At 44.3% G+C, this 330,116-nt stretch carries 264 protein-coding genes, 3 tRNA genes and 1 pseudogene (1 of these 268 only partly in view); 168 read left to right on the top strand and 100 right to left on the bottom strand.

What is annotated here, in order from left to right:
* Positions 1–122 precede the first annotated feature (122 nt).
* The 3 genes from Q1A86_RS05595 to Q1A86_RS05585 all read left to right on the top strand — a co-directional run bounded on the left by Q1A86_RS05595 (position 123) and on the right by Q1A86_RS05585 (position 1,265).
* Positions 123–197: transfer RNA gene (locus Q1A86_RS05595), tRNA-Gln, on the top strand.
* A 167-nt stretch (positions 198–364) separates the two neighbouring features.
* Positions 365–823 carry a hypothetical protein gene (locus Q1A86_RS05590; protein WP_299803908.1) on the top strand — a complete coding sequence of 153 codons (459 nt, stop codon included), beginning with the start codon at positions 365–367 and terminating at the stop codon, positions 821–823.
* A 19-nt stretch (positions 824–842) separates the two neighbouring features.
* Positions 843–1,265 (top strand): hypothetical protein, encoded by a 423-nt coding sequence (locus Q1A86_RS05585; protein WP_299803906.1) that lies wholly within the window; start codon positions 843–845, stop codon positions 1,263–1,265.
* Positions 1,266–1,348: 83 nt separating this feature from the next.
* Here the strand turns inward: Q1A86_RS05585 and Q1A86_RS05580 are convergent, their stop codons facing one another.
* The 3 genes from Q1A86_RS05580 to lolB all read right to left on the bottom strand — a co-directional run bounded on the left by Q1A86_RS05580 (position 1,349) and on the right by lolB (position 3,871).
* A complete protein-coding gene (locus Q1A86_RS05580) occupies positions 1,349–2,296 on the bottom strand; it encodes a ribose-phosphate pyrophosphokinase (protein WP_028769213.1) in 948 nt (315 codons plus the stop codon).
* A gap of 64 nt (positions 2,297–2,360) precedes the next feature.
* Positions 2,361–3,215 carry a 4-(cytidine 5'-diphospho)-2-C-methyl-D-erythritol kinase gene (ispE, locus tag Q1A86_RS05575; protein ID WP_299803904.1) on the bottom strand — a complete coding sequence of 285 codons (855 nt, stop codon included), beginning with the start codon at positions 3,213–3,215 and terminating at the stop codon, positions 2,361–2,363.
* Positions 3,212–3,871 carry a lipoprotein insertase outer membrane protein LolB gene (gene lolB / locus Q1A86_RS05570; protein ID WP_299803901.1) on the bottom strand — a complete coding sequence of 220 codons (660 nt, stop codon included), beginning with the start codon at positions 3,869–3,871 and terminating at the stop codon, positions 3,212–3,214. The genes ispE and lolB overlap by 4 nt, the downstream gene beginning before the upstream one ends.
* Positions 3,872–4,140: 269 nt before the next feature.
* On the opposite strand from lolB, the gene hemA reads away from it, so the two are divergent.
* The 3 genes from hemA to prmC are packed head-to-tail and all read left to right on the top strand — an operon-like array spanning position 4,141 to position 7,380.
* Positions 4,141–5,391 (top strand): glutamyl-tRNA reductase, encoded by a 1,251-nt coding sequence (gene hemA / locus Q1A86_RS05565; protein WP_299803899.1) that lies wholly within the window; start codon positions 4,141–4,143, stop codon positions 5,389–5,391.
* Positions 5,392–5,404: 13 nt separating this feature from the next.
* The gene (gene prfA / locus Q1A86_RS05560; RefSeq protein WP_299803897.1) at positions 5,405–6,490 is read left to right on the top strand and encodes a peptide chain release factor 1; all 1,086 of its coding nucleotides are present in this window, start codon (positions 5,405–5,407) and stop codon (positions 6,488–6,490) included.
* A gap of 47 nt (positions 6,491–6,537) precedes the next feature.
* Positions 6,538–7,380 (top strand): peptide chain release factor N(5)-glutamine methyltransferase, encoded by an 843-nt coding sequence (prmC, locus tag Q1A86_RS05555; protein ID WP_299803894.1) that lies wholly within the window; start codon positions 6,538–6,540, stop codon positions 7,378–7,380.
* Between the two features lie 55 nt (positions 7,381–7,435).
* On the opposite strand, the gene Q1A86_RS05550 is transcribed toward prmC, so the two are convergent.
* Positions 7,436–7,861, bottom strand: coding sequence for an N-acetyltransferase (locus Q1A86_RS05550; protein ID WP_299803891.1), 426 nt, complete (start codon positions 7,859–7,861; stop codon positions 7,436–7,438).
* Between the two features lie 221 nt (positions 7,862–8,082).
* Here Q1A86_RS05550 and Q1A86_RS05545 point away from each other — a divergent pair, with 221 nt between their 5' ends.
* The 6 genes from Q1A86_RS05545 to Q1A86_RS05520 all read left to right on the top strand — a co-directional run bounded on the left by Q1A86_RS05545 (position 8,083) and on the right by Q1A86_RS05520 (position 14,480).
* Positions 8,083–8,478 (top strand): SirB2 family protein, encoded by a 396-nt coding sequence (locus Q1A86_RS05545; protein WP_299803889.1) that lies wholly within the window; start codon positions 8,083–8,085, stop codon positions 8,476–8,478.
* Positions 8,478–9,266, top strand: a complete 789-nt coding sequence (locus Q1A86_RS05540; RefSeq protein ID WP_299803887.1) for a tetratricopeptide repeat protein — start codon at positions 8,478–8,480, stop codon at positions 9,264–9,266. The genes Q1A86_RS05545 and Q1A86_RS05540 overlap by 1 nt, the downstream gene beginning before the upstream one ends.
* Positions 9,267–9,453: 187 nt before the next feature.
* Entirely contained in the window at positions 9,454–10,722 is a 1,269-nt protein-coding gene (locus tag Q1A86_RS05535) for a DUF819 family protein (RefSeq protein WP_299803884.1), read from the top strand.
* Between the two features lie 69 nt (positions 10,723–10,791).
* A complete protein-coding gene (kdsA, locus tag Q1A86_RS05530; RefSeq protein ID WP_299803881.1) occupies positions 10,792–11,640 on the top strand; it encodes a 3-deoxy-8-phosphooctulonate synthase in 849 nt (282 codons plus the stop codon).
* Positions 11,641–11,868: 228 nt separating this feature from the next.
* Positions 11,869–13,431 (top strand): AbgT family transporter, encoded by a 1,563-nt coding sequence (locus tag Q1A86_RS05525; protein WP_299803932.1) that lies wholly within the window; start codon positions 11,869–11,871, stop codon positions 13,429–13,431.
* A 173-nt stretch (positions 13,432–13,604) separates the two neighbouring features.
* Positions 13,605–14,480, top strand: coding sequence for a DMT family transporter (locus Q1A86_RS05520; protein ID WP_299803878.1), 876 nt, complete (start codon positions 13,605–13,607; stop codon positions 14,478–14,480).
* Here the strand turns inward: Q1A86_RS05520 and Q1A86_RS05515 are convergent.
* The 5 genes from Q1A86_RS05515 to Q1A86_RS05495 form a co-directional block, all read right to left on the bottom strand.
* On the bottom strand, positions 14,477–15,193 hold the full coding sequence (locus tag Q1A86_RS05515) for a phosphatase PAP2 family protein (protein ID WP_299803875.1): 717 nt from the start codon (positions 15,191–15,193) through the stop codon (positions 14,477–14,479). The two genes, Q1A86_RS05520 and Q1A86_RS05515, sit on opposite strands and share 4 nt — an antisense overlap.
* Before the next feature lie 99 nt (positions 15,194–15,292).
* Positions 15,293–15,397 carry a methionine/alanine import family NSS transporter small subunit gene (locus Q1A86_RS05510; protein ID WP_299803872.1) on the bottom strand — a complete coding sequence of 35 codons (105 nt, stop codon included), beginning with the start codon at positions 15,395–15,397 and terminating at the stop codon, positions 15,293–15,295.
* Positions 15,394–16,893, bottom strand: a complete 1,500-nt coding sequence (locus Q1A86_RS05505) for a sodium-dependent transporter (RefSeq protein WP_299803869.1) — start codon at positions 16,891–16,893, stop codon at positions 15,394–15,396. The genes Q1A86_RS05510 and Q1A86_RS05505 overlap by 4 nt, the downstream gene beginning before the upstream one ends.
* 168 nt (positions 16,894–17,061) lie before the next feature.
* Complete coding sequence (locus tag Q1A86_RS05500; RefSeq protein ID WP_299803867.1) at positions 17,062–18,063, bottom strand: 2-dehydropantoate 2-reductase; 1,002 nt, start codon at positions 18,061–18,063, stop codon at positions 17,062–17,064.
* A 7-nt stretch (positions 18,064–18,070) separates the two neighbouring features.
* A complete protein-coding gene (locus Q1A86_RS05495) occupies positions 18,071–18,442 on the bottom strand; it encodes a VanZ family protein (RefSeq protein WP_299803929.1) in 372 nt (123 codons plus the stop codon).
* Between the two features lie 158 nt (positions 18,443–18,600).
* Here Q1A86_RS05495 and Q1A86_RS05490 point away from each other — a divergent pair, with 158 nt between their 5' ends.
* On the top strand, positions 18,601–19,086 hold the full coding sequence (locus tag Q1A86_RS05490; RefSeq protein WP_299803864.1) for a YajQ family cyclic di-GMP-binding protein: 486 nt from the start codon (positions 18,601–18,603) through the stop codon (positions 19,084–19,086).
* A 58-nt stretch (positions 19,087–19,144) separates the two neighbouring features.
* Here Q1A86_RS05490 and Q1A86_RS05485 read toward each other — a convergent pair whose 3' ends face one another.
* The 5 genes from Q1A86_RS05485 to Q1A86_RS05465 all read right to left on the bottom strand — a co-directional run bounded on the left by Q1A86_RS05485 (position 19,145) and on the right by Q1A86_RS05465 (position 22,904).
* Entirely contained in the window at positions 19,145–19,378 is a 234-nt protein-coding gene (locus Q1A86_RS05485) for a hypothetical protein (RefSeq protein WP_220764781.1), read from the bottom strand.
* 250 nt (positions 19,379–19,628) lie between these two features.
* Positions 19,629–21,065, bottom strand: coding sequence for an MFS transporter (locus Q1A86_RS05480; RefSeq protein WP_299803861.1), 1,437 nt, complete (start codon positions 21,063–21,065; stop codon positions 19,629–19,631).
* 188 nt (positions 21,066–21,253) lie between these two features.
* Positions 21,254–21,574: a hypothetical protein gene (locus Q1A86_RS05475; RefSeq protein ID WP_299803858.1), complete on the bottom strand. Its 321-nt coding sequence runs from the start codon at positions 21,572–21,574 to the stop codon at positions 21,254–21,256.
* Positions 21,575–21,691: 117 nt separating this feature from the next.
* Positions 21,692–22,288, bottom strand: coding sequence for a peptidylprolyl isomerase (locus tag Q1A86_RS05470; protein WP_299803855.1), 597 nt, complete (start codon positions 22,286–22,288; stop codon positions 21,692–21,694).
* A gap of 49 nt (positions 22,289–22,337) precedes the next feature.
* On the bottom strand, positions 22,338–22,904 hold the full coding sequence (locus tag Q1A86_RS05465; protein WP_299803852.1) for a YajG family lipoprotein: 567 nt from the start codon (positions 22,902–22,904) through the stop codon (positions 22,338–22,340).
* 185 nt (positions 22,905–23,089) lie between these two features.
* Between Q1A86_RS05465 and Q1A86_RS05460 the strand changes: the two genes are divergently transcribed.
* The 3 genes from Q1A86_RS05460 (at position 23,090) to Q1A86_RS05450 (ending at position 25,924) form a co-directional block, all read left to right on the top strand.
* Positions 23,090–23,650: a porin family protein gene (locus Q1A86_RS05460; RefSeq protein WP_299803849.1), complete on the top strand. Its 561-nt coding sequence runs from the start codon at positions 23,090–23,092 to the stop codon at positions 23,648–23,650.
* A 158-nt stretch (positions 23,651–23,808) separates the two neighbouring features.
* A complete protein-coding gene (locus tag Q1A86_RS05455) occupies positions 23,809–24,873 on the top strand; it encodes a DUF2804 domain-containing protein (RefSeq protein ID WP_299803846.1) in 1,065 nt (354 codons plus the stop codon).
* Between the two features lie 121 nt (positions 24,874–24,994).
* On the top strand, positions 24,995–25,924 hold the full coding sequence (locus Q1A86_RS05450) for a sterol desaturase family protein (protein ID WP_299803843.1): 930 nt from the start codon (positions 24,995–24,997) through the stop codon (positions 25,922–25,924).
* Positions 25,925–25,993: 69 nt separating this feature from the next.
* Here the strand turns inward: Q1A86_RS05450 and Q1A86_RS05445 are convergent, their stop codons facing one another.
* The gene (locus Q1A86_RS05445; protein WP_299803927.1) at positions 25,994–27,235 is read right to left on the bottom strand and encodes a methyltransferase; all 1,242 of its coding nucleotides are present in this window, start codon (positions 27,233–27,235) and stop codon (positions 25,994–25,996) included.
* Between the two features lie 105 nt (positions 27,236–27,340).
* On the opposite strand from Q1A86_RS05445, the gene Q1A86_RS05440 reads away from it, so the two are divergent.
* The 15 genes from Q1A86_RS05440 (at position 27,341) to dinB (ending at position 40,160) form a co-directional block, all read left to right on the top strand.
* Entirely contained in the window at positions 27,341–28,009 is a 669-nt protein-coding gene (locus Q1A86_RS05440) for an alpha-ketoglutarate-dependent dioxygenase AlkB (RefSeq protein WP_299803841.1), read from the top strand.
* 163 nt (positions 28,010–28,172) lie between these two features.
* Positions 28,173–28,472 carry a BolA family transcriptional regulator gene (locus Q1A86_RS05435; RefSeq protein ID WP_299803839.1) on the top strand — a complete coding sequence of 100 codons (300 nt, stop codon included), beginning with the start codon at positions 28,173–28,175 and terminating at the stop codon, positions 28,470–28,472.
* 410 nt (positions 28,473–28,882) lie between these two features.
* A complete protein-coding gene (luxS, locus tag Q1A86_RS05430; RefSeq protein WP_299803836.1) occupies positions 28,883–29,392 on the top strand; it encodes an S-ribosylhomocysteine lyase in 510 nt (169 codons plus the stop codon).
* A gap of 641 nt (positions 29,393–30,033) precedes the next feature.
* Positions 30,034–31,368: a Na(+)-translocating NADH-quinone reductase subunit A gene (locus Q1A86_RS05425; protein WP_299803834.1), complete on the top strand. Its 1,335-nt coding sequence runs from the start codon at positions 30,034–30,036 to the stop codon at positions 31,366–31,368.
* The gene (locus tag Q1A86_RS05420) at positions 31,368–32,567 is read left to right on the top strand and encodes an NADH:ubiquinone reductase (Na(+)-transporting) subunit B (RefSeq protein ID WP_299803831.1); all 1,200 of its coding nucleotides are present in this window, start codon (positions 31,368–31,370) and stop codon (positions 32,565–32,567) included. Before Q1A86_RS05425 ends, Q1A86_RS05420 begins: the two co-directional genes overlap by 1 nt.
* Complete coding sequence (locus Q1A86_RS05415) at positions 32,560–33,354, top strand: Na(+)-translocating NADH-quinone reductase subunit C (protein ID WP_220764803.1); 795 nt, start codon at positions 32,560–32,562, stop codon at positions 33,352–33,354. The genes Q1A86_RS05420 and Q1A86_RS05415 overlap by 8 nt, the downstream gene beginning before the upstream one ends.
* Positions 33,354–33,986, top strand: a complete 633-nt coding sequence (locus Q1A86_RS05410; protein WP_028769180.1) for an NADH:ubiquinone reductase (Na(+)-transporting) subunit D — start codon at positions 33,354–33,356, stop codon at positions 33,984–33,986. The genes Q1A86_RS05415 and Q1A86_RS05410 overlap by 1 nt, the downstream gene beginning before the upstream one ends.
* 5 nt (positions 33,987–33,991) lie before the next feature.
* On the top strand, positions 33,992–34,600 hold the full coding sequence (nqrE, locus tag Q1A86_RS05405; protein ID WP_012156317.1) for an NADH:ubiquinone reductase (Na(+)-transporting) subunit E: 609 nt from the start codon (positions 33,992–33,994) through the stop codon (positions 34,598–34,600).
* A 47-nt stretch (positions 34,601–34,647) separates the two neighbouring features.
* Positions 34,648–35,895: an NADH:ubiquinone reductase (Na(+)-transporting) subunit F gene (gene nqrF / locus Q1A86_RS05400; protein WP_299803822.1), complete on the top strand. Its 1,248-nt coding sequence runs from the start codon at positions 34,648–34,650 to the stop codon at positions 35,893–35,895.
* A gap of 29 nt (positions 35,896–35,924) precedes the next feature.
* A complete protein-coding gene (locus Q1A86_RS05395) occupies positions 35,925–36,941 on the top strand; it encodes an FAD:protein FMN transferase (RefSeq protein WP_299803820.1) in 1,017 nt (338 codons plus the stop codon).
* Between the two features lie 12 nt (positions 36,942–36,953).
* Positions 36,954–37,175, top strand: a complete 222-nt coding sequence (nqrM, locus tag Q1A86_RS05390) for a (Na+)-NQR maturation NqrM (protein ID WP_012156314.1) — start codon at positions 36,954–36,956, stop codon at positions 37,173–37,175.
* A 332-nt stretch (positions 37,176–37,507) separates the two neighbouring features.
* Positions 37,508–37,975: a bacterioferritin gene (gene bfr / locus Q1A86_RS05385; protein ID WP_299803813.1), complete on the top strand. Its 468-nt coding sequence runs from the start codon at positions 37,508–37,510 to the stop codon at positions 37,973–37,975.
* A gap of 12 nt (positions 37,976–37,987) precedes the next feature.
* Entirely contained in the window at positions 37,988–38,455 is a 468-nt protein-coding gene (gene bfr, locus Q1A86_RS05380; RefSeq protein WP_220764830.1) for a bacterioferritin, read from the top strand.
* A gap of 272 nt (positions 38,456–38,727) precedes the next feature.
* Entirely contained in the window at positions 38,728–38,955 is a 228-nt protein-coding gene (locus Q1A86_RS05375) for a hypothetical protein (RefSeq protein ID WP_299803808.1), read from the top strand.
* Between the two features lie 128 nt (positions 38,956–39,083).
* Positions 39,084–40,160, top strand: coding sequence for a DNA polymerase IV (gene dinB, locus Q1A86_RS05370; RefSeq protein ID WP_299803805.1), 1,077 nt, complete (start codon positions 39,084–39,086; stop codon positions 40,158–40,160).
* A gap of 503 nt (positions 40,161–40,663) precedes the next feature.
* Here the strand turns inward: dinB and Q1A86_RS05365 are convergent.
* Complete coding sequence (locus tag Q1A86_RS05365) at positions 40,664–42,124, bottom strand: aminoacyl-histidine dipeptidase (RefSeq protein ID WP_299803802.1); 1,461 nt, start codon at positions 42,122–42,124, stop codon at positions 40,664–40,666.
* 233 nt (positions 42,125–42,357) lie between these two features.
* On the opposite strand from Q1A86_RS05365, the gene Q1A86_RS05360 reads away from it, so the two are divergent.
* The gene (locus Q1A86_RS05360) at positions 42,358–43,896 is read left to right on the top strand and encodes a leucyl aminopeptidase family protein (protein ID WP_299803800.1); all 1,539 of its coding nucleotides are present in this window, start codon (positions 42,358–42,360) and stop codon (positions 43,894–43,896) included.
* A 1,229-nt stretch (positions 43,897–45,125) separates the two neighbouring features.
* On the opposite strand, the gene Q1A86_RS05355 is transcribed toward Q1A86_RS05360, so the two are convergent.
* Together Q1A86_RS05355 and Q1A86_RS05350 are read right to left on the bottom strand one after the other, a co-directional pair.
* Entirely contained in the window at positions 45,126–45,317 is a 192-nt protein-coding gene (locus tag Q1A86_RS05355) for a hypothetical protein (protein WP_299803797.1), read from the bottom strand.
* Between the two features lie 1,116 nt (positions 45,318–46,433).
* Entirely contained in the window at positions 46,434–47,366 is a 933-nt protein-coding gene (locus Q1A86_RS05350; protein ID WP_299803794.1) for an AraC family transcriptional regulator, read from the bottom strand.
* 310 nt (positions 47,367–47,676) lie between these two features.
* Between Q1A86_RS05350 and Q1A86_RS05345 the strand changes: the two genes are divergently transcribed.
* From Q1A86_RS05345 to Q1A86_RS05330, 4 genes are all read left to right on the top strand, one after another.
* Entirely contained in the window at positions 47,677–49,572 is a 1,896-nt protein-coding gene (locus Q1A86_RS05345; RefSeq protein WP_299803791.1) for an Ig-like domain-containing protein, read from the top strand.
* A gap of 1,038 nt (positions 49,573–50,610) precedes the next feature.
* Complete coding sequence (locus Q1A86_RS05340; protein WP_299803789.1) at positions 50,611–51,900, top strand: NCS2 family permease; 1,290 nt, start codon at positions 50,611–50,613, stop codon at positions 51,898–51,900.
* A gap of 265 nt (positions 51,901–52,165) precedes the next feature.
* Positions 52,166–53,284: a glutamate 5-kinase gene (gene proB, locus Q1A86_RS05335; protein WP_299803787.1), complete on the top strand. Its 1,119-nt coding sequence runs from the start codon at positions 52,166–52,168 to the stop codon at positions 53,282–53,284.
* Complete coding sequence (locus Q1A86_RS05330) at positions 53,281–54,546, top strand: glutamate-5-semialdehyde dehydrogenase (RefSeq protein ID WP_299803785.1); 1,266 nt, start codon at positions 53,281–53,283, stop codon at positions 54,544–54,546. The genes proB and Q1A86_RS05330 overlap by 4 nt, the downstream gene beginning before the upstream one ends.
* Positions 54,547–55,278: 732 nt before the next feature.
* Here Q1A86_RS05330 and Q1A86_RS05325 read toward each other — a convergent pair.
* Positions 55,279–56,193, bottom strand: coding sequence for a DMT family transporter (locus Q1A86_RS05325; protein ID WP_299803782.1), 915 nt, complete (start codon positions 56,191–56,193; stop codon positions 55,279–55,281).
* A gap of 304 nt (positions 56,194–56,497) precedes the next feature.
* On the opposite strand from Q1A86_RS05325, the gene dnaK reads away from it, so the two are divergent.
* From dnaK to secF, 11 genes are all read left to right on the top strand, one after another.
* A complete protein-coding gene (dnaK, locus tag Q1A86_RS05320) occupies positions 56,498–58,414 on the top strand; it encodes a molecular chaperone DnaK (protein WP_299803779.1) in 1,917 nt (638 codons plus the stop codon).
* Between the two features lie 89 nt (positions 58,415–58,503).
* Positions 58,504–59,634, top strand: coding sequence for a molecular chaperone DnaJ (dnaJ, locus tag Q1A86_RS05315; RefSeq protein WP_299803777.1), 1,131 nt, complete (start codon positions 58,504–58,506; stop codon positions 59,632–59,634).
* Between the two features lie 104 nt (positions 59,635–59,738).
* Complete coding sequence (locus Q1A86_RS05310) at positions 59,739–60,539, top strand: M48 family metallopeptidase (protein WP_299803774.1); 801 nt, start codon at positions 59,739–59,741, stop codon at positions 60,537–60,539.
* Between the two features lie 82 nt (positions 60,540–60,621).
* Positions 60,622–61,239, top strand: a complete 618-nt coding sequence (locus Q1A86_RS05305; protein ID WP_220761611.1) for an FKBP-type peptidyl-prolyl cis-trans isomerase — start codon at positions 60,622–60,624, stop codon at positions 61,237–61,239.
* A 63-nt stretch (positions 61,240–61,302) separates the two neighbouring features.
* Positions 61,303–62,118: a 4-hydroxy-tetrahydrodipicolinate reductase gene (gene dapB, locus Q1A86_RS05300; protein WP_299803767.1), complete on the top strand. Its 816-nt coding sequence runs from the start codon at positions 61,303–61,305 to the stop codon at positions 62,116–62,118.
* A gap of 174 nt (positions 62,119–62,292) precedes the next feature.
* Entirely contained in the window at positions 62,293–63,465 is a 1,173-nt protein-coding gene (gene carA / locus Q1A86_RS05295; RefSeq protein WP_220761615.1) for a glutamine-hydrolyzing carbamoyl-phosphate synthase small subunit, read from the top strand.
* 28 nt (positions 63,466–63,493) lie between these two features.
* The gene (carB, locus tag Q1A86_RS05290) at positions 63,494–66,715 is read left to right on the top strand and encodes a carbamoyl-phosphate synthase large subunit (RefSeq protein ID WP_299803763.1); all 3,222 of its coding nucleotides are present in this window, start codon (positions 63,494–63,496) and stop codon (positions 66,713–66,715) included.
* A gap of 328 nt (positions 66,716–67,043) precedes the next feature.
* Positions 67,044–67,520, top strand: coding sequence for a transcription elongation factor GreA (gene greA / locus Q1A86_RS05285; RefSeq protein ID WP_299803760.1), 477 nt, complete (start codon positions 67,044–67,046; stop codon positions 67,518–67,520).
* Positions 67,521–67,701: 181 nt separating this feature from the next.
* The gene (locus Q1A86_RS05280) at positions 67,702–68,172 is read left to right on the top strand and encodes a hypothetical protein (RefSeq protein ID WP_299803758.1); all 471 of its coding nucleotides are present in this window, start codon (positions 67,702–67,704) and stop codon (positions 68,170–68,172) included.
* Between the two features lie 299 nt (positions 68,173–68,471).
* On the top strand, positions 68,472–70,286 hold the full coding sequence (gene secD, locus Q1A86_RS05275) for a protein translocase subunit SecD (protein ID WP_299803756.1): 1,815 nt from the start codon (positions 68,472–68,474) through the stop codon (positions 70,284–70,286).
* Between the two features lie 16 nt (positions 70,287–70,302).
* Positions 70,303–71,196 (top strand): protein translocase subunit SecF, encoded by an 894-nt coding sequence (gene secF / locus Q1A86_RS05270; protein ID WP_299803924.1) that lies wholly within the window; start codon positions 70,303–70,305, stop codon positions 71,194–71,196.
* 107 nt (positions 71,197–71,303) lie between these two features.
* On the opposite strand, the gene yhbY is transcribed toward secF, so the two are convergent.
* Positions 71,304–71,603 carry a ribosome assembly RNA-binding protein YhbY gene (gene yhbY, locus Q1A86_RS05265; protein WP_202721862.1) on the bottom strand — a complete coding sequence of 100 codons (300 nt, stop codon included), beginning with the start codon at positions 71,601–71,603 and terminating at the stop codon, positions 71,304–71,306.
* 93 nt (positions 71,604–71,696) lie between these two features.
* On the opposite strand from yhbY, the gene rlmE reads away from it, so the two are divergent.
* From rlmE to rpsO, 14 genes are all read left to right on the top strand, one after another.
* Positions 71,697–72,326, top strand: coding sequence for a 23S rRNA (uridine(2552)-2'-O)-methyltransferase RlmE (gene rlmE / locus Q1A86_RS05260; protein ID WP_220761635.1), 630 nt, complete (start codon positions 71,697–71,699; stop codon positions 72,324–72,326).
* A gap of 69 nt (positions 72,327–72,395) precedes the next feature.
* Positions 72,396–74,339 (top strand): ATP-dependent zinc metalloprotease FtsH, encoded by a 1,944-nt coding sequence (ftsH, locus tag Q1A86_RS05255; protein WP_299803745.1) that lies wholly within the window; start codon positions 72,396–72,398, stop codon positions 74,337–74,339.
* 58 nt (positions 74,340–74,397) lie between these two features.
* Positions 74,398–75,240, top strand: coding sequence for a dihydropteroate synthase (gene folP, locus Q1A86_RS05250; protein ID WP_299803743.1), 843 nt, complete (start codon positions 74,398–74,400; stop codon positions 75,238–75,240).
* A 98-nt stretch (positions 75,241–75,338) separates the two neighbouring features.
* The gene (glmM, locus tag Q1A86_RS05245; RefSeq protein ID WP_299803740.1) at positions 75,339–76,676 is read left to right on the top strand and encodes a phosphoglucosamine mutase; all 1,338 of its coding nucleotides are present in this window, start codon (positions 75,339–75,341) and stop codon (positions 76,674–76,676) included.
* A 196-nt stretch (positions 76,677–76,872) separates the two neighbouring features.
* Positions 76,873–77,655 (top strand): triose-phosphate isomerase, encoded by a 783-nt coding sequence (tpiA, locus tag Q1A86_RS05240; protein WP_299803738.1) that lies wholly within the window; start codon positions 76,873–76,875, stop codon positions 77,653–77,655.
* A 1-nt stretch (position 77,656) separates the two neighbouring features.
* Entirely contained in the window at positions 77,657–77,992 is a 336-nt protein-coding gene (gene secG, locus Q1A86_RS05235) for a preprotein translocase subunit SecG (protein WP_202721856.1), read from the top strand.
* A gap of 115 nt (positions 77,993–78,107) precedes the next feature.
* Positions 78,108–78,193 (top strand) — tRNA-Leu (locus Q1A86_RS05230).
* A gap of 103 nt (positions 78,194–78,296) precedes the next feature.
* Positions 78,297–78,373, top strand: a tRNA-Met gene (locus tag Q1A86_RS05225).
* A gap of 159 nt (positions 78,374–78,532) precedes the next feature.
* Positions 78,533–78,988 (top strand): ribosome maturation factor RimP, encoded by a 456-nt coding sequence (gene rimP / locus Q1A86_RS05220; RefSeq protein ID WP_299803729.1) that lies wholly within the window; start codon positions 78,533–78,535, stop codon positions 78,986–78,988.
* 27 nt (positions 78,989–79,015) lie between these two features.
* A complete protein-coding gene (gene nusA, locus Q1A86_RS05215) occupies positions 79,016–80,515 on the top strand; it encodes a transcription termination factor NusA (RefSeq protein ID WP_299803726.1) in 1,500 nt (499 codons plus the stop codon).
* Between the two features lie 27 nt (positions 80,516–80,542).
* Positions 80,543–83,239, top strand: a complete 2,697-nt coding sequence (gene infB / locus Q1A86_RS05210) for a translation initiation factor IF-2 (protein ID WP_299803724.1) — start codon at positions 80,543–80,545, stop codon at positions 83,237–83,239.
* 60 nt (positions 83,240–83,299) lie between these two features.
* Positions 83,300–83,728: a 30S ribosome-binding factor RbfA gene (gene rbfA / locus Q1A86_RS05205; protein ID WP_299803722.1), complete on the top strand. Its 429-nt coding sequence runs from the start codon at positions 83,300–83,302 to the stop codon at positions 83,726–83,728.
* Positions 83,728–84,675, top strand: coding sequence for a tRNA pseudouridine(55) synthase TruB (gene truB, locus Q1A86_RS05200; RefSeq protein WP_299803719.1), 948 nt, complete (start codon positions 83,728–83,730; stop codon positions 84,673–84,675). The genes rbfA and truB overlap by 1 nt, the downstream gene beginning before the upstream one ends.
* Before the next feature lie 123 nt (positions 84,676–84,798).
* Positions 84,799–85,068 carry a 30S ribosomal protein S15 gene (gene rpsO / locus Q1A86_RS05195; RefSeq protein ID WP_299803716.1) on the top strand — a complete coding sequence of 90 codons (270 nt, stop codon included), beginning with the start codon at positions 84,799–84,801 and terminating at the stop codon, positions 85,066–85,068.
* A 104-nt stretch (positions 85,069–85,172) separates the two neighbouring features.
* Here the strand turns inward: rpsO and Q1A86_RS05190 are convergent, their stop codons facing one another.
* Entirely contained in the window at positions 85,173–87,209 is a 2,037-nt protein-coding gene (locus Q1A86_RS05190) for an EAL domain-containing protein (protein WP_299803713.1), read from the bottom strand.
* A 205-nt stretch (positions 87,210–87,414) separates the two neighbouring features.
* Here Q1A86_RS05190 and pnp point away from each other — a divergent pair, with 205 nt between their 5' ends.
* The 11 genes from pnp to deoD all read left to right on the top strand — a co-directional run bounded on the left by pnp (position 87,415) and on the right by deoD (position 100,989).
* Complete coding sequence (pnp, locus tag Q1A86_RS05185; RefSeq protein ID WP_299803710.1) at positions 87,415–89,520, top strand: polyribonucleotide nucleotidyltransferase; 2,106 nt, start codon at positions 87,415–87,417, stop codon at positions 89,518–89,520.
* A gap of 171 nt (positions 89,521–89,691) precedes the next feature.
* A complete protein-coding gene (nlpI, locus tag Q1A86_RS05180; protein WP_299803707.1) occupies positions 89,692–90,585 on the top strand; it encodes a lipoprotein NlpI in 894 nt (297 codons plus the stop codon).
* 159 nt (positions 90,586–90,744) lie between these two features.
* A complete protein-coding gene (gene prfC / locus Q1A86_RS05175; protein WP_299803704.1) occupies positions 90,745–92,325 on the top strand; it encodes a peptide chain release factor 3 in 1,581 nt (526 codons plus the stop codon).
* Positions 92,326–92,468: 143 nt separating this feature from the next.
* Positions 92,469–92,696 (top strand): hypothetical protein, encoded by a 228-nt coding sequence (locus tag Q1A86_RS05170; protein ID WP_299803703.1) that lies wholly within the window; start codon positions 92,469–92,471, stop codon positions 92,694–92,696.
* An 11-nt stretch (positions 92,697–92,707) separates the two neighbouring features.
* Positions 92,708–93,481 (top strand): TatD family hydrolase, encoded by a 774-nt coding sequence (locus Q1A86_RS05165; protein ID WP_299803700.1) that lies wholly within the window; start codon positions 92,708–92,710, stop codon positions 93,479–93,481.
* A gap of 179 nt (positions 93,482–93,660) precedes the next feature.
* A complete protein-coding gene (locus Q1A86_RS05160; RefSeq protein WP_299803697.1) occupies positions 93,661–94,920 on the top strand; it encodes a NupC/NupG family nucleoside CNT transporter in 1,260 nt (419 codons plus the stop codon).
* Between the two features lie 339 nt (positions 94,921–95,259).
* Complete coding sequence (locus Q1A86_RS05155) at positions 95,260–96,117, top strand: outer membrane protein OmpK (RefSeq protein WP_299803694.1); 858 nt, start codon at positions 95,260–95,262, stop codon at positions 96,115–96,117.
* A 564-nt stretch (positions 96,118–96,681) separates the two neighbouring features.
* Complete coding sequence (deoC, locus tag Q1A86_RS05150) at positions 96,682–97,455, top strand: deoxyribose-phosphate aldolase (RefSeq protein ID WP_299803691.1); 774 nt, start codon at positions 96,682–96,684, stop codon at positions 97,453–97,455.
* Between the two features lie 162 nt (positions 97,456–97,617).
* Positions 97,618–98,949 carry a thymidine phosphorylase gene (gene deoA, locus Q1A86_RS05145; protein WP_299803689.1) on the top strand — a complete coding sequence of 444 codons (1,332 nt, stop codon included), beginning with the start codon at positions 97,618–97,620 and terminating at the stop codon, positions 98,947–98,949.
* Positions 98,950–98,962: 13 nt separating this feature from the next.
* Positions 98,963–100,180, top strand: coding sequence for a phosphopentomutase (locus tag Q1A86_RS05140; RefSeq protein WP_299803687.1), 1,218 nt, complete (start codon positions 98,963–98,965; stop codon positions 100,178–100,180).
* 98 nt (positions 100,181–100,278) lie between these two features.
* Positions 100,279–100,989 carry a purine-nucleoside phosphorylase gene (gene deoD, locus Q1A86_RS05135; protein WP_220761689.1) on the top strand — a complete coding sequence of 237 codons (711 nt, stop codon included), beginning with the start codon at positions 100,279–100,281 and terminating at the stop codon, positions 100,987–100,989.
* A gap of 70 nt (positions 100,990–101,059) precedes the next feature.
* Here the strand turns inward: deoD and Q1A86_RS05130 are convergent, their stop codons facing one another.
* Positions 101,060–102,049 carry an AhpA/YtjB family protein gene (locus Q1A86_RS05130; RefSeq protein WP_299803679.1) on the bottom strand — a complete coding sequence of 330 codons (990 nt, stop codon included), beginning with the start codon at positions 102,047–102,049 and terminating at the stop codon, positions 101,060–101,062.
* Between the two features lie 78 nt (positions 102,050–102,127).
* Between Q1A86_RS05130 and serB the strand changes: the two genes are divergently transcribed.
* Both serB and Q1A86_RS05120 read left to right on the top strand, forming a co-directional pair.
* On the top strand, positions 102,128–103,135 hold the full coding sequence (gene serB, locus Q1A86_RS05125; protein WP_299803676.1) for a phosphoserine phosphatase SerB: 1,008 nt from the start codon (positions 102,128–102,130) through the stop codon (positions 103,133–103,135).
* 322 nt (positions 103,136–103,457) lie between these two features.
* Positions 103,458–104,366 (top strand): alpha/beta hydrolase, encoded by a 909-nt coding sequence (locus Q1A86_RS05120; RefSeq protein ID WP_299803673.1) that lies wholly within the window; start codon positions 103,458–103,460, stop codon positions 104,364–104,366.
* Positions 104,367–104,420: 54 nt separating this feature from the next.
* On the opposite strand, the gene Q1A86_RS05115 is transcribed toward Q1A86_RS05120, so the two are convergent.
* Positions 104,421–105,032 carry a response regulator gene (locus Q1A86_RS05115; protein WP_299803669.1) on the bottom strand — a complete coding sequence of 204 codons (612 nt, stop codon included), beginning with the start codon at positions 105,030–105,032 and terminating at the stop codon, positions 104,421–104,423.
* Between the two features lie 231 nt (positions 105,033–105,263).
* Between Q1A86_RS05115 and Q1A86_RS05110 the strand changes: the two genes are divergently transcribed.
* The 5 genes from Q1A86_RS05110 (at position 105,264) to Q1A86_RS05090 (ending at position 113,284) form a co-directional block, all read left to right on the top strand.
* Complete coding sequence (locus Q1A86_RS05110; protein WP_299803666.1) at positions 105,264–107,048, top strand: sensor histidine kinase; 1,785 nt, start codon at positions 105,264–105,266, stop codon at positions 107,046–107,048.
* A 357-nt stretch (positions 107,049–107,405) separates the two neighbouring features.
* Positions 107,406–109,682, top strand: coding sequence for a thiosulfate reductase PhsA (gene phsA / locus Q1A86_RS05105; protein ID WP_299803663.1), 2,277 nt, complete (start codon positions 107,406–107,408; stop codon positions 109,680–109,682).
* A 12-nt stretch (positions 109,683–109,694) separates the two neighbouring features.
* Positions 109,695–110,267: a 4Fe-4S dicluster domain-containing protein gene (locus Q1A86_RS05100; RefSeq protein WP_299803659.1), complete on the top strand. Its 573-nt coding sequence runs from the start codon at positions 109,695–109,697 to the stop codon at positions 110,265–110,267.
* Positions 110,264–111,211 carry an NrfD/PsrC family molybdoenzyme membrane anchor subunit gene (gene nrfD / locus Q1A86_RS05095; RefSeq protein WP_299803656.1) on the top strand — a complete coding sequence of 316 codons (948 nt, stop codon included), beginning with the start codon at positions 110,264–110,266 and terminating at the stop codon, positions 111,209–111,211. The genes Q1A86_RS05100 and nrfD overlap by 4 nt, the downstream gene beginning before the upstream one ends.
* 267 nt (positions 111,212–111,478) lie before the next feature.
* Positions 111,479–113,284, top strand: coding sequence for a DUF3413 domain-containing protein (locus Q1A86_RS05090; protein WP_299803653.1), 1,806 nt, complete (start codon positions 111,479–111,481; stop codon positions 113,282–113,284).
* A gap of 362 nt (positions 113,285–113,646) precedes the next feature.
* Here Q1A86_RS05090 and Q1A86_RS05085 read toward each other — a convergent pair whose 3' ends face one another.
* Entirely contained in the window at positions 113,647–114,378 is a 732-nt protein-coding gene (locus Q1A86_RS05085) for a DedA family protein (RefSeq protein ID WP_299803650.1), read from the bottom strand.
* A 430-nt stretch (positions 114,379–114,808) separates the two neighbouring features.
* On the opposite strand from Q1A86_RS05085, the gene Q1A86_RS05080 reads away from it, so the two are divergent.
* On the top strand, positions 114,809–115,276 hold the full coding sequence (locus Q1A86_RS05080; RefSeq protein ID WP_299803647.1) for a DUF2127 domain-containing protein: 468 nt from the start codon (positions 114,809–114,811) through the stop codon (positions 115,274–115,276).
* Positions 115,277–115,381: 105 nt separating this feature from the next.
* On the opposite strand, the gene Q1A86_RS05075 is transcribed toward Q1A86_RS05080, so the two are convergent.
* On the bottom strand, positions 115,382–117,799 hold the full coding sequence (locus tag Q1A86_RS05075; protein WP_299803644.1) for a PilZ domain-containing protein: 2,418 nt from the start codon (positions 117,797–117,799) through the stop codon (positions 115,382–115,384).
* Positions 117,800–117,950: 151 nt separating this feature from the next.
* On the opposite strand from Q1A86_RS05075, the gene radA reads away from it, so the two are divergent.
* Positions 117,951–119,324 carry a DNA repair protein RadA gene (gene radA, locus Q1A86_RS05070; RefSeq protein ID WP_299803641.1) on the top strand — a complete coding sequence of 458 codons (1,374 nt, stop codon included), beginning with the start codon at positions 117,951–117,953 and terminating at the stop codon, positions 119,322–119,324.
* A 119-nt stretch (positions 119,325–119,443) separates the two neighbouring features.
* Here the strand turns inward: radA and Q1A86_RS05065 are convergent, their stop codons facing one another.
* From Q1A86_RS05065 to Q1A86_RS05055, 3 genes are all read right to left on the bottom strand, one after another.
* Positions 119,444–119,830, bottom strand: a complete 387-nt coding sequence (locus Q1A86_RS05065) for a PilZ domain-containing protein (RefSeq protein ID WP_299803638.1) — start codon at positions 119,828–119,830, stop codon at positions 119,444–119,446.
* 198 nt (positions 119,831–120,028) lie between these two features.
* On the bottom strand, positions 120,029–120,559 hold the full coding sequence (locus Q1A86_RS05060) for a YgjV family protein (protein WP_299803635.1): 531 nt from the start codon (positions 120,557–120,559) through the stop codon (positions 120,029–120,031).
* Between the two features lie 168 nt (positions 120,560–120,727).
* The gene (locus Q1A86_RS05055) at positions 120,728–121,915 is read right to left on the bottom strand and encodes a BamA/TamA family outer membrane protein (RefSeq protein ID WP_299803632.1); all 1,188 of its coding nucleotides are present in this window, start codon (positions 121,913–121,915) and stop codon (positions 120,728–120,730) included.
* A 248-nt stretch (positions 121,916–122,163) separates the two neighbouring features.
* On the opposite strand from Q1A86_RS05055, the gene Q1A86_RS05050 reads away from it, so the two are divergent.
* Together Q1A86_RS05050 and Q1A86_RS05045 are read left to right on the top strand one after the other, a co-directional pair.
* Positions 122,164–123,420 (top strand): DEAD/DEAH box helicase, encoded by a 1,257-nt coding sequence (locus Q1A86_RS05050; RefSeq protein WP_299803629.1) that lies wholly within the window; start codon positions 122,164–122,166, stop codon positions 123,418–123,420.
* 347 nt (positions 123,421–123,767) lie between these two features.
* On the top strand, positions 123,768–125,126 hold the full coding sequence (locus Q1A86_RS05045; RefSeq protein WP_299803627.1) for an NCS2 family permease: 1,359 nt from the start codon (positions 123,768–123,770) through the stop codon (positions 125,124–125,126).
* Between the two features lie 67 nt (positions 125,127–125,193).
* Here Q1A86_RS05045 and Q1A86_RS05040 read toward each other — a convergent pair whose 3' ends face one another.
* The 4 genes from Q1A86_RS05040 to Q1A86_RS05025 form a co-directional block, all read right to left on the bottom strand.
* Positions 125,194–126,942, bottom strand: a complete 1,749-nt coding sequence (locus Q1A86_RS05040) for a lysophospholipid acyltransferase family protein (RefSeq protein WP_299803625.1) — start codon at positions 126,940–126,942, stop codon at positions 125,194–125,196.
* A 31-nt stretch (positions 126,943–126,973) separates the two neighbouring features.
* Entirely contained in the window at positions 126,974–127,858 is an 885-nt protein-coding gene (locus Q1A86_RS05035) for a UDP-2,3-diacylglucosamine diphosphatase (RefSeq protein ID WP_299803623.1), read from the bottom strand.
* A gap of 168 nt (positions 127,859–128,026) precedes the next feature.
* The gene (locus Q1A86_RS05030; protein ID WP_299803621.1) at positions 128,027–129,382 is read right to left on the bottom strand and encodes a YjiH family protein; all 1,356 of its coding nucleotides are present in this window, start codon (positions 129,380–129,382) and stop codon (positions 128,027–128,029) included.
* A gap of 359 nt (positions 129,383–129,741) precedes the next feature.
* Entirely contained in the window at positions 129,742–131,286 is a 1,545-nt protein-coding gene (locus tag Q1A86_RS05025; RefSeq protein WP_299803619.1) for a PAS domain-containing methyl-accepting chemotaxis protein, read from the bottom strand.
* A gap of 416 nt (positions 131,287–131,702) precedes the next feature.
* Here Q1A86_RS05025 and Q1A86_RS05020 point away from each other — a divergent pair, with 416 nt between their 5' ends.
* Entirely contained in the window at positions 131,703–132,338 is a 636-nt protein-coding gene (locus tag Q1A86_RS05020; RefSeq protein WP_367277883.1) for a DUF998 domain-containing protein, read from the top strand.
* A 6-nt stretch (positions 132,339–132,344) separates the two neighbouring features.
* Here the strand turns inward: Q1A86_RS05020 and Q1A86_RS05015 are convergent, their stop codons facing one another.
* Both Q1A86_RS05015 and Q1A86_RS05010 read right to left on the bottom strand, forming a co-directional pair.
* Positions 132,345–133,193 (bottom strand): U32 family peptidase, encoded by an 849-nt coding sequence (locus Q1A86_RS05015; protein WP_299803614.1) that lies wholly within the window; start codon positions 133,191–133,193, stop codon positions 132,345–132,347.
* Between the two features lie 23 nt (positions 133,194–133,216).
* The gene (locus Q1A86_RS05010; protein ID WP_299803612.1) at positions 133,217–134,218 is read right to left on the bottom strand and encodes a peptidase U32 family protein; all 1,002 of its coding nucleotides are present in this window, start codon (positions 134,216–134,218) and stop codon (positions 133,217–133,219) included.
* A 132-nt stretch (positions 134,219–134,350) separates the two neighbouring features.
* On the opposite strand from Q1A86_RS05010, the gene Q1A86_RS05005 reads away from it, so the two are divergent.
* Positions 134,351–134,863 carry an SCP2 sterol-binding domain-containing protein gene (locus Q1A86_RS05005; RefSeq protein WP_299803609.1) on the top strand — a complete coding sequence of 171 codons (513 nt, stop codon included), beginning with the start codon at positions 134,351–134,353 and terminating at the stop codon, positions 134,861–134,863.
* Between the two features lie 137 nt (positions 134,864–135,000).
* Here Q1A86_RS05005 and Q1A86_RS05000 read toward each other — a convergent pair whose 3' ends face one another.
* Together Q1A86_RS05000 and Q1A86_RS04995 are read right to left on the bottom strand one after the other, a co-directional pair.
* Complete coding sequence (locus tag Q1A86_RS05000) at positions 135,001–136,719, bottom strand: pseudouridine synthase (RefSeq protein WP_299803606.1); 1,719 nt, start codon at positions 136,717–136,719, stop codon at positions 135,001–135,003.
* A gap of 231 nt (positions 136,720–136,950) precedes the next feature.
* Positions 136,951–137,208, bottom strand: coding sequence for a YfhL family 4Fe-4S dicluster ferredoxin (locus Q1A86_RS04995; RefSeq protein WP_012156237.1), 258 nt, complete (start codon positions 137,206–137,208; stop codon positions 136,951–136,953).
* A gap of 269 nt (positions 137,209–137,477) precedes the next feature.
* On the opposite strand from Q1A86_RS04995, the gene Q1A86_RS04990 reads away from it, so the two are divergent.
* The 4 genes from Q1A86_RS04990 to Q1A86_RS04975 all read left to right on the top strand — a co-directional run bounded on the left by Q1A86_RS04990 (position 137,478) and on the right by Q1A86_RS04975 (position 142,310).
* Positions 137,478–138,488 (top strand): AraC family transcriptional regulator, encoded by a 1,011-nt coding sequence (locus Q1A86_RS04990; RefSeq protein ID WP_299803599.1) that lies wholly within the window; start codon positions 137,478–137,480, stop codon positions 138,486–138,488.
* A gap of 229 nt (positions 138,489–138,717) precedes the next feature.
* Positions 138,718–140,097: an amidohydrolase family protein gene (locus Q1A86_RS04985; protein ID WP_299803596.1), complete on the top strand. Its 1,380-nt coding sequence runs from the start codon at positions 138,718–138,720 to the stop codon at positions 140,095–140,097.
* 159 nt (positions 140,098–140,256) lie between these two features.
* The gene (locus tag Q1A86_RS04980; protein WP_299803593.1) at positions 140,257–141,021 is read left to right on the top strand and encodes a DUF3299 domain-containing protein; all 765 of its coding nucleotides are present in this window, start codon (positions 140,257–140,259) and stop codon (positions 141,019–141,021) included.
* Positions 141,022–141,068: 47 nt separating this feature from the next.
* Complete coding sequence (locus tag Q1A86_RS04975; protein WP_299803590.1) at positions 141,069–142,310, top strand: carbohydrate porin; 1,242 nt, start codon at positions 141,069–141,071, stop codon at positions 142,308–142,310.
* A gap of 161 nt (positions 142,311–142,471) precedes the next feature.
* Here the strand turns inward: Q1A86_RS04975 and Q1A86_RS04970 are convergent, their stop codons facing one another.
* Both Q1A86_RS04970 and yegQ read right to left on the bottom strand, forming a co-directional pair.
* Positions 142,472–144,439 (bottom strand): alkyl sulfatase dimerization domain-containing protein, encoded by a 1,968-nt coding sequence (locus tag Q1A86_RS04970; RefSeq protein ID WP_299803587.1) that lies wholly within the window; start codon positions 144,437–144,439, stop codon positions 142,472–142,474.
* Positions 144,440–144,762: 323 nt separating this feature from the next.
* Complete coding sequence (yegQ, locus tag Q1A86_RS04965; RefSeq protein ID WP_299803585.1) at positions 144,763–146,139, bottom strand: tRNA 5-hydroxyuridine modification protein YegQ; 1,377 nt, start codon at positions 146,137–146,139, stop codon at positions 144,763–144,765.
* Between the two features lie 288 nt (positions 146,140–146,427).
* On the opposite strand from yegQ, the gene Q1A86_RS04960 reads away from it, so the two are divergent.
* Together Q1A86_RS04960 and Q1A86_RS04955 are read left to right on the top strand one after the other, a co-directional pair.
* Complete coding sequence (locus Q1A86_RS04960; RefSeq protein ID WP_299803583.1) at positions 146,428–147,270, top strand: HDOD domain-containing protein; 843 nt, start codon at positions 146,428–146,430, stop codon at positions 147,268–147,270.
* A gap of 139 nt (positions 147,271–147,409) precedes the next feature.
* Positions 147,410–148,888: a bifunctional diguanylate cyclase/phosphodiesterase gene (locus Q1A86_RS04955; protein ID WP_299803581.1), complete on the top strand. Its 1,479-nt coding sequence runs from the start codon at positions 147,410–147,412 to the stop codon at positions 148,886–148,888.
* Between the two features lie 141 nt (positions 148,889–149,029).
* Here Q1A86_RS04955 and Q1A86_RS04950 read toward each other — a convergent pair whose 3' ends face one another.
* Positions 149,030–149,506 (bottom strand): thioesterase family protein, encoded by a 477-nt coding sequence (locus Q1A86_RS04950; protein ID WP_299803578.1) that lies wholly within the window; start codon positions 149,504–149,506, stop codon positions 149,030–149,032.
* Positions 149,507–149,680: 174 nt separating this feature from the next.
* Here Q1A86_RS04950 and Q1A86_RS04945 point away from each other — a divergent pair, with 174 nt between their 5' ends.
* From Q1A86_RS04945 to Q1A86_RS04930, 4 genes are all read left to right on the top strand, one after another.
* On the top strand, positions 149,681–150,121 hold the full coding sequence (locus tag Q1A86_RS04945; protein WP_299803574.1) for an OsmC family protein: 441 nt from the start codon (positions 149,681–149,683) through the stop codon (positions 150,119–150,121).
* A 452-nt stretch (positions 150,122–150,573) separates the two neighbouring features.
* Positions 150,574–153,642 carry an EAL domain-containing protein gene (locus Q1A86_RS04940; RefSeq protein ID WP_299803571.1) on the top strand — a complete coding sequence of 1,023 codons (3,069 nt, stop codon included), beginning with the start codon at positions 150,574–150,576 and terminating at the stop codon, positions 153,640–153,642.
* Between the two features lie 259 nt (positions 153,643–153,901).
* Positions 153,902–155,239, top strand: a complete 1,338-nt coding sequence (locus Q1A86_RS04935) for a DEAD/DEAH box helicase (protein WP_299803569.1) — start codon at positions 153,902–153,904, stop codon at positions 155,237–155,239.
* A gap of 153 nt (positions 155,240–155,392) precedes the next feature.
* Positions 155,393–155,740 (top strand): DUF6176 family protein, encoded by a 348-nt coding sequence (locus Q1A86_RS04930; RefSeq protein WP_299803566.1) that lies wholly within the window; start codon positions 155,393–155,395, stop codon positions 155,738–155,740.
* A 104-nt stretch (positions 155,741–155,844) separates the two neighbouring features.
* Here the strand turns inward: Q1A86_RS04930 and Q1A86_RS04925 are convergent, their stop codons facing one another.
* Positions 155,845–157,263 carry an endonuclease/exonuclease/phosphatase family protein gene (locus Q1A86_RS04925; RefSeq protein WP_299803563.1) on the bottom strand — a complete coding sequence of 473 codons (1,419 nt, stop codon included), beginning with the start codon at positions 157,261–157,263 and terminating at the stop codon, positions 155,845–155,847.
* A 311-nt stretch (positions 157,264–157,574) separates the two neighbouring features.
* Between Q1A86_RS04925 and Q1A86_RS04920 the strand changes: the two genes are divergently transcribed.
* The gene (locus tag Q1A86_RS04920) at positions 157,575–157,910 is read left to right on the top strand and encodes a hypothetical protein (RefSeq protein WP_299803561.1); all 336 of its coding nucleotides are present in this window, start codon (positions 157,575–157,577) and stop codon (positions 157,908–157,910) included.
* Between the two features lie 55 nt (positions 157,911–157,965).
* Here Q1A86_RS04920 and Q1A86_RS04915 read toward each other — a convergent pair whose 3' ends face one another.
* Positions 157,966–158,868 carry a mechanosensitive ion channel domain-containing protein gene (locus Q1A86_RS04915; protein ID WP_299803559.1) on the bottom strand — a complete coding sequence of 301 codons (903 nt, stop codon included), beginning with the start codon at positions 158,866–158,868 and terminating at the stop codon, positions 157,966–157,968.
* Positions 158,869–161,226: an AAA family ATPase gene (locus Q1A86_RS04910; RefSeq protein ID WP_299803557.1), complete on the bottom strand. Its 2,358-nt coding sequence runs from the start codon at positions 161,224–161,226 to the stop codon at positions 158,869–158,871.
* Positions 161,227–161,404: 178 nt separating this feature from the next.
* Between Q1A86_RS04910 and Q1A86_RS04905 the strand changes: the two genes are divergently transcribed.
* The 3 genes from Q1A86_RS04905 (at position 161,405) to Q1A86_RS04895 (ending at position 165,427) form a co-directional block, all read left to right on the top strand.
* Positions 161,405–162,541, top strand: a complete 1,137-nt coding sequence (locus tag Q1A86_RS04905) for a GTP-binding protein (protein WP_299803555.1) — start codon at positions 161,405–161,407, stop codon at positions 162,539–162,541.
* A 184-nt stretch (positions 162,542–162,725) separates the two neighbouring features.
* Complete coding sequence (locus Q1A86_RS04900; protein ID WP_299803552.1) at positions 162,726–164,099, top strand: MATE family efflux transporter; 1,374 nt, start codon at positions 162,726–162,728, stop codon at positions 164,097–164,099.
* Between the two features lie 191 nt (positions 164,100–164,290).
* Positions 164,291–165,427, top strand: coding sequence for an energy transducer TonB (locus Q1A86_RS04895; protein ID WP_299803550.1), 1,137 nt, complete (start codon positions 164,291–164,293; stop codon positions 165,425–165,427).
* Positions 165,428–165,532: 105 nt separating this feature from the next.
* Here Q1A86_RS04895 and Q1A86_RS04890 read toward each other — a convergent pair whose 3' ends face one another.
* The 6 genes from Q1A86_RS04890 to nadK all read right to left on the bottom strand — a co-directional run bounded on the left by Q1A86_RS04890 (position 165,533) and on the right by nadK (position 174,774).
* Complete coding sequence (locus Q1A86_RS04890) at positions 165,533–166,102, bottom strand: LUD domain-containing protein (protein WP_299803548.1); 570 nt, start codon at positions 166,100–166,102, stop codon at positions 165,533–165,535.
* A 4-nt stretch (positions 166,103–166,106) separates the two neighbouring features.
* On the bottom strand, positions 166,107–167,480 hold the full coding sequence (locus tag Q1A86_RS04885) for a lactate utilization protein B (protein ID WP_299803546.1): 1,374 nt from the start codon (positions 167,478–167,480) through the stop codon (positions 166,107–166,109).
* Positions 167,481–167,488: 8 nt separating this feature from the next.
* The gene (locus Q1A86_RS04880) at positions 167,489–168,232 is read right to left on the bottom strand and encodes a (Fe-S)-binding protein (protein WP_299803544.1); all 744 of its coding nucleotides are present in this window, start codon (positions 168,230–168,232) and stop codon (positions 167,489–167,491) included.
* A gap of 405 nt (positions 168,233–168,637) precedes the next feature.
* Positions 168,638–171,457, bottom strand: a complete 2,820-nt coding sequence (locus Q1A86_RS04875) for an FAD-binding and (Fe-S)-binding domain-containing protein (RefSeq protein WP_299803542.1) — start codon at positions 171,455–171,457, stop codon at positions 168,638–168,640.
* A 136-nt stretch (positions 171,458–171,593) separates the two neighbouring features.
* Positions 171,594–173,237 (bottom strand): L-lactate permease, encoded by a 1,644-nt coding sequence (locus Q1A86_RS04870; RefSeq protein WP_299803540.1) that lies wholly within the window; start codon positions 173,235–173,237, stop codon positions 171,594–171,596.
* 658 nt (positions 173,238–173,895) lie between these two features.
* On the bottom strand, positions 173,896–174,774 hold the full coding sequence (gene nadK / locus Q1A86_RS04865) for an NAD(+) kinase (protein ID WP_299803538.1): 879 nt from the start codon (positions 174,772–174,774) through the stop codon (positions 173,896–173,898).
* A 100-nt stretch (positions 174,775–174,874) separates the two neighbouring features.
* On the opposite strand from nadK, the gene grpE reads away from it, so the two are divergent.
* Positions 174,875–175,477, top strand: coding sequence for a nucleotide exchange factor GrpE (gene grpE / locus Q1A86_RS04860; RefSeq protein WP_299803536.1), 603 nt, complete (start codon positions 174,875–174,877; stop codon positions 175,475–175,477).
* 132 nt (positions 175,478–175,609) lie between these two features.
* Here the strand turns inward: grpE and dxs are convergent, their stop codons facing one another.
* Genes dxs through xseB form a run of 3 tightly spaced genes read right to left on the bottom strand, consistent with a single transcriptional unit; the run spans position 175,610 to position 178,618 of the window.
* Positions 175,610–177,475, bottom strand: a complete 1,866-nt coding sequence (gene dxs / locus Q1A86_RS04855; protein ID WP_299803534.1) for a 1-deoxy-D-xylulose-5-phosphate synthase — start codon at positions 177,473–177,475, stop codon at positions 175,610–175,612.
* Positions 177,476–177,496: 21 nt separating this feature from the next.
* Positions 177,497–178,378 (bottom strand): (2E,6E)-farnesyl diphosphate synthase, encoded by an 882-nt coding sequence (gene ispA, locus Q1A86_RS04850; RefSeq protein WP_299803532.1) that lies wholly within the window; start codon positions 178,376–178,378, stop codon positions 177,497–177,499.
* Positions 178,379–178,618, bottom strand: a complete 240-nt coding sequence (xseB, locus tag Q1A86_RS04845; protein ID WP_190273609.1) for an exodeoxyribonuclease VII small subunit — start codon at positions 178,616–178,618, stop codon at positions 178,379–178,381. It abuts the gene before it with no gap.
* Between the two features lie 421 nt (positions 178,619–179,039).
* Here xseB and pomA point away from each other — a divergent pair, with 421 nt between their 5' ends.
* The 3 genes from pomA (at position 179,040) to thiI (ending at position 182,439) form a co-directional block, all read left to right on the top strand.
* On the top strand, positions 179,040–179,807 hold the full coding sequence (gene pomA / locus Q1A86_RS04840; RefSeq protein WP_299803528.1) for a flagellar motor protein PomA: 768 nt from the start codon (positions 179,040–179,042) through the stop codon (positions 179,805–179,807).
* A gap of 4 nt (positions 179,808–179,811) precedes the next feature.
* On the top strand, positions 179,812–180,780 hold the full coding sequence (locus tag Q1A86_RS04835) for a flagellar motor protein MotB (RefSeq protein WP_299803526.1): 969 nt from the start codon (positions 179,812–179,814) through the stop codon (positions 180,778–180,780).
* Between the two features lie 204 nt (positions 180,781–180,984).
* A complete protein-coding gene (gene thiI, locus Q1A86_RS04830) occupies positions 180,985–182,439 on the top strand; it encodes a tRNA uracil 4-sulfurtransferase ThiI (RefSeq protein WP_299803523.1) in 1,455 nt (484 codons plus the stop codon).
* A gap of 162 nt (positions 182,440–182,601) precedes the next feature.
* On the opposite strand, the gene Q1A86_RS04825 is transcribed toward thiI, so the two are convergent.
* Entirely contained in the window at positions 182,602–182,835 is a 234-nt protein-coding gene (locus Q1A86_RS04825) for a hypothetical protein (protein ID WP_299803521.1), read from the bottom strand.
* Between the two features lie 181 nt (positions 182,836–183,016).
* On the opposite strand from Q1A86_RS04825, the gene Q1A86_RS04820 reads away from it, so the two are divergent.
* The 4 genes from Q1A86_RS04820 to rlmM all read left to right on the top strand — a co-directional run bounded on the left by Q1A86_RS04820 (position 183,017) and on the right by rlmM (position 186,420).
* Positions 183,017–183,928, top strand: coding sequence for a transcriptional regulator GcvA (locus Q1A86_RS04820; RefSeq protein ID WP_220761844.1), 912 nt, complete (start codon positions 183,017–183,019; stop codon positions 183,926–183,928).
* An 88-nt stretch (positions 183,929–184,016) separates the two neighbouring features.
* The gene (locus Q1A86_RS04815) at positions 184,017–184,649 is read left to right on the top strand and encodes an alpha/beta fold hydrolase (RefSeq protein ID WP_299803922.1); all 633 of its coding nucleotides are present in this window, start codon (positions 184,017–184,019) and stop codon (positions 184,647–184,649) included.
* Positions 184,650–184,709: 60 nt separating this feature from the next.
* Positions 184,710–185,096: a DUF423 domain-containing protein gene (locus Q1A86_RS04810; RefSeq protein ID WP_299803518.1), complete on the top strand. Its 387-nt coding sequence runs from the start codon at positions 184,710–184,712 to the stop codon at positions 185,094–185,096.
* Positions 185,097–185,337: 241 nt separating this feature from the next.
* On the top strand, positions 185,338–186,420 hold the full coding sequence (rlmM, locus tag Q1A86_RS04805) for a 23S rRNA (cytidine(2498)-2'-O)-methyltransferase RlmM (protein WP_299803516.1): 1,083 nt from the start codon (positions 185,338–185,340) through the stop codon (positions 186,418–186,420).
* An 80-nt stretch (positions 186,421–186,500) separates the two neighbouring features.
* Here the strand turns inward: rlmM and Q1A86_RS04800 are convergent, their stop codons facing one another.
* Positions 186,501–187,511 (bottom strand): isocitrate dehydrogenase, encoded by a 1,011-nt coding sequence (locus Q1A86_RS04800; RefSeq protein WP_299803514.1) that lies wholly within the window; start codon positions 187,509–187,511, stop codon positions 186,501–186,503.
* Between the two features lie 251 nt (positions 187,512–187,762).
* On the opposite strand from Q1A86_RS04800, the gene Q1A86_RS04795 reads away from it, so the two are divergent.
* The 3 genes from Q1A86_RS04795 to Q1A86_RS04785 all read left to right on the top strand — a co-directional run bounded on the left by Q1A86_RS04795 (position 187,763) and on the right by Q1A86_RS04785 (position 191,706).
* The gene (locus tag Q1A86_RS04795; protein ID WP_299803512.1) at positions 187,763–190,558 is read left to right on the top strand and encodes a prolyl oligopeptidase family serine peptidase; all 2,796 of its coding nucleotides are present in this window, start codon (positions 187,763–187,765) and stop codon (positions 190,556–190,558) included.
* 155 nt (positions 190,559–190,713) lie between these two features.
* Complete coding sequence (locus Q1A86_RS04790) at positions 190,714–191,352, top strand: MarC family protein (protein WP_299803510.1); 639 nt, start codon at positions 190,714–190,716, stop codon at positions 191,350–191,352.
* Positions 191,353–191,478: 126 nt separating this feature from the next.
* Complete coding sequence (locus tag Q1A86_RS04785; protein WP_299803508.1) at positions 191,479–191,706, top strand: hypothetical protein; 228 nt, start codon at positions 191,479–191,481, stop codon at positions 191,704–191,706.
* A 206-nt stretch (positions 191,707–191,912) separates the two neighbouring features.
* Here the strand turns inward: Q1A86_RS04785 and Q1A86_RS04780 are convergent, their stop codons facing one another.
* The 5 genes from Q1A86_RS04780 to Q1A86_RS04760 form a co-directional block, all read right to left on the bottom strand.
* On the bottom strand, positions 191,913–192,299 hold the full coding sequence (locus Q1A86_RS04780; protein WP_299803506.1) for a DUF3192 domain-containing protein: 387 nt from the start codon (positions 192,297–192,299) through the stop codon (positions 191,913–191,915).
* A gap of 105 nt (positions 192,300–192,404) precedes the next feature.
* On the bottom strand, positions 192,405–193,175 hold the full coding sequence (gene xni, locus Q1A86_RS04775; protein WP_299803504.1) for a flap endonuclease Xni: 771 nt from the start codon (positions 193,173–193,175) through the stop codon (positions 192,405–192,407).
* Positions 193,176–193,484: 309 nt separating this feature from the next.
* Positions 193,485–194,837 carry a nucleotide 5'-monophosphate nucleosidase PpnN gene (ppnN, locus tag Q1A86_RS04770; protein WP_299803502.1) on the bottom strand — a complete coding sequence of 451 codons (1,353 nt, stop codon included), beginning with the start codon at positions 194,835–194,837 and terminating at the stop codon, positions 193,485–193,487.
* Positions 194,838–194,915: 78 nt separating this feature from the next.
* A complete protein-coding gene (locus Q1A86_RS04765) occupies positions 194,916–196,472 on the bottom strand; it encodes a GGDEF domain-containing protein (RefSeq protein WP_299803500.1) in 1,557 nt (518 codons plus the stop codon).
* A 120-nt stretch (positions 196,473–196,592) separates the two neighbouring features.
* Positions 196,593–198,764, bottom strand: a complete 2,172-nt coding sequence (locus tag Q1A86_RS04760) for a lipopolysaccharide assembly protein LapB (protein ID WP_299803498.1) — start codon at positions 198,762–198,764, stop codon at positions 196,593–196,595.
* A gap of 127 nt (positions 198,765–198,891) precedes the next feature.
* Between Q1A86_RS04760 and Q1A86_RS04755 the strand changes: the two genes are divergently transcribed.
* Positions 198,892–200,697, top strand: a complete 1,806-nt coding sequence (locus tag Q1A86_RS04755; protein WP_299803495.1) for a M61 family metallopeptidase — start codon at positions 198,892–198,894, stop codon at positions 200,695–200,697.
* A gap of 65 nt (positions 200,698–200,762) precedes the next feature.
* Here the strand turns inward: Q1A86_RS04755 and rdgC are convergent, their stop codons facing one another.
* Complete coding sequence (gene rdgC / locus Q1A86_RS04750; protein WP_299803920.1) at positions 200,763–201,674, bottom strand: recombination-associated protein RdgC; 912 nt, start codon at positions 201,672–201,674, stop codon at positions 200,763–200,765.
* 289 nt (positions 201,675–201,963) lie between these two features.
* Between rdgC and Q1A86_RS04745 the strand changes: the two genes are divergently transcribed.
* The 4 genes from Q1A86_RS04745 (at position 201,964) to Q1A86_RS04730 (ending at position 206,630) form a co-directional block, all read left to right on the top strand.
* Positions 201,964–202,914 carry a porin gene (locus Q1A86_RS04745; protein WP_299803493.1) on the top strand — a complete coding sequence of 317 codons (951 nt, stop codon included), beginning with the start codon at positions 201,964–201,966 and terminating at the stop codon, positions 202,912–202,914.
* Positions 202,915–203,371: 457 nt separating this feature from the next.
* Complete coding sequence (phoB, locus tag Q1A86_RS04740; protein WP_299803489.1) at positions 203,372–204,061, top strand: phosphate regulon transcriptional regulator PhoB; 690 nt, start codon at positions 203,372–203,374, stop codon at positions 204,059–204,061.
* Between the two features lie 80 nt (positions 204,062–204,141).
* The gene (gene phoR / locus Q1A86_RS04735; protein WP_299803486.1) at positions 204,142–205,482 is read left to right on the top strand and encodes a phosphate regulon sensor histidine kinase PhoR; all 1,341 of its coding nucleotides are present in this window, start codon (positions 204,142–204,144) and stop codon (positions 205,480–205,482) included.
* Positions 205,483–205,658: 176 nt separating this feature from the next.
* Positions 205,659–206,630 carry a PstS family phosphate ABC transporter substrate-binding protein gene (locus Q1A86_RS04730; protein WP_299803483.1) on the top strand — a complete coding sequence of 324 codons (972 nt, stop codon included), beginning with the start codon at positions 205,659–205,661 and terminating at the stop codon, positions 206,628–206,630.
* A 93-nt stretch (positions 206,631–206,723) separates the two neighbouring features.
* Here the strand turns inward: Q1A86_RS04730 and Q1A86_RS04725 are convergent, their stop codons facing one another.
* Positions 206,724–207,638 (bottom strand): collagenase, encoded by a 915-nt coding sequence (locus Q1A86_RS04725; RefSeq protein WP_299803480.1) that lies wholly within the window; start codon positions 207,636–207,638, stop codon positions 206,724–206,726.
* Between the two features lie 112 nt (positions 207,639–207,750).
* On the opposite strand from Q1A86_RS04725, the gene Q1A86_RS04720 reads away from it, so the two are divergent.
* On the top strand, positions 207,751–209,544 hold the full coding sequence (locus tag Q1A86_RS04720) for a M1 family metallopeptidase (protein ID WP_299803478.1): 1,794 nt from the start codon (positions 207,751–207,753) through the stop codon (positions 209,542–209,544).
* A gap of 2,179 nt (positions 209,545–211,723) precedes the next feature.
* Here the strand turns inward: Q1A86_RS04720 and Q1A86_RS04715 are convergent.
* Entirely contained in the window at positions 211,724–212,206 is a 483-nt protein-coding gene (locus Q1A86_RS04715; protein ID WP_299803476.1) for a glutathione peroxidase, read from the bottom strand.
* A gap of 141 nt (positions 212,207–212,347) precedes the next feature.
* Entirely contained in the window at positions 212,348–213,319 is a 972-nt protein-coding gene (locus Q1A86_RS04710; protein WP_299803473.1) for a DUF4382 domain-containing protein, read from the bottom strand.
* A gap of 417 nt (positions 213,320–213,736) precedes the next feature.
* Here Q1A86_RS04710 and Q1A86_RS04705 point away from each other — a divergent pair, with 417 nt between their 5' ends.
* Both Q1A86_RS04705 and Q1A86_RS04700 read left to right on the top strand, forming a co-directional pair.
* Positions 213,737–214,276 carry a YfaZ family outer membrane protein gene (locus Q1A86_RS04705; RefSeq protein WP_299803470.1) on the top strand — a complete coding sequence of 180 codons (540 nt, stop codon included), beginning with the start codon at positions 213,737–213,739 and terminating at the stop codon, positions 214,274–214,276.
* A 325-nt stretch (positions 214,277–214,601) separates the two neighbouring features.
* A complete protein-coding gene (locus Q1A86_RS04700) occupies positions 214,602–216,275 on the top strand; it encodes a 7TM diverse intracellular signaling domain-containing protein (protein ID WP_299803467.1) in 1,674 nt (557 codons plus the stop codon).
* 161 nt (positions 216,276–216,436) lie between these two features.
* Here the strand turns inward: Q1A86_RS04700 and Q1A86_RS04695 are convergent, their stop codons facing one another.
* Together Q1A86_RS04695 and Q1A86_RS04690 are read right to left on the bottom strand one after the other, a co-directional pair.
* Complete coding sequence (locus tag Q1A86_RS04695; protein WP_299803464.1) at positions 216,437–217,786, bottom strand: RsmB/NOP family class I SAM-dependent RNA methyltransferase; 1,350 nt, start codon at positions 217,784–217,786, stop codon at positions 216,437–216,439.
* A gap of 128 nt (positions 217,787–217,914) precedes the next feature.
* Positions 217,915–218,592, bottom strand: coding sequence for a DUF2461 domain-containing protein (locus Q1A86_RS04690; protein ID WP_299803462.1), 678 nt, complete (start codon positions 218,590–218,592; stop codon positions 217,915–217,917).
* 161 nt (positions 218,593–218,753) lie between these two features.
* Between Q1A86_RS04690 and Q1A86_RS04685 the strand changes: the two genes are divergently transcribed.
* The 3 genes and pseudogenes from Q1A86_RS04685 to Q1A86_RS04675 all read left to right on the top strand — a co-directional run bounded on the left by Q1A86_RS04685 (position 218,754) and on the right by Q1A86_RS04675 (position 220,329).
* Complete coding sequence (locus Q1A86_RS04685; protein WP_299803460.1) at positions 218,754–219,209, top strand: YaiI/YqxD family protein; 456 nt, start codon at positions 218,754–218,756, stop codon at positions 219,207–219,209.
* A gap of 393 nt (positions 219,210–219,602) precedes the next feature.
* Positions 219,603–220,046 (top strand): annotated as a pseudogene (locus Q1A86_RS04680) (hypothetical protein); the annotation flags it as partial.
* A gap of 76 nt (positions 220,047–220,122) precedes the next feature.
* Positions 220,123–220,329, top strand: coding sequence for a hypothetical protein (locus Q1A86_RS04675; RefSeq protein WP_299803457.1), 207 nt, complete (start codon positions 220,123–220,125; stop codon positions 220,327–220,329).
* Positions 220,330–220,456: 127 nt separating this feature from the next.
* Here Q1A86_RS04675 and Q1A86_RS04670 read toward each other — a convergent pair whose 3' ends face one another.
* The gene (locus tag Q1A86_RS04670) at positions 220,457–220,771 is read right to left on the bottom strand and encodes a putative quinol monooxygenase (RefSeq protein WP_299803454.1); all 315 of its coding nucleotides are present in this window, start codon (positions 220,769–220,771) and stop codon (positions 220,457–220,459) included.
* Positions 220,772–221,256: 485 nt separating this feature from the next.
* Here Q1A86_RS04670 and Q1A86_RS04665 point away from each other — a divergent pair, with 485 nt between their 5' ends.
* From Q1A86_RS04665 to Q1A86_RS04650, 4 genes are all read left to right on the top strand, one after another.
* The gene (locus Q1A86_RS04665; RefSeq protein WP_299803452.1) at positions 221,257–222,651 is read left to right on the top strand and encodes a glutamate decarboxylase; all 1,395 of its coding nucleotides are present in this window, start codon (positions 221,257–221,259) and stop codon (positions 222,649–222,651) included.
* 56 nt (positions 222,652–222,707) lie between these two features.
* Positions 222,708–224,453, top strand: a complete 1,746-nt coding sequence (locus Q1A86_RS04660) for a transporter (protein ID WP_299803450.1) — start codon at positions 222,708–222,710, stop codon at positions 224,451–224,453.
* Between the two features lie 566 nt (positions 224,454–225,019).
* Positions 225,020–226,111 carry a PfkB family carbohydrate kinase gene (locus tag Q1A86_RS04655; RefSeq protein WP_299803448.1) on the top strand — a complete coding sequence of 364 codons (1,092 nt, stop codon included), beginning with the start codon at positions 225,020–225,022 and terminating at the stop codon, positions 226,109–226,111.
* A complete protein-coding gene (locus tag Q1A86_RS04650) occupies positions 226,105–227,019 on the top strand; it encodes a pseudouridine-5'-phosphate glycosidase (protein ID WP_299803445.1) in 915 nt (304 codons plus the stop codon). The genes Q1A86_RS04655 and Q1A86_RS04650 overlap by 7 nt, the downstream gene beginning before the upstream one ends.
* Before the next feature lie 73 nt (positions 227,020–227,092).
* Here the strand turns inward: Q1A86_RS04650 and Q1A86_RS04645 are convergent, their stop codons facing one another.
* Positions 227,093–228,361 carry a dicarboxylate/amino acid:cation symporter gene (locus Q1A86_RS04645; RefSeq protein ID WP_299803442.1) on the bottom strand — a complete coding sequence of 423 codons (1,269 nt, stop codon included), beginning with the start codon at positions 228,359–228,361 and terminating at the stop codon, positions 227,093–227,095.
* 520 nt (positions 228,362–228,881) lie between these two features.
* Between Q1A86_RS04645 and gltS the strand changes: the two genes are divergently transcribed.
* From gltS to Q1A86_RS04630, 3 genes are all read left to right on the top strand, one after another.
* A complete protein-coding gene (gltS, locus tag Q1A86_RS04640; RefSeq protein WP_299803441.1) occupies positions 228,882–230,111 on the top strand; it encodes a sodium/glutamate symporter in 1,230 nt (409 codons plus the stop codon).
* A 189-nt stretch (positions 230,112–230,300) separates the two neighbouring features.
* Positions 230,301–230,783 carry an RNA polymerase sigma factor gene (locus Q1A86_RS04635; RefSeq protein WP_299803439.1) on the top strand — a complete coding sequence of 161 codons (483 nt, stop codon included), beginning with the start codon at positions 230,301–230,303 and terminating at the stop codon, positions 230,781–230,783.
* A gap of 44 nt (positions 230,784–230,827) precedes the next feature.
* Entirely contained in the window at positions 230,828–231,199 is a 372-nt protein-coding gene (locus Q1A86_RS04630) for a DUF6768 family protein (protein WP_299803437.1), read from the top strand.
* A 64-nt stretch (positions 231,200–231,263) separates the two neighbouring features.
* Here Q1A86_RS04630 and Q1A86_RS04625 read toward each other — a convergent pair whose 3' ends face one another.
* From Q1A86_RS04625 to pepT, 4 genes are all read right to left on the bottom strand, one after another.
* Positions 231,264–231,794: an NUDIX hydrolase gene (locus tag Q1A86_RS04625; RefSeq protein WP_299803435.1), complete on the bottom strand. Its 531-nt coding sequence runs from the start codon at positions 231,792–231,794 to the stop codon at positions 231,264–231,266.
* Positions 231,795–231,837: 43 nt separating this feature from the next.
* Complete coding sequence (locus Q1A86_RS04620; protein ID WP_299803433.1) at positions 231,838–232,563, bottom strand: tRNA (adenine(22)-N(1))-methyltransferase TrmK; 726 nt, start codon at positions 232,561–232,563, stop codon at positions 231,838–231,840.
* A 105-nt stretch (positions 232,564–232,668) separates the two neighbouring features.
* Positions 232,669–233,379 (bottom strand): NAD-dependent epimerase/dehydratase family protein, encoded by a 711-nt coding sequence (locus Q1A86_RS04615; protein ID WP_299803430.1) that lies wholly within the window; start codon positions 233,377–233,379, stop codon positions 232,669–232,671.
* A 162-nt stretch (positions 233,380–233,541) separates the two neighbouring features.
* Positions 233,542–234,768 carry a peptidase T gene (gene pepT / locus Q1A86_RS04610; protein ID WP_299803428.1) on the bottom strand — a complete coding sequence of 409 codons (1,227 nt, stop codon included), beginning with the start codon at positions 234,766–234,768 and terminating at the stop codon, positions 233,542–233,544.
* Positions 234,769–234,973: 205 nt separating this feature from the next.
* Here pepT and Q1A86_RS04605 point away from each other — a divergent pair, with 205 nt between their 5' ends.
* Positions 234,974–235,744, top strand: coding sequence for an ABC transporter permease (locus tag Q1A86_RS04605; RefSeq protein ID WP_299803425.1), 771 nt, complete (start codon positions 234,974–234,976; stop codon positions 235,742–235,744).
* A 153-nt stretch (positions 235,745–235,897) separates the two neighbouring features.
* Here Q1A86_RS04605 and Q1A86_RS04600 read toward each other — a convergent pair whose 3' ends face one another.
* Complete coding sequence (locus tag Q1A86_RS04600) at positions 235,898–236,125, bottom strand: hypothetical protein (RefSeq protein ID WP_220765332.1); 228 nt, start codon at positions 236,123–236,125, stop codon at positions 235,898–235,900.
* A gap of 222 nt (positions 236,126–236,347) precedes the next feature.
* On the opposite strand from Q1A86_RS04600, the gene rsmS reads away from it, so the two are divergent.
* Positions 236,348–236,509: a pleiotropic regulatory protein RsmS gene (gene rsmS, locus Q1A86_RS04595; RefSeq protein WP_299803420.1), complete on the top strand. Its 162-nt coding sequence runs from the start codon at positions 236,348–236,350 to the stop codon at positions 236,507–236,509.
* A 108-nt stretch (positions 236,510–236,617) separates the two neighbouring features.
* On the top strand, positions 236,618–237,352 hold the full coding sequence (locus Q1A86_RS04590; RefSeq protein ID WP_299803417.1) for a DUF599 domain-containing protein: 735 nt from the start codon (positions 236,618–236,620) through the stop codon (positions 237,350–237,352).
* A gap of 19 nt (positions 237,353–237,371) precedes the next feature.
* Here Q1A86_RS04590 and Q1A86_RS04585 read toward each other — a convergent pair whose 3' ends face one another.
* Positions 237,372–238,703, bottom strand: coding sequence for an AarF/ABC1/UbiB kinase family protein (locus tag Q1A86_RS04585; RefSeq protein WP_299803415.1), 1,332 nt, complete (start codon positions 238,701–238,703; stop codon positions 237,372–237,374).
* Positions 238,704–238,900: 197 nt separating this feature from the next.
* On the opposite strand from Q1A86_RS04585, the gene Q1A86_RS04580 reads away from it, so the two are divergent.
* Positions 238,901–240,283 (top strand): leucine-rich repeat-containing protein kinase family protein, encoded by a 1,383-nt coding sequence (locus Q1A86_RS04580; protein WP_299803412.1) that lies wholly within the window; start codon positions 238,901–238,903, stop codon positions 240,281–240,283.
* 95 nt (positions 240,284–240,378) lie between these two features.
* Here the strand turns inward: Q1A86_RS04580 and Q1A86_RS04575 are convergent, their stop codons facing one another.
* From Q1A86_RS04575 to Q1A86_RS04555, 5 genes are all read right to left on the bottom strand, one after another.
* Complete coding sequence (locus Q1A86_RS04575; RefSeq protein ID WP_299803409.1) at positions 240,379–241,806, bottom strand: DUF3300 domain-containing protein; 1,428 nt, start codon at positions 241,804–241,806, stop codon at positions 240,379–240,381.
* 135 nt (positions 241,807–241,941) lie between these two features.
* Positions 241,942–243,459: an ATP-binding protein gene (locus tag Q1A86_RS04570; RefSeq protein ID WP_299803407.1), complete on the bottom strand. Its 1,518-nt coding sequence runs from the start codon at positions 243,457–243,459 to the stop codon at positions 241,942–241,944.
* A gap of 3 nt (positions 243,460–243,462) precedes the next feature.
* The gene (locus Q1A86_RS04565) at positions 243,463–244,152 is read right to left on the bottom strand and encodes a response regulator transcription factor (RefSeq protein ID WP_299803404.1); all 690 of its coding nucleotides are present in this window, start codon (positions 244,150–244,152) and stop codon (positions 243,463–243,465) included.
* A 57-nt stretch (positions 244,153–244,209) separates the two neighbouring features.
* Positions 244,210–244,548 (bottom strand): PepSY domain-containing protein, encoded by a 339-nt coding sequence (locus Q1A86_RS04560; protein ID WP_299803402.1) that lies wholly within the window; start codon positions 244,546–244,548, stop codon positions 244,210–244,212.
* 506 nt (positions 244,549–245,054) lie between these two features.
* Positions 245,055–245,378: a hypothetical protein gene (locus Q1A86_RS04555; RefSeq protein WP_299803400.1), complete on the bottom strand. Its 324-nt coding sequence runs from the start codon at positions 245,376–245,378 to the stop codon at positions 245,055–245,057.
* Positions 245,379–246,463: 1,085 nt separating this feature from the next.
* Here Q1A86_RS04555 and Q1A86_RS04550 point away from each other — a divergent pair.
* From Q1A86_RS04550 to Q1A86_RS04540, 3 genes are all read left to right on the top strand, one after another.
* Positions 246,464–247,408, top strand: a complete 945-nt coding sequence (locus tag Q1A86_RS04550) for a choice-of-anchor H family protein (protein ID WP_299803398.1) — start codon at positions 246,464–246,466, stop codon at positions 247,406–247,408.
* A 231-nt stretch (positions 247,409–247,639) separates the two neighbouring features.
* A complete protein-coding gene (locus tag Q1A86_RS04545) occupies positions 247,640–248,146 on the top strand; it encodes a hypothetical protein (RefSeq protein ID WP_299803395.1) in 507 nt (168 codons plus the stop codon).
* Between the two features lie 466 nt (positions 248,147–248,612).
* Positions 248,613–251,045 carry a TonB-dependent siderophore receptor gene (locus tag Q1A86_RS04540; RefSeq protein WP_299803393.1) on the top strand — a complete coding sequence of 811 codons (2,433 nt, stop codon included), beginning with the start codon at positions 248,613–248,615 and terminating at the stop codon, positions 251,043–251,045.
* Between the two features lie 103 nt (positions 251,046–251,148).
* Here Q1A86_RS04540 and Q1A86_RS04535 read toward each other — a convergent pair whose 3' ends face one another.
* Positions 251,149–253,416 (bottom strand): TonB-dependent hemoglobin/transferrin/lactoferrin family receptor, encoded by a 2,268-nt coding sequence (locus Q1A86_RS04535; protein ID WP_299803391.1) that lies wholly within the window; start codon positions 253,414–253,416, stop codon positions 251,149–251,151.
* Between the two features lie 387 nt (positions 253,417–253,803).
* On the opposite strand from Q1A86_RS04535, the gene Q1A86_RS04530 reads away from it, so the two are divergent.
* Positions 253,804–255,129: a M20 family metallopeptidase gene (locus tag Q1A86_RS04530; RefSeq protein WP_299803389.1), complete on the top strand. Its 1,326-nt coding sequence runs from the start codon at positions 253,804–253,806 to the stop codon at positions 255,127–255,129.
* A gap of 90 nt (positions 255,130–255,219) precedes the next feature.
* Here the strand turns inward: Q1A86_RS04530 and Q1A86_RS04525 are convergent, their stop codons facing one another.
* From Q1A86_RS04525 to Q1A86_RS04510, 4 genes are all read right to left on the bottom strand, one after another.
* A complete protein-coding gene (locus Q1A86_RS04525; protein ID WP_299803386.1) occupies positions 255,220–256,401 on the bottom strand; it encodes a lipopolysaccharide assembly protein LapB in 1,182 nt (393 codons plus the stop codon).
* Positions 256,402–256,618: 217 nt separating this feature from the next.
* On the bottom strand, positions 256,619–258,019 hold the full coding sequence (locus tag Q1A86_RS04520) for a DEAD/DEAH box helicase (RefSeq protein WP_299803384.1): 1,401 nt from the start codon (positions 258,017–258,019) through the stop codon (positions 256,619–256,621).
* A gap of 416 nt (positions 258,020–258,435) precedes the next feature.
* Entirely contained in the window at positions 258,436–258,801 is a 366-nt protein-coding gene (locus Q1A86_RS04515; protein WP_299803381.1) for a cupin domain-containing protein, read from the bottom strand.
* Between the two features lie 388 nt (positions 258,802–259,189).
* Complete coding sequence (locus Q1A86_RS04510) at positions 259,190–259,441, bottom strand: hypothetical protein (RefSeq protein ID WP_299803378.1); 252 nt, start codon at positions 259,439–259,441, stop codon at positions 259,190–259,192.
* Between the two features lie 267 nt (positions 259,442–259,708).
* Here Q1A86_RS04510 and Q1A86_RS04505 point away from each other — a divergent pair, with 267 nt between their 5' ends.
* Positions 259,709–262,009 (top strand): penicillin acylase family protein, encoded by a 2,301-nt coding sequence (locus Q1A86_RS04505; RefSeq protein WP_299803375.1) that lies wholly within the window; start codon positions 259,709–259,711, stop codon positions 262,007–262,009.
* Between the two features lie 165 nt (positions 262,010–262,174).
* Here the strand turns inward: Q1A86_RS04505 and Q1A86_RS04500 are convergent, their stop codons facing one another.
* A complete protein-coding gene (locus Q1A86_RS04500; RefSeq protein WP_299803372.1) occupies positions 262,175–263,908 on the bottom strand; it encodes a diguanylate cyclase in 1,734 nt (577 codons plus the stop codon).
* A gap of 86 nt (positions 263,909–263,994) precedes the next feature.
* On the opposite strand from Q1A86_RS04500, the gene Q1A86_RS04495 reads away from it, so the two are divergent.
* The 3 genes from Q1A86_RS04495 (at position 263,995) to Q1A86_RS04485 (ending at position 266,353) form a co-directional block, all read left to right on the top strand.
* Positions 263,995–264,147, top strand: a complete 153-nt coding sequence (locus Q1A86_RS04495) for a hypothetical protein (protein WP_299803369.1) — start codon at positions 263,995–263,997, stop codon at positions 264,145–264,147.
* Positions 264,148–264,440: 293 nt separating this feature from the next.
* Positions 264,441–265,244, top strand: a complete 804-nt coding sequence (locus Q1A86_RS04490) for a hypothetical protein (protein ID WP_299803367.1) — start codon at positions 264,441–264,443, stop codon at positions 265,242–265,244.
* Between the two features lie 2 nt (positions 265,245–265,246).
* Positions 265,247–266,353: a KTSC domain-containing protein gene (locus Q1A86_RS04485; protein WP_299803364.1), complete on the top strand. Its 1,107-nt coding sequence runs from the start codon at positions 265,247–265,249 to the stop codon at positions 266,351–266,353.
* Between the two features lie 534 nt (positions 266,354–266,887).
* On the opposite strand, the gene pfaD is transcribed toward Q1A86_RS04485, so the two are convergent.
* The 5 genes from pfaD to Q1A86_RS04460 form a co-directional block, all read right to left on the bottom strand.
* A complete protein-coding gene (gene pfaD, locus Q1A86_RS04480) occupies positions 266,888–268,516 on the bottom strand; it encodes an eicosapentaenoate synthase subunit PfaD (protein WP_299803363.1) in 1,629 nt (542 codons plus the stop codon).
* A gap of 155 nt (positions 268,517–268,671) precedes the next feature.
* On the bottom strand, positions 268,672–274,698 hold the full coding sequence (gene pfaC, locus Q1A86_RS04475) for an eicosapentaenoate synthase subunit PfaC (protein ID WP_299803362.1): 6,027 nt from the start codon (positions 274,696–274,698) through the stop codon (positions 268,672–268,674).
* Positions 274,698–277,019, bottom strand: a complete 2,322-nt coding sequence (pfaB, locus tag Q1A86_RS04470; RefSeq protein ID WP_299803360.1) for an eicosapentaenoate synthase subunit PfaB — start codon at positions 277,017–277,019, stop codon at positions 274,698–274,700. The genes pfaC and pfaB overlap by 1 nt, the downstream gene beginning before the upstream one ends.
* Positions 277,019–285,022 (bottom strand): eicosapentaenoate synthase subunit PfaA, encoded by an 8,004-nt coding sequence (pfaA, locus tag Q1A86_RS04465; protein WP_299803358.1) that lies wholly within the window; start codon positions 285,020–285,022, stop codon positions 277,019–277,021. Before pfaA ends, pfaB begins: the two co-directional genes overlap by 1 nt.
* Positions 285,022–285,888: a transcriptional regulator gene (locus tag Q1A86_RS04460; protein WP_299803356.1), complete on the bottom strand. Its 867-nt coding sequence runs from the start codon at positions 285,886–285,888 to the stop codon at positions 285,022–285,024. The genes pfaA and Q1A86_RS04460 overlap by 1 nt, the downstream gene beginning before the upstream one ends.
* Positions 285,889–286,251: 363 nt before the next feature.
* On the opposite strand from Q1A86_RS04460, the gene fusA reads away from it, so the two are divergent.
* Both fusA and Q1A86_RS04450 read left to right on the top strand, forming a co-directional pair.
* A complete protein-coding gene (gene fusA, locus Q1A86_RS04455; protein WP_299803353.1) occupies positions 286,252–288,279 on the top strand; it encodes an elongation factor G in 2,028 nt (675 codons plus the stop codon).
* Between the two features lie 89 nt (positions 288,280–288,368).
* On the top strand, positions 288,369–289,361 hold the full coding sequence (locus Q1A86_RS04450; protein WP_299803351.1) for a 4'-phosphopantetheinyl transferase superfamily protein: 993 nt from the start codon (positions 288,369–288,371) through the stop codon (positions 289,359–289,361).
* Between the two features lie 95 nt (positions 289,362–289,456).
* On the opposite strand, the gene Q1A86_RS04445 is transcribed toward Q1A86_RS04450, so the two are convergent.
* Entirely contained in the window at positions 289,457–291,442 is a 1,986-nt protein-coding gene (locus Q1A86_RS04445) for an alkyl sulfatase dimerization domain-containing protein (RefSeq protein WP_299803348.1), read from the bottom strand.
* A gap of 200 nt (positions 291,443–291,642) precedes the next feature.
* Here Q1A86_RS04445 and Q1A86_RS04440 point away from each other — a divergent pair, with 200 nt between their 5' ends.
* Complete coding sequence (locus tag Q1A86_RS04440; RefSeq protein ID WP_299803346.1) at positions 291,643–292,566, top strand: LysR family transcriptional regulator; 924 nt, start codon at positions 291,643–291,645, stop codon at positions 292,564–292,566.
* A gap of 82 nt (positions 292,567–292,648) precedes the next feature.
* Here Q1A86_RS04440 and queF read toward each other — a convergent pair whose 3' ends face one another.
* Positions 292,649–293,506 carry an NADPH-dependent 7-cyano-7-deazaguanine reductase QueF gene (gene queF, locus Q1A86_RS04435; RefSeq protein WP_299803343.1) on the bottom strand — a complete coding sequence of 286 codons (858 nt, stop codon included), beginning with the start codon at positions 293,504–293,506 and terminating at the stop codon, positions 292,649–292,651.
* 58 nt (positions 293,507–293,564) lie between these two features.
* Between queF and syd the strand changes: the two genes are divergently transcribed.
* Positions 293,565–294,206, top strand: coding sequence for a SecY-interacting protein (gene syd / locus Q1A86_RS04430; protein WP_299803341.1), 642 nt, complete (start codon positions 293,565–293,567; stop codon positions 294,204–294,206).
* An 87-nt stretch (positions 294,207–294,293) separates the two neighbouring features.
* Here the strand turns inward: syd and Q1A86_RS04425 are convergent, their stop codons facing one another.
* Together Q1A86_RS04425 and Q1A86_RS04420 are read right to left on the bottom strand one after the other, a co-directional pair.
* Positions 294,294–295,067 carry a Zn-ribbon-containing protein gene (locus Q1A86_RS04425; protein WP_299803340.1) on the bottom strand — a complete coding sequence of 258 codons (774 nt, stop codon included), beginning with the start codon at positions 295,065–295,067 and terminating at the stop codon, positions 294,294–294,296.
* Positions 295,067–295,417: a hypothetical protein gene (locus Q1A86_RS04420; RefSeq protein WP_299803337.1), complete on the bottom strand. Its 351-nt coding sequence runs from the start codon at positions 295,415–295,417 to the stop codon at positions 295,067–295,069. The genes Q1A86_RS04425 and Q1A86_RS04420 overlap by 1 nt, the downstream gene beginning before the upstream one ends.
* Before the next feature lie 138 nt (positions 295,418–295,555).
* Between Q1A86_RS04420 and Q1A86_RS04415 the strand changes: the two genes are divergently transcribed.
* Positions 295,556–295,948 carry a DUF3192 domain-containing protein gene (locus tag Q1A86_RS04415; protein WP_299803334.1) on the top strand — a complete coding sequence of 131 codons (393 nt, stop codon included), beginning with the start codon at positions 295,556–295,558 and terminating at the stop codon, positions 295,946–295,948.
* Positions 295,949–295,954: 6 nt separating this feature from the next.
* Here the strand turns inward: Q1A86_RS04415 and Q1A86_RS04410 are convergent, their stop codons facing one another.
* Entirely contained in the window at positions 295,955–296,185 is a 231-nt protein-coding gene (locus Q1A86_RS04410; RefSeq protein ID WP_299803331.1) for a DUF2789 domain-containing protein, read from the bottom strand.
* A 185-nt stretch (positions 296,186–296,370) separates the two neighbouring features.
* Here Q1A86_RS04410 and Q1A86_RS04405 point away from each other — a divergent pair, with 185 nt between their 5' ends.
* Entirely contained in the window at positions 296,371–297,009 is a 639-nt protein-coding gene (locus tag Q1A86_RS04405) for a GNAT family N-acetyltransferase (RefSeq protein ID WP_299803329.1), read from the top strand.
* On the top strand, positions 297,002–297,304 hold the full coding sequence (locus tag Q1A86_RS04400; protein ID WP_299803326.1) for a DUF962 domain-containing protein: 303 nt from the start codon (positions 297,002–297,004) through the stop codon (positions 297,302–297,304). Before Q1A86_RS04405 ends, Q1A86_RS04400 begins: the two co-directional genes overlap by 8 nt.
* A 1,166-nt stretch (positions 297,305–298,470) precedes the next feature.
* On the opposite strand, the gene Q1A86_RS04395 is transcribed toward Q1A86_RS04400, so the two are convergent.
* Both Q1A86_RS04395 and Q1A86_RS04390 read right to left on the bottom strand, forming a co-directional pair.
* Positions 298,471–298,866: a DUF3301 domain-containing protein gene (locus Q1A86_RS04395; RefSeq protein WP_299803324.1), complete on the bottom strand. Its 396-nt coding sequence runs from the start codon at positions 298,864–298,866 to the stop codon at positions 298,471–298,473.
* Positions 298,863–299,876 (bottom strand): DUF3549 family protein, encoded by a 1,014-nt coding sequence (locus Q1A86_RS04390; protein WP_299803322.1) that lies wholly within the window; start codon positions 299,874–299,876, stop codon positions 298,863–298,865. The genes Q1A86_RS04395 and Q1A86_RS04390 overlap by 4 nt, the downstream gene beginning before the upstream one ends.
* A 121-nt stretch (positions 299,877–299,997) precedes the next feature.
* Between Q1A86_RS04390 and Q1A86_RS04385 the strand changes: the two genes are divergently transcribed.
* The 3 genes from Q1A86_RS04385 (at position 299,998) to Q1A86_RS04375 (ending at position 302,034) form a co-directional block, all read left to right on the top strand.
* Positions 299,998–300,318: a YqcC family protein gene (locus Q1A86_RS04385; RefSeq protein WP_299803319.1), complete on the top strand. Its 321-nt coding sequence runs from the start codon at positions 299,998–300,000 to the stop codon at positions 300,316–300,318.
* A 23-nt stretch (positions 300,319–300,341) separates the two neighbouring features.
* Positions 300,342–301,196 carry a tRNA pseudouridine(65) synthase TruC gene (gene truC, locus Q1A86_RS04380; protein WP_299803316.1) on the top strand — a complete coding sequence of 285 codons (855 nt, stop codon included), beginning with the start codon at positions 300,342–300,344 and terminating at the stop codon, positions 301,194–301,196.
* 373 nt (positions 301,197–301,569) lie between these two features.
* Positions 301,570–302,034: a flavodoxin gene (locus tag Q1A86_RS04375; RefSeq protein WP_299803314.1), complete on the top strand. Its 465-nt coding sequence runs from the start codon at positions 301,570–301,572 to the stop codon at positions 302,032–302,034.
* Positions 302,035–302,167: 133 nt separating this feature from the next.
* Here the strand turns inward: Q1A86_RS04375 and Q1A86_RS04370 are convergent, their stop codons facing one another.
* The 4 genes from Q1A86_RS04370 to map all read right to left on the bottom strand — a co-directional run bounded on the left by Q1A86_RS04370 (position 302,168) and on the right by map (position 307,154).
* Positions 302,168–302,512 (bottom strand): DUF3718 domain-containing protein, encoded by a 345-nt coding sequence (locus tag Q1A86_RS04370; protein ID WP_299803312.1) that lies wholly within the window; start codon positions 302,510–302,512, stop codon positions 302,168–302,170.
* 208 nt (positions 302,513–302,720) lie between these two features.
* Complete coding sequence (gene dapD, locus Q1A86_RS04365) at positions 302,721–303,545, bottom strand: 2,3,4,5-tetrahydropyridine-2,6-dicarboxylate N-succinyltransferase (RefSeq protein WP_299803310.1); 825 nt, start codon at positions 303,543–303,545, stop codon at positions 302,721–302,723.
* A gap of 31 nt (positions 303,546–303,576) precedes the next feature.
* Positions 303,577–306,132, bottom strand: a complete 2,556-nt coding sequence (gene glnD / locus Q1A86_RS04360; RefSeq protein WP_299803307.1) for a bifunctional uridylyltransferase/uridylyl-removing protein GlnD — start codon at positions 306,130–306,132, stop codon at positions 303,577–303,579.
* Positions 306,133–306,353: 221 nt separating this feature from the next.
* Positions 306,354–307,154 (bottom strand): type I methionyl aminopeptidase, encoded by an 801-nt coding sequence (gene map / locus Q1A86_RS04355; RefSeq protein ID WP_299803304.1) that lies wholly within the window; start codon positions 307,152–307,154, stop codon positions 306,354–306,356.
* Between the two features lie 304 nt (positions 307,155–307,458).
* Between map and rpsB the strand changes: the two genes are divergently transcribed.
* The 17 genes from rpsB to tilS all read left to right on the top strand — a co-directional run bounded on the left by rpsB (position 307,459) and on the right by tilS (position 327,568).
* Complete coding sequence (gene rpsB / locus Q1A86_RS04350) at positions 307,459–308,187, top strand: 30S ribosomal protein S2 (RefSeq protein WP_028768063.1); 729 nt, start codon at positions 307,459–307,461, stop codon at positions 308,185–308,187.
* Positions 308,188–308,321: 134 nt separating this feature from the next.
* Entirely contained in the window at positions 308,322–309,173 is an 852-nt protein-coding gene (tsf, locus tag Q1A86_RS04345) for a translation elongation factor Ts (RefSeq protein WP_299803298.1), read from the top strand.
* Between the two features lie 143 nt (positions 309,174–309,316).
* Positions 309,317–310,045, top strand: a complete 729-nt coding sequence (pyrH, locus tag Q1A86_RS04340; RefSeq protein ID WP_299803296.1) for a UMP kinase — start codon at positions 309,317–309,319, stop codon at positions 310,043–310,045.
* A gap of 175 nt (positions 310,046–310,220) precedes the next feature.
* The gene (gene frr / locus Q1A86_RS04335; protein WP_299803293.1) at positions 310,221–310,778 is read left to right on the top strand and encodes a ribosome recycling factor; all 558 of its coding nucleotides are present in this window, start codon (positions 310,221–310,223) and stop codon (positions 310,776–310,778) included.
* A 250-nt stretch (positions 310,779–311,028) separates the two neighbouring features.
* Positions 311,029–311,829, top strand: a complete 801-nt coding sequence (gene uppS / locus Q1A86_RS04330) for a polyprenyl diphosphate synthase (protein WP_299803290.1) — start codon at positions 311,029–311,031, stop codon at positions 311,827–311,829.
* Between the two features lie 20 nt (positions 311,830–311,849).
* Positions 311,850–312,707 carry a phosphatidate cytidylyltransferase gene (locus Q1A86_RS04325; RefSeq protein ID WP_299803288.1) on the top strand — a complete coding sequence of 286 codons (858 nt, stop codon included), beginning with the start codon at positions 311,850–311,852 and terminating at the stop codon, positions 312,705–312,707.
* A gap of 4 nt (positions 312,708–312,711) precedes the next feature.
* Positions 312,712–313,902 (top strand): 1-deoxy-D-xylulose-5-phosphate reductoisomerase, encoded by a 1,191-nt coding sequence (ispC, locus tag Q1A86_RS04320; RefSeq protein WP_299803285.1) that lies wholly within the window; start codon positions 312,712–312,714, stop codon positions 313,900–313,902.
* Between the two features lie 14 nt (positions 313,903–313,916).
* Entirely contained in the window at positions 313,917–315,287 is a 1,371-nt protein-coding gene (gene rseP, locus Q1A86_RS04315) for a sigma E protease regulator RseP (protein WP_299803283.1), read from the top strand.
* A gap of 31 nt (positions 315,288–315,318) precedes the next feature.
* Positions 315,319–317,802, top strand: a complete 2,484-nt coding sequence (gene bamA, locus Q1A86_RS04310) for an outer membrane protein assembly factor BamA (RefSeq protein ID WP_299803281.1) — start codon at positions 315,319–315,321, stop codon at positions 317,800–317,802.
* A gap of 56 nt (positions 317,803–317,858) precedes the next feature.
* Positions 317,859–318,356, top strand: a complete 498-nt coding sequence (locus Q1A86_RS04305; protein WP_299803917.1) for an OmpH family outer membrane protein — start codon at positions 317,859–317,861, stop codon at positions 318,354–318,356.
* Positions 318,357–318,360: 4 nt separating this feature from the next.
* The gene (lpxD, locus tag Q1A86_RS04300) at positions 318,361–319,377 is read left to right on the top strand and encodes a UDP-3-O-(3-hydroxymyristoyl)glucosamine N-acyltransferase (protein ID WP_299803278.1); all 1,017 of its coding nucleotides are present in this window, start codon (positions 318,361–318,363) and stop codon (positions 319,375–319,377) included.
* 36 nt (positions 319,378–319,413) lie between these two features.
* The gene (gene fabZ / locus Q1A86_RS04295; RefSeq protein ID WP_041411562.1) at positions 319,414–319,875 is read left to right on the top strand and encodes a 3-hydroxyacyl-ACP dehydratase FabZ; all 462 of its coding nucleotides are present in this window, start codon (positions 319,414–319,416) and stop codon (positions 319,873–319,875) included.
* Complete coding sequence (gene lpxA, locus Q1A86_RS04290) at positions 319,872–320,642, top strand: acyl-ACP--UDP-N-acetylglucosamine O-acyltransferase (RefSeq protein WP_299803275.1); 771 nt, start codon at positions 319,872–319,874, stop codon at positions 320,640–320,642. Before fabZ ends, lpxA begins: the two co-directional genes overlap by 4 nt.
* 70 nt (positions 320,643–320,712) lie before the next feature.
* The gene (gene lpxB / locus Q1A86_RS04285) at positions 320,713–321,864 is read left to right on the top strand and encodes a lipid-A-disaccharide synthase (protein WP_299803272.1); all 1,152 of its coding nucleotides are present in this window, start codon (positions 320,713–320,715) and stop codon (positions 321,862–321,864) included.
* On the top strand, positions 321,864–322,481 hold the full coding sequence (rnhB, locus tag Q1A86_RS04280) for a ribonuclease HII (protein ID WP_299803270.1): 618 nt from the start codon (positions 321,864–321,866) through the stop codon (positions 322,479–322,481). The genes lpxB and rnhB overlap by 1 nt, the downstream gene beginning before the upstream one ends.
* Positions 322,482–322,651: 170 nt before the next feature.
* A complete protein-coding gene (gene dnaE, locus Q1A86_RS04275) occupies positions 322,652–326,122 on the top strand; it encodes a DNA polymerase III subunit alpha (RefSeq protein WP_299803268.1) in 3,471 nt (1,156 codons plus the stop codon).
* 33 nt (positions 326,123–326,155) lie between these two features.
* Positions 326,156–327,568: a tRNA lysidine(34) synthetase TilS gene (gene tilS / locus Q1A86_RS04270; protein WP_299803266.1), complete on the top strand. Its 1,413-nt coding sequence runs from the start codon at positions 326,156–326,158 to the stop codon at positions 327,566–327,568.
* A 42-nt stretch (positions 327,569–327,610) separates the two neighbouring features.
* Here the strand turns inward: tilS and Q1A86_RS04265 are convergent, their stop codons facing one another.
* Positions 327,611–328,492, bottom strand: coding sequence for a GGDEF domain-containing protein (locus Q1A86_RS04265; RefSeq protein ID WP_299803263.1), 882 nt, complete (start codon positions 328,490–328,492; stop codon positions 327,611–327,613).
* Positions 328,493–328,973: 481 nt separating this feature from the next.
* On the opposite strand from Q1A86_RS04265, the gene Q1A86_RS04260 reads away from it, so the two are divergent.
* On the top strand, positions 328,974–330,116 hold the 5' portion of the coding sequence (locus Q1A86_RS04260) for a monovalent cation:proton antiporter family protein (RefSeq protein WP_299803261.1). It continues 807 nt past the right edge of the window; 1,143 of the gene's 1,950 nt are visible here — the first part of the coding sequence; it begins with the start codon at positions 328,974–328,976; its stop codon lies off the right edge, out of view.

Genomic DNA, 330,116 nt, shown 5'->3' with positions numbered 1-330,116 from the left:
GAATTGGTAGACACGCCAGATTTAGGTTCTGGTGCCGCAAGGTGTGAGAGTTCAAGTCTCTCTTCCCGTACCATTTATTTAGCATGATTAGCCAAGGCGGGTCATGAGTTAGAAAGTTTGATTGGGGTATCGCCAAGCGGTAAGGCACCGGGTTTTGATCTCGGCATTCCCAGGTTCAAATCCTGGTACCCCAGCCATATAAAAGAAAGCCCATCTTAGGATGGGCTTTTTTGTTTTCTGCGTTCAGATGAGTATTCATCACTTCTTAGCTAGTTCATCACGCTCACCTTCTTGTTTGCCCTCGATACAACAGCTCAAAATCTATGCTAGGATTCTGCTTTGTATTTTTCATGGAGTGAATATTATGAGGCTTTTAGTTGCCTTATCTTTTACCTGCTTACTTTTATTCAGTTGTGTTGTACAAGCCGAGCCAGCAAGACTTGAAATCAATGACAATATTAAACCTAAATCGTCTAACCGTTACATTCGAGCTGTACATCAAGAGATTGAAACAGGGACGTCAGATCTCAATAAGATCCGCTACGCTATTCTAGAGGGCATGCTGACCACTAAAGGTTTTGCGTGGGTATATCAAGGCGAAGGCGAGGGCTATATCTTGGCGCGTTTTGATTATCGTGGTGACACTAATGTGATGCGTATCGAATATAGTCAGTCATTGGTTCAGCTTAAGTATGACGATGCTCTTGGTGACTATGTGTGCAAGAAGCTAGTAGACGATATTTGCTATAAGAATAGCCGAGGCTATTACAACTATATTAAAAATCTCAGAAATAGTATCAGTAAGCAATTATCACGGATTTAATAACGTTAAGGATAACAAGATGAGAAAAATCATAGCTGGTCTACTTGTTAGCTGTGTTGGAGTCATGACGGTTACGGCTAGCGAGCTGCATCTCTATCAAGATTCGATCCCATACGGAAACTATGTTCAAGATTTAGACAGTATGCTGACCGATGCGGTTAAGAGAAATCACTGGGTTTTCAGTAAAGATGACGCTGGTATTCGTTATGCCAATTTAGACTATAAGACCTATAAGATAAAAACAGAGCTAGTGGTAAGTGGAGACACTGTAGCTGTTAAGTTAATAAGTGCAGAGCGTCCTGATTGCGGCAAAAAGAGTTGTAAAGTGGATATGGATAAGGTGGAGGGCTGGCTAGTAAAACTTCGCCGTAGCATTGCTTTTGATGTCACAAAGGCAGTAAGAGATGATGCGCTTAAGCGTAGATTTGTCGATGGGGCATAAGTAGAGAGTCTTGGATATAAAAAAACGCACTCAAATGAGTGCGTTTTTATTTCTGCTCTAGTTAAAGACTCATTCGTAGTGAATTAGTGCTTGAACATCGCAGAGATTGACTCTTCGTTGCTTACACGGCGAATTGCTTCAGCCATAACTGTAGACATAGTTAACTGTGAAACTTTGTCTAGAGCCGCAATTTCTGGGCTCAATGGAATCGTGTCGGTTACGATCACTTCATCGATTACAGACTCAGCGATGTTCTTAGCTGCGTTGCCAGAGAAAACTGGGTGAGTAGCATAAGCGAATACGCGGTTTGCACCGTGCTCTTTCAGTGCTTCAGCCGCTTTACATAGTGTACCGCCAGTGTCGATCATATCATCAACGATGATACAGTCACGGCCTTGAACGTCACCAATGATATGCATAACCTGAGCAACGTTCGCCTGTGGACGACGCTTATCGATAATTGCTAAATCTGAATCATCAAGTAGTTTAGCGACTGCACGAGCGCGCACAACGCCACCGATATCTGGAGAAACCACAACAGGGTTTTCTAGGTTCTTAGCTAACATGTCTTCTAGTAACACTGGGCTACCGAAAACGTTATCAACTGGAACGTCGAAGAAACCTTGGATTTGCTCTGCGTGTAGATCACATGTCAATACGCGGTCAACACCAACGCTTGATAGGAAGTCTGCAACAACTTTAGCTGTAATAGGTACACGAGCACTACGAACACGACGGTCCTGACGCGCGTAACCAAAGTAAGGAATAACCGCTGTAATACGACCAGCTGATGCACGGCGAAGCGCGTCAACCATAACGATAAGTTCCATTAGGTTATCGTTAGTAGGAGCGCAAGTAGATTGAATGATGAATACATCCGCACCACGTACATTTTCATTAATTTGGACACTGATTTCGCCGTCACTGAAAACGCCTACTTCTGCGTCTCCAAGTTTACAAAATAGACGATCGGCTATCTTCTTAGCGAGACTAGGTGTAGCGTTACCGGCAAAAAGTTTAATGTCAGGCACTGTAGGAACCTCAGGCGTATGCTTCATGATTGTGGCTGGGATTTAAAAATATCCCAGAATGTGGTTAACACTGAGCTAATCTCAGCATCAACGGCGATATATTTGCCCCTTTCGCAACAAAGCCTTGTATCGATGCAGGCAATTTCGCCAATACATCTTTAGCTTCTTGCTCCTGTTCGAATTGACCAAAAACACATGCTCCTGTTCCGGTCATTCTGGACGGCGCATATTCTAGCAGCCACGCTAAGGTTTTGGCAACTTGAGGGTAGCGTTTTGCGACTAATGTTTGGCAGTCGTTTTGCCAAGGGCTGTTCATCAGTGACTCTAGGCTTAACTTTGGCGTGTTTCGGGGGAGATCGGGGTCTTGAAAGACTTCAGCTGTAGAAACATGTACCTGGGGAACTAACACTAGGTACCAAGACTCAGCAGGCTCAACGTTTTGTAATTTTTCGCCCACACCTTCGGCAAAAGCTGAAAAACCATTAATAAAAACAGGAACATCTGCTCCAAGCTTCAAGCCTATCTCGCCAAGTTCTTGTGGCGATAACCCTGTTTTCCAAAGTTGATTAAGTGCGATTAGCGTGGTTGCAGCATCGGAGGAGCCGCCGCCGAGACCGCCGCCCATAGGTAGACGTTTATCCAGCCAAATTTCAGCGCCTAGCTGACAACCTGTTCGTTGTTGCAGCGATTTTGCGGCTTTGAGAATTAAGTTATCGCTGTCGGCAACAGCTGATGACATATTGGAGTGTAATTTTAGATTTGGCGTCGTTAACACTTTGAAGTCTAGGTAGTCACAGTGTTCGATGAACTGAAACAGAGTTTGCAGTTCGTGATACCCGTCATGACGCTGAGCGTTGATATGTAGAAATAGGTTTAGTTTAGCCGGTGCTGGCCAGCCTAATGAAAGTGACGCTGTCATAAAGAGTTCTCAGTTGGTGACGTCTGTTGTAAAAGAGTTTGGCTTTGTGGTGCTAGAGCTTGCCACTGATTCAGCTGTAACTTTAGGCTAACCTCTCCACGTTGCAGATTAAGTAACCTCGGCACCTCTGCACCGCTTTGAGTTTGCCAACTTTTAAAATCGACTTCCCAGGGGGGCAATTGCTCTGTATTAACGAGTCTAGCTGGGCGCCCCTGAGCATCTTTGCTGACCAGTTTATCGTCAACTGTTAGCTGGCCAGTAATCCAAAGTGGCAGTGACTGAATCGGTATGGACCAACCCGATACCCGGGTGAGTAATCGTTGGGGATCGCTATCCTTGTAGGTTTTGCCATCGACTTCTAATGTGGCCTCACCAGCTCGACTCGACAGTGACAACACAGTTGTTCCAAGCATAGTGGTAAGCTTCAATTCATCATGTTCAGCACTGTGTAGCCAATAAAGATTGGTGCTGAATTTATCTTGAGGTGTTCTCACCGCAAGTTTACCCTGCATTTCCCATGCGTCAGCCTGCTGCACTTTGTTAACAGAGACGGGAACTAGGTTGTCTGGTATGGTAGTTGAGCAACCGCTAACTAAAAGAGTGCCCAGTATCACCCATAGATAAGTGTTTTTTGTGATGCGTCTCAAATTATTCATCTATTACTGATATAAAAGAGCCCTTATGATACGAGGGGTTGGATGATTTACCAATGCCCATATGCAAAAATAACCATTTACACAATGCTCAATGTCGTTAATGCGTGACATAACTATATATGAATAGTTAAAAAAGTGATGCTAATTGAAAAAATGAGTAAGAACAGAGATTATTATTCGGTTTTGTTAAGCGTATTCTATTTTTAACAACACCAATTCAGTAGAATGGCACCAATAAATGAGATGCCCAAGAGTCCAGAACGAGTCAAATGAGCCTTGTAGCAATCGGAATTAACCATAAAACGGCCACGGTCGACCTGCGAGAAAAAGTCGCATTCGGACCTGATAAAATTCATGATGCCATGAAGAGTCTAGCTGCTAGTACTCAATCGGGCGAAGCCGTTATCATTTCCACCTGTAACCGTACAGAACTTTACTGTAATAACTGTGAAGCCGCTGACGTCGTTGCTTGGCTGGAAGATTATCATCAACTATCCCATGAAGATGTTGAGCCCTGCTTGTACCAATATAAAGGTCAGGAAGCGGTTAAACATTTAATGCGAGTATCAGCAGGCCTCGATTCACTGATTTTGGGTGAGCCGCAAATTTTAGGTCAAGTGAAGCAATCTTTTGTGAAAGCAAAAGAAGCGGGTACTGTTGCAGCGACAATGGATCGCATGTTTCAAAATACCTTTTCTGTCGCCAAAAAAATTCGAACCGAGACTGAAATTGGTGCAGCTGCCGTATCCGTAGCCTTTGCAGCAGTGAGTATGGCGAAACATATTTTCTCATCACTCAGTACTACTCAGGTATTATTGATCGGTGCCGGTGAGACTATTGAGCTAGTTGCCCGTCACTTAAAAGACAATGGCGTTACAGCCATGGTGGTTGCCAACCGAACAGTTTCACGTGCAGAAGCCATGTGTGATGAGTTCGGTGCGACAGCAATTACACTAGAACAGATCCCAGATTTTCTCCCTAAGGCCGATATCGTGATATCCTCTACGGCTAGCCCATTACCAATACTTGGTAAAGGCATGGTAGAAAAAGCGCTTAAGCAACGTCGTCATCAACCTATGTTATTGGTTGATATAGCAGTTCCTCGAGATATCGAGGCTGAAGTCGCGGATTTAGATGATGCATTCCTCTATACCGTAGATGACCTGCAAAGCATTATTGAACAGAATATGGCGTCTCGAAGAGAAGCCGCCGAGCAAGCAGAATTAATTGCAGAAGATCAAGCTTATCAATTTATGGAATGGATCCGCTCGCTAGAGTCGGTAGACAGCATCCGTGAATATCGCACACAAAGCATGGCGATTAAAAATGAGCTGGTAGAGCGAGCGGTCAACAAGTTGGCCCAAGGTGGCAATAGTGAGCAGGTCTTACTAGAGCTGGCTAATAAGCTTACCAATAAACTGATCCATGCGCCGACACAAGCGCTTACCGCTGCGAGTCGACAAGGGGACTTGAATTCTCTTGGACAATTAAGAGCTGTGCTTGGACTAGATAAAGACTAAGGTTAGCGTTTTAATGAAGGACAGTGTGATTCGTAAGCTTGAAGGCTTACTTGAACGTAATGAAGAAGTGTTGGCGTTACTGAGCGATGCAGGTGTTATTGCCGATCAGGAACGTTTCCGCGCCTTGTCTAAAGAGTATTCTCAACTAGAGGATGTTGTCAGCACCTTTAAGTCTTTCCAGCAAGCCGAGGAAGATCTTGAGTCTGCTAAAGAGATGATGGAAGAAGATGATCCTGAGCTCAAAGAGATGGCTCAGGAGGAATATAAGGCGGCTAAAGCCGCAATTGCAACTCTTGAAGATGAGTTGCAAATTCTACTACTTCCAAAAGATCCGAATGATGATAATAACTGCTTTATCGAAATCCGCGCGGGTGCGGGTGGCGATGAGGCGGCTATTTTTGCGGGCGACTTGTTCCGTATGTACAGCAAATATGCTGAAAGTAAGCGTTGGCAAATTGAAGTCATGAACACCAACGAAGGTGAGCATGGCGGCTTTAAAGAAGTCATCGCTAAGATCAGTGGTGAAGGTGTTTACGGTAAGCTGAAATTTGAATCTGGTGGGCACCGAGTACAACGTGTACCAGAGACTGAGTCTCAAGGTCGCGTACATACTTCAGCTTGTACTGTTATCGTATTGCCAGAAGTCCCTGAAGCAGAAGCGATTGAAATTAATAAAGCCGATCTTAAGGTTGATACCTTCCGCGCATCTGGTGCCGGTGGACAGCACGTTAACAAAACCGACTCAGCGATCCGTATTACTCATATCCCAACGGGTATTGTTGTAGAGTGTCAGGATCAACGTTCACAGCATAAAAACCGTGCACAAGCGATGAGCGTGCTATCAGCACGTATTCAAGCGGTTGAAGATGAGAAGCGTCGTAGTGCTGAAGAAAGTACCCGTCGTAACTTGGTGTCATCCGGTGATCGTTCAGAACGTATTCGTACTTATAACTTCCCACAAGGTCGTGTAAGTGAGCACAGAATTAACTTAACTCTGTACCGCTTAGGCGAATTTATGGAAGGTGACATCGACTGCGTTATCGAACCACTGATCCAAGAAAACCAAGCGGATATGCTTGCAGCACTGGGTGAAGGCTAAGCCTTCTCTCACACCATCATTGTGCTACAGATGAATAAGGATATTCCTTGCAATTAACTATCTCGGGGGCGCTTAAGTGGGCCTCTTCTCAGCTTGAAAGTATTTCTGACTCAGCATCACTCGATGCTGAGGTCATGTTGCTTCATGTTATTAATAAACAGCGTAGCTACTTATATACTTGGCCTGATAAAAGCTTAGAGCCAGAGCAAGTGTTTGAGTTTAAACAGATGTTGGCTAAGCGTTTACGTGGTAACCCTATCGCGCATATCGTCGGTGAAAGAGAGTTTTGGTCACTGCCTTTTAGAGTCAATCCAACGACGTTAATTCCACGCCCTGATACTGAAATTTTAGTTGAAACGGCGCTGAATTTACCTTTGGCTGAAAATGCCAAGGTACTGGACTTAGGGACTGGCACGGGCGCTATCGCCTTGTCATTAGCCCATGAGCGCAGTGAGTGGCAAGTCTGCGCAATCGATAAAATCGAAGATGCGGTTGCGTTAGCCAAAGAAAACCGTAGCAATCTGAAGCTTGAACAAGTCGATGTGTTTCAAAGCGACTGGTTTGATGCTGTAGAGTGCTATGACTTTAACTTGATTGTGTCTAATCCGCCTTATATTGATGAAGAGGATGAACATCTTTCTCAAGGCGATGTTAGATTTGAGCCAGCGAGTGCCCTAACAGCACCACAGAGAGGCTTTGCGGATCTGTTTTACATTGCAGAGTCGGCCCGTGATTACCTTGCGCCAGGTGGCTATTTGCTACTCGAGCACGGTTATCAACAAGCTATCGAGTTAAGAGAGAAGTTAATTGAGCTCGGTTATGAAAATGTCGCTACGGTTCGAGACTTTGGCAGTAATGATCGCTGTACATTAGGTCGTTGGCCTCGTTAAAGGTTTATCGAAAGGTGAAATAAAAGGCACTCTAGTGAGTGCTTTTTTTATGGCACTATTTAGTCAACTGTTTCACCATAAAGTATTTACAGCCGCTTGCCGGATAGGCTAATTGCGTCCATTTAACTTCATAGCCACGAGCTTGGTAAAATGGCTTAGCTTGAAAGTTCAGCGTGTCCAAAATTGCAGACTGACAACCTCGCGCTTTAGCAATTGCTTCGGCCTCGGCAAGTAGTTGGTGGCCAATACTTTGTCCTCTCAAACTTTCATCGACCCAAAGGTTGTCAATCATCAGCCAATTGCCAAAAGTTCGACCAGAAAAGCCTGCCAGTAGTTGGCCGTCGTTATTCTCAAGCTTTAATCCTAGAGGAAGCCTTTTTGACACTTCCCAGTGCTGCCAGTTAAATTCAGCAATTTTTTGTTTAACGGTATTAGCAAAGTCATCGCTATCATCCAATCTAAACTGGGGTTTCTGACTCATAAATTATGTCTCTTTTTATTATCTGATTGAGTTTAGAAGCAGATTAACGCTAACGTAAATCCCCTCAAAAGTACAAGCCTGTAAAATGGTTCTAGCTTCGAGGGAAGTACTCGTTTCGGTTAAACTTTGTGCGACTCTTCCTGTTGCTATTGTTGGATATTGGTTATGGATTCAGGTATGGGGTACACTAGCCGCCTTTATCGGCAAACAGATCTTTATTCATGGAAACTTTTTACAGTTTGTACCCAGCGTTTAAGCATATGCACATGACGCTTATTGCGACTAGCGTATTGTTTTTCTTAGTTCGTTTCGTACTGCATTTGCGTAAGTCACCCGTATTAGAAAAGAAAGCAATTAAAATTGCACCACACGTTATTGATACCTTCCTACTGTTATCTGGTTTGATCTTATGTTTCTCAATTCAGCAGTATCCTTTTGTTGATCCATGGATGACTGAAAAGTTGGGTGCAGTCGTAGCTTACATTGTGTTGGCAACCATCGCTCTTAAAGCAAATCGTAATACATTATTTAAAGTATTTGCTGCCTTTGGCGCAATCGGTTGGGTAGTCTATGCCGCTAAACTTGCGATCCTTAAGCAAGGGGTGTTGCTCGGTTAATGACTGATTTAACACAAAACGACTCAATTCAACTTCCTGAAACGGCTTTTGAAATTGCTGAGCACTTGGGCTTTTCTAAGCAAAAAAATGCAAACTGGGCTTGGCTAGAATTAGCCGGCTCAGTGTTGAGCTTTTATGTCGTTGATAGGCACGAACGTTTAAACGGGCTGCTTAAATGGTTCTATAACGATTTAGGCTTTTGCGCTCGCGAAGCATATTATAGTGCTGAAGCTGCCGACTTGGGTAAATGCCTAACGTCGAAGCAAGGCAATAGCACAACATTAGCAACGGTGTTGATGTTATTGGGCAAGCAACTCGATTTAAAACTTGATTTGCTGCTATTACCTGGGCAAACAGTACTCTGTAGCCGTATTGATGACGAAATTCGTTATATAGACCCATTAACGGGGGCACAGCTGACGAAGCACCAGCTGCATGTGTTCGTGCGTGGTGAGTTAGGCAATAGTGCTAAGTTTAAGCCTAGTTATTTAAAGCCTGCTAGCATCAAGCGTATTATTTCTAGAATGATCCATGAGATGAAAGCTGGCAGCATTGTTGCTCATAACTTCGAGCCTGCGCTGGAGTGCTGTAACCTGTTGCTACAATGGCATCAGGATGATCTGAACCTCAATCGTGAGCGCGCCTTTATTGCACAGCAATTAGGTTGCATCAGTGTCGCCACTGCCGATTTAACCCACTTTGTGGAAAATAGTCCGCATGATCCTGTTATCGAATTGGTGAAGATGCAATTGAAAGAACTTAAAGAGGAAGTTGAAACTTTCCATTAAGAATCACAATAGGGCCTTTAAGGCCCTATTGTGTTGGTATACCAGCGTTAAAAATAGAGCGCAGCTTTTATAAAAAACAATGAAACGCGCCGAAAAATTAAAAATAAGAACGACAAGTTAGACCAACAAATTGAAGTAAAAAAATAATAAGTAGGCAAACACTGCCAATACCAAGGGGATAGAGTTCATGAGTAGTACGGATACAGTGACCAATGCGCTGGTGACCAATGATGCCACCGCATTAGGTATTCTAGCTGTAGTGCTAGGTTTTGTGTTTTACACCAGTAATAGTAGCCATGCTTTTTGGAAGAAGTTTTACACCTTCGTACCTGCATTGCTGATGTGTTACTTCTTACCTTCGCTGTTAAATACATTCAATATTATTGATGGTAATACCTCGCAACTGTATTTTGTTGCATCGCGTTACCTGCTGCCAGCGTGTTTGGTGTTACTTATTTTAAGTGTCGACCTAAAGGCTATTTTATCTTTGGGGCCAAAGGCGATTGTGATGTTCCTAACCGGGACCGTGGGCATTGTGATCGGTGGCCCTATCGCATTGCTGATTGTTTCGGCTCTTAACCCTGAAGTGCTAGGTGTTACCGGACCCGACGCTGTTTGGCGCGGAATGACAACACTGGCTGGTAGCTGGATTGGCGGCGGGGCGAATCAGGCCGCGATGAAGGAGATCTATGAAGCGGGTGGTGATATATTCTCTATCATGGTGACGGTAGACGTTATCGTGGCGAATATCTGGATGGCTGTGCTGCTGTTTATGGCATCAAAAGCCAAGCAGATCGACGCCAAAACGGGGGCTGATACTACAGCGCTTGAAGCTCTAAAAGATAAGGTTGAGAAGTACCACGCAGAAAATGCACGTATTCCAAGCTTAAGTGATTTAATGATGATTGTGGCGATCGGTTTCGGTGTTACCGGACTGGCTCATGTCGTTGCCGACTTTTTAGGCCCGTTCTTTGAGACAAATTACCCATGGACTAGGGATTACAGCCTAACCTCTAAGTTTTTCTGGTTGATTGTGACGGTGACCTCAATTGGTCTTGCTATGTCATTCACCCCAGTGCGTCATATCGAAGCTGCTGGCGCGTCGAAAGTCGCATCGGCTTTTTTATATATCCTAGTGGCAACCATTGGTTTGCACATGGATGTGTCAAAGTTAGCCGACCCTGATAACCTTTGGTATTTCGCCATCGGTATGATCTGGATGTTAGTGCACGCAAGCTTCATGCTTATCGTGGCTAAATTGATTAAAGCGCCACTGTTCTATATGGCGGTCGGTAGCCAAGCTAACGTTGGCGGCGCGGCATCTGCGCCTGTTGTTGCCGCAGCATTCCACCCCGCGCTTGCGCCAGTAGGTGTACTACTAGCGGTATTAGGCTATGCTTTAGGCACTTATATGGCGTGGATTTGTGGCCAGATTTTACAAGCTGTTGCCAGTTAAGGTTGCAGCGAAAGCCTATTTGAATAACGCCAAGGCAAAGGCCTTGGCTCACGAAGAGAGAAGAGATTGATGAGCAATAAAATCATTAGTTTAGGTTCGATTGAGATCGCAAATGATAAGCCTTTTGTATTATTTGGCGGTATGAACGTACTTGAGTCACGTGACTTAGCAATGCAAATTGCAGAAACCTATGCTGAGGTGACTCAAAAGCTAGGGATCCCTTACGTATTTAAGGCCTCTTTTGATAAGGCAAACCGCTCATCAGTTAACTCTTACCGTGGTCCCGGTATGGAAGAAGGCCTTAAAATCTTTGAAGAGATTAAGTCGACTTTTAACCTGCCTTTGATTACTGACGTACATGAAGTTCATCAATGTGCCCCAGTGGCTGAAGTGGTTGATGTGATTCAGTTGCCAGCATTCCTTGCGCGCCAAACAGACTTAGTTGTCGCAATGGCAAAGACAGGCGCTATTATTAATGTGAAAAAGCCGCAGTTCCTTGCACCACATGAGATGCGCCATATCATTACTAAGTTTAATGAAGCCGGTAACGATGAGATCATGCTGTGCGAACGTGGTTCTAGCTTTGGTTACAATAACCTTGTAGTTGATATGCTAGGTATGGATGAGATGAAGCAAACGGGTTACCCGGTGATCTTCGATGCGACACACGCACTACAACGTCCAGGTGGACGTAGCGACAGCGCTGGTGGGCGTCGTGCCCAGGCGACAGAGCTTGCCCGTAGTGGTATGGCACTTGGCTTGGCTGGTTTATTTATTGAGGCTCACCCTGATCCTGATAACGCTAAGTGTGACGGCCCGTGTGCATTACCACTACATCAGTTAGAAAATTATCTAACCCAGATGAAGGCGGTTGATGAACTGGTTAAATCTTTTGCACCAATCGATACAAGTAAGTAGTCACTCCTTACATGACATCACGATTTTGTGATTAAACGAATAAAGCCCTGTATTTTCTCAGGGCTTTTTTATTACATTGATACCTTAAGTGCATATTTTAAGTTTAAATACAGACTCGAACGATATGCTACGGGTTATAAAAAATACTCGACGTTAAGCCGTTTTATTTGCTCAGTTGGCAATAGGATCTACTTAATGCGAGAAGAAACATAATAAATAGGTTGAATGATGAAAGCTGATAAACAGGCGCTTGACGAGCAAGGGCCACAAGGGATGTTAGGTAAAGCGTTAGATAGCATTGAAAGGATAGGTAATAAATTACCGGATCCTGCGATGCTTTTTTTGATTTTGATGTTTGGAGTATGGGCGTTATCCGCATTGTTATCGGGTGTGAGTTTTGAGGCAATCGACCCGACGACTAATTCTCCTATTGTGGTTCATAACCTGCTAACCGCAGAAGCGCTAACTAAGTTCTTAACCTCTATGGTCACTACCTTTACCGCATTCGCTCCTTTAGGTGTGGTGTTGGTGGCAATGTTAGGTGTGGGTGTTGCAGAGCATTCAGGCTTTATTAACACCGCACTTAAACGCATGTTAAAAATCACCCCTGCTAAGTTTCTAACTCCTGCAGTGGTTTTAGTCGGTATTATCTCCCACACCGCAACTGATGCGGGATATGTCGTGGTTATTCCACTCGCTGGTGTGATCTTCTTTACCGTTGGCCGTCATCCTCTAGCGGGTATTGCCGCTGCATTTGCGGGCGTATCCGGTGGTTTTTGCGCTAACTTTATTCCTTCAGGTATTGATCCACTATTGCAGAGTTTTACGCAAGCGGCTGCACAAATTGTAGACCCTACAATTGAAGTTAACCCACTGAATAACTGGTTTTTTGCGGCATCATCTTGTATTCCTATCACGCTGCTTATTTGGTATCTAACAGACAAAGTATTAGAGCCTCGCCTAAATCGTACTCATAAGGTTAATCGCGAAGAAGTGGATCTTCCTGCGATGGAAGAGGAAAAACCACTCGAGATTAAAGCGTTCCGTGTGGCAAGTTTAGTGATGTTGGTGGCAATCGTGGGCTTCTTCTCGTTAACTGTGCCTGAAACCTCAACACTACGTGACGCAAATGGTTCTTTAACTAGCTTTAAAGCACCGTTGATGCAGTCAATTGTGCCACTGATCTTTATCTTCTTTATGCTGCCAGGTCTTGTGTACGGCTATATGACAGGCGCCTTTAAGACATCTGGGGATATTGTGCAGGCAATGTCTAAGTCGATGAGTGGCATGTCTCATTACATCGTCATGGCATTTTTCTGTGCTCAGTTTGTGGCAGCGTTTTCGGCATCGAATCTCGGCGCATTAATCGCGGTTGAAGGTGCTGGTGGTCTAAAAGCACTTAACTTACCTGCAGAAATTACCGTTGTGGGTATGATTATTTTAGTGGGCTTTGTGAATCTGTTTGTAGGTTCATCATCGGCTAAATGGGCACTGATTGGCCCGGTACTTGTACCAATGTTGATGCAACTGAATATCAGTCCAGATCTGTCGCAAGCGGCATATCGTGTCGGTGACTCAAGCTCTAATATCATTACGCCGTTAATGCCGTATTTCCCGCTGGTTGTGGTTTATTGTCAGCGTTATGTGAAGAATATCGGTATCGGTACACTGATTTCTATGATGCTGCCATTTAGTTTGGCATTGCTATCTATCTGGAGTGTTTGGTTACTGGCTTATTGGGCACTGGGCTTCCCACTTGGCTTAGGTGCGAGTTACACCTATGGGCTTTAAAAGCTTAAATATTAGTTAATCAATACAAAATAAAAAGGCCAAGTCAAATGACTTGGCCTTTTTGCTACTACCTCACACTATCACTAAGAGTTATTTTCAGTATCTAAGACTAATTCCCCCTTAAATTCATACTGCAGGCATAATGGCATTTTGATTTTTGGCACTCACTCACTATGGCATGGATTTTATTCACCTTTTTAGCCGCTTCGATGCAGGCATGGCGTAACGCCTTTCAAAGTCAGCTAAGTAGGGATGTGAATATAGCTGGAGTCACCCTGGCTCGGTTTCTTTGGGCAACCCCAATCGCGATTATTTACTTGTTAGGCCTCTATGCTTGGCAGCCTGTCGGTCTTCCCTTTATCACCCTCAAATTCACAGTATATGTGCTTGGCGCGGCGGCGATGCAGATCATAGCCACAGCTTTGATGGTGAAGCTTTTTAAAATGAAAAACTTTGCGGTAGGGGCTGGGCTGGCTAAGAGTGAGGCCCTGGTTGCGGCCATTCTCGGAGTGCTGTTTTTCGGTACTCATTTGTCAATACTTGGATGGCTGGGCGTGCTCATTGGTGCAATAGCCATATTTATGATGAGTAGTAAAAAAGGCTTTAGACAACTTTCATTATCCACTGTATTGCTTGGGCTTGCTTGTGGTACCGCCTTCGCCTTGACCTCTCTTTGGGTAAGGGAGGCAAGCCTTAATCTCGATCTGCCTTTCCCTCACAGAGCCGCCTGGGTGTTGCTATTTGTGATTGCAATTCAGACAACTGTGCTGTTGGTTTACTCCTATATCGTTGATAAAAACACCATCGACGGCCTACTGCAAAGACCAAAGCTGACTCTACTCACCAGTACCACAAGCTGTTTAGGTTCAATCGGTTGGTTTAGTGCCATGTCATTGCAGGCGGTGCCATATGTTAAGACACTTGGTCAGGTAGAGGTGTTCTTCACCTTGCTTATTGCCACTTTCTGGCTAAAAGACAAGGTGAAGATCAAAGATATACTGGGGCTAGTTCTTATCGCATTGGCTGCTATATTGGTGATGTGGAGTTAGTTACTACTTACTTTTAACTTTCTTGGTGCGCGAATCTTTTTGCTCAGAGAAATAGAGAGCTGCGCACATAACACCCCTAGGGTTGCGCCAGCGAGTAGGTCGCCTAGGAAGTGGTAATTCTGGCCTAACTGACCAGCGATCGCGCCCATCATGGCCAGTAACCACAGCCAATAAAGCTTTGAAAAGCGCCACCAGAACACACTGACTAATGCAAAAGTGAAGAGTGCGTGTCCGGAGGGGAATGAATTGTAGGCGGCTCCCATTGCAAATGGATGAAATCCTTCGATCCCATTATGGATCCAAGAAGGGTTGCTACCCGTTTCAGTATGGATCCAGGTTTCTGGCCATGTTCGGCCAAATATAAACTTTGCCCCTAATCTTGTCATTGTTGCAGTAATGACTGTGAAGGTCAGTGCCAGAGCTAAGGAAGCATATTTCTGGCGGAATTTTCGGCTAAAACAACCAAGGATGGTAAGTGCGGTTAATGATTCAAACAGAAGCGGCATTTGGCTCAGAGGTTTGAAAATATCGCTCGCATGACTATTCAAATGCATCCAAGTCGAAATCGGTCGATCTAGAAAGAGTACGCTGAAAATAATTAAGCAACAGCTGGCAAGGTAGAGCCATAAAGAGGTTCTCAGTGACAGATCCACTGGTTGAGTCTTAGCTAGGTTTTTTTTATGTTCGGCTTCAGGCCGTATGCTAGGGGTCATCGAAAGAATAGTAATCTGTGGCGTTTTTTAGGAAATATACTATTTAGTGTAAGGAACCATGGTGACAACGACAAGAGAAAAACCCATGTCTTGTTATTGTCACTCTCTTTTCGAGGCTTTCATTGCAATGGCGATGCAGACCGCTGCTCCTCCCCATGTGATCAGCAAGGCAAGGATCATCATGATAATGGCACCCGTACTCATAGTTTCGGCTCCTTTGAAATATTATTGCCAGAAATGACGCTGATAAAGATGGCTGCAAACAGCATGCTGGCCACGAGTCCCCAGCCGAGAAATAACTGATCCGCAATCGGGTAGTCGCCATAGCCGTCGGTTAATGTATTGATGAGATTCTTAACTAGAATAATCGCTAGCATGATAGGGCCAATAAAGCGCAAGCAGATCTCCATCCATTTACCGATACTAAATTCACTGCATCGGTTGGCATAGTCTCGAATATCGGCAATCTTAAATAGCCACGCCAGAATGAAGAGTTCTATCAGGCAGCTAGAGAGTAGAGCTATGTTATTTATAAAGTAATCGACGAGATCGAGCAGTAACAGTCCGCCATTGCTAGAAAATGCCATAGAGATGACAAAGCCCGTACCACAAACTAACAAGGCCGCCTTTTTTCGTGAAATAGACAGTTTGTCTATAACTGCAGAGACCACGGCTTCAATAATTGAGATGTGTGAGCTGATCCCTGCAACCACTAGAGCTAAGAAGAATAGCGGCCCGAAGATATAGGGGGCTGGTAGCAAATTAATAGCGGCAGGGATGGTAACAAAAGCCAGGCCTACACCCGATGAGACCACATCAGTAATGGGCTTGGCTTGCTCCTGTGCCATATAACCCAATACGGCAAAGATCATAATGCCGCCTAATATAGAGAAGCCACAGTTGATTAATACTGTCATAAACGCATTGTTATTAATATCGGATTTCTCTGGCAGATAGCTAGAGTAGGCTAGCATGATGGCAAAGCCGACACTTAAGGTGAAAAATATCTGACCGTATGCCGCCGACCAAACTTTAGCATCTAAAATCATGCTGAAATCAGGCCTGAATAGGTAGTTGAGTCCTTCTAAGGCGCCAGGCAGAAACACTATCCTAGCGATGAACAGCAGTACCATGATGAAAAGCAGTGGCATCATGATTTTACTGGCACGTTCGATACCACCTTTTACGCCGCTGTATACAGCAAGGGTTGTAATACTCCAAGCTATCGCCATGGGGATCGCAATATGAAACTGCATAGAGCCCAGCTTAGTGGGGGAGTTATCGCCTAACTGTAAGTATTCATTGAAGAAGAAAGCATTAGTATCTGTGCCCCAGCTCTGGGAGATAGAGAAAACAAAGTAGGAGATGGCCCAGCCGATGATAGCGACATAATAGATAGCAATGACTGCGGCAATAAACACCTGAAACCAGCCTAGCCACTCCAGCCTAAAACCGAGTGTTCTCCCCAGTTGCGCGAAGATCTTTGGCGCTGCGCCACGGTATTTATGGCCTAGGCTGAACTCCATGATCATAAAGGGGATCCCAGCTGAAAGCATGGCAAACAGATACGGGATAAAAAAGGCTCCGCCGCCGTTTTCGTAAGCCATGTAGGGAAAGCGCCAAATATTGCCGAGGCCGATTGCCGACCCGACTGCCGCCAGAATAAAGCCTGTTCTAGAATTCCATTGCTCTCTTTGCATTGAACGCGCCTGTACTCTCTCCAACTACAAGATTGTAAATTGGGCCAACAGAACTAATTCTAGTCACAATTAAAGAACTTGCTTAAGGTTTTTACTTGATGAAAAGCTTAACTTTTAATAATAAACACAAGTGCTAGTCGATTTGGAAAAGCTCTTCTACTCAAAGATCTAGGGCGTATATTTGGCTTCTAGCTGCGTGATCTGTTGGGTGAGCGCCTGATTGACGGGGGCTGGAATATGGTGAGCATTGGCTCGTTGTAAAACAAAACCATTAATGGCATCTATCTCAGTTTTCCTCTGATGATAAACATCTTGATGCATGGAAGAGAAGTTCTGTGCGGTTAACTCTATGACTTGATAAACACGCTCAATCAAAAGCGTTTTATCCAGTGTGAGTCCATCAGCGGTGGCAACCTTAACCAGTTCGCTAACGGCATCGTTTATCGTATTTTGGTATTGAGGCTTGGCAAGCTCACCATTAGGGCAATTATGGATAGCGGTTAACGGATTGATTGCCACATTGATGGCCAGTTTTTGCCAAAGAAGCGGTAAAATATCAGGGTACCAAGTGCTTTGGCTAATACTGCTGAGTAATCGCTCCCGAAGCTTGTCATCAAGCAGTGGCCCGATAAATGGACCAAGTTGTGTCAGGCCCGCGCCCGTTTGTTTGACATGGTACTTGCCTAATCTAAGTGCACCTTGCGAAGTCGTCCCAAGACTTAGCCCACGACCTGCAAGATAGGGTAGAACCTCTAAGTGAGGTCCCATACCGTTATGCAGTAACAGGATGTGAGTGTTACTTGGCAGGTAAGGTAATACAGTGTTGAGTGCCGATTTGACTTGATAGGCCTTAACACAGACGATTAAAAGCTCGGTACTGGCGAGATCCTTAGCATAATCTTCTCGACCGATAACCCGAGCGTTACTTGTAACGTTTTGACCATCGAGTCCGGTGAACTCTAGGGGAATAGTTTCAGATTGTATTTTTCTGTCGATAAAACTTAAGCGAACATGGGGTTGTTGCCTTGAGTTAGTCAGCTGGTGGTAGATAAGTTGGCCAATGGCGCCTGCACCTAGAATAGTAATTTGCTCAGCACTTAATGAATTAGCACTTAACTGTTGATCCGTTTGCTGTTCACTACTGACTTGAAGTGATGGTTTAGAAGACATATTTAGGTTACTGCAGATCAGGATCGGTGAGCTTAGTGGCTTTAAAGTAACGACAATAAAGCCAATGCGTAAAGTAAAACAGGGAGATCCCCACCATATCGGCAAGAAAATCGGCTAAGGAAGCGCTACGATAAGAGAGTTGCGATTGTACAGCCTCGATAAATACCGCGTAGCTCGCTAAAATAACCGCCAGCGTGTACCACTTAGGCTTAAAGGCTAAGTAGGTTAGGTATGACAAGACAAAGAAACTACCAACGTGACCAATTTTATCGAAATTAGGGATCCCTGTAGGGTAACTGGGTTTTGAGAAAACTAAGTAACTCACCAGAATAAGCATTAAAGCCAACGCCCATTTAAAAATTGTTTGTCTGTTTATCACGTCGTATGCATCTATGTTATTTGTCTTAATCATAAGAAAACCCGCCGGTAAAGTCATCAACAACCCACAATTTCCTGTGCTTTTATGGTTTATTTACTTCAAGTTCGGAGGCTGTGTGCGTAAAATACGGCTACAGTAATTTTTTAAGGACCAAACTTATGCCTTCAATGGATATTGTTTCAGAAGTGAATGAAGTTGAACTGCGTAACGCGGTTGATAATTCTGTTCGTGAATTGAAAGGTCGCTTCGACTTTCGCGGCAAGGAAGCTAGCATCGAATACAAAGATCATGTCGTGACCTTAACAGCCGAAGATGATTTTCAGTGTCGTCAGTTAGTTGATATTCTGCGTATGCAGATGAGTAAGCGCGATGTCGATCCTAAGTCGATGGACGTTGATGAAAAAGCGGTTCACAGCGGTAAGACCTTCTCTTTAAAAGTGAAGTTTAAAGAGGGGATTGAAACCTTAGTCGCTAAGAAGTTAGTGAAGCTAATTAAAGACAGCAAGCTTAAGGTGCAGTCTTCGATTCAAGGTGATTCTGTACGTGTTACAGGTAAGAAGCGCGATGATTTGCAACAGGTGATGGCATTGGCTCGTGAAGCTGAGCTAGGTCAGCCATTCCAGTTTAATAACTTCAGAGACTAATCTTTAGTTGTCTTCGTCTAGATTAGGGCTGCCATGCTGGCAGCCTTTGTCTTCAAGGTTAATCTTTTAGTTTATTAATTTCTTCGTTAACCTCATAGCCCTTGTCGGTAATGATTTTTTCTAGAACCACTAAACGGTGCTGGATGCTTTTTACCTCATCAATCAGCTTCATTTTGTCACTGCTGTCGATCTTCGCTTCAAGCTGTTTCATACGAAAACGGTATTTAAAAAAGTCAGTTCCAAAGATGGCAAAAACAATAATCGCAACGATAACAATCTGACCAATATCCATATTCTTTCCTTTTACTATTCCAAGTGAGTCACATTATAAGTAAATAAAGATAAGCAAATAAAAGGCCAATGATAAAAGTTGTTTGTTTTTAAGGTTTTACGTTTTTGTTAGCCAGTTTGCATTATCTAAAATCAAATGAGTTACCTATTTTACTCACTTGTTGGTTATTTATACCACTGGTTATCAAGACTGGTAACTATCAGTTTTCTTTTAGCTTCCTAGCTTCCTAACTTCCTAACTTCCTAACTTCCTAACTTCCTAGCTTTTTAGGGCTCTCTTGCTCTACTAAGTCACTCTCACTTAGCTCACTTTGGTTGGGATTCGGCGCATACTTTTGCACCAGCATAATCAGCCCAAGTACTGGGAAGCCAATCAAACTTGCTGCGATGAAAAAACTGACATAGTCATAGGCATCGATATAGGCACCCGAGAAGCCTGCTATAAACTTAGGGAACAGCAACATAATAGAAGATAACAGTGCGTATTGAGTCGCACTGTAGCCACTGCTGGTTAAGCTCGACAGGTATGCAATAAAGGCTGCAGTAGCGATACCGGCACTGAAGTTATCGACTGAGATAGCAAAGGTTAGGAAGCTGACGTTATAACCAATCATGGCTTGATAGGCAAAAAGTAAATTGGTCACCGCCACCAGAAAGGCCCCTAAAAATAATATCTTCATGGTACCATAACGCGCGATCAGTAGGCCGCCGGCGCCGGCGCCAACCAAGGTCATTATCAGGCCATAGACCTTACTTAAGGTGGCAATTTCAGTTTTTGAGAAGCCCATATCTACGTAGAACACATTAGCCATTATCCCCATCACGATATCAGAAATTCGGTAGCAAGAGATCAGCAGTAGAATAAGAATGGCGCTGCGACCATAACGCTTAAAGAAATCGATAAATGGCAACACGCTAGCGGTATACAGCCAAGATAAACTAGCGGCGATGAATTTTGGGTAACGTGCGGCAAACTTAACCTTTAATTCGGCCTCTTTCTTGTCGACCTCCTTGGTCTCTACGCTAGGCTCAGTACTAAACAAGGTGGTTAATATGCCGATAGACATCAGTCCTGCCATTACGATATAAGCTGTCTGCCAAGAGACCAAGCTATAAGCATCGTTATTGGGTTCGATCCATGCCGCAATTGTGAGCGCACCTGCTGTGGCCACAATCATCGCACTGCGGTAACCCACTTGATAAGCTGCAGCCAGCGCAGCTTGCATTTTTACTGGCGCCGATTCAATACGAAATGCATCGATGACAATATCTTGTGTTGCAGAGGCAAAGGCGACCATTAAGGCGAACAGCGCCAGTCTTTCAAGATCGGCAAGGGGGTCACTCTGGCTCATGCCGACGATGGCCGCGACAAGCAGCAATTGAGCGAACATCATCCAACCGCGCCTGCGGCCTAGCAGTCGGGTAAATATCGGTAGAGACATTCTGTCGACTAATGGTGACCAGGCCCACTTGAATCCGTAGGCCAAGGCTATCCAGCTAAAGTAACCAATCGCAGTTCGGTCTACTCCGGCTTCTCTTAACCAAAATGATAGGGTGGAAAATACCAGCATTAAGGGTAAGCCAGCCGAAAAACCAAGCAGTAATAAAATTAATACCCTTTTGTGGCAATAAATTGATGCGGCGTCTTTTAAGCGCTGAAAAAAAGAGGGCACGAATGCAGAAGACATAAACAAGCTTTGCTGGAGTGAGTTGTCTAAATCTTACGGTTCAGCGCAGTGAGGTTCAAGATATTTAGCGAGATTTAACCTGTTTATACTAGGAAGACAGTAAAAAGCCCAGACCGAAAGTGTTGGCCTGGGCTTAGGTAGAGCTAGTTTGCTCTTTTGGTGGATATTATTGTATGTCAATTATGTCACTAGGGCCTGATCCCTATACAGCCTTGAGGAATTTGACCACCAATACTGAGGTAGTCACAACAATCATCTATCTGCTTTCGCAAAAATTGATTGCCTCTAATAGCCCAACTGGGCCACCTGTCAAAGGCGTGTAGTAGGTGCCAAAACACACGTTCCATATCTGTTTGCGCATCACCCTGATGATTGTACATCTGCCATTCTTCTAGGGTGTCCCATAGGTATAACTGGATCTCATTGAAATCGAGTTGATCACTCAAAAACGCTTTTCCATAGAAAGCCAGCTGGGGCGCTTTATCGTCAATGAACTGATTTGGTGTCATTGAGCCGCCTCCTTTTACTTAACGAAATAAGTATAGGCACAAGATTAGGGCTTTTGCTCAAAAAAATTCAAATTATTTCAAAATATTTCAAGATTGAAGTTGGCTGAATATTGGCTGTTAGTTACGTGGTAATAGTGTCGCCTTTTTCAAAACAATATCTTGCACTGGGAAGTCAGGCCACTCTACTTGAGTATTAAAATCAGTAGGCACCTGCGACATGGCCTGCAATACTTCCATGCCTGAGGTCACTTCGCCAAAAACCGTATAGCCCCAGCGGCGCGATGAGGGATCTAATTTTTCATTATCGACAACATTAAAGTAGAACTGGCTGGTGGCAGTATGGGGCTCGGCCTCTCTGGCCATGGCAATGGTACCTGTTAGGTTAGATAGGCCGTTACCCGATTCGTTAACGATGGGCTTATCGGTCGGCCTCTCTTCCTTGTTCAAGTCTAAACCACCACCTTGTACCACGAAATCGCTAATCACTCTGTGAAACAAGGTGTTGTCATAGTGACCTTTGACAACATAGGTGAGAAAGTTATCGACAGTGATAGGCGAGCGTGTTCTGTCTAGCTCCACGATTATCTTGCCCATGCTGGTATCTAGCTCAACTTGAGGATAAAGAGTGTTGGGCTGAATATCTACCGCATAGGAAAGCTGGCTCGCAGCTAGCAGAGTCAATGAAGCAAGTAGCTTAGAAATCCAAGTTTTCATAATGTTCCTTTTAATGGCAAGTTGAGTACTGCTAACCTGAGCTTAATTTTTACTGCTGAATGAATTGGTTCAGTTCAGGATCGTTAATGATGTCGCGGGTTAGCTCACCGAGCAGCTTGTTCATTTCAAGCTCAAGTGTAGCAAAGTCGGCGCTAAATGGACCTTTTAGGCGCCCCTTGGCGCGATAGCGTTTTGTGAGCTCTTGATTGGCGTTTTTAGCGATAACATTGATAATAATCTGGCTATTGGCTTCGAAGCCAAATGTACTTTCGTCGACATCGGTTAGTAGCTGTTCTAACTGGAACTGCATGTGATTTACCGAACTTGGATCAATACGATAGCCCGCTTGAGTAAAGCCATCTCTAAATACTTGGTCCATCTGAACGCGAGGCGCTTCAGTCGGGCTGACTAGGCGTGCGGCTTTATCGCCGTCATTGAAGCGTACGATGAAGTTTGCCGAGCGAGTATCAATCGTTTGTAGCGCAACCGGAAGCTCTACTTCTGTTTGTTGAGTAATAGATGGTACTTCTGGGTTTAACGCGATATGTGAAGGGCCTTGGCTGGCGCAGCCTACAATTGATACCGCGGCTGCAACGACTAAAAGTAAAGATTTCATTATTTTATAAATTAGCAAAAAATTGATGGTCTCAGCATACCAGAAGCGAGTTGGTATTCCAGATCTAGCTCGATTTTTTATTAGCAGAACTAAAGATAGTTTGGGCGGATAAGGTTTTAGTTCAGTTGCGCTTAAGGCCTCCCTTATAGACTAGAGATCCATAATAGTTGACATAGAGTGTGGTGATGAAATTGAGGTTGGCGTTAGTGGTGATGGTTATGGTGACTAGTCTGACTGTTCGGGCTGAGCATATAGTCGGAGGCACTATCGGTATAGGGTTACAAGATTTTGAGTCTTTTGATGGCGAGGAGCTAGGTGTGAGCGATGGCATAAATACCGAGTTATTTTATCGCTATATGCTATCTGAGTATTTTGGTATTGAAGCGGCGACCTATGCTGGAACGGGCGGAGTGTTAAATACATTAGGAGGTGTGTTGTTTGACGTACAAGACATGCGTTATACCGGTGTTAGAGGCTCTGTATATAGTCAAGTTTATTTATCCCAAGCCAATAAGCTATTTGCCAAAGTCGGTGTTGGCCAATCTCATCTTAAATATAAAGTGACCAATATATGGAACCAAGAGCCTTCACGTGAAGTATCGAGTCATGGCTCAGATATGTTTGTGGCGGTTGGATGGGGCATGGATTTTAAGTCTGGGATCGGTGTTACGGCAGAGTATCAATATTTACCTATTCAAGAAATGACGGTTAATAACATTTCGATCGGCATCAATTACCGATTTTGAGCTGTACAAGCTTAGGCGTTCGATAGAAACATTTGGGCGTTAAATAATAAAATGCCACCCGTTTACATGTTTGCAACAAAATTATGGCTAACTGCTTTTCACCAGAGCGAGTTCCAGTTAGAGTAAAAGGTCAAATAAGCTTCAGGGATCTAAGACTTATGCCTACGAATACTGCTCAGTGGACGCCCAAAATATTGACGAGCTCAGCGGCACCACAGCGATTAATCGATGAGATGGGGCAGGCTATTTTTGGCCATTTTGATGGTCCAGTCACTCAGTTAGGGATTGATAAATTCCGCTACTTTAACGAAATGGATAAACCTGCCTCAAGCTGGGCGAAGCATTTCGACTATAAGCAATTCCAGTTTATTAGCTTAGTGACTCCCCATTACGTTATTGGTGTAGCACTGGCGGATATTCGCTATATAGGCAGTGCTTTCTGTTATCTCTATGATATTAAAACTAACCAGCTAATAGAAACGAGCTGGCTCAAGCCACTCGGTTTAGGTTATCGGATGTCAGAGTCTCCGATGCAGGGCCGCGCCAAAATAAAGGGCAAAAATGGGAGTGTTGAATTTGTTATTGAGCAAGGTAATTGGCAGCTACAACTTAATACATTAGGCATTGAGGCTAATGTACATCTACAGCCCCAGCCTCTGAGTTTACCAATGGCCATGTGTAACCCTACTGGTTATAGCGGCTGGACATATACTCAAAAACATAATGCCTTGAAGGTAACTGGCAGTTTGATTATCAACCATGAGCCGCAGCCATTGCAAAGAGTCACAGCGGGCTATGATTTTAGTGCGGGTTATATGCGACGAGAAACCAGTTGGCGCTGGGCGAGTATTAACAGCTTAACTGAGCAGGGTAGTTTAGGACTTAATCTAGCCGCTGGCGTGAATGAGACGGGCTGTCATGAGAATGTATTTTGGCATAACGGTGAAAGACATCTTCTTGGCCCTGTGCATTTTGAGTTTACCCGCCATACAGACAACAAAACATCGGCAGGAAGTTGGCGAGTTTATTCAGACAATGGCCAAGTCGAGCTGACATTTACACCGAAAAACTGCCGCCAAGAGAAACTCAACCTTTGGTTATTAAAGAGTAATTTTAGGCAGTACTTAGGGCGTTTTGATGGTTATATTGTTGATAATTTGGGTGAAAAGCATCGGCTCGATAATGTTTTGGGGCTAACGGAAGACCACTTTGCTCGTTGGTAGCCTCGTTTTTCAGCCAAGAATAAGAATAGGCGAAAACAGATGAAATCGATTCTTTAAAGTTGCAAAACTGGTTAGACATAAGAATCGTGAATCATAAGTAAGAATAAAAAGGATAAATAAGATGGATTTTAATTCACTGATAGCTCACCCCGAAGTGCTACTACTCGTACTCGCACCGATTTTTTTCGTCTGTATCTTACTCGAGTGGTATATGGGGGATAGACGAAACCGCCTACCACTCAATGCTCGTTATCATTTGCCTGAGGTGTTGTGTAACTTCGGCTTAGCGGCAATGCATCAATTGACCGATATTCTTACCGGACTGCTTATCGCCAAGTTATATCTGATGCTCTTCGGTTGGCGGCTTTTCGATATAGAGATGAATGGAGCAACTTTTATTGCGCTAATGGTTGCGCAAGATTTCTGTTATTACTGGTTCCACCGAGCGAGTCACCGTATTCGCTGGATGTGGGCTGCTCATGTGGCTCACCATAGTTCAGAGAATATGAACTTTAGCACTGCGTTTAGGCAAAGCTTAATGTACCCAATGGCGGGGATGTGGGTATTCTGGCTGCCGCTAGTCATAGTCGGTTTTGACCCTAATTGGGTGGTGTTTGTGGTATTGCTCAATCTAGGGTTACAGTTTTTTGTCCATACACAGGCGATCAAGTCTTTAGGCATTTTTGAGTGGGTGATTAATACCCCATCTCATCATCGAGTCCATCACGGCCGCAATCCACAATATATAGATAAAAATTATGCTGGGATTTTGATTATTTGGGATCGACTATTCGGCACCTTTGAGAAGGAGGTTGAAACGGTTGAGTACGGGATCACTAAGCCAATTAATAGCTTTAATCCGCTGGTGGTAACCTTTACCGAGTGGCAAGATATGTTTAAAGAAGCATTGACGCCTAACTTGAGCCCCATGCAAAGGCTTAAGGTGTTATTTGCCCCGCCAGCAACAGCGGCATTACAGGTGACAGAGCAAGCCTCTGCAGGGCAAGACATTGAAGATGAACGTGAAGAGCAGGTAGCAGAGCTTAAGTAGCGATTATTTAAATAATCAAAAACAAAACGGTGAGCCTTGGCTCACCGTTTTTAGTTTATTCGCTTATGGTTAAGCTTTTGGCTTACCGTACAATGCGCTTTGCGGATGTGGTGTCTCAGTGTCAGAGCTTAAGTCCACCTCTGGATCTTGTGCCTTTTTACTGATTTTTTGCGCCTGTAAAATAACAAACTTACCGTTTGATGCCACAGTGGTGCAGTTCTTAAAAATACGCTGTAATTTGACGTGATAGGCCAAGTGACGGTTACCTACCACATGTAAAATTCCGCCATTTTTTAAACGTCTAAAGGCATCCAAGAACATCTGCCAAGCAATATGGTCGGTAATGGCCTCACCTTGATGGAAAGGAGGGTTACACAAGATGAGATCTGGACGGAAGCCTTCACTCATATTAGTTAAACAGTCATCCCAGCCAAAGGTCGCCTGTTCACCAACAAGTGCTGGATTATCTAATTGATTTAGCTCCCAGTTTTCTCTTGCTGAAGCGACAGCCATTTCAGAATCATCGATAAAGTGGATATAAGCATCAGGAAACACCTGCTTAGCGTGTAAGCCTAAGATGCCGTTACCGCAGCCCAAATCGACAATCGACTTATAGTCACCTTTTGGCATGTTATCGAGCATGATCCTAGCACCAATATCGAGTTTATTGGCGGCAAACACGTTACTTAAATTGGTGATCTGCAGCTTAAACTCAGGTACTGACCAAGTCGTTGTCTTTGGTAAAGCACGAGCCTTGCCATCGGCGATACAGGTGATGACTCGAGTTTTCTTCCATGTCAGGCTGGCACTTGCAGGCCCTAAATTCTTCTGGATAGTTTCCAGTAGCGACTTATTAATCGACTTTGCTTTCGCGCCAATTAAAACCTGAGTACCAGCTGGTAGTACATGGGACAGTCTATTTAGCTGGTGGCTAAAGTAGTTTAGATTTTTTGGCAGCTTCATCAGCACTAACTCAATTCCCTGAGGCAGCTCATCACGGCTATTCACCCAAGTTATCGACTCTTGCGATAGCTGGTTACGTTCAAGGTTTTGGCTTGTGCCCAACTGGCTGGTTTTAGCATCAGTCTCTAATGTGAGCGGCCAGCTAGGGCTAATTGATAATAAGCCTGCAGTTAGTGCACCGAAACCATCATTCACAATCGCAGTACTCACGCTGGTTTGTTCTGTATCGATTATGTGCTTTATAAGATGCTCATCGGCGGCGTCCCACGCCTGCAGGTTAGACTCTTGTCTGCTAGGGTAACGGAAGAGTTCGAGTTCAATACCCGATACTGAAAACTGTGTCGTCATATGCCAATAAGTACCAAATAAATTAGGGCGCATATTATCGCAGATTTATGATCTCAGGTATATGATGTCAATAATGATATCTGCTGTTAACGGCTAGGAGGGGCGATGAAACAAGAAGATTTAGGGGTTGATGCGCCTACTTTATCCGAGATTGAGCCTTCACAAGAGGATCTCCTTAGCAGGAGTGTGCAAGGGGGAGCCCCCTACACTTTAGTAAAGGGTTACCTTAATCATCAACAACAAGAGGCACTGATTAACGAGTCTAAACAATACCCTTTTAGCCAGCCTGAAGTGCAGGTTTACGGTAAATATCACAAGATCCCACGTCATCAGGTATGGTTTGCCGATAGGGGCTGTGATTATTTTTATTCAGGTTTGTTGATTGAAGCACGGCCCTGGCCTAAATACGCCTATAAATTGAGGCAAAAGCTCGCCAGAGATTACGGGCTCAATAGTAATGGCGTCTTGGTTAATCAATATATGGACGGACATGACTCCATGGGCTGGCACAGCGATGATGAACCTGAGATTGAGCCTGCTAGCGATATTGCGTCGCTGACACTTGGAGCGACGCGAGACTTTTTTATCCGTCATAAACAAACTCAGCAAAAAATTTGTCTACAGCTGCAAAGTGGCGACTTGCTTATTATGCATTGGCCGATGCAAAAGGATTGGGAGCACTCGCTCCCTAAACGCCTCAAGGTTAGGAATGCTCGAATCAACTATACCTTTAGGCGGTTACTTGTCGGTTTTCATCAGTCTGGAATCGATTAACGCTGTAGGGGGCTGTGTAATATGCGGCTGCATTGATGGTTTTTTGTAGCATACTCTGGCGAGGAGCTGGCTATGAACTCGCTATGTGCGTCACGAGTTGATCTTTCTAAGCTATCGCAGTAATCTGCCGCAGTCGCATTTATGCATTATTGAGAACATCGTTATGTCAGTTGAACAGATCATTACCGAAAAACTCACCGCAGCACTGTCACCGTCACACCTTGAAGTGATTAATGAAAGCCACAACCATCACGTGCCGCCTAACTCTGAGACACACTTTAAAGTGATTATCACGAGTAGTGAGTTTGAGGGGAAGCGTCTTATTGGTCGTCACCGTGCAGTAAATGAGGCATTGGCAGAAGAGTTTGCTCATGGCTTACACGCACTTTCTATGCACACTTATACTCCAGAAGAGTGGACGGCTGAGGTTGATGTACCCTTATCGCCAAAATGTAAGGGGTAATTCATTTAGCAAGTGTCAGTACTGTCTATTATTAAGAGTCTTTTAAAATGAGTCTATTGAGCTGACATAGAGTTAATATTGAGTAAGTAAAGCCACGGCAATATCGCTGTGGCTTTTTTGTATCTGTTCTCTTTTATCTCCGTTCTCTGTGAAACATTGAATGGAGTGACGTATTAGTCATCTGATCCCCATGGAACATGGAATACAAAAAAATGAGTAGTGTGGCTAAGCGAGTGGTTGCAAAGTGGTAATTAAAAGATGCGATTATGAAAAAAGATTGTAACGCTTATATTGACTGTGAGGCGGGTGTGCGTAAGTATCATCTAGCTTAAGTCGATGTCTACAGTCGATTTAGGCAGTAACTTAACCTATGCTGATTAGCCATTGAACGCGAATTTGGAGAAATTAAAATGCCGTTATTAGATAGTTTCACCGTTGACCATACTCGAATGAATGCGCCTGCGGTCCGTGTCGCAAAATCCATGGCGACACCTAAAGGCGACACCATAACGGTATTTGATCTGCGTTTTTGTGTGCCTAATAAAGAGATCTTAAGTGAGCGTGGTATTCATACTCTTGAGCATTTATTTGCAGGGTTTATGCGTGATCACTTAAATAGTGACAGCGTTGAAATCATCGATATTTCCCCTATGGGCTGTCGTACAGGTTTTTATATGAGCTTGATTGGTACACCTAGCGAGTCGGTCGTCGCGGATGCTTGGCTTGCCGCCATGCAGGATGTGTTAAAGGTCGCACTACAAACTGATATTCCAGAGCTCAATGAATATCAATGTGGCACTTATGAGATGCATTCACTTGAGCAGGCTAAAGAGATTGCCCGTAACATCATTGCAGCTGGGATCAATGTGAATCGTAATGACGATTTAAGTTTAAGTGAAGAGATCCTGAAGGGGCTTTAGCCAACCAGATATGTATGTAGTAGAAAGGCCGCTTTGCGGCTTTTTTATTGGAACAAATTCGTATTTTACTTCTTTAAGTCGATTTTTGACGCTGAAAAGCCAATTCCACAATATTTAGCTCAATGATATCTATGAGACTGCCGCATTTGTTAAACAGTTGTTTAATTATATTAAGTCTGAAATATAGCCTCTTGAGGCGAAAAATTGCCTATATGTCTCCGCTTTCGGCTATTAATCGCTGTTGTGATCCTGAGCTGGTCAGTGCATTTAAGCAGCACTTAGAAAAAACTGTAAATTTTATTTTTATTCACTTTCAAATGCAGACTCACTTGTGGCAAAAGTTAATTAACCTGTTTAAATGTATGGGGAATGTGGCTTGCAGCTATATTATAAGATTCTTAATCTGCACTGACATTTAGCATGTTTGTTCTTAAAACATTTGCAACCTTTTAAAACAGTCACATTTTTCATGGCTAGCTTGTGATATTTGGGGTAAAATGCGCGCGACCAGCGTGATTGTGATCGCAATTAAGCGATAAATCTGCGCTAGCTCAACACGAATTAGAGGTTTGTTAAAAAACTTGTGTGTTTAGCAGGAACGCGGCGCATTGTCTTTCCTTCATAACGTAGTGCTTGTGGATATGATTACAATAAAGAAAGGATTGGACCTACCTATAGCAGGCGGGCCAGAGCAAGTTATCCATGATGGTAAAGCCATCAAACACGTAGCTATTTTGGGTGAAGAGTATATTGGCTTACGTCCTACCATGAAAATTAAGGTAGGGGATAAAGTTAAAAAAGGTCAGATTCTTTTTGAAGATAAAAAGAACCTTGGCGTGATATATACGGCTTCAGCAAGTGGCACAATTTCCGAAGTTAACCGGGGCGCTCAACGTGTTCTGCAGTCTGTTGTTATAGAAGTAGAAGGGGATGAAAGCATCTCTTTTGCTAAATATGACGCCACTGCAATCGATACGTTAGAGACACAGCAAGTACGTGACAACCTGATCCAATCAGGCTTGTGGACTGCTTTGCGTACGCGTCCTTTCAGTAAAGTACCTAGCGTTGATTCAACTGCCGCAGGTATTTTCGTCACCGCTATCGATACTCAACCACTGGCAGCAGATCCTGTTGTCGTGATTGCAGAACATAAAGCTGACTTTGAAAACGGACTTAAGGTTCTTTCAAAGTTAACTGAAGGTAAGGTTTACCTTTGTAAAGCACCAGGCGCTGATATTCCTGCTGCTAACACTCAGGTAGAAGAGTTTGCTGGTTTGCATCCTGCGGGATTGCCTGGCACGCACATTCATAACCTATTACCTGCTTCTGCAACCAGAACGGTTTGGCACATTAACTACCAAGACGTGATTGCGGTTGGTAAGTTGTTTGCTACGGGTGAGTTATATACCCAAAGAGTTGTGGCAATAGCCGGCCCTAAAGCTGTTAAACCTCGCCTAGTTCGCACTCAAGTTGGTGCATCTATGGCGCAGTTACTTGACGGCGAAACAGCAGAAGGTAATGTTCGTTCTATCTCTGGCTCTGTTTTAAACGGTCGCAACGCTATTGGCCCTCACGCTTACCTCGGTCGTTATCATAATCAGGTGAGCTTGTTAGAAGAAGGCACAGAGAAAGAACTATTTGGTTGGGCAATGCCTGGCTCAGATAAGTTCTCTATTACCCGTGCATTCCTCGGACACCTTTCATCTTCTCGTCTGTTCAACATGACAACGAGCACAGGTGGTAGTGATCGTGCAATGGTACCAATTGGTAACTATGAGCGCGTTATGCCGCTAGATATTCTGCCAACTATGTTACTTCGTGATCTGGTTTCAGGTGATTACGATGGCGCTGCAACCTTGGGTGCATTGGAGTTGGATGAAGAAGATTTGGCACTGTGTACTTTCGTATGTCCTGGTAAATATGACTACGCGTCATATCTACGTGACTGCTTAGATACGATTGTGAGGGAAGGCTAATGGGCTTAAAACAGTTTTTCGAAAATATTGAGCCGCAGTTTGAAAAAGGCGGCAAATATGAGAAGTTTTATGCGCTTTTTGAAGCAGCATATACTGTCTTTTACACCCCAGGTCATGTGAACAAGGGCCGTACCCATGTTCGTGATAACCTGGACCTAAAACGTATGATGATTACGGTTTGGGCATGTGCATTCCCTGCAATGTTTGTAGGTATGTACAACGTAGGTTTACAAGCACAAGATGCATTAGTGGCTGGTTTTGCTGCTCCTGACACTTGGCAAGTCGCTCTTTTCGGTATGTTTGGTACTGAATTGACTGCAAATTCGGGTGTTGCCGCATTGATGTGGTATGGCGCCTGTTGGTTCTTACCCATATATGCGGTGACATTCGCTGTCGGTGGTATATGGGAAGTCCTATTTGCATCAGTACGCGGACATGAAGTTAACGAAGGCTTCTTTGTTACCTCAATCCTTTTCGCATTAACACTGCCTGCAACTATTCCACTTTGGATGGTAGCCTTAGGTATTACCTTTGGTGTGGTCGTGGCGAAAGAGATTTTCGGTGGTACAGGCCGTAACTTCCTAAACCCTGCACTGGCTGGTCGTGCATTCCTATTCTTCGCTTACCCGCTAAGTATGTCAGGCGACACCACTTGGGTTGTTGCTGACGGTTTCTCTGGTGCAACAGCACTGAGTCAAGCGGCGCAAGGCACACTAGAATACGGTTTAACTACTGACTGGTGGAATGCCTTCTTCGGCTTCATTCCTGGTTCAGTTGGTGAAGTTTCAACGCTCGCTATCTTAATTGGTGGTGCAGTAATCATCTACACCCGTATCGCTTCTTGGCGTATCGTTGGTGGTGTGATGGTCGGTATGATTGCCGTTTCTTACCTACTTAACTTTATCGGTAGCGATACTAACCCAATGTTTGCAATGCCTTGGTACTGGCACCTTGTTTTAGGTGGCTTTGCGTTCGGTATGATGTTTATGGCGACAGACCCTGTATCAGCGTCTTTCACTAATAACGCAAAGTGGGGCTACGGTATTCTTATCGGTGCTATGGCAGTATTCATTCGCGTTATCAACCCAGCTTTCCCTGAAGGCATGATGTTGGCTATCTTGTTCGCGAATCTATTTGCTCCATTATTTGACCATTTCGTGGTTCAGTCGAATATTAAGCGGAGGATTGCACGTGGCTAGTAATAAAGATTCTTTCGGTAGAACACTATTTGTTGTTGTTGGCTTGTGTTTCATCTGCTCTATGTTCGTTTCGACGGCTGCAGTATTGTTGAAACCTACCCAACAAGAAAACAAACTACTCGATAAGCAAAAGTACATTCTTGAAGCTGCAGGACTTATCAACCCTCGCGAAGGTAAAGTTGAGAAGTCTCAAGTCTTGGCTACATACGACAAGTATGTTGAAGCTAAGTTAGTCGACCTTAAAACCGGTGACTTTGTAGAAGGTGATGCCAACACGTTTGATGCTGATAAAGCTGCGCGTACTCCAGCAACGTCTTTTGTACCGAAGAACGACATTGCATCAGTTAAGCGCGTAGCAAATGAAGCAGTTGTTTATCTAGTACATGATGACAACAAGCAGCTACAAACTGTGATTATTCCTATTAAAGGTTATGGTTTGTGGTCAACTATGTATGCTTTCTTAGCGGTTGAGCCTGACTTGAATACTATTCGTAGCTTAGTTTATTACGACTTCACTGGCTCTGGTGAGACACCAGGTCTTGGTGGTGAAGTTCAAAATCCTCAATGGATTGCTAAGTGGACAGGTAAGAAGCTATACAACGACAAGGGTGAGCTCGCGATTAGTGTGACTAAGAACCCTGCTGTTGCTGCTTCACCTTACGGTGTTGATGCACTGTCAGGTGCAACGCTTACCGGTAATGGTGTGCAGCACTCACTTGATTTTTGGTTAGGTGAGGAAGGTTTTGCTCGCTTTATCGAAAAAGCTCGCAATGGAGGGCTTAGCTAATGGCTGATGCTAAAGAACTTAAATCGGTTCTAATTGGACCTATTGTCAGCAACAACCCAATTGCTCTGCAAATCTTGGGTGTATGTAGTGCCTTGGCTGTAACCAGTAAGATGGAAACTGCATTGGTAATGACGATTGCACTGACTGCAGTATGTGCCTTATCGAATCTATTTATTTCATTGATTCGTAATCACATTCCAAGCAGCGTACGTATTATCGTGCAGATGACGATTATTGCGTCTCTAGTAATCGTGGTAGACCAAGTACTACAAGCTTACGCTTATGATGTTGCTAAGCAGTTATCGGTATTCGTTGGTTTGATTATTACTAACTGTATCGTAATGGGCCGTGCAGAGGCTTACGCGATGAAGACTCCTCCTATGATGAGCTTCATGGACGGTATCGGTAATGGTCTAGGCTACGGTGCAATCTTGTTGTCAGTTGGCTTCGTACGTGAATTGTTTGGTAATGGTTCATTATTCGGCATTGAAATCCTAAGCAAGATTTCAGACGGTGGCTGGTATCAGCCTAACGGCCTATTGCTTCTGCCTCCGAGCGCGTTCTTCCTGATTGGTGCATTGATCTGGATTATTCGTGTGATGAAGCCAGAGCAAGTTGAAGCAAAAGGATAAGCATAATGGAACATTATATTAGTCTATTAATTCGTTCTGTTTTCATTGAAAACATGGCGCTATCCTTTTTCCTTGGTATGTGTACTTTTCTTGCAGTATCTAAGAAAGTAAAAACAGCCATGGGCTTAGGTGTTGCAGTTATCGTGGTACTGGCTATTTCAGTTCCTGTTAACCAAATTATCTATCAAGGTATTCTAGCTCCAGGCGCATTAGCTTGGGCGGGTGTACCAGATGCTGACTTGAGCTTTTTGAAGTTCATCACCTTTATCGGTGTGATTGCAGCTTTGGTTCAAATCCTTGAGATGGCATTAGATAAGTATTTCCCACCGCTATATAACGCATTGGGGATCTTCCTACCGCTAATCACAGTAAACTGTGCAATTTTCGGTGCAGTATCTTTCATGGTTGAGCGTGACTACAACCTAGGTGAAAGCTTGGTGTTTGGTATAGGTTCTGGTATCGGTTGGGCATTAGCACTTGTGCTGCTTGCTGGTATCCGTGAAAAGTTAAAATATGCTGATGTTCCTGATGGGCTTCGCGGCTTAGGTATTACCTTTGTTACCGCTGGTTTGATGGCTCTAGGTTTCATGTCGTTCTCAGGTGTGTCTCTGTAAAGAGGCACCATAACGACGTCTTAATTTGAACCTTTAAGGATAAGTTAATGGGTATTCTTGAATCTACTCCAATCGATGTATATCTCGGTGTGAGTATGTTTACCGCGATTGTATTGGTTTTGGTTTTGGTGATTTTATTTGCTAAATCTAAGCTAGTTGCAAGCGGCGATGTCACTATTGGCATCAACGATGACGCGAGTAAAGCAATTAAAACAGCAGCTGGTGGTAAGCTACTAGGCGCATTGGCAGAGAGCGGTATTTTCGTTTCATCTGCATGTGGCGGTGGTGGTACTTGTGGTCAGTGTAAAGTGCACGTTAAATCAGGTGGTGGTGATATTCTACCAACTGAATTGGACCATATCAGCAAAGGTGAAGCTCGTGGCGGTTGCCGTTTATCTTGTCAGGTAAACGTTAAAACTGACATGGAGATTGAACTAGAAGAAGAGATTTTTGGTGTTAAGAAGTGGGAATGTGAAGTTATCTCTAACGATAGCAAAGCCACCTTCATCAAAGAGCTTAAGCTACAAATTCCTGATGGTGACTCTGTACCTTTCCGGGCAGGTGGTTACATTCAGATTGAAGCACCAGCGCACCATGTTAAGTACGCAGATTACGATATTCCTGCAGAATACCGTGGCGACTGGGAACACTTTGGCTTCTTCAAGCTAGAATCTCAGGTCGATGATGAAACAATCCGTGCATATTCAATGGCGAACTATCCTTTAGAGGAAGGTATCATCATGTTGAACGTACGTATTGCGACGCCACCTCCACGCAACTTGTCTCTGCCTTGTGGTAAGATGTCATCGTACATCTTTAGCCTAAAAGCGGGTGATAAGGTGACAATTTCTGGTCCATTTGGTGAGTTCTTCGCTAAAGAAACTGACGCAGAAATGGTATTCATCGGTGGTGGTGCTGGTATGGCGCCAATGCGCTCGCATATCTTCGACCAACTTAAGCGTCTTAACTCGAAGCGTAAGATGAGTTTCTGGTACGGTGCACGTTCTAGTCGTGAAATGTTCTATGTTGAAGATTTCGATGGCTTAGCGGCAGACAACGACAACTTCCAATGGCATGTTGCACTGTCTGATCCACAGCCTGAAGACAACTGGGATGGCTACACTGGCTTTATTCATAACGTATTGTATGAGAACTACTTACGTGACCATGAAGCACCAGAAGATTGTGAGTACTACATGTGTGGCCCACCAATGATGAACGCAGCTGTTATTGGCATGCTTAAAGATCTTGGTGTCGAAGATGAAAACATCCTGTTGGATGACTTCGGTGGCTAACCCTTCTCTTATTGGAGATCTAGGTCAATATGTTTAAGACCTTAGTAAACTGGCTGGCCCTTATCGGGTTAGCCTTTTTTATTTCAGCTTGTACTAAACAAGCTGAAGTGATTTCACTGTCTGGCAACACAATGGGCACGACTTACCATATTAAGGTCGTTCCTAATGAAAGAATGCCAGATGTTCAGTTACTGCAAGCAGAGATCGACTTAGCCCTAGAAAAGGTTAACGATCAGATGTCGACTTACCGACCAAACTCTGAGTTATCTAAGTTCAACCAGATGACTCGCAGCGATAAGGTTGAAGTATCGGCGGACACTGCCAAGGTAATTGCTGAAGGATTAGCATTATACAAAATAACCGATGGGGCCTTAGATATTACTTTAGGGCCGTTAGTTAATTTATGGGGCTTTGGTCCGGATAAGAAACCGACTCAAATACCATCTCAACAAGCAATAGATGCCGCTATGGAGCGAACTGGTATTGAAGCGATAGAAGTTGATGGCAATAGAATTAGTAAGCAAGATCCTGACATCTATGTCGACTTGTCTTCTATTGCAAAAGGTTTCGGTGTTGATAAAATAGCCGCCTTACTAGATAAGTACCAGCCGACAGGTTATTTAGTTGAGATAGGTGGTGAGATTAGCTTACGTGGCACTAAAGCCGATGGTTCTTTATGGCGTATTGCTATTGAGCAACCAGGCGATTCTGGTGGGGCTATTCAACAAGTTATTTCGCCCAAGAATATGGCGATGGCAACATCAGGGGATTATCGTAATTATTACGAAGAAGACGGAAAGCGTTTTTCACACCTGATCGATCCACGCACAGGCTACCCGATACACCATAGATTAGCGTCGGTAACTGTACTGCATGAAGAATCAATGATTGCAGATGGCTACGCGACTGCTATGATGGTGCTAGGTACTCAAGCGTCACTAGAACTTGCCAAACGTGAGCATCTAGCGATAATGCTTATTGAAAAGCAAGATGATGGCTTTAAAGTCTTCTATAGTGAAGCTTTCAAACCTTTCGTTACTCAGTAGTTGGAGTCGAATATGAGCACATTTATTGCGGCTTTTGTCGTGTTATTAGGTTTCTTTTTCTTAATGTCGATAGGCTATTTAGTCAAGCGACAAGCCGTTGCTGGAAGCTGCGGTGGTCTCGGTGCGCTCGGAATTGAGAAAGCGTGTGATTGTGATGATCCATGCGACAAGCGCAAAGCACGCATGGCAGAACAAGAACGCCGTGAAAAATTAGAGCAGAATCGCATTATTTAATTCTGCATAGTTCGCGACAATTAAGGCTCCTTTATAGGAGCCTTTTTTATATCATTTTTCACTAAAGCAGCTTGTTGTTACTGCCTACACTCATATATAGCGCCAACAAGTGTTCACCAGTTGTTACCGCTTTGATTTGTCTATGTGCTAATCGATTAGTTTAACTAGATAAATACACATCGCCTTCCTTATTTACCCAAGTAAGAATTAAAGTACTAATGAGAATGGTTATCCTTACTAAGATTTTGAAATATAAAGTTTATTTGTAAGTGGTCGTTTTTTGTTCTAGGTTATAAATATTGATATAGATCAATTTAACTAAGGATGAACAGATGAAAGGACAACCTAAGATCATTAGTCAGCTCAATAAGGTGCTGACCAGCGAACTTACCGCAATTAATCAGTATTTCCTCCATGCTCGCATGTTTAAGAATTGGGGTTTAGGTGAACTCGATGAAAAGGCCTATAAAAAATCCATTCAAGACATGAAGCATGCCGATAAGTTAATTGAGCGAGTGTTGTTCCTTGAAGGGCTACCAAACCTACAACAGTTAGATAAAATTCGGATCGGTGAACATAGCCAAGAGATGCTTGAGTGCGACAAAGTCATGCTTGAAGAGGAATTGGTATTGCTTCGTGAGGCGATAGCCCTATGTGAGTTAGAGGCTGATTATGTTAGTCGAGATATCTTAGAGGACTTACTAGAAGATGAAGAGGAGCACCTCGATTGGCTTGAGGCACAGCTAGAACTTATCTCGTTAATGGGTATTCAAAACTACCTACAGTCAAAAATGAGCTAACTGGAGGCAGTTATGAAAGGTAACAAAGAAGTCATCGACACGCTTAATAAATTGCTCACAGGTGAGCTATCGGCAATGGATCAGTATTTCGTTCATGGTTTAATGTATGAAGACTGGGGGCTCAATGAACTTCATGAGCGCATTTCTCATGAGAGTGATGATGAACGCGAACACGCTAAAAAGTTAGTGCAAAGAATCCTCTTTTTAGAGGGAACACCAGACGTTGCCAGTCGAGAACCGTTAAACATTGGCAAAGATACTGAGCAGATGCTTAAGAATGATTTAGCCTATGAGTATCAGGTTGCTGATAACTTACGCAGCGCAATTGCCTTGTGCGAGCAGAAGAGTGATTATGAAAGCCGTGAGATCTTAGAGGTATTACTCGAAGAAACCGAGTCCGATCATATGTATTGGCTTGAGAAGCAACTCGGGTTGATTGATAAGGTTGGCCTACCAAACTACCTTCAAAGTAAGATGTAAGCGATATAAACGATGATTTACGAGTCGCAATATAGCGGCTCTTTTTTTGGCGATATTTCCCCCAGCTCTCCCTAATTGATACTCAAACTGATAGCAAAGCTGATTGTCCGAACTGCTGATACAGCCTGGGTTCAGCTCTATCGGATTAATCTAGCATTAGACGATGCGATTATTGCTTTTGATCTCGCGCTTTCGCAGCTAAAGCCAGCGGATAAAGCCAGAGTACAGCATTAGTCACACTGCCATCTTATCTGACTGCTTGGGGGCGGGCGATGTTGATAACATCTGAAACAAATAAGACTCAGCTAGATGCAGATAATCAGTTTCAAATTGATTATCTGCTTGAGTATATCGAACGCCTCGAGGCCCAAGTGAATGATGAGAAGCTGCTCGCGGATCCTAGGCAGGGATTTTCTAATCATATTAAGCCTTTATCCATTTTATCTGCAGAAGAACTGACGATGCTCAGTAAGCTTTTTTATCCCGAGCCTAATAGTTGAATCATACTTTAGATTAACTGCTTAGCACTTTTACAGGCTGCCATTATGTTAAGTCAGCATTTGATCTGTGTGGTTTATATTGAATACTGTTTTTATATACAGTAATATTCTTTTCGGAGGATATTGGCTTGCAAAAAATTATTCATGTCGACATGGATTGCTTCTACGCCGCAGTGGAAATGCGCGACTTTCCCGAATTAAGAGGGAAACCTATTGCTGTGGGTGGGCGCAGCGATCGTCGTGGGGTGATAAGTACCTGTAATTACGAGGCACGTCAGTTTGGCGTACGCTCGGCTATGGCATCTGGCTATGCCCTGAAGCTTTGTCCTGATCTGATATTAGTACCAGGGCGAATGCAGGTCTATAAAGAAGTCTCCAGTCAAATTAGAGCTGTATTTGAACGTTACACCGACTTAATTGAACCTTTATCTTTAGATGAAGCCTATCTGGATGTCACAGATAGCCCGCACTGCAAAGGCTCTGCAACCTTAATTGCCGAAGCTATTCGAGCCGACATCTTGGCCGAGACTGGTTTGACGGCATCTGCAGGGATCGCGCCTGTTAAGTTCCTAGCCAAAATAGCCTCAGATCTAAATAAACCTAATGGACAGTATGTGATCCGCCCAGACATGATTAATGAGTTTGTTAAAACCTTACCGCTGATAAAAATTCCAGGTGTTGGCAAAGTTACCGCTAAAAAACTAGCCGATTTAGGCTTACATACCTGTAGTGATGTACAGGCATATCCTCAGGCGCAGTTGGTTGAGCGTTTTGGTAAGTTTGGCAGTGTATTGATTGAGCGAGCTAAAGGCATAGACAAGCGTAGCATTTCACCTAATCGAGAGCGCAAATCCGTTGGGGTTGAAACCACCTTAGCCAAAGATATTCACACGCTGGAGCAGTGCCGATCCGTGATGCCTCAACTTATTCAAGAGCTAGGTGCACGAGTGAGTCGCAGTGCCAAGGACAGAACTATCCACAAGCAAGTCGTTAAAATTAAGTTTGAGGACTTTAAACAGACAACTATTGAACATCGAAGTGATGAAATCTCGGTAAACCTGTTTTATCAGTTACTTGAGCAAGCGATGGAAAGGCAGCATGACCGTGGTATTCGCTTACTAGGGGTATCGGTGGGGCTGGCTTCAAATAGTATGACAACAGAAGATAACGATGCGGATAGCTCGCAGATGGATTTAGGTTTTTAACTGTTTATACTGATTGGTATTAGACTGAAATAGCGTTTTAAAACTAATTACAGTTAATTAACCTTTTACTGGAGTGCGTTCCAGTACTGCTAGCAACAGCTTCCAGTATTGACCCACGGTGGTGATATTTACTTTTCATTAGGGCTACTGCTTGGGTAAAGTGAGTAGCGAATGGCTTGGGGTTAGAATGGTAATAGATACCCTAGCTGATGTTAGATATAACAAAGGCCACTCATTGCGATGTGGCCTTTGTTAGCGTTTTAAAACTAATTACAGTTAATTAGCCTTTAACTGGAGTACGTTCCAGTACGGCTAACAACAGCTTCCAGTATTGGCCAACGGTAGTGATATTCACTTTTTCATTAGGGCTACTGCTTGGGTAAAGTGAGTAGCGAATGGCTTGGGGTTAGAATGGTAATAGATACCCTAGCTGATGTTAGATATAACAAAGGCCACTTATTGCTAATTAATAGCTAAGTGGCCTTTTGACTTTGCAAGGTTGATTAGCCTTTAACTGGAGTACGTTCAAGTACGGCTAACAACAGCTTCCAGTATTGGCCAACGGTAGTGATATTCACTTTTTCATCAGGGCTATGCGGGTAGCGAATAGTTGGGCCAATAGACACCATATCCATCTCTGGGTAAGGCTTCTTAAATAGTCCACATTCAAGACCTGCGTGGATCACCATGATAGTCGGCTCTTTATCGTAAATCGCTTCGTAGGTTTCACGAACGCTTGCCATGACTGGTGAGCTATTATCAGGCTTCCAGCCAGGATAAGCACCGCTGAACTCAACATTTGCACCAGCAAGATTAGCAAGCGAGGTCAATACGCCTTCCACTTCGCTGCGGCCTGAATCAATCAATGAACGGATAAGGCAAAGGATTTGTACGCCGTTATCATCGGTGCTGATCACACCCACGTTAAGCGAAGTCTCAGTTACGCCTTCAACTTCATCACTCATGCGAATGACGCCATTTGGACAGGCATTAAGTAGATCGACAAGGATCTGCTGTGAGTCTTCGCTCATTACTTGCTTCTCAGCTGGGATTTCAGCCAAGGTGAGCACTGTTCCCGGGTCTGCAATCGCTAATTCTTCACGCACTAAGGCCTGAAATTCAGTAATACGAGTTTGCAGTAGTGTTAAATTTTCCGGTGGCAGCATAAAGCTGACTTCGGCTTCACGTGGAATCGCATTGCGCAGTGAGCCACCAACAAATTGAGTTAACTCGATGGCAAGTTCATCGCCATGATCAAACAGGAAGCGCGCTAATAGTTTATTAGCGTTACCACGGCCCAAGTGAATGTTAACGCCAGAGTGACCGCCCTTAAGGCCAGAAATCGACAGTTTATAGCTGGCATTTGTCGGCTCTGGAGATTGCCAAACCATAGGTACGCTTAACTGTGCATCAACACCGCCAGCACAACCCATGTAGATCTCACCTTCTTGCTCTGAGTCAGTGTTGATTAGTATTTCAGCGTCAAGCATGCCGGCCTCTAAGCCAAATGCACCTGTCATGCCCGCTTCTTCGTCTATGGTAAGCAGCACTTCTAGTGGGCCGTGAGGGATATCATCGGCGCCTAAAATGGCTAGTGCAGAGGCCATACCGATACCGTTATCAGCGCCTAGTGTGGTGCCCTTCGCCTTAACCCAGTCACCATCGACATAAGCTTCAATCGGGTCTTTCTCAAAATCATGAACTTTATCAGCGTTCTTCTGCGGCACCATATCGATATGGGCTTGAAGCACAACAGTCTTACGGTCTTCCATGCCCGCGGTGGCAGGTTTTTTGATGATCAGGTTACCGACCTTGTCTTCAACGACACTGAGTTGTTTGTCTTTAGCCCAAGCCTGAATATGAGCACTCAAGGCTTGCTCATGTTTAGAGGGATGCGGAATGGCACAGATCTGTTCGAACCATTGCCAAAGTGCTTGTGGTTGTAACTGACTAAGAGTGGTCACTTAAAAATCTCCTATTCGAGTAATATCTATCGCGCGCGGCTGCCAGTGAGGCAGAAATTGCAGACAGTCTAGCATAGTCTTACTGCGCCGCGGAGTCGTAAGCTGCTTGATGAATTCAGCCTTGTCAGCCGAAGTTTCCACAATAGTTTTCATACTCGGTAAAGTCGTTGGTAATCTGACCACAATAGGGGAATAATGCGGGAGCAAAATTATAAAATTAAGAAGGAAAGGTTATGGGATCAGTTAAGTTTGTTGATGAAGTCGATCAAGGAGCCATTTTTGAAGGAAACGGCTGGGATGCCCTCGTGGTGGTCACCGCTGATCTTGAATCATTGCAATTTGATGAGATTGTAATGCTAGCAAATCATGGTCAAAAGATAGATAAGCGGGTTGGCCAGTCTCCTACATTGCTATTTGCTCCTGGGATGGCTGGTGGACGCCTGATTATTGCACCAGTCAAAAAGGCGGATGATGACTATCAAGATGTTCGCGTCTTCGCCGATGCAGCAAGACAAGGTATCAAACTGGCAAAAGATGCGGGAGCTAAGCGTCCTTTACTCATAGTCAACAACTTAGCTGAACAGCGTTATCAAAATGCCGCTCAAGTGGCTGCGCTTGCTTGCGGCCAAGAGCTTTGGCAAGCATTGGAGCTTAGAGAAGCGGGAGCTGGTGATCAGCCGTTAGAAGCCATTGGCCTGTTAAGTGATAAAAAAAGCGCAGTAGCACTCACTGCAATCGAGGCGGGCAGGGTACTGGCACGAGACCTTTGTGGCACCGAGCCAGAACGTATGTCTGCACCAGCCTTTGCCGATTACTGCATCGAAGCACTTCAAGATTCAGGCTTATTAATGAGTGTGGTCGAAGACCGAGACATTCTTGAGCGAGATTATCCACTATTATGTGCAGTCGGCCGCTCATCTTTTGGTGTACTGAGACATCAACCTCGGGTGGTAAAGCTTGAATATGTGGGCGAGGGCGAAATTGAACATACCTATATGTTTGCAGGCAAAGGCGTAGTGTATGACACGGGTGGCGCCGATCTAAAAATTGCCGGTGGTATGGCAGGAATGAGCCGAGATAAAGGCGGCGCGGCTGCAGTAGCGGGTCTAATGAAAACTATCAGTATGTTAAAACCTAAGGGGATTCGGATTGTCGCCGAGTTAGGTTTAGTGAGAAACAGCATCGGTAGTGAAGCCTTTGTCACCGACGAGATCATCACTAGTCATGCGGGTAAACGTGTCCGTATTGGTAATACTGATGCAGAAGGACGCCTAGTGCTAGCTGATCTGCTTTCTCATTTACGTATAAAGGCTATCACAGCGGTTAACCCACAGATGTTCTCGGTAGCGACACTAACCGGACATGTGGTGCGTTGCTTTGGCGGATATACTGCGGTCGTGGAAAATAGCGTAGCTAAGCAGCAAAATGTTGCTTCAGTGATGCAAGAGCAAGCATCGCTTTGGGGCGAGCCTATTGAGGTGAGTCAGTTACGCCGGGATGATTTTAGTAAAATTGTCGACCCATCCGCGGCTGCAGATATGTTGTCCTCTAATAATGCACCATCATCAGTGACCGCTCGCGGGCATCAGTACCCAGCGGCATTTTTGATTGAAGCATCAGGTCTTAGTCCTCATGGCTTAAATGCTGACAAGCCGATTGCTTATACTCATATCGATATCGCCGGTAGTGCAACCGAAGGACACCCTCAATACGGTACGCCAACGGCAACACCTTTAGTCGGCTTGTTTCATTACATTACAGCGACTAAGTGAGCTGAATAATAATGTGATGTCGGTGTTTTAGTTTATATAATCTATAAAACCAGTGCCTTACGTGCTGGTTTTTTGTTTGTGTCCTAGAGTCTAATCAAAGAGGTATAGAGGCTTTCGCTAATAAATCTTGTAATAAAATAACGTAAAAATGTTTATTTTGGCTTTTTTAATAAAAAAGCTTGTAATAAAACTACATTTCTCTATAATTGCTTTCGTCGGGTAAGCAATGGTGCTTCGCGACACTTAGTCTATCCAGGATGGATAATTCTCCAAGGAATCGAGCGACAAGTTGACTCTACAAGCCAACGAACGGCTTTTACGAAAGTAGAGTATATGGAATTCAACTTTGTTTGGAGTAATCAATATGTATTTTAGTCACACTATTTATTCGCAGAGCTTTTGGTTAAACACAGAAATTTTGCGTGGCGGTTTATACGCCATGACTTTAAAGGGCTAACCCTCCTTTTTAGTTAACCAGTTTCCATCAACCTTTATTGTATCTTTTTAGATGCTTGTAGACCAAGTCGCAGATGGCCCGAGTTAGTATACTCCGCTGTTTGCCATTGATTACCGCTGGCGCGTTAACCAATTTCCGTTAGGAACACTTGAAATGTCTTGCCCGCTCATTGAGTGGGCTTTTTTTTGGCTGAAATTCAGCCAAGCCATTAATGGTCTGCTTATAATTCACGCTAATCGTGTAGTATTTTTGATCAGAAATGCTGCCTGTTTGTGATATTAGGCATCCAACCTGCTTTCAGTGTGAGCTATATCACTGCTTGGTGTCGTAAAATTACCGCTGTGACAGTTTTTGAGCATTATTTATAATAAATACTTGTAATAAAATTACAGAGGCATATAATTGTCGTCACTGGTTAAGCAGAGTCTTTCCAGTTTTAAAGTCTATCCAGGATGGATAATTCTCCAAGGAATCGAGCGACAAGTTGCCTCATTAGATTAGTTTGGCTCAACCCCATAGACTGATTTAATTTGAGATTAAGTTTACAACTTTGTTAGGAGTACCGACTATGTCTTATACAGGACAAACTTCGATTTATTGGCAAAACACTTGGTTGGATTCAAATGTTTTGCGTGGCGGTTTATACGCCATGACTTTTAAGGGCTAACCCTCCTTTAGAGTAATTTCATCATTCCATCAACCTTATAACACCCTTTGGGTGTGTTTAGACTCAAGTGGTATGTTGACCTTGTCGATATGCCATTGATTAACGCTAGCGCGCTAACCGATTTCCTTTTGGAACACTTGAAACATGTCTTGCCAGCTCTTTGAGCTGGTTTTTTTTTGCCTTGAATTTGATGGGTCTAGAAGGTCGGTGGATATCAATACCGATATTGCTATGAATTAACGCCAGCAACATTATGCCGATTTCCTTTTGGCGCTCTGTTAGAGATAGTTGAAACATGTCTTGCCAGCTCTTTGAGCTGGTTTTTTTTGCCTTGAATTTAAGGCGGTCAATCAGGCTGCGCCTGGGCTTTAAGTTAGACTTCGTCTAACAAACTTGCGTTTGAAGCAATCAAGCTACGCTTGATAAAGGTCGTGGCGCTTCGCCCACACCCGAGACTTAAAGCATCAGGCTGCGCCTGACCAAAGTCGTGAGCTTCCTGCTCACACTCGGGCAAAAGGGGACAACAGCTTCCCCCTCTTGGCCATTTCATTTATAAAGAGTCTTCAACGTACTTCGGCAACTCCGATGGGGAATGGGTGTTTCCCGTAAGTGTCGTAACTCAGTTTTGCCCTAAAATTGGTTGGCCTTGGAATGGAGGCTGATTACATTATCTTTGTATCGTTGCGATAGGATAGCCCGTTTGAACTTGTAGCTAAGTAGCTATTAATCGCCTCCAGCGGGGCATGTGCAGACACGGCTGCGAGACGCTGTGAATATGTCCCTATACGCTCTGCGGTTTCATCCCTGAAACCGAAGCCCGCAGCCGTATCTACACGGGATAATTGGTGTACTCACTCGGCTGAGAGGTTTAGTTTCTAACTTGAAAATGCCCCAAAGTGAGTTAACCTTCGAATGAAAGCAGGTTACATTTTTTCTGAGCTGTGGCTACAGGAAGTGTGTTCTGTGTTGTAGCTTCATGGTTATCAATCGCCTGCAGCGGGCTTATGTGCAGACACTGCTGCGAGACGCTGTAAATATGTCCCTATACGCTCTGCGGTTTCATCCCTGAAACCGAAGCCCGCAGCCGTATCTACACGGGATAATTGGTGTACTCACTCGGCTGAGAGGTTTAGTTTCTAACTTGAAAATGCCCCAAAGCAAGCCAGAGCGAGATTGATCATGATTTAAAGCATCTGCATTTTGGCTTATTTTTCCTCATGTCTAGAGCTCAAACTCTGTGGCCAAATTTGCTAACCCAATACAGACTTTGTGCAGCCTATTTAGATTAGATCTTTGAGCAACATTGGCATTATCATCAAGATAATCAATTTAAAAGCATCTATGTGATAAAACCTTTCCATCTCAGTGACGAGTAAGCTCAGATAAAGGTCGAGATAACTTGATGGCTTTGTTTCATAATTGTTCTCTATACGCCTTAGGAGTAAGGTTAACGATATTTTTAAATAGTTTGGTAATGCCACTTTGATCTTTATAACCAAAGTCGGCGGCGGCCTTTTTTAGATTCCAGTTTTCACGTACCAATTGACTTTTGAGGCGTTGGAATTTGATTTTTTGCAGTGCTTGTGTCGCCGGCACCTTGATAGTGTACAGTGTTTTTAGCAGCTGTCTTTCGCTACAACCGAGTATAAATGCAATATTGCTGATTGACAGTTGATCCGGCGGTAGCATATTGGCTGCCGCTGTGATCTGTTGCTGCACTGGTAAGGGGGTGTTGAGCTGCACATGACTAATAAGATTGCTTTCAGATGCATGCTTTTTAATGGTTACAGCGAATGCGTTAGTGTCAAAGTAGACCGTTTCAAACTTGTCCGCGTATTTACCATAAAAACGTTTATCGAAAGGCAGTTCGATATTGATATCTTGGTTTTTTAAGCTCATAAACGGCGACAAGATACTTTTAATGGTGGTGTGCAACATCAGATCACCATATTTCAATATTGCATGATTAGTGAAGCGCGGTGAAATGAGTTTGATTTCAGTATCGGTTTCTAGCAGTTGCAGCTTGGTTGAGCTTAATTTACTTGAATAGATCTTGGCAAAGCTCACCAACATTTCAGCAGGGGTTTTAGCCTGTACACCTAAATTTTTGGCCATGCTGCCTTCATCCCCATGAATATAAGGCTCTAAGTTGTTGTAAAACAGCTTGTCGTCACTGTGTTTTTCCACTGTGTCTAGGGCGGCAAAAATTGTTTGGCCACTGATAAGGTCAGTCGGTTCTAGGGTTTTGAAATGATCAAACTTTGCCGGCATCGCAAACCGAGTGTCGTCACAATAGCTTAACAATTTCTGCGTTGCCGCCGCAGGTCTAACACTATACTTAATCATAGGTATTCACCCTTACTCTAATTCAGACTGAGCCTTCCCCAGACTGTGTTTATGCATATTGAACTCCTTGTGTGGTAACTACCTCTTTATGGAGGTAAGTACCTAGCATTGACGATTATTGTAGCGAGATACTTTTTAGCTTACCGTGTTCGAGTAAGCAAAAAGTTAAATATGTGTGCTTGGCATGTGACGTTAATCACATAAGGTATTGGGGGGACAATTTTGCTAATTGAAGCAATTTTCTGTGTCATTAACCTGTTAATAGAAGGTTTATTCAATAAGCCTATTATAAGACGTAAAGGTGATGAACATGAGAAAATTAAGTGTAGTGTGCTTAGCAATATTACCGATAATGTTCGGTTGTAATAGTGATGATGATACGCCCGTTGAAGTGCCTGAAAACCAGGCGCCTATAGCGATGCCAGATGTTGCCACGGTGACACAAGGCAGTACCGTTGTGATTGACGTATTAGCCAATGATAGCGACCTGGATGGTGATGAGCTAACCGTGGTGTCCGCCAGTGATTTAGAAATAGACAACAACCATGTGGTGTACTATTCAGCCGATGATGACAAAGTGGGTGAGCAAACCTATAGCTATACCATTTCCGATGGCGACCTAGAGGCAAGCTCAACCATTACCATTACCGTTGAAGCCAAAGAACAACCGCCAGAACAAGAGGCTACTTTTGTTACGGCGCAAACCTGTAAGACATGCCATTCTAGCCAATACAATGAGTGGAAAGACACCACCCACGCTGACGATTATCGCAGCTTGTATACTGGTGATGCCGATAAAACCATTGAAGCAATTATTCCTGAGTTAGACTGGGGCACTGAAGCTGACCCGATAACTCATCAAATAAAATATAAAGCCAATAATAGTATTACCACATACAAAGGTGATGACGGTAAATACTATGTGATTTTGCTTGATAAAGTGAATCCTGATAATAGTCAAACTTATCGCATTGACGGTATTTCATCGACGACTTCCAAACAGTTTATCAGTTATGACTACGAGCAAAAGTCTGCCGATCCACAAGATGCCATCGGCCTTACCATGCCATTTGCTTGGGTGAACTATGAAGGCAGAAGCTACTTTAGCGGCTTCTACACCAGTTCAGTGTTTTGGAACGCTGACGGTAGCCTTAAAAAGATGGATGACGTTCATAGTAATGGCGCTATTGTCGCCGACGAGTTACATAAAATGAGCTGGGAAAACCAGTGCATGACTTGTCATACGACAGGCTCTAAGGTGATGGGCTGGGAGGAGAATGACTACTACGGCATGTTGGTGAGCAAAGGCAACATGCACAGTGGTGAAGTGGAAGATGGTATCTCCTGTGAGAAATGCCACAATGCCGGCTCTATTCATGCCACTTCGATGAATGGCGATGATATTACTAACCCAGCTAAGCTGACCTTTGAGCAGAAAAATGACAGCTGTGTGCAGTGCCACCAAATGTCGAAACATCATGATTTAAAACAATACTCGCAGTTATATCAATTTGTATTGGATGATGCAGGCAACCCAACTACTGAGCTTGGTAAGACATTTAAGGTGGGCGATCGCGTACTAGACTTCACTACCTTTGATACCCAAGGTGTATGGCTAGGTACTGATCGGATTAAAGGTCAGAAAAACTCAGTGGTCGAGTACAATGGTTCAAAACATGCTGAAATGCAGGTGGCGTGTAGTGATTGTCACAACCCACACAGCATGGAAGTTAACGCTCCTGCGGACAACCCAGATAAACTATGCCAGAACTGCCATGATAAAGGTGCCGATCATAAAATGCCGATCCACGATATGGTAGGAGCAACCTGTATGGACTGTCACTCAACAGCGATTAGCTCAGTGGCCTTTATGTGGGATAACAACAGCCATGATTTTGAGGTGATAACACCTACTGAATCACTTGCGAACTATGATGCATTAGTGCCATATAGCCGCAATGAAGGTAGCGACCCACAGCAACAAGCTTACTTTGATATGGCTGTGAGCTGGGGACCTGCTTGTCATGCTGATGGCCCATTTGTACCAAATGCATTTGTATGTACCTCTGCTGCGGTACTGCCAAACGCCTGTGCCTCTTGCCATGATAAGGAGATGCCAACGATTGGTGTATTTGATGATGTTGAGCGTGCAAAACTGCTTAAAGGTGAAGAGCGTTATCAACGATTCTTAGACGCGTCTAAGTAGCAAAATCTCACTCTCTCCCAAAAGCCACTACTCAGTAGTGGCTTTTTTGTTTGCCCAGCAAAGCTGATAGAAGTCTGAATCACCCCAACTAAGGGGAAGGTAATACGAATGGCAAGGTCGTTGCTGGCTAACGCCAGAGTCTGAATGAAGCCATAGGAAAGAGACTATGGCGTCAATAGCTGATTTTTGGCGCTATCTTTGTCCTACATTACACAGTCTATTAACATTGAATTTAGTATCACAACCACCTTTCTCACACAGGCAACTATCGTTTAAGGTTTCAAGATACTTTTCCTAATCCGATATAAACGCTTTAGAGTAACGGCTCTAACGCATTTTTGTCCAAAAGCGAGTTAAGAGAGCTTTATAGCTTTAATCAAAACGTAAAAAGCTGCATGTCATATTAGGCTAACAGAAAACACCTATTCCCCATCGAAGTTGCCGAAGTGTGTTGGAATAAATCGCGTGATGCCGACAGGGATGTCGGCGTAGCTTTCGCGGGGCAGGATGCCCCATCGGAAGCGATAGCGATTTATCCATAAGCATGAGGCCCGTATCTAATGCATGTAACTTCGTCTGGGGCGGCAGGGGAGATCCAAGAGGGGGTTGCTGTTGACCCCTTCTTGGCCGAGTGTGAGCTGGAAGTTCACGATCTTTTATCAAACGAAGTTTGATTGCTTCAATTTTTAGACGAAGTTTAACTTTAATAGCTGACATATTAATTGTTATCAACTACAAAACAATCAGATCGCTAAATCTGACTAAAACTGACTTAAGCTAAACTAAGCATCCTCCAGAGTTGGTAAACTCAAAAACAAACATGTGTTTGAAATTACTGGTCTCAGGCGTAAACCCTCCGTATAATCGCTGCGAATGTACATTTTGAACAACTTTTGTACATATCCACATTGATACCTTGTTAACCTAGGCTCACGCTGATTCAAACAATGATTGTTTGCTAACTCGAAAAGTCTTGCTTAGGTTAGCAATGAATACACCCTACAAATCAATATAATAAAAACCAAGGGACTTAGTTCCATGTTAGAAAAACTATTCAAATTAAAACAAAATCAAACAACGCTTAAGCAAGAAGTTATCGCGGGACTCACGACCTTCTTGACTATGGCTTATATTATTTTCGTTAATCCTATGATGCTGGCCGATGCAGGGATGGATCATGGCGCCGTTTTTGTTGCGACTTGCTTAGCAGCCGCCATCGGTTGTTTAGTCATGGGCTTAGTGGCTAACTACCCGATTGCGCTGGCACCAGGTATGGGGCTCAACGCTTTCTTCACTTATACCGTAGTTGGCGAGATGGGTTACTCATGGGAAACTGCCTTAGGTGCTGTATTCCTATCGGGGATCTGTTTCTTAGTTCTGTCTTTAGTGCGTATTCGAGAGTGGATTGTTAATAGCATTCCTATGTCGCTGCGAATCGGTATTGCCGCGGGTATCGGCTTGTTCTTGGCCTTATTAGGCCTTAAAAGTGCCGGAATTGTAGTGAGTAGCCCTGCGACTTTAGTGACTATGGGCGACATCACTTCGTTTCCTGCGGTAATGGCGGCGTTAGGTTTCTTCTTAATTATTGCCATGGTGCACCACGGAATGAAATCCGCCGTGGTTGTCAGCATTCTAGCGATTACATTACTGGGCCTACTGTTTGGCGATGTGCAGTATCAAGGTATTGTTTCTGCGCCGCCATCCATCATGCCGACGTTTATGAAAATGGACCTGTCTGGCGTGCTTGAAGTCAGCATGTTATCTGTGGTCTTTGCTTTTCTTTTCGTGGATCTGTTTGATACCTCGGGTACCTTAGTGGCCGTCGCTCAGCGTGGTGGCTTCTTAGATGATAAAGGCCGTTTACCCCGCTTAAACCGCGCGTTAACAGCCGACAGCACGGCGACTATTGCGGGGGCTATGCTGGGCACATCAACCACGACGAGTTATGTTGAAAGTACCGCTGGCGTCAGTGCGGGGGGGCGTACTGGGTTAACAGCCGTTGTTGTGGGAGTGCTATTTTTAGGAGCATTATTTATCTCGCCATTGGCGGGCATGGTACCTGCGTATGCAACTGCAGGAACGCTATTTTACGTGGCAATCCTTATGATGTCTGGCCTTGTACATGTTGAATGGGAAGATATTACCGAAGCCGCCCCAGTTGTGGTTGTATGCATATTGATGCCGCTGAGCTTCTCGATTGCAACAGGGATCGCGATGGGCTTCATCTCTTATGCGGTGATTAAGTTGATGAGTGGCCGCTATAAAGATTTAAGCCTAGGTGTGGTGATCTTAGCCGCATTGTTTATTGCTAAATTTATCTACGGTTAACTCTGCGCTATCTGTTTTTAGCGTATTGCTTACAGGTGAATTATCGATAAAAAGCCACACTCTGTGTGGCTTTTTTACTGTAGCAAAATCGATATGGCTGTTAATAATTTTGACGTTAAATTTCAACGTTCTGCTAAATTTCCCGCAATTACGACAGGAAACATCTAATTCAGCCATTTTTTTTAGTTTCTTTGTTGGTGCTTACTACCATTTCAAACCTAGATTGGGTATAAGGATTTATTCAATGTAATTTTGTTAGCAAATAATGAACTTAAGTGAGATTGGTTACCGCCGCGTAGTGGTTAAATTGGGAACAAGTGTACTGACATCTGGCAGTTTAAAGTTAGATAAGGCACACATGGTTGAATTAGCAAGACAGATGGCCTGCTTGATGAAAGCGGGTGTCGAAGTCGTATTGTGTACTTCTGGTGCGATAGCCGCAGGTAAAGAGCATTTAGGCTACCCCAAATTACCCGATACCATAGCGAGTAAACAATTACTTGCAGCAGTCGGTCAAAGTCAGTTAATCCTTGCTTGGTCTCAGCTGTTTAGTATCTATGGTTTGCATGTTGGTCAGCTACTGCTAACTCGTGCCGACTTACATGATAGAGAACGTTATTTAAACGCTAGGGACTCACTCAATGCCTTACTTAACAATGGCATTATCCCGATTATTAACGAGAATGACGCCGTAGCAACTGCTGAAATTAAAGTGGGCGACAATGATAATTTGTCTGCACGAGCTGCGCTGCTATGCGATGCGGATTTATTGATTTTATTGACGGATCAGAAAGGCTTGTTCGATGCCGATCCGCGTAAGAATCCAGATGCTAAGTTAATCACAGAAGTGCAGAATATCGATGATAGCTTGCGTATGTTGGCTGGCGGCGCCGTTTCCGGTTTAGGTACGGGCGGCATGGCGACTAAGCTCGAAGCGGCTGATATTGCGCGTCGCGCGGGTATTGAGGTGGTTATTGCCTCGGGTCATCACAAAGATGTGATTCAAAATGTAGTGTGTAAAAAGCCAGTTGGAACCCACTTTACTGCACTTGAACACCCTCTAGAGAGCCGCAAGCAGTGGATCTTAGCCGGCCCGAAAGCTCGTGGTCAGCTCGTTATAGACAGCGGTGCGATTGGCGCGGTCACTGAGAAGGGCAGAAGCTTGCTTTCTAAAGGGATCACTGAGGTCAAAGGGCTATTCCAACGTGGTGATACCATTGAACTGATTGATAGCAAGGGCAAGGTATATGCTAAAGGCATGAGTCGCTATGGTTCTGTTGATGTGACTAAGCTCGCTGGTAAGCACTCTGATAGCATCGAAGAGGTGTTAGGATATGATTATGGTGATGCAGTGGTTCACCGCAACGACATGGTGGTGTTATGAATAACGACGAATATTTAACGGCTTTAGGCCAAAACGCTAAACAGGCGAGTTATGCTTTGGCCACGCTATCGGGTCAGCAAAAGTCAGCGCTACTTCGCTGTATCGCTAATAAACTGACGGCTGCAAAAGATGACATCGTCGCGGCCAATCAGCAAGATGTTGCCGATGCGAAGGCTAATGGCTTATCGGATGCCATGATTGACCGTTTACTTCTCGATGAAACCAGACTGATGGGCGTGATTAGCGACATCGATAACGTGATTGGGTTGACCGATCCCGTTGGCAGTGAAATCGATAGCCGCTTACTCGATAACGGTTTACGCTTATCGCGCCGTCGTGTGCCTTTAGGTGTCATCGGGGTTATTTATGAAGCGCGTCCAAATGTGACCGTCGATATCGCTGTATTAGCACTAAAAACCGGTAATGCGGTTATTCTACGCGGCGGTAAAGAAACGCTGTCATCAAACAAAGCACTCTGTAAGGTGATCCGCTCTGCTATGTTAGAGCAAGGTTTATCTGAAGATTGCGTACAGTTGATTGATAACCCAGACAGAGCCTTAGTCTCCGGCCTGCTTAAACTCGATAAGTACGTCGATATGATCGTGCCTCGTGGTGGGCAAAACTTACAGCGTTTATGTGCAGAGCAAGCCACCATTCCGGTTATTTTAGGTGGTATTGGTATTTGTCATATCTATGTAGATGCTGCGGCCAATCTTGAGAAAGCGGTTGCTGTGATTGAAAACGCGAAAGTGCAACGCCCAACTGTGTGTAATGCGCTTGATACCGTGCTTATTCATGCCTGCCATGCTAAAGCTTTCATCCCTGTCTTGGCTAAACACCTTAGTGGTTTAGGCGTAAAGTTTTATGGCTGTGAGCAGACGCAAGTCATTCTAGGCAGTGAGGGGATTGAGGTTAACGCGGCTAATGAAGAAACCTTTGCTACTGAGTGGCTGTCGCTGACATTGGGGATCAAGGTTGTTGCTGATCTCGACAGCGCTGTTGAGCATATCCGAACTTTCTCAAGCGGTCATTCAGAGTCGATTCTGACCGACAATATTCATACTGCCAGTGAGTTTATGAATGCGGTTGATTCAGCCGCCGTTTATGTGAACGCAAGTACCCGCTTCACCGATGGCGGTGAGTTTGGGCTAGGTGCTGAAGTGGCTGTGAGTACCCAAAAATTGCATGCTCGTGGACCTATGGGTCTAGAAGCACTAACCACCTATAAGTGGTTAGCCTGGGGAGATTACACCGTTCGCTAATGGCTTTAACAGCCTACATAATAAAGCCGCCTTGAGCGGCTTTTTTTATGGGCAGAGCTGGTTCGAATAGGGTTGGTACTAATGCACTAATGCATGAAAGCATAAGCAAGCCTGGCTAAAGGTGGACAAGCTTAGTATGTGATGATCTGGTGGACGTATAACACCAAATAAGTGATGGTCATCAAAGCTGTATAGATCCTAAAGGGTTTGAGAATGTCTCGCATATGAAAGAAGTGCCGATATCGGTTCTCACGGGTAAAGTAGAGTGTGGGAATTAAAAAGAAGCAGTAAAGAAAAGCAAAATACCAAGAATAAGATCGCTCCTGCTGCAATTCATTTAATAGCATCGCGACGGCTATTAACATAGAACTTAACCTGATAAATCCAGTTACTTTAGGTTGTCTAAAAAATTTAAGTGCATCCATATATTTGTAATACATAACTAATATCCGTTTTGTTACGCAGTTGTTACTTTATACCTATGCCTAGCCCTATTTACAATTGGCTTTACAAAAAAGTAGTGATTATTCTAAAAAAGCGAGCATTCAAGCCGCTTAGGCACCTTTAAATAAGATTTTTGATTACAAGGGAGAAAACCTTGTTACCCAGACCTTATCATTATGTCTTACTTGATGAGCCTTCACTGAAGTCTAGCCCAATATTTTTTTATAAGACAAAAAAGCCGAACACTAGGTTCGGCTTCATACTTTCTACTTATTCAGTCTATGACACTTAAGCTGAAATACGTTTTCTTGTACGCCATTGGCCGACTTTAGGCAATATTTGCTGTAGTACCAATGCGAATATAATTAGCCCGAGCCCTATGTATGTCGATTTTTCGATGCTCTCTTGTAAGATCCAAGCGATAAAGCCTATCGACATCACAGGGGTAATAAATACTAGCGTGCTGATACTGGCTGTGCGTTCAGCCTTCTTTAAGGCTACAAGCCAAAGTACAAAAGTCACACCCATTTCAAATAATCCAACATAGACGCCGGCAAACAGTGCCTTCATATCTAAACTAGGTAGCGACTGGGTCATCATGAGTGCGACTAGGATAAAAGGTAGCCCTACTAAAAAGCTAAGCAGTAGGCTAACTACGGGATCGCCCTTATCTTTGGTATTAACGATCCAGTAGAGTGACCACAGCACTGTGCTAGTTAGTGCTAAAGCAACACCTGCCATGCTCTCGAATTGAAAGTTGGTTATATTGCCTTTAGTCGCAATAAAGAACACCCCACAGTAGGCTACCAATGCCGCGGTAATATCACTCTTTCTCAATTTCTGACCAAGTAAAGGTACCGATAACAAGGGCAACAAAATGGCCCAAGTATAATTAAGCGACAGTGCTTGCTGAGCCGGCAACAGATCGTAAGCTTTAAATAACACTAAGTAGTATAAAAAGGGATTCAATAATCCCGTTTGAAGATAGAACAAGGGCCTTTGAAGAAATTGCTGTTTGATCAGTGGCAACTTTCTCTGGGCGATAAGGATAGCGCCTAAAGCAAATATTGATGTTGTGACGGCAACGAACACCAATTGCAACGGGGTATAGTGTGCCAATGCTAACTTAAACGCTGTCGCGACGGTCGACCATAAGAAAATGGCACCGATACCAAACAGATATGCTTGATGGGATGATTTCATTTACTACTCTACAAAATGAGATGAAAACTAAGCGCACATTGATTGCTGACGAATCAAGTTAATACGCTACCTCTTAGATTGTATCCATTATACGTTTTGGCTCGATTTGCGAACGAGTCACAGATCAAATTAATGCATTCTTAAGATAATTTTTAATTTATCCCTTGTATTCACTCTAAACGTCCCAATATAGGGGTTAAGAGACGATTTGGGATGAAAAAAAAGACTTGAAAAGTATTCGGTCTGTCCCCATTTCAATAACCAGATAACAAATTTAGTTTTTAAAAGTTTTTCGGAGGACTCCATGGGTAGAATTATTGGTATCGATTTAGGCACAACTAACTCTTGTGTTGCAGTATTAGATGGCGACAAAGCGCGCGTATTGGAGAATGCTGAAGGCGATCGTACTACACCCTCAATCATCGCATACACTGCTGATGAAACTTTAGTTGGCCAGTCTGCAAAGCGTCAGGCTGTAACAAACCCAACTAACACAGTATTTGCTATTAAGCGTCTTATTGGTCGTCGTTTTAAAGATGACGAAGTTCAACGTGACGTTGATATCATGCCATTCAAAATCATCGGCGCTGACAACGGCGACGCATGGGTTGAAGCGCAAGGCAAGAAAATGGCTCCACCACAAATCTCTGCTGAAATCTTGAAGAAGATGAAGAAGACTGCAGAAGATTTCCTAGGTGAAGAAGTAACTGAAGCGGTTATTACTGTTCCTGCTTACTTTAACGATTCACAACGTCAAGCAACTAAAGATGCGGGTCGCATCGCGGGTCTTGAAGTTAAGCGTATTATCAACGAACCAACTGCTGCAGCACTTGCTTACGGTATCGATAAGAAGCAAGGCGACAACATCGTTGCTGTATACGACTTAGGTGGTGGTACATTCGATATCTCTATCATCGAAATCGACAGCGTTGATGGCGAGCAAACGTTTGAAGTACTTGCGACTAACGGTGACACTCACTTAGGTGGTGAAGACTTTGATAACCGTATGATTAAGTATCTTGCTGACGAGTTCAAAAAAGAGCAAGGTCTTGACCTACGTAACGATCCACTAGCGATGCAGCGTCTAAAAGAAGCGGCTGAAAAAGCGAAGATCGAACTATCAAGCACAACTCAAACTGAAGTTAATCTGCCATACATCACTGCCGATGCAACAGGTCCTAAGCACTTAGTGGTTAAAATCACTCGTGCAAAACTTGAGTCACTAGTTGAAGACTTAATCAAGCGTTCTTTAGAGCCTCTAAAAGTGGCTCTAGCCGATGCTGACCTATCTGTTTCAGATATCAACGAGGTTATCCTTGTTGGTGGTCAGACTCGTATGCCTAAAGTTCGTGAAGAAGTATCTGCATTCTTTGGCAAAGAACTACGTCAAGACGTTAACCCAGACGAAGCGGTTGCTATCGGTGCTGCAGTTCAAGCGGGCGTTCTATCTGGCGACGTTAAAGACGTATTGCTACTAGACGTTACTCCACTGTCTCTAGGTATTGAGACTATGGGTAGCGTAATGACTAAGCTTATCGAGAAGAACACCACTATCCCGACTAAAGCTTCACAAACTTTCTCGACTGCTGACGACAACCAAAGTGCTGTAACAATTCACGTACTTCAAGGTGAGCGTAAGCAATCAAGCGGTAACAAGTCTCTAGGTCAATTCAACCTAGAAGGTATTGAAGCTGCTCCACGTGGCATGCCACAAATTGAAGTTGCTTTCGACATCGATGCTGACGGTATCTTGCATGTATCTGCTACAGACAAGAAGACGGGTAAAGCACAAAACATCACTATCAAAGCCTCTTCAGGTCTAAGTGATGAAGAAGTTGAAGCTATGGTTCGCGATGCTGAAGCACACGCTGACGAAGATGCTAAGTTTGAAGAGCTAGTTCAAGCGCGTAACCAAGCTGATGGCATGGTTCACGGCACTAAGAAGCAGATTGAAGAAGCGGGCGAAGCACTACCAGCTGACGAGAAAGAGAAGATTGAAGCTGCAATGGCTAACGTTGAAACTGCTGTTAAAGGCAATGACAAAGAAGCGATTGAAAAATCTACTCAAGAGCTAATGGAAGCGTCTGCTAAGCTAATGGAAATCGCTCAAGCTAAAGCGCAAGCACAGCAAGGTCAACCAGAAGGCGAAGCGAAAGCGGCTAAGCCTGAAGATGACGTAGTTGACGCTGAGTTTGAAGAAGTTAAAGACGACAAAAAATAATGACGGGTAACTCCTAAATTATTGTAGCGGGCGTTATGAGGAAACTCTAACGCCCGTTTGTGCAACTTTAGCTAAAGAAATTAAACATTATGTCAAAGCGCGATTATTACGAAGTATTAGGTGTCGGACGTGACGCCAGCGAACGCGAAATTAAGAAAGCTTATAAGCGTTTAGCAATGAAATTCCACCCTGACCGCAATCCGGGTGACAAAGCGGCTGAGGCCAGCTTTAAAGAAGCAAAAGAAGCCTACGAAATTCTAACCGACGGCGATAAGAAAGCGGCTTATGATCAATTTGGTCATGCAGGTGTCGATCCAAATCGTGGCGGTGGTGGTTTCGGTGGCGGCGCCGATTTCGGCGACGTATTTGGCGATGTATTTGGTGACATCTTCGGTGGTGGACGCCGTGGTGGTCAGCGTCAAGCGGCGCGCGGCAGCGACTTGCGTTACAACCTGGAGCTGTCTCTAGAAGAAGCGGTTCGCGGTTTAACTAAAGAATTGCGTATTCCAACACTCGCAGCCTGTGATTCATGTGATGGTAGCGGCGCTAAGAAAGGCTCTTCGCCAACCACTTGTGGTACCTGTCATGGTCAAGGCCAAGTACAGATGCGTCAAGGTTTCTTCGCCGTGCAGCAGGCTTGTCCTACCTGTCATGGCCGCGGCAAGATCATTAAAGATCCTTGTAACAAGTGTCATGGTGAAGGTCGCGTTGAAAAGAGCAAGACCCTATCTGTTAAGATCCCAGCAGGTGTCGATACCGGCGATCGCATTCGACTATCAGGCGAAGGTGAAGCGGGCGAGTACGGTGCACCTCCAGGTGATCTATATGTACAGGTGAGCGTGCGCGAGCATGCAATCTTCCAGCGTGATGGTAACAACCTTTATTGTGAAGTGCCTATCTCGTTCAGCAAGGCAGCCCTTGGCGGCGAGATTGAAGTGCCAACACTTGATGGCAAAGTTAACCTTAAGATCCCTGCAGAAACGCAAACTGGTCGTATGTTCCGTATGCGCGGCAAAGGCGTTAAGTCAGTTCGTAGCCATGCTGTCGGTGACTTGCTATGTAAGGTTGTGATGGAAACGCCAGTCAACCTTAACGAGCGTCAAAAAGAGTTACTTCGTGAATTTGAAGACACTTTAACGGGTCAGTCAAAGAAGCATAGCCCAAAGGCTGAAGGTTTCTTCGATGGTGTTAAGAAGTTTTTTCAAGATCTGAATAGCTAGAACTGAATTTATTCAGTATATAATTTAAGCCTCGCAATCGCGGGGCTTTTTATTATCTGAAACTAGACAAAAGTAGAAAATATAAAAATAGAGGCTAGCAATATATGAAAGCAATACTGTTACTGCTGAGCGCTACGTTGTTTTTAACGGGTTGCGCAACCACTCAATCACCAACAGGACGCGGACAAACCTTACTGTTTTCTAATCAAGAGATGTCGCAGCTTGGCGATGAGTCATTTTCGCAAATAAAGCAGCAAGAGAAAGTGAGCCAAGATAAGGCGCTAAACACTTATGTTAAATGCGTCGCCAATCGAATCACTCAAGCATTACCGGATCAAAGCTTACCTTGGGAAGTGGTGGTGTTTGAGTCTGATCAAGTCAATGCGTTTGCATTACCTGGTGGACATATAGGGGTATATACCGGCTTGCTTGATGTGGCAGTTAACCAAGATCAACTTGCCACAGTCATAGGTCATGAAGTGGCGCATGTACTTGCTAACCACAGTAATGAGCAAGTATCACGGGCACAAATGACCGGCGCGGGTATGCAGCTCGCCGATTTAGCCTTAGGTGCTGGCGGTATCGCCGACAAAGAATTGTACATGGCAGCTTTGGGGTTAGGGGTACAGGTGGGTTACATCTTACCTTATGGTCGTAGTCAGGAGTCGGAAGCCGACGTTATCGGTGTGGAGCTGATGGCAAAAGCGGGGTTTGATCCCGCGGCGAGTGTTGAGCTTTGGCAAAATATGTCAAAAGTGGGTGGAGAGCAGGGGCCAGAGCTGCTTTCGACTCACCCGTCACATGGACAGCGCATCGCACAATTGCAGAAAATGCAGGCGAAAGCGCAGCCTTTATATCAAGCTAATAAATCCAGCGTGAAAAATACTTGTCAAAGACCAGAATAGCGACAGTTTTTAGGGCAATATCACAGAAATTATGATAAAGTTCGGCGCGAAAATTCATTGAATCATTGAGAGTACAATCATTATGTCTGATAAGTTCAGTACAATTGAAGGTCAAGCAAGCTACGGTGTTGGTCGTCAACTAGGTGAGCAACTAGCCGCTAACTCGTTTGAAGGTATCGATATTTCTGCTGTTCAATTGGGTCTATCTGACGCTTTCGAAGGTAAAGAAAGTGTTGTATCTATGCAAGATATGCAAATTGCATTCACTGAAATCAGCCAGCGTATCCAGAAAGTTCAAGAAGCTGCTGCAGCTGCTGCATCTGAAGAAGGTGATAAGTACCTTGCAGACAACGGCGCACGTGAAGGCGTTGTAACTTTGGATTCAGGTCTACAATACGAAATCATTACCGAAGGTAATGGTGACAAGCCTGGTTACGACTCTACAGTACGTACTCACTATCACGGTACTTTCATCTCTGGTGATGTATTTGATAGCTCAGTAGCTCGTGGTGAGCCAGCTGAATTCCCAGTTTCTGGCGTTATCGCTGGCTGGACTGAAGCACTACAACTTATGCCTACAGGTTCTAAGTGGAGACTGTTTGTACCACAGCACCTAGCATACGGTGAGCGCGGCGCAGGTGCTGCGATCCCACCATACTCAACTTTAGTATTTGAAGTTGAATTATTAGATATTCTCTAATAAAGACAATAAGCCTAAGTTAATACTTAGGCTTTTTTTTGACATTTGCAGGGAGAAACTGAGATGACTGAACGAGTAAGAGTGGCAATCACCGGCGGCAGTGGTCGTATGGGACGTACTCTTATTGAAGCGGCCAAGCAAAATGAAGTTATTTTGTTAGGCGCAGCGATTGAGCGTGCTGGATCGACCCTAATGGGCGTCGATGCGGGCGAACTTGCTGGTGTTGGTGCTATGAATGTTGCTATCACCGACTCACTCGATAAAGCGGTAGATGATTTTGATGTGCTTATCGACTTTACCTCGCCAGAAGCTTCTGTAGTCCATACAGACTGGTGTGCGAGAAACGGCAAAGCAATCGTTATCGGTACTACCGGGTTCAATCATGCTCAAAAAGAGCAAATCTCAGCCTATGCTGATCAGATCCCTATTGTAATGGCGCCGAATATGGCTGTTGGCGTTAACCTAATGTGGAAGCTGCTTGAAGTGGCTGCCGAGGTGATGGGTCATTACAGTGATATTGAGATCATTGAAGGTCACCATAGATATAAGAAAGATGCCCCCTCAGGAACAGCACTTAAGATGGGCGAAGTCATTGCCGAAACCTTAGGGCGTGATCTTGAGAAGTGCGCAGTTTATGGCCGTGAAGGCATTACCGGTGAACGTGACAGAGGAACCATAGGTTTCGCGACAGTTCGTGCTGGTGACATCGTTGGTGAACACACTGCGTTATTTGCCGATATCGGTGAGCGTTTAGAGATCACCCATAAAGCGTCTAGCCGTATGACCTTTGCCAATGGCGCAATGCGCGCAGCAACTTGGTTGGTTGAGCAAGATGCAGGGCTCTACGATATGCAGCAAGTTTTAGGCTTGAAAGCATAACTATTTAAAACCGCTATTAGCGGTTTTTTTTTGCTAAAAAATTTTTTTGACAAATTCCTTATCTGTACTATGGACAGGTTTGAATTTTACATATAAAATCGGCGGAATTTGTCAAAATTTTGCATTTTAGCGAAAGTTGGTATCTTAAAAACATATAAAAAACAATTAATTTCAATGATTTGGCTCTTTCCGGAGGTCGCGTTGACAAAGTCTGCCTTACTCGTACTTGAAGATGGAACAATTTTTTCTGGCACTGCAATTGGTGCTGAAGGGATGTCTGTTGGTGAAGTAGTATTTAACACTTCAATGACTGGTTACCAAGAAATTTTGACTGATCCATCATATTCACGTCAAATGGTCACCCTCACTTATCCACATATTGGTAATACTGGTACCAATGAAGAAGATACAGAATCTGATTCTGTTCATGCTTGTGGCCTTATCATTCGAGACTTGCCATTAGTCGCAAGTAACTTTCGAAATCAGCAATCTTTAAGCGATTATTTGATCGCTAACAACGTTGTTGGTATTGCTGATATCGATACTCGTAAATTAACTCGTATCCTACGCGAAAAAGGTGCCCAAGCCGGTTGCATCATGGTTGGTGATTTAGATGAAGCTAAAGCGCTAGCTGCAGCTAAAGCCTTCCCTGGTCTTAAAGGCATGGATTTAGCTAAAGAAGTCACCACAAACGAAACATACTCATGGCGCAGCGGTAGCTGGCGTTTAGTTGGCGGTTTGCCATCTGACACTCCTGAAGCTGAACTTAAGTATAAAGTGGTTGCTTACGACTATGGTGTTAAGCGCAACATCCTACGTATGTTAGTTGACCGCGGTTGTGACGTAACAGTTGTTCCTGCTCAAACTCCTGCTAGCGAAGTGCTAGCGATGAATCCTGATGGGGTTTTCCTATCAAACGGTCCTGGCGACCCAGAGCCATGTGATTATGCGATTGCTGCGATTCAAGAGATCTTAAAAACTGATATTCCAGTTTTTGGTATCTGTTTAGGTCACCAGTTACTCGCGCTAGCTTCAGGTGCTAAAACACTGAAAATGAAGTTTGGTCACCATGGTGCTAACCACCCAGTGAGCAATATCGAGCAAGGTAATGTGATGATCACCAGCCAAAACCACGGTTTTGCCGCTGATGAAGCAACACTGCCAGCCAACATTAAGGTGACGCATAAGTCACTGTTTGATGGCTCTTTGCAAGGTATTCACCTAACTGATAAGCCTGCATTTAGTTTCCAAGGCCACCCAGAGGCGAGCCCTGGACCACACGATGCAGCACCGTTATTCAATCACTTCATTGATTTGATTGAGTTGTACCGTAAAAACGCCAAGTAGTAAATTCATCCGGGAGAAGATTTAAGCAATGCCAAAACGTACAGATATAAAGAGTATTCTTATCCTAGGTGCTGGACCAATCGTAATTGGTCAAGCCTGTGAGTTTGACTACTCAGGCGCCCAAGCCTGTAAAGCCCTACGCGAAGAAGGCTACCGAGTTATTCTAGTTAACTCTAACCCTGCAACGATTATGACTGACCCAGAGATGGCCGATGCGACATACATCGAACCGATTCACTGGGAAGTGGTACGTAACATTATTGCTAAAGAGCGTCCTGACGCAATTTTGCCAACAATGGGCGGCCAGACTGCACTTAACTGTGCCCTAGAGCTTGAAAGCCGCGGCGTACTAAAAGAGTTTAATGTTGATATGATTGGCGCAACAGCCGATGCAATCGACAAAGCGGAAGACCGCAGCCGTTTTGATAAGGCAATGAAGTCGATTGGCCTTGAGTGTCCGCGTGCAGGTATCGCACATACAATGGAAGAAGCTTACGGTGTATTAGACCAAGTTGGCTTCCCATGTATTATTCGTCCGTCTTTCACCATGGGTGGCAGCGGCGGTGGTATCGCTTATAACAAAGAAGAGTTTGAGGATATCTGTTCTCAAGGTCTAGAGTTATCGCCAACTAACGAACTGCTTATCGACGAATCTTTGATTGGTTGGAAAGAGTACGAGATGGAAGTGGTCCGTGACCGCAACGATAACTGTATTATTGTTTGTTCTATCGAAAACTTCGACCCAATGGGCGTGCACACCGGTGACTCAATCACTGTTGCGCCAGCGCAAACATTGACAGACAAAGAATACCAATTGATGCGTAATGCATCGCTAGCAGTGCTACGTGAAATTGGTGTTGAAACCGGTGGTTCAAACGTTCAGTTTGGTATCAATCCGAAGGATGGCCGTATGGTTATCATCGAGATGAACCCACGTGTATCACGCTCATCTGCATTAGCATCTAAAGCGACAGGTTTCCCGATTGCTAAGATCGCAGCTAAGCTAGCGGTTGGTTTCACTCTTGATGAACTAAGCAATGACATTACTGGCGGCGCAACACCTGCGTCATTTGAACCAGCAATCGATTACGTGGTAACTAAGGTTCCTCGCTTTAACTTCGAGAAGTTTGCTGGTGCAAACGATCGTCTAACCACACAGATGAAGTCTGTGGGTGAAGTAATGGCAATTGGTCGTACGTTCCAAGAGTCATTGCAAAAAGCCCTTCGTGGTCTTGAAGTAGGCAAGAATGGTTTATGCCCACACATCGACCTAGCTGATAGCGAAGCGCTAACTCGTATTCGTCATGAGCTGAAAGAGCCAGGTGCTGACCGTATTTGGTACATTGCTGATGCATTCCGCGCTGGTCTTTCTGTTGAAGATATCTTTGGTCTAACTAACATCGACCCTTGGTTCCTTGTTCAGCTTGAAGATCTATTAAAGTCTGAAGCAGAAGTGGCTGAGAATGGCCTTGCAGGTCTAAATGAACACACATTACGTCAACTAAAGCGCAAAGGTTTTGCAGATTCGCGTCTAGCAGCACTTGCTGGTGTAAGCGAAACTGAAGTACGTAAGCTACGTACTCGTTTCGAAATCCACCCAGTTTACAAGCGTGTTGATACCTGTGCGGCTGAATTCTCAACTGATACGGCTTACATGTACTCTACTTATGAAGAAGAGTGTGAAGCCAACCCGTCTAACCGTGACAAAATCATGGTACTAGGTGGCGGTCCAAACCGTATTGGTCAAGGTATTGAGTTTGATTACTGTTGTGTGCACGCGGCGTTAGCGCTACGTGAAGACGGCTATGAAACCATCATGGTTAACTGTAACCCTGAAACGGTTTCTACCGACTACGACACATCAGATCGTTTGTACTTCGAGTCAGTGACATTTGAAGATGTGCTTGAAATCGTGCGTATCGAGAAGCCAAAAGGCGTTATCGTGCAGTACGGTGGTCAAACACCACTTAAACTAGCACGTGACCTTGAAGCTGCTGGTGTACCGATTATTGGTACGAGCCCAGATGCAATCGACCGCGCGGAAGACCGTGAGCGTTTCCAGCAAGCGATTGAACGTTTAGGCATGAAGCAGCCAGAAAACGATACAGTAACCACTGTTGAAGGCGCTGTTATTTCTGCAGAGCGTATCGGTTATCCGCTAGTGGTTCGTCCATCTTATGTACTAGGTGGCCGGGCGATGGAAATCGTATACGACGAGCAAGACTTACGTCGCTACTTTAATGAAGCGGTAAGTGTGTCTAACGCGTCTCCAGTACTACTTGATTGCTTCTTAGATAACGCAATTGAAATCGACATCGATGCAGTATGCGATGGCGAAACCGTTGTGATTGGCTCAATCATGGAGCATATCGAGCAAGCGGGTGTTCACTCTGGTGATTCTGGTTGTTCACTGCCTCCATATAGCTTAAGCCAAGACATTCAAGACCGCATGCGTGAGCAAGTGGGTAAACTTGCAATGGAACTTGGCGTAATTGGCCTAATGAACGTGCAGTTTGCGGTGAAGGATAACGAGATCTACATGATTGAAGTTAACCCTCGTGCAGCGCGTACCGTGCCATTTGTATCGAAAGCAACAGGCGTTCCATTAGCTAAGATTGCTGCGCGTGTGATGGCAGGTCAAAGCCTTAAATCACAGAACTTCACCAAGGAAGTTATTCCACCATTCTTCTCTGTAAAAGAAGTGGTCTTGCCGTTTAACAAGTTCCCAGGTGTTGATCCACTACTCGGCCCTGAGATGCGCTCAACGGGTGAAGTGATGGGTGTGGGTGACACGTTTGCTGAAGCGTATGCTAAAGCACAGCTTGGTGCGACATCTGAAGTACCTAAGTCTGGCCGTGCATTACTATCTGTACGTAACAGCGATAAAGCACGCGTAGCTGATTTAGCAGCGCAGCTAATTGCACTAGGTTATGAAATCGATGCAACCCATGGCACCGCGGTTATCTTAGGCGAAGCGGGTATTAACCCACGTCTAGTGAACAAGGTACATGAAGGCCGTCCTCATATTCTTGACCGTATCAAGAACGGTGAGTACACCTACATCGTTAACACGACTGAAGGTCGTAAGGCGATTGAAGATTCACGTCAGCTACGTCGTGGTGCACTGCGTTACAAGGTGAACTACACAACGACTTTGAATGCTGCATTTGCAACTTGTATGGCTCATTCAGCGGATGACCGCTCAAATGTGACGTCAGTACAAGAGCTGCACAAGCGCATTACTAAGTAAGTTAAGCGAAGCTTGAATAAAAAGGCCGCTAATAGCGGCCTTTTTTATTGTTTAACGGTAATCGCTGCGATAGAGCAGACATTAAATAAATATTTATGCTGCTTTGCTAGCAACTCTGTAGAAGGTTGAGTAAGCTCTACTGTCTTGTATCGCCATTTGAATCAAATACTGTATGACTAGCTTGAGTGCTAGTTCGCGTGCAAGTACAGATTAAGGTGCATCGATTGCCCTCTACGTTTACAATAACGTAATTCCACCAGATTTTACCTTCTCAACTTTTAATGTTGAGTAAGGCCTGCTTTTGTTTTAAAGGAGACGAAAGAAGCTTATGAGTACGGTTCCAATGACCATTGTCGGTGCTGCACAGCTGCGCAAAGAATTAGATCACCTTAAATTTGAGCGTCGTCCAAAGATTGCAGAAGCAATTGGCGAAGCGCGCGAATTAGGCGACTTAAAAGAAAATGCTGAATATCACGCTGCCCGTGAAGAGCAAGGTTTATGCGAAGCGCGCGTGCGAGATATTGAAGGTAAGCTATCTCACGCACAAATCATCGATGTGACCACTATGGCTAACAATGGCCGTGTAATCTTCGGTTCTACTGTTACCATTTTAAATGTTGATACAGAAGAAGAAGTGACGTATCGCATTGTGGGTGAAGATGAAGCTAACATTAGAGAAAACCTGCTGTCAGTGAGCTCACCAATTGCCCGTGGCTTAATTGGTAAGAACTTAGATGACGAGATCTCAATCGTAACGCCGGGTGGCACTAACGATTTTGAAGTCATCAAAGTTGAATATATCTAGCCTTAACCTGAGATTAAGGTTAGAGAGTTGAATAAAGCCGCTTTTTTGCGGCTTTATTATTTGTGGCACACCTTTGCTAGTTAAAAGGTTTGTGTCTGCGCGATACACTGTTTAGTATGTATGTCACAAACGAGAGATATTAGGAAGTTAAGTGCAATTATTGGTACGGTTTGGATTCATTTTGTTATTCATAGGAGGATTACTTCTCACGCCTATGTGTGCAAATGCGTCTGAGCAAAACCAGACTCATGTCGATACATGGGGAGTTACGCACGTTAATGATCAGCAGCAAAGCAGAGTGTTGGCAGTGGCGGACATATTGCCAGTGTTAAACACTTCTGATGTCAATTCGGTCGCGCTAAAAGATAATCATGCCCAGAAGAAGCAAAGTCATGATTCCGAGTATGCCCCTTTAGTTTCTCAACGTTTTGTCAGTTTCTCTCAGCATGACCTGCAACAAACACGTCCCGATTATCTTCTCGTATTTGAATTTGTTTCTCCAGCGGTGCCCTCTTTAACCGTTGGCTATCGTATGGATTTTGTGCCGGCCCTTGATTGGTTGCTGCATATCAAAAGCCCCTCCCATAGACTCTGTGCATGGAAAGAGTCCAACCTTCTGTATCGTTTTTCTCAAGCTCGCTCATTTAGCTAAGTTCCATAAGCCTGTTTTGGCTTACCTATCGAGAGACCCTTTACCTGTTTAGGAAGTTTATGCTTCACGCTTCGTCGTGTGTTTACCTTCTCTAATTCCCTCAATACTCCGTTTTGGGGGAGGACAAGTAACGGATCGTCATACCGCTCAAGCCTCTATTCTAGATGGCTCTATAGCTGTTGCTGCGCTCGATAGCAATGACTGCGATGTTGCCCTGACTCTGCTCACCAATAACCAATTTGAAGCGGACTGCAGCAAGCCATCATCGCGACTTAGGTAATTTAAAGAGCAATAGAATTATGAGAGAACAGAAAAATACGACTATTTTAAACCACTACTCTGCATGGAAATATGTATTGTTAGTGGTCACTATTATCATCATGTTGTTCAGCGCACTTCCGACATTTTTTGGTGAGGATGCCGCCGTTCAGATCAGTAAAGAAGCGGGTTTGAAGGTCAATGCTTTAGAGCTTCATCAGTTACTGGTATCCCAAGGTGTCAAGGTTAAGCGAATCGATCAATCTTCAGGGCAGACCTTGATTGTGATAGATGATAACTCGCAGCAGAGCCAACTTAAAACACTCCTTAGCAACCAGGTAAAAGATCCAACAGAGGTAACTCTAACCTTAGCGCCCGCAGCGCCAAACTGGTTATTATCTCTTGGGTTCTCGCCAATTAAGCTGGGACTTGATCTGCGTGGCGGGGTGCAGTTTTTGCTTGATGTTGAGATTGAGCCTGTCTACAAGCTGCAATACAACACCTTTATTGAGTCGGTAAGGCAGTTTGTACGTCAAGAGTCTTTATATGGGGTGACCGTTCAGCAGCAAGTCGATGGGAGTGTGCAGGTTTCGACTCAAGAACTCGAGCAAAGAGGGGCGGTTAGGCAGTTTATCAACAAACAATATCCAAATTGGCAAATGTCTAACTCAGGTGAACAGTCTTTGAGTGTTGCTATGACTGAAGCTGAGAAGATTAATATTCGAGACCTCACCGTTAAGCAAAATCTGCAGATCATGCGTAGCCGTATTGAGCAGTTAGGGATCACTGAAGCTGTGGTTCAACGTCAAGGCGAGCATCGCATCCGCATCGAACTTCCTGGTGTTCAAGATCCCGCCGCGGCTAAGTCTGTGATTGGCGCAACTGCAAGCCTTGCCTTCTATCAGGTCATGCAGCCGGGTTCTGTCAATGCTAAGACGCTCAAGGATGAGCAGGGCCAGCCTGTTTATGTGGCAAGACGTGCGGTTTTGGGAGGAGAGCATATCGTTGATGCGAGGGCATCACTAGGTGAAATGGGCTTACCAGAAGTGGTGATCCACCTTGATCGCGATGGCGGCGGCATGATGTCAGACTTTTCTCGAGACAATATCGGCAAGCCGATGGCGACCTCATATAGCGAATATAGCCGCGATGATGAGGGGAAAATTAGACAAACCACTGAGGTCATTAGCGTTGCGACCATCCAATCGCAATTAGGTGACCGTTTTAGCGTCACTGGTTCTCGTGATTATGCTGCTGCTCAGCAGTTGGCATTGTTATTGAGAGCTGGCTCAATGACGGCACCTGTGACCATAGTTGAGGAGCGTACAATTGGTCCAAGCCTAGGTGAAGAAAATATTACTAACGGTTTTTCAGCGCTTGCATTAGGTATGGCAATCACTTTGTTGTTTATGGGTCTTTGGTACCGTCGTTTAGGCTGGATTGCCAATGTGGCGCTGATGGCCAATATGATCCTTATTTTTGGGTTGATGGCGTTAATTCCCGGTGCTGTTTTGACGTTACCAGGTATTGCTGGGTTAGTGCTTACTGTCGGCATGGCGGTTGATACTAACGTACTTATCTTTGAACGAATTAAGGATAAATTAAAAGAGGGGAGAAGCTTTGCTCACGCGATAGATAGAGGCTTTGATAGTGCATTTTCAACCATTATAGACGCTAACTTTACCACCATGATCACCGCGGTAGTGCTTTATGCCATAGGTAATGGGCCTATTCAGGGTTTTGCCTTAACCCTAGGGCTAGGGCTACTTACTAGCATGTTTACTGGAATATTTGCATCCAGAGCGCTAGTTAACTGGGTATATGGTCGTGATTTTAGTCGTAACGTGAAGGTGTAATATGAAGTTTAAAAATATGAGTAACCTAAGCAAGTTAACCAAAGCTCGTTACCTATCGAGTGTTTTCTCTGTGCTGATCATGCTTGCTTCAATTGGCATCATCTTGACCAATGGTTTTAATCTAGGTTTGGACTTTACCGGTGGCGTAGTGACAGAGGTGAAACTCGAACCGAATATTAAAGCCACTCAAATAAGTGAGTTACTTGGTAAAGATTCACAGCAAGAGGTGAGTGTGATTTCTGCAGGCGAGCCGGGTCGTTGGGTGCTGCGCTACGCTAAAGTCGATGATGCGTCAGAAGCCGATATACGTACAGTGCTTGCACCATTAACTGATCGAGTCGAAGTACTTAATTCGAGCATTGTTGGACCACAAATAGGTCAAGAGTTAGCAGAGCAGGGCGGTTTAGCGCTTTTAGCCGCGATGTTATGTATCTTGGGCTATTTGAGTTTTCGCTTTGAGTGGCGCCTCGCTAGCGGTGCGTTATTAGCGCTGTTTCATGATGTTATCTTTGTATTAGCGTTTTTCTCGCTGACTCAAATGGAATTTAATCTAACTATTTTAGCTGCCGTACTGGCGATTTTAGGTTACTCCTTAAACGATTCCATCGTGATTGCAGATAGGGTTAGGGAAGTGCTTATTGCTAAGCCCAAGGCGGCGATAGATGAAATTTGCAGTAGTGCAGTACAAGCAACCTTTTCGCGCACTATGGTGACCAGTGGGACAACTTTATTCACGGTTGCTGCGCTGTGGATTATGGGAGGGGCCCCCCTTCAAGGATTTTCGATAGCGATGTTCTTGGGAATATTAATTGGAACTATCTCATCAATCTCAGTAGGAACCAGTTTACCTGAGTACTTAAAGGTGAGTGCAGAGCATTACAAGGTTGAGCCCATTAACGACGTGCCGTAACGTTATTAGGTGAGTAACTTGGACAAAAAAAGAGCCGCTGTAAAAACAGCGGCTCTTTTTATTTATCTTGCATTGAAAGCTTTAGAGTTTAAAGCTGTCTTTGCTAATTACTTTGCCTTTGGCACAGCAATTTTCATTTCTTCAGACTGACGAAACAGTACTAAAACGTGACCGATAAGCTGTACTTTTTCAGCTTGAGTTTCACGTACAATGGCATCTACGATAGCGTTTTTAAGCTCTCTGTCACCAGAGGCTACTTTCACTTTAATCAATTCATGATGTGAAAGTGCATTATCAATTTCAGCCAGCACTCCCTCAGTCAAGCCGTTGCCACCAAGCATCACTACAGGCTTGAGACTGTGCGCTAAGCCTTTTAAGTGCTGTTTTTGTTTGGTTGTTAAGTTCATTTATACCAACTTTATGCTGAGTTACTGTTGAAAACCCGCTATTCTACCCTTATATAGGCTTTGTGTAACTCTCAATTTTGTTGCGGATTTTAAATGTCAGGAAAAAAACGAACAGCCAGTTCTTCTCGCTGGATGCAGGAACATTTCGACGATCACTATGTCAAACTGTCGCAAAAGCGCGGTTTAAGGTCGCGTGCGGCCTTTAAGATTGAAGAGATCCAAGAAAAAGATAAACTCATTCGTCCGGGGATGACTGTTGTCGATTTAGGTGCCGCGCCGGGTGGTTGGTCTCAAATTGCCGTTAAGTTGGCTGGAGACAAGGGTAAAGTTATTGCGTGCGATATTTTACCTATGGACCCTATTGTCGGTGTTGATTTCCTACAGGGTGATTTTCGCGAAGAGAAAGTACTGGACGCATTGTTGACTCGAGTGGGCGATGCCAAGGTTGATGTGGTGCTGTCTGATATGGCACCGAATATGAGTGGGTCAGGTGGTGTTGATCAGCCTCGAGCCATGTATTTAGTAGAGCTTGCCTTAGATATGTGTCATCAAGTTTTGGCACCTAATGGTAGCTTTGCGGTTAAAGTCTTTCAGGGGGAGGGCTTTGATGAATACATGAAAGCGGTTAAAGAGGCGTTTAAAACCGTTAAAACACGTAAGCCCGATTCTTCACGGCCGCGATCGCGTGAAGTCTATCTTGTGGCGACCGGCTACAAGTTATAGTAATCTATCGTAAGTACTCTAACATTAGTTTTCGGAAGACTTTAAAAGAGGTCGAGTAATTTGAGTGACATGGCAAAAAATTTAATTCTCTGGGTTGTCATCGCAGTTGTGTTGATGTCAGTTTTTCAGGGCTATTCCCCCTCTTCTTCTACCAAGCAGAAGATGGATTATTCAACCTTTTTAGACGATGTTCGCTCTGGGCAGATTAGTACTGTCGAAGTGAAAAGCGATCAGCGTACCATTGAAGGAACAACCACTACAGGTGAGAAGTTTGTCACCATCATGCCAATGCCAGATCTTGATTTAATCAATGATCTTGACCGTAAGGGCATCATGATGAAAGGACAAGAGGCTGAAGAGTCAGGTTTCTTAACCCAGATCTTTATCTCTTGGTTCCCTATGCTATTGCTGATTGGTGTGTGGATCTTCTTCATGCGCCAGATGCAAGGCGGTGGCGGTAAAGGCGCGATGTCATTTGGTAAGAGTAAAGCCAAGTTGATGAGCGAAGATCAGATCAAGACGACTTTTGGTGACGTTGCAGGTTGTGATGAAGCTAAAGAAGACGTTAAAGAACTGGTTGACTACCTGAAAGAGCCGACCAAGTTCCAAAAACTAGGTGGCCGTATTCCAACAGGCGTATTGTTAGTTGGTCCTCCTGGTACGGGTAAAACTTTGCTTGCTAAGGCGATTGCTGGTGAAGCGAAAGTGCCTTTCTTTACTATTTCTGGTTCTGACTTCGTAGAAATGTTTGTTGGTGTTGGTGCATCTCGTGTACGTGACATGTTTGAGCAAGCGAAGAAGTCTGCACCTTGTATCATCTTTATCGATGAAATCGATGCTGTAGGTCGCCAGCGTGGCGCAGGTGTGGGTGGTGGTCACGATGAGCGTGAGCAAACTCTTAACCAAATGCTAGTTGAGATGGATGGTTTCGAAGGTAACGAAGGTATTATCGTTATCGCCGCGACTAACCGTCCAGACGTACTCGATGCTGCACTACTACGTCCAGGTCGTTTTGACCGTCAGGTAGTTGTAGGTTTGCCTGATGTACGTGGTCGTGAACAGATTCTTAAGGTACATATGCGTAAAGTACCTTTAGCCGATGGCGTTAAGGCGAGCGTAATTGCTCGTGGTACTCCAGGCTTCTCAGGTGCTGACCTTGCAAACCTTGTTAACGAAGCGGCATTGTTTGCTGCTCGTAACAGCCGCCGTGTTGTCGGTATGGAAGAGTTTGAGAGTGCAAAAGACAAGATCATGATGGGCGCAGAGCGTCGTACTATGGTGATGTCAGAAGAAGAGAAAGAGATGACCGCTTACCATGAAGCGGGTCATGCGATTGTGGGTTGTTTGGTACCAGAGCATGATCCAGTGCATAAGGTAACGATTATTCCACGTGGTCGTGCTCTAGGTGTGACCTTCTTCTTGCCAGAAGCTGATGCAATTAGCCAAAGCCGTCGTAAGCTTGAGAGTCAAATCTCGGTTGCCTACGGTGGACGTATTGCAGAAGATTTGATTTACGGTAGCGAAAAAGTCTCTACTGGCGCATCGCAAGATATTAAGTATGCAACGTCTATCGCACGTAACATGGTGACCCAATGGGGCTTCTCTGAGAAGCTGGGTCCTGTGCTTTATGCTGAAGATGAAAACGAAGTGTTCCTAGGTCGTAGCATGGGTAAGTCTCAGCATATGTCTGATGACACTGCTCGCGTTATCGATGCCGAAGTTAAGCTGCTTATCGACGCAAACTATGGACGCGCTCATACTTTCCTAACCGAAAATATGGATATTCTTCATGCGATGAAAGATGCCTTGATGAAGTATGAGACTATCGATTCAGAGCAAATTGATGACTTGATGGCTCGTCGTGAAGTGCGTATGCCTGCTGAATGGCAAAAAGACCAGCAGTCTAAGGACAACGACAACAATGACACTTCTTCTGAAAAGAAAGAAGAGATCAAGGAAGTTAAAGAAGAGAAGCCTGATGTTAGCGATGCTGACGAATCACCGGCTAAGTAATCTTTAGTTTGATAAAGAAAACCCCTTCTAGGGGTTTTCTTGTTTACGGAACTTTATTTTGTCTAAATTAGTTAGTGGCAATCACATTCTCGATTTAAGCTCCCCAGTTGTGATGGGGATCCTTAATGTCACGCCGGATTCATTTTCTGATGGTGGCGAATATTCATCGATTGAAACCGCGTGTATCCAAGCGGATTTAATGGTCAGTCAGGGCGCTAAGATTATTGATATTGGTGGCGAGTCGACTCGCCCTGGTGCAAAAGATGTGTCAGCTGAGCATGAGATTGAACGAGTCATTCCATTAATCGAGTACGTGAGTAAAAATCACGATGTATGGATTTCAATCGATACCAGTAAACCCGTTGTGATGGAAGCCGCAGTCAATGCCGGCGCTCATTTAATTAATGATGTTAGAGCTCTTCAGGAGCCAGGGGCAATTGAAACTGCGGCAAAGCTCAACGTGCCAGTGTGTTTAATGCATATGCAAGGTCAGCCAAGGACTATGCAAAATTCGCCTCAATATAACGATATCATCAGTGATATTAGCCACTTCTTTAGTGAGCGAATCGATGCCTGTATCGCTGCAGGAATAAAGCGCGAACATATTGTGCTAGATCCCGGTTTCGGTTTTGGTAAAACATTGTCGCATAACTATGAACTGCTAAGCAGAATGGCTGAATTTGAGCCATTGGGCCTACCTCTTTTGGCAGGTTTATCGCGCAAGAGTATGTTTGGTCAGTTACTAGGACGTGAGGTATCACAAAGATTAAGTGCCACACTTGCTGGTAATATGCTGGCAATACAAGCGGGTGCAAAGATAGTACGGGTTCATGACGTGCAAGAGACCTGTGACACGATAGCTGTGTTAGAAGCTACAAAGAATTTTAAAACCTTAGCTTAACTATTTGGCTCTTCACGGAGCAGTTCAGCTAGGGTTAGTATTTTTTACGGTAGAATCGATGGATTTAGATCGACCTGATTATTGAGTTTGGAGTTCAAGTGAAGCAAAGACAATTTTTCGGAACAGACGGTATTCGTGGCAAAGTTGGCGCGGGAAAGATGACGCCAGAGCTTGCGCTTAAATTGGGTTGGGCTGCCGGACGGGTATTATCACGCTCTGGTACGCAGAAAGTGATTATCGGTAAAGATACACGTATCTCAGGTTATCTATTTGAATCAGCATTAGAAGCGGGTCTTTCTGCTGCGGGTCTCGATGTGATGCTTATCGGGCCTATGCCTACTCCTGCCGTGGCCTACCTTACGCGCACGTTCCGCGCAGAGGCGGGTATTGTGATCAGTGCGTCCCATAACCCTTACTATGATAATGGCATTAAATTCTTTTCTACCGATGGCAGTAAGCTAGATGATGAAGTCGAGCTTGAAATTGAAGCTGAACTTGAGAAGCCGTTAACCTGCGTAGAGTCTCACCTACTGGGTAAGGTTAATCGTATTGACGATGCCGCCGGTCGTTATATTGAATATTGTAAGAGCCACTTCCCAGCGGAGCAAACACTAAGCGGTCTTAAAATCGTAGTCGATTGTGCCCATGGTGCGACTTACCACATCGCACCGAGTGTATTTAGAGAGCTTGGTGCAGAGGTTATCGCTATCGGTGATAAGCCAAATGGTTTGAACATCAACGATAAGGTTGGTGCCACCTCAATGGCTAAAATTTGTGAAACCGTACTCGCTGAAAATGCTGATCTAGGTATCGCATTAGATGGTGATGGTGATCGTATCATGATGGTTAACCGTCATGGTCGCGTGATTGATGGCGATGAGATCTTATACATTTTGGCCTGTGATGCGCAAAAGCGTGGCGTACTTCGCGGTGGTGTTGTGGGTACCTTGATGTCAAATCTAGGTCTTGATTTAGCTCTACAAGCATTAGAGATCCCATTTGTTCGCTCTAAAGTGGGTGACCGTTATGTGATGGAACTACTAAAAGAGCATGATTGGCGAATTGGTGGTGAAAACTCTGGCCATATTCTTAATTTAGATCACGGCACTACAGGCGATGGCATCGTTGCAGGTATTCTTGTTTTAGCCGCGATGCAGCGTCAAAATGCTAGTTTGGAAGAGTTGACGGCCAACATTACCATGCTGCCTCAGGTGTTGGTTAACGTTCGCTTCGAAGGGGACAGTGATCCGCTAGCTTCAGAGGTTGTACTTGCCGCCCAAGCCGAAGTCGAGCAAAAATTAGGTGCACGAGGTCGAGTACTACTGCGTAAATCGGGCACTGAGCCACTACTGCGCGTGATGGTTGAAGGTGATGAGCAAGAAGCCGTGACTGAGTATGCGAACTATATTGCTGACGCTGTACGTAATTTAGTCTAGTAATTAATGGTTTAAATAAGGTATGACTGGCAGTAGTGTTGAAATATCCAGCAAAGTTGTGATAAATCGTACTGCCAGCATCTTGTTCGCATAAAAAATACGCGTTCCCTCCTGAATTCGTAAAAATAACGCTTTTAGCTATTGTAACTTAACAAGTGGTTCGCTATTATTCACGCCGCTTTCAAAGGAGACTGTAATGGCACTTAGACGCCCCATGGTTGCTGGTAATTGGAAAATGAACGGCAGTGCGCAGTTGGCGCAAGAGCTATTCAATAAGTTCGCTACCAAGCTCCAAGATGATTCAGTGGAAGTGGTTTTGTGTCCACCTTCTATTTACTTAGAAAGTGTTCGACAGCTACTAGATGAAAATAAAGAAACCTTAAATGGTTGCTTAGTCAGAATGGGTACTCAAAATCTAAGTCAACATGACTTCGGTGCCTATACTGGTGAAATATCTGGTCAGATGTTAAAGGATTCAGGATGTCGATATGTTATTATCGGACATTCAGAACGTCGCCGTATGTACGGAGAGACGAGTAACATAGTAGCAGAGAAATTTGCTGCCGCTCAGAAACATGGTTTGACCCCAATATTATGTGTTGGTGAGTCGGGTCCAGCTCGTGAAGCAAGACGCACTTTTGAAGTGATTGCAGAAGAGTTAGATATCGTCATCGAAAAAAATGGCACCATGGCTTTTGACAACGCGATTATCGCTTACGAGCCATTATGGGCAGTAGGGACAGGTAAGAGCGCTACGCCAGAGCAGGCTCAAGAAGTCCATGCGTTTATTCGCAAACGCCTCTCTGAAGTATCTCCATTTATCGGAGAAAATATCAGGATTTTGTACGGTGGTAGCGTAACACCGAGTAATGCAGCAGACTTGTTTGCTCAACCTGATGTAGACGGTGGATTGATTGGCGGTGTTAGCCTCAATGCTACCGAATTTCTCAGTTTATGTACGATAGCGATGAGCGCATAATATGTATGAAGTTCTAATGGTTGTTTACTTGTTGGTGGCGATTGGTCTAGTTGGCCTAATCCTAATTCAGCAAGGTAAAGGTGCTGACATGGGGGCCTCTTTTGGCGCCGGTGCTTCAGGTACTCTGTTCGGTTCATCAGGTTCTGGTAACTTTTTGACTCGTTCAACTGCGGTTCTAGCAGTAGCGTTTTTTGCACTAAGTCTTACCATCGGTAACTTAAGTGCGAATCACTCTAAAGCTGAAGGTGCTTGGGACGATTTAGGAAGTGATGCTGCTCAAGTAGTTGAGCAGGTTCAGCAAGAAGCTGAAAAGTCAGAAGACAAGATCCCTGACTAATTCATAAGGAAACTTATGAAAGGTATCAATCTTAATAGCTTGATACCGACTGTAAATTTGCCATTAACCTCTCAAAGTGGCGAACAATAAAAGCAGTCAAGATTACAAGTTTTATGCGGATGTGGTGGAATTGGTAGACACGCCATCTTGAGGGGGTGGTGAGCTATGCTCGTGAGGGTTCAAGTCCCTCCATCCGCACCAAATCTTTGATTTCGACAATGACGAAATCGAGGATAATAAAGTGGCTAAAGAGCGCTTTATTATTGCAAGTCGAGATGAATCTCAATATACTTGCACAAGTTGTCGCGGGGTGGAGCAGTTTGGTAGCTCGTCGGGCTCATAACCCGAAGGTCGTCGGTTCAAATCCGGCCCCCGCAACCAGCTTCCCAGTAAAGAAATTTATTTCTATACTGTTACAGGTTCTGGATATATCAACCTCGTCATTACGGGGTTTTTTGTTATCTGGAACTTATAAAACGGCCACTTTCTGTGGCGTGTACTGGGGCTATTAGGCCCTTTTTTGTTTTTCTGGGGGTAACCTTGGCTACATTAGAACGCAAACTGGTAGAGATGCTCAAAGCGCCAGTTGAAGCATTAGGCCATCAGCTTTGGGGTTTGGAATATATTCAAGCAGGCAAGCACTCTATCTTGCGTCTATATATAGACAACGAAAAGGGCATCTTCATTGAAGATTGCGCCGAAGCAAGCCGCCAAGTCAGTGCTGTATTGGATGTTGAAGATCCAATTTCATCAGAGTACACATTAGAAGTTTCTTCTCCTGGTGTAGATAGACCTTTGTTTACTGCCGAGCAGTACCAGGCCTACATTGGTGAGACTGTAAAAGTACAACTAACTATGCCTGTTGCAGGCAGTCGTAATTTAAAAGGCACCGTTACTGGCGTTGATGGGCAAATGCTTAATCTGTCGGTAGATGGGAACGAACTTATCGTTGCTTTGGATAATATCCGTAAAGGCAACTTAATCGCTAAGTTTTGATGAATTCAAGGTGAACGAGGCAAGACAATGAATAAAGAGATTCTGCTAGTCGCTGAGGCGGTTTCAAATGAGAAAGGTGTACCGCGCGAGAAGATTTTCGAAGCGCTGGAAATTGCACTAGCCACAGCAACCAAGAAAAAATACGAAGGTGACATCGAAGTTCGTGTTGCAATCGATCGTAAGACTGGTGCCTATGAAACATTCCGTCGTTGGATGGTTGTTGAAGATCAAGGCGTACCATTGGAAAATCCATTCCGTGAAATTACGCTTGAAGCAGCTAAGTTTGACGATCCAGAAATTGAGTTAGGTGGTTTCATCGAAGATGAAATTGAATCAGTAGCATTCGACCGCATCACCACTCAAACTGCTAAGCAAGTTATCGTACAAAAAGTACGTGAAGCTGAGCGTGCTCAAATTGTAGATCAGTTCCGTGATCGCGAAGGTGAGTTGATTGTTGGCGTTGTTAAGAAGAGCAACCGCGAGAGCGTAGTTGTCGATCTTGGTAATAACGCAGACGGCGTTCTGTTTAAAGAAGATTTGATTTCACGTGAATCTTTCCGTCCAGGCGACCGTGTTCGTGCACTGCTTTACTCTGTACGTCCAGAAGCTCGCGGTGCGCAGCTATTCTTGACTCGTACTAAACCAGATATGCTTATCGAGCTATTCCGGGTTGAAGTACCAGAAATTCAAGACGAGATGATCGAAATCATGGGCGCAGCTCGTGATCCTGGTTCTCGCGCTAAGATTGCGGTTAAGTCTAATGACCGTCGCATCGATCCTATCGGTGCCTGTGTTGGTATGCGTGGCGCACGTGTTCAAGCTGTATCTAATGAACTTGGCGGTGAGCGTGTTGATATCGTGCTTTGGGATGATAACCCAGCGCAATACGTTATTAACTGTATGGCACCAGCTGACGTGGCATCTATCATCGTTGATGAAGATAACCACTCAATGGATATCGCCGTTGAAGCTGACAGCTTAGCGCAAGCGATTGGTCGTAACGGTCAAAACATTCGTCTAGCGACTCAACTATCTGGTTGGGAACTAAACGTGATGACAGTTGATGACATGAAAGCTAAGCATCAGGCTGAAAGCGCAAAGGTTGTGAACTTGTTCATTCAAGCGCTAGACGTTGATGAAGAGTTTGCACAATTGCTTTCAGATGAAGGTTTCACATCTCTAGAAGAGATTGCCTACGTACCTGAATCAGAGTTACTAGAAATTGATGGATTCGACGAAGATATCGTTGAGTCATTAAGAGAACGCGCTAAAGCGGCGATCTCTACTCGTGCTCTTGCGACTGAAGAGGCACTTGATGGTGCTGAACCAAGTGAAGATCTTCTTGCGTTAGAAGGTCTAGATAGACACTTGGCATTCGTAATGGCAAGCAAAGGCGTAATTACGCTTGAAGATTTAGCCGAACAAGGCATTGATGATTTGATCGAAATTGAAGAATTGACAGAAGAAAAAGCAGGTGAGCTTATTATGGCTGCCCGTAATATCTGTTGGTTTGGCGAAGAAGCATAAGTCGATCAGCAGAGGGGAGTTTTATATATGGCGGATACTACAGTAGATAAACTAGCCAAAGAAGTAGGGAAAAGCACTGATCGTTTAGTTGAACAGTTTTCTCAGGCTGGTATTAAGAAGTCGGCAAGCGATACGGTTTCTGAATCTGAAAAGCAGCAGTTGCTTGATTTTCTGAAGAAGCAACACGGTGGCGATGCAGCCCCACAAAAAATGACATTACAACGCAAATCAGTTTCAACACTCAGTGTTGCTGGTAGCGGTGGACAGTCAAAAGACGTTAAAGTTGAAGTGCGTAAAAAGCGTACTTTCGTTAAACGCGACGAAGCGGCTGAAGCTGAATTAGCAGCAGCGGCAAAGGCAGAAGAAGCTAAGGCTGCTGAAGCTGAAGCAAAAGCAAAAGCAGAAGCAGAAGCTAAGGCGAAAGCCGATGCAGAAGTGAAAGCAAAAGCTAAAGCAGAAGCGGAAGCTAAGGCGAAAGCAAAAGTGCAAACAGAAAAGCCAGCAGCAGAAACTGCTGAAGACAAAGCTGCGAAAGCGGAAGAAGCAAAATTGCTAGCCGCGCAAGAAGCAGCAGCAAAAGCTAAAGCAGATGAAGAAGTTGCAGCAGCTGCAGAAGTAGCTCGTCGTTTAGCTGAAGAAAATGAAAAGCGTTGGGCTGAAGAAGAGAAAGCACGTAAAGAAGCTGAGAAATCAGTTGATCACCACGTGACGACTTCTACTGAAGCGCGTGCAGCCGAAGATACAGCAGATGCAAACGCTGAAAAGCGTGGTCGTCGTCCTCGTAAGCCTTCAGCTAACGCTGGTAACAATGCTAATGCCAATGCTAACGCAGGTGCTGGTAAGCCTGGCGGTAAAGGTAAGCGCGGTAAAGATAACCGTCGTGACAACCGTAACTCTCGTAACTCACGCAACAACCGTAGCGTAGCACCAGAGTCTATGGATCACGCTTTCACTAAGCCTGCAGCAGTAGTAAAAGCTGATGTGAGCATTGGTGAAACGGTATCTGTTTCTGAATTGGCTTCTAAGATGTCAATTAAAGCCACTGAAATCATCAAGCAGATGATGAAGATGGGCTCTATGGTTACCATTAACCAAGTACTAGACCAAGAAACTGCACAGCTTGTTGCAGAAGAGATGGGTCATAAAGTTGTACTTACTCGTGAGAACGAGCTTGAGCATCAAGTACTTGCTGACCGTAACGGTGACGTTAAAGTTGAGCCTCGTGCGCCAGTTGTTACTATCATGGGTCACGTTGACCATGGTAAGACATCGCTACTTGACTACATTCGTCGTGCGAAAGTTGCATCAGGCGAAGCCGGTGGTATTACTCAGCACATCGGTGCGTACCACGTAGAAACTGAAAATGGAATGATCACCTTCTTAGATACTCCTGGTCACGCGGCGTTTACCGCTATGCGTGCTCGTGGTGCTAAGGCGACCGATATCGTAATCCTTGTGGTTGCAGCTGATGATGGCGTGATGCCACAAACAATCGAAGCTATCCAGCACGCTAAAGCGGGCGGTGTACCTCTGATTGTTGCTGTAAACAAGATCGATAAGCCAGAAGCTGATCCAGATCGCGTTAAGTCTGAGCTTTCTCAGCATGGCGTTATGTCTGAAGATTGGGGCGGAAACAACATGTTTGTTCACGTTTCAGCTAAAGACGGTACAGGTATCGACGAGCTACTAGAAGGCATTCTTCTAGAAGCTGAAGTTTTAGAGCTTCAAGCTGTTCGTGAAGGTATGGCTGCTGGTGTTGTTGTTGAATCTAAGCTTGATAAAGGCCGCGGTCCAGTTGCAACAGTACTTGTACAAGAAGGTACGCTTAAGCAAGGCGATATCGTTCTATGTGGTCTTGAGTACGGTAAAGTCCGTGCGATGAAAGATGAGAACGGTAAGTCAATTACTGAAGCGGGTCCATCAATTCCTGTTGAGATCTTAGGTCTTTCTGGTGTGCCATCAGCGGGTGACGAAGCGACTGTAGTACGTGATGAGCGTAAAGCACGTGAAGTAGCACTTTACCGTCAAGGTAAGTTCCGTGATGTTAAACTTGCACGTCAGCAGAAGTCTAAGCTTGAAAACATGTTCGCCAACATGGTTGAAGGTGAAGTTCAAGAGCTTAACTTGGTACTTAAAGCAGACGTTCAGGGCTCACTTGAAGCGATTGCAGACTCACTTGAGAAGCTATCTACAGACGAAGTTAAAGTTAACATCATCGCTCGCGGTGTAGGTGGACTAACTGAAACTGATGCTACTCTAGCTGCAGCGTCTAACGCTATCATGGTTGGCTTTAACGTTCGTGCTGATGCACAGGCGCGTAAAGTTGTTGATAGTGAAAGTGTTGACCTACGTTACTACAGCATCATCTATCAATTGATTGATGAAGTTCGTGATGCAATGGGTGGTATGCTAGCACCTGAATTCAGACAAGAAATCATTGGTCTTGCTGAAGTTCGTGACGTGTTTAAGTCGCCTAAGATTGGTGCAATTGCTGGTTGTATGGTTACCGAAGGTACCATCAAGCGTAGCGCTCCAATTCGCGTTCTACGTGACAACGTTGTTATCTACGAAGGTGAGCTTGAATCTCTTCGCCGCTTCAAGGATGACGTTAACGAAGTTCGTAACGGCATGGAATGTGGTATCGGTGTGAAGAACTATAATGACGTCAGAGTTGGCGATCAGATCGAAGTCTTCGAAACTGTAGAAATTGCACGTACCTTGTAATTTATCGAGTTAGTTATAAGGGCGGCGTTAGCCGCCCTTAATATTTATGGCAAATATATTATGGCAAAAGAATTTAGTCGTACACGCCGTATCGCACAACAGCTTCAGCAAGAGCTAGCCGTTGTCCTTCAGCGTGATATGAAAGACCCACGTATCGGGTTTGTCACAGTCAATGACGTTGATGTTTCTCGCGATTTAAACTATGCAAAAGTTTATGTGACCTTCTTCGAGGAAGACGTAAAGCTAGTTGAACAGAAAGTAGAAGCATTGGACGCAGCTGCGGGTTATATCCGTTCACTAGTTGCTGGCCGCATGAAATTGCGCGTTATGCCAGAGCTACGTTTTATCTACGACAGTTCATTAGTTGAAGGTATGCGTATGTCTAACCTAGTAAGCCGCGTTATCAGCAATGATGAAGCTAAGCAGAAGCAACATGGTGTAGAACCTGATGCTGCGCAAGATGAAACCAAGGAAGAGGGCGATAAGTAATGGCACGTCGTTCTCGCGGCCGTTTTATCGACGGTATTGTACTGTTAGATAAAGACACGGGTATGAGCTCAAATTTTGCATTACAAAGAGTGAAACGCTTTTTTAATGCCAATAAAGCAGGTCATACCGGTGCTTTGGATCCGCTAGCTACGGGCATGTTACCTATCTGTCTTGGTGAAGCGACCAAGTTTTCACAGCACCTACTCGATGCCGATAAGCGTTATTTAGTCACTGCGAAACTAGGTCAGCGCACAGATACAAGTGATTCTGATGGTGAGATTGTTCAAACGAGAGAAGTTAACTTCACTCAGGAGCAATTAGATACGGCTTTGGAACACTTTCGCGGTGAGACGATGCAAGTACCTTCAATGTACTCTGCGCTTAAGTATCAAGGTCAGCCCTTGTATAAGTATGCGCGTGAAGGCATTGAGGTTCCTCGTGAAGCTCGTCCTATCAATGTATTCGAGCTCAACTTTATCAGTCTTGAAGGCGATGAGTTGACCTTAGATATACATTGTTCTAAAGGGACTTACATACGCACTATCACTGATGATTTAGGTGAGATGTTAGGTTGTGGTGCTCATGTCATCATGCTGCGCCGTACTCAAGTTGCTGGTTACCCATACGATAAGATGGTGTCGCTCAAGCAGCTCGAAGAGTTAGTGGCCAAGGCTGATGCTGAATCGTTACCGTTAACAGAGGTGTTAGATCCACTGTTATTGCCTATGGATACTGCGGTAAGTGGCTTTAAAGAGGTGAATGTCTCTGATGAATTAGCCACTTACTTAATGAACGGTAATCCTGTTCAGGTGGCTAATTTACCTGTCGACGAGCTGGTACGGATCACCATTGGTGATTCTAATCAGTTTGTTGGAATTGGCCAGATGAACGATGACGGATTACTGGCTCCTAAGCGCCTTATAGTATTAAGGGAGCAACAAGATTAATAGAGGGTTATTTATCCGACATTATTCTTGCTACCTATAGTGTAAATAGGTAGAATGGCGCGCCCCTTTGGCTGAGTTAGTGATCGGCTAAAGATTTTTTAATGTAATATTTTGGAGATAGAAATGTCACTAAGTGTTGAAGCTAAAGCTAAAATTCTAGCTGAATTCGGTCGTTGCGAAAACGACACTGGTTCTACTGAAGTTCAGGTTGCATTGTTAACTGCACAAATCAACCACCTACAAGGTCACTTCAAAGAGCACATCCACGATCACCATTCACGTCGTGGTCTACTACGTATGGTTAGCTCACGTCGTAAGCTTCTTGCTTACCTTAAGCGTACTGAAGTTGTACGTTACCAAGAGCTAATCAAGAAGTTAGGTCTACGTCGTTAATTTTAACGTCTGATCTATTAAAAGGAGGCTATGCCTCCTTTTTTTGTGCCTGCGGATTGAGGTTTCTCTTGGTATTCGATTAGGCTTATCAGCTTTTTCTATTTTCAGACAGTTTTTATGAGGTTACATTTTGGAGCAATGTATGTGGCTTCAAACGCTTCTATCGGTAGAGGCTTGCTAAAGTAAAACCCTTGCCCTATCTCACAGCCTTGGTTTTGTAACCAAGTAAGCTGTTGTTCATTTTCAATTCCCTCGGCGACAATGTTTAAGTCGAGCTGCTTGCCAAGCATCAAGATAGTCGATGCTATTGCACTCTCTTCAGGCAGGTCAGAAACAAATCCACGATCAATTTTCATGGTGCTTATTGGCAAACGTCGTAGGTATGATAGAGAAGAGTAACCAGTACCAAAATCGTCTACAGCAATACTAAAACCTGCAGTCTTTAACTGTTGTAATTTTATTATTGCGGACTCTACGTCATTCATCAGAGACGTTTCGGTTATCTCTATTTCCAGTAATTCAGGCGCTATTTGATAACGTAGAGCGGCCTGTTTTATATCAGGCACTAGACTGGCGTCTAAAAACTGCTGTGATGAGACATTAATGGCAACTGGCATCGAAAAGTTATAGCTGGTTTGCCAGTCTCTGATTGTTTTGCAGCTTTGCTCGATAACCCACCGGCCAATTTGAATAATAATGCCCGTTTCTTCTGCGACAGGAATAAAAGAAATTGGACTTATTAGACGGTCATCTTTGTGCCAACGGATCAGTGCTTCACAGCCGACTACTTCTCCAGTTCTGAGATCTAGCTTAGGCTGAAAATGCAGTGTGAATTCGTCGTTTACAAGCGCATCATGCAATGAAGCCTCGGTTTTTAAGCGTACCGAAGCACGTTCGGTCATCTGGGATTTGAAAAATGCCCATTGGTTTGAGCCTGCCGCTTTAGCACTGTACATGGCGATATCGGCATGGCGAATAAGATCTTCGGCTCTAAGCCCATCATCGGGGTAGATCGCTATACCGATAGAAGCCGCAGGGTGCACTGTATGCTCATGAAGCTGCATAGGCGTATTGAGTTGAACCAGTAGCTTGTCGACAAAATCTGCCGCTTTTGTGGGGGAATCTAAGCCATCTGTCAAAACTACAAACTCATCTCCTCCTAGTCTCGCGACCGTACCAATCTGTCCAGCAGTTAACTCTAAGCTACGTGCAACTCGAACTAAAAATTGATCGCCGATTTCATGGCCCAAGGAGTCATTAACATTTTTGAAACGGTCTAAATCAATAAACAGCAAGCTGAAACGACTCTGTTGCATCTTTGCTCTTTGGATGGTTACCGCAATAGTTTCAAGCAGCAAAGCGCGATTCGGCAGTCCAGTAAGGGGGTCCCGTGTCGCCATCTTGCGCAACTTTGCCTGTGTCGTATCGAATTGAACCAAGATCTGATTGAGCTTGGTGATAACCGTTCCGAGTTCGTCATTACTGTGGCTACGGGCTGCTGGAAGCAAGTGTTTAGCTGGGGATTCGGGATCGATTCTATCGATAGCTTCGCTGATTTTCGCTATAGGCTGGGTGAGAAAACGATGAAATACAATAGACAGAACAAGCGTTAGCAAGAAGGCTCTTGCTAGCGTTGCCCAAAGGCTAAATCTAAGGCTGGAAAACAAAGAGCTTGTTAGCTCTTGAGTATAGTAGAACACGGTTAGAGTGCCGATAAGTTCTTTATTTCCATCCGCATCGATATAAAAAGGCCGATATAGGGAGCGAGAGATATGTTCTAGGTCGCCAAACAGTTCGGCACTGATATCAGTAAAAAGTTCTGGATTAACGGCAGGAGCACCATTATTGACTGCGACGAAACGGCTGCCATCTTCATGTTTTAATATCGCCGAGCCAACGTGTTCTACTTTTAAAATGCCTCGGATAGTTTGTTTGGCACGTAAATCATCTAAGGCCCAGATGGCATCGGTCGCAGGTTGTTCTATAGAGTCGATGAGTTCTCGTTGGTTCTCGGTAAGTTCTTGACGAGCATTGATAACGAGTAAAGTTAATTCAATAAAAAAGATCACTACGGCAAAAAATAACGTGGAAGAAACCACTAAAATAGTCTGCTTCCATGTTAGCGATTTGAAACTCTCCATCTTTAACTCTATTCCCTTATTTCAATGGTTTAGATTTTTTTCATTGGCAGAGATATTGGCGTGTCTTAGCTGTTTTCTGACTAATGCGTCCACTGTAGGGAAAAGATTCCGCTTTGTCATCAATCTATTCTCTTTATCTATTGAATAAACTTGCAGTATACTTACGCGCGTAATTAAGGTAATTAAATATTAAGGAATGGTTCACGTGAATCCAATCGTAAAGAGTTTTGAATATGGTCAGCACACAGTCACATTAGAGACTGGGGTTATTGCACGTCAAGCAGATGCAGCTGTTTTGGCAAGTATGGGTGATACAACAGTATTGGTTACTGTTGTTGGCAAGAAGTTTGAAGAGCCAGGCCGTGACTTTTTCCCGCTAACCGTTAATTACCAGGAAAAAACATACGCAGCAGGTAAGATCCCTGGTGGCTTCTTTAAGCGTGAAGGTCGTCCATCTGAAGGCGAAACGCTTACAGCACGTCTAATTGACCGTCCAATCCGTCCATTATTCCCGAACGGTTTCAAGAACGAAGTTCAGGTTATCATTACTGTTGTTTCTGTTGACCCAGAAATCAGCCCAGAAGTTATCTCTATGATTGGTACTTCTGCTGCACTTTCTATCTCTGGTATTCCATTTAATGGTCCACTAGGTTCTGCACGTGTTGGTTATGTTAATGGCGAATACATTCTTAACCCAACGGTAACTCAGCTAGTTGATAGTCAGCTAGAGCTTTCTGTCGCTGGTACTGAAAGTGCAGTACTTATGGTTGAGTCAGAAGCAAGCGCGCTACCTGAAGAAGTAATGTTAGGTGCGGTTGTTTATGGTCACGATCAGCAGCAAGTCGTTATCAAAGCAATTAAAGAACTTCAAGCAGAAGTTAACAAGCCTGTATGGGATTGGACTGCACCAGTGCAAGACCAAGATCTAGTTGCTAAGATCAAAGATTTAGCTGAAGCCGGTCTAACTGAAGCTTACCAAATTGAAGTTAAGCAAGATCGTTACGCGCAAGTTGGTGTTGTTAAAGCGGCAGCTAAAGAAGCATTGCTAGCTGAAAACGCAGATGTTGATCTACGTGAAATCGACGGTCTTCTTGGTAGCCTAGAGAAGAAAGTGGTTCGTAGCCGCATCATCGCAGGCAACCCTCGTATCGATGGCCGTGAGCCAGATATGGTTCGTGCGCTTAACGTTATGGCTGGCGTACTTCCACGTACTCACGGTAGCTCACTGTTCACTCGTGGTGAAACTCAGGCACTAGTAACTTGTACCCTTGGCACAGAGCGTGATGCACAGAAGATTGATAGTATCATGGGCGAGTCTACTAACCGCTTTATGCTTCACTACAACTTCCCTCCATACTCTGTTGGTGAAACAGGCATGGTAGGTTCTCCTAAGCGTCGTGAAATTGGTCACGGTAAGCTAGCATGGCGTGGTATTAACGCGGTTATGCCTACTGCTGAAGAGTTCCCATACAGCGTTCGTATCGTGTCAGAAATCACTGAGTCAAACGGTTCTAGCTCTATGGCGTCTGTTTGTGGTACTTCTCTTGCTCTTATGGATGCAGGTGTACCAATCAAGACTTCTGTTGCAGGTATCGCAATGGGTCTAGTTAAAGAAGGCGACGATTTCGTTGTCCTATCTGACATCCTAGGCGACGAAGATCACTTAGGTGACATGGACTTTAAAGTTGCTGGTACTCGTGATGGTATTACTGCACTGCAGATGGATATCAAGATCGAAGGTATCACTAAAGAGATCATGCAGATTGCTCTACAGCAAGCATACGGCGCACGTGTTCATATCCTAAATGTTATGGACCAAGCTATCTCTGGTCACCGTGAAGATATCTCTGACCACGCTCCACGTATCACCACTCTTAAGATTAACCCAGAGAAGATTCGTGATGTTATCGGTAAAGGTGGTGCAACTATTCGTGCACTTACTGAAGAAACCGGTACTACGATTGAGCTTGAAGATGATGGTACTGTTAAGATTGCTTCTTCAAATGGTGAAGCGACTAAAGAAGCTATCCGTCGTATCGAAGAGATCACTGCAGAAGTTGAAGTGGGTACAGTATACAACGGTAAAGTTGTTCGTATCGTAGACTTCGGTGCATTCGTAACGATTCTTCCAGGTAAAGATGGTCTAGTACACATTTCTCAAATCGCTGAAGAGCGTGTTGCGAACGTGTCTGACTACCTAGAAGTAGGTCAAGAAGTTAAAGTTAAAGTGATGGAAGTTGACCGCCAAGGCCGTGTACGTCTTTCTATGAAAGAAGCTGCACCTAAAGCCGAAGCGCCAGCTGCCGAGTAAGCACTAGCACTTTGAATTAAAAGGAGGCCAATGGCCTCCTTTTTTATGTCTACAACAAAGTCGGCTGTTGAATTAATCAACGATAAGCGGATTATTTTCAATTCCTTGATAGCAGTAGTGATTAGGGGTTGCTATGATTGGTGCTATTGGCGAACTCAGAAGGTTAAATGGATGAATCAAAAGATGCGAACAGGCGTAATTATGCTTATGGCCTGTGTGAGTATGCTGCTGACAGGATGTGTGTCCACTCAGTCCGATAACGATCAACAAGCGTCGATAAGGGTTGCCCCTATTTCGCCCGATTATAAGTTAGAAATAACCTTAGCAAAGTTAAATGAAATCCTAGCATCAGTCGAGTTAACACCTGAGCAACGTGCGCGTTTTCATTATGACCGTGGAGTGATTTACGACCGTGTTGGTTTACGCATACTGAGTCGAATCGATTTCCATCAGGCTCTAAAGCTTCAACCTAATTTAGCCGATGCCTACAACTTCCTCGGGATCTATTACACTCAGGAAAGTGAGTTTGAAAGTGCCTATGAAGCATTTGATGCGGTATTGGAATTGTCTCCGGAATACGACTATGCCTACCTAAACCGTGGGATTTCACTTTATTATGGTGAGCGTATGGAACTTGCGGTTTCGGATATGAATGCCTTTTACGACCGAGATCCATCTGATGGTTACAGAGTGCTTTGGCTATATTTAGCCGAACGGGAAGTCGATGAGCAAGCTGCGCAGCTTCAATTAACTGAAAACCGTAAAAACTTGCAGGAAAATGCTTGGTCGACGGCTTTAGTTGATTTCTACTTAGGCCAAAAGAGCAAGGAAGAGGTATTTAATCTCGCTAAAGAAGGGCTAAAGCATCCCGACGAGTATGCCGAGCGGCTCTGTGAAGCCTATTTCTATATGGCTAAGATTGCGCAAAAGCGAGGTGATAATGTCCAGGCGGCTAATTACTTTAGACTCGCATTAGCGACAAATATTTATGACTTCGTTGAGCACAGGTATGCAAGGCTTGAGCTTGCTAGAACCAATGAAGCAATGAAATTGGCAACGAACTAAAGCGTTTTATCCTCTTGAAAGCCTCCTTTAGGAGGCTTTTTTATTGGTATTCATTTACAAATCATCCCCATACTGATTTTACTCTTTAGTTTGGTAGCCAAAATATAGGTGAACGGCTATAATTGCGGCCTTTGTGAACTCCCAGAATTACAGGTAAACATGTCAGGCTATAAAGTTGAGGTCGACAAACGTCGCACTTTCGCCATCATCTCTCACCCAGATGCGGGTAAAACCACCATTACTGAAAAGGTTCTTTTATTCGGAAACGCGTTACAAAAAGCGGGTACCGTTAAAGGCAAAAAATCAGGTCAGCACGCTAAATCTGACTGGATGGAGATGGAAAAAGATCGCGGGATCTCAATTACTACGTCTGTAATGCAATTTCCTTATAACGATGCGCTGGTTAATCTATTAGACACGCCTGGTCACGAAGACTTCTCTGAAGATACTTATCGTACATTAACGGCGGTTGACTCATGCTTGATGGTTATCGACTCTGCGAAAGGTGTTGAGCAACGTACTATTAAGCTTATGGAAGTCACGCGTTTGCGTGATACGCCAATCGTTACCTTCATGAACAAGCTCGACCGTGATATTCGTGATCCAATCGAGTTGATGGATGAAGTCGAAGACGTGCTTAATATCGCGTGTGCACCTATTACTTGGCCAATCGGTGCCGGTAAAGAGTTTAAAGGTGTTTACCATATTTTACGTGACGAAGTGATTCTGTACCAAAATGGTATGGGGCACACAATTCAAGATTCTCGCATCATTAAGGGGCTTGATAACCCTGAACTTGACGAAGCTATCGGTAGCTATGCTGCGGATATTCGTGATGAGATGGAATTGGTTATTGGTGCATCGAACGAGTTTGACCATGAGCTATTCTTAAAAGGTGAACTGACGCCTGTTTACTTCGGTACCGCGTTAGGAAACTTTGGTGTCGACCATATCCTTGACGGTATCGTTGAGTGGGCACCAACACCTCAGCCTCGTGAAACTGAAGTTCGTGACGTTCAGCCGGAAGAAGAGAAGTTCAGTGGTTTCGTATTTAAGATCCAAGCTAACATGGATCCTAAGCACCGAGATCGTGTTGCCTTTATGCGAATTTGTTCTGGCCGTTACGAGCAAGGCATGAAGATGCATCATGTTCGTCTTGGTAAAGACGTTAACGTGAGCGATGCCTTGACCTTTATGGCTGGCGACCGTAACCGTGCAGAAGCCGCATATCCAGGCGATATTATCGGTTTACACAATCATGGCACAATCCGTATTGGTGATACTTTTACTCAAGGCGAGAAGCTTCGCTTTACTGGTGTTCCCAACTTCGCGCCAGAAATGTTCCGTCGTATTCGCTTAAAAGATCCTTTAAAGCAAAAGCAATTGCTTAAAGGCCTTGTACAGCTTTCAGAAGAGGGCGCTGTACAGGTATTTAGACCACTCGATAGCAATGACTTAATTGTAGGTGCCGTTGGTGTACTGCAGTTTGAAGTGGTTGTAGGTCGTCTAAAGACTGAATATAAAGTAGAAGCGATTTACGAAGCCATCAGCGTCGCGACTGCACGTTGGGTGTACTGTGACGATCATAAGAAGCTCGATGAGTTCAAGCGCAAGTGCAGCATGAACTTAGCGTTAGATGGTGGTGACAACCTGACATACATCGCACCGACTATGGTTAACCTTAACCTGTCGATGGAACGTTACCCAGATATTGAATTTGCTAAGACGCGTGAAAATTAATCCAAATCTATAGCTTCAATACTCAAACCCCAGGCCATGCCTGGGGTTTTGCTTTTTATCTCGGTACGTTTGTTTGGTCTTCAATTATATTGGTAAGGTCACTAGGTTGGGATAAACTCAAACAGGTGAACTGGAGGGAATATATGAAGCTAATTAGGGCTATTTGGTATAAATACATTCAATGGTGTGATTCGATGGGGTTAACGCCGGAGAATCGTCGTAGCTGTGCGCCTCGTCTAACAGATCCTGAGTTTCAGTCGGCTCCTAAGCTTAAGTGTGAATCTGCTCCGAGAGATAGAGAATCGGTCATTGAAGCATCAACGGGAAAAACTGATAGCAAATTGCATCATAGCCAGTCTATAAGGGAGTGAAAGCGAGGTTTATGGAACCCATTATCGATAGCCATGCTCATATAGATTTCCCCGAGTTTGATGAAGACAGGGGGACTCTGTTTCAACAGATGCGGAATGCAGGCATCGAAAATGTGTTGATCCCTGGTGTTTCCCCCGAGAACTGGCTGAGACAAATAGAAGTTGCCAAGCAATATGACTGCTACTATGCACTCGGAATTCATCCTTGGTATAGCGAGAGTGCAACAACAGCGAACATGACAGGTCTAAGAGCAATACTTACACGCTATAAGGATGACAGCCGTTTAGTGGCTCTCGGCGAATGTGGACTAGATAAGTTACATAAAAGTAATTTCACAACACAAATGAATCTATTCTTAGCTCAAATCTGTTTGGCTAAAGAGTTTGATCTGCCTCTCATTATGCATTGCGTTAAAGCTCATGAAGACACGCTAAAGCTCCTTAAAGCCGAGGCTCCACGCAGAAAAGGTGTTATTCATGGCTTTTATGGTGGGCCACAGTTAGCGAGGCAGTATGTTAACTTGGGTTACAAGTTAGGTATAGGCGGCCTATTACTCAATGATCATGCACCTAAATTACAAGAAACTGTAGCCCAACTGCCATTAGAGTCCTTCATTTTAGAAACAGATTCACCTGCGATGGCACCGAAATCCAGTGGAAATAATCGTAATACCCCACTAATCCTGCCTGAAATCCTCAGAAAAATAGCTAATTTACAAAAAAAATCGGCCGTTCGCATTTCAGAACAGATGTTCTTTAATGTTTCGCAACTCTTTGACCTCTAATTTTTTTCTATATAAACAGATGTTACTCGCACCAGAAATTCCAACGAAATCATTGAAATAAAACTTCAAAAATTTGATCAATACGACGCTTTTAGCAACGTGGTCGGGTATAATCGGGAACGTAAAATAAGGTTGGTTAACAACATAATTAAAAAGTATTAACAATAGGGTGATGGTTAATGGATATTTTAATGAGTTTAGTAGGGGTGGTCACCCTACTAGCGATAGCCTTCGGGTTATCAAACAATAGAAAAGCAATTAACAAGCGTACCGTATTTGGTGCATTAGCAATTCAGGCCGCTTTCGGTGGTTTTGTATTGTATGTTCCAGTCGGTAAAGACATTCTGAAAAGTGTGTCTGACGCAGTATCTAGTGTTATTGGATACGCTCAAAACGGTATTGGTTTCTTATTCGGTGATTTAGCTAACTTTAAAGTTGGCTTTATTTTTGCCATTAACGTGCTACCAATCATCGTTTTCTTCTCTTCATTAATCGCAGTTCTTTATTACTTAGGCATCATGCAGTGGATCATCCGTATTATCGGTGGTGCGCTACAAAAAGCATTAGGCACAAGTCGTACTGAGTCAATGTCAGCAACCGCTAACATCTTCGTTGGTCAAACTGAAGCGCCACTAGTCGTTCGTCCGTTTATCGCAACGATGACTAACTCTGAGCTATTCGCAATCATGGTTGGTGGTCTTGCATCTATCGCGGGTTCAGTTATGGCTGGTTACGCACAGATGGGTGTACCGATTGAATACTTAGTTGCCGCTTCATTCATGGCTGCACCAGCTGGTCTATTAATGGCTAAGCTAATGCATCCTGAAACTGAAGAAGCTAAGAACGACATGAGTGACTTACCAGAAGATCCTGATAAGCCTGCTAACGTTCTTGACGCAGCGGCTGCGGGTGCTTCATCTGGTATGCACCTAGCACTAAACGTTGGTGCAATGCTTCTAGCTTTCGTTGGTTTGATTGCTATGATCAACGGCATCATCGGTGGCGTTGGTGGATGGTTCGGTATGGAAGGCTTAACACTAGAATTAATTCTAGGTTATATCTTCATGCCTTTAGCGTTCCTTATCGGTGTGCCTTGGAACGAAGCACTTGTCGCTGGTTCTTTCATCGGTCAGAAGATTGTTATTAACGAGTTTGTTGCTTACCTAAACTTTGCTCCATACCTAAAAGATGTTGCTGATGGCGGTATCTTAGTGGAAGCAACGGGCCAAGTAATGAGTGACCGTACTAAAGCGATTATCTCTTTCGCTCTATGTGGTTTCGCTAACCTATCTTCAATCGCGATTCTACTTGGTGGTCTAGGTTCTATGGCTCCGACTCGTCGTCATGACCTAGCTAAGCTTGGTATCCGTGCGGTTATCGCGGGTTCTCTAGCTAACTTAATGAGTGCAACTATCGCGGGTCTATTCCTAGCGTTGTAAGCCTCTTTTAGACTGAGCCTATATGGCTCAGTCTTTGTTTTAGCTCTAGTCAAGCTAAAACATATGTAAGTCAATCGTTTTCCAAACTAGACATTCGTTGAAATGATCAATAACTATGGTTAGGGGTTCTTTCGGCTTAAAAACAACAATAAGAGTGATAAAGCAGCACTTACTGCCTTAAAATCATAAAGTTGTTCGAATGTTAAAACTTAGTGTTCGCATTTTTACATTAATACTGTTGAAGTTTGGCATAAATAAAGTAAAATGCGCGCCATAAAAAAAGAAACGCTGACTCTTCATAAAGAAGGGCGGCAAACCATAAATAAAATGGGGTTGATGATGAAAAACGTTAAAACTTTAGCACTAGCAGCTACAGCTGTTGCTGCAACTATGTCTGCACCTACATTCGCTGCTGACCGTACTGATCTACGCGCTGGCGATTACAGCTGGATGCAGTTCAACGCAATGTACGCTGTAAACGAGCTTCCACGTTCTGACGCTGATGATGGCGGACATGACTACCTAGAAATGGAATTCGGCGGCCGCGCTGGTATCGTTGACCTATACGGTTACGTTGACGTGTTCAACTTAACAACTAGCAGCTCAGGTGACAAAGCTGTTGGCGCAAACAAGAGCAAGATGTTCATGAAGTTTGCTCCTCGTTTCTCTATCGATGCGATGACAGGTTGGGATCTATCAGCTGGTCCTATCCAAGAAGTTTATATCTCAACTCTATTTAACTGGGGTGGCGGTATTATCGGTGAAGATGTTAACAATGCTTCAGTTGGTATTGGTGCTGACGTAATGGTTCCATGGTTAGGTAAAACTGGCATGAACCTTTACTCATACTACGATATGAATGCTAAAGACTGGAACGGTTACCAATTCTCTATGAACTGGTTCAAGCCAGTTGTTAACTTCGACAACGGTTCATTCATCTCTTTCCAGGGTTATGTCGATTACCAGTTTGGTGCTGACGAAGTTAAAGCTTACGATGACAACGGTGACTTCCTGAACACTACCTTCACTTCTAGTGGTGGTGCTGCATACTTCGGTCTACACTGGCACTCAGAGAACTATGCTCTAGGTTACGGTCTAAAGGCATACCAAGACGTATACCTTCTTAAAGATGACGGTACTTTCGGTCTAGAATCAACAGGTTTTGCACACTACTTCACAGCTACTTACAAGTTCTAAGCATCGCTTAAAACTATTGTAAATAGACGACAGAGCCGCGAAATTCGCGGCTCTATCTAATCTTCACTACTGCAAATTACACCCTTAAAATTTTAATTGAAAACGGTAATGTGAACGTCTTAATTTTTACTTAAGCATCAGCTATTATTTATTATGCTCAATCAAAAGAATTCAGCTAATCAGCTTGTTTAGGTAAGTATTAAGTACTCTTCTCCTATAAGCAGTTATATAGGGGAGGTTACTGCAAAAGTTATAAAAGATTTATTACGCGCTAAAACGGATTTTTCGCGGAAAGGTAGAAATAAGCAGTATCAATCTCCCTTCCCGGTCTTCATGGATTCAAGTCGTGGCACTAGTGTCAGGATGGTTGCGCTCATTGGAGTTAACAACGTTGGATACTTGAATTGTTTTTTGTGTTTAGAGTCTGTAAGGCGTTAAACATATATTCGGCAATGCCCGAAGGCCCGGCCCATAACAATAATCAAAATAAGCCAGTTCAAGGCATCGCCGTGCGATATTTTTCTGTTTTAAATTAATAATTTGAATCTTTCTCGGAGAGCTATTATGAGCGACTTAAAAAAAGCAGCACAACAAGCCATTAGTTTAATGGATCTTACTACCCTAAATGACGATGACACAGATCAGAAGGTGATAGACCTTTGTCATAAGGCTAAGACTCCAGCTGGCGATACTGCTGCTATCTGTATTTACCCTCGCTTCATTCCTATTGCGCGTAAAACATTGAATGAAATCGGTGGTGACGATATCAAGATCGCAACTGTGACCAACTTCCCACACGGTAACGACGATATTGCTATCGCAGTATTAGAGACTCGCGCTGCTGTTGCTTACGGCGCGGATGAAGTTGACGTAGTATTCCCATACCGCGCACTAATGGAAGACAACGAAACTGTAGGTTTCGAGCTAGTTAAAGCCTGTAAAGAAGCTTGTGGTGAAGATGCAATCCTAAAAGTTATCATCGAATCTGGCGTGTTAGCAGACCCAGCTCTTATTCGTAAGGCATCTGAGCTATCTATCGATGCTGGTGCAGACTTTATCAAGACATCTACAGGTAAAGTTGCTGTTAACGCGACTCTAGAAGCGGCTGAGATCATGATGACAGTGATCAGCGAAAAGAACCCTAAGGTTGGCTTTAAGCCTGCTGGCGGCGTAAAAGACGCAGAAGCTGCAGCTGAGTTCTTGGGCGTTGCGGCTCGTCTTCTAGGTGATGACTGGGCGACTCCAGCGACATTCCGTTTCGGCGCTTCAAGCCTGCTAACCAACCTACTTCATACACTTGAGCTAGGCGATGCACCACAAGGTGCACAGGGTTACTAACCTTTAAAGATTAAACTTGTTGTTAAGTGTGATCTAAATCTAATTAGGTGTATCAAAAGTTCGTTAGTATGTAACAATATTACGACTTTTGATTCGCTTTAGCGGATTGATAACTGAAAATACTATTTAATAGAAATTCAGTTACACTCTTGGAGGTAGTACATGTTTTTAGCTCAAGAAATTATTCGTAAAAAACGTAATGCTGAGGCTCTTTCGACTGAAGAAATCCAATTCTTCGTCAAAGGGATCACCAACAATACTGTTTCAGAAGGTCAGATCGCAGCCTTAGGCATGGCGGTCTATTTCAATGACATGAACATGGATGAGCGTATTGCGTTAACCACGGCGATGCGTGACTCCGGCACAGTTCTCAACTGGCAGTCATTGGATCTTAACGGTCCAATTATCGATAAGCACTCAACCGGCGGTGTGGGGGATGTCATTAGTTTGATGTTAGGCCCTATGGCTGCAGCTTGTGGTGGATATGTACCAATGATCTCGGGTCGTGGCCTTGGCCATACCGGTGGTACGCTCGATAAGTTTGATGCCATTCCAGGTTATAATACCGAGCCAGACAGCGCACTGTTTCGCAAGGTAGTAAAAGAGGCGGGCGTGGCCATTATTGGTCAAACGGGCGATCTGGTTCCAGCCGATAAGCGTTTCTATTCAATTCGTGATAATACCGCAACGGTTGAGTCCATCTCTTTAATCACAGCTTCCATTCTTTCTAAAAAGCTTGCCGCGGGTCTAGATGCATTAGCCATGGACGTTAAGGTCGGTAGTGGCGCATTTATGCCAACCTATGAAGCTTCAGAAGAGTTAGCGCGCAGTATTACTGCAGTTGCTAATGGTGCTGGCACTAAGACTACGGCATTACTTACTGATATGAACCAAGTATTGGCGTCATGTGCGGGTAACGCAGTCGAAGTGAAAGAAGCGATCGACTTTATGACAGGCGCTTACCGTAACCCTCGTCTCTATGAAGTGACTATGGGACTGTGCGCTGAAATGCTGCAGCTTGGCGGTATCGCAAATAGCGAAGCCGATGCACGAGCCAAATTAAATGCGGTACTGGATAACGGAAAAGCGGCAGAGATTTTCGGTCGTATGGTTTCAGGTTTAGGTGGTCCAGCTGATTTCGTTGAGAACTACAGTAAGTACCTGCCTGATTCGCAAATTATTCGTCCTGTTTACGCGGATAGATCCGGTTTTGCTTCGGCAATGGACACCCGTGAACTCGGACTTGCAGTAGTGACCTTGGGCGGCGGTCGCCGCAAGCCTGGTGATGCTCTCGATTACAGTGTCGGACTTTCTAAAGTTTGCGCACTAGGTGACGAGATTAGCCCTGAGCAACCTATTGCGTTTATTCACGCCCAATCTGAAAGCGCCTTTGCTGAAGCGGAAGCTGCAGTGAAAAAAGCGATTCATATTGGCGACAGCAAACCAGAAACAACTCCGGAAATATATCGTTATATTCGCGAGTCAGATCTGTAACGGAGCACCGTTTATGAAACGTACTATAATCATGATGCTGGATTCTTTCGGCGTTGGCGCAGCGCACGATGCCGAAGCTTTCGGTGATGTGGGTTCTAACACTTTTGGTCATATTGCAAAGGCATGTGCTGAAGGTAAAGCAAATGATGGCCGTGAAGGTCCATTAAAGCTGCCTAATTTGGCGCGTTTAGGCCTTGGCCATGCTTCGAAAGAAAGCACGGGTGAATTCCCAGCAGGTTTTGGTGACGATGTAGAAGTGATTGGTGCTTATGGTCACGCTGATGAACTAAGCTCTGGCAAAGACACACCTAGTGGGCATTGGGAAATGGCTGGCGTACCTGTTCTTTACGAATGGGGCTACTTTAGCGAGCTGACAAACTCTTTCCCACAAGCGCTAACTGATAAAATTTTAGCTCGTGCAGGTTTAACTGAGTTTCTAGGTAACTGTCACTCTTCAGGAACAGTGATTTTAGATGAGCTTGGCGAGGAGCATATGCGCACCGGCAAGCCTATTTTTTATACTTCTGCGGACTCGGTATTCCAGATTGCTTGTCATGAAGAAAGCTTTGGACTTGAAAAATTATACGAGCTTTGCATTATTGCCCGTGAAGAGCTTGCTGATTACAATATTGGTCGTGTGATTGCGCGTCCATTTGTGGGTACAGGTCCTGGAAGTTTTGAGCGAACAGGCAACCGCCGTGATTACGCAGTTGAACCACCAGCACCAACGGTACTGGATAAGCTAAAAGCCGCCGGTGGTGAAGTGGTGAGTGTGGGTAAGATTGCCGACATTTACGCCCATTGTGGTATCACTAAGAAAGTGAAAGCGACAGGCCTAGAGGCGCTGTTTGATGCGACCTTAGAGCAAGTGAAGCTTGCTGGCGATAACACGATTGTGTTTACAAACTTCGTTGATTTTGACTCGCATTATGGTCACCGCCGTGATGTTGCAGGTTACGCACGTAGTCTTGAGTACTTCGACTCCCGTCTACCTGAGATCTTAGCACTGCTGGATGAAGACGACTTCTTACTACTGACTGCTGACCACGGTTGTGACCCAACTTGGCCTGGTAGTGACCATACACGTGAGCGTGTACCGGTTCTTGCATATGGTGCGGGTCTAGAAGCTGGCTCATTAGGACTACGTAACAGTTTTGCTGATATGGGTCAGTCTATCGCGAGCTACTTTAAGCTTGAGCCGATGGCATATGGCGAATCTTTTATTCGTTAAGCTGTAAACAAATTTGAATTTGGTGGCTCAGATTGAGCCACTAGCAAACAAGACTATGTTGATACAACGGTCTAAAAATATAAATAGGGGTTATTCTGATGGCTACACCACACATTAATGCCGTAGACGGTGCATTTGGCGATACAGTTCTATTTCCAGGCGATCCACTACGTGCAAAGTACATTGCTGAAACTTTCCTAGAGAACGTTGAGCAAGTCACTGACGTACGTAACATGCTAGGTTTCACTGGTACTTACAAAGGCGTTCGTATCTCTGTTATGGGTTCAGGCATGGGTATCCCATCTTGCTCAATCTATGCAACTGAGTTGATCAAAGATTACGGTGTTAAGAACCTAATCCGCGTGGGTACTTGTGGCGCGATCAGCACTGACGTTAAAGTACGTGACGTGATCATCGGTATGGGTGCTTGTACTGATTCACAAACTAACCGTTTACGTTTCCGTGGCCAAGACTTCGCAGCTATCTGTGATTACGGTCTACTAAGCGCAGTAGTTAAAGCTGCTGAAGCAAAAGGGACTAAGTACCGCGTAGGTAACGTTTTCTCTGCTGACCTATTCTACACGCCAGATCCAGAAATGTTTGACGTGATGGAAAAGATGGACGTGCTAGGTGTCGAAATGGAAGCTGCTGGTTTATACGGCGTAGCTAAAGAGTTCGGTGCTAAAGCATTGTGTGTTGTTACTGTATCTGATCATATCCGTACAGGCGAAAAGACGACTTCTGATGAGCGTCAAACAACATTCAACGAAATGATTGAAATGACTCTAGAAGCTGCAATTACTCTGTAATTGTAACGCTTTGCAGTTACAGACTGCAGTATGAAAAAACGGACGCTTATGCGTCCGTTTTTGTTTTTAGCTATTCAACCTCGTCCTTTGGCCCTGTCTTGGGTGCGGCCTTGGGCTTTGATGCTGCTTTTGATTTTGGCTTCACAGGTGCTTTAGGTTTCGCTGCTGCTTTAGGCTTTGCTTCAGTCTTAGCTTTTGCCGCGGCCTTGGCTTTTGTAGCAGGTTTAGCTTCGGTAGCTGTCGTAGATTTAGGTTTTGCTTTAGCTTTCGTAGCAGGTTTGATTTCTGCTTCACTACTTTCTGCTTTTGCTTCGGGTTTAGTTTCAACTTCGGCTTCGATATAGGATGCCGCAATACTCCTAGACTCAGCATTTTTAACCTGTTCCTTATCTGCAGCGGCCTGTTTCTTAGCTGCTTTTGCAGCTGCTTTCTCATTCTTCTTGGCAAGTAATTGTCTAAGTTTGACTCTGGCTTTGCGTCTATCAAAATCGGCACGTTTAAATGACAGTGCACGCGATAGTAACATGCCGATAAGGCCAGCAATCAGCAGCATCATCTGTTGCTGTTCCATGTTGATATGGTGAGCTTCTTTTATCTCATTAAAGAAGTATTTTGGCTCTAAACGCACCTCTACATAGCCTAAGTTCTTACCATCTTGAGAGACTGCTTCAACATAGGGCGGGTATTGCTGCAAAATAGTAGTGAGCTCTTCAGAATCAGGCTCTAGCTCTTCGTCTATGACGCTTTGGGCGAATGATAGCCTTACGCCGTCTTCACTGAAGATGGTGGCTGACATCACTTTAGGGTCTAACACTAATGCTTGAGCAAGCCATTGTAGCTGCTCATCATTTTCTAACTGTAGCGCGGGGGCGGCACCATAAGCTGTTTGTTGTACCAGCAATCTCGCCATCTTTTCTGTTTGGGACTTTAGAAGCTGCTGTCCTTGTAGTAGGCTAGTTTCCCACAACTGATCGAGACCGATGAATAAAGCGATCGCAATCATGATTTGTAATAGGCGACTTATTCGATGGCTCTTTTTTAGGCCTTTTAAATAGAACACTGAAACCCTTAATTTATTGTGTACTCACCTAATCATAATTGATTATGTCTGTGCTCGGTAGTTGGAGAGCCATAACTAATGGAAAGTTTGAGTCAATCGACTGTTTTTACTTGGTTAAGTACTAAAAGTAGCGTGTCTTTTACTACTGGTGAGCAAAGTTACTCTCGTCATATTGAGACTGAATACCCTAAAGGTTTTTCTCGTTATCGGATTGTATTTTCCGAGCAAGCAGTCTCGACCACGCAGTGCCAGCTGGATATTAACACTGCCCTAGAGACTTGGCTTGCGTCTCTAGATGCTAAGTTGAGCTTGGCACTAATTAAGCGTGATTGTGGTTTAACCTGTGTTGAAGTTTGTACATCAACATCTTTAAACCAGTCACAGATCGCCTCGATAAGTGAAACCGATTCTCTAGAGCTATTTGAATTAGCTGTCGATGCGCCGCAACTAAGCCAAGCGGGTCTGTTGGTGATGGACATGGACTCAACCGCGATCGAAATTGAATGTATCGATGAGTTAGCAGAAATGGCAGGTGTTGGCCAGGCCGTGGCTGAAGTGACAGAGCTTGCCATGCAAGGCGAGCTCGACTTTGAGCAGAGCCTCAGAGGCCGAGTCGCTAAACTTAAAGGCGCCGATGCCGCAATTATTGATACTTTGTGTGGCAAGTTACCGCTCATGCCGGGCTTAAAAGAGATGATTGCTGAGCTACAGAGTCATGGCTGGCGCACCGTTGTAGCCTCTGGTGGTTTTACCCCCTTTGTAAAACATCTTAAGCAGTTATTGGCGCTCGATGCCGCTTTTGCCAATAAACTTGATATTGAAAACGGTAAACTGCTTGGAACGGTTTCAGGCCAAGTGGTCGATGCCCAATACAAAGCCGATACCGTACTAAATTGTGCTAAACAGTGGCAAATACCTATAGGGCAGAGAGTGGCGATAGGTGATGGGGCTAATGATATCCCGATGATCAATACCGCCGATTTTGGTATTGCCTATCATGCCAAACCTAAGTTGGTTCAGGCTGCGGATGTCAGCATCAACCGACTCAACCTCAAGGTTTTACCTTATCTGTTCCAGCGCACTTAGATTAACTGAATAGTTATTTGATAGGTGACATTAGACAGAAGTTGCTAGTTTCTAGTCGTTAGGGATTCGTTGTTAGAAAATAGCTGCTAAGTTTTACTCAGCCTGTAACGTCCGCAGCTCTTTAAGCTCATAGCAATTTTGTTATGAGCTTTTTTATGTTTAAAAGAGATGGCTATCATCTTGATCCTTTTGATTGATTTCAACCTTAGCATGTTTTAAAGCAGGTCTAGTCGGCTGTATTTAACATTCAGTTAGAGTCTTTACTCTTGTTTTTAGGCTAGTATTTCAGTAGCTTAGTTTAAAAATATAAGAGTATTAGCCATTGAATATTCAGCAAAAATCCCTCTATATCCCCTATAACCATGGGTACCTACACCTAAGGCAAATTACACCAGTACAAGCCGACATGAGTAAACCTCCTGTACTTATGCTGCATGGTGCTATGTCTAATGGTCGCGTGTTCTATAGTGATTCCGGTAAGGGGCTAGCCTGTTATTTGGCGGACGCAGGCGTGGTGGTATATGTATTAGATACCCTTGGTCGAGGCCTGAGTGAGCCCAAACTCGCTCGTGGCTTTAAGGCGGGTCAGGGCGAGGTGATTAGAGAGCAACTTCCACTTATTCAGCAGTACATTCTATCGCTTCACCCAAAGACCAAAAGAGTACATTGGTGTGCTCACTCTTGGGGGGGCGTTTTGATGGCCAGTGCGATTGCTCGTTATAGCAGTTTACAAGAGTCGGTTGCGTCACTCGTCACTTTTGGTAGTAAGCGCCGTATTGAGGTCAAGTCGGTTAAAAAGTGGCTTAGTGTCGATCTCGTTTGGAATAAGATTGCGCCGATGATCGCCTGGCGCAGGGGCTATCTCCCTGCAGATAAACTCAGAATGGGTATGGATAATGAGTCTAGAGCCTCATTGCGCCAGAGTATCGAGTGGGTGCGAGGCGAGTGGGTCGACAGTGATGATGGCTTCGATTATCGACAGGCGGCAAGCGTAGCTAAGTGGCCAAAGTCTTGGTTTATAGCGGGCAAAGGGGATACCGTGTTAGGTAACCCAAGCGATGTTCAGCGGATGATACATGAGTGCCAAATTAAGCAGGTCGATTACACGCTACTCTCAAAGAAGCAAGGCTTTAAGCATGACTATGATCATGGGGGAATGCTAACCCATAAAGATGCGGTCAATGATCACTTTCCCCGGGTTAGGGACTGGTATCATAGCTTTAATGGCTAACAGTGTTCAGGGCTAGTAGTGTTAAGGCTAGTAGCCCTCTGAGTTTAGTTCGTCTTAGTCGTTCTTTTCAGCCAGGAGCGGCGCGAGTTTGACTAATTCGGCAAGATTGCTCACTCCTAACTTAGCCATCAATTTTGAGCGATGAACTTCGATTGTTCGAATCGCAACGCAAAGCTCATTTGCCATTTGCTTATTGGTATTGCCTGCAATGACTAAATGAAAAATCTGCGCTTCCCGTTCCGACAAGGTATCGATTAGACTCTGGTTTGTAAGCTTTTGCTGTTGCCCAAAGCTGTAGGCAAGGCCCTTAACGATAGATTGGGACAACAAGCTGCCTTGTACAGGTTTTTGGAAGAAGTCAAAAGCACCATTTTTGAAAGCATCCACGGCCATAGGTACATCGCCATGGCCAGTTAAGAAAATCACCGCAAGCGGGCTGTTAGCATCGCTGAGCAGTTGCTGTACCTGGGGGCCTGTTAGTCCTGGCATACGTGCATCTAATATCACGCATCCTGCTTGGGTTAAGTCGACCTCTGCTAAGAAACGATCGCCACTGTTAAAGCTAATAAGCTTATGACCATAACCTTCCATTAGAAAGCTGATTGAGTCGATAATCGCCTCGTCATCATCGACTAAATAGACTGGTCCGTTGATCTCTTGTTGCACGCGAAACCCTTATGTTTGCGGTGTTTAGATGATAGATATCCCAGTTCGCGGCTTTAATCCAACAAAAATCTACAAAGCATGAAATGCATCACGCTCTATAAATCTTGGCCTAGCGTAAGCTGTTGCTAAATAACTGCTGCCACTTTTATGTCGGTTAGGTTTGGAATCCTTAATTAAGGGGAGCAGTTCACTCTTTAACGGCGTCGTGGCGCAGATCCTAAGGAAATTCAATTGTCTCGATTCTTGCTTTGTATTTGTGTGCTTTTGTTCTCATCGGTAGCTTGGTCTAAACCGCAGCAGTTTTATGTTGGAGTATTGGCAAACTGGGGGCATCAACAAGCCATTGAGCGTTGGACTCCGATGATGGAATACCTTAATGCACAAGTGCCAGAGGCTGAGTTCCATGTTTATCCTGGAAATTTTGAAGCATTAAATTTGGCGATGGAGCTAGGGCAAATCCAGTTTATTATTACCAATCCTGGTCAATACCTGTATCTGTCCAATCAGTATCCATTATCTTGGCTCGCGACCATGCGTTCTAAGCGCCATAACGGCACCACTTCGGCGATAGGCTCGGCAATTATCGTTAAGGCTGATAGTAACTATCGCACCTTATATGACTTAAAAGGCAAGGTGATAGCCGCTAGTGACCCTCATGCGTTGGGTGGCTATCAAGCCACTGTTGGATTGATGCATCAGCTGGGAATGGAGCCAGAAACTTACTTTGGCCAAACCAAGTTTTTAGGATTTCCACTCGATCCTCTGCTTTACCAAGTTCGCGATGGTAATGTCGATGCTGCCATCACGCCTTTGTGTACCTTAGAAGATATGGTCGAGCGTGGCTTGATTAACCGCGCTAATTATCGAGTATTGAATCCTAGCCGACCAGAAGGCATAGAGTGTCAGTGCAGTACTAACCTTTATCCGAATTGGTCCTTTGCTGCATCCGAGAGTGTGAGTACCGAGTTGAGTAAAGCGATTACCCAAGCCTTGCTTGATTTAAGTGCGAATAATCCTGCTGCAATCAAGGCGAAGCTAAAGGGGTGGACCTCACCTATTAGTCAGCTTGCGGTCATCAAACTATTTAAAGAACTGCACGTAAAGACGCCCGATAGTAGCCGCTGGGATTCGGTGAAGCAGTGGCTTGAGGATAACCGCCACTGGGGGATTTTGTCGGTTTTAGTCTTCATTATAGCGACCCTGTATCACCTGTGGATTGAATATCGTTTTCACCAGAAAAGTAGCTCGTTGATTGAATCAGAACGGCAGCTTAAGCAGCAAGCCATCGCATTAGAGCGTCTACAAAGTGCTTCAATCATAGGAGAGATCGGTGCAGGGCTTGCCCATGAGATTAATCAGCCTATCGCGGCAATTACCAGTTATAGCGAAGGCGGCATCATGCGTTTGCAGGGGCAAGAAAAAGCTGATGTACAAGCATGTATCGAACTACTAGAGAAAATTCATAAGCAATCGACTCGTGCCGGCGAAGTAGTGCACCGAATTCGTGGTCTACTTAAGCGCCGAGAATCGGTCATGGTGGACGTGAATATTCTTACCTTAGTCGAGGAGAGTATTTCGCTACTACGAATAGAGTTAGCCAGACGAGAGATCCAAATTAACACCCAGATTAAAGGCGAGCCCTTTTTTATCACCGCAGATAGAGTGGGCTTATTGCAGGTGTTGATCAATTTAATTAAAAACAGTTTAGATGCCATTGCTGACTCGGAAAATGTGGCGATAGGTAAAATCTTGATAGAGTTGGACTTTAAAGAGCATCAAGTGAATATCTCTATTGTCGATAATGGCCCAGGTTTAGCGATGGAAGCCGATACCTTAATGGCGACCTTTTACACCACTAAAGTGGATGGGTTAGGGCTAGGCTTAGCCATTTGTAATGAGGTGATTAAGGAGCATGATGGGCGCTTTGTATTGGCTAATCGCAGCGATGGGCAATCAGGTTGTGTGGCAACGCTTAACCTTAAAAAGCGAGGCAGTGAGGCGCCGATAGAAGTTTAATTAAGCGCTATTCGATACAGCTTGGCGACGAGAGAAGAGTGAGCTTATGTGCGGCAATGAGGCCGCACATTTTATATCGAAAACATGCAGTAACCTGCAATTTTTTTAAACCATTTGCCTTTATGTGGTTTACCACAATTTACAGCTTTTAGTGGCTGTGTTGGTGTAAATTTGAACTGTGAATTACCTCACAAAGCCGACTATCACTGTATCGGTATGTGGTTTACCACAATATTCAATTTACCCTCCCTCAATAACAATGAGGAAAACCTTAGGAATGAGTTGATTGCAAATAGCGATTAACACAGAGCTTAATTCATTGCTCTGCTAAGGATCATTGTCATTGGGAGATTTAACATGAAACTAGATCGGCGAACCTTCATTAAAGGGGCCGGAGCAGGCACAGCGACTTGCGCTTTAGCAACGCTTCCAGGCTCTTTAGCGGCCCTTGGACATTCTGAGCTGCAAGGTAGCGCAGAGTCTATCGCAAGTATTTGTGAAATGTGCTCCACCCGTTGCCCGATCTCTGCCCGTGTGGTGAATGGCAAGAACGTATCGATTCTTGGTAATAAGAACGCCAAATCATTTGGTGGGGCTGTGTGTGCTCGCGGTGGTGCAGGTCACAGCCAGCTTTATGATAAGCAACGTATTGTTAAGCCCCTTAAGCGTGTTGGCGAGCGTGGTGAAGGCAACTGGCAAGAGATTGAGTGGGAAGAAGCCTACCGAATTATTGCGCAAAACCTAAATAAGATTAAAACTGAGCACGGGGCTGAAACCGTCGCCTTCTCATCAAAGTCAGGCTCTCTGTCTGGTCACTTGTTTCATTTAGCTAAAGCCTTTGGTAGTCCAAATACCTTTACCCACGCGTCTACCTGTCCGGGCAGTTACGTGATTGCGGCTAAAGCCATGTTTGGCGGCAAAATCAAGCGTGACTTAAGCAATTCTAAGTACATCATTAACTTTGGTCATAACCTTTACGAAGGCATTAACATGTCTGAAACCCGAGGTATGATGAATGCACAGATGGAGAAGGGCGCAAAGCTTGTGGTATTTGAACCACGTTTCTCGATTGTGGCGGATAAAGCTGACGAGTGGTACGCGATTAAGCCGGGGACAGATGTTGCGGTTGCACTGGCAATTTGTCATACATTGATTAGCGACGACTTATACGACAAAGCGTTTGTGGCGCAGTATGTGTCGGGTTTTGAAGATTTTGCCAAAGAAGTTAAGGCTTACACACCTGAGTGGGCCGAGTCTGTTAGTGATGTACCTGCTGAAGATATTCGCCGCATTACCCATGAATATGCCGCCGCTGCGCCTCATGCGCTAGTCGATTTTGGTCACCGTTCATCGTTTACCACCGAAGAGTTTGAGATGCGCCGCGCACTCTATGCTGCTAACGTATTGGTGGGCAACATTGAGCGTAAAGGTGGCCTGTACTTTGGCAAGAAAGCCTCAAGCTATAATAAGTTTGCCGGTGATAAGGTTGCGCCAACTTTAGCAAAGCCAGGTGTTGAAGGCATGCCTAAAAGCGATGCTAAGCGCATCGACATGGTCGATGAGCAGTATGCATTGACTTGGTCATCGGGTGGTATTTACCAGACGATTCTTGATTCGACTTTAGATGCCGTTCCATACCAGTTACGTGCCTGGGTAATGAGCCGTACAAACCCAATGCAAACCATGACAGACAGAGCGCGTATTGTTGAGACGATGCAAAAGCTCGATTTTATTGTGGCCTGCGATATCTATATCAGTGAGTCAGCGGCTTATGCCGATATCTTCTTGCCAGAATCCACTTATCTTGAGCGTGACGAAGAGATTGCTGATAAGTCAGGTAAGAATCCTGCTTACTATGTGCGTCAACGCGTGGTCGAAACCATTGGTGACACTAAGCCAAGCTGGCAGATCTGGAAAGAGCTCGCCACAGAGCTAGGCCAAGGTCAGTTTTTCCCATGGGAAAATATGGAAACATTGCAGCTGTTCCAAGTGCAGCGTGATGTGAACTTATTAAGAAGGATCAAAGAGGAAGGTTTTGTTAGCTTCGGTAAGCCGTTAATGTTGCGCGAGCGTGGCATGGTAAGAGACTTTGTAGCAAGCTACCCCAACGCTAAAGCCGTTGATGAAGATGGCACTTATGGCAGCCAGTTAAGCTTTAAAACGCCTTCAGGCAAGATTGAACTTAGCTCAGATAAAGTTGAGAAGATGGCGCCGGGCCGTGGAGTGATCCGTTACCGTGAAGTGACAATGAAAAAAGCCGATGAGCTGTTTTTCATTCAAGGCAAGGTTGCAGTGCACACCAACGCGGGTACGCAAAATGTACCAATGCTGGCTAATTTGATGTCAGATAACGCCCTATGGATCCACCCCATCACTGCAGGCCTTCTGAATATCTCAAGTGGCGATAAGATCCGTATCTACAACGATACCGGCAGTGAAGAGGGTCATGCCTTAGTCACACCGGGTATTCGCCCTGACACCGTATTTGCTTATATGGGCTGCGGCTCAAAGAACAAAGAACTGGCTCGTGCAACCGGTAAAGGCGTGCACTGCGGTAACTTACTTCCTCACGTGACTTCTCCGGTGACAGGTATGAACCTGCACACTACCGGCGTCAAGATTGCCAAGATTTAATCGGAGTTAATTATGACTAAGCGTTATGTTCTCGTACACGATGAAAACAAATGCATTGGCTGTCAGGCTTGTAACGTTGCTTGCCGCAGTGAAAACAATGTACCTGAGTCAGTGACTCGAATTCAGGTGAGAATCGAAGGGCCTTATGGCAACTTCCCCCACCTACATTTTAAGTATAACCGCGTCTCATGTGAGCAATGTGAAAATGCACCATGTGTAAAAGTTTGCCCAACAGGCGCGGCTTACGTCAATGATGACGGTATCGTGTCGATTAACGAGAAGAAGTGTGTTGGTTGCCTTTACTGTGTCGCAGCTTGCCCGTACAAGGTTCGTTTCATTAACCCAGAAACTCGGGTACCAGATAAGTGTGATTTCTGTAAAGAGACGCGTTTAGCTCGCGGTGAAGAGCCTGCATGTGTCACCGTTTGTCCCACTCAAGCATTAGTGTTTGGTGATGCAAACGACATGAACTCTGAAGTACGTAAAGTGTTAGACACTAAACCTCATTACCAACAAAAGGTAAACTTAGGCACAGAGCCTCGGGTCTACCGCATTCCTAGCCGCAAAGGAGGGATCAAAGCATGAACAATATCTGGGGCTCGATGGAACAATACGATCCAGTAGTGTGGAACTGGATCATCGCGGTGTACTTGTTTATGGCTGGTTTGTCAGCGGGTTCTATGCTGGTGGCTATTGGACTTAAATGGTACAAGCAAAGCCGTGGTCAACCGACTGAAGGCTTACCTGTGATTAAAGCGGCGGCGGTAATTGGCCCTGTAGCCATCTGTTTAGGTATGGCGCTGCTGGTACTCGATTTAACTAAGCCATTTGAGTTTTACCATATTCTGCTTAACTATAATCTTACGTCGGTGATGGCATGGGGTGTGATTGCACTGCTTATATATATCCCGTTAGTGTTTGTGTTTGCGGCATTAGTATTTGAAAAACAAGTTCTGCACTACGCACCATGGCTCGCTGGCATACTCAAAGTGTGTCGTCAGTTAGAAAATAGCCTTAATAAGCTGATTTTTGCACTGGGTTTAGGTGTTGGGGTTTATACCGGATTCTTACTATCGGCAATGATAAGCTACCCTATCTTAAACACTGCGGTACTTCCTGCGCTGTTTTTAGCATCGGCCATGTCAGTCGGCTCAGCGGGTAACATCTTGGTCGCGACTCTGTTCTTTAGTAAGAAAGAGTCTGACTGTATTGAGCAAGTGCATCGTATCGAATATCCAGTGGCTTTTAACGAAGCACTTTGTTTGGTACTACTATTTGTGGGACTCAACTTCTCAGGTCCTGCAGCGCAGGCGGCTACGGCGGCGATCACGACGGGCACTTGGGCGAGCGTGTTCTGGATTGGTGTCGTAGGCCTTGGTCTTGTTGTACCGGTGCTGGCCAGTACATTAGCCCCTAAGGCTTGGCGTCACACTAAAGGCTTCTTGATCACGGTTTCTTGTAGCACTATCTTAGGCGTGTTAGCGCTACGACACTTTGTTGTTTATGCAGGCCAAAGCTATATTAGCTAATCGTTAGTTTTTTACTTCAAAGTTTTAATCAAAAATAGCGGCTCTTTTGGGCCGCTATTTTTTCTATTAACTCTTCAACAGTTCCTAACAAAGACTTACTGAGGTGATAACGGACCTTGATATGCTCAATTCATCATGAGTCAAAGTAATTGTGACTTGCGTCACGTATTCGAGGCGAGTGAGTGGGTAAACTTCGCGCTTTTTATGTCTCCCGTTATGGTAATGGGGACGAGCAGGAACGTGAACATGTTACCTTTGCGCGCACGAATGAAATCTCACACTGTGCTAACACTAATAAATGCATTGATATTTATTATCTTATCTGTGAGTTACTTGGATTACCTTCCCGCTAACTTAACCTCTCTAGATTGGGGTTATATTATCCTTGCTACGGCTGGGCAGATGGGGTTACTCGCTGGGTTAGTTGGCCTAGTTAGTTTACCGCTTAGTTTGATTAAACCGATTCTGCTTAGGCTAGTCTTAACATCGATTATTTTTACTGTAGCGTTGATAACCTTATATGGGGATACTCAGGTTTTTGCCCAGTATCGCTTTCATATTCAACCAGTACTGGTTGAAATGATCTTCTCCGGTGGCATCGTCGAATTCTCGATGGAAAATTACCTGTTTGGCGCATCGTTGATCGTGCTGACATTCGCGCTGCAATGTGGGATTTATTGGCTCGTATTAACTAGAGGTTGTGACCGCTTTAAACCGGTATTGCGGTATATCACTTACCTTCTTTTCTTATGTATGCTCGCCACACATGCCGTGCATATTTGGGCGAGTGCTAATGCCGTGAATTCGATTACCAACTTTAGTCGTTTCTTACCGCTGTTTTACCCAGCGACAGCCAACAGATTGATGTTGAAATATGGTTTTGTTAATGAAGCTGAATTGGCTCAGCAAAATAAATTAAAAATCGATAATAGTAGTAACTTATCTTATCCGTTAACGCCGATAAGTTATCAGCAGATCACACCTACTAACGTCCTATTTATTGTGATTGACTCTTGGCGTCACGATAGTTTTAGTGCCGAAGTGACCCCAAATATTTGGCAATATGCCCAAGATGGTCAGGTTTTTAAGCAGCATTACTCTACAGGTAATGCCACCCGCGCGGGAATATTTGGTCTATTTTATGGCTTACCAGCAACCTATTGGCATAGTTTTTATCGCAATCGCGAATCGCCGGTGATAATGGATAGAATGCAGCAGCTGGATTATCAACTAGGGATCTTTTCTTCTGCACACCTTTTAAAACCTGAATTTGATGAAACGGTTTTTGTTCATGTGCCTGATTTAAGAGTGCGCTCAAAAGGTGAGACCAAGGCAAGTCGAGATATTGAGATCACTCAAGAGTGGCTCGAATGGGATAAACATAAAGATCCTACCCGCCCAGCGTTCTCATTTTTATTTTATGACTCTCCCCATGGATATGATTTTCCCGATGATTACCCGAATAAATTCGAGCCACAAGCATCTCGAATGGATTACTTAAACATCAATAATGATACCGATAGGCTGCCTATCCTTAACCGCTATAACACCAGCGTGAATTTTAACGATTCGTTGATAGGTAAAGTCCTCACTCAGCTTAAAGAGTCGGGAGAGTTGGCCAATACTTTAGTGGTGATTACTGGAGACCATGGTCAAGAAATTAACGATAACAAGCTAAATTTTTGGGGCCACAATGGTAATTTTACCGACCCTCAGATAAAAGTGCCTTTTATTATGTTAGGTGCAGATCTTAAGCCGGGAGTGAATCAATACTTTACTGATCATATGGACTTAGTTCCAACGCTGATGCAAAACTACTTAGGTGCGACTGGACCTGTAGAAAACTATAGCGCAGGGTATAACTTGTTTGAGCGATATATTGATAGAAGAAAGTGGCTCATTCTTGCAAGTTACAGCGATTATGCCTTAGTTAATGAAAGTAGCATTTTGCATGTGTCAGGCACTCAAGGTGGTTATCAGTATTTGGATAGACATAATCGCCCTAAAGAAGGTAAGCCTGATTTTCAGCAGCTAAACCAAGCTTATGAGTTGATGAGACGTTACCTAGAGTAATGTTCTGGTGTCGAACTTCTTGGACGCGTAATGAAATAGCTGGGTGAATTGGATTTAGTGTCTAGTCTGGAACAAAAAAACCGTGTGGCTTATGTCTCACGGTTTTTTTGTGTCTCATTGCTCGGTGGGGCTTAATCTGCAGTGGCTTAGATATACGGCTTAGATATACGGCTTAGATATTAATTGCTATGACTTTCGCTTTAGTCCTGAGTACGGCTTAAGGAAGTAGAGATAGATAGGGCTAACAAGTCTAGGTTGCAATGACACTGGGAATTAGGTGGTATTCAATAATTGAAGGCACAGCGTGTCATAACAGGCGAGGTTCAAGCGGGTCCTGTCAGAGACAGGACCCTAAAAGCATGTTACTTAGCGGTTTTCTTTAGCGGCGTAACTGGCTTGGCAAGAACGGTTTCTTGTATAAGCTCTGCGACAGGTAATTTTTTCATCCGTCTTCTTTTAATGATAAAACGGCTCAGTAGACTAACAATGGCGATAGCCAGTGTCACGAATGGGGCAATGATTAACGCCATAGTGACAACGCGAGCGACGTTCTCTGGTAGGTAGGACAGTGAGTAACCAAAGCCGAGTAAAAGTGCACACCAAATCGCAGCACTTAACCAAGCGAAATAATGAAAGTTTGACACTTTCTTTATGTGCAATCCCATCATTAGTGGCAATAGAGGGCGTACAACAGGAATAAAACGCGCTGTAAAAAGGGCTAATAAGCCATGTTTATTAAGTAAGTTATCGACCGTCTTCATACGGTTTTCAGGTACGGCATCTATCCAGCGTTGGATCTTAGGCAACTTGTGTAGCCATCTGCCTTGTATAAATGCCAGCCAACTCCCTGTTGCACCAGCAACGACTAAAGCGGCAAATACTATAGGAAAACTGATAATTCCCGCTGCGGCTAAGCTACCAGAGAGGATTACGACGCTATCACAAGGCATGGGAGCTGCAGGAAGAAGTGCACTTTCTAGCCAAATTAAGGTGAAAACGCAAATGTAAATCATGGTTGCGCTGCCAGGGCTTTGCAGTAAAGCGAAGTCTTGTTGCCATAGGGCTGTTATGACTGAGACAAATGAATCTAGCATTGTTGGTGTTCCTAAAGGGGCATAGTACTCAAGGTAAATGCTTAATGTTGCAGAGACTTGAGATAGTTGCTACTCGTGGTGTTATCAGTGACAAAAGAGACTCTAAACACCTCCGATTTATGGACATAAATCGCCTTAGTTAGCACTATACCTCAGGAGTTAACGTGGCTAATTAACTATTCTCTTTCATTAATAAAAATACATCTTGGGTTAATCGTTAATTAATGAGTGGCTGATTATTGGTCACTTTCATGGGTGGGATTAGCTATCTTTAGTAGCTTAGCATGGTGACTGTCGTAAAGAAGACTGTGCATCATTAAAGGTAATTAATCCGGCACTCAAGCACAGCAAAAAGGCGTAACATTAGAAGCAGGTATTATTTATTCGCATTCATCGCTAGAGAGCGGCATCACGAGGCCTAAAGGATCCTATGTCATCAGCTAAAAACGGCTTAAAAGCCATCGCACTGTTAGAGGCCACGAAAGGTGTAATATCGGTATTAGTTGTCTTTGGGCTGCATAAACTCGCTGGGCAGGATATTCAGCTGGTGGTAGAAGAGTTGCTTAGGCACTCCCACTTAAATCCAGCTAATCATTTGGTTCAGGAAGTGATCACACAGGCTGGTAAAGTGACACCTGCCAACATTACACTGGTGATAGCTGGGGCCTTACTCTATGCGGGTGTTCGCTTTATCGAAGCCTATGGTCTTTGGCATAGTCTAGTGTGGACTGAGTGGTTCGCTTTATTGAGTGGTGGGATTTACCTGCCTTTTGAGGCTTATGAATTATTCACTAAACCTAATTTAGTCACCGTTGCTGTGTTAATCATTAACTTAGTGGTCGTAGGCTATATGTACAGCGTCATTCAGCATAAGCAGGACGCTAAGCCTAAAGAATAGGAGCTGGGGCCGCCTTTCCATCATGTAGTCAAAGTCGTAGTGGCCACAGCGACTCAGTCTTTTACAGACGAGGGCGTCCTATACTGATAAGTATTAGAGGGATAATTAATGGTAAAGCTCTGGAAAGCGTAGTGTCACCTCTTGGGTTACATCCAGAAACTCGCCCACACCAATAATATTCCAAAGTTGCTCTTCTAGCTTCTTACCTTTATGGGGGGAGTGAATATTGATGTATTCCCGTTCTCGGCGAATGTAATTTAAGTCAGGTTTACCTGTGGCACCGCGATATACCCTTAACGCCATAAACTCACCAAGCCCCTGACTGCGCTGAATAAAGCTAAGTTGTTGTGCGCGCTCAGAGAGGTCACAATCACTGATGCAGCGCACTTTTATCTGCCCCTGGGACATTCGGGAGATCTGCACGAATATTTCAAAATAAGATAAGCCATTTTGTGGCTTCATGGAGCGAATTGGTGTGATGAAGTCTCGCTTTAACTTACCGCCGTCAAGTAAAGGAGCTAGGTTGTAAGCTAATGTATTATCGCTTTGAGAGGCGAAGATGTTGGCAATATGATTTTGCTCGGTGCCAATACCTAAGGTCGATATATAAGCCGACTTTATTGTGCGCTCTAAATAGTAGGGGACGGAAGCCAGTTTTCGCATGGCAATATTTTTCATGCCATCGGCGAGCTCTTTGACGTTATGGTTATTTTCGGTAAGCTTCTCAAGTTTATCACGATTATGTTCAATCAATCGATTTAAAAACTCGACGCCGACATGAGGCGTGTGACCAACCAGCGCGGTGAGGTGTAAGGTGATGCCATTTTTACGGGTACGGATCAATCGGTAAGGCAATGACGCTAATGAGGTTTTACCTGCAAGAGACTGTAGTTTAGGGAAGCTGATTAAAATGGGGTCGGCTTCATTGAAACTCACAGGTGTTGTGAGACTAAGTTTCAATCCGCGACTTGAAATATCATCTGTGTTTGCGGCTACGCTGAGCTTACCTTGGCTAAGCATTACAGCTGTTTTAAAGGCAAAGCGGGATTCATTGCGGCGTTCGCTAAACTGCAGCGAGATAAGCTTTATACCGTGTTGAGAGACCTTCTTTTGGCCAAATATTTTTAACTCGTTAACACTGGCTTGATTCTCTGCATCTCGGTTTATTTGAGCCCAACTTTGATATAGCTCACCAGCCTTAATAGGGGTCATATCGATGAGCTGTAGTATATGGCTAAAAGCGCTTAATTGGGTTTCTGTCAGTGCGGAGTAACGGCCTTCATCTCCGGGCAAAATACTGGCTTTATAGGATTGTTGATGGTCGACAACTTGCTTCGCAACCTTAAATACTTTAAAGCTAGGCTTAGTGGCACCAAAGCTTAAAAATAGCGCTAACAGATCGCGAGAATTTAGTTCCGCTAAGCTTGCTGAATAAAAGAATTTTGCCCCTTGGGCTGTGAAGGTGAAGCAGAAGAACTGACAGTGTTGGTTATCATCTTCTGACTCTATAATGCGTTTCAGTCTAACAGGGGTGAGAAAGCTGCTTAGCTGACAAATATTATCTTCATCTTTGAAATACTCACTAATAGCTTGGTTATCGCGACTGAGTAGTTTATGGCTGATGATGAGCTGCTGGTCATCATTCGCGTCTGAATTCGTTTTCGTCTCAATAAATAGTGGTAGATGTGGTAAGTGGGGCAGGTAATGGCGTTCAAACCCCAGTCCTTTTGTCGTGACTAGCACATCATTGACATCGACCTTATAGCGAAACTTATAACCTCGGATCAATTGCTCTAGCATCTGTGACAGTGCTTCACTGCCAGAAGTCCGCTTTAATCTAAGCCAGCAATACTCATGATTTTGTTCGGTATCGACAATTTGATAGTCGATACCTTGCTGCAGGTCTTGATGATAATACTCTTCACCAAGCTCCAACAGCTTGATGCAAATAGGCGTGTTGGATTGTAGGCCATGTTTAGCAGGGATCCGGATCCTTGCGCCGCCCACTGAGAGATCGACGGTGATCCCGTTAAAACTAAGATGCCCTTGGGTGACATTGATACGCATGCTGTAATTCATCCGCTCTTCGCAGCGGGCGAAGTAGCTCCCTAATACTACAGCTTTGGCAACAAACGGCGAGGTGTCGCTGACAACTTCAGTCTGGCTAGACTCGCGCAGCTTCAAAATACGATGCTTGTGCGCTTCTATTACTTGCTCATAAACACCTAAGGTATACTCGTCGCGATAAAGTGCGAGAGCCTCTAAAAACCTTTCTTTGGCGGGCGCGTCCAGATAATGTTGCTGACCGGCAAAAATAAACTCCTCACAGTCGAGCTCGGTTTTATTGCGCAGATCGATGAGCCTAGTGCAGGCTGAGGCCAGTCTATTGAGTTCCATCTTGAGCAAAAAGCGCGTTGAATTGGTTTCATCAGCGGTAAGCTGATCGAACAGTTCCGGAAATTCAGGTTCCATTAACAGGGGTTTTAACTGTTCAACGAGGGCTTTATGCAATTGTAACGTCATTAATCACTTCTTTTGGGATGCTAAATAGAGCAATGGCTGATAGGCTCAGGACAAATATTCAGGGGGAATTAATATCGATCCCTTCTATCTTAAATAAGTATCGGCCAATATTGGCATTACTTTACCGATTTTATACGATTTAGAAAGAACTATGGCAAAGAATAAAACAGCTTATGTATGTAATGAGTGTGGTCAAGATTTTCCTCGATGGCAGGGGCAGTGTAGTGCCTGTCAGGAGTGGAATACTATCAGTGAACTGAAGATTTCAGCGCTGAAACCTGCGCGCTCTTCTGTCTCTGGCTACGCAGGCTCTGTGGGCGGTGGTTCAAAGAAACTAACCGAGATTGAAGAGTTTGAAGCGCAAAAGATGCTGACGGGCATTGGCGAGCTAGACCGAGTGCTTTGTGGTGGATTGACCACAGGTTCGGTAAACATCATCTCTGGCGATCCTGGTGCGGGTAAGACCACGATTTTATCGGATCTTGTGTCTCGTATGTCGCAGTTAATGCCATCGCTTTACTGTACCGCTGAAGAATCACTGTCGCAGTTTAAAAACCGAGTTAACCGTCTAAAGCTAGATTGCAATGAAGATAACTTATTCCTGATGGCCGAAACCAGTGTTGAGGCAATTATTGCAGAGCTTGAAGAGAAGAAGATTAAGTTTGCAGTTATTGACTCTATTCAGGCGGTCGTAACCGATTTAGCTAATGGTAGCCCAGGCTCACCTTCACAGGTAAAGGGGAGCGCTCAGGCACTCACTCAGTATTGTAAGCAAAATAACGTCACCATGTTTTTAGTGGCTCACGTTAACAAGAATAATGAGACTGCAGGGCCGCAAACCCTAATTCACATCGTCGACTGTTTAACTCATATCGAGTGTAATGACGGCCAGGTGCGTACCCTCAGGGCGAACAAGAACCGTTTTGGCGATGTCGATACCGTGGGCATATTCAAGATGACCGAACGTGGCATGATCAGTGTCGATAATCCGAGTGAGATCTTTTTATCGGGATCCACCACTGAGTCACCGGGGGCGGCGATTACCTGTATCCGTAAGGGCAATCGTAACTTACTACTCGAGATCCAGTGTTTAACCACTGAAACCGAGGCTGAGTTCCCTCAGCGTGTTTGTGTTGGGTTAAACATGAACCGAATCAAAATGCTGACGGGTATTTTACGTAAGCACACTAAGACGAAAATCTTCCACGACACCTATTTTAACCTAGTCGGTGGCCTTAAGATTGATGAGTCTGAAACCTGCATCGACTTAGCACTAGTGACTGCGCTGCTAAGCAGTTTGAATGATTTTGTAGTGCCAAGAACCACTTGCATCATGGGAGAGTTAAGCTTAAATGGTGACGTTCGCCCAATCGATAGTGGTGTTCCGCGAGTCAGGGAGGCGATTCAACACGGCTTCACGGAGATTTTTATTCCATTTCGTAATTACCATAAGTCAATGGAAGGCGCAGGCGCGAAGATCATCCCTGTGAAGACGATTCATGAGTTGCTTGAGTTGATAAATTAATGTCAATTTCATCAATCAATAATAAATAGATAGTTGACCCAAAAGCATGCTTAAACGCCGCAATATTGCGGCGTTTTTACTGAAAGCTTGGGATTGTTGTAGGCGAGAGGCTTGGACTCCTATCCGATATTCGTGCGCTTTTGCTCGAATAGCCGCTCCAATTCCCTATCGAGTAAACTCGCATCACCTAAGTTAAGCTCTAGCAGTCTGCGTAGATGACTAATGCTCTCAACATCAATGTGTTGGCAGGCTAAGCCAAGCTGCTGATTTTCTCTGTGCACAAGTTTGGTCTGCATCACGACTCTGAATTCAGGCTCTTGCAGGCTAAATTCCAGTGTCAGTTCTGTGTCGTTAAAGTTAAAGTCTCGGGGGAGCTCAACCAAGGCGCCGTTAAGGCTGATATCCAGTAGTTTAGTTGGCCAGCGATTTTCATGCTGGCTATCGCGACTGATCAACTTGGCATCGGTTGCAAAGATTAACCGCGAAAATAATCGCCTATCATCCATATCGTTCCTTGAAATCCTACAGAGTGTAGATTGCTTTGCTGGTATCATAATCTTAGCGCAATCCTAGCTAATACTAATAGCAACAATGAATATCAATCGCGAATATCGCAAGCTACCACCCGTTTCTAATATCAGCAGTGATTAACCACCTTTAAGTTTTAGCCACAAGGCGGGGGACTCGATAGCAGACGCTAAGCCTTAAGCGGCTTGTTCAGTGGCGTACTCCGCTTGCTTTTGCGGCCATAAACTCTGTGCCAAGATAACCAGTGTCACTAGTTGATATAAGATCCCTGACCAAGAAGATAAATAGACAGAAAGTGTTAAGTTGAGCATATTACTTATCATCATGGCTGAACGTAACTGAGCGCCCTTCAAGTGAAATAGCGCAAAACTCATCAGTACTGCACTAGCGATAGCACACCATTCACTCCAATGCTCGGCCCACACTAATCCCTGTAGAACTGCAATACTTGAAAACACTAGCGGTAGGAGCATTCGGCAGGCGCTTTTGCGACAGGTAGCGAAGCGGACTGCATTAAGAAGTTGATTGAACATGCCTAAGGTGCTGCCCAGTAGACCTAAATGGATAGCAGTGAGACCGGAGGCTAGGAGGTTGCCTGATAGTAATTGCTGATCATTTTTCTGATAGTTAGCCCACCAACCTATGGTCATTGAGATAAAGCCTAAGGCTTGAGCCCATAATAAAGCTTGATGTGATAATTCGAACACGAAACGGCAAAACCTAATAGACACGAAAAACGGATGGCTATTGTCGTTTTTTTGCTCAAGCAAACTGTGATCTTGAGCAGCTTACTCGGTTTTAACTATTCGGTTTTATGTCGAGTTGTGAGCCGGATCGCTAAATATCAATCATTACTAAATTAGCTTGGGTGGTAACTAGAATCCGCTTCCTACATTGATATACAAAGCCGCGTCTTCTGGTCCCCGCGCCACATCGACTCCCATATGTAAGCCATAACGTCTAGCTATGGTGTACCTAAAGCCAGCACCATAGGCATTTTGCAACTCTCCATCCCACATATCACTCGAGCTTTTACCCGCTAAGCCGCTTCCAGCGAATGAGAGCAACATCCAGCGAGGGTTAAGCTTCCACATTATTTGAACTTCAGCTGAGCCGACATTTTGTCCCTGATAACGATTTTTAGGTATGCCGCGCAGATCGATAAATGGGTAAGTGAAAATAGGCAGGCGGCCGTCACTCTCGATGGTTTGGTAATGCAGTTTTACGCCTAAGGTGAGACGGCTTGAGAGTGGCCAATAGTTTAAGCCTTTAACGTTGAGGGTTTGGTAGTTGTAGTCACTACCGATATCTTTGCTAAACCAATCATACTCAAGTAGATAGTTGTAGCCGCTGGTGGGGAGAAAGAAGTTATTCAAGCTGTCATATTCGGCGATAGCGCCAATAGAGGAGACCCTAGGTGTGGTATCTATGATATCCGCTAGCCTGTCTAGAAGCTCAGGCGGAATATTGTCAAACTCACGGCGACTGCTTAAATCTAGGCTGAGATATTTTTGTGAGACGCCAAGAAACAGTGGGCTTGAGTTGATACGGTATTGTAGCTTTTGAATAATACCGAAACCTTGCATATTCATATCTAACGACAAGCCTTGGGCAAAGTCTCGTTGGCTGTAAAAGCTCATATTGATGTCGCCGTAACCGCCTCCAACAAGGTAACGCACGCTATCTTGCGCCCAGGTTTGCCTGTGACCCGCAAATGCCATCTTAGTGCCGTTATCCGTAGCCCCTACACCGACAACCGAAATCCCCGGAGTTAATAGCTGCGCGCCGCCATCGATTGAGTGAGTGGCAAGCTCTTTACGTGCTTGTTGCTGCTCGGCACTTTCGTGTAGAAACATCCCCATAACGGCAATGCCGTTTCCCACAGAAGGTTCGGTGATAATGGTGGGAACGGGTAAAAAGCCATAGGCGTTTTCGGCAAGGTATTGGCCCGCGTCAAAGTAGCCATCGATAGGGTCGAAAAAATCTACTGCAGCGATAGCATTAAAGGCCATTGGGCTTATGATGGCAGCGAGGAAAGTGCTGGCTATTTTACTGAGGTTCATAGTCTTTTTCGTATTATCATCCGTGAGTGAACAGTATACGCAAAAGAGTGAAAAACATTCAAATAGCAGAAGAATGGAAATACATTGATAGCGATTGTTATAAAAAGGGAACACTTGACATAGAAGGGAGCTGCAAATGGGCTCTAAAATTAGTAGGCGAGCAGATAGTTGAGCTTATTTAACCCAGAGTTCTGTTAAACTCCCCTTTAGTTTAGATTGTGATTCTTGGATCAAGTTAAGGAATGTCAGTGTCATTTTCATTACTCCCCTTAGGTGACAAACTTCAACGCGTGCTCGCGCAAAAAGGCTACCAACAACCAACGGCCATTCAAGCCGAGGCGATCCCGGCTATTTTAAGCGGCCAAGATATCATGGCGAGCGCGCAAACTGGGACGGGCAAAACAGCGGCATTTACCTTGCCACTACTGCAACGCTTGCTTGATAAAAGCGCAGAAGAGCCTTTAGCAAACCGACAGCCTTTAGCGAACCGACAGCCGACGGCGCTTATCTTAGTGCCAACGCGAGAGTTGGCTGTGCAAGTGAACGCCAATGTTAGCCAGTATGCAGCTAATACCGATATCGCTAGCGTGGTAATTTATGGTGGCGTAAGTATCGATGCTCAGGCGACAAAATTAGCAGCTGCTTGTGACATAGTCGTCGCGACGCCGGGTCGCTTACTGGATCATCTTCGTCGAGGCTCGTTAAATCTTTCGAGTATTGATTACTTAGTATTTGATGAAGCAGACCGCATGTTAGACATGGGCTTTATGGATGAAATTAGCGCCATCTTAAAACAGTTGCCAGCTAAGCGTCAGACCTTGTTATTTTCGGCTACTTTTAGCACGGCAATTTATGACTTAAGTAAGAAGCTATTAAATAAACCTGTGCGAATTGAAGTCGATAAGGCTAATAGCGCCGCCGATAGCGTCGAGCAGATAGTGTATGCCGTCGATAGTGACCGTAAGACCGATTTGATTTGTCATCTGATTAACAAGTATGACTGGCATCAGGTGCTTATTTTTAGCCGCAAAAAGCAGACTGCCGACAATATTGCCCTGAAAATGTTGGCAACGGGTATTGAGACTAAGGCGTTTCATGGAGACTTAGGCCAAGGCGCTCGTGAGCAGGTGCTTAATGACTTTAAGCTAGGAAAAATTAAAGCGCTGGTGGCTACCGATGTCGCTGCGAGGGGGCTAGACATTGTTGAACTTAAATATGTGGTCAACTATGAGATCCCTTTTATTGCCGAAGATTATATACACCGTATTGGTCGAACAGGCCGAGCTGGTAGTGTTGGTAAAGCGGTAACGCTTTATAGCGAAGATGATGCCTTGCTGCTTGAAGAGGTTGAAACCGTATTAGATAAACGCTTGGCGCCGCAGTGGCTGCCAGGTTTTGAGCCAGACTTAACTAAGAGTGAGCCGGTTAGTCGAAAAAATAGTAAATCAGCTGAGCGTCAAAGAGCCAAGAAACGCGCCTTGGGTGGCAGTAAACGTCGACGTTAAGTTTAAGTTTCACCATATAAAGGCAGTACTTATGTGCTGCTTTTTTATATCCCACCCTCATCAAGATGAATTATTCCGTATTAGCATTTTTTTTGTTGATTCTTGTCAAAAATATCACTCGCTAGCTATTGCCGCGCTTTAGATTACTGTAAACTCCGCGCCAACAAAGGCTGTGTTGGTAAGAGTAAATTTTACCAGGCATTTTGTCCGCAGGTCACCGGTGTCTTTCTTGGCATAAGTGGATCTCTCACCCGATATTTTAGTCGGGGCTCTACCTGCCATAGCCTAGTCGCCAACTGAACCCAGTTGGTTTGCCTAATATTTAAGAGATCAAAAGGTTAACTACTATGAAGTCTGAACAGACTCTGCCAAACTCTGCTACTCCTAGCGACTCTATTCTGGATCGTTACTTCAATATTTCAGCTCGTGGAAGCACCCTAAGACGCGAAGTGATCGCGGGTTTTACTACGTTTCTAGCCATGGTGTATTCGGTGATTGTCGTACCGAATATGTTAGGCGCGGCCGGGTTTGATACCGGTGCAGTATTTATTGCTACCTGTTTAATCGCGGCCTTTGGCTCGCTACTGATGGGCTTATGGGCTAATTTGCCGATGGCAATTGGTTGCGCAATTTCACTTACCGCTTTCACCGCATTTAGCATGGTACTGGGCCAAGGGATCTCAATTCCTGTGACGCTAGGCGCTATCTTCTTAATGGGTATCGTATTTACGCTAGTGAGTGTTACTGGCGTGCGCCAATGGGTACTGACTAACTTACCAAAAGGTATTGCTCACGGTACAGGTATTGGTATCGGTTTGTTCTTACTGTTAATTGCCACGAACAGTGTGCAGCTGATTGTGGCCAACGAAACAGGCCTGCCTGTCGCACTAGGCGATATTCATAGCCTACCTGTGATTGCAACGATTATTGGCCTTGCAGCCACTATCGGTCTTGAGCGCCGTGGTATGCCTGGTGGGATCCTAGTGGTGATCATCGCGCTATCAGTATTTGGTTTAGTATTTGATCCAGCCGTTAAGTTTCAAGGCTTTTTCGCACTGCCTGACCTGATGTCTGATAAGTCACTTATCGGCCAGCTCGACATCATGGGCGCATTGAACCCTGTAGTTATGCCTATCGTATTGGCATTGGTGATGACGGCAATTTTCGATGCAACAGGCACCATTCGCGCCGTTGCGGGTCAAGCGGACTTGCTTGATAAGAAAGACAATATTATCGATGGTGGTAAGGCGCTAACTTCAGACTCTGTGAGCAGCATTTTTGCTGGCGCAGTAGGCGGCGCACCAGCAGCTGTTTATATTGAGTCGGCAGCGGGTACAGCGGCGGGTGGTAAAACAGGTCTAACGGCTACAATCGTTGGTGTGCTGTTCTTGCTAATGATGTTCCTTGCACCACTTAGCTACCTAGTTCCAGCATATGCGACAGCCCCTGCGTTGATGTATGTGGGTCTGTTGATGCTCAGTAATGTGACTAAGCTTGATTTTGACGATAAAGTCGATGCCATGGCAGGCTTAACCTGTGCGGTGTTTATTATCTTAAGCTGTAACATCGTGACCGGCATTTTATTAGGCTTTGTTACCTTGGTCATTGGCCGCTTATGTAGCGGTGAATGGCGCAAACTTAAGCCAGGTGTGCTTGCGATTACCTTAGGTTTAGTGGTGTTCTACATGGGCGGTTGGGCGATTTAATCCCCATCGTTACTTAAAAAGCCAGTCCTAAGAGACTGGCTTTTTGTTATTTAGGCATTGGGTTTAGTTACGCTATTTCACCGCCAAGTTGTAGCTCTGGCAAATGGCAATCTAGGTAGCGGCTACGCTTCTTGGGTTTGAGTTTGTGAGTGTCCACTAACACTAAGCCGTCAATGCAATCGCCAAATTCTACATCTATTCCAAAATCGAGGAATTTAACCCCACCTGCAGTGCAGAGTTCGCCATATTGCTTATACAGCGTAGGAACCGCGCTGCCCATACTCGCCATGGTTTGCTTGAGTTGTTTAAAGCCCACACTATAATCTAACTCTCCATAATCTTGGTCGAGCTCAGCTTCTCGGCTTTGGCTAAAGCTATATGGGCTGTAGGAGTGAGCGAGTGTTTGCTCACAGGCAAATTGGGTTTTATAAAAGTGGATTAACCTCTCTTTTGCTTGTTCAGGTATGCTGTCGCTCAATGACACTGGCCCAAATAGATAGCGATATTGTGGGTTGCGAACCAATAATGCACCTATGCCAAACCAAAGATAATCTAAGCTACGTTTGCCCCAATACTTAGGTTGAACAAAGCTGCGTCCAAGTTCTAGTCCTTGCTCGAAATAGGGGCTAAAATCTTCGTGATAGTCAAATAGCGACTGGCTGTATAGCGCATCTTTACCGTGCATTTTGTGCACCTCTCTCGCTCCAGCAAAGCGGTAAGAACCAACGATTTCTAACACTTCAGGGTCCCATAGCACTAAGTGCTGATAGTAGGCATCATATTTATCTGTGTCACGGCGATTGCCACTGCCTTCACCAACGGCTCGAAAGGCTATTTCTCGCAAACGTCCTATCTCGCGCATGATAGGGTTGCTGTCTTTGTGCTGGTATAGGTAGATTTTTTTGTTGTCTTGGGTTTCACCGAGTAATTCACATTGATGTAATGCGGCCTGTAGCTCACAGCGGGGCTCTGGATGAGCGATGGCGCTTTGAGTGTTAAATAGTGGACTGCGGTTTTTGCCTATACGATAGAGGTGGTTTTTCAGTAGCTTCACTTTCACTTTCAGGGAGAAGTCATTGCTCATAACCACTTCTTTAGGGATCAGTTCGCCAATACGTATTGGCATGGTGTTCTTGGCTTGTTTAAACATCTCTTTGACCAAAAGCAGGCTAGCAAGCGGCTTGTAGATCATAGAGGCACCGTAAAATGTGGCCGAGTTTTTGGCATCGGCAAACATAGGCAATAACGGCGCGTGGCTCGCCTTGGCTATTTTTACGAAACCAGAGTGCCAATGTAAGTCGACGACACCCTGGGGACGTAATCGTGAGACCTCTCCCGAGGGAAAGATTAATACCGCCCCCTCACTTTTAAGGTGTTGATGGATATTATCTAAGTGCTGTTTGGGCGTACCACCTGTCATGTTACGCACAGGAAGCAGTACAGAATGCATTGGCTCTAGTGCCATTAATAGCTCATTGGCAACCACTTTAATATCGGGTCTGATCTTGCTGATGAGCTTTATCATGGCAAGAGCATCGAGTGAGCCGATAGGGTGGTTGGCGTAGATCACCACTCGACCCTCAATGGGGATGTTCTCGACTTCACTGCTGGGGACCGAGTAGTTAAAGTTAAAGCTAGTTAATAGCTGCTCAACAAAATCTATGCCTTTTAAATAGGAAAACTGGCTGGCGATATCGTTACAGGCTTTCTCGTTTAATAAGTATCGCAGCATGGCTTTAGTGGGGGTTGATAGCCAAGGAGTTTGATTGATCTTAGGAAGATTTTTCTCTACTACATTATCGATGGTAAATATCATGAGTTCACCTGGTTTACTTCAGTAAAATAGCCTAGGCAACGTGCCGTTCGCTTGGTGCTTGCTGATTATCATTAAAAGAGTAAGAACTGATGACTTGGGCCTGAGCAGTGGTTTCGTTCCACTTAAGCAGAGAAATATCGCCCAGTTCAGATTCTGCAACTAAGGTGCAGTTCTCGACCCAATCGCCATCATTGATATAGAGGATCTTATCTTGGATATTCAGGGCGGGCTGGTGGATATGGCCACAGATCACGGCATCGACGCCTTTGCTACTCGCGTAACGCAGCACTGCAGACTGATAATCGTGAATGGCTTGCTGAGCCTTGTTGATGCGCAGTTTGATATAGCTTGCTAAAGACCAATACGGATAACCAAGCCAAGTACGTACCTTATGCAGTCCTCGGTTTAGCCATAGCAAAACATCATATAGATGGTCGCCGAGTTTGGCGTACGCCCGACCAACACAGACTTCTGAATCAAACTGATCGCCGTGTAACATCAGATATTTGCGGCCGGTAACCCCGGTGTGAATATATTCGTTTGAGATAGACAGATCCCAAAGATGAAAGCCGCTATATGGCTTTAATATTTCGTCATGGTTACCGGGGATATAAACAACCTTAGTGCCATCACGCGCCATTTTTAATAGTTGTTGTAATACCTTGTTATGGGATTCAGGCCAGTAGACACGGCGTTTTAATGCCCAGACATCGAAAATGTCACCCACCAGATACAAAGACTCGGTTTCGACTTGTTTTAGTAACTGCAGTAGATATTCAGCCTTACAGTCTTTGCTACCTAAATGAACGTCGGATAACCACAGGGCATTGAAACTCTGCTGAGGTTGAGCTGGGATAATCGGGCTGTTTGCTGAAGTGGAGGTTAAGCGGGTATTTTTTCTTGGCTTATTACTCATCGGCTCATCATATAAATAAACGATTATTTGCAGCTAGAGTAGAAGCGGGGATTGACTCCTTGATGAACCATTTATGGCAAGTTTATGACTAGGATGAGTAGCGCTGTGAATAGGGCATAAAAAAAGGAGCGAAAATTCGCTCCTTTTTTAGATTCTTTGAGTTCAAGATTAAAAAATTAGATGCGCTACACCAGCAATAACAGGCAGTGTGACTAATGTTCTTAAGATGAATACCACGAACAACTCAAGGAAGTTAACTGGGATCTTACTACCAATTAGTAGCGCGCCAACTTCACTCATATAGATAAGCTGTGTCACAGACAAAGTCGCGATGATAAAACGAGTCATGTCTGATTCAATAGAGCTGGCTAAGATGGCAGGAATAAACATATCCGCAAAGCCCACCATAATCGTCTTCGATGCTGCTGTCGCTTCAGGGACCTGTAGCAGCTCTAGTAGTGGAATGAATGGCATACCCAAATATTCAAAGATTGGGGTGAATTCGGCAATCATTAGCGCGATAGTACCGATACCCATTACCACAGGGATCACGCCAAAAATCATATCAACCACGTTTTTCATTCCATCAACAAGAGTGTGCTTAACGCCACCGGCTTGAGAAGCTTTGGCTAGCGCTTGGTGAAGACCCCATGAGAATACGTTGTGACCCGCTGGAATGGTTTCATCATCAGCATGGCGAGGTGTTTCGTCTACATAGAGATCTTTCTTCCATGATAGTGGTGGTAGTTTAGGTACCACGATTGCCGCTACGAAACCTGCAAGACATACGGTTAGGTAGAAAGGTACAAATAGATGCTCTAGTTGAACCTGAGAGATCACCACTAACGAGAAGGTAATTGAAACAGCTGAGAAGGTGGTACCAATGACAGCCGCTTCTCTTTGAGTGTAGAAGCGAGCTTCATACTGCTTACTGGTCATCAAAATACCGACACTACCATCACCTAACCATGAAGCCATACAGTCGATAGCACTACGACCTGGTAGGTTAAAGACAGGGCGCATAACCTTGGTTAGCATAGTACCTAGCAGCTCTAGCAGACCAAAGTTCAGTAGTAGCGGTAGTAACATACCTGCAAATAGAAAGACTGAAAATAGAACAGGAAGTAGGTCATTCAGCACTAATGCACCAGTGCTACCGGAGCGAATTGCTTCAGGGCCTACGTTAAAAAATGTCAAAGTGATAAAGACTGCACCCAGTACGCGAACAACTAACCAGATAGGGCTAACGTTAAATAATGAGTTTAAAAAACGATTCTCAACAATAAATTTAGGCTGTAATACTTTTGCGAGTAATGAAGCTATCGCAGTAAAGATAACAATTGAAGTCACGATACCGACTAAAACGTCGCTTAACAGATTCTGCAGACCCTTAGAGATGATCGCGATAGGGATCGTCAGCGCATCTTGATAATTGATTGGCATCATAAACAGTAATAAACCAATCAAGGATGGCACGATGAACGTGAGTATTGTTTTAATGTTGTGGGTTTGTTTTTCTGACACTTTATCTACACCCTAAATAACGAGTTTTTGCTTAATATGACGATAAATAGACGTCTATGCATAAACAGAAATATTATTGAATATCCATTCAACTGTTAGTCGGCGAATTTACCGCCTTAAAACATCTAAGTAAAACGATTCAGTTATTCTGTAGTGGAATTCACTACCATCGAATAGTTATTAGCTCAATGTGATTATTTATATTGTATCGGAAGTTAGTGAAAAAGCACAAAACTTTTTTAGGTTAATTCTTTTTTAAAACAGATGTTTATAATTGTTGGTTGGGTGTTGCGCGCTTGGTGTTTTTGTGGGGCCGTTACACGGGGGGCGTAACGGCCCAAAGGGCTTTTAAAGAGGAATTAACTAAATGTTTTTCTCAAAGATTTTGCTTTTTCCGCATTGAGCTTTAATTCCTTCACAGAGGCCTCAACCGAGTTAACTGCGCATAGATTCTCACTCGATACTTGGCTAATTTGAGAGATATTTTGGTTGATCTCGGCCACAACTAAGGTTTGTTGCTCTGCTGCAACCGCATTTTGGATAGCTAATTCTTGAATATTCTTCATCGACTGATAGATGGTATCCACCTTTTGTACGGAGATTTCGGCATCTTCACTGCATAATAATGCCTGAGATTTACTGTGATTCATCTGCTTAGACCATAGTGTTAGCATGGAAAACATTTTGTTAACACTATCGGAAATGCTCGTGGTTGATTGCTGAGTACGGCTCGATAGTGCTCTAACTTCATCGGCGACTACCGCAAACCCTCGTCCTTGTTCACCAGCCCGAGCGGCTTCGATAGCAGCATTGAGTGCGAGTAGGTTTGTTTGCTCGGCAATTGAATCGATTTCAGACATTGCACTCGCGACTCGCTCGGCTTCTTTATTAAGTAAGAGCGCGTTCGCTGCGGCTTCGGCAACAGAGTCTGATAGTTGATTTATACCTGTGGCATTTTGCTGCATTTTTTCGCGACTATCTTGGCAAAACTGATAGCTATGTTGAATGCTGTCTGAAGTGGACTTTGTGTTCCTAGCGACTTCACCTATGGTGCTACCCATCTCTTCGGTGGCACTGGCCATCTGTTCTATCTGTTGATTTTCTACGTTTAAGCCAGCATGGGTTTGCTCTGTGGCGGCAATCAGTTGGCAGGCAATATCCTCGATATGCTCGGCATTATCTTGCGAGCGTCCGAGCACGCCTTGTAGCTTGGCGTCTTTCATCATTAATTGGAAATCTAACAGTGAAGAGGTATCGCGGCCACAATAAATAAAGCGGCTGACCGAGTCATATTCTTGTTTCATCTTCATCAGTTTTGCCGGGATCCGAAAAGCCTCATCAAAAAAGATGGCAAGATTGACCCCCATTAGAATGATCCCCGCAATAATAACGCCCCAACCCCAAATGGCGCCGGCAGCCAATAAGCCAGTACTGGTGCAAAGGACTGAGAGAAGCCTTTTATTCGTTAAACTGATGGGGTCGTTAACGCGCTTCCCTTGATTGAGGCGCTGGTAAATATGGGTGGCTCTTGTGGTGAGTGTATTATTGGCAGCCACGCGTACCGATTGATAACCTATGAGCTCGCCTTTCTCAAAGAGGGGGGAGACGAAAGCATCGACCCAATAGTACTTGCCATCTTTACAACGATTCTTCACCACACCTCGCCAAGACAGTCCTTGCTTAAGTTTTCCCCACATATCTTCAAATGCGGCCTTGGGCATTTCTGGATGACGCACCACATTGTGGTTATGGCCGATAAGCTCTGCTTGTTCAAAACCTGAGATCTCAAGAAATCTTTGATTAACGTAGGTGATCACACCACGCTTATCTGTGGTTGAAATGAGTTGATCGCTAGGGGTTAACTTAACCTCTTGATTGATTAAGTTTGCTTGTTTCTTTGTCATTATTATTATTCCGTGTGACAGCAAAAGCATCGCAATTAGAACGCGACGCATTAACACAAGCTCATATAATATAACATTAATACACTTGTTTACATTGAGCATAAGGCTTTTTTAAGCCAGTTCATCATGAGTAATTTTGTTGACTGAATACGGTTAAGTTTTTGGGATTATTCCCTTTTTTACCTACGTTTTTTAGATTATTTTTAGTCATAGGCTTGAAATTTTAATGTGCAGACTATAAAAGTAACAAATAGGTAACTTAGTTTGGTTATAACTGTTTGTTAAAACTCTGAGCTATGCCTCTTTACCGTCAGGCGATTCGATATACATTAATAAACGTTAATAAAAAGATTTAATAGGGAACTATGCTCGTTAAGAAATACAGTAAAGTTTCAACGTTAGCATTTAGGTTCGGCATGCTTGGCATTTTTGGGCAGGTGCTAGGACTAGTTTTATCGCTACTAATGTTTGAACGGTTTGATGGTGAAAGCTTTAATTTTTTTAGCAACACGTTAAGTGAATTAGGAAATTATGGTCACTCTTATTATGCGGTGATTGTGAATGGCGGGCTTTTTTTTGGCAGCCTTTGTGTCGTGCTTTTCTGTTTGCTTAGCCTACAGCTAGACACCTCTCCTTGGAGTTACCTGTTTTACGCCAGTCTAGGGTTGAGTTATCTTGCTCTCGCTGCGATGGGTTTGTTTCCTATTAATGTTTACCACCTACATGTGATCGCGATTAAGTATTTCTTTATCTTTGGCTGTAGCAGCCTATTATTCTATGGCTTATATCAGCTGCTTGCGAAAGAATCACAACGTTCAGTCCTGACTCATGTTAGCGGGGGGCTGGCATTTATTTTGATGAGTTCTTTTCTACTACTGCCTTTGCTAGAACTGGGGTTTACGGAAGGTGACAGTGCTTTTTACAATGAAATGTTGGCCGAACCGACAAGAGCAGAAATATGGTGGCCAGCCATTATTCAATGGGTAAGCCTAACCACATTTCTGTTCTGGACTTGCTTAGTGATCAAGGACTTGAAAAAGCCTATTCACTAACGCCGTCTACACCTGACTAAAGCCTGCGCTTTGGTGCCAATAACCGTTGCAAGCTAAGGTTTTATCCGTTGTTGGTAGTGATAAAATCTGCTCAGCGATTTCAATGCTCTGTAGGCTACTAGGTGATACCCTGAAATAGTCGACACCCATCAATTTCATCTGTTCAACTTCACTCGACAGATCGATTAAACTCGCCGATTGGGTCTGAATACCATTTAGCCGTAATAGTGGTTGGTCATCCATAGTTTGTGCTAGCAGCCCTTTAGGGTTGGCAAGGCATACGATTTGGCAATCATCCTTTTGTAAGCCTTGCTGGCGTGCGGTAAAGCAACGGGCCGAGTGGGCGAGTGGCAGATAACCGTGACCAAAGACTTCCACTTCAAAAGGTGTTGGCTTTTCAGCCTCGATAACCTGGGTTAGCCAATCTTTTGATAACTCGATCGGCATCACAAATCGCTGCATGCCCCATTGGTGCAATTTTTTCAATGTCGCAAAGTTATAGTTGTTGACGGTTGGACCGCAGACAAAGGGTAAGTTGCGCTCTTTAGCCGCCTGTACCGCACCCATGTCATTGGCTTCAATCATAAACTCGCCGTTATCAACATGCTTTTGCAGCTCTGTGTATTCAGATGGTGCCTCTAGCAGCGCTAAGGTTGATAGCACGACTTGTTTACCTGATTCTCTGAGCATTTGTGCAAGTGCAAAATAGTCGGAAAACTTAAGCTGTCGGCGACGACTGCATACTGTTTCACCTAAGTAAACTAATGGGATATTGCTTTGGGCAACTTGCTCGTAAAAAGTATTAACTTTCTGTTTTTCCCAGCAATACTGCAACGGGCCAAGTGAGATTTTCATTATATGTCCTTTTTAGCCTATGATTATTGCCAGTTACGCTCGTACGCGCCGAGAGTGGTGGTTTGTCCCTCAGAGACTTTTGCCAGTGCAAGATCCCACTCCCGCTGAGTCTGGTATTTCTCGGGGGCAGACATGTAGCTATCGATAGCGGCGCGCCACACTTTAGTAACCTGTTCTACATAGGCTGGGCTACGCTGACGGCCTTCAATCTTTAGCGATACCACGTTGGCTTTGGCGAGTTCTGGTAGCAAGCTTAAGGTGTTAAGGCTTGTTGGCGACTCAAGAATATGGCTAGGGGTGTTATTTTCCTCAGTGGTGTAACGGCCTTTACATACCACAGGGTAACCCATCTGCTCATCTAGGCCTGATTTGTCGATTAACACGTCATTTAACAGGGTTAAACGATCGCTTCCGACTTCTTGCCAACGAACATGCTTGGCAGGTGAGCAAGATCCGCCAGTATTGGGTGATTGACCTGTGACGTAAGAAGATAAGTGGCAGCGGCCTTCGGCCATAATGCATAAGCTACCGAAAGCAAACACTTCTAGATCGACCGGAGTGACCTTCGCCAGGTCGCGCACTTGCTTCATCGATAACACCCGTGGCAATACCGCACGCTCAATATTAAATTCTTCTTTATAAAGCTTAAGAGCGCCTAAGTTGGTTGCGCTTGCTTGAACCGAAAGGTGCAAGGGCAGGTGAGGGTATTTACTATGGGCGTAATCGAGCAGAGATAAGTCCGCCATGATTAATGCGTCAACACCTGTGTTTGCTGCAAGATCAATCGCTTGATACCAGCGGCTTTCTTCACCCGGTTTAGGGAAAGTGTTGATGGTCAAAAATATCTTCTTGCCACACTTCTTTGTATATTCGGCGGCTTGCTGAAGTTTCTTCGGGGTAAAATTTAAACCTGCAAACGACCGTGCATTGGTATCGTCCTTCAGACCGAGGTAGACCGCATCAGCACCTGCATTGAGGGCGGTTTTTAGGGATGCGAGATTTCCCGCGGGGCACAGTAATTCCATATGGATGCTCCAAAAATATTGAAACAGGAGTTTAAAAGGGAATGAAGATCATATTTTTGATGTAAAACAGGTTTGTGATCATAAAATCTAGGTAATATTCCCTTCTTTGCCTCATTTTGGATACATATTTACATGCAAGGTTTTTTTCCTCACAAGTTAGCTCATAAAATGCTCGAAATTGGGCCGAAGGTGATTGCGCGTCCATTAGCTATCGTGCCATTTACGCTAAAAGCAGAGTTACTAAAGCGCATCTTAGGTTTATTGCTAGCAGAGCAAGCTGCCGATGAAGAATTAGACTTTCTAGAGGGGCGCTGGGTGGCGATTAATATCGAAGATTTGGGGCTGACATTTGAAGTGACTTACACCGACACTTGGCAAGTTCGTCAACTGCAAGATGCCGAAGTTACCTTTACCGCTCAATCAAAAGAGTTGCTACTGATTGCCGCGGCAAAAGAAGATCCTGATACCTTGTTTTTCCAGCGTAAACTTAGTATTGAAGGCGATACAGAGCTTGGGCTTGAGGTGAAAAACTTACTGCTCAGTGTTGAATTTGATGCCATGCCAGCTGGAATTCGAGTGGCAATTGAAAAGTTGGCGCAGGCGCTACAAGCATTACAAGCAAAAGCAGAACCAGCACTTGCTTAATCGATAGCGTTTTCAGCTCGTTTGTCATGCATAGCTTGTAGGTTATGCATGACTTGCTCGTATAGGCTAACTTTTTTAATGCTAGCCTATTAAATTGTTCTCTTTAGACTAAGCCCTTTAAATTAAGTCCCCTCTGATTAAACTTCTTGGTTAAAGTCGACATCGACCTCAAAAGTTAACCTTTCTCTAGTGACTGGGTGGTTTAGTACTAAACGCTGAGCATGTAGATGCAAGCGGTTTGCTTTCTTGCCATAAAGGTCATCGCCAATAATGGGTAGATGTAAGCCTTCATGATGAGCACAGTGCACTCGAAGTTGATGAGTGCGGCCAGTATGCGGATACAAATACAACATAGTGGCATCAGCGCTGCGCGACTTTACCTGCCAATGAGTTTGCGCATGCTTACCATGCTCATAACAGACCAGTTGTCTCGGTCTGTCATCAATATCGCCTCTCAGTGGCAAGCTGATCTCACCTTGTTCAGCCTCAACAACACCTGATACTTGAGCCACATAACGCTTCTCTACCGTGCGGGCAATAAACTGCTGCGCTAAAGACTTGTTAGCTTCACGACTTAGCGCAATCACCATTAAACCTGAAGTCGACATGTCGAGTCTGTGAACGATAAGCGGACCTGTGGCCTGTGGAAATTGTGCCTTCATGCGCGCATACACAGAGTCGGTGACATTTTTGCCTGGTACCGAGAGGAATTCTGCAGGTTTGTTAACCACCACCATCGCGTCATCTTGATAGACAATCTCTAACGATTTACCTTCGGCAGGATTCGTCAGTAATGGATTTTCATCCATCTCAATACCTTCCAGCATATGGCTTAAAATCGGTTGGCATTTACCCTGGCATGAGCCATAAAAGTTTTTATGCTGCTTGATTTCAGACTTAGGTGATACGCCCCACCAAAACTCTGCCATGGCGATAGGCGTTAAGTCATGCTTAAAGGCAAATTGCAGCAGTTTAGGGGCTGCACATTCTCCTGCTCCGGCTGGTGGTTGCTGGGTAGGGCTGTCTTTAAAGATCTGGTTGAGATCTTTTAACTTACCAGCTTGATTTAAAAACTGATACTGCGCAAAAATCTGTTTTTGTAGTCTATTAGAATGTTGAGCGCGACTCGCTTTGAGTGATGTTATCTCAGACTGCAACACATTTAGTTGGCTGGCGACTTCATCGCATCGAGAGTCCCATTGTTGCTTGGTGGCTTTAAGGTGGAATTTCTCGGCGACACTTTCTTTACCTAGCTGCACATTTAGCTCACTAAGTGCCGCCGGATCTTGTTGATTTTCAACGCTTATACGGCGAAGTTTACGTGTTTTACGGTTTTCAATAATTTGCGCACGTATCGCTTCTAGCTCGCTTTCAGCCTGGCTGCGTAATTGTGCTAACTCAGCACTGAGCTTAGCAATATAAGGATTACTCTGGGCACTTTTCAATTGCTCAGTAAGCTGGTTAAGCGCCTTCATGCCGCCATGGAAAAAGCTTTCCTCTGCCAACATATCAAAAACGGGTGGCGCAAAACCATTGAGTAGGTTTTGTTCGGCTAACTTACCTGAAAATGCCGCTAAATACCCAAGCTGCCCAGCAGAGTTACGCACGATAAGCACGCCAAACATTTTACCAATGGCGGCGGTTTTAGCCGCGTCGGTAGTTCTGTTTACATCATCCTCTAAGCCAAAGTTATGCTGCCAGTCAGTTTGAGTGGTTAAGTACTCTTGCAGCTCAGAGGCGGCCAATAAACACAGCGGGTGCGGCTCATAGTAAAACGGAAAGGTAAAACGCAGTGGCAGCTCGTAACTATCGATAGCCGATTTGAACGGGGTAAAACAGTGCTGAGCTAAATACATGGGCAGTTAATATCTTTTTGAGAGGTAAACGGACGCTAAGCTTGGATGAAAGCAAGTAAGCTTGAATGCAATTAAGGGCAACAAAGCCTGAGTTAGCGAGGTATTAAGGCTAATTTTACGTTGCCAGACTAACGAAGTCATTAGTCGTGAGCGGTATTTTAGAGTCTTGCCTAGCTTCACTTCAAAGCAAAAAGGAGCCTAATGGCTCCATTGTTTATCGTCAAGACTAGCTTATTCGACCGGCTTACCTGTAATTATATGGTACTTAATTAATAGCTCATCATCAGACTCTTTATGGTCTGGGTCGACAGCGATACAGTCGATAGGACAGACTGAAATACAAGTAGGTTTGTCGTAGTGACCGACACATTCAGTGCATAAAACTGGATCAATCTCGTAGATCTCTTCACCCATAGTAATGGCCTGGTTAGGACACTCGGGTTCACACATGTCGCAGTTGATACAGCTGTCGTCGATTAATAATGCCATTGAATTAGCGTGCCTATTAAAATTACTAAAACCCCGCCTAGCGGAGCAGTCTAAAAATGATACCAAACAATTATACCATACAAAGGGGCGCAGACTAGGCTCGTCATGCGGTGAAGAGGGACTATTATCACACCTAAGGCGAGCTTTGAATCCATGCAGGTAGTTTTTGAACGTCAAGATGAGCGACTGTGGTGTTATAGACAGGCTTTCGATATTGATTTATAAATGAAAATAGCACTTAGGGAGAAACTATCACTTAGGAAGGAACTATGCCGTCGGATTCTAATAATGAAGCAATACCGCTTATTCAGCGTCAAGATGTCGCATTTTTTGCAAGTTTGCTCAGAGGGTTAGATGGCAGTATTTATCCTATATTGCAACAGGCAAAGGTCCCGGTTGATCTCTACTCTAGTGAGAATAACTATGACTACCTTCCTGAGAATACGGTTAAAAACCTCATTCAAACTCTGGGCGAAAAGCTCGAACCTCAAGAATTTATTCAACTGATCCAAAGTGCATGTAAAAATATCTATATCCCCCAATTTATTAGGCGATTGACTCAAAAGGACTCATTGAAAGCGGCTTTAGATGAGTTTGCTGAGCAGTTAAAGTCTAATCTGACCCATACTCAGGTCTATACTCAATTCACTGGTGGTAAATGGTGGTTGGTGCGGGAAAAAGAGGGGGTGGATAAAGCCTGGTTCACCCATGCGGAGTTGTTTTCTGCGATATTTATTTGTGAGTTGTTATCAGCGCTAACAAACAATAAGTGGCGACCTGAGCAAGTGGGGGTTCAATCCGCAAATGACGCTGCTTTTTCTCTATTACCTCAACTGAGTCGAGCGCAGTTTTTCAGCAATAGGCCGGTAACGGCTTTTTCAATTTCAGAAAGTCTAATGAAGGCGCCCGTTACTCATCCCTATATATCGACTAGAGATCATATCGCTGCTGAACCTAGATTGAGTTGCTTTCTAGGTACTTTCAAGTTGGCTATCCAACCTTACTTGTCGATGGGCAAATTACCGATTAAGACTGCAGCCCAAATTTTAAACTTAAATGTAAGAACCTTGCAGCGGCGTTTAGCAAAAGAGCATGTTCAGTATGGTGATATTGTCGAAGAGATGGTGCTTGAGCAAACCTTAGATCTACTAAAATGCCCTTCCTTAAAGATCACCTCAATTGCGATTAGGATGGGCTACTCCGATGCGGCTCATTTTACTCGGGCTTTTAAACGCCAAATGAACATGACCCCCAGTCAGTATCGCCGTCAATTCAGTTAATCGCGCGCCAGCTAGAAACAAAAACATCTACCTTTGCTGCTCAACGTTGTCACTTGTTGTCGTCAAATGGCTATTATTCAATCTTGTGTTCGTCCAAAATTTAACCTAGTTTACGAAGTGTTAGTGGCAAATAGTGTGTTTGTTGTCGCTGATTTTGTAACGCTTTTTTAAGTATGGAATGTTACGCGAGGTGAAAACTCACCAAGCATGGATAACTAGAGGTGCACGAATGAAATACCGAACGTTGAAGATGTCTGTTGTTGCTGTGTCTTGCTCATTAGCTTTTTCTGTTAGTGCTGAGTCAATCTTGTTTACAAACGTCAATGTGTTTGATGGTAAGAAAGATGAGTTACTAGAAAACCATCAAGTGTTAGTGGTTGACAATAAGATCAGTAAGGTGTCTAGCGAAGCGATTTCTGCGCAAGATGCCAAGGTTATTGACGGTAAAGGTATGACCTTAATGCCGGGTCTGATTGAAGGTCACGGCCACCTACAGATGAATGGCTCTTCTTTACCGGATATTGAAAATAACCGTAACTGGGAAGAGTTGGCTGCACGTTCTGCAGCGCGGGCAAAATCGGCTTTGATGTCAGGTTTTACCACTTGGCGTGATGCTGGTGGTATGGGCGCAGGCCTTAAGAAAACCATTGATAGCGGTGAGCTCGTCGGTCCGCGAATTTATCCCTCTGGAGCATTTATTGGTCCAACAGGCTCTCATGCAGACTTTCGTAACTTCACCACTCCAAATGAAACTTTTTATGGCCACAACTCCTCGGGCGGCCGCCTTGGTATGAGCTGCACCGCAGACAGTATTGGTGACATTAAAGCCTGTGCTCGTCAAAACTACATGCAAGGGGCAACACAGATTAAGTTAATGTCCAGTGGTGGCGTAGCGTCATCGTTTGATCCGTGGCAGCTTAATGCCTATTCACTTGAAGAGTTACAGGCGGCAGTAGAAGTGGCCAATGCCTACGGTTCTTACGCCATGTCCCATGTATACAGTAAGGTCTCACTGCTGCGTAATCTAGAGGCGGGTGTGAAAACCCTTGAGCATGCCTTTATGTTCGATAAAGATGTCTATAGAGCAATGAAGAAAAATGATGCCTATATGACCACCAATATGACGGCCTTCTCACCCTATTTAGGCGAGATTGAAGCGATTAACTCCAACCCAGCTTCTGCGCGTAAAGCTAAAACCGCACAAGCCGCTTTTGGTGACTACATCGATAATGTCAATAAGTATCAGCCTAAGCTAGGTTTCCACGTGGATTGTGTTGGTGGCGTTGCCGCCTGTGAGCAGCAAGCTGATCACTCTATTTACTTAAGTGGTAAGTTCTTCGGCAACCATTACACCTTGCTGTCGATGACATCGGTAAACGGCGAAATCGTTAAACTGGCGGGTGAAGTGTTAGACCCCTATTTTGAAGGTAAGCTTGGAGTTGTCGAAGAGGGCGCTTACGCGGATCTGCTATTGGTTGATGGTAACCCACTAGAAGATCTCACTGTGATTGGTGCTAACGAGAAATGGTTTGATGCACCTAAGCGTGATGGTATCGAGACGATGAAAATCATCATGAAAGGCGGTGTGATCTATAAAAACACCATGTAATTTGATTTGTTTTAAGGATCAAAGGCAAGCCATCTAGCTTGCCTTTATATCAATGGGCTTTTATCGATGAGCCTTTCGTTAAAGCCCGTTGCTAAAGCGGGGTTGTGGACTTCTGTGTGTGAAATCAAGTGTGTGAAATCAATTATTTTAGAGGGCGCGATGAAGAAAGTATTATTAGTGTTGTTGAGCTTATCTTTTGCGGTTCATGCAGACTCTGAAATGGCTAATGTACAGCCGTTAGACGTGCAAGCACTAGACTTGCAAACATTAGAGGTGCAAGCACTAGATTGGCAAGTGCTGGCGCCAATTATTAATGAGCAAGATGTTAGCTTGCCAGACGTAACTGAAAGTCAAAAAAGATTACTTGCCGCTGTGATTCAACTGCAAGATAGCGCAAAAGCGCTTGATAAAGAAAACGCCGTTAGAGCACGCCAAGGTCTAATTGATGAAGGTGTAGATGTTGATGCGGCGCTCGATGCAAGAGCGCGCTATATGTCGCTTGCTCAGCGAAGAGCCGAGAGCTTAAATACACAAGTGAATGGCAAAATGGTTAGCATGTCAGGCTTTGTGGTGCCGACAAAATTTAACGGCGTGAAAGCAACTGAGTTTTTATTATTACCCTATGCAGGAGCGTGCATTCATATGCCACCACCTGCAGCAAATCAGATTGTGAAACTCAGCTTTGCTGCTGGCTTTGAAGTTGAGAATGCACAATTTCCAGTGACAGTGGTCGGTAAGATTAACGCAGATAAACAAACTGAGTTGGTACAACTGGTTGATGGCAAAATGAATGTCACTATGGGTTACGCCATGGATGCACTAACGATTGAGAAATATTACACAGATACGATGGAAGCGACACAGCAGCTAGATCATAAAGAGCATGATCGCAAAGGACATGAGCATAAAGGGCATGCTCACTAACTGAACGATACACATGGAATGAAAGGCGTGTTAATAAGGAACTCTGTATGAATACAATGCGTTTAGCGGTTTTAATCGGAGCCAGTCTTGCTTGTGGTAGCCTGTTTAGCGCTGCGAGTTATGCCAGTACCAGCTTTGGTAGCCCAAATACGGTTGATAACACCATTAAAGACAACACTCGTAAGAAAGAGTCTTGGCGAGAAAACCTAGCAAGTGAACATAACCTGACTCTGGGGCTTGATTATCAAGTTCTGGGGTTATCGGCAAGCTCACCTACCGAAGGCGGCGCTGATAATTCTGTCGCTGGTGTGGCTCGTTTTTATGGCTCTTGGAACTTAACAGGCTTAGAGAGCGGCAATGTGGGCGGGCTTGTTTGGAAGGTTGAGCATCGACATGGTTATACTGAGACTGCTCCGAAAGCTTACTCATTTATTGAGCCGGGTCTGGGTTATATAGGTATGATAGGTCCAGCATATAGCGACCAAGGCGGACGGCTCACCAACCTCTATTGGAAGCAGCAATTTAATCAAGGAAAAACCGCCTTAATGGCGGGTTACTTAGATACATCCGATTATGTCGATACCTACGCATTAGCGAGTCCTTGGACAGGTTTTACCAACTTGGCATTTAGCACTGGGGCGGGCGCAATTGGGTTACCGGACGATGGGGTTTTGGGTTTGGCCGTTGGCCATATGATTAATGATAATATTTATATTATTGCCGGCGCTGCGGATGCCAAAGGTAAATCAGATAAACCATTAGATGGCTTTGACACGCTATTTAATGATCATAAGCTGTTTACCACATTTGAGCTTGGCTGGACGGCATCACAAGAGCATATCTATACCGACAATGTGCATGTGACTTTGTGGCATATGGACGGCGGCACTCAACATAATCTCACCCAACTAAGTGAAAGTGGCCAAGGGGTTAACTTTTCGGCTAGCTTCTTTGTTACACCGCAAATAATGCCGTTTGTTAGAGGCGGTATATCGGAGGGGGACGTCGCGCTTTACGATAAGTCGTTAACGCTAGGGCTTGGCTATTTTGGTTTAGGTGGTGAGAAAAATAACTTAGGTTTTGCGATTAATTTCAGTGAAGTGAATGAAAACTTAGGCAAGGCCTATGGCGTGAGTGACGACAAGCAATTTACCTCAGAGCTGTATTACAACATGAGTCTGGGTGAATTTGTGCAGTTAACCCCTAATATTCAATATATTGATAACCCCGCTATCTCAACAGAAAAAGATACCTGGGTTTTTGGGCTGAGGGCGAGAGTGACTTTCTAACAAGCTCTGATTGGTATTACAAGCGAGTACTTACTCAACCTAAACTAAAAAGGCCTCTAAATAGAGGCCTTTTTTAAATTTGTAGCGTTAGTTGTTAGTACTCTTATCATCAGCTCGGTTGGGCCAAAATCTATTTGCTAGGTTAAGATTTTACTTAGCTTTTATGGCGTAACCACGTTAAACCAGAAGTTAAATTCATCTAGCATCCCAAGAAACTCTTTAAATTGCTTTTTGTCACCGGTTAACTTCACCGAACCATTCTTAATCGCTTCATCAAAACTGAGTTCTTTAAGCTGAATACTGTTCATGGTTTCCATCGTCATCACTAAAGCGACATCTGGGTTCTCGACTTGATTTTGACTATGGTGCAGTACGGCGTTTTCTAATGTCAGCGTGTACTGACTCTTAAGATCTGTGAAATCAATATTGATATTGACTAACTTACCTTCAGCTTTGCTTGAATCTAACCTTACTGCTAAGAAGTCAAACAGCATTTCTGGTGTCATCGCTCGAATGGTATCTGGCGTTGCCGTTTGTGTGCCTCCTGCTGATGGAACACCGTTTCTTAGCTCATAAGCGCCTTGCAAATATACTGAGCGCCATGGGCCTGATTCAGCCTGATATCCAAGCTGCTCGAAAGCATCGGCCAATAGTTCTTTAGCTGCTTGATTGTCAGGGTTAGCAAATACAGCGTGTTTCATCACTTCTGCAACCCAGCGATACTCCCCTTTATCAAATGAGGTTTGCGCTTTCTTGAGTACTGCCGCTTCACCGCCCATAAACTCCATATACTTTTTTGCTACCATTTCAGGCGGTAGATTATTGAGATTTGATGGGTTACCGTTATACCAGCCCATATATCTTTGATATACGGCACGGCTGTTATGGCGTAAGGTGCCGTAATATCCACGGGTTGGCCAATTCTGTTCAAGCTCAGCAGGTAGGGTTATCATTTCTGAGATCTCTTCGCCTGTATAGCCTTGGTTCATTAGGCGAACTGATTGGTCATGAGTAAACTTGTAAATATCACGCTGCTTTTTAAAATATGGAATGATATTTTCACTATCCCAGACTGGCCAGTGGTGACTCTGAAATTTCACTATCGCTTCTTGACCCCAAGTATCTATGGTCTCATCTAGAAAGCTTGACCAGATCAAGGCATCTCTTACTTGAGCACCACGTAGGGTCAAGATATTGTGCATGGTGTTAGTCGAGTTTTCTGCCATCCACAGTGCTTTCATGTCTGGAAACCAGGTGTTCATCTCTGCGGGGGCTTCGCTACCAGGGGTGAGCTGGAACTCCATATTAACTCCGTCAATGTTTAGCTTCTCACCGGTCTTGGTGATCTCATGACTTGGAAGTAGTAGCCCTGCAAGTCCAGTTGACACTGTCATACCTAGACCACCATTGACACCACCTTGAGCATTACGGGGGAGAAGAGCGCCGTACATATATACCGCGCGGCGTCCCATGGCGTTACCTGCAATCACATTTTCTGAGACGGCATGTTCTGTAAAGTGCTCTGGTGCAATGATCTGTACTTTGCCTGAGGCTACATCCTCTACCGTTGCAATTCCTGTTGCACCGCCATAATGATCGATATGGCTATGGCTATAAACGATGGCGACAACAGGGCGTTCACCCAGCTGTTCATTGATGAAATCAAGTGCAGCTTTAGCGGTCTCTGGCGAGATAAGCGGATCAAACACGATCCAACCTGTTTTGCCCTTAATAAACGTAATATTGGTCAAATCGAATCCACGTATTTGATAAATATTATCAGTGACTTCAAAAAGCCCATGTTGCATTACGAGTTGCGAGTTGCGCCATAGGCTAGGGTTTACGGTATCTGGGGCATCTTTATCAATACTAATATAGGTTTTATATTGCTCTAGATCCCAAACCACATTGCCTTGGGCATCTTTAATCGTGACTGTTTCTGGTTTGGCAATAAAGCCACGCTGTGCATTCTCAAAGTCCTCTTTGTCATTAAAAGGAAGGGTGTTTAGGACTACTGCATTTTCTTGTTTGGTGAACTCGGTGGCGGGTTTGGATTGTGTTGCTGCGATGGTTGAGTGAGATAGCACGAGAGAAAGTGTTATCAGTAGTGGGAGCTTAGGTCTATTCATTACAAATTCCTTTTATAACGGAGAACGGGAAGCTATTTAATTATGAAGTGCAAAGTATAGTGAACTTATACCAATCAGTATTAGCCATAAATGGTTAAATAATCAACAGCTAATATAATTTGGTTATTTGTGTAGTGATTTTAAGGAAAAAGAAAGTGCGCCGTTGCTGTGGAGTATGGAGACCGATATCTATATCGCTTCGAACGCATTAAATCTGTAGTACTTATTTTGAGGTGCAGTAGTACGCTGGTCATTTGGGGAAATAAAATTAAGGCCCGCATTGCGGGCCCATTGTGCTGATTTTACTGATGAAACCGAGCGTATTAAGCTGGTTTGTCAGTTGCTTGATGCGGGTTGCGGGTATCTTGGCCTTGTGGCAAGTTACGCAGTAATACCGCTTTTTCAAGCTCAACGCCTGCTGGTACGTCTAGGAATACGAAGTGCCCTGAACCTAGACCGGCCTCAACACTTTCACCTTTACGGTTAATTAGGCTATCAACCTTCAATGTTAGGTTACCTTGCGGTGTCATTACTTCAACACTGTCGCCCACAAGGAACTTGTTCTTCACATCAACTTCAGCAAGACCTGCTTCATTGCGAACGCCTGTAAACTCGCCAACAAACTGCTGAGTATCGCTGATTGAATAGCCATAATCGTAGTTTTGGTATTCATCATGTACGTGACGACGTAAGAAACCTTCGGTATAACCACGGTGTGCAAGACCTTCTAGGTTATGCATTAGTGTGCGGTCAAAGTCTTTGCCCGCTGCAGCATCTTCAATCGCTTGACGATATAGCTGGGCTGTACGTGCAACGTAATAGAAAGATTTAGTACGACCTTCAATTTTCAGAGAGTCGACGCCCATCTTAGTCAAACGATCTACGTGTTGAATTGCACGTAAGTCTTTTGAGTTCATGATGTAAGTACCATGCTCATCTTCAAACGCAGGCATATACTCGCCTGGACGACCGGCTTCTTGCAGCAATACGATTTGATCTGATGGCTGACCCGCACCTAATGTTGGCGTTTCAATTTGCACTGCTGGGTTAACTGGAACCACATCGCCAGTTTCAGTCTGCTGCGCTTCATGGACATCGTACTTCCAGCGGCAAGCATTGGTGCAAGTACCTTGGTTCGGATCGCGTTTGTTGATGTAACCAGACAGTAAGCAGCGACCTGAGTACGCCATACATAGCGCACCATGAACGAAGACTTCTAATTCGATATCAGGGCAGCGTTGACGAATTTCTTCGATTTCATCGAGTGATAGTTCACGAGAAAGAATGACACGCTTAATGCCTTGAGATTCCCAGAATTTAACCGACGCCCAGTTAATGGCATTGGCTTGTACTGACAAGTGAACCACTTGATCTGGAAACGCTTCGCGTACCATCATGATAAGACCTGGATCTGACATGATTAACGCGTCAGGCTGCATGGCAACTACAGGCTCCATATCTTTGATATAAGTCTTCAGTTTGGCGTTGTGCGGTGCAATGTTGCTAACCACATACAACTTTTTATTCAGGCTGTGGGCTTCTTTAATACCCGCTGCGAGGTTTTCCATTTTAAAGTCGTTATTACGTACGCGAAGACTATATCTTGGCTGGCCGGCATAAACCGCATCGGCGCCATAGGCAAAGGCGTAACGCATATTTTTCAATGTGCCAGCAGGGGACAATAGCTCAGGTTTAAACATAATAGCTTCTCTGTTAACGGATAAGGATTCGACAATCGGCCGCGCATTTTACTGAATGCGGGTGTACTAATGCAAGAAAGTCAGCCGTATATAATAAGTGGACTTGGGTCGATCTGAGTCGTTTATTATAAGATCTTGTGATCTCCTTATCATTTTTTAAGCGATTTAACCCTAATCTCGTCGCTTGCTTAAGTATTGACCCATAAATAGTATTTTGCACGTACCTCAAAGCGTTCTACTGTTATACTCGATTCGCTGCAAATTAATACGAGTTATAAGGGAGTTGAGATGTCTACAGAGCATCAAGTATTAGTTGGTTTGTTAAAAAAATTAAAGTCCGATGCCTTAGTGTTGCCGACCTTGCCAGAGGTTGCTATGCGGGTGCAGGAAGTGGTGGGTCAAGAAGACGCCAGCCTAAAAGATGTGGCTAGTATTATTGGTCAAGATGCGGCTATTTCAGCTAGGGTTATTCGTATTGCCAATAGCGCTATGTACAGTCGTGGGATCCCCGCTGATAACGTCAATGCCGCCATTAACCGTATTGGGTTGACTCAGATTAAATCCATTGTGACATCAATTGCGATGGAGCAGCTGTTTATCTCCACCAATCAAATGGTGTGGGAGGTAATGGATGAGGTGTGGAGTTCCTCTATTGATGTGACGGCTGCCGCGTGCGCGATGTTGCAGATTTATAATGCTAATAATCCGGGTAGCAAGCTAAACTTTGACACTATGACATTAGCTGGTCTGGTACATAACATTGGCGCGCTGCCGGTATTGACTGAGGCCGAGGCTCAACCTGAGTTATTTGATAGCATAGAAATGTTGCGAGCCTTAGTGAAAAAGTTACAAGGCCCGTTAGGGCGTGCCGTGTTAAAGAGCTGGGAGTTTTCGCCAGATGTGATGCAAGTAGTAGAACGCTGGGCTGACCTCACCTATAACTCTGAACAAGTAAGTTACTTGGACTTTATTCGCGCGGCGGCTTTCTATACCGGCGAGCTAAGAGCTGGCGACGATTTAGAGCAAAGGATGACAGCCTTTATTGAGCGTGGTTTACCTGTATCGGCAGATGAATTAGTAGGTGATAGATTCCAAGAGGCTTACCAATCTATCAAGGCGAGTTACGAATAACCTTGACGTTTAAATCATGACGTTTAAATCGTGATGCGATGAAAATTTAAACTATAGTGTGTGCTGGTGTTGGAGCCTGTGGTCACTATAGTTTATAACTGAATAAATAGAGATTTTATAACGGTAAAAGTACTCATTGATGGACAGTTTTTGGATGATTTCCACTGTGTGTTTGTTGCTAATAGCTTTGTTAGTAAGTGCACTCTTGTGGCTGCTCAGACTGCGACATCAACTCAATAAATTATTTGAGTTTCTTGACCTGAAGGGGATTAAGCTCCCTTCCAGTAACGCCTCTTTAACGGGCAAACTTCTCAGTTTAAAAGATCTCGTCACTACTCTCTATACCCAAAGTAAGCAATCAGAACGCGATAAGCTCACTGAGCTTGATAATCGATTGAGCATGAAGCGCAAAATGGCCGTTTTAATGCCATTAAATCGTGGTAGCTTAGTGTTACTCGATATCTATCGTTTTCGATACGTGAACGATTTGTTTGGCTTTAACTTTGGCGACGAGCTGCTGAAGCAGATGGCAGGGCGGGTGAAAAGCCTAGCCCCGGAAAGTTCGTTAATTGCTAGGATGAATGAAGATGAATTTCTTATCTATTTCACTAGCGAAATGACGGAGCAACAACTACAGCAGATCATCGACAAATTGCAGCTCCCCTATGATATTTTCGGAAGTATCATTACTACCAGAGTGCAGATGGGACACTTGGCACTAAAGCCTTTTCACAGTGATATCAGTACCATGTTGCGACGACTAGACTTAGCGTTAAAAAAAGCCAAGACCCATGATGTGGCATTATCTGAATATCAGCTGGGTGATGATGCTGCGCAGCTTAGAGAGGTGTCGATTATTAATAGCCTGGCCAAGGCACTGCGTGATGGCGAGCTTTATATGGTGTATCAGCCGAAGCAAAGTTTCCCCCACGGAGACTGTCAGCAAGTCGAGGCCTTAATGCGATGGCAGCATCCTTTATTAGGCAATATATCGCCTAGTGAATTTATTCCCTTAGCCGAATATTCCGGCATGATCGATATCGTCAGCCAATGGGCCTTGGATCAAGTATTTGCACAGCAAGCTGTATGGCAGCAAAGTGGTATTAAGCTACAGGTGGCGGTAAACCTATCGACTCAAGATCTGCGTAATGCGTCTTTGATTACCGGAATAGAGGCTAGACTTGAGCAATATCAATTAAAGGCGAATGCGATCTCGATAGAGATCACCGAAAGTAAGTTGATGCAAGACTTAGATGGGGCGGTTGTAACGATTAAGCGTCTGCGTCACCTCGGAGTCGATGTGGCTATCGATGATTTTGGGACGGGTCATTCTTCTTTGGCTTACCTTAAATATTTGCCTGTCGATGAGGTCAAGATTGATAAAGCATTTCTAGAGGATCTTGAAGTCGATATTAGGGCTAGACACATAATGGATACCAGTATTCGATTGGCGGAAGGTCTTGGTTTTAAGGTGACTGTTGAAGGGGTGGAAACTGAAGAGATTTTACAGTTATTGCTCGATATGGGCGTAGATAAAGTTCAAGGCGATATCTTTTCTAAGCCTTTAACAGCGAAAGAGCTAGGAGCTCGCTGGTCGAAAATAAGTCAGGTTAGCTAAGGCATGCCTATGACTAGGTTAGCACCAGTGTAGCAGGCTATGAGAAAAGGTAAGCCGATTATGCTCAGCATCTAGAGTTTGAGACTTACCTTTTTCATCAGTTATTGTAAGCTTTAATCAAAACAGATAGGCAAAAGACACTCAAAGAATAACGGTTTCAGAAAAAGCTTCACCTAAACGAGCAATTAACTGCGGTGGCATAGGGCTTAGCTGGCGCTTCTTATTCATACAGATCATCTCAATCTGGGCGGTGACGGCGGGCTTTTTTCCATTAGGACGCCAGATCTCCTGCAACCAAACCGTACGGTACTTACTCTCAAAATAGAACTTGGTTCTAATATCGATAATATCGGCAAACTCCACACCGTCGTGACAAAGCATATCGCTGCGATATACCGCAAAACCTAAGTCATGCTCATCCCATAAGTTGGCCAAATCTTTTGCCCCAATGACGTGTTCACGAGCGCGTTCAAAGTACTTTAGAAAGTTAGGGTGATATACCACGCCTGAAAAATCGGTATCTTCGTAATAGATCTGCACGGGAAAGCTGTAGGTTTTACTGTACTGTACTGACTTAGTATCAGAGGTATTAGCTTGCATGGTATGAGTTTGTGACATAGTGATTTTGCTTTAATTTGTCAGTGTATGAGATTGGCTTATCAGTCTATCACAGTAAATAATCTGTAAACGATTAACTGATAAATACAGTAAACTGTGAATAGCGCTTGAGTTTTGGTTTAAATATTCATTAGAATAATCTCATTGAAATAAAACTAATGGAGCAGTATTAACATGCCACAAAAGAGCGTTGAAGTTAAAACTCACATGGGTGATGGTTGGAAAATTACAGCACAAGTGAGAGAGCACCAACTTGTGATCGATCAGCCTACAGCAGGTAACGAAGGTGCCAATCCGTTAGAGACATTTATTTTTTCTTTAGCTGGTTGTATCTCGACTATAGCTAGAATGGTTGCTAGAGAGCAGAAGATTACACTTAACCATTTTGATGTATCGATTAAGGCACAGTTAAATACGGCAGGGCTACTTGGAAAAGCGACCGACGATCCCGTTGGCTTTAAGCATATCGACATCACAGTGGATATGGACGCTACAATGAATAAAGAACCCTTATTTGATGAGCAAAAACGTGAATTTCTTGATACGGTTTGCCATCGTTGCCCGGTGCATGACAACTTACTAAATCCGACTTTAGTCACTCATCAAGCTAGTTAATTTTTACAGCTGACAATCCGCTATTAGGCTAAGATTTTTAGGTGAATGTTTCCTTATGGAATTAATCATTCACCTTATCTACTCTGGTCAATAGCGGTGTTACACAGGCTTGAATTAGATTCAGCCTTTAATCTATTAGAGGCGAATAGGACTCAGTCTCAGCTACGGTTTTTCCATTTCCTATAATAATTTAGAGTAAAAATTCGTCTCAGACCTTTGAACTTTGGTTCTTTAGTGTTTATCTTTGTAATTAAAGTGTTGTAAAAGGTAACAGTGATTCGAATGTTTTCCTATACTGACAATAGATTGCAAGTTTTCAAGCTCCCTATAAATGTAGGGGAGTTGTCGAATCAAGCGATAACCTACAAGGTTTAAAAATCGTCTTCTAGATGGGTTAATTAAAAATAAAAAAAACGATTTTTAAAGGAAATATCAAGGATGAATAGCTTCTTATGGATCAAGGCTTAATTCTCTCTCTTATACAAAATGCCGCATTATTACTCGCGCTAGTTCTCGTGTATGACGCCTTTCCGCGTAATCATAAACGCTCTCTGGATTTATTATGGCGTGTAGGGATTGGTGTGCTAGTCGCGGTTATTACCATCTCCGTCATGCTGATGCCTTGGCAACACAGTAACGCTATCTATATCGATTCAAGAACGGTTATTTTAAGTGTCAGTGGTCTTTTCTTTGGTGGTGTGCCAACGTTAGTTGCTGTGATCATCAGCAGTTTATATCGGCTGAGTGAAGGGGGGATAGCAGTATGGTCTGGTGTTGGTACCATAGTGACATCAGGTCTTATGGGATATCTGTGGGGGAGATACCGCAAAGGAGATATTGGTGATATCCGTATCGGTGAGTTATTTGCCTTTGGCTTGATGACCCATAGTGTCACTCTACTCTGGGGCTTGACCATGCCCATCGAAATAGCCATCAACCTATTGAAACAGATCACTGTCCCCTTTCTGATCATCTTCCCTATCACTACCGTTTTACTGGGGCTATTGCTATCTAGGCGTATCGAGATAGAACGGGATCAAAAAATTAAGTTGCAGGACCATTTGCTGTTTAAGTCACAGTTCCAGAGTGGAAATATGGGGATCGCAATTACTGATATTACCCATGAATGGATTAAGGTGAACTCAAGTTTGTGTCAGATGCTCAAGTATACCGAGCAAGAGTTGCTCTGTCAGTCTTGGTCAGAGCTGATGTCTGCTGATGATTTTCAAAGTTATAAGCATTATTTTTTAAGGATGCTCGATGGAGGGATTAATGAGTTTGAGCTTGATCTCTGTCTTATCGCCAAAGATGAATCGATAGTCTATACCCATATGACAGTAGCTTGTCAAAGAGTCCAATCCAGAGTCGAATTGATTATTACAGGCTTTTTAAACCGCACCTCACAAAAGGAAGCAGAGAAAGAGAAACTCGCCAGTCAGGAGCAATTGGGCTTAGTGCTTGGCAGCAGTGAGCTAGGCTTTTGGGATTGGGATATTCGTAAAGATGTTATCGAGCGAAACGAGTACTGTGCGGCCCTACTTGGCTGTGATGTCGATACCCTCAATAGTCAACAAAAGCTGTGGATTGACTCGATTCATCCTGAAGACCGAGCCACAGTACTAGAGTCGATAGAAGCACATTTAAGTGGTGAAACGGAGCAACATAAAGTCGAATACCGTATTCGCACCTTAGCGGGTGAAACCTTATGGATCCTAGACTCTGGGAAAGTGATGAGCCGAGATGAAAGTGGCAGTCCTTTAAGAATGTGTGGGATCCACACAGATATCACTGATAGGAAGCGGGTTGAAGAGTCATTAAAGCTTGCCGCCTCGGTCTATAACAATAGTCGTGAAGCCATGAGTGTGCAGGACGAGCAGGGCATGATTATCAATATTAATGCCGCATTTACAGATATTACCGGTTATACCGAAGCCGAAGTTAAACATCAAAATATCAAGATATTACAGTGCAACCGTAATAATCGAAGTGCCTATGAGCAGATGCACATGGGAGTTGAAGAAGAGGGGCACTGGCAGGGAGAAGTGTGGCTAAGGCGTAAAAACGGTGAGGAATTTGTGGTTTGGCTAACCCTGAATGCCTTGTTTGATGCCGAAGCGCAGACACAGCGTCGCGTAGCGCTTTTCTCTGACATTACAGAAAAGAAGCAAGCAGAACAAATAATCTGGAAACAGGCTAATTATGACTCGTTAACTGGCCTGCCAAATCGGCGTATGCTGTTGGATTACCTTAATGCGGAGATCTTAAAGTCAGATAGCCGCGAGCAACATTTTGCATTGATGTTTTTAGACTTAGATTACTTTAAAGAAGTTAATGACACTCTCGGCCACGATATGGGAGACATGTTGCTATCGGAAGCCGCTAAGCGACTAAAAGCCTGTATTCGGGAGTCTGACGTGGTGGCAAGACTAGGGGGAGATGAGTTTACGGTAGTATTATCTGGCATTACCGATATCAAAGGTGTTGATAAAGTAGCGAAACATATTTTAACGAGTATTGCGGAGCCCTATAACTTAGGGGAAGAAACGGCCTATATCAGTGCCAGTATTGGTATTACTCTTTACCCCGATGATGCCTCAACCATTGAGGGATTATTAAAGCACGCCGATCAGGCCATGTATGCAGCAAAAGATGAAGGGCGAAATCGCTTTCATTACTTTACGCCATCGATGCAGCGATACGCCAAATATAGAATGCGTTTGATCCAAGACCTTCGTTCAGCCATTGCCAACCACGAATTTGAACTCTATTACCAACCAATCGTTAGCTTGCAGGGCGGTCAGGAACTTAAAGCGGAGGCCTTGATCCGTTGGCGTCACCCTAAACGTGGTTTGGTATCTCCAATAGAATTTATTGCGGTTGCCGAAGAGACAGGGCTCATTATTGAAATAGGTAACTGGGTGTTCCAGCAAGCTGCCCGCCAGAGTGCCTTATGGCGCGATCGTTTCGGCATTGAGGTGCAAATTAGTATTAACAAATCCCCAGTTCAGTTTAGGGATGAAGGCGAGAGCCTAAGTTCTTGGGTGTCTTTGTTAAAGACCCTCAACTTAACCAATAATAATGTCTGTATCGAGATCACCGAGGGCTTACTGCTCGATGGCAATAGTGCTATCTCATCTAAACTCACACGATATCGTGATTCAGGGATACAAATCTCGCTCGATGACTTTGGTACTGGCTATTCTTCACTGGCATATCTTAAGAAGTTCGATATAGACTTTTTAAAGATAGATCAGTCTTTTACGCGAAATTTAGATAGTAATAGTGATGATTTTACCTTATGTGAGGCGATTATAGTGATGGCTCATAAGTTGGGGATGAAAGTCATTGCTGAAGGCGTCGAGACTGATTACCAGCGTAAAATCTTAGCCAATGCGGGCTGTGATTTTGGGCAAGGTTATCTATTCTCAAGACCTGTACCAGTTGAAAAGTTTGAACAGGCCTATCTTGTCGCTGAGCATACTCTGGAGGAAAACAGCCCTGTAGCAAAGGATCGAGCTTAAGCTGAGTCAATATTATGAGCGATTTTACAGTGTCGTACTTGGTTGCAGTGAAGTGGTTAAGGCCATGGAAGTGCTGAATCGAGTATTCTCATTCAAGAATAATTAACCTAGACAGTGATATTGTGTCACTTAGATTGTATAAACTTAGAATCGCCGAGATAGACTTAGTTTGGCTATATAATCTCGAGCGGGATTTTGCTAGACTCCGCGCTCACTTTTATTCCTTCCATTCCTTTATATTAATCCTATTGAGCCGACCATGAACTTTGATGCATTCGATTTACATTCCAAAATATTAGATGCAGTTTCTGCCCGCGGTTACCAGCAATTGACTCAAGTTCAATCGCAGGTATTACCCGTTGCCATGGAAGGTAAAGATATTATGGCTTGTGCCCAAACGGGTACGGGTAAAACAGCGGCTTTTGCACTACCGCTACTTAATACCTTGATTAAGGAATATGGCTTATTTACTGATAGTGAAGCCGAGTTGACTCATCAGCCGATTGTTAAGGTGCTAGTCCTTACTCCTACTCGTGAGCTGGCGATTCAAGTTGCCGATAACATTACGGCGTACGCGCAGTATTTGCCATTTAAAACTGTTGCCGTATATGGTGGTTCGAACATGAACCCGCAGCGCAAAGCGCTGCAAGCTGGAGTCGATATCTTAGTTGCGACCCCAGGCCGTCTATTCGATCATATTGGCCAGTTTGGCCTCGACTTGTCAAACGTGACTCACTTAGTAGTGGATGAAGCGGATCGCATGCTGGACTTAGGTTTTGTGCGTGATATTGAAAAGGTGAAGAAGCTGGTGGCTGCGACTCACCAAACACTTTTTTTCTCTGCGACCTACAGTGACGCAGTTAAAACGCTAGCGGAAAAAATGTTAATTGCGCCAGAGTGGATTAATGTTGCAACCTCTGCCACTGCAAGCCTTATTACCCAAGAAGTTTACCTTGTTGATACTCGCAGAAAGTCAGAGTTACTTTCTGAATTGATCGGCCGTAACAACTGGCAGCAAGTTTTGGTGTTTGTCAGCACCAGAGAAAGTGCCGAGCATCTACATACGGAATTAAAACTCGATGGTGTGAAAAACGCCGTCTTCCATGGTGAAAAGACTCAAGGGGCAAGAAATCGAGCACTTGAGGAGTTTAAATCTGGCAAGTTACGCGTCATGGTAGCAACCGATGTAGCCGCTCGCGGTTTAGATATCGAAGCGCTGCCTTTGGTGATTAACCTAGAGTTACCGTTTGCTGCTGAGGACTATGTTCACCGCGTTGGTCGAACCGGACGAGCGGGCCTCGCGGGTCGTGCTATTTCTTTTGTATCACCACAAGATCGCGAGATGATGCAAGAAATTGAAGTGTTAATCGCACAGACTTTACCGCGCATGACTATGCCAGGTTATGAAGAAGGCGCCCCTTTACCGGCTCGCTATCGTGACGTTGTTGTAAAGCCTGTAAAAGAGAAAGGCCACAATAAACGTAAGTATCAAGACAAAAATCGCCCGGCTAAAAACGCAGTAGGAAAAAGTAATTTCCGTAGCGCAGCATCGGGAAAAAGTAGCTACGGTCGCTCAAAAGATAAAGCTAAAAAATAGCGTATAAATTGAGTCATACCTATCTAAATAAAGTGAACATAGCTACTGTTAGCATGTTCACTTTTTTATGGGGTAAAGTCAGTCTTTTTACCTGCAAAGGTACGCAGGAAATTAAATATAAAGCTAAGTGTCAGTGCTTTCGATGAGGAATGAATGGAATCTAAATTACTTAAAATTAAACTCAAGTTAGGAGCAAGAGAAAAGCTAGATGATTTGATCTGCTATATGCGTGAAAATATCCAATACCCTAAGGGAGAAATGGATCAAAAAGGGTACTACTGGGACAGTGTTTTCTTTGAATCCTCCGCTGAATATGAGTCTGTTTATATCGTCATTAAGTCTGAAGACTTTTCGAAAATAATGCTCGATGAGTCGACACTGGACCATACGCCATTTCGAGAAGTTTATGAGAAATTTAGACTTGAGTGTTGGGTGAACGAGCCTTATACAGACATCGAACCCGTCATCTGTTTTAACTCATCGATGCAATTTTCAGTTTAATCTCTAATCCGATAAAAAAGCGTTCAGTAAATAAATTGTACTGAACGCTAATTTATTACTCATTTGGTTTGCCATTACAAGTATATCTGTAATGGCTGAATCAATTAGAATTCAGCTTTAACCCAAACAAGGCGGTGATCAGATGAGATATCTTTGCCGTCACCATACTTACCTACACGCTCATCATTCATTAGTAGACGACCCTCTTCGAAGGTGGCTGGCCAGAATACACCTGAGTCAGTGATGTTTAGGTCACTTGATGGCATAACGTAATCAACACGTAGTCCAAATGTACTTGTTACATACTGTGGGCTGCCAGTTCCCCAGTCACCACATTCGCCATTCGTAAAGCACTCATCAGCACCTAAGCTGCTAGGAGCGTAAACACCCAGTGTTGCATGAGTGTTGATGTGGTCGTTGGCTAGTAGCTTAGCAATCGTTTCAACTTTACCATCGCCATCGTTAGGATCAGCGTTAAGGTCGCCCATAATCATAAATGATGCGTCGTCAGCTAAACCACCTTGTAGACCTTTGTCGTCATACATGTAATCTGAACCTGATACATAGTCATCCCAAAAAGCGACTTCTGCGCTATTTAGCAGTACGTTGTTCTTCGTTACTGTATCGAATACTGGTGGTGTAGGGTGTGACATTAACAGGTGAACAGTTTGAGTTCCGCCATCTGATGTGGGGACGAATACTGGCACATCAACATGGTTCTTTGAAGAAAGTGGCTTTTCAGCCCAAGCTTCTGCTGAGTACCATTCATCGCCACACTTCATGCCTGCAGGAATCGGATTGTTCTCATCATCGCAATTAACGATAGTTGGATTGGTTGCGCCCGGCATATCTTTCCATTTGAAGTTTTGGAAAGTACGGATATTGGTTGTGTCGATTGGGTACATTGAGATCAGGCCAAATGCGTATTGACCGTGATAGAAGCCAAAGCCCCAAGCATCACCAGGTAAGGCAATCTTGCCGTCACGATCTAAGTCAAACTCGCTAAGTAAACCAGTGTTAGTGGCGAATGTCTCAGAGTAACCAAATTGGATCGGCTCAAGCATCTTCTTTTCATCAGATGTCGCACCCAAGCCATTTTGCGGTACAGACAAGTAGTTAAGACGGAAGCCCACCATGGCATCTTGGTTTTCACCTATACCGTCGTTGTTGAATTCTCCCATCATCAATACAGCTGGGCGCTCTGTTTGAATTACAGCTGCAACGTTACGGATTTGAATAACTTTTTCTGCAACTTCTTTTTCTGTATCAGTTAAGGTTCCGTCGAACCACTTACCCATTAATGCGTCTTGCTCTTCAGCTGTTAGTGTCATCTCACTAACAAGCTGCTCAAAGCTTGTACGATCGAATGATAAGTTATACGCGGCAAAGCGACCGTCTCTCTCTACTGGCTCAATAGGATCTGGTGTTGGCTCAGTTGGGTGGTAGTTATTGGTTTCGTCATTACATCCTGCTAATAACGCAACAGTGATTGCAGCCGCAGCGGCAGTTTTTAGAAATTTCATATTTTGACCCATCAATAATAATTATAATAACGAGCTCATTTAGTTGAGCTTCGATGATATTCTATACAGGTGTATATAGGATGAACATAAATCTTGGATGATTGAGTGACTATGTGTTTGAATTGTCACCACTCTTTGCGGTGATGATGCTGGTGTGTTGTCTGCGTGTTTTGGTCTTGTTGCTTGGTGGTGTTTTGCGTTGTTTTTATTTAGAAAGCATTTAGGAGGTATTTAGTTGTACTTTAATTCCTCCTTAAAATGTGCATGATTTGATAGTGTTATCGTTATTAATTAATTTGGAGTCGATTTCAGTGAATAAAATCTATGGTGTGGCTAGCATTGTTGTGGTGGTGCTGTTTTGTGGATGTGCGCAAATAGTCCCAAAAGATACGACTGAAAAAGCGATTAGCGTGAATGATAAGAGTGTTTATGAACGGCCAGACATTCAAGCTTGTGAACCTGCTTGGTTTGAAAAAGCGGCACAACAAATTATCACTGGTGATGGTCATGGACACGGACCCGATCTTGGCTCGTTAGAGTGGCGCTCAGTGGTAGAGTTTAGACTGGGGATCAGAGGCAATAATGAACTACCAGAATTAGACTCAGATCTGTGGTGCGATTATATCGATACGCATTACCTTAAATAGCTCTGTATCAGTTTGCTGGCTAATACTGCGTCGTTAGTGCGGCTCATGAGTCCTTTTAACGGTATATCTTGGTGCTTTGCATAATGGTTGGCGGGCAGATATTCTGCTTTTTAAACTCCTGCATAACCCTCAGGGTAATGTCTGTTTCAAATAGTTTTTCATATTTGATATCTAGCACGTAGGCTTTAAGCGTAAGCTTAATCGCGAAGTAATTATCACTAATATCTTGCTTCACAAGTACCACAATGGGTTTTGGCAGGTGGATATAGCGGCTCGATGCTGCAGCTTCACGAATGATGTCACTGGCTAAAGTAAGGTCTTGGTCCAGCGCGACATGGAAGGGGATCACCACCTGCATATCTAAAGCGCCATAGTTACCACTAACAACCACATCGCTTAGAAACTTGCTGTTGGGAATGGTAATAATGTCATCAGTTAAAGTACACATTCTGACGGAGCGTAGTCCTATGGTGACGATATCGCCGTAATGGCCTTCAAATGTCACTCTATCGCCGACTTGAAAGGGTCTGTCTATCATGACAGTGAGCCCAGCAATAAAGGATGCAGCCAGATCTTTCATCGCAAAGCCGACAGATACCGCTAAGGTGCCACCAATAAGGGTAAGCACTCTATCATCGACCCTAAAGCTCAGCATAAACACCGAGATCCCCGCGGTCATATAGACAAAGAATTGAAAGAAGGATTGCAGCTTTTGGGCAAGCATACGTCGCTGGGCAAACTGGCCACCGATAGAGTCGACCAGGTTTTGAGTAAATTTAAGCATTAACCAGGCAATAAATACCACAATCAACGACATGAATACGCCACTCCAGCGGATCAGGCTGGCAATCTCTGTGAGACTGTCTAAGTTTGCTGTTGTGGTTTCAGCCCCTGTTGGCATGGCGATACAAAGTACAGCTAATCCGATTACGCGGGGTAATTGCAGAGAGTCTTTCATCTATTTCACCAATAAGTGTTGATTGTGCAGTGTATTGGTTATGTATCTAAACCAGTGTGCAGAAATCCTTGCCTTATCATCCACTAACTCCACAAAGCCACGGTTTTGAAAATAACGCAGTGTATTTAACACCTCGGAGAATCCAAGTTGAGTACAATCCGACAGTTCTTCCGCTGAAGCAACTTCCAACTGCACGATGGCGCGTAATACCGCTAGCATTGGCTTAGGCATGTTTTCTAGTTCTTTTGCGTCAGGTGCTGTAAATATTCTGACAAACACCTTGCCACTGGTTTTATCTTTATTAAGTGACATTCTAAAGAACCGCAATGCAACTGTTGGGTTACCGTCGGAGTAGTCCCATAAAATACGGTAGAAACCTTGTTCGGCTCGCTGTTGCTCACTGAGATCTTGTTCATCCCATTGCTTAGGTAATTTGAGTCCTTCAAAGCTTAATCCATACTCACCTTCAATAGTGATACGGCTACTTAGCAAGGTGGCAATTTGTTTCTCATTCCAACGTGGCATGGCAATGACTTTATCAAATAGTAAGCGCTCGCCTCTTGCGCGGTCGATAAAGCGCCAAGCCGACTGTTCCATCCCTAAAACCGCGCCATGTTGATTACGGCCGCGGCGTAGCAGTTTAGTGATTTTCATCAGATCGGTTAACCCAGCAACTTTAGGGCTAACTAATCGTTGGCAATTATCGATACAAACAATGTATCGCTGCTCAGATTGTCGCAAGTGTTGAATAAGGGCTGCTTCATTACCATCTTCTTCAAGTCCTAAGGCAATATTGAGCTGTTGGATCAGTGGTGAATAACCACCGTATGGACAGCTTAAATAAATAGCATGCTCTGAGTTGGCACTGTGTAGTAGGCGTTTAAATAGTGTGGTTAGCCCTAAGCCTCGCTCTGAATAGACTAAAGCTAATGCCGGAACTGGGGCTAGAACGTAGCGCGCGAGCTCATCGAGCTCGGTCTTAGCATACTCTTGCACAAGCTCACTCTCCTCATGGCCTGGCATCACATACAAAAAGGCTTCGTCACCTTTAACACGAACCATATTGGTATTTTCTTTATCTGCTTGGCTCTGCTTGGCTACTTCAACTCTAAAGAAGTAGGCTAATGCATGCTTAAAGCTTTGATAGCGAGAGAGATTATTAAATAACTCTTGAAAGGCTCTTTGGTTAAACAGCCTAAAAACCCCAAGTAAGGTTGCCACAGGAGAAAATAACCAATTGTTTTCATTTTTGATCGCCCACTTGATGTAATTGGGGTGATCATCATTTTGCTTCAACTGGTTGAAGATGATTTGACGCCAATCTCTTAAGGTTTTAATCAGTAAGATGAGTAGGGCAAGCCCGATAAATGTCTTCACCCAGGCGTAAATGGCTCCTTGATAAACACTCATCTCTGTAGTTTTGAGAATGATCCCAGACACCATAAATAACCATATCCAATACTTTACCGTTTTGACCCTAAGCTCAACAATTTCAGATTGGTTGTTATAGCGGCTATGGTGAGCGGTAAATTCGTTGATAAGGCGGATAATAATCGCAGCGCTAAATGCCCAATAAACCACAACGCTTAGGTAGCTGATATTGCCAAGTCCAGGTAGGCGAGCAAATAAGTTGAGCAATACAGAGGCAGCAATGAACCAAGCGATAACAATGTGTACTTTATTGAGGTAGCGCCAAAAAATGTTACTAATAGGTTCTCGTTTGAGGCGAGCCATTTTCGTTTTATCGAGTCGCGACACGATTAATATCGGGCCGACTTTTAGCCACCACTTAAGGACAATAAAGACGAGAGCTGATTTGATGATAAGTACGATCAGCGGAATGGGGGAGACTGTAAGATCGTTAGCGAAGGCTTTTAGGTTTCTTACTTGCGAGACAAAGGCAAAGCTCGCGTTAGCTTCACTAATTTGAGCTTCAAGTATAATCTGGCGCACACCATCGGGGCCAAATCCTGTGTATTTATCATTGAGATTGGGAGTGATGTATTGGAGTAATTTGGCCTTATTGGCGCTTAAATTATCTAAGGACAGTTTAACTTGCTGAACTTGCTGCCAAGTCGTTGTTGAGGGAGATTTTTGAAATGCCTGTAATTGTTGTTTTAGTTTTACCGTGTGCAGTGCTTGTTCATTAAAAAGCTGTATAAGCAAGTTTGCAGCCCGGCTTTGATCGCGCTGGCTTGCGAGGTGAATATCGGGTAGTGCATTCACACTAGAGTCGAGTGCTTGGCTCGATGGTGTCAGGCTAGGTTTATCAATATCAGACCAAGTCTGTGAATAACAAAACGGTGTGATGACTAGTGCAGTAAGCCAAAGTAAGCTTAATATCAGTTTTTTCAACATTGCTTCCTATCATTCCATTGGCAAGCCTATGATTTACCTGTAATCAGCATAGCATATGGCTTAAAGATTGATTGGAAAATAGCCAGCTATAAAACTTCGGCTAACTCCCGGTTTTGGGGTGACATTAGATTGGATTAACGATTAGAATCTCAGGTTACTCGATAGATAGAGCCTAGCTATGATCCAGAAAATTATCCCAACCAATGTCATTACCGGTTTTTTAGGTGTCGGTAAAACCTCCTTAATTAAGGCTCTGTTACAGCATAAGCCTGAGGGAGAGGTGTGGGCCGTACTGGTCAATGAATTTGGCGAGATAGGTATCGATGCCGGGTTACTCGATGCTGACTCTGAGCAAATACAGATCAAAGAGGTGGCGGGTGGTTGTATGTGTTGCGCGGCGGGCTTGCCTATGCAGGTGGCGATAAATCAGCTGATAGCCAAAGCTAAGCCTGACAGGTTGCTGATTGAACCAACGGGGCTAGGGCATCCTAAAGAGGTGTTAAAGGTGTTAACTCAACCTCATTATCGACAAGTGTTGGCGATGAAAGCCTGTGTGACCTTGGTGGACGCGAGAAAGCTCAATGATAGCCGTTACACCAAACATGAGATTTTTAATCAACAGCTGCAAGTCGCTGATGTTGTGTTGGCGAGTAAAGCCGATAGTTATCCCTCCTCCTTAATATCGGACTTATCTGAATATCTAGATATGATTAATCACTCAGATCCTACACTCCAACCAGCTAGTAGTGATAGTGAAAGAGTGCCGATTATGCCTTGGAGTCTCAAGCAGGCCGTAGAGCTTAGTGTTTCGATTATGCCGCTGTTAGAAAAGGCCCATAAAGGCGCGATTTTAGCAAACACAACAAGGTTAAATATTGAACCTGAAATCTTCAGACAAACCGAGAAGAGTGTGCCAGCGCCTCGTTTAATCGATATTAACTATAGCCCACTCTTTTCAGAGTCTGTAGATGATTTATCGTCTGAGCAACATACTCAATTTGATGAGCGCGGTTTGCTGCGAAAGACTAATCAAGGCGATGGTTTTTACAGCTGTGGTTGGGTGTTTGACCCAAGCTACGAGTTTGATTTTGATCTATTGCTAGCCCTAATCAAAAATCTACAGGTTGAGCGGGTAAAAGCTGTGATGATCACCGAAGAGGGGATTGCTGGCTTTAATGGTGTCGATGGAGAGTTATCAATTGTAGAGCTTGACGATGCGATGGACTCACGAATTGAGCTATTATCGATGTCACCAATTGAATCCACAGAACTTGAATCCGCGTTATTACGTATATCAAAGCAACTTAACGGTTAGAGGCTGACGCTAGAATCTAGCGTTTATGAAACTGTATGGCTTTAGAGGCGAGCGATAAGACTTAATATTGACGCGATCAACAGCGAATACTAACTACCCCAAAAAACAAAAAACAAAAAACAAAAAACAAAAAACAAAAAACAAAAAACAAAAAACAAAAAATAAAAATAATCAGAGAAAACTCATGACTCAACCGACGCTAACAACGGCTGAATTCAGCCGAAATAGCACAAACTCACCTATGGTCACTGAACCAATAAGCCAGCTATTTTGGCGCTATAGTATCCCCACTATCTTGTCCATGTTAGTGACGGGAATATACGTCACTATTGATGGTATGTTTATTGGTCATTATCTAGGAGAAGTCGGTTTAGCGGGCATGATCTTGGCTTACCCGATAGCTGCGATGCTTTACGCGATAGGTGCGACGTTGGGTATGGGCGGTGCGGCCTTAGTGTCAATCCACCAAGGTCAAGATGAGTCTCATATCGCTCGGCGAATATTGGGTAATACCTTTAGCTTATGCTTAATTTCAGGCTTTATCACTACTCTTGTTGGTTGTTATTTTTCTAGAGATATCCTCGTCATGCTTGGCGCAGAGGGGGAGATCCTAAACAGTGCAGACGACTATCTATTTTGGTATTTTGCCTTCGGGACATTTCCAATTGTGTCGATGGCGTTTACCGCTTTGCTGCGTAACGATGGTCGCCCCGGATTCGTGACTTGTGTATTAATCTTAGGTGGTGTGCTCAATACCGTGCTGGACTGGCTGTTAATCGTGGTATTTCCCTATGGGTTAATGGGGGCAGCGATAGCCACCATGATCTCCCAGGCTGTCACAGGTGCATTGTGTTTACAGCACTTCTTTTCCAGCCGAACTGAAATTGGTATCAACCTTGAGCAGATGAAACTCAAGTGGGATCACTGCGTTAATATCATCCGTGTCGGTACACCTAGCTTTTTAATGAACATGTACTTGACCGTGGTTCTGACACTGCACAATGTGGCATTTCTCGCGGTGGGCACGCCATTGCACGTTGCCGCTTATGGAGTGGTGAGCTATACCGAAGCCTTCTTCTACTTATTGTTTGAAGGTATCGCCTTTGGTGTACAACCTATCTTAAGTTTTAACGCTGGCGCCAAACGCTTTGATAGAGTAAAACAGGCGCTAAAAATGGCCTTTTCAGTCACTTTAATCTGCGCAGCATTGGGGCTTATTTTCATCTATTCGGTGCCACAACTTTTCGTGTATATCTTTGCTGGTGACAACGCTTTACTCACGCCAATTGCCACAGAGGGCATGCGCTGGTATTTCTGGGGCCTACCTATGGAAGGCTTATTGTTAGTGGGGGCGTCATTCTTCCAAGCGATTAACTATTCGAAAGAAGCGTCAATTTTAACTGGGGCTAAACTGATTTTATTCGCTGCCATCTTATATGTGTTTGCTTGGGCCTTTGGCGTGCCTGGTGTTTGGATCTCACTTGCGACCTGCAGTACGATATTGGTGGTTTGGATGGCGTGGATTATGAAGCGAACTCATAGCCAAATGCTGGCTTAGGGGGCTAAATACATAACCGTAAATAGAGGCTAAGTTCATTCGTTGCTAAAGGATTATTCGTAACTTAATTATTGAGACCTACATAGGGGCATGTTAGTTTGGCTTTTAAAAAGCCATGCTAATTGAGCGGATTAACCTGTCGTTCAACTTTAGGTTACGTATCAAGAATAAAAATGAAATAAGGACTTTTCATGTTTACCAAGCTTAGTGCTAATAAGCGCAATATTGTATTAACAGCTATTTTTACAACAGTTGTTAGTCTTTCTTCCCCAGCTTTTTCCTCTGAGTTTAGTGACGCCTATTTAGCTTATAAAGCTGCGGTAACCGCCGAAAACCAATCTGATATTGAATTTTATGCTTTGCAGTCTTATGAGTTAGGTAAGGCTAAGTTTGGCGCTGACAGTATTAATACCGGTAATTTAGCACTAAATGCAGCGAATGCATTAATTGCTAATATGCCTAATCAAAGCTTTGATGAACAGCTCAAATCTCAACCGAAAAAGCTTCAACCTGAAGCGTTTGTCTTGTTCGAAGAGACATTACAAATCTACCAAAAGCATTATGGTGATGACGCTATAGAGCTGATAGATCCGTTATTGGGGCTGAGTGATGCCAGTAGCAAAAAATATGCTCGAAAGTATTTGGATGAAGCCTTAGATATTGCAGAGGATTCTGACGAAGCAATGGTCATCGCAGATACTAAAATGGCTTATTTTGAGCGTTTAGTTAACTCACGATATTACACCCGCAAAGTTCGTAATTACGCTTTTGATGCGCATGAGGCATACAGTGAATTACTGCCAGAAGATGCAATGAAGCGAGTACTCAACAGTTTTAGGATAGCGAATGTACGTTTTGCTGAAAAAGATTTTGATGAAGCCGAAGTGCTATTTTTAGGTGTAATCAGTCAATTTCAAAAGCTTGATTTTAATCATCCCTATGAGTTGGCCGCTCATGCAAAGTTAGTACAGATCTATGAGCATGATGGCGAAAGTGAAAAGTCCACCCAACACTGTATTGCGATTGGTAGTATGAAGCCTTGGAAAGAGGATATTGAGCCAACACCGTTATTTCGCAAAAATCCTAACTATCCCATGTCTTATGCTAGAGCTGGGAAGAGTGGTTCAGCTCAGCTCAGCTTTACCATAGATGAAATGGGTTTTGTTAAAGATCCTGTTGTTCTTGATACGATTGGCGGAGAAAAATTTGCAACAGAATCGCTATTAGCATTAAAGCAGTGGCGTTATGCGCCTAAGTTTGTTGATGGAAAAGCCGTTAAAGCCAAAGAGGTGAAAGTTCAGCTAGAGTACTATATCGAGAAAAGATAAAGTTAATTTAAATTGTAATTCTCATCAGTGCGTATACCGTGTTCTGAAATAGCTGAACAAAGCCCTAATAGCAATTAGGGCTTTTTCGGACCAGTTTAATATTGATTAAACTAAGTAGACGTTAAGGCTACAGGCGCCATGAGCACCAACAACCAGTGCTTGTTCAATATCGGCTGTCTTTGATGGACCTGCGATAAACGTACCAAACTCACCAGAATCTAAGGTTATTTTACTGGCAGCCTGATGCATGTTAGCGACAATTGTATTCGTATCTAATACTAAGAATAGATTTTCACAGATAAAAGGGGTGACTCGGTGGCCAAGATTTTTATTATTAACCCAAATCGCGCCATTCTCGGCCACGCCTAAGTCTCCTGGGATCACTGCGTAATCGATATCTCTTAGCTGGTGGGCGGTATCGGTCACTTCGCGATTACCTTTAACACCGTCAACCATAGAGATGATTTGCATCCCCTGAGCAATATGTTCATCAACCTGCACTTGCAGTTTGGCTAAGCCACCTTCACGGTGCAAGGTACCGGCAACCGTATTAAGGCTGGCTTCAAACTGACCGACTAAATCATCAATTCGCGGTGAAATATTGATGACAGGCATGGCTTGAGGCGCAATAGCGGCGCTTTTCAGTGCGTTAAGAATGTCGAGTTTGCTAGACATGTTTTTACCCTCTGTTCTTCTTAAACCAAGCTTCGAAGCTTGAGTCTGGTGCCACTGGTAACTCGCGGTATTTCCCCCAAGCGCCTGAGAATGGCTTTAATAGGCTACCCGGTAAAATCTTAAGTGCAGTACGAGCCACGCTCATCGAGCAGTTAAGTGCCGTTTCACTGGCCATAAATTTGCCTACTAGCGGCATATAGCTGGATTTGCCGTAAGGAAGTTTTCCCGCCTTGGCTTTTAAACGGCGATGATGGTGGATGATCTTATCCAGTGGCACTTTAGTTGGGCACACATAAGAGCAGCTACCACATAAGGTACATGCCCAAGGAATTGAGTTTGTATCATCGCTTTGCGACCCCACCGCGATACCAATAGGGCCTGGAATGGTATAGTTGTAGCTATACCCCCCTGAGCGGCGATATACCGGACAAGTATTCAGGCAGCCACCACAGCGAATACACTTAAGTGATTCGGCTAAGATTTTGTCTTTTAACATGTCTGTACGGCCGTTATCGACAATAATGACATGCATCTCGCCGCCATCTTGTGGGCCGCGATAAAAAGAACTATATGTGGTGATAGGCTGGCCGGTGGCATTTCTTGCCAGAGTACGCAGCAAGACTGCGGCACTATCGATATTGGGCACTATCTTGTCTATGCCCATTGAGTGCAATTGCAACTTAGGTAAGTTGGCGCCCATATCGGCATTACCTTCGTTGGTACACACTACGACGGCGCCTTTATCTGCAATTGCCATGTTAACCCCAGTCATAGCAGCATCGGCAGACAAAAATTGCTCACGAAGATGCGCACGGGCGGCGCGGGTTAAGTAAAGTGGATCAGATGCGCCAGCATCTGTGCCGAGCTTGTCGTGGAAGAGATCGCCCACTTCCTCTTTTTTCAGGTGAATTGCAGGCACCACAATGTGTGATGGTGGCTGTCCAGCGAGCTGAATAATACGTTCGCCTAAGTCGGTATCAATCACCTCAATGCCACGTTCCTCTAGATAAGGATTCATATGGCATTCTTCGGTGAGCATAGACTTAGACTTTACTAATTTTTTAACGTCATGGTTAGCTAAAATGCCATGCACGATACGGTTGTGTTCTGCGCCATCTTTGGCCCAGTGTACTTTTATGTTGTTTTTAAGGCAGTTTTGTTCAAACTCTTCTAAATACTGACCTAAGTGGGTCAGAGTATGAAGTTTCATTTCTGAACCAATTTGGCGAAGCTGTTCCCACTCTGGCAAGCTTCCCGCCGCTCTGTCTCGCTTTTCACGTAGCATCCACAGAGCTTTTGAGTGCCAATCGACGCGAGATTCATCTTTACAAAAAATCTCCGCTTTATGGGCATGAGTAGCTGATGTTGAAGTCGACATATCTTCTCCTAAAGCGCTGCGTTGATTATTTGAGCTATGTGGCGAGTCTCAATCGGCAGCTTTTGCCGTCTGACCATTCCATCGATATGTAGTAAGCATGATGGATCGAAACCAACGGCGTAAGCGGCGCCTGTTTCTGCATGAGCTTGCGCCTTATCTTTCCCCATTTTGGCCGATACCGCGCCTTCATCTAGGGCAAAGGTCCCACCAAAACCACAGCACTCATCGCGCCTGTCTGGATAGACAATCTCAATTTGGGGAATTGCAGCAAGCACGGCTTCGAACTTGTTCATGCGCGGGCCCATTTGTTCGCTTGGAGTCGCTAAATCAAGCATACGAATGCCATGACAGCTCATCTGTAGGCTGATCTTGTGTGGAAACGGTTTGCTAAATGCTGGAATAGGAGAGACGTCATGAAGAAACTCGGTGAGCTCATACAACTTGTCGATTACGGCTTGAGCTTCTGGGCTCGAATCAAACTCATGGAAGTTCTCTTTTGCAGCAACCAGGCATGAAGCAGCAGGGCACACAATGGCATCACACTCGACACCTTTGAAGGCATTGAGTAGTTTCATGGTTGTTTTCTTGGCTTCGTTATAACAACCTGAGTTGGTCATTGGCTGGCCACAGCAGGTTTGGCCTTGAGGCAGTATGACTTGGTGTCCGAGTTTTTCTAATAATTCTAAGGTGGCAATTCCCACTTCAGGCACCATCTGATTCACTAGACAAGGAATGAATAGAGCTATCTTCATTGTAGTTTCTCTTCTATTTTACAGACATAGTTAGCGACTTTTAACCGTAAAAAGTAGCCACAAAAAAGCCTACTCAACAAGCAAGCTTAATCTTTAATGGCCATTCGCTTATATTTATTCACTCATTAAATATAGGCCGATACCCCTGTAAAAAGTAGTGCTAATTTAGTAAATAAGATTGACCATTTTTGCAAAAGTGAAAATAATCTAGGTGGTTGTATAATATGGAAAATTTGTGGTTTATATCTAAGAGTTGAACTTGCTGTTGCTAAAAGTGGTTGTTGGGGGCTAGGAGCTTGCCGTCATGACAGGGAGATAAATTAGGGGCTTAAATAGCCCCTAATGGCTTGCAATTACTCGAACAAGGGCATGCTTATGCACATACCTGTTTAAACCGACAATGGCTTAACGGGTACACTCTTCTAATAGATAGGCAAGGTGACGATAAGAGATGCCGCTATGCTGAGTTAGACCCACTTCACACATACGGTTAGCGTAGTAACCTTCGTTAACATCAACTGGAATAAGTTTCTTAATGTTACGTAGTGCACTGGCGTTGATCTCTGGTTTGTACAAACCTTTTTCGCCAGCATAACCACAGCAATCGATCCCCGCTGGACGAACAATTTGTGCAGTACAAGCATCAACAATCGCTTCCATCTTAGACTCGATTTTCATCTTGCGTGCACTACAACCTAAGTGCAGCGCAACCGCTGGTTTCTTACGGTTGATGGTGAGTTTATCGAGCAGTTTGTCATGGATAAAGTCGACCATATCAACAATGTCGACTTTGTCTGTCAACGATTTGTCGCCAGCAAGGGTTCGATAAGTACAAGATAGTGCATCGATAATTACTGGCAGCTTGCCGTCTTGGGTCATGGCTGCAACAGCTTCAATCAATTCTTTACGCTTTGCATCGGCGTTCTTAAAGTCACCTTTAGATTCCCACATTTGACCACAGCATAGCTCGCGAGTCTTTTCAGGAGTGATAACATTGTAACCGCTGCGCTCAAGTAGAGTGACAACCACTTCTGGCAAGGTACGGTTATCGGGATCTTTTGGAGTTGGGCCAAAAGTTCGACCACCACAGGCTGGGAAGTAAATCACAGTTTCTTGGCCCGGAATAGGCGCTGCCAGTTTAGGAAGTTTACCGCCTTTTGGAAAGTCAGGGTTCCAATAAGGGACTTCTTTGCTGACGACGCGACCCGCCTTCATGATGGCACCAGTGACGGCGCTGCCAGTGATCTTGTGAATTGTGCCTAACACATCAAAACCTGTGCTGATCACCTGATTGACTGCACCAAAGTGTTTGGCTTGAAAGTCGAGTACCTTCTGTTCAGTTGTACTGATGTAAGGCGATCTGAGTTTACGCACCAGTTCGCCCATGCTGTTATCGACTGGACAGGCAATGGTGCAAAGCTGACAGGCGGCACAGGTATCAACTACATCGTATTTTGCTGCTGCGCGCATTTCGCTGGCGGCTTGTTTATCGCCAGACTGCTCAAGGCGTTCAATTTCGCGCAGGGTTGCGATACGTTGACGCGGTGACATATTTAGCGCCGATGTCGGGCAGGTCTTTTCACAGAAGCCGCACTCGATACATTTATCGACTAAGTCATCGACCACAGGGCAAGGTTTGATATTTTTAACGTGAACTTGATTATCATCGTTCAGAATTACGCCTGGATTTAAAAGTCCTTCAGGGTCAAAAATCTGTTTGATACGCTTCATCAAGGTATAAGCATCGCTGCCCCATTCCATCTCAACAAAGGGGGCGACCGCGCGGCCTGTGCCGTGCTCAGCTTTCATCGAGCCGTCGTATTTATTTATCACCATCTCGGCGACATCTTGCATAAATGCGTGGAAGCGTTCTATATCGGCTTGAGTATTGAATGTTGGGGTGATGATGAAGTGGAAGTTACCTGCGAGTGCGTGTCCATAGATCACTCCTTCAGGATAGTGATGCTTGTGGAATAGCTGGGTAAGGTCTTTTGCAGCAGCCGCTAAATGTTCAAGCTCAAAGGCCACATCTTCAATAATGACTGACGTACCTTTAGGGCGCTCGCCACCAATAATAGGAAATAGCGCTGAACGCATTGCCCAATATTGGCCAAATACCGCTGGATCATCACTGAAAGTGATTGGGCGCTCGGTTTCAATGTGAGTCAGCTTAGCGATAACTTCTTTAGTGTAATTTTCGAGTGTCGCCTTGTCATTAGCGCGAGATTCAATTAATAAGATACAGGCGCCTTCAGGCAGCTCTGCAAGCCATAATGGCATACCCGCTTTACCAGTGATCGCCTTGATTGAGGCCCAATCAAGTAACTCTGCAGCGGCTACACTGTCGCCCACCAATGGTGGGATCGCACGTGCCGCATCTTCCATATTAAAAAATACCGCCATGGCAGAGGCTTTAAAGCGGGCTTCATCAACAGTGTGATAAGTCACCTCCTCAACAAACGCTAACGTACCTTCCGCACCCACAATCAGGTGATTAATGAGCTCGAACGGTTCGGCAAAATCAACTAAGGCATTTAGGCTGTAACCTGTGGTGTTTTTGATGGAGAACTTTTTACGAATTCTAGCTGCAAGCGTGGTGTTGTTGACGGTCAGCGCTGCAAGTTCACTCAGTTCTTTCAATAGCTGAGGATGAGATAGTGCAAATGCAGCTTTTGATGTTTCACAACCCGTATCGAGCTCAGTGCCATCTGCAAATAAAAGTTTGGCCGATGCAATTGTTTGGTAGCTATTCTGCGCTGTCCCGCAACACATACCTGAGGCGTTGTTAGACACTATGCCGCCAATTTTGGCCGATGCTAGTGTGGCTGGATCTGGGCCTATTTTTTTGTTCAAAGGCTTTAATACTGCGTTGGCGTCGGCGCCAATGACGGCGGTACCTAAAGTGATCTTCGATGCATCTTCACTAACAGATAATGTTCTAAAGCCATCATGACCCAATATAAGCAAAATACCTTCGCCGATGGCTTGGCCTGAAAGACTGGTACCTGCGGCTCTAAAGGTGACTGGCGCGCCATAAGTACGGGCTATCGCAAGGGTTCGTTTAGCTTGTTCCAAGGTATCGGCATGCACCACAATTTCTGGCACGATACGAAAGTAACTGGCATCGGTTGACCAAGCAAAACGGCGAACAGGATCGTTTGTTGCGGCGTCTTCACCCACTTGCTTACGCAGATCTCTTAATACAGCTTCATAATTAATTGACATTAATTTTATCTCACACACTTATTTTAAAGTGGATAAAGCCGCCGCTGTAGCAACGGCTTTCCGATATTATTATTTTTATAGATTTTGTTTTAAGCCCTATTTAAATAAGGGCTTAAAGGAGGACTTAAAGAAGGGCTTAGAATCCCCCCCAAACTGCCGCGATAGTGCCAGCAACTAAAGCATAGCCTAGTGCAACTGGCATGGTTTTACGGATAATCTCTGACTCTCGGCCTGCCATGCCAACAACAGTTGCGGCTGCAACCACGTTCATTACACACATCATGTTACCGGCGTTCGCGCCAATACCTTGCATGGCTAAAATAAGTGCATGGTTAGCACCGATATTGTCGGCAACACTGTATTGTAGTCCCGAGAACATCATGTTCGAGAATGTCGCAGAACCTGATAAGAAGGCACCAAAAATACCGACAATCGGTGATACCCAAGACCATACCGCTCCCATGCTATTGGCTAGCGTATCGGCAAGTGCCACTGGCATAGAAGCAAGACCCGAGGCGTTTTCACCTGAGTTAAGGAATATTTTTACCATAGGTACTGAAGCGCCTAGAGAGATAATCGTCGGCACCATAGACTTACAAGAGACAGAGATAGACTCTTTTATTGCAGGAGACTTCATTCTGAACAGGAAGAAACCTAAGATACAGACTAAGACGAAGAAGGCGCCGGGTGCGTAAAGCGTGGCAAAGCCAGCTTTTAGCTCTGTGCCAAGTAAGCCTGTCCAACTGATGTTAAAGCTAGATAACCAGGCTTTTAGTGGCGCAACAGTACGTGAAAGTACCAGTAACGCAGCCATAATTAAGTATGGAGACCAAGCTGCAAGTTGAGAGAACTTGACCTCAGTGTCCAGTTCTTGGCGCTCTTGACCGTCATTTTCCGCAAAATCATTCCATTGCTCTTTTGGTAATAGGTAACCTTTTTTTGCCACAGGGATAACCAAAGCCATACCGACTAATGCACCAATAACCGATGGGAATTCGGGGCCCGCAAAGTAGTTGATTAACCAAGCCGGTACGGTGAAAGCAAGGCCGGCAAATAGGGCAAACTTCCAAATGGCTAAGCCTTCTTTAAAGGATTTATTACGGCCAAAGAAGCCTGTTAGGATCGCCACCATTGTCAATGGAATAAGTGTGCCAGTGATTAAATCGATAGTGATCATGTGCATAGCAATAAACTGCGCGTAGTCGGCAAAACTACCGCCATGTTGAGCAATTTGCTCTGCTGCCATATTGCTGCCACCCTGTGTGAGCCCTTGTTCCATACCAAACAGAACTGGCAGACCGATAGCACCAAATGAGACCGAGGTAGAATCAGCAATCAAGGCAACCACTGCTGCAGCAATCGGAGGAATACCCAGTAAGACAAGCAGAGGTGCACCAATAGCTGCAGGCGTACCAAAACCTGCTGAGCCTTCGATGAACGAGCCAAACAACCAGCAGATGATGATGACCTGTACGCGAGCATCACCGCTAATATTGGTAAATCCTGCGCGAATGGTATCCATAGCGCCAGAATACTTAAGCGTGTTTAACAAGAATACCGCGCCAAAAATAATAGTCAGCGGAGTTAATGCTGATAACAAGCCTTCGACCACCGAAGCGGCAAGAAAAGTGGTGTCCATTTTCCAAATGAATACTGCTGCAAGTCCGGTGAACACCATAGAAATAGGCATTGCTCTTGATGCTGGCATCCGCAGTAGGACTAAAAACAGCATTACGCTAATTATCGGCGTTAAGCTTGCGAGTAGTTGAATAAAGGTCATGCTTGCCTCGATATGTTGGGGTTTTTAACTTCAATTTCTACTTCAAATTATTAAGTTTGAGTGGCTAACTGCAATTTTTGCTGCCAAAACCATCGGTTCATTTCTAGTTATGATGGAAACAGTGCGTACTAAACGTGAATTAGGGATTAGCGAATATGATCTGGATCATACTGCAGCCTAATTGTGGTTGATAATGCCATTGGTGAGAGGTGTCACGGTTTCATGCTTTTCGGTGTTGTGATCTTGATCACGTGAAAACCTGTTACTGTTGCCTGTGCATCACGATTTTATCGAAAGGAACTGCACTTTGGCTTGTATAAGGTATTAAATCAAGGTCATTTTGGCTTGAATTGATCGTTAAATTTCTTGATTGATACTGAATAAGAGCTTTGAAGTTAGTTGGAAATGTCGCTTGTGTCACATTTCGGAACTTGTTCTTTTGTGTTTGGGAGTCATTGTTAATTTAAGTTAATGTTTTTACTTGGCTTAGTTATTTGTTGAGCATAGCTTCAATATATACAGCTTGGATTAAGATGGAGTGAAAGCTGTAATTTATTAACAGCGAAGTAATGAAAGTTACGAGTAAAAAGGAGCTGAGGACTTGTTGATATGATGCCGATAGCCATTTAAAGCAGGGCATATCGGCATGATGGGATTACTAGAATAGTTTGCTTCCCCAGCCGAGCTTGGTACGCAAAACGTGAAAATAGTTGTGTCCTTTAGGGTGGACAAGTCTTAAGGTCTCATCACTACGTTTGATAATGATCTCATCACCAGGTAAGACTGACAGATGGACGTGGCCATCACAACTGACCTCTAGATTATCGGCGTTATGCGGTGATACGACTAACTTGATGATGCTGGCAGCATCGACAACGATCGGCCTGCAGGAAAGCGTATGCGGAAACATAGGCACTAAGATCATCGCAGCTAAGTTCGGTGTTAAAATTGCGCCGCCCGCAGACAGTGAATAAGCTGTCGAACCAGTAGGTGTTGAGATGATCATCCCGTCGGCACGTTGGCTATACATGAATTTGTCGTCGATATAGACTTCAAACTCGATCATATGAGCAATTTTGCCAGGATGAAGTACAGCTTCGTTTACCGCTGTGTTGCTAGACTTTAATTCACCATGACGGTGTACCTCGGCTTCGAGTAAGAAACGCTGTTCTATTTCAAACTCGCCATCGAGTACTTTTGATAATGCTTCTTCAAAAGAGTCTGGTGGTAAATCGGTTAAAAAGCCTAAATTGCCACGGTTAACGCCAATAACACCGATATTGAATCGTGCAAGCACACGGGCGGCACCTAGCATATTACCGTCACCACCGACGACAATCGCTAAATCGCACTGCTTACCTATCTCTAATAGATCGACAGATTGAGCTTGTGGCCCAAGTTCTCCGGCGACTCGCTCTTCGACTAACAATTTATAGCCTTGCATGCTAAGCCAATGATGCAACCTTTTTAGGGTCTGAGTCGTACCTTTATGGTTAGGTTTACCAATTAGACCAATTGTGTGAAACGTATTGCTCATAAATTATGTTAGATCCAGCTTTAGGCCTTGAAACCTTAAATTTGATCCCCATAATATGCCCAGAGCATGCAGAAACAAAGCATTTTTAGCTGGAGCAAAAATGAGCAACCAAACAAATAAAGCACAAGATAACCAAGTCGAAGAGATCGTAGAAGGCGAATTGCTTAACGAGAACGGTACAGAAGCGACTGATGAAGCCTCTTTGATGGATGAGCTTACTCAAGCAAACTTCCGCGTTGAAGAGCTAGAGAAAGCTTTGCAAGAAGCTGAAGCTAAAGTCGATGCACAAAAAGATTCTGTGATCCGCGCAGCAGCTGAAGTGGATAATATTCGTCGCCGTTCGGCAATGGATGTAGAAAAAGCACACAAGTTCGCATTAGAGAAGTTCATCAATGAATTGCTTCCCGTATTAGATAATATGGAACGCGCTCTGCAAGGTACCGACGCAGAAGCTGAAGCGACAAAAGCCATTTACGAAGGTGTTGAACTAACAGCGAAGAGCTTTATCAGCACAGTTGAGAAGTTTGGTTTAGTTCAAGTTAACCCACAAGGTGATACCTTCAACCCTGAACTTCACCAAGCTATTGGTATGCAGCCAAGCACAGATTTCCCGGCTAACACCGTTATGATGGTAATGCAGAAGGGCTACACATTGAATGAGCGTCTACTGCGCCCAGCAATGGTAATGGTTTCTCAAGGCTAATTGAGTTTGTTTATTTGCGTTAACAAAACTTGTTAGCGCAAAACAAGCATTAAAAAAGGACTGCCCAAGCAGTCCTTTTTATTTAGCTATTTTCTCACCGATTCAAGACATAAACACGCTTATTGATTGGTATCAGGCGATATAGTCTTCGATCTGCTTTTGAATACCAGCAGCATCTAAACCTAGCTCACTGATGATTTCATCTGGTGCGCCGTGCTTAATAAACTCATCAGGCAAACCAATTAGCAATACCGGTTTAGGCATCTTAAGTGTTTGCAATAGCTCAAGTACGCCAGAGCCCGCACCGCCCATAATAGCGTTCTCTTCCACTGTGACTAATACATCGTGGTTTTCAGCCAGCTCTTTAACCAGTTCAACATCCAGTGGCTTCACAAAGCGCATATCGGCAACGGTGGCATCCAATGCTTCTGCAGCCGTTAAACTGCTTGCTAGTAAGGTACCAAAGTTAAGGATGGCAATCTTCTTACCTTCACGTTTGATCTGGCCTTTACCAATTGGCATCGCCGTCATGGTTTCGACTTGCTTAGCACCGGTAGCGCTGCCACGTGGATAACGCACAGCGGTTGGGCCGTCGTTGTAGCAATAACCTGTATATAGCATCTGGCGACATTCGTTTTCATCGGATGGCGCCATGATCACCATATTCGGCACGGTGCGCATAAAGCTTAAATCGAATGCACCCTGATGAGTCGGGCCATCTGCGCCAACAATACCACCGCGATCGATAGCAAACAGGACTGGTAGTCTCTGTAGAGCCACGTCGTGGATCATTTGATCATAACCACGCTGCAGGAAGGTTGAATAGATTGCCACAACAGGCTTATAGCCTTCACAGGCAAAACCAGCACCTAAGGTGACCGCGTGTTGCTCGGCAATGGCTGCGTCAAAGTACTGCTTAGGGAAACGTTGAGAGAACTCAACCATACCTGAGCCTTCACGCATGGCTGGCGTAATACCTAAGACTTTTTCATCTTTTTCAGCAATATCACATAACCACTTACCAAATACTTCAGAGAAGGTAGGGTCTGTCGGCTTAGCCGCAGGTTTCTCGAAGGTTGACGGATCAAACTTTGGTACCGCATGCCAGCCGATAGGATCTTTTTCCGCAGGCTCATAACCACGACCTTTTTTAGTCATGATGTGCAGCACTTGTGGGCCACTTAAATTACGCATATTACGCATGGTTTCAACAAGTGCATCAACATCATGGCCGTCAATTGGGCCAATGTAGTTAAAGCCAAGCTCTTCAAATAAAGTACCTGGAACGACCATGCCTTTTAGGTGCTCTTCGGTGCGCTTAGCCATCTCTTTGATGACCGGCATACCTTTAAGCACTTTCTTACTGCTTTCACGGATAGTGGTATAGAAGCGGCCTGACATTAGCTGTGCAAGGTGATTGTTGAGTGCACCAACGTTTTCAGAGATAGACATCTCGTTATCGTTTAGCACCACTAGCATGTCGTTATGCAAGTCACCAGCGTGGTTCATGGCTTCAAACACCATGCCGCCAGTCATTGCGCCATCGCCAATGACGGCAACTACTTTACGGCCTGCTTGCTCTTTTTCTGCCGCAACAGCCATAGCAAGAGCTGCACTGATAGACGTACCAGAGTGACCAACACTAAAGGTGTCGTATTCACTTTCTTCACGCCATGGGAATGGGTGCACCCCACCTTTTTGGCGAATGGTGTGCATCTTTTCACGGCGACCAGTTAGAATTTTGTGCGGATAAGCCTGGTGACCAACGTCCCAAACTAATCTGTCAAATGGCGTGTTATACACGTAATGAAGCGCAACTGTCAGTTCCACCGTGCCAAGACCCGATGCAAAATGACCGCTTGATTTACCAACAGACTTCAATAGGAAACCTCTAAGCTCATCTGCCAATTGTGGCAACACGGCTTGAGGGAGCTGTCTTAGCTCATCTGGGGTATTAGCCTGTGCTAGCACAGGAAATTGAGAAATATCAAAACTCATACGAGATTCTTTGTCTCTTTATTAAACTCTTCGCTCAATGATGTAACGGGCGAATTCTGCAATTAACTGGCTATTGTATGGTAATTTAGCCAGCGCTGATAGTGCGTCCTCAATCAAACTTGCCGCAGTTTCTTGAGCGCCTTCTAAACCAAGCAACTTTGGATAGGTGCTTTTGTTTGAATCTGTGTCTGAGCCTTGTGGCTTTCCTAGCTCTTCGGTGCTGGCGATGATATCGAGCACGTCGTCTTGTACCTGGAAAGCTAGGCCAATAGCATCGGCAAAATCGAGTAGAGCTTGACGCTCTTTACCCTCTATTTTCGCGGCTATGATGGCAAACTCTACCGCACAACGAATAAGCGCACCGGTTTTTAGTTTGTGTAGCTGTATTAAGGTGGCGAGTTCGATCTGTTTATCGGTGGCACTTAAATCCATCGCTTGACCACCGCACATGCCACTATACCCAGAGGCGCTGGCTAAGGCTCTAACCATGGCTAAATTCTGTGATGGAGTGATGTTTTCGATGGGCTCACTGATGATTTCAAAGGCCAGAGCCTGTAATGCATCACCGGCTAATATAGCGGTTGCTTCATCGAATGCAATATGGACTGTAGGTTGCCCGCGGCGCAGTTCATCGTCATCCATGGCGGGTAAATCATCATGGATCAGAGAGTAGGCGTGGATACACTCAACAGCCGCAGCACAAGAGTCTAAGGTTGACAACTTCACGCCTAACATCTCGCCGACGGCATAAACCAGAAAGGGTCTAATGCGTTTTCCGCCAATTAAGGCCCCATGCTTCATCGCTGCTTTTAATTGTGGTTCGATATCGGCAAGCGCGTCGATACGCAACTCAAGTTGCTGGTTGATACGCTCTTGGTATAGCTTTAGTGACTCTAGTAACAATTACTCACCCTCAATATCATAAGGTTTAAGAGTGTCGACACCCTCTTCTTGCATTAGTACGGCCACTTTTTGTTGAGCATTTTCTAACTTGCTTTGGCTGTTGCGCACAAGCTTAATTCCGCGCTCGAACTGCTTTAATGCGTCATCGAGAGCGATATCGCCATGCTCTAAGTCAGTTACGATTTTTTCTAGCTCGGAAAGTGAATCTTCAAATGAGAGGTTTTCTGGTTTTTTTGCCACGATGATCATTCCTAGAAATAAGCGGTACACAAAGTATATCAGCAGGGCACAAGGGTCAAATCAAGCCGTTGACTATTTGCGCAAAAGCACGCTTTCAATATCAAACTTACCTGCAAAGTGAGTAAATTATACGTGAGCTAACGGAGTATAGATCAGCTATTCAGTCGCCAAGCTTCAGAGGTATTCCTGCAAATGAAGGCGTATTTTAACGGAAATATCACTCAAGAGATCCTTTTTTTGGTCGTTATATATGTTGATATGCTAAAAATATGGCTGCCAATGGTGTGTTTCACGACTTGGCACTTGCCGTTGAACCAAAGGCATAATATTGTCGCTACTAATTTTATTCTCTGTATTTATGTAGCTATTAGCATTCGAGGCTGTGAGTTGACAGTGTTTTGATTGGTATTGAGGAGCAGTTTTGGATTTAGCAACCCTGATAGGACTTATTGGCGCATTTGCCTTCGTTATCATGGCAATGGTCAGTAGTGGTGGTATCGGCATTTTTATTAACGTGCCTTCGATTCTCATTGTTTTAATCGGTTCTTTGTTTGTGGTTATGATGAAGTACAACCTCAAACAGTTTTTAGGCTCAGCTAAGATTGCCGCCAAAGCTTTTATCTTCAAGTTAGACAAACCAGAAGATCTTATCGAACAATCTATCTCAATGGCCGATGCTGCGCGTAAAGGGGGGTTCTTAGCTTTAGAAGAGGCTGAGATCGGTAACAGCTTTATGCAAAAAGCGGTTGATATGCTGGTTGATGGTCACGATGGTGATGTGGTGCGTGACGCGCTTGAAAAAGACATCGCGCTAACCGAAGAGCGCCATAGAACGGGCATTGGTATTTTCAAATCAATTGGTGATGTGGCGCCAGCCATGGGCATGATTGGTACTTTGATTGGCCTTGTGGGAATGTTGTCTAATATGGATGACCCTAAATCGATTGGTCCTGCGATGGCGGTTGCGCTGTTAACGACATTATATGGCGCTGTGGTTGCTAACATGGTCGCACTGCCGATTGCCGATAAATTATCCCTTAGAATGAATGAAGAAATGCTAAACCGTAACTTGATCATGGATGCGGTTTTGGCAATTCAAGATGGTCAGAACCCGCGGGTTATTGAAGGCTTCCTCAAGAATTACTTATCAGAAAAAACGAGAAAAATAGACACCTTGGAAGGGGCGTAAGCAGATGGCTAAAAAAGCCAAATGTAATTGTCCTCCACCCGGCGCACCGCTCTGGTTGGCAACTTTTGCGGATTTGATGTCGCTGTTGATGTGTTTCTTCGTTTTGCTGCTGGCATTTTCAGAAATGGACGTGATGAAGTTTAAGCAAATTGCCGGCTCGATGAAGTACGCCTTCGGTGTGCAGAATAAAGTTGAAGTGAAAGATATTCCAAAGGGCACCTCTGTGATAGCCCTAGAGTTTAGGCCGGGTAAACCAGAGCCGACGCCGATAGAGATTATCAATCAGCAAACTAATGAAATGACTGAACCTATGCTCGAGTTCCAAGAGGGTGAAGACTCAAGCGCTGGGGGCATTCAACAGCAACGCGGCGAACAACGTGGTGGTCAGGCCTCGGCGACAGCTGTAGAGCAAAGTGAGGCGGAAGCTAAGGCTGAAAACGCTGCTCAATCGGATACCCAGTCCACTAAGACTCAAGCTTCTGCTCAAGATAAAATCAACGAGCAGGTGAAGAAGATGGCACAGGAGCTCAATAAAGAGATCGTCGATGGAGCAATCGAGATCGAGTCCTTAGGTCAACAGATTATTATTCGCATTCGAGAAAAAGGCGCGTTCGCTTCGGGATCGGGCTTCCTACAACCTAGGTTCAAACCTGTGGTACGCCGTGTCGGTGAGCTGCTTAAAGATGTGCCAGGTATTGTCACTGTCTCTGGGCATACCGATGACTGGAACATCTCTAACGAGTTATATAGTTCTAACTGGGATCTATCGAGCAAGCGAGCCGTGGCCGTTGGTCATGAGTTGATTAAGGTGAAGGGCTTTGAGCCAAAACGGATGAAAGTGGTGGGAATGGCATCATCGGATCCGTTAGTGGAAAACAATTCCAGTGCTAATCGCGCACGAAATCGTCGGGTTGAAATTGCGATTGAGCAGGGCAAAGCTAAAGAGTCGAAAGAGATCCAAGTCAGCCAGTAGTTATCACTTTAAATAGACAATATAAAACACGCAATATGAGGCCACTCTGTTGCGTGTTTTGGTTTAATAGACCCTATGCGGACTATTTATCAGCCAATATTTACGGTTTTGTCGAGACAAACTGAGATTGGATATACGCAATTGCTACGCGATCTTGTTATAATCGGTGAATTGCTGTTTAAACTACCCCCTCGCGGAAGACCAATGAAATTTATCGTAAAACTGTTTCCTGAAATCATGATGAAAAGCAAGCCGGTAAGAATGCGTTTTACCAAGATGCTTGAGACCAACATTCGTAACGTACTTAAAAAAGTCGATGAGTCTGCGAAAGTACAGCGCCAGTGGGACAAGATCATGGTGATGGTGCCAGATGATAGGCCTGATCTGGTTGAAGCATTTGCTGAGCGTTTAGCCTGTATTCCAGGTATTGCCCATGTATTACAAGTCAGTGTTAGCACCTTTACCTCTGTCGATGACATCTACCAACAAACCTTAGTTGCCTATAAAGAGCAATTAGTCGGTAAGACATTTTGTGTACGTGTAAAGCGTGCGGGTAAGCATGACTTTAATTCGATTGAAGTTGAGCGCTATGTCGGCGGTGGATTAAATCAATTTACCGAGGCGGCAGGTGTTCGTTTAAAAAATCCTGATATGACAGTGCACCTAGAGATCGATAATGACAATCTTTATCTTATCGATAAGCGTATTGAAGGCCTAGGTGGTTTCCCTATGGCGACTCAAGAAGATGTGTTGTCGCTAATCTCTGGTGGTTTCGATTCTGGTGTGTCGAGTTACCAGTTTATTAAGCGTGGCTCTCGTACCCACTATTGCTTCTTTAACTTAGGTGGCGACCAGCACGAAATAGGTGTTAAGCAGGTGGCTTATCATTTATGGCAAAAATACGGTGAGTCACATAAAGTTAAGTTTATCTCTGTGCCGTTCGATCCTGTAGTTCAAGAAATTCTAGAGCGTGTCGATAATGGCCAGATGGGCGTGGTACTTAAACGTATGATGATGCGTGCAGCAGCGCGTGTTGCACAAAAAATGGGTATTCAAGCGTTAGTTACAGGGGAGGCTATGGGTCAAGTATCAAGCCAAACTTTAACGAATCTAAACGTGATTGACCGTTGTACAGAGCAGCTAATTTTACGTCCTTTGATTGCAATGGATAAGCAAGATATTATCAACCTTAGTCGTCAAATCGGTACCGAAGACTTTGCTAAATCAATTCCAGAGTATTGTGGTGTGATTTCCCAAAAGCCAACGGTTAAAGCGGTATTAGCGAAAGTTGAAGCCGAAGAAGCTAAGTTTTCTGAAGATCTGCTCGACCGCGTGATTGCAGATGCTGAAATTATCGATATTAGGGAGATAGCAACGCAGATGGATACTAAAATTACCTCAACAGAAACTGTCGATGCGATCAGTGCTGGCGAAATCATAATTGACGTCCGTGCGCCAGAAGAGGAAGAGAAATCTCCACTAGCAGTTGATGGTATTGAAGTGAAGGCAATTCCTTTCTATAAGCTAGCGACTCAGTTTGCCGATCTAGATAAAGAGAAGAACTACCTGCTTTATTGCGACCGTGGCGTCATGAGTAAGCTGCAGGCGCTTTATCTGCAGGAGCAAGGTTACACCAATGTTAAGGTTTACCGCCCTTAATATGAGCTACTGAGCGCTTATTAGCGTAAGTATGGCAAAGGCGACTTTAAATTAGTCGCCTTTTTTGTATTTTCGGAAGCGCTATTTTAAGCGGCTAGTAATAAACAGGCACAAAAAAACCACCAAGTTGGTGGTTTAAAAGTTGAAGAGTTAGCAGCGATATTAGTCGGCTAATAACACCTGAGCGGTGGCTTCTTCGTTCTTTTTCTGTTCATCTGTTACTAGCATAGTATCAAGTTCAGAAGTTAGCTGAGCCTGCATTAATTCCATGCTTTCTGCTAAGTTAGCTGTTAATGTCGCTTCAATATCTTTGGTGTCGATTGTAATTTCGTCAGCGCTAACCGATGCTGATGCGCTGAGCATAGCAATAACAAATACTGATTTTAGGTTTAACATTGGTGTTAGTCTCCAGACTTAAATTTGGGTTGTTAGACACTCCCCAATTACGTCGTAGAGGCTGTCCAACTGGTATCATTTCGTTGGGGCAAATTCTGTACAAAAAGGCTGGCCTTTACAAACGATAAAATGTAACAATAGGCATTAGAAAAACTAATTAAAAATCGGGATCTGGATCACTATGGCAAGACGATTACCTCCCCTAAATGCAGTGAAGGCATTTGAGGCAGCAGCTAGGCATTTAAGCTTCACTCGGGCTGCTGAAGAATTGTTTGTTACTCAGGCTGCAGTGAGTCATCAAATTAAAGCATTAGAAGAGTATCTAGGATTAAAATTATTCCGTCGTAAGAACCGATCATTGCTGTTAACCGAGGAAGGTCAGAGTTACTTTCTCGATATAAAAGATATCTTCACTCAACTTGCCGATGCGACAGACAGATTATTAGCGAGAAGTGCCATAGGTTCGCTTACAGTCGCGACCTCACCTAGCTTTGCGATTCAGTGGTTGGTACCTCGACTGGCTAAGTTTAGTGAGAAAAACCCAGAGATTGATGTGCGAATTAAAGCTGTGGATGACGAGGATGGCTCACTTACCGATGATGTCGACGTGGCAATTTATTATGGCATGGGTAACTGGCAAGGAATGCGTGCAGATAAGTTAAGAAACGAAGTACTTATTCCTGTTTGTTCACCTCTTTTACTCAATGGTCCTAAGCCATTAGAAAAGCCAAGCGATCTTAGAAATCACACCTTGCTACATGACTCTAGTCGCCAAGATTGGTTGGCTTGGTTTAGACAATGTGGAATTACTGATATTAATGTGAACCAAGGTCCAATATTTAGTCATTCTTCTCTTGTGTTGCAAGCTGCCGCTCACGGTCAAGGTGTGGCGCTAGGCTACAGTGTACTTGCAAGACCCGATATCAAAGCGGGCCGTCTAGTCTGTCCTTTCCCTGAAGTTTTAGTCAGTAAGAATGCATATTACTTAGTGTGTCAACAAAACCATGCTGAAATAGGTAAAGTGGTAGCCTTTAGAGAGTGGATGCTGGACATGTTTGAAGAGGAGACCCGCAGTGAGTTGCTTACAGGATAACTTAAAGCAAGCCTATTTAGATGGTGAGTTGGCAGCAACTGTTGCCGCGCTCAAGAGCGAGGATTTACGCTTCGATGCCAGTCAGTATCTGATTGATGGTGCAAACGGCAAAGACACGCTCAGCTGTCACGCTGACACCCTAATCGTACTGACTCATGGTGCTGGCGCCAATATGCAGCATGATTTTATGTCAGTAATGGCTAAGGGGTTGAGTTTTAGCGCCACAGTGGCTCGCTTTAACTTTCCTTATATGCGTGCCAATGCCATCGATGGCAAGCGTCGTCCACCCGATAGGGCGCCTAAGTTGATTGCTGACTATGCCTTGCAGTTAGCAATTTTAAGGCTGCAGTTTAAGCCTAAGAAAGTCTATTTAGTGGGTAAGTCCATGGGCGGGCGTATGTCGGCAATTTTAGCCGAGAGTCTCAGTGTCGATGGCGTCATTTGTTTAGGTTATCCGTTTATTCCTCTAAGCGGTGGAGAGCCAAGATTAGAGCCAATTGAAAAGTGTACGGCGCCGATGATGGTGATCCAAGGTGAGCGCGATAAGTTTGGTCATCAGGGCTTAGTGGAAACCTGGCCAGTAATGAACAAAGTACAACTGCATTGGTTAACCGATGGCGATCATAGTTTTAAGCCAAGAAAGTCGTCAGGCACGACACTAGAGGCTAACCTAGGCGAGGCAATCGCGCTTATCAAAGCGTTTATTAAGCAGTCACAATAACGTTAATCGAACAGCCGTTAAGACTATTTATGGTTATCTTTGGCTGTTTTCGGAGGTTAGATGCGTAATGGATTTTTGCTGCTAGCAGCATTGAGTGGTTTTATTGCTGTAGCATTAGGGGCATTTGGGGCTCATGGACTAAAGAACGTGGCTCCGCCTGAGTTAATTGCTATCTTTAACTTAGGCGTCGAATATCAGTTCTATCATACATTTGCCTTGATTGTGGTGGCCTTCTCCGGCCACTGGATCAAATCACGACTACTCGACTGGGCTGGCTATCTCTTTATTGCAGGCATGATTTTGTTTTCAGGGTCACTCTATTTGTACGCGTTAATCGGTGCGAAGTGGACCGGTCCCGTGACTCCTATGGGCGGAGTGTGCTTCCTACTCGGTTGGCTATTTATTGCTGTTGCAGTATGGCGTAACCGAGTCAAAGAGCTCGATTAGATTAAGCTTGCTGATTAGGCTGCTTATGGGCAGGGGGAAGGTTAGGGCTGAATATTAAATTTTAGACAGTACCCAGCTAAGCTTGAACAGTGTAAAATAGCGGGCAACAACTTTGTTGGCCGCTTTTTTATATCAATTATTCAATAACGCTAATTGTTTTAAGCGCTATGCTTTTGAAGCGACAGTACCATTTTAAACCAAGGTACTTTGATTGATATTATTTTTATCTTCAGGAAATTCAATGATAAACCTATTTTTATTTTGCCGTGCTGGCTATGAGAAAGATTGCGCAGCAGAGATCCAAGTGCGCGCAGCTGAGCTCGATATTGGTGGATTTGTAAAAACCAATACTAATGATGCTTATGTGATTTTTCAGTGCTTCCAAGCCGGTGATGCTGAAGTTTTAGCTAAAAATATCAGTCTAGACTCGCTCATTTTTGCCAGACAGATGTTTGCTGCAAAAGAGTTGCTTAAAGGTTTGCCAGAGCAAGATAGAATTGGCCCAATCGTTGAAGCATTAGAACAAGTAAACAAGGCGGGTGAGCTGCGGGTTGAAACGCCAGATACTAACGAAGCGAAAGAGTTATCTAACTTCTGTCGTAAGTTTACTGTGCCGCTTAGACAAGCGCTGAAGAAATCAGGCACCTTGCTTGAGAAAGAAAATCCTAAGCGCCCAATCATTCATGTGTGTTTTGTTGCCTCTGGCCAAGCATATGTTGGTTACTCTTTGAGTAACAACAGCTCACCTTATTTCATGGGGATCCCAAGACTTAAGATTGCAGCAGACGCACCGAGTCGCTCGACCTTAAAACTTGATGAAGCTTTTATTCACTTCATTCCTAAAGAAGAGCAAGAAACGCGTCTAAGCAGTGGTATGAAGGCCGTGGATCTTGGTGCTTGTCCTGGTGGCTGGACTTATCAGTTGGTGAGGCGTGGCATGTTTGTCGCGGCTGTTGATAACGGCCCAATGGATCAAGGCTTGATGGATACAGGACAGGTAAAGCATTACCAGGCCGATGGTTTTAGATTCGAGCCGCCAAGAAAGAACATCACTTGGCTTGTGTGCGACATGATTGAGAAGCCATCTCGCGTGGCGGAGCTTATTGAAGCTTGGGCAATCAATGGTTGGTTTAAAGAAGCTATCTTCAACCTAAAGCTGCCCATGAAAGCACGTTATAAAGAAGTGTCGACCATTCTAGCGACTATGGAAGAGATCCTAAAAGAAAATGGTGTCGATGATTTTTCTATTGCCGCTAAGCATCTTTACCATGACCGTGATGAGGTGACTGTTCACCTTTGCTTGAGACCGACTCAACCTTGGTAAACCTGGCGCAAATCTGCGATAAATAGACATAAAAAAGGCCCCATGCGAAAGCATGGGGCCTTTTTAGTGATTCAAGAGAATTAAGATAAACGCTCAATCACAGCTTGAGTGAAATCAGTTGTTCCGTGAGTACCACCAAGATCGCGTGTGGTGCGGTCGCCTTCTTCAATCACTGCGGTAATCGCGCTGCGGATAAGCTCAGCTTTATCTGACATACCTAAGTATTCAAGCATTTGAATCGATGCAAGCACTACAGATGTTGGGTTAGCTAGGTTCTTACCTGCGATATCTGGCGCACTGCCGTGTACCGCTTCAAAGATTGCCGCGTCGCTACCTATGTTAGCACCCGGTGCCATACCTAGACCGCCTACAAGGCCTGCACAAAGATCTGATAAGATGTCACCAAATAGGTTGGTGGTAACAATCACATCGAAGTTTTCTGGGTTCATCACCAACTTCATACAGGTCGCATCAACGATCATCTCTTCAGTTGTGATGTCAGGGTAACGCAGGCTGACTTCACGAGCGACTTTTAAGAACAGGCCTGAAGTCGACTTCATGATGTTAGCTTTATGAACGATAGTGACCTTCTTACGGCCTTCTTTGCGGGCGAGTTCATAGGCAAATGTAGTGATCTGCTCTGCGCCTTGACGAGTAATAATACTGGTCGCTTCAGCTGTTGCACCGTCTTCTGAGACTGTTTGACCTAGGCCTGAATACATACCTTCGGTGTTTTCACGCACTGTGATGATATCGATATTGTCATAACGAGCCTGTGTGCCTTTAAAAGACAATACTGGGCGTACGTTTGCGTAGAGGCTGAATTGCTTACGTAGGCTAACGTTTATCGAGGTGAAGCCTTCACCGACAGGAGTCGTCAACGGGCCTTTAAGAGTAATGCGGTTTTTTTCGATAAGCTCAAGGGTACGCTGGGGTAATAATTCACCGTGCTTTTCTAAAGCAGCTAACCCTGCATCTGCAAATTCATACTCGAAATCACAACCTGCTTTATCAAGGATCTTAATTGCTGAGTCGATAATGCTTGGGCCAATCCCATCACCAGGGATAACGGTTATAGTTCTTTTTGTCATGGATAGTCCTACCACGGTTAGGCGTTACTGCAATTGTCTGACCATGTCTTGGGACACGGTAAGTGACTTGGATTTTTTTCTTTTTGTTCGATGTATTTTAAACACTTTTAAACAACTTTTACAGGAAAGAGTGAGCAATCTCACGTTTTTTTCTGTAGGGTAACTTGCATAAATAACTGCTAATGACGATGATTGATCGTTAAAAGGTTAAAAAGTCTACTTTAGTCTAATAATAAATAATGAGGAAGACCTTGAAGTCATTACCTATCACATCTCTATTACTATTCTCGACGAGTTTGTTATCTGCAAACTTGTTGGCGGCCACAAACCGAATAACACCTGACGATATCATGCGATTTGAATCGCTGAAAAATCCTGTGATCTCAGATACTGGCAATATGTTAGCTGTCGAGGTTACACCAGATCGTGGTGATAGCCATGGTCTTGTCAAAAATCTTCTTGCGAATAATGAGTTTAGCGTAAAAGGCGGTAGCAAGCCAAAAATCAGCCATGATGGTCGTTTTGTCGCGTTTGTCGATGCCATTCCATTACTCGACTCAGAAAAAGCGACTAAGAAAGCTAAGAAGAAACTCAAGTCCGGCTTGGTTTTATTAGATACCTCTACTGGTGAAGAACAACGTTTTGAACGAGTAAAATCCTTTGAGTTCAACGAGAAAGGAACCCATCTAGCTATCTGGTTTGAAGCGGAAGAACCGAAAAAAGACGGTAAATCTGATGACAAGGTTCAAACCAGCAAAAGTGATCTAAAAATCGATAAAGAGGATATTGGCTCTAAAGTTGAGCTGCTTTCTCTTAATAGCTTGAAATCAATCACTTTTAAAGATGTAACAGCTTTTAGCTTCGATAAGTCAGGCCTCAATTTTGCTTTAGCGATAAATAATATTGAAACCAATAAGCATGAGTTGAGAGTCGTAAAATTAGCCGATAATACTGCATCGATAGTCCACAGTTTAAAACAGCAACAGTTTGGCTCGATAGCCTTATCTAACGATGGCAAGTTTTTAGGTTTTACCTATGGCGATGCAACAGCCAAAACTTTTGGTCGCGAATATAAACTGTCGCTATTGAATCTTGAAACGAGTCAAATTGTAGAGACGGCTAAATCAAAAGACTGGACATTGAACCGATACGCTACACTGCGTTTCTCAGACGATAGCCAACGCTTGTTCTTTGGGCGGGTGCCGCAGGTGAGTCAGCAGTTGGAAGTGGCTAAGTATGAGGAGCAGGCAGATCTATTTGATAAACAGATTATCACCTCAAATCGTGCTCTTAGAGTGTGGCATGGCGACGATCCACGTATTAAGCCTCACGAAGTAAAACAGTATAAAAAGGAGCTTAAGCGCACTTATTTAGCTGTACTGCATGTTAACGGGAATAACTTGGTGCAACTTGCGGATCTAAACGTGCCAGACGTTGAAGTGCAGCAGCAGAAGCGTTTTGCACTAGCCAGCTCAGATCTGCCGTATCGTAAGATGATCACTTGGGCCGGTTTTTACCGTGATTTTTACTTAGTTGATCTAAACACTGGGCGTAAAATCCCGCTACTGACACAGCAAAGTAGCTCTGAAGAGCCAAATTTGTCTCCAGGTGAAAAGTTTGTTTCTTACTACTTACATGGCAATGTATTCCTGTATGAAATCGCTCAAGATAGACGTACAAATATCACTAAAGCGCTAGATGTTTCTTTTGCCGATGAAGATCATGACTATCCATCGAATGCACCTAGCTATGGCTTCGGGCCTTGGATTAGCGATGATACCGGTCTTCTACTCTACGATAAATATGATATCTGGCAAGTTCATACAGGTTCCCATGATGCATTCAAGTTGACTGCTGGTGAAGGACGTAAGCAGGGGGTGCAGTACCGAGTGACTGGCCTAGTCGAAGATAAAGATCATCCAAGTGTACTTAACAGCGATGAAAAAATTCTCTTGCATGGTTACAGCGATATCGATAAAGGGGATGGCTTTTATCAGGCCCAAATAGGTGTTGCTGGCGTGACTCCTTTGATGGAGGGAGACTATAAGCTTAAACTTTTAGCCCGCAGTAAAGATGCGCAAACGATAGTGTATTCCAAAGAGCAGTATGATCTGTTCCCCGATCTCTACACTGCCAATTACGATAAGCCACAAGATGCGATGCGTCAGACGGATCTTGACCAACAACGTCAAGGTTTTAACTGGAGTCAGTCTGAGTTGGTTCAGTGGACAAATGGCGACGGTAAACCGCTTGATGGGGTTTTGATTAAACCAACAAACTATGTCGAAGGTCAACGTTATCCTGTGCTGGTCTACTTCTATCGCTTTATGAGTGATAGGTTGCATGCCTTCCCCCAGATGAAGATCAACCACCGTCCAAACTTTGCATGGTACGCCGACAATGGTTACGCAGTATTTTTACCCGATATTCGTTTTGAAGTGGGTTATCCTGGTGAAACCTCAGTGCAAGCCTTAACTTCTGGTGTGCAGCACCTTATCGATATTGGGATTGCTGACCCTCAAGCGGTAGGTATTCAAGGCCACTCTTGGGGAGGCTATCAAACAGCATTCGCTGTGACGAAAACCAATATCTTTAAAGCTGCGGTGACAGGCGCACCTGTGTCGAACATGACGAGCGCATACAGCGGTATTCGTCATGGCAGTGGCCTTGCTAGACAGTTCCAGTATGAAACGGGTCAGAGTCGTATTGGCGAAAGTTTATTTAAATCGCCGCAGTTGTACATAGAGAACTCTCCGGTATTTTACGCAGAGCGTATTAAAACACCTATGATGATCATGTTCGGTGATAAAGATGATGCGGTGCCTTGGGAGCAAGGTGTTGAATTGTATTTAGCGATGCGCCGTGCGGGTAAAGATGTGGTGTTCTTACAGTATCAAGATGAGCCACATCACCTTAAGAAGTATTCCAATAAGTTAGATTACAGTATTCGAATGATGGAGTACTTCGATCATTACCTAAAGGGCAAGCCAGCCCCTAAGTGGTTAAGCGAAGGTGAAGCTTATACCGAGTACAAAAAGGCCGATTAAGTCTAATTGATAATATTAGAAAATACCGAGCTTCAATAGCTCGGTATTTTTTTATCTTTAAAATTTGGCTAATGGGGTAAACAAGGTCGTAATCACTTCAAATTTCTGCATAATGAATATTCTTAACAGAGCGTTATAGGGTGGAGAGCGAGATAATGGATGGAATTTGGATACACTTTGCTACGGTATTTATGGGATTTTTTGCGATTATGAATCCTGTTGCCAATGTGCCCATTTTTCTTGGGCTCACCTCTGACTATGATGAGAAGACGACTCGAGCCATCGCTTTTAGGGCGCTAATAATTGCATTTGCCATCACCTGTTTATTTGCGGTTTCTGGCCAGCTGATTTTTAATCTTTTTGGTATTTCCTTGCCTGCTTTTCGAATTACTGGTGGTTTGTTGATATTTTTAATTGGTTTTCATATGTTGCAGGGTAGTCAATCGACAGTTCATCATGATAGTGAGCAGCCTACCGGCGAGTCACTTGAATCTAAGCTGAGTGTGGCAGTATCTCCTTTGGCTTTACCTATCTTGGCCGGTCCAGGCACTATTGCGACGGCGATGAACTATACTGCTGCAGGGGGCGCACCTGAGCTTGTTAGCACCATAGTGTCGTTTGGTTTGCTATGCGTGATCACTTATATATTTTTTATTTTTGGAGGGCGCTTAGTCAGCTACTTAGGCAGCGCTGCGCTAGGAGCTATCACTAGGATGATGGGACTCATTCTGGCCGTAATAGGGACTCAGATGGCAGTCGAGGGCTTGCAAGGGGCTTTTAAAGTTTTAGGTTAGCCGTGAAATAGTTTCGGGAACAAGACTTTTTTAAGGCGTGAAAGGTAATTTAGGCTAATAATTAGCTTGTTAATTAGCGTGTCTTATTGATTAGTCAAGATTGGAGTTCATCAACAAGGAGCGTATATGAATAAGATCCAAAGTGTCAGTTTAATGAGTTTGTTTGTTCTTGCTTTACCACTGTCAGTTTATGCGAAAGCGCCTTTAGAGGGGGAGCCTGATTGGGAGGCTCGCAAGCTACCGCCAGTGGAAAGTGAAGCGAATAAAACTGAGAAAGAGCGTTTGTTACAAGAACTGAAGCGATTGGAAGAGGCTGAAGAAGACGCACAAAAGCGGTTAGATAATAGGGTGTAGAGGAAAGGCGGTTAGAGAATGAAGGGTAAGTCTAAGCGCTCAGTAAAAGACGAGATAGAACCTTTTCTCGATACTTAACCACAAAAAAGCAGCGATAATTTCGCTGCTTTTTGCTTTATATAAAAACCAACCGAGTGAGGACTTAACGAGCCGGGTGGCTAGATTTCTATTGTGTCAGTTCTCTATTAGGTTAGTTCTCTAATAGATTACCCATCTATAGGGCTAGATAGGTATTGCTGATAGGTGTCTTCACCCCACGCGATGAGTTTTCCCTGCTTAAACAGCAGCGGTGTACACTCCTCTTTGGAGGTTTCGCCATCTGAAGTTTCATGGTGAGTCCGGTAAAACAGCACTTCTAAGTTCTGTTCATTAGATATTTTTGCTTCGGTGAAGTCTGCCTTGCCAAACAGACTTTTAATCTCTGCGATATTTTGCCCGATCGCGACTTCGCTCATCATTGCTTTATTATAGGCTTGTCTATCTTCCCAATGCATCTCGTCGGGGGTTGGCTCGTAGGTCAGCATTATCACGGCAACGAAGGCAACATAAGTGATAAAAATACTGATGACGATGACTGGGAGTTTAGATTTCATCCTAGCAATGCTTCCTTTAAACAGTTCTATCGAAAACGTTAAGATACTATCTAGCCATGTAATGGTAAATGTTTTGTTAACAACTTTGTGTTAACAAATGTAAGTTTAATCAACGTCAGGCTTGTCGAACCTAAACTGTTTTAAGTTGACGCTTAAAGGCATGTCAGTTTTAAGTTGAACCAGTTTATAGCTTAGGCGCGCCATCTGCTTACCCGCTTCGAGCTTTTTAGCCTGCTTAGAGCCTACCTTGTCGATAGAGTTGTAGATGTTTGCTAGAGAACGGTAAATTCTAAGTAATTCTACGGCAGACTTAGGTCCTATCCCGGGAACGCCAGGAATTTTATTACCACTATCACCTGCGAGTGCAAGGTAATCAATTAACTGGCTACGCTCGATACCTAGTTTTTGCTCCATCTCTTCAATCGTGAGATAGGCTTGATTGAAGTGATCCCACTGTTTGATATTTGGGTGAGTTAATTGGCTAAAACCTTTATCAGTTGAGACGATAATGGCCTCGCCATCAATGTTTACCAGCTTTGTTGCCAAGGTCGCGATAACGTCGTCCGCTTCGGACTCTGCGTCGACGGAATGAAGTTGGTGCTCCGCTAGATAGGTTTTGATGTCATTAATGCCGTTTGCCAAGGCCTCTGGCATAGGTTTACGGCCTTTTTTGTAGTCAGGGTATAGTGTTTTTCGCCATGAGATTGCATCACCATCCCATACAATCGTTGCATGGGTTGGCGCATGATATTTAAGTAGTTTGCGACAGGCACCATTAACACGTTCTTTCAGTCCGGTGATATCGGACTCATTAGGTTGTGCGGCGTGGATCCGTCGCACTAAGTTCATGCCATCGATAATAAGCAGTTTATTCATTTAATCACTTTTTACTTTATCACTTTCTATTTTATGACTTTATAGCAGGGAACGTATTCGCTCTCCTGTAACGCCAGTTCGTTTTGTTGTGCGGCGTGGTTTCGCCGCACCAGATTTATGCCATCGATCAAAAGTAGTTTATTCATTTAATCACTTTCTACTTTATGACTTACTACTTATGGCAGGGATCGTACTCGCCTACCTGTAACATCAGATTTATTAGGCTATGCGGCGAAGTTCCGTTGCTGCAAATTCATGGCATCGATAATTAATAGTTTATTCATTTAATCATTTTCACTATATAACTTTCTACTTTATGACTTTATAGCAGGGAACGTATTCGGTTCCTGGTAATTTCATTCGTTGTTGGCTAACAAAGGCACCCAATAGGTCGTCCATCAATCGCATTAACTCAGGATCACCCTTGAGTTCGAAGGGACCGTTGGCTTCGATTGCCTTAATGGTATCTGTTTTAACATTACCGGCTACGATACCAGAAAATGCTTTACGTAAGTTGGCGGCTAACTCGGCTTTATTCGGTTGAAAGTATAGATCTAGGTTACTCATGACCTCATGGGTTGGTTCAAAAGGAAGTTGAAACTCAGGTTCAATCTTTAAAGACCACTGGTACTGATATGAGTCGCCATTTTCCCTACGGAAAGTCTTGATCTGCTCCATCGCTTGTTTTTGTATTCGAGCGACTCTGACCGGGTCGTCAATCACTATCTGATATTTACTTTGCGCTTCTTCACCTAATGTGGCGCCGATAAACTCATCGATACGTAAGAAGTATTCTTCACTCTCTTTAGGCCCAGTGAGCACCAGAGGGAAGGGGATATCTTGGTTATCTTTATTGAGTAAAATACCGAGCAAGTAAAGTAATTCCTCTGCCGTACCGGCTCCTCCTGGGAAGATAATGATCCCGTGTCCCAATCTAACAAAGGCCTCTAGGCGTTTTTCAATATCAGGCAGAATGACTAACTCGTTCACAATTTGATTCGGTGGCTCAGCAGCAATAATACTAGGTTCGGTAAGACCGATATATCGAGCGATATTCACTCTCTGCTTTGCATGGCCAATTGCGGCACCTTTCATTGGCCCTTCCATCGCACCCGGTCCACAACCTGTACAGATATCTAGCTGGCGTAGCCCGAGCTCATAACCCACTTCGCGAGTGTATTGATATTCGGTGTGATTGATACTGTGTCCGCCCCAGCAGACAACAATATTGGGGTCAAGCATCGGCATTGAGCGTGCGTTACGTAAGATATCAAAGACGACGTTGGTGATATGGCTCGCATTCGTTAAGTTGATATGTTTAAGGTTATCGTACTTATCGTTGATATAAACGATATCCCTAAGTACTGCAAATAGGTGCTCTTGGATCCCGGCGATGATCTCGCCGTCCACGAAGGCTTCTTCAGGCGGGTTGGTCAACTCAATTTTAATACCACGCTCACGGCGTAAGACATTAATATTAAAGTCACTAAACTGAGTGAAAAGCCCCTGAGCATTATCGCTTTTAAGGCCTGATGCGAGTACGGCGAGTGAGCAGTTGCGGTAGAGCTGATAAAGCTCACTTTTAGCGTTCTGTTTAAGTCTATCAACTTCCAGTTGAGAAAGTTGATCTAGGCTTCCTCTAGGGCTTATTTTTACTATCATAGCAACTCCTTAAGCAGTGATAAGTAAGCAGTCCCTTAAAGAGAGAGTGGTAACTAGGGTTAGCACAAGGGGAGGAACTTAGAAGTCAATGATGACCCTATCTCTGCTTTCATTTTTGGCTTTATAAAGCGCTGCGTCGGCTCGGTCGAATGTTTCTGTGATGAGCTCATTTTCGATTATTTGCGCAGCACCTATAGACACTGTAACTGTAATTCGCTGATTTTTAAACTTAAACGGTATGCTTTTTACTTTTTCTCTCAGACGGTTAAGCAAAGGTTGGATATCACTCTCGGCAATATTAGGCAGCAAGAGTACAAACTCTTCACCGCCATAACGTGCGACAAACTCCGACTCTCGTAAGGCATTTTTCATTGCCATGGCAATAACTTGCAGTGTTTTATCACCAGTGCTGTGGCCAAAACTGTCATTAATGGTTTTGAAGTGATCGATATCGGCGACCGCGACCCATAATGGCTGTTTAGTGCGCTTATAGTTGCGGTATTCAATATCCATCCGCTCTTCTAATGCGCTGCGATTAGGTAGCTGAGTTAATGAGTCTAGTAGATTAAGCTTTTGCTGTTCAAATAAGCGCTCTTTGTATGATTCAGTTTCTTTGCCAAGGTTTTTGAGCTCTTGTCGTAAGGCCTCTACTGATTGCTTTAACTGGATTTGCTCTCTATTTTCGAGCAGTTCTTTGCGCCCAAGAGATTTCTTCAAAGAGGCTAAATGAAGGGTTATTTGATTTTTTAACTCATCGATATCATCGACCTCAATTACGGCTTCGCCAACGTTATCAACTTGGGAATTGATGTCGCGATTGAGCTGTTTAGTCACTTGATAATTCTTTACCGAATGGCTGTAGCTATCAGTGACTACTTCTTGAACATTGCTTAGTGCATTATTGAGAACGTACAGGAACTCTTGCGAGGCGGTTTTTTCTCTAGCAATGTTATCTAGTAGTAGAGTTAGTACCACCTGGTAAGCTTCAAGCAAGGTGTCGAGCTCAAACTCTTCGGTTAACGAGCTCTTAATTTCTGAGATCTGTTGTCGTTGCTCTTTTCTAAACTCTATTTCTGATAATAGCTGTGCAAGCTCATGAGCGGCCTGTCGATGACGAGGTAAGATCTCAAACTGTTCACCAAGGTTCAGCTTTTCTTTTAAGATTTCATCATAAAAGTTAACGATTTTCTCGACCTTCGGAATATAATCCCAATGGGTATGAAACGGTTTAACCAGCTCTTTTTTAAAGTAAGTGATCTCTAGCTTTAACTTACTAGGAAGCGAGTCAATACGCTGAATTTGGCTCACCATATTTGCTAATGATTGGCGGCTATCTTCGAGTTGCAACATCACACGCGCATATTGCTGCTTAAGGATTGTATCGGCTTCATTAAGGGCAGGGAGTGAATCTTCGAATTGATTAAACTTAGCTAATTTATGGCGTAATTTAGCGAGTTTATTATCAAGCTCTAAATTTTGACCTTTACAGGCAAGGCTTAGTTGTCCAATAAATTGTATGAGGATGTGCAGCTTTTCATTTTGCTCTTCGGTCATCTCCTCTAACGCCTGTCTAGCAACAAAGAGTTTTTGCTGTAACACGCTTATTTGAGATGTACTTATGGCGGCATCCTTCATGCTTTTTTGGGTTCCTATAACTAGCGCTATTTAAAAATGGAGCTTAAATTTAATCACTTATCTTACCAGTAGTCTTCAAAATAGAGAAATTAACCTCAGCAGAAGCAGAGGTTTAAACGCCTACATGGCGATTTTGTCTTCATTAATATCGATGTTTTGGTGGCTCTTCCATCTTGGCCAAATGATATCTTCTTTATTGCCATTGGTTTCGACCTTAATAATGCCGCGAACGATACTCTTTTCGATGTTCAGGTAGAGTGGTTTAGTGAAGATTCCAGCAGAAGCAAAGTTGAGTGCTTTCATTGTGACAAAGTAGTTTTGCTTGTTACCTAATGTTCTCGCGGCGGATAACAACATCTGCAGGCTGCCGAAGTGCTGCTCGGCTGATAACTTGATGGCCGAATCCCCTAATAGAGGCAGGTGTAATACTCCCATATGAAGGCTTGTTTCCCACTGATGGTCATGAATAGCATTCGATAACATAGTGAGTAGAGCATTAGGATCGATGTGTGAGTCAAAACTGATTAAGAATACCCCCGGCCGGATAATGTAAGGCTGGCAGTTTAGTGTATTTTTGATTGTTAATACTTGCTGGGTATTCATATCGGAATTGCATTGATACCCCTGAACCAGATCGAAATCAAGTTGTTCGGAGAGTGAAACCAGTGCCAGTGTCTTCATTGGTTTTTTATGCCGAGTAAAATCCATCTTGAAGGCCAAGTAACCTGGAAGCCCAGTAAAAGGCTCGAGAAGCTGGGCTTTACTTAGGTTAGAGTTTACTAGGCTGAACTTGCTCTTGAGTCGCCATTGCTTGATCAAAAGCAATAGGGTCAGGCATAGGGCAAATATACAGAGTATGCTAACTAATCGGGTGATATTAAGCTGTTCAATTTTTGCCTGTAATTCATTTTGACTCTGACTTAAATTGAGCTTAAGTTTTTGCTCAATGACTTGTGATTGCTGCTCAATTTCCATAGATTGCGGCTTAATCTGGTTGTCTAACCTGTTTTGCTTTTGCAGGCTGTTGTAGGCATCTTCATAGCGGCCAAGCTTTTCGAAGGCATGGGTTTGCCTTGTTAACGCCTCTTTTAACTCTTCATTTAGCCGTTTAGACTCGGCAATGGCAGCTGCCTTGGTGGCGTAATCGAGAGACTTAGCCCAGTCGCCTGTACTCGCTGTTACTTCGGCGATCATTAGGTCGTTGTAGACTAAATAGTGATCACTATTCTTGGATGTAAAAATCTCATTGGCTCGCACTAAATTTATCAGGGAACTGTGGGGATCTCCGACTTTAAAATAGGCTTCACCTAGATTATGCAGGTTGAGAGCTAAACCAATATAGTTGCCGAGTCTTGATTCAATTTGTTGTGCATTCAAGTGGTAGTCAATCGACTTATACCATTGGCCTTGACGGGCATAAATCATGGCGATGACCGTCATAGAAGAGGACAGATAATTTTCGTTACCAAGCAGATTAAAAGCATCGGCGGCATTATGAGCCGATGCAAGTGCCTCATCCCAAGACTCTATATCGCGATAGACTCTAGCAAGTTGCAGCTCTATATGGGCATTCTGAGAAGCGTTTTTCCCCGCTCTGGTGTACTTTACTGCTTCAGTGTAATGGGAAAGTGACTTAGCGAGTTGCTCTTGCTGATAATAATATTTGCCTAATATTGATTCTGCATGGGCGAGCAGATAATCGTTATTGAGCTGTTTGGAAAGCGTTGATAACTTTGTTAAGTGCTGTAAAGCGACAACTTCTTTACGCAAAATCATATGCATGACACTGAGGTGTTCTTGCAATGTATACAGTAGAACGCGATCGCTCTGAAGGTTTGAATGCTCAAGCAGTGCAACGGCTTGTAGATAGTATTCGATAGCACTAAGGTAATCTTGTTGGCTTCTTCCTGCGTGGCGTCCTTTGAGCATCAATAAATAACTCTTATCGAAAGCACTGTGACTAATATGCTCTAGTTGCTCTGTGAGGCGTTTTGCAGCGATATAGCGGTCTTTATCTTTGTTATAAAGTTCCATTTTTAAGCGAGCTGAAAGTTGAATGTCACGCTTCAGTTCCTCGCTTGGGATCCGCTGCTGTTGAGAAAACACTGCAAACATCTCTGCTGAAGGAAACTGAGGTACTACGGGGATAGTCTGCGCTAATGATTGCTCAAGCGCTTTCGGAGCTTCTCTTAACTGCACTTCTGTTAACACTTCATCTCTTGGCGCTGCATGAACATGGCTGGAAGTGTGTGCTAAAAATATCAAGGGTATTAGGGTAATGAAAATACGCATCAAAATGCCATTCCTCGCGCTAAAATGTTAAATTAAGCGCCTGTTTTTTGTTATTCTTTGGCTTGATTGAGACTTGTGTTATATTTTTTCTGCTCAACTAGAATAATAATAACAGAAGGATGTGAGAGTGAAACCTGTAGTTGCCTTTATATTAACTTTTGGGGCGTTATCCTGTTCGAATGCCATTGCCAACGTAAACTACCAGATCGACTTAACTAGCCCTGAACACCATTTGGCAAAGGTAGAAGTCGTCTTTCCTGAGACACAGTCAGATTCATTAGTGGTTAATTTACCAGTATGGCGCACGGGTAAGTATCAAGTCTTGCCATTGGCGGATGCAGTTAGAGCCTTTACTGCTACGGATGATAGCGGCGCTGTATTACCTTGGACAAGAACCGCGAGTGGTGAGTGGACTGTAGCGTTGACTGAGCCCTCGAGCGTAACCGTCAGATATCAACTCTATGCCAACAAATTAGGCCAAAGGGTCAATCATATTGATGCATCCCATGCTTTTTTAGATGCTAGCGGCACTTTTGTTTATAGCCCTGAGTTTAGGAATGAGCCTTTAACTGTTTCATTAGAGGTTCCGAGTGACTGGAATAGTTATTCAGGTATGGACAGTGGCGATAAAGCGCATTCTTTCGTGGCGAAAAATTACGATATTTTAGTCGACTCTCCAATCGAAACTGGGATCAGCGAGCATCGTGAGTTCAGCGCCGACGGCAGGGCGTATGAGTTAGTTGTTTGGGGAGAGGGTAACTACGACATCGACAAGATGGTTAGCGACTTGAGCAAACTCAGCGGACAGGCCGAGGTCATTTGGGATGATTATCCATTTGAGCGTTATGTTTATATGGTTCACGCCACAAGTGGAGCCCGCGGTGCAACTGAGCATCTGAACTCAACCATTATCCAACGTCCGCGTTTTAGCTATCGAGAGCGTAAAGATTATTTAGGCTTTATCAAAACCGCCTCTCACGAGTTTATTCATACTTGGAACGTTAAGGCTTATCGCCCTGATGGACTAGTCCCATACAACTATCAAGATGAAGAGATCACTGAGTTACTATGGATTGCTGAAGGTTCAACCAGTTACTTCCAAAGTCAGTTATTGCTGCGTGCAGGAGTGATGACGCCAAAGGAGTTTTTTGAAGACTTGGCAAAGCGAGTGGCGCAGAGTGAACAAACTCCAGGCAGAGAAGTGCAATCCATTGCCGACGCCAGCGCTAATCAGTGGGCAAGTAGTGGTGGAGATTACGCGGTTAACCACAGTACTAACATCTATTCAGAAGGTTACTTGACCTCTTTGGCCCTCGATTTTTCTCTGCTTGAAGAAACAAAACTTAAGCGCTCATATCGTGATGTGCACCGTAAGCTCTACAATGAACACCGCATTCCGGCCGGCTACACCATTGCTGATGTGAAGGGAATCTTAAAGTATGTGTCGGGTACGAGTTATGAAAACTGGTGGCAGCAATATGTTAACTCGCCAGTCAGCTTAGACTTTGATGGGTTACTTAGTCAGGTTGGTTTAAAAACCAGCTATGGTAAAGACGCAAAAGTTGAGCCTTTTAGTGGGGTGACCTTGAAGTCTGGTTCATTGGTGTTATCGCAGGTGTTACGTAATGGACCTGCCTGGAATGCGGGTATCGTACTTGGCGACGAAATCGTAGCGATTAACGGACTTAAAGTGACAGCGGCAGGTTTCGAGTCACGCATTAAAGACTTCAGCGTGGGCGACACGATTAAAGTGACGTTATTTAGCAATGATAGGCTCAATGAGGTGGAGCTCAAGCTTGGTGAAAAGCAAAGTGGCAAGCTTGCTATCACCAGTGTTGATAAGCCAAGCCGCTCACAAAAAGCATTTTTCAAAGCTTGGCTAGGTGTTGATTGGCCATTTGATAAAGACGGTCAGTTTAAAGCGGTTAAATAAATCGGACTGATAAAAAGAAAAGGCGCCAATTAGGCGCCTTTTAATTAACTCGTATCTACGGCTAATTAAATGCTGTCTTCTAGGCCGCCAAGGGCTTCAACGGTTGCATTGATAAGTGCGATAAGCTCGCTGCTCATCAAGGCAAAGTCTGCATCAAGTCTTGCCATTGGGTCATCATTACCTAAATCGTCATTACCCGCTCTAAATTCTTCAGAGAACTTTAGGCGCTTAATCGCGGCATCTGATTGCAGTAAGAATGCAATTGACTGACCGAAGTGAAGTGCAAGCTTATGAACTTGTTTACCCACTTCGATATGCGCGAGAACTTCATCTTCGCTCAAGTCTTGCTGTTTGAAGCGAACAATACCGCCTTCATCTGAGTCACTCTTTAGCTCGGCTTCATCTTGCATTTCAAACGCAGCAGGGGTTTTACCTTCTTTTAGCCACTCAGTTAACTGAGTTTCAATTGGCGTTTTAAAGCTCATCGGAATGATTGGCAAGGTGCCAATTGCTTTACGCAATAATGCCATTAGCTCTTCAGATTTAGCCGCGCTAGAGCTGTCAACTAGCACCATCTGGATTTCAGGTAAAATCAGTGCACGAATTTGGCTACGACGAGAGAAAGCACGCGGTAATAAGGTCGTTGTGATCTCATCTTTCATCGCATCTTTTTCTTTCTTAGCAAGCTTGCGATTTTCTTCAGCTTCAATTTGGCTGACTTTTTCTTCAAGTGCTTCTTTGATCACTTGAGACGGTAAAATCTTTTCTTCTTTAGTGGCGCAGATAAGGTGTCTGTCACCAGCAGTGTGGATCAAGGTTTCGCCATGCTTGCCCATTGCCTTGGAGAATCCAAATTTGCTGATGTCTTGGCTTGAGCAAGGAGAGAAGGTGAAGTCTTCCAGTGATTTTTCTAGTGAATCAGGGTCAACAGAGAAAGGCTTGTTAAAGCGGTATACAGTTAGATTTTTAAACCACATAGATAAGTGCTCAATCAAAATTAAAGCCGCAGTGTAAGCCATTGTCCGGTTCGGGTAAACCGCCTCATTGACATCTTGGATCTTCGCTATGTGACATTTCATTAAAGTGTCACATTTCTTACGCTTTCTCTAAAAGCCTTGCTAGCTCTGGGTTAGCGAAAACCTGTTGCCGAATATTTAATAGAACTGCGGTTGTTTACCTTTTACTGAAATAAAAGTGCAACAAATCATCTTCATTATGACGCTCGTCCAAACCAATAACCAAGACGAATAACGTCAAAAGGATTAAATGATGAACGTTTTCTGTAAAACTCTACTGGCTTCTGCTGTTGCGACTGCAACTATGTCTTCTGCTTACGCGGCTGACCCACTAACAGTTTACGGCAAGCTTAATGTGACTGCTCAGTCAAATGACGTGAACGATGAATCTACAACAACGATTCAATCAAATGCTTCTCGTTTTGGTGTTAAAGGTGCTTTCGAGTTGAGTAACTCTCTAGAAGCGTTTTACACAGTTGAATATGAAGTGGATACAGGTGATAGCGACAAGGAAAATTTTAAGGCGCGTAACCAGTTTGTAGGCCTTAAAGGTAACTTTGGTGCGTTCTCTGTCGGTCGTAACGACACTATGCTGAAAGTTTCACAAGGTAAAGTTGACCAGTTCAACGACCTGTCTGGTGATTTGAAGAACTTGTTCAAGGGTGAAAACCGTATTGAACAAACTGCAACTTATATCACTCCATCTTTTAGTGGTTTCAAAGTGGGTGTGACATATGCCGCTGAAGGCGCTAGCTCACAATATGCACAAGACGGTTTCAGTGTTGCGGCCATGTATGGTGATGCAAAACTTAAAAAGTCTCCAATCTTTGCATCTGTTGCTTATGATTCAGACGTAAAAGGTTATGAAGTTGCTCGTGCAACGGTACAGGGTAAAATCGCTGGTCTTAAGTTAGGTGCGATGTACCAGCAGCAAGAAGAGACTTATGAGAAAGATGGTACACCAACCGTTGGCGGCGAAAGCAAGACGGGCTACCTATTAAGTGCTGCTTATCAAATTGAAGCTATTGTACTTAAAGCTCAATATCAAGATATGGAAGATAAAGGCGATTCTTGGTCTTTGGGTGGTGACTATAAGCTAGGTAAGCCAACTAAATTGTTTGCTTTCTATACAAACCGCTCATACGAGAAAGTTGAAAATGACGACAGCTACTTCGGTATCGGTCTAGAACATAAGTTCTAAACTGGCTTTGCCATATTGATAAAAAGGAGCTTATGCTCCTTTTTTGATTTTGAATCAAGAGAGGCGTTTGTAAGTTGGCCGTGAGTATGTCTTAAGAGTCTTTATAATCACTCAGTTATATGTCTGTAACGGTAATTGTAAGTTTTACTGGAACTGGCTAAGCGATGTCCTTTGCTACCATATGAGCTCTCTATAGGTGAGCTGAAGGGGCGACTCTTTTTCCCCTGCACTTTGGTCTCATATTTTTGTTAACCGTTATATCGTGTTATTTGCATCGGAAGAAGTGACTCGCCAACACAAGATAGCAGTCAGCTAGTTAAGCTAGTTGAGATAAGCTAAAAATAATATTTATGACAAAAATATCGCTTAATATGGCAAAATATATCGGTGTTTAATATTAATGTCATAAAAGTGACCAATAATACCATCGTAGAAATTCACTGATAGAAGATCGATTATGACTGCAAGGATTTTGATAGTTGAAGATGAGTTAGCCATCCGTGAGATGTTAACTTTTGTTTTGGAACAGCATGGTTATACCACTGTCGCTGCCGAGGATTACGACTCAGCACTGGATATGTTAACCGAGCCATACCCTGATCTTGTGTTATTAGATTGGATGTTCCCTGGTGGTAGCGGTATTCAGTTAGCTAAGCGCTTACGCCAAGACGAATTCACTCGTCATATTCCAATTATCATGTTGACTGCGCGTGGCGAAGAGGAAGATAAGGTTCGCGGACTAGAAGTGGGGGCCGATGACTTTATCACTAAGCCTTTCTCTCCGAAAGAGTTGGTGGCGCGGATTAAAGCTGTTATGCGCCGTAGTGCACCGACTTGCCTAGAAGATCCTATCGATGTTCAAGGCCTGCAATTAGATCCTGTTAGTCACCGAGTCACAGTGGGTGAAGAAGTGCTTGATATGGGGCCGACTGAGTTTCGACTGTTGCATTTCTTTATGACTCATCAAGAACGTGTTTATAGTCGTGAGCAGCTACTCGATAATGTCTGGGGAACCAATGTGTATGTTGAAGATCGAACCGTGGACGTGCATATTCGACGCTTAAGAAAGGCGGTGACTCAATCTGGGCATGATCGCCTGATCCAAACAGTTCGCGGCGCGGGTTATCGTTTCTCAACCCGCCTCTAGTTTAGACTTTTATAGGTGCAAGGTGACTTTTGAGTTATCTTGTGCCGAGTTCTCCCATATGGCCGATATATTGGTAAAATATGTTTGATTCCTATTCTGGATACCGGTTAATTTCACGCTTAGCAATTTATCTGGCTTCGTGTTTATTGATTGGATTAATATTCGGTGAAGTCCTTTGGATCTTATTACTCGGATCGATTTTCCTACTCATCTGGCATTACCGCCAGCTTTCGCGTTTAAATTTTTGGCTATGGCATGATCGCCGTTTAACTCCCCCAAATGGTAGTGGTAGCTGGGAAGGGGTGTTTAATGGTATTTATCGTTTACAAGGTAAGAACCGTAAACGAGTGTCACAGCTGGCTTTTTTGCTCGGACGTTTCAGGCAAGGCGCCGAAGCACTACCCGATGCCGCAGTTGTTTTAGACTCAGAGCATAATATTTTATGGTGCAACAAACTGGCGCAGTTGCTGTTAGGTTTTGTTTGGCCGCAAGATAACGGTCAGCGTATAGATAACCTCATTCGTCACCCCGACTTTTCCGCTTATCTTAAAAAGAAAGAGTACCAAGAGCCCTTAGAGTTAGCGTCTCCGCAGTCTGAAGGCCATATCCTTGAGATCCGCATTATGGGTTACGGGGCGGGGCAGTTGTTATTGATTGCCAGAGATATTACTCGAGTTCGCCAGCTAGAGGGGATGCGTAAAGAGTTCGTCGCTAATGTATCCCATGAGCTAAAAACACCGCTAACTGTATTGCAAGGCTATTTAGAGATGATGCAGTCAATGGCTGAGCCTGATTCGCCAAATATTCGCGCCATGGAGCAGATGCAGCAGCAAACTACGCGAATGCGCTCTATGGTTGAGCAGTTACTTGCCTTATCGAGGATCGAGGATGCGAGTGATGTGAGCTTAGAGGTTAAGGTGAATATGAAGCAGATGATGGATATTTTGCGTGATGAAGCCTTAGCCTTAGCGCAAGAGCAGTATGAGATCAGTTTTTACTGTGAGCCTGGCCTGAATATATATGGCAATGAGTTACAACTAAGAAGCGTGTGTTCTAACCTAATTTCTAATGCTATCCGTTATACCGAGCCCGGTGGCAAGGTTGAAATAAGCTGGCGCAAGATTGCCATTGGCGGTCTATTTAGCGTTAAAGATAATGGTGAGGGAATTGCGCCTCAACATATCGGCCGTTTAACCGAACGTTTCTATCGTGTCGATAGCGCCCGTTCACGTCAAAGCGGCGGCACAGGCCTTGGTCTTGCGATAACCAAGCATGCTTTGCATAACCATCAAAGCGAGCTCAATATTGCTAGCCAGTTGGGGAAGGGCAGTACCTTTAGCTTCGTTATTCCAGCCAATCTAATCGAGTTTACCGCGCATGTTAACGAACAATCGAGCGATGCCAATGAGACGCTGGGTTAATTGATTTAGATTAGCTTTAAAATAAATGTCATAAAAAAAACAGGCTTTTGCCTGTTTTTTTATAATTAGATTAGTTTGTCATCGAAGTGTCACTTAGTAGTAATAGACTTGTCATCAATGGAGTCAATACTGACAGCGTTTTAAGAAACCAAGATAGTTAAACACTGGAGCAAAGAATGAAACTGAAACAACTTGTTGGCGCGGTAAGCTTTACTGCAGCGACTGTATTTTCTGCAGCATCAATGGCTGCAATCGACCAGTCTTTACCAACGTATGAAAAGACAAGCGGCGTGTCTGGTAACTTATCATCTGTTGGCTCTGATACTCTGGCTAACATGATGACGCTATGGGCTGAAGACTTTAAACAGCTTTATCCAAACGTAAACATCCAGATCCAAGCGGCAGGTTCTTCTACTGCGCCACCAGCATTGACTGAAGGTACTTCACAGTTTGGCCCTATGAGCCGTAAGATGAAGCCAAATGAAGTTGAAGCGTTTGAAAAACATTATGGTTACCAGCCAACGGCTATCCGTGTTGCAATTGATGCCCTAGCGGTATTTGTACACAAAGATAACCCAATCGAAGGTATGAGCATCGAGCAAATCGACGGCATCTTCTCTTCTACAGATAAGTGCGGCGGTGGTGATGTGACACGTTGGGGTCAAGTTGGTCTTGATGGCGGCTGGGCAGCAAGAGACATCCAGCTTTACGGTCGCAACTCAGTATCAGGTACTTATGGTTACTTCAAAAAGAAAGCACTATGTAAGGGTGATTTCAAAGCGAACGTAAACGAGCAACCAGGTTCTGCTTCTGTCGTTCAGTCCGTATCGCAATCACTTAACGCGATTGGTTACTCAGGAATTGGTTATAAGACTGCCGGTGTTAAAGCGGTTGCGATTTCTAAGAAAGGCACTAACTACATTGCTGCAACAGCAGAGAATGCGGCAACGGGTAAATACCCACTGTCTCGTTACCTATACGTATACGTGAACAAGCATCCAAACAAAGATTTATCGCCAATGGATCGTGAATTCATCCGCTACGTGCTTTCACAGCAAGGTCAGCAAATTGTTGAAAAAGACGGTTATGTTGCACTACCTCGCAGCGTTATCGCAAAAGACTTAGCTAAAGCGGGTATTCGTCTTTAATGACGAGTCGCATTCATCTTAATTGATGAATAAGAAGCAAATAAAAGGCCTCAATTGAGGCCTTTTTTAATGTTGTTTTTTAGCTAAGAAAGCCTACTTTGATGCTGATTTAAGCTGTTTAAGCCAGGTATCAAATTCGGCATCCATCGATGTTCCCCATCCCGTTAGCAGTGCTTGATAACGTGGGTAGTCACCTTTGCGAGTAAAGCCAAGCATGGTATCAACTTTATCTTTATGGTTCTCAATCATAAAGCGCACCGCTAAATAACCCCAGCGATAAACTCTGTCAGTCCCGCCATTTTTCTCGTAACTGGTATTGAAAATTTCACTAAGTGTATGGCTTTTCTCACCACCAATTAATGCCAGTGCTTTGGGGTTATCATCGCCAAGAGAAATATACTCGGCGACTCCCTCACTCCACCAAACTGTGTGCGGGTAAAGAGGAGCGGGCTTAGGGCAATATTCAGGGCCACTGTGCGAGTCATGTAACGAGAGACAGAAGTCACCGTAGAGGTTAAAGCGGCCATCGAGGTAGTGTACGTACTCGTGCGCTAGGTTCCAGACTTGACCCTTTTTCTCATAGGCAACAAACTCGGCTTGGTTATCACTTTTCCAAGGTAGACCTTCTAAATACATGCCGCCGTTATCGCTTGGGACATCGAAATGGTTAGTGACATGATCGACATAATCCTGTCTCGAATGATAAACATTGGCGCGCATTTTGTGGTTATTGTCATCGGCTACAGGCTTATTGAGGGTACCAAATAGGTTATGAAAAGTAGCTTCTTGTCTGATTAACAACTCACAAGCGGAGGTGAGCTGCTTTTCTGTTAAGGCTTGTGAGCGGATAACAATCGTGTCGCTACAAGCATGATTTTGGCTTAAAACGCTTTCGAGGCTCATCACTTCTTCAGCATAGGAGCTCGCTGGAAACATTGATAGTACGGCTAATGTGGGCAAGATATGTTTATTTTTCATTGAGGCTTTCTCTGATTTATAGTTTTGCATACAATATCCTCAAGTGTTTCATTTAGCTCTATTGAAGTCAAACTAGGCTTTTCATCACATAAAATAGCGTTAAAATGTAATCAATTAACCAGTTACTCAAAAAGGATATGCCGTGTTAAAGCAATGGGATAATAATCATGATTACCACTCGTTTGCCAATACCGAACAGGTCAGAGTTAAGCACTTGTCGCTATCACTCGATGTGGATTTTGATACTAAGCAATTAGCAGGGCAGGTCGAGTTACAGCTAGATTACATTGATAAGCAGACTAAAGAGCTATGGTTAGATACTCGCGATTTAACCATTGAACAGGTCTACTCTAACTCTCAGCAAGCACTGGTATTCACCTTAGATAAGCAAGATGACACATTAGGCCAGCGACTTAATATTGAGCTAACAGCAGATGTCGTCAGTGTGATTATTCATTACCGCACATCGCCACAGGCGCAAGGACTACAATGGCTAACTCCACAACAAACTAGTGGTAAGACACTGCCATTTTTATTTAGTCAATCTCAACCGATTAATGCTCGTAGCTGGATCCCGGTACAAGATACCCCAAATGCGAGAATTACGTTCGATGCAGTGATCACGGCGCCTAAAGGCATGCGAGCGGTAATGAGTGCAATGAATGATGCCAACGCCCCGTTAACAGGTGAGTTTAGCTTTACCATGGAAAAGCCAATGCCGACTCACCTATTAGCCATTGCGGTAGGTGATTTAGCCTTTGGTGAACTTGGTGCTAGAACAGGGGTTTATGCAGAACCAGAAGTCGTCGCTGCCGCTGTGGCAGAGTTTGAAGATACAGAAAGCATGGTTGAGGTCGCGGAGTCGTTATTGGGGCCATATCCTTGGGGGCGCTATGACATGATAGTCTTGCCGCCCAGCTTTCCATTTGGTGGCATGGAAAACCCGCGCTTAGCTTTTATGACACCGACTCTTATTGCGGGTGATAAAAGCTTAGTGTCAACGGTTGCTCATGAGCTAGCACATTCCTGGACTGGTAACTTGGTGAGCAATGCGACATGGCGTGATCTCTGGTTAAATGAAGGTTTTACCACTTACTTTACTAATCGTATTGTTGAAGAGGTTTATGGTAAAGAACTGGCTGAACTTGAGGTAGTTCTTGAAAATGGCCGCTTGCAGGAGGCTATTTCGGCCACCCAAATAGAGGCGCAAACTCTGCCTGCAAACATGCAAGACCAAGATCCGAACGAAGCTTTTAATCGTTTTACCTACGACAAAGCATCTATGTTTGTCCATGATTTGGAAAAACGACTCGGTCGAACAGCCTTTGACGCGTTTTTATATGAATACGTAAAAGCATTTGCGTTTGAAGCGATCACGACTGAAACCTTTGTCGATTACGCTAAACAAACATTACTTAAACAGCACTCAGACAAGATCACCGAGGCTGAATTGCTGGAGTGGATTTATGGGGAAGGCATGCCTAGCTGGTTTGTGGAACCGAAATCCAGCAGTTTAGATAAGGTGATTATGGCACTCCGTGCTTTCGATGATGGCGCTTCAGCCTCGAGTTTGATGACAACGGGCTGGCGTGTACACCATTGGCAGTATTTTTTAACAAACTTGCCTGAGCAACTGTCACATGAAGCCTTGGCAGATTTGGATAATACTTTTGGCTTTACTCAGACTAACAATGCTGAGATTGCTTGTGACTGGTTTAGAGTCGCTATTCGTAACCGCTATGAGGCGGTACTCGATGCATTGAGTGCTTATCTGGTGAAAATTGGTCGTGGAAAGTTTGTTAAGCCACTCTATGGCGAACTGATGAAAGCAGGATTCGAGACTCAAGTACAGCAAATATACGCGGTTGCACGTGAAGGGTATCATCCTTCCATTGCAGTGATGCTGGATCAGCAGCTAATTAAAGTCAGGGAATAAAAGTAAAAAAAATGGCAACCTAAACAGGTTGCCATAACAATAGCTAAGTAGAAAATAAGCTGTTTTTGCGCTAGCTAACAGTTATCTCTAAGGGCAAACCTAGTCGGAGTGCCAAGGGAATGATGATGAACAATGAAACTAAGGTTAAGCCAACATCGACGCCTACAGGCTTGAATATTCACTTAACGAGAATCGGTTCATATAGTCAGAGTCAATAAATCCGAGTTAGTTCCCTCAAATTTCAATTTATCTGCAGTTATTTTATAAAATGGGACTGCATAAGTCCTAAGTGACTAAATAATTAGACTATTTACAGTTCCCCCTCCCTGCTACCCTAGTCATTATGTCTAGTCACTAGTTTAGTGGAGTGTTTGGTTGTGAGCCTAAGCGGGTGACGGTGAGCGCGGCAAAGTTTGAGTCAAATAAGCAAAAAAAATGGCAACCTAAAAGGTTGCCATAAAGAATCAGTTCTAAAGTTAAGCTTTAATGCGCTAGCTAAAGGCTTAACTTGATGGCAAACCTATAAGGAATGCCTAAGGGAATGATGATGAACAATGAAACTAAGGTTAAGCCAATATATTAAGTCGTTAATCTTTAATATATTCACTTAAAGAGAATCGGTTCATATAGTCAGAGTCGGTAATTCAGGATTAGTTCCCGGAAGTTTGAATTTATCTGCAATAATTTTATTCGATATAGAATGAATTTGGTCTAAGCGCTTGAATAGTAAAGAAGGGCTGCTCTTGCTTTTTGTCACTATTTTAATTGATAGCTTTGCTGGTAAGGATTGTTTTTGCCTTAGTTCGTCATGTTGAGTGCCTGACAGCTTTAGCCAGATAAAAAGCAAAAAAAATGGCAACCTAAACAGGTTGCCACAACAATAGCTAAGTAGAAAATAAACTGTTTTTGCGCTAGCTAACGGCTTATCTCTAAGGGCAAGCCTAATCGGAATGCCAAGGGAATGATGATGAACAATGAAACTAAGGTTAAGCCAATATATTAAGTCGTTAACCTTTAATATATTCACTTAAAGAGAATCGGTTCATATAGTCAGAGTCAATAAATCTCGATTAGTTCCCGAAAGTTTGAATTTATCTGCAATAATTTTATTCGATATAGAATATGTTTAGTCTAAGTCTTTAAATAATAGAGACTATTCCCATCTATTATTTTTAGTCACAATTATAATTGATTGCTTTGCCTGTAGGATTGTTTTGGCCTTAGCTCGTCATGTCGAGTGCCTGACAGCTTTATCAAAAAAGAAGTAAAAAAATGGCAACCTAAACAGGTTGCCATAACAATAACTAAGTAGAAAATAAACTGTTTTTTGCGCTAGCTAACGGCTTATCTCTAAGGGCAAACCTAATCGGAGTGCCAAGGGAATGATGATGAACAATGAAACTAAGGTTAAGCCAACATCGACGCCTACAGGCTTGAATATTCACTTAACGAGAATCGGTTCATATAGTCAGAGTCAATAAATCTCGGTTAGTTCCCAGAAGTTTGAATTTATCTGCAATAATTTTATTCGATATAGAATATTTTCAGTCTAAGTCTTTAAATAATAAGAGACTATTCCCATCTATTATTTTTAGTCACAATTATAATTGATTGCTTTGCCTGTAGGGTTGTTTTGGTCTTAGCTCGTCATGTCGAGTGCCTGACAGCTTTATCAAAAAAGAAGTAAAAAAAATGGCAACCTAAACAGGTTGCCATAACAATAACTAAGTTGAAATAAGCTGTTTTTGCGCTAGCTAACGGCTTATCTCTAAGGGCAAACCTAGTTGGAGTGCCAAAGAGAATGATGATGAACAATGAAACTAAGATTAAGCCAATATATTAAGTCGTTAATCTTTAATATATTCACTCAAAGAGAATCGGTTCATATAGTCAGACTGGCGATCTTATATTTAGTTCAATTCCCCTGCTAAAAATTTTATAAAAAAGTGCTCAAAGATGGAGAATAGCGAAGAGCGGATAAAAAAAATGGCAACCTAAGAGGTTGCCTAATTGATCTACATAGAGACCAAGGGGGGCTGCGCTAGAAGCCCCAGGGAGAATGATGAACATAAAAGTCAATGCTCAAAAGGTTAGAGCTGAGTATTTAGGTAAAGTTCAAAAAATAAATAGGAATATTTGATTTTTTTTAAAGGATTTTTTAAGTCGCTAAATCTAATAACTAAAGTAGCTTTAATATTTCAGCTTCAATGGCCATCGGCTTAGTTGTTGGCGCAAAACGTTGGGTTACTTTTCCCTGCTTATCGACGAGAAACTTAGTAAAGTTCCACTTTATCCTTTCTGAACCAAACAAGCCCTTAGCGGAATGCTTTAAATATGCATAAAGCGGGTCAGTGTTGGCACCATTGACCTCAATTTTTTCAAAAAGTGGGAAGGTCACACCAAAGTTTAATTCACAAAATGAGCTAATGGTTTGGCTGTCCCCTTTCTCTTGTTCGCCAAACTGGTTACATGGAAAGCCTAGCACCACAAGTCCTTGAGATTGGTGTTTTTGGTACAGAGCCTCAAGCTCTCCATATTGAGGGGTAAAGCCACATTTACTCGCCGTATTAACGATCAATATGACTTTGTCTTTAAAGTTTGCCAGAGAAATAGATTGTCCCTGAATATTGTTAACCGAAAAATCATAAATGGAAGCTGTCATTACTACTCCTGCGAAGTTAACGAAATGTTGTGTCTATACTTTATTATGCGCAGTGTAGTTGTACTATTGATTTAAGTGAACCAAAAAGAAAAAGGGATAGTAATTTCTTACCATCCCTTTTGTTTCTTGCTAAGTGCTTAACTACTCGATTTCTTGAAAGTTTTGCTCAAGATCCTCTTCGTTGTTAAGTGTTACATTATGGCGCTGTGTTTCAGGGTTAGGAATTGTTAACCCTTGATATGACTCTGGGTTATCGAGAGCAGCGCTGCAACTGAATGCTACTGTGTAGTCACCAGCAGGAATGAAGCCAAAAGCGTAAGAGTAATCATTGCTGCCATCTTTCATCTCCACAACTGTAGAATTTACAGGGCGAACAGCGCCTTCAGGAAGTGGGTTTACGTTGATTGCAGGGTCAAAGTTGTCAGTAAGTTGTTCATTGGTCATATCCACACCAGGGTATAGATAAACAAAACTTCCTTCATTTTCATCACCAACGCATGATGTGATAAGTGAGGCGTCTACTGTTCCATATAGAGAAGCGACAGTAGAGTTATCGACAATTTCGACTCCATGAGGTTTTAAGTTGTATCTTTGGTTGTTTTTATTTGAAACAAGCGCCGTTCTTAGATCGAAATGAATAGTGAACCTTTGTACACCATCTGAAGTGACCTCAAAACCACCTAGCTTTAACTTTTGGCTAGGTTGCTTCATTGGGATTTGAGCTCCAGAAAGCTCCGTTACATAACTAAAATCAGGGCCTTCACTTTCATCTAAAACATGCAAGATAAGTTCTTTGTACTCACCAATAGTTAGTTCTTGATCACCAAGTAGAAGTGCACTATCGCCGCCTTGGAATTGTTTTAAATCAACTTGCATATAATCTAAGTCGTTCTCGCCAGAAACATCAAGTATGAGATTATCCTGGCCATCTTTAACTAGCTCAATAGCATCGATTGCGACAACAACTTCTTGGGCATCATCTACTGGCGCGTCTGCTACAGCGAATGAAACCATTGCTGTTTTTGGCGTTGAATCACTGTCTGAGCCGCAACCTGATAACATCAAGCCAGTGGCAATAGCGATTGAGAGTGAAGTTAATTTTAACTGTTTCATCTGTGCTCCGAAGCATATTTTGCTGATAATTTAGTATAGTCGCTGCCTGACAAGCATTGTAAATTTTACATAAAGCAAATCTGTTTAAAACCGAGTACAGGCAAGACTTCGAGGACTAATACTCGATATAATTAAGCCTAAATTATCACATCGAATATCGTGATATTTGTTTTTTTTCAGTAAAACGTTTCTCTAGTGATAAAGCTATCGCTAACATAAAGAATTCACAGGTAAAATTTTTAATCATCTCGGTTGTTACATTTTGATGCGGCTGTAGGGTTGTGGTTGTTATTGTTGTTTTTGGGTTTGTATCTTGTCCGTGTTTATTTAAATGCGCAGTTTAAGTTTAGGTTTCTATAAAAATGCGTCAGCCCTTTATGTATGCTTGCAGGAAGCTTATAAGTATCGGAATCATAAATGACAGTTAAAACCTTAATGGCAACGCTTGTACTGAGCACTTTGTCTATCAATGCCTATGCGACAGATTTTACGTTTGGTCTAAATGACGACATGTTGTCGACAGAGTTACAGTTTGATCTCAATAAAGACGTTAACGGCTCCTTTGAGTATATCTATGCTGATAAGGGAGGGCAGATGTTATCTGGTGCACTGCATATCGCACATGATGCCGGTATTCATCACTTTGAATTGGGTGCTAAGTTTTCTCAAGTGTGGTCGAAAAAAAGTAGTAACGGTAACTTCGTTGGTATTGGTGGTCGCTACGCGATGCACTTAGGCTCGAATGTGTCTATACATGGTTCAGGATACTATTCGCCATCGGTATTATCTTTTGGTGATATTGACGGTTCTTGGCAGTTAGATGGCCGAGTGCAGTATAGCCTTAGCCCCGCTTTAGGCCTGTTTGTGGGATATCGCGATATTCGTTTACAGTATGATAATGCGTCAAACACGAGCTTAGACTCGGGGTTCTATTTAGGCGCTAAAGCGTCTTTTTAATTAATATTTCCCACTTAACTTACAGATAGATTAAGTGGCTTAGGTTGGCATTTTAGCTGCCTAAGTCACTTATCCTGATAATGTATTGCTTTCTTTTTGCTCAGTTTGAGTTTTCAGCCCCATTTCTGCTCTACACAAATGCCCCCCTTTGAAGTACCTCCAGCACCGCCTATTTAATCGTTTAGCTTAAGCGAGATTATCGCATTCAGTTTATGATTGAATTGCTGCTTATTTGTTGTTTATGTAAACTGTTATCACAAATTATTAGTGAAGTGTGAGGCTGAACGCCGAGCAGCATGGAACAAATGGGTAGGTAAAGCGGTTAATGCCAATAAAAACAATAATGCGCCTGCTGTTAATACTGTCGGTGTTTGTATATTGCGATGTGAGTTATGCTCGCCAAGCCGCAGTGATGGAACAAACGTTCATTTTTAGTGCCGAGGCTGAAGATGAAGTTCCCAAAGACTTCTTGCAGACTATCTCTTGGATGGAAGATAAAAAGGAGTTGAGCAGAGTCTCGCTTTCTGGTGGCGACTATTGGATGGTGTCAGCAGTGCAGGTGAATAACTACGATAAGCGTTGGACGGTCAATGTTAAAAATTCCATTATTGAGTCCGTCGATTACTGGTTAATCGGAGAGGACGGTTCAACTCAATATTTTCATAGTGGTTATTACGCCCCTTACGAATTCTTGTTTGACTATGCGAGAAGTGTGGAGATGAGAATAGGTGTGAACTACTGGCTGGTCACTCGAGTCAATAGTCGTTACTTTTCCTCTCAGCCTAAACTTCAAGTTGAAGAATACAAAGAGCATAAGCGTCAGTCAGATATCTATGCCTTGTTTATCATTCTCTGCATAGGCGGATTAATCTTTATTACGCTCTATAACGGGATCATTTTTATTTCTATCCGTGATAAAGCCTTTCTGTATTATGCTTGTTACGTACTGTGTTATTTGATTGGTTGGTCGCTAACTTTTCACCTGCCTGCTCATCTATTTGATTTTCATGGTCTGGAGTTACACCACCTGTTTTTTATTGGGTTACCAGTATTTAATATTCTATTCTATATCCATTTTTTGCAACTTCCTGAATTGTCACCAAAGCTTTACCGCCTCAGTTTAGGATTAATGTGGCTATGCATCATTGCCTTACCAACGAGTATGTACTTAGTTTCCTATACGGCGATAATTGCATCAGTGTTGATCATGCTATGGATAGCACTTGCGATGCTTTGCGGCAATGTCTGCCTGTTGAAGGGGTTCCATCCTGCAAGGTACTTCCTGTTAGCTTTTTCTTGTTTACTGCTTCCTGCAGTGCTGATTTTGCCGGGGAATATGGGGCTGACGCCTGACTTTTTTGATAACGCCGAATTGGCAACGCTAGTCGGTGGGGCCGCCGATGCCTTGCTCTTGTCATTTGCGTTAGCTTATAAAATCCGCTTGCTGTCCGATGAAAAAGAGCGTCATATCGAAATCTTAGAGGTCGCTAGGAAAAATGCGCGCACAGACAAGCTGACGGGGCTGCCGAATCGTTTCGCATTTGATGAATCCATGCTCAAGGGCTTGCCTTTCGGTGTTCAAGCTTCTGAGCAGCTATGTTTGACCTTAGTTTCGTTAGAGGGCTTAGCCCTACTTACTCGCAAACTGGGTCATAACGAGGTCGATAAGGTAATTTGCGGTGTGGCAGAGTCTCTGAGACAGGTTTATGAGCATATAGACTCTCAAAGTGAGACAACCAATACCTATCGAATCGCTGACAATAGTTTTGTCATTGTGTGTCAGGCTGAACTTGCTCATAAGATACAGTTGCAGGTTTCACGGATCCAATCTGCTTATTTGATTGATCACTATAGCGATGTGAGTATTCACCTTGGCGTTAGCTTTAACATGGATGTGAATGATAGCGGCCAATGGTTGCGGCAGTCAGAGCATGATTTGTATAAAAATCAGAGTGTTAAGCGCCGAGAAAAGTATATGCAAAGCTTAAGTCATATATAGGGCTTTTCTCTATTGTGACGCTCGATTCGGCTGTGTGATGGGGAGAATGAAAAAAGTTGAAAAATTCAGTATGGATACAGTAACCACAGCCTGAAAACGGCATAAGAAAAACGCCATACATAGTATGGCGTTTTTAGTCTTAACCAAATACTCGATGCTTGTTAGCACTTGCTCATTTTTGCAACGAACATACCATCGGTATCGGCTTCGTGGGGCCAGATGGTGAGCATCTGAGTCTGCTCTCCAGTAAATGGATGAGTCAGGGCTTGTAGCTTAAATTCGGGGTTCGCCGTTAAAAAGGCATTGACCACCTGTTCGTTTTCAATAGGCGACAGTGAGCAAGTGGCATAGACCAACTGACCTTGTGGCTTAACCGCTTTGGCGCTGCGGGTTAAGATATCTAACTGCAGGGCATGTTTATCGGTAACGACGCTTGCCTCATCGAGCCAGCGCATATCCGGGTTACGTCGCCAAGTACCTGTGCAGCTACAAGGGGCATCGACTAACACGCCATCGAATGCGTTGACCTTAACGGGTAAATCGTCGCTTTTCCAAGGCGCAGTACTGATCCCATCAAATCCTGCACGCTTAGCGCGCTTTAGCAACTCCTCTAACGGTTTTCGACGAATATCTGATGAGATAATCGTACCTGCAGCTGCCGAATCTTGTCTTAGCATTAAAGAGCGTAGTTGCAGTGTTTTACCACCCGCGCCGCTGCAGGTATCCCACCATTGCTCATCTGCTTTCGGTGCACAGATTTGACCAATAACCTGTGAACCTAGATCTTGGATCTCAAGCTCGCCGCGTTGATAGGCATCAATGGCATTGAGGTTAACACTCTTATGACCGAGGCTTACTGCATCATCAAAGTGCTCACTGGCAATCGCTGTAATGTCGTTGTTTGCAAGTGACGCGATCAGTTGCTCTTGAGTGAGAGTTTGCGCGCGCCCCCAGATTGGCGGACGTGAGCACATGGCTTCGATAACCGCCTTTTTGTCTGCATCATCGACTTGTGAAACAGTCCAAAACCACTCTGGTAATAACTCGGTATCACTAAAGCTAATATGAGAAACCTGCTGGTTTAAATACTCACATTTGTCACTAACACTGGCCATTGCTTGGATGGCTGGGCTTAGATTAAACTCAGCAGACTGGTTGGCAAACTCACGCCAGGCTTCACTAAATTGAGTCCATTTATGCGCTTCTAATTCAGCAACAAGGCTTAAGCAAGCAAACCAGCTCGCATCTTGCTGTTCACTAGTGTGAACCTTTTTAAGCCAGCCCCACCAACGAAACAGGGCAAACAGACTTTCTCTTATAACGCGTCTATCTTTAGAGCCATGTTTCTTGTGAGTTCTAAAGTACTCACCGACAATGCGATCTGCAGGTAGCTTCTCAGTCATCACATTTAAAAACAGTTGATGAATCGTATTGCTATAGCTTAACGCTCGCTTTTGCGCTGGAGTCTGTGCTTGAAAAGCGTCTTGTGGAGATGATGAAGGTTCTACCATTAAATTGTGCCTGAACTCGCCCAAACTAGGCTGGAAATTAAAACTGGCGCAATTGTAGCAGAGAATACACTTGAGTGTAGAGGCGCTTAATAGAAGCACCTCGCTCTTATACACCTATATAGGGCGCGTTAATAATCTAAATCTAATGCAAAGCAAAGGTAGCGCATCATTTGCTGACATGCGGCGAACTCATGGGCGCAAACATCGACAAAGTCGGCGGCGCAAACTTGCTCAACACTCAGAGGCTTTATGGCGATAAAGTCTTTTCGTTTAAGCTCTTCTAGCATGGGATGCTCTTTGTCATAGCCTTTTGGTGGGCGAATAAGCTTACTGCCCTGCATCTCAAACCCTTGGGCAGTTAACTCCCGTAGTGCTTTTTTATAGCTATTAGGGTTTTCATCGATACAACTTCGAATGGCGTTGAGGGCTGTAGATTCAGGGTGCCAAATTCCCGCACCAATAAAGCAGCCATCATTGGCTATGTGTAAATAAAGCCCTGGAGCGTGTACATCTTTGCCTTGAAAATGCCTAAATTGAATGCCTACATTGGTTTTATAGGGCGTTTTATCTTTACTAAAGCGGCTATCACGTTGAGGGCGCATCATACTGCCGCCAACCTTTTTAGGCACTGCGGTTAATCGTGGCGACAGCCCAAGAATATGTGGCTGCATTGCCTCAATAAACCTAAGAGCTGGCGTGCGAACACTGTCTTCATATTGCTGTTGGTTTGCCTTAAACCACTCTCTGTCGTTATTGACTGAAAGTAGGTTTAAAAAATCAAAACATGCAGGAGAAAACACACTCATAAAAGTAACGTCCTAGCTTGAGAATTAACGATAAGTGATGAGCATATATCAGTGATGCTCTGTTATCTACTTTGCATAAAGACGTGACTAAGATTAATGACCAATTGCTGTTATAATTTTCTGCAGATTTTTCTGGCAGTGAGCCAAAGTTAGGAGCGCAAATGAAGGTTTGGGTTGACGCCGATGCATGTCCGGGTGTGATTAAAGAGATTTTATTTAGAGTGGCAGATAGAGCCAAAGTTGAAGTGACGCTGGTGGCTAATCACTGGATGCGTATTCCTCCGTCACCTTATATCAACTTGAAAACGGTCTCTTCGGGCTTTGATGTGGCCGATGATGAAATCGTTAAACTACTGAGTGCCGGAGATCTTGTGATTACGGCAGATATTCCACTCGCCTCAGAAGTGATAGATAAAGGTGGGGTAGCCTTAAACCCGCGTGGCGAGCTTTATACCGAGCAGAACATCAAATCGATTCTAAATATGCGCGACTTTATGGATACCATGCGTGCCAGTGGCGTACAAACCGGTGGGCCAGCGGCAATTGGCGCCAGTGAGAAGCAAGCTTTCGGTAATCAGCTAGACAGGTTTATCACTAAGCATCATAAGCCTAGTTAAAGCGATTTAAATCTCAGGTAATTCTGCTTTGTTTGAAATCGACTGCATAGAAAAAGGAGAGCATCAGCTCTCCTTTTAGTTTTGTAACTATTTATTTATAAAAAGTTATTCGTTATCTGTGCTACCCGTCCATTCGATATTAGCCTTGATTGGTTCAACAATGCCTTCTTGAACAAATCGATGCCGATAAAATATCTGGGCTCGAAATTATTACGGGGGACGAACATCAGCTAAAGCGTATCGACGCCTCGTTAGCAATTGAATAGAACAAGGCACAGGTTGATGAGATTGTGGCTGATATACACCAAGGAATGACAGGTAAGTAATCACAGCTAAGAAAGCACAAGTAAGCTTGGGATAGAAGGCTGAGTTAATGATTTAAAGAGTCGAAGTGTTATTAGGGTAAGCGACAACGTCGTCCTGGAGGCATGGGCAGAAGTCGGTAACCTATTAGACTATAACGATAAAGGTTGGCTGCGATCCTCGGTGGGTGCTCCTTGCCATCCTAATATAAGACTCTGGTTCCCAAAGCTATCACCCAACGAGCAGCAGTTTAATCATATTAGCTTTGACGGCGATGAGGAGTATGAAAACTGTATTGAGTCAATAGTTAAGAAGTGTCCGTTTATCGATAGAAATCTTGCGGAATATTTTCAGCAAATGGTTTTTGCTCGTGTAAAAGATGAGCTTGGGCAGACGATGTACCGTTTTAAAGGTTTATTTATATCGGATAGAGATAAAACGAATACGAGTCAGCAGTTTACTGCAAGCGTGTTAAAACAGCGCTTGCGTTGTGAGCAGTTTGCAAGCACTGAAAAATGCAGAGTTCAGCTATAATGTTTACAGTGCTGTCATATTAGGTCGAGATAAACAAAAGCAGCAGTGGGTTAACAGAGATAAGTAGGTGGATATTATGGCTGAACTTAAGGTACAGGTGGTTGGCGAGGGGCTGGGTTTAATGCTACCAAAAGAGGTCGTTGAACAGCTGCATTTACACGCTGGCGATAGCATTAGCCTTGAAAGGCTTCCCCATGGCAGTTTTCGAATAGCTAATTTAGACGATAAGCTTTCGGAGCAGATGGGGTTAATTGAAGGCTATATGCATGAAGAGGATGCCTAGCCACTTGTGAGTTCGCCTTGGTTATTTCACTACTATTAAGTGCAATCTGCTATTGAACTTTCTCTGTCATGCTTTATGGGGTTTATTTAGTTGTGCGCTACTAACCTAATCTAGACTAGCGTTAATTTCAGCCGATAAGTGTCATCTCAGTGAGAGTAAGTTCTTTTACCATTCCCTCTGTTGCCGCGACATAGTCTTTTAAGTGTTGTGCATTCATATGAGCTTGTAAAAGTTCTCGTGAAGCCCAGTTTTCATAAAAGGTGAAATGAGCTGGGTTGTCGTTATCTTGGTGCAGGTCATACTGTAAACAACCTTGCTCATTTCGAGTGATTGCAATCAGTTTTAGCAGTTCGGCTTTTACTTTTTCAACCTTATCCGCATGGGCTGTGATATTTGCGACTATTGTTAAAGGGGTGGCTGAGCGGGGCGTCGAATGAGTCATCTTGTTACCTCTATCAAAATTCTAATAAGTGTGACATTCACAGTAATGGATTTAGTCGTTAGTAATAACAGTGTAATGATTGATTCATTGTCAAAATAATATTTAGAGTTAACTATTACGGCCATAATCTTGTCTGTATCTGCATTGCAAATCAGCCAATTTAAAATTGGCGATAAATAACAACTACTCTCATACTAATTTTGTACTTTATTAAACATTAACCAACGATAACTGAGTTATTTGTTGGTTTTTTTGCTTCTCTAGAGATAGGTTGTGCGGTTTAAAATGTTGCCACTTGGTTATTTCTTGTTGTTTTTAGCTGGTATTTACACTTAATCTTATTTTTTGGATTAACTTTTGATTAATTCCTGGTTTTACTGTCTGTTGAGTGTTGCGGTGGTGTGCACTATCTTCTATGTTGGTTACATCAGCTGACCATCGCCAGCTCGTAGGAAATTTTATTTAATTCATTGGAGTAAAATATAATGCCTCTTCACTCAAAAGATACTGTGCGAGATGACCTCTTAGATGATATCTACTCATCGTCAGACTTAGCTTTATCCATGCCAAAATACAAGATGCCAGAGCAAGAGAATAATCCTCGCCATGCATACCAAATCGTACACGATGAGCTGATGATGGACGGAAACTCGCGTCAAAATCTAGCGACATTTTGCCAAACCTGGGTTGAGGATGAAGTTCATCAATTGATGGATGAATGTATCGATAAGAATATGATCGATAAGGATGAGTATCCTCAAACAGCTGAACTTGAAGCCCGTTGTGTGCATATGCTTGCCGATCTATGGAACTCCCCCGATGCCGAAAACACCTTAGGTTGCTCAACCACTGGCTCAAGCGAGGCTGCGATGCTCGGTGGTATGGCATTGAAATGGGCTTGGCGTAAAAAAATGAAAGCATTAGGTAAACCAACAGATAAGCCCAATATGGTTTGTGGACCTGTACAGGTTTGCTGGCACAAGTTCGCGCGCTATTGGGACATAGAGTTACGTGAAATCCCGATGGAAGGCGATCGTTTAATCATGAATGCAGAAGAAGTGATTAAGCGCTGCGATGAAAATACCATTGGCGTTGTACCGACTTTAGGAGTGACGTTTACTTGTCAATACGAGCCCGTTAAGGCTGTGCATGACGCGCTCGATAAACTGCAAAAAGATACTGGATTGGATATTCCAATGCACGTAGATGCCGCTAGTGGAGGCTTTTTAGCGCCATTTTGCCAACCAGAACTAGAGTGGGACTTTACATTGCCAAGGGTAAAATCGATTAATGCGTCAGGGCATAAATTTGGTTTAAGTCCTCTAGGTGTGGGTTGGGTTATTTGGCGCGATGCGTCAGCGTTAGATGAAGACCTGATATTTAACGTGAACTATCTTGGTGGCAATATGCCTACCTTCGCATTGAATTTCTCAAGACCTGGCGGCCAGATAGTGGCGCAATACTACAACTTTTTGCGTTTAGGCAAAGAAGGCTATAGAAAAATCCATCAGGCTTGCTACGACACCGCCCAGTACCTATCGAGTGAGATTGAGAAACTGGGGATGTTCGAGATCATTTATGATGGTCATGACGGGATCCCAGCAATGAGTTGGTCGTTAAAAGAGGGCGTTGACCCTGGGTTTAACTTGTTTGATCTCTCTGATCGTATCCGTTCTCGAGGCTGGCAGATTGCGGCCTATGCCATGCCGCCTAAGAGAGAGGATTTAGTCATTATGCGTATTCTGGTACGGCATGGATTTAGCCGGGATCAAGCGGACTTACTGGTGGCTGATTTGAAGCACTGTGTCGAATTTTTTGCCGAACACCCAATTTCACATGGTAGTGATGCCAAAGAGTCATCAGGCTTTAATCATGGTTAACTAGTCGAAAGGCCGTCTACAAAGATGGCCTTTTTTCATTCCGTTTAGTATGAGAAATGATGATGAATATTTCTGAGTTATTCAGTTTTGTGTTTAGTTATATCGCTCATAATCCCTTTGTGTTTCTGTTCTTAGCCATTGCTATCGGTTATCCACTTGGAAAAATATCAATCAAAGGTGTTGCGCTAGGTTCAACAGCCGGAACCTTAGTCGTTGGTGTCGCTATCGCCCTGACGGCTTTTTCTGTATATGGCTTGAAAATCGAAGAACCCGGCCTAGTATCTGACATTTTCTTGATGATGTTTATGTATGCTATAGGCATGAAGGTAGGGCCGCAGTTTTTCTCGGGCCTAGCTAGAGGTGGACTAGATTTTGTGGTCATAGGCTTGATAGTAGTCTTTAGTAACTTTCTTATTGTATTTTTCGGAGCAAAATTACTCGGTTTAGCACCGGGTTATGCTGCAGGAATTATCTCGGGCAGTTACACGGTAACAGCCGTTATGGGGGTAGCTCAATCAGCTATTTCATCTGGTGCGTTTAAGGCGCCTGCAGGAATGACCTTAGATCAAGTGAGCGCGAATATTGCTGCGGGCTATGCTATTAGCTATGTCTTATCCAGTGTTTTTATTATTCTACTTATTAAGTATTTACCTGCGATGTTTGGTATCGATCCCGTTAAGGCGGGTAAAGAGGCTGAAGCGGAATTTGGTGTTGGTGATGATGTTGAAGCGCTGCCAAGTACGAATGGTTTTTCAAATATTGGAGTCCTACCATTAGATATTCGTGCTTATCGAGTCGAGCACCAAGAACTCGTTGGCCAAAGCGTTGAGTCACTGTTTAAGAAGTTTCCCCATGCTGCGGTTTTAAAAGTGGTTCGTGGCGAGCAAGTCTTCGATGCTGCAGATAATCCCAAACTCGCCTTAGGTGATGTTATTGGTATTCGTGGTGACTACAATACTTTGATTGCCGATGGCGCAGCGGTGGGGGCAGAGGTAGATGAACCTAGAGCAAGAAACGTCGATATTGAAGTAGCCGATGTTCACTTGGGTAAATCTAACTATACCGGTAAAACGATTAGTCAAATAAGTGAAGAGATAGGCTTCGGCGTTTATATTAAAGCGCTGTTTCGTCAAGGACATCAGTTGCCAGTTGCACAGCAAGCAGTGGTTGAAGTTGGCGATGTATTACGGATTGCAGGATCGGATTGGTGCGTTCAGCAAGTCGCTAAAAAGTTAAATAGTACACCGATAGTAGAAAGTACATTAACGGAAACCTTTTACTTAGCTTTATCCTTGCTGATTGGTTATGTTTGCGGACATTTTAGCGTTACCTTAGGTGGGATCCCTTTTGCATTAGGCACCTCTGCGGGTTGTATGCTAACCGGGATTATATTTTCTTTCTTAAGGACTCGTAACCCAACCTTTGGTGGGCCTATGAGTGAAGGCGCAAGAAGCTTCTTACAAGATATCGGCTTAAGCTTATTTGTCGCGGTACTTGCTGCAACGGTTGGCCCTAAGATTCTGGCTTCATTTCAAGGTATTGTGGTGATTAAAATTGCGGCTCTTGGTTTAACCGCTGCGCTTGTTCCTCCTTTGTTAGCTTGGCTATATGGCTTGTATTTCCGCAAGATGAACCCCGCGATATTGGCTGGCGCCTGTGCCGGTGGACGTAATAGCACGCCTGCAATGAAGGGGGCTCAAGATGTTTGTCAAAGCGATATGCCAGCGGTTGGCTACCCTGTACCTTATGCACTCACCTCTATGATAGTGCTGGTATTAGGCTATTTAACCATGGTGCTCTAGCACTTAGAACAAGCACTTAGATTAAGCCTTAGAACAAGTACTTAGCGTTAAGGTTTAGTGCTTGTTTAGAGTGCGAAGAGTGAGAAGATAGATAATAGGTTTACGATACTCACAGTTACAGGGAAGACAGCTCTTTGTGAGACAGTCCTTCTGGAGTGTGAGTATCGGCCTTTTATTGTACTCATCGATATTAATTTTACTTCCAGCCGTCATATCTAGTTGTATCCATTATTAGCATTTTTCTATTAAATCAAAGCGCCTCATCTCCAGTTATCACTCATTAAATAGCAGAGCCGTTGCTCTCCCTTAGAGCTTGATCTGACTGTGTTCGCGCCGTTTAAATGGCGAGAACACTCTATTTGTCTGCAGATGATAGGTTGTTAATCAGCGTCTAATTTAGCGTTATTTAAGCTAATATCCTTTAAGCATCTCGATCACAATTTCCTCCAATCAAACATTGCCGCTCTTGATTAATCAATTAATTAAGCATATCCTCGGTACAAGTTTAAACAAAAGTTTGGTATCCAAACAAATGTTTGTTTGGCCGTGTCGACTGGATAATAATAATGACAGAACGCGAACTCGAGATACTAGCACTACTTAAACAAGACCCGTTGATCCCGCAGCAAAGTATTGCCGAACAACTGGGGATCAGCCGCTCTGCAGTGGCTGGTCACATCATGAATCTTACCCATAAAGGCGTGATTAAAGGTAAAGGCTATATCCTAGCTGAATCTCGCTATGCCATCGTGATCGGTGGTGCCAATATGGATATTCTTGGCCGTCCTTTACATACCCTACAAGTTGGCGACTCTAATCCTGGTAGCGTAACTTGCTCACCCGGTGGCGTGGGCCGCAATATCGCAGAAAACCTCGCCAGACTAGGCTCAGATACTCATCTGATTAGTGCGCTTGGCAAAGATACCTATGGTCAGATGATCATGACTCAGTGCCAACAGGCGGGTGTCGATATGAAGGCCTGTATTCAGTTAGATGAGTTTGCTACTTCGACCTATTTATCTGTGCTCGATGGCGATAGCGATATGCATGTTGCCATTAATGATATGGCGATTTTGGAAAAACTCAGCGTTGCTGTGCTAAAGACCCATGAAGAAGTGTTACGCCGAGCCGAGCTGATTATTGTCGATGCCAACTTATCGGCGGAGTCTTTGGAGTACCTGTTAAGTAACTTCTCAGATAGACCGATTTTTGTCGATACGGTTTCCTGTGCTAAAGCCGAAAAAATTAAGCCTTTCTTAAGTTCAGTCCACACCTTAAAACCTAACCTTAAAGAAGCTGAGCAGCTGTCAGGGATCAGCATCGATAGCCATGATCAACTGCCTGAACTGGCGAACTGGTTCCACAGCCAAGGCGTGAAGCGCATCTTCTTAAGCTTAGGTGGCGATGGCGTGTTTTATAGCGATGAGGGCGTACAAGCCTTAGTTCCCGCTATGACAGTGTCTATGGTCAATGCCAATGGTGCGGGTGATGCATTTCTTGCGGGTCTTGCCCACGGCTGGATCCAGCAGTGGAGCACTGAAGAGTCAACTCAATTTGCTATAGGAGCTGCAGTCGTCGCGCTGTCTCACTTAGCCACAATAAACCCTAATATGTCTGAAATTACCGTTAAGCGCGTTATCAAGGAGTCGTTATGTTAGAGCAGTACCTAGATATTAATCCAGAAGTTGCAGCAGCATTAGCAGCAGGTAAGCCTGTGGTTGCATTGGAATCGACCATCATTTCTCACGGTATGCCTTATCCGCAAAACGTAGAAACGGCGCTTAAAGTTGAGCAGATCATTCGTGACAACGGTGCAGTACCTGCAACAATCGCAATCCTAAAGGGGCGTCTTAAAGTGGGTATGACCCATGAAGAGATTGAATACTTAGGTAAAGCGGGTCTAGATGTGATTAAGACCAGTCGCCGCGATATTCCGTTTATCGTCGCTAAAGGCGTTGACGGTGCAACAACGGTTGCTTCAACTATGATTTTGGCGCAGATGGCCGGTATTAAAGTATTCGCTACAGGCGGCATTGGTGGCGTTCACCGCGGCGCGCAGCAGACTTTTGATATTTCAGCTGACTTACAAGAGCTAGCAAATACTGATGTAACGGTTGTTTGTGCGGGTGCTAAGTCAATCTTAGATATCGGCCTAACTCTAGAGTACTTAGAAACTCAAGGTGTACCGGTTATTGGTTATCAAACTAGCACACTACCTGCTTTCTATACTCGTGAGAGCGAGTTTGGTGTTGACTACCAACTTGATACACCAGCACAAATTGCTGCGGCAATGAAAGCTAAGTGGGATATGGATCTTAAAGGCGGCATCGTTGTTGCGAACCCAATTCCTGAAGCGCATCAGCTGGACCGTGCGATGATCGATCAAGTGATTGTCGATGCCGTTGCAGAAATGGACAGTAAAGGCATTTCAGGTAAGGCTTCAACGCCATTCCTATTGGCTAAAGTGGCTGAAACCACTAAAGGTGTAAGCCTAGCGGCCAATATTGAGCTTGTGTTCAATAACGCTAAACTAGCAGCGAACATTGCGGTTGAATACGCAAAGTAACCAAAGCTTAAAGTAAATAAAAGGCACCTTGCGGTGCCTTTTTCGTTTCTGTCGTTATTGACGCTAATCGCGACTATGCACGCGTTTGCGCATCCAGTTCCAGTGACGATGCAGGAGTTAACTCATGTTGTTCACTGTGGTCGACAATACTGACCACAGCGGAGTCACCTACAACATTGGTACTGGTACAGAACATATCGATGATACGGTCGAGTGCTGCAACGAGTGCGATAGCTTCCACAGGTAAGCCCATCTGATGAATAAGCACACCGATCATCACAATGCCGCCACCTGGCACGCCACCTGCACCAATAGACAGGAGGAATACACTAAAGGCGAGCGCTGGAATTTGATCTGTGGTGATAGGGTAGCCAAAGGCATTACCGACAAAGAAAGCGGCGACCGTAATATATATGGCAACACCACTCATATTCATGGTTGCGCCCATAGGTACGCCAAAGCCTGCAACGCTAGGCTTTACGCCAAGTTTGTCAGTTAAGGTACGCATGGTGACTGGAATCGTGGCATTCGAACTTGCCGTCGAAAGGGCAAACAGAAACTGCTCACGGGTTTTACGGCGAAACTCACCAGCTGAGATATTGGTTGTCATGCCAACAACTACCGGATAAACCACTAGAGCCCAAACGGCTAATAAGCTTAAGATCACCGCCATGTAGCTTAAGACGCTGACAAATGCCGATGGCTCGAAGGTCGCACCCAGTTTAACCATTAACGCGAACACACCAATAGGCGCGACTTGCATAACAACGGTAATCGCCTTAAGCATGACTTTGTTGCCGTACTTGAAGAAGGTCACTATAGGTTTAACATCTTCGCCTAGGGCCTTAATGATGCCGCCTGTGAGCAGTGCCATAAAGATAATCTGCAACATATTACCGTCAGCAAAAGCCTGAAATGGATTACTTGGAATAATATTAACAATCATATCGATAAAGCTAGGCAAGCTGGTTGAGGTAAGGGCTGCGCCGTCTTCACCCGTTAGTTGCATGCCTTGTCCTGGAGCGATAAGTAGTGCTAGACCAATCGCTGCGGCAATCGCAATAACGGTATTGACTAGGTACAAGCCAAACGTCTTACTGCCGAGTCGGCCGAATGACTTGAGATCTTTCAGCTCGATAATACCGCTAACGATACTGAAAAATACCAGTGGTACAACTAGCATCATGATGAGCTGGACAAACATACTGCCAGCGCCGGATGCGATATCGACAAGGGTGGTATTGGCAAAGCTGGTTTCACCAAAGCCGTATTGGAAAAGTGTGCCGAGTAATAAGCCGGCAAATAAGCCAACGAATATACGTGATGATAATGATTTGAACATAAGTCTGCTGCCTTCAATGATGTTGGTGACTTCCTTCCTTAGATAAACGCTCCCTGATTGGTATAAAAAGTATTCAACTAAAGAGAAGTGGATCACAAGTCCGACCAAGTTATTTGCTGTAAATTGTATTGTTTTTGCTCAGACGCAAAACCTGTGGTTATCGATTTGTTAACATTTTTAATGGTTCAACCTATATCTTCCGATATTGCTTTGCAAGTTTGCCGCTTTGTTGCTAGGGCATTTGTGATCCCTTGCCTTGTATAGCGAGGGGGCTTGCACCAGAGGGGCAGCGACCGCGTTGGTGAATACGCGCCGATGGAATTAGGTTAAATGATTGTAAAATATCGGGGTGATTAATTTGCCTAATGCCTCTATGATGTTATCTGTATTAAGGGCTGCCGATTACTTTGTTCTGCTCGTGAGGACGTTAATTGGTGCGGGCTTTGTCGTTAGCGAGAGAGGAGAAGACTCATTTTAGCTCCTTCTTATTTTACTCACATAAAGGGATTAATCGATTGTCATGGAACCACAGCTAATTGAAATAAAAGACTTTGTCTCTTTTACCTTGGCGATAATTGCGCTATTTATCGGTAAAAGTATTATCTCTCGATACGAGTTACTCAGAAAATACAGTATCCCTGAGCCCGTGGTGGGTGGTTTTGCCTGCGCCGCTATCGTGGGTATTCTTTATTATGCCTTCGATATTCAGATCGAGTTTAATCTCGAAGTCCGTGATGTGCTATTGCTCTATTTCTTTGCTGGTATCGGCTTGAAAGCTGACTTTGCCACCCTATTAAAGGGCGGTAAGCCGCTACTGATCTTAATTACCCTAGCGAGTGTGTTCATCTTCTTGCAAAACTTTACTGGGGTTACCATCGCTTCTCTATTTGGTTTAGATCCTAAGGCTGGCTTGATGTCAGGCTCGATTTCTCTCATAGGTGGTGTGGGTACCGCTATGGCCTGGACGCCAACATTCGTTGAGGAGCTAGGTATCGTTAATGCCAGTGAGCTGGGCATAGCATCTAATACGCTAGGACTGATTTCGGCCTGTGTGATTGGTGGTCCTATTGCGGCATATTTGATGAAACGCCATAAGGTTCAAGCTAATCATGACTCAGATCTCGATATTGGTACTAGCCATCAGGCGGGCTCATCACATATTAAGGTGGACTACTTTGGGGTATTGCGCGCCTGGCTATGGCTAAACGTTACCTTGATTATTGGCTACTTTATCGATCTGGCACTGCAAGAGGCTGGAGTTAAGCTACCTATGTTCGTCGCCTGCCTACTGGCGGGTATTATCATAGGTAATATAGGAAGAGCCATTCTAAATCGCAGAGAGGTCAAGGATAGAGCCTATTTAGACGATGCGTCTCAGGGCTTGTCGCTTATTCAAGATATCTGCTTGGGTATGTTCCTGACTATGGCTTTGATGAGTCTTAAGATTTGGGAGCTAGAGGGTAGCTTGCTCTATATCTCGGTAGTCATGGCCGTACAGGTATTGTTATCGATAGTCTTTACCATCTTTGTGGTATTTAGAATGATGGGTAAAGACTATGAGGCGGCGGTGATCTGCTCAGGCTTTGGTGGCGTGACTTTAGGCTCGACTGCGACGGCGATTGTAAATATGACGGCGGTGACTCAGCAGTATGGTGCGGCTCATAGAGCCTTTATTATCGTGCCGCTGGTATGCGGTTTCTTTATCGATATTATCAATGCCATGATCATCAACTTGTTCGTCTATTTTTAAGTTTTATTCTTTTAGGCTTTAATCGCCACAGGGGCAGGGAGAAGGGAGCAAAAGCTCCCTTTTTACTTATATGGAAAAGAGTTAAATAAAAATTGTGTGAACCTTTTACTCCGTTGCATCGTCTTTATTAAAAACAGCTAAGGGAGCGGCTTTATCGGCATATCACAGACTCAGATAGAACTTTGGGTATTGGAAGCACAGACGGGAAGCCGTGATGCATTTTCTGCCTTATGTCAGCATTTTTATCCTGGTGCTATTAGCTTTGCGGTTAAGCTCTGTGGTGACGTGCATCTGGCTGAAGATGCTGTGCATAATGCGTTACTTAGGTTATCTAAAACTGTAAATAAGCTTCGGGATCCAGGCGCTATCAACACTTGGGTGTTTAAGCTGGTTCGCTGGCAAGTGCTCGATATGAGCAAGCAGCAAAAGCGTTACCAGCCAATGGTAGAAACTGCGTTTTTTTTCAGTGATGACAAGTTTGAAGATCGTGATTTAGCTAAAGCGATTGCCAAGCTCCCCAGTATTGAGGGACAAGTTATCCATCTGTTTTATCTTGAAGAGTTTAGCTTAAAGGATATCGCCAAGGTGCTTGAGATCCCACATGGCACGGTTAAATCGCGCTTGTTTAGAGCCAGAGAGCGATTAAAGCAATTGTTAGAGCAAGACTGTTAGAGCAAGGCCGTTATAAAAAGCCAGTTAGAAATTGGAGAAAAGTTATGGATATCGATGAGAAAATCCGCAAGCAATTACTAAAAGAGTCTGAGCAGATAAATAGTCAGCTTAAAAGCGATCCTAGCCTATTTGGCATGTTAGGCGATGCTTATAAGGGGCGTTTGGGGGGCTGGATGATATTAATGAGCATAATTGCCTTTCTACTGAGCTTGCTGATGTTATGGTCAGGCTATCAATTCTTTTTTGTGGTCGTCAGTCCGGTGGCGCTAATTAAGTGGGGCGTGACTCTGCTCTTAGCAAGTATGATGCAGATCGCGATAAAGATGTGGATCTATAACGAGATGAATCGTAATGCGACAACTCGAGAGATTAAAAGGCTTGAATTAGCGGTTGTGAAACTTCAAGACGACAAATAGTGAGTACAGCGTGGATGAGTGATAAGTCCACGCTTTTCGATATTATGCCTAAATGCACAATTGCTTATAGAAGCTCTGCCACGATCTGCTTTAGTAGAAAGGTTTCTCGCTCGATAGACATGCCTTTCTTAGGGCTATTAGCCATGGTGTGTTCGTTATGGGCGATGGCTTGATGGATGTTGATCCAAACTGGCGTCATACCATTTTGGATCTCATGGGCTTCTAATTTGGTCTCACCGAGCTCGGCATGAATATCGCAAACAAAGCAGAACGATTCCATATGCACCACCTCAAAACCATCTCTATGCCAAGGGCGAAACTCTTCATAGCGACCAAATTCACTGATGATCTCGATATGCTGCGCCCCCGTTTCTTCCTCTAGTTCGCGAATGAGTCCACAGCGGATATCCTCGCCCTCATCGACGCCACCGCCGGGAATGCTGTAATCATGATAGCGCTCGGTATAGAGCATCAAGATCTCTTCACCTTTTAAAATGATGCCGCGAGCGGCTTGGCGGTGAAAGCTTTTAGCCGTAAGTTCATCTGCGGTAAGGTGAGCAATATCGGCATGAATAGTGGATTTTAACAGGCGCATTGAGTAACTCATTAGTTAAAAGTGGGAAAGGCCAATAGCAAAGCTAGATGCTGGCATGTAATGCCTGATAATCAGCGATAACAGTGTTAATAAAGTTTTTTTCAGTTTGTTGCTCTGCTTGTTGTTTAGTACTGAGTTGGCTTTTCGATAGGCCTTGCTCAATTCTTTGATAGTGCTTAAGGCTTTGTTGCAGATAAACCCTATCAAGCTCACGACTCAAATCCCACATACGGGACCCCACTGGACTCAGCGGTACTTGGCTAGCGGTCGATAGGTGTAAGATCTCGTAAAAGCGTTTGTTCTCTTGCATCAAGTGCTCATCGACCAGACCTAAACCTAGCTGCTGCATAGCCATGCGCACCTTATAGATGTGATGCACGGGGCAAAGAATAAACTCAAGAGTATGTTCAGGATGATTGGCTATAATCTGCTGAACCAGCTCGATGGTAAGTTCGCCGCCAACACCAGCGATGATAATCAACTGGCACTGCGCTTTGTCGGCTAACGGCAGCTTAGCCACATCGAGGCAGTGTACATGCCATTGGCTATGATTCGAATCAATTGTGGTTTTAGGGTAAAAGCGCTGCAGCTTCTGCTCGACTTCAAGCATTAGGCTTGGCACGACATCAACAAAGTGGATGTTGTGAGCGGCCTTTCTCGTTAATAGCGCGGCGCCAAGTAAGCCGTGATCACAGCAGCAGTCCCAAATATGGTCGTATCTTGAACCTATCATGGTATTTATCTGTTTTAGGCGCTGACTGATTTTCAAACAAGCTCTCGATATCGAACGGGAAAGGCCGCTATTTTAAATGATCTCATGGGGAGCGAGTCAATAGTTATCAGGCATAGGCTCGTGTATTAAAGCATTACAGGATTAGAGCATGTCATTATTCGCCACTAGGGTAACAAGCTGAGCTGGTGTCGATTGTGATGTATTTGCCGCTTGTGCTGGTTCGGCTTGTACAGACACTGCATGCGCTAACATAGCACTCGCCACCCTCTCGGCCTCGATAGGACGATACTGCTTGAGTGAGCCAATAAACAGAGGCGAGATAAGCTTAGATAGCAGCTTACCCAGATCTTCTAATATGCGCTTTTCCGCGCGTTCACCTAGCAGTAAGCTGGGTTGAAATAGCCACAAACGTTTAGTTGATGTAGGTTGCTGAGCCTGAGTGATTATCGCAGCAAGCGCCTCTTGAGTTTCACCCTTGACGCGATTATAAAAGGTCTTTGATTGACTGTTTGCCCCGAGCGCCGTTACCACGAAATTATAGTTGGCCCCACACTTAGCGATGAAGTCGATACAGGCGGTTTTATCCACCGCAACAAAGGCGGCTTGGCTACCAGCTTTTTTGATCGTGGTACCTAAGCAGCAAAAGGCGTGTTCGATTGTAAAGGGGAGTTCTAGGCTGTGAAGCTCACTTAATTGACACGATACAAAGCAGACTTGTGTGTCACGCTCACTTCGGTATTGGGGCTGTTTTCTGCCGAGTACTAGAATATTCTCATATTGACCCGAGTCGATTAACTTCTGTAGCAGGTGTTGTCCGATAAGTCCTGTGGAACCTATGATTGCAGCGTTCATTTCAGTCTTAGCTAAGAGAGGGAATAGGGTCAGTTTAGAGTGTGTACAGGGGGAAGCAAATACTATTTACTTTTGGCCTGAGAGTATCATTTTACGACAATAAAAAAGGCCTGAAAATCAGACCTTTTAAAACTAGATTAGCTAGTGTGGTTATAGCAACCGCTATGCTTTGTGCTGAGCCGTAAGTTTGGCTATTTCAATAATAGTCTCGGTTGCTTTCACCATAGACTCGACACATACATATTCATGCTTGCCATGGAAATTATGGCCGCCAGTAAATAGGTTAGGGCAAGGGAGTCCCATGTAGGAGAGGCGGGAGCCGTCGGTTCCTCCACGAATAGGCTTAATGATCGGCTCAATGCCTAAGTTTTGCATCGCTTGTTTGGCAATGTCGATAATATGCGGGTGTGGCAACACTTGTTGCTTCATGTTCAAGTAGGAATCTTCAACATCTATTGTCAGCTGACCTATGCTGAGTTCGGCATTATATTTTTCCACTAACTCAGTGAGCCAGCGCTTTCTCTGTTCAAACAATTCAAAGTCAAAATCACGAATAATATAAGTCAGAGTCGCCTTTTCTGTCACGCCTTCCATACCGAGTAGGTGGAAGAAACCGTCATAATCGCGGCTATGCTCTGGTGTATCTTTTAATGGCATTTTTGCGTGAAAGCGTGCCGCGATGGTTTGGGCATTAACCATCACGCCGTAAGCCGTACCTGGGTGACAGTTGTTACCTGTCGCTGTAATGATTGCAGTGGCGGCATTAAAATTTTCGTATTCAAGTTCGCCGACTTGGCCACCGTCAACGGTGTAGGCCCACTGTGCGCCAAAACCATCAACGTTAAAGTGGTCGGCGCCGCGGCCAATCTCTTCATCTGGGGTAAAGCAGAGCCTAATTTTGCCGTGGGGGATCTCAGGATGAGTCAGAAGATGATGCAGTGCACTGATGATCTCGGCAATCCCAGCTTTATCATCGCCACCTAACAAGCTTGTTCCGTCAGTCGTGATAAGCGTTTGGCCAATATATTGGTTTAGGCTGCTAAATTGCTTCGGTGACAATACCTCTTCAAGGCCTAATTGGATATCTTCACCGTTATAGTTTTCAATCACTTGAGGTGAAACATTTTTGCCACTGTAATCGGGGGCTGTATCTAAATGAGCGATAAAACCTATGCTAGGTGCGTTTTCAACATTAGCTGGCACCGTAGCGGTTAAATAACCTTTATCTGAAAGTTGTACATCTTCAAACCCAAGGCTGACAAGCTCTTGACGTAAATGCTGAGCAAATACAAATTGGCTATGAGTGCTAGGTACATTCGGGCTTTGGCCGTCAGATTGGGTGTCAAAACTGACGTAGCTTAAGAATCGCTCAAGTAACTGCTGCTTCATAATCTTAGTTTCTAAAATAGCAAAAAGTGTTTTGAGTCTAGCAAGGCAAAACCGGAATTCATTAGATATTGATCAAGTTTTTCTCAATGGGTGAATATTCACCAAAGCTAATGTGGTGCTAGTGGCCGCGGAAATGCTGCTACCGCAAGGCAAATAGTTTGGTTATATTAGGCCACAGATTTTGTTGTTTAAGAGATAAATATAAATGGATATAGCTTGGCTGCAGTTAGGCCTATTTATGCTGGTGCTATTGATCCCCTTGGCAATCGGACGGTATTTTAAATTAGGCTTAAGCCGTGATATGGCATGGGCGGTGATCCGTATGACCGCTCAGCTGGTGCTGGTGGGTTTGTATCTGCAGTATCTATTCATACTCGATAACCTTTGGGTCAATGTTGCATGGCTACTGGTAATGTTACTTGTGGGCTCGAGTGCGATTATCAGTAAGGCTAAATTACCAAAGAAGTTACTTTATCTGCCGGTTTTCTCAGGCCTAGCTTTGGGGATGTTTCCCATTTTGTGGTTGATGCTAGTTTATCTATTGTCACCAGAACCTCTTTATACTGCGCAATATTTAATTCCTACCGCAGGTATGTTGCTGGGTAATTGTTTAAGCGGCAACATTGTTGCACTGCAGCGACTGTTTGGTGCCTTTAATGATAGAAAGTCAGAGTATCAAGGAGCACTAGCGCTGGGCGCTTCACCGAGTCAGGCGAGTTTGCCATTTGTACAAACGGCGATGCAGCAAGCCTTCGCGCCTATTTTAGCCTCCATGGCCACTATGGGTTTAGTGACGCTGCCAGGCATGATGACGGGACAGATTTTAGGAGGCGTGGATCCGCTCATCGCCATCAAGTATCAACTGGTGATCTCTGTGGCTATCTTCGTTACCTTGTCGGTTTCGGTATCGACCACTTTAGTGCTTTGTATTCGCTCGGCAATCACAGAGACTGGACGAGTGCGGATCAGCCTTTAATTGGGATGATTGAACGAAATTAATGGGATAAGCGAATAGCACTGAAAATAAAAATGGCTGTACAGCATACGCTGACAGCCATTTTTTATTGAACGATCGCTTATTGAGCAGTCGTTTGTTGGAATATCATTTATTGAGTAAGGAGGGCGGGTTTTACAGTACCAACTCCATATCCAGCTCAATATCAGTACAGCCTTTCTTGCAGCAGATCCCAGAAACACTGTCTTCTTGTCCTTTTACAGGCAGTTTCATTTGCAGTGCTTGATTGCACACAGGGCACAGAACAGTGTTACCTTTAAAAACTCTTTTTATAAGGTTTTTCTGTTCATTAAAAGATTTTGCTGTGGTGTCATTAATCACCGAGAAATCCATTTTTGCCATAAATAATTTTTGCCTTTGTAATGTCTATTCACAATATTGATTGTGTCTTCTAAAACTGAGTATATCTAGGCTTTCAGTGGTAATAAAGCCCTAGTGTAACGAATAGCAATTAAGTGCGGTTTTTTGAGTTTGCTCTTGCCCTAGCAGTTTCTTCGTTGAGAAGCTAAAAAGCTCTGAGTATACTTAGCCACTCTTTTACCCTCAGATTAAAGTTGACTAAATATGAGTGATAATGCAGCTGCAAGTGAGTTAGATACGGCCCCAGAAGAGGTGAAACTTGCTGTGGATCTTATCTTTTTGTTAGAGAGTCATCAGATTGAGCCACGTGTCGCCTTAGCTGCCCTTGAGATCGTTAAAACAGATCTACAGGCAAAGCTAGCTTAATCATCCTAAGCGTATTTTATTTTTATTTAATCCCAAGTACTTTTAAGCTGGCCATAGCGGTTCAGCTACAAGCAGATTAAAACTCGTTTACCCTTGATGGACTCATGCATGACTATTTCGTTACTCGACCTTTTTGCGCCATTTTGTTTTATAACTTGCTGGGTCGGCTATGCTTACTTTGCAAAGCGTAAAGCCAAAGACACCAATTGCATCGCTCGCTGTTTACATAAGCATCGTATTAACTGGATGTATGAGTTATTAGGCCGCGAGGTTCGGGTCGGTGATGCTGCCTTACTTGCAAATCTAGAACGCAATATTGCCTTTTTCGCATCGACTACCATGTTTGTCCTTGCCGGTGTGTTAACCCTGTTTGCTCAGGCCGAGCGTCTTGAAACCGTGATAGCAACCATCCCCTATGCAGCCAACCCGAACCATGCATTAGTTCAAGTTAAGCTAGGTATGCTGACCTTTATTTTTGTGATGGCATTTTTCCAGTTCACTTGGTCTATGCGTCAATATGGCTTTTTAAATGTGATGGTGGGAGCGGCTCCTGTCGATAAGACTGGCAGTAATGACAACCTACTGCGCTATGCTAAGCAGATGGCGGTGGTGCAAGATCAGGCGGCTCACTCCTATAACTACGGTTTGCGTTGTTACTACTTCGCCATGGCGGCACTGTGTTGGTTCTATCACCCATTTGCCCTGATTATTGCCAGTATTTTTGTGGTATACACCCTTTATCACCGTGAGTTTAAATCCAAGGCGGTAGTGGCGATTACTAAAGGGCAGGAGCTGCTAAAGATTGAGCGCGAAAATAAATATAACACTAGGCTAAAGAACTGACTTTAGCCCATGCTGGTCGTTATGCTTTTTGGTTAATCCCTGTTGTTACTTCATCAAAAATAGACTTTACGTCTACTTGTGCTTTGAGTCTGGATACCAGTAAATAAATACCCGCTAGCTTACGATGAATAAATATCGCATCAACGGGTGGAGTGTGCCATTTATCAGCGTCGGTACTCATCTCCATTCCCGCCGCTTTTATACGTTTAGCTAGTGTACTAGAGCCAAAGTCATAGGCTGTAACAGAGCGCAAGGGTTCACAAGCTTGATGAAAGATATCTAAGATTAGTGACTTTTGCTGCGCGCTGATATTCGCTTGAAAAAATCCGATACGCTGCGCGGCTTGTTCCATTAAGTCTCTGTGATTCTCGATGGCGGCTGCCATTAGTTGCAGGTAATTTGAGGAGAGGGCGTTTGGGATCTCTCGGGTTGCCCCAAAATCAAGCAACACTATTCTTGCTGTTGCCTGCTGATACTGAAAGTTAGCAAAATTCGCATCAGTTTGGATCAGCTTAAATTCAAACAACTCTCTAAAAAACAGTCTTAGCAGCTTAGTGGCAACTGCGTTTCTTACCTCTTGGTTTAGCGTTGCGACTGATTCGATACTCTGCGCATCGACAAAGCTCATGACTAAAATGCTTGCACTAGATAGATTGGGGTAGGCCTTAGGGATAATAAAGCCCTGCTCGTTTGCCATTAAATCCTTGTAGCGTTCAAGCATGTTAAGTTCAGCTTGATAATTAGCTTCCATATGGAGCTGTTTCTTGGCTTCATTAAGTAGCCGATCAAATTGGACATTTTTAGGAACCAATTTGGCTACCCGTAATAGTGTTGCGACATTGTCTATATCGCTATCAATACTGTCACGGATCCCTGGGTACTGTATTTTTATCGCTAATGGCGTGCCATTGGCAAGTATCGCTTTATGTACCTGGCCAATAGAGGCTGCAGCAAAGGGGCGCAGTTCAAAGTGGGAAAAGGGGGATAACCAGTCATCGCCCCAGTTTTGATTTAAAATATTCAGTAGTTGCTTGTGAGGCATCACTTTGGCGTCAGATCTTAGTCGAGCTAATAATTCACTTAGCTCTTTTGGCATTAATTCACCAGAGTCCATAGACAGCATCTGGCCGACTTTCATTGCAGCCCCTCGCATTTGAGCAAGTTTTTCAGCAACATGAACTATGTTTTTGGGAGTTAACACCAAGTCTTGTAATTTAGGTGATTGCCCCTGACTCAGTTTTCTTGCGCCATCAACAAGAATATTGCCCGCGACCCGTGATGCCAGACCGCTCAATGATGAGAAACGTGACAAGCGGCTTGCAGGTACTTTGGCTGTTTGACGTTTGTTCATTATTAGGCCTTAAACCGAAAGTGGTGAGAGTTAATAACTCAAGTTGTATTCTAGAACAATACGTTAAAACGCAAATATAGATCATGGCAATGCAGAGGAGCGAGTTGCGGGCATATCATTGTTTCAATCTCTTTCTCTATGAGGGGGAATCGTATAGTATTGCGCGCTGTTTTTCATCGGCATTTAGGATTAAGATTTTGCACACCATCGAGCAGTTAACATCGGGGCAATTAAAGGGAATTAAACGGGTACAGATTGCTGAAGGCTTGACTCAGTTCCCACAAGAAATCTTCTCCCTAGCTGATAGCTTAGAAATACTCGATTTATCAGATAATAACCTCAGTGAGTTACCGGATAATTTAAGCGATTTGCATCAATTAAAGATCCTGTTTCTAACTAATAACTGTTTTGAATCAGTTCCTCTGGTGCTTGCTAAGTGCCCTAAGCTTGAAATGATCAGCTTCAAGTCGAACAATCTAAAGTTGCTAGCTGAAAAAGCCCTACCCGATAATACTCGCTGGCTTATTTTAACCGATAACAATCTCGAATCTTTGCCTGACGATATGGGCAGGCTACACAGATTGCAAAAACTCGCATTGGCGGGTAACCAGCTCACTGGTTTACCCGAGAGTATGGCTAAATGCACAAGTCTTGAACTCGCACGTTTGTCGGCGAATGCCTTCAATGCCTTGCCTGATTGGCTATTTCAGTTACCTCGCCTGAGCTGGTTAGCACTCGATGGCAGTCCGTTTAGCTTAGCGCAGCAAGCGGTAGTCGATGACTCCGAAACAGTTGCCGCGACGATGCCAAGTGTGACCCTTGATGATATTGAACTGCATGAAGTTATTGGCCAAGGTGCATCGGGTGTGATCTACCGAGCCAAATGGCTAAATCAACCGGCTGTGCTTGCTGCAACTCCTATTGATATAGCTGTTAAAGTATTCAAAGGTGAGGTCACTAGCGATGGTTATCCAAAAGATGAATTGGCTAACTGTTTGCAGGCAGGGCAACATACTAACCTGATTAAGGTTGTGGCACAGTTAAAGCAAGCAGATAAAACAGGTCTTGTGATGGAGCTTATTCCTGCTAACTATCAAAACCTAGGCATGCCACCTTCGCTCGATACTTGTACGCGAGACACTTTCTGCGATGCAACTCAATTTGAATTTAATGCGATATTGCGTATTTTGAAACAGATGGCTTCTGGTCTTGCACATTTGCATCAGAATCAGGTTAGTCATGGCGACATCTACGCCCATAACACCATGTTCAATACCCATGCTGAGATCCTATTTGGCGACTTTGGTGCGGCAACCAATTTAAGCCAGTTGCCTTTGCTGCAAAGAGAGGCGATGGAGGCAATAGAAGTGCGATCCTTAGGATGTCTAATAGAGGATTTAGCCGAGCATTGTTTGCAAAATTCAGCACAAGCCAACCAAGGTATTCTTACTGGATTATTGACGCTAAAACAGGCCTGTTTACAGCCAAGTTTGGGATTACGTCCGCGCTTTGAAGAGATCCACGTGCTGTTACAGCAAATGAGTGAGCAGGTCGATACTGAAGCTTGCTTAAGTGCCTAGGCATGACTGAGCGATAAATTAAATATAAACGCTGTCGTTCGACGGCGTTTATATTCAACCTGTTAATGGTACACATCGCTTTACCTAATCTTTGCTTAATCTTTTCTTGGTTTATGCTGATGACTTTTTGTTGGCGAACTTCTTGTTGGCGAAATGGCTCGTGACGCATGGCTACGGGGCGCTTGGTTCCTCGCTGTTTGTTGTGGCTTAGCTGCATGGCTTTGATGCCTCTGCCTGTTGCTGTAGTTTGCATTCGCTTTCGGTTGTTGGGCCTTTAGTTGTTGGCTTTTGGGCGCCGTATATTGAGAGTGATTACTTGGCCTAGTGTTAAAGTTTGGCTGCACCTTAGTGCTGTTCTGTCGAGGGGTTTGAGCAAACTGCGGCTTTGATCTTGGATTTAGCTTACTGCGCATCTGCTGCTCACGTTTGTGAGTGATTTGCTGATGGCTTTTTGTTCGCTCATGACCTTTTACTCGCTCATGACCTTTTACTCGCTCAGGGCTATTAATCCGCTCAAGGCTATTAATGCGCTGAGGGCTGTTCATTCGCTCAAGGCTGTTATGCTTAACATGTTTGCGCTCGTTGCGCTGCAGTGCTTTACTCTGGCCGCGGCTTGGGTGGTGACTCTTATATTTGTGTCGTAACGCATTGTTACTATAAGCCACGCCACGTCTATGTTGAGGCTTGTGCGCCCAGCGCTTGGCACCATGACTTGTGACGATACGGCCGCGATGACGGTATTTATGTGAGTTATGGTGATGCACTACAACCACGTGACGCTTATGCCAGTGGAATGCGCTGAAGTAATAGTTAAAACTAATATGTACTCCGGCGCGCCAATAAAAGTGGCCATAGCTAGGTCTGACATAGCCTGGATAAACCGCCCAATAGACTGGCGGGTAGTTATACCAGCGCCAATAGCCATAAACACTTCTTGGGTCGTAGTAAGGCACATAGACAATCTCTTTTCTCACCGGCTCAATCACTATCTGGTTACTGACGCGAGTGACTTGCATGTTTTCCATCTGCTCTAAACTATTGGCATTATCGGCCTCTTGCCTCAGGGTTTGGATACTCGCTAAAACTTGCGCTTCATCTTGTAAAAAGGCATCACCAAGAGACTGGGTCCAGTTGAGTTCGTCACTGAGCTTTTGTAGCACATTAGGAAAGGCAATCAGCGCGACAACACTAGGATCCCAATCTTTATCTTGGGCCTTGTCTATCTGCTTTTGCGTTGATAAGTGTTGCTTACTTTGTTGCCAGCGATGAGCCTGAACCACTTCAAGTGGATAAGTCGCTGCAATAAGGATATGCGTCAGTAAACTATCTGGGTACAGTGCAATAGGCGCCAGCATCTGCGCTAATTGGCCTTCGCTGTATTGACTACCACTATACGTAGATTGCTCTTGGTCGTGATCCTGCGCAGAGGCAGAGGTGCTAGCAATCATCAAAGGCACTGCAATAGCCATTGCAATGACAAATGTGCTGACCAATGAGCAACAGTATTTTTTGAGTCTGTTCATATGAACTCCTGACCTTTGTATACGATAGCATCAGTATAAAAAAGCCAAGATGAACAGAAGCTGAAAGTTAAAAATGAGGTTGATAAAGCAATATAGCGAGGGCCTATAGCCCATTTAGTGTTTAGATCTTAGAAATTAGTGCTTAAAGCTTAATTGGAATCGAGCGCCGCCAAGCCTTGTCGAGCGGCTGACCGTTAACTGCCCTTGATAGCTGTCGACTAAGTCGCGAACAATCGCGAGACCTATGCCATGCCCTTGCTGGTAAGAATCGGCGCGAATACCACGCTCGAAGATCTGCGCGTGTAGCGCTTCGTCGATCCCTTTACCATCATCCTCGATACCGATAACCAAGCAAGAGTTGACAGACTTTACGCTTAATAGCACTTGGCGAGCAGCGGCCTTACAGGCGTTGTCCAGCAGATTACCTAAGATCTCGGTCAAATCGCTGGCATCGCCTTTAAAGACGGCGCTCCTATCGACATCTTCAGTGATAGTGATTGGAGGCTGACAGTATATTTTAGGTAGGTTACGCACCAGCTTATCTGAGACTTCAACCACCTCGACACCTAGATGCCACGCCGAACCCGCAGCCGTCTGTGCTCGTTTGAGCTGGTGGCCAATAATGCGATTGATATGGCTTACCTGCTCGAATGATTGCGGACTTAAATCTTTCTGGCTTTGAATAACGGCTAAAGGGGTTTTTAAGCTATGGGCCAAGTCAGCGAGCGCATTACGATAACGCTTACGCTGGTTTTGCTCGGTATTGAGCAGGGTGTTGAGCTGCTTAGCAACCGCACTGAGCTCGGTGGGATAGTTGTCATTTAAGTGGTCGGCTTTACCGTTTTCAATTTCGGCTAACTCGCTCTGTAAGCGGGTGAGGGGTTTGAGTGTCCACCACAGCCATAGCATTTGAATCGAGAGCAGGGCGACCATTAAGATCATTAACCAGCGCCACAGGTGCTGATTAAATTCTTTAACCTGTAGCAGATAGTCACTCTGATCTTTGATGATATAAACCGTGATAGGGAATCGTGTGCGCTGGGTCTCGCCGTGTTTATTGACCTGCTCAGTTTCGAAACTTGCACTAAAACCATAGACTAAATGCGGCTCGCCGTTTAGCTCTATTTCACTAAATTGCCCCTGACCTTTTGCTGGCAGAGGAAATGTTGCAGAGGTATGAACCGCTGTGGTGATTGCCGCAGACAGGTCGATGCCAAGCAATGAGTTTGAGCGCCAAGCGACTTTGCGCGTGTCCTTGTTGAGCGAGCCAGCCTGTTCAGGCTTGCCTATTGGCTTAGCTTCAACAAACTTAGCGTCGAAGTCCCTAGCTTGTTGAGACAGGTTATCGGCTACTTGTTGATGCGCAGGGATGGTGATTAAGGCGTACAGACCCGACTGAATGACGTTAAACTGATTTTCAAGTAATACTTCGGGCATAAACAGTTGCTGATTGTCGACCTCGGTAACCGCCAAGATGGAGTAGACGTAGGCTTTAAGTTCTTTAAGCGAGGCACTCTTAACTTGCAGTTTAAAGGCGTCGTTAAGAGTCACGCCCACGATGGGCAGTAAGATCAAGATCAGCAGCATAGCGCTGACGATGAGCCGCGCCTTTAACGAGTGCAAGAATGTGGGTAAGCGCTTAAGGCTAATCATGGGTTATTTTTTGCTATCGTCATCGAGTGATACCAGACGATAACCTTGGCCACGCAGCGTTTCGATAAGGCCTAACTGATTATCGGGGTCGAGCTTTTTGCGCAAACGGCGAATAAACACCTCAATCACGTTCGAATCTAAGTCAAAATCTTGATCGTAAATGTGCTCTGTCAACACGGTTTTCGATTTCACCTCACCGATATGCAGCATGAAGTATTCAAATAACTTGTATTCTGAGCCACTCAAGGTGATGGTTTCGCCAGATTTAGTGATCTCTAAACTGCTGGTATTTAGGCTAAAGGGGCCATTAGTGACAATGGGGCTGGCTTTACCAGCCGAGCGGCGGATCAAGGCTTTTAACCTAGCGATTAGCTCTTCTGGATGAAAAGGTTTGGTGAGGTAATCATCGGCGCCAGCATCTAAGCCTTCGACCTTATCTTGCCAGCTATCACGGGCGGTCAAAATGAGAATAGGAAAGCCGATATCTAGGGCTCTAAGCTTTGTGATCAGAGCGATGCCATCGAGCTTTGGCAGGCCAACATCGATAATCGCCGCGTCGTAATTGTATTCGCGGCCTTGAAATAGGCCTATCTCGCCATCATCGGCGGTATCGACCGTATAGTTAGCCTCGACAAGATGCTGTTTTAGGTTTGATTGCAGCTCTAAATCATCTTCAACTAATAACAATCTCATGCTTTGGTTCCTTGTTGTACGGCTCGATAGTAAAGCGTTGCAAGCAATAGCCTAGGGCTAATTGCGAGAAACACGGCCTGTTTTAGCATCGACACTGACATAAAAAACCACACCGTCATTCGATAGTAGCTTTACGCTATAACCTGGATTGCCATTAACTCTGCTGGACTGCACCTTTAGCACCTTGCCGCGATATTGGCGTTTCGCCAACTGTACAGCTTGCTCTTTACTACGAACCTTTAATTTCTGTTTCTGCTGCTGGCTATTATTGGCCTTCATAGTGACCGACATCATAGATGTGACCGCATGCACGCTATTCGCTGCAGCAGGCTGTGCAGCGAGCAGTGCGGCTAATAGTGAGAGCGAAATCAACATGATAAATAAAGCAGTTTTCATTAAAGGCACCAAAGGGTTGAGATATCACCAGTTTAAAAGATCCTATTCGATTAGTCATTATCTTGCCAATGGCGAGTGGCTAATAAGGTTATACATAGGGGGAGATGAACACTGGCTGAATGTGCCCTGATTGGGAGGAAGCTCAATTGTCGCTTGAACGCCATATGGTGACAAAAACTGCACGTCATTTTTAAGCTGAGGATGACTTTTGTAGCAAAAGTGGTTCCAATTGCCTGCGGCAGGCGTATGTGCAGACACTTCTTAGGCACGCTTTTCGTCATCCCTGACCGCTCAACGAAAACATCCATGTTTCCGACGGCCTAAGCCGTATCTACACTGAGTTAGAACTACACAGCCTTTGGCATCGGAAGTTATGGCTGTCCTATCTTTTCAATAACGAGCCCATGACAGCTAACGCCCAAAATAACAGGCAAATAATGCTTGGCTATAATTTTGGAATGCAGTGACAAAAGCAAAGCAGTATTTGTCCTTGTTGATTTATCTTGTTAGGTGTTTTTACGACTGATGACATTGACAATTAGCGTTTTATTGTTGAGTAATAATTCAACAGATTCGGCCGATTTTAAACTATTTTTTTCTTCCGAAGACTTTTGCGTTAATTGGCCATCAGCCAAATATGTAATTTTGTTAATTGCTTGAGGTGTTAATTTATTTTCATTGAAATAATTTACAAGCAGATCACTCATTGAATCCAGTTTTAGCTCTTTTATAGAACTTTCACTGTATTTCGTAACTCCGTTTGTTAATTCCTTTGCACTTAAATTTGTACAGATTCCTATAAAAAAAATCGATAAGATTAATTTTTTCATTTCGAGTTCCTTTCGTTTTTATTGTCAATCGAGTTATTAAGTAAATCTTTTACAACTAACAGCTTATTATCCTGCGTCTCGGATAAATCCTTGCACGTTATTAATTCACATCAAATTAGCAGCGTAGCTCATTGCTGTAAAGTGGTTTGCATAAAAGGGTCAGAGCGAATTAGCGACAGATAATAAACTAGTCTTATAGCCATAGCTCCGAATCACCAGAATTATGCTTGTCTAACCTAGTGTAGATACGGCTGAAGCCGTCGAAAACAAGGTGAGAGATAACGAAGTTATCAAGCTCTCGAACGAGAGGCATGGATGCCGAACTGGACTTTAAATAGGGATGTTGTTTGTTTTCGTTGAGCCTACACGGCCAATTCAGTTCCATACTGAATTTGGCATTCCCTCCGTCCATGGAGGTCAGACTTACTAGCGGCGCGCTTCAGCAGTGTCTGCACATGCGGTCGTTCCTTCACATCCATGTGATCACGACATTCGGACATCCTGTCCAGCACCCGCTGGAGGCGATTGATAACTCTAAATCATCAATTTAAAACTTACTGCCATATAACACCGAGCACAAATAGAAATGTAATCAGCCTTCATTCGAAGGTTGACTCTCTTTGGGGCAAAACTGAGTTACGAAACTAACAGAATACCCCCATTCCCCATCGGAGTTGCCGAGGTCATTGAAGATAAATCGCGTGAGCGAGTCATGGATGACGAGGTAGCTTTAGTAGAGCCATGGATGGCGATTCTGAAGCGATAGCGATTTTCGAAAATGACAGAGGATTAACAACTTCGTCGGGGCGGCTAGGACTCTTTATAAATGAAATGGCCAAGAGGGGGGAGCTGTTGCCCCCTTCTTGGCCGAGTGTGAGCTGGAAGCTCACGACCTTTATCAAACGAAGTTTGATTGCTTCGCTCTCGGGGGTGGGCGAAGCGCCACGACTTTTATCAAGTGTAGCTTGATTTCTTACCGCTGTAAGCTCAGATATGGATGAAGCGCATCCGCTTCATAACGTTCAGCTTGCGTTCACACTCAGTGGACTCTAATGGCCTCATTAAGCAAGAACTTCGAGGTGAAGATGAACACAAAACAAAATCATAAGACTCATACAATTCATACAGCTGATATAAGTAATCAAAAGCCTATTATGGGTCGATTAGCAAGGCTTGCGCTGTTAATGCTGCCAATGACACTAATACAGCCTGCCAGTGCCAGTGCGAGTGCCAGTTCGGATATGAGTCTGCTTTCGCAGCCGAAAAGCATCTCGGTTGCGCAAACCGTTTCCAGTGACGACTCAGCAGCACAAGGCGCTCAAGACGCCAATAGCTTATCTGAGCTACAAATCAGCAAGCTTGAGCAGCAAAGACTTTTGCAAGTTAAGGGGCTGGACGGTAATGAGGCGCAGCCTGCAAAACTCACTCGTGAACAGAACATTCAAAACCATATCGACAAGGCGACTCAGGCTAATCAAGACTTAGCAAAGAGCGGTTCGGTGAAGCAATTTGCCAATGGCATCTACCGTGACTTTTATATCTACGATGCCTACAGCCGATTGTTTGTCGATAACGATTACGACGGTTTCTACCAGACTTTTAGTGTGACCTTCGATGCCGATGTACAAGGGATATATGTTAATGAGCGAGCGGATGTGTTTGCGGAGCTGTACCTTAGCCGTAATGGTGGGCCGTGGGAGCATTATTACACCACAGACATCTTTAGAATTTATGGCAATGCTACCGATGATGACTTTGAAGTGTTAACGACGTTGGAGTCTGGTTACCGAACCGATCATTACGATGTGTTAATCGATCTCTATGAGGTGGGCTATGGAGATATTGTGGCAACGGTTAGTTCATATGATTTCGACAGTTTATACGCACTGCCACTGGAGAGTAGCGATAGAGACGATATTTATATTGAAGAGGATTATCATGGCGGTAGCCTGTCGGTTGGCTTGTTATTACTGCTGCTAAGTGTTTGGGGATTTAGGCAATATTCAACTTCTAGCATGGCAAAAAAGTAATTGTTAGGCTAAATACTTTTTACAAAACTGATTTCATAGACGAACAGGTTTCATAAAAACCAGTTGATTAAAGCAGCTATCTTTGGAAGGAGTTTGATCTCTGGCGTTAGACAGTTAACAATGTGCACAAGGTTTGTACTGAGGTTGAATTAAGCCAACTGCATTTAAAATTAAGCGCTTAATAAACAGAACTCAACAACAAGTTTCAAGCACAAGCAGGGAGCAAAACGTATGCAGCAAGGTGTCGATGTCAATACGCAGTCTGTCGACAGGGGGAGTAGCCTATTGATGCCAGTGAGTGAGATTGCAATTATTGGTAATAGCGCCGATACCGTATTGTGGATCTGGGAGCATCTGGTACCGACTTCGGGTCAATGCCAAACCTTGCAAGGCGAGATTATTCGCGTGTTAGAACTATTGGCCTGGGAAGCTCAGGCCAATAGTAATCTTAACTGGGATGCCAACTTCGATAAGATGTTGCTGTTTCTGCGTCGCGCCTTTCTATCATCGGACTATCCCCTTGCCAGTCGCTTTTCTATCGAGACAAGACTGTCTATTGAAGCCGACATAAACCGTCTTGCTCATTTTATTCTGCCAACCGAACTCGATAGCCGGATCTATAATGAAGAGCTGCCCTATATAAAAGATGATCTGTATGATCGTCTCGCCGCACACCTTGTGGGTTATTGTCGTATTGAGCCCAATTTAATCCCACTTTCTATTAATCAGAACCGCTGATTAGGCTTGCTAATAAGAGCCTGTTAATTGCTTCCTGTTAATGAATATCAGTTGATTAGAGATCTAATGCTCTGCAAATAGGGCCTGTAGTCTCAAGGCCTAGGTTATACATTACTAGCAAGGGAGTCAGTGAGTCCTCTTTCTCTACTCAAGTTGCTGATGAACTGTACATTAGTAGAGGGTTAACTAGAGTCGGCTTCTAACGTTAAATATCAACACAGTTCAGTTTGGCTCATATTAAGAGATAAAGTTGCGGACGATTTATGTACGACAACTTTGTGATCTTAATCACCTATCTTATTGGTTTTAAAGTATTACTCTTAAATTTACTTTGTAAACTTTGAGAATAAAATCAAGTTAAAACAATCACAAACAAACTCCAATTGTATCAGCGCTGAAACAGGTATTGAAAAGTTAATGATAATCGTTATCATCTCGCCGCATAATACTAAAGTGGGGTTATTTGATGAAACATTTCCGTTATTCGGTGCTAGCAATTGCGTGTGCATCGACATTCTTATCAACAAATGTGTACGCCGAAGCAACAGAGCAGGCACACGATAATGTTGAACGTATCACTGTTTATGGCCGTCAGAATCAGGTTGTTATGAATTCTGGATTGGCGACTAAGTCCGACATGTCCTTGATGGAGACGCCGGCGGCGGTTGTCGTTGTCGATGAAGAGCTCATTCAGGCCCAAGCCCTTACAAACCTTCAAGACTTAGTGCGAAACATCAGTGGTGTGACCCAAGCGGGTAACAACTATGGTATCGGTGATAATCTGGTTATTCGTGGCCTAGGGGCAAATTACACTTACGATGGTATGTACGGCGGTGCGGGACTTGGCAATACTTTTAACCCTACGCGCTCACTCACCAATGTTGAATCGGTTGAAGTGCTCAAAGGGCCTGCGACTGGGCTTTATGGTATGGGCAGTGCGGGTGGCGTAATTAACCTTATTGAAAAGAAACCACAATTTGAATCCAAACATGCCTTTACTGCTGAAGTTGGCCAATGGAATAGCTATTCTTTAGAGGCTGATAGCACGGCAGCGATTACTGACGATTTAGCCTATCGTGTGGTGGCAAAAACGGCCCGTAGCGATGGCTATAGGGATATCGGCACTGACCGTGATGAGATCTACACCTCGCTTAAATATGTACTCGATGATAGCCAAGACTTAATGCTGTCGGCGAGCTACATCAAAGATGCGATAGCAGTGGACTCTATTGGTCATCCTATCCGTATTTTCAACTCTGCATCCGTTGATGGCAAAACCGCAGGTGAAGCCACCTGGGAAGATTTGATTAACGATCCGAACAACGCAGGCATTCAATTGACTGAAGAACAGCGTAAGCAGTTGGCTGATTCACTCGCGGCAAATGATGGGCTGACCCCTTATGCATTCGGCAATGCGGGTATTATTTCGCCGATGGCTAAAGACAATGAGGGCGAAGAGCTGCGTTTTAAGCTGACCCATAATATCTATTTCACCGACAACCTATTTTTAAATCAGCAGCTGCAATACCGCGATTATACCTCAGGCTTTGCCCGTCAAACGGGTGCCTACAACTATGTCTATTGGGACCGCCGTGGTGTCATTAATGCCGATCCGCGTGCGCCATTAGTCGAAGATGGCGTGCTTTATCCTTTCGCGGCTCGTCGTCAGGAATACCGTAAAGTCGATGCCGATGAGTCATCTTGGCAGTATTTTGCCGATCTTCGTTATGACTTCCAGATAGGCGATATTGATAATGAATTATTGATTAATGCCAATTTTGAGGATAGAGATATCGCGTTCAAGCAATACTCGATTTACGATGCCGATAAAGTGATCAACAACAAAGCGGGAGAGGTGGTTTACCAAGGCAGCTTACCGTACATTTATGATATCCGTAACCCTAACTGGGCTGAAGGCAGCTTTGAAGATCATGATCCCTTGTTGACCAGTAACTATGACAAAAAAGTCAGTGCTTGGGGCGTAGGAGTACAGCATGTGGGTTACTTAGGTTATGGCTTTACCTCTCGCATCGGCGTGGCGTTTAATCAAATTAAGCAGACCTATGAGCACTTAGGCGTTGACTCTAGATACAGTGCGAGTCGCGCTCAGCCAACAGCTGAAGCCGATACCACCGACGATGGCATGACCTATAACCTAGGGTTAACTTACATGCCAACCGACGACTTGTCGTTTTTTGTTAACCACTCGAAAGGGCGCACCGCTTATAGCATCCTTGGCAGCATTGCTGGAGATGATACCGATAGAGATGACAGTGAGTCGGTAAGCGATGACTTAGGTATGCGCTTTAAAGCTTTTGATGATCAAATGTTGACGTCAATCGTGTTGTTTAAGAGTTCTCGTACTAATTTACAGTACAGCAATATTGACTATGAGGAGGGGGTTTCTGGCCCGGGTGTGCCAAAGTATTTTTACAATGGCAGTGAAGAAACCACGGGTGTTGAGCTGGATATGAACGCTCACCTTAATGAGCAGTGGATGGTGAACGTCAACGCTGTTTATCAAGATGCCCGTGACAAGAAAGATCCTAATCGCTCTAGCTATGATACTCGCCAAAAGGGCGTGCCTTATGTGACGGCAAGTGCTTGGGTAACTTATGCGGCAGATTGGTTCTCGCTACAAAGCCCTATTAGCGTGAGTTTAGGGGCAAAATATGTTGATGACAGAAGCACTAACTCAAGCTCATTTGGTATTCCAGACGGCTATGTGCCAAGTTATACCGTGCTAGATAGCGCCATTAGTTATGATGTTGACAGCTGGAAGTTACAGCTTAACGTGAATAACTTATTTAATGAAGAGTATTACAGTAAGGCTATGTTCTTAGGCGGTATGCCGGGCGAAGAGCGCAATGCCAAGCTGACGCTGACCTATCGTTTATAGGTGATTGCGAGTGGCTGTTAACAAGGATTGTTGCAGTGATAAAAGCGAATAAAAAATGCAGCCATTGGCTGCATTTTTATGTCTTACATACTACTTAATAAGCTTAGAACTGGTAGTTCACGCTCACGTTGAAGTAGCGACCCGGTTGAGTGAAGTCTTCTTTTTCTAAGTCCATACTCGCACCGAGTAAGAATACTGATTGGCCAGCCACATCGGTGTAGTCGATATACTCTTTATCGAACAGGTTATAAACACCCGCACGTAGCTTCCAGTTATCATCAATGCGTAAGCCAAAGGTCAAGTCCATCACAGCATAACCGCTTGTGCCGTATACTTCGTTAAATTTCTCTTTAGGAATACATATGCCCATGGCACAAATATCATCTTCAGCTAACTCGATATCATTAGTGCGACTCATATCATCCGCCCAGCGAACTACTGCGCCAAAATCTGCTTCCATATCGGCAATGTCGGTATACCAGTTAACACCCGCGTTCCCCTTAAGTGGGCTCACGCTGTTAAGGTAATCGCCGTTTTCATCTTCGCCATAGGTGTAAGAGATGTTACCCCAAAGCTCAATGCTATCGGTTAGCCAATGATTAATCTGAGCCTCAGCACCGTACAAGATCACTTCATCACGGTTATAGTACTGGTACTTAAACTCCATTGGCTTCATTACAGGGAAAAACACTGGAGGTTTATAGCTTACATACTGCCAGTCAATAAAGTCTTTGGCCTGAGTATAGAAGGCGGTTAGTTCATAGTTAGTGTCGCTATGATTACCACGAACGCCGATTTCCCAAGTATGAGACTGCTCAGACTCTAGATCGTAGTTAGCCTGAATAAGCACATCAGTCATAGAGCCAGCATCGACTTCCAGCTCACCCCATTTTTGATCTGGCGTTGGCATTTTATAGCCGTAAGCGTACTGACCATAGACACTAACAGAGTCTGATAATTGGTAAACTAGGCCCAGTTTAGGCGACCAGAAGTTGTCACTCATAGTCTGGAAATCTTCGGCGTCTTTGCCCGCGTCAACAGCTTGTTGTTGGTCCGGTGTATTGCGGAAATAGTCATAACGTAGACCCGCGATCAAGTTCAAATCACCATCTAACAGGGTGACGTCATCTTGAACAAAAACACCTAAACGCTGACTGTCGGTAGTGGCAAAGGTAAATGGGTTAGTCGTCTCGTTGGTAATAGCATTTTTTACTGTGCGATGACGTGACATGGTGGAAAACTCATAGTCCAGACCATAGGTGATCTGATGACCATAGCTATCGCCGCCAACATACTTGCTAAAGGTGCTGTTGATACCAATACGTTGATCTTCAAAGCTGTAATCGCGGACTTCGCTTAAACCGTAAACCGTTTCAGCTTTATTCCATTCGAAATAGTCTCTGTGCTCAAGTTGCTCGGTTTGACCAAAGTAGGCGGTTACCGTTAGGGTGTCGTGCATCTGAGTCGGCTTGCTTGAGACTAACTGCAATGCACCGTTAATGACTTGGGTATCGCGGTCAGTATCGATATTTTCGTCAATTTCACCAACCTTATCGAATTCGTATTGCCAGCGCTTTAGGGTCTGTTCAAGGTAATCTAAGGTCAACTGCACAGAGGTGTAGTCATTGAAATGGTACTTGCTCTTAAACAACACACTGTCTTGCACGAGATCGCTGTCTGGCTGCGTGTCATAGTAATTTGGCTGCTCTTCACCTGTACGGTGCTGATAGGTCAGTAAGTTTTCAAAACCGCCATAGGCTGCAGCACTGGTAAAGCCAGCCGTGTATTCGTCGTTAACGCCGGCATAACCAGCATTCATCGACATATAATAGTCTTCACCCATTAGGTAGTCGCTGGCGTCTTTGGTGCGCATCACCACTACGCCACCAAGCGCATCAGAACCATACATGGTCGATGCGGCGGCTTTTACGACTTCCACTTGTTTTAGGCTTTGTACTTCAGTAAGACCGCGGCCGGTACCTTCTGCGCCTGGGCCTAGTGGAGAGGCGTACTGGTTGTTAACGCGAACGCCATCTTTTACCATCATCACACGGTTGCCACCAATGCCACGAATGGTCACAGAGGTGGGTTTACCCGCACCGCCTTTGACGGCAACAGCAGACTCATTTCTGAACAAGCTGCCAAAGTCATTACTCATGCTTTTTTCAATGGCTTCTTCATCAATCACCATAATCGAACCAGCAACTTGCTCAATTTCTTGTTCCATACGAGAACCTGAAATCACAATCACTTCCTGCATTTTAGCATTGGGTGCTTGTGGAGATTGAGAGTCGATAGAGGCCTCTTGAGCCTGGGCATGGAGTACTGTACTAACAGCAATTGCTAGCACACTAACTTTAAGCTTGTTCATTACGCACCTTATCTTATTAACCAAATGAGAATTATTCTCTTTTTTGACGCGCGGTATCTTATACCCTAATTGAGGTAGGGTCTCGCTCTGAAAGGGTTAATTACATGGCTTTATCTGACTAAAAAACAAAATTTTAAAGTGGATCACATTTATCTTTTTCTTCAGAAAAATAGGCGATTACTTATTGGGCGGCCCGCTTATTGTTTTTAACAAATGTAATTAAGTGTTACGTTTGTTGGCGACTAAGTTTCTCCTAGAGAGGCTGAGTTTGTCGATGAGTCACTTAGTCTCAGCTAGTTTACATATTTAGGCATTGTGCTAGCTTAGATGACTCGGGTTTTTGAGCATAAAATTAATCGTTAAATTAAATGATAAGAGAGATAAATCATGGGCTTATTTAAACTGGTCTCGCTTACGCTACTCACAACTTGTAGTTTGGCAGTCCCTTGTTATGCAACAGAACTGGCTGCTTCTACCGCTGAGGCTATGCCTAAACTTGAAGCCTTATATCGCCATCTGCATCAAAACCCAGAACTGTCTTATCAAGAAAAATCCAGTAGCGCCCGTATAGCCAAAGAGTTAGCAAGTTTGGGTTTTGAGGTTACTGAAAATTTCGGTGGTTATGGGGTCGTGGGCGTCCTTAAAAATGGTGATGGGCCAACTTTAATGATCCGCGCCGATACCGATGCTTTGCCAATAACTGAAGAAACGGGCAAGCCTTATGCATCAAAAGCCACTGCAATTGATGCCAACAATAATGAAGTGGGCGTAATGCACGGTTGTGGTCACGATATCCATATGACGAGCTTGGTCGGTACGGCTCAGCAACTCGTGACCAATAAAGCCAATTGGCAAGGTACCTTGATGATGGTAGCTCAGCCTGCAGAAGAGGTGGGCGGCGGCGCAAAAGCCATGTTAAAGCAGGGACTGTTTACTGAGTTTGATACCCCAGATTATATTCTTGGCTTACATGTGAGTGCATCTATGCCCGCGGGTAAAGTCGCCATCGTCCCCGGTTATGCATTAGCAAACGTCGACTCTGTCGATATCACGGTTAAAGGTGAGGGCGGTCACGGCGCATATCCACACTTAACTAAAGATCCTGTGGTATTAGCTTCTAGAATCGTATTAGCGTTACAAACGATCGCCAGTCGCGAGCTATCGCCACTCGAACCCAGCGTGATAACTGTTGGCTCGATTCATGGCGGTTCAAAGCACAATATCATCTCTAATGAAGTGAAGTTACAGCTAACTCTGCGCTCCTATAACCCTGAAGTTAGGCTGCAACAAATCGCCGCGCTTAAGCGTTTAACTAAGGGGATAGCGATAAGCGCTGGTCTTGATGAGCCTATGTATCCTGAGGTGTTCGTGCATGAAGAGGAGCGCATCCCATCGACATATAATGATCCTGTACTCGCCAGCAAGATGCAGTCGAGTATCGCCTCGGAACTGGGTAGCGAAAATGTGATTGATACCTTGCCAGTCATGGCGGGAGAAGACTTTGGGCTTTACGGTTTAACTGAGGATAAACGCCCCATCATGCTTTTCTGGCTAGGGGCTGTGGAGCCGGGCGAGTATCAATCTAGCCTCAAAACGGGCGAAGCTTTGCCGTCATTGCACTCTAGTAAATTTGCGCCAGATTATCCTACGACGATTAGTACTGGGGTAAGAGCCATGAGCAAGGCTGCGATGGATCTATTGCAACAGCCTTAAGCTTTGATGAGTTCTGAGCTTAGATCTTAATTTTGAGGTTACTTATCTCTCCATAGAGACCTCCACAGAGATCTAATTGAGCCAAAATGTTTAGCGGATCCGCTGCAACTTGTTTTCAATTTTGGTCAACAGCGTAAAGGTTTCTTCATGAAGGTGGGTTAACTTCCTCTGGGTAACAATCGCAACGGATTGCTTGACTGCCTTGTATGCTGCGCTGTAGTTATGCTCAATGATTTCAAGACGGGCGAGGTTATTCAAGGCGGCCACTTGGCCCGAAGGGTAGCCGGATTTGTTCTGGTATTCGAAGGCGTATTGATACTGCGCTCTAGCCTTGTTATAGCGATTGAGCCGCTGATAGATATGACCTGACCAGTTAGAGATATAACCCAGATAAAGCCAGTCTTGTGTGTTGGCGGCTAAGGCCCTTGCCTGAGATAGCTCGCTTATCGCCAGTTCGAGCTGTTCGTTATCTAGCTTGACCTGAGCTAAAGTGAGTCTGAGCCTTGCGAGTTGGCGTTTGTTATTCTGCTCCGCTTGCTTTATCGCAGGTATGAGTAATTGCTCCGCCGAATTAAGCTCCTCTGCATCAATATGTAATTGCGCTAATAATCTTATGGCTGTCAGATTTGTAGGGTCACTGTCTAACAGCTGCTTCAGGCTTGATTCGGCTTGTGCTAATTCACGATACTGAATTTGTCTTAGGGCTGCTATAAGCTGTGGTTCACTAAACCATTCACGGCTGGCAGTTTGGGTGTAATGGCTATCAACAAATTGCTCTATGGTATCGACCAGCGCCTGCTGCAAAGCATCAATCGATTCGGCTTTAATCACTCCCTGTTTAATTTTTTCAGTATTAAGCAGACGATAACTAAGCTGTAACTGAGGCGTTGTAGATATTGATGACTCAACTACTAAAGCCGCGCCCGACACATTAAATAAGCGGTTAAGGTCAATGGCTTGGCCATCATCGATAAAGCTCGATGCTTGGGACAGCATTGCAATTACATCTTCAGTGAGTAGGACAGGGTAGTTCGCCGATGTGCCAAGTTGGTTAATCACTTTTTCCATGCGGGCATAGGCTTGCCAATTTGTGCTGTTACTCTCGGTTTGTTGCTTGATTGGCAGCACGATAATGGCGCCATTTGCGAGTTTAGCTTGCTGAGAACCGCTCAAACTCCATAGCAAGAGAGCGCCTAAAAATAAGCTAATAGATCCTAGAATAAGCGCATATTTACGCTGTGTATGTGACAGTTTTTCAATGAATGCAAACATACTTATCCTTAAGTTTATTTAGTTTAGTATAAACGAATTAATCTAAGGCTGTGCTACTTAATTACTTGATTGAAAACAATTATCGTATTTTTGGTTATGGGGGGCTAACGCGGGGTATTTGAGGGCTGGCTGATAGAAGGTTTATCGGCCTGACAGCCAAAGCAATTAGCTAAGCGCTAAGAGCTATCAGGTCGAAAGTGAAGCTAAAATGGGGCTATTAAGTTAATTTTGACTTTGAAAATGCCCAAGGATCTTGCGGTAAACTATTGCTCTCAATCTTTTGAGTCTTGATCTCGTCAGTCTTAGCCTTGTAAGACTTATCATTATCTTGAGCTAACTTGCGGTCATTGTCTCTTACTGGCTTAGTGGACGCCGACTTTGGTTTTTTATCGCCATAGGCTCTTTTATCACTTGCTGGCTTGCTATCGGCTCCAGTGTTTTGTTTGCTCTTAGGTTTAAAATTCAAAATCGAGATTGGTACTTCTTTACGTGGCGCAAAGCCTTCAATTTCTCTGCGTTCAATAAGGTGACCTAAACGGGTCTCAATCATGCACAGATTTTTAAAGTCATCTTTTGATACCAAAGCAACGGCTTCACCGCTGGCACCTGCACGGCCGGTACGGCCAATACGGTGAATATAATCGTCTGCTGGATACGGCAAGTCGTAGTTAATCACTAAAGGTAACTCATCGATATCCAAACCGCGGGCGGCGATACCTGTGGCGATCAATAAGCCAATTTTCCCCGACTTAAAGTCAGCCAGAATTTGCTCACGGATCTCTTGGCTACGGCCACCATGAATACACTCAGCCGTAATGCCCCGCTTTTCAAGCTGACTAACTAGTTTGGCTGCGCCTTGTTTGGTCTCAATAAAAATAAGCGCCTGTTGCCAGTTATTCTCATTAATCAAATGGCTTAGTAGCGCCGATTTTTTGTCTTTATCAACGGTCACTAACCACTGCTCAATCTTCGGCTTGTTGTCCGTGTTGTGAGTTACCGAAATCTCGATAGGACGCGTGATGGTCGCTCTTGCCAGCTCTTTTACTTGGCGTGATAGGGTGGCCGAGAAAAGTAGGCTCTGTCTATCGACTGGCAGCTTTTCGATGATCTTATTGATGTCTTCAATGAAGCCCATATCCAGCATTCTATCGGCTTCATCGAGCACTAGAATTTCTAACTCATCGAAATGAATGGCGCGTTGGGTATACATGTCGAGCAAACGGCCTGGCGTTGCGACTAAGATGTCGACACCTTCGATTAAGCGCTCACGCTGAGGCTTAGAGTCGACGCCGCCATACATGGCCATAGAGGTCAGATCTAAATGCTTGCCGTATTGACTGATGTTGTCTTCAACTTGCACCGCTAGTTCACGCGTCGGGGTAAGAATTAAGGCGCGAATACGCTTCTTACGTTGGGTTTGTGCGCGGCTAAGCATCTCTAGAATTGGCAGTACAAAACTGGCGGTCTTACCCGTACCGGTTTGCGCGGCAGCAATTAAGTTACGCTGACTTAAAATAACGGGAATGGTCTTAGCTTGAATCGGAGTAGGGCTAGTGTAGCCTTGCTCAGTAACGGCTTTAACGATAGGTGTGCTTAATCCAAGCTTAGAAAACGGCATGCGAGTCTCGATTAGGTGTCTGATTTATCTATTGCAGTTATCGGTTTGGCGCAGATAGACGCAGATTGGCGCTGATAACTGTGTTGCTGTTTGCCATTATAACAGCATGTTGCCCAGTACGCTGTATTGATGTTGCTTGCTATCGCGGCAAAGAGCCCTGTTTTCGACGGTCTAAGCCGTATCTATACTTGGTTAGAACAACATTATCTTTGGCATGTAGAATTATGATTAAAGCTCGAACTCATTTTTGGACAAAAGTTTGTTGGAGTTAAAATCTAGAAATGAGTATTGGCATTAGAAAAGTATAGCGACCGGATATAGGGTAGCGCCCAACTAAGGGCTGATAATTGTTGGCTACAATGTGGAACTGAGCCTACTGTTAGCAGTCCCGCTTTAGTGCCTTGGTTAGCTGTACTTTACACCCAAACGTCATTTTCGGCAGTTAGTTCACTACCGGAGTCACCCGTATTAACAACACCTTTTGGTTCAACAATCATGACTTTACATTCGGTGTTAGCAACTGGCTTGTGTTCTACACCTTTAGGAATTACAAACATTTCACCTGAATTTAAAGTGACGACACCATCACGGAATTCGATATCAAGGATACCTTCCATTACTATGAATACTTCATCAGTATCAGGATGGTCATGCCAAACAAATTCCCCTTCAACTTTTACTAGCTTAAATTGATAGTCATTCATTTCAGCAACAACACGCGGTGACCAGTGCTCCGTAAATTTTGTGAACTTATCTTTAATATTAATAGCTTCAAGTTTCATTTTGACTCCATACATTTATGTACTGCTAACGCCCTAATAATGGGCAAATAATAGTTGGTTAAAATAAGCGACAAAGGAGCAAAAACCAACTGTTCTAAATGAAAACACCAATTATCCGGTGTAGATACGGCCGAGCTTCCAAGGATGGACTTGCTGCGTGTCACGGCAGTGTCTGCACATAAGGTCGTTCATTCACATCTGACCCATAGGGATATGGGAAATGTCATTATGATGTAGGGAACATCATTGACCATGTGATCACGACATTCGGACATCCAGTCCAGCACCCGCTGCAGGCGATTAATAACTCTAAAGCATCGATTTAATACTCACAGCCATATAACACCGAGCACAAATAGAAATGTAACCAGCCTTCATTCCAAGGCAGCTACTTCATTGTGACCTTACCACCTATCATCTTAAACGCAGGAGCGCCGCGGATTAGCGTATCGTGTGCAAAGATTTGTTCGCAGCTCGGGCATTGGCAGGGCGTTTGTGTGTAGTCTTCGACGATGCGTTCCTTAAAGCACTTAACCAGTGCGCCCTTGCCACCTTTTCGGTACTTAAATAGCTGGGCTTTACATTTAGCGCAGAAGATCTCGACCGTTTGTGTCGGCCCTTTCTTATTCGGTTTTGCCATCTTACTCCTAGAATGTTTAGCCACAGCTTTGTAATCGCTACATATAAAACTGGTTGCACTAAAAACTGCCAGCACTCAGATAGAGCCTGTTGTGTTTTACTTATATCTAATTCACTGAGGAACTGAATACGACCATTAAGGCGCTAGCCTAGCACAACTCGCTGAATGGCTATGACACGAATATAAAATTCAAATGACTGTTTAACATTTTTGCAACCCAGTTTATGATGCATTAGATTAATTTTTAGCGCAGGGATAGCAGAAGCGATGCATAAAATAATAAAAATAGCACTCATTGGAACCACGTCAGTTGCCGTTGCTGTTTCAGCTGGCTTGTACTTAACGTTATTTTTGAGCTTGCCAGCGCTCGATAAGAACTTAGCGAGCGAAAACGTTAAGCAAAAAGTGAGTCTTGAGCGAGATAGACTTGGCACGGCAATTATTCACGCCGCTGACCGGCAAGATGCGGCCTATGGCTTAGGTTACGCTCATGGGCAGGACAGATTCTTTCAAATGGATCTGCTACGGCGCAACTCAGCTGGAGAGCTAGCGGAGATCTTCGGTGAAAAAGCCTTAGACTTAGATAAGCGTCGTCGTTTTCATCAATTACGTAAGCGCGCCGAGCGAATCATCACTAAACTCGATGCAGCACACTTAAAGGTTCTGACCACATACGCTCAAGGGGTAAATGACGCACTTGCTGCGCAGACCCTGTCATCGTTCGAGTACATAGTAACTGGAGCCGAGCCTAAGCCGTGGCAACCTGCAGATAGCTTGCTGGTGATCTATAGCATGTATCTGGATTTACAAGGCAACACCATTAAGCGCGATTTAGCGCTAACCCAAGTGCAGGCGCTATTTGGCGAGCAGATGGTTGACTTTCTTATTCAGCCAAGCCAATACCAAGCCTCCCTCGATGGTAGTGAACTCAGCTTAGTGCCACTGCCTATTCCTCAACTTTCAGCAAACTTGCTCGCACAGGCGCAATCCCAAGAGATCGCAGAACCACTCGATATCGGCAGCAACAACTGGGCGGTTACCGGAGCTTTAACAGCTAATGGTAAGGCTATGTTATCAGACGATATGCATCTGTCTTTTGCTGTGCCGATTATCTGGTATCGCGCCCAACTGAATTATCAAAAGGGTGGGCAAGAGGTGCAAGTTACAGGCGTGTCTTTGCCAGGCGCGCCTGCGATTGTGGTGGGCAGTAATGGCGATGTAGCTTGGGGCTTCACCAATGCGTATATCGATACCGCGGATTGGGTGGCAATCGATGAGCAAACGCCGACCTATTTTGAGCATGAAACCATTGGGTTACCCGATTCAGAGGTAAGCTATACCATAGAGATGTCACCTTATGGCCCAGTCAAAGAGGTGGGCGATAAAAGGTATGCGCTATCTTGGGTTGGCCATAGCGATTATGCGGTGGATATGCAGCTAATTGAGCTTGATAGCATCGGGAATGTTAAACAAGGTATTGCTGTTGCTGAGACGATGGGGATCCCGGTGCAAAATTTATTGCTGGTGGACCGAAATGGCAATGCCGCTTGGAAGCCTGCAGGCGCTTATCCATCGAGAACAAACCCAAGTGATGTTGCTATGGCAACATCGGACTTTCAGAGTGTAAATTGGCAGCATGATAAAGCTGACTTACCATACGTTATCAACCCTGAAAGCAACCGCTTATGGACTGGAAACTCTCGTGTAGTCTCGGTGGAAGAACATAAGCAACTAGGCGACGGAGGTTATGCGCTTGGCGCTCGCAGTATGCAGATCCGAGATAGACTATTCGAGTCGGATCGTTTCACCGCCAAGGACTTCTATCAATTACAGCTGGATAATGAGGCGCGTTTTTTACTGCCTTGGCAGCAGTTGTTGCTTAAACAATTGAGCGATCAGCCAGAGCGATTCGCACAAGATATTGAGTATCTTAACTCATGGCAAGCCTGTGCGTGCAGCGACTCAGTAGGCTATACATTAGTGAGACACTTTAGAAGCATGGTGATTGATACGACCTTTGCACCGATAGAAACTGAACTGGCTAAATATCAACTTAGTCTGTCGCCGATAAAGCGTTATTTGGAACCGGGGATCTGGCAGCTAATTAACGCACAAGATCCAGATTGGTTACCTATAGAAGAGGTGAGTTGGTCTGGTCACTTATTGCAGATGTACCTTAACGCTAAACGAGTCAGCTTAGAAAAATACAGTGAACATAATGATCTAGCTGATTTAGCTTGGGGTCAGGTGAATCAACTTAAGATCCAGCACCCATTTTCTAAGCAAATTCCAGCACTGAGCACATTGCTGGATATGCCAATAGTTGAAGGCTTTGGTGACAGCTTTATGCCTGCGGTACAAGGTGCATCATTTGGCGCGTCACAACGTTTTATCGTGCAGCCTGGTGATGAAGCCAATGCCATTATGACAATACCCGGTGGCCAGTCGGGTCATCCGCTATCGGATTTTTATCGAGCGGGGTTTGATGAGTATGCAACTCAGCAGAGTACCCCGTTACTGCCAGGTAGGTCTGTTCATAGGCTGGAGATCTCACCTGTCTCTTATTAGCAGTAACTGCAGTAGTAAAACGATATTAAAAGTATCAGTTATGCTTCCCATTATGTTTATCTAATTGGGCTTAAATGGCACTCTTATGGAACGCTTATACTACTCTCATGCAGCAAAGACTCTGGGTAACAGAGCCTTTTGCGGATTGGCTTATTAAGTGAAATGTTAGAGGCGGTTGCTTGGGATGTTCGCCTCTAAGATTTCAATCTCATCGATTGAAATTGTGACCTTGGCGTATTGATTGCGTCCGGCATTCTTAGCTTGATAAAGTGCCTTATCCGCCATTAATGCAGCTTGTTGACCTATGATGTTTGCAGCACCTTTAAATTCATAGCCTTCGACCGCCTGCACGCGACACACTCCGAGACTCACTGTGACATGGTCGGCGGCAGTAGAGTTGGGGTGAGGGAAGGCTAAATTATCAAAGGCCTGCTTTATACCGTCGAGCTTTCTAATCAATGGCTCGTCTGGAATATCTCTAACTAGCATAATAAACTCTTCGCCACCAAAGCGTGCACATATGTCGTCGGCACGGAAAAATTGCTGACTCAGGGTTTGGGCGACTTTAATTAACGCCTCATCACCGGCTAAGTGACCAAGAGTATCGTTATACTCTTTGAAGTGATCCACATCGGCAATAATCAGGGTAAAGCCAATTTGCTGCCGAGCAAGCAGTTGGCAATAGGTCTCTAGCCTTTGCTCAAAGCCGCGGCGGTTAGGGATATTGGTTAGTTTATCGATATAAACTTGCTCGTTGAGTAACTTAGTTTGCTCTTGGATCGTGCCCATAAGTGCGTTGAAGTGAGTGGCGACATTCACTAACTCTGTGATTGGGTAGCGGTGTTTGAGGGTTTTTATTTCTCGGCTCTTATCCATCTCTTCAATATCAATAGCAAGCTTTCTGACCGGACGTACTAAGAAATACGAATAGAGGAAGTAGGCTAATAATAACAAGACAGTCATCTCTGCCAGTAGGATATAGATACCGCTACCTAATATGGCAGGCGGCTCTGTATTGGTATGGTACAAGGTAAATTTTATCAATGGTTGACCGTCAATATTACGCACAAGACGCTCTGAGGTTGGCTGCAATTTCGTTAAATGAAAGCCAGCGCCTAAATAGGGGATTTGGGCAACGTCATCTGTGTCGTTGACCTCTTGCATCTCGACACCTGCAGCTGTGTATCTAGATAACTCTGCCATAAATTCATCATCAATCAAGCGGATAAACACGATATAGCCCATTATTGGTCCAGTACGGTTGGACTGTAAAATACTGCTGGAATTGTATAGGGCTGGGCCATATTTAGTGGCAATAAGCCCACTTTTTGTCGGTACATTGCTGGGGTGATAGTAAGGCTGCTCTTGAGGTGGCAGAGCGGTTTTATTCAAAGGAGATAGTAGTTTATTTTCAGGAGATTGAGCAAAGTCCATCAAATCAAATTGAAGTTTTTCATCATCGCTATTATGGCGAAACCCCTTACTAAAAACGATATTATTTTCATTATTGAAGATAAACACGCCATCGACTTTTAAACTTTTGAAGGTGTCATCAGGGTATTCGTGTTGCTCGTAATATCGCTTAGCAGCAACACTTTTTGATTTCATATAGCTGTAGGTTCTATCCCAAACGGCATAGTCGTAATTAATGGTATGTAGTGGCTTACTCATCTGCTCGAAGGCGAAGTTTAATGCGACGATTTCCTGTTCGGAGACTTTTAATAAAGAGCGTTCAACAGCGGGAACCTGTACCCAGATCCGGTAGGCAAACACGGCGCCAGCAAACAAGACAAAAATAGCGAGCGAAACCTTAAGTTGTAACTGATTAAAGGTTTGAGATTTTAATTGAATGATAGCGGGAAACCTTTTAAAACAGAGTATTACTCTAGTAAAGCTCAATAATTGGTGAGTATCCAGAATTTTACAACAGGTCGGCTTACTTTGGGATCAATTCATACTCAGGGTCGAGATATTATGCTGGGCTTGTGTGTAAGAAACGTGATCTGACAGTTGATTTTAAGAAGATCTATGAAAAGAAGTCTGGTTATTCATTCGATGCTGAGTCAGAACGACTGCGTTACTGTTTTGTTTGGTTTTTGAATGAGCTCTCTAAGTCGCTGCACTATGCCAATGGTTAACGACGTTCATAGCTACGGCTGAAGGGCTGTTGTTGTAAAAAAAGCCACTAATGCAAATTAGTGGCTTTTAGATTGGTTTATCTTCTTATAAAAGCCGCTGAAGGTACTTTCTACGAGCCGCTCAAGGCTGACCTTAAGCCATTCTTTGAGTTGGCTGGTAAATTAATATGGCTATCTTACTTGTCAGTAACTATGCTTTTAATGCTACTTATGGACGAGTCATTTTGGGTTTTAGGCCGATATTCCAAAGCCAATAATTATTAACTTCTATCATTAAATAAAAGGAATTTATAATGATTAAGGTAACCGCTTTATTACTCACTTTCCCCTGTATTGTTTTTGCTCTAGATTATGCTGAGTACCCCACGTTTGATAGTGTTCTGTATTATAAAAGAGGTGATACAGTTGCTTATCAAAATCATATCTGGGTATCCAGATTCCCTAGTGTTAACCGCATGCCAACTAAAAACTCATGGTGGTGGAATCAAGTTGCTTTAACCAACATAGAGCAATGGCATTACGGTCAGTTTTATCCTCTAGGTAATGCTGTAAGTTATCAAGGTAAATTCTATTTCGCTAAAAAGCTTGGCTTTGGTAGACCTGACTCGAATACAGGGGGTCATCAATGGCAAGATTTTTCCCATCCAGCAATAGGTTATGCACTGCCTGAACTTGATTATGAGAATGCAAACTTATCTGTTGATGGAGTTGATTCAAACTTTAACGGTATCAGGGATGACTATGAAATTTTTGTAGTGATGGAACATACAGACCCTATGTTACGCCATCTAGGGCTGCAGGCTGCAAAATTGTATCGAAAACTATTTGATATGGCACAGATAGATAATGGTGAAATATCTATTCAAGAGGTGGCAATGCTTACTGACCAGCTTGTTTCTTTACGTGTTTGCAACCGCCAGAATATTAGGAGTAGAGAGGGGTTTAATGGGTATCAGCATAAATATGTAAATACACAGGAGCGTTTTCAAGAGTTCTTAATGGCTCAAAAATTGTTATATGAGGTGCTTGGTGATGATTATGAGCCCCAAGTACCGAGAGAACCCTGCAAGTTTATTGCAAACATTGGAGGTGAGTAAATATGAAGTTTATAATTGCTGCAATTTTATGTTTATGCTCACTTTCGGTGGCTTCAGCACCAAAGTCGTGTGCAGACTACGTTGATTTCCTTCGTCTTTTTTATATTAATGGAATGTTTACACCATATACATCTTATCTTGATAATAAAAGGGAGTTATCCAAGTTTCAGGAAAAATATCTTAATTCAGAAATGCCTTCTGCAGGAGCCGTAAAAGGCTCGTACAACAATGATGAAGCAGCTTTATTTCAGATTCTTCAGGTTACGAAACAAAAACTAGAAGAAAAATCTGAATCTACTACGGAGTTAGCTAGCTACCTTGATGTTATGAATCAATTTTTAACTGGTAATGTTGTCACTGCTGGAACGCAAAACTATGAGGTATTACTTTACACATTAGCAGATGCGTTGGGGCAGTTTTTGCCTGAAATGAACCACGAGCAAGATTACAGGCAAGCCTATTCTGCTCTAAGTCGAGTTATGGAAGGCTGTAGTCGAACCGTTTTAATATCTCATTCACAAGGAAACTTTTATGGAAATGTAGTCGTAGAGACTATTTATTCACAATTTACTTTTCCTGGAGGGTGGAGGTTGAGCCAATACCCAATGTTAGGTCAAGTTGGAGTTGCAAACCCTACAGAAGCGGTAGCAGGGGACTTTGGTGGGAGTAATGAAAATTTAGTTAGACACTTAACTAATGATAACGACCTTATTATGCAGGGGGTTAGAAATATTATTGGTTCTATCGATTCAAATTTTGATACAGAATTTAATAAGCATGATTGGTCTGGACATGGACTAATTGATTCATACCTTCTACCTTCTGGACAAGCTAGCCATTTAGCAAGTCAGATTATTGACATTGTAATGAATATGACCCCAGTTCCTGTTTATAAGCAAACACTAACCTCATCATCAGTATTTTCAAGTTATGGCTCATCAAGGAAAAGTGAAATGCTTGATTTGAACTTTATTAAAGGTGGTTTATACCGATATAGAGAAGTGCCGGTTAGTGTTATTGAAGAGTTTGAAGTTGCAGTATCTCAGGGGCAGTATTTCAATATCAATGTAAGAGGAGTTTATAACTTCGAGAGTATAACCTTGCCTTAGTAAAAGATAGGGCTCCTATATCTTTTGTTAAGGCTTATGATTAAAAACCACCAGAACCTCTTAGTTAAATAAGAGCTGTTCGGTGGCTTTTCTTAGCTTGTTTTTTTATCAAAGCCGCTCAAGGCTGTTCTTAAGCCATTATTTGGCTCGGCTTCCAGCGCAGGAGCTGTGCTGGCAGTTTAACGTCCTGAGCCTTGTTTGGTGAACGCTTGAGTTGATGCGCTTTAGATAAGCCGCGTGATAGAGCAGGTGTTTGGCCTGCTCTTTTTTACAGGCAAAGCTATTGTGTCAAACTAAAAAGCCACTAATGCAAATTAGTGGCTTTTGGGTTGGTTTGTCTTTTTATAAAAGCCGCTCAAGGCTGACTACGCCATTCTTTGAGTAGGCTTCCAGCGCAGTAGCTGTGCCGGCAGTTTAACGCCCTGAGCAGTTAATGAGTTGATGCGGCTTAAGTAAGCGGCGCCATACATTAGATGTTTAGCAACATCGACCGCATTGCGGTCTTGCTTGTTAATTAATTATCTAAGTAGCTGACTACGCCATTCTTTGAGTAGGCTTCCAGCGCAGTAGCTGTGCCGGCAGTTTAACGCCCTGAGCAGTCAAAGCGTTAATACGATTCAAGTAAGCGGCGCCATACATTAGGTGTTTAGCGACATCGACTGCGTTGCGGTCTTGGTAGTTATCCAAGTAACTGCCCTTGGCCCACTGGTTAAAGGCACCAAGTGCAGGACCCGCCCAGATCTGATAATCCATCTCACGGCCTACTTCGCCAGAATTTGACCAGCGGCTTGAAAGGCCTAAATACCAACGGAAAATCAGTGCCATTTTACGTTTGGGGTTACCTGTCGCACGCTCAATCTGCTTAGGATCTCGTTCATTAAAGTGAGCAACAGTCCCGGCCCAGATCTCATCAAGGCTTGAGCGGAATACCTGCTTCTCAAGTTTTTCGCGTTCATCAGCTGGAATAGCTTCAATTGAGTCATAGCGAGTATAGATCTCGTAAAGCTTGTTGGCGCGCATTGGGAAAAGCGTACCGCGCTTTACCACCTGCAATTTAACGCCCATCTCGAACATATCTGCAGCAGGTGCCATAGTCACATCGGCCATCTCTGTGGTGGCTAGTAGCTTACGAGTATGCTCACTGGCACCCGCTTCAACACAGGCTTGGTTGACCGAACCAGTAACAATATAGGCAGCGCCCATATTAAAGGTCGCAAGCGCTGCATCTGGAGTGCCGACACCGCCGCCACAACCAACGCGGATTGGCGTTGGGTAGTTGAATTTTGCTTGGATCTCATCTTTCAGTGCCAAAATAGTCGGCAGTAATGTGACCAAAGGACGGTTATCGGTGTGACCACCCGAGTCGGCTTCTGCGGTAATGTCATCGGCCATAGGCACCATCAAAGCTAGTTCCATCTGCTCAGGCGTGATTGAACCGTCATCGACTAGCTTTTGTAGCATCTTGGCGGGTGCTGGCATCATGAATTTTTCAGCCACTTCGGTGCGGCTGACTTTAGCGATAACCTTGTTAGCGATAACCACGTTACCCTTGTTATCTCGGCTTAAACCCGCTGCGCGGTAATAAACGATTTGTGGGGTCAGGCCTAAGAACGCCGATGCTTCAACGGTGCGAACCTTATGCTTTAAAAATAGCTCAACGCTACCACGTTCTAACGCTGGCTCACTTGGGCTATGGATAAGGTTAAACATATACGGGCCATTTGGCAGCGCCGCTTGGATACGATTAATCGCGGCTTCTACGCGGCTAGGAATTAGACCGGCTGCGCCGAACGAACACAGAATACCAGCTTTGCCCAGTGCGATAACTAGCTCTTCAGAAGAGATGCCATTCGCCATTGCGCCCGCATAATAGGCGTATTTGACGCCATGCACTCGGCGGAAGTTACTGTCGCCTAGGCTTTCGGTGCCAAGGGCGGGTGCAAAAGCGCTCACAGGTAGATTAGCGTTATTTGCTGCATGTTCAGAGACGATTTGTGCAGACTGGGCGATACCAACACCATTCTCGCTGTGATTTACCACGTAGCAGCCACGGCTAAAATCTTTAAGTTGTTGCTCCATCACTTGCACGTCAAAGTTAATATTTGACTCTGTCACAGCCCATGGCCAAGGTGACAGCATTTCGCTAGTTGCTGTAGGATTCATTATTTGTAGACCCTTAATTATTTATTCTTTTAGTTCAATGTGAAGCCGTTTATCAGGTTCTTTCACATTAATTAATCTTGAATTCTTGTGCTCATAAGGCGGTTAATGACTAAAGTGTTGCTCTTTAGTCATTAACTTAGGCTTAAAACTTCGTTTTAAGCCTCTTCGATGCAGATGGCTATATCGAAGACTTCGTATATGCGCAGACCATCTTTACTCAGGCTGGCATTACCTGTGATGACTTTCTTACCAGCTTCATCTTTGACTGAAGTAATGCTCACATCCATCGACATCTGCTTGTTTAACGGGTTAATTTGACCGCGATACTTCCACTTAATGTTCGATAAAATCTGACCAAACTTAGGATTTTTGAAACCAGCACCTAAGTCTTTACTAATAGCGTAAGTCTGCATGGTTTCAATAATCGCTTCAACACCGAGTGAACCTGGCATAACCGGATCTTGGTGGAAGTGGAATTGGAAGAACCAGTCACTTGGGTCAATGGTGCGCTCAGCGTATAAGTAACCTAAACCTTCGGTGCCACCATTATCGACAATCTCTACGCTGTCGATAAAGTTAAGTTGGCCACCGGCTAGGCGATAGTGTGGTTGGTTAGCTGGAGCGTTAAAGTGACGGCAACTCTTATCAAGCAAGTTCACCTTAGTGCTTGCTGCAACGCCATTGGCCACATGCCAAGGTTGGGTGACCTTGCCGTTATCTAGACCTAACTGATCTTTAAGCGCATCACCCTTGAAGTAACCAAATACTGCAGTGCCGCGATAGAAAGGCTCACCATCTGTGCTTAGCTCGAAGCTAAAGCTTTGGATGATGTTAGTCCCAGCCATAACAGTTGATAATAGACGTGAGTCGTTACGGATGGTTTTACCGCGCAGGTCAACTTCACGCAGCAGCTCACCGCTACCGTCTAAGTTACGGAAGAACAGCTCAAGGCCGGGGAAGCCAAGGGTTGTGCCCATGTAACCTGAGATAAAGCCGTTAGGCTGCAGTGAGATCTCCATTAAAATCGAGTACGGCATTACTGCGCCGTGGCTGTTTTTATCGAAATACCATGCATCTGCAGGTACTTCATATTCAGCGATACACGATGATGGCTTTTTAAAGTCGCCGCGCTTACCGTTGACTTCGATAACACGAGTGGTCACCTGTAAGTCACCACAGGGTGTACGTGGCGGGATCATGCCGCGATAGATTGAGAACTCTGGACCGAAACAGTTTTCGATATTACCCGTGGCAAACTCAAACATGTGATACGGCGTAAACGGCACGGTATCAGGTATTCGGTTCGGGTAGTCTGGCGTAATTGGCGCTTCAACGTGGGAAATTGGAATAACGCCCTTGTTTGGCTCCTTGGTCAGATCTGGAATTTGCGCCATTAATGGTGCGTTGACTGATGCTGGTTGGTATTCTTTTTTGCCAGACGCTGAAGGCTCTTTATTAACTGACGCCGAAGGCTCCGACTCTTTGTTTAGAGAAGCCGCAGGCGCTTGAGCAGTTGTTGTCCCTGTTGTGTTAGCCGAGTTGGTCAAAAGTGGATAACGAGTACACTCATCTTCCTCTTTAATCATCACCCCTAGGTTTTGGAAATCCACAACCGCTTTGCCGTTGAGTAAAATATCGATGTTAGCTTTAGCGTATGGGCGCGGGCTGAAACCGATTTCAGTCACTTCCATACGGTAAGTTAGCACGCCAGATTGCGGTAGTACTTGGCCGCGGCAACGTACTTGCTGTGAGGCATTTTCAAGTGGCTGGAAGCGACCATTTTGAGTTTGGGTGTGCATACCAAGGTGCAGCATATAGAACTGCAGTAACTGGCCACAACCTTCTGCCATCAATGAGCCAGCCATCACTTGGTCACCCTTAAAGTGACACGGGAAGTACCAGTGGTCTGCTTCAAGTTGTTTATGACCTTCGATTAGACCTAGTCCCCATGTGCCACCAGTGCGATCAACCTTGCTGACTTGTTCAATCATCAAGAATTTTTCAGATGCGAAGCAAAGAGACGGCTGGTGGGCGCCACTGTGGCTTGGGCCAAAACAACCTGCAATATCAGCAGTTAATAGCTTATGAATATCGCCATAGCTAAACTGAGTTTTAGGGCAATCAAGTAGTGGGTTAAAGCGCTGCTTTTGCACTAAGCTGCGAGCTTTAATCTCTTCTTCAGTGCGAATAACCCCTTTACCGTCGGCAAGTTCTTCATCAGTGAAGAAGCCAGCACAACCGCCATCCATCTTGAGGATCATCTTGTCGCCAACAAAACACTCATACGAGAAGAAGAACAATAAGGTGTCGCCGTTGCGGGCATAGTTGTTGATCTTAATGTCGTAACGCAGTGTGTCGCCGCCACGCGGTAAGTCGCCTAAGAAGGTTAGGGTACAGTCGAGTAGTCGATATACACGCTCGCCTTTGTTTTCAAAGTCGATGCCTAGGTAGCTGATAAGCATTAAGTCACACTGACCAGACTCAACCGCTACCGCCCATGGAATTTGCCCATCAACTAGATACGGCGCATCAACAGGGATGTCGTACTCAGTGGTCATTGAGCATGGCTTAAACTGATCCATGGTCGCATCAAGTTTGGTGACGCGCGATACTAGGAGATAGTCTGTGGTTGGTAGGCGTACGCGGCGTGAGTAGCTGTCGATAATCGCATAATCACTGCCAAATACCTTAGCTATATCGCCTTCTGCGTACTCGACTAAATCGGCATAGTTCCAAATACACGGCTTTAACGCTGGTACTGGCGGCGTGTAAGGCGGCACATTAGCGTGATCAGGCTTTAACTCAACAACACTGTTTTGCACTGGTGCAGCTTGTGTTGGAGTATGAGTTGGAGCAAGTGTTGCAGTTTGAGCATCGATGGCTTGAATATCGACGGCCTGATTATCGATAGTTTGCCCTGTTACTTGGGCTAGCTGTTGCTTCAATAAGGCATCAGCGACCTTCATGCCGGCATTGCGGCTTTCTAAAAAGGCTAAGTGAGCTTGCTGAGTGAGCTGTTGATTGTGTTGGAAACTAGCGAGATCGCCAGTGCTAATATTTCCAGTAGCAGTATCGCCAGTAACAGTATCGAGAGTCTTGTCTGTTGTATTGCTTATAGTATTCGTTGTCATTGGTGGGGTACCTAATTCACGTTTGGGTGCCTGAGCGGTGACGCCAATGTTTGCAGTCTGTTGTGCTGCAATTGTTATTTGTGGCTCTGCTAAGCCTTCCGTTTCGAATGAGCCAGCCATCTCGACTGAGCCAGCGGTCTTAATCGGTTTAACTTGGTTGACCACGGTCGATGCTGTCGCTTGCGCCATCTTTTGCTTAATCGCGTCAAGGCTTGCAAGCGGCGTATCAACAATATGTTGGTATATATCGCGGCCACCTAAGGTGACTTGCTTAACCAACTGGTGCTTAGCATCGGATTTAAGCTCACTGCTTAAACGCGCAGTTAATGCTTGTTGTTCGCTAGCGGTTTGGCTAATCAATAGCTGTGATAATTGGTTTTCACTGATGTTGTTGATCAGCGCGCAATTAGCTTTATTGGTTTGGGCTACAGCATTTAAGTTAAGTAAGCCATGTAATAGACTTGCCATCCCCGCAGCAGCAAAACAGTGACCAATACGCTGCTCAGCAGCGGCATGAATAATCTGAGTGCTTGCCATTGGCGCTAATTGAATTTGGCTAGCAGGTGCTGCCATGGTTTCAATCACTTTAACCGTATTAAAGTCGGTGGCAGTTTGGCTCAGTAACTTGTCGGTGGCTAAAGCGGTTTCGGCAGTTTTAGCAAATCCAAGCGCATCAATTTGGCCGTATGAGCAGCCCGATGTCGCTTCATCTTTAACAAGCACTACCGCGCCAGCACCTTCACCCACATTCCACTCAGTAGCAGTAGAATTAAGGTTAGGCTCAAGGGCTACTGGCGCTACAGAGTTCTTTAAAATGACTTGCTCAAAGCTACCTGATAGATCAACTGCAGCAATGACCACTGCATCTAGGTTGTCTTCCATGATGAGGTTTTGCGCCACATCAATACAGCGACTCACAGATTGCTCTGCGGCTGAAATAGTGAAGGCTGGGCCATTAAAGTCCCAAAGTGACGCCACGCGTGACGCCATAATATTACCAATAAAGCTGGTGTACTGATTGAGCTTGGCAGCATCGAGTACGCTGTCCATGGCGATGGCTTCAAGGGCTTGGTATTCATCAGTTGATAAACGGACTCCCATAGCAGCAAGGCTTTGTGCTAGCTGAGTATGCAAGTTAACGCGGCCGCGGAACTGATGCAGTTCAAGCTCGGTTTCCATTGCGACTAATACCGCAACTTTCTGTCCAGGCTCTAGCTTGGCATCACGAATCGCTTCGTCTGTCACTCGCATTAGCATTAGCTGCTGTGAGATCAAACGGTCATCTTCGTTAGGTGGCAGTTTAAAGCGTAAAAAGTCCAGCTCGAAGTTATCGACATAAGCGCCTTTTGGCGCCGCTGCTAATCCAAACTCAGCCAGTAATTCACTGTGCTTTTGAAGGCCTTTCCAGCGCTTTTTCGGTAGTTCGATAAAGCCGTTACCATTTTGAGTCACGGCGTTGTTGAATGCATTGATACTGCTAAGCGGACCAAAGTGTGAGGCAAGGCCAACCACTTTTAGCGGCTCGGCTTGACGCGGGGCTTGAGTGGGTTTTGTCTTTACAGTCCCTTTGCCATTGTATGACTCAAGCAATAGGTGCGCATTACAACCACCAAAGCCAAATACCGATACGCCAGCGTGACGACTTCTCACACCAAAATGATTATTCGATGGTTTATCTGGCCAGCCTTGAACCATGCTAGGCAGGGTTGGTTTGCCAAACAGTTTTTTTGGTGAAGCGATAGCATCACTGATGTTGATACTTGGCGGCAGGTAACCTTCTTTCATGGCGAAGATCATTTTCATGATCCCCGGCATGCCCGCTGCGGTTAATAGGTGGCCTAAGTTAGACTTGGCTGAACCAATTAGCGGTGCATCAGTACCTTGCAGCTTGTCCTCAAAGAAGGTTTCCATTGAAGTGAGCTCAATCTTATCACCCAGCGGCGTACCTGTTGCGTGGCACTCAATGACTTCAATGTCTTTTGGCTCAATGTCACTGGCGGCATAGGCGCGTTCAAATGCTTTTACCTGACCTTTAGGGTTCGGGCTTAAAACAAACTGACCTTTACCGTCGTTTGAAAGACCAACGCCGCTGACAACCGCATAGATTTTGTCGTTATCGCGCTCAGCATCTTCAAGACGTTTAAGCACTAATACGCCAGCGCCTTCGCCGGCAAACAAACCTTTGCTGCTAGCATCAAACGGCACTGAAATACCGTGATCTGGGTAGGCGTGAAAGATTGAGAAACCCATGTTAATAAAGAAAGGATCCGCACCTGATACTGCGCCAGCCAGCATGATATCGGCTTTGCCTGTGCTTAAGTAATCACAGGCAAGTTTTAATGAGTACACCGAACTTGCACAGGCGGCATCAAGACTTAACTGCGCGCCGCCAAGGCCAAGTGCATCGGCAACTACTTTAGAGCTGTTATGGGCAATGGTACCATTGGCAGCATTTAGGCTAGTTTCGTTTGCCGCTCGAGCTGTATGGGCGTTAGTCGCGCTGAGTTTAAACGCCTTGGCGCCCAGTTTATCTTGCAGGGCTTTTTCAACTGCGCGGTGATAGATAGGCAAAAATAGATCGTTAGAGCGGGTGGTTGGGAACGACAATGCGCCCATCACCACCCCCGCGCGGCTCAAATCTGCGCCATTGATATCTATTCCGGCATCAATCAGCGCGTTGCGGCTGGTGTCTAGCGCCCAAAGGAAGCTGTCATCTAAGCCATTTAAGCTTTGCTCTGACAGCTTGTAGCCAGCAGGGTTAAATTGAAAGTTCTCAATATAGCCACCTTTATTACAATAAAAGCGGTCGGACTGACCTTGTACACCTTGATAGTCGCTGCTGCTAGCACCGAGCTTTTCATCGGTTAAGGTGCTGCGAGAATCGCGTTTATCCAGCAGGTTCTGCCAAAATTCTTGCGGCGATTTTGCATCGGGATACAGAGTGGCAAGACCGACGATGGCGATTTTGCTTTGTTTACTGGTTTTACTTGCGTTAGTCGCGCCTTTTCCACTTTGGGAAAGAGGGTTAGAAGCATTGTCTGGTAATGACATTAGACTTCCCCTTGAAGTAAATGGTCTTGGTTAGACTCAATCGCAGTTGACTGCTTTGCCGCCGACTGGGCGATTAATTGGCAATGCGCTAGCTCGCGCTTGAGTCCATCAATAAATGGTTGCAGCGATAACGGCACGTTATGGCTAATTAATTGGCCTATAGCCTTAATCACGCTGGTAATGTCTTGGCTACCCTTAGCGTTCATTGGCACAGTGCAGCAAGGCTGATGTTTTGCAATGCTGGCACTATCTTGTTTAGCAATCTTGTCTATCAAGGTGCAGTTTTGTCTATCAGCACCGATTTCAACAAACAGATTAGCGCCCTGATGTTGGGCGTAGTGAACTAGCCCTGTAAAATCTAATGTCTGGCAAAAAGTATCAGCAATCGACTTTGCTACCACTTGGCTGTTTAGTGCGCTGCTGCTAATGCTTTGCCCTTGAGGCTGATTTAAATCTGCGGCGCTGATAAAGCCTATTTCACTAGGAAGCTCAGCTTTTAACGGTTGCAGATAAAAATCCATCACGTTTTGATGCTCTTGCATCGCAGGTTGCGTATGCATTGCCGTTACGCGATTTGCCGCAATGCCGCGTTTACCAAGTGCTGCAAGCAGTGCTTTACACTGGGTTTCACAGCCTGCTATTACGCAGGTATCACCTTGAATAATCGCGAGGTAAGCATGCGGGTAATCTTTTAGTAATGCCTCAATTGGCGCGGCTTCACTTCTAACGACAAAGCTATTCCACTGGATCTCTGGAGCTGTGTCATCCAGCTGCCAAGCCTGTCTAACTGCCGTCAATCTGCCGGAGATTGCCGAAGTGAACAGCGGGTCGGTTTGAGTTTTACTGATCAGTGCGTGAGGGTTTTTCCATACGCCTAAGCTTGCCCACATCGACGCTTCACCCATTGAGTAACCTAAAGCAAAATTGGGCTTAATGTTAAACTCATCGGTTAGCAATTGCGTTAACAAGTAGCTACTACCCACGCCTGCAATCGCTAAATCACCTAAGCTCATATTGGCGGCATGTTTAGGATCTAAGTGATAAATATGCTCGGCTTGTAGCATTGACTTTAAATCGCCTTCACGCTCAAGTTTGGCGTAAAGCGCAGGGAAGTATTGATGCAATTCATTAAGCATATCGGCATAAACCGTACCCACACCTGGATAGACAAAGGCAAGGCCAGCTTGAGCGTCTTTATTGCCTAGCGGCGTTAGGGTCAAATAACTACCGGCTGGGGTTTTGTATTGGATTAAGCCTTTGTTAGTTAACGTGGCGTTTGCTTGCTCGGCAAAAAGTGAGGTCAAGGCATCGTTAAGTGCCGCCAACTCTTGCTTCGCCGCGGCGAATGAGTTCGCTTGAATAACAGCCTGATAAGCGGGCTTATTATGGCTATTAAACAGTCTCGCTACGTTAACTAGATTGTCATGCATTATGCTGAGCAGTACTTGCTGATACTCTAGAGAAAGCTCAACAGTCTCTGCTACCTGTAAGCTCGCTAATTGCTGCATTAGCTTAGCTATCGATGCTGCAATATCTTGCTCACTATTGCCGGGCAAGATAAACATTAATCTTTGGCTGTTTAGCATCGACTTAGGCACTAATGAGCCTGTGCCTTGGGTTAACACATAACTTGTTGCTTGTTGGCCATTAACAAAGTTGATGGCGGCAACGCGGTTTTGATGAAACTCGCTAAACCAGTAATGGCTTTTAGCCTGTTTAGGGCCAAGTTCCACACCTTGGTTAACAGCCTTTCTCACATGGGTTCGACTAGCAAGCTGCTGAATAAGCGAATAAACCTCTGTGAACTGTTGTTCACTATTGAGGTGTTCAAAACACTCATTCACGCTAACATCACTTAAGCTACGTTTGGCCTGGCTCAGCGCATTAGACAGTGCATGAGACAGGGCTTGAGAGCCTGGCTGTAGATCATCAGACACTTGATTCATTTGCGTAACTTCAGCTTGCTGCATAGCCGCAAGCTGCGCATGAGGGTGGATCCGCATTTGCGCCGCTTTTAATGCTGGCAGCATTAATAAGGCATGAGTTGCTGTAGCAAGCTTGACGATATAGCCATTGTTAATAGCATTGGTCGCAGTATTTAGCTGCGACTCAAAGCTGTTTGCATCGCTATTATCAGAGATAGTGATGCTGAGCATTTCAGGTGTCGGTGCACTGTTAAGCAGAGCGTTTAGCTCTGGCTGCACTGTTTGATAGCTCGCTAAAACTGACTGCTCGACAGTGTTAATATCAAACTGCGGCGCAGGTAGTAAGATAAGTGCGATGCGAAGTGGCATCACACTTGTATTAGGCGTTTGTTCCACTAATTCGCCTCACTGTCGTTTACTAGTGCTGCAGGTAAAAATGCTGGATTTAAGCTTTTGCTAATAGTGATTTTAGCCGACTTAAACATGGCACTTAATTCGCCGTTTTCGCGATATAGCGCAACATTGGCTTCAAGTGAGCGTTTGTTGTGCTTAATCACTTCAAGCTCAATGGTACCGGTTTCGCCAAAGGCCATTGGCTGGTTTGAGATAAACTCACCAATGCTTGATGGCAAACTTGCCGCACCAGTTTTCAGTCTTGCCCAAACCAGCATGGCTTGCAGTAGCAAATCCTCAGCAAAAGGCTGACTACCACCCACATGGGCTTGCGGCAAGAACTCACCACAATCGCTAAGCTTTACCTGCGGTAATGCCACTTTCGCGATCAAGCTTTGCTCATCAAACTGCACTACAGATTGGATCCCTTGTAGACGCGGCCCGTGGAACAAGGTGCCGTTACTATAAAGTTCCTTCGCAGTGGTGATCATCTTAGCTTTGCTTAAGTTAAACTGCTTGCTAGCGTGCTCAGTGGTTATGTTACCTACAAGTGTTGCTTGATATTGTGGGCGGCCATTACTGCTGATCAACGCATTCAGTGTTGCATCTTCACCTGTTGGCGTTAGCTCAAGGGTTAACTCTTGAGCAGCATCGGTTTCAAATACAATACCTTTTAGCAGTTTGTAATTTATGACTTTTACCTGAGCGCCAAGCATATCGCTCGCCGCTTCACGCATCCAGTCAATAGCACATACCGTTGGCAGCACGCTGTTACCGCCAATGCGGTGATCTTCAATGAAGACCATGGCACTAGGGGTTAACAGACGCGTAGCAGTGACAGCTTGCAGTGGTGTTTTTTGTGCACCAGCACGCGGATGCGATGTTGTTAGCACCTCACCCGCATTAAGCTTTTTTACAGAAGCAGTCTCAGTTGCTTTTGTGTCGCTTCCGCCTTGCATTGATGTACCAATTAGCAACTGTACGCCTGTTTCACCTAATAGCTGAGTCGCAAATAGCTCTGCGCCCGCTTTAAGTGGAATGACGTATACGCCACGGTCGGTAAACATCTTTTTAAGCGCAGGGTTAACCATGCCGCCATCCCAAGGACCCCAGTTAAAGCTCATGACTTTAGCTTGTGGATTACGTGCAGTGAACTGCAACGCTGCCTTGTTAAGAATGTCGTTTGACATCGCATAATCGCTTTGGCCGGTATTACCGTAAAAACCCGCAGCAGATGAGAACATGGCTAGCAGTTTGATGTTACTTGGCTCAAGTGCCGCTAGTAGCGCTTTTAGGCCGTTAACTTTAGTGCCATAAACCCGTGCAAGTTCAGCAAGAGTCTTGTCTTGAATATGCTTATCGGCTAACACGCCAGCGCCGTGAATAAGACCAGTGATCTCATTTGAGCGACCATTAAGTGCTGCTGTGATTGCTACGCTGTCGGTAACATCCATGCTGACGTATTCAGCTGATGCACCAACCTCGCTAAAGGCGGCTAGGGCTGCATTAATCTCAATGCTGCTTTGTACTGGCCACACCGCTGATTCAACTTGCTTTGGCGTTGGCTTTTGACCTGTAGAGATAATATGAGCGATTGCCGCTGACTTTAGCTCGCTGGTTTGCTTACCTGCAGCCCAGCTTGGCAAAGCTTGTAATTCACTACGGCCTGCTAAGATAAAGTGCGACTGAGTACGTTTAGCCAGTGCTAGTGCACATTCGAAGGTTACGCCTTTTGCGCCCCCGGTCACCAGTATTTTATCTGTACTGTAAAGCTCAGCTTTTGCTGTTTTATCTGCAGCTTCTCCGGCAACTAAGGTCACTCGAGTTAGCTCATCTTTTTTACCGAAAGAGATACCCACTTCAGGAAGTTGAGCATTGCTATCAAATAGTTCGCTAGTGATCGCATCGGCTAAATGAGTTGCACCAACATCTGTTGCAATATCGAGCGCACGACAGAAAACCTGTGGCCATTCATGGCTTAAGGTTTTAGTTAAGCCTGCAAGTGCTGATTGGTTAAGTTCTGCACCTTTTAAAGCGTCAGTATTTAAGTAACCAAAGCCACCGTCGATACGGCTTACTGTTACAAAACAGCGACGAGCGTCTGCTGCTGCAACTAGCTTTGGTTGTAACAGCTTAGCCCACAAGAATGCATGGCTCACGTGAGTAAAGCTTTGTACATCTAGGTTAACTGCTGTTTGCTCAGCGGTATTCGCTTCTGGTTGCAAGTGGATAAAGCCACCAATAGTGCCAACCTGAGTTTCAATCTGCGCGATAACTGCAGCAATACTTGTCTCTAGCTCAGACTCATCGCTTGAGGTAAGTTCAAAGCTGGCAACGTCACTTGAAAGTGGCGATTGAGGCTGACCTTTAGGTAAACGCACAACGGCAACTTTAAGACCTTGTTTAATTAGTTTCTCAGCTAAAACACCTGCGTTGTGACCATCATCGTTGATCACAACACTTGCGTCTGCGGCGAAACAATTTTCTAGCTTGTCCGCCGCATTAAGCTTTTTTAGCGCTACCTCGCTATGAGGAGGAAGCTCTACTGTTGCTTCTGCCGATATTGCTGCTGGCTTTGAAGCATTTGCTGCACTTGTATTAGCAGAGCCCTCAGCTGCACTTGTAGAAAGTTTAGAGCCGTCAGCCAGTTTAGAGTTCATATAGCTAACGATTTCGCCTAGCGTACGACACTCTGCTAGATCTTCTGGATTAAGCTCAGGTAAACCTGGTAGCTCATCTTGTACAGTGCCAAGAATTTCTACGCGCTTAATTGAGTCGATACCTAAATCGGCTTCCATATCCATGCCAAGTTCTAGCATTTCAGTTGGGTAGCCAGTCTTTTCGGCAACCACAGACATCATAGTCGCCTGTACCTTGTCAGCAGAAAGAGCATTCGCTGCAGGAATAGCTGTTGCTTGAGGCGCTGCAGCGGCACCAACATTAAGAGACGCAGCGGCACTTGTATTAGCAGAGCCTTCAGCTGCACTTGTAGACAGCTTAGAGTTCATGTAGCTAACGATTTCGCCTAACGTACGACACTCAGCTAGATCTTCTGGATTAAGCTCAGGTAAACCCGGTAGCTCATCTTGGACAGTGCCAAGAATTTCAACGCGCTTGATAGAATCGATGCCTAAATCGGCTTCCATATCCATGCCAAGTTCTAGCATTTCTGTTGGGTAACCCGTCTTTTCTGCAACCACAGACATCATGGTGCTTTGCACTTTTTCAGCGCTCAGGGCTGTACCGGTCGCAGCAGGTGCAGTGTTCGATTGAGACACTTGCGCCGCGGCGGCACTTGTAGACAGCTGAGAGTTCATAGAGCCTTCAGCCGGCAGTTTACTGCCCATATAGTCGACGATTTCACCAAGGGTACGACACTCGGCTAGATCTTCTGGGCTAAGCTCAGGTAGACCCGGTAGCTCATCTTGAACTGTACCAAGAATTTCAACACGCTTGATAGAGTCGATACCAAGGTCTGCTTCCATATCCATGCCAAGTTCTAGCATTTCAGTTGGGTAGCCAGTCTTTTCAGCAACCACAGACATCATAGTCGCCTGCACTTTCTCCGCAGAGAGACCATTCGCTATAGGAGTCGCAGCAGCGGCACTTGTAGACAGCTGAGAGTTCATAGAGCCTTCAGCTGGAAGCTTGCTTCCCATATAGTCGACGATTTCACCAAGCGTACGACACTCGGCTAGATCTTCTGGGCTAAGCTCAGGTAGACCCGGTAGCTCATCTTGTACTGTGCCAAGAATTTCAACGCGCTTGATTGAATCGATGCCTAAATCGGCTTCCATATCCATGCCAAGTTCTAGCATTTCAGTTGGGTAGCCAGTCTTTTCAGCAACCACTGACATCATAGTGCTTTGCACTTTTTCAGCGCTCAAACCGTTTACAGCTGGTGCAATAGCCGCAGAAGCAGTAACTGGAACAGATGAAAGTTTGCTGTTCATGTACGCTACGATTTCGCCCAGTGTGCGACACTCAGCTAAATCTTCAGGGCTAAGCTCAGGTAGACCCGGTAGCTCATCTTGTACTGTGCCAAGAATTTCTACACGCTTGATTGAATCGATGCCTAAGTCGGCTTCCATATCCATTTCAAGCTCTAGCATTTCAGTTGGGTAGCCAGTCTTTTCAGCAACCACTTCAAGCATGGTGGCTTGAACTTTTGCAGCGCTCAAGGCTGAATTTGAGCTCAAGGCTGTTTGCGGGCTCAAGGCTGTTTCAGCGCTCAAGGCTGAAGGCGTTGTAGCAGCAACACTTGTATGGGTCGGAACGATAGCAGCTTGAGCTGGTGCTGCTTGACGAGCAACTTGTGCTGTTGGTGCATTCACCACTGGAGCAGGTTGTACTGGTGCGGTCTGTGCAGGTGCCGTTACCGGTGCAGGCTGTGCTTGTGGAGCTTGAGTAGGCTGCACAGGCGCAGTGTTAACCGGCGCTGCAATCGCAGGTTGAGCAACAACTTGGCTTTGAACCACTTGGGTTTGAATAGCTTCATTGTGAATGACAGGAGCGTAAGTTGCTTGGCTGCCGTTAAGCAGGTTCAATGCCGCAATATTGCTACCCGCTTGCATCTCAAGGAACTGGGTGTGGCTTTGCAATGTTTGTGCTTGTAACTGGTGGAATTGCTCCATTGAACGCTGGAGGCTTTCTGGAATAGCAATACCAGAGCTTGCCAACTTAGCTTGTTCAGTCATTAAGGTAGTGAAAGTCTCGCCGTATTGCTGCGGGATCTCCAAGAACTGCTGATGCAACTGCGCGGTTTGTTGCTGCGCGGCAAAGAAGTTATTTAATGCATCACTGCTAACGCTATGAGCTGCTGACTTACTGTTTTTAGACACGACTTGGTTCTCTATTACGGGAGCGACTACTGAACTGGTTTGAACTGCATTGGCTTGAGTTGAACTAGTCGGGGCGGCAACCTCAACAATCTTCTCAACTTCAACCACTTTTTCTACGATTTTTTCAACTTCAACTAATTTTTCAACTTCAACGATTTTCTCTTCAACCACATGCTCGATGAGTGAAGTGACGCTGCCTGTTTCTAAAGACTTAGCCATCTTAGCGCGAGTCGCTTTGCTGATATGGTTAGCAGCGTTTAGCGAAATACTCATAGGTGACTTTTTAGCAGGCGCGGCGATATCGGCTTGGTACGGGTCAATTTCACTTAGCACGACACCTGAAACAGCAAGCTGCATTGCCGCTTGCTTAAGTTGCACGTCACTATCACCCTTAGGATTTGGGTTGATAGAGATGGTGCAAACTTCATTTTCAGTGTTAGCAAGCGTGCCTTGAACTAATTTTTGTAAGATGTTCTTTGGTCCAAACTCAACAAATACACGAGCGCCATCCTTGTACATGGCTTCAAGCTGGCTAGTAAAGCGCACTGATTGAAGCATATGTTTCTTAAACGAGGCTTTAATCTTTGCAGCAGTGCTTTCATAAAGTCCGCCAGTTGCATTTGAGTAAAGCGCTCGGCTAGCTTTAGTAAACTTGGCTGCATCAATCGCTTTAGCAAATGGCGCTTGGGCGTGACCAACAAGTTCAGTGTGGAATGCACCTGATACTGGCAGGTTAATCGCTTTGTAACCAAGCTCACTTAGGGCTTTAGCCGCATCAGCGGTAGTGGCTGTTGGGCCAGCAATCACAGATTGAGTTGGCGCGTTATAGTTAGCGACTTTTACCCCATCAAATTTTGCGATAGTGGCTTCAACGGTTTCAAGATCTGCAGCGCTCTTGGTTATGATTGCAAACATGGCACCAGCATCTGCCTTAACGCCATCTTTGGCTTCAGCTTTAGTAGCCATGGCATTGCCACGGGCAAAGGCTAACTTGTAGTAATCATCAGAGCTGATAACACCTGCTGCACATAGTGCACTTAGCTCACCAAAGCTGTGACCCGCTACCATATCAGCATTAAAGCCCGCAGCGCTGAATAAGGCGTATTGACCCATTGAAATCGCGCCGATAGCACTTTGGGCATTGGCGGTATTGGTCAGAATTGCTTCTTGTGCTTTTAAGTCATCTTTATTAAATACAGGCTTTGGATAAAGAGTTTGTGAAAGCGGAGTCTTCTCATTGGCGGCGAAGACTTTATCAGCGGTGACAAATTGCTGGCGCATCTCTGGGTAATAACAAGCTAGCTCGCGGCCCATATTGAGGTATTGTGAACCTTGGCCAGCAAACAGTGCGGCAACTTTGCCCTCTACTGCTGCAGCGCGGTAGCTGGTGCCACCTGGAAGTTGCCAAGACGTGTCATCAGTTGCAGTTAGCTTAGCAATAGCCTGTTTAAGTAGACCTGCTAATTCATCAGCCGTGCTAGCAACCAAACCTATACGTGGCGCTTTTTTATCAAGCTCACGCACGCCGTAGTTTGCGGCAGCATCTTTGAGGATAAATTCTGCTTGGTCTGCTGATGCTGCTAGTATGTTTAGCTCGTTAATCAGTGCCGTTTTATCGCTGGCGCTAACAAGGAAGCTTTGCGCAACTTGGCGTTGACGATATTTGGCTTTTTCGCGGTCAGTACGGCTGTGCTCTTGGTTGTACTCTTCGAGTACGAAGTGGAAGTTAGTGCCACCAAAACCAAATGAGCTAATACCTGCACGGCGCGGCGTACCATCAACACGTGGCAGCCATGGGCGGGTTTCAGTATTTAGGTAAAACGGCGAGTTTTCGATATCAAGCTTGGGACTTGGCAGACTGACGTTAATCGTAGCAGGTAGCACTTTGTGGTGCAGAGCCAATGCCGCTTTGATTAAACCTGCAGTACCCGCGGTTGATTTAGTATGGCCAATTTGTGATTTAACAGAGCCTAGCGCAATGTGCTGCTTGCTATCGTTACCATCAGCAAATACTGAGCAAAGGCCGGCGAATTCAGCTGCGTCACCCGCTGCAGTACCTGTTCCGTGTGCTTCAATCAGACCTAAAGTGTGCGGCGCAAAACCTGCGTCATCATAGGCGCGGTTAAGTGCTTTAGCTTGGCCAGATGGGCGAGGGGCGTAGATAGATTTGAACTTACCGTCAGATGATGCACCCACACCTTTAATGACCGAGTAAATGCGGTCGCCATCGCGCTCGGCATCTTCAAGACGCTTAAGCGCCACCATGCCAATACCTTCACCAATCATCATACCTTTTGAGTCGATATCAAATGGCTGAATGGTTTCGTTAGTGGTAAAGGCTGGAGTCTTAGAGAAACTCATGTACATAGATGGTGAGTTATCGGTACACACACCACCTGTGATCATCATTTCAGAGCGACCTTCGGTTAGCTCTGTTAATGCCATGCGCATTGCAGCTAGCGAGCCTGCGCAGGCTGCATCGACTACACAGTTCATACCACCAAAGTCAAAACGGTTGGCGATACGGCCAGCAATTACGTTACCAAGTGATCCTGGGAATGAGTTTTCTTCCCAGTGTACATATTGATCTTGGAATTTTTTGATCAGCATTTCACTGTCTTCGTCGCTAATGCCGCTGTTAGCGAATACTTTTTTCAGTACAGGGTACTGCAAACGTGCAGTTAGGCTGTGGCTAATTTTTTGACCGCCACCGACACCGAGAGTGATACCAATCTTATCTCTGTCGTAACCTTCAGGTAGGTTCGCATCGGCCAGCACTTCTTTAGCGACGATAAGTGACAGTAGCTGTGATGAGTCTGTTAGCTCAAGGATATTTGGCGGCAGACCAAACTCCATTGGATTGAAGTCGACATCTGGCAAGAAGCCACCGCGCTTACAGTAGCTCTTATCTGGAGTGCTCTTATTGGCATCGTAATACTCTTCTGGTTGCCAGTGAGTCGATGGTAATTCGGTGATGGCATCGATTTTTTCGCTAATCAGATCCCAAAACTTATTTAAGTAACGAGAGTTAGCAAAGATGCTTGCCATGCCAACGATAGCAATTGGCATATCTTTAAGGCGCTTATTTAAGCGTGAATCAGCTTGTGAGTCTTGTGCTTGCTCAGTCGCTTTAGCTGACTTTGTAGGTTTAGAGGTCTGGCTCATTATGAGTCTCCACTGGGTGCCTGAGTGTCAGGCGTCTTGTTGATTGTTTTAGGCTTATCTTTTGAGGTGTGGCGATTTGGCGTCGCACCAGGAAAGCGCTGTAAAAACGTGTGATAGTTACGTACGAGTAACTTTCGAAGATGGAACGGACCATGCTTTAGCACATAGGTCATATATCGGTTAGTGGCTTGGGTATTGCCGTCTTGATAGATGTCGAGATAGATCCAGTCGCTGTGAGGATCGATGCCGAGTAAAATTGAACTGGGTGTTGCTTCGGTCAGTTTTGGTGGAATGGTGAGTGAAACTACCTGGACCACATTGTCACCGTCGTTATTAGGTAAGGCTAAGGTTTGGGCGAGTGTTTCGTAGTGCAAGGTGTAGGTTTGCACATCGCTGCCTTGGGTAACGGGGATCTGGTTGAAATAGCGCATAGGCACATGGGGGCTTTGAATATCGCTGACCCTTGAAACGCCATAACGCTTCAAGCACCTTGCTAACCCTGAACGCGACACGTTTGGATTAATAAACTTCTGGGTGGCTTTTAAGAGCTTGTCTAATGGCATCTTCAGCTGATAGCGCAGTCCAACCACCACATACTCCTGCAAGGGGGTTAGCGTGGTATTGAGATGGTGTGGAGTATTCGGACAGTTTTCGACAGAGTCGCGCTTGCGCCATTTGCGAACGGTAGCTTCACTGATATTCAGTATCTTAGATAATTGGCTGACACTGAGCTCCGATTCTTGTATGAATCGGCGCATCTCTGGCGTCGTTGTGGCGTTACTATGCCTTGCTTCCGCCTCAATTTGCGTACACTCATTCGGGTTATTATTTCCCGCTCTCAAGTGTTGACTGCTTGTTTTTACCATCAGTTTAGCGGCTACCCGTTAATAATCTGTTGGGACTCTAAGGCGATGATACTCTAGTGGTTAGGACCTTAGGTCGCTATCTATCGCAATAAAGCCGATGTTTTTTGGCTAATGGCTGAGCAGACTACCTGAGGCTGTGTGGCAATACAATCACCTGGGACTTATTAATTGCTGATACGACCAGATTGAGTGAACACTTGTAAGCTAAGGGGTTGTTTTGATGTTTGGTTTTTACTGTTTTAAAAAAGAGTGATCTAGCTCAAATATTGCCATTTTACAGGGGGCTATACTGATTGTAATTTGTTCAATAACGATTGCTGTAAGAAAAATGGATTGACTAAATCATGTAAAAAAGGAGGCCATATGGCTGAATTTACTACCGAGCAAATCCGCAACTTGGTTATGCTCGGGCACACTGGAGCAGGAAAGTCTTCTTTGTTAGAGGCGCTTCTGTTTCGTGCTGAAGCGATAACCTTAAAAGGCAGGGTGGATAAGGGCACTAATCATGCTGATTTCACTGCCCAAGAAAAGTCTCACCGCCACAGTTTAGAACCTTCATTCCTCAATATCGATTACGCCAATCACCATATCAATATCATCGACACCCCTGGATTACCTGACTTCTTTGGTCGAGCTTTGTTGCCGTTACCAGGCGTTGAGTCTGTTGTTTTGGTGATCCATGCAGGCGTCGGTATCGAAGCGATAACCAAAAGAGCTTTTGAAGCGGCTCGCAGCCAAGGCAAAGCGGTACTCATAGTGATTAATCATATTGATGGCAATGAGTCGGCGTTATCGCCTTTGCTACACGCTATTCAAGATCAATTTGGTCAGCGGTGCCTACCCGTTAACTTGCCAAATACCGAGGGCAATGGGGTGGTGGATTGCTATTTACATTGCGATCCCCAAGCTCAGACCGCTTTTATTGGCGCTGAAACCGCCCGCGATGAATTAGTCGATACGGTACTTGAAGAAGATGAGCAGCTGATGGAGCTTTATCTTGAGCAGGGCGAATTATTAACGCCAGAACAACTTCATGCGCCATTAGAAACGGCACTGCGCTTGGGGAACTTAGTTCCCGTATGTTTTACCAGTGCTGAAAAAGAGATCGGTATCAGTTCTCTGCTAGAGATATTTATTAAGTTGATGCCAAACCCGCTTGAGGCGAATCCACCACAATTTGTAAAAGGTTTTGGCGATAACGCTAAAAGTGTCACAGTCAACCAGAGTGCCAGTGAACATGTGCTAGCCCACGTGTTTAGGGTTGCAGTTGACCCATTTTTTGGTCGAATGGGTGTGTTCCGTTTATATCAAGGCACGATTGATGTCGGAATGAAGCTCTATATCGGCCAAGGGCGTAAGCCATTTAAAGTTACCCATCTGACTAAGTTACAGGGTGAGAAACATATTAATGTTACTCAAGCCATACCGGGAGACATCTGTGCAATCGCTAAGGTTGATGAGTTAGAGATCGGCGCAGTGCTGCACGACAGTCACGATGAAGATGATTTTCATATGCCAGAGAACAACCTCCCTCAACCTATTTTCGGGTTGGCGGTTTCTCCAAAAAGACGCGGCGACGAACAAAAGTTATCAGAGGTGTTGAATAAACTCGTGGCAGAAGATCCTAGTTTGCGAGTCAGTCGAGGTGAAGCTCAGGGGCAAACTTTGCTACAGGGACAGGGAGATCTGCATCTGCAAATAGCACTAGAGAAAGCGCAAACAGTGTTTAATGTGGATATGGAAACCAATATACCTGCAGTGCCATATCGAGAGACCATCTTGACCGAGGCTAAGTGTCGTTATCGCCATAAGAAGCAGTCAGGGGGCTCTGGGCAATTTGGTGAGGTCGAGCTGATGGTCGAGCCGTTGGCTCGTGGCCAAGGTTTTGAGTTTGTCAGTAAAGTGGTTGGTGGCTCTGTGCCGAGCCAATATATTCCTGCTGTTGAGAAGGGGGTTCGTGAGGCTATGCTTGCTGGAGGCTTAGGTGGTTTCCCGATGCAAGATATTAAGGTCACAGTATTAGATGGTAAACATCATAGCGTTGATTCGAAAGAGATAGCGTTTGTGATGGCCGGCAAGCGGGCATTTATTGAGGCGGTCACAACGGCACAACCTGTGATCCTCGAACCCGTTGTCGATATGCAAATCTGCGTTGAGCAGGGCTATGTTGGTGAGATAACCGGTGACATAAGTGCCTCAAGAGGCATGGTGTGTGGTACACAGGCGCAAACTAATGGCATGGTAGAGGTGAGTGTAGAAGCCCCGCTTGCGAATGTTGCAGATTACTCGACCCGATTAAAATCTATGACTGGAGGAGACGGTCAGTTCTCAATGAGCTTTAGCCGTTACGATGTGGTTCCCGATAAGGTACAAACAGCCTTGATGAGTTAGCTGTTCACTGAGGCTAGTATAAAGGAGAGTTAAATGACTCGCTTCAGTCTCTGTAGAGACTGAAGCGAGTTGCTTGATAATAGAGCCATTTGAGTTTGTTACTGTTGTTTTTAAACGAAACAGGCCACAATAGCTTTATTTCTATGTTCACATTTGAGCCTGTCTTGTCTGAATTCACTTCCGTAACATTGTATTTTTGTCCGTTAAGTCCAGCAGAGCTTGATGCTGACACTGTGGCCTTAATTAAGTCTTGGCTGCCGCAAGATGAAATCGATAAGGTTAACCGCTACATCAAGCAAGAAGCGAAAGAGCAAGGTTTGATGGTCAGAGGTTTTCTGCGTGCACTGTTATCAAAACAGGCTGGCTTGGGGCCCGATGAATGGCGCTTCGAGTACGGGGAGAAGGGGAAGCCTAGATTAAGCGAGTCGCAGTTTTTACAAACAGGGCTGCACTTTAATTTGAGCCATAGCGGAGACTGGTTGGTCGTTGGGATCTGCGAACCGCAATTTGCTTATGGCAGTGGCAATACAGATGTAGGCGCGCACAAATTAGAGCTAGGTGTAGATATTGAGCGTTGTCGTGATGGTACTAATATCCATTCGATTCTAAGTCATTACTTCTCTGAGCCTGAAAAGGCGGCTCTTTTAGCACTGCCACACGAGTTACAAAGGGCACGTTTCTTCGATCTATGGGCACTTAAAGAGTCTTACATTAAAGCTAAAGGGTTGGGCTTAGCCCTATCGCTTAAATCGTTTGCCTTTGACTTTTCCTCTTTAACTGAAACGTCACTCGAACTAGATGTGGGCCAAAATCTTAATCACACAGAAACGAGTAAAGGCAGACTCGATACTCAGCAGATTATCTGTAAGCAGAATATCGGTCTTTCGCTACAAGAAGGGAGTGATGATAAACAAGCAGTAAATCATCTGCAGTCACAACCGATGCAGCCTGCGAAAGATTGGCATTGCTGGCTTGGGCATCTGGATGACAGTTATCGTTTTGCGGTGAGTATTGGCAAGTGTCAGCAAGCAAGCATTAAAGCTAAGGTGGTCAACTTGCCGAGTCTGTTAGCAAGCTTATAGATTTTTCTGCTAAGGGAAGTCACTGTCATTATCGGCTGGTGTAAAAAGGGGGCACTGAATGTACCCCCTTTTAGTTTACTGAGATTTAGCGTGAACTACTTTACTGGGGTTGGGACAATCTCAAATCCCGGGTTAAACTCGACCATGCTACTGGCGATTTTATTGAATGCTTCCTTATCGCCGCTTAGCTTAGCATCACCGCTTGCTAATAACGCTTTTAGCGTGGTCTGTCCGAGTAAGATGCGATTCACATCAGCTTTATTGACCATGAGGTTGGCGTCGGCTTCTTGTTCCTTTTCGACCACTGCGTTACTCAGGTTGCCGTTACTTAGCTCAATATAGAGAATATCTTTGGTGTCTGGAGTAATGACATTCATCTTCACTAAGCCATGCTTGGCGGCGACTAGGCTGTCTATTTTGACTGCAAGGAAGTCAAATAGCGTCGGCATATCCATTTCACTGATAACATCAGCCGATGCCGTTTTTGGGGCGCCAGCTTGAATGCCGACTCGTAACTCTTGCGCCCCTGTTAGGTAGATATTTCTCCAACCCGCACCTTCAGATTGATAGCCAAGCTGTTCATAAGTATCGGCGAGCAATTGTCGAGCTGCATCATTTTCCGGCTCGGCCATGACCACCTTGTTTAATGCTGTGGCGACAAAGCGATACTCGCCTTGGGCGTAATCATCTTTTGCGCGCTTGACGGCTGCATCGGCGCCTCCCATATATTCGACAAACTTGGCCGATTCTAGCTTGGTGGGTAATGGGTTTAAGTTTGCTGGGTTCATATCAAAGTAGCCAAGATACTTGTTATAAACTGCTTTGGCGTTATGGCTATAAGTGCCGTGGTAGCCGTTGGTGTGCCATGTCTTATAAATTGACTCTGGGATAGTGTCTTGAATCGCATCACCAATATCTTGAATACCGACACCATCGTTAGCCAATCTCAAGGTTTGGTTATGAACTAGGCCATAGTTATCACGCTGTAGACGCATAAACTCATTGATTTCTTGGTTGCCCCAAACAGGAGCCGAGTGAGCGGCAAAGAGCACTTCTACATCATTACCAAAGGCATTAATCATCTCGTTAATATCTTTGGACCATTTCAGAGCATCACGCACTTTTGCGCCGCGAAGAGTATAGATATTGTGCATGCCTTGATAGGTGAGCTCCCCGGTCCAAAGTGCATTTTTAGACGGAATATAGGTGATCATCTCTGACTCCGCCTCTGTACCTGATGCGTCCATAAAGATCATCTCTAGGCCATCGATAGTCAGGGTTTCCCACTTACCTTCACTGTTTAAGGTGTAATCTGGAGCAACATAGGTGATCTCCCCCTTTGATAAGCCTTTGCCTAAAGCTGCATCGACAATACCGTGGTCATGCTTACCCAGTGTCGCACCGTATTGGTAGGCTGCGCGGCGGCTCATGGCGTTACCGGCAAGCACGTTTTCGTCGACGATCTCTTTGGTGATGTTATCTGAGCCGTAGACTTTGACCTTAGGAAACATCTCTTGTACTCCGCGAGCGCCACCAAAGTGATCGGCGTGGCTATGGGAGTAGATCATAGCGACCACGGGTAGTTCGCCGCCTTCAGGCAAGTTTGCTAATGCAAATTTGAGTGATGCCTTTGCTGACTCTTTAGTGAGCAATACATCGTAGGCAATCCAGCCATTGTCACTGCGAATAAGGGTTAAGTTAGACAAGTCAGTACCGCGTACCTGATAGATCCCATCGCTGACCTTATACAGGCCATTTGGCACCATATTGAGTTGAGCTTGACGATACAGTGACGGATTCACCGAATCAGGAGTCTTGTCGTTAATGAAGGCAAACTCTGCTCTAAGGATATCGGCAGTGGCTTTATCAAACTTGGCGACAAGATTCTTAGAAGATTGCTCGAAAGCGCGCTTATCGGCAAAGTTAAGGGTGTTCGCTACGGCTTGATTGTGAGCTATGGTGTGCTCGGTGGCATCTTTACCTTGGTAATGCACTGTGATGTGATCATGTTCATGCTGGGCTGCAACGGCATTGAACGAGAAAATTGACACGATTGAGAGAGCGATTAGAGTCTTTTTCATAAGTTACCCTTATATGATTGAATCTGTTCAAAGTGTTATGTCCCAGTATTGCTATTGGCCTCTAAGGCGTTAACGAGACATTTATTCGATTGAGGTCAGTATAGGGGGCTTGAATTGATTAATAACTAGCGCTAACTTTACTTTTAATATTTATAATATGAATGTTATTTTTAGTAAGCTAATACTAAATGGGGCTGGTAATGTCGCAACAGAAATCATTCGATCTTAATCTTTTCCGCATTTTTACTGCGGTATACCGTACGTCGTCATTTAGCCGAGCTGCTGAGGAACTTGACTTAACTCAATCATCGGTCAGTAATGCCATTACTCGGCTTAAGTCAATTGTGGGGGAAGAGTTGTTTATTCGTGTTGGCCGGGGGGTTAAGCCAACGGCAAGTGCGATGAACTTGTATCAACAACTGGCCACCCCTGTATCTGAGATTGAGCAAGTGGCCTCAAGCTTTGAGCTATTTGAGCCAAGTAATAGTGAACGTACTTTCTATGTATATGCCAGTGAGTCGGCGATTCAGCTGTTACAGGGATTTGTGGAGAAATTACTGGAAGAGTTATTAATAAACATAGTGTTTCGTGAGCCGCCGTTAATTGAGGAAGAGCTGCAGATGGATCTGCAACTGGGTAAAGTCGATTTAGCGCTAGATATCTGGCTGCCAGAGTCCGCATCTTTTCAGAGCCAAAAGGTGATGCAGGATTCATTGGTGTGTGTGGCAAGAAATGATCATCCGCGCATTAATGGCTCTATCACACAAGAGCAATATTTTAATGAGAAGCACATTATCTTTAAGATGCGTCGAGATAACCTAAGTGTGGCAGATCTACTGACTAAACAAGTTTTACCTGCAAGAAAGATGCACAGCGAACAATCGTCGATTTTAAGCATGATGGCTATCGCTTCGAAAAGCGACGCCTTAGCTATCGTGTCAAAGTCTTATAGTAACGAATATGCTCGGATGTTTGGTTTACAGGTTCTTGAACTGCCTTTTGCAGCTGAGCCTATCGAGTACCATATGGTATGGAGCCAGAAGTTGCAGCAAAACCCCGCCAATAGTTGGTTAAGGGATTTACTCAATCAAGCAATAGTTAATCGGCAGAGGGTCAGCTTTTAGTGCGGATAAATCAAAAAAGACCTGTAATGGCTTACAGGTCTTACAGGTCTTACAGGTCTTTCAGGTCTTTCAGGGGCTTGAGTTATTGTCTGGCGAGACGTTGATTCTCAGCAGGGTTCTCAAAGTCGCTACGATAAGGGTTGATATCTAAACCACCGCGACGAGTGTAGCGAGCGTAAACCGTTAGTTTTGCACATTGGCAGAAACGTTTAAGGTCAACGAAAATTCGCTCAACACATTGCTCGTGAAACTCATTGTGCTGTCTAAATGAAATCAAATATCTCAGTAGCTTTTCACGGTCAATCTTAGGCCCTTGATAGCGGATCATCACAGTGCCCCAGTCTGGCTGCGAGGTAATCAAGCAGTTAGACTTTAACAAGTTCGAGGTCAGGGTTTCGGCAACAATCGCTTTGTTATCGACACTGTCTGCTAGGTAATCAGGATTAAAGCTATAGTCGTCGATCTCAATATCCAGATCGTCGATGCAACTGCCAGGTAGCTCAACAATTCGCTGGTGGCTAAATTGTTTCGGCTCGATAACCTTAACCGTTACCTCACCAACCGCGCATGCACTTAAGTCTTGAGTCAATCTTTCTTGCACGGCAAGTGCGCTATCAAATCGAGTCTGGTTATAGCTGTTTAAATAGAGCTTGAACGACTTAGATTCAATAAGGTTTTTACTGTCAAAACTTAGGCTAAACTCGGCGATGGCCACCATAGGCTTACCCTTGGCATTTAGCCAAGAAAGTTCATAGCCAGTCCAGATATCACAGCCATGAAAAGGTAGCTCTTGAGTAAGGCCAATTGCATCACGGTTTAACTTACGCGGTACGCCTTGAAGTAAAGATGCATCATACTGCTCTTGATAACCTGTCGACTTTCCAAGAGTTAATTCTGAAAGTTCGGGTGCGTTACTATAGGGATCATGATGTTGTGTCATCAATACGGTTTCCATGTCAAAATAGACCCCCATTATAACTGATTTGGAACAGTCTTCAGTGTCTTCTTTACCCGCTTTAGATCTTTTTTTATCTAAATATCAACAAGCCTACGTAGATAAACTGGGTGAACGCCCTCGATATTATGCCCAAGAGCAAGAGTCTGACTGCATTGTAGGTGAGATGGACAGTGACGGTGCCGTTTTTTGGCAAGGAGTTGTTCGCGAATTTTCAGGACAGTTTGATAACGTCGAATCGGCGCTTGAATTGACGCTTTGCCCAGAGATAAACGCGTTTTATGGTCGTCATTTTTCTGCGCCGCTGTTTTTTGATTCACAATGGGGGAGTGGTGAACTCATTCAAGTGTGGAATCAAACTGACTTTGAGTACCTGCAACAGAACATCATCGGCCATTTAATGATGAAGAAGAAGCTTAAGCAGGAAGCGACCTGGTTTATTGGTGTGTTAGATGATGAAGACAAGATGCTAACGGTGAATAATGCCGATGGCAGTGTTTGGATTGAGATCCCTGGCGAAGTTCAAACGACTAAGTTGGCCGAAACCTTAGATGAATTTATCAATCAATTAACACCGCGGGTGACACCAGCCGTTAAGCCGGTTGAGGAGTCGATGCCAGAGCTAGACCATCCCGGTATTTGGCAGCGTATGAAGCTGATGTGGGCTAATCTACGCGGTAAATAATTCTATATTTTACACTAATGCTGCAAATAAAAATGGCGCTTTAATATAAGCGCCATTTTTATAGCTGTTAATAAGTGATCTAGAGAGCTATAAGTGATCCCACGAGATGTTGGACACGATACGGCAGGCCTCACAGCGAAAGTGAAACATATCCAACAAAGGTTCATCTAATAACCATTCTTTACTGCCGCATTTGGGGCAGGCGCGTTGCTTTTCTGCTGCAAGGCTTTCACCACCGACACGGTATAGGTAATAATAAGTAGGAATCTTGGTTAAATATTCGACTCTACCGCGCAGATCCCAACCACGTCTAAATAGATCGCTCTGATGACTAGTTAGCTCTTCCAATGCGGCAAATTCAGCTTTTGTAGCTGCGGCCATTTGTAGTTCATCACAGGCTTGCCATTCTGTTTGCCAGCGGATCATACGTTTATGATCGCCATTGGCAGTTGCCGGAATTTGATACAGTGGAATAGGCTGCAATGTGTCACCGTTTCGCAGTGGTGAGCACATATGAACGTAGCTAGTATAAAGTAGTTGCCAGCTTGGTGTGTCTTGGCTCGAGACCTCAGAGTTAATATCTTGGCCTATATACTTTTCTCGTGGTGCGAGTAATTTTGCTTCGGTTAATCCTTCTAGTGCACTATTTACCCATGGGCTATTGAAGCGCTTTGATAAGCTGCTTTTTTCAGGCGTTAACATACGCGCTTTAAACTCACCTTCATTAAAGGCGACGGCGAATTCGCGTCCTAACACCTGTCCATTAGCGCGATAGGCTTCAAGTAGGCCATTTATCGCTTTTTCAGCTGCGCTGATGGTCGTGTCATCAAAGCATTCAAATCTTAACTCAACCACATGCATCAGTTGTCGTATCCTTTAGTATCCGCCAATTGCTTTTCTAATTGGTTAAATTGTGTTTTTAGTAAATCGAATTCGCCTCTTAGATCAGCAAGTTCTTGTTCGAGTTTTTCGATTTTTTTTGTGTGGTCCATTGGCGTTTTTTCGGGTTCACTATCCACAGTTGTTGAGAACTGCGCTGAAAGTGCTGCTCTATCTTCCGCGCTCATGGATTTAAACTGTTGCAGGCCTTGGATCAAAATAGGCATGGGGATGCTATTGCCGAGTTTGATTTTAATGAGTGCTAGTGTCGGAGTTCTACCTTCATCACTAATTTTCTTGGCTGCATTAAGCACTTTTTCTAATGGACTCATGGTTAGTCAAATTCCTTACTCGTTAGCCTTATCGATTATAGATTAGCGAAGCTAAAACTTTTAAAACATTAAACTAACTTAAAAACAATAACTTAACCTTTGGCATGTTAATTGCTTTTTTACATAAAACTAAAAACAATGTTAAGACAGGAAGTTAAAGTGACGAATAAATTATTAGGTTTAGCATTTTTTGGGATTGCAAGCTTAGGGCTAACGGGCTGCGTGGTCAATGTTGGAGATGGGGAATCAGATTGGGGTAACAGTGGATCGTGGGAAAAGGTTCAAGATAATAACCGTAAAAACCTGTCAAAGATTGCTTTAGGTATGTCTAAAGATCAAGTCGTGACCTTGATGGGGACAGCCGATTTTAACGAGGCCTATATTCAACAAGATAAAGAGGTTTACGTACTTTTCTATCGTACACAACGCACCCATGGTGATGGTAAAACCACAAAAGATGAGTGTACGCCTGTGGTGATCAGTAATAATGCCGTAGTGGGCTGGGGCGAAATGGCTTATAGCAAGATCTAGGCAAGTCTATTTTCTTAGCAAGGTGTCCAAGTGATCGATAACTTCCGACCATTGGGCATCTTGTGCTAGCGATTCAATTAAGAAATGCTTTTGTGCTGTATTCCAAAATGGTGCCTCATATAGCTGCACCGTATCGGGCAGGTGATGATCCTTAATGAATGTTTCAATCGCAGCGTCATCGTTTTCAAGGCCTAACTGCAAAAACAAATTGGCAAAGTTTTGTGTTGTCATATCCATCTTTATTCCTGCAATTATTGTTGCTGCTTTCATAAGTATGGTCGAAATACCAGAATTGGCTGCACTATTCTTGACTGCTTTTATCTGCAAAATAATTGGCATTAGCACTTTTAGTTGATTATTAATTGCACTTTCTCAACAGCTTGATACATTGGGTAAGTGTGATCTAGCTCAAGGAATTTGCAATGGAAAACCAAGCCATGGAAGAATGTCGCGCTGTATATTTAACTGCAGAAGATTTACGCATTGCGGCCTCAATCCTATATAACGCTTACCACGATGACCCATTCTTCATTGAAACGCTTTTTACCGGCGACCAAGCACAGTATGAACAAAAACTGCGTGGTGCAATTCGAGAAGAGCTAAATGAACTGTGGCAACAGGAGCAAGCGCTTATCGGTATGTTTATAGGGGAGCGATTGGTAGGAGTGGCTTGTATAGTGACTCAACAAGTTCCCTTAGGTGAAGCACGTTATTGGCACTGGCGGTTAAAAATGCTGTTAAGTGCGGGTTGGCAATCGACTCAAGCCCTGATCAATAAAGAAAATCAAATAATCGAAAATCTGCCTAGTAAGCAGTGCGGTATTTTGCAATTTATTGCGATTGCGAATAATGAGCAAGGCAAGGGTTATGGTGGGCTACTGGTAAACGCTGTACTTAGTTGGTGTGATGAACAACCTCACCTCGATGGCGTCGGAGTATTTGCCAATCATCCCGCTCATATCACGCTATTTACCCACCACGGTTTTGAAATGATAGAACCTCTTAGCATAGGTAATGTAAGCGGAGAACTATTGTTCTATAGGGGGATTGTGAATGAGTAAACGTTATTCCTCTTTCGCAGAGTTTTATCCGTTTTATCTGTCTCAACACCAAGATAAGACATGCCGAATACTTCACTATGTAGGAAGTAGCTTGGTGATTTTCACATTAATTTATAGTGTGTTGAGTGCCCAATGGGGCATGTTAATGCTTTTACCCGTAATAGGTTATGGCTTTGCTTGGATTGGGCACTTTGTTTTTGAAAAAAATAGACCAGCGACTTTTGAATACCCTTTATATAGCTTTATGGCGGATTGGGTAATGTTGTATAGAGCGCTAACTCATAGAAAGTACTGATTTATTCGCTTTGAGATAGCTTTTATGTGCGAGATCTCTCACCTTGTTGTGGGAGATAAATTAGGAATCATAGAGATAATCGTCACAGTTAATTGTTAAGTACTTTAAAATCAATAGATTAACCAAGATTTCTCATGTTAATACTTGGTTGCGGTTTTGTGGTTTTGCTGTGTGGGCAGAAAAATATTAGGCTTATGAGTAAACTTATCATCAGAAAGAGACGAGTACTAAGGATAGCACTTAGTTCTTTCTAGTTATTTAGTACAGAAGCCAATTATTTTTACCTAAAGGTATGCTGATAAAGCTTTTTTAGTTGAACATAATGGTTTTGCAGGATGCAAGAAGGACAACCTCAGGAAGAGGAATTTAGCTTAGGATAAGCTAATGAAAGGAATCAGTACGTAAGTACAAGGATATAAAGGGATTTACAAGGAAGATGCAGGAAGCAAGTTAACCAAGGATGATGCAGGGAATGCACATTTATAGCGGGAAAGCTAAAATAAAGTAGTGCTAGGGCGTACCGAATGGTACGCCCTTTCTTTGTTTAGCTCTTGGTTAAGACTATTGGTAGATTTAGTGTGAGAGATCTCTTACAAATTTGTGAGAAATTAGTCCTGAATGCGGCTATTTAATCTAGTGTTATTAATAATAAATCTTTTAAATACAGCCAATTAAAACCTATTGAAAAACTAGAGTTTTATAACTGGTATGTTAAATAAATGTTTAACTCCATTTTTTAGCTAGTTTTTGCATTAATATTTAGATGTGCAAGGAAGCATGTTATCTCAAAGATTAAGGATAATCTGGTGTTAAGGAATGACACCTAAAGGATGCGTCCAAGGAGCGGCTAAACACTCCAGGAAGGAAGGTTTACTACCTAGGAAGGTAGAATGCTAAGGATAGTACTTGAATGGACTCTCAAGGATGACCATTGGACACGTTCAGGATAGAGCAAGCTTGGTAAATGGAATACCAAGAAAAATGGACATGTACCCTAAGGTACAAGGATGAGAAAGGTTCATGGATGATGCAGGAGCAAAGTTACGCATGGATGGTGCAGGGAGCACTCATATAGCAGGATGAGCTTACACAACAATAGAAAAGGCACGTCTCCTCTGGGGCCGTGCCTTTACTTCATTTAGTTGTTTGTATTGTTTGCTGATAAACTATTTGCAACGTCCGGAGTTACAGCCACCGCGAGAGCGTCCACCACAGCCACCACCTAGAGATCCCTTCGCCTCAGGCGCTTCATTCCACTCTGGTTCTGGGAATATTGGCCATTGTATTTTTTGTATCTTCTTACCGTGCATCCATAAGCTGCCACGATATTGATTGATACCATCTGTGCTAAATTCAAATAGGTATTTTACTTTCCAGGTCAATCCACTGCTGCCACCAAGGCTAGGTTTTGCGGACTCTTGCGCAATAGCCAGCAGTTGAACTTTTTGCTTTTGGCACTCTTTATTCGTAAAAACTCTGCTTATTTCAGCCATTTGCCTTAATTGCCAAAAAAAAGCAGCAACCATTACTACTGCGGCAATAATCAAAAAATCTGTCATCATCCTTTCGTTACCTTGAACAAACCGCCAATTGCAGTTGCAAGCTCTGAGCTACGATTTGGATTACGTAGTTGAGCGAGTAGCTGCGTGCGAATTAATGGAATAGCCACAATATCAGCAAAAATCTGGTTAAAGAAGTGTTGTTGCTGTTTTGCTAAGGCTTCTAAGTAGATAGTGAGAGTTTGCTCATCTTTTAATGCCGACCAGTTACGTGCGGCGATGGTAATGAGCATCTCAGCAGATAAAGCGTTAGCGTTACTTAAGTTAGCGATGGCTTGCTGGCTAAGTTTTGGCTGAGAGGCTAAAGCACGTAGGAAATAGGTCTTATCGTTATCCTCTGCACTATCGAGCTTATTCAAGATCTTCATCGCGAGCATTTCATCAATATTCAAGTGTTCTAAGCATTGGCACACGGCGACTTGAACCTCTAAAGCCCAATTATCAAAACCATTTGTTAATTGAGTTTGGTGATCCAGCTCGTTGGCTCTGACACATACATCAGCAATGCCTTGTAAGCCGATATTTTGCCACTGCTCTGCAGGATACTGTCCCGATATGTATTGATAAGCAAACTCATATTGTGGCGATGCTTTTTGTCCTAGTTGCTTGCGCACTAAGGCGTTAAATACCGCCAGTTTTTCTTGAGTAGGCTTAAAATTAAATGGGTGGTTAGCCAGCTGTTCTTGCTGCTGCTCGGTTAGCGGTTGAGTGGGATCTCGTCCTAGGGCCTCGACTATCATTTTGATAAACTGTGTGCGTGGTGCAGGAGACAATAAACCACGCTCATCGAGAGGAAGTTTAATAAACCAAATATAGTGTTGCTGGCTAGCATCCCAGAACACAATGGCAAACTGTGCGTGCCCCTGGATTGGCGAAGGGTAAGGGCAATGTAGTTCTTCTATCTGATGAAATGCCATCATATCGATATGTTGTACTCGACGGCCCATGTCATAAACTTGGAATTGAGTATTAGCCGTTTTTAAAAAATCATTGAGGGTCGTTATTTGAGTCATATCGTTATCGAGTGTAGGTTAATTAACGCATATTATAGGGATAAGTGTGTCTAGATGGTATCATCTCGCGCTAATTTTCTAGTGGTGAAAAGATGAAGTTGATGACTGTGAGAGGGGCGAATTGATTACCGTAAATGCAAGGGAGAAGCTATTAGCTTTGGAAGCAGAGATGGCGAAGCAAGGCTTATTAAGTTCCGTGGCCCCAACAGAGCAAGCGTTAGCGAGTACAACGCCATTTGCATGCGACGTGATGCCATTTGAACAATGGTTACAGTTTATATTCTTACCGAAAATGCATTACTTGATAGATAATCAAATACCGCTACCTACAGCGATATCGATAGCCCCCATGGCGGAACATGTGTGGGCGGCTAACATAGAGTATAAGCGGGTCATTCAACTGCTCACTGAGCTAGATGCATTATTGAGTCAAGCAAGATAACGGTATTACAAGAGATACGTACAATGAGTGATAACACTAAAGATACCTCCCAAAGCGAACAACTTGATGAGAGCTTGCTCGAACAAGACTTGAGTCAAGATGAAGAGCAAGAGATCGCGCCTCATATCGAAGTGCTATTTGAAGATGATGATATTGTGGTGATCCACAAGCCTGCTGGTTTGTTAGTGCATCGCAGTTATCTTGCTAGGCGTGAGCGCTTCTTTGCTATGCAACTGACTCGAGATATTGTTGGTTGTCATGTATTCCCTGTACACAGGCTAGATAGACCGACTTCAGGTATTTTACTGTTTGCTAAGAGTAGCGAAATGGCGAATGTCCTGTGTGAGCAGTTTGCAGCCCATACGATCGATAAAGAATATTTAGCGATTGTTCGCGGCAATATGCATGAGGCTGCAACGCTGGACTATGCCCTCAAAGAGGAGCTTGATGAGCTAGGCGATAAAGATGTGGATCCTAACAAGGCTGCGCAAGATGCAGTAACCAGCTATAAGCCATTATTAAATAGTGAAATCCCATTCTCTTCGGGTCGCTATGCAACGAGTCGTTATGCCTTGGTGCAGCTTTCCCCTCATACAGGACGTAAACATCAATTAAGACGTCATATGGCGCATTTACGCCACCCCATTCTTGGTGATACCACTCATGGTGACGGTAAACAGAATAAGTTCTTTCGTTCTCACTTTGGCATCAATAGATTGTGGCTAATAGCTAAGAAACTAAGCTTTAATCATCCAAGAACCGGTGAGCGCATGAGCGTCGAAACTGAGCTAGAGGCTGAGTGGTTAACTTTGTTTGAAGGTCTTGGTTGGCATGAAGAGGCACTCTCTCTGGACACTCAGCCGATTATCATAGCCTGATGCTTTAGTCGCAATAGGTCACCGGCTTAGCGCTCATAGCTTAAAAGGCTCATGGTTTTTAGCTAAAAAGGAGTGATACAGGACTATGCTCTTTATTGATTCTAAGTTTTTTGTTGAGTTTTCTCTTTGCTGGAGTCGAGTTCAAGGTTACTGATCGGGGTCATACTTAATTTGAAGCACTGCACCGTATGGAAATAGCACATCCTGCGAACATGGGCGCTACGCTGAAGATGTTTTCGGTGTCTTTGTCTGCAAGAGTGTCTCATTGAGGTGGATCCTTGTTAGCATTCACTTCTTGATTGCGACAACGCTTGCCGCGACGTTTATCAGTATGATAAGGATATAACTAAATGGCTTTTAGGCGAAGTAAAACATGAAAAAAGTGAATCTAGTTTTTGGAACAGTTTACGGCGGTGCTCAGTATGTCGCTGAAACGTTACAGGGCGCGTTAATCGAATTAGGTCGTGATGTAAATCTGTATCAACCAGAACAGCTTATGGGCTTTGTGCCACCAGTGAATGAATTATTATTGGTAGTATGCTCGACAACCGGGCAGGGCGATCTTCCCGATGATATTCAACCTTGGTTTAATGAGATGAAGTCGAAAGCGCCATACCTACCAGATCTTAGATTTGGTTTAATTGCGCTGGGTGACTCAAGCTATGAAACCTACTGCGGCGCGGGTGAGCAGTTTTTAAGCCTGTTTGAAGAACTCGGGGCTAAACGTCTAGGTGAGTTTTTAAAAATTGATGCGGGTGAAACAATGGAGCCTGAAGTCGAAGCATTAGCTTGGTTACCTCATTGGAATAAGCTTATCGATACCGAGCTTGCAGCCTAAGGTTTTAATGGGTTCGCTTTAAGGTTGATATGGCAAACTTTAGGCGAGCCTATAAGATTGGGTGTTGCTACTATCTTTAGCCAAAATAAAAGAGGCGAAAGCCTCCTTTATTGTTCTTTTTAAGATAAAAAGTTTATTCATAGTTGACCACATAAAGCTCTGCATCATATTCAGTCATCGCAATATCTTTAATCGTTACTGTTCCTCGGTTGTATGGTGCGATTCTCTTAGCCGTTCTGTCGGCTCCAGCATTGACGGTAAAATTGTAAAAGCTCTCACCGTTACACACTAAGCGCGGAAAAACGAGACGTTTATTGATGCGATATTCTTTCATTGTGCGGTTAAACGTCACCACATTGTTGCTGAGACCTGCTTTACAGACTTGTATTAAGGTTTGTTCTATTTGCGGTGACATTGCAGCGTTAATACTAAATGACATGGCTAGTGCAGCACCAGCTAAAGCAAATGTTTTAATCATGTCTTGCTCCTTCACTCTCATTGGGGTTCACTCTTGAGTAAAGCTTAATGTCCTATGTTCACCTTACTAACAGTGGTAGAGTTGTATCAAGATGTTGAGAAGGGCACAAAGTGTGTCTGTAGATGTCAAAGTGTGTCAATTGTGAAAGAATAAAAAAATCCCGCCATAGGCGGGATTCTTGAGTAGACTTAGCGCTTAGCTATAGGGCTTAGTCAACGATGCGCAGTAGCTCATTAATGCCGACTTTACCGCGGGTTTTCTCATCAACTTTCTTAACGATGATTGCAGCGTATAGGCTATAAGTACCACACTTCGAAGGTAGGTTACCGGCAACAACGACAGAACCCGCTGGCACACGACCATAATGGATTTCACCAGTTTCGCGGTCAAAAATACGCGTGCTTTGACCGATATAAACGCCCATAGAGATCACGCTGCCTTCTTCAACGATAACGCCCTCAACGATTTCAGAACGTGCACCGATGAAACAGTTATCTTCGATAATGGTTGGGCCTGCCTGTAGAGGCTCTAAAACGCCACCGATACCAACACCACCAGATAGGTGAACATTCTTACCAATTTGAGCACAAGAGCCTACAGTTGCCCATGTGTCAACCATAGAGCCTTCATCAACATAAGCACCAAGGTTAACGTAAGATGGCATTAGAACTGTGTTCTTACCAATAAATGAGCCCTTGCGTACCGCTGCTGGTGGTACAACACGAATCGCTTCTTTACGGAAACGCGCTTCGTCATAATCGGCAAACTTCATTGGCACTTTGTCGAAGTATTTGGTTTCTGCGCCATCGATGACTTGATTGTCGAAAATACGGAATGAAAGCAGTACGGCTTTTTTCAACCACTGATGAACATGCCACTGACCGTCAATTTTCTCGGCAACTCTGGCTTCGCCAGTGTCTAGCATAGCAATCGCTTTTTCAACATCAGCGCGAACACTTGGTTCAACTGTTGCTGGTGTGATCTCTGCGCGCGCTTCAAAAGCCGCCTCAATACGTTGGCGTAAAGCCTCCATTAACTTCTCCCAATATTTTGTTTAAAAAAATCTATAAAGCACAGGTCAGTGCTTCACGTAATTTAGCTTGTTGCATGGCATCGAGTTGTTGCCCGTCAGCGCTTTGCAACAAAAAGAAATCTTCCGCCCGCTCACCTATGGTGGTGATTTTTGCGGCAAGCAGGGTTATTTCGCAGCGATAAAATACTTCACCGACTCTTGCGAGTAATCCAGGTGAGTCGAGTGCGATGAGTTCCATCATACTTTTACCATGGCTTCGGGTCTCAGGGAAACTCACTTGGGTTGCAACTTTAAAAGGTTTCATCTTTCTTGAAAGATTTCTAAACTTTGGCAACTTAGGCGTTTCATTACTTAAGGCTTTTATTAACGTCTTCTTGATCCCTTGGATCCTGGAAAGCTGCGACACAGGCTCGCCATCTTGTTCCAAAATAACAAAAGAGTCTAGCGCATAGTTGTCTTTGGAGGTCATGATGCTCGCGTCATGAACAGTAATATTCTTATTGTCTAATATCGCCATCACGGTAGCAAACAACTTGGGTTTATCTTTGCCGTAGACAAACAGTTCGGTACCACCGCGCGTTACATGTTTAGAGATCAGAACTAAGGCTTCATCTTGCTTATGCTTGATGATAGCTTCTGCGTGCCAAGCTATCTGATTAGGTTGGCTGCGTAGAAAGTAATCGGCTTTAAAGCGTTGCCATAACGCGTCTAGATCTTTCTCTTTGATCCCACGTCGCAGTAACTCTTTCTTAGCTTTAGCTTGGTGTTCTCGTACCCGTGCTCGGATATCGACCGGCTTTTCTTTGCCTCGGGAGAGAACTCGCTGAGTGGAAAAGTACAGATCTCGCAGAAGTGAGCCTTTCCAGCTATTCCAAGTTTTCTCATTGGTAGCACAGATATCGGCAACCGTTAGGCAATAGAGGTAACTCAAGTGCACTGCATCACGAACGCGCTCGGCGAAATCTGCAACGACATCGGGATCGGAAATATCACGGCGCTGGGCAGTAACAGACATGACTAGGTGATTTTCCACTAACCAACTGACTAGGCGGCCATCATGATCGTTCATGCCATGTAACTTACAAAAGTCTAACGCGTCGGTAGCGCCAAGCTTACTGTGATCGCCTCCACGGCCCTTAGCGATATCGTGAAAAATTGCAGCAAGAACCAATAAGCCTTTCTTAGGCAGTTGATTAATGAGTACTGAGCCAAGAGGGAATTCCTCTTTTTGCTCTGGCTGAGAAAAACTTTCGATGTTGAGCAGTAATCTATGGGTATGCTCATCAACGGTATAGGCATGGAATAGGTCAAATTGCATCTGACCTTCGATAGCACGCCAAGCGGGTAGGTAAGCAGAAAGTACGCCGTGTTTATGCATCAAGGAAAGGGATACGATACCGCGAGGGTGACGTAGGATCTGCATAAACAACTGACGGCAGGACTCGTGATACATGAGCGCCTGAGGCTGCGCACGCCTAGCTCGACGTAAACTGCGCAGCGTCGAGGCATAAATGGATTTTATATTAGAGTTTTTTGCGACACACAAAAACAGCTTTAAGATGTTTTCTGGGCTATCGAAGAGATCATAACTTAAACTCTCAATAAATTGGCCTCTGCGCTGAAACTGTTCATCAATTGACACCACTTCTAAGGCTTTTATATGGCCTAGTGTTGCCCGTTTGAATAGCTGAAGTAGCATCTGATTGAGTTCCATTACACGCCTAACTGTGCGGTAATAGTTCTTCATCATTTGCTCGACGGCTAGTTGGGTGCCGTCTTCATAGCCCATCAGTTTAGCAACCTGAGGTTGCAGGTCGAATAACAATCGGTTTTCATCACGACCAGATATAAGATGTAATGAACATCTTAATTGCCATAAAAAGTCTTGAGCTTCCAGTAATTCATCGAGCTCAATCGGCTCTAGAAATCCGTGAAACACCAGTTCTTCAAATTTTTCGGCATTGAAGTGACGCATAGCCACCCAAGCGACGGTTTGAATATCTCTAAGACCACCAGGACAGCTTTTAAGATTCGGTTCTAAGTCAAATGCATTAGCGCGGCTATGACGGGCGGCCTGTTCATCACGTTTAGCGACGTAAAAATCGCTGCTTGGCCAAAAATCATCTTGACGAATGTTACGATAAAGGAGAGTAAATAGGGCCTGAGGGCCGCATAAAAGGCGCGACTCGAGTAGGTTGGTCGCAACTGTGATATCGGCGCGACCTTGCTCTAACGTTTGTTCGATACTGCGAACGCTATGACCTACCTCTAGGCCTGCATCCCAAATAAAGGCGATGAAGGCACTCAATGCCTGCTCGGCGTCATGAGATAACTCGGCTTCTGTCAAAAACAGCAGATCCACATCGGATTGAGGGTGCAATTCTCCACGGCCATAGCCGCCCACGGCAACCAGAGCTATGGGATAGTGATCTAGCTTGTGTGCACTCCATTGCTGCTGAAGTAGCTTATCGACATGTTGACAGCGAGTACTCACTATCGAACGAATATCTGATTTCGCATTAAAGCTTTCCAATATCGTTTGGTTTAAGTCGATTAAAGCGTTTTTGGCAGATTGAGCACTATTCATCAAATCTCTTCTTCGAGAACGGATCCGTTGAGAACGATTATCTATGCAAAAACCACGAATTTAAAGGGCTTTATGGTGATTAATGATGAGTAAGCGATGAATCACGTAAGTTGTTCTATTTTGGTGCAGGTGTTTGTTGGCTATTTGAACGTTAATTTGCAGTTAATAAAAAAGGCGTGAATCATCACGCCTTTTAAACTTAACTTAACGAGCTATCGAAATTAGTGATTGATTACTCTAGGTAGCTCTTTTTCTTCTTCTCTTAAGGTTAGCACTTCTACGCCAGTCTTAGTGACCAAAAGCGTGTGTTCCCACTGAGCTGAATTTTTACCATCAGAGGTAGTAACCGTCCAGTTGTCTTTCTTATCTAAAACACTGGTGTGACGACCCGCATTGATCATCGGCTCGATAGTAAAACACATACCCGCTCGAAGTACGGTTTTGTCATTATTTTTGTAATGCATTACTTGTGGCTCTTCATGGAAGCCTGCACCAATACCGTGACCGCAATAATCGGTAACAATACTGTACTTCTCGAGGCCGGTTTTCTTTGACTTAATAAATTTCTCTATCAGGGTTCCGATCTCACCTAGTTTCATACCAGGTTTTACTTTTTTAATACTGGTGTAAAGTGCTTCTTGAGCGATACGGCAAAGACGTACGTTCTTTGGACTGACATCGCCAATGAGGAACATTTTTGAAGTATCACCGTGGTAGCCATCTTTGATTACTGTGATATCAATATTGACGATATCACCATCAACGAGTGGACGGTCACTTGGAATACCGTGACAGATCACATCATTGATCGAAGTACAAATTGATTTTGGGAAGCCGTGATAATCAAGTGGAGCTGAGATAGCGTCCTGCTCTTCGGTATACTTAGCGCAAATATCATTAAGCTCGTTTGTGGTTACACCGGCTTTTACGTGTGGGGCAATCATCTCGAGCACTTGAGCGGCCAGCTTACCCGCGGCACGCATCTTTTCAATCTCTTCAGCAGTCTTAATTACTATACTCATTCTAATGTCTCTTAATGTCTTTCAATGTCTAAAATTAGTCGTCTTTCTATATGACGAGGTTGCCCAAAAAACGACGTAAATATTTGTGCTTTTTTTCAAATTATGGTATAAAGCGCGCCGTTATGTTTGACTCTTGTCGATCCCACCTCAAGGTGGTTCGCCCGAGTTAAGATGGCGGCCATTATACATGGCTATTGATAAATACTAAATCACACACATATCGACACGTTCTTCGGGGTGCCCTTTTCGGGTCGAAGATATGGGATATGTGGAGGTCTAACCCCCCATTTTTAAGGTAAATAAAATGACTACAGTTTCAATGCGCGACATGCTACAAGCCGGTGTTCACTTCGGTCACCAGACTCGTTACTGGAACCCAAAGATGAAGCCATTCATCTTCGGCGCTCGTAACGGTGTTCACATCATCAACCTAGAGCACACTGTACCTATGTTCAACGAAGCACTTGCTTTTATCAGCAACGTTGCATCTAAGAAAGGTAAAGTTCTTTTTGTTGGTACTAAGCGTGCTGCAAGCGAAGCTATCAAAGAAGCTGCTGTTTCTTGTGATCAGTACTACGTTGATCACCGTTGGTTAGGTGGTATGTTGACTAACTGGAAAACAGTTCGTCAATCAATCAAGCGTCTTAAAGACCTTGAAAGCCAGTCTGTAGACGGTACTTTCGACAAGCTGACTAAGAAAGAAGCGCTAATGCGTACTCGTGAACTTGAGAAGCTAGAGAAATCTCTAGGTGGTATCAAGAACATGGCTGGTCTACCAGACGTAATTTTCGTTATCGGTGCAGACCACGAGCATATCGCTATTAAAGAAGCTAACAACCTAGGTATTCCTGTTGTTGCTGTTGTTGATACAAACTCTTCTCCAGACGGTATCAACTACATCATTCCTGGTAATGATGATGCTATGCGCTCTATCCGTCTATACACTCAGTCTGTTGCTGCTGCTGCGAAAGCTGGCCGTGGTCAAGACCTAGCTGTTCAAGCTGAGCAAGACGGTTTCGTAGAAGCTGAATAATAACGGTCGATGAGTTTTCATCACCCTTATTAACCAAGATACATGATTGGTGAACAGGGGCGCTTTCATTCAATATGATTGGCCCCTGTTTCTTATCTATTGAATTTGAAAAATTATCTGTAGAGGATTTAGCAATGGCAATTACTGCTGCCCAAGTTAAAGAACTTCGTGACCGCACTGGCGCTGGCATGATGGACTGTAAAAAAGCACTGACTGAAACTAACGGTGACATCGAGTTAGCAATTGATAACATGCGTAAGAGCGGTGCTGCTAAGGCTGCTAAAAAAGCGGGTAACATCGCTGCTGAAGGTACTATCCTTATCAAGCAAGGCGAAGGTTACGCTGCTCTACTAGAAGTTAACTGTCAAACAGACTTCGTAGCAAAAGATTCTAACTTCCTAGCTTTCGCTAACGAAGTTCTAGACGTTGCTGCTGCATCAAAAGTTACTATCGAAGCACTTAAAGAGCAGTTTGAAGAAACTCGTGTTGCTCTAGTTGCTAAAATCGGTGAAAACATCAACGTACGTCGCGTTGAGTACATCGATGGCGCTAACCTAGCTGAATACCGTCACGGCGAGCGTATCGGTGTTGTTGTAGCTGGTGAAGCTGACGAAGAGACTCTAAAGCACATCGCTATGCACGTTGCTGCTTCTAAGCCTGAGTATGTTAACCCTTCTGACGTTCCTGCTGAAGTTGTAGAGAAAGAAAAAGCTCTACAAATCGAAATCGCTATGAACGAAGGTAAGCCAGCTGAAATCGCTGAGAAGATGGTTATCGGTCGTATGAAGAAGTTCACTGGTGAGGTTTCTCTTACTGGTCAAGCTTTCATCATGGAACCAAAGAAAACTGTTGGCGAAATTCTTAAAGAGAAAGGCGCTTCAGTAACTAACTTCATTCGTTTAGAAGTTGGTGAAGGTATCGAAAGAAAAGAAGAAGATTTTGCTGCTGAAGTAGCTGCACAAATCGCTGCTACTAATAAGGCTTAATCTCCTTATTTAGCAAACATAAGACCGTAGCAATTGCTGCGGTCTTATCGTATGTACTCAACAGGTTTTTTTTTGACTAGATTTAGCTCGAGCAAACTTGTTAAGTGTACTACTCCCTATCGCCATAATCAGGACTAATAAATATGAGTACCAATCCTAAACCTGCTTTTCGTCGTGTTCTTTTAAAACTAAGTGGTGAAGCCCTAATGGGCGAAGAAGGCTTCGGCATTGATCCTAAAGTGCTTGACCGTATGGGTCAGGAGATCAAAGAGCTAGTTGAGCTAGGTATTCAGGTGGGTGTTGTCATTGGCGGTGGTAACTTGTTCCGCGGTGAAGGTCTAGCTGCAGCGGGTATGAACCGCGTAGTGGGCGATCACATGGGCATGTTAGCAACAGTGATGAACGGCTTAGCAATGCGCGATTCGTTGCACCGTGCATACGTAAATGCACGTTTAATGTCAGCCATTCCGCTAAAAGGCGTTTGTGATGACTACAACTGGGCGGAAGCAATTAGTTTGCTTAAATCTGGCCGTGTTGTTATTTTTGCTGCTGGTACAGGTAACCCATTCTGTACAACTGACTCTGCTGCGTGTTTACGCGGTATCGAGATTGAAGCAGAAGTTGTGATTAAAGGCACAAAAGTTGATGGTGTTTATTCAGATGATCCAGTTAAAAATCCTGACGCCGTCAAATATGATGTGATGGGGTACAATGAAGTACTCGAAAAAGAATTGAAAGTAATGGATTTGGCTGCATTTACCATGGCCAGAGACCACAATATGCCACTGCTTGTATTTAACATGAATAAGCCTGGTGCTTTGCGCCGCGTAATCATGGGCGAGCAAGAAGGCACAATGATTAAAGCTGGTTAATCAAACGAGAGCTGCAGCTCTTTCGAGCTTAGCTTAGGCTTGAGCTCAAGTTCAATGTGTCGTGACGAGATGAACGGCTATGCTTAACTATTTAGGCTTAACGTTCATCATGTCACATGCTTATTGAGGCGAACCTAAGAAACGCAGCACCTAGTGACTTAAAAGGACATATAAAGTGATAAACGAAATTAAAAGTGATGCACAAACACGCATGGTCAAGTGTGTAGAGTCGACTAAAACTCAAATGGCTAAAGTACGTACAGGCCGTGCACACCCAAGTCTTCTTGATACAATTCAAGTACCATATTACGGCTCTCTGACACCACTTAAGCAAGTGGCGAGTGTTTCAGTTGGTGACGCACGTACATTAACTGTATCTGTATTTGACCGTACTATGATTGCCGCTGTTGAAAAGGCAATCATGAGCTCAGATTTGGGTCTAAACCCAATGTCAGCGGGTGCGACCATTCGCATTCCATTACCAGCATTGACTGAAGAGCGTCGTAAGGATCTGATTAAGGTTGTTCGCGCTGAAGCTGAAAATGGTCGTATTGCGATTCGTAACGTACGTCGTGACGCTAACTCAAATGTTAAAGAGTTAGAGAAAGAGAAAGAGTGTACAGAAGATGATGTACGTCGCAGTGAAGACGATGTGCAGAAGTTAACTGATGCACACATCAAGCTAATCGATGACATTTTAGCTGCTAAAGAAAAGGAACTGATGGAGTTCTAAAATAGAGCCCTTCAGTGATGGGGTGTTCAACGTTTGAGTTGGTTTTAAGACGCTTTTGAGTGTTTCTTGCTTTTTTAGTGAGAGATAGCGAACTTTTCGTCTAGCTTATTAAGCTTCATAGCTCACGCCTTGTAATAAAAGCGCTGAGCTTGAACAAAAATTAAACTCGAATAGTCAACATGCCCTAGAGTTAAGACGCCGTGTAGAGGTATACTACACGGCGTTTGTCTATTTTTAAGGGTTGTAATAGATGTCAATCGATTCCCAGTCTGACACTGAAGTGACACAGACCTTACCAAGCGAAATATCCGCCTTGGTCAAACAGTCGATCCCTAAACATGTTGCTATCATTATGGATGGTAACGGGCGTTGGGCGCAGGCTCAGGGAAAGCCTCGAGTTATCGGCCATAAGGCTGGTGTTAAGGCTGTTAGACGAGCAGTAAGTACGGCCCGTAGTTTAGGAGTTGAATCATTAACTTTGTTTGCGTTTTCTAGTGAAAACTGGCGCAGACCTGACAAAGAAGTCAGCTTGTTGATGGAACTATTCTTTACTGTGCTACAGCGTGAACTTAAGTTGCTGCACAACAATGGGGTTCGCCTCAATATTATCGGTGATATCAGTCGATTTTCTCCGCGTTTGCAAAAGCAAATTGCTGCGGCAGAAGAGAAAACGGCTGACAATAATGATTTAGTGCTTAATGTGGCAGCGAACTATGGTGGACGTTGGGACATTATGCAAGCTGCACAAAAACTGGCAGCTAAGGTGGAATCTGGTGAAATGAGCAGCACTCAGTTTACCGAAGAGGCCTTAAGTGAGCATTTGTGCATGCAAAATCAAGCCGAAGTTGATTTAATGATCCGCACCGGTGGTGACTATCGCATCAGTAACTTTGTCTTGTGGCAAGCCGCTTATGCAGAGTTAGTCTTTACTGACACCTTGTGGCCGGATTTTGATGAGGATGCGTTTAAAGACGCGATTGCTATTTTTGCTAATCGGCAGCGTCGATTCGGTTTGACAGGAACTCAAATCGATACCATCCGATCTTTGTAATAATTTATGAGGGAAGTTTTTTGCTAAAACAACGAATAATAACAGCAATTTGGTTAATCCCCTTAGTTTTTGGTGCCATCTTCGGTCTACCTACTGAGTATTTTTCTTGGGCACTATTGGGAGTCTTTTTAATCGCCGCTAAAGAGTGGGGACGTATTATCGATAGTAACTGTGAAATGACTCAGTGGAGTTTCACAGTCACTATTGGCGTCTTGTTAACCGCGCTGAATATCTTAGTTCCAACCGACGAGATCTGGCTAAGAGGCATGATGCACCCGATATTCCTAGGGGTCATACTGATTGGTGGTTTCTGGTGGTTTATCTCGTTTATCATGGTGCTATCTTTCCCAAAAAGCGCTCGCTTCTGGGAAAAGAGTCACATGCTCAAATCCATGTTTGGTCAGTTGACTCTGATCCCTTGCTTCGTGTCACTTATCTCTCTTAAGGCCCTAAGTACTCAAGCTTCACCGTACTACGGTGGTATCTTGGTCTTCTTGGTGATGTTGGTCGTTTGGGCAACAGACTCTGGCGCCTATTTTGCGGGGAAAAAGTTTGGTAAACGAAAGCTTATGCCAAATGTAAGTCCTGCAAAAACCATTGAAGGTCTACTTGGTGGCTTGCTGACCACTATGGTTGTGGTTGCGGGGGTGATGTATTTTTCACCTGAGCAGGAGCTTGGCTTAATTATCGGTGTGACACTCTTTATTGCCTTAGCCTCGGCTGTTGGGGACCTATCTGAAAGTATGTTTAAACGCGTCGCGAAGATTAAAGATTCTGGCAACATTCTTCCTGGTCATGGTGGCGTGCTAGATCGCATCGATAGCTTAACGGCAGCCTTACCAGTATTCACATTAATCTATATAGCTTTTTGGATGTAACTAAATGCAAAATATGGTGATTTTAGGCGCAACAGGCTCCATTGGTGCCAGCACCTTGAATGTTGTGGCGTGTAATCCTAAGCAGTACAAGGTTTTTGCGCTAGTGGCAAATACCAATGTCGCCAAGATGCTAGAGATCTGTGTTCAGCATCAGCCTAAGATTGCCCATATGGTCGATGCAAAAGCGGCTCAACTGCTCAAGCAGCAACTTCCAAGCCACCTTAATATAGAAGTGACTACTGGTGAAGATGAGCTTTTGTCTCTAGTGAGTAGCAGTCAGGTTGATACCGTGATGGCGGCAATCGTCGGCGCTGCAGGTCTACCTTCCACTCTTGCTGCAGTTAAAGCGGGTAAACGAGTCTTGTTGGCTAACAAAGAATCGTTAGTCATGTCTGGACAGTTGTTTATTGAAGCGATGCAAAGATCTGGTGCGCAGGTGTTGCCAGTAGATAGTGAACATAACGCCATTTTCCAATGTTTATCTGAGCGTTCGCAGCTTGAAATAGGCCGTTGTGACTTAACTGGCGCTGGCGTATCGCATATTTTGCTTACTGGATCTGGCGGGCCGTTTTTAACGTCCGATTTATCAACGTTATCAAGCATGACCCCCGATCAAGCGTGTAAGCATCCTAACTGGTCTATGGGGCGTAAGATCTCGGTTGATTCGGCGACCATGATGAACAAAGGCCTCGAATATATTGAGGCACGTTGGTTGTTTAACGCCAGTCCTGAGCAGCTAAAGGTTGTGATTCACCCCCAAAGTGTGATTCATTCTATGGTGCAGTACCGTGATGGCTCTGTGTTAGCACAATTGGGTAATCCTGATATGCGTACACCGATTGCTCATTGTATGTCGTTTCCACAAAGAATTAACTCGGGAGTTGAACCTTTAGACTTTTTCAAAGTCGGACAGTTAAGCTTCTTAGAACCTGATTTCAATCGTTTCCCATGTTTAGCGCTGGCGATTGAAGCGTGTAAGCAAGGGCAAGAAGCAACGACCGTACTAAATGCGGCTAACGAAATTTCAGTACAGGCATTTTTAGACGGTAAGATTCGATTTACCGACATAGCCAAAATAAACGAACAGAGCTTAATGAATACGGCAACGCATCCATTAAATAATATTGACGATATCTTGGCATTAGATGCACAAAGCCGCCGATATACGTTAGATGCCATCAGTAAGCTGAATTAGTTCAGAGGGAAGGGATGATAGATTTTTTATGGAACTTAGGTTCCTTTATTGTTGCTTTAGGGATTTTAATTGCTGCCCATGAATATGGGCACTTTTGGGTGGCTCGTCGCTGTGGAGTTAAAGTAGAACGTTTCTCTATTGGCTTTGGTAAAGCCATTTGGCGAAGAACTGGTCAAGATGGCACCGAATATGTCGTTGCAGCTATCCCACTGGGTGGTTACGTTAAGATGCTCGATGAGCGTGTTGACGATGTCCCTGAAGAATTAAAAGATCAAGCTTTTAACCGTAAATCTGTCTGGCAGCGAATCGCCATTGTCAGCGCAGGCCCCATCGCTAATTTCCTTTTTGCCATTATTGCACTCTACGCCATGTACCTCATTGGTGTCCCCGCAATTAAGCCCGTTATTGACTCGACTGTTGCTGGCACTCCAGCTGCGCAGATCATTGTTAAAGAGCCGTTGCAGGTGATGGCTGTCGGTGGTCAAAAGGTCAGAGATTGGGAAGAGGTCAATCTTGCTCTAGCCGGACATATTGGTGACAGTAAGGTTGATATTACCCTTGCGCCATTGTCTCGCTTGGAAGGCTCTTCAGGCGATGAGAAAACCTATTCGCTTAACACTCAAGATTGGAAATTTAATCCAGAGAAAGAATTGCCTATCACGGCTATTGGCTTAGGTATGTATCGTCCAGCGATTTTACCTAAGCTTGGATTAGTCAGTGATGACGGCGCCGCGGGGCTTGCAGGGATTAAGGTGGGGGATACCTTAGTTGCAATTGATGGTGAGACCTATAAAGGTTGGCCTCGTTTCGTAGAGATTATTCAGGGCTCAGCTAATGAAACTGTCACTATCACGGTACGCCGCGATGGAGAACAGTTAGCAATTAAGGTGACGCCGAAAACTCGTGAGAATGCCGAGGGTAAACTCGAGGGCGTTATCGGTGTGGCACCGACGTCTGAGCCTTGGCCTGAGAACATGAAAGTGCAACTGGAGTACGGATTTTTAGACTCTTTTCCTGTTGCGGTCGATAAAACATGGCAACTTGTCTCTGTCAGCATTAAGATGATTGGCAAGTTACTTACTGGTGACGTTTCAGTTAAAAACTTGAGTGGTCCTATTTCTATCGCACAAGGTGCGGGAAACAGTGCTGACGTTGGACTGGTATATTTTTTAGGTTTTCTTGCATTGATTAGCGTGAACTTAGGCATTATTAACTTATTGCCTTTGCCAGTGTTAGATGGAGGACACCTTTTGTATTACTTCGTAGAGGTAATTACAGGCAGGCCTGTACCGGAGAAGGTACAGGAAATTGGATTCAGAATTGGGGCAGCTTTGCTGCTGATGTTGATGAGTGTTGCGCTTTTCAATGACTTTTCCCGACTCTGAGCAAGGACAGACAAATAATTAGAAGTGCTCTATGAGATTGAATAAACTTTTTGCCTCGATGTTATTAGTCGGAGCGTCTTTTTCAGGGAACGGTTGGGCAGAGACATTCCAACCTTTTGAAGTAGCTGATATCCAAGTTGAAGGTTTACAGCGAGTGGCACTCGGTGCGGCTTTGCTTAACTTACCTGTGAAGGTTGGGGATACTGTTGATCAATTAAAATTGCAGCAAGCGATTAAAAGCTTGTATGCGTCAACTAACTTCGAAAAAATTGAAGTGCTCCGGGACGGAAACGTGCTCGTAGTTAAAGTCACTGAGCGTCCAACCATTAGCTCTGTTACCTTCGAAGGTAACAAAGATATTAAAGATGAGCAGCTGCAAGAAAGTTTAGATGGCTCCGGCGTAAAAGTCGGTGAGTCGCTAGACCGCACCATGCTCTCTGGTATCGAAAAAGGCTTACAAGATTTCTATTACGGCGTCGGTAAGTACGGCGCTAAAGTGAAGGCCGAAATCATTAACTTACCTCGTAACCGAGTTGAGCTTAAGTTTACCTTTACCGAAGGTCTAGCCGCCGAAATTCGCCAAATCAATATAGTGGGTAATACCGAGTTCAGCGATGCTGAGTTGATTGGTATGTTAGAGCTTAAAGATTATGTTGCTTGGTGGGATCTGTTTGGTGAGCGTCGCTACCAAAAGCAGAAGCTGCAAGCTGACCTTGAAACGATTAAAACTTACTATCAAAACCGTGGTTATATTCGTTTCGATGTGACCTCTACTCAGGTTGCTATGACGCCTGATCGTAAAGGACTTTATATTACTATCAATGTTGATGAAGGTGAGCAATATAAAGTTAAAGACGTTAATTTAACGGGTGATTTAATGGGTAAGGAAGAGGTGTTAGAAGCCATCTTGCCATTAAAGTCAGGCGATATGTATAACGGCGGCGACGTGACCTTTACTGAAGAGATGTACGGTAAATACTTAGGTCGATTTGGTTATGCTTATCCAGAAGTTAAAACCTATCCTGAAATTGATGATGAGACTAAAGAAGTTAATCTTAATATCAACATCAACCCAGGCAAGCGCGTTTATGTACGTAACATTAGCTTCAGCGGTAACACGGTTACTAAAGATGAAGTAATGCGCCGTCAGTTACGTCAAATGGAAGGTGCATGGCTTAACTCTGCACAAGTAGAGCTGTCTAAGTCTAACCTTAACCGTCTTGGTTATTTTGAAACCGTCGATACTGAAACGGTACAAGTGCCTGGTTCGGATGATTTAGTCGACGTGGCATTTAATGTAAAAGAACAGCCATCGGGCTCGTTTAACGCAGGTGTCGGTTATGGTACTGAATCTGGACTAAGTCTACAGTTTGGTGTGCAGCAGAGTAACTTCTTAGGTACGGGTAACCAAGCGGGTGTTAACTTAAACACCAACAAGTATTCGAAGAACGTCAATATTAACTACACCGACCCTTACTTTACTAAAGATGGCGTCAGTCTAGGTGGTAGCATCTACTGGAGTGAGTTTGATGCTGACGAGGCAAACCTTGAAGCCTATAAGAACAGCTCTTATGGTATTTCATTAAATTCGGGTTTCCCTATTAACGAATACAACCGAATTAACGGTGGTATCGGTTATCGTCATAACGAAATTTCTGAAATCTCGGCCTATGAGCAAGCGATTCGCTTTTACGACATTTACCGTGATAGTGATGACCCTAATGCAGGTTTAAGTTTTGATAACTTCGAACTGAGTTTAGGTTGGTCTCGTAGTAACTTGAACCGAGGCACTTTCCCGTCAGACGGTTCATCACAACGTTTGAACGGTAAGATGACGGTACCAGGTTCAGATCTGCAATATTTTAAGGCAGACTTTGATACCAACTTCTATTTCCCGATTGATCGTAAGCACAGTTTTGTTGTGCTAGCGCGTGGCCGTTTAGGTTATGGTAACGGTTATGGTCAGTTTAATGATAACGACCAGATCCTACCATTCTGGGAAAACTATTACTCAGGTGGTAGTAGCTCACTGCGTGGCTTTAAGTCTAACTCGGTCGGACCGCGTTCTTTCTACTTATATCGTGGCAGTGAGCCATGTGCACCGGATCCATCCGGAGAAGGTTGTAGCTTGCCGGGAGATCCTAACCAAATCCAGGTTAGCTCAGGTCGCTCAATTGGTGGTAACGCCATTGCAACAGCAAGCCTAGAGTTAATTGTGCCAACGCCATTCTTGGATGAGGCTTATACAAATTCTGTACGTACCAGTTTCTTTGTCGATGCCGGTAACGTATGGGACACTGAGTTTGACTACGATTCATATCGTTATCTTCCGGTTGAAGAGTTTGATAGACTGCAAGATTATAGCGATCCGAGCCGTATTCGTGCCTCTTGGGGCATGAGCGTGCAGTGGTTATCACCGATGGGACCTATGGTATTTAGCCTGGCATGGCCAATCAAGGAATACGAGGATGATGAAACAGAAATCTTCTCGTTTAATATTGGTAAAACTTTCTAAAATCAATTTAAAAATCGGCAAGTTTTGCTGAGATCAAGGAGTTTGTTTTGAATAAGATGTTGAATCGCGCAGTGATGGTTATGGTTCTTATGGGTGCACCTTTAGCGGCGCATGCAGAGAAGATCGCAGTAGTTGATATGCAAGCAGTTTTTGAGCAGTTACCTCAGCGCGAGCAAGTCAATGAGACATTAAAAACTGAATTTGGTGATCGCGTCGCCGCAGTACAAAAGATGCAGGAAGAGCTTCGTGGTTTGCTAGAAAAGCAACAGCGTGATGCTGCATTAATGAGCGAAACGCAGAAGACTGACATGATGCGCAAAATGGAATCTATGAAAGCTGAGCTACAATTGAAAGGCAAAGCGTTAGATGAAGATATGCGTCGTCGTAACGGTGAAGAGCAAAACAAGCTACTTCTAGAAGTTCAAAAGACAATTAACTCTATTGCTGAAAAAGAGCAGTATGACATGGTGCTTCAACGTGGTGCCGTTATCTATGTTAAGCCTAGCGCTGACATCAGTAACAAAGTGGTTGAAGCTTTAGGTAAAGGCAAGTAGATAGATGAAAAGCTATACTTTAAGAGTACTGGCTGACCATTTAAATGCAGACGTTCAAGGTGATGATACTGTTGAGATCTCAACGGTAGGCACCTTGGACGGAGCAGGTCCAGGTCAAATCTCTTTCTTGGCAAATTCAAAATATCGCTCGCAGCTGCAAACTACAGCTGCGTCGGCGATTCTGATGACGGCCACAGATGCAGAAAGCTACACAGGCAATGCGATTATATTAAAAGATCCATATGTGGGTTTTGCACGCATCGCGCAGTTTCTCGATACCACCCCAAAAGCGGCCGAGGATATCCATCCATCGGCACAGATAGCCTCCTCTGCTATGTTAGGCGAAGGCGTGGCGATTGGTGCTAACGCGGTTATTGGTGAGAATGTTATTCTAGGCAACAATGTACAAATTGGTGCTGGAAGCGTTGTGGGTCAAGACTGTGTCATTGGTTCAAATACTCGCTTATGGGCGAACGTTAGCGTTTATCACAATGTCCATTTAGGCCAAGATTGTATTATTCACTCTGGCGCGGTTTTGGGGTCCGATGGTTTTGGTTATGCCAACGAACGTGGTCAGTGGATCAAAATTCCACAAACCGGTGGCGTTCGCATCGGTGACAGAGTTGAGATCGGTGCAAATACAACAGTGGATAGAGGAGCCATCGAGCATACTGAAATCCACGATGGTGTGATTATCGACAACCAAGTTCAGATCGCCCATAACGATATTATCGGTGCTAATACGGCTATTGCTGGTTGTACGGTGGTAGCTGGCAGCGTGACTATCGGTAAGCACTGTATTATTGGTGGTAATTGTGCGATTTCAGGGCACTTAAGTATTGCTGACGGCGTTCATATTACCGGTAGTACCAACATTACGAGCGTGGTAAGAGAGCCAGGCGTTTATTCATCGGCCACAGTTGCGATGGATAACAAGCTTTGGCGCAAGAATACCGTTCGTTTTAGACAGTTAGATACGCTATTCCAACGTGTTAAAACGCTGGAAAATAACGTAAAGTAAATGAATGACTGCAGTGAGCAGATAAAGGAAAATTTCGTGTCAAATCAATTGAATACAATGGATATTAAAGAGATCCTAAAATTTTTACCTCATAGGTATCCATTTTTATTGATCGATAGAGTGCTAGATTTCACTCCTGGTGAAACCCTACATGCCATTAAAAACGTCACTATCAATGAACCATTCTTTCAGGGACACTTCCCGGTTCAGCCAGTGATGCCTGGTGTACTGATTTTAGAAGCGATGGCACAGGCAACTGGTTTGTTAGCTTTTAAAACCATGAGTGAAGAGCCGTCTAATGACGCGTTATACTATTTCGCCGGTATCGATAAAGCACGTTTTAAGCGTGTTGTTGAACCTGGTGACCAACTTCATTTTGAAGTGCAAATGATTAAAGAGCGCCGCGGGATTGGCGTATTTACTGGCGTTGCTAAAGTGGATGGCGAGGTAGTTTGTTCAGCCGAGATCATGTGTGCACGTAGAGAGATTTCTAAGTGATTGATAAATTAGCTTACATCCACCCAGACGCTAAGATTGGCAAGAATGTGACGATCGGTCCTTGGACCTATATCGGTGCTGATGTTGAGATTGGCGATGATTGCTGGTTCAGCTCACACGTTGTTGTGAAAGGACCAACCGTTATTGGTAAAGGCAATAAGTTCTACCAGTTCGCTTCAGTGGGTGAAGATTGCCAAGATAAAAAGTATGCGGGCGAAGCAACTCGTTTGATTATTGGTGACAATAACGTGATCCGCGAATCGGTAACGATTCACCGTGGTACGACTCAAGATGAGTGGGAAACACGTATTGGCTCAAATAACCTATTTATGGCTTATGTGCATATCGCTCATGACTGTGTGGTTGGCAGCAATGTGATTATGGCTAACAATGCTTCGATTGCTGGCCATGTACACGTTGGTGACTGGGCTATTTTAGGCGGCATGACTGGCGTTCATCAGTTTGTGCATATTGGTGCCCATGCGTTTACCGCAGGTAGTTCATTGATCCTCAATGATGTCCCTCCATTTGTAATGGCTTCGGGTCAACCAGCCATTCCTAGAGGTTTGAACCTCGAGGGCATGAAACGTCGAGGCTTCTCTAAAGAGTCTCAGCTTTCGGTTCGCAGAGCCTATAAGACTCTATATCGCAGCAGTTTGACGGTGGCCGAAGCGGTTGAGCAGCTTAAAGAGGCTGCGGTGGACGATGAGCAAGTTAAGTCTCTTATAGACTTTGTTGCCTCCTCACAACGAGGCATCATTCGCTAGTCCAAGCCCTGAACCCGTGTAAAAGCGGGTTCTTTGTTTCCATCTCATTATCAATGACAGACGCCATCCTATGAGTTCAAACAATCCTCGTGTATTTGCAATGGTTGCCGGAGAGATCTCGGGTGACATTTTAGGGGCAGGCTTAATTAAAGCACTGCAAACTCGATATCCTGACGCCAAGTTTGTTGGTATAGGCGGGCCCCGTATGGAAGCCCTTGGTTTTGAGTCAATCTTCTCTTATGAAGAGTTGGCGGTAATGGGCATTGTCGAAGTCTTATCGCGTTTACCAAGATTACTAAAAGTACGGGCAACCCTGATAGATGAGTTGGTTAAGATACAACCAGACTGCTTTATTGGTATCGATGCGCCAGACTTTAATATTGGACTAGAGCTAAAGCTTAAGAACCGTGGTATTAAGACTGTTCATTACGTTAGCCCGTCCGTGTGGGCCTGGCGACCAAAGCGTATTTTCAAAATTGCTAAGGCCACTGATATGGTGTTGTCATTACTGCCTTTTGAAAAAGCGTTTTATGATGAATATCAAGTGCCTTGTACGTTTGTGGGCCATACGTTAGCCGATGATATTCCGTTAAAAAGCGATAAGGCGCAGGCGAGAGCATTACTTGGACTCGATTCAGACTCAGAGTATTTAGCAATACTCCCCGGTTCTCGCGGTGGCGAGCTTAAGATGTTAGCCGAGCCTTTCGTCAAAGCGGCAAGCCTTATTAAACAGCGCTACCCCGATATCAAGTTTGTTACGCCTTTGGTGAATCAAAAACGTCGTGATCAATTTGAGCAAGCATTACGTGAACACGCGCCGGATTTAGAAATTCATTTAGTCGAAGGTCAGTCACGAGAAGTCATGGCGGCCGCAGACTGCATTTTGCTCGCATCGGGGACGGCAACATTAGAGGCCATGCTCGTTAAGCGCCCTATGGTTGTAGCCTATCGCGTTAGTCCAATAACCTATCGTATAGCCAAAGGCATGATGCTCACTAAGCGTTATTCATTGCCAAATCTGCTCGCCGATGACGATATTGTCGAAGAGCTTATCCAGGCTGATTGTACCCCAGAGAAGATCGCCAAGGCGGTTGGTGTGCAACTCGATAATGATTTTAAGCCTATTTATGAGCGCTTCATGCAGATGCATCAGACACTCAGATGTGATGCCAGTGCTCGAGCGGCAGACGCGGTAATTAAGTTAATTGAGGAAATAGCATAATGGCGACTATCAAAGGGATCACGCCTGAGCAGGTGACACAAATTTGTGTGGGTCATTACGCTGGCGTCGATGAAGTTGGGCGCGGCCCGCTTATCGGCAATGTTGTTACCGCTGCAGTGATTTTAGATCCTAACAATCCTATTGAAGGATTAAACGACTCTAAAAAGCTGTCAGAGAAAAAGCGAGAACTGTTGTTTGAACAAATTCAGCAGAAAGCCTTGAGTGTGAGTGTGGGTTCAGCCTCGCCAGAGGAGATCGACGAGCTCAATATTTTACATGCGACTATGTTAGCGATGCAGCGTGCCGTTAAAGGCCTGACGATTAAGCCGACTAGTGTATTAGTCGATGGTAATCGTACCCCAGATTTTGGCGTTGAAAGTCATGCAATAATTAAAGGCGATGGTCTTATCGATGCGATAAGCGCTGCTTCGATTATTGCCAAAGTCGTGCGCGATAGAGAGATGGACGCTCTTGCTGGGCAATACCCAGAGTATGGATTTGAAAAACATAAAGGTTACCCTACCAAAGCCCACTTTGAGGCATTGGCGGAGCACGGCGTACTGCCTGAGCATCGTAAAAGTTTTAGACCCGTTCGTGAGGCGTTAGAGCAAAACTAAACTATTTAGTTATCATTGCTTACTAGGTCGTTAAATCCAACTAAGTCGCACGAAAACTAACACATCTCTCACTTGGGCTAATAGTTTAACTTGTTTGCTGTTGGCCCATGTTTTACCCTGTAAGATTGACCAGCAGTCTTCATCTATCATAAAGAAAGATACTCCATATTATGTCTGATCCACGTTTTGTGCATTTACGCGTCCATAGTGATTTCTCTATGTCTGATGGACTCTCAAAAGTTAAGCCCATTTTAGGTAAAGTATCTGAATTGGGTATGCCTGCGGTTGCCTTAACGGATCAGACCAATATGTGTGGTTTGGTGAAGTTTTATGGTGGCTGCCATGACAACGGTATTAAACCGATTATTGGTACCGACTTTTGGGTTCAAGTGCCAGGGTTTGATGACTTTTGCTCGATCACCGCGCTTGCTATAGACAATACAGGTTATTCTAATCTGACGTTATTGATCAGTGATGCCTACTTACGCGGTAACATTAACGATAAAGCGGTAATTGATCATGAGTGGCTGGCCAAGTACAGCGAAGGACTCATTTTATTATCTGGTGGTAAAGATGGTGATATCGGTCGTGCGCTGCTCAAAGAAAACAAAGCACAAGTAGATAGCTTAATTGAGTTTTATCAAACCCACTTCCCAGATCGATATTATTTAGAGCTGCTGCGAACAGGACGCCCAGATGAAGAGCGTTATCTGCACATGGCAGTAGAGCTCGCCGAGCAAAAAGACTTACCTGTGGTTGCGACAAACCAAGTGGTATTTAACAAGCCAGAACAGTTTGATGCTCACGAAATTCGCGTAGCCATCTACGATGGCTTTACTCTTGCAGATCCTCGCAGACCAAAGAAATACAGCGACCAGCAGTATTTAAAAAGCAGCGATGAGATGTGTGAGCTGTTTGAAGATATTCCAGAAGCGATTCAAAACACTGTCGAGATCGCTAAGCGCTGTAACGTTACCGTCCGATTGCACGAATACTTCCTGCCTAACTTCCCAACGGGTGATTTGACCATCGAAGATTTCTTGGTTGATGTGTCTGAAAAAGGCTTAGAAGAGCGTTTAGAGTTCTTATTCCCAGACCCTGAAGTCAGGGCCGAAAAGCGTCCTGAATACGATGAGCGTCTTGATATTGAGCTCAAGGTGATTAACCAGATGGGATTCCCTGGTTACTTCCTTATCGTAATGGAGTTTATTCAGTGGGGTAAAGATAACGATATTCCAATTGGTCCGGGTCGTGGTTCGGGTGCGGGTTCCTTGGTGGCTTACGCCCTTAAAATTACCGATTTGGACCCACTCGAATATGACCTTCTGTTTGAGCGATTCTTGAACCCTGAACGTGTATCTATGCCCGACTTCGACGTCGACTTTTGCATGGATAGACGTGATGAGGTAATCGATCACGTTGCAGACCTATATGGTCGTGATGCGGTATCACAGATTATTACCTTCGGTACCATGGCGGCTAAGGCTGTAATTCGAGATGTTGGCCGTGTACTTGGTCACCCTTATGGTTTTGTTGACCGTATTTCAAAGATGATCCCTGCAGAGCCGGGTATGACCTTGGCTAAGGCGTTTGAGGTTGAGCCTGGTTTACAAGAATCTTATGACGCCGATGAGGAAGTCAAAGATCTTATCGACATGTGCCGTATCCTTGAGGGGGTGACTCGTAACGCTGGTAAGCACGCCGGTGGTGTGGTTATCGCGCCAACCAAAATTACTGACTTCTCACCAATTTATTGTGATACCGAAGGCTTAAACCCAGTTACTCAGTTCGATAAGAATGATGTTGAAACCGCGGGTCTGGTTAAGTTCGACTTCTTGGGTCTACGAACGCTTACCATTATCGACTGGGCGTTGCAGATGGTGAACGCTGTTAAGGATAAAAATGGTGAAGAGCGGGTAAGAATCGAATCGATTTCATTAACCGATCCTAAATGCTTTAAGTTACTGCAGCGTTATGAAACAACCGCGGTATTCCAGTTGGAATCCCGTGGTATGAAAGATTTGATTAAGCGCCTTCAGCCAGATTGCTTTGAAGATATGATCGCTCTGGTAGCACTGTTTAGACCGGGCCCACTGCAATCGGGCATGGTAGATAACTTTATTGAGCGTAAGCACGGTCGAGAAGAAGTGTCATATCCTGATGCTGAGTATCAACATGAGTCACTAAAAGAGTTACTGTCGCCAACTTACGGTATTATCTTGTATCAAGAGCAGGTAATGCAGATTGCACAGGTACTTGCTGGCTACACCTTGGGCGGCGCGGATATGCTTCGTCGTGCGATGGGTAAGAAAAAGCCTGAAGAGATGGCTAAGCAGCGTGGTACGTTCGAGGCTGGTGCGATAAAAAATGGCGTCGATGGGCCGCTGTCGATGAAAATTTTCGACTTGGTGGAAAAGTTCGCCGGTTACGGTTTTAACAAATCTCACTCGGCTGCATACGCATTAGTATCCTATCAGACACTTTGGCTTAAAACTCACTACCCTGCGCAGTTTATGGCGGCGGTAATGTCAGCCGATATGGATAACACCGATAAGATTGTTACCTTGGTAGACGAGTGTGAACGCATGGGAATGCCATTGCTACCACCTGATGTGAATAAGGGCTTATTTAGGTTTACCGTTGATGATGATTTAAACATTGTTTACGGCATTGGCGCGGTTAAAGGCGTGGGTGAAGGCCCAGTTGAATCAATTCTTAGCGCTCGCGAGAACGGACCGTTTATCGACTTGTTCGACTTTTGTGCTCGTGTTGACTTGAAGAAGCTTAACCGCCGAGTGATTGAAAAGCTTATCTGCGCTGGTGCGCTCGATAATTTAGGGCCACACCGCGCCGCAATGATGGCAACTTTGCCAGAGGCGATTCGCGCTGCGGATCAACATGCCAAAGCTGAAGCTATCGGTCAGCACGATATGTTTGGTTTGCTCAACAGTGAGCCTGAAGACAGCAAACAGCAATTTGTTGATTGTACGCCTTGGCCCGATAAAGTCTGGCTAGAAGGAGAGCGGGATACCTTAGGCCTTTACTTGACTGGTCACCCGATAAATCAGTATCTGAAAGAGCTTAAACATTATACGTCAGGCCGATTGAAGGATGTGCATCCAACGGATCGCGGTAAGACAATGAAGGCTGCGGGTCTTGTGGTTGCAACACGCGTGATGATGACCAAGCGAGGCTCTAAAATGGGCTTGGTGACGCTCGATGATAAGAGTGCACGTCTAGAGGTGATGTTATTTACCGAGGCCTTCGAGAAGTTTAATCATCTGCTAGAGAAAGACCGCATCTTGATTATCGAAGGGGAAGTGAGCTTTGATGACTTCTCAGGTGGTAACCGGATGACTGCGCGTAACATCATCGATATGGGCGAGGCAAGAAGTCACTTTGCCAATGCGGTAGAGGTGGACCTGCAGTCAGATAAGATTAATGCTCAATGGTTGAATGAATTTCAGGCTGCAGTAGAACCTTGGAAAGCCGGAGCTGTACCTGTGTTGATAAACTATGCTCAGCCGCAATCAAAAGCACAATTTACCCTAGGGGATGAGTGGCGCGTAAACCCGACTGATGAGCTGATGTTGGCGCTGGAGTCGTTAACCGGATCGGGTAAGGTTAGAATCGTTTTTTAAGATGAGCACTACTTTAAGGTAAACAGTTTTTAAATGAATATTGCCGCCTCTATTTCGGAGTGTATTAAGCTACTACCTCAGCGTTCAGTGGAAACAGAGTTAGCGGATAAACAAGCTTGTCTGAAAAAGCGTAAGCTGGTACTGGCATACAGTGGCGGTGTTGACTCAGAAATTCTGGCTCATGGTCTGTCACAGTTCGCTAAAGCCAATTTAGATGTTGTGTGCATTCTGGTCCATGTTCATCACGGCTTAAGCTCCAATGCCAACACTTGGGTCGAGCACTGTCGAACTCAGGCGCAGCACTACGGACTTGACTGCGCGATTAAACGAGTCGAAGTTAAGCTCGCCCCACGGGTGAGCGTCGAGGCTCAGGCGCGCACTGTTCGTTATCAGGCCTTGTTATCGGAGCTGGAACAAGGTGATGTGTTAATGACGGCGCACCATCAAGACGATCAGCTCGAAACCGTTCTGCTAGCATTGAAGCGAGGCCTGGGCCCTAAAGGGTTAGCCGCCATGGGCAAGGTGCAGCGTTTTGAGCAAGAGAATTGGCTGATAAGGCCCCTGCTGGATTTCAGTAAAGCAGAGATTGAAGCCTACGCAAAACAACACAAAATTGCCCATATTGAAGATGAAAGTAATTTTGACGATAAGTACGACAGAAACTTTCTTCGTTTAGAGGTCATTCCCACATTAAAACAGCGCTGGAGTGCCATTGCGGCAACGGCAAGTCGCAGCGCCGAGTTATGTGCACTGCAGCAATCTGTTATCGATGAAGAGACTGCACTTAGGTTACCGCAACTTCAGCGCCAAAAAGCGGGGGAGTGCACCCTAGATTTAGACAAGCTTGCAACTTTCTCAAAAGCTTGGCAATCACTGTTGCTACGTGGTCATATGGAGTCGTTAGGTTTTGCGCCACCCTCTAAGGTGCAAGGTGAGCAGATCTTAACTCAGTTATTAGAGGCGAAGGCGGATGCGAGTGTGGAGATTCGGCTCGCAGATGTTGTTATTCGGCGCTTTAAGCGAAATGGTTATTTTTTATCGCCAAGCTTGATGCAGCATAAAACAAAAAATGCCTATTCCGCATTAACACTTAGCAATATCCAAGTGTTATTGAGTGGTGAAGTTGCGTTGCCAACCGGTCGCCATCTCTCTGCGCAAACCAGTACTACTGGAGCTCGACTTAGAATACCAACTGACTCAGAGGTGGTTTCTATTGTGTTTGCATTGCCTGGTAGTACGCGATGTCAGCCCCATAACCGTAGTAAGGGGCGCGAGCTAAAGAAGTTGTGGCAAGAACTCGAATTACCCCCTTGGGAGCGTGGGCGAGTCCCGCTACTGTGTTATGACGGCAAACTCGTCGCCGCTTGTGGCTACTGGATAGAGAAATCCTATTTAGCCAGTGAGCACGCCTTGGGACTCAAGCTAAGTCTAGATACGCTTGAGTGAGCAGTTGACTCTGTCTAGAATCCTCAAGCCATCTGACACCGATTAAGCGGCACAAATTTGGTAGCATTGTCGACCTGCCGCTTTGGCTTCATATAAGGCATTATCGGCTCGCTGATATAGGCTTTTCTCTGTATCATTATCCCGCCACTGGGTAACCCCCATACTGGTACTTACTTGATACTTATCTAAGCTGTGATGATTGACAAGCGCAGTGAGGATCCTATTGCATAAAATTCTAGCCTCATCAACATCGGCTTGAACCAACAAAGTAAATTCATCCCCGCCAATCCTAAATGCTTGGTCAGTGTCTCTTATCGTGGCATTGAGCATGTCGGCAAATTCAATTAAAGCACTGTCACCTAACTGATGGCCAAAATCATCATTGAGTTGTTTAAAATTGTCTAAATCCAAGATGATGAGAGAAAAACTACCTTGGTTACGCTTAGCCCGAGCAATCTCCTTTTTTAGAGATTGTTGATAGTAATGTCGATTGCCTAGCTTAGTGAGAGCATCATACATGGCTTGTTGAGACATCTCTTGATATTGAATGGCGTTAATAAGTGGCTGTAAGACTAGATCTTTGAGCTGATTCAACATTAAGGTTTGCGACGGCACCAAGGTACTTTTTAGATTATAGTTAATGATAACTTGATGGTCGGCAAAGGTCAGTTTTTGCTCGAAGTCATAGCCATGCGGCTGACCCCAATGAAACTGGTATTGTTTATAAGTTAGACGCACACCATAGAGCGGCAAATGTTGTCCCATAATCTGGCCAAAGCAGGCAAACACTGTCCTAGGATCTAAGTGTTTATGCAGTTGCTGAATAATATTGACAAGATCTATATCCAACGACGTCGACATTCCTATCTCAGTCTGTTGGCGATACTTGATAGGGAAGAACTCTGTTGCTAAGCCAAGTTCCATTGGTTTTTCTCCCAGTGTTTTTGTTACAGCGTCAATATGACTTACCTTATTTAATAAGCAAAAATCGTGCCTTATAACTGTCGTTGGTTGTTTATTTGTGGTTTGAGGTAGCCTTTACAGGCTAATTGGCTAGTCCTTAACGAGTCCGATTTCCCCATTCTGTGTTGACCCAAGCGTTGAAGTCGAGTTCGGCAAGCGTGGTCAACCCGAGAGTTGATGGCAACTTGAGACTCATTAATTGGTCTTTTAGGCAGAGTTTGACTTCGTTTAATCGCATAAATTAGCTTTCACTGTAATTATTCCTTATTTCAACGGTATTGAACTTGAACTAGCAACAGCATCTGGAGCAGGCTGAAATAGGTGTGATAGCAATAATCATTTGTCTTTATTTGTCATTCGGTTAATCTCTAGTTAATCGGATGAAAAACATTGGTGTCGATATTTTGACGGATATCGATGGGCTAAGGAGTACACCGCACGCATGGAACACAGCTTTCTGATTCAAATATTGCTGATGCTGGTCATTGCTATTGTTTCAATTGCCATATTAAGGCGTGCCGAATTGCCAGCTATCTTGGCCTATCTGGTGACAGGGGTGATAAGCGGTCCAAGTGGTTTTCATTGGTTTACTCAGCATCAGATGCAGTCGGTTGCTGAACTCGGCGTCGTATTGCTAATGTTTAGCTTAGGACTTGAGTTTTCAGTACCAAGGCTTTGGGCTATGCGCCGTACAGTATTTGGTTTAGGTAGCGCTCAAGTCGTTGTGACCACGATTTTGAGTACGGGAATCGCTCTATTATGTAATCTTAGCGTAACCGAGTCTGTTATCGTGGGCTCTGCAATCGCACTTTCTTCCACTGCGATTGTGCTTAAACTCCTCAATGAGCAGGGCTGGCTGAGGCGCCGTCATGGTGAGCTGTCCGTCAGCGTGCTGTTATTTCAAGATATTGCCGTCGTTCCACTGTTAATTCTTATGCCCATCTTGGCTAGCGATGGTGACGCCTTGATGTGGAGCGATGTGGTTTATGGTTTACTTAAAGGGGTTCTCGCCTTTGTTGCCTTGATGGCGTTTGGTAAGTGGGCCCTGCCTAAGTTATTCGATGAGGTGGCGCGCTCACGCTCTAACGAGTTGTTCGTGTTGTCGACCTTAGTCGTTGCCTTAGTGACAGGTGCAATCACGCAGTGGTTGGGCTTATCTATGGCATTGGGTGCCTTTATGGCGGGTATGCTACTTGGGGAGAGTCAGTATCGACGTCAGCTTGAGGCCGATATTCGCCCCTTTAGAGATCTATTGATGGGGCTGTTTTTCATCTCCATAGGTATGTTACTGGACTTTAGGCTAGTGGCGCAGTTTTGGTGGCAAATTATCTTAATTCTGATTGCCGTTATCTTAGGTAAGTCACTTATCATCTTTTCATTACTCAGGTTTGCAAAAGAGTCATTTCGCTCTTCGGTGGCAGCGGCACTGACTTTGGCGCAGGTGGGAGAGTTCAGCTTTGTAGTATTGGCATTGGCTGTCAATTATCAATTACTCGATGCTAAAATTAGTACCATGCTGGTGATGGTAGCGGTGTTATCTATGGCGTTAGCACCTTGGTTGGTGCGTCATAGCGTGGATATTGCC

Origin of the sequence: uncultured Shewanella sp. (genome assembly GCF_947497935.1) — a bacterium.
Classification (GTDB): Bacteria; Pseudomonadota; Gammaproteobacteria; order Enterobacterales; family Shewanellaceae; genus Shewanella.
This window is presented reverse-complemented; position numbering and strand designations above follow the sequence as displayed.

Excerpts from the sequence above, each read along its gene's own strand:
- Q1A86_RS05005 (WP_299803609.1), top strand. The coding sequence starts at position 134,351 with ATGCAAGGTTTTTTTCCTCACAAGTTAGCTCATAAAATGCTCGAAATT.
- Q1A86_RS04535 (WP_299803391.1), bottom strand. The coding sequence starts at position 253,416 with ATGAACAAGCTTAAAGTTAGTGTGCTAGCAATTGCTGTTAGTACAGTA.
- Q1A86_RS04800 (WP_299803514.1), bottom strand. The coding sequence starts at position 187,511 with ATGACAAAAAGAACTATAACCGTTATCCCTGGTGATGGGATTGGCCCA.
- prfC (WP_299803704.1), top strand. The coding sequence starts at position 90,745 with ATGTCAGGCTATAAAGTTGAGGTCGACAAACGTCGCACTTTCGCCATC.
- Q1A86_RS04825 (WP_299803521.1), bottom strand. The coding sequence starts at position 182,835 with ATGTTAAACCTAAAATCAGTATTTGTTATTGCTATGCTCAGCGCATCA.
- Q1A86_RS05505 (WP_299803869.1), bottom strand. The coding sequence starts at position 16,893 with ATGCAAAGAGAGCAATGGAATTCTAGAACAGGCTTTATTCTGGCGGCA.
- Q1A86_RS05190 (WP_299803713.1), bottom strand. The coding sequence starts at position 87,209 with ATGGAGAGTTTCAAATCGCTAACATGGAAGCAGACTATTTTAGTGGTT.
- Q1A86_RS04760 (WP_299803498.1), bottom strand. The coding sequence starts at position 198,764 with ATGCGTATTTTCATTACCCTAATACCCTTGATATTTTTAGCACACACT.
- Q1A86_RS05155 (WP_299803694.1), top strand. The coding sequence starts at position 95,260 with ATGAAAAACGTTAAAACTTTAGCACTAGCAGCTACAGCTGTTGCTGCA.
- hemA (WP_299803899.1), top strand. The coding sequence starts at position 4,141 with ATGAGCCTTGTAGCAATCGGAATTAACCATAAAACGGCCACGGTCGAC.
- fusA (WP_299803353.1), top strand. The coding sequence starts at position 286,252 with ATGGCTGAATTTACTACCGAGCAAATCCGCAACTTGGTTATGCTCGGG.
- carB (WP_299803763.1), top strand. The coding sequence starts at position 63,494 with ATGCCAAAACGTACAGATATAAAGAGTATTCTTATCCTAGGTGCTGGA.
- Q1A86_RS04885 (WP_299803546.1), bottom strand. The coding sequence starts at position 167,480 with ATGTCGACTTCAACATCAGCTACTCATGCCCATAAAGCGGAGATTTTT.
- Q1A86_RS04600 (WP_220765332.1), bottom strand. The coding sequence starts at position 236,125 with ATGGCAAAAATGGATTTCTCGGTGATTAATGACACCACAGCAAAATCT.
- pepT (WP_299803428.1), bottom strand. The coding sequence starts at position 234,768 with ATGAAGCAGCAGTTACTTGAGCGATTCTTAAGCTACGTCAGTTTTGAC.
- bfr (WP_220764830.1), top strand. The coding sequence starts at position 37,988 with ATGAAAGGTAACAAAGAAGTCATCGACACGCTTAATAAATTGCTCACA.
- rlmM (WP_299803516.1), top strand. The coding sequence starts at position 185,338 with ATGATAAACCTATTTTTATTTTGCCGTGCTGGCTATGAGAAAGATTGC.
- Q1A86_RS04930 (WP_299803566.1), top strand. The coding sequence starts at position 155,393 with ATGGAATCTAAATTACTTAAAATTAAACTCAAGTTAGGAGCAAGAGAA.
- Q1A86_RS04780 (WP_299803506.1), bottom strand. The coding sequence starts at position 192,299 with ATGAAATCTAAACTCCCAGTCATCGTCATCAGTATTTTTATCACTTAT.
- rpsB (WP_028768063.1), top strand. The coding sequence starts at position 307,459 with ATGACTACAGTTTCAATGCGCGACATGCTACAAGCCGGTGTTCACTTC.
- Q1A86_RS04370 (WP_299803312.1), bottom strand. The coding sequence starts at position 302,512 with ATGATTAAAACATTTGCTTTAGCTGGTGCTGCACTAGCCATGTCATTT.
- Q1A86_RS05025 (WP_299803619.1), bottom strand. The coding sequence starts at position 131,286 with ATGACAAAGAAACAAGCAAACTTAATCAATCAAGAGGTTAAGTTAACC.
- dnaJ (WP_299803777.1), top strand. The coding sequence starts at position 58,504 with ATGTCAAAGCGCGATTATTACGAAGTATTAGGTGTCGGACGTGACGCC.
- Q1A86_RS05310 (WP_299803774.1), top strand. The coding sequence starts at position 59,739 with ATGAAAGCAATACTGTTACTGCTGAGCGCTACGTTGTTTTTAACGGGT.
- Q1A86_RS04910 (WP_299803557.1), bottom strand. The coding sequence starts at position 161,226 with ATGTTGAAAAAACTGATATTAAGCTTACTTTGGCTTACTGCACTAGTC.
- Q1A86_RS04995 (WP_012156237.1), bottom strand. The coding sequence starts at position 137,208 with ATGGCATTATTAATCGACGACAGCTGTATCAACTGCGACATGTGTGAA.
- Q1A86_RS04725 (WP_299803480.1), bottom strand. The coding sequence starts at position 207,638 with ATGCAAAACTATAAATCAGAGAAAGCCTCAATGAAAAATAAACATATC.
- Q1A86_RS05450 (WP_299803843.1), top strand. The coding sequence starts at position 24,995 with ATGGATTTTAATTCACTGATAGCTCACCCCGAAGTGCTACTACTCGTA.
- Q1A86_RS04970 (WP_299803587.1), bottom strand. The coding sequence starts at position 144,439 with ATGAATAGACCTAAGCTCCCACTACTGATAACACTTTCTCTCGTGCTA.
- xni (WP_299803504.1), bottom strand. The coding sequence starts at position 193,175 with ATGAATAAACTGCTTATTATCGATGGCATGAACTTAGTGCGACGGATC.
- Q1A86_RS04630 (WP_299803437.1), top strand. The coding sequence starts at position 230,828 with ATGGATATCGATGAGAAAATCCGCAAGCAATTACTAAAAGAGTCTGAG.
- bfr (WP_299803813.1), top strand. The coding sequence starts at position 37,508 with ATGAAAGGACAACCTAAGATCATTAGTCAGCTCAATAAGGTGCTGACC.
- Q1A86_RS04675 (WP_299803457.1), top strand. The coding sequence starts at position 220,123 with ATGGCTGAACTTAAGGTACAGGTGGTTGGCGAGGGGCTGGGTTTAATG.
- Q1A86_RS04665 (WP_299803452.1), top strand. The coding sequence starts at position 221,257 with ATGCCTCTTCACTCAAAAGATACTGTGCGAGATGACCTCTTAGATGAT.
- Q1A86_RS04405 (WP_299803329.1), top strand. The coding sequence starts at position 296,371 with ATGGAAAACCAAGCCATGGAAGAATGTCGCGCTGTATATTTAACTGCA.
- Q1A86_RS04810 (WP_299803518.1), top strand. The coding sequence starts at position 184,710 with ATGCGTAATGGATTTTTGCTGCTAGCAGCATTGAGTGGTTTTATTGCT.
- rbfA (WP_299803722.1), top strand. The coding sequence starts at position 83,300 with ATGGCAAAAGAATTTAGTCGTACACGCCGTATCGCACAACAGCTTCAG.
- pyrH (WP_299803296.1), top strand. The coding sequence starts at position 309,317 with ATGAGTACCAATCCTAAACCTGCTTTTCGTCGTGTTCTTTTAAAACTA.
- Q1A86_RS05465 (WP_299803852.1), bottom strand. The coding sequence starts at position 22,904 with ATGAAATCTTTACTTTTAGTCGTTGCAGCCGCGGTATCAATTGTAGGC.
- Q1A86_RS04530 (WP_299803389.1), top strand. The coding sequence starts at position 253,804 with ATGGGCTTATTTAAACTGGTCTCGCTTACGCTACTCACAACTTGTAGT.
- Q1A86_RS04690 (WP_299803462.1), bottom strand. The coding sequence starts at position 218,592 with ATGAGTGTGTTTTCTCCTGCATGTTTTGATTTTTTAAACCTACTTTCA.
- luxS (WP_299803836.1), top strand. The coding sequence starts at position 28,883 with ATGCCGTTATTAGATAGTTTCACCGTTGACCATACTCGAATGAATGCG.
- truB (WP_299803719.1), top strand. The coding sequence starts at position 83,728 with ATGGCACGTCGTTCTCGCGGCCGTTTTATCGACGGTATTGTACTGTTA.
- Q1A86_RS05585 (WP_299803906.1), top strand. The coding sequence starts at position 843 with ATGAGAAAAATCATAGCTGGTCTACTTGTTAGCTGTGTTGGAGTCATG.
- nqrF (WP_299803822.1), top strand. The coding sequence starts at position 34,648 with ATGGGTATTCTTGAATCTACTCCAATCGATGTATATCTCGGTGTGAGT.
- nqrM (WP_012156314.1), top strand. The coding sequence starts at position 36,954 with ATGAGCACATTTATTGCGGCTTTTGTCGTGTTATTAGGTTTCTTTTTC.
- Q1A86_RS04390 (WP_299803322.1), bottom strand. The coding sequence starts at position 299,876 with ATGACTCAAATAACGACCCTCAATGATTTTTTAAAAACGGCTAATACT.
- Q1A86_RS05305 (WP_220761611.1), top strand. The coding sequence starts at position 60,622 with ATGTCTGATAAGTTCAGTACAATTGAAGGTCAAGCAAGCTACGGTGTT.
- Q1A86_RS05445 (WP_299803927.1), bottom strand. The coding sequence starts at position 27,235 with ATGACGACACAGTTTTCAGTATCGGGTATTGAACTCGAACTCTTCCGT.
- Q1A86_RS04905 (WP_299803555.1), top strand. The coding sequence starts at position 161,405 with ATGATCCAGAAAATTATCCCAACCAATGTCATTACCGGTTTTTTAGGT.
- Q1A86_RS05100 (WP_299803659.1), top strand. The coding sequence starts at position 109,695 with ATGACTAAGCGTTATGTTCTCGTACACGATGAAAACAAATGCATTGGC.
- Q1A86_RS05515 (WP_299803875.1), bottom strand. The coding sequence starts at position 15,193 with ATGACCCCTAGCATACGGCCTGAAGCCGAACATAAAAAAAACCTAGCT.
- phsA (WP_299803663.1), top strand. The coding sequence starts at position 107,406 with ATGAAACTAGATCGGCGAACCTTCATTAAAGGGGCCGGAGCAGGCACA.
- bamA (WP_299803281.1), top strand. The coding sequence starts at position 315,319 with ATGAGATTGAATAAACTTTTTGCCTCGATGTTATTAGTCGGAGCGTCT.
- Q1A86_RS05170 (WP_299803703.1), top strand. The coding sequence starts at position 92,469 with ATGAAGCTAATTAGGGCTATTTGGTATAAATACATTCAATGGTGTGAT.
- Q1A86_RS04545 (WP_299803395.1), top strand. The coding sequence starts at position 247,640 with ATGCAGCAAGGTGTCGATGTCAATACGCAGTCTGTCGACAGGGGGAGT.
- Q1A86_RS05085 (WP_299803650.1), bottom strand. The coding sequence starts at position 114,378 with ATGCTAGATTCATTTGTCTCAGTCATAACAGCCCTATGGCAACAAGAC.
- Q1A86_RS04520 (WP_299803384.1), bottom strand. The coding sequence starts at position 258,019 with ATGCCGTTTTCTAAGCTTGGATTAAGCACACCTATCGTTAAAGCCGTT.
- Q1A86_RS04790 (WP_299803510.1), top strand. The coding sequence starts at position 190,714 with ATGGATGGAATTTGGATACACTTTGCTACGGTATTTATGGGATTTTTT.
- Q1A86_RS05360 (WP_299803800.1), top strand. The coding sequence starts at position 42,358 with ATGGGATCAGTTAAGTTTGTTGATGAAGTCGATCAAGGAGCCATTTTT.
- Q1A86_RS04625 (WP_299803435.1), bottom strand. The coding sequence starts at position 231,794 with ATGCGCCTGTTAAAATCCACTATTCATGCCGATATTGCTCACCTTACC.
- nusA (WP_299803726.1), top strand. The coding sequence starts at position 79,016 with ATGAATAAAGAGATTCTGCTAGTCGCTGAGGCGGTTTCAAATGAGAAA.
- Q1A86_RS04425 (WP_299803340.1), bottom strand. The coding sequence starts at position 295,067 with ATGCATGTGGTTGAGTTAAGATTTGAATGCTTTGATGACACGACCATC.
- dapD (WP_299803310.1), bottom strand. The coding sequence starts at position 303,545 with ATGGAGGCTTTACGCCAACGTATTGAGGCGGCTTTTGAAGCGCGCGCA.
- kdsA (WP_299803881.1), top strand. The coding sequence starts at position 10,792 with ATGAGCAATAAAATCATTAGTTTAGGTTCGATTGAGATCGCAAATGAT.
- greA (WP_299803760.1), top strand. The coding sequence starts at position 67,044 with ATGAGTACGGTTCCAATGACCATTGTCGGTGCTGCACAGCTGCGCAAA.
- Q1A86_RS04685 (WP_299803460.1), top strand. The coding sequence starts at position 218,754 with ATGAAGGTTTGGGTTGACGCCGATGCATGTCCGGGTGTGATTAAAGAG.
- Q1A86_RS05325 (WP_299803782.1), bottom strand. The coding sequence starts at position 56,193 with ATGAAATCATCCCATCAAGCATATCTGTTTGGTATCGGTGCCATTTTC.
- Q1A86_RS04375 (WP_299803314.1), top strand. The coding sequence starts at position 301,570 with ATGAAAAAAGTGAATCTAGTTTTTGGAACAGTTTACGGCGGTGCTCAG.
- deoA (WP_299803689.1), top strand. The coding sequence starts at position 97,618 with ATGTTTTTAGCTCAAGAAATTATTCGTAAAAAACGTAATGCTGAGGCT.
- serB (WP_299803676.1), top strand. The coding sequence starts at position 102,128 with ATGGAAAGTTTGAGTCAATCGACTGTTTTTACTTGGTTAAGTACTAAA.
- Q1A86_RS05140 (WP_299803687.1), top strand. The coding sequence starts at position 98,963 with ATGAAACGTACTATAATCATGATGCTGGATTCTTTCGGCGTTGGCGCA.
- nadK (WP_299803538.1), bottom strand. The coding sequence starts at position 174,774 with ATGAGCAATACGTTTCACACAATTGGTCTAATTGGTAAACCTAACCAT.
- gltS (WP_299803441.1), top strand. The coding sequence starts at position 228,882 with ATGGAACCACAGCTAATTGAAATAAAAGACTTTGTCTCTTTTACCTTG.
- Q1A86_RS04820 (WP_220761844.1), top strand. The coding sequence starts at position 183,017 with ATGGCAAGACGATTACCTCCCCTAAATGCAGTGAAGGCATTTGAGGCA.
- rlmE (WP_220761635.1), top strand. The coding sequence starts at position 71,697 with ATGTCAGGAAAAAAACGAACAGCCAGTTCTTCTCGCTGGATGCAGGAA.
- Q1A86_RS04540 (WP_299803393.1), top strand. The coding sequence starts at position 248,613 with ATGAAACATTTCCGTTATTCGGTGCTAGCAATTGCGTGTGCATCGACA.
- grpE (WP_299803536.1), top strand. The coding sequence starts at position 174,875 with ATGAGCAACCAAACAAATAAAGCACAAGATAACCAAGTCGAAGAGATC.
- Q1A86_RS05480 (WP_299803861.1), bottom strand. The coding sequence starts at position 21,065 with ATGTCTTCTGCATTCGTGCCCTCTTTTTTTCAGCGCTTAAAAGACGCC.
- Q1A86_RS05165 (WP_299803700.1), top strand. The coding sequence starts at position 92,708 with ATGGAACCCATTATCGATAGCCATGCTCATATAGATTTCCCCGAGTTT.
- Q1A86_RS05425 (WP_299803834.1), top strand. The coding sequence starts at position 30,034 with ATGATTACAATAAAGAAAGGATTGGACCTACCTATAGCAGGCGGGCCA.
- Q1A86_RS05065 (WP_299803638.1), bottom strand. The coding sequence starts at position 119,830 with ATGGATGATAGGCGATTATTTTCGCGGTTAATCTTTGCAACCGATGCC.
- Q1A86_RS05510 (WP_299803872.1), bottom strand. The coding sequence starts at position 15,397 with ATGAGTACGGGTGCCATTATCATGATGATCCTTGCCTTGCTGATCACA.
- glnD (WP_299803307.1), bottom strand. The coding sequence starts at position 306,132 with ATGAATAGTGCTCAATCTGCCAAAAACGCTTTAATCGACTTAAACCAA.
- Q1A86_RS04915 (WP_299803559.1), bottom strand. The coding sequence starts at position 158,868 with ATGAAAGACTCTCTGCAATTACCCCGCGTAATCGGATTAGCTGTACTT.
- secF (WP_299803924.1), top strand. The coding sequence starts at position 70,303 with ATGAGTAACCTAAGCAAGTTAACCAAAGCTCGTTACCTATCGAGTGTT.
- Q1A86_RS04935 (WP_299803569.1), top strand. The coding sequence starts at position 153,902 with ATGAACTTTGATGCATTCGATTTACATTCCAAAATATTAGATGCAGTT.
- Q1A86_RS04415 (WP_299803334.1), top strand. The coding sequence starts at position 295,556 with ATGTTAAGACAGGAAGTTAAAGTGACGAATAAATTATTAGGTTTAGCA.
- Q1A86_RS04730 (WP_299803483.1), top strand. The coding sequence starts at position 205,659 with ATGAAACTGAAACAACTTGTTGGCGCGGTAAGCTTTACTGCAGCGACT.
- Q1A86_RS04705 (WP_299803470.1), top strand. The coding sequence starts at position 213,737 with ATGACAGTTAAAACCTTAATGGCAACGCTTGTACTGAGCACTTTGTCT.
- Q1A86_RS05160 (WP_299803697.1), top strand. The coding sequence starts at position 93,661 with ATGGATATTTTAATGAGTTTAGTAGGGGTGGTCACCCTACTAGCGATA.
- lpxD (WP_299803278.1), top strand. The coding sequence starts at position 318,361 with ATGAAAAGCTATACTTTAAGAGTACTGGCTGACCATTTAAATGCAGAC.
- Q1A86_RS04655 (WP_299803448.1), top strand. The coding sequence starts at position 225,020 with ATGACAGAACGCGAACTCGAGATACTAGCACTACTTAAACAAGACCCG.
- rnhB (WP_299803270.1), top strand. The coding sequence starts at position 321,864 with ATGGCGACTATCAAAGGGATCACGCCTGAGCAGGTGACACAAATTTGT.
- dxs (WP_299803534.1), bottom strand. The coding sequence starts at position 177,475 with ATGAGTTTTGATATTTCTCAATTTCCTGTGCTAGCACAGGCTAATACC.
- Q1A86_RS04490 (WP_299803367.1), top strand. The coding sequence starts at position 264,441 with ATGATTAAGGTAACCGCTTTATTACTCACTTTCCCCTGTATTGTTTTT.
- Q1A86_RS05375 (WP_299803808.1), top strand. The coding sequence starts at position 38,728 with ATGTTGATAACATCTGAAACAAATAAGACTCAGCTAGATGCAGATAAT.
- secD (WP_299803756.1), top strand. The coding sequence starts at position 68,472 with ATGAGAGAACAGAAAAATACGACTATTTTAAACCACTACTCTGCATGG.
- yegQ (WP_299803585.1), bottom strand. The coding sequence starts at position 146,139 with ATGTTTAAACCTGAGCTATTGTCCCCTGCTGGCACATTGAAAAATATG.
- carA (WP_220761615.1), top strand. The coding sequence starts at position 62,293 with ATGATTTGGCTCTTTCCGGAGGTCGCGTTGACAAAGTCTGCCTTACTC.
- Q1A86_RS05045 (WP_299803627.1), top strand. The coding sequence starts at position 123,768 with ATGAAGTCTGAACAGACTCTGCCAAACTCTGCTACTCCTAGCGACTCT.
- Q1A86_RS05355 (WP_299803797.1), bottom strand. The coding sequence starts at position 45,317 with ATGTTTCAACTATCTCTAACAGAGCGCCAAAAGGAAATCGGCATAATG.
- Q1A86_RS05470 (WP_299803855.1), bottom strand. The coding sequence starts at position 22,288 with ATGAAAACTTGGATTTCTAAGCTACTTGCTTCATTGACTCTGCTAGCT.
- Q1A86_RS05590 (WP_299803908.1), top strand. The coding sequence starts at position 365 with ATGAGGCTTTTAGTTGCCTTATCTTTTACCTGCTTACTTTTATTCAGT.
- Q1A86_RS05055 (WP_299803632.1), bottom strand. The coding sequence starts at position 121,915 with ATGAACCTCAGTAAAATAGCCAGCACTTTCCTCGCTGCCATCATAAGC.
- Q1A86_RS04615 (WP_299803430.1), bottom strand. The coding sequence starts at position 233,379 with ATGAACGCTGCAATCATAGGTTCCACAGGACTTATCGGACAACACCTG.
- Q1A86_RS04400 (WP_299803326.1), top strand. The coding sequence starts at position 297,002 with ATGAGTAAACGTTATTCCTCTTTCGCAGAGTTTTATCCGTTTTATCTG.
- nqrE (WP_012156317.1), top strand. The coding sequence starts at position 33,992 with ATGGAACATTATATTAGTCTATTAATTCGTTCTGTTTTCATTGAAAAC.
- Q1A86_RS04695 (WP_299803464.1), bottom strand. The coding sequence starts at position 217,786 with ATGGTAGAACCTTCATCATCTCCACAAGACGCTTTTCAAGCACAGACT.
- Q1A86_RS04835 (WP_299803526.1), top strand. The coding sequence starts at position 179,812 with ATGGCTAAAAAAGCCAAATGTAATTGTCCTCCACCCGGCGCACCGCTC.
- Q1A86_RS04510 (WP_299803378.1), bottom strand. The coding sequence starts at position 259,441 with ATGGCAAAACCGAATAAGAAAGGGCCGACACAAACGGTCGAGATCTTC.
- Q1A86_RS04900 (WP_299803552.1), top strand. The coding sequence starts at position 162,726 with ATGACTCAACCGACGCTAACAACGGCTGAATTCAGCCGAAATAGCACA.
- Q1A86_RS04570 (WP_299803407.1), bottom strand. The coding sequence starts at position 243,459 with ATGATTAGCCTTAAGCGCTTACCCACATTCTTGCACTCGTTAAAGGCG.
- nrfD (WP_299803656.1), top strand. The coding sequence starts at position 110,264 with ATGAACAATATCTGGGGCTCGATGGAACAATACGATCCAGTAGTGTGG.
- Q1A86_RS05460 (WP_299803849.1), top strand. The coding sequence starts at position 23,090 with ATGAAATTGAGGTTGGCGTTAGTGGTGATGGTTATGGTGACTAGTCTG.
- proB (WP_299803787.1), top strand. The coding sequence starts at position 52,166 with ATGAACTTAAGTGAGATTGGTTACCGCCGCGTAGTGGTTAAATTGGGA.
- Q1A86_RS04955 (WP_299803581.1), top strand. The coding sequence starts at position 147,410 with ATGGACAGTTTTTGGATGATTTCCACTGTGTGTTTGTTGCTAATAGCT.
- lpxB (WP_299803272.1), top strand. The coding sequence starts at position 320,713 with ATGAGTTCAAACAATCCTCGTGTATTTGCAATGGTTGCCGGAGAGATC.
- Q1A86_RS05040 (WP_299803625.1), bottom strand. The coding sequence starts at position 126,942 with ATGATATTTACCATCGATAATGTAGTAGAGAAAAATCTTCCTAAGATC.
- map (WP_299803304.1), bottom strand. The coding sequence starts at position 307,154 with ATGAGTATAGTAATTAAGACTGCTGAAGAGATTGAAAAGATGCGTGCC.
- Q1A86_RS05345 (WP_299803791.1), top strand. The coding sequence starts at position 47,677 with ATGAGAAAATTAAGTGTAGTGTGCTTAGCAATATTACCGATAATGTTC.
- Q1A86_RS05075 (WP_299803644.1), bottom strand. The coding sequence starts at position 117,799 with ATGACGTTACAATTGCATAAAGCCCTCGTTGAACAGTTAAAACCCCTG.
- rdgC (WP_299803920.1), bottom strand. The coding sequence starts at position 201,674 with ATGTGGTTTAAAAATCTAACTGTATACCGCTTTAACAAGCCTTTCTCT.
- ppnN (WP_299803502.1), bottom strand. The coding sequence starts at position 194,837 with ATGATAGTAAAAATAAGCCCTAGAGGAAGCCTAGATCAACTTTCTCAA.
- Q1A86_RS04975 (WP_299803590.1), top strand. The coding sequence starts at position 141,069 with ATGAATACAATGCGTTTAGCGGTTTTAATCGGAGCCAGTCTTGCTTGT.
- Q1A86_RS05485 (WP_220764781.1), bottom strand. The coding sequence starts at position 19,378 with ATGGATATTGGTCAGATTGTTATCGTTGCGATTATTGTTTTTGCCATC.
- Q1A86_RS04700 (WP_299803467.1), top strand. The coding sequence starts at position 214,602 with ATGCCAATAAAAACAATAATGCGCCTGCTGTTAATACTGTCGGTGTTT.
- Q1A86_RS04410 (WP_299803331.1), bottom strand. The coding sequence starts at position 296,185 with ATGGATATGACAACACAAAACTTTGCCAATTTGTTTTTGCAGTTAGGC.
- Q1A86_RS05015 (WP_299803614.1), bottom strand. The coding sequence starts at position 133,193 with ATGAAAATCTCACTTGGCCCGTTGCAGTATTGCTGGGAAAAACAGAAA.
- Q1A86_RS04985 (WP_299803596.1), top strand. The coding sequence starts at position 138,718 with ATGAAATACCGAACGTTGAAGATGTCTGTTGTTGCTGTGTCTTGCTCA.
- Q1A86_RS04440 (WP_299803346.1), top strand. The coding sequence starts at position 291,643 with ATGTCGCAACAGAAATCATTCGATCTTAATCTTTTCCGCATTTTTACT.
- Q1A86_RS04645 (WP_299803442.1), bottom strand. The coding sequence starts at position 228,361 with ATGTTCAAATCATTATCATCACGTATATTCGTTGGCTTATTTGCCGGC.
- dapB (WP_299803767.1), top strand. The coding sequence starts at position 61,303 with ATGACTGAACGAGTAAGAGTGGCAATCACCGGCGGCAGTGGTCGTATG.
- radA (WP_299803641.1), top strand. The coding sequence starts at position 117,951 with ATGGCAAAGAATAAAACAGCTTATGTATGTAATGAGTGTGGTCAAGAT.
- Q1A86_RS04715 (WP_299803476.1), bottom strand. The coding sequence starts at position 212,206 with ATGACAGCTTCCATTTATGATTTTTCGGTTAACAATATTCAGGGACAA.
- ispC (WP_299803285.1), top strand. The coding sequence starts at position 312,712 with ATGCAAAATATGGTGATTTTAGGCGCAACAGGCTCCATTGGTGCCAGC.
- ispE (WP_299803904.1), bottom strand. The coding sequence starts at position 3,215 with ATGACAGCGTCACTTTCATTAGGCTGGCCAGCACCGGCTAAACTAAAC.
- lolB (WP_299803901.1), bottom strand. The coding sequence starts at position 3,871 with ATGAATAATTTGAGACGCATCACAAAAAACACTTATCTATGGGTGATA.
- prfA (WP_299803897.1), top strand. The coding sequence starts at position 5,405 with ATGAAGGACAGTGTGATTCGTAAGCTTGAAGGCTTACTTGAACGTAAT.
- Q1A86_RS05440 (WP_299803841.1), top strand. The coding sequence starts at position 27,341 with ATGAAACAAGAAGATTTAGGGGTTGATGCGCCTACTTTATCCGAGATT.
- Q1A86_RS04945 (WP_299803574.1), top strand. The coding sequence starts at position 149,681 with ATGCCACAAAAGAGCGTTGAAGTTAAAACTCACATGGGTGATGGTTGG.
- queF (WP_299803343.1), bottom strand. The coding sequence starts at position 293,506 with ATGACACAACATCATGATCCCTATAGTAACGCACCCGAACTTTCAGAA.
- truC (WP_299803316.1), top strand. The coding sequence starts at position 300,342 with ATGAGTGATAACACTAAAGATACCTCCCAAAGCGAACAACTTGATGAG.
- Q1A86_RS05435 (WP_299803839.1), top strand. The coding sequence starts at position 28,173 with ATGTCAGTTGAACAGATCATTACCGAAAAACTCACCGCAGCACTGTCA.
- Q1A86_RS04895 (WP_299803550.1), top strand. The coding sequence starts at position 164,291 with ATGTTTACCAAGCTTAGTGCTAATAAGCGCAATATTGTATTAACAGCT.
- Q1A86_RS04660 (WP_299803450.1), top strand. The coding sequence starts at position 222,708 with ATGATGATGAATATTTCTGAGTTATTCAGTTTTGTGTTTAGTTATATC.
- Q1A86_RS05535 (WP_299803884.1), top strand. The coding sequence starts at position 9,454 with ATGAGTAGTACGGATACAGTGACCAATGCGCTGGTGACCAATGATGCC.
- rpsO (WP_299803716.1), top strand. The coding sequence starts at position 84,799 with ATGTCACTAAGTGTTGAAGCTAAAGCTAAAATTCTAGCTGAATTCGGT.
- pfaD (WP_299803363.1), bottom strand. The coding sequence starts at position 268,516 with ATGAATCCTACAGCAACTAGCGAAATGCTGTCACCTTGGCCATGGGCT.
- Q1A86_RS05545 (WP_299803889.1), top strand. The coding sequence starts at position 8,083 with ATGGAAACTTTTTACAGTTTGTACCCAGCGTTTAAGCATATGCACATG.
- Q1A86_RS04555 (WP_299803400.1), bottom strand. The coding sequence starts at position 245,378 with ATGAAAAAATTAATCTTATCGATTTTTTTTATAGGAATCTGTACAAAT.
- Q1A86_RS04560 (WP_299803402.1), bottom strand. The coding sequence starts at position 244,548 with ATGAAAACTGCTTTATTTATCATGTTGATTTCGCTCTCACTATTAGCC.
- Q1A86_RS04650 (WP_299803445.1), top strand. The coding sequence starts at position 226,105 with ATGTTAGAGCAGTACCTAGATATTAATCCAGAAGTTGCAGCAGCATTA.
- Q1A86_RS05330 (WP_299803785.1), top strand. The coding sequence starts at position 53,281 with ATGAATAACGACGAATATTTAACGGCTTTAGGCCAAAACGCTAAACAG.
- Q1A86_RS04765 (WP_299803500.1), bottom strand. The coding sequence starts at position 196,472 with ATGAAGGATGCCGCCATAAGTACATCTCAAATAAGCGTGTTACAGCAA.
- Q1A86_RS04605 (WP_299803425.1), top strand. The coding sequence starts at position 234,974 with ATGGATATAGCTTGGCTGCAGTTAGGCCTATTTATGCTGGTGCTATTG.
- Q1A86_RS04585 (WP_299803415.1), bottom strand. The coding sequence starts at position 238,703 with ATGAACAAACGTCAAACAGCCAAAGTACCTGCAAGCCGCTTGTCACGT.
- Q1A86_RS05500 (WP_299803867.1), bottom strand. The coding sequence starts at position 18,063 with ATGTCTTCTAAACCATCACTTCAAGTCAGTAGTGAACAGCAAACGGAT.
- Q1A86_RS04940 (WP_299803571.1), top strand. The coding sequence starts at position 150,574 with ATGGATCAAGGCTTAATTCTCTCTCTTATACAAAATGCCGCATTATTA.
- Q1A86_RS04565 (WP_299803404.1), bottom strand. The coding sequence starts at position 244,152 with ATGAGATTGTTATTAGTTGAAGATGATTTAGAGCTGCAATCAAACCTA.
- Q1A86_RS04445 (WP_299803348.1), bottom strand. The coding sequence starts at position 291,442 with ATGAAAAAGACTCTAATCGCTCTCTCAATCGTGTCAATTTTCTCGTTC.
- pfaA (WP_299803358.1), bottom strand. The coding sequence starts at position 285,022 with ATGAGCCAGACCTCTAAACCTACAAAGTCAGCTAAAGCGACTGAGCAA.
- Q1A86_RS05490 (WP_299803864.1), top strand. The coding sequence starts at position 18,601 with ATGCCTTCAATGGATATTGTTTCAGAAGTGAATGAAGTTGAACTGCGT.
- Q1A86_RS04575 (WP_299803409.1), bottom strand. The coding sequence starts at position 241,806 with ATGAACAGACTCAAAAAATACTGTTGCTCATTGGTCAGCACATTTGTC.
- Q1A86_RS05410 (WP_028769180.1), top strand. The coding sequence starts at position 33,354 with ATGGCTGATGCTAAAGAACTTAAATCGGTTCTAATTGGACCTATTGTC.
- Q1A86_RS05455 (WP_299803846.1), top strand. The coding sequence starts at position 23,809 with ATGCCTACGAATACTGCTCAGTGGACGCCCAAAATATTGACGAGCTCA.
- tpiA (WP_299803738.1), top strand. The coding sequence starts at position 76,873 with ATGGCACTTAGACGCCCCATGGTTGCTGGTAATTGGAAAATGAACGGC.
- phoB (WP_299803489.1), top strand. The coding sequence starts at position 203,372 with ATGACTGCAAGGATTTTGATAGTTGAAGATGAGTTAGCCATCCGTGAG.
- Q1A86_RS04980 (WP_299803593.1), top strand. The coding sequence starts at position 140,257 with ATGAAGAAAGTATTATTAGTGTTGTTGAGCTTATCTTTTGCGGTTCAT.
- Q1A86_RS04785 (WP_299803508.1), top strand. The coding sequence starts at position 191,479 with ATGAATAAGATCCAAAGTGTCAGTTTAATGAGTTTGTTTGTTCTTGCT.
- dnaE (WP_299803268.1), top strand. The coding sequence starts at position 322,652 with ATGTCTGATCCACGTTTTGTGCATTTACGCGTCCATAGTGATTTCTCT.
- Q1A86_RS04485 (WP_299803364.1), top strand. The coding sequence starts at position 265,247 with ATGAAGTTTATAATTGCTGCAATTTTATGTTTATGCTCACTTTCGGTG.
- yhbY (WP_202721862.1), bottom strand. The coding sequence starts at position 71,603 with ATGAACTTAACAACCAAACAAAAACAGCACTTAAAAGGCTTAGCGCAC.
- Q1A86_RS04505 (WP_299803375.1), top strand. The coding sequence starts at position 259,709 with ATGCATAAAATAATAAAAATAGCACTCATTGGAACCACGTCAGTTGCC.
- Q1A86_RS04875 (WP_299803542.1), bottom strand. The coding sequence starts at position 171,457 with ATGTCAATTAATTATGAAGCTGTATTAAGAGATCTGCGTAAGCAAGTG.
- Q1A86_RS04960 (WP_299803583.1), top strand. The coding sequence starts at position 146,428 with ATGTCTACAGAGCATCAAGTATTAGTTGGTTTGTTAAAAAAATTAAAG.
- nlpI (WP_299803707.1), top strand. The coding sequence starts at position 89,692 with ATGAATCAAAAGATGCGAACAGGCGTAATTATGCTTATGGCCTGTGTG.
- Q1A86_RS05010 (WP_299803612.1), bottom strand. The coding sequence starts at position 134,218 with ATGGAATTACTGTGCCCCGCGGGAAATCTCGCATCCCTAAAAACCGCC.
- secG (WP_202721856.1), top strand. The coding sequence starts at position 77,657 with ATGTATGAAGTTCTAATGGTTGTTTACTTGTTGGTGGCGATTGGTCTA.
- Q1A86_RS05080 (WP_299803647.1), top strand. The coding sequence starts at position 114,809 with ATGTCATCAGCTAAAAACGGCTTAAAAGCCATCGCACTGTTAGAGGCC.
- Q1A86_RS05350 (WP_299803794.1), bottom strand. The coding sequence starts at position 47,366 with ATGATTAAGTATAGTGTTAGACCTGCGGCGGCAACGCAGAAATTGTTA.
- Q1A86_RS05000 (WP_299803606.1), bottom strand. The coding sequence starts at position 136,719 with ATGTATTTAGCTCAGCACTGTTTTACCCCGTTCAAATCGGCTATCGAT.
- Q1A86_RS04670 (WP_299803454.1), bottom strand. The coding sequence starts at position 220,771 with ATGACTCATTCGACGCCCCGCTCAGCCACCCCTTTAACAATAGTCGCA.
- Q1A86_RS04710 (WP_299803473.1), bottom strand. The coding sequence starts at position 213,319 with ATGAAACAGTTAAAATTAACTTCACTCTCAATCGCTATTGCCACTGGC.
- Q1A86_RS04925 (WP_299803563.1), bottom strand. The coding sequence starts at position 157,263 with ATGAAATTTCTAAAAACTGCCGCTGCGGCTGCAATCACTGTTGCGTTA.
- rseP (WP_299803283.1), top strand. The coding sequence starts at position 313,917 with ATGATAGATTTTTTATGGAACTTAGGTTCCTTTATTGTTGCTTTAGGG.
- tsf (WP_299803298.1), top strand. The coding sequence starts at position 308,322 with ATGGCAATTACTGCTGCCCAAGTTAAAGAACTTCGTGACCGCACTGGC.
- thiI (WP_299803523.1), top strand. The coding sequence starts at position 180,985 with ATGAAATTTATCGTAAAACTGTTTCCTGAAATCATGATGAAAAGCAAG.
- Q1A86_RS04460 (WP_299803356.1), bottom strand. The coding sequence starts at position 285,888 with ATGGTAAAAACAAGCAGTCAACACTTGAGAGCGGGAAATAATAACCCG.
- Q1A86_RS05520 (WP_299803878.1), top strand. The coding sequence starts at position 13,605 with ATGGCATGGATTTTATTCACCTTTTTAGCCGCTTCGATGCAGGCATGG.
- pfaC (WP_299803362.1), bottom strand. The coding sequence starts at position 274,698 with ATGTCATTACCAGACAATGCTTCTAACCCTCTTTCCCAAAGTGGAAAA.
- tilS (WP_299803266.1), top strand. The coding sequence starts at position 326,156 with ATGAATATTGCCGCCTCTATTTCGGAGTGTATTAAGCTACTACCTCAG.
- infB (WP_299803724.1), top strand. The coding sequence starts at position 80,543 with ATGGCGGATACTACAGTAGATAAACTAGCCAAAGAAGTAGGGAAAAGC.
- Q1A86_RS04990 (WP_299803599.1), top strand. The coding sequence starts at position 137,478 with ATGCCGTCGGATTCTAATAATGAAGCAATACCGCTTATTCAGCGTCAA.
- Q1A86_RS05020 (WP_367277883.1), top strand. The coding sequence starts at position 131,703 with ATGCTTGGCATTTTTGGGCAGGTGCTAGGACTAGTTTTATCGCTACTA.
- Q1A86_RS05395 (WP_299803820.1), top strand. The coding sequence starts at position 35,925 with ATGTTTAAGACCTTAGTAAACTGGCTGGCCCTTATCGGGTTAGCCTTT.
- Q1A86_RS05475 (WP_299803858.1), bottom strand. The coding sequence starts at position 21,574 with ATGACACCAAATCAGTTCATTGACGATAAAGCGCCCCAGCTGGCTTTC.
- Q1A86_RS05540 (WP_299803887.1), top strand. The coding sequence starts at position 8,478 with ATGACTGATTTAACACAAAACGACTCAATTCAACTTCCTGAAACGGCT.
- Q1A86_RS04870 (WP_299803540.1), bottom strand. The coding sequence starts at position 173,237 with ATGACCTTTATTCAACTACTCGCAAGCTTAACGCCGATAATTAGCGTA.
- Q1A86_RS04550 (WP_299803398.1), top strand. The coding sequence starts at position 246,464 with ATGAACACAAAACAAAATCATAAGACTCATACAATTCATACAGCTGAT.
- Q1A86_RS05035 (WP_299803623.1), bottom strand. The coding sequence starts at position 127,858 with ATGAGTAATAAGCCAAGAAAAAATACCCGCTTAACCTCCACTTCAGCA.
- deoC (WP_299803691.1), top strand. The coding sequence starts at position 96,682 with ATGAGCGACTTAAAAAAAGCAGCACAACAAGCCATTAGTTTAATGGAT.
- rsmS (WP_299803420.1), top strand. The coding sequence starts at position 236,348 with ATGAGTGATAATGCAGCTGCAAGTGAGTTAGATACGGCCCCAGAAGAG.
- Q1A86_RS05090 (WP_299803653.1), top strand. The coding sequence starts at position 111,479 with ATGAAATCTCACACTGTGCTAACACTAATAAATGCATTGATATTTATT.
- Q1A86_RS04305 (WP_299803917.1), top strand. The coding sequence starts at position 317,859 with ATGTTGAATCGCGCAGTGATGGTTATGGTTCTTATGGGTGCACCTTTA.
- Q1A86_RS05550 (WP_299803891.1), bottom strand. The coding sequence starts at position 7,861 with ATGAGTCAGAAACCCCAGTTTAGATTGGATGATAGCGATGACTTTGCT.
- deoD (WP_220761689.1), top strand. The coding sequence starts at position 100,279 with ATGGCTACACCACACATTAATGCCGTAGACGGTGCATTTGGCGATACA.
- Q1A86_RS04265 (WP_299803263.1), bottom strand. The coding sequence starts at position 328,492 with ATGGAACTTGGCTTAGCAACAGAGTTCTTCCCTATCAAGTATCGCCAA.
- Q1A86_RS04880 (WP_299803544.1), bottom strand. The coding sequence starts at position 168,232 with ATGAAGATAGCTCTATTCATTCCTTGTCTAGTGAATCAGATGGTGCCT.
- phoR (WP_299803486.1), top strand. The coding sequence starts at position 204,142 with ATGTTTGATTCCTATTCTGGATACCGGTTAATTTCACGCTTAGCAATT.
- Q1A86_RS05420 (WP_299803831.1), top strand. The coding sequence starts at position 31,368 with ATGGGCTTAAAACAGTTTTTCGAAAATATTGAGCCGCAGTTTGAAAAA.
- uppS (WP_299803290.1), top strand. The coding sequence starts at position 311,029 with ATGTCAATCGATTCCCAGTCTGACACTGAAGTGACACAGACCTTACCA.
- Q1A86_RS04745 (WP_299803493.1), top strand. The coding sequence starts at position 201,964 with ATGATGAACGTTTTCTGTAAAACTCTACTGGCTTCTGCTGTTGCGACT.
- Q1A86_RS04525 (WP_299803386.1), bottom strand. The coding sequence starts at position 256,401 with ATGTTTGCATTCATTGAAAAACTGTCACATACACAGCGTAAATATGCG.
- Q1A86_RS04890 (WP_299803548.1), bottom strand. The coding sequence starts at position 166,102 with ATGTCTAGCAAACTCGACATTCTTAACGCACTGAAAAGCGCCGCTATT.
- Q1A86_RS05525 (WP_299803932.1), top strand. The coding sequence starts at position 11,869 with ATGAAAGCTGATAAACAGGCGCTTGACGAGCAAGGGCCACAAGGGATG.
- dnaK (WP_299803779.1), top strand. The coding sequence starts at position 56,498 with ATGGGTAGAATTATTGGTATCGATTTAGGCACAACTAACTCTTGTGTT.
- Q1A86_RS04420 (WP_299803337.1), bottom strand. The coding sequence starts at position 295,417 with ATGAGTCCATTAGAAAAAGTGCTTAATGCAGCCAAGAAAATTAGTGAT.
- Q1A86_RS04515 (WP_299803381.1), bottom strand. The coding sequence starts at position 258,801 with ATGAAACTTGAAGCTATTAATATTAAAGATAAGTTCACAAAATTTACG.
- ftsH (WP_299803745.1), top strand. The coding sequence starts at position 72,396 with ATGGCAAAAAATTTAATTCTCTGGGTTGTCATCGCAGTTGTGTTGATG.
- Q1A86_RS04590 (WP_299803417.1), top strand. The coding sequence starts at position 236,618 with ATGACTATTTCGTTACTCGACCTTTTTGCGCCATTTTGTTTTATAACT.
- Q1A86_RS04395 (WP_299803324.1), bottom strand. The coding sequence starts at position 298,866 with ATGATGACAGATTTTTTGATTATTGCCGCAGTAGTAATGGTTGCTGCT.
- Q1A86_RS05340 (WP_299803789.1), top strand. The coding sequence starts at position 50,611 with ATGTTAGAAAAACTATTCAAATTAAAACAAAATCAAACAACGCTTAAG.
- Q1A86_RS04950 (WP_299803578.1), bottom strand. The coding sequence starts at position 149,506 with ATGTCACAAACTCATACCATGCAAGCTAATACCTCTGATACTAAGTCA.